We start from the raw sequence: 366,507 nt of genomic DNA on the forward strand, positions 1-366,507 counted from the left end.
GGTATGCAAGTTGTTGTTGTGGCAACCGACGACAACGGCAATGTGGACTTTGCAGATTTAACCGCCAAATGCGAACAACATTCAGACAAATTGGGCGCATTGATGATTACCTACCCCTCTACACATGGTGTATTTGAAGAAGGCATTCGTGATATTTGTGATTTGATTCATCAGCACGGTGGGCAAGTATATATGGACGGTGCCAACATGAATGCACAGGTTGGTATCATGCAACCTGCTGATGTTGGTGCAGATGTACTGCACATGAACCTACATAAAACTTTCTGTATTCCACATGGTGGCGGTGGCCCTGGTATGGGTCCTATTGGCATGAAATCACACTTGGCACCATTCATCGCAAGCCATTCGGTCAATCCTGTCTTTAATGCCCAAAACGCTCATTCTGCGGTATCAGCGGCCCCATATGGCTCTGCAAGCATTTTGCCAATCTCATGGATGTACATTACTATGATGGGGCATGATGGGCTACTATCTGCAACCAAGCAAGCACTCTTAAATGCCAATTATATCGCAACAAGTCTCAAAGACGACTACCCTGTACTATATACAGGTAAAAATGGTCGGGTGGCTCACGAGTGCATCATTGACATTCGCCCACTAAAAGAAGAGACGGGCATTACCGAGACCGACATTGCCAAACGCCTAATGGATTATGGTTTTCATGCTCCAACAATGAGTTTCCCTGTTGCTGGCACGCTTATGATTGAACCAACCGAGTCTGAAAGCATTGATGAGCTTGATCGCTTCATTGACGCATTAAAGCAAATCAAGCAAGAGGCACTAAAAGTTAAGGCAGGAACTGATGGTTGGACGGCTACTAATAACCCACTGGTGAATGCTCCACACACCCAAAATGTGATTGTAGGCGACTGGGACAGACCGTATGGTCGTGAAGTGGCAGCATTTCCATTACCATACATCAAGGCTCACAAATTCTGGCCAAGCGTGGGGCGTGTTGATGATGTGTATGGAGATAAAAATTTGATTTGCTCCTGCCCTAGCATTGACAACTACGAAGATTGATTTGTCATAATAATCCAAACCAAACAACAAAAGCATCAATACCACCACACCTTTAAATGGCTAAATGGTACTGATGCTTTTTTGGTCTATCCGACAAACCGCCCCACCATTGATGGCCTTAACTTAGCATCAACAATCAATAAAATTGCCACGCTTGCCAATCATCACTTGCATAAGCAATTGTCATGACATGATGATCAAGAGCAATGCACTCAAAGCGATAACAACCAATTTTTTTGTGATGAACCACACCCTGATTATTATTGGTAAATTTAGCATTAAGTTCATTCAAATTTAGCCGAATCCCCAGTCCGTTAGCTTTTAACACCGCTTCTTTTATCGTCCAAATCTTAAACCAAAGCTCACGGCCACACCCTCTTTCTTGCCAAAGTGCGTACTCATCTGCATGAAAAAATCGCTCAGCGAGTCGCTTGGCATTTACCACTCTATTTACACATTCAATGTCCACACCGATTTCATGCACATCAAGAGATAAAACAAGAGCGTAATTATCATCATCATGAGATTGGTTGAATACCAAATGGCTATTGACAACAACAGGCTTGCCATTCATTTGTTGATCATAAACAGGCATAAGCAAGTCATTGTTAATAGCAAATTGACTTAATATCTGATGCCGATATTGATAAATATCTGATTTTAATTGGATTTTATCATTCAGATTTTTGGCATTATTTGCAATATTGACCAACTTCTCAAAGTGGACATACATCATACTCTATTTTTCCAAAACCATTTCTCAACGCACACAATTTACCACAAAAGTCGCTGTAAAAATTACTGCAAAGCCCAATAAATTTCAAGAAATTTATTTTAATTTTTGATTTTACCAATTTTCAAAACATATTTTCACCCATCAGCCATGTTATAATAACCGTGTCATCACATTTGTTATTCAATTTAGTCTGCCATGCCCATCACAAAACCCACACCAACATCTGGTAAAAAATCAAAACTTAAAATCACAAAAACAGCCGATACACCGCCATCTCGTTCGATGAACCGTGACAATCGTTTAAAATTTTTTGAAAAATTAAGCCAGCACATCAAAGAGCCTGTTACTGAATTAAACTATTCTAATGAGTTTGAATTATTAATTGCTGTCATGCTGTCTGCCCAAGCCACCGACAAAAGCGTAAATATTGCAACTGCTAAACTTTTTCCAATAGCAAACACCCCACAGGCAATATTAAATTTGGGTTTGGACGGTTTAAAATCTTACATCAACTCTATTGGACTGTACAATTCAAAAGCAAGCAATGTCATTAAGACCTGTCAAGATTTAATTGAAAAGCATCATGGGCAAGTACCGTGTACACGAGCAGAACTTGAAGCACTGGCAGGTGTTGGACGAAAAACCGCCAATGTTGTACTCAATACAGCGTTTGGTGAACCTGTCATGGCAGTTGATACGCATATTTTTCGGGTTGGTAATCGCACAGGACTGGCGACTGGCAAAACTGTACTGGCGGTAGAAAATGCCCTAATGAAACGCATTCCAACACAATATCTTGTAGATGCTCATCATTATTTAATCTTGCATGGTCGCTATACCTGTATGGCCAGAAGCCCAAAATGTGGTTCATGTGTTGTATTTCATGAATGTATGTTTAAAGATAAACACAAGTGGGCAGAATCATAAAACCAATCATTTTCACCAACATTCAAAAACATCTGATCAGTTCTGATAAATTTTACCATACTGATGATTATGATTAAAAAAATCGGACGCTTTATTGCTGTCCGATTTTTTTTAAGACATACAATTAATTACTTAATCATCTGTCTTTTTAAGTGCAGGTGGACCTGGCAGTAGATGCTCATCAACCATTTCGTTGGCACTGTTATGCTCAGCAGACTCTTCGGTGATATACCATTGACCATTACGATACAAGGTCAAACGGTCTCTACCCAATCCACGAATCAAACAATACATCATCACAAAGATGACAAAAGCAAATGGCAAGCCTGCGACAATTGCCGCTGCCTGTAGAGCAGCAAGCCCTCCTGCTGCCATTAAGATGGCCGCAATCACACCTTCTGAACTTACCCAAAATAAGCGTTGAATTTTAGGTGGATTGGTGTTGCCACCAGCAGTAAGCATATCCACCACTAAGCTGGCCGAATCTGCCGATGTGACAAACCATAGCACAATCATCACCAAAATCACCACTACCAAACCTTGTGTCATTGGATAATATTCAATAAACTTAAAAATGGCACTGCCTGAGTCATTTAATACCGCTGTAGATAAGCCATAATCACCTGCAAGCTCCATATGAATTGCCACACCACCAAAAGTTGTAAACCATAAAAATAGCAACAACATCGGTACGAATAATACACCAAAAATAAACTCACGAATTGTACGACCACGAGAAATGCGAGCAATAAAAATACCCACAAATGGCGACCAACTTACCCACCAAGCCCAATAAAAAATTGTCCACGATGCCTGCCAATCAGTATCCATATACGCTTCATTCCAAAGACCTAGCGTAATCAAATCACCTGCATAATGACCAATATTTTCAACAAAACTGTCTAAAATAAACTGCGTTGGACCAGCAATTATCATAAAAGCCAGTATGATGAGCGTGCCAATAATGGTAATATCACTCAGGCGTTTTACCCCTTTATCCAGCCCTGCCATGACCGAAAATCCTGCACACGCTGTAATTGCTGCAATCAACGCAACCTTAAACACCAAACTTGGCTGAATGCCAAACATCTGCCCAAGCCCTGTTTCAAGCTGCATCACACCCAGACCCAGACTCGTTACCACACCAAACATTGTGCCAAATACCGCCAAAATATCTACCGCATGACCCCACTTACCATAAATATTTTTACCGATGATGGGAAACAACACCGAACGAATGGACAATGGCAGACCACGGCGATAATGAAAATACGCCAAAGCCAGTGCCACCACTGCGTATACCGCCCACGCATGTAGCCCCCAGTGCAAAAATGATAATTGCATGGCTTGCTTAGCACTTTCAATCGTACCTGACTCACCAAGCGGTGGTTTGATAAAGTGATATAATGGCTCGGCCGTTCCCCAATAAAGCAAGCCAATACCAATACCTGCTGAAAATAACATACCAATCCAAGAACCAAAACTGTACTCTGGCGTCTCGGTCTGTGCACCCAGACGAATGTCACCATAACGACTTAGTGCCACATACAAGCAAAACACAAGAGCGACATTCATCAAAACAATGAACATAAATCCAAAATGTCTGGTGATCAAAGCTTGCAAATCGCCAAATAGTTGCCCTGCAAATTCGCTAAATAACGAACCAAATATCATAAAAATGACAATCAGCATCATTGAGGTGATAAAAACAGGACGGCTGACCTTCGGAAATACCAAAAATCTTTCAATCGCAAGACCTTCATTCATCAAAGCCTCATCTCGTTGCAACTGCCTATCTTCAGCAGAAGACTTTGGCTTATTTTTATTTTTCATACATACTCCTATTGTTTGGTTTTAGACATCCATTTAAAGTACTTAAATTAAAACACTAAGATTTAAAACGATTTAAAACAAAGAATAAACTTACCAATTTAAATATTTAAAGAGACGCCATTAATTTGAAATTAAAATAAATTTTCAATAAATAATCATGAAAAAATTATAAAATTAGCGAAAGCAATCTTAACAAAATCAGTGGTTTTTTGCAAACTCAAAGCAATAAGAACAAAAAATATTTTGGCGTATTTGTTATTTAAGTATTTGTATTTATTATTTTTTTTAATTAGTTGTGATTTTGTAAAACTTAAATATATCAAAATATACATAAGTTAATATATACCAAAAAATGATGCTAGAATTTTAAACAAATTTTTTTAATTCATTAATTATTACAATAAATAAAAGTTCCGCCTATCAAGCTGTTATTGACCATCATGCCATCTGGTTTTGATTTTCTCTTAACTCATAAACACGCTGTTTAGGAAGCTCTTAGAGGCAACCACCAATACAATAAATACATCAATACATCATAAAGTTTTCAACATACAAAGAAAAATTTCATGTAACTTTGTGCATTAATGATGATACAATAATCAATATCAAAATATGCCAAAATAAACCAAATATTGATTTCACCCAAATCATTTGATCAAAAAAAGACAGCCGTCGCTCTTTCTTATTTTGTATCATCGTACCAAGATTTTGTATCAAAATTTTATTAATAAAAATAGGAATGCTTATGCCAAAATACCGTTCAAAAACTTCTACATCTGGTCGCAATATGGCAGGGGCAAGAGCCTTGTGGCGTGCCACAGGCATGACCGATAGTGATTTTGACAAGCCCATTATCGCCATCGCTAACTCGTTTACCCAGTTTGTACCAGGTCATGTACATCTCAAAGATTTGGGGCAACTGGTCGCACGAGAGATTGAAAAAGCAGGCGGTGTTGCCAAAGAATTTAACACCATTGCTGTGGATGACGGTATTGCAATGGGGCATAGCGGTATGCTGTATAGCTTGCCTAGCCGTGATTTGATTGCTGACAGTGTGGAATATATGGTCAATGCCCATTGTGCCGATGCTTTGGTGTGTATCTCTAACTGCGACAAAATCACCCCTGGTATGTTAATGGCAAGCCTACGGCTGAATATCCCCACGATTTTTGTTTCAGGTGGTCCTATGGAGGCAGGCAAGGTGCTGGCGGTGCTAGACGGTAACGAAAACGCTACACACGAAACGGTCATAGGCGATGACGGCAAAAGGGTGCGTAAACTTGACCTTGTGGATGCGATGATTGACGCTGGCAATGCGTTGATTGATGATGAGATGGTGGCGAATATTGAGCGGTCGGCTTGCCCCACTTGTGGGTCGTGTTCTGGCATGTTTACCGCCAATTCTATGAACTGTTTGACCGAAGCATTGGGCTTGTCTTTGGCAGGCAACGGCTCGCTTTTGGCGACACACGCCTTGCGTAAAGAGCTGTTTTTGACCGCAGGTCGCACGATTGTTGAGCTTGCCAAACGCTATTATGAAAAAGGCGATGACAGCGTGTTGCCAAGAAATATCGCCACCAAATCCGCCTTTTGTAACGCAATGAGCCTTGATATTGCTATGGGGGGCAGTACCAATACGATTTTGCACCTTTTGGCGGCAGCATTTGAAGCAGGCGTGGATTTTAAAATGGCAGACATTGACCGCTTATCACGCCAAGTGCCTTGCTTGTGCAAAGTTGCCCCTGCCACCCAAAAATACCATATGGAAGATGTCCACCGTGCAGGGGGGGTGATGGGGATTTTGGCAGAGCTTGACCGAGCAGGGCTGATTGATACAAGCACCCCTACCGTGCATTCGCCCACCTTAAAGGACGCTTTGAACAAATGGGACATTATGAACGCCGATAATATGGACGCAAGAAGTTTGTACATCGCCGCCCCTGCTGGCGTGCGGACGACACAGGCATTTAGCCAAAACAAAGTGTGGAGCAATCTTGATGTCAATCGTGAGTCTGGCTGTATTCGCAGTCAAGAACACGCCTATTCCCAAGACGGTGGTTTGGCGGTACTCTTTGGCAATATTGCCGAGCGAGGGTGCGTGGTCAAGACCGCAGGCGTGGACGAGAGCATTTGGCAATTTACAGGGCGAGCAAGGGTCTTTGAAAGTCAAGACAGTGCGGTGGAGGCGATTTTGGGCGACCAAATTGTCGCAGGCGATGTGGTGGTTATCCGCTATGAGGGTCCAAAAGGCGGGCCGGGTATGCAAGAGATGCTCTATCCGACAAGCTATCTAAAATCAAAGGGGCTGGGCAAGGCGTGTGCCTTACTCACAGACGGACGGTTTAGCGGTGGCACATCAGGGCTGTCTATCGGACACGCAAGCCCAGAGGCGGCAGAGGGCGGTAATATTGCCCTGATAGAAGAGTTTGATACCATTGTGATTGATATTCCGAGTCGTTGTATTCATTTGGATATTAGCGATGATGAATTAACCAAACGCCGTGAAAAACAGCTTACAAGGGGCAAAATGGCATTTAAACCTATCAGCCGTGAACGCTATGTCTCACAAGCCTTGCGAGCTTATGCAGCACTGACCACCAGTGCCGACACAGGGGCGGTGCGAGATGTGGGGCAGGTGGAGTAGTGTGATTTTGCGTTTTTAACAAAAAGCCAATCTTAACTCTTAAGATTGGCTTTTTGTTAAGTTAGGTGGGATATCAACTGAATAAAAAAAAGGGTAACACTTAGACGCATCAGTTCATTTTTGACAACATCAAAACAAAAAAACCACATAAAATCATTAAGCTATTTATTTGCCATTACACAAATCTTGTTTAAAGGTTGCTTATTTATCGCTTTTTGGTTAAGATGAACAAACACAGGTGGTAATGGAATACAGCCACTTGTTGATTTTTGTTTAAGTTGCAAAATGAGTTAAGTCATAGAATGCTTGCGATGTATTTACTTCAAGGCTTATTAGTATTGATATATTAATGTGTTAATGTCTTTGATTGCGTATCATAGGCTAGTTTTAGATCATACTTTTAAAGCAACTGCAATGATTACAAGATTTGGAGTAAAATACCATCCGATACCCAAATAAAAAAAGTACAAACAATAAATTAACCCTAAGCAGAATAATATCTGCATTAACCAACCAAAGAGGTAATTATGACCACCAAGACCCAACAGCTGATTGAGCAAAATAACAAATACGGCACCAAAAACTATCTGCCTTTGCCCATTGTCATCAGTAAAGCTAAGGGTATTTGGGTGGAAGACCCAGAGGGTAATCGCTATATGGATATGTTGAGTGCTTATTCTGCGGTAAACCAAGGACATTGCCACCCAAAAATCATTGACGCTCTAAAACAACAAGCCGAACGAGCTACATTAACCAGTCGTGCTTTTCACAATGACCAACTCGCCCCTTGGAGTGAAAAAATTTGCCAATTGGCAGGTAAGTCTCGGGTTTTACCGATGAATACAGGGGCAGAAGCGGTAGAAACCGCCCTTAAAACCGCCAGACGCTGGGGCTATGATGTCAAAGGAATTTCTGACAACCAAGCAGAAATTATTGCCTGTGTGGGCAACTTTCATGGGCGTACTATGGGTGCAGTATCATTATCGTCAGAAGCTGACTACAAACGAGGTTTTGGTCCTTTGCTAGATGGCATCAAGCTGGTTCCTTATGGTGATATTGAAGCTCTCAAAGCCGCCATCACACCAAATACTGCTGCATTTTTAATAGAACCAATACAAGGTGAAGCTGGCATCAACATACCACCAGAAGGATTCATCAAACAAGCCTTTGAGGTATGCAAGCAAAACAATGTGTTATTTATTGCCGATGAAGTCCAAGTAGGTCTTGGACGCACAGGCAAACTTTTTGCTTGCGAACACGAAGGTGTTGAGCCTGATATGTATATTTTAGGCAAAGCCTTAGGTGGTGGTGTCATACCAATCTCATGTGTTGTGGCCAACGATGATGTATTAGATGTATTCACCCCTGGTTCGCACGGCTCAACATTTGGGGGTAATCCTTTGGCGTGTGCCGTTTCTATCGCTTCTTTGAATGTACTGATTGATGAAAAACTTGCTGAAAATTCAGCAGAATTGGGGGCGTATTTCTTGGCCGAACTCAAAAAAATACAAAACCCAAAAATCAAAGAAGTACGTGGGCGTGGTCTATTCATTGGTGTAGAACTTACCGAGTCCGCTCGCCCTTACTGCGAAAAACTCAAAGAGCTTGGCTTGTTATGCAAAGAAACTCATGATACCGTCATTCGTTTTGCACCACCGCTCATCATCACCAAAGCAGACCTTGATGACGCCTTGGTTAAAATCCGTGAAGTATTGAGTGAAAAAGCCTAGATTTTAAACCCTAAAGCCAACCGTCATTGTTTTATTTACGGTATGAGTTTTGCTCTTTTGGTTTGATGATTAATACTGGTACTTGGACAATACCGCCAAGTACCTCATTGATATTTTAGCAATTTTTACCGCCTTAAAGTATTTGGGGCGGTAGTATTTTTTAATAGCACAGCTTGGTCAATTCATGCCATGACCACAGTCATCTCATGATTTTATTTTTTTAATTATTTTTCAATTATTTTTTTAGTATTTTGCCCAAAATCGCTCAAGCAAAAAATAGCACCGCAGAAAGCTGGTGCCATTACCCATTCGTTGTTAATATCAATTACAACCCAATCTCACCAATAAATGGTAGATGACGGTATTTTTGATTATAATCTAAGCCATAACCTACAATGAATTTATCCTCCACTTCAAAGCCTAGAAATCTTACATTCATCTCAATCTCACGACGAGATGGCTTACTTACCAATGTACATAATTCAATAGAATTTGGATTTCTGGTTTGCAAAATTTCTACAACTTTTGAAAGCGTACGCCCAGAATCAATGATATCTTCAACAATCAGCACATCTTTACCCTGAATGTCGCCATCTAAATCTTTTAAAATTTTTACATCGCCACTTGATACGGTAGATTGATTGGCATAGCTAGATGCTGTGATGAAATCTAACTCATGTGGTTTATTGATGGCACGGCACAAGTCAGCCATAAAAATCACCGAACCACGCAGCAGTCCAACCAAAACAAGATTTTTATTGCTATTGGCATAATGTGCATTGATGGCTGCACCTAATTCCTTGACCTTATTGGCGATTTCATCGGCTGAAATCATTACATTCATGGTAGGTTCTGTATTCATGGTATGTCTTTTTTTGAAAATAAAACTCATATTTTAGTCCATCATGGCAAAATTATCAAGTTTTAGCTTGTTGCATGATTAGCTTGTTGCATGAAGTGCCATCTCTGATAATGCAAACTGGCGTACATCGTTAAGCATGGTTGTATCAAAATTATGAATGAACGCAAATGCCAGTTTTCGGTCAGGATCACAAAACGCAACCGAGCCATTATAACCCATATGCCCATAAGCATTTGGCGTATTTTGCAAACTAAATAAACGATGAAAACCTGTACGCCAGCACATATTGGCAGGCATGACCGCATCAAAGCCATTGACCTGCACACGACGCAAATCCACCAAAACCTCAGGGCTTATCAATACCCGCCCTTGCCAAACGCCATTATTTGCATGGACAGCATAAATGCGAGCAAGTGCCTGTGCTGTTGACACACCATTGGCCGCAGGAATCATGGCAGTCATCACCTGCGGGTGATAGTATTCCATGCCATCACGGCCATTAGGCATGAGTGCATTCTTATAATTAGCAAGGTTCATTTTAGAAGTATCAAAATATAATCTATTAATGATTGCTGTACCAACACCCACACCATTTAAAGCTTTTTTCCAAATGGTGGCTGCGGGTAGGTTTGATAATATTTCAGTGATTTTGGGTGTATCTGGTTTTAAGGTTGGCTTGCGTTTGACCGTAGGCATGCCCTCAAAATAACGCACAGGTTTGGCAACCTGCCCCACCTTTTTAGATGGCAACTGATAAAAAATTTGCCCCTCAATACCAAGCGGTCTTGCCAGATGCTCATCAAGCACCTCTTGTAGTGTTTGCCCTGTTGCACGCTCAATGGTATGTCCAAGTACCCAACCAGAAACAAGTGCACTATATGCACTGGCATAGCCATGTATCTCCTGAGCTTTTGGCGTATCACTTGTCATCGACTCAACCAACTCACCCATTGTCTGCCAGTTTGTCAAATCATCAACCGACTGCGTCAATGTTGTGATATTAAAAAGTCCAGATGTATGCGTAAGAATGTCTCGCAATGTGATGTTTTGTTTGCCATTGCTGGCAAAATTTGCCCAATAATGACCAATTGGCACATCATAATTTAGCAATCCTTTTGATACCAAGACAGCCACAAGCGTTGCCATCACACCCTTGCCAATAGAAAAATTGACTGATAATACATCATCTTTCCAAGCCATGTCAGGCAAAGCATTGCCAACAGCTGTGTTCACCACCTCTACACCCTCTTGATAAATGACAAGCGAACCACCTGCAAGCGGTTCATCAAATTGTAGCTGTGTTAATACCCCAGAAAAATCTTCCCAAGTTGTCATTATTTTGCTCTTTTTTGCAATTGTTGGTTAATTAAAATACAAAAAACTGGAACTTAATCCAGTTTTTGATTGATTACGGACTGCCATTTATAAAAACTATAAAGATATTTATAAAAAAGTGATGCAACCTTGTAAATGCGGTCTGTCTGTACCAGCAGCATACAATGCAAAGCTACGGCCATCGGTCTCTTGGCGTGCCACAAAATCAATCTTAGACGGCAAAAATATTGGTGTTTTAAAAGACACATCAACACGGTAAGCTCTTGGCAAATCATGAAATTGTGCAATGCTTGCCGCCTTTGACCACATACCATGTGCAATTGCCTTAGGAAAGCCAAATGCACGCGCAGACAAGGGGTGCAAATGAATCAAATTAAAGTCTCCTGAGACGAACGCATAACGGCGACCAATATCCTCTGGAATATTAATCAACTCCGCCCATTGGTTATCATCGGGCTCAAGTCGTAATACAGGCTCAACACTCTTAGCTTTCTTAGCTTCGGCACGCTCTTGGTTGGTTTTTTTCTGACGAGAAAGATAGGTTGAGACGCCTTCCCATACCAGCTCACCATCAATCGTTGCTGTCATATTAAAGTCAAACTGCTGACCTTTGTCATGTGATTGAAGATTGCCAATACTCACGGTCAGTGTTACCGTCTCAGTGTCATAAATGATGCGATGCTGGGTTACACTGTTTTCCAAATGCACAAGCCCAAGCATGGCAAAAGGAAAATCAGGCCTTGCCATCATATTCATCTGCAAAGTCTGCGATAACACCGCAAAATAAGTCGGCGGCACACGCCCATCATTGATAAAACCGCAAATTTTGCGATATTCCTTTAAGTTATGCTCATCAATAACAAGGCCATCTACATGATACACCAACTCTGGCAATGTTGTCGCCCTATTATCACCAATAGGAATCAAGCTTTTGATGACATTGGCATAAGTGGTGTGCATTTTTGGCAATTCTTTAAAATATTGTTCTGCCATACGATACCCATTTTTTAATTTTTGTTTAAATTTCAATCATTTATTGAATTGAATAAGTCAATCACGCACCAAGCAAGCTTTGGCCACAAACACGCACCACATTGCCATTAAGACCGTCCGCCTTTGGTGATAACAACCAAGAAATGGTTTCTGCAACATCAACAGGTTCACCACCTTGACTCATTGAGTTCATGCGTCGCCCTGCTTCTCTGATGGCAAACGGAATCATGCCTGTCATTTTTGTCTCAATAAAACCTGGTGCAACAGCATTGATGGTTTGATTTGTGCCTTTAAATTGTTTGGCTGTCGCTTCCACCAAGCCAATCACACCCGCCTTACTCATGGCATAATTGGTCTGACCTAAGTTGCCAGCAATACCTGAAATTGATGACACACAAACGATGCGTGCAGAATCACTAATCCCTTGATTTTTAATAAGATAATCATTGATGGTATGAATCGCTTTTAGATTAATATCCATCACCAAGTCCCATTTGTCCTCACTCATGTTCGCCAACATCTTATCACGGGTAACCCCAGCATTATGCACAACACCATCTAGGACACCACACGCTTTAACAATCTGTTCTGCCGCATTCGCCTCTGTAATATCTAACGGCAAGGCATATCCACCTAAATTGCCAGCAATTTTTTGCAAATCCGCTAAATTTTGTGGCACATCCAAACAATACAGCTTAGCACCATCTCGTGCCAATACTTGTGCTACCGCAGCACCAATACCACGAGAGGCACCAGTTACCAAAATTTTACGCCCTTTTAACGGCTTATTTTCATCAAAATCCACCACTGTAAATTCATCAAGTCCATCGCTTTTTTTGATATAGATTGGCTGACCTGACACATAAGCAGACTTAGCAGATAAGAAAAATTTCAATGCGTGTTCAAGATGAGCTTCTGCACCAATTTGTGTATAAAGCACATTGGCGGTAATGCCTTTTTTAAACTCTTTGCCAACTGATTTGACAAAGCCAAGCAAAGCACGCTGAGCGATTGCAAAGCCAACATCACCACCTGTACAGCATTCAGGGCGTGCAATGATAATGACACGACCAGACGACTTAATACGACGAGCAAGTACATGAAAAAATTCATACACCTTTTTCAGACCATCTACATCTTTAATGTTAGTGGCGTCAAAAATCGCTACTTTAAATTTGGCATTTTCGTCAGTTAATTTTTCATTCAAATGTTCAGCAGTGGTGATTTTAGCATCTAAGTCAAAAAGCACATTTTGTATGATGCTTGCCACCAGCTCATCACCGCCAAAAGCTGTACCAAACGCCACTTCGCCACGAATGACAGGCTGACCAATTTCATAACGGTCAAGTTTAATCGGCATTGGTAGCCCTAGATTTTTGGCAACTTTTTTACCCAAAGGGGATTGTACCAACTCACCATAGCGATCACTCATGATTTTAATCCTTAATTTTAGTCATTTCAAAATCTAAAAATAGCATTTACATTTTAACATAAAAACTCAGCAAAACCACCCATTTGTCATGGTTTATACAGTTTTTCATCAACTTTTTCACCAACAATGGGGTAAAATTGAATATCATTTGATAAATATTTGTTACAAAGTGCGTTATTTTTTGGTTTTTTGTCAAAATAGTGCTAAGCTATATCACATCAAACACATCAACTGAGTCAATTTTAAACAAGGAGTTTTTTATGAGTATCAAAAAAGTCGCCATTTTGGGGGCAAATCGCATTCCATTCGCCCGCTCAAACGGTGCTTATGCAGACGCCAGTAATATTGATATGCTAAGTGCTGCCTTAGACGGCTTAGTTACCCGCTACAATCTTGCTGACAAACAGATTGGCGAGGTGGTCGCAGGTGCGGTCTTAAAGCACAGCCGTGATTTGAACCTAACTCGTGAATCTGTGCTAAATACTCAGCTTAGTGCAACCACACCTGCTTATGACATATCACAAGCGTGCGGAACAGGACTACAAGCCGCCTTTGCTGTTGCAAACAAAATCGCTCTTGGCATCATTGATAGTGGCATTGCAGGTGGTACAGATACGACATCAGATGCACCCATTGCCTTGGGCGATGGCATTAGAAAACCCCTACTTCGTCTTAATAACGCCAAAGATGCTAAATCAAAATTAACCGCTCTTAGCACAATCAACCCCAAAAAAATGCTTGCCTTTCCTGAAAATGGTGAGCCACGCACACGGCTGTCCATGGGAGAGCATCAAGCCATCACTGCACTAGAATGGGATATCACGCGTACTGACCAAGATGCACTTGCTTATGCCAGCCATCAAAATCTTGCTCGTGCTTATGAAGAAGGCTTTTTTGATGACCTTATCACACCTTATAAGGGTATCTCTCGTGATAACAACTTGCGTGCAGACACCACACTTGAAAAACTTGCCACACTAAAACCTGTCTTTGGTAAGAAAAATGCCAACCCAACCATGACTGCCGCCAACTCAACACCCTTAACTGATGGTGCTTCATGTGTATTATTGTCAAGCGACGACTGGGCAAAACAACATGGCTATGAACCACTTGCTTACATCACACACCAACAAACAGCCGCAGTAGATTTTATAGGCAAAGAAGGCATTACCGAAGGCTTGCTCATGGCACCTGCTTATGCTGTACCAAAAATGCTACAAAAAGCAGGACTGACATTGCAAGACTTTGATTTTTATGAAATTCATGAAGCTTTTGCATCACAAGTTTTGTCCACTTTGGCCGCTTGGGAAGATGAAAAATTTTGTAAAAATCGCCTAGGATTGGACAAAGCACTTGGCTCTATTGACCGCAATAAATTAAATGTCAATGGTTCCAGTCTTGCCGCAGGCCATCCATTTGCAGCCACAGGTGGGCGGATTTTAGCCACTGCTGCCAAGCTACTTGCACAAAAAGGGTTTGGTCGTGCACTCATTTCAATCTGTGCCGCTGGTGGTCAGGGCGTAACTTGTATTTTGGAACGCTAATTTAAGTTGTTTAGCAACTTGACACAAAAAAATACCATCAAACCAGCCGTTACAAATCTACAAATTAAAAAAGCACACGATTTTTTGTGTGCTTTTTTAATATCGAAATACCAATTACCCCTGTTTGTTTACTTTTACTTAAAAATTTATGGCATGAAAAATAAAATACTGCTTTTTTACAAAAATGTTAATTTTTCGTAATTTTTTGCTTTACATTTGTATAATTTTTAGCTATTTTATGACACAATGGTAAAAATTAAAAACCATATTTAAAAACCGTCTTTGGCATTTAATCACCTTGCAATTTCGCATCATTTTCTACACAATCATCCAAGCAAAATGACACTTTGTCATTAATTTTTAGGAATAACAACTCATGTTATGGTTCTTTTTTTGTATTGCCGTACTGATTCTTGGGTACTTTATATACGGCAAAATTATTGAAAAAATTTTTGTCATTAATCCAAATCGAGACACGCCTGCCTACACAATGGGTGATGGTGTGGATTATGTACCAATGTCAAAAGGGAAAATTTGGCTAATTCAGCTGCTAAACATCGCAGGCACAGGCCCAATTTTTGGCCCAATTTTAGGTGCACTGTACGGACCTGTGGCAATGCTATGGATTGTTCTTGGTTGTATCTTTGCAGGTGCGGTGCATGACTATATGTGCGGTATGCTGTCGGTGCGTAACAGAGGTGCAAGCATGCCATATCTGACGGGCAAATATCTTGGCACGATTCCAAAACATTTCATCAACATACTTGCTGTAGTATTGCTTGTACTTGTTGGCGTGGTGTTTGTGGCAAGCCCTGCACAGCTGATGAGTTCAATCACCATGGATGTCTTTGGCACAACAGCAACTGGTGCGATTTCGGTGGATAATGCCGAAAGTATGACTGCCAACGCAGGCACCACCACCAATACTGTTTTTGGCGTCTCCAAAGAAGGCATCATCATCGCATGGACAAGCGTCATTTTTGTTTATTACATCATTGCAACCCTACTACCAATTGATAAAATTATTGGTCGTATTTATCCATTTTTTGGTGGATTATTGCTCTTTATGTCGCTTGGCATGACTTATGGCTTGGTGATGAATGAACTTGGCGATGCACAGAGCTATTTTTATCATAGCATGGGCGGTTTATCAGTAGAATCCTTTTTTCAAAATCTACAACCAAAAGGTGACTTGCCAATCTGGCCACTGCTTTTTCTAACCATCACTTGTGGTGCATTATCTGGTTTTCATGCCACACAAATACCACTGATGGCACGCTGTGCAATGAATGAATCTGAGGGTCGTTTTATTTTTTACGGTGCAATGATCGCCGAAGGCATCATTGCCTTAATTTGGTGTACTGTCGGCTTATCTTTCTACCCAGATTTGGTATCGCTACAAGATGCCATCACCGCAGGCTCTCCATCAAAAGTAGTCTATGACAGCTCGATTGGCTATCTGGGATCTATCGGCGGTATATTTGCTGTACTTGGCGTGGTCATTCTACCCATCACATCAGGCGATACCGCATTTCGTGCAGCACGACTCATCATCGCAGAGTTCTTAAATATGGAACAACGCACACTAATGAAACGCCTATGGATTGCCATTCCACTATTTGTCATCGGCTTTATCGTCTCAAAAGTTGATTTCCAAATTCTATGGCGTTATTTTAGCTGGGCCAACCAAACCGTTGCTGTTGTCATGCTATGGACTGCCGCAGGTTATTTGTATCGTTATCACAAATTCCATTGGATTTGTACCATTCCTGCCATCTTTATGACGGCTGCTTGTTGTACCTTCTTGGCATACAATAAAATCGGTTTTAGCCTAGATTATACGCTGTCGTTGTATATCGGTGCTGGTTTAACCGCCATCATCACCATCGCCTTTTTCCTATTTGTTAAGCGTGAGAGCATCGCAGGCGACCCAGAGTCATTGATCGGTCAAGAAGCGACGAGTGCGAAGATTTAGCCAGTAATTTTCAAATCATTGGTTTAAAATCGGTCATAAAAAAAATGCGAGTCTATACAGATTCGCATTTTTTAACTCATTCACTGACAAATTTAAAAGGTTTAAAACCAAATTTTATCAGGGTTCATGATGTTGTTTGGATCAATGGCCTGCTTAATCAGCTTCATCACACAAAGGGCTTGCTCGTCATATTCAGATGCCATATAAGTACGCTTTCCTTGACCGATACCATGCTCGCCTGTACAAGTACCTCCCATATCAATGGCTCGTTTAGCAAGTCGAGATAAGATACCTTTGGTCTTGGCAACATCATCGGGATTATTTTTATCAAGCAACAATAGCACATGAAAATTACCATCACCAACATGACCAACCACAGGACCGATCATACCCTGTTCTTGAATGTCAGCCACTGTATCAGTAACACATTCAGCAAGACGAGAAATTGGCACACAAGCATCTGTTGATAAAATTTCAAACTCAGGCTTTAATGCCCTAGTTGCATAATAAGCATTATGCCGAGCTGTCCACAATTTTTTTCGCTCAGATTCATCACTGCTCCATTTAAAGTCTGTGCCACCAAACTCTGCCATAATATCAGCAAAAATCTGAGCTTGTTCAATGACGCCACTTTGTGTACCATGAAATTCTACGAATAATGTAGGTTTTTCTTGCAGGCTTAATTTAGAATAAGCATTGCAGGCTTTTATTTGCATGGCATCAAGTAACTCTAAACGAGCCACAGGCAATCCATATTGGATTGTAGTCATCACAGTTTGGCAGGCATTTTTAATCGTCTCAAAATGACATACGCCACTGCCTACACATTCAGGTTGTCCAAATAATTTCACAGTAATTTCAGTAATGATGCCAAGCGTACCCTCTGAACCAATCATCAGGCGAGTCAAATCATAACCTGCAGATGATTTTTTGGCACGAGAAGCTGTTTTTATGATTTCACCATTTGGCAAAACCACCTCCAAACACAGCACAACATCTTTCATCGTGCCATACCTTACCGCATTAGTACCTGACGCACGAGTTGCTGTCATGCCACCAATGCTGGCGTTTGCACCAGGGTCAATAGGGAAAAACAGCCCTGTATATCGCAAGGCCTCATTAAGCTGTTCACGAGTTACACCTGCCTCAACAGTGGCGGTCAGATCGTCTGCATTGATACTAATGATATTAGTCATCTGAGACATATCAATGCACAACCCACCACAAGGGGCGTTGAGTTGTCCCTCTAATGATGAACCTGCCCCAAACGCAACTACGGGCATTTTATGGGCATGGCAAATCTTGATCGCTTTAGCGATTTGATATTTATCGGTAACGGTTAATACAGCATCAGCAGGTTCATTATCTAACCAGCTCATTGTATGGGCGTGTTGCTGACGAACAGTTAAATTGGTGGTTAATCTATCCCCAAAAGCTGATTTGAGCTCATCAATGGCAATGATAAAACGGTCGGTCATTTTTCTTACCTTATTTAATCAAGATTATTTACAATACATACAAAAAATACAGTAGCTACTTGCCACTGTATTTTTTGTATCAACAGATTGTATAAGCACACAAGCCATATTACTTAATACGCATATCGCCAGTTTCTACAAATCTTTGATGCCATGACAAAGCTTCTAGCAAAATGTGCGGTGTTTGTAGTCCACCTGCTTTTTCAGCACGGTCATAATAATCTTTTAACATGTCTTTATAATCAGGGTGAGAGCAGTTCTCAATGATCAGTTTGGCACGCTGTCTTGGTGATTTACCACGCAAATCCGCCATACCTTGTTCAGTAACAATGAACATCACATCATGTTCAGTATGGTCATGATGGCTTACCATCGGTACGATGGCAGAGATTGCACCACCTTTTGCAGTTGATGGGCTGACATAAAATGAGAAGAAACCATTGCGAGTAAAGTCGCCAGAACCACCAATGCCGTTCATCATCTTAGTCCCCATGACATGAGTTGAGTTGACATTACCATAAATGTCTGCCTCAATCATTGAATTCATGCCAATAACCCCCAGACGACGAATCACTTCTGGGTTATTGCTGATTTCCATGGGGCGTAGAATGATTTTATCTTTTAAAAATTCAATATTTTCATTGAAACGAGCCAAAGCATCTGGACTAAATGATAATGCAGTAGCCGATGCTGTCTTCATCTTTTTGGCAAGAATCAAGTCAAGCATACCGTCTTGCAATACCTCTGTATAGCCTGTCAAGTCATCAAATGGTGCATCTAATAGACCTGCCATGACCGCATTTGCGACATTACCAACGCCTGATTGTAGCGGTAGCAAACTCTTAGGTAGACGACCTGCCTTAACTTCATGATCAAGAAAATCAATCACTTGGGCAGCGATGCGTTTAGAGACATCATCAGGTTCGGCAAATTTTGAATTACGGTCCCCTGCATCAGTCATGACAATTGCCAACACCTTGTCAGCATCGCACTCCATATAAGGTGAACCAATACGGTCAAAAGGACCTGTGATAGGAATTGGTTTTCTGTGTGGTGGCAAACCAACTTCAGCATAGACATCGTGCATACCTTCTAAGCCTTCACTGAGTGCTGCATTCACCTCAATGATGATTTTTTCAGCATTTTTAACCGCTTCTGTGCCATGACCAATGCCCATCGCACAAATGATTTTACCATCTTCGGTAATACCAGCTGCCTCAATGATGGCAATGTCAAATTTGCCATAAAAACCTTGTCGCATCTGCTGTTCAACATGGGATAAGTGCATATCCTGATAAGCTGTCAAGCCTGCATTAATGTTGTTACGCAATGTTGGGTCGGATTGAAATGGCGAACGAAAATGCACCGCATTCGCTTCAGCAAGCACACCATCACATTCAGGCGCGGTAGATGCACCCGTTACCATACCAATGCTAAATGCCTCACCTTTGGCATGAGCAGCTTTTGCCTTATTGGCGATGGCGGCTGGCAAGGCCTTTGGATAGCCTGCACCAGTAAAACCAGTGATGGCCAGATTCATGCCATTTTTAACAAATTCCGCTGCTTGCTCAGCACTCATTACTTTTTCACGCAAACCAGCGTGGCGGATACGGTCTAGTGACATAATAAATTCCTTAAAAATCACGAAATGATATTAAAAATCAATTGCTTGATTTGCCTATCGCAGCCCATCTTGTTATTGATTGGGGTTTGTCAGCGTAATATTAGCCAAAATTCGCCTAAGTTACAAGCAATTTTTGGCATTTTTTACAAACCATACAGCGAGCCATCACAATTGATGGTAGCCTAAAATACTTTTTCTACTGTCATAAACCAAGCGGAATTTTTTCGGTTGTATAACGGCAAATTGCTATCAAGATACTGGTAACGATAATTTAGCTTGGGAAAAATGCCTTTATAGTTGAGTTTTTTGTGCCAAATCGCTGTGGTAAACTGCATATCTGTATCTTGTCTAACTTGATCATACCAAAAATTTTCTGCCAAAAATTCTCGTCGGCTGTGTCTAATGGTTGCCTGAATGCCAATCTGCTTGCCCGAATAAGTTGCACCCAAACGGATACCCCTGCGGATTGATGACTCAGCAGGATCAAGCAAACTTTCTTTGCGATAATCCACTCCAAAATGATACAGCCATGCTGATGACGGTCGATACATTAGGGCTGGAATCACATCAAGCGTCTGCCCATTATGTCTACTGGCGGTATTGTCATTTTCATAGCGTTTTTGTCCGTGTGATAGGCTGATGCTTGCTTGCCAATGCTGATTAAGCCTTTGCCCAAAAGATGCGTTCACGCCATATAGTCGCAAATATTTATCATCATCAAGCCAAGTTTGATTATTGTACGCTGTCAGTCCAGCATGACGCTTGACATCAGCATAACGATAGCCGACATCCACACGCGTGCCAAATTCATCAAAACTTGGATTGTCCCAATATCGCACCCCATCAAAACCGGCGGAGGCGTATAAGGAATGATTGCCTGTAATATTAGTCTGTTTGGCAATGCCAATATCATAACGGATACCAGTGGCTGACTGTGGCAGTGAGTCAGCATCACGATTAAATATGAGACCGCCCAAATTCATCTGGCGTAAATCAGATGCGTTATTGACATTATCTGTTTGTTCAAAATTAAATGAAACACTTGGCACTATCTGCTGTGTACTGTCAATCGCTCTTAAATAACGCCACGCCACCCGTTGTAAATCTCGTGGCAAATGAGCATAAATATCAGCCAATAAATTTTTGGCATCTTTATATTGCTTGTTTTCAAAATACATCAATGCCAAATCAAATCTTGGATATAATAACTTGGGGTCTTGTGCGATTTTTTCGTATAATTGGACTGCTTGCTTATGCTTGCCCTGACTGCGATACATTGCACCCATCGCATAATCATATAGCTTCTGATCAAAGATGGTCTGCTGTGGGTAATATGCCAGCAATCGCTCTAGCACCGCCCAATCTTGTCGTACCAATGCTTGTGTAATCTCATCAGCAAGCACATCACCACCTACTGACTCCAAAGACGGCGTAACCGATGATACGATGGGTGACTCAATCGGCATCGGCGATGTATTGATCAATGTAGATGATGGCTCATGCACCGCCTGAATCTGATGATAAATGCCATCATCAGTTGCATGGGCAATCAAAGGCAATAATGACAGCAGTAGTGGACAAAGGGTAAATTGCTTCATAATACAACTCAATCAAAAAAAAATCAAAATCAATGACACAAAAAAGCCGACCATCACGGACGGCTTTTTTGGGCTGAATGGACGGTTTTATTTGGTGATTTCGCCACGAGTACCGCCGAAGCCAACTGTATCTTTGTTACCAAAAGATACCTTACCGGCAACTTCTTCGGCTGTTGGACCATAAAAACTCAGCTGATAATTGCCTGATCTGTATGATTGTTTTGCTGTAGAACTAATGCCTGCATCAATAACACTCCCTTGATCCAAAACAATATCATCGCCCAAGCCTGTAATGCGTCCAAAACCAACTCTCTTGGCAAAATCTACTGTATAAGAAAGCTTACCATTCTTAACCACATCTACATATTCATAAGATGGATAACCCCAACTGTCTGTTGTCTGTTTTCTTTCCAATCCTATCGTTCCATTAAATGCCAGACCAGAATATGTAGCACGACCTTCATTCGGCAATGCATCTACAGCGGTTTTTAAACCTTTGACTTCGATGTTTGTACTGCGATTATCTGTAAAAATCTGCCCGTTTTGATTATTATACTCCACAGCTCCTTGGTAATCACCAACAACTACTGAGTATGGTAAATTGTAAATAACTTGATGATTTCTATCAGCACTAGTAAAGCTATTTCGCGAAGAAGAACTACTAATAAAGTTTTTATTAACTAACTCATTTTTAGGATTATTTGCATACTCACCTTTTAAAGCATTTGCCTGCTCTTGAGCTTGTTTGGCTTTTTCAGCATTGACGATGGTTTTAAATGCTTCATCTGTCGCTTGCTTATTGTTATTAGCCAAGCTATCAGCCACATCTTGGCTCAGACCAGCATCAATAGCCAATCGTACCAATTCTTTAACTCTGTTGTTTTGCTTAACAATTTCATTTAATGCTGCTTGAGCTACCTGACCTGTTTCATCAATATTTTCAGCAACATAATTTTGAATTTGCTCGTCACTTAGACCTGCATCTAATGCTTTTTGTTTTAGGTCGTCTTTGACTGCCTGACGGTCAGCAACAAGTTTATCTAATGCCGCCTTAGCTTCTGCATCAGTGGCATCAGTTTGAGCCTTGGCATAGTTTTCTGCTTGAGTTTGCGGCAGACCAGCATCAGTTGCTTTTTTCGCTAAGTCAGCAATTTTGTTATCACGATTTTCTTTGACGATGGCATCTAGTGCCGCTTTAGCATCTGCATCACTCTTATCTGCGTTGGCATTGGCATAATTGGTGGTTTGTTCTGCTGTCAAGCCTACATCTTGAGCTTTTTTGGTTAAATCTGCGATTTTTGCTTCACGAGCTTTACGGGCTTCTTCTTCAGCCAATCTCTTAGCTTCAGCTTCACGAGCCAATTGTTCTTGGCGTTCCTGTTCGGCTTTTTCAGCAGCAATACGGTCAGCCTCTTCTTGAGCCAGACGAGCTTTCTCTGCTTCTTCAGCTTCACGAGCAAGTTGTTCTTGACGCTCACGCTCTGCTTGTTCTTGAGCCAATCTTTCTTGCTCTGCCTTTTCAGCAGCAATACGGTCAGCCTCTTCTTGAGCCAGACGAGCTTTTTCAGCCTCTTCAGCCAAGCGTTTTGCTTCAGCTTCTTTGGCTAGGCGTTCTTGCTCGGCTTTTTCTCTTGCAACTCTCTCAGCTTCGGCTTTCGCTTCGGCTTCGGCTTTTAGGCGAGCCTCCTGTGCTGCTTTTATTCTTGCCTGCCTTTCAGCTGTGGTTTCCGTCTTTCCAGACATCTCAGAAGAGATCTCAAATGGACTATGACTATTTGGATTGCTGGTACACGCAGCGATACTTAGAGCCAGTACAGTCAATGTACCGATTTTTGACATATTATTTGTAGACATGATGACCCACTCCATGATGATAAAAAAAATTCAGGGGGAGCAAATCATCTAAGTATCCAAAGATTTGGACGCAAAGAAAGGAAATTTTTGGAAAGTTAGAAGGAGTATATATGCTTCACGATGCATGACGCACCACCAAAAACACATTGCCCCCCCCTAACAGGTATTTGGTTTTTATATTCTTACCGAATTAACACAAAAAATCAAGGAAAAATTACCATATTTTTAAAATTTGTATATAATATATTGATATTTTTTTATTTTTTTAAGCTTACTAAAAAAAACAAAACGGCTTTTGTATCACAAAAACCGTTTAAATCGATCGGATATTACAATCCTGCTTTTAGACTTGCCACAATAAACTTATCCAAATCGCCATTTAATACAGCCTGCGTATTTGAAGTTTCAACACCAGTACGCAAGTCCTTGATGCGTGAATCATCTAACACATAAGAGCGAATCTGCGAACCCCAACCAATGTCAGATTTACTTTCTTCTAAAGCCTGCTGTTTTTCCATGCGTTTTTGCATTTCTAACTCGTACAATTTAGCACGGAGCATTTTCATGGCAGTATCTTTGTTGGCGTGTTGAGAGCGTTCATTTTGGCAAGCGACAACCACACCTGTGGGCTGGTGCGTGATACGCACGGCTGAATCGGTCGTATTGACATGCTGACCCCCTGCACCACTTGAACGATAGGTATCAATCCTTAAATCGGCAGGATTGATGTCAATTTGCACATTATCATCAATCTCAGGCGAGACAAATACAGCAGAAAATGATGTATGACGCCCATTATTGCTATCAAATGGCGACTTACGCACAAGACGATGCACGCCAATTTCAGTACGCAACCAGCCAAAAGCATAATCACCCTTAACGCAGATGGTTGCTGATTTGATGCCAGCCACACCGCCTTCTGAAACCTCCAAAACCTCCGCTTTAAAGCCGTGAGACTCACACCATCGCAGGTACATTCTAAGAAGCATTTCCGACCAATCTTGTGCTTCTGTACCACCAGAACCTGCCTGAATGTCCAAATAGCAGTTGTTGGCGTCCATTTCCCCACTAAACATTCGCTTAAATTCTAAATCTTCAACTTTTTCGGTGGCATCATTAAGCTCGTTTTCAACATCAAAAATCAAGCTCTCATCGTCTTCTTCAACCGCAAGTTCTAGCATGGCAGCAGCATCTTCTAATGTTGCATCAAGGCTTTCAATGACACCAATAATGCCGTCTAGCACAGATTTTTCTTTGCTGATTTTGGTCGCCAGTTCTGGATCATTCCAGATTTCTGGATTTTCAAGCTCTAGATTAACTTCTTCTAAGCGTTCTTTTTTACCATCAAAGTCAAAGATACCTCCGTAAGTCTTGACCTCGTTCGGTCAGGTCTTTAATTTTTTCTTGGTATGGGGCAATTTCCATGATAACAACCTTTTTAATTTTTAATTCAAAATAAATGTAAATGTCATGACACTAAGCCACTAGCCACTAAGTACAATAAATTAGCACAAAATTATAGCAAAATTTATGGGATTTGAGAATAATCTTTCACCAAATGGCTTAAATTTCTCGCAAAGCTTGTATCACCATCACCCCTTGCTCATTCATGACAAAATCCACATCTACCGACTTATAACGCATGGTGCTGATGGTATTTATCTCATCTTGACGGTAAGCAACTCTTGGATCTTGGGCAATTAAATCGCTGATGAGCTGTTTGTCATTTTGATTCAGATGAAGGTTTTTAAGATGATAAAAATCATGTTCAGCCTGTTCACTAAACTTTGCAATCCGAACGGTCGGTTTATCAAAACTTAATGCGTTACCCACACCATCAGCAAATGCCAGATAGGGCTTAATATCCAATATTGGCGTACCATCTGCCATATCCGCCCCCATGATGTGTAGCATCAATTTATTATCAACAATCTCTACTTTGTCAAATGCCACCACCGATAGACCCATATTGGACGGACGATACATACTGCGAGTGGCAAATACGCCTAGTTTTTTATTACCACCCAATCGAGGCGGACGCACTTGTGGGCGAAAATCGTCCTGAACTTTATTATGATGAAAATGCCACAGCACCCATAAATGACTATAATTGTCAATCCCCACAAAAGCATCAGGATTATCAAAAGGTGGATAAAAAGTAATATGGCTTTTGATGGCAACCAAATTTGGCTGGCGTGGAATGCCAAATTTTTGAGACAGTGGCGAATGGTGTTGCCCAATGATGGGGAGTGTGTGCGTATTCATGGCGTTTTGAGATGGTTTGTGTTAAAATCAACAAAGCTTATGTCAAAAAATCAATAACAGTTTGTGTTAAAAAACGCTATCATAGCACAAATTTTGTTTTTGTAACGCATTCATTCTATGATAAAATTTAACCCAATGACAGCTCACTGACCAACATACAAAACTTTATTTTCATCACTTTATTTTCATTTTGGAATTTTTACCATGTCAAAATTCATTACCGAAATTGTTACCCATGTCCATCATTGGACAGACAGCCTTTTCACCATCAAAACCACACGCAGTGATTCTTTACGCTTTCGTAGTGGTGAATTTGCCATGATTGGACTGATGGTTGATGGCAAGCCTTTGGTGCGTGCATATTCTATCGCAAGCCCTGCTTGGGCAGAAGAGCTAGAATTTTATTCCATTAAAGTACAAGACGGCCCATTGACCTCCCGCCTGCAACACATCAAAGTTGGCGATGAATTATTAATCAGCAAAAAACCCACAGGCACGCTGGTATTAGATGATTTATTACCAGCCAAACATCTATACTTACTTGCTACAGGCACAGGTCTTGCCCCATTTTTATCATTGACTCGTGAGCCCGAGGTTTATGAACGATTTGAAAAAGTGATTCTCGTGCATGGGGTGCGTCATACCAAAGATTTGGCATATCGTGATTTTTTTGAAAATGAATTACCAAACGATGAAATTTTTGGTGAGTGGGTGCGTGAAAAACTCATCTACTACCCAACCGTTACTCGTGATGAATTTAAAAACACAGGGCGTGTAACCGACCTATTAAAATCAGGCAAACTCTTTGAAGACATTGGTTTGCCACCAATAAACAAAGACGATGATCGTGTGATGATTTGTGGCAGCATGGCGATGAATGCCGACACTTGTGCCATTTTAGATGAGTTTGGTTTGAGCGTCTCGCCACGCATGGGTGTACCTGCCGATTATGTGGTAGAAAGAGCTTTTGTGGGTTAATTTTTTAATCTGTATTACAAAAAAAAATCGCACTCCAAGTGCGATTTTTTTACTTTTTTATTGATAAATCATCACAAATCATCATTTTTAGAGCATTTAGCATTCATCATTTAGTAAAAACAAACAAAAACTTTTAAAAAGATAAGCGGTCAGATTTCTTCTCTTTTTAATGTCTTATTTGATGCATTGACGAATCTTAGCTGCCAGCTCTGCCAGCTCATCTTGCTTGGCAAATTCACTTTCATGTTTACCAAGTTCATGCACATGTGTTGGGATTAAGTGCATATGATAATGAAATACACTTTGCCCTGCCTTGGCATGATTTAATTGCATTTGCACCACACCCTCTACATTTAATGCTACTCGCTGTGCCTTGATGACTTTTTGAGCCGTAGCAATGATGGCGGTAGCATATTCAAGGGGTAAATCGGTCATTTCCACCGCTTTGCACTTACCAATCACAAGCACATGACCTGTCGCCTGTGGCATGACATCCATAAAGGCAAGCGTTTTGTCGTCTTCATAGACCTTGTGGCACGCAATCTCACCACGCAAAATCTTGGCAAAAATATTGGTATTATCGTAAATCATGCTACACTCCAAGCTTGTCAAAAAAATTAACTTTGCCCGCATTTTAGCACAGATTTTTGCAAATTGTTTTGCTAAATTCTGTCAAAATACACGCAGATTTATGATATAGTTTTGTGGTATAGTAAAGCAAAATTTAACAAATTTATAGTCCAATTTTATGACCAAACATACCTTTATTTTACAAGAGCTTTTAACTGAGCCAGATTTTATCTTTCGCACGCACAATGTGAAAATTGACAAATTCATCATCAAAAAAGACTTGCCTATGATTTTTTTGGCACATTATGACAGCCTGCCTGAGGACATCAAAGCCGAAAAACCACTTGATTTATCCATGCTAAAACTCATGAACGAAAAAGTTACCGCGCAGACCGCTTGCCAATGGCTTAATCTGCCTGATAATACCATCAAACCTGCCACTCACATTAAAATCAGCGGTACAACTGTCATTGTTTGTGATGAATTTCCGCTTGCTCTGCATTTGTCATTCACCAACACCGCCAAAGATACACAAGCTGTTTATACCAACGACATACCCCAAACACTAGCCAACGAAGCCGATGGTTTTGTACTGACGGGCAATGTACACATTCTACATAAAAATCCCAACAAACAGCTGATTAGCGTGGACTTTGATGATGAAGAGTTTGCCATTGCCACCCATGATGCTTACATACGCCTGCCCAATACACACGCTCTTGCCACCACGCACACACTGAATCTTTTAAAGGACCGCACGCCACAGGCACTAACCTACCTGCAAGAGTCCATACGCCACAAAGTCACAACACATTATCAAACACAGTATACCTAAGATTTACACCAATCAGTTTCAACCTTGGATACACTTTTAATCCAAGTAAGCTTGGTGTGAGTTTTTTAAATCAGAAAGTGCGGTTTATTGGACATGGTGCTCACCTTATGATAAAAAAACTACAACACTACTGCGAAAAAATAGGCCTGAGTATGGCACCAAAACGCCATTAAAAACCTAAGATAAAAACGGTGCGTTATACAAAGCATGTAGCTTGTAGTAATTTTTGGGCAATATGGTCAGTTTTATATACAAAAGCGTATCAGCATGGCAATGGTAAAAATACCAATTTCGATTCAACTATGGCACGCCATCTAATCAGCTCAAAGTACTGAAAAAATGATGTGGAATTTAATCCTACCCACCCCAAGTTTTACAGTAGTTTTATTTCACAATGCGATTTTTAATTACCAATGGGTTTTTAAGTTTTTAAAACCCAGACCCATTGTAATTAAGTGGTTTTGAACCCAAACTATTGCGGTGGTAACATTGCAGATACCGTCAAGCAAAGCTTTGTTGCAAATTCACCTCCCAAATGCAGCGTATTTTTGGCAATCTGTTTGTGGCGAGCCTGCCCTTCTGGTTCGCCACTGTTGGGATTGCAATCAAAATGCGGAAAATTACTGCCTGCAATGTCAAGACGGATACAATGCCCTTTTTTAAAGACATTTGCCGTTGCAAAAGGTTTAACCGTTAATTTGACCTTCTCACCTGTCATCATGGTGGGTTTTGACCAACTATGACGATAACGGGCACGCATAATACCATCAGTTAAATTCATGGAAAATCCGTGCGGATAGTCATCGCAGGCTGGGTACACATCAACCAGCTTGACTGTAATGTCGCAGTCAGGAGCGTCGCAGGTCAGCCATACATGCACCTCAATATCGCCCGCTACAACCAAATCTTCTGTCAAAGGCGGTGTTTGAAAGCTTACGATATCATGGCGCGCGGTCAATGGTTGGTTACTACCATCTGTGCCAAAAAAGTCAGGACGCTCCCTTTGGTCAAACGCACCACCCACATAAACAGGTTTGCCAGAGGTAATCGCACCACCTATTGTGGGTATGGGGTGATTGGGGTCAGATTCGAAAAATATGCAATCATCTTCGGATGGTTTTTGTAAAGACAATTGATACTCTTTAGTACAATAAAAGGTCAGTTTTTGCGAATTGGTAAAAGGAAATTGCGTGTCATGACACCAATACCCCCCGTGGTTAAGCTGATTTTGTTCAGTTTTATTACCCTGACCACCGCCCATGACAAAAATGCTCACTTTTGGTGTATCACAAGATGTATTTTTATTTTGCAAATGCTTTGCAAACCACGCTAAGCGATAGCTTAGCCAGTCTAAGCCTAAATTTCCATCAAACTGTGCAGACTGGCCAAATTGCACCTCACCGCTGTGCGTAATATTGCGGTCGCCATGCAACCAAGGACCCATGATTAGATGTTGCGGGGCGGTTTTACGCTGTGTCAATTCGCTAAAATTTTGCAAAGTTGAAGAGACATAGGCATCGTACCAACTGGACATATGTAAAATAGGAATATCTGGAATATTATCATAATATCCTTCGGCATAAATTCCAATTTTTTGCCAAAACTCATCAAATACACCATGTTGCCATTGCTTTAGCAAATACGCTTCGTACTCTGGCAAACTGCTTAATGGGTTGTGCCCTTTAAGCCATGGCATTTTGGTAAACCAAGTATGAATATCTTGGTCATTAAGTGCGGCTAAAATGTGTGGTACGGTTTTGGCTTTTGGGCTATTTTTGGCTTGCTTAAACGCCCATGTCGCCTGTTTGAGTTCAAATGCTCCACCTTGACGAATACCACATTGATAAGCGTTGGCAAAGCCTCCTGAATCCAAAATCATTGTTTTTAGTTGTGGTGGATTTAGACAGGCTAAGGCAAGCTGGGTATGTGCTGCATATGATAATCCCATTGTACCGATATTGCCATTGCACCAGGATTGTTCTGCCAACCAGTTTAATGTATCAATACCATCCTCAGCCTCATTGAGATATTTAACAAAATTACCTTCGGAGCGATAGCGTCCACGGCAATCTTGAAATACCATCACAAATCCTGCCTTATTAAAAGCTTGTGCCATTTGCTCACGACCGATTTTTGTGCCATCTGCATTGATTTCAGACCGTGAATGAGCTGTTTTGTCATAAGGCGTACGCTCCAATACAACAGGCCAAGAGTTATCTTCTGTCATATCGTCTGGTAGGTATATATCTGTTGCCAAGCGTATACCATCACGCATGGCAATCATTTGATTACTTATCAACATTTAGTACCCTGTTGCAACAGCAATGGTTAATAAAATTAAAGCAGTTATGAACAAAATAACAACCAGTGGCCAGACATATTTCGCCCAGCGCGTCCAACTTACTTCAGCTGTCGCCAAAAAAATCAATAGGCCACTTGATGTCGGCGTAATCACATTGGTTAGGCCATTGCCCATCAAAAAAGCAAAAACAGTCGTTTGCGGTGTAACACCTACAATTTCACCCACAGGACCCAAGATAGGCATCGTAACAGCAGCTTGACCTGAAGTACTTGGAATAGCAATATCCAATAGCAACTGACAGACAAACATACTATAAGCAGAAATATAAGCACCGTTTCCGCCAATAAATCCTACCAAATAATGAATAATCGTATCCATAATTTGACCTTCTTTTAGGATAATGGCAACGGCGGTTGCAAGCCCAATCAGCACAGCCGCAATCAATACTTTTTTCATACCTGCAACAAACGCATCGGCAGCATCACTGGGACGCATTTTGGCAATCGCTGCAAACACCACGCTCAAAAACAGATAATAAGCGGATAATTCAGTAGCTTTCCATTTCCAAGTTTGTGACCCATACACCATAAAGGCCACACCCACCCCTAAAGCTATCAACAACCAAAGATGCTGTGCTGATAAAGGCGTGCTATCAAAACTATGACTGAGTTTTTGACCACCTGCATTTTCACGGCGAATATGCCAAAGCACATAAGCAATACATATACCCATCATTGCAACATAAGTCACCAAACGCATACTCATGCCACTAAAAACAGGAACACCTACCAACGGCTGTGCCACCGCCAAAGCATAAGGGTTGGTAAGTGACGCCAAGTAACCCACTTTGACCGCAAGCGTAACTATGGCAAGCCCTGTTACCTTGGAGAGCCCCAAGCGGTCAGTCATTGCGATGACCATAGGAATCACCAACAGGTATTCTTTTGCCATACCCATAAAAGTAGAGCCCAAAGAAAAAATAATCATCAAAGAAGGTACCAGCAGATAAACATTGCCCTTGGTGATGCTCAAAGACCGCTCAAGACCTGCCTCAATCGCACCACTTTTGCTAAGTACTCCAAACATACCGCCGATGAACATCACCATAAAAATCAAATCCGCCTGTTCAATGATGCCTTTGGGGACAGCGTGCAAAGTCTGAATAACACTAACAGGTTTAACCACCTCTTTGCTGGGTGTACCCACCAAAACATCACTAAACGAATACTCTTTTTGCGTTGTTTTATAGCTGTCGGGCACAACCAAAGTCACTTTTTTACCATCTTGTTGTTCCACCTTTTCACGCTTGAATTCACCAGATGGCACAAGATAGGTGAGCAATGCAGCAATTAAAACAATAATCACCATCACAATGGTTGGACTCATTGTACGTTTTCCTTGAACGACGGTCGTCATGACACTCTCCTAAATAAAAATTTGCCTAAATACCAAAATCATTTAAATACCAAGTCATTTAAATGTTAAGCACAATGAGCTAATTACAAATACTGATATAAATATACAAAATTACAAACACATTGCCAACCCAATGAGTTTTACCGACTCAACAAGCTACTAATATCATCTTTGGCATTTAGCAATGCTTTGCGTAGTGCTTGATGATAAACCTCATCAAGTCTTACCAATGGCACGCTTGCACTCAAACAAGCCACACATGTCTTATGCTCAAATAAAGGCACTGCAGTCGCGCCCACGCCCTTGGTAATCTCCCCAAAAGACTCTGCAAATCCATTTTGACGGACATCGGTTAATTGATGATAATCTGCCTTGAGCGTCGGGTTTAGATGTTCAGCCTCGTCAGCACTCATCCACGCCAGTAGCACCTTGCCTGCCGCCCCCATTCCCAATAGGCGGCGATTACCCATCTGGCTTACTACTTGCAAAGGCTGTGTTGAGCGATGCGCATAAATCTGCATCGTTTGCTCGCCATCACGAATACGAATCTGAAAATTCTCATCAAACTGACTGGCAATTTGCCTGATGATTGGCTCAGACACTTGCACCAAACTGATTTGCTTACAGGCCGCTTGCCCAATCATCAGTGCTTGGTAGCCCAAATGATAACGCCCCTGTGTATCCTGTTGCACCAAGCCCTCTTCTACAAGCGAACACAGCATTCTAAAAGTGCGAGATTTGTTGGTTTGAGTGATGCGTGCCAGCTCACTTAATCCAATATTGGGTGTGCTGGCAAGCTGTTTAAGTAACTTTAAGGCGGTGGAGACGCTGGCAATCATAATCGCTCACTGGCTTGGTTTATCAAGCAAATCGATGTTTTATTTTTAAGACTTATATTAACTTTAAACTGTGGGTAAAATCAAGTGATTTTTTATCTTGTCAAAAATTTGTTCAATTTTTAAGGGCTGCAGTAGATAAGCCCTAAATCCCATACCATTTTCTAGGTATTCTAAGCTGATTGGATGGTGTGCCATAGTTAACTCTAAATTCACATTCTTTGATGAAAAGATAAAATTTTTCTTGTCAATACCGTTGTATTTTCTCAAGCACTCGTTTATATCGAGAACACAAGCGCAGAAAAGGCAGTTTTTTTCTATGGGCTTTGACTACTGACTACTTTTTTAACAAGATTAAAAAACCCATCTTCCTTAATGGTTGTCTTTACCTATTTTTTTGAAAATGGTCAAATAAAAAAAGACCTTAAATCAAGGTCTTTTTTTAGTCAATGGCAAATCAGCCTTTTAGCACCAAAAAAATCTCATCACGCACAGTATTGATATCTTTTGTACCATCAAAACCATGGTATGCTGGAGCATTTTCACCTGATTGTGCCACCGATTGATAATGCCCAATCAGCGTTGCTGTCTGTGCATGATATACCGATAAACGATCACGCACCACTTCTTCTTTATCATCATCACGCTGTACCAAGTCCTCGCCCGTCACATCATCTTTCCCCTCAATCTTTGGTGGATTATGAGTGATGTGATAAGTACGGCCCGATGGCAAGTGTGCACGCCTGCCTGACATACGGCTGACGATTTCATCATCTGGCACACTAATTTCAATGACATGGTCAATATTCACACCAGCATCAGATAATGCTTGGGCTTGGGCAATAGTGCGTGGGAAACCATCAAAAATACAGCCATTAGCACAGTCAGGCTGAGCGATACGCTCTTTCACCAAATTGATGATCAGCTCATCAGATACCAACTGACCTGCATCCATCACGCTTTTAGCAATCTTACCCAGCTCTGTGCCGTCTTTGATGGCAGCACGCAACATATCGCCTGTAGAGATTTGTGGAATATTAAATTCTTTTGAAATAAGCTGAGCTTGTGTGCCCTTACCAGCACCTGGCGGTCCCAACAAAATAATGCGTAACATAACACTCTCCAATAAAATAAAACAATTTAACACTATAAACCACTTGGTCGGATTGTTCAAGTGGTTTTTAAAAACTGGCAAATCTATGGTAATGGATTGACAAAGCAATACTCAAATTGCCATCAATTAATTAGCTCAAACCTTGCTTGGTTAAGCACACAGCTTATGCCATAAATAAAAACAACCTAAATTTTAGGTTGTTTTTATGGTCATGGTACGATTTGTGAAATTGTCAGTGTTGCTGTATTGCTCGTCTTGGTAAGCGGTACAGGGTTGGCCGACAAATCACCCGACTTAGGCATCGCTTCACCCAAATGGCTGATGCGTGCATTGACCACCAACTCATCGCTCTGACGCCCAAGCGACAGCGTACGAGTTGGCATCATTGCATCCATATCGCTTAAAGAAACCATCATCTGACCATTTTTAATCTGGCTAACAGGCAGACGCTTCACTGCATATGGTGCACCGCCTTTAACCGATACGATAGAAACAAATAACACATCATCTTCTTTGATTTGTGGCATCAGTTTTGCATCTAACATGATAGCAACATTCACACCCTGAGCAGCTTTTATCTCTTGGGCTTCAATATTGCTCAGCAGCAAATCTAAACTTGCCAATGCTTCGCTTCTGTTACCAGATTTGCCAGCAACACTGGAACGCAACTTATGCACCCATGCTTTAGCATTGGTAAAATTCCCTGCACGAGTCTCAGCCATCGCCATCATCATCTGAGCCCCTTCGTGGTCAGGCATCACACGCAAAATTCCAAGCACTGCATCACGAGCCGATGCATCAAGCACACCATTATTGACAAAAAAACTTGTTTGAGCATAAGTCATGGCAATCTCAACATTATCAGGTTCTAGCCTATACGCCCTTGACAATGCTTCTAATGCCTGCGGCTTGGCATCAAGTGCACCAAATAGCTCTGATAATCTCATCCAGCGATTGGCATCATCAGCGTGCATATGAACATTGGTTTGCATGGCAGAGATGAGAGCTGTACTGTTTTTACTTGCCCATTGCGGCGGAGTATCAATCTTTGCTGTTAATAGATCATCTGCCACTTGACCTACCGTATCTTGGGACTGCCATAATGTAAATACAGGCGTACGGTCAGATGTTGTTAAATATGCAAGCATCGCCAAAAGTGGAATCCAAATCATCACAATCAGACGAGACTTAACACTCACAACCGCATGGCTTTCGGCATGAGTCTGAGCAGCGATAAGTTGGCGTTTTAGTTCGGTAGACTGTGCGTTATAATAAACATCATCAATGACGCCAGCATCTTTATCAGCTTGCAACTCATTAATGCGACGATTAAATACCTCAATGTTAATTGCCATCAGGCGGTTGTCTTTGGCCACACGCCCTTTCAACCAAGGGTAAATCACTACAAGCGATACAAGCGACACCAAAGCTGCACACAAAGTAAAAAATAGCCACAAACTCAATGTCATCACTTTTCTCTCTTATCATGTGCGTTTAAAATTTGTGCAAGTCGTGCTTCTTCACTGACACTTAACGCATCAACATCATCTTTTTGAATATTATGGCGAGAATGTCTGGTTTTTAACAACCAGCCACCAATAAGCAACACCAATAAAAAAGGTGGGAAAAACCACAAAATCCAAGTTGATGGTCGCACAGGTGGTTTGTAACTGATAAAATCACCATAACGCTCAAACATATAATCACGAATCTCGGTATCACTTCTGCCGTCAATAATCATCTCATAGGTTTTTTGTTTCAAATCCAACGCAATTGGTGCATCAGACCCTGCTAAGTTTTGGTTTTGACATTTTGGACAACGCAACTCTTCAATGAGTGCACGATAACGAGTCTCATCTTCTGGTGTTTTAAATTCATAAACTTCAATGCCTGCCCAAGCAGATGTCATCATACCCAAGAACAACACCATCATGAATATTTTTTTCATATTTTAGCCCTAACTGCACGCACGAATTTTGGCATCATCGCCAAGTGTTTCATCACCAATGGCCAGCAAGCACGGCTGGATTTCATTTTTCCAGTTATTCTCACCAACCTCACCCAAGATGTGCTTATAGACCACGCCTTTACCATCTACAACAAAAGTCTCAGGTGCACCCGTCAGACCCAAATCAATGGCATATTGACCATCTAAATCCTGCAACGAGTAGATGAACGGGTCTTGATATTGATTCAAATAGCCAAGTGCATCAGGCAATTCATCCTTATAATTAACGCCCACCATCGACACACCATCTGCATGCAATTTCATCAAAAATGGGTGTTCAATTTTACAGGTCGGGCACCAAGAACCCCAAACATTAAGCAAAAATGGCTTTTGTGGCAAATCACCGTTTGTCATCATGCGTGTCGTATCAGAAAGCAGTGGCAACCTAAAAGCTGGCAAAGGTTTATTTATCGCCGTACTTACCTTAATGTCGGTATCTTTGCCCAAACGAAAATAAAACATTGTCATTGCAAGCAAAAAAACGAGCAAAGGCAAAATAAAAATCCACATATGTTTATTTGTTTTTGCCATGTCTATTTCTCCCAACCGTCAAAGTTTTTCAATTTTTTCATGCGATAGCGTTTATCAAACATGGCAAGCAATCCGCCAAGTGCCATCACAATTGCCCCAAGCCACAGCCAGCGTACCATCGGTTTGACATAGATACGCACCGCCCAAGTATCGGCAGTTACTTTTCCTTCATCATTAATGATTGGCTCACCCAAAGCAATATACAGCTCATTGAATAGGCTTGGACGAATACCAACTTCGGTCATTGGCATCATTGAAACAACATAATTGCGTTTTTGTGGATAAAGTGTTGTGATGAGTTCGTCATCTTTTTTGACTTGTACAGTGGCACGCGTGGCATCATAGTTGGCACCTTCAATCTCATCAAACTCCTGCAAATAAAAATCATAACCTTGCACATGAACACTGTCGCCGACCGTCATCGCCACATCTTTTTCAAGACCCATCGCTGACACGCCTGCCACACCAAGTGCCGTTATCAAAACACCAATATGGGCAAGTTGCATTCCGTAGTAGCTTGGCGTAAGTTTTTTTAGCCCTTCTACCAAATTTGTAGCATGGCGTGTTTTGTCTTTGATATCTAACACCATGAATGACAGTACCCACATTGACAGCACTGCTGTTATATATACCGCCTTATCAAAATGAGCATATTCTGCAAGCGTACCCATCAGATAAGTAAGCACCGCACCCAAAACACACGCACTTATTGCACAAACAAAAGCTGTGGCTAAGAATGGGCGGCCATCATATTTGTAACGAAGATTTGCCCCTATGCCCATAAAAGCAAGCAACAACCAAGATGCAGGCACAAATAACGCATTAAAATACGGCGGACCAACGGACACCTGTCCCCATTTAAAGGCATCAGCAAGCATGGGATACAGAGTACCAAGCAGAACCACAAGCATTGCCACAAGCAAAATGATGTTATTAATGATAAGGATAGTCTCACGAGATTTTAGCTCATAACGACTCTCAACAGTCAGTCGCCAACCACGCAGGGCAAACATCACAAGACCACCACCAATCACCAATCCCAAAATCATCAAAATGGCAAGGCCACGAGTTGGGTCAGCAGCAAAAGAGTGTACCGAAGTAATCGCTCCAGAACGCACCAAAAATGTACCTAGCAATGATAACGCAAACGCAAAAATTGCCAACATCATTGTCCAAGCCTTGAATACACCACGCTTTTCTGTTACTGCCAGTGAGTGCATGAGTGCCGTTACAGCAAGCCATGGCATCAAGGAAGCATTTTCTACAGGATCCCAAAACCACCAACCACCCCAGCCGAGTTCATAATAAGCCCACCATGAGCCAAGTGCAATCCCAAGTGTCAAAAATCCCCACGCCACTACTGTCCATGGCCGAGACCAACGCATCCATACCGCATCTAGTCGCCCTGCCCACAATGCTGCCATACAAAACGCAAAAGGCACCGCCAAACCCACATAGCCCATATAAAGCATTGGCGGATGAAAAATCAATCCAGGATCTTGGAGCAATGGATTTAGATCAACACCATCAATCGGAATATTTGGCAAAGTACGCTCAAATGGACTTGATGTAAAAATCAGCATGAGCAACATCATTGTCTGTATCATACCAAGCACCGACATGACGCGTGCACGCATATCAAGTGGCAATGCCCGACTAAAGACTGATACAAGCATACACCACGCTGACAAAATTGTTATCCACAGCAAAAGCGAACCTTCATGACCGCCCCAAGTCGCTGATAGCTTATAATACCAAGGCAAAAGGCTGTTGGAATGGCTTGCTACATACACCAAGCTAAAATCATTATAAATAAAGCCTACCATCAATGCACCAAACGACACCGACATTGCCACAAACTGTGCCACCGAAAGACTTGGTGCAAGGCGTTGCCATTGAACTTGGTGTTTGATGACGCCAACGGCAGGTAAAATTGCCTGCAACAGTGCAATCACAAGTGCTAAGAGCAGTGCAAAATAACCCAATTCTGTAATTAGCATAAATATACCTTCTATTGGTATTTTTTAATCATTTGATATTAAAAGATTTTTTAAAATACAATCATCATGGCTGGCATTGAGCTGGCATGAATGTCGTTTGGTTTTACTCTTATCATCAATCAATGAATCAGCCAATCAGAACAATCAGCTGTTTTATCCTTTTATCTTGTCATCAAATGAATGATAAAAAATAAGTACATAAAAAAACCATCACATCAAATACTTTTGCACATCGTAGGATAAGCAAAAATGTTTAACAGACAGCCTTGTCATCATTGATTAAAATCATTTTACTAAAATAATTTATTAAACCCAGTTTTTGCAATATAGTTTTTAAAACATGGTTTTTAACACAATTTTTTGGTTTGATTCACTCCAATCGCCCAAACCATCTTTAAGCATCAAAAAAACACCACCACCAAATGCAACCAGCCAGCTGCAAGTCCTGTAATCGCCCCAAGAATGATGAGTGTCATCTCATCTTCTTTAAAAGCAGGTCTGAGTAAATTTTGAAATTCTTGTGGTGATAATGCACGAATGCGACTTTCAAACAACCCAAAAATCTTGCCAGCGCGTGAAGTGTTTAGTCTAGGGTCTCGAATTGGTATCATTGTCGCATCGATGGATTTGTCAATAATTATGTCTTTAAATTCATCAAGCTCTCTATGGGTCATACCCACTTTTAAGCTGGTTGCAACCACAGGTGATTCCAACAAATCGTATAGATGTTTTTTGACCAGTGTGCGTGTTTTATCCGATCTTACGCCATACATCATCTCATTCATGATATTTTCAAGTGTTACCAATTCATTAACAACAATTTCGGCAAATACACTTGATACTTCATCTTGGCGTTTCATAAAACCACCTTGCCACGCATAGCGATGAATGTGCGGAAAGATCAAACGAATCCCATTGGTACTGCGACAAAATATGCGAATGAATGGAATATAACATGGTTCAATGGGATTAAATACCATCCAGATGGCAATCCAGTTTGTCAAAGCTCCCCAAATCGCTGCAAAAAATGGCACCGTCCAATGTTGGGGCGCAAAATAAAAAATCGCCATTTGAATGATACCAAAACCAAAACCAATTAAGGCACTGATTTTCCAAATGAATTTAATCTCTTTTCTACCCACTCGTAAGAACATCTGCACCATAAGCTTTCGGTCGCCCTCCATCTTACGCACAATCATCTGACGCATGTCCACCAAACTCTCAACATTATAAGTCAGATCCATGACCAGCGACTTCATCACACTTGACAGCTCTTTGCGTGCATGGGCGTAGATACGGCGGCGAACGGCATATGGCATGGCATTCCACAGCCCCTGATGGCGTTCATGCATGATTTCATCAATCAGTTGCTCTAGGTTTTCATCAACAGTATTTGCGATAAAATCAGCCATCTCTTCAGGTTCCATCGCCCTAAAAAACTCATCTAGGTTGCCTAATTTTGAAAGCGTCTGATCAACAATGATCCCAGAGATTTTACCAGCTTTGGCAGGAACGATGCCTTGCCAACCCAAACCCTTTAAACCAAAAGGCAGTCCATTGATGCGTATGCCCCAAAAATGAATCGGGTGAAACAGCATTTCAAGTGCCATCCACACATGTGCCCAAGTAACAAGTGCTGTTACAGGCGGAATGGTCAGCATGGCGATGAATTCAGGGTGGGCAGCTAGGGCTTGCCAAATAGAGCTGAGCATAATTTACTGATACATAAAGTTGATGAATAAGGCAAGTATGAACCACGATAAAAAAGAGAAATTAAACTTTCACCAAGCAATCAAATACTTTTGGTATTAATATCTTGACATTAGTGCAATTGACATTCTGATATGTTTTAATATTTTATCATAAATTCCACACCCTGTCAGATTTTCATCATCAGATTTTTGCCAATGATTATTATTGATAATAGTCATTATATGATATAAGATAATGTGTGATATGTGATATAAGTATGATATCATGACATCAACCCACATTCATGTCCAAAAATTCACACAGACACATACTCAATATACTAAAACAATAGGCGTGATTTTTTTAAGTTTAAATTTAAGTATAAGAAAATAAATTTAAGCTGATAAAAAGCCAATAAAGCTAATAAAATCAGGAATTTGACTAAAAATATGATTTTAATGATAGATAACTATTGTAGCTTCACCTACAACATTGCTCAATACTTTGGTGAATTACAACAAGACATCAAAGTATTACGCAATGACGAAACTACCCTTGATGAAATTCAAAAGCTTGCCCCAAAAGCCATCATCTTGGGGCCAGGTCCTTGTAGCCCTACTCAAGCAGGGGTTAGCTTACCCATTTTAACCAGCCTATCAAGCGTGGTGCCAATTTTAGGCGTATGCCTAGGCCATCAAGCGATTGGTCAAGCATTTGGCGGGCAAGTTGTGCGAGCAAGCGAAGTCATGCATGGCAGATTGTCGCCGATTCATCATCACGGTACTGGCGTATTTCAAGACTTACCAAGCCCATTTAATGCCACTCGCTATCACTCGCTGGTCATTGACAAAAATACCGTGCCCGACTGCCTAGAAATAACCGCTTGGACACAAAACAGCGATGGCACAATGGAGGAAATCATGGGCGTACGGCACAAAACACTGAATGTTGAAGGTGTACAGTTTCACCCAGAATCCATACTAAGCGAGCATGGCTATAAAATTTTTAATAACTTTTTAGCAAGGCATGGGTTGGCAAAGCTCAGCAATGACAATCTGCCAAAAATCGCTTAGTCGCCCAAACATTAACATAAAAAACATAAAAAATCTTAAGAAAAAATCATGATTAATTTTGATGCCATCAATACACTGAGCGACAAACAGATTAATGACTTTTTAAGTCAGGCTTTAAAAACCTTGCTACAAAACAAAGACCTTGATAGCAAGACCATGCGTGCCGTCATGCTCACCATCATGCACGGACGATGTCCTGACGCTCTGATGGGAGCCATCTTAACCGCCTTACACATCAAAGGAGAGAGTGTCAGCGAAATTACTGCCGCCGCATCTGTCATGCGTGAATTGGCCGATGGCATCAATATAACAGATTTATCCAATGTGGTAGATATTGTCGGTACAGGTGGTGATGGTGCAAATTTATTTAATGTTTCAACCGCTGCCGCATTTGTTGTTGCAAGCAGTGGTGTGGTAGTGGCCAAGCATGGCAATCGTGGCGTATCCACCAAGTCAGGTTCATCAGATTTACTTGCCAGTGCAGGCATTCGCCTTGATTTAAACAACATTCAAGTATTGCAATGTCTGAACGAACAAAATCTGGGGTTTTTGTTTGCACCCAACCACCACAAGGCAATTAAGTATGCCGTTGGTGTGCGTAGCCAATTAAAAGTACGCACGATTTTTAATGTACTAGGTCCACTAACCAACCCTGCTGGTGTCATCAATCAAGTCATTGGCGTATTTGATGAATCACTATGCCAACCCTTTGCCCAAGTCTTAAAAAACCTAGGCAGTCGCCATGCTATTGTGGTGCATTCAGCAGATGGATTGGACGAATTTAGTCTGGCGGGAGAAAACTTTGTCAGCGAACTTAAAGATGGTCAGATTACAAATAGCATCATCAGCCCAAGTGATGTTGGACTGGCCACCCAAAGTCTTGATGGGCTTAGTGTTGAGTCATCAAAAGACAGTCTAATTCTCATCAAACAAGCACTGGCAGGCAAAGCAACTGACTTACGCATTCAAAAAGCCCAAGACATCATCGCTTTTAATGCAGGAGCAGCAATTTATGTTGCAGGCAAGGCAAGCAGTCTAAAAGAGGGAGTAAAATCAGCTCAGAAGATCATCGCCAGCGGTCAAGCACTGATTAAAATGCAAAACTTTGCCGAATTTACCCAATCTTTTAACTCTTAAACACAATTCATCAGTGATTATAATCATTAGGAAGGCTCATGATTCAGACCGCTACACCGAGCATTTTACAAAAAATCGTTGCCACCAAGCATCAAGAGATTGAACAAGCCAAACACCATATCAGCCAAGATGAGTTATTAAATGTCATTAAGAACAATGACGATAAACCTCGTGGCTTTGCCAATGCTTTGCGTGCTGTCAGAGTGAACGAAAATAAAATCGGGGTCATCAGCGAAATTAAAAAAGCCAGCCCATCAAAAGGCGTGATTTGCCAAAATTTTGATCCCATCAGCAGTGCCAAAGGCTATGCCAAAGCAGGAGCAACCTGTCTTTCTGTATTGACCGATCGCACCTATTTTTTGGGGCATGATGAATATATGAAGTCAGCGCGTTCGGCGTGTGATTTACCTGTGCTGCGTAAGGATTTTATGGTAAGTGATTATCACATCATTGAAAGCCGTGCTTTGGGTGCTGATTGTATTTTACTCATCATGGCGTGTCTTGATGATAAAACAGTGGCACAACTGCACTCTATTGCCATAGAATTGGGCATGGACATACTGATTGAGATTCACACCCAAGACGAACTAGAACGTGCTTTACGGCTACCAAAAAGCCCTCATAATATTTATGGCATTAATAATCGGGATTTAAATACTTTTCAAGTAGATTTAAATCACAGTATCCACCTATGTCAAAGATTATTTGATACACTTGGCAATGACGCACTTGTAGTCAGCGAAAGCGGGATTAATGACGCAGATGATATCCAACTGATGCAAAAAAATAACATTCATCATTTTTTGATTGGCGAACAATTCATGAAAACCAACGATGCAGGTCAGGCATTGGCCGATTTATTGGCCAGCTTGTAATATGAATGATAGGGCTTTAAATAGCATAAGACAACCCAACATAAGACAATCTAAAAAGCGAATGCCGACATTCGCTTTTTGATATTTTTTATTGTATCGTTATGATATTAGCAGATTGGCAATTATTTGATGGATAATAAGGACAATAAAACCATCAATTCAGCAAATCAGGAAAAATTGTCCGCAGTCCACTGACCAAAATCTCAACCGCCACCGCTGCCAAAAGCATACCCATGACACGACTTAAAATATTCAACCCAGTATCACCCAAAAAACGACTGATACGCCCTGCTGCCATTAACGACAAATAGCAAATGATGCTGATACACAATCCTGCCACCACAATCATGGCTTTTTGAAAGGCACCAGCCACTTGACTGCTATAAATAATGACAGTTGAAATCCCCCCTGGTCCAACCATCATCGGAATGGCAAGTGGCACAACCGCTGATGCCACCAATGAAGAATTAACCTCTACCTCATCTTCATTCGGCTTGACAGGATTGCCTCCGCCATTCATCATATTAATGGCAATCAAAAAGACCAAAATACCCCCTGCCACCTGAAATGACCCGACCGAAATACCCAAAACTTCAAGCAAGGCCTCGCCCAAAAGTGTAAAAAAACTGATGGTAATCAACACTGTCAGACAAGCAATTTGTGCCACTTTTTTGCGGTCTTGGGCACTGTAAGTTTTGGTGATGTTTAAAAACAACCCCAGTGCACTAAATGGGTTGATTAACACCACAAATGCCAAAATAATTTTAATCAGTTCGGTATCCATATGATTCTATTTTACTCAGCTTGCGATAAAACTTGACATTTTACCACAAGCAACAGCAAAATCTTACCAAAATCTTTATTTTTTATGGTAGAATTTCAAGATTTTCAAACATTCTTATACTTCATGAATCACGATTTTTACGATAAAAAAGCCGTCGTTTTATTCTCTGGCGGACTTGACTCCACAACTTGTCTGTATTGGGCAAAAGCAAATTTTAAAGACATTGTCGCCATCAGCTTTCGCTACGGCCAGCGTCATTCTAGCGAACTCATCGCCGCCAAAAAAATTACCGAGCATCTTGGGGTAATGCACCGTATCATCGACATTGACATTGCCCAACTTGGTGGTTCAGCACTTACAGATCAAAATATTGATGTGCCTGATTATGATGCCAGTTCTAATGCTGTGCCCGTTACCTATGTACCAGCTCGCAACACCATCTTTTTATCCTATGCACTGGCAGCAGCAGAAGTCATGGGTGCCAACCATATTATCATTGGTGTAAGCTCGGTAGATTTCTCAGGCTATCCCGACTGTCGCCCTGATTTTATCAAAGCCTTTGAAGAGCTTGCCAATCTTGCCACTGTAAGAGGTCGTGCTGGCAATCGCCTATCAGTCATCGCACCACTTCAAAATCTGTCCAAAGCTCAAACCCTAAAACTTGGATTATCGCTTGGTGTGGATTATGGGCAAACCGTCTCTTGCTATCAGGCAGATGGTGATGGGCATGCGTGCGGTATGTGCGACAGCTGTGCCTTGCGTCGCCAAGGTTTTATTGATGCTGGTTTGAATGATATCACACACTACCAAAACAGCTAAATTTTATCAAAAATTGGTAAGGAAAAAATTATGGAACATCAATCGTTTGAGCTTTTTGACACAACCAAACCAAAACGCAAAAACAATCCAGAGCTTCTTCGCCACAATATTTTGATTGCCGCTAAAAAACTGATGTTGGCAGATGGCATCGCCAATTTATCCATGCAAAAAGTTGCGGATTTAGCAGAGACAAGCAAAGGCGGGTTATTTCATCATTTTAAAAATAAAGATACACTCATAGAATCGGTTTTTGAACTGTTCATCGCACAAGTTAATACTGCGATTTTACAAGACATTGAACGCCTAGGAGAACAGACAGGTGTATTTACCCGTGCCTATGTGAATGTATTTTTCACCAACGAAAATATTGGATTATCAAGTGACTGGGCAGGTCTAATCCGTGCAATGAATGCCGAAAGCAAACTGATTGGTCTATGGGAAGGTTGGCTTAGCAATAAACTTAAAAACTATGTTCATACCGACAATGACTTTAGATTGTCTAGCATTCGTTGTGCAGTTGATGGTGCATGGCTAAACGACATTCAAGCTGAATATTTGCCAAAAATTCAATCCTATTTGCTTGGTTTGATTGATGAAGTTAAAGAAAAATAGGATTAATGAACAAAGAACATCTAACAGCTTGGTTTTTGACTTAATAAAACACCACCTGAATCAGGTGGTGTTTTATTATCATCTAGATTTTAAATCGCATAACCAAAGGCATAAAACGCCACAAGTATCGCTGCAATGATGATGGTGCCAACATTTAGCTTATCAAACTCACCTGCAATCAAACGACCTAAAACCAGACTTGCAAAACCAAGCATGATGCCCGTTACGATGTTGGCTGTTAGCACAATAAACACTGCACATACAAGGCCACTCATTGCCCCTACAAAGTCATCAAAATCCAGCTTTGAGACACTGCTTAACATCAAAAGACCTACATACATCAAAGCAGGTGCTGTTGCATAAGTTGGTACCAAAAATGCCAAAGGCCCAAAAAACAGCATGAGTAAAAATAGCAAACCAACCACAATGGCTGTCAAACCTGTCTTACCGCCCACAGCTGTACCTGCCGCTGACTCAATATAAACAGCAGCAGGTGCCGTGCCAAACAGCCCTGAAAAGATGCTTGACACCGAGTCTGCAGTCAAAGCACGATCACCATTGATGATTTGACCATCTTTATCGATCAGCTCTGCCTGACCTGCCACTGCACGAATTGTACCTGTTGCATCAAACACTGCCGTCATTACAAGGGCAAATACCGCAGGCAACACTGCCGCATTAAATGCACCTGCAATATCAAGATTAAAAAATTGCGACTCACCTGTGATGGTGGGTAGCTTAAATATTGAGCCACTAAACTTCACATTTGGATCAAAAATCAAACCAATGACCGTGATGGCAATAATCACCCACAAAATACTTCCCTTAATTTGCTTGCGTTCAAGACCAATGGTTGCAGCCAACCCAAGTAAAGACATGATGACGGGAAATGAGGCAAACTCCCCCATTTTTACAGGCAACCCTGCATCATTTTTAATTACCAAACCTACACCATTGGCAGCAATGAGCAATAAAAACAAGCCGATACCAATGCCAGCACCATGTGCAATTGAGCTTGGTAAATTGCGTAAAATCCATGCACGAATGCCTGTTGCTGAAATTAGTGTAAACAGCACACCCATCAAGAAAATCGCACCCAATGCCACAGGCACACTGATGCCCTGCCCCAAAACAAGGCTAAATGCCGTGAATGCCGTCAAGCTAATTGCACAACCAATTGCCATTGGAACATTTGCCCAAAGACCGATTAAAATCGAACCAAGACCCGCCACCAAACAAGTCGCAACAAACACCGATTCAGCAGGAAAGCCCGCTTGCGATAGCATACTTGGTACAACAATCACCGAATACACCATGGCCAAAAATGTCGTCAAACCTGCAACAACCTCTTGACGAACCGAAGAATTTCGTTCATCAAGTTTAAAAAAAGAAGATAAAGACATAAAACGCTCATCAGTCAATAACAATAAAGGTGTCTAATTTTACTAAATAGTTGCTGATTTTACAATTTATCATCAACAAAGTTACAAAATTTTCTCCATAACAAGAAAAGTTTAGGTAAAATAACAATAAAATTTTACCCAAAGTTTTCAACCAACTTCATTTTATCGATTTTATCATGACAAATACTCACGAAAATATCACCCTGCCTACCTTTGAGATAACACTTGTTGAGCACAACACAACAAGACAAGTTGATTTGGCAAATTTTGTCAAAAGTAGCGGACAAGGATTAATTTTATATTTTTATCCAAAAGACAACACAGCAGGCTGTAGCGTACAGGCAGTAGATTTTACCGTGCTTAAAGATGAATTTACAAACAAAGGTTATCAAATCATTGGTGTGTCTCGTGATGGCATCAAATCTCATCATAATTTTATTAGCAAAAAAGCATTAAATATCGCCCTAGCGAGCGATACTGACGAAATGCTTTGTCAGCATTTTGATGTCATCAAAGAAAAAATGATGTATGGCAAAACACACCTTGGTGTCATTCGCTCAACTTTTGTATTTGATAAAAACGGCCAAATGACTGCCAGCTATCGCAATATCAAAGCCAAAGAACACGCCAAAACCCTGCTAAACACCCTATAATATCAAAGACAACACATGAAAGTCATGCACTTATCATCGTCATTAAAACACGATGAAGCCGAACGAGGCATCTACGCCATCACCCACGCATTCATGCGTGCAGGTCATGAATCCATTGTCATTGGGGCAGCAGATGAGGACAGCGAGCTGGTTACACGATTATTGCGTGATGGCACAGTATATTACAAATTACCCATGCCAAAAAAATCTTGGTGGGCGTTAAAAAATGTGTTCAAGCTACGCAAGATTATCCAAGAACAACGCCCACACATCATTCATGTACACTCTCGCACACCTGCTTGGGTGCTACACTGGGCGTTACGCCCTATCCCAAAAAAAATGCGTCCAAAAATCGTGGCCAGTATTTATGGTTTTTATCCCATGAATTCCTACTCACACGCACTGTTTTACTCTGATGTCATCATTACTGCCTCCAAGAGTATTGATAAATATCTCAAAGCAAAAATTGCCCAAAAACAGGAGGAATTGAACATTCAAGAACTTCCTTTTAGCATCATTTGTATCAAGCGTGGCGTAGATATACGCACCTATCCATATCGGCACAACTCATCTATATATTGGCTACACAATGTTTTTTCAGAATACCCAGAGCTTGAACATAAAAAATGGCTGTTTTTCCCGACGCCTATTGGTGCAGAATATGGACAAGAGTGGCTGATAGATATTTTGGGCAATTTACAAGAAAAATTCCCAGACATTCAAGTCATCATCGCTGAAGATTTGGAACTTACCCATACCAGCCAAGACATTGCTCATGAAGAATTTACCCAACGCATTCACACCTTAGGCTTAAACAATAAAGTTACCTTCATTGGTAGAAGACCACCAGACATGAAAGAGTGGCTATCATCAGCCAACATCGTTCTTGCACTTGCCAACCACCCTGAAAGCATAGGCATGACTGCTCTACAAGCCATTCATCTTGGCACCCCTGTTGTTGGCTGGGCAAAAGGGGCATTTGCTGATATTTTAACCGCCACTTATCCACAAGGTCTGGTCAAAGAAGAAAGTGCAATCGCCTTGTGCAGAGCGGTGAAATCTCATCTACAAAATCGACTGCGCCCCGCCATGACACATGAATATACCATTGAACAAACAACTGCCGAAACCTTAGCGGTATATCAGTTGCTCATGCCTGATTGTAAACTGGTCAAAAACGACCGTCATGATAATCTGGTCTGCATTCGTATTGATGATTAAACCACCCTACCATCTACAACCCATCTAAAATCACAGCTGGTAATACAAAATAAAAAAACTTACCTAAAAAAACACCCAGCTTGGGTAAACTGGGTGTATGGGTAAATGCTGTCCGTCGCAAGCAGTCCTTTGGTCATCATTGTTTTGGCAATCTGCCATCTAGTCCCTATTTAATCCTTACTAACCAATCTAATTCTCGCAGACCTCTTAATAAGAATAGGATAAGACAATTAGCCAAACTACGCCATCAGCCATCACCAACACAGCATGTAAGAAATTGCCGACAATTTTTATCTCTACTTATTTTTAAAAAAACACACATAAATGACGGTAATTAATTTTTTGTGCTTTTTATTTAATAAGCCAATGTATGATAAATCATGACACACGCTTTGCATCACAACCTTAGAGCATCTTACTTCATCTTACTTTGATACACCCTCTTACAAACAAAAAATGAGATAAAATTTGCTTGCAAAGGGTCTTATACTGTGTTAGAATTAGCAACTGTTTTTTGAGAGCCCTCGTTTCCCCCAACTTTTCTCTCAAACTTAATAAGGTTTAACTATGACTACTACTATCAGTGCCAAACCCGCTGAAGTTGTACATGACTGGTATGTTGTGGACGCTGAAGGCAAAACACTAGGTCGCTTAGCTTCCGAAATTGCTTCTCGTCTGCGTGGCAAGCACAAACCATCGTACACTCCCCATGTTGATACAGGCGATTATATCGTTGTCATCAATGCTGACAAAATTGCTGTTACTGGCAAAAAAGCACAAGATAAAAAATATTATCGACATACTGGCTACCCAGGTGGTATTAAAGAAACTAACTTCACAAAACTTCTTGCACACAAGCCAGAAGATGTGTTGTTTAAAGCCGTTAAAGGTATGTTGCCAAAAGGTCCTTTGGGCTATGCAATGATTAAAAAGCTAAAACTGTATGCGGGTACTGATCACCCACACGCAGCACAGCAGCCACAAGTTTTAGACATCTAAGGAGACAAACATGGAACGCAATTACGGAACAGGTCGCAGAAAGACTTCTACCGCTCGTGTCTTCTTGTCTAAAGGCACAGGCAATATCAGTATCAATGGCAAAAGCCTAGATGAATACTTTGGTCGTGAGACTTCTCGCATGGTTGTTCGTCAGCCATTAGAGCTGCTTGATGTTGCAACTGATTACGACCTATACATCACCGTTACTGGTGGTGGTGCAAGTGGCCAAGCAGGTGCGATTCGCCATGGCATCACTCGTGCATTGATTGAATCTGATGAAAGCCTAAAACCTGCTCTAAAAGCAGCTGGTTTCGTTACTCGTGATGCTCGTGAAGTTGAGCGTAAAAAATTGGGTCTACGCAAAGCTCGTCGTCGCCCACAATTTTCAAAGCGTTAATCTTTTACGCTTTTGCAAATTTCAAAAAACTCTCGTTATCGGGAGTTTTTTTATGCTTCATTTTGTATAAAAATATTGGCAAAGTGTAAAAAAAAGAATAAATAAACGGCCATTAAGTAATAGTTACTTAAAATAATGACAAATTTTATGCTAAAATGACTGGATTATTTTTTAGTTTAATTAAATATATTTTTAAGTTAATATTATATAAATAACATGATAATTCCCACTAGACTGGTTGGATATTACGCTATTTTTACACAAACAAAGCTTTTTTTGTCAATTCATTAAAAATTTTGCGACTTTTTTTCACAAGATAGCAACAGAACAATTTATTTTATGGCAAAAATAGCTTAAAATAGTCATGTTTAAAAACTAGTAAATAGGCACAGCAAATGTGGCGACGATAAAACGGTTTTATCACAGCCACACACCCAGTATGGGAACAATCCCATTCTTTATTCTGGAGGAAGTTTTAATGAGCCATGCCGAAGGCGTGAATATTAAACGCCGTAGAGTCCTAATCGCAACCACCGCTGCCATCGGTGCGGTTGGTGTAGGTGCGATAGCCACCCCATTTGTACGCTCTTGGTACCCAAGTGCTAAAGCAGAAGCTGCTGGTGCACCAGCCGTTCAAGACATCAGTGGAATTGAAAACGGTCAAATGATCACAATCAAATACCGTGGCAAACCAATTTTTGTCGTTAAGCGTACCGAAGAAATGGTGGCAAATTTAAGCAAAGTTACCCCAAAACTTGCCGACCCTGAATCACAAGCCTCTATTCAGCCTGAATATTGTAAAAATGAAACTCGTTCAATTCAGCCTAATTTGCTGGTAGTTGAAGGTGTTTGTACACATCTAGGCTGTGCACCCTCTTTTAGACCTGAAGTTGGTGCGGCAGACTTAGGCGGTGCAGATTGGTTTGGTGGTTTTTTCTGTCCTTGCCACGGTTCATTGTATGACCTATCTGGACGAGTATACAGTGGCGTTCCTGCACCACTGAATCTACCAATTCCAGATTATAGCCTTGATGGCACAATCTTGACTGTTGGGGAGGCATAACCATGAGCATCGCTAAGAAATTTATGAACTGGGTTGATGCACGCTATCCAGCAACCGAGACTTATGAATACCATATGTCAAAGTATTATGCTCCAAAGAATTTCAATTTTTGGTATTTCTTTGGTGTGTTATCAATGGTTGTATTAGTAAACCAATTGGTCACTGGTATTTGGCTAACCATGATGTTTAATCCAAGTGCAGAAGGTGCGTTTGCATCACTTGAATATATCATGCGTGATGTTAAAGGTGGTTGGCTAATCCGCTATATGCACTCAACAGGTGCATCAGCATTCTTTGTGGTTGTATATTTGCATATGTTCCGCGGATTAATGTATGGTTCATACCAAAAACCTCGTGAATTGGTCTGGATCATTGGTATGGCGATTTATCTATGCCTAATGGCTGAAGGCTTTTTTGGCTATTTACTACCTTGGGGCAATATGTCTTTTTGGGGTGCACAGGTTATTCTTAACCTTCCTGCTGCCATTCCATTCATCGGTGATGCACTGGGCGAATGGGTGAAAGGTGATTATATTATTTCAGGCATCACTTTAAACCGCTTCTTCGCTCTACATGTTGTGGCAATTCCACTCATCTTGGTTGGTCTTGTATTCATGCATTTGGTAGCATTACATCATGTAGGATCAAACAACCCAGATGGCGTAGATATCAAAAAACTAAAAGACAAAAACGGCGTACCACTTGATGGGGTGCCATTTCACCCTTACTATACCGTGCATGACATGGTTGGCATTGTAGTATTCTTTATTTTGTTCTTTGCGGTGGTGTTTTTCGCCCCTGAAGGTGGTGGTTATTTCTTAGAAAAACCAAACTTTGAAGTTGCCAACGCTTTAAAAACACCTGCTCACATTGCTCCTGTTTGGTACTATATGCCTTATTATGCAATGCTTCGTGCCACACCATCTATGTTTGGTTCAGCATTGCCAGGCGTAATCGTCATGTTTGGTGCAATTGCAATTTTGTTTGTACTACCTTGGTTAGATCGCTCACCTGTAAAATCAATTCGATATAAAGGTGTCTTATCCAAGATTGCCTTGGCCATTTTTGTAGTGAGTTTCTTAATCCTAGGTTACTTAGGTGGCGTTTCATCTACACCAACAGGCACTTTGATCGGTCGTATATGTACCATTTTATACTTCTTGTATTTCATTCTGATGCCGTTCTATACATCAATTGAGAAGTGCAAACAACCACCAGAACGAGTTACAGGGGGTCACTAATGAAAGCATCTAATCTAAAAACCCTAGGTTTGGGCTTACTTTTGGCAGGTGCCAGCATCTTAGTTTCCTCACCAGCTATGGCTGGTGGTGGACATGGCTGTGGTGAATATACCGAAGCTGATGGCACAAAAACCACGCTAGAATGTAGCAAAGCCCCAATTGACCTTACCAACAAAGGTTCGTTACAACGTGGTGCTGCAATGTTCATGAACTACTGCGTAGGCTGTCATTCAGCTCAGTATGTGCGTCATTCACGCATTGCCAAAGATTTGGATATTCCTGCAGAATTGATGGAAAAATACCTCATGGTTACTTCAAGCCAAATTGGCGACCATGTAACCGCAGGCATCAACCCTGAACTGCAAGGTGCTTGGTTTGGTGCTGCACCACCCGATTTATCGCTTGAAACTCGCTTGCGTGGCGATGACTGGGTTTACACCTACCTACTGTCGTTCTATGAAGATCCGAGCCGTCCTTGGGGTGCAAATAATCTAGTACTAGCAAATGCTGCCATGCCTCATGTATTGCACAATCTACAACAAGAACTTGGTGATGAAGAGTATAAATCACGAGTTGGAGATTTAGTCAACTTCATGGCATGGATGGCCGAGCCTGTGCGTCATGATCGTAAAATCTATGGTGCTTTTGTCATTTTATTCCTACTCATTCTATTGATTCCAGTGTATCTGCTGAACAAAGAATTTTGGAAAGATGTCAAATAATTTGTCATAAAAAGTCATAAAAAAAGAGCCAGTAGTAGCCACTGGCTCTTTTTTCTTTTCAAGTTTAAAAAAAATCATCACCATCAACCCCAATAAAATAAATAATTTTTAACACATAAACTCTAAAATTTGCTAAACTAGCAACCAATCTTTCAACTTTTTGCAATCTATGGCAGATTTTTCACATCTTCTACCGACACAATTTATCCTGTATGGTGATGATGGCTACGATAGCCATGTGGTACGCTTATTATTGGAAGAAAAACAGCTTTCTTATGAATTGGCATTGATTCAAGATGAACGACCAGAAGAGATTGCCGAATTAAATCCTTATGGCACCTTACCGATTTTAGTTGGTCGTGATATTACACTGTATGAATTAACTGTCATCTTTGAATACTTAGAAGAACGGCACGGTGCAGGAAAACTACTGCCCATCACCCCAAAAGAGCGGGCTAATGTGCGACAATTAGCATGGCGACTACAATCTGACTGGTTAAGACTTGGCAAAATCCTGCTCACCCACTCAGACAGCTTTGATAAACAATCCGCCTTGCGTGCCAAAAAATCGCTATCAGATTCGCTCATCACACTTTCACCAATTTTCACCAAACAAGAATATTTTTTGTCCGATGAATTTGGCTGGTGCGATGTTTTGCTGGCACCGCTATTATGGCGATTGCCTAGCATGAATATTAAGCTACCATCTGAACTTTGTAAACCCCTGATAGAATACCAAAAGCGATTATTTAACCGTTCAAGTTTTAAAAACAGTTTAAAATCCCTACCCAATTACCTTGATAAACACTCGGAGTAGCCATGTCTTTTACCCCAAAGCGACCCTACCTAATCCGTGCCATGCACGAATGGCTTGAAGATAACGAACTGACCGCTTATCTTATGATTGATGCAACACACGCTGATGTCGTTGCACCACTAGAATATGCCACAGACGGACGCCTAGTATTAGCTGCGTCTTATCAAGCCACCAAAGATTTATACATTAGTAATGACGCCATTTCATTCGCTGCACGCTTTGGTGGTGTTTCACAAGATGTATGGATTCCAATGCCAGCAGTGCTTGGTATTTATGCCAAAGAAAGCCCAAACGAAGGACATTTTTTTGACCCAAATGAATATGCCAATATTGACATCGTGCCAAAAACCGATCCAAAACAGCCATCAAAACATTCAGGTCTAAAATTTGTTGATTAAAATGATAAGTCAACAGATACATTTGAATCATAGGGATAAAAAATCAAGCCAAATCAAATATGGCTTGATTTTTTTGCGTGATTTTATGGTCAATTTACGATAAAATTATAAATATTCTTTAAATTAAATTCATATCTAAAATCCACGAAAAAGGTACACCATGACAGCTAAACGCCAAATTCTCGTAACTAATGCCCTGCCCTATGCCAATGGTTCAATCCACATGGGGCACTTATTAGGCTATATTCAAGCCGACATCTGGGTGCGTGCTATGCGTGCTATGGGTCATGATGTAATTTATGTCTGTGCTGATGATGCACATGGCACCGCCATCATGCTCAAAGCCCAAGATAATGGCGTTGACCCAGAAGAGCAAATAAAGAGCGTGCAAGTGGAACATGAACAGGATTTTTTAGGTTTTAATGTTGCCTTTGATCATTATGACAGCACGCATTCAATAACCAATCGCAAGCGTTCAGAAGAAATTTATCTTGCCAACAAAAAAGCAGGAAATATTTCCATTCGCCCTGTTACTCAACTTTTTGATCCTGAAAAACAGATGTTTTTATCCGACCGCTTCATCAAAGGCACCTGCCCTAAGTGTCAAAAAGACGATCAATATGGAGATTCTTGCGAATCTTGTGGCAGTACCTATAATGCCACCGAACTCATCAATCCACGCTCCACCCTAAGTGGTGCAACGCCCATAGAAAAATCATCTGACCATTACTTTTTCAAGCTACCAAACTTTACTAAATTTTTACAAAAATGGACACGAGATGAAGGTCGTCTGCCCATCTCCATCGCCAATAAATTAGACGAATGGTTTGAAGCAGGGCTTGCCGACTGGGACATCAGCCGAGATGCACCATATTTTGGCTTTAAGATTCCAGACACAGATGATAAATATTTTTATGTTTGGGTAGATGCTCCTGTTGGCTATATGGCAAGTTTTGAAAATTACATCAAACAAAATCGTAGCGACATCGCATTTGATGATTACTGGGGTAAAGACAGTACTGCCGAAGTATATCATTTTATCGGCAAAGATATCGTTTATTTCCATGCTCTGTTTTGGCCTGCCATGCTGAGCGGTGCAAACTATCGTACACCAACTCGCTTATTTGTGAATGGCTTTTTGACCGTTAATGGTGAAAAAATGAGCAAATCTCGTGGCACATTCATTAAAGCTGGGACTTACTTAAAGCACCTTAATCCTGAATATCTGCGTTATTATTTTGCCTCAAAATTATCCGATAAAGTAGAAGATTCTGATTTAAATCTTGATGATTTTATCGCCAAAATAAATTCCGATCTTGTTGGTAAAGTTGTGAACATTGCCAGTCGCTGTGCCAAGTTCATCAACACTCAATTTAATAATCAACTGTCTGCTCAATGTAGCGAGCCTCAACTTGTCAATAAATTTATTCAAGCTGGCGACAGCATCATGACCCACTACGAGAATCGTGAATTTAGCACCGCCATTCGTGAAATCATGGCATTGGCAGACATCGCCAACCAGTATATTGACGAACAAAAACCGTGGGCAATCGCTAAAACAAACCCCAATAGCATTGATGTTCAAAATGTCTGTTCGGTAGGGTTGAATCTATTCCACAAAATCATGGTCTACTTATCGCCTGTACTGCCAACTTTAGCAGAACAATCAAAAACATTCTTAAATGTAGCAACTCTTGATTTTAACACCCGCTTTGAGATTCTTACGCATTCTATTAATGAATTTACGCCATTAATGCAGCGCATCGATCCAAAGAAAGTACAAGCGATGATTGATGACTCTAAGGAAAATCTACAAACCAGCAAAACCAACAGCAACCAAAAGGCAAATAATATGCAAGACAAGATTTGTGATGATGAATTCATCAGTATTGATGACTTTGCCAAAGTAAAAATGAGTGTCGCTAAAGTCTTAGAATGCAACAAAGTAGAAGGGGCAGACAAACTTCTTCAGTTCACGCTTGATGTGGGCGATACAGACACAGATGGTAAGTGCAAAACTCGCAATGTGTTTAGCGGCATCGCTAAATTCTATCAACCAGAACAACTGCTTGGTAAAACTGTGATTTGCGTAACCAATCTTGCTCCACGCAAAATGAAATTTGGTGTCAGCGAAGGCATGATCTTATCTGCAGAAAAAGATGGACAGCTTTGTGTTGTACTATTGCCTGACGACATGGTAGCTGGGGCGGTTTTGGCATAACCCAATATATCATAAAAAAAACAGGGTCAGACACCCTGTTTTTTATTAATTTTAGTTGTTTAATATCAGCAGTTTAAAAAACAATTGTCTTTATTTGAGGTTTAAAAGCCTTTTAAGCATATGGCAATTTTAATGAAAAAATTAAAATAAAAAAAACCCCAAGACAGGGGAGACTTGGGGATAAAAAGTGAAACTACAAGAGCTCACTATAAAAATGGCGCAGCGGACGGGACTCGAACCCGCGACCCCCGGCGTGACAGGCCGGTATTCTAACCAACTGAACTACCGCTGCGAACATGGTGGGCGGTAACGGATTCGAACCGCTGACCCTCTGCTTGTAAGGCAGACGCTCTACCAACTGAGCTAACCGCCCATGTTCTTTTAACTCATCAAATGCAGTAACTTAAATATTTATTTGACTAATATTAATTTTACTGTGTTTGTTTGTTGTGGTGCGTATTATATAGATTTTTAAGATGGTGTCAAATACTTTTTTATCTAACTGTTTAAAATATTTTATAGGTTGTTGATTTTGTTATATATTTTTTGCATATTCATTAATGTATGCCAAGCGTTCAACCGTACCGACATCTATCCATTTTTGAGTCATTAGTTCACCAGTAACCAAATCATCCATCATCGCTGATTTGAGTAAAGGTGCAAGCGGAGCAACCTCACCTACTGTAATATCACAAACAATCTTTGGCGACAATATGCTTAAACCTGCAAATGTGTAGCTTGACCAATCATCATTTTTAAGCCCCACCCTACTACCATCAAACAAAAAATCGCCAGTTGGATGATAATCAGGGTTGTCCACCAGTACCAAATGGGCCAGATTATCTTGCAAATCATGGTTAATCAACTGACCAAAATCATACTCTGTCCATACATCACCATTAACCAAGATGAACGGCTCATCATCAAGCAATCCGTTAGCCAAAGCGTATTTAATCCCACCCGCCGTCTCTAATGGCTCAATAAGCCCGCTTTCATCAGATATGTGCAAATTAACACCAAGTGACATTGCTGTGAGTGCTTGAATGATTTGTTGCCCAAGATAGCCTACATTGATGACAATGTCCGTCACTCCTGCATCACGCAACCGTTGTATGTGCCAAACAATGAGAGGCTTATCTGCCACAAGAACAAGTGGCTTGGGTGTATGCAGTGTCAATGGACGCATGCGAGTTCCTTTGCCAGCCGCCAAAATCATTGCCTGAGTAATTTTTGTCATTTTTTACTGTCCTTTTTTGTATTTTTTGGCAAAAAATTGTTTATAAAAAAGGTGAAAATAATACTTTTGGCCGATACTTTCATCGCCAAGATGACTTCAATCAACCAAATTTGGCATAATAAGATGGTAACACCTTGGTTTTGAGCCAATCATAAAAGGGTTGTACCGCCACTTCGCCGTGTGCAATCAGCCAATCAAGCTCGCCTAATAAATCACGCATGACTTTTGGCACATTGACCAAATAACGATCTTTGCCATCTCTTTGCAATAGACGAATGAATATGCCCAAAACTTTTAAATGACGCTGAACACCCATGATGTTTACCTCTTTGGTAAAGTCATCAAGGCTGATACTCAGCTCTTTTAGTAAATGAAATTCACCGATTTTTGCATCAACCCAATGCTCATCAAAATTGATATAAGCATCTCGCACAAGGCTAACCAAATCATAAGTATAAGCACCAATCAGTGCATCTTGAAAGTCAATCACACCAAGTGCATCACTGCCCTTGTCCGCCATTAAATTGCGACTGTGATAGTCCCGATGCACAACAACTTTTGGTTGAGTGGCAATTTTATCAAGCAGATGGCTTTTAAAATCCTGCCAAATTTGCATTGCCTCATCGGTCATCTTGACACCAACATAAGGCAAGAACCACTCATCAAACAAGTCCATTTCATCGGACAACTTAGCATCATCATAAGCTGGCAAATCAACCTCAATTGGTAGGGTTTGTAGTTCTTTGAGGGTTTGTAGTGCCTGAGTGTAATAAGCATCGATATTGTTTGCGTCATCACCAATCAGATGAGCAAACTCTACCGTACCAAAGTCTTGCAGTAGTAAAAAACCAAGTGCTGTATCTTGTGCAATAATGTCTGGCACATTCACCGCCATCGTCATGATATTAGCCACTTTCACAAACTCTACCACACTTTCTTTGTCGGGCGGTGCGTCCATCAACAGATAAGTAACCAATTCGCCTTTATCATTCATATTAGGCAAATAAATGCGATGATAACGGCGAAAACTGGCGTCTCCTGCCAAACTTTCAACCCTAAAACCAGTAGCGAGATTGGCATTTAAAAATGCCATCATTTCATCATGTCTAGTCATCATAATAATCCTTAAAACAGCCAATTTGTGATCATTTAGCCCATCATCATTTAACAAACTTCTTGCAACATTATAAAAATCCACAAAACTATTAGCACCAAACCTACCTATGGGTTGGTTTTATTTAGGTCCAATAAGCTTAGGGGTAAAACCGATTTTTATAAGAGGTCTGATCTGATTTAATGGCAGATTAATGCCAATTTTATCATGTTTCTTAACATCAGTGGGTCTAATATCACATAAAATCAAGACAGACCCCAAGCACATGAAAATCTTATAAAATTTTTTTTAAAAAATAGTGTAAAATAACGATCATTATAACAAATCAACAAAGGTCTTGGCTGTGAATGTAAAACCACGCAACCCTATTTACACAATGCAACACAAAAAACCATGCCTGACCATGAGCATTTGCATGGTGTTATTTGGTGCCAGTTTGCCATCAAACAGTGTCTTAGCACAAACCATTAAAACCACGACTAACCACGACCAAAAAAGCACCAGCCTTGCAAAATTAGCAAGTTATTACCACCCCAAACCAAACACAGATGCACGCTGTCAAGGCGTATGGATACACCCAAACCAAAGTCAAATCAAATCAAATCTCACCAAAGAATTGGGGGCAAGTGGCATAGCCAATCAAGACAGTCAAGCAAAAAATACCTATTATGCCCAATCCGACTATGGCTATTATGATAATGATGAATATGCCGAGCTGTCTGGCAATGTCATCTTAGAACAAAATGGCCAACAAATATCTGCAGACAAGATTACTTTTAACCCAAAAACAGGTGAATCAAGTGCCAAGGGTCAGGTGATTTTTGGTAATGACCTTGCCAATTCCATACACAACAATCAAAACCCAAATCAAAATGACATGACAGGCAATAAGATAAATGCCGATATGGGCATCATCGGCGTGGCAAACGAGCTTAACTACAATGCCAAGACCCAAACCGCCAATGCTCAAGATGTTGCTTTTGCCAGCACAACCATCGGTGCACATGGTTATGCCAAGCAAATGCAAAAAGTGAACGATCATCAATACAAAATGAATGAGGTCATGTTTACTACCTGCCCACCAACTGAACACAAATGGCATCTAGATGCCAAGAGCATTGAGTTTGACACTCAAACAGGGCGTGGTATTGCTAAAAATAGCACTCTAAAAATTAAAGATGTACCAGTTTTTTATTTGCCCTATTTTAATTTTCCTATTGATGACCGCCGTGTTAGTGGATTTTTACTGCCAAATATTGGACTGAATTTATCAGACGGTCTGCAAATGACCACGCCTTATTATCTAAACCTTGCACCAAATTTTGATGCAACACTAAGTCCTACAATATTTAGTAACCGTAATCCAATGTTAGGTGTAAAATTTCGTTATTTGACCAAACAATACGGTTCTGGCGTTTTAGATGCCGTCTATTTACCCAACGATCGCAAGCAAAACAACAAAAACCGCCACCATCTATTTTTTAATCATGAGTGGCACGCCAAAGACATCAAGAACCTTACCGCTTATGCCACCTATCGCCATGTTTCAGACAGCAACTATCTGACTGATTTTGACAAATTGGGACTTGAAAATAATCCGCTGAATCTGCCACGCCGTCTTGGGGTTGATTACTATAACGAGTATTTATCAGCAGATTTACGCATAGAGACCTTTCAAACACTACAAGGCAGACACAATGACGGCACACCCATTCAGGACAAAGACAAACCGTACTCTCGCCTGCCACAACTTGCGGTGAATTTCACTTTGCCAAAATCAGACACCCAAACAGGTAAACGCTGGAAAATCCCAAGTGCGCTTGATCGCTTTGACATCACAGCGTTACACAATCTGGGTTATTTTAAAAAATCCATTCGTGATGAATCTCAAGCCGAAAAAAGTGGCATACGAATGTATAATAAGATTGTTGCCAGCTATCCCATGCTAAAAGATTGGGGCTATTTTACACCAAAGCTTAGCCTACACCATCTGTACGCATCATATGACCAAGACAGTCTGACCATGCAAAATATTAACAAGGCAAATGGTAGATATTCGGTATTTGCACCACAAATCAGTCTAGACATGGCGACATTTTTTGAAAAATCAGGGTCGCCTTTTGGTTGGTTTGATGATACATGGGGTGGTCATCAGGTATTATCCCCACGCCTAAAATACAATCATACGCCCTATAAAGACCAAAGCAATATTCCAAACTTTGAAACCTCATTTGCTGCCATCAGCTACGATCAGCTTTTATCAGATTCTTGGTTTTTAGGTTATGATCGCATTCAAGATTTGCACGCCATTACACCCGCCATCAGTTATCGTTATATGGATAAAAATGGTGTGGTGCGTTTTGATGGTGGGATAGCACAACAATTTTATCTTAGCAAATTTAAAGTTCGCATTGATGACGATCAACAACACAATAAAGACAGCTCTGGCATGGCATGGAAAATCAGTGCCCAACCCACGAGTAGCTTATGGATAGATGCGAGCGGTTCACTCACACACCATCATCAACCAAATCATTTTATCACCCAATTGCGTTACCAACCAAATAAGCAAAGCTTGTACAGCATTGGCATGATTGATCGCAAACAAAACCGTGCACTCGGACAATTACCCTTACAAGCCTACACCGCATCAGCAATTTTTCCAGTTAATCATCACTGGCGTATCGTCAGTCAAGCCCAATACGACCAACGCAACAACCGTTTGCTTGATGCACTGATTGGGATTAATTATGAAGATTGTTGTTATGGTTTTTCTATTTATGCACGCCGTCATCGCAACAGTCTAAATCCAAATATCAAGGCCAACAACACCATCATGGCAGAGATTCGTCTTAATGGCATCACTAATGGCGGTCGTTTAAACCGCTTGATGAGCGACAAGGTGGTTGGATATGACACCACGCAAGATGCGTGGCAACAAGCATATTGAATGTTTTTTATTCATACTGATTAATGGTTACTTAAATACCAACTTAATTCAGCCATGACCAAACAGCCAAACCTCATCAATCAAACGATAAGACAAAAAAGATTGTGATGGTTTTGTGATGAGTATTTGACGACTTAGATGGCAAATGCTACACTTAGCCTCATGGATTAATACGATTTTTTAATAACAACTCATCAGTGATAAATTCATTGATTTTTTTAAGGAACTTTCATGCAAAGTAAATTTTTGATTCACCCTCTATTGGTAGCTCTGCTGACCATTGGTACACTTGGTACGATGAATGTTGCCACTGCCAGTATTAATACCACCCAAAGCACCGATGGTATTGTTGCTACGGTCAATGACGACATCATCTTAAAAAGTGAATTAACCGCTGCAACCACGAGGCTTGCCGCTGAATACCAAGCCAACAATATTAATGCCACGCCAGCACAGATTCAGCGTGCCGCTTTAGACAATTTGATCACACGCAAATTACAACTTGGTATCATCAATCGAATGGGTGTAACGCCCAACGAAGCGGTGATTGACCAACAAATGCTACAAATTGCTCAATCACAAGGCTTTAACTCACTGGCAGAATTACAAACAGTTTTAGATAATAGCCAAAAGGGTAGTTATGCCGCTTTGCGTAATCAGCTCATCGAAGATGCCGCTATTGGTGCTCTTTGGCAACATCAGTTGTCTGGTAGAGTGCATATCAGCGACCAAGAAGTTGCAGCCTTCTTAAATTCACCAGAGGCCGCCAACATCACACAACCTCAATATCATCTCATTCATATTCGCATACCCTACCAAGCCAATACCAATGGCAAAGATGACAACAAAGCACAAAAAATGGTCGAGCAAGTTGTTGTTGCCTTGCAAAATAATGAATCACTAGATGATATACTTAATAATACCAAAGATTATGAACCAAAATTACAAGGTGCCGAGACAGGTCTTGTGAATCAAGAGGCTTTGCCAGAATATATCAAAGAGCAAGTCAGTACACTGCCAGTAGGTGGCATAACTGGCATCAATACCGCAACAGGCATTGATATATTAAAGCTGGTTGAAAAAAATGAAGGTCGTATGCTCATTTCAGAATGGCAAACCAGCCATATCTTAGCTGGTGTTAATGAAACACAAAATAACGCCGTGGCAGAACAAAAAATCAATGCTCTGTATGCTGAACTTCAAAGAGGCGCGAACTTTGCCGAGCTTGCTGCCAATTATTCAGATGATACAGGTTCAGCACAACAGTATGGTAGCCTAGGCTGGGTGGGTACAGGTCAGATGGTTCCTGAATTTGAAGCGGTCATGAAAAACACCAAAGCAGGCAACTACTCACTACCATTTCGCTCACAGTTTGGTTGGCATATTCTAAAAGTAGATAATGTTCGTCAGCGAGATATCACCAAAGAATATCGCAAAAATGTCGCTCGTGAGATGATTTTTAATCGCATTGCGCCACAAGCTCAAGAGGACTGGATTCAAGAGATGCGTGCAGCAGCACACATTGAGATTTTTGAATAATCTTATCCTTAGTAGCTAATCCTTAAAAAAATAATAAAAGACGCCCATAAGCGTCTTTTATTATTCCAATCCATTGTTTCTAAAAAGTAAAAATAGCCAATTGACAGTTTATTTTGGTAAATATTTTATCAATCATACATCAAAAAATTCATCACAAAAAAAACTCACCTGCCTTGTTTTTAGTTAAATCATACCCATATTCATCACCAAAGCTTATCAATCATTCACCAGCCCAATTCTTACTAAACACTTAACACCGCTGCCAAACTACTGATAAGTTTTGCCCAAATGGTTACCAATAATCAACAAATTAAGCAGAATTGTCTACATTAAGTCTGTGCTATAATACAAAAAAATTGAATACACATGACTTACAAAAAAAATTTCTTCTGCATTCTTTATATTGATGACACAACATTACAACAAAACATAATTATGAAAAAAGTTACTGCATTACCACTACTTCTTCTGACTGTACTTACTTCATCGATGGCCGCCCAAATCATTGATAACAGACTATTAACGACAATAACAACAATGAATCAAGACAGTGGCAACAACCATCATGATACCGACATTTATTTTGACATCAAAGTCAGCACACCACCAACGCCCATCATTTATAGCCAAAATATTGATGACACGAACAACCACTATGACGCACTTATTGTGCAGTCAGCAACTCGTCATGGTGTAGATCCTGCACTTGTTAAAGCAATCATTCATACCGAATCATCATTTAATCCTCGTGCCGTCTCGCCTGCTGGTGCACAAGGTTTAATGCAACTCATGCCCAGCACAGCACAGACCATGGGTGTGAATGACACCTTTGACCCAGCACAAAATATTGAAGGCGGTGTGAAATATTTAGCATGGCTTGGTCAAAGGTTTTCCAACCAAGACCATGTTATTGCCGCCTACAATGCAGGTCATGTCCATGTGCGTCGCCATGATGGCATTCCACCATTTGCTGAGACACGCAATTATGTACGCAAGGTCAATAGTCGCTATCAGACGCTGTATGTTAATGATAATAACCTAAAACGCTCAAATCATCAGTTGGCAATGAATGCAGATACGCAGATTAAAGCTCTGTCAAGACAAATCATTACCAACACTCCGCCAAAAACTCCGATACTCTCAAAAATGACTGATAAAATTGACATCAGCTCAAGCTACCTATTCAATTAAGATACATCAAGACAAACATATCAACAAATCACCATATATTGCGTTGGTTTTTATCTATATCCACCAATTGATGATGCAATAAGGCCATTTGGCAGATGTCAAGATTGATACAGGATTTTGTTATTTTTTTTGTGCAGATGATTGACCAAGGTCTTTTATTTTTTAGATTTATCTTTATAATATCAATCATAATGACATTAATCAGATTTTTTTATGAAAACCTGACTTTTGATTCATTCACATATTCAACCACACAACTTGTTCATCTGAACGAATTTTTAAAAGGAAAATCAGCCCATGATGCGAATTGGTTTGTTCTTATTAACCAACATAGCGGTTTTGGTCGTATTTAGTATTGTATTTGGCGTTTTGTCAAGCGTGTTTGGCTTAGGTGGCGTACATGGTGCCAATGGCTTAAATTATACCAGCCTTGCCGTCATGTGCCTACTATACGGCATGATTGGCTCTATCATCTCACTATTTTTATCAAAGTGGATGGCAAAAAAATCCACAGGCACCGTCATCATTAAAACCCCACATAATGGCACAGAGCAATGGTTGGTTGATACTGTCGCCAAACAAGCCTCGCTAGCTGGTATCGGTATGCCAGAAGTGGGTATTTTTGACAATCCACAACCAAATGCCTTTGCAACTGGCTGGAATAAAAACAACGCCTTAGTCGCTGTATCCACAGGACTGCTACACACCATGACTGCCGAAGAAGTTGAGGCGGTACTGGCACACGAAATCGGTCATGTAGCAAATGGCGATATGGTAACGCTTGCACTCATTCAAGGCGTGGTCAATGCCTTTGTGATGTTTTTTGCACGCATTATTGGCAACTTTGTGGATAGAGCCATCTTTCGCAATGAAAGCGACAGCCCTGGCATTGGCTATTTTGTTACAAGCATCGTGATGGATATTTTACTTGGCATCTTAGCAAGTGCCATTGTCATGTGGTTTTCTCGCCTGCGTGAATATCGTGCCGATGAAATGGGTGCACGCCTTGCAGGTCGTGATAATATGATTGCTGCATTAAATGCCCTACGCCCTGCTGAGGCTCGCCCAGATCAAATGCCAGAAAGCATGAAAGCTTTTGCAATTTCAAGCGGTCAATCGCAAAGTTTTAGCATTGCCAGTCTTTTTCGTAGCCACCCCACACTTGATGATCGCATCGCATCATTACAAAAATTGCCAAGCTGACTAAGTCACTCATCAAAATCAGCTTTTTAATTAGCATCATAAAAACCTTGCTCTCGTACAAGAGCAAGGTTTTTTAATCAACATCTGGTTAGCAAGTTTTAATCAATTCAAGGTTACTTTCATAACGCTCAACCTTTTTGATTTTTTTGTCATTATCATCAATTCATACCATCAGACATGCAAATCATGTCCACAGCGGTCGCAAAACTTTGCTCCTGTGGCGTGTCCAAATTTACCACAATTAGGACAACTGATCGGTTGTAATTGCGGTCGCATGGTACGAGTTAATTCTGCCGTAAACACCCCTGTTGGTACAGCAATAATCGCATAACCTGCTATCATCACCATACTAGCAATCGCTTGCCCCATGGGTGTTTTTGGCGATATGTCCCCATAGCCAACGGTCGTCATCGTAACAATCGCCCAGTAGATAGACAACGGAATGCTGGTAAAGCCATTTTCAGGCCCCTCAACAATGTACAGCACCGAACCAAAAATAGTTACCAACAGCAAAAGCGATAGGAAAAAGACAATAATCTTATGCTGAGAGGTCTTAAAAGCAGCTGCCAAAAAACCCGCTTGGTGCATGTACGACTTTAATTTAAAAACCCTAAAAATTCGTAAAATTCGTAAAATCCGCACTACCAAAAGATACTGTGTACCCACAAAAAACAAACTCAAATAAGTTGGCAATAAAGCAAGCAAATCCACAACCCCAAAAAACGATAAAACATATCGCTTGCGATTGGGCGATGAATACACCCTTAATAAGTATTCAATGGTAAATAAAACTGTAAAAAACCATTCTGCATATAAAAATAACTTTCCGTATTGCAATCTTAAATAAAGCACGCTGTCAAGCATGACTATAAGCACACTCGCCAAAATACCAACAAGCAATGCAATATCAAAGAGTTTGCCACCTTTGGTATCCGTACCTTCGATGATGACATGAATACGCTCTTTTAGGAGATGGGTTTTATGATAAGGGCGGATTAAACGCATTGATTTTCTTGTTTTTTAAGGTTGGCATATTTTAGCCCAAAACCACAAAAAAAACCACCAGCCAATGAATTTGGCAGGTGGTTTTTAGGTAGACTTAGTACTTTATCGCTTAAAATTTTGCCATAAACTCATCAAAGGCACTCATAAAGCCCTGCAAAGTGTTTTTGGCTTGTTCGCTGACAAGCTCGCCATTGTCGTCAAACGCCCCTGCAAAAATACCACCAATCACCCCTGCAAACGGACACACGGGCATATTGATATAAGTACCGCTGGCAATCACACGCAAAGCGTCCACCGCACGGTTGCTACCGCTGGCGTTGGCACTGGCAAGCCCCAAAGGTTTGCCAATCCACAGGCTTTGACCTGCTGGACGAGAGATGACATCAATGGCGTTTTTTATCATCGCTGAATAACTGCCATTGTGTTCTGGCGTTACCCAAATCACACCGTCCGCTTGTTTGATAGCATCTCTGACACGGGTATAAGCAGGCACATCTTGGGTGTCCAAATCACGGTCATACAAAGGCAAATCGCCAATATCCACCAAGGTTAATTGCAAAGACGGTGGGGCAATTTTTTGTAAATGCTTGGCAAGCCGTTGATTGACAGAAGTTTGGCTTTTTGAACCAACCAAAACAGCAATATGTTTTGTCATCGCTTTTCTCTCTTTAAAAAGTAGTCTTTAAAGTAATCTTAAAAAAAATTAACTTTAAAATCGGTTAAAGTTTGGTTTTTGGGTATTGTGTGATTGATTTTAACAAATAAACGGTTATTTACAAAAACCCAATTTTCATTAAAAACAATCACATTTGGCCTTAAATCGCTTAATTGACTTTAAACTGCCTAATTTAGCGTAAATCAAACAATTTAGCGTAAATCAAACAACAAAAACTCACAGTCGCTGTCTGCCACCACATCACAAGCACAAAGTTCGCCCATCGCCACGCCATCGCCTTGATGCAGGGCATTGCCATTGATGCTCAAATCGCCTTTGACCATTTGTAGCCAGTAGTGGCGGTTTTGATTGAGTAAAATATTGTCTTTGTCGTCTTTGGTGTATTGATACCGCCACAGCTTGGCATCTTGATAGACCTTAAACGAGCCGTCATCGCCATTGGGCGACAAAATCAGCGTACCGCCTTGTTTGTCGTCAAAGCGTTTTTGGTCGTATCTGGGGGCGATGCCAAATTCATTGGGCTGTATCCAAATTTGCAATAGGTGCAAGGTTTGGCTATCGCTTGGGTTAAATTCTGAATGGGTAACACCTGTGCCTGCCGACATTATCTGAAATTCGCCTGCCACAAAGTCTTTGACATTACCCATACTGTCTTTGTGAGTAATCGCTCCTGCCAGCACATAGGTCAAAATCTCCATATCCTTGTGTGGGTGCGTACCAAAGCCCATTGTCGGTGCGACACGGTCTTCATTGATAACTCTTAGGTCAGAAAACCCCATAAAATCAGGGTCATAATACTGCCCAAAAGAAAAGCTGTGGCGAGCGTCCAGCCAGCCGTGATTGGCACGCCCACGCTCACAAGACTTTCTGATATAAAGCATTTTAACTTCTCGCATTCATTGTAGATTGTGTGAATTATAAAGTTTTTTTATTAATCATTAAATAGTCATTATAGATAAAACTTATCCATATATGGCACAATGAATAGGCATAAATCAAAATACAGCCGTATTTTAAGATTTGAACTATTTTTTGCAAAAATTTTATCATTGAATAGGCATGGTATGAAGCTTTTTTATTATTCAATAAATGGCTATAATAAAGAATATTTATCTGTATGTAGAATAATCATTATGCAATATTTGGAACAAATGGCATTATTTGTAGCAGTCATTAAAAACAAAAGTTTTAGCAAAACTGCTCAAAATCTAAATATCCCACAATCTACTTTATCTCGCAAAATCAATGAATTAGAAAATCATCTTGGCTTAAAACTCATTCACCGCACCACACGAAAATTGGAACTCACCGAAGCAGGGCAGTTTTATTTTGAACGAGCGGTGGCGATTGTGGAGGAAACCGAACGCACCCATCAAGCGATGAACGGCCTGAAAATAGAACCAAAGGGTGTGTTAAAACTGTCAGTCAATAATGAAATTGCTGATTGGCTGATGACGATTTTACCCAAATTTCATCAAAAATACCCCATGATTCAGCTACATATTGATGTATCTGCTCACAAAACTGACCTTTTGACAGGGGGTGTGGATATGGTGATACGGGCTGGCACACCCAAAGAAGGTCATTACATCGTCCACCCATTGACCCACACCGCCTTAAATTTATTTGCTGCCCAAAGTTATCTAGACACATTTGGCATACCCAAAACGCCTGATGAGCTGACCGAGCACTATGGATTGGCATTTATGGGTGTGTCGTCTTGGACATTGTCCTGCGGTACCAAAACACTAAACACCCACCCCAAAATGCTCTATCACTCCAATAGTTTTCGTTTGCTTGGCGGGCTTGCTAGGCAAGGACTTGGACTGGCATTATTACCAAACATCACTAATAATACAGACCTTGTGCAGGTACTGCCTGACTGGCAAGGTGAGTCTGTGCCGATTGTGATTTTGACCGCCACACGACTTTTGCCAATTAAAGTGCGTTATATGATTGATTTTTTGAAAGAAAATATTGAACAACTAAAAATATTTGGTCAGAATATTGATAGAAAAAATTTTACAACTGTTGCGTAACACACCAATTTCGTTTCAATTTTTATTTTTAAGGAAACATTATAGCAGGTCATAGCAAATGGGCGAACATCAAACACAAAAAAAAGCCAAACAAGCCTTGGACAGCAAAACCGCCAAATTACGAAGAAATAGACTATAAAAACACAGCGTGCCTTAGATATTGGCAAATTCATTGAAAAATTGTATAATAAACTATTTTATTTTAGCAAAATATAGGTGCATTATGGCAGGTCATAGCAAATGGGCGAACATCAAACACAGAAAAGCCAAACAAGACGCCGCAAAGGGCAAAATTTTTACCAAAATCATTCGTGAGATTGTCTCGGCAAGTAAAGCAGGCGACCCAGACCCCAACGCCAACCCCCGCCTGCGTGCCGTGCTAGAAAAAGCCAATGCCGCCAATATGACCAAAGATGTCATCAAGCGCGCCATTGAGCGTGGGCAAGGCGGTGGCGAGGGCGACAATGTCCAAGAAATCACCTACGAAGGCTATGGCGTGGGCGGTGTGGCGGTGATTGTGGAGACGATGACCGACAATGTCAATCGCACGGTAGGCGAGGTTCGCCACGCATTTAGTAAGCACGGTGGCAATCTTGGCACGAGTGGTTCGGTGGCGTATTTGTTTAGTAAGCGTGGCGAGATTGTCTTTAATGACACAAGCCTTGAAGACAAAGTGATGGAGATTGCCTTAGAAGCTGGGGCAAGCGATATTGAAAATGACGGGATAAGCCTACTTGTGATTACCGAACCCAACGATTTTGGGGCGGTGGTGGACGCTTTGGCAAATGCAGGACTCAAAGCCGACAGTATGGAGGTTACGATGTCGCCGTCTACGACCGCCGATATTGATAACCTTGACGATGCCCAGCGTGTGCTAAAAATGATTGATATGCTTGAAGATTTGGACGATGTGCAAGAAGTCTATACCAATGTCAATTTTAGCGATGATGTGATGCAAGCACTGGATGCGTGATTTGTTGCGGTGATGATTGATTGGCTGTGATAAATACAAATTGTCATAGCCAATTTTTGTTTGTAAAAATTCACAAAAATACACCAAGCCATTATTTAAGCCCAATATGGGTCTATCAAATATTCTAGACCCACCAAAAAGCCATTTACATCATTGTTGCTCAAAAAAGTACAACATTCAACACTGTTTTGGCTTGGCAGATTTATCACAACCAAACACCATCAAAAACCAAATACACTGTTAGCCATTCTAATCAAGCCAAGCCTTGATGATTGATATTTAGGAAAATTATGCTCACCCCTACCCTACACGCCATATTGCAAGCCACTGTTTATGAAGTGGCACACACCACACCGCTTGACAAAGCCCACAAATTAAGCGAGCGACTGGGCTGTGATATTCGTCTCAAACGAGAGGATTTACAGCCTGTGTTTAGCTTTAAATTGCGTGGGGCGTACAACAAAATCAGCCAACTTAGCGATGATGAAAAATCAAAAGGCGTCATTTGTGCGTCTGCGGGCAACCACGCCCAAGGGGTGGCGTTTTCGGCACACAAATTGGGGCTTAAAAATTTGATTGTGATGCCCAAAACCACCCCAGACATCAAGGTGCAAGCGGTCAAGGCGTTGGGCGGACAGGTGCTTTTGCACGGCGATAGCTTTGATGATGCCAACCGCTTTGCCCAAACGCTGGCACAACAAGACGGTATGACCTACATCGCCCCCTATGACGACCCCCTTGTGATTGCAGGGCAAGGCACGGTGGGGCTAGAATTGGTTCAGCAGTGGCGTGCGGTGGAATATGTGTTTGTGGCGACAGGCGGTGGCGGACTTTTGGCAGGGGTGGCAGCGTATTTGGGTGCGGTCGCCCCCCACATCAAAGTCGTGGCGGTAGAGCCTGATGGCGCAAGCTGTCTTAAAGTCGCCCTTGACAATGGCAAACCTGTCAAATTGCCCCAAGTGTCCTTGTTTGCCGATGGCGTGGCGGTGGCACAAATTGGCACAAAACCCTTTGAAATCATCAATTTAACCAAATCAAACGGCTTGGGCAAATTGATAGAAAACGAGGTGGTTACCTGCACCAATGACGAGATTTGTGCTGCCATCAAGGACATTTTTGAGGAAAACCGTGCCATTGTAGAAACGGCAGGGGCGTTGGCGGTGGCAGGCATGAAAAAATTCATCAAAAGCCACAAATTACAAAACAAAAACTGCATTGCCATCATTTCAGGGGCGAACATCAACTTTGACCGCTTGCGTTATGTGGCCGAACGCACCGAAATTGGCGAAAACAAAGAGGCGATTTTTGCGGTCAAATTGCCCGAACAAACAGGGGCATTTTTGGATTTTTGTCGTGTGTTACAAGGGCGTAACATCACCGAGTTCAATTACCGTTTGGACGCCACCAACCCAAGCACCGCCCAAGTGTTTGTCGGTGTTGCCCTAAAAGAGGGGCAAAACGAGCGTGCCACGATTGCCAAGCGACTGGGCGAAGGCGGTTATGAGGCTTATGATTTGACGGACGATGAAACCGCCAAAACCCACATTCGCTATTTGATTGGTGGACACGGTAGGCTGGCTGATGAAAAGCTGTTTCGAGTGATGTTTCCAGAACGCCCCAACGCCCTGCTTCATTTTTTGGAAAAATTGGGACAAGATTTTAACATCAGCTTGTTTCATTATCGCAATCACGGAGCGGCTGAGGGGCGTGTGTTGGTGGGCTTGCAAGCGAGTGGCTCATCTGGGCAGATTGTGGATGCACTCACCCACATTGGCTATGAATGCGAGGATTTGAGCGATAATTTGGGTTATCAGGTGTTTTTGAAATAAAAAATAGACTGCAAGATGAATGAAACAAAACAAATCGCCAAACTTGTCATTAAGCTCTTTGTCGTTGGTATAATGATAGTGCTAATGGATAATTATATCCCTAAGCGTGATTATCATACAATAGACCGTATCGTTTTAATTGCATTGATATTGATTGGCATATTTTTGCTGTTTTTAAATGGTAAAATCAATCAGATTGCCTACTTTTTATTGGTTTATATTTTGTATCCGCTTTTGTTTTCTTTTGCACTCTTTAAAACTTGGCATTTTTTCATCATAATGAGTACCACATTGACTATTATGAATATTGAACAAATCATTGGTTTTTTAAAAACTGTTAAAAAATAAAAGGGAGCGATAAGGATAACAATGCAATTATCACAGACCACCAAAGTCGCCACCAAAACCACTGTGATGCCAAAACACATCGCCAGCGACTGTGTCAAATTTTATAAAATCGCCTATCGCTTGCGTTATTTTGTATGGGTAGCATTGCCTATTATTTTTTATATCCTATGGCAAATAGATGAAAAGTTTTTAAGAATGTGGGGCTTATGGATTTTTATCACGCTGATAATCCAAAAAGGCCTACCCATCAACCAAACCATTTTAAAATTTTGTGAAACAGTCAGCGATACACCCACTCATCTTGTGGTTACCCAAAATAGCACAAAAATTTGCGTAGATTATGATAATATTCAACGCGTTGATTATCTGTTTGGGTGGGGGTGGCTTAATTGTTATTATGTCAAAATTACCCTAAAAACGCCTTGGCAGATTGGCAATCATATTTATTTTGTCGCTTGGCAGGATATTAACAACCGACAAAAAAGCAGTGAAACTTTGGCGTGGATTGACAGGCTACAAACCATCATCAATAAAAATTGACAATGCACTGCTTATTTTGGTATAAAGTAGCACTTTTTATCACAAATCAATTATTTATTTTTTATGCAAACACCACCAAACCCACCAAACAAAGTCCGTAGAGCCTTACAAAAATTTAAAGACGGTTTTTAGTATATTTAGTAATGCTTGTCTATTTGGTAAAATGTGATAAAATAATTGGCTTTTTTGATAAAAACCAAACTTTTATTTATCAAAATTATCATTAAATAAAAATAATTTTAGGTTGTACAATGAAAAAATTACCCGCCAAAGCCCTAAAATTTGCTTTTCCTTTTGTTTTGTCGCTTATGATGAGCGGGGTCATTTCGCTTGTCAATGTTGTACGCATTGTTGGTTTTCACGATGGGTTACTTTCTCGCTGGCTTTTGGCGTGGGCGATTTCTTGGGCGATTGCCTTTCCGACCGTGTTTGTTGTGATGCCCATTGCTCGCAAAGTGGTGGGGCTTTTTGTTGAGATGCCCCCTACCGCATAGGATTTTTTTGTTTTATTTTAAAGAGTAAAAAAATACTACCAAATTCTATTTTGGATTTTTGTCGCAAATTAGAAGGGCGAAACATTACCGAGTTTAATTACAGACTGGACAAAAGCCGTCCTGATGTCGCCCAAGTGTTTGTGGGCGTGGCACTAAAAGACGCCTGTGAGCGGACGCACATTGTCAATCACTTAAACGACACAGGCTATCCTTCGTTTGATTTGACCGACGATGAAATTGCCAAAACGCACATTCGCTATTTGATTGGCGGACACGCACGCTTGGCGGACGAAAAGCTGTTTCGGGTGGTGTTTCCTGAACGCCCCAACGCTCTTTTGCATTTTTTGGAGAAATTGGGGCAAGATATTGTGGACGCACTGACCGATATTGGCTATGATTGCGAAGAGCTGACCGACAATTTGGGGTATCAGGTGTTTTTAAAGTAACATTCAAGCAAGCTAAAAAAAACAAAAAAGACAGGCTTAACAGTTTGTCTTTCTTACTCATTTTTTGGTCAAACCTAGACAAATACACTTGGTAAGCCTTATGAGTTAAGTTTGGCAAATATCAATCTAATTGCTCCGACCGTTCAGCAAATTTTTAATCGGCATCACCACTTTAAAAATACTACCGACATTTTTTTGACTATCAATCTGCAACACACCACCATAATGGGCAATGGCGTGTTTGGCGATGGCAAGCCCAAGTCCACTACCGCCTGTCTTACGACTTCTGCCCTTATCTACTCGATAAAATCTCTCAGTCAAATGCACCAGATGTTCGCCATCAATACCCTCACCATCATCCTTAACAAAAAAGACAATTTCTTTATCTATTGACAGATGAATATCAATGTTTGTGCCACTGTCGGTGTGGCGAATGGCATTAAAGATGAGATTGCTAAACACACTATACAGCTCTTTTTGCATACCATCAACCCAGATGTCAGGAGCGATGTTAGCATGAATATGATGTGTTTTACCAAGCATTAATGCCTCTTGATAAATACTAATCATCATGTCAGACAGATTGACAGGCACAGTATCCTCTGGTGGTTTTTCTTCATTTTCTAAGCGAGAGAGTGTTAAAAGTCCCTCTATGAGATCAAGCATTCGTGCGGATTCTTTTTGCATTAAGCCCACAAACTCAAGCTGTAAATTACGGTCAAGCTCATGATCATTCAGCATTTCCAAAAACCCTTGAATCACAGTCAAAGGCGTGCGAAGTTCATGGCTAACATTGGCAATGAAGTTATTTTTGGAAATGTTTAGTTTTTCGTTGGCACTGACATCATGAGCAATGAGCATGGTGGCGTTTGATTCTATGGGAATTAAGGTAATTTGTAGCGTTGTTTGACCTAAGGTTAGCTTGGTTTTGATGTCTTGTTTGGGGTTTTGTGGCTGGGTGAGCTTAGCATGGTGATTGTCCAAAAAGTCAGAAAAACCCTCATCATTCACCTGCTCTTTAAAAGACAATTTAAGGTTATCTGGGCGAAAATATTGTATCGCCCTCTCGTTTTGCCATTCAATCCGCCCTTTTTTATTTAGGATAATCACCGCACTTGGGAAACCTGCGATGATGCGGTTTAGCCTTTGTACTTCAAGAGTCAGTCGCTCTTTATGCCTATCTTGGCGATTTTGATTTTCAAAGATTTTATCAAAGATCACTTGCCAGCCACCAAACTCACGCCCTGTACGCCCACCTGATAAGGTAATGGGCTGTTTGGTGTCAGTCATCAACCATTTGCTAAGGCGTGATAAATTAATGCTATGATACACACCCCATAAGCCCAGCACCACACACGCAAGTGATAAGCCTAGCACCTTGTCTGCCAACATACAGCCAAATACCAAGGCAAACAAAGCAAAACCAATAGCAAAAATACACTGCCACATCAAGCGTTACCACCCTTATCATCAAAAGCATAGCCTACGCCACGCACTGTCTGCACATAGTCAGCCACACCACCTATCTCAAGCTCACGCCTTAACCGCCTGATATGCACATCAACCGTGCGTTCCTCAATAAAAATATGGTCGCCCCACACAAGGTCAAGCAGCTCTGTACGGCTATAAATCCGTCCTGTATGCGTCATAAAAAAATGCAAGAGTTTAAATTCGGTCGGTCCAAAGTGAATGGTCGTACCGTCCACAACAGCAGTGCGGTCAACAGGATTTAGCACAAGTTTACCCACCTTGACCGTATGATCGGTCTTGTGTGGTGTACGGCGGCGTAAGAGTGCTTTAATACGAGCAATCAGCTCTCGTGGACTAAATGGCTTGGTGATGTAATCATCTGCCCCCATACCCAACCCCAACTCCATATCCGCCTCCTCACCTCGTGCGGTCAGCATAATGATGGGTAAGTCTTTGGTGCGTGTGTCTGTGCGTAGTACTTGGGCAAATTCTACACCCGAAATCCCTCCAAGCATCCAATCAAGTAGCACCACATCAGGCAGTTTATCATTGATGATTTGCTGTGCCTCCTCGGCACTTTGACTTAAAATCACCTCAAATCCTGCCTGCTCCAAAGCAAACTGTATCAGTCTTTGGATAGGCAATTCGTCCTCAACAACCAGTATGTTTGGCATCATCATTCCCTATGGATAATATACAAAGATATTATAAAACGAAGTCCACCTTGTAATCTAGCCAAAATTTAGCCAAATTTTCCTGTGATATAGTCATGCGTAGCTTTGACATTAGGCTCGCTAAACATCATTTTAGTATCACCAATTTCCACAAGCTCACCTAGATACATATAAGCGGTGCGGTCAGAGACTCTTGCTGCTTGTTGCATATTATGTGTTACAATGGCGATTGTATAATCATGCTTTAATTCCCCAATCAGCTCTTCAATATAGCCTGTTGATATTGGGTCAAGGGCAGAGGTTGGTTCATCAAGCAATAACACCTCTGGTCGGCATGCCACTGCACGAGCAATACATAACCGTTGCTGCTGACCGCCTGACAATGAATTACCTGATTGTTTTAACTTATCCTTCACTTCATTCCACAAAGCCGATTTTTTGAGTGCCCACTCAACTCGCTCATTCATTTCATCTTTGCTTAATTTTTCGTAGAGTTTTACCCCAAAGGCAACATTGTCATAAATAGACATTGGAAAAGGAGTTGGCTTTTGAAAAACCATACCAACTTTGGCACGAAGTAAATTGACATCGGTATGATCATCTAAAATATTCATACCATCAAGTAAAATTTTACCTTCTGTACGGCTTTCATTGTAAAGGTCATACATACGGTTAAAACTTCTAAGCAAAGTAGATTTACCACAACCAGATGGTCCAATAAAAGCAGTAACTTTTTTGTTTAAAATATCTAAATTGATGTTTTTTAGGGCATGAAAATTACCATAATAAAAATTAAAATCTTGCACACTGATTTTAACAGTAGGTAATGTATTTGGTGAATCTAGCATTTTTTTAATCTCAAAAGTTTGGTTAAAAATGAGTAATCATCAATAAATTTTACAGTCAATGTAAAATGTAGAAGCAAATCACAACACTTGTACAGTCTTTACTTAATTTTTTGGTTACATCAACAAATCATTTATAAAGCCATCATCGATTAAGTTTTAGACTGAATCAATCTTGCTACAATGTTGGTAAACAAGACAGTAAGAGCAATCAAAAGAGCTGCTGTCCATGCCAGTGTATGCCAATCATCATATGGACTCATTGCAAATTGGTAAATGACATTCGGTAGATTTGCCATAGGGGCTGACATATCAGTGCTGAAAAATTGGTTATTTAAAGCAGTAAATAGTAAGGGGGCGGTTTCACCAGAAATGCGGGCAAAACTTAATAACACCCCTGTTACCACACCTGTTTTAGCGGCTTTTAGCGTTACCATTAATACCAATTTATACTTAGGTGTGCCAAGTGCAAAAGCTGCTTCTCTTAGGCTATCAGGGACAAGCCTTAGCATATTCTCGGTTGTTCTTACCACCACAGGAATGACAAGAAGCGACAATGCCAAAGAACCCGCCCAACCTGAAAAATTGCCCATTGGCACAACAATGAGACCATAAATAAACAGACCAATCACAATAGACGGTGCGGACAGTAGAATGTCATTTAAAAATCTAGTAACAGTAGCAAGTCGACTATCTCGCCCAAATTCTGCCAAATAAATACCACACAAAATCCCAATCGGTGTACCAATCAACAGTCCACTTAGGCTAATCAAAAGACTGCCAACAATGGCATTTTTTAGACCACCAAACATCATTGGTGGTGGGGTATTTTGAGTAAAAATATGACTACCAAGCCCTGTAACGCCTTCATAAAATAAAGTATAAAAAATCCAGCCCAACCAAAACAGCCCAAAACTCATCGCAAAATAACAAAACCATAAAGAGGTACGATTTAGCATTCTACGGCGTGCATAAATGGCATTACTGCGTGTTTTATTGACTGATTTTTGTAGCGTTTCGCTAAGATCACTTAGACCATCAAAGCTACTTAGAGGACTTTTGTTTTGCACTTGTATTTGCATGATATTTTCCTAAAATAAGATTTTAATAACATTTTTTTGACTACAGAGTGAAGCACTTGTCTGATAAATTTTGGTAAATTATTTATTAACCTTACCAAGCATTAGCTTTGAAACGCACAGCACAATAAAGGTAATCACAAACAAAATCAGACCTAAAAATAGTAGCGATGAGATGTGCATGGGATCAATAGCTTCAGCAAATTCATTGGCAAGGGCTGAAGTAATAGACACGCCAGAGCTGAATAAATCAAGGCTAAGATTAAAAGTATTGCCAATAATGAAAGTTACCGCCATCGTCTCACCCAAAGCACGCCCAAGCCCTAAGATGATTCCACCAACCATACCCATTTTCGTGTAAGGCAAAACAATATTTTTGATGACTTCCCAACGGGTCGCCCCAAGCCCATAGGCAGATTCTTTGAGCATGGGTGGCACAATCTCAAACACATCACGCATCACAGAGGCAATGAATGGAATAATCATTATCGCCAAAATTAGTCCTGCCGCCAAGATACCAATCCCCATTGGCACACCTTTAAAAAAATTATCCAAGACAGGGATTTTCCCAACAGTGGTGGCAAGGCTTGGTTGAATGTATTTGGCAAAAATCGGTGCAAAAACAAACAAACCCCACATGCCATAAATGATAGAGGGAATGCCTGCAAGTAGCTCAATGCAAATACCAAGTGGCTTTTTTAGCCATTTTGGGCAAAGCTCTGTTAAAAAAGTTGCAATACCAAAACTAACAGGTGTAGCGATAGCAAGAGCAATTACCGAGGTTACAATCGTACCATAAATCGGAGCCAAAGCCCCATATTCACCAGAGATCACATTCCATTCATTAGAGCTTAAAAAACCAAGACCAAACTGCTGAATACTTGGCATCGCTCCATAGATAAGACCAGTTAAAATACCAGCCAATATAAGCAGTACAAATACCACAAACAGGCGAGTTATTCCCACAAAAGCCTTATCTAGTCGGTGCTGATTTTTTAATTTTTTACTTAATACTGTATCCATAATAAACCTGATTGGTTGATTTGAGTTAAGGGCATTAAAACACCCCTAACCAATCTATCTACACTGCTAAGATAATTAATATTGCCAATTACCAACCTTTTACTGACTTTGATACAATGCTTTACCATCTTGCCCAACAACTTTTGCCCACTCTTTGCGGATTAAAGATTTGGTAGCATCAGGCAATGGTACATAGTCTAGGTTTTTTGCCATTTCATCACCATGACTAAATGACCAATCAAAAAATGCCAGAGCTGACTTCGCATTATCATCACTGGTTGGATTTTTATGCATTAGGATAAAAGTTGCTGCTGCCAATGGCCATGCATTTTGAGCGGACTGGTTGGTCAAAACCACATTAAAGCCCTTATTTGCCGTCCAGTCGATATCAGCCGCTGCCTTAAAGGTTTCTTGGTCAGGTTGCACAAAACTACCCGCACTGTTTTGAAGTTGAGTGTAGCTCATCTTATTTTGTTTAGCATAGGCGTATTCCACATAGCCAATAGAGTTTTTAACACGCCCCACATAGGTTGCCACGCCTTCATTACCTTTACCTGCCGTACCCGTTTGGGCGGTTGGCCATTTAACGGTCTTTTCGACACCAACCGTATTTTTCCAATCATCAGACACTTGAGCAAGATAATTAGTAAAAATAAAAGTCGTACCAGAGCCATCTGAACGAAATACAGTAACAATATTTTCATCAGGCAGGGTAATGTCAGGATTTAGGGTGGCGATAGCAGGGTCGCTCCATTTGGTAATTTTCCCCAAATAGATGTCGGCCAGCACCCTACCTGTTAGTTTAAGCTGCCCTGCTGCCACACCATCGATGTTCACAATGGGTACAACACCACCAATGACGGTTGGAAACTGAATCAATCCTTCTTTTTCCAGCTCTTCGCTACTCATTGGAGAGTCTGTCGCCCCAAAGTCTACCGTTTTGGCGATGATTTGCTTGATGCCACCTGATGAGCCGATGGACTGATAATTCACCTGACCACCAGTATTTTGCAAAAATCCATTCGCCCACTGTACATATACAGGCTGAGGAAATGATGCTCCTGCCCCTGTTACGGTCATTATGACTTTATCGTTACCATTGGCTTGAACGGCAGTTTGTGGCGATTGAGCTTGCTCGCCCAGTTTTTGAGACTTATCCTGACAAGCAGTCAGGCCAAGTGCTAAAAAGACTGACGCCATAGTTAGTAATGTATTTTTTTTCATTACTTGCTCCTTTTGAGAGTTAAAAATTGACGGAGAGTTACCACTAACTTACTTGGCAGGCATTTTAACAAGCAAAAATGACAGCTATATGACAAATGAAAAATTATCCAACACCAATATGATAATATTCATTCTTCATACAACAAACTCATTTTAAGGACAATAAAATAAGGCTATCACGCAAGGTGAATAGCCTTATTTTATTAATTGGTCATGAATATAATTTTGTTCTTGAAAAATCTACTGTGATTGCAGGTATTAACCCAAATACAGATCAATTGATACATCTAAATAGTCAAATTTTTGCTTTATTTTAGACTCTACCTAACAACCAAAACAAAAAGAGATAATGAATGCTCTTTTAAAATTTCATCAATTTTTTTAAAGCATCTGATATTTTAAAAGAACACTCATTGCATCAACTCCATCATTTCCACTTTGTGAACCGCCAGCTCGTCTATAATCTCATGGTCTTTGTAATTGATGGCCTTTAAAAAGCTGATGAATGCTTGTTCGTTATGGTCGGTAGCTCGTTTTGAAAGTTCAAAACCTAGAAAAATCAAGGGCTATCGCACGATTGTGGATAGCCCTAGATTATTGAATGGTCGGAGTGGCGGGATTCGAACTCGCGACCCCTTGCACCCCATGCAAGTGCGCTACCAAGCTGCGCTACACCCCGAATAGACAACATATTCTACTAAAATTTTCAGATTTTGCAAGTATTTTATTTTAGGTTTTTACTACACTCACTCACCAAATAAATACCAGCTCACACATGGCACCACATATCACCAATCACTTTGGTAGTTTTGGTGGTTTGTCAGGTTTTGGTAATGGTGTGGTATTATGACCCTCCTCGACCACCAGTTCCTGTACGATTTCGCCATCATTATGATGCTCAGCAATGGCCTCACGAATGTCTTTATTATTTGCATCTGCCCTATCTTTTGGTTTACTTCCCAGTCTACGCACCACATAGTTATCTGGTAGCACACGAGCATTTGACTCTTTTTCATCAGTCCAATCCTCATAAATCACACGCCCTTCGCTGTCAATTTGTGCATATTTAACCGATTCACTTCTTGGAAAAAAGAAGTCCCATGGATTGACTAAAAAATGCCGCCAAACCAGACTTCCCAAACCTTTCCACTCGGTAAATTCCACCTCTTTTGAACGCAACGCCACAAGCAGTGCCAGTGAAAAGCTGACCAATAAGTTCACCGCACCGATGAGTAGCACCCCAATAAAAGACCAAATCATCAGACCCCAAGTCAAATCCTGCGGAGACAGATAAAACAGCCCATGCACCAAATTAGCAGATGCAAAGGCAATGTGGCGAATATCAAGTGGCAATCCTAGCATATAACCAATCGTTGCCGTACTGCCCAAAAAGCAACCAAAGATAAAGTTGCCCATAATCGCACCAAGATTTGCCTCAATAAAACCACCTAATTTTTCTTGCCAAGAGCATGGCAACACACGGGACAGCAAATGATGTCGTCTGATGCGTTCACCAATTTTATTATAAGCAGAAAGATTGTCATAATAACCAGCAATCAACCCTGATAAGAATAAAAAAACACCTGCAATTGCTGCATGAGGCAATGACAAAGAGCGGATTGGATCAAGCTCATGCAGCAGGTGTGCCGCTTTTGAGCCATCAATCATTGGCGTACCCATAAAATACGACCAAGCATAGGCTATGGCAAGTGCAGTTGGTATGGCGATAGAAATATTTCCCAAAATTGCAACAAACTGCGTCCGCATGATATCAACAATCAACTCAGACAACTTTGTCATTTGTTTGGCTTTTTTATTAGCCGAACCCTCTGAGATGGTTGATGCAATAGCAGCGGCGGTCATGGCTGGTTGCTTGGTAGCAACCGTACCACCCACAATATGGATACCCACAAAACCCAAACCATAAATCATACTATTTACAAACGCCCTACCAATCGGTGCTAACACTAAGGCATAAGATAAAATCTTAATCGTTGCCATAAAAGCAATAAAAAACCCGCCAATCGCTGCTTTTTTATACATTTTGCGATAGCCTGTACGATCGGTACTGATGTAATGCTCCCCAACACGGCTGGCATTTTCGGTAACCTTACGCGACAATAATTTGGTATTGCTTTCAATCAAATACCCAAAACTATATCTTGTCTTTGCCGTACGCACAATTTGGGCAGTCAGCTCAACAATTGCCTCATCACGCTTTTTTTTATTATCTGCCACCAGCTCAATCAACACCTGCATTCGGTGCAGGCTTTGCTCTAATCGCACTAGCATATTGGTCAGACGGATTGAGATGCCTGTTTTATAGATGCGTTTTCGTACATTGGTAACAATGTCTTCGCATTGCTCTAACATCACCAATAGTGGTGCAGGGCTGATATCCTCATCAGGCGTAACATCAGTCATCAAATCAAGCTCATGCACTTTACGATACTGATTAACAAACAAAACAGCCTCTTGATTTTGAGCAACAAAAGCAGCAGAATGGTTTAACATCTGTGGGTAAGCTGCCATTAAGTCAAGATGCAGCCCCATACCACTGATGCGATATGACAAGATGACAATGGCGTTTAGAATGCTGTTTTTGGCAGTTGCCACCAACGCCAAATCCTCCTCATCAACACAAATCATCTCGATGAGTTTATCCCATTTGCCCGCATCAATAGAGCGTACCCAGCGTAAATCACTGCGTTCATTAAACAAAAAGCTGGCAAGCTCAACCACCGAATCCTCTTCAGGCAATAATGGTAAGAGCCGATGCCCAATAAGACGATTCATGCTATAAAAAAAACTTTGGTCAGAAGCGATGCCTGTGTCAGTATAAAGCGTTACTTGGTTATACTGATTGGTTAGCCGTAAAATAAATGCAGCAAGCCCAGAGCCGTATTCAGGATTAACCTCAATCAGTTTTATCAGTTCATCCATCTTATGGTTGGCAGCATCTTCATCGCCCTCGGCCACCCTAAGCTCATCAACAAGCTGTTTTAATGCTTGCAAATCTGGCGCATCTTTTAATGCCAAAATGCGTTGTAAAATTTCTTCAAGATTGGTGTGTGTGGAGTCGTACAACAATTCTCTCCCAATATTTAGGCCTAACTAGGCATTGATTTAATCATTACCATATTGGTACCATCAAGAGCTACGCTTAGCAGCAAGCATGGCTTGAATGTTAGACAAATAATCCTGTGCTACTTGCTTTGGGTCTTTATTGGCAACTTTTTTGGCAGGATAGTCAATATGGTCGGCTGGCAGTTCGTCTAAAAAACGAGATGGTGAAGTTTGTCTAAAATCCCCACCTGCTCGGCGTTTTTGTGCAAGTGTTAAGGTCAGTTCCAATCTTGCACGGGTAATGCCCACATACATCAGCCGTCGCTCTTCTTCAATATTATCTTCCAGCAAAGAATTGCGATGTGGCAAAATCTCCTCTTCCATACCAATGATATAAACATAATCAAATTCCAAACCCTTAGCAGCGTGCAGGGTCATCAAATTCACTTTATTGGTATTTTCTTCTTCTTGCTGTTGTTCTAGCATATCAAGCAACATCATTTTACGAATGACCGCCTCAATGGTCTTATCATCATCTTCCTCAGCACGATCAATCAAAGTGGCGATGCTTTGATATAACGATTCAATATTATCCAGACGATTTTTTTCTTGTTGCGGGGTCTTGCTATCTTCTTTAATATAGTCAATATAACCTGTTTCAACAATCATCTGACGAACCAATGGCATAGGATTGGCATTATCATACAACTGCTTGGTATAATGTTCAATAAAGTCAGCAAAAGCATATAGCGTACTACTTGCCTTTGACCCTATCGCTGATTTTAAGCCTGTATGTGAGCAGGCAGACAATAAAGATATGCCATACTCTTGGGCAAACAAACCCAGCTTTTCTAGGGTTGCTGACCCCATACCACGCTTGGGCGTGTTAATAATGCGTAAAAAGGCTGCATCATCATCAGGATTAAGAATGATTCTAAGATAGCTCATCACATCTTTAATCTCAGTACGAGCAAAAAATGAAGTGCCGCCAGAAAGTTTGTAAGGCACATTTAACTGGCGAAGTTCGGTTTCTAGCACTCTGGCTTGAAAATTAGAACGATACAGCACAGCATACTGCTCCCACAAGTTGCCATGTCGTAGGCGATGTGCGACAATCTCTTTGGCCACTCGTTCGGCCTCATCAAAATCAGACGGGCAGGTAATCACACGAATCTGCGCTCCCTCACCCTTATCCGACCACAATGCCTTATCAAAGACATGTTCATTGTTGGCGATGACTGTATTTGCCGCACTCAAAATACGGTTGGTTGAACGATAATTTTGTTCAAGCTTTACCACATGAAGACTTGGAAAATCCTGCTTTAATAAAGCCATATTTTCAGGTTTGGCCCCACGCCAAGTATAAATTGACTGATCATCATCACCCACCACCGTAAAGCGAGCAGAAGCACCTACCAACAGCTTAACCAGTTCATATTGAACGGTATTGGTGTCTTGATACTCGTCCACAAGCAAATAGCGAATGCGACGCTGCCATTTATCTCGCACCATGTCATTTTCTTTTAAAATCCGTGCAGGCAAAACAATCAAATCATCAAAATCCACAGCGTTATAAGCACGCAAATTGCGTTCATACAAACCATACAGATGGGCAAACATCGCATCTTCTGGCTCAGATAAAGTCGCCAAGGCATCTTCTGGGGCAACCAGATTGTTTTTCCAATCAGAGATGAATTTAATCGCCTTGCCCACCAATTCACGACTTTCTGCCCCACTCATGTTATCACGCACCATCAATTCCATTAAAAGGCGTTTAGAATCATCTGAATCCATGATACTAAAATTCGCCTTCAAAGGAGTGTGCGATAATTCATAACGCAAAAACTGCAAGCCGAACTGATGGAAAGTTGATACCGTCAGACCTCGGGTTTTTTCACTCGGCAAAAGCTTTGATACACGCGCCTTCATTTCACGAGCCGCCTTATTGGTAAAAGTCATTGCTGTGATTCGCTCAGCTGGAATGTTGCACTTTGTAATCAGATGAGAAATTTTTTGGGTAATGACTGAAGTCTTGCCTGAGCCTGCCCCTGCCAAAACGAGCAGTGGTCCTGATACATGGGTTAGAGCTTCTTGTTGGCGGGGATTTAGCTGACTCATATCTTTATCATCTTTTATTTCATTGTATTTAAATGATTTTTTATCAAGGCAAAGGCCCAACAAAAAAGGCAATCATTATAAGCGATTTTGCCTAACAATAGCAAAATTTTTGCCATTTTAATCAAATCACCATAATCCATCATAAGTTCTTACATGAATTTTTAGAATAATGAACAAAAAATACTTTGTTTATCCTTTCAAACTTACGATACAAATAGATGGTACACAGGTGATTGCAAACCGCATACAGCCCGCCCAAAGACAAATGCAAACACAATGACAATTTAACCAATATAAGCTAATAAAATTTTATGTTTAAACACTTTAATTTTTGTTTGCAATGATGTATAATGACATCTTGTTGCAATAAGATAGATTTACATAGCATTTTTATTTAATATTTAAAAATATTGTAAATTATTTATGATTATATAAATCATTGATTTTATTGTAATTTTTCTTAAGGGCCTATAGCTCAGTCGGTTAGAGCAGAGGACTCATAATCCTTTGGTCCACAGTTCGAGTCTGTGTGGGCCCACCAAATTTAAGTCAATGAAATCAAGGGTTTGCGATTTGCAAGCCCTTGATTTTTTTCATCAAAAATTTCACAAAATAAAAAGTAACCATATAATAACCAAATACAAAATTAAACATGACCGCTACAGCAGGGGTGGCTTGACTTGTGGCTTTAAAGACAGGGATTTGACAGGCTGGGGCGTGGGCAGCTTCTTTGGCGGATTTAACATCTAATTTAAAAAATCTGCCGAATTTTTTGGCTAAAATGCCGTGTAGTTCAATGTTTTCATGGATATACTCTAATAAAAAAACCGCTTACGGTATCACAAGCGGTTAGAAAATCTTTTATTTTGGATAATAAAAAAAAGTCAAGATAAATCTTGACTTTTAATATAGTATTTACTATAAAATGTTTTATCAAGACAAGGTGCTGTAACACCAAGTCTTGATAGGTTACCGCCACCGACCTAAGTCAAGTGGTGGCTATCCTATGAGATAAACGATGAAAATGTGCAAAATCGCAATCGTTTTAATCTTGGTCTTGTTACGCACACCTGCTTGGTAAGACTAAGTCAAGCCAAAAGGCTTGAGCTGGGTAGTGCAAGCACCCAGTTTCTCCTAAAACTTAGGATCATCTTACCAACAATTTATTGTCAAATGCCTAAGATTGTCAATACCCCAAAAAGCAAAGCCCAAATCCAAGCCGATTCTGATGCCAAGCGTGGCGTAAAGGTGGCAAGCTATAAATTTCCCATAGAGTTCATTGATGAACTTGCCATATTGTCCGAAAAAACAGGACTTTCACGCTCTGCCATCATCATGCAAGCTGTTAAGGCGTGGCAGCAGACGGCATAAACGAGTGATGACGCACCACCAATGCTGTGCGTCAAAGCCAGCTTTTGCAAAGTTATTTTTGATATAATGGCTCTGGTTGGCATTTTCCCACCAATATTTTCTTACGAATGCCCATAAAGTCTTTGGCCGCATCTTTTAAGTCCATATCAAAAGCGGTGGCAATATCATGGCTTATTTCTTGTTTTGAATATTACGGCTAAAATTAACCGTATTTGCTAAAACCCATCACAATAATAACTTGCTATTATCTACGATAAATGGGATTATTGGGAACGATGGGGGACTGATTGGTATAAGGGGAATGCAAGAGAGTTTCAGGTAGTGAAAGGAAAATGGTTGGAGGTTTGGGTAAGTAAGAATGCGGGTGGGTTTGGAGTTGAGTATGGATTGGCTATGGATGGGTTGGTGTTCTTTTGGGGTGGTTGATATAATCAAGCGTTGATGGATTGATGGATTGATGGATTGATGGATTGATGGATTGATGGATTGATGGATTGATGGATTGATGGATTGATGGATTGATGGATTGATGGATTGATGGATTGATGGATTGATGGATTGATGGATTGATATTTTAGCACAGGCTGATGAGCTTGTGCTTTTTTATTGTCTAAATTTTAGTATTGGTTGGTATTGGTGAGTGGGTTGAGTAAGAGAAATTTCTAAAATGCTTTAAAAGACCGTCAAGGGGTGAGTTTGTCATAATGGACTAAATTAATCCAGCCGACCATCACATGAATGACTTGGGCAGATGGCTAGGCGGACAAACATTGGATGACATTGATGACAACTTCTACCCCTATCATCTTACTGACCGCAGGGCACGGTGGTGCTGATGTCGGTGCGGTAAATACCAGCTACCAAAATAAAACGCACACTGAGAGCGACATTGCTTGTGAGATGCGAAATATTGTTGCTCATATTTTAACAAATGATTATGGCTTGATCGTCAAAACTGACGGTATTGGTAAACAGAATTTGCCCTTAAAGCAGGCCTTGTTAATGATTAAAGGTTCACACCTTGCCATTGATTTTCATACCAATGCGTCTGTGAACAAATCAGCCACAGGCATTGAGTGCTTGACTTTGCCCAAAAATAAAGCTGTTGCCCAAACTCTAAGCCAAGCTGTGGCAAGCGTTACAGACTGGAGGTTGCGTGGTGAGCTGGGGTTTAAACCTGACGGTGCGGGTCAGCACTCACGCCTAGCCTATGCACGCTTTGGTGGGTTGGTGTTTGAGCCATTTTTTATCAGTAATGATGAGGATCTGGCTATTTGGTATGCCAAAAAATGGCTGATTTGTCGTGCTATTGCTGATGGCATTGCTAAGATTTTTGGTGTGAACAAGGTGGATGGTGGTGAAAAGACTGCTTGAACTGTTTACAAGTCCTAAGACAGACCGTTTATCACACACCCGCCTTTGGGCGAATGTGGCAAGCCTTGTGGCCACAATCCAATTCATCCGCTTAAATACCGACGATTGGGAGCTGTGGCTGGTTTATCTGGCTTCCGTGGGTGGTTATGCGGTGGCAAGAAAATTTTTGGCAAGTCGTGATCATGCAAAGCAAAACCCTAACCACATAGGAGATGAACATGAGTGATGTGATAGACAAAGCCCAAAGGCAAAGCGAGATGATATTGGCAAGAGAGCTTAAAAATGCCCAAGTTCACACCAAAAGCACTGTATCTGCCACGCATTGCACTGACTGTGGCGAGCCAATCTCAGAAGCAAGACGGCAAATGGTAGCAGGCTGTGTACGCTGCGTGATGTGTCAGTCTGAGTTTGAACATTCACAAAAGCAGTTAAGGAGATAGGCATGGAAAAGACATTTTGTCAGCATTGAGTTTTGGCAACTTGTTGGGTTTTTACTCTCCTTTTTGGGGGTGTGTTGGGGTTTTGGCAAAATGCTTCTTGCTCAGTTTCAAGCTCAACAAGACGAACGCCAAAAGGCACAAGACCGTATTGCTGAAAAAGTAGAAACCTTGGAAAACTTATTTGCTGAACAAAAAGCCGTCCTGCCCGAAAAATATGTCTTGCGAGAAGATTATATTCGCAATCAAGCGGTGCTGGAGGCCAAAATGGACAGCATTCAAAAGACTTTGACCGAGCTTTTTCGCTTAGAGAGTTCAAAGGCTAAATGACCGTGGCAGATAATGATGGCTAAATAATCATTGGCCAAACGCCAACAACCAAAAAGCAATCACAAACAAAGAGAAGCAAAATGCAAGAAAAAATCCGCCGTGAGGGTATGCGTTGGCATATCATCAACACTCTAAACAAGGCTCGTCCCTACACCACAAGCGAGGTATTTTTGCTTGATGTGATGCGGGGGATTTATGCTGATGTAACGCCCTTAGAATTGCGTCAACAGCTTGAGTATTTGGCAGGCCGTCAATTGGTAGAACTCACCAAAGAGCCAAGTGGTTCGTGGTTTGCCATACTCAACCATAAAGGTGTAGACATTGCTGAATACACCACGGACTGTGAAGCTGGCATTGGGCGACCTGTCAAATATTGGTAAGGGGTGAAAAAATGGCAAAACGAAGTAGCGTAGAACAACTGCCTCAGAGAGTTCGCCATGAGCTTGAACGCAAACTTGCCGATAATGGATTTAGTGATTATACCGCCCTTGCCAAATGGCTGAACGAACAAGGCTATGAAATCAGCCGAAGTGCGGTGCATCGCTATGGAACAAAAATCCAAAAACGCTTTGCCAATATCAAGGCAAGCACTGAGGCAGCAAGGCTGATCGCTGAGGGGGCGTCTGATGAAGGCGACACCAGAAGTGAGGCGTTGGTAGCAATGGTGCAAACAGAATTGTTTGATGCACTCGTGGAAATTGGCGATATGGACGATTTGGGGGCGGTTGAGCGATTCAATATGGTTGCCAAAGCCTCCAAAAATATTGCTGCTTTGACATCGGCAAGTACAAGGTTAAAAGAATATCAAGCCAAATTACAAGTCAAAATTGAACAAACCGCCAGCGAAGTCGCCAAAGTGGTTAAAAAAGGCGGGCTGTCTGACGAAACGGCTGACGAAATCCGCCGTAAGATTTTGGGGATTGGGGAATGAGCCAGCCAAAACGCACCAAACTTAGTCAGGAAATTAGCAAGATTTCTCGCAGTCCAATGGTGTTATTGCCTTACCAACAACGCTGGTGTGCTGACACATCGGCGGTTAAAGTGTGTGAAAAATCACGGCGTATTGGCTTAACTTGGGCTGAAGCTGGCGACTCGTCTCTTTTGTCAGCCAGAACAAATGGAATGAATGTTTGGTATGTCGGCTATAACAAAGATATGGCGTTAGAATTTATCCACGACTGTGGCAACTGGGCGAAGTTTTATGGCTTGGTGGCGGGCGAAGTGGAAGAAACCGAAGAAGTCTTTGTGGATGGTGATGATAGGCAAGCTATTTTAGCGTTTGTCATTCGTTTTGCGTCAGGACACCGCATTACCGCCTTGTCATCTCGCCCCAACAACTTGCGTGGTAAGCAGGGGCGGGTCATTTTGGATGAGGCGGCTTTCCACGAAAACTTGCCAGAGCTATTAAAATCAGCGATGGCTCTGTTAATGTGGGGCGGTCAGGTGCATATTATTTCTACCCATGATGGGGTGGACAATGCCTTTAATGAGCTTGTCAATGACATCAGAGCAGGCAAAAAGCCTTATTCTTTGCACCGCATTAGTTTTGATGATGCCATTGCCGATGGTTTATACCAACGCATTTGTCTAAGGCTTGGCATAGACTGGACACCACAGGGCGAAAGACAGTGGATAGCGGACATTCGGGCAAGTTATGGCGAGGACGCCAAAGAAGAGCTGGACTGTATTCCCAAAAATGGTGGCGGTAAATGGCTAAACCGTGCTTTGATTGAAAGCCGTATGAATCCTTATACGCCTGTCATTCGCCTTGATAAAAATGACGAATTTGCCCTGTTGCCTGAACATAGCCGAGCCAAAGAGATTGATGACTGGATAACCGACACCTTAGAGCCACTCCTTGATGGCTTAGATAAAAGTCGTATCAGCTTTGTGGGCGAGGATTTTGCTAGAAGTGGTGATAAAACTGTGATTGTGCCACTATTGCAATACCCAAATTTGATTTTAAAACCGCCTTTTATCCTAGAACTTGGCAATATGCCCTTTGCTCAGCAAGAGCAGATTATGATTGCCTTATTAAAAGGCTTGCCCAATTTGCGTGGCGGTGCGTTTGATGCTCGGGGTAACGGTCAATCGCTTGCCGAAAAAATGCAAGACACCTTTGGGGCGGATATTATCCAAGCCATTATGCTGTCCGAAAGTTGGTATCGCACCCACACCGCCCCTTTTAAATCCGCCCTAGAAGATGGCACACTTACCGACCTACCCAAAGATGAAGATATTTTAAATGATTTACGAGCCTTTGAGCTTGTGAGCGGCGTGCCACGCATTCCAAGTAGTCGCACACAAGGCACAGACGGCAAAAAACGCCACGGCGACGCAGGTATTGCCTTATTGCTGGCTCATTATGCCAGTCGTGAACTCAATGTCGGTCAAATCAAAGTTGCCACTCGCAAAGTTAAAAGAAAAAGCCGTCTCACCACTGGCTTTTAAGGAATATTAAGAATGACCACTCAAAAACCCCACACCAAAGAAAGCCCCAATCTTGACAAATCCGCCTTATCAGACCACATTGCCGTTGCCAAACGCTTACTGGGTATTGGTGGTTTTACCAGCATCCTACCCAACCCTGATGTGGTGCTAAAACGCCTTGGAATGCGTAGTATCAGCGTGTATCGTGAGCTACTGATTGACCCCATTGTGGGCGGTGCGGTACGCCGTAGAAAGTCGGCGGTCAAACGCCTAGAATATCGCCTAGATACAGAAATGAGTGGGGAGTTAAATGACAAACAGCAAGTGATCATCAAAACAATGCTGGCAAACATTGACCTGTACGAGCTGATTGGGCAAATCTTGGACGCAACGCTCTACGGTTATCAGCCGATAGAAGTCATCTGGGAGCTAAAAGACGGCTACTGGACACCTGTCAAACTGACCGCCAAACCGCAAGAGTGGTTTGGTTTTGATGATGACAGCAATTTGGTGTTGATCGATGGTGTCATCAAAAGACAATTACCTGCTTATAAATTTCTATGCCCTGTGCATGAGGCAACTTATACCAACCCTTATGGCACGGCTGAATTGTCATCGGTGTATTGGGCAACTGTCTTTAAACGAGGCGGACTAAAATTTTGGGCAGAGTTTGCTGAAAAATTTGGTAGTCCTTGGATTATCGGACACGAGCCAAGAAGCAATACCGATAGCGACACCGAAAAGCTCCTTGATGCCCTAGAACAGCTGATGGGCAATGCGGTGGCGACAATCCCCAATGACAGCAGTGTAGAAATCAAAGAGGCAACAGGCAAAACAGGCTCATCACAGGTGTTTGATGACTTTATCCGCTATTGCAAAAGCGAGATTAACATCGCCCTACTGGGGCAAGACCAAACCACCGACAAAGACACCAACCACGCGTCCAGCCAATCTGGGCTTGAAGTTACCCGTGATATTCGGGACAATGATTGTCGTATCGTGGAAAAGTGTATCAACACCTTGCTTGCTTGGGTTTGCGAGCTGAACTTTCACGGCACCATACCGCCCAAATTTGTGCTGTATGAAGAGGAAGTGGGCGACAAAACCCTAGCGGAGCGAGACCAGATTTTGACCGCTCTGGGCGTGTCTTTTAATCAAAGCTATTATGAGCGGGCGTATAACCTATCGGCTGATGAATTTACCCTAAATGCCAAGCCAATGCCTACAAACACCGTACCAACCACCCCCAATTTTAGTGAAAAATCCTTTGCATCACAGGGCGATTTGTCCGACAAATTGGCAATTGGACTACCAAGCGATGATGAGCTGACCACCCAAGTGGGACAAATGCTGAATGATTTTGCCAGTTTGGACAATGCCAATCTGGACAGCGAAACCGCTCTTTTGGAAAAATTAGCCAGCCTTTACCCCAAAATGAACATTGACGAACTGCAAGACAAACTGACCCAAATGCTGTTCATCGCTGATACGCTATCACGGCTACAAACCGAACAAGAAATGGGGCTGCTTCAAGGGGCGGATAGATGAGTAAGATTGACAAACTTACCGATAGACAAATCAAAGCTTTATTTGATATGCCTCCTGAAAAAGCCATTGAACATCTCAAATCCAAAGGCTTGCACATCGGTTGGGACTGGACGGACACGCACGCCATTGCCCACGCACGGAGCTTTACGATTGCCAAAATGACCGCCCTTGATATGCTCTCTGCCACCAAAAAAGCGATAGAGCAAGCAATGACGGACGGCACAGGCTATAAGGGTTTTAAAAATACTGTCAAGCCATATCTGATAAGTCAGGGCTGGTGGGGTGAGACGGTGGAGCGAAATCCCAAAACAGGTCAGCTTGACAAGGTGCAACTTGGCTCTAACCGCAGGCTAAAAACCATTTACCACACCAATCGTCGCACCGCTATCATGACTGCTAAATATGAGCGAATGAAACAGGCGACGGACACGCACCCTTATTGGCAATATTCTGCCGTGCTAGATAGGCGTACTCGTCCCACGCATTCAGCCAGACACGGAGCAGTGTATCATCATACAGACCTATTTTGGTCGCACTCTTATCCACCCAATGGCTTTGGTTGTCGGTGTAGTGTCAAGGCAATCACGGCAAAACACGCCCAAAGGGTCGGTATTGATAAAAGCGATGATGAAACACTGGTTTTGGGCGAAAATGGCTTTGGTGGTAGTCCTGTTGCCAGTCATCTGTTTGACAAACTGTGGTATGACAAGGCAAAGCAAGCCCTAGGGCAAAAACAGGCTCTGCAAGAGATTGCCAAAGACATGGCAAGCGATGTGCGAGTGGCAGGATTTTTGGCGTGGATAAGGCAACTACAAGCCAGCAATAAGCTACAAGGAAAAACCTATGGTGTGGGCGTACTGTCTGAGAGTTCATTCTCAAAACTGGCAACCGAACATGGTGCGGATATGCAGGAATTATCGCCTGTGGTTGGGTTGAAAGATACTGTTGTGGCTGGTAAAAAATACGACCGACATCTTACCAGTGGCGATGCCTTAGATGAGTTGGCACTTGAAAAAATTGTCAGAGGGTTTGGTAAGCCCGACTTTGAGCTGTGGGACACCAAAAACAAAAGCGTGCTCTTGGTTTATAAAACCAACGAAGGTAGAGTGATTAAGCTGTCTGTCAAGTTGGATAAATCAGAAACGCTGGTGGTGAGTGGCTATTATGTGGATAGCAAAGATATGACAAATGAGATAAATCGTGGGGCTTATGTGTATATTGATGATTGATATGAAGGCGAAAGCAAGCAACCTTACAGCGGAAAAAGTGTGCTTTCTGTCATTGTATCGCCTGAATCGAACAGGTTAAAGCCGTTTGCCCATTACACCGCTCGGACGACCGCCCAGACTCCACGCCTGACCCAACAATGCTTGGTTGCATTATACCAAACTTAGGAAACTTTGCCAATGCTCATAATGATGTGCTGGATTTTCAAGCCCTAGAAAAAATCATCAAAGATTTTGGCAAGCCTGATTGGGAGTTGTGGGATACTCAAAACAATAATTTATTGTTGGTGTATAAAATGCCTGATGATAAAGTGATTAAATTAACCGTGCAAATTACCAAGAATGGAGCGGAAGTGATAAGTGGATTTTATCAAGATTTGAATAGTATTAAGGGGTCTATTAACGGCAATGTATTTGCCAAAATCAAATAAAAAAGTTCTGCAACTTTGACGGACTTGAACCGTAACCGAACTGGCACACCTAAGTGTGTTACTCCCCCCGCCCACGCAGGACTCGTTGCAGAACAGTTTTATTATACCAAACTTAGGACACTTTGCCAATGCTCATAATGATGTGCTGGATTTTCAAGCCCTAGAAAAAATCATCAAAGATTTTGGTAAGCCTGACTTTGAGTTGTGGGATACTCAAAATAAAACGGTATTGTTAGCATATCAAGTGGCGGATAATAAAGTCGCCAAGCTGACTCTAAAAACAAATAAGGGTAATATTGAAGTGATTTCTGGGTTTTATGTGGATATGCAGACAATCAAGGCGGGAATTGCAGGTGGTGAGTATATCAAGATTGGAAAATAAAAATCCGCTACTTCGTCTGAATCGAACAGATTAAAAACACAATTGCTTGTGCCCAGACCCCGTGCCTGACCCCATAGCGGAATAACTTCATTATACCAAATTTAGGACACTTTGCCAATGCTCATTATCAACCTAGACGACAGACAAGCCAGCCAAAGCTTATCAAGACTGCTACAAAACGCCAGTAATTCACGCACCATCATGCGTTCTCTTGCTACAGAATTAGAGACAATGACCAAAGAGAACTTTGAAAATGAGGCCTTTGGCGGCAGTCCGTGGACAAGAAAAAAGTTTGGAGTTGGCAAAACCTTGACCGATACAGGTGAGCTAAGAGACAGTATTACCAGCCGTGCCAGTGGTCATACCGCCACAATCGGCACCAATGTGGCATATGCTCGTATTCATCATTTTGGTGGGCGGATACAAGCCAAAAACAAGCCTTATCTTGCCTTTGCTACCCCAAACGGCTTTGCAAGGGTCAAATCGGTGGATTTGCCGTCTCGTCCGTTTTTTCCTGTCTCGCCTACTGGCGAACTACAAACTCGTGGTGATGATAGGCTACTGGATGTGGCACTGACTGCTTTGACCGATGGCGTGCGGTAGCTTAAAAAACACTTTACAAAACCAAATATCGTGCTATTATATGCACAGAGCTACTTTGATAGCCAAAGCCCCTAAGTTTACGCTTGGGGGCTTTTTGATTATTTCTAGGATTTTGGTCTTTTGTCCTTGATGGCTTCGTTAAACTTATTTTTCCGAAAAGTATTTAGTTTACTGGGTAGACTTATGGACATCATTAAAGAAAAAGAAGTCAACCACAAATAAAAGTATTCTAAACAAACTAAGAATAGGCTATTTTGGTATTGTTTGTTATCTTTTAGTAATACAGCCATAAAGACAAATATCAATACTGCTAGATATAGATAAAACAAAAAATGTAACTTGTCAAAACGAGATTGATTGATGCTTTCTTGAACTTCTAGCTGTCGCCAATTCACAGATGAATCATATTCCACATTTGCAAACAGTGCCATAATTGCAAACAAAAATCCTGTTAAAATGGTAAAAACATTAATGATTACACTATTGGCATTAGGGCTAGCATGCACCAAAGGTTGTGCTACATAGCTAATACCACCAGCTATGATGATAGCCAGTAATATTAGCAAAGATAGGTTTTTTGGTCGCCATTTCATAGTTGGGTCAGATTTTTTTGCTGTAATTCATTAAAGTAAGTTACTAGCTCTGACAACACTGCCGCCCGACTTAATCCGTTGGTGTTGTTATGCTTGGATATGTACACTAATTTTGACAGCTTAACATCATCAGACTCAATAGTGTTACCTTTTTGGGTGATAATTTTAAAGTCTGCATTTTCTTCACCGATAACCATTTGTGCCTGCTCACGCAGCTCTTTTTGAGCCTCTTGGCTAGCTCTTGTATTGCCATCTAACCTTATTTCAACATTGACTTGCAAGTCTGCCTGATCTTGAATATCTGAAAGCTCTTCATCTTGGCGAAACAACCCTTTTAATCTACCAAATATACTGGGTGGGCTTTTTATGGTGGTATGATACGCAGTTAGCTCTGCCGAGATGGATTTAACGCCCTCATCTTGTATCATCTGTATTTTATCATAGTTCGCGACAGATTTAAAACTAGGCTTGTATATAGGGCAAGTATCATCCAAGCTCTGACAATGCTCACTTAAAGCGTGTAGATAAGCAGCTAGGGCGTGTTGCGACATATTGTTATGACCGCAGAAAATAACATGTTGTCCATAAATAAATACGAAACATTCTTTATTCATAAAAGACTGATCTTGAGGCGGTGAAACCTCTTCCCCTTCCTCTGTTACATTGGTGGACTTATGGCGGATGGTCTTAATACTTTCTGCTTGATTGCCTTTTTCGATATGAAGCAATAAACCACCATCTGTTTTGGTGAGAGATAAATCACGGTGTGTTATTTGTGTAACCTCGCCTGCACGGATAATCTCGGTCTTAGACACATTATCAGCAACAGCAAGCGACTGGCGTAAACACCGCTCCAAATCCAAAGGGTCATTATATTCAAAGGCTCTAAGATAATAGAGTTTTTTTGATATTTTCTTGGTCATCATTTATTCTCCTATCAGAACCTTAAAACTCGCACAAAATCGCATTTTTATTACCAAATGGACTTTCCTGCAACAATCTTGGTGTAACCGAACCTGCACAGCCATACTTCTCCCAAGCAACCGCACAAACATTTTTGTCTTTTACAGCGTCGGCAATGCCTTGTGTGCAGGTATCCCCAAATGCAGAATCTGACGAGCGAATGTCTGATGCCTGTACCTTTTCTTGAACTTTTGACTCTGTATCCAACCTCATGCTTAAATTGTCGCACTCAGCTGTTGCTTGCAGTGCATAACAAAAATTATAAACCAGCTCTTTGTCTTCTTTGGTCGGTTCTTGTGGTGAAATTAATTGATTCTCGTCCTTGCTTGGTTCATTGATGGTTGCTTGCTCAGCAGCAGGCGTGGCAGTTTCCACGCTTGGAGTGGCTGGCTCTTTGGTGGTGTCGGTGTTGGGTTCGCCACAGGCGATGAGTGCTAGGGGTAGTAGTAGAAGTGTGAATTTTTTCATAAAAGTTTCCTTAAATAAAATTGCACCTTATTGCTCGTATTTAATACTGACATTAAAGCCACTAGCAAGCATGGATATGGTTTTTAGGGCTTGTATGATTTTTTTGTCGTCCTGTAACGACCTAAAATCTTGTAACAACATTTGCTCCATCGCATTCAACCCAAGAGTTTTTTCAATGTCTTGCAATCTCTTTTGTAACTTTGTGCCATGTCTATGCACAGCCGATTTGCTAATACTGTAACCTAATTTTGCAAGCCAGTCGCTGTGCTTCTGGTATTCGCTAAAACAACTTCTACGAATTCTGCTTTCCAACTCTTTTCGGACATTGTTAGACAACATTTCTATCTGGCTTCTTTTCCCCATTACAGCTCCAACTCTTTCATAATAAACGCCTGTGTCTGTGGGTCAGCATTGCGAAAGCGTCTTAGTAGTTCCTGCTCATCTGCACTCTGGGCGGTCATCGTCTCGTCCACACTCATCATCTCTTGATAAGCGGGGAGTTGCTTTAAGTCGCCGATGGTGCGACCGATGCGAAAATCATTCAAAAGATAATATGCTTCCATTCCCATTTCTATCATTAAGCCGAGTTGCTTGATGGTCGGACTAGATTTTTCCTGTTCCCAATCCACAACCGTGCGTTTTGACACCCCTATTTTTTCAGCAAATTGGGGTTGTGTCAGATTTAATCTGGCTCGCTCTTCTTTCAATCTTGTTCCAAACACGAAAATTTTCTCACTTTTTGAAAAAAAGACTTGAAAAGTGCAGATTTCTGCACTATTATATACACCAACAACAAACAACATTTAAAACCCACAAACCAAAACGGAGTATGTCATGACTCAAAAACCCTTAAAAACCCCTGAACAAGTCAAAGCCGAGTATCGTGCCAAAGGCATTCCGCTGTCTCGTGTCGCCAAAGGGCAAGGCTGGTTTCCCCAAGACATCTACAAGGTGCTAAATGGTATGGCTCGTTGCAACTACGGCAAACCTCACGAAATCGCTGTGTATTTTGGGCTAAAACACGCCGATGAGGCGATACCACCCAAGAGCTAACAGGCTCAAAAACCGTCTGATTTGTGCGGATAATTATAGCACAAAATCGCACATTTTACCACTTTAACCCCTTATTTTATAAGGTTTTTAGGAATATTTTATGAAAAAATCATTAGATGACAAATGTCAAGCTCCGCCACTTGTAACCGTTAAAGTTACACCAGGACTTCAAGCCATTTATCTAGGTAAATCCTATGATGTTTCGACATTACCTGTTACTGTTGGGCAAAAATTACTACTTGTCCCATTTGAGAATAATGCAATGGTATCTCTCAATGGTGAGGGTTGGCGGAGCGTGCCAGAGGTTGAGCTTGACGAGACGGGCTGTCGGATTGATAAGCCAACCACACCAACCGATGAAGTGAGAATGTCTCATAACATTTGTTATAACCAATTAACAGATGATGAAAAATGGCTATTGCACGGCTATCGCTCATTGGACGAATGTGACCAGTCAATCATTGATTATCTTATGTGCGTGTTTGGCAACCAGAAAGTGGAGGTGTAAGCGATGAGCGGTAAAGGTCTTAGAGTGCTGACAGTTTTTAAAGCCTTAGAAGCTCACCCTTTAATTGGCATTAGTAATAAAGAAATTGCCGACAGTTTGGGACTGACCCCAACCCAAGTGAGCCGAGACTTAGCCGACTTGGTGGAAGCGGAATTGGTGCAAAAACTGGATAATGGCAATTATTGTTATAGCACCAAAACCCTACAAATTGCCATTGGTTTTCAAAGACAGCATGAACGCATTAAAGCCAAAGTTGCTGAAATAGAAAATCGTATGAAAGACTGGTAAAACGGAAAACAGTTTTCCGTTTTGAATATAAGCAAAAGCGAAAACCGTTTTCGCTTTTAACGGAGTAATAAAAATGAGTAATGAACAATTTGCCCCAAGTACGATGTTAATTGCCAATGCCATAATATTTTCCTTTGGGTAATAAAAAACCCTGCCAAGGCAGGGGTTAAGAAAAGTTGTGATTAATCGTAAAATACATCTATATCAATCGGCGTGCTACAAGCGATGGGGTAGCAGTCTTGCATTTGTTTTAATGCTTTGCCATCTGCTTTGAGCGTTAAAAAACGCCCATCTTTTAACAATACGCCCACATAGTGCCAGATTTGTTGTTTGACATCTGTACCGCCCACCGCAATTGTCGCACCAATCCCAAGCAGCGGATTAACGCCCATCAGTATTGCACCAACACCCATTGCAGTAAGATTACGCTTGCTGCGTGCAAAGTCATTATCTCCATAATCGCTTTGTAGCAATGCCATACCTAAAATATCATCAGTTGGTATTTTAATCTTTTTACCCCAAAATTTAGGCAACAAAACAATGCCTGTGTCTGTTAATGAGACAAAGACATGCTCTGGAAAGTCTTTGGTGTAAAACAACTTGCAGTTCATTGTAAGAAAATTCAAAAATAGATATCTTAATTATACCCACTTTTGATTTTCTTGCAAGTATGCAATCGGTAGGACGCTTACTTTTGATATTTGGCAAACATTGCCATCAGTGCCTCGATATCTTTTTGGGCTTGTTCTTTTGCCTTGTGCTGTTCGTATTCTTCACGCATTTCATCGGTCATTGGATTGGGATCGACGGGTAGAAAGTCTGCGATGCTCGTATCATCATTGCCGCACTTGGCATACAGCAGATGAGCGGTTTGCAAATCCTGCCGAAATCCGCCGAATGGGTCAATGCGGTCGTAGGCTTGCCATTCAATGAGTTCATCATAAGATAAACCTCTTTCAAGCTCGCCCACCGTCCGCCCCAGAGCAAGAGCGAGTTTAAACAAAAACCGACGCTTAGGGTCGGTTATGAGTTTTTTTCAAAGTCGTCCACTTCTTTACCGAAGTTTACACGGCTCACTGCTTCGATGATTAAAACCATGGCATGGCACATATCATTATACATAAGCAATCCAACTTTAATCACCCATTTAGCCAGAATATCCAAAAATTTGAATTATTTTAAAACCGATAACGGATCAATATAACTAGAATTGCGAGAGATACGAAACTCTAGCAATGCCATGCCATCTGCCTGCGGACGCATGGTGGCGATTTGTTGCCCTGCTTGTACGGTTTGACCTGATTTGACTTGGGCATTGTATATATGAAAATAATTACTCACAAAACCATCGGTATGTGCAATCGCTATCATCGCTCCATCAATATTACCATCAGCATGCAGAACAGTACCTGTACGACTGGCCAATACAGCATCACCAGCACGACCAGAGAACCACATACCCTGACTGGTAACAGCTTTACCGTTGATGTTAGTCGTGCCAAAACGACGCACTACAGGATTGCTGCTACTCACAGGGTAGCGAAATTGCATCAGCCCCACACTACCTACAGACAGCGGTTTGTTGGCAACAACTTGTGGCGTATCAGCTGGCTTTGTCAGTACAGTTTTTGTCGTGGTCAAGGTTTGATTAGGTGGTGCAACAGTTTGTTGTACTGGCGTAATGGAAGTCTTGATTGACACACTTTCATTGCCCTGCCATAGCACCAACCATTGCCCTGTATAAATGGTATATTGAGCATTTAAGTTATTGATGCGTCCAATAGTACGCCAATCAAGCCCATAACGCTCAGCAATCTTACTTACCGTATCACCCTGTCTGACCAGATGATGACTGGGCACACCCCGAGAGTCCATCACAATCTTTGGATCGGTTGAAATATTTGCAACATTAAGCGTTGTGCTTTTTTTATTTTGTTGATAGGTAGGCTTGCTGGCACAGCCTGTCAATACTGCCATGCCAAACACTCCAACCGTCATCACTTGCAATACATTTTTAGGCTTGAACAAAACATCCATCAACATACTCTATTCTCTTTTTCTTTTTTAACAATATTAATCTAGCAATATAACAATTGCCAAAAACAGATTGGATCATTGTACCATGATGCACCGCAACCACAAAAAAGATGAATCAAAACAATCGATGATTATTGATAATAATAACTTTTAAATCAACGCTTAATTAAATACCATCATCTACTTTGTTAAGATCTAGATTTCTTTATCCAAGCACTGGTTTGGTCAATGCCAATATAATCACACCCACATAAGCGATTGCTGCAATAAGCATACCCGCCTTAGATTGACCAATTGTGCTGGCTGGACGCAATGCTTTGACATTGGCAGATATCGCAACAATCAGCAACACTAATTTAGCAATTACCCAATGCTGTAGGCCTGCCACTTGGGTAAGCTGCCAAAATAACATCAAGCCACTGCTCACAAGTAACAGATAAACCAAATGATTAATGCCTTTAAAAGTACGAGATAAGATTAACTGCTTGCCACTGACAACAAACACCGCCTGATAAGCAAATATTAACAGCGTAAAAAACGCCATCAGCAAATGTAGATGTTTCATTTTTAACTCTTTTTTTATATTTTGAGCTTGCTTTAAGTCTTTTAAAGTATTAAGTATAAAGCACTTCTAAAATTTCAAACTCAACAAGACCGCTGGGTGTTTGAATTTTGGCTTCATCACCCTCAGATTTACCAATCAAGCCACGAGCAATCGGTGAATTGACCGAAATTTTACCTGTTTTAAAGTCGGCTTCATCATCACCAACAATCTTGTAACGACATTGCTTACCATCATCTATATTCTCAAGTACAGCGGTAACACCAAACACCACACGACCGTCTTGGTTTAGCTTGGCAGGATCAATGACCTGTGCACCAGCTAATTTGGCTTCAATATCACGAATGCGTGCTTCACACAGCCCCTGCTGTTCACGAGCGGCATGATATTCAGCGTTTTCTTTTAAATCACCATGCTCGCGTGCTTCGGCGATGGCGTTGGTGATGCGTGGGCGATCAATGGTTTTGAGCTGTTTTAGCTCTGCTTCTAAAGCGGCATGACCTTCTGGTGTCATCGGATAGCGTTGCATAAGTATTCCTTTTTTATTGACAATTTTTACAGTTCAAAAATTAACTTTTATTCCAATCCAAAGCCCTATGTTACATCAAATAACATAAGTACAAACAAGTACAAAAAATCCTGCCAAACAACCATTTGGCAAGACGGATATGGATAAGATTGTCGTTATTGTAGCAATTTTCTGCTAAAAATACAAGGTACAAATGTCTGTCATGCATTCATCATCTCATTGATGGTAAGCGTTGAACACTTAATCCAGTAACTTAATGCCAGTAATAGTAGTGCTTAGTTTAACTACTCTTTTTTTACCCTCACCCTAACCCACAATCAACCTTTGAGCTTTTTAGTCTTTCAAAGACAGACTTTAAGGCAGGTTTTAAAATTTTATGGCAATTTGACTAAAAACAGCTTAAAATAAAAAAACAGCCTTAAAGCAGCAGTGGAACAATGATCGGGGCTAAAAATGCTGTCAAAATACCATTTAAAATCAAACCCACTGTTGCATATGCCACATGACGAGTTCCCATTTGCATGGCTCTGGCTGTACCTAGTGCGTGCGATGCTGTACCCAGCGATAGCCCTTGTGAAATCTCACGACGAATGCGTGCTTTATGCATGACATACACTCCCATGATTTGCCCTGCCACGCCTGCCATCAGTACCGTCGCTGCACTAATACCAATCACGCCACCTAGCACATCTGTAACCTCGATTGCTATCGGCATGGTAACAGACTTAGCAGCAATCGCTATTGTTGCCTCCATGCTACCGCCCATGGCCTGCACCAGCCACACACCAGAAACCACGCCAACTACAGAGCCGATGATTTGTGATGCAACAATAGGCAACCATTGCACACGGATTTTTTGCCACTGTACATATAGCGGAATCGCCATACACACCACCACAGGTTGCAACCAAAAACTTAAATAAGCACTGGCTTTCTCAAAATCCCCCCAAGCAATGTCAAAAACACTCAAAAAACCAATCACCAGCACTGTTGTAAAAAGTGTAGGGTTGATGAGTGGTTGTTTTAATTTTTGACGCAACCAAACTGTCAATTCAAATGCACCAATCATGACAAATAATAGCAAAAACGGACTGCTTTTAATCTCAGCCAATTGCATTGGTATCGACAAATCGCTCATATTATTCGCCTTTTGTGCTTGCTGATGATTGTAACTTTTGTAGTTTTCTAAACCACTCATGGCTTTTGGCAGTAACAACCAAAACCAAAAATGTACTCATTACCGTTGATAAAATCAATACCCACAAATCACCAGCAATCACATCAAGATATTGCATGATAGAAATACACGCAGGAATGACCAACAGCACCAGATGGTCAAGCAGAATTTTGGCAAGTTTTTCCATCGTTTGTAATTTAACAATGCCAAATTGCAATGATAAAAATAAAATCAACAGCCCAATCACACTTGCTGGCAAAGGCAAATCTAACGCCATAATAATTACCTGCCCCAAAAATAAGCAAGCAAATACCACCAATATCGCCCTTAATAACATGAATAATCCCAGCAATAAAAATCAAATTAATTTAGGCATTTATTGTAACGCAAAGACAGGATTTTACCAAACAAAATGCTTGTGATCACGAACAACTTTATTAAACTTTTTACCTTTTGTTATAAGAAGTTATAAAAACCACAAGAAAATATGACCAGCAAAATATCAAAATACAGAATTTGTCTTTTTTTAACTCATAAAAATCGGTTATAATCCATCACAAAGATACATTTTATCAAACCTATCATTTATAAAAGGCGAGTCTATGAACAGCGTACAAATCAAAATTCTTAATCCAAAAATTGGTACAGACCCAAATTTTCCTCTACCCACACGAGCCACAGACGGCTCGGCAGGCATAGATCTTAGAGCGTGTATAGATAAACCAATCACCATCAAAGCTGGTGAAACCCAGCTTATTGGTACAGGGATTGCCATCTACATCGCCAATCCTAATTTTGCAGGGCTGATTTTACCCCGTTCTGGACTTGGGCATAAGCATGGCATTGTATTGGGCAATCTGGTTGGCTTGATTGATGCAGACTATCAAGGCGAACTGATGGTGTCGGTGTGGAATCGCAGTAAGACTGATTTTACTTTAAACCCTGCTGAACGCATGGCTCAATATGTGGTCGTGCCCGTGATGCGTCCTGACTTTGACATCGTCGCAGAATTTAGCGACAAAAGCGAGCGTGGAGCAGGTGGATTTGGTAGCTCTGGGGTAAAATAATAGGGCAAATCATTTTTTAAAAAATGATACAAAAAAATAGTTCAAATTTAAAGGAATAATCATGCAAAATAAATCTTTAACATTAGATGAAGCCAAGCATATCTCAGAGGTCATCACAACCGCCCTGCCCTACATTCAAAAATACAAAGATAAACTCATTGTTGTTAAGTATGGTGGTAACGCCATGACCGACCCTGTGCTTGAAAGTTCATTTGCTCGTGATATCGTCCTACTCAAAACAGTTGGCATTCACCCTGTGGTGGTGCATGGTGGTGGTCCGCAGGTAGATGACCTACTTGGCAAGCTCAATCAAGAATCCGACCGCATAGATGGCATGCGAGTAACCGACAAGGCCACAATGGAAGTGGTGGAAATGGTGCTTGGTGGTAGTGTTAATAAATCGATTGTTAATCTCATCAATAAGCATGGCGGTAAAGCAATCGGCCTGACAGGTAAAGATGCCAATCTCATCACCGCTGCCAAGCTTGTTATGAATGATAAAAATGGTAACCCTATTGATTTGGGTTTTGTGGGTGAGGTGGCAAACATCAATACCGATGTTATCAATATGCTCATTCACAGCGATTTTATTCCTGTGATCGCTCCTTTAGGCGTGGACGAAGCAGGCGAAACTTATAATATCAATGCTGATTTGGTGGCCAGTCGTGTGGCAGAATTTTTGAATGCTGAGCGCTTGTTGCTACTGACCAACATCAAAGGCGTGTTGGACAAGCAAGGCAATGTCCTAACCACCCTATCACCTATTGATGTAGATAACCTCATCAGTGATGGTACAATTAGTGGTGGCATGATACCAAAAATCGCAGGGGCATTAGATGCGGTCAAAGCAGGGCTTAGAAGTGCCACCATTGTAGACGGTCGAGTGCCACACGCGTGCTTACTAGAAATTTTTACCGATGAAGGGGTGGGTACGCAGATTTTAAGACAAAGCTGACAATCTGATCACCTTTCAAAGCAAAGTACGGTGCTGGGCATACTCTACACCTTGCTTTGCTTTAAATGACGGATTCACCTAAGCTAATAATAAGCCAGTTAACCTAAAAAAAGAAATTAGCTCTGTTGGGCTTAATTTAGCCCTAAATTAAGCCCTAATTGCTTTGCCCACTCACATTCATCAAACCCAATCAGTGCCACATTCTCACCCATAACAATTGGGCGTTTTAACACACTTTGAGCATCTTTGATGACCTCATACATCGCACAAACATCACCACCGTTTAACACCATCTTTGATTCACCGTCCAATTTACGATAAGTCATGCCTTGACGATTGATTACTTTTTCACCAAAAGTTGCCATAAATTTTACAAAATCAGCTTGGTCTAATACCGCCTTTTTGTAATCAAAAAATTCAAACGCCACGCCTTTATCATTCAAAAAATCAAAAGCTTTTTTCATGGTGTTGCAGTTTTTGATGCCATAAATCATTAACATAAAATTTCTCCAAATTCTTAAAACTGATTTTAAAAATATTGGCAAATTATAGCAAAAATCAGCTATAATAACCTGTTAAATTTTCCTATTTTTATTTTAGATTTTGAGATTACCATGTTGCAAGATTATAATTTTAGTGCCATCGAACAAGCCCAACAAGCCAAATGGGAAGCTGACAAACGCTACCATACCGACAATAACGATAATGGCAAACCCACTCGCTATATGCTGTCAATGTTTCCTTATCCAAGTGGTAAGCTCCATATGGGTCATGTGCGTAACTATGCCATCACTGATGTACTAAGCCGTTATTATCGACAAAAAGGCTATGATGTCATGCAACCTATGGGTTGGGACGCTTTTGGTTTGCCTGCCGAAAATGCCGCCATCGCCAACAATGTCGCCCCTGCTCAATGGACTCTTGCCAATATTGATAACATGCGAGAGCAATTAAAATCGCTGGGCTTATCAATTGATTGGTCTCGTGAGTTTGCTACTTGCACGCCAGAATACTACAAATGGGAACAATGGCTATTTTTGCAACTGTACAAAAAAGGTCTGGTTTACAAAAAGCTTGCAACCGTGAATTGGGACCCTGTGGATAATACCGTATTGGCTAATGAACAAGTCGTAGATGGTCGTGGTTGGCGTTCTGGGGCGGTCGTTGAAAAACGAGACATTCCCATGTACTACTTTAAAATTACAGACTATGCAGATGAACTGCTTGAAGATTTAAAAACCTTAGAAGGCAAATGGCCAAAGCAGGTTTTATCCATGCAACACAACTGGATTGGTAAAAGTCATGGCATGGAGCTTGATTTTGCTTATGAAATTGATGGAAAAGCGGACAAACTGACCGTTTTTACCACCCGCCCTGATACCTTGATGGGGGTAACTTATTTGGCGATTGCCGCCGAACACCCATTAGCTCAATATGCCGCACGCAACAACCCCTCCATTGCCCAATTTTGCACCGAATGCAAACAAGGCTCGGTTGCTGAAGCTGACCTTGCCAAAGCTGAAAAAACTGGCATGGACACAGGCATTAGTGCCATTCACCCAATCACAGGACAAAGCGTGCCTGTATGGGTGGCCAACTATGTACTGATGAGCTATGGCTCTGGTGCTGTAATGGCAGTGCCTGCACATGATGAGCGTGATTTTGAATTTGCCAATAAATACAACCTACCAATCCGCCCAGTCATTCATATACAAAATCAAACCTACGATGACAAAGTATGGCAAGAATGGTATGCTGACAAAGAAAATGGTGTATGTATCAATTCTGGCGAACTTGACGGTCTAAACAAGGCTGATGCCACAGCTAAAATTGCTGAGCTGTTGGGCGATAATGGCAAAATCACCACCCAATATCGCTTGCGTGATTGGGGTGTCAGCCGTCAGCGTTATTGGGGCTGTCCAATTCCGATGGTTAATTGCTCTTATTGTGGCAATGTGCCTGTTGATGAAGCAGATTTGCCTGTGGTATTACCAACTGATGTTGTGCCTGATGGTCGTGGCAACCCACTAAAAAATATGCCAGAGTTTCTAAACTGCACCTGTCCAAAATGTGGCCAGCCTGCCGAACGAGAAACCGATACTTTTGATACCTTTGTTGAATCTAGCTGGTATGCACAGCGTTTTACCACACCACACGATGACACGCAAATGGTCGGCCGTGCTGGTGCAAATAAATGGCTGGCAGTTGATCAGTATGTTGGCGGTGTTGAACACGCCGTACTACACTTATTGTATGCTCGATTTTTTCATAAAGTCATGCGTGATGAAGGCTTGGTTGGTGGCAATGAGCCATTCACCAATTTGTTGGCTCAGGGCATGGTCTTGGCTGGCACATTCTACCGTGCCAATAATGACGGCTCAAAAACCTACTATTTCCCACACGAAGTCAGCGTAGAAAATAGCACAGCAACTTTAATTGCAGATGGCAAGCCTGTCGTGATTGGTAAAATTGAGAAGATGAGTAAATCCAAAAACAATGGCGTTGACCCTCAAACCATCATTAATGAGTATGGGGCAGATACCGTGCGTCTTTACACACTGTTCACCGCACCTGCCGATCAGACACTTGAGTGGTCAGACTCTGCCCTAAAAGGCCCACACAATTTTGTCAAAAAAGTATGGCGTATCGTTGGCGAGCACCTCATTGCCATTCAAGGCGTGGATACCAAAAGTCTTACCATCAATCAAGATAAGCTTAATAAAACCAGCAAAGACTTACGCCGCAAGACACACGAGACGATTGCCAAGATTGATGTTAGCCTAGGGGAGCATTTGGCACTAAACACGCCAGTGTCATCGCTGATGGAATTGACCAATGAAATTGCCAGCTTTGAAGTAAAAGACGCTCAGGATTTGGCGGTAAAACACGAGGCCATCAAAGCCCTACTTTGTATGTTTGCCCTATACGCACCGCACGCAGGTGAATATTTACTTGAACAACTTGGTATGGACAGCCGCAATATCATTTTCCCAAGTCTTGATCAAGAAGCATTAACCAACGACACCGTCATCATGGTTGTGCAAGTAAACGGTAAGGTGCGTGGACAGATGGAAGTGGCAACAGGCCTAGATAACGATGGCTTAATTACTCTTGCCAAACAGGCTGACGGTGTGGACAAATTCCTAACTGGTGAGATTAAAAAAGCCATCGTCGTGCCAAATAAGCTGGTCAATTTCGTTGTTACAGCTTAATCTTAGGAATGCTTTGATGAAAAAAGCACTAACACTGGCAGTCATCATGGTAACAATGACAAACCTTGGCGGTTGTGGCTTTACCCTGCGTAACACAGCCACAACCCAGCCAAACCCTGCCTATACCACCACAACAATAGTTCTACAAGACCATCAGAATTATCTTGCCTTAAAACAACCATTAATCAAGCATTTGCAATCTTTGCATATCACTCATCAAGCAAATGCCGACAACAGTATTAAGATTGACAATCTGCAATTTCGTCGCTATAAATTGGTCGGCACACTGACCGAAGTACGCGTTGTCTTATCGGCAGATGTCAGTCATACACTGGGCAGGCAGACTTTTCATATGCCTGTGCAAGTTGAACAAAGCTACCAATACAATGAGGCAAGCATCATAACACTTGATCAACAAGGTGAAAAAATTAAAACTTGGCTATACGACCATCTTGCCCAACGCATCGCTGAGCAATACCATGCTAAGGCCAAGACATAAAACTCAAACCAAGGGTTAAATCACATCATGCAACAACGCTTTTTGCCATTGTTCAATCAGCTACTTAACACACAAAATGGGCCACCAATCACAGGGTTTTGGTTGGTGCATTCTGATGAGCCACTGATTGCACAATGGCTGATTGATGCTTGTCGTCCAATTTGGACAGCAAATGAACAAACCATCAAACGCATAGATTTGACCAGCCACAGTTCATGGTCAGAGGTCATCATTGAACTTGATAGTCTAAGCTTGTTTGGTGATAGCAGCGTCATCATCGTAACTGGCAATCACAAACCCAAAAATGACAAAACCAGCAAATCCGACATACTCTCTGCCCTTGAACGCATTGGCAAAGACACACCACATCACCTACTGTGGTGCCTACCCAAACAAGATAAAAAATCACTTTCTACCAAAGCGATTGGTATTTTTGATAAGTACGGACTCATTATTGATGGCAATATTTATGACGAATCAATGCGTCGTGAGTTGTTGCAAATCCAAGCCAATCAGTTAGCAATCACATTAAGCACAGACGCTTGGCAATTACTCCTTGCCCACACCGAAAACAACCTACTGACCGCACATCAAAACCTATGGCGATTATCCCTACTTTATCCAAACACCCCCATCAATGATGAACAGCTACTCACCTGTTTGGTTGATGGTGCAGAATTTAGTGTATTTGATTTATCTGACAGCATTTTGATGGGCAACACCCAAAAAGCCTTACAAATTCTAACTCATTTAAAAAATACCGACACTGCCCCAAGTATTATTTTATGGACTTTAAATAAAGATGCACGGCTGATTACACAGATCCACGCAGGAAAAACCCCACAAGAGCTTGGTATTTGGCGTAACAAAACATCACTGTACATGAATGCCGTTCATCGCACCCCAAGTATCATCAGCCAAGGGTGGAGCATGGCCATATTTGAGATTGACAAAAGCATTAAAGGCGTCAAAGACAGTAATGTATGGCATTTGCTACAACAACTTATCTTGTCTATGTGTAATGCCAGAGCTTTGCGTCTTGACCAGTACTAATACATCACCATCAACCAACCACTCATCTTAAATAAAATGATGCAATGCAACGACCATAGAAATAACGAGATTGTATTTTTTAGCCAATAAGTTTTTTGTCATAAAAATCAAAAAAATGCTTGCAAACTTAAAAATATCCTGTATAATACGCACCACATTAGCGATAAGGGTCGTTAGCTCAGTTGGTAGAGCAGTTGACTTTTAATCAATTGGTCGCAGGTTCGAATCCTGCACGACCCACCACTTATCCTAATAATTAAAGTATGATTTTTTTAAAAAATACTTGCAAAGTTGAAATTATCTAGTATAATACGCAACACAAACAAATTGGGTCGTTAGCTCAGTTGGTAGAGCAGTTGACTTTTAATCAATTGGTCGCAGGTTCGAATCCTGCACGACCCACCATTCTTTAAATGAACCGATAATTTAAAGAATTACCATTCCCCAATAGCTCAGTCGGTAGAGCATCGGACTGTTAATCCGTGTGTCCCTGGTTCGAGCCCAGGTTGGGGAGCCATATTTTAAAAAGCCCTTTTAAAAAAAGGGCTTTTTTTATTTTATAATAAATTTAAGCTTAGGCTTAAAAAAATATCAAACTTGTTCTTAAATGAAAGCCAATAGCCCACAAAAAAGACCAATCTAAAATCAAGATTATAAGCACATTTTAGATCATATGAACAGTCATATGAACAAATATCACGATCAAGCAAAACCATTGACAATGACTGCCGTGATGTACTTATTTTTATCAATCTACATGATTTACATAGGTAAAACCATCGGCGCTACTTGATTAACTGCCAAATCTTTGATGACCAGTTGCAAACTTTGACTACCCTGCCACTCGTTAATCTCCAAAGCATACAGAATATGTATACAACTGGCACGATAATCCCACTTTTTCTCATCATAATTAAACCAAATCGCATCAATCGGATACTGAACCTTTGGCGAGCGTAAAGTCAGTTTTAAATGCTTATCTTTCATCACACGAAAGTTCAACACTTCAAACACCCCATCAAAGCTCGGTGGTGCAAAGCCATTACCCCAGACGCTGATGTTTTTGAGCTCATAAGCAAAGCTTAGGCTAAAATCCTCTGCAGATAATTCACCGTCTGTAAAATACTCTTCATTAAACACCATTTCATCAAAATCTTCCATCACTTTTAAAAAAGCTGTTTTAAACTCATCAAAATGACGCTTATGAATGGTCAAACCCGCCGCCATCGCATGGCCACCAAAATGAGTAATCAAATGCGGATGAGCAATCGCCACCGCCTCAATGGCATCACGGATATGCACACCTGAAATAGAGCGAGCCGAACCTTTAATAAAATCATCGTCATCGGTTTTATCTCCATCAGCAGGAGCAAAGACAATGGTAGGGCGATACAGACGCTCTTTGATACGCCCTGCTACGATGCCAATAACTCCCTGATGCCAATTGTCTTGATGTAGAATGATTGAGCGTGGTAGACCACTCTGATTATCGGGATTTAGATGAAGCTCTTGAATGATCTGATTCGCCTCATCTCGCATTTGTGTCTCAATTGCTCTACGAGAATGGTTGAGTTTATTAAGTTCAAGAGCAAGCGTATGTGCCGTACTCCAATCATCTGCAAGCAAGCATTCTACACCTGTACGCATATTATCCATGCGTCCTGCAGCATTAATGCGTGGAGCAATCGCAAATCCTAAATCATTACTACTGATTTTCTCATGATCACGTCCAGACTGTTCAAGGATGGCAAGCACGCCATGACAAGCTCGTCCATGACGAATGGCATTAACCCCATGCGTTACCAAAATACGATTATTCTGATCAAGCACACCCACATCAGCGACTGTACCAAGTGCAACTAAATCAAGATATTTGGCAACACTTGTGCTAAGTTTTCCAGCCTGTTTACGAATGCGGGCCACACGCCCCATCACATAAAAAGCCACCCCCACACCAACTAAGGACTTACTGCCAAAATTACAACCTTGCTGATTGGGATTGACAACCGCCGCCGCTTCAGGTGATGGTTTTGTGGTCAAATGGTGGTCGGTAATGATGACCTCAATGCCCAACTCCTTAGCACACGCCACGCCTTCATGACTAGAAATACCATTATCCACCGTGATAATAACCTCTGGATTAAATTCTTTTGCACCAAAAGCAACAATTTCAGGGGTCAGACCATAGCCAAACTTAAAACGGTCAGGCACAAGAAAATTAACATCAGCACCCATTTCTTTTAGACAACGCACCATCAAAGCAGTTGATGTCGCCCCATCGCAGTCAAAATCGCCAATAATTAAAATACGCTTATCATCAATCGCTTCATCAATCAGCCTTGCTGCCTCTTCTAGTCCCGCCAAGTCCCCCGCTGGCAATAAACTGCCCACCTGAGTGTCCAACATAGAGACATCACACACACCACGCGCCAAAAACACTCGGGCAAGTGTGTGTGAGCCAAATTGTTGCACCAAACTCTCATCAATCTTGCCTGTAAATCGTGGCGATAAATTAAGCTTCGTCATCATATTAATTTATTTCTGTTTGTTGTAAGTTTTTTTTTAAATGGTTTTATCAATCATTATGTCTGATAAATCTTGTTTTTATACACGCAAAGATTTTGGCAGGCTAAAAGTAACATTTTCTTCAATACCACTGATTTCTTGTGGCTCATCTGCTCCCCATGCTTGCAAAGTATCTAGCACCTCTTGTATCAGAATCTCTGGTGCAGACGCACCTGCGGTTACACCCACGCAATGCACATCATCAAACCAAGCTTTATCCATTTGGCTGGCATTATCAATCAAATATGCCCTTGCCCCAAGCCTTTGGGCAAGCTCTCTTAAGCGATTGGAATTAGAGGAGTTGGGACTACCCACAACCAACACAACATCACAATTTTTTGCCAAAGACTTCACCGCATCTTGGCGATTTTGGGTGGCGTAACAAATATCATCTTTACGCGGAGCGTTGATTTTAGGAAATTTATCTTTTAAAGCATCAATCACTACAGCCGTATCATCAATTGACAGCGTCGTTTGAGTTACAAAGGCAAGTTGTGTATCTTCATCAAATTCTAAGTTTGCCACATCAGCCGAATCCTCAACCAAGTGGATACGACCACCCAAACTTGTATCAAACCGACCCATCGTTCCTTCCACCTCTGGGTGCCCAGCGTGCCCAATCAAAATGGCATTCATGCCTTCTTTGGCAAATTTCCCCACTTCAATATGAACTTTGGTAACAAGTGGACAAGTGGCGTCAAACACCGTCAAATCACGACTGGCTGCCTCGTTCTCTACCGCCTTAGATACGCCATGTGCTGAGAAAATCACAATCGACCCATCAGGCACTTCGTGAAGTTCCTCTACAAACACCGCCCCACGACTGGCAAGATCTTCTACCACAAATCTATTATGCACCACCTCGTGTCGCACATAAATCGGTGGGTCAAATCGGTTGAGTGCTTCATTCACAATAGCAATGGCTCTATCCACACCAGCACAAAAACCCCGTGGATTGGCTAACAAAATTTTCATCAATCATCTCTTTTATGCTTTTTTTAAATGACTACTTTATCATATTTTTATCATATTTACGACTTTTACGCATCAGCTACACGCTGTTTTTTATGTTTTTAAATTTGTTCATCCTAAGCTTTTTAAAATAGAATAAAAACTAAAAAACCGCAAACTGATTGCTTGCGGTTTTTTAACTCAATTTAAATCAAAAGCCATCTTTTAAGCCAACGATTTGATTATACACAGGTAAATCTTTGGTAAATTCTACGCTGTCTGCCACAAAGTAGCTCTCACGCTCAAACTGGAATTTATCGCCAGCAGATACGTTAGCCAATGATGGCTCAACCACCGCATGATAGACAGTCAGAGAATTTGGGTTGATGTGTTGTTTAATCCATAAGGTATCAGCATCAGTATCAGCATCTACCATGTCTTTTTCGTGCAAAGTTGCCTCATCATTAATCTCATCATCTTCAAGCAGTAGGTGTTGATACATACGCACCACCGCATCTACACCATGACTGGCCGATACCCAATGAATCACACCTTTAACTTTACGCCCCTCTGGGTTGTTACCCAAAGTTTTGGGATCGATGGTAGCAATCAGCTCAATCACCTCACCATTTTCATCAACAATATATTCTTCAATTTTTAAAACATAGCTATTACGCAAGCGAATCTCTTTATTTTCTGGAGATAAACGCTTGTAGCCTGCTGGCGGATTGATTTCAAAGTCAGTCTTATCAATGTAAATTTCTTTAGTGAACGGAATCTCACGCTCGCCCATATCCACGGTCGGGTGTTTAGGCTGAGTCAGCCACAGTACGCCATCGTTTAGGCGAGCTTTAACGGTTTGTTTTTTCAAAGTTTCAAAATCCGCCACTGCCTCATCAAAGTTGACAATAGTCACTTTTAAAGGACGCAATACCGCCATGCCTCGAGCAGTAGTATTTTCCAAAGAATTGCGTACACTAAACTCCAACTGACGAAAATCCACCACACCATCAGCCTTAGAGATGCCCACTCGTTCACAAAAATCACGCAATCCTGCCGCAGGATAGCCACGGCGTCTCATGCCTGCTACTGTTGGCATGCGTGGATCGTCCCAACCAGAAACCACGCCCATATCTACAAGGCGTTTCAACTTACGCTTAGAAGTCAGCGTATGGTCAATATTCAACCGACTAAATTCATATTGATGCGGTGGACGTTCAAAACCAATTTTATCAATTACCCAATCATAAAAAGGGCGATGGTCTTCAAATTCTAGCGTGCACAAAGAATGTGTGATGTTCTCAATAGCGTCTGACAAGGGGTGTGCATAATCATACATTGGATAAATACACCATTTATCGCCCGTCTGATGATGATAGGCATGCATCACACGATAAATAACAGGATCTCGCATATTCATATTGGCATGATTCATGTCAATTTTGGCACGCAAAACCGCCTCGCCTTCTTGATATTTACCGTTTTTCATGTCTTCAAAACGAGTCAAATTTTCCTCAATCGTAGCATTTCTTTGGGGCGACTCCACTGATGGCTTACCAAAGCCACCACGGTGCTCACGAATTTGCTCTGGCGTTTGAAAGTCCACATAAGCATCGCCCTGCTTGATGAGCTGTACTGCCCACTCATACAGCTGGTCAAAATAATGTGATGCGTAACGCACATCGCCATTCCATGTAAAGCCGAGCCATTCAACATCTGCCTTAATACCATTAACATAATCTTGCTTTTCAGCGGTAGGATTGGTGTCATCAAAACGCAAATTACACAAACCATTAAATTCCTTTGCCACACCAAAATTTAGGCAAATAGATTTGACATGACCGATATGCAAAAATCCATTTGGCTCTGGTGGAAAGCGTGTAACGACGCCGTCATATTTGCCAAATGCTAAGTCATCACGGATAATCTGACGGATAAAATCGTTTTTTTCAAAAGAAGTGGGAGTAGAATCAGTCATAAATCTTCCATTTTAATAAGTCAAGGGATTAATATTACCTCATTTTAGCATAATTTTGCCATAAATTGATGAATTGGTGTGTTTTTCAAATCAAAGTTTGAGCAAATATTTTTAAGTGCTTAATTATTCGTAATATTTTATTTTTCACCCCCAATAACAGACCGATTTTTGATAAAAAATTGCCATAAATGCCATTATAATGCTATAATGCCACTGTTCTATTTTCAACCTTCAATTATTCAACTAATAAGGAATATTTATGAGCACACCAATTGTACAATTTGACACCACGCATGGCGCGATTGTGATTGAATTAGATCAAGAAAAAGCCCCAATTACGGTTGCAAACTTTCTTGACTATGTTGAAAGTGGTCATTATGACGGCACGATTTTTCACCGTGTGATTGATGGCTTTATGATTCAAGGCGGTGGTATGTATGCGGACATGAACGAAAAACGCACGGGCACACCAATCATGAACGAAGCGGACAACGGTCTGTCAAATGATGTTGGTACCATCGCCATGGCTCGTACTAACGACCCACATTCAGCAACTGCACAGTTTTTTATTAATGTACAAGATAACAGCTTTTTAAATCATACCAGCCCAACACCACAAGGCTGGGGCTATGCTGTATTTGGTAAAGTAACTGACGGCATGGATGTGGTTAACCAAATCAAAAGCGTACCAACTGGACAACATGGCTATCACAGCGATGTACCTACCACACCGATTGTGATTCACTCTGCCAAAGTCATCTCAAAATAATTGATAGATACCATCAAGACATATTAAAGCGGAGGTAAAATATTTTTACCTCCGCTTTTACAAAAAAATGATCTGGCATACACCAAAATATTCATTTTTATCTGATGGTATCATCACAATAAGCAAAAATTGCCACTTCTAATCGGTTAATAAGTTCGGCACAGATGGTCTTTTTACCTTACCATGCAAAACTTCATTCATTTTCTGGCTAAAAACCCCAAAGACATTCGTATGGTTTTTATCGCTGATTTACACCTTTCAGACAGTACACCTGCCATTAATCAAGCGTTTTTGGCATTCATCAAACAGCTATCAATTTTACCAAAATTAGAAAGCTTATACATTTTGGGTGATTGGTTGGATGCTTGGATTGGTGATGATGATTATTTAACCTTATCCGATGATGAAAAGAGCAAGCACTGGCTAACGCCCATTTTACAATCTTTAAAAAAAATATCAAATAAAATAAAAATCCACATCATGCATGGCAATCGTGATTTTACCATTCGTCAAGGGCTTTGTCATATAATTGACGCTCAGCTGATCAAAGAACCATACTATCTAAATAGTCAAACCGATCAAAACAACCACAAACTTTATCGATTGGAACATGGAGATGGGCTCTGCACCGATGACAAACACTATCAATATTATCGCAAAGCCATCCGAAATCCTATGGTCTCTTGGTTGTTATTAAAACAGCCTCTAGCCAGTCGTCGCCAACTTGCTCAAAAAATTAAAAATAAATCCAAAAAAAGCAAAATTCAAAAACCAATTGATATCATGGATGTCAACACGAAAGCAGCGGAAAAAACCTTAAAAAATTGCGATGTCATCATACACGGACATACACATCGCCCTGCTGTACACCACCATATTCATGGCAAGAAACGATTAGTTTTGGGAGATTGGCGTTATCACGACAACAAAGTTCAAGCCGTCATTGGGGTCATGAGCGACAGTAGTAATGAAGTTGGTTTATATGAATTTATCCACCATATTTGATGACGCAAGGAAGATGATACTGTTAACAAAATCAAACCAAACCTACACCACCTACATACATCAGTAGTTGGGTATGCAAATGCCACCAAGTCAGCACAAATCCTAGCACCAAAAGCGTCGACACCACCCAAAACATCATCTTTGACAATCTGTTTTTTAGTACCAAACTCATCACCAAACCAAGGCATAAGCCCACAAGCATACCACCAATATGTGCTGCATTATCAATACCAGCAATCGCAAAACCCATGATCAGATTTAGCGTCATGACCATCGCCAAGTTCTTGGTATTTAAAATAAACACAGTTGGTGTTTTTAGTCCAGCAAGCATCAACAAAAATGCCCCAAGTCCCATGATGCCTCCTGATGCACCTGCTGAAAGACCAACTACACCACCATTTAATACACCCTGCCAAGTGATGAATAAATTCAGCAAATTACCACCAACTGCCGACAGCAAAAACACCAATAAAAATGATGATTTTCCAATGATTTGCTCAACCACCTGCCCAAAATAATACATTGCAAAGCCATTGAACAAAAGATGAATCAGGCCTATGTGCAAAAAGACACTCTGCAACAGACGCCACGGCTCACCCATTAATGTTAAAGGTAAAAAATTCGCCCCAAAAGATATTAAGTCTTTTGAACTTGGATTATCAAGACTCACACCTTGGGTTAATTGATACAGCATAAACCCAACAAAACTCAAAATAAATAGTAAGGTTATGGGGGCTTTTTGATATAAGACTTGAAAATTCATGGTATTTTATTACATTAAAATAAAACAACATCATCAAACAAGGGCAGAGAAATCATAATAAGCGACTGATTGCCAGTTCGGTCAGTTGGTATAGTGCATGGCGGTATTTATTATCAGGTAAATGTGCAAGTGCAATCTGAGCAGCTTTTGCTTCATTCAAGGCACGCTGCTTACAATAATCCAACGCACCTGACGACCTGACCAAATCAATCAGCTCGCCTGCATTGTCGGTTTTGCCTGTTTGTACGGCGACTCTTAACTTATCATAATCAGCAGGGCTAGAATTCTTTAAAATCTCTAAGGTCTTAATGATTGGCAAAGTGGGCTTACCCTCGGCCAAATCATCGCCTAGGTTCTTACCCATAAATTCAACATCACCCACAAAATCCAACACATCATCAATCATCTGAAAAGCATTGCCAAAATGATGGCCAAACACACCCAAATCTTCAAGCAATTCATCTCTGCCTTGCAATAGTGCCGCACCTTTGGTTGCCATCATAAATAGGCGAGAAGTTTTGCCATCAATGATCTGTAAGTAGTCATCTTCGGTGGTCTCAATGTTATATTGGTGTTGTAATTGTAGTACCTCACCTTCAGCAATATCACAAGTACCGTCCGAAAACACTTTTAACAATGCCATATTATCAAAGCCTACCAAAAGATTGAACGAACGAGCAATCAGATAATCCCCAACCAAAACAGCGGTAGCGTTATTCCAAGTGGCGTTAGCAGTTGGCCTGCCTCGTCTTAATCCAGATTCATCTATCACATCGTCATGCACCAGCGTTGCTGTGTGGAGCATCTCAGTAATCGCCCCCAACTCCAAGGCTTGTTGATTATACTTGTCATCAAGCATTCTGGCAGTCAATAGCGTAATCAGTGGTCGCATACGCTTACCACCTGCATCAATCACATGTTTTGATACCTGCATGACGAGGCGTACTTTTGAATTAAGTGACCCAAAAACTTGCTTATCCATGATGGCAAAATCGTCTGCCACCACAGATAAAATGTCGGTATAAGTCGGTGTGGTCATATCATCTATCTCATTTTATTATCTTTATTTTTACTGTCTTTTACCAAAAAATAACCCTGCCTATCATATCACAGTGCAACTTTTTACTCAAAAAAAATCACCACAAATTCGCCATTTTCATGACAACACAACCTGACATCAACTCTTTTGTAAAACAATTAATATGTCTTAGCAGTGGTTGTTCATTATTACTAATTAACCAATTAACTATACAGCTTAAATACATATTAATTAAGCATGAGTAAGTATAAGTATAAGTATAAGTATAAGTATAAGTAAGTGATTATTGAATTCATTATTTTTTAATAACTATTTGTTATCATTTATTTAAATATCACAAATAAAACTTTAACTTTTGATGATTTTTGGCGTTTAGATACTTGTCAAACAGTTGCTTTGCGTGCATAATGGCTGTTATTTTTCTATGTCAATTCAATCAGGTGCTCTTATGTCATTTTTAACCCACCACACAGAAATCGATGATATCAATATCGAAAAAATCACTCCGCTCATCACACCTGCTGAACTCAAACGCACTTACCCATTATCCAGTCAGGCTTTTAACACTGTATTGCAAGGTCGTAAAACCATTGAAAATATCTTAGATGGTGAAGATAAGCGAATTTTGGTTGTGGTTGGTCCTTGCTCAATTCATGACACCACCGCTGCCCACGAATATGCCGATAAACTAAAAATTTTGGCAGAAGAGTTAAAAAATGAATTATTCATCGTCATGCGTGTGTATTTTGAAAAGCCACGCACCACAACAGGCTGGAAAGGACTGATCAACGACCCTGACATGAATGACAGCTTTGATATCAAAAAAGGCTTGGGCATGGCTCGTAAACTACTGCTTGAACTGAATGAAAAAGGATTGCCATGTGCCACCGAAGCCCTAGACCCCAACACACCGCAATATATGCAAGACTTAATCAGCTGGTCAGCCATTGGTGCAAGAACCACTGAATCTCAGACTCACCGTGAAATGTCGTCTGGTCTATCTTGTCCTGTTGGCTTTAAAAATGGTACGGACGGCTCCATGACAGTTGCGGTCAATGCCATGCAAGCGGTCAAATCAGGGCATAGCTTTTTAGGTCTGTCGTCAGATGGTCAAGTTTCTATCATCAAATCAAAGGGTAATAAATATGCTCATGTTGTTTTGCGTGGTGGTAACGACCAACCCAATTATGATGAAACCGCCATCATCGCTGCTGAAAACGAACTTGCCAAAGGCAAAACCAATGGTAAAATTATGGTAGATGCAAGCCATGCCAATTCAGGCAAAGACCCTTATCTACAACCAATGGTGATCCAAAATATCGCCAGCCAAATTCAAAATGGCAATAAGTCTATCATGGGCTTGATGATTGAAAGCCACCTAAAAGGCGGTCGTCAGAATATCCCTGCCGACCTATCACAGTTAGAATATGGCAAATCAGTAACAGATGGCTGTCTAGATTGGGACACTACTGTTGATGTCCTGCGTCAATTCGCCAAAGACATCAAGACACACCTACCCAATCGTTAATGTCGGATTTTTTAGATTAAAAAGATTAAAGTTAGTAATCTGACCAAACATTGCCGTTCGTAATAAGCCTATTAAACCATGGTGGAGAAAATGGCCACTTTGAGCAGACTTGGAGCGAACGTTTTTTTAATCATATGATTCTTACCATGTCGAACCCTTCTCTTACAAATGGCAATCAAGGCTCGTTTTTTGGCTCGTTTTATATGGTCATGGCTTGCCTATGCTTTGCACTCATGCTGGTTTTTGTCAAGTTCTCTGGGCAAAAGTTTGCCATGCACACTTATGAAATCACCTTTTGGCGAGTGCTGTTCACCCTTGTGATTCTAGGCGGATTGTCATGGATTAAAGGACGAGATTTTCGTACCAATTACCCAAAAGAGCATTTTTGGCGATCCTTGGCTGGCTCAGTCGCCCTATTCATGAATTTTTATGTAGTGCTACATTTGCCCCTTGCCACCGCCAGCACGCTACAAAACACTTCTGCCATTTTTTTAGGCTTATTATCCATCATTATTTTAAAACAAAAACCCACACCAATCAGTTGGATTTCTTTGATTTTAGGTTTTGTTGGCGTGATCATCTTGCTAAAACCGACCGCAGGGGGCGACACTTTTGCCATGATACTAGGATTGGTGAGCGGAGCGATTAGCGGTTATGCTTATTTACAAGTGCGAGAATTATCCTTACTTGGTGAACCTGCGTGGCGAATTGTGTTTTATCTTTCGCTACTGTCCACCATCATCTCAGGCGTATTGGCGGTATTTTTTGGCTTTACCCCCATCAATCCAGAAAGCTTACTTTACATCGTCGGCACTGGGGTAACGGCACTGGGCGGACAGCTTTTGATGACTTATGCTTATCAAGTTGGACAAAAGTTTGTCGTGGCGACCTTATCCTATATGACGGTAGTTTTTGCCATTTTATTTGGTGCATGGCTGTTTGGCGAGCGACTCGACTGGCTAAGTTTGCTTGGGATCGGTGTGATTGTAGCCAGCGGAATTTTGAGTGGGAAGAGGTAAAAAAGACAGAGACAAGCCTTAACAAATAATGCTGACCAAACTATCGCTGGCTATTTTTCGTATTTTTTATCTTAGCAAATTCAAATCTGCACATCTGCAATAAGGCAAATATTCAAACACAAGTACAAATCTGCTATAATGGTTTCATTTTTTTGAGCACATCATGACAACTTTTAAAGACCTACTTTCCAAAGACTTTCAAGACCAACTCAAAGAAATTGGCACAAAGTCATCTACCAAACCAGAAACCGACAACAACGACAAACCCACCACCGAACAAGTAATGGGCAAAAAAGAGGTGGCTGGCCAAGTCAAACGCTTTAATCACCAAGGCATTGACGAAGATAAAGTACTATTCATGCAGGCAATGAGCGGTGTTACCCCTCTAAAACACGAAAAATCGGTCAATTTTTGCACAAAAACTGATTCCAAAGACCCCACCACCTTGTTTCGCCGTGCCAATGCCGAAGGGGGTGAAGAACTGTCTGGGGTGAATTTATCCGACATGCAAGCTTTGCTCAACCCTGTGGCAGGTGAAGCATTTTTGAGCTACAAAAATCCAACCCTACAAAACAAAGTCTTTGAGCAGTTAAAACAAGGTAAACTTCGTTGGTATGATGCGGTGGATTTGCATGGTGCCAGCATTGAAGAGGCTCGCACAGCAGTGCAGACCATCATCTCAAATGCCCTAAAAAGTGGTGAAACTGTCATTAAAATTGTGCATGGCAAAGGTGCAGACGCCATCATCAAGACCTGCGTAAACGGTTGGTTACGCCAAATCTCTGATGTGATGGCATTTGTTTCAGCCCCAACCAATGATGGTGGTAATGGTGCAGTACTGGTATTATTAAAACACAACAAAAAATTGTCCAATCGGCCTTTATGAACGATGGCAAGATAACAAACAAACCTTATGTTTGTATTGACCAGCCTTACTTTTAGGTATCGTAAAATTTTCACAAAAACCACCCTTTTTGGTTTATTTTTTAAAATAGGCATGAAATTGGTATGATATGTATCATCATTGTTAAGGAGCTTTCATGACATCGCAAAGCATGACCATTGGCATTGTTGCAGGCGAGATATCAGGCGATGCACTTGGTGCAGATTTCATGAATAAAATGAATGCCCTACACCCAAATATTCGCTGGGTGGGCGTGGGCGGTGAAAAAATGACAAAAGCAGGATTGGCTTGTGTCATAGACATGGCTCGTTTATCAGTCATGGGAATTGTTGAAGTCATTAAGCACTTACCTGATCTTTTGCGTGCCAAACAAGAAATTTTAACGGCTTTTAATCAGCAAAAGATTGATATATTTGTCGGAATTGACGCTCCAGATTTTAATTTAAGATTGGGTAAGGCTCTAAAACCCAAAGGTATATTTTGTGTGCAGTATGTTAGCCCAAGCATTTGGGCATGGCGTGAAAACCGCATTCACAACATTAAGGCGGCAACTGATTTGGTGTTATGCCTCTTTCCGTTTGAAGTGCCTGTTTATCTCAAACACAACCACCCTGCAATTTGTGTGGGCCACCCACTCATTCATCATTTGCAACCAAAAAAAATCAACAAATCTACCAATACAATTTGTTTGATGGCAGGCTCTAGAATTGGTGAAATTCATGCCATTTTACCAATCTTGTTGGCAAGTTTTAATCAATTATATAAAAAAAATCAATCACTTAATGCAATTTTACCACTTGCTAAGGATGAACATCAACCAATAGTAAAGCAGATGATTGATGATTTAGTACCTCAGTTATCATCAAGATTGACTATTCTTACACCAACTGATTATCAACACTCCTTTGAATACGACCATGATTATACCGCAAGTCAGTATGCCATGCAGATAAGTGACTTGACAATCTTAGCAAGTGGCACGGCAACCTTAGAAGCACTGATGCTACAAGCACCAATGATTGTGGTTTACAAAGTCAGTACTTTAACCTATGCCATTGCCAAACATTTGATAAAAACCCCTTATGTCTCTTTACCTAATATCCTAGCCTTTGAGCAAACTGGCTACCCCATCGTGCCAGAGCTGATTCAGACGGATGCAACAGCCGATAACATTGCAAAATACGCCCAAGACATTCTCAACAGCCCAAACACACAACAAAATAAGCTGATTGACACCGTCAGTAAAATCAAACAACTCAGCAGTGCTTACAACTCTGCTCAAGCGGTTTTGACTCATTATTTGGATAATAAAAGTAATAAATAAGATGAAGGCTCACACACAAAACACATACATTCAAGATTGCAAGATTGTGTGCCATAAGAATCACGAATGCAAATCAGACACCATCATCATCGGCATTGATGAAGTTGGACGAGGTTCGTTATTTGGGCAAATGACTGTTGGGGCAGTGATTTTGGATAATCATTTGACGGGTGAATTTGGACAAGTAGATTTGACAAACACACCGATTGCCATGATCAATGACAGCAAAAAACTTTCTGAGAAAAAACGCAATTTAGCATTTAATCCCATCAAAGAAATCTGCCAAAGCCATGCAATTATTGACATTCCAGCCCATGTGATTGATGCCATTGACATTTACCAAGCCACACTTTTGGGTATGCGATTGGCGATTGAAAATTTAATGACAATCAATCACATCACACCGATGCACGATTTGACCATTTTAATAGATGGTAACGCTAAGCCGACATTATCCAATGAGTTTAAAGCGTACGAAAACAGCATTCATACACTCATTAAGGGCGATGGCATTCATACCAGCATTGCCTGTGCAAGTATTCTTGCCAAAGTTCATCGTGATAATGCCATGAATGATTATGCCAAAATTTATCCAGATTATCATTTAAGCAAGAACAAAGGCTACCCCAGCAAAGCCCACACCCAAGCGATTTTTTTACATGGGATATTGCCAGAACACAGACAAAGCTTTAATCCCATACGAACGATACTACAACACCAAAGTAGCACACCTTTTATCTTTGATCAACCACCCAATTTAAATTGATCAAAAAGCTGGTTTTATTTGCGTTTTTTATCACGCTTTTTAAACTCAGCGATGCGTTTGCGTTCTCGCATGACTTTGGCTTTATTTTTAATTTTTGGGTTTTTCTTGCCTTCGTATGGGTTGGCATTTTGTTTAAATTCCACATGAAGTGGCGTACCTTCAAGTTGAAAAACATTACGATAAATATTTTCAAGATAACGCTGATAACTTTTCGGCAACGCACTGGTCTGATTGCCATGAATGACAATGACTGGCGGATTATGACCACCAAGATGGGCATATCTTAACTTAATACGACGACCGCCCACCATCGGTGGTTGATGATTTTCCACCGCATCTTGTAAGATTTGGGTCAGCCTAGAAGTTGAGACCTTAAACATTGAGGCGTCATAGGCCTTATGAATTGATGGGTATAAATTTCCTACCCCATTACCATAAAGTGCTGAAATTAAATGAATTTTTACCCAAGGCACAAAGTTAAAGCGTCGATCAATTTCAATTTTTAAGAAATCTTTTTGATCATCAGTCAATCCGTCCCATTTATTGATTGCAATCACAATCGCTCGACCAGCATTAAGTGCATAGCCAAGCATATGCAAGTCTTGATCCACAATGCCCTCATGTGCGTCAATAACAACCACAACAACATTGGCATCTTTAATGGCCTGCAAAGTTTTAACCACTGAGAATTTTTCAACTTTCTCATCAATTCGACCACGACGACGCACACCAGCGGTATCAATGAGCGTATAAGCCCTACCCCCTCTTTCAAAAGGAATATAAATGCTATCACGAGTCGTGCCAGGCATATCAAACACCACCACCCGTTCCTCTCCAAGCAGGCGATTCACCAATGTTGATTTACCAACATTTGGGCGGCCGATGATGGCAAGCTTTAGCCCCATATTCTCATCATCATCTTCGCTGTCTTCTGGCATATCAGCGGTCAATACTTCAAGCAAACTGGTCACACCCTTACCGTGGCTAGCGGCCAGCGGAAATGGCTCACCAAAACCCAGCTCAAAAAATTCTGCTGATGCCGCCTCATGCACACCATCCATCTTATTTGCCACAAGAAAAACAGGCTTGCCCAAAGTATGCAAAAAACGAGCAATCTCTGCATCTGCACCAATCAGACCCACTCTTGCGTCTACAACAAAAACCACAATATCCGCTTCATGAATGGCGGTATAAGACTGGGTCGCCATATAATCATCAATATTACCTGTGCCATCATCCGCCTCACCAATACCGCCTGTATCAATGACGATGAATGACTTATTTTCAAAATGTGCATCGCCATATTGACGGTCGCGTGTCAAACCTGCCATATCTGCAACAAGTGCTTGGCGAGACTTGGTAAATTGATTAAATAAAGTGGATTTTCCAACATTTGGGCGACCAATTAAGGCGACCACAGGTTTAATACTCATGAATTTCTCAAAAAAAAGTAATTTTAAATTAACAAAATAAAATGGATAAAAATACCAAATCCTTTGCCATCATCAGACGACAAAGGGCAAAATGGTTCATCAAACTTAAAACTGCCAAATACTTACAACACCTGATGTGCTTTGAGTATATAAGCGATTATCAATGACTTGCAAGCTGGTTAATTGACCCTTTGTCTGAACACGGCTAACAATACTGCCATTACGGTCAAACAGATGAATCACACCTTCATAATCACCCACAGCCACATAATCACCTATAGCCACAGGATTGGTCAATTTGCGATTTTTTAGCTCGTCATTTAGCCATAATGTCTCACCAGTCAAGCGATTAAAGGCCTTAACATCACCACTAATACCAACTGCAACAAGCACATCACCAAGTACAGTCGCTGACCTAGTGCTAGAAATGTCAGAGACAAACATTGTTTGGCCTGTTGCCATATCAAAACCGACAATCTGCCCACTAAAACTGGTGACATATAAATGCTGACCAACAACCAATGGTGTGCCATCTACATCGCTAAGGCGTTCAACCACGCTACCACCTGTCGCCATGCCCACACGGCGAGTCCAAAGTGGTGAGCCTGTACTTGAGTCTAACGCATGAATACGACCATCTGCTGTACCAAATAACACCGTTTGTTCATCTAGACTTAGCGGTTTGGCAACGCCACGAATACTCAAATCAGTTTTTTGGGTACCAAATTGCCACACATTTTCCCCTGTACGAAGATTTAAGCCATATAATACGCCATTATTGGCAGACAATAGCACTCTATCATGATGAATTAATGCAGGTGTCGGAGTTGATGTTGGTAATGCAGTTTCCCACAGTTTCTCGCCTGTACCAACATTAAGTGCGATAACTTTACCCGAGCGAGTACCCACCACTGCAACCAAACCCGCCTCATCAATGGCCACACCACTGGTCACAGGTTCTTGCAGGTCTAGTTTCCAAATGGACTGCTTATCATCAAATGCACTGACCACACCACTACGACTGACAGCAATCAGCACACCACCACTTTGTGCCACCTGCAAATCAATCACATCTTTTTTGCTGACACGCTCGCCCTTAGTCAGACCACGACTTTGTTCAAGCGATGCTTCAAAAATAGGCGATAGCACCGTCATAGGCGTGGCTATTTTAATAAGTTTGGCTGGACTTTTGTCTTCACCTTTGATGATTTGCTGACAGCCCATCAAAGCAGCCGCTCCGATAGTACAGCCCAAAACTATTTTTGTAAAACGAGTATTCATCTGTTATCCTCATGAATGACGGTCAAAATCATCAGTCTCGTTAAACATCATGATAAGACTGACTTGATAATGATACATTACCTTCTGGTGTATTTTGTGTTTTTAAGACTCGCTCGCATCGATCCCAAGCTCTTTTTGTTGTACAGGCATAGGATTAGCAACGATCGGTGTTTTTGGGGTAATTTCTTCAACCTCAACACCCAAAGATTGTAACTTTAAAGTTAAAACTGCACGATTTTCTTGGCGTTCACGCAAGGCTTCCCAAGCAGCGGTATAGGCTTTCTTGGCTTGTTCAATCTCATTTTTTGCCACATAAATGTCACCCAAAACCTCTTGGCGAGAACCCTCAAATGCTGTTGGTAACTCTTTATTGGCAATCTGCAACGCCTTATCTGCCTCATTATTATCAAGCAAAACTCTTGCTAAACGCAAATGAGCAAGTGCCATCAGGCCATCATCTTTAACGGTTAAGCTTTGTGCTTTTTCTAGCGTGATGATGGCATCAGACAACCGCCCACTATCAGACTGTTGGCGAGCTTTTAGCATGAGTGCTTGCCACGCATAGGCTGTATCTGGATGCTCGCTGGCAAGCCTGTCAATATCAGCAAATAACACAGCCTCTTCTTTGGTTGCCATCTCTTTGGCAGCTTTATCTAAATCAGGATTTTGAGCGGCCAATCTCAATGCATCGCTACGCTCATCAATGCTGGTGTACAAATCAGCAGCAACAGTATCAACCTTCGCATGGTTTTTTTGATAATATTCCCAACCAAAATAGCCCAAAAGTACGATAACAATCACCCAAATAATGGTGTTGCCGTGTTTTTTTAAGGCAATCATCGCCTGCTTATCTGCTTTATTTACTAATTCTTGTGCCATTACTTTGCCTTTTATTCAATTTTACCAAATGAGATACCAAATCAACACCGCATCACTGCTTAAACCATGATTTGTCTTGAATGCTCTGTTCGCCTGTTGCCATATCTTTGACACCAATCACACCTTTTTCAATTTCATCATGACCCAAGATAATTGTGTATTTTGCACCTGATTTGTCCGCTTTTTTAAATTGAGATTTTAAGCTTGATGCACTGGACATTTTTACACGCCAATCAGGGCGTTCATTACGCAGTTCTTCGGCAAAAACCAAAGCCTGTGCATATACCTCAGGGTGTGCAACCACAAATACATCGCTTTCTCCAGTCAATACAAAAGGATTGACTGCCTCAATCAACAGCAGTAAACGCTCTAAACCCATGCCAAAACCTACCGCAGGCTCAGACTGTTCGGGCTTACCTTTTAGCACGCCCACCAAACCATCATAACGACCACCACCACAGACAGTCGCCTGAGAACCCAGCTTATCAGTTACCCACTCAAACACGGTTTTATTATAATAATCCAAACCACGCACCAAATTTTCATTGATTTCAAAACTGATACCCAAAGCCGTCAGATACGCTTTGACTTGCTCAAAGTGCGTGCGTGTCTCATCACCAAAAAAATCACTTAATTTTGGTGCGTTTTGCAAGATTTTTTGTGTACGCTCATCTTTGGAATCTAAGATTCGCAAAGGATTGGTTGTTAATCTTCGTTGACTGTCTTCATCAAGCTCTGAGTGATGCAAAGTTAAGTATTCAACCAGCGATGCCTTATAGGCCTGACGCTCGTCTGCCTCACCCAAAGTATTTAGCTGTAATTTGACATGCTCACAAACACCTACCTTTTGCCAAAAACGATGAGTCATGGCAATCAATTCTGCCTCACCATCAGGCAATTCATTACCAAAAACCTCCACACCAAGCTGGTGAAACTGGCGATAACGCCCTTTTTGTGGTCTTTCATAGCGAAACATTGGGCCGATGTACCACAGTTTTGGTGCATCTCCTCTTAGCATATTGTGCTCAATAACCGCACGCACACAGCCTGCCGTACCTTCTGGTCGCAGAGTAAAAGAAGCACTCTCGCCATCAGACTTGCCACCATGCACCACACCAAACATTTCTTTTTCAACAATATCCGTTGCCTCGCCCACACCTCGTGCGAACAATTGTGTTTCTTCAACCAGTGGCAAGCGAATTTGACTAAATCCATAGCCATCTAACACATCGGCAAGTATTTGTTCAAGTTTACGCCATTTTTGTGCCTCGCTTGGCAGGGCATCATTAAAGCCACGAATGGCAGTGATTTTACTCATTTTTGTACTCACTTAATCTTATTATTTATCAGTTATTTACAAGCTTTTATTTAAATGAATTACTATTCATCGTTTGTGAAAACTTCATTCAGTTTGGCTAAAATTAGTTAAAATTTAATGCACTAAAACATACAACCATACACAACCACCCAATGACTGGTAAATTCTTTAATCTTTAAGTGGTTTTTCTTTTAATGTATAAAACTAGCACAATCTAGGCCATGCAACACAAGATTGGCCATCGCCACCATTTAACCATTTGTTAACGATTTGTCAATTTTGAGCCACCCTTAAAATCTCATTCGCTCGTTTATCCGCCAAATCTTTGGCTTTTTGACGCACCATTTGTTCAATTTCGTCCACCAATTTTGCCGTGTCAATCAAATGGCTTTTATCGCCATTTTTATACACCAAAGAATTGGGGTTTGCCCCCACCACGCCAATGTCCGCCTCTTTGGCTTCGCCCGGCCCATTGACCTTACAGCCAATCACCGACACATCCATTGGCACTCGGATATCCTCTAAGCGAGCCTCCAATTCATTCATCACTTTGATGACATCAAATTCTTGACGGCTACAAGACGGACAAGCGATAAAATTAACGCCATTAGAGCGAATACCCAAAGACTTTAAAATATCAAAGCCGATTTTAATCTCATCTTCTGGCGGACTTGCAAGCGATATTCGCATCGTATCGCCAATACCCTCCAACAACAGCCCACCCAAGGCAATCGCCGACTTGACCGTGCCTGTGCGGTACACGCCTGCTTCGGTTACGCCCAAATGCAACGGACAATCCACTTGTTTGCTAATGAGCCGATAAGCGTCCATCGTCAAAAACACATTGCTTGCTTTGACCGAGATTTTGTATTGGTCAAAATTATGACGCTCCAAAATATTAATGTGGCGAAGTGCTGATTCTAGCATGGCAGCCCCTGTCGGCTCGCCATATTTTTTTTGCAAATCTTTTTCCAGCGAACCTGCGTTCACGCCAATACGAATGGGCAAATTGTGGTGTTTGGCGCAGGCGATGACCTCTTTGATTTTTTGTTCATTGCCGATATTACCGGGGTTAATCCGTAAGCAATCTGCCCCATTTTCTGCCACCGCCAAGGCAATTTTATAGTCAAAATGAATGTCAGCGATGAGTGGCACGGACACTTGTTTTTTAATCTCGCCAAAGGCTTTCACGCTATCCATTGTCGGTGTGGACACTCGCATCAAATCCGCCCCTGCGTCCACGCACCGCTGAATTTGAGCAACGGTCGCTGCCACATCGCAAGTGTCGGTATTGGTCATACTTTGCACACTGATGGGGGCATCGCCACCAATGGCAACATTGCCGACCATAATTTGGCGAGTGGGACGGCGGATAATGGGATTTTGGTGGCTTGACATGGAGCTTCCTAAGAAAATGATGATTGGTGCTTTGTCTGCAAATCATGCTTTTTTGCAATCAATCAGTAAAACAAATTTTGGTTAATTGTTTTTTAACTGGCGGTGAAATTATTTTAGTCGTTATCACAACAGCTTTGGCAAGTTTAAAAAAACTAGGGTATTTTTAAAAATCTACCTTTTACATGATTAAATTTTTACATCGTTAAAGCATGACTTACCTTGGTTTGATGATAAATCAACAACTTACTAAAAAAATAATTATCGCAAAGTCAGCGATGCCCTACCATCTTTGATATACTCACCCAATTTTACCGCACTGCCATTAAAATTAAGATCCACCTGTGCAGGACGATCAATCTCAACGCTCATCGGTGTTGTGCCTTGAAGCATATAATTACCACGAGGTTGCTTGCCTTGCAACAAAACATTGCCCAATGCATCAGTAACAACAATATCCACATCACCTTTTGAGCGAACTTCCAAAGAAGCAATGCTGGCAGTCGTAATCGCCGCACCGACTGCTTGATCATTTTGTGTCATGACCAATGAATCTTGTTGCAGGTCCGAGTCATCATTTTTAATGGCATTACTCACAACTTTTAATAACACAAATGCCAAGACCAACAAAGCAACGACGCCAATAATCAACGCAGGATTGATACGCACTTTTGGGCGACCACGCTGCAAAGTACCCATTGGCGTTAATGGTGCTTTTATGTCGCTCGCCTTAGTTTGGCGTAGGGCATTAGGGTACGCTTTCTCAAAAGTCAAGGCAATATTTGTTGCATCCAACCCCAAATATTTAGCATAATTTGTAACAAATCCTTTGGCAAAAGCAAACTTTGGCATCGCAGCAAAGTCCTCATCTTCAAAGGCTTGCAAATACCGCTTCAAGATATTCAGTTCGCCAGACACCGCATCAAGCGTCAGACCTTTTGCGTTGCGTGCACTTTTTAGACGGCTACCAAAATTACTGGTTGGTTTTGGCTCGTTAGTTGCTTGATTGCCCACTCATACACTCCAATCATTGTCTTTGCATTATGGTTAAATTGGTTAAACCAGTTAAATTCATTAATAAATTTGTTATAAAAAAAATCATTGATATAAGTCAGTATCAAGTTGATTTTTTTAGCACATCAGTAATTGTCATTTTGTCACTGTTTGGGTATTTTTCCTGCAAAATCTGAGTCAGTTGTTTTGCCTTGGCATCATCGCCAGCCCTACCCGCCAAATGAATGCCCATAACAAGCAGTTTATCACTCAAAGAATCCATCAATACATGCAAGCTTAGTCGCTCAAAAATCGCATTTGCTCGATTTACATCATTTTGGCTGATTAATTGACTTAGTATGATTTCATAGACCGCCAAGTTCACGCTACCGCCATCTATGGCACGATAAAAAGCGTCGTTGGCACGCTTTACATTGCCCAATCGTCGCCAAGTAAAGCCAAGATTTTCAAGCGCCTGAACTCGCCCTTCATAGCCCAAATGATTGCCTGCTACTTCAAAATATCCAACAGCATCGCCAGCTCGCCCAACCTGAGATAAATACACGCCATAGTTGTTATAAGCACGCATAAAATCACGATCTAGGTGAATCGCTTTACGAAAAAACTCGTCTGCTTGTGCCAAATTATTTGCACTGCCTTCGGTCTGCAATAGTACAGCCATCATATCATAACTGGGTGCAAAATGTGCATCAGCCGCCATCGCCATATCAAGCTGTCTTTTGGCCTCATCAAGATTGCCCAATAAAATATACTGTCCAGCCATCTGTGTGCGGATTTGGGCAAGTGCTGTTTTATCATATTGAAGGCTCGGCTGAGTCGTTTGGCAAGCAGTGAGCACAACACTCAATCCACAAACCCAGCCAATTTCCCTCAACCAACCAAGATGGTTAGCAAATTGCCATAAATATCGCATCATCATTCTAGCAAGTCTTTTGTTATTTTACCAATCATTTTATCACGACAAACACCATCATGAACTTTCTTGGCGTTTTTGGATACTTTCTTGCCATTTTTTGGCACGGCGAGTGCGGTCAGCCACTTGCCCTACAAGCTGTCCACACGCTGCATCAATGTCATCGCCTCGAGTTTGGCGAATGGTGCAAACATATCCTGCCTGATTTAAAATATTAGAGAAGGCATGAATGCGGTTATTGCTAGAACGCTCGTATGGAGCGTGCGGAAATGGATTAAAAGGAATTAGGTTGATTTTACTTGGCAGGCCTTTTAATAATGCAGCCAACTGATGAGCGTGTTCATCGCTGTCATTCACACCAGCAAGCATGACATATTCAATGGTTACATGCTTTTTATGGCGTGGATTTTCATCATGTACATAGGATTTGGCAGCTTTAATCAGCTCTGACAATGGGTATTTTTTATTAATCGGCACAAGTTCATCACGCAATTCATCATTCGGTGCGTGCAAACTGATTGCCAACGACACATCAATATCCTTAGCAAGTTCGTACATCTTTGGTACAATGCCAGAAGTTGAAAGCGTAACACGACGCTTAGAAAGCCCGAATGCATGGTCATCTAACATCAAAGACATACTGGACAACACAGGCTCATAATTAAGCAAAGGCTCACCCATGCCCATCATCACTACATTGGTAACATAATTTTCACGCTCAGTAGGGGTAACATCTTCCATATAAGATTGGTTTGCCACCCATAGCTGGCCAATGATTTCGCTGGCGTTTAAATCTCGCTCAAAGCCTTGCTTTCCTGTGCTACAAAATGAGCAATCAAGTGCACAGCCTACCTGACTAGAAATACACAGCGTCTTGCGTCCAAACTGCTTACTGTCTTCAGCAGGGATTAGTACTGTCTCAACAAGAGAACCGCCCGCCACCTCAAAAACCCACTTACGAGTTCCATCTTCAGAAAATTGTTTGAATTTTACTTTTGGTGGCACGACACACGCCACTTCATGTAGGTTTTGTTGGAGTTTTTTTGAAATATTAGTCATTTCAAAAAAATCTGTTACGCCAAATTGATAAATCCACTTCATCACCTGTGTCGCACGAAAAGGCTTTTCACCAAGAGACACAAAAAACTCACCCAAGGCCGTCTTGGACATACCAAGCAGATTGACTTTTTGATCATCGTCTTTTTGGTCATCTTTGGGCGTGGCTGATGTTTGTACTAGGGGAATTTTTGTCATGGCGTTCTGCTATTTTGTACAATCTTGTCGGTATCACTATTGATAAAATGTCAATACAAATATAAACAGCGTATTATACTAAAAATTTTAGTTAAAGTCATGAATTTTGTTGTCTAACAAATCCCAATCAAATAAAAACAGCCCATCAAAGACGGACTGTTTTTGTGTATCACCAAAAGGTTAGTACGGCAAATTAATTAACGAGTGCGTGGGAAAATCTCATCTGCACCAAAGAAGTAAGCGATTTCACGCTCGGCAGAAGTGGTGCTGTCAGAGCCATGAGCAGCGTTTTCATCAATACTTACCGCAAAATCTGCACGAATGGTACCCTGAGCTGCCTCAGCTGGGTTGGTTGCACCCAAGATATCACGGTGAGCCAAAACAGCATTTTCACCTTCTAGGACAGATACCACAACAGGACCTGATGTCATGAATGCTACCAAATCATTAAAAAAGCCACGCTCTTTGTGCTCAGCATAAAAACCTTCAGCTTCTTCACGAGTAAGATGCTTGTATTTAACAGCAACTGGTTTTAAGCCAGCCTTTTCAAAGCGAGCAATGATATCGCCAATGTGATTTTTACCAACTGCGTCTGGCTTAATGATAGATAAAGTGCGTTCGATTGCCATGATGATTTCCTTAATGTTTAAAAAGGGAGTAAAAAAATATTTACAAAGAATACTTTATAAAGCATCTGTTATTATAACAAGCAAAAAGTAATTTTGCACTCTTTTTTATTGATGAGTTGATGAACAGCCGTTAAGATGACAGATGGGCAAGTTGGTATTTAAGTGTTTACAATCCATTAATTCATATCAACCTCTCATTGGACAAATCGGACAAAATTTTTTTATGAATTTATAAAGATAAATGGTTATGATATTTATAAGTTTAGATTGGTAAGAATTGGTAGGCAAACCCAAGTGGATAGATTTTAATAAAGCATTTTTGATTAAAATCTGCTAAAATACCTATCACATTAATAGCTAAAAAAATCAAGAGAGAGCACTATGGGCTTTAATTGCGGTATCGTAGGCTTGCCAAATGTCGGCAAATCCACACTGTTTAATGCACTCACCCAAGCGGGCATCGCCGCCGAAAACTTCCCCTTTTGCACCAAAGACCCCAACACAGGCATCGTGCCTGTGCCAGACCCACGCCTAAAACAGCTTGCCGATATCGTAAAGCCTGAGCGAGTACTGCCGACCAGCATGGAGTTTGTGGACATTGCAGGGCTTGTGGCAGGGGCATCTAAGGGCGAGGGCATGGGCAATCAGTTTTTGGCAAATATCCGTGAAACGGACGCCATTGCCCATGTGGTACGCTGTTTTGATGACGACAATGTCATTCATGTAGACGGACAAGTCAATCCTTTGTCCGACATTGAGACCATCAACACCGAGCTTGCTTTGGCGGACTTGGAGGCGGTAAGCCGTGCCATCACCAACCTATCCAAAAAAGCCAAAGGGGGCGACAAAGACGCCCAAAGTGCCTTGGCGGTGATGCAAAAAATTGAGCCACTTTTGGCAGACGGCAAGCCCGCTCGCCTAGCAGGTCTTGACGATGACGAAAAAAAACTCATCAAAAGCTACGGTTTGATTACCCTAAAACCTGTGATGTATATCGCCAATGTGTCAGAAGACGGCTTTGACAACAACCCTTATCTTGACCAAGTGCGTGAATTTGCCAAAAGTGATAACGCCATTGTCGTGCCACTATGCAATCAAATAGAGGCGGAGATTGCCCTACTAGATGATGATGAAAAATCGGAGTTTTTGGCGGAAATGGGCATGAGCGAAGCAGGGCTTGACCGTGTCATCAGAGCAGGCTATGAGCTGTTAAAAATGCAAACTTATTTTACCGCAGGGGTCAAAGAAGTGCGTGCATGGACAGTGCCCGTGGGGGCGACCGCTCCAGAGGCGGCAGGGGTGATTCATACCGACTTTGAGCGGGGTTTTATTCGTGCCGAAGTGATTGGCTTTGACGATTTTATTACCCACAATGGCGAAAAAGGGGCGGCAGCGGCAGGTAAATCTCGTTTAGAAGGCAAAACCTATGTGGTGCAAGACGGCGATGTGATGCATTTTAGGTTTAATGTATAAAGGTTTAAATCATTGACCAAGATTGCAAAGTAAGCCGTTTGATTATTTAATGTGTTATTTAGCAAAAGGTTGGTATCATGGTATATCAACCTTTATTTTATCATTTAATTAAAATTAAATTACTCAATAATGAAATAAAAAATCAGCATTCCGCCAAGCCATCAAAATATGGCGGTGCCATAATAAATCACGACTGTTTGGCAATTTGGCAATGTCTTTATTTTTTAGATGTTTTTTATTGCAATCATTGCCACGCCATCATTGTTTTGTTATAATTTAGCTTGTAATAATATAGCATAAATATACTTTAATATACTTTGGAGTCATTTTCATGAAAAAAATTATCTTAGCATCACTCATCGCAACTCTTGGCCTGACCGCCTGCGATAAAAAACCAGCCGAGCCTGCACAGCCTACCACTGATACACAGTCTGCTGAAGTCAGCCCTGTCAATACTGATATGCAAGCAAGCGAGCATGACCATGATGACAAACACGACCATGCAGATCATGACCATGCAGATCATGACCATCATCACGATGCTGGCGACAAATTTCAATGTGGCGATAAAACCGTCCACATCGCTGTACACAATCACGAAGGTGAAATCGAAGCACACCTAACCGCAGATGACATCGTTTATGATTTAAATCAAGACCCTCAAGACAAACAACGCTTCATGACAGATGATGGTATTGAAGGCGAAGACAAGCCAATGACCCTAATCCTCAATGGCGACAAAGCACAAATACTAAACAACAGTAGCAATGTCTTGCTTGACTGCACCAAATCATAAGCCAAGCCAAACCCAATAAAAAAACCAGGCTTATTTTGCTTGGTTTTTTTTATTGCTGACATTCAGCAATTTCTTGTTAAAATGCAACATTTTATGAATTTCATTGAAAATATCATGAATTTTATTATAATATACACTCATTCACCAAGTTTTTAAAACAATTACAAAGAATATTGCCATGACCCAAGACAAACCTGCTACTCGTGAACAAAAAAAGCGTCAAACTCGCCAAGCATTTTTTAATGCTGTACTAGATCTGTGCATGACAGGGCAAGGATACAGCTCAATCAGCTTGCGTCAAGTAACACGCGAAGTGGGTGTGGTGCCAACTGCTTTTTATCGGCATTTTGATGATATGGAAAGTCTCGGCAAATCACTGGTGGAAGACGAGCTAGGCAGTGCGATGGCAATGCTGCGTGAACATATGCAACTTGGCAAAAAACGCAGTTTTGAACGCCAGATCGCCAAAAGTGTACAGCTATTTTTTAAAGCGGTAGATGCACAACCTCGTTACTGGCAATTCATCGCCAGCGAACGATTTGGTGGCTCAGAAGCGGTTCGTCATGCCATTAGCGAACAGATTAAATTTTTTGCCAAGGTGATGAGTGATGATTTGGCATTACAGCCTGCGTTTGAACATATCGGCAACGAAGACCGATATCTTTTGGCAGAAATTGGGGTAAATTTGAGTTTTTCTTGGATTATTGATTGGCTTGAACTCACCTACCTACCCAACCTTGCTGACGAAGATAATGAAGAAGACATGCCTCATACCAACTTGGACAGTCAAAAAAAAGCCATGTTGCATCGCTGTACACGCCAAATGCAAATGCTACTTTATGGAGCGTATAATTGGAAATCAAACGAAGAAACAGTCATCGGGGACTGATTTATAAAAAATAAGTTGCTCAAACGACTGATTTTTTTTGCCCCACAAAAAGCCATTATGTTAAAATAAACAAAATTTTAACATAAAACAATCCATCATGCCCTATCTACACCGAACCAAATCCCATCACAATGTCAATAGCGATAAACTATTGCGTGTCGTCTCTATTAATGTCAATGGATTGCGTGCTGCTGAGAAAAAAGGTTTATTTGACTGGCTAGCACAATCTGAAGCTGATGTTGTGTGTATGCAAGAAACTCGCATCACACACGAACAATGGACAGACAAATTCAAGCCAGACGGCTGGTATGCTCATCTATTTTCCGCTGAGCGTGCAGGCTATGCAGGCACCGCCATTTATAGTCGCCTGCCCATCAGTTCAGTCAGTCGTGGTCTTGGTTTTGAATTGGCTGATTCACAAGGTCGATTTATCACAGCAGAGTTTGATTTGGGGCTGGACAAACCTGTATTCATCTCATCGCTGTATCTGCCATCTGGTTCGTCAGGTGATGATGCTCAAGCCCGCAAAGATTTATTTTTAGACAAATACAAAGCCATATTACAAAGCTGGCGTAATGAAGATAAATCTGTCATCATCTGTGGCGACTACAATATTGTGCACAAACGCATCGACATCAAAAACTGGTCTGGCAACCAAAAAGCCTCAGGTTGTCTACCACACGAAAGAGCATGGCTAGACCATATCTACGATGAGCTCGGCTATGTCGATACTTTCCGTATCGTGCGTAAAGAATCAGATGTTTATTCGTGGTGGTCAAATCGTGGACAAGCTCGTGCTAAAAATGTGGGCTGGCGTATTGACTATCAAGCTTGTTCACCAGATTGGGCAGAGCGTACGGTGGGTGCGTGGGTGTATAAAGATACTTGGTTTTCTGACCATGCTCCTGTAGTGATTGATTATATGATTGGCTAATCTAATTTCAAAGCCACGCCAATCATCAAACACACACAAGAAAAAAGAAAAAAGCAGTAATTACTGCCTTTTTCTTTTTTAAATCAATAGCCCTGCTGATGAAGTCGTTTGTAATCATCACAGCCTTGCTGCTCACCCAAATCACAGGCCTTGCCATACCATTGTTTGGCAGTGCTTTTATTTTGCTCAACACCATCACCATAATCATAGCTCACACCAATCATACCAGTAGCTTTTGCATGACCTTGAGCATGAGCTTTTTTATACCACACCATCGCTTCGGTATAATTTTGACTGACACCATATCCACTGCCATACATCCAGCCCAGATTATACTGAGCATTTGCATCGCCTTGTTCAGCAGCTTTTTTATACCAACTTGCCGCTTGCTGATAGTCTTGTGGCACGCCATATCCCTTGCGATACATCACACCCAAATTGTTTTGGGCATTTGCATCGCCCTGCTCCGCCAGTTTTTTTAAGATAGGGAAAGCTTGAGTATAGTTTTGATTATTATAATAAAACATGGCTGTACCAAAATCATTCGCCAATACAGGCATTGCTGCACTTAGGGTACACGCTAAAATAACAGCAGATAAAGCAGATGTTAATTTCATCGGTCTTTTCCTTTACAAAAAAATGGTTTTGACCATTATAACCAAAACCATGCAAAAAAGCCAGTAATGCCAAGCATTCACATCAACAAAAAAGCGGGGTAAATATCATTACTTTTTTTTACTCTGTTGGTATCATTCTTGAAAATCCACCAAAGAAAATGGCTCAATACCAAGTTCTTGCAATCTAATATCGCCACCCAAGCCATCTAGCCAAATCACAAAGGCAGCGTGCTGCACCACACCACCCAATCGACGAATCAGCTTAACAGTCGCCTCCACCGTACCGCCTGTCGCCAATAAATCATCAATGATGAGAATATTATCACCAGCGCTGATGGCATCGGTGTGGATTTGTAGTGTGTCTTTGCCATATTCTAAGGTATAAGACTGGGCGATGGTCTGTCTGGGTAGTTTATTTGGCTTACGCACCAACACAAATGGCACGCCCAACGCCAAGGCAATCGGCGCGCCAAAGATAAAGCCACGAGACTCGGTACTGACAATCTTGGTGATTGATTTATCTTGATACTGCGCCACCATGGCATCAACCACCGCTTTGAATGCCTCAGGGTTTTCTAGCAATGAAGTAATATCACGAAAAATAACGCCTGCTTTTGGGTAATTGGGAATTGATTTGATGGATGATTTGATGAGTTTGTTATTCATGTTACCACTTTAATGGTTAATAAGCTGATGGTCAATACTGGTTGATCAACTTGATAAACATTAACAACCACCATTTGATCAGCGGATCAATAAGATTCTTAAAAATAGGTCATTTAGACTGTATGGGTTTTAATACTTTGATGTTATCAAAACCTTTATCTTTTAGGTGCATTGCTTGCAAACCACTCATCACACCACGCTGGCAATATAGCAGATAGGTTTTGCTCTGATCAAGATTGCCAAATCCAGCACCAAGACGATAAAATGGCATCTGTATCACCGCATGGGCATCACTGATATCTAAAGGCTTATCATCAATCTCATCAGGTGTACGAATGTCTATTACAATTTCACCTGACAAGACATCATGAACCACCTCAATCGCCTGTTCTTTATGCTGTTCATTGGCAATATCACGAATATCAATGCAAGTGGCACGATTGATGGCGTCATCAAGAATGGTGAAATCAAAATTTTCTTCGGTTTTAATGATCTGATGCTCAACAGTCTTAACCAATGGGCTTTTGGAAATCACACCACAAAATTCAGGCATGGATTTAGCAATATCGGCCGAACCAATGCGTTCTGCCATTGCCACAATGCTTTGTTTGTCATGCGTAATGAGCGGTCTTAGCACCAAAACATCACTGGCCTTATCAATCATATGTAAGTTGGTTAAAGTTTGGCTGGCCACTTGTCCAAGTGCCTCACCTGTTACAAGTGCTTGAATACGATGGTATTTAGCGATGGTACTTGCTGCACGCATCATCATGCGTTTAAGCACCACACCCATCTGCGAATCATCAATTTTGGTCAAAATCTCTGTTACCACAGGCTCAAAATCTACCGTAATAAAACGAACCTTGTGCGAGCTGCCATAGCGTTGCCAAAGCTGATACGCCATTTGCTTCGTACCAACCTCATGTATTTTCCCGCCCAAATTAAAAAACACATAATGCACACGACTGCCACGACGCATGAACATATAGCTTGCCACGCCAGAATCAAAACCCCCAGAAATCAAAGACAATACATCTTCTTGGGTGCTGATTGGAAAGCCACCCAAGCCTTCATGTCGCTCTTTAATGAACAGCAACTCATCATGGTCAATTTCTAGTTTGACCGTAACATCAGGGTTTTTGAGCTGAACTTTGGCACTTTGGATGTGCTGATTCAGACCACCACCGACATAACGCATCACTTCTAGTGAATCAAAATCGTGCTTACCACGGCGTTTGACACGCACACAAAAAGTCTTATCATGCAAGTCATTACCCACTCTATCAAGTGTTTGCAAAAAAATGTCATGCAAATCTGTAAAAGACGATTGTTCCACCACCAAAATATGATGAATGCCTGGTATGCAAATCAGTTCACCAAGTAGCACATCACACAGATTGTCATCGCCAAATCGCACCTCCAAAAATCCCCAATGGCAAATAACTCGCACACGCTCATCATGACGCACCAAAATATTGTGAATATTACCTCTTAACACCTTAACAAATCGCTTACGAACCGATTCGCTTTTCATGATGATTTCTGGGAATAATTTGACGATAAACTTCATAACCAAGCCAAAAAGTAGAATATATAAAATAAAAAGGCATATTATACACCTTTTTATCGTTTTACTGATTTAAAAATCCAAACAATCAACTTTTGCCATGCCAAAACTGCCAAACATCACGCCAGCATCACACCAAAAACTTTTTGCAACAAACTTTAAACTTTTCACCACTACCACACAAACAAGGTTGTTTATTGGTTAGGTCGGTAGGGACTGTTGGATCAAGAAAATACCAGCGGTCATCAACCTTAACAAAGCTGGACAGTTCATCATGACAACATTCTTTATCGCCATCATAAAAATAAGCCTTAAAATGCACTTGGGCATGGCGTTTATCCACCTTAGGGGTATGACTGATGAGCATAAGATTTGTCCATCTCGTCTGGTCTGCCCAAGATTGCAAGGCAGACTTATCAAGCAGATTTTGCTGGGCTGGTACGGTCGTCTTAATGATGTAGTCAATATTTTTCAAATAAAATGCCGAAAAGCGAGACTGCATTAACCACTGAGCGTCAGTAGCAACAACGCTAAAATCATGAAGTGGCTGACAACATTTTTGGTAATAGCTACCGCCACAAGGACAACGCATCATGAGCAGATTTTCTCCAATAGGATTTGTTGTGCATCGTGAATTTTTTTACCATCATGGTGCACCTGATTCCATTCACCACGCCCGTCCAGCTCCCATGCCTGAACATTATCTTGTAGATAATTCATGAGCCCATCTTGATAGATTTGTTTAAATAATTTTTTATCCAATATGGGAAAAGCCACTTCCACACGGTGTAATAAATTTCTATCCATCAAATCAGCACTGGAACAAAATAAGCGTTCTTGACCACCGTTATCTTTGTCATTACCAAAATAATACACGCGTGTATGCTCCAAGAATCTACCCACCACTGAACGCACACGAATATTTTCAGACAAGTCTTTTACCTGAGGACGCAGACAACAAATTGAACGAACAATCAAATCAATCTGAACACCTGCACGACTTGCCTCATACAGCTTGTTGATCATTTGGCGTTCGGTAATGGCATTACATTTCATGATAATGCGTCCTTTTTTGCCATTTTTGGCGTGTTCAATTTCATCATTAATCATTTGTACCAAACCATCATGCAAAGTAAATGGTGCATGTAAAATTTGATGCGAGGGCATTGGGCGACCCATGCCTGTTAATTGCATGAATACGCCATGCACATCTTCACAAATGTGCTGATCTGCGGTGAACAGGCCGTAGTCGGTGTAGGCTTTGGCATTGCCTGCATGATAGTTACCCGTGCCAAGGTGTGCATAACGACAAATCCGCTCTTCTTCACGGCGTACAATGAGCATCAGCTTACCATGTGTCTTATAACCAACAACACCATAAACTACCACCGCACCTGCTTCTTGGAGCATATTAGCAACTGCGATGTTGCTCGCCTCATCAAAGCGTGCTCGCAGTTCAATGACAGCGGTAACTTCCTTACCATTACGAGCGGCTGCAGCAAGCGCCTGTACAATTTCAGAATTTGTACCAGAACGATAAATTGTCTGCTTGATGGCCAGCACATTAGGATCATTTGCCGCCTCCCAAAGCAGGTTGACCACAGGCATGAAAGAGTGAAATGGGTGATGCACCAGCACATCTTGCTTTTTGATGACATGAAACATAGATGCGTCACTTTCTTTGGTAATACGCCCTGCCTCTACACCACGAAATGCCCTAGGAATGGCATGAGTAAATGGCATAAATTTTAATTCAGGTTTGGCAAAACTGGTCAACATTCGTGTCAAGTTCACAGGTCCATTAACACGGTATAGCTGGCTTTCATTGAGTTCAAACTCTTGTAATAAAAATTCATAAGTTTCTTTTGGGCAATTGGTTGTAACCTCTAAGCGTACTTTATGTCCAAAGCGACGATTGTCCAGCTCTCCTTCAAGTGCTTTTGCCAAATCTTCAACATCATCTGCCAAGGCCAAGTCAGCATTGCGAGTTAGGCGAAACTGATGACAGCCTATGACTTTCATGCCCAAAAAAAGCTCGCCTACATGCTCATGAATGACCGCCGATAGCATCACATGATGATCCTTGCCATCGGTCAGCTCATCAGGCAGGCGAATGACGCGTGGCAAAGAGCGTGGTGCAGGGACGATGGCACGGTTAATGTCTCGCCCAAAAGCATCTTTACCCTCAAGGCTGACAATGAAATTTAACGACTTATTAACAAGGCGTGGAAATGGGTGGGCAGGGTCAATACTGATTGGCGTTAAAACTGGTAGCACTTGTAAAAAGAAATATTCACGCATCCACGCCTTTTGTGCATCTGTCAGCTCGTGGCGTTTTAGATAACGAATGTCCGACTTGGCAAGTTCTGGTAAAATTTCTTCATTTAAAATACGATACTGTTCATCGACTGCACGGTGTGCCACTTGGCTAATTTCCGCCAAAAGCTCAGAAGGCTTACGCCCATCAAGACTGCTTGATTTATTACCATTTTTCATCTTTTGAAGCAGTCCTGCCACACGAATTTCAAAAAATTCGTCCATGTTTGATGAAAAAATTGTCAAAAAAAGCATTCTCTCAAGCAATGGGTGCCTTGGATTGACTGCCTGTGCCAATACTCGCAATTGAAAACGCAAAGTTGATAAATCACGGTTAATATAGCATTCAGGCTCAAACTTACCCGTCTGATTGATGATTTTTTGAATAAGATGCAAATCAGCAGGCGGTGGTACAGTACCTAGCACGCTCTGCATGGCTTGCTGTTCTATGCTTTGAATGACTTGCTCACTTGGTGTGTTATTGATAGTGTTAATGATGTTTTGACCATTGGTGCCTTGAGTCATATTTACCCTCCTAAAAAAACATCAACCGATTGTCTTAATATTTTTTTAAATGTCTTTTGATATTAAATTTATTGTCCTAATTTTGTGCAAATGCACCACAAAGTCATTTGGGTAAAACCGCACCATTCATACGACGCAAAATAATCCGCTGTTTGTTGCGTAGGCGTTTGGCATTTTTATTTTTTTGAAAATATTTGGGGTTTGGCAACATACCAATCAAAAGCGCTGATTGTTCACGACTTAAATTTTTGGCAGTCTTGCCATAATAATGTTGTGCCGCTGCCTCAATGCCATAAATACCATCACCAAATTCTGCAACATTCAAATACACTTCCAAGATGCGTTTTTTGTCCCAAACAGACTCCATCATCATCGTAATGATCGCCTCTTCACCCTTACGAATGTATGAGCGATGCGATGTTAAAAACAGATTTTTGGCAAGCTGCTGGGTGATGGTTGAACCACCCATAGACACAGCACCATCTGCCTCGTTGCGTTTGATGGCAAGCTCAATGCTTTGAAAATCAAAACCATGATGCTGGCTAAATTTGGCATCTTCACTGACGATGGCAGCCTGCTTGGCTGATTTGGCAATATTTTCATACCCCACCCAAGTTTGCGTTACCGAACCACCATTGATACGATGTGCCAACATAAAAGCTGACTCAGTAACTGGCATGGCCTTACCTGCAACCAACAACATTGCAACCATCATATTAAAACCCAAAAAAACCACCAAAATGGGCAGAAAAATCCAACAAAACAGTTTTTTTAACACAGAACAGCCCTAGTTTACGATATAATGACAAAGTTTTAGTAGCACAACCTGCCATCATCAATTAAAAAAATACCTCACTAGGTATTGTACACCATTTTTGGCTTTTGTCCTTATGAATAATCAGCAATTTATCCATCATCTGACCAATTTAACCACCAGTCGTTTTGCTTTAAACCAGCTTTGCGATGATGATTTTAAAGCTTTTCATCATCGATTATTATCAGAGTTTGATATCCAAAGCACCTCAAACGACTGGCATTTGATAGGCACCAAGGGTTGTCATTTGTGCGATGAGGTCAATCACCTGCTATCACAAGTCAATGCCACCAAAACTTTACCAAACATTTGCCAACTTGATTTGACAGACGCTAATGATGACTTTCTCATTGATACACTTGGTCTGACAATTCCTGTTTTGCTCACACCAAAAAAAATACTGTGCTACCCATTTGGTGTGATGGATATTTTCTCATTGGTTCATCATCGTGCGTTTTGAACAGCATTTAGTAATTTAATAATTAATATTAAATAATAATGATTGTCATCATCAATAAATCATATTTTCTGAACAAATAAAACATTGATATTTAACGATTTTTTAAAATATGATTAAAAATAAAATGGTAAATTACCACCCTTATTAACGCATTACACTCAAAAAATAATATTAAAAAATAACATCAACATATTCCTTTTTGATAAAAAAGTGAGTAAAATGCCACTGAATTTTAAGTGGTGATCACTTAACTGTTCTACTTTAATATCTTTTTTATAAAAAACAAACCATAATTTGATGTGCTATATCATTTTATTTAGCATTTAACATTAAGATGGTTACATGGAGCGTCTATCATGCTTACCTTTTTGGCACTATTGCCAATTCTCATTGTTTTTGCCTTGCTGGTTGTGATGCGTCTGCCCGCCAAAATTGCAATGGCGATTGCTTATTTTTCAACAGCGGCATTATCTTATTTCGTTTGGCATACCAGTGGCAACCAAGTCGCTGCTGCTACCATTCATGGTGTATTGACCGCCGTAAATGTCTTATTCATTGTATTTTCTGCAATTTTACTGCTCAACACCATCAAAGAGTCTAGTGCGATTGTTGCCATTCGTCAAGGCTTTATGAATATAACTCCTGACCGCCGTGTACAGATGATTATCGTTGCATGGTTATTTGGTTCACTGATTGAAGGTTCTACAGGCTGGGGTACACCCTCTGCAGTGGGTGCACCACTGTTACTTGCCTTAGGATTCCCTGCAATGGCTTGTGTGATGGCAATTCTCATCATTCAATCTACACCTGTATCATATGGTGCGGTAGGCACACCAATTTTAATCGGTGTGAATTCAGGTCTTGAAAACAAAGAAGATGTGAGTGCTGCCATTGCCGAGCAAGGCATTGCTTTTGGCGATTATATTGTGCAAATCGGTGCAAATGTCGGCTTTGTACACTCAGTGGTTGGCTTCTTAATCCCTCTGATTTTATGCGGGTTTTTGACACGATTCTTTGGTGAAAAGCGTTCATTCACTGAAGGCTTAAAGGCTGCACCGTTTGCAATTTTTGCAGGACTTGCCTTTACCATTCCTTATTACCTGACTGCCACATTTATCGGTCCAGAGTTGCCATCACTGATCGGTTCTGTTGTTGGTCTTACCATTGTTGTTCCTGCAGCAAAATATGGCTTTTTAACACCAAAACAAACCTTTGATTTTGCACCAAGAAATGAGTGGGAAGATGATTGGAAAGGCACACTTGCCGCCACCAATGTAGACATTAATGAAACATCAAAATTCTCTGTCATGCGTGCATTTACGCCATACTTGCTGGTGATTGGCATCTTGGTTGCTACTCGTACCATCAAGCCATTAAAGGCATGGCTTAATGAAAATGCGGTGATTACTTTTAGCAACATACTAGACACCTCAATCACCAATAAAACTCAACTGCTGTATTCACCTGGTACGGTACTATTGCTTGTCTCTATCATCTGCATTTTCTTATTTGGCATGAAAGGCGACACAATCAAAAAAAGCTGGTCAGCTTCTGGCAAAACCATGCTTGCCGCTGCACCCGCCCTGCTATTTTCAATTCCAATGGTACAAGTATTCATCAACTCTGGCACACCTGCCGATGTTGCTGAGCCAATCCTTGCTATGCCAAAAGTCCTAGCGGCAGGTGCTGCCAGCGTTTTTGCAGATATGTGGCCATTGGTTTCCCCTTGGATTGGTGCATTGGGTGCATTCATTGCAGGCTCAAATACTGTATCCAACATGATGTTTAGTCATTTTCAATGGAGTACTGCCGCACAAATTGACCTAAACGCCATTGAAGCTGCTAAAGTTGTTGCTCTACAAGCGGTTGGTGGTGCAGCAGGCAACATGATTAGCGTGCATAATGTTGTTGCAGCCTGTGCAGTTGTGGGCATGATTAACCGAGAAGGTATGATCATTCGCAAGACCTTGATTGCCATGACTTACTATGCCATTCAGGCAGGTTTGGTTGGTATGGCAATCATTTTCAACCCTATCTGGTGGGTTGGTGCCATCATTTGGCCGATTGTATTTTTTGGCGTAATGTCAAAAACTGGTGCTAAAGCCTAAACACTTTTCATGCATCACAAAACAGGTTTGTCAATCAAGCCTGTTTTTATTTTAATTTTAATCATTTTTTTAAAAAGATGACAAAATCATTGGGATTTTGAACAAAAAAGCGGTAAAATAAACAACGAAAATTGATCATATTTTTATTTTTTTACACCCTAATGATTGGGTAAATTTTTAATATTGACATTTTATAAACTCATCAAAGAAGGTCGTCTTATGGCAGATTTAAGCAAAATTACCGAGATTGAAGATTTGCGTCGTATCGCTGAACGCAAAGTACCACGCATGTTCTATGACTATGTAGATTCAGGCTCATGGACTCAGACCACCTACCGCAATAATGAAACTGACTTTGATCGCATTAAGCTACGCCAACGGGTGCTGGTAGATATGGAAGGTCGCTCACTTGCTACCAAGATGATTGGGCAAGAAGTGCATATGCCTGTGGCAATCGCCCCAACTGGCTTTACGGGCATGATGTGGGCAGATGGTGAGATTCATGCTGCTCGTGCCGCTGAAAAATTTGGCATTCCTTTTTCACTGTCTACCATGTCAATTTGCTCCATTGAAGATGTGGCAGAAAATACCACCAAACCCTTTTGGTTTCAGCTTTATGTCATGCGTGATAAGAAATTCATGGAAAATCTTATCCATCGTGCTAAAGCGGCCAACTGCTCTGCCCTTATCTTAACAGCAGACTTACAAGTACTTGGACAACGCCACAAAGACATCAAAAATGGCCTATCAGCACCACCAAAACCTACCCTAAAAAACATCATCAATCTCATGACCAAGCCTGAGTGGTGTTTTAATATGCTTGGCACCAAACGCCATACATTTCGCAATATTGTGGGTCATGCCGAAGGCGTTGGCGACTTATCAAGTTTGTCATCATGGACAGCCGAACAGTTTGATCCACGCCTAAACTGGGACGATGTCGCTCGCATTAAAGACTTATGGGGTGGTCCGCTGATTATCAAGGGTATCATGGAACCAGAAGATGCTGTATTAGCCGCTCGCTCTGGCGCAGATGCCATGGTGATTTCTAATCACGGCGGTCGCCAACTTGATGGTGCACCAAGCTCTATTTCTGCCTTATCTGACTGCGTTCAAGCTGTACAAGCTGAAAACTCAAACTGTGAGGTCTGGTTGGATAGTGGCATTCGTTCAGGTCAAGATGTGTTAAAAGCAATTGCCCTTGGTGCAAAAGGTACGATGATTGGGCGTTCATTCTTGTATGGCTTAGGTGCTTATGGCGAAGATGGTGTACGCCGTGCATTGGAGATTATTTATAAAGAATGTGATATTACAATGGCATTTTGTGGCCACACCAACATTAACACCGTCAATGAAGACATCTTTATTAAAGGAACTTACGAAAATCTAAAATCCTCCAACCCTCACATCACACCAATTCGCTGGTAAAAAGAGGGTTTGATATAAAGATTTAAGTAATATCATATGCACATAGGCCACATTATTTACATATGATATCTTTTAGACCATAAAAAACCACGCTCATTAGCGTGGTTTTTTATACACCCTGCTTATCTTAATGCGTCTTTATTTACTTTGACAGTTGTGGTATTTTTAAGGTACTCAATATAGTCTGATAGCTGATCTTGTCCGATATTATCACGAATCATCAAGGCAGCTTGCATTCTCTCTACCGCTGAGATTTGTGCAGTTGCTTGTGTACTAACAGGTCCACCCACAATCACACTCGCCCCATTTTCTGTTTGTACCGCCCAAACATCATGAGCATTTGATTGATGCAAGAATAAACTTGAACGCTCTTGAGGGGATAAGTTTGGATTTTGTCGTGTAGTCATACCAAAATTTGCACTTGGTAACATCAATGATTTGGCATTGGTGGCCTTAGCATCACTGACAACCTTTTTGGCAGCATCAAGTGCCAGTTGAGTGGCTTTTTGTTTGGTAAGCACCGCCTTGATGTCGTTACTTGCCTCTGACAATGTTAAGCTCTTAGCCTCTTGATGATTGGTTGGTTGCACCCAAACGGTTTTATCACCTAATGTAATATTAGCACTAACAGCTTGATCCTGAATGGTAAAATCATCAAATGCTGCTGCAATCACCACAGGCTGTGCCAATGCTGTACTATTATTTTGCTTTGGATAATTTTTAATGATTTTCGTTGAAAGACCTGCTTCTGAGGCAATATCAGCAACACCCATACCATCGGTTGCCATTGTATTAATTTTACCAATCAAATCATTATAAGCCACTTGGCGTTGTTTTTCAGTTGCCATTTTCACCAATTCATCACGCACACCATCAACTGTCACATCACCAAGTTTGGTTACTTTAAAAATCTGATACCCAAAACTTGTCTTAACAGGCATACTGACCTGACCAACTTTCAGACCTGCCAACGCTGCATTGACCGCCCCTGCATCACGACCAAAAACAGCAGGATTATACTTGCCAATATAGCCACCTGATTTACCACTTGGATCATCAGAATATGCCTTAGCAAGCGATTCAAAAGATTCACCTTTGTCTAGCTTAGCCTTAATATCATCAGCTTTGGTTTTGGCATCAGTACCAGAAAGTAGGATTTGCGACAGCTCACGACCATCAGTCATGCCTTTTTGCTGTAAATAAGCATCAAACTGAGCGGTAACATCTGCATCGCTTGGCGGACCAACTTTTATGTCATTGGGCATCAGCTCAATATAAGTTAAATCTACCGACTCTGGACGGATTAACTTATCTTTATTGGCATTATAATACGCCTCAATCTCAGCTTGCGACACCGTAATACCATTGACATAATCTTGCCAGTCAAAGCGATGCACCCAAACCTCTCGGGTTTCTAATTGCAGGTCAATCAAGCGACTGACCTGTGCATCTGGATAAATCGCTGTACCCAAAATACTTGCTGTCAATTGACGAATGTTTAGCTGCGTGCGAAATCTATCAAAAAGTTCATCTTTGGTCAGATTGTTATTCTGCAAAAATAGTGCAAAAATATCGTTAGAAAATTGCCCATTCTCATGAAAGCTCCCATCTTGGGCAATCAGGCGACTGATCGCCTCATCTGAAACCGTCATACCCAAAATATGTGCCTGATTTTGTAATAACGCACGACTGATGAGCGACTCAATCACTTCATCAACCAGTGCCTCTTCATTAATCATGCTAGGATCATTTCTTTGTAAAAGCTGTGTGCGATAGCTATTTAATTCAGATTGAAATACATTCATTCCGATTGTGCTGTCCCCCGCTCGAATCAGCTCATTTGAACCCATCGCACCGCCACCACCGATGCCCTGTACGCCCAAAAATGCCATTGGCACCAAAATCAGCCCCATCATTATCCGACCTGGCCAACTTTGCAAAAAATCACGCAATTTTTCCATAAGAAGTCACTTTTTTAGAAAATTCAATTAAAGAAATTAAACCTTACTATAATACGCTAAATCTTAAAAATACTCAAAATTTTTTCATATTTTTTTATTGACGCCAGATAAGTTTTGCTTTAAATAATAAAGCAAATAAACCTAATATCTTTTCATCAGGCAAGATAAAATGCTCAACAAAAAACGCCCCTGTTTTGCAAAGGGCGTTTATTGTCTATAAGTAAGGTGCTGTGAAAATTAATTCACCGCATCTTTTAAACCTTTACCTGCTTTAAAGCCTGGCACTTTGCTGGCAGCGATTTGTAGCGGTTCGCCAGTTTTTGGATTGCGACCACTACGAGCAGCACGCTCTTTTACGCTAAAAGTACCAAAACCAACCAATACCACATCATCACCACGCACCAACGCACCTTGTACGCTTGAAGTGAATGCGTTTAGTGCCTTAGCAGCTTGATCTTTGGTTAGACCAGCTTCGTTTGCAATTGCGTCAACTAGTTCTGACTTATTCATATGAAAATTCCTCACAACGGTAGAGTTAAATGAATCAAATAGTATACCAACAAACAACATTGCGTCTGTCGTTGTGTTCATTGTATGATTATCGCTGGTTATTTACAAGTAGCTAACTGCAAAAATCTTGTAAAATTTACAAAAAACCAGTGAAAAGTTTGTAAAAATCTTTCAATTGGCTAAAAAATTGATGATAACGCAAATACAAACCCTCACTTACTGATGCGTTTTTTAGTCATAATAAAACCTTATAGCAAAATCACCCACAATACGCAAGCAAATTTATACAAAAATTTATACAAATATGTAATTTATGCGGTAAAAATCGTATATTTTTTGCAAAAATCTGCAATTTTTTGCACAGTTATTTTGATTTTTGGATTTTTTAGGATACAATCTTAATCAAGCGTACAATCAAGCTTCAAACAAGGTTTACCTTGTTTAATGAATCAAATGAGTTTAATTAAGATAAATTTAAAATTTAAATCAGTTTCAGTTATTGTAAATATTTACAAATAAACCCTAGGATAATTTTATGACGGCTCACCCAATCCAATCTAAAAACAGCTCTTTAGCCAATGACACTGCCAAACCATCTGGTGCGATTTCACAAGGTGTTTTAAATGTCATGTTGGTTTTTTTAGAATCAGCAATGACTCTCATGCTCAGATTCAACCCAAAATTACGCCAACTTGCCTATCCACTCGTTCAAGATGGTGCTGTGGTCAGTATTCGTACTTATCTACCTCATGTACAAGTATTTGCCACTTTTAATCAGCATGGCATTTTACTTGACACCCAATTACCCACCCATAAAGAAACCGCTGATATCATGGTGAATGCTTATAGCTTTCAGCTCATGAGCGTGCTTAGCAATCACAGTATTGATGCGGTTGAAAAACTGCAAATCCGTGGCAATCAAACACAAGTAACACAGCTTAAAGAGTTTTTGGTACAACTTGGTGTCGGTGGCGTAATAGATCAACTTTTGCGAAAAGTCAAAAAAACATCGGAAAATAAAGCAACACCACAAGACCACGCTGAAAAAATCAGCGAGCTTAAAGCAAAGCTGTCCAATCAATCTAACAAAATTGATGAATTAAGCACCCAAAACGCTCGTCTTAGTACTCAGCTTGTTGAAGCCAAAAACAAACAAAAAAGCACTTTTATTGGTTTTATTATTGCAAGTTTATTGGCGGTCATCTCGTTATTTTCTCATTTATTTTTTTAATTCATGCAAACTGGTTTAATTTTTTTAAAGTGATTGGAAAACTTAGTAAAAATAAAAGCGTACCACCAGATACGCTTTTATTTTAATCAATTGACCATATTCTTAACTTATTACCCATTTACCAAAGGCGTTTGAGCCATTCAATGACATATCTTGCCCAGCACTCGCTGCCATCTTTATTTTTTTACATCAAATACCATCACATCAATTTATTTTATCAATACAGATATTTGATAAAAAATATAACAAACGCAATCAAACAATCTTGACCTATTTACTCGGAATTATTATAATAACAACAGTTTATTACTCTTACTTTTTTTATTTTATTCAAAACAAAATAAATAGCAGCAACTGAATATTTTTAGGTATTTTTAGTATGCGTTTAACCACTCGTGGCAGATATGCAGTTACTGCCCTACTTGACTTGGCAGTACAAGAAAACCGTCATCAAGGTGCAGTCTCACTGTCTGACATCGCCAAACGACAATCCATCTCTATTTCATACCTCGAACAATTATTCTCAAAACTTCGTAAAAAAGGTTTGGTCAATAGCACACGAGGTGCTTCTGGTGGTTATCATCTTGCCAAACCTCTTGATGAAATTGACATCATGAGTATTATTACTGCTGTTGATGAAAGCGTAAATGCCATGCAATGTGGCGGTAAAGGCGATTGTCAAGATGGCACCATGTGCTTAACACATGACTTATGGTATAATTTATCTGCCCATATTGAAGCGTATTTAAGTAATGTTACTCTTGATCAATTGCTTAATTCAAAAAACACACAAAATATCGCTGACCGCCAAGAGCACAAAATTCACGGTGATAAAGGCGATAAAAAAGAACACATTAACACCATTAACTTACTTGGGGTAAATCCAGCATGAGCCAGAATTCCTTAATTTATCTAGACTACGCCGCCACCACACCAATCGCCCAAGAAGTGGCGGACAAGATGGTCAAATACATGACCTTTGACGGGGTGTTTGGTAACCCTGCCAGTCGCTCGCACGGTTTTGGCTGGCAAGCCGAAGAAGCGGTAGAAAACGCCCGCTTGCAGATTGCCGAGACGGTGGGTGCCGACAGCCGTGAGATTGTGTTTACCAGTGGGGCGACCGAGTCGGACAACCTTGCTCTAAAAGGCGTGGCACATTTTTACCACAGCAAAGGCAAGCACATTATCACCAGCAAAATTGAGCATAAAGCCATTTTGGACACTTGTCGTCAGCTTGAAGAAGAAGGCTTTGATATTACCTATCTTGACCCTGAGGCAGGCACAGGCTTGATTACCCTTGATATGGTCAAAAATGCCGTGCGTGAAGACACCATTTTGGTGAGCCTAATGGCGGTCAATAACGAGCTTGGCACGACCACCGATATTGCCAGCATTGGCGAGTTTTTGCGTGAAAAAGGCGTGCTTTTTCACGTGGACGCCGCCCAAGCGGTTGGCAAAATCAAGATTGACCTTGAAACACTCAAAGTGGATTTGATGAGCTTTTCTGCCCACAAAATCTACGGCCCCAAAGGCATTGGTGCCTTGTATGTCCGCCGTAAACCCCGTGTGCGACTCAAAGCCGAACAGCACGGCGGTGGACACGAGCGTGGAATGCGTTCTGGCACGCTAGCGACCCACCAAATCGTGGGAATGGGCGAGGCGTTTGCTTTGTCTGCCAAACGCTTTGATGAAGACCACGCCCACATCAAGGCTTTGCGTGATAAATTGTGGAATGGCTTACAAGACATTGAAGAGATTTATCTAAACGGCAGTTTTGAGTCTGGCATTCCCAATATTTTAAATGTGAGCTTTAACTTTATTGAAGGCGAAAGCCTGATGATGAGCCTAAAAGATTTGGCGGTATCAAGCGGTTCGGCGTGTACTTCTGCCACACTTGAACCGTCTTATGTCTTGCGTGCCATCGGACGCCCTGATGAGCTTGCCCACTCGTCTATCCGTTTTAGTTTTGGGCGTTATACCACCGAAAAAGACATTGACGCGGTGCTTGCCCAAATCAAAGAAGCGGTGGACAAACTGCGTGAACTGTCGCCTCTGTGGGATATGTTCAAAGAAGGCGTAGATTTTAGTAAGGTTGAGTGGCAAGAGCATTGATTTTGCTAGAATTTTTAGGAAACTAAAATGAAAAAACTCGCAATTGGTCTAATCTTATTGGTAAGCGTTAATGCAAACGCCCAAACTGTGTTGCCCACTTACGCCCCAAATCAGCCTTTAACCGCTGTTGCCTATAACGATGAAAACACAGGTGCGATGACCCAAAAAATGACAGTTTTTTTGTCAGATGGGTCATACTGCACAGCGATGGCGGGCGTGGGTGCCTTAGCCTTTATACAAGGTAAATGGCATAGACAAGGCGATCAAGTTACTACCACTTTGTATTCCGCTTCTCCTATCATCACTGGCGAATGGAGAATTACAAACGGCATAACAACTGGCGTGCTGATTGATAATTGGCTTATTGAAAGCTTTAACGAACCGTTTTTGGTTGGCTTTGGTAATAAAACACCGACAAAATTGGACATTTATGACCCCAAAAAAGGCACAAGTACGCTCCCTATTCCAAAAGGGGCAACGCACTTTTTTGTTGGTGCATACAAACAAGGGGCAACCAAACACACTTTGATACGATTTTCACTGAATTATAATCAGTTGCCACCTCCTGAAGAAGGTACAACCTATAATTTGGAAGTCATTGGGTATCCTAATGAGTTTAAAAATCAAGATGTGAATATACAATACAATATCCAAAATGGACAGCTGTTTGAAGTAATGCTAGTTGATGATATTGACTATACTCAAACGCTATCAAATCCATTGGTATTAAGCGACAAAGATAAGGCACAAAGTTTATATAGAGCCTGCACGCTTGACCCAGCCAGCGAAAGCGACAACCAAAAATACGCCTTTGCCCAAAAAGATATGATTGAATGGCAAGGCAAGGTTGCACCCTAAACTTATTTATGATTTTATTTTTTAAAGGTAATTTTCTAGCCGTCAGCAAGACAAGTTACCTCAAACCAAGAGAGAAAACCTATGGCATATTCAGACAAGGTCATTGACCATTACGAAAACCCCCGCAATGTGGGCAATCTTGACAAAAACGCCAAAAATGTTGGCACAGGTATGGTGGGTGCGCCTGCCTGTGGCGATGTGATGCGTTTGCAAATCCAAGTTGATGACGGCGTGATTACCGATGCCAAATTCAAAACCTACGGCTGTGGCTCTGCGATTGCGTCAAGCTCACTGGTTACCGAGTGGCTCAAAGGCAAAAGCCTAGACGAAGCGGCCGCCATCAAAAACAAAGATATCGCCACAGAATTGGCACTGCCCCCTGTCAAGGTGCATTGCTCGGTGCTGGCAGAAGATGCGATTAAAGCGGCGATTGAAGACTATCAAGCCAAAATGTCTGCCTAATGTCGTTAAGTAATATAAAGCCCAAGTTTTAATTGGTGTGGTGGTTTTTGACTGATTAAAACTTGGCAAATCCTACTTGCAAATCTTAAAAGGCACTTTATGATTTACTTAACCCAAAATTCTGTCAAACACATCAAAGATTTTTTGGCAAATCGTGGCAAAGGCGAAGGCATTCGGGTGGGCGTGCGTACCGCAGGCTGTTCGGGGCTTGCCTATGTGCTTGAATTTGTGGACGAACCCAATGACAGCGATGTGCGTTTTGACAATGACGGTGTGGGCGTGTTTGTGGACCCCAAAAGTTTGGTGTATTTGGACGGTCTAAAAATGGACTATGTTACCGAAGGGCTAAACTCTGGCTTTAAATTTATCAACCCCAACCAAACAGGCGAATGCGGTTGTGGCGAATCGTTTACAGTATAGTTGGTGTCTTATGTCTTTGAATAAAAACAATTTTTTTGAATTATTCGGCTTGCCTGTATCTTTTGAGATTGATAAAAACACACTCAAAAAATCACTACTAGCCTTACAAAAACAATATCACCCCGACCAAGCCAGTAGTGATACAATACCGACACAAATGGCATCACTCATCAACCATGCTTTTGATACACTAAATCGTGATGACACTCGCGCTTCTCATTTGCTCAGTCTTGCTGGTGTAACATGCGATTTGAATGCGTCAATTAATGATTGGGATTTTTTGGACGAAATGTTAGAATATCGTATGGCACTAGATGATGCTAACAATAGCGAGGATTTAAACCAAATTCTAGCCGATATCAATGCTAAAAAATCAGCTTTTAATGCCAAATTTTCTTCATCTTACCATAGTCAAGATTGGCAAAAAGCAATCAGTCATGCGCAAAAAATTCAGTTTTTAGAAAAGCTTACGATTGATGTTGAGCACAAGCTGACCGAAAACTTGAACACACCTGATGATGACCTTTATGTGTGATAGCTTAGTGTTCTTGAAATTTATCAGTCAGCCATTTTTCATTTGCCGTCTTAGATAGACTGCACATAGCCAGCTTTTAAGAGATACCATGTCTTTATTGCAAATTAGCGAACCCAACCAATCAAAAAACCCTCATCAACACCGTTTTGCCTTAGGCATTGACTTAGGCACAACACACTCTTTAGTTGGTGTGGTACGCTCTGGGCGTGCCGATGTTCTAAACTTTGGCGACAGTCCACTTTTACCAAGCGTGGTCTATTATGGGGACAAATCCAATCGCCCTTTGGTCGGCAAACCAGCCTTGCAGTACAGCGAAGATGGCAAAAATACCATCATATCCGCCAAGCGGTTCATGGGTCGTAGCAAAGCGGATATTAAATTTTCTCACCCATACACTTTATCAGGTGGCAAGCATACCATGCCGACTTTTGTTACTGCACAAGGTGAAAAATCACCCGTAGAAACATCGGCTCATATATTGTCGCATTTAAAACACCACGCCGAAGCCATCTTACCGCCCAACAGCATCGCAGGAGCAGTAATCACTGTGCCAGCTTATTTTGATGAAGCACAACGCACAGCCACTAAAGACGCAGCAACCACAGCGGGATTGACCGTACTTCGCTTATTAAATGAACCAACCGCTGCTGCCATTGCCTATGGACTGGATAAGAATGCCTCAGAGGGCATCTATTTGGTGTATGATTTGGGTGGTGGAACATTTGATGTATCAATTCTTCGCTTGTCTGATGGCGTGTTTGAAGTGCTTGCCACAGGTGGCAATAGTGCCTTGGGCGGTGATGACATTGATCGATTGATTGCCAATCATCTGATAAAAACCGCCAAACTTAATCCTAATGATATCAGCAATCAAGAAAAATCAAACCTTGCCAAACTTTCACGACAGCACAAGCAAGCACTCAGTACAAGCCATGCCACAATGATTGAAACTGATATTGCCGATACGCCTACTCAGATAATACTAAATAACCATATCCTTGCTGACATTATTGAGCCTGTAACTCGTCGCACTCTACAGATCTGCCAGCAAGTGCTACAAGATGCCAAAATCAGCAAAGCCGATGTATGTGAAGTTGTTTTGGTTGGTGGCTCAACCAGAATGCCAACCATTCAAAAGGCGGTAAGAGAATTCTTTGATAAAGAACCACTTTGTACACTAAATCCCGATGAAGTCGTGGCACTTGGTGCAGCTCGTGTTGCCGATCAGCTGATTAACAAGCGTGATGATAATTTGTTATTGCTTGATGTAACGCCATTATCTTTAGGGCTTGAAACCATGGGCGGGTTGACTGAGGTCATCATTCCTAGAAACACACCAATTCCCGTGGCACGCCGTCAGATTTTCACCACACATCAAGACAATCAAACAGGCATGGTAATCCATGTCGTGCAAGGCGAGCGAGAAACAGTGGCAGACTGTCGTACTTTGGCACGCTTTGAACTATATGGCATTCCACCAATGAAAGCAGGGCACGCACGCATTGAGGTCAGCTTTAATATTGATGCCAACGGACAACTGACCGTTTCTGCCCAAGAAACAACCACAGGTGCACGCAGTCAAATTCAAGTCAGTCCAAGCTATGGGCTCTCCGCCAAGCAACAAGAACAGCTATTGCGTGCTGGTTTTGAGTATGCCAATGAAGATAAGCGTCTTCGCATGCTGATTGAGGCCAAAGTTGAAGCTGAGAGAGAAATCCTTGCCTTAGAGTCCGCTTTGGTGGAATTTTCCCATTTGCTAAATATTGATGAACAATCTAAGCTTCAATTTGCCATACAAGAGCTACGCCAAGCTCTAAATAGCGATGATAAAAAGGTAATTGATACTGCCAACAGTAGACTTAAACCCCTAAGCGACCATTTTGCCGCTGTCATCATGGATCAAAATGTCAAGTCAGCACTCACAGGGACAAACACCTCTGATTGGCAAAGCTGAATCATTTATTAAAATTGACCAACTTGAATCAACCAATGAAGATGAAAAAAGCGAGAAAATTATGGTAACCGTAACCATTCTACCCCATCATGAAATTTGCCCACAAGGTGCAACAGTTGAACTTAAAACAGGTGAAAACCTACTTGAAGGACTGCATGAACACGGCATCAAGATTGAACACGCCTGCGATATGTCAAAGGCCTGCACCACTTGCCATGTCATCATGCGTGAAGGCTTTGATAGCTTAGAAGAAATGGACGATGTTGAGGGCGATTTACTTGATCGTGCATGGGGGTTGGAACCAAACTCCCGCCTATCTTGTCAATGCATCATCGCTGACAAAGATTTGATCATAGAAATCCCAAAATATACTTTAAACCATGCCAAAGAAAACCACTGATTAACTACAAACAATATAAAATCCCCAATTTCTTTGATAAAAATTGGGGATTTTTTTTGTACATAGCCATCAATCAAAACGCAACTTAATTGGTACTGGTATATTGATGGAAATTGGTGTTTTGTTAAGCGACAACACACCTTTTACAATGAGTTCTAGCGTAAATAACACCAACCGATGTTCCAGCTTTTGCACTCTCAGGCGTAAACTTTCTGGCGTATCATCATACCTCACAATCAGCATCGCCTGAGTCAACACCTGCCCTGCATCAAGCTCTGCTGTTACCAAATGCACACTGCAACCATGCTCAGTTTCACCAGACTTTAAGATACGCTCGTGCGTGTCTAAGCCCTTATAATTTGGCAATAATGATGGGTGCAAATTTATCATCGCACATGGTGCATTTTGAATGAATTCTGACGATAAAACACGCATAAAGCCCGCCAATACCACCAAATCAGGTGACCATTCATTGAGCAATTCTAACGCATGCTTTTCAAAGGTGCGAATGCCCATTTTCTTGCCACTTGCCACATGAGACAGCACCGCTGTGTCTACGCCAGCAATTTTGGCACGAGTAACCGCATAAGCATCTGCAACATTACTGATGACACCGACAATTTCAATCGGCAGATGACCTGCTTGCATGGCATCAAGCATCACTTGTAAATTTGAGCCATTACCCGATACCAAGACAGCAATTTTTAGCTTTTTCATGTTTTTATTTCTATCAACAAAACCAACCCAAAAAAGTTGTCATCAGATTAACAATAAGTTACCGCATCTGTCTTGCGTGCTATGATATCACCGATAACCCAAGCAGTTTCACCATACTCTTGTAGTAAATCAAGCACTTTGTCGGCTTTATTTTGTGGTACAACCAAAACAAAACCAACACCGCAGTTAAAGGTGCGATACATTTCAAGCGTCTCAATATTGCCACCTTTTTGTAGCCATTGAAAGACTGGGGGCAATTGCCAACTTGCTGTATCAATCTGTGCGGTCAAATTCTCTGGCAATACTCGTGGCAAGTTTTCAGTCAGACCACCACCTGTAATATGAGCCATCGCATGAATATTGGCATTACCAACAGCTTTTTGTAGGGCATTGACAGATTTGACATAGATGCGAGTCGGCTTCATTAAAGCATCAGCCAATGATTCATCACCAAGTTGTGTATTAACCACATCGGTATTGGTAACTTCAATAACCTTACGCACCAAAGAATAGCCATTTGAATGAACACCGCTAGATGCCAATGCAATCAATACATCACCTTCTGCCACATTCTCACCTGTGATGACCTCTGATTCTTCAACCACACCCACACAAAAACCTGCAAGGTCATAATCCTCATCTTGGTACATTCCTGGCATTTCAGCAGTCTCACCACCAATCAAAGCACAGTTTGATAATTTGCAACCATCACCAATGCCTTTAATGACAGCCTCCGCTGTATCTACATCTAATTTTCCTGTGGCATAATAATCCAAGAAAAACAAAGGCTCAGCACCACACACCAGCAAATCATTAACACACATCGCCACCAAATCTTGACCAATGGTATCATGACGGCTTAAATCCAATGCCAGCTTTAGCTTAGTGCCAACACCATCTGTACCAGATACCAGTAATGGCGACTTATAGCCTTGTGGTATGCGACATAATGCACCAAATCCACCCAAGCCACCAACCACCTCAGAACGGGAGGTTGCCTTGGCAACTGATTTGATACGCTGTACAAGTGCCTCGCCTGCGTCAATATCCACGCCTGCGTCTTTATAGCTTAGTGAAGTTTGCTGCATCATAAACAACCTTTTTAATATCGCCATTATAAAGAATGAATGATTCATTATATCAAAAAAATCCTCCAAAAACCCATCAAAAATCATCATTCATAAAAATTTATGCTTTTTTATGAAAATTTTATAAAAATAATGTGTATTTTTTTTGATTTTTATTTATTATATTCATATTATACTCATGGCTAAACCATGGTTGGGTTTGGCGAAACATTCCACCCCATGCTAAAAGCCGTTTAAGAATGCACATTTAAGAATACATAACATGAATCCTCGCACCCTAGATCCTTTTTTTCGCCGTTTATTCATCTTGATAGGCATTTGCTTGTTTGTCTATTTTTTGTACTTGGCACGGATAGTGATTGCCCCTTTTGCAGCAGCATTCATTTTGGCTTATTTTCTAAATCCACTCATTCATCTTTTCGACCGATTTTTACCCAGAGTGGTTGCCATCTTACTGGTATATCTATCCATCACACTCATACTGGCCCTATCCATCGTTTGGCTAACCCCCCTATTATGGGCACAGCTTCAAGTGATGTGGGAGGGTTTACCTACTTTATTAAAATGGTATAATGAGGTTGTGCGTCCATGGCTAGGGCAATTTACCAGCAACAGACTGCTCAAAGTTGACTTTGATGTCATCTCAAATGAAGTCAGTCATTTTATTCAAGCCAACTACCAAATGTCTGATGCTCAGATGGTTCTCAAACAAGTGGTTATTTCTGGCATGAGTGCTGCTAATAACATCGGTCTTTTGATCATGATTCCGATTTTGACCTTTTATTTTTCACTCAATTGGCAAGAGCGTCTGCAAACATGGGCCAATGCCATTCCACCTGATTTTAGACCAAAAGTGATTGAAATTGCCAAAGATTGTGATGAAGCATTAATGAATTTTGCCAAGGGTCAATTTAGTGTGATGATATTACTAGGGGCAATTTATGCCGTACAACTCGAATTGATTGGGTTAAAGCTTGGATTAATTATTGGTATTGGTGCAGGTATTGCAAGTTTTGTTCCTTACCTAGGCTTTGGTGTGGGTATCGTTTTGGCTTTGGTGGCGGGATTTTTCCAGTTCGGTTTTGATTGGAAGTACCTACTGCTCATCATTGGTGCCTTTGGCATTGGGCAGATTTTAGAAGGTTATGTATTACAGCCCTTGCTTTTGGGTAACAAAATTGGATTATCCGCACTGTGGGTAATTTTCTCAGTGTTAGCAGGAGCTGCCTTATTTGGGTTTATTGGTATGTTAATCGCCTTGCCAGTCTCTGCCGTCATCAATGTGCTGTTTCGCCATGCTTACAGTGCTTATTTACAAAGCAGGTGGTATGTCGGTACAAAACAATACAAGCTATGGTAAGTTGGCAAAACCCACAAAAAGCAACCATTAGAGCGTAAAATTAAAAAATTAGCGATTATACTTGCTAATTTTTCTAAAAATATGCTATATAATGGTTTAATATTGACAGTGCAATACTTTGAATAATACAATAAATAGACAAGATAAGATTTATACTTAATGAATGATTTGACACAACCGTCTCTCAATCTTGACCTAAAACAAGACGCTAGCCTGTCTGACTTTGCTGGCTTAGGTTTCATCCCAGTATTGAAAGCCCTTCATGAATTACGCTCTGGCAATCTGCGAGAGCTTTTCATTATTGGTGATTTTGGCTTTGGCAAGACACATTTGGCGGCAGCCATTTACCGTGACTATACCCAAAATCACAAAAAAAATGCCATCAGTCTAAGCTTTGATGACATGATTAATAGCGATGAAGATGTCAGTGCACTTGCTGGGCTTGAAATGTTTGATTTAATCATCATCGATGATCTACACTTGATTGAGCGTAGTCGTGAATGGCAAGAGGGTCTATTTCATCTCATTAACCGCGTGCGTGAACAAGGCAGACAAATGGTATTTTTGTCTGAAAGTCCTGCCAGAGAGCTTGAAATTGGACTGCTTGACTTAATGACCCGCCTATCTCTTGCACCAACTTTTCGCCTACCCACCAATGAAGACATTGACGACAGAAGAAAGTTACTTGATACAATCCTAAGACGCAAAAATTGGCGACTGCCTGAACAAATTTTTGACTATATGTTAAATCAAGGACCGCGTAACGCAGGTGACATGATTCAAGTTTTGGATAAAATCTCACCACTATTGACACATTTGTCTCGTGTACAAGTGCCAAAAAAAACCATTGATGAGGCCAAAAACATCATCAACAAAGAAACATTCCTACTTGAAATATCCGAACACAAAACTGATACATAATTTTTGAAATAAAAAGCAGGGAACCAAGAAAATTTATGAAAAAAATCGCCATCTGCATTGCCACTTTATTGATGGGCATCAGCGTACACGCTGAAGTTCACCTGCTGATTGATGACAACATTAAAGTTATCGCCATTAACAGTCAAGAAATTCGCCATGGTGTCTTACAACCACTACAACGAGATTTTAAATTACAAGCTGGTCGCCACATCATCACTGCACGCTATGATCGTATGTTTGATCTATCTCGTGGTGAGCACGATTATCTAAAATCTGATCATGTTACCATTACTGCGGATTTAAAAGACAATCAAACCTACCAGTTAGTCATGCCAAATCAACCAAACAACTACAAATCTGCCAAGGCCTACATTAAAGCACCAGCACTTGCCATCATTCAAAATGGTCAGGTCATTTCTAAAGAAAATAGCACAGCAGAACGACAAGAAAGCATATTAAAAGGACTGACTCAAAGTATTGGTAGTATTTTTAATCATAGTGATAATACCGCATCATCTGACCAAAAAGCAAACACCATCATAAATCAAGATTTGATTACCACACCTTCACAAGAACAGCACCAACAACCAATGACACAAAGCAATCTAGATGGTTTCACACAGCTTTGGCTCAACGCCAGCGAAGAAGAGCAAGAAAAAATACGCCAATGGATTGGCAAATAACCCAATATATACGATCAACAATTAATAGTAAAAAACCCAATACACAAGTATTGGGTTTGGTCGTTAAAGTAATGTCTAAAAAAATTATTCACCAACAACAGAAACATAACGACGGTTAAATTGACCTTTGGTCTCAAATTTAACAACACCGTCAGTTAAGGCAAATAATGTATGGTCACGACCCATGCCAACACCTTGACCAGCATGAAATTCGGTGCCACGCTGACGAACAATGATGTTGCCTGCAACAACATCTTGACCACCAAATACTTTTACACCAAGCATTTTTGGATTAGAGTCACGACCGTTACGAGTAGAACCTGCGGCTTTTTTATGTGCCATTAGAAAATCTCCTATGTGGATGCTTTATAGTATCAATATTATAAAGTCATCAATGATGGTTTAAGCGTTAATTGCCTTGATCTTTAGCTCAGTGAACCACTGACGGTGACCTTGCTCTTTATGGTAGTGCTTACGGCGACGGTGCTTAACAATACGCACTTTCTTGCCACGACCATGTTCAACCACCTCTGCTTCAACGCTAGCACCAGCAACAACAGGCTGACCAATTTTAATGTCAGCACCATCAACAATCATAAGTACTTCTTCAATTTTTAGCGTTTCGCCTTTTTCAGCTTTTAGTAGCTCAACTTTTAATGTCTCGCCAACGCTAACACGGTGCTGTTTACCACCACTTTTGATTACTGCGTACATTTACTTCTCCGTAAAAACCTGTGTGCCGTGGTCATCCCTTGATGACACTTGATAACGAGCACGACTAGGACATAAAACTAAGCTGCCATTTTATCAAAACAATCCATATAACACAAGAAGAAAAACGCATTATTTTTTATAAATTTCATACATCAGCTGTGCTATATTTTATAATGATCATCATGAGCAATGGCTGTACATAAATAACTAAAAATACCTGTTGAAATTTAACCGTTAAAATAGTAGACAGTCCAATCAAGCACCCCAAATATTGCTAAGAAGCTATTGCAAAAACACCACTTCATTAGGCAACTCATTACCAAAAACATCATCGTCTGGATAATGTATACGCAATAAATCACCAATGTTACCAATCAGCTCCAATATCGCCTTGGCAAAATCCCCTTGTTTGCAAGCGTTTAAGGCTTTTGCGATTAAATTTTGCCAAAATACCTCATCAACAAAGCCATCAATCCCTCTGTCAGCAATAATCTCCAAATCACGCTCACAAACATTGACATAAATCAGCACACCTGTATTCTCAGCAGTATCCCACACACGGTGCAAGCCAAATAATTCAAGCGCGCGCTCACGACAATCTAAATGATAGGCTCGGCTGATTGGTAAATGATTTTCAACCACCAAATAAATCTCGCCACGATGGCCAGACTCTGCCTGTGCAACAGCTTGGGTCAGCGTATGACGCAAATCATCATTAAGCCAGCGATTTTGCAAAATTGGGATAAAACTAAGCTGCCGCAACAGTCTGGATAAACTTTTTCTTGATTGAATGTATTGCATAAATTGCCAAATCAAATAATGAATGTATTAAAAAGTAAAGCGGTTTTATGTTTTATTAAGAAAACTTCACAAGCCACACCTACCAATCTGCCATAAATCACACTAAAACCTATGATTAATGGTTGATGATGACTATGGCAGTTTTAGATTAGTTTTAAGATTAAAGCATTTTAACTTATTTTTTTGGACTTGATAGGCATAAATGTTACCATGAACCACCAGCACCGCCACCGCCAAAACCGCCGCCACCGCCGCTAAAACCACCTGAGCCAAAACCGCCGCTCTTTGGCAACACAATCAACCCGCCTGTACCGCCATGTCCGCCACGACCAGAACCGCCACCTCCAGAGCCACCCTTAAAAAGTAATAAAAACACCCAGAGTATGACCGCAACCAAAATTGACATAAAACCTGCACCAAGTGTCATGCCAACAAGTCCCACACCACCTGCGGTAATCGTTGCACCAAGCACCCTGCCTAATATTGATGTCAAAAACGAACCAATAACAAACCCAAAAATCAACAATCCTATGAAAGAAACACCCTCATCATCATATGAGTATTGCTCTTGACTCATGTCATCAGCACGCCGCAAAGTCTCTGGGTCAGCACGCAAACGCTCACTGATACTGCCTATCGCTGCTGATAGCCCTTGTGCATACTGACCAGTTTTAAATAAAGGAGTAATGTCATGACGAATGATACGACTGACAGCCACATCAGTTAATACCCCTTCTAGTCCATAGCCTGTCAAAATGTACAAATTACGATCATTAATCGCAACCACGATCAACAAGCCCTCATCTGTATCTTTATTGCCCAATTGCCAACGATCAGCTACCGCCATCGCATAATCAAAAATAGGCACACCCTCGGTGCTAGGCACAATCACCAACGCCGCTTGTGCCAACTTATCTTGATACAATGCACGCAACTGTTCTGTCAAGTGCGATTTTTCACTTGCAGTTAAAATGTGTGCTGCATCAACAACAGGTTCATTTAATATCAGTTTGTCATGTGTGATGTTTTTGGCATCAAAAGCTATAGGTGGGCCTTTCGCCATACTTGTGGCAATACCATCATCAATCGCCTGTTCACCGTCAATCTGCCGAACAAACTCTTTTACAGAATCGGTCAAAGGCGATGGCGTTGAATTCACCAAGGTTTTAGTGGTGTTGTGATCCAACGCCTGCTTGATAGCACCATGATCAGCAATGACGATCGCCATCAAATCATCTTCTAAACTATCGCCAGCAGTATCAGCAGTGATGATATTTGCCGAATTGGCAAGTGCCTGCGGTACTAGTAGCACAACAAATAGCAACACCGACAGCACAAATCCAAGCCTTGCAATATCAGCGTTGTGGATTTTATTAAAATTTGGCAAGACTGCCATTTTATTGTCCTACGGTCGCTGTTTTGGCATTGTCGGTATTCATGGTTGTATTAGCATTTGTGCCATTGCTATTTGTGCCATTGTTAAAAGTAACACTTGGTGCACTGGAGATTGCTCTTTCATTTTCTACCGTAAAGTTCGCTCTTGGGCTCATACCAAACACCATCGCTGTGAGATTGGTTGGAAACTGGCGAACGGTTGTATTATAACCTTGCACATCTTGAATATAACGCTGGCGAGCTACCGTAATGCGATTTTCTGTACCTTCAAGCTGCGATTGTAAATCTTGAAATAATGCATCTGCTTTTAGCAGTGGATAATTTTCCGAAATCGCCATCAAACGAGACAACGCACTGGTCATCTGCGATTGTGCTTCTTGATATTGTTTCATGGCATTTGGATCATTAAGCATCTCTGGTGTCAGCTGAACACTACCTGCTGCTGCGCGCGCTGCTGCCACTTCGGTAAAAACCCCTTGCTCATGCTCAGCATAACGCTCAACCACAGAAACAAGATTTGGCACCAAGTCTGCACGACGCTGATATTGATTCACCACTTCTGACCATGATGCATTTACTTGCTCATCTTGAGCTTGTAGAGCATTATAGCCACAGCCAGACAGACCTAATGAACTGGCAAGTAAGGCAACAGAGGCAAGTTTTTTAAAAGAGTTCATAAAATTTTTCCTTGTAATTGGGTAAATTAAGTAACTAAATTAAGTAACTAAGTTTTTTAAAGTGAAGGATTTTCATCAAACTATAACACAGAATACAAAAAACAACTCGGCTGGTTTTAGTAATCTAATAAATTTTTAATTTTAACAATAATTTTAACAATCTAAGCAAGCCGTATTGATATTATGCCATTGTAGCAAAAAACAAGTTAAAAAGTAAAAACCTTACATAAGCACAACACAATCATCAAACGACAAAGTCAAATCAAGTTTGATTTCATCTTATAAAAGCCAAAAGTTATAAAAGCCATAAGCTTTTAAATGAGCTTTAAACAAAAATTAGCACATCAAAGAAGTACACCAAATTAACCCTTTTTAATAACAAATAATAACAAATCAAGATTTTTTGTAAAAAAATATAAAAAAATTGTAAATTTTAGTGGAATTTATTACAAAAATATGGCAAATTGCAACAGGGAATTCATCTTCTTGGTTTTTTTGGTTAAAGTACTGTGTTCATGTAACTTTTACAGCACTTTTATGTTAATGAACCAACAATGAATGAATCATAATTTTATTTTAATATTCCAAAAAATCAAGGGAATACTATGGAACAAATTATTGGTAGCCTAAATGGCATTATTTGGAGTCCAGCACTGATTTATCTTTGCTTGGGTGCAGGCTTATTTTATTCTATCATCACTCGCTTTGTGCAGGTACGAATGCTCAAAGAGATGATCAGTCTGATGTTTAGTGGTGTAAAAAGTGCAGACGGCATATCATCTTTTCAAGCCTTTGTAGTGGCACTTGCCAACCGTGTCGGCGTAGGTAATATTGCAGGTGTGGCAGCGGCCATCGGCTTTGGTGGTCCATCGGCAGTATTTTGGATGTGGGTAGTGGCGTTTTTGGGTGCATCTACCGCTTATGCAGAATCTACCATGGCACAAATTTATAAAGAACGCGACCCACTGACAGGTCAGTATCGTGGTGGCCCTGCTTATTATTTTGAAAAAGGACTGGGTCAAAAATGGTATGCCATTTTATTTGCTGTCGCTGCCATCATTTCTTGTGGCGTATTCCTGCCTGGTGTACAAGCCAACGGTGTGGTTAGTGCTGTAACTCGTATCACAGGTGATGGCAACATGATGAACTTTTTAGGCGCTGATGTTGGCACAAATCGTGTTATGGTCATGGCGGTTGTTGTTGCAATTTTGGCAATCATTACCATCGGTGGCATCAAGCGTATCGCACGCGTGGCTGAGTTTGTTGTACCATTCATGGCATTAGGCTATATTTTGCTTGCCCTACTGGTCATGGTCATGAACCTTGATAAAGTGCCTGCAATATTTAGCCTGATCATGAGCGACATTTTTAACCCAATGGCAGGTCTTGGTGCGGCGATTGGCTGGGGTGTTAAGCGTGGGGTATATTCAAACGAAGCAGGACAAGGCACAGGCCCTCATCATGCTGGTGCAGCAGAAGTACAGCACCCCGCTCAACAAGGCCTAGTACAGGCATTCTCTGTGTATGTAGACACCTTGCTCGTTTGCTCTGCAACGGCATTCATGATTTTGACCATGGGTACTTATAATGTACAAGGCACTCTAGAACAAGGTCAATTCATTGTTCAGCATGTAGACCCTGCAATTGCTGAGATAGGTACGCCTGCTTTCACACAAATGGCATTAACTCAAACTTTTGGCCCATTTGGTGATTATTTCATCGCCATTGCCATTTTCTTTTTTGCTTTCACTACCATTTTGGCTTACTATTATATCGCCGAGGTCAATATTGCCTACCTCACTCGCAAAATGAGTACAGGCATACAAAAAGTGAGTATGTGGCTTCCAAAAATTACGGTGCTGGTATTTGTTGCATACGGCAGTGTCAATAGTGCAGGCTACATTTGGGATATGGGTGATGTTGGTGTAGGTATTACTGCTTGGCTTAATATTGTAGGCATTTTAGTCATGTTCTTTATGGCAAAACCAACCATCAGCTCACTAAAAGACTACGAAATGCAGAAAAAAGCTGGCGTAACCAATTACACTTTTGACCCTATTAAATTGGGCATCAAAAACGCCACTTTCTGGGAAGAGCGTCTAAAAGAAAAAAGATAATCCTTTAAAAACCCTAAAAATAAATAAGCCCTCATCAATTGAGGGCTTATTTTACTTGTTTTTATAGTATTTAAAATGAAGATTTTAAATCAATACCAAAGTTATGTATTAAGCTTGCTTTCATCAAGCTCATCAAAAAGCTGTCAATGCACCTTCAAAATCCGCACGGTTTGTCTGCCCAAGCATCATCTTAACCAGTTTGCCATTTTTATACATCAGCAACGCAGGAGGTCCGATGAGGTCATAACGCATCAGCAAAGCACGGCTTTCATCACTTGTCTCCGTGATATCAAATTTCACCACCTGCACATCAGCCATGCTCGCTGGGCGATGTGCAAACAACTCACGCTCCATAATACGACATTCAATACACCAATCGGCTGTAACATCTACCAACACTTTATCATGACTTGCCAAAATCCTATCTAAATCAGCTAAGGTTGTGATATGGTGGTCCTGATGACCGATACTCTGATTTTGGTTTTTGTTCATCAAACCAAGTGGCTGCCAAGTATCGCTCGCTCCCATACTTGCACCCAATAACAGACAGGCCGTCCAAATGAATGCCAAGGCTGATACTGCCTTAAATGGTAGCTTAGCCAAATGCCACAGCCACACAGCCACCACCGCAAACCATAATGCCCAAATAACAAGCACCACAGGCGATACAAAAACACGCTCAATCAAAGCAATCGCTACCGCAAACAAAAGCAACCCACAAAACTCTTTCACCCGCACCATCCATGTACCTGCTTTTGGCATGAATCTGCCTTGTGCCATACCGATAAGCATGAGTGGAGCAGACAGACCAAGCCCAAGAGCAAACAACGCCAAAAAGCCAAACGCCACACTGCCACTTGTTGATACCGCCGCTAACGCCCCTGCCATCGGTGCCGACACACATGGGGATACCACAAGTGCCGATAGCATTCCAGCTAAAAAACTTCCACCCAAACTGCCCAACTTACCGTCAGCAGACTGCGACGTGGTCTGTAATTTATCACGCAAAAATGCAGGAAGTCCCACCTTGATGGCATCAAACATATAAAAGCCAAGCACCACAAACAGCATTGCAAAGCCAATCAGTACAGTAGGGTTTTGCAAGTAACCAACAATATTTATCGTACGCCCAAACCATGCGATCAAAGCACCAAGCAATCCATAAGCCGTTGATACACCCACACCATAAGAGGCGGACAGTAGTAGCCCCTTTTTGCTATCAACCCCGTCTTGGCGTGCAACAATATTTGCCACAATCGGAATCATTGGATAGACACACGGTGTAAATGCGAGGAGCAACCCTGCCAAAAACAACAAACCAATCGCCAATACAGGTTTATCATGAATGCCAAAAACATCATCTTTTTGAATGCCATGACTGAGCTCATGATTTGCCAAACCATCAACAGTAGATGTATTGATAGGTGTATCATCAGCCAAGCTTATTGCACCATCGATATTACCATCATATGCACCGCTTACATCACCATCATCAGCAATATCATGATCATCGACTGGGCTTGGTGCAACAATGTTATTAGGGGTATTATTAGGCATGGTTGCAACTAATTTTTGTTGAATGCCTTGCTTGACATGATTGGCGTTATTAGATGCCAAATTGACCGCCTGACTGGTTTGAGCTTGTGTACTTTTGGTTTGGTTGGTTGTAGATTGATCAGCTTGATCATTGACTGACTGCCAATCTGTCTTGGCATCTGTATTTGACAACGACAGATTAAACTTCGTTATTTCTGGCGGATAGCACAGCCCTGCCTTGGCACAGCCCTGCCAGCGTAAAGATGCAGGTGCATTGTTCGCCACGCCACTAAGTGTTGCACGAGCCACCACATCTTCTGCAAAGACCGCCACCTGTCCAAAACTTGGGTCATCAATCACTGTTGGTTCTTTATTGAATCGCCATGCCGACATTTTTACCCCACTTGGTAAATTAAGCACAATCTTATCACGATATACATAGTGATTTGGTGTTACCTTAAAAACAACCTCTACCTCATGATCATTAACATCTACACTGACATTAAAAGCCTGATGCACGGGTAAAAATTTTTGTACTTTTTGACCAAATAAGCCTGACAGCTGAGCATTATCTGCCATCGTAGGCATAGACATGAATAAAATAGAACTACAAAATGTGGCGACTGCCAATCTCTTGATGGTTTTGATGTGTTGATGAATATTACGCATTGGTTAGAACCGAATATGTTAATGGTTTGTTATGAATGGTTTATTATAACATTATTTTAATGGTTGCCAGCTTGGCATGACATCATAAATATGACTAATAACAATAATAAAAAAACCAAGCAACAAAAATGTTACATAGTCTTTATTGTTGCTAACAATACTAGCACGCCAATACAGATCAAGCATTTTTATAAAATATCAAAATACAGCCAAAAAAAACCCACTCAAAAACGAGTGGGTTTTTTGATATAAGATTCTAAACCAAATTAGAACTTATATTCAACGCCAGCACCGATGCCGTATGCGTTAGTATTTTTATCATCTGCTTTTTTAGAAGCTTGGTAAGCACCATAGATATGACCTGTGGTTGCTTTGTTAAATGCGTATTTACCACCAACTGCAATGCGTTGTTTTTTGGTATCTTTAATACCTTTAGTATTATTAACAAAATCTAGCTGACCATAAGTGGTGAAAGGTGTTTGAGCCACTTTGTAGTTAGCAGACAGCGTGAACGCATTTTCGTTGTTTTTAGTGTTAAAATCAGTATTTTGATACAATGCACCTGCAGTCAACACTGGGCTGATGGCATAAGCACCGCTCACACGAGTCGCCTTGCTAGCTTCGCCATCTTGAACTTGAACATAGCTTGCACCAACTTTAAATGGAGCGTCAGTTGGTTCATACTTAGCACCAATACCAAATGATTCGCGTTTTGCATTTAGTTCGTTCACTGCATACATGCCCATGAACTGCAAACCGTTACGCTCTGGTGAGAAGTAAGCAACAGCATTGTTTACGCGGTCAGCATCATAAGAGGCCAATACATTGTTACCGCCAACTGGCTTACCTGCAGTAACATTGGCATAGTCAACATAACCATCAATACCAGAAATACGACCAGCTACCAAAGTACCGTATTGCTTGTTTGCAAGACCTAGATAAGTGTCACGAGGGCTAAACTGAACTGATCTTTCGTTGTCAATACCGACACCGTATTCTAGTTGATACACTAGGTCAGTATTAGCACTTAGAGCTTCGCCACCCTTAATGCCAATGCGTGAACCAACAGAGTTTAGTTCAGTTTTTAAGTTTTTGTTGTCGCCATTGTCATCTTTCACATCAAGAGTTAGGAACGCTTTACCGTAAACTTGAGGCGCAGCTTGTGCAGCTGTGATAGATAAAGCAGCGACGGCTGATGCTAAAAGTAGTTTTTTCATGGGTTTCTCCACATTACATTTTTAGTTGGGTCGCTAAAGCTGCGCCCAATGCAGGTAATGAACGATTCATTCTCTGCGAGATTGCTTTCTTTAATGAAATAAAAAGAATGACAAATATTTTCTTTGGTAACAACCTTAAAGATAATACTTGCCAAATCCTTACTTCGGCTAATAGAATACCAATTTTGACATATTTTGCAACACCTTTTTAATCATAATTTTTAATATTTTTATCAGTTTTAAATTTTTATCATAAAAATCAATAAGTTAAAATTTATTCTTCATTCATATTTTTTTGTTAATATTAAGATAAATTCTTATTTCACACATTATCTGCACTCAGCCAGCTCTCAGATTCATCACGATTTTAACATTTTTACATAAATCCAGCACTGATTATTTCAAAAAAAGATATTAAATATGTTAAAATAATCATCGTATTGTAATATTATTAAGTCATGTTAAGCCATTTTTTACATGGACATAACAAATATTTACATCATAAATATTTACATCACATTGTTCAATCAGCCAATTTTAACCAATCAGACAATCCATCATGCAACACCATTCAAACACCATCAGCAATATCAGTAGTGATGACGATTTGGCCAACATCACAACACACACCAAAGCCACCACCGACATCAGCCACATTCATCAATTTTTGGGTGTACGCACCTCTGATAAATGGCTGTCTGTTGCCAAAAATAACCTACCGCTACTCATGCTAGACCATGCCAACTGCGAGAAAAAAGCAGCAGGTACGGCGATGAATCTCATCTTTCGTTATGAATTTCACCGTGAGTTACAACAAAAACTTGCTCAGCTGGTGCGTGAAGAAATGCTACACTATGAGCAAGTATTGGCACTCATGAAAGAACGAGACATTGCATGGTCGCCTTTACCTGCTGGTCGCTATGCCAAAGGACTGCTCAAACATAAACGAACATGGGAACCTGCAGCAATGGTTGATGTACTGATTGTAGGAGCGTTTATTGAAGCTCGTTCATGCGAACGGTTCTCGGCATTGGCAGATGTCATTGATGATGAAAAATTAGCAAGATACTACAAGTATCTTTTAAAATCTGAAAGCCGCCACTATGAGGATTATATCCAATTGGCTCAGTCAATCACCGATGAAAACATCGATGAGCGAGTAGATTTCTTTCGTGAAGTAGAAGCCGAGTTGATTGAGAGCCCCGATGAGGAGCTTAGATTTCATAGCGGTGTACCAAATTGGATATGATACCGCCAAATATCTAAATGTGATGACAGCCTGCGGTCATCACATTTACCAAATCGCTATTTAACCAAGCTTTAACCAAGCAGTGCCACAACGACCACAGGCAACCATACTGCCGTAACCAATCCATTAATCGCCAGACCAAATGCCGCATAACGCCCTGCCGTTGGGCTTATCGTCCATGCCTCTACTGTGCCAATCGCATGGGCAACCAAACCAAGTGCCAGACCTTTTGCCCTATCATCTGTAACATTTTTAAATAAAATTCGGCACAGTCCTGCACCCAAAATACCCGAAACAATAATGATCAGATTTGCCATCACAAGTGGTGCATCAATGATTTGAGCGACAGACAGACCAACTGGTGTGGTTACCGAACGAGTAGCAAACGCAAGAATACTTTGCATATTTAGGCCGACAAAATACGCCAGCAACATTGGCACCAAAGCCCCAACCAGACTTGCCAAAAATACAATCATGGACAGTTTTTTGATGGGCAATCCCTTAAAATTCATGCCTGCAAGCGGAACAGCAAGCAGTACTGTGCTATAACCGAGTAAGCGGTCAAATACCACCTTAGCATTGGCATAATAAAGCTCATATGGCAATCTGATGACAAATAAAATGGCCAGCGTCAAAACAATGGCAATGATGATCATGGGTACGCCGCGAATGTACTTGTTCAGATATCGCAAAACATATTTAGCACCAATATGAGCAATCAGCGTAATGACAAAAGCAATAAAAATCGTGGTGCCATCAAGTGTGGTGTTAGGCATGACCCTCTCCTTCATTATTGATTTGGTCATTTTTTAGCCATTTTTCAGATAATTTGGCAAATGCCCACAATGGCACCACAGTGCTGGCAATAATCACAAAAGATACCGCCAGCAAATCCGCTCCCAACCCAAACAGCAAAACGCCCGCCCCTGCTGATACGGGCAAGAAAGCAAAGCCACTATCTACAAGTAGTACACTGGCCGATGATGACAGCCAATTTGGCAGACCGCCTCTCATCAATCTGACTGCCAACAATCCGACAAATAACGACACCAAGCCAACAATGTTGGTTGCAGTTGGTATGCCAAAAGCAGTACAAACGACCAACGCCAGCTCACGCACACAGATAACAATGGCAACTGTCGCTAACATACCAAACCAAAAGACAGGCGACTTGGTCAAATAAGGCGATTTCATGGTCTTCCTTGTGGGTGATGAGTATTTTTCTATTAAAGCACTATCTATTATTACGGTCAAGCCACAAAGACCAATTTAAAAAAATATTTGTTATTTTATAATAAAATGATGACTTACAAGAAAATTTAAGGTATTAAAAAAGTGCAAAAAAACCACCTAATATTAAAAAGGCGGTTTTTTGTACTTAATGATTTACTTTTTGTATATTTACCACAAAACCTATCATAAAAAGACGAATCTATCAATCTACCAACAAAAAGGGTCTAGCCCATCATTGTCATTATCTTTTTTAATATCCACCCTTTCAAACTCTTCTAAAACTGGCATCAAAGTACTCGCCTGATGCGGTGGCAAAACATCAAAAGGGTTTAGATGATATTTACCAAGCAGTTCTTTTAGCTTGGCAGGGGCAAGACGAATTGTCAGCATCTCATACCCTGTTTCATCAAATTGACCATGAGTAATGACATCAAGCTCATGTAAAGCATTTTTAAATTGACCTGCATCATGTGGTAAAGTAAGATTAAATTCAGACAAATCACCAACCAGCAACTCTTGCACCGCTTGGGTCAGCTCATTCATACCAAGACCTACACGAGCCGAAACATAAACACGAGATGGCACCCCTTTTTCTTTATAATGAATGGTGGGCTGTTCTGCAGTTTTGTCAATTTTATTATGCACAAGAAGCACAGGGGCTGTTGCACCAATTTCATCTAGCACCGCATTGACTGCATCAATTTGTTCGTGCATATCAGGACTACTACCATCGATGATGTGCAAGAGCAAATCCGCCTCCAAAGTCTCCTCCAAAGTAGCATGAAAGCTCTCCACAAGCTCATGTGGCAAATGACGCACAAAGCCTACCGTATCAGCCAAGACAACCTTGCCCACGCCTGCCCATTTGACCTGGCGTAGCGTGGGATCTAGTGTGGCAAAAAGCTGGTCGGCGGCATAAATATTGTCATCGGCAAGCAGATTAAAGAGCGTGGATTTTCCAGCATTGGTATAGCCAACAAGCGATATGGTAGGAATGTCGGATTTTTGGCGTTTGGCACGCCCCTGCAGACGAGTTTGTTTGACTTTATCTAGCTTATTTTTTAATTGATTAACCCGAATTTGCAAAAGCCTGCGATCGGTTTCAAGCTGTGTTTCACCTGGTCCACGCAAACCGATACCGCCTTTTTGACGCTCCAAATGTGTCCAACCACGCACCAACCGAGTGGCAAGATGAGACAACTGAGCAAGCTCCACTTGCAACTTACCCTCATAGGTTCTAGCACGCTGAGCAAAAATATCTAAAATCAAGCCTGTGCGATCAAGTACTCGGCATTCTACCAAAGCTTCTAGGTTACGCTCCTGACTGGGCGATAAATCATGATTAAAAATCACAATATCTGCCTCATGTTGCTTTACCGCCTGAGCGATTTCCTCCGCCTTGCCTGTGCCAACAAAATATTTGGCATGGGGCTTATTGCGACCCCCTGTAATGATTTTAAGTTCGTTTGCCCCTGCTGAATGCACCAGCAAGCGAAATTCTTCTAAATCATCAGGATCAATCATCTCACGAATGTCAAGATGTACCAATATGGCGTTTTCTCCGCCCTCATGTCTTTCAAAATATTGCAAAGAGTTTCCTTGTAAAAGTTCTTAAAATCACAATATAACCAAAATTAGGATATTATGATATAACAGACAACCTAAATTGTGATATTATGATGGATTTCAAGTTTTTATTGTACCATGACTGAGCATATTTTACACACCAATCGCAAAACCCTAGCGTTATCCACGCCAGCCATCATGGGTGTACTCAATGTTACACCAGATTCATTTTCAGATGGTGGACGGTTCGTCCATATTGATACCGCCCTAGCTCATGTGGAGCAAATGAATCAATGGGGTGTGGACATTATTGATGTCGGAGCAGAGTCCACCCGCCCTTATGCCTCTGATGTATCGGACAAAGAGGAGTTGGTACGCCTAACACCCATCATCAAAGAGATTCGCAATCATTTTCCCAAACTTTTATTATCTATTGATACCAGTAGCCCTGCAGTCATTGAACAAATGGTAGATTTGGGAGCAGATATCTGGAATGATGTGCGTGGATTAAGACGAGATGGTGCCGTTGAGATGGCAAGCCGTTTGGCATTGCCCGTTGTCATCATGCATTCTCGTGGCGAGCCGAGCAATATGAACAATTTGACCAATTACAGCAATGTCGTAGAAGATGTCATCACAGAGCTTGGTCATCATATCAATCGTGCGATGAATGCAGGCGTACAGCGAGAAAATATCATCATTGATGTGGGCATGGGTTTTGCCAAAAATTATTCTCATCATGTCGCCTTGATGGCAAATTTGGATAAAATCATCACTCATTTCAATCTTCCTATGCTGTTTGGTGTATCTCGCAAACGCTTTTTGGGCGAAATTTTGAATAATTTTGAACCAATGACCCAACACCAACCCACCGACCGAGATATGATTGGCATGGTTGCCCATCTACTCGCCGCTCAAAAGGGTGCAAATATCGTAAGGGTGCACGATGTGGCAAGCATGGCACAAGCACTCAAAATATGGCAAATCATCAATACAAACAATCAAAAACATATATAAAAAAATAAATTCATAAAAAACAATTGGTTATAAAATTATTTATCCAATGTTTAAAAAAAACACTTGCCAAATCTTGAAAACTGCGTATAATACCGCCCATCAAGACAGCACAGTTGTCTTGGTATACAACTTGGGGTCGTGGCGAAATTGGTAGACGCACCAGATTTAGGTTCTGGCGCCGCGAGGTGTGAGAGTTCGAGTCTCTCCGACCCCACCATACATAAAAAAGTCGATGATTATCATCGACTTTTTTCTTGTTATAGACAATCATTCATTGCTTTTTGTTGTGTCAATTAAAATAAAAACTCTCTTAAACTGATTTAAAAAAATTTAACCATTCAATCACAAAAGTAGCATTTTTGATTCTTTGGTGCAAAGTCAAAATATTGCATTAAAAATATTATCAATAGTTATATTGACCAATCCTCAATACGCCAACCGTTTTTAACCGCCTGCTCTTTTAAAATCTCATCAGGGTTTATACATACCGCCTCATCTGCAAAATTCAAAAGTGGTAAATCATTTTTTGAATCCGAATACGCAATTAAGCGTTCAAAAATTTTGCCATCATTCATACAATCATGAATAAAACGATTCAAATGATACAGTTTGCCATCTTTAAAATTTGGCCTGCCTCTCACACTTCCTGTGTAATGATTATCAATGATTTCAAGTTCGGTGGCTATCGTGTGTAAATCATCTACACCAAAAAGATGAGCGATTGGCTTTACGACAAAATCATTGGTTGCACTAATCACCACAACCGTATCGCCTGCATCTTTATGAGCATTAATCCGAGCGGTTGCTTTGGGACGCATATTTGGCACAATCCAAGTATCCAAATATTCTTGACGGTAGGCGTGTAACTCTGTCATGGTTTTGGTGGTTAAAAATGCCGCCACAAATTCATTATACGCAACTGCATCTAGTGTGCCGTTGATATAGTCTTGATAAAATTTATCATTAGCATCGGCATAGACGGACGCATCAACCAAGCCTTTATGAACAATGAACTGCCCCCAACTGTGATCACTATCTACGTTAAGCATGGTCATGTCTAAATCAAATAATGCCAAATTTGCCATATTGCACCTTTTTTTTTATGATATTTATCGTCTTTGCCCATTGTAGCCATCATAACAAAAAACAGCTCAAACTTGAACTTGTTTTTATAAAAACCATACTTAAAGTGAAAAAGACGCAATCACAACTATTAACCAAACCTACCTTAAAATCAAACAAAGCTTGATGTATTTATGGCACAAAGCCCCAACAATCTACGAAAATCATCATCTTTCACCTTCGTGCGATGAACAACGACATCAAGCGTGCGTCGCTTAGGCTCAATCGCATAAAATTTTAAAAACAATGCCCTGCCTGTAACATTGATTTCCTGTATGTCTACCAAGTAGCCTTGATACAAGATACGCCCTCGCCAAGTCAACACCTTAATATCCCACAATTCATCAATATGAGTACAGCTAAAAGCGATAACTTTTGGGCGATTGATGAACATAAAAGACAGCAATACCACCACCACAAATACCGCACCAATCATCACCCATGGCAGTTTTGCTTGCCATGCCAGCACCAATGAGACAAATGAATAAACCAGCCAAACAGTTGGCATGGCATGGTGATGCAACACCACATCTAAACTTAGGCGGTTTTTAGAAAATCTAGACTTGGCAAATTGTTTATGATTGATTGCTGGCATATTTAAGTTGTTTCATGCGTTCAATGAGTGCTGCAACACCCTCATCTTCTGGACGCTGCTGCCCCAAAAAAAATAACAACAAATCGGGGTCTTCATGTTCAAGCAATCGTACAAATGCCGCCTGCTCATCGTCTGGTGCAATCAGATAGCTTGACTTGACATAAGGGTCAATATAATAATCCAACTCTTTTAGACCTCGTCTGGCCTGATAAATGATGCGTCTTTGCTCCAAAGTAGGTTCTATTTGCTCTGTCATAAATACCTCATTATCACCATCAAGTGAATGTTTAATTAAAACATGGCTAGTATATCAAATTTTATCTCAAATGCACCAAAGCGTTGTGGTTATTTGAGATTTTTCTTTAAAATCCACCCCTTGCCAAATCTACAATACCATCTAATAAAAAAAACAGCTTGCTTGCACAAACTGTTTTTTTAATTGGCTTAAAAATTAATTGGCTTATAATACATTACTTAAAATCAAAAACATCAACGCACTCATGCCCGCTGCTGCTGGTAGCGTAATAACCCAAGCCAAGCCGATTGGCTTCATAAGCTTCCAGTTGGTGTTTTTATTAACCATGCCAATGCCCAGCACCGCACCGACCAAAATATGCGTACTTGATACAGGGATACCCAAGCTTGATGCACCCATGACCACCGCTGCTGCCGCAAGTTCAGCTGCAAAGCCAGACGCTGGGTGCATTTCGGTTAAGTTTGTACCAACAGTTTGAATGACTTCTTTGCCAATAAACCACAAACCAACAATCAGTGAAACACCAAAGGTCAACATGACAGGTGCAGGGACAGTGGCTTTGGCAGCGATGGCATTTTCTTTGATGACATCTAAAATTGCCACAAAAGGACCGACCGCATTGGCAATGTCGTTTGAACCATGTGAGAATGCAAAAGCACACGCCGTAAATACTTGCATCCAGCTAAACATAATAAAGGTTGCTTTACCCAAATTTTCTTTGTGCTTACCACGGATGGTCTTGGTATAAATAAAAGCAGTTAGCCACACCATCGCACCAATCATACCCATGACCAAAAAAGCATGCAAAGTAGATAAATTTAATCCAGTATTTTTTAGGCCTTTAAATACCACCATTGCTGTCATGATGATCGCACCTAACGCTGCGATGAGTGGCACCCAGTTTTTCAGTGCTTTTAGAGTGTCCAAATTATCTCGTTCGTGCTCAATGTCATGCAACGAACGATAGTAGTCTGTTTCCAGTTCATCTTTATGACACTCTTCTTCAGCAAAAGCCTCTTGGTCACGAAGCAATGCGGTGGTGTAGGGCAGTTTTTCGCTCTCATTTAAGCTTTCAAAATATTCTTTTTGTTCACGCTTGATGGTCTTTTTTCTTGCCTTTAATATCTTAACACGAGCTTCCACCTTTTCATTGTATGCCAAAATATTTTTCTTAATCAAACCATACAAAACATATGACAACGCCCCACCAAGTAGCGGTGATACCACCCAAGAAATCGCAATTTCACCAATTTTAGACCATTGCACAGTAGAAAATGCAAGTTCTGTGCCACCAATATTAATGCCGAGCATGACAGAAGAACCCACAATGCCACCAACAATGGCATGCGTGGTTGAAACAGGCAATCCTTTTTTGGTAGCAAAAAGTAGCCAAAATGCAGCCGCTGCCAATGCTGATAGCATCAAATAGATGAATTGGTTTGGCGATACACCAAGACCCTGAATATCCACAATACCACTACGAATGGTGTCAGTAACCGCAGCACCTGCCAAAACCGCACCCGATACCTCAAAAATTGCCGCTACTGCAAGTGCCTGAGTTACAGATAATGTGCCTGCACCAACCGAAGTACCGAACGAGTTAGCAACATCATTACCGCCAATATTGAACGCCATGAATATGCCAAAAAAACTTGCCACTGCAAACAGTAGCACCTGATGGTGTGCTGTATATCCCAGACCCCATATTGCAAAATAAATACAGACCGCCACAAGCAACAATGCAAAGAAAATATTTGCCGCCACTGGCGTGGTCTGTTTTGCTGAATTTACCATAAATACACCAAAAGACTTAACTTAAAAATGCTTGATTGCTCACCCAAGTGACAAAATCACTAAAATAACCATCAAAGTAGTACTGCAATATCCTATCAATCAAATATGACAGTTTAATGACAATTTTAACATATTGTCATTAAAATACACCAATTTTTGTATGAAAATAGACAGATTAGTGGTATCATTATCATGAATTATTTGGTTTCATTTGGAAAAGTCATGAGTCAAGATAGCAGCACCAACAATCTCTTCACCAACCCAAATATCCTGCCTGCTGGTACACCACAAGGTCAATCCACCATGCAAACACCACAAGGACAAGCCGACACAGAAAATCGCTACTCAAAAAATATCGGCTCAACCACCCATTTTGGCTATCAGACAGTAGACGCCAAAGAAAAACAACGCAAAGTTGCCGAAGTATTCACTTCTGTTGCCACCAAATACGACATCATGAATGACCTGATGAGTTTTGGCATTCATAGATTGTGGAAACGCTATGCTGTCAGCTTGACTGGTGTACGCACAGGTCAAAGAGTGCTTGACATCGCAGGAGGGACAGGCGATTTGGCAAAAGTATTTAGCCGTGAGGTAGGTCGTTCAGGGCGTGTGGTGCTATCTGATATTAATGAGGCCATGCTAGAAGTTGGTCGCACTCGCCTGATTAATGCTGGCTGTAATAATGTTGATTTTGTATTGGCCAATGCCGAAACACTAGAACCATTTGCTGAAAATTCATTTGACCTAGTAACCATCAGTTTTGGCCTAAGAAATGTTACCGACAAACAAAAAGCCCTAGAAGCCATGCATCGTGTGCTAAAACCTGGTGGTCGCTTGTTGGTCTTGGAATTTAGCAAGCCTGTATTTGAACCGCTATCAAAGGCTTATGACCTCTATTCTTTTACCGCCTTGCCTCTCATGGGCAAAATTGTGGCGAACGACTCAGAAAGCTACCAATATCTAGCTGAGTCAATTCGTATGCACCCAGACCAAGCCACCTTAAAAAGCATGATGGAACAAGCAGGCTTCGTTAATTGCGATTATCACAACCTAACAGGCGGTATCGTAGCAGTGCATCGTGGTTTTAAGGCACGCTAATGATCAGTGTATTGGCACTTGGTTTGGTAGAGCGTATCATTAATGGGGCGTTAAATGCCGATCCCAATACCACCTATCATCTTAACCAGCTGACGGGCAAAACTTTGCGGTTAATCATTCAAGAGCCCGCCATCTCATTAGATGTGCTATTTTGCGATGACCATCTGCGTTTTGAGCCTGTCAGCCAAAGCATTTTTGAGCCACAAGGCGATGTGCCACCTGCCACACCCGATTGTCTATTGACCGTTGCCACACCCAGTGAATTACTTAGGCTTATGCGTAATAGGCGGTCAGGCAACCTGCCAATAAAAGGCGATTATAAAGTTTTGGCCAGTATAAAAGCTCTAACCGATGATTTTAGACCTGATGTTTTTGACAAACTAGAAAATATCATTGGTAAAAATGCAGGCAGTTATACTTATTTGATTGCCCAAGAGCTATCACCCATCATCACCCCTATACTATCATCTGTCAAATCGCTACTCATTGATGCCCTCATACCAAATCAACCACCCCAAGGCGAGCTTGATGCCACAATCAGTCAAAAAAAGCAAGAACTGCTCCGTCTACAAGCTGACATTGAACGCGAACAGGTACGCTTAACTACTCTAAAAAATCAATCTCAATCATAGTCATGCTCATCTCTCACAAAAACCGTCTATTATCCATCTATCGCATCGCTGCCAAATATCGCCTAGACACCCACCTTAATGAGGTGCCAGAACTCGTCCCATTGGTGCGTCTGATTCGTTTGCACCCTGCCAGCACTGGCAAATCGCATAACCCTTTGGGTGTCAAACTTGCCCTAGAAGAGATGGGTACACTATTTTTAAAATTAGGGCAGCTACTTTCTACTCGCTCAGACCTTTTGCCTCCTAACATCATCAAGCAGTTATCATTACTACAAGATAAAGTCGCCCCTTTTGATGTTGATACTTTAAAAGCACAAATTGAAGACCCAAAAACAGGTTTGGGCAGACCCATCAATGAGTTGTTTGCCCGCTTTGATGATAAGCCACTGGCTGCTGCCAGTATTGCCCAAGTGCATACTGGTGCTCTGACCGATGGGCGTGAAGTCGTTATTAAAGTTGTTCGCCCCAACATTAAATCCGTCGTCATACAAGATTTTGAACTTCTGCGAGAGCTAGCAACTTGGTTATCAGCTCGTATAGAAATGGCTCGTGCAGTACATATCATTGATATTGTTGAAGATTATCGGCAAATCATGCTCAATGAGCTGGATTTGACTTTAGAAGCCGCCAACGCCACCAAGATGCGTAATAATTTCTTAGGCTCAAAGCTCATCTATGTGCCACAAGTATATTTGGCAAACAAGTCTATCATGGTATCTGAGCGAATTTTTGGTGTGCCAATTTCACATACCGACACTTTTGATGCACTCAATTATGACAGAGCCGAACTTGCCAAAAATGGCCTTATAATTTTCTTTACTCAGGTTTTTCGTGATAATTTTTTCCATGCCGATATGCACCCTGGCAATATCTTTGTTGAGACCTTGCCTAATGGCGGTGCAGTCGCCCATCCACGCTATCTAGGCCTAGATTGTGCCATCATGGGCGAATTAAGCAAAGATGATCAGCTTGTCGTAGCACGCTTGCTATTGTCTGTGATGAATGGCAACTACACAACACTTGTAGACATCATTGCTCAGGCTGGCTGGATACCTCCGTCTACCGACAGACACATCTTAATTAAGGACATGAGTCGTGCGGTCAGCCCCGTGGTATCAAAGCCGATGAGCGAGCTTGACTTTGCAGGAATTTTATTTGAAATTTTAAACATCGCTCGTCGTCATCAAATGAGCATACCGCCCCAGCTGATGCTACTATTAAAGACGCTTGTCCATGTTGAGGGGCTTGGGCGTGAGCTGTATCCCAACCTTGATATTTGGTCTCTTGCCAAGCCGATACTCACCGCATGGGTCAAAGACCAGCTTGACCCTGTCAAAAATCTCAGCGACATCAAAAACAAAGTGCCAGAACTGCTACTGTCAGCTACCGAGCTGCCCAAACTACTGACTCAAGGCATACAGTCAATGGCAACTTTGGGAGCAAGACAAGACAAAGAGCTAAGAGAACTTAAAGCATTAAGAGCTGATTTTTTAAACCAAAAACGATACGATTGGATTGCGTTGGGCGGATTTTTTGGTTTGATTGCCATCGGGCTGACCGTACCCATTTGGTGGGTAGGTGTGATTTTTCATATATTGGCAATAGGTTTTGTGATTTGGCGAGTGCTTGTATAGAGCTCGATACATCTTATTTATATGTCCTACAATGACATATAATATTACACAGATTGCTAAATACCTACAATATTGTTACAAAAAAATAATACAAAGCCATTAAAAAAACTACCATCAAAAAATAAATTTGATTATAATAAGCCAAATGAAGCAAAAAGGGGAATTTTTCCTCTTTTGTTGATGGCAATTTATCTTATATTGAATTGATGATTGATTTTGTCTGAATTATTTTGATTATTTTTTTTAAAATTCAAAATTCATCAATCCATCTTACTTAAAATATTTAAATTGTGATTCAATCAATGGCTTTTTAACTGATGATTTTATCAAAACATCGCTGGCTTATTGGTCAGCCTAAACAATCAATGGCTTGCCTTTTGAGCAAAAAAACTTTTTAAGCAAGAAATCAGCAATCCATATTTAATATTTTACATCACTGATTATTAGGAAAAAATATGCAATATTCATTCAGAGCAGCCAGACGACCTTCATGGCGTGGCATTTTAGCCGGACTTATCATGGGTTTGGTCGTTAGCATGATCATGCTCGCTTTGGCGTTGGTCATCGGCTCATTCTTGTCATTAGATTTGCGAGGTGCTGGTATTGCTGCGGGAGTTTATGCCATCATTACAGCTTTAATCAGTGCTTTTGTGGCAGGTTATTTTGCTGTTAAAGCATCAGCACCTGAGGCTTTGTTTGGCGATGGTACTGACATTTTACCAAAAGATGCTACCTTAATTGGTATTTTGACCGCCGCCACCATCGTTGTTATCACAACCTTCTCAACCATGAATGGGTTGGGCAGTGTTGTTCGCACTGCTGGCTCTGCCATCAACACAACCGCCAGTGCAACCACCAGTGTTATTGGCTCTATCGGCTCTCTTAGCTCTGCAGCAGTAGCAGGTGCAGCCGCCTCAGACACATCATCAAACGAAGGTATCACCAATAAAGCACAAGAGCTTTATCAGCAAGCCACTGGCAACATCAGCCGCGAAGACATTGAACAGTGGATTGCTAAAAACAACGAAACATTCTCCAAAGAGCAAATCAGTGCATCTGCCAATGTGGTAGAAAAAATGGTTAACACCACCAAAAATGAAGTCAAAAACATGGACTTTACCAGCATTGATACTTGGAAAAATCTAGATGACTACGCCAAACAGCGTGCTGCCGAAATTGAGCATGTTTTGACTGGTGATGAAATCATCGTTCAGTTACAAAACGAAGGCCTAAGTGAAGCTGAAGCCCAACAGATTCGTAACGAAGCAGTTTCTGCTTATCAAGAATACAAAGCCAAAACCGAACAAGCGGTTGCTGATGCTAAACTTAAAGCAGAACAAGCTCTGGCTGCCGCCGAAGATGCTGCTCGCAAAGCTGCACTATATTCTGGTCTGTTTTGGTTGATTAGCACATTGCTAACCTTTGTAGCTTGTGTACTTGGTGCGAGAAAAGCCGCTGCCAACTATCGTTTGATTCGTCCCTTGATTCACTAATCATTCATAGTATCAATAAAAAAAGCCATATTTTATGGCTTTTTTTATTTGTTAAAATCTTCAACAGCTGTTAAATATTAATTTTTAAACACCACAGGCTGCTCGGCATTTGGGTAATGATGTTCATGCTCGACATCGCATTCTTCACCAATGATATTGCCCTGTTTGTCTTTTGGTTTTTCAATATAGCCTGTGCGTTCTTCGGTTGGCAGGTATTCATGTTCCCAAACCATCACCGCCTGCATACAAGTTTGGCGTTGCTCATCTGTTAGGCGTACACCATTTTCCCATTTGCCAATTTCAATGGCAGTGCGAAGCTTGGCAACAATTTCAGGGTTAAGACTGTCTAAAATGTCTTGCTTATTCATAAATTTTCCATCATTTAAGTTTTTAGGGCAAATTCTTCGTTATACAAATTCCAGTGAAGCTTGGTGCGACACGCTTCATAAAAATTATAGCCTGGTGGGTGTAGTAGCAATAATGTCTTTTCATGTTTGGCAATCAGTAAAGTTTGGTCATTATCAAGTGGTGCAGACGCCTTGCCATCAGCCCCAACCATTGGCTGTGTGCGGTTATCTTTGTGAATATTGATGGCGATTTGGCTACCGCCTGCCACCACGAGCGGTCGGCTTGACAGCGTGTGTGGGTGCATAGGAACAAGACAAATTGCATCAATTGTTGGGTGGATAATTGGTCCACCAGCCGACAACGAGTAAGCAGTTGAACCTGTTGGTGTAGAAACAATCAGGCCATCTGCGTGCTGACGATAGACAGGCGAATCATTGATGTGTAGCTCAAAGTCGATGGTATGTACCGACTTTCCAGCGTGAAGCACCACATCATTAAGTGCCACATCTTCATGAATGACGACATCGGTCGGCTTACCATTTTCATCATTTTGTACAATTTTGAAAGTTAATAAAAACCGCTCAACCAACCAATAATCACCATCTAATACCCGCAACAAACGCTCATTTAACTCATCAGGATTGACATCTGCCAAAAATCCCAAACGACCACGATTGATACCAAGTACGGGCACATCAGTACCCGCCAAAACGCTGGCTGCGTGCAACATCGAGCCATCACCACCAACCACAATCACAAAATCACAATATTCACCGATTTTTTGACGCGGAACAATCTTAAATTGATGCCCATCCACTCTGTCAAAATCAAGTTGCAAACCCTGAATGGCGGCCGTTTCAGTATCAATAATAATAGATAAATCTCGTTCATCAAGTAAAGCAATCAGCTCATTCAAAGTTTGTATAACACTGCTTTTTCCAGCACGCCCCATAACGCCAATACGACGAAATGGCGGACGCTTTGGGTGATTATTGATAAAATTCGACATAACAACCAATAAAAAAATAAAGCATATGATACCAAAAAACACAATCTTAGTACAAGACAAGTTTTTAGAAAAACAAAATCAATTATCAACCCTACAAAAAACTTGATTTTTAAAAAAATCTCTTTATAATCAATTAAATAATTATCCACAACCTTAAATGATACAAGGAAAAAATATGGCAAATCCTATCATTAGCCGCACCGAACTTGCTGTCGGCGGTGTTACCATGTCTGTCGGCGGTGTGGTTCGCAAAAGTGCATTTTTGTTAGCACTTGCTGCCATCTCTGGTTTTGGCGTATTCTTTTATGCTTTGATGGGTGGTATATCCATAAATATGCTGTATCCACTGGCATTGGTCGGCCTTTTTGCTGGCATGGGTTTAGGCTTGGCAAGTGCGTTTAAGCCACATTTAGCCAAAAGCCTTGCTGTACCATACGCCCTTTGTGAAGGTGTATTGCTAGGTGCATTTAGTACCATCATGTATTTTAGATATCCTAGCGTGCCATTGTCAGCCTTATCGGCAACTTTCATCACAGCAGCCGTTATGCTGACGCTATACACCACAGGTGTTGTCAAAGTTACCGAAAAATTTCGCTCAATCCTAACATCAGCCATCATTGCCATTGGTATTTTATACCTTGTGCAACTTGGTTTTAGACTGTTTGGCTCAAGTCTGCCCTTGCTTTTTGATGGAGGCATGGTAGCAATTGGCTTTAGCGTTTTTGTTACCATCATTGCATCATTTAGCCTGTTGCTTGATTTTGATAATGTTGAAAAAGGCGTGCAATATGGCGTCTCACAAGAATACGAATGGACCTATAGCATTGGCATTCTATCAACGCTGGTTTGGATGTATATTGAATTTTTGCGTTTAATCGGCTATTTGCAAGACGATTGATTTTAAGTCAATAACATAAAAAACCGCATTTTTTTAAGTGCGGTTTTTTTATCAATCTAAAACGAGACAAACTGCATCACAGCATCACAAGTTTTATCGCAGAATGCTAAGCTTGTATCGCCATCAATTAAATACACAAGTAATGACATCAACCTTTAAAATCAACGCTTCAACCGCATGGCATTTGCCACCACAAGCAGACTAGACAGCGACATACCAATTGCCGCAAGCCAAGGTGGTACATAGCCAAATGCCGCAGGAATTAACACCGTGGCGTTATAAATAATTGCCCAACGAAGGTTTTGGCGAATGATTTTTTGAGTCCTAATTGCCAAATCAATTGCCTTGCTAATTGACAATAGTCGCCCCCCAAGCAATACGCTATCTGACGATACTTGTGCCAAGTCTGCCGCTCCTGCCATTGCCGTTGAAACATTTGCCGCTGCAAGTACTGGTGCGTCATTAATGCCATCACCCACCATCAATACGGTAGCATCTTTGGCCTGCAAATCTTTAATATGATCAACCTTATCTGCTGGCGTTAGGCCAAAATAAGCACGCTCAATACCCAACGATTTTGCTACTTTAAGGGCATTGGGATTAGGATCACCTGTCAGCATGATGGTCATGATACCTTGCCGCTTTAATTCATCAATCATTGCCTTTGCATCAGCACGAATGGCATCGTTAAAATAAAATCTTGCCAATACCTGCCACTCACCTGCCACATGGCACGATAAAAGCACCGACATATTGGCCTGATGTTTGGCAAGATTTTCCGCCAAATTGATCGGCAATTCACCTTTTGGCCGGACAAATTTTTCATGCCCTATACGATATAAAACCCCTTCAATCTCTCCCTCAACACCACCTGCCACATGGTGAACACTGTCTTTAACCTCTGGCAAATGTAGACCATGTGCCGCCGTCAAAATCGCCCGTGCCACAGGGTGTTTTGAGCCAACCTCAAGAGCTGCAGCAACTTTTAAAGCCTGCGTCTTATTGATTACGCTGACCGTATCTAATAGATTTGCCTGCCCTAAAGTCAATGTGCCAGTTTTATCAAAACAAGCACAACAGACCTCAGAAAGCGTCTGAATGACATGACCACGGGTTGCCAAAAAGTCATTCTTTGCCAAGCGGTTAGTCGCCACTGTCAATGCAATGGGTGTAGCCAGACTCAATGCACATGGGCAGGTCGCTACAAGCACCGCCACCGTTGCCCACAGTGCTTCGTTTTTATCAATAAACCACCATACCGCAAAAACAAGGCAAGCCAATATCAATACACGAGCAACAAACCAACGCGCCATCTTGTCGGCATCTTGGGCAATTTTAGGCTTCTCGCTCATTGCACGATTCATCAGACGGTCAATCAGAGCAATCTGACTGTCATCAACTTTGGTGGTAACAACCATAAAAAAAGGCTGACTGTCATTTTGTGAGCCACCCACCACTTGATCGCCACAAGTTTTGACAATCAAATCACTTTCACCTGTCAAAAGACTCTGCGACACCGTGGCAGTATCAGATAAAAGCACACCATCAGAGACAATGTGTGAACCTGCATCAATACGAATGATGTCGCCTACCACCACCGATTGGGCAAGTATTTTATCTTTATCAGCATGAGCATTTGGCAAATCAGTATGAATGTCTAGATGAGATTGCCACCAATTTTTGATGATGTCTCTATTGTCATCTTGACAGCCTGCATTGTTCATCAATTGGACAGCCAAATCATCATCATGAGCAATTTTTGATAATAAAATCGGCTCAATTACCACAAGGTCTGAGGCCATATTTGACGCTTTTAGACGAGCGTTTTGCTCAATATAACGCCCTGCCAAAAGAAAGAAAATAAACATTGATACCGAGTCAAAATACGCCTCGCCAGTCCCTGTCAAGGTCGCATAAACACTTGCACTAAAAGTTGTGATAAGAGCAATGGATACAGGCACATCCATATTCACTTGGCGTACTTTTAAAGTATTATAAGCAGATAAAAAAAATGGTATGCCAGCATAAAAAATCACAGGAATGGTAACAAAAAGTGCCACATAACGCAAAAAATCTCGATGTTCAATGAGTATGCCTGTATGCTCACCAAAATACATACCAATAGAAAACATCATTGCTTGCATCGCCCCAAGTGCTGCAATGGCCAAGCGAATGAGCATTTGTTTATTTTGGCGTTTTAGCATGGCCTCGTGTGTATCTTGGCGATACGGCTTGGCCTCATAACCTACCGAATGCACCGCCTGTAAAATTTGCCCAATATCACAGCGACTCTCGTCCCAATTGACACGCATTCTTTGCTGAGTTAAGTTTACTTGGCACATACGCACACCATCAATAGCACGCAGTCGTGTCTCAATCAACCAAGTACACGCTGAACACCGTAGATTGAGTACCGATAACTCTGCTGTATTACCGCCATCTTCAGCATAGACAAATTGCGCTTTGATGTCATCATGATTATATGCATCAAAGTTCATCGCATCAGGTAAACTTGCAGTTGGGCTAATCTCACGGCGGTCAAGATAATACTGAGACAACCCAGACTCTACAATACTTTGGGCTGCCAACTGACACCCCAAACAGCACATAGGGCGTGGTTTCTCAAAAATCACCGCAAAAAATGGCTCTTTTGGTAGCACCTCACCACAGTGAAAACACGCACCCTCAGGTGGTAAAATTAAAGAGTGGGCAATTTCATCAACGCTTTTATCCACATCGCTCACGGCATTCATTGTTTTTTTCCGACAGTTCATCGCATGATTGCAGACTTTATTATAACATAATCATATTTTAATGGCTTTTAATAAGTGTTCCACCCACATATTGCCCATCAGAACAAAACTAAGAATACCTAGGTCAAATCAATACAAAGCAAATCACAGGCAAATCACAGGCAAATCACAGGCAAAAATCATTTTAACACTTGCCAAAATACCAACAAATCGTTAGTATGGTTCATCATTTTTTATAAAACAAAATCTTATGTCAATAAAAAACTTACCAAAAAACGGTGCGATAAAGCACCAAAACGGCTCGGTGATTGGTTTTATTCTACTCATCATTATCATGACGGCAATGATTTTGCTTGGGTTGTATGCTTATTATCTAAATAGCACAATCATCAATAAATTTGAAAATCGCCGTTGGGACATTCCTGCAACCGTTTATTCTAGACCGTTAGAACTATATCCTAATGCACCTTTAAATAATGATGATCTTGATACTTGGCTAAAATTGCTCAACTACAGTCAAAATTCATCATCGCAAGGTGGCTATCAAAAATCGGGCGATACCTACACAATTTATACGCGTGGTTTTGATTACGGCAACGGTGATGTGGAGAGCAAACAAACCATCAAAATAAGCCTTCTTAATGGCAAAATCACACGCCTTATGACAAGCAGTCCCACCAACAAAAGCATGCTACGCCTAGAGCCTGTCAATGTCGGTGGCATCTATCCACAAAACAATGAAGATCGCATTTTGCTCACACCAGACAATGTGCCAAAACATTTGGTCAATGCACTTGTTGCCACCGAAGACCGCAATTTTTTTGAGCATCATGGCATCTCTTTGCGTGGTACAGCTCGTGCGATTTTATCAAATCTGACAGGTGGTGCACGCCAAGGCGGCTCAACCATCACCCAACAGCTCATCAAAAACTTTTATCTAAATTCTGAACGCACACTCAGACGCAAAGCCAATGAAGCAATCATGGCATTGTTGTTAGAGCTACACTACGGCAAAGATGAAATTTTGCTTGCTTATTTAAATGAAATTAACCTTGGGCAAAATGGCAATCGCTCGATAAATGGCTTTGGTATTGCTTCTCAGTTTTATTTTAATAAGCCTCTATCTGAACTTCGCCTTGATCAGTATGCCCTGCTTGTTGGTATTGCCAAAGGATCTAGTTATTACAATCCTAGAAAACACCCAGAGCGTGCACTAGAACGGCGAAATACAGTATTGCACAATATGCTCACCACAGGCAAAATCAGCCAAAGCGAATACGACATCGCCACCAAAAGAGCTCTAGATGTGGTTAAGACCCCAACCATCTCTCGAAGTCGGTTTCCTGATTTTTTTGATGCGATCTCTCGTGAGCTCAAAGCCTACTATCGTGAAGAAGACCTGCAAAATCGAGGTCTTAAAATCATCTCAACACTTGACCCCATCGCCCAAGCACACGCCACCAAAGCCATCATCAACGGCACCAACAACAATCTACAAGGTGCTTTGGTGAGTGCCAACCCCACTACAGGCGAGATAGTTTCTATTGTTGGTAGTCGTGATAACTTCACAGGTTTTAACCGTGCTATTGATACCAAACGCCAAGTTGGCTCACTATTAAAGCCAGTCATTTACCTTACCGCCTTTCAGTCAGGTCGTTACAACCTTGCCAGCAGTGTTGATGACAGCCCTATCAGCTACACCATCAATGGCAAAGCTTGGACCCCAAAAAATTACAACGGTGTATCACACGGCCAGACACCCATAATGACCGCCCTTGCACAGTCTTATAATCAAGCAGCAGTTAATGTTGGCATGGAATTCGGTCTTAATATTTTTCATCGCCAATTAAATTCACTTGGCGTCAATGAAAGTTTTTCTAATTATCCATCGATATTACTTGGGGCGGTAGATTTATCACCAGTAGAAATGCTTGGTGTGTATCAGATTTTTGCCAATGGTGGCATGAGTACACCTCTACACACCATCAATAAGGTCATTGACGATAAAGGCAATGTCCTACAAAATAGCGACAAGCGTACCCAAATCCGTCTATCGCCAGAGGCAACTTATCTTACCAATCATGCCATGCAACAAATATTTAAACATGGCACAGCACAAGCAGGAAATTTTGATTCTGGCCTAAACTTAGCAGGCAAAACAGGCACAACTAACGATGGGCGAGATGCTTGGTTTGCAGGATATAGTGGCAACTATGTTTCGGTAGTATGGGTTGGGCGAGATGATAATAAACCAGCAGGCCTGACAGGCAGTAAACACGCCTTGCCGATTTGGCGTGCATTCATGCAATCACTAAAACACAAGCCTGTCAATCTTGCCAAACCAGACAATATTGAATGGGTATGGCTGGATAATGGTACAGGGTTACTGTCTCAAGAGGGTTGTCAAAATGCACTTTGGCTGCCTGTCATTCGTCAGTACACCCCCAATAATTATGCTGATTGTACCAGCAGTTTTTTTTATGACGGTCAATTTGATGACCAAATCAATGAACTTGGTGATGATCGCTTGATAGACATACAAACAGACCAAACCAACGGCATTTTTGATGAAAGCCCATCTCACACCAAACCAAATAGCAAAGAATCGCCCATACCTAATGAAGCAACAGATGATTTTTTAAACCACTAGATTGGACTGTCATTAAATTTGGTTGAGTCATTAAAAAACCTAAGCTATTTTTAATCAAATCAATAAAAAATCCGCTCAAACTTGAGCGGATTTTTTGTATTTAAAAAAACTAGTGGCGAAAATGACGCATTCCTGTAAATACCATGGCAATCCCATGCTCATTAGCAGCAGCAATTGTCTCATCATCACGCATAGAACCCCCAGGCTGGATAATGCACTTAATACCAGCAGCGGCGGCATTATCAATGCCATCTCGGAATGGGAAAAAGGCATCTGATGCCATGACCGCACCTTCAACCACAAGGCCTGCATGCTCAGCTTTAATGGCGGCAATGCGAGCAGAATTTACACGGCTCATCTGGCCTGCACCAATACCGATGGTCTGACGGTTTTTGGCATACACAATGGCATTAGACTTAACATATTTAGCAACCTTCCAAGCAAAAATTAAATCATCTAATTCTGCGTCGGTTGGTGCTCGCTTAGTAACCACTTTCAAATCATCTTTATCAATCATGCCCAAATCTTGGTCCTGTACCAAAAGACCGCCATTAACACGCTTATAATCAAGTTGAGCAACACGATGATTGGGAGCTGGCAACTCACCGCAGACAAGCACACGGATATTTTTCTTCGCACCTGTGATGTCTAACACACCGTCAGCCACACTTGGGGCGATGATCACTTCAACAAATTGACGCTCAACGATGGCTTTTGCGGTATTGATGTCCAGCTCACGGTTAAAGGCGATGATACCACCAAATGCCGACTCTGGATCGGTTGCATAAGCCAAATTATAAGCATCTAAAATCCCATCTGACGATACCGCCACACCACAAGGATTGGCATGCTTAACGATGACGCAAGCAGGCTTGGTGAATGATTTAACGCATTCTAAGGCAGCATCTGTATCGGCAATATTATTATAAGATAATTCTTTGCCTTGGAGCTGGCAAGCTGTTGAAACAGATGCCTCTTTTGCACCGCTTTCTACATAAAATGCCGCTTTTTGATGCGGATTTTCACCATAGCGTAGTTCTTGAGATTTATATAACTGAGCATTAAAAGTACGCGAAAAATCAGTTGTTGGTGTTGAATCTTCGCTTGGGCAAACAGCATTTTCATTGAGTCTTGCTCCAAAGAAAGAAGCAATCATGCCATCATAACCTGCTGTGTGCTCAAAAGCTTTGACCGCCAGATCAAATCTGGTGGCATAGCTAATCTCACCAGTATTATTAATCTCACTCAGCACACGCTCATAGTCAGCAGGATTTGTGATGATGCCAACATGAGCATGGTTTTTGGCAGCAGAACGCACCATCGCAGGGCCGCCAATGTCAATATTTTCAATGGCGTCTGACATTTTTACATTAGGTTTGGCAACAGTCTGGGCAAATGGATATAAGTTGACAGCAACGATATCAATGCGGTCAATGCCATGTTCATTCATCACCTCATCATCAATACCACGGCGACCCAAAATACCACCATGAATTTTAGGATGCAGCGTCTTAACACGACCGTCCATCATTTCACTAAAACCTGTGTGGGCAGAGACTTCAATGGCTTTTACGCCAGATTCGGTCAATAACTTAAATGTACCACCAGTAGATAAAATGCCAAAACCAGCTTCGCTCAAACCTTTGGCAAATTCAACAATACCTGCCTTATCAGACACAGACAGCAAGGCAAAACGCTCAAAACTCATAACACACCTTAATATAATATAAAATACAAAAAGAAACCAACAAAGCACCCATAATATACCACTTTAAGCAATTTTTATAAAGAGGTGCGTACCTGACTTTGATTTTTAGCATACGATAATATTAGCCAGCATACCAATGTGCATGGGTTTTTACATTGATACTTTAAAATTCATGGCTTTATCAGTTCTTAACGCCTGATAATCTATGCCAATGATGATCATCTGCATTGGCATAATTAAATACATCATCAAGAGTAAAAAATGGCACATAAGCATCAATCACATCTTGGGTTTGATTTTCAATCAGACCTGCCAGTACAATTAATCCTCCATCTTTTAGCAACATACTAAAATACGGTGCAAAGCCAATGAGTGGCTTGGCAAGGATATTTGCTGTGATGACATCAGCTTGTAGGCACTCTGCCTTTTGAAAAGCAGAAAATTCCTCTGGCAAGAACACTTCTAGGCGGTCAGCCACGCCATTTAAGGCAGCGTTTTGTTTGGTCGCCAAGATTGCCTGTGGGTCAATATCTACAGCATAAACACACTTTGCCCCAAGTAGTAAGGCTGCCACACCAAGCACGCCAGAGCCACAGCCATAATCAATCACAACTTTATCGGTTAAATCTTGACCAGACAACCAATCAAGACATAGACGCGTTGTGGCATGATAGCCAGTCCCAAAAGCAAGACCAGGGTCTAAAATCAGGTTGATTGCCTCTGGATCAGGGGCTTTTAGCCACTCTGGCACAATCCATAAATTGCCCGCACATTTGACAGGCTTATAATGTTTCATCCACTCACGAGACCAGTCCTTATCGTCAAGTCGTGTCGTCCAAAATCGAGTTGCGCCTACTTGGGCGGCAATCGTACTTGCCATGCCTTCAAAGTCTGTACCATCAAAGCGGTCATCAGAATTGGTATCAAAAATGGCGGTCAAGACCACATCCGCCCAAAGTGGTTCTTCACCAGGCATTGGCTCAAACAATGGTTCATCACCAGCATCTTCTAGAATGATCGAAACCGCCCCTTCTTCATAAAATAACGCTTCGGCAAACTCAACTTGATCTTTTGAGCATTGTAAATGCAGCTGCTGCCAAGACATAATAACACCTTTTATCTTAGTTAAAATTCGTGTTATTATAACAAATTTAGCTGACAAATTACGCCAAATTTATCATTAAAAATTCATTGGGTTGAAACTTGTCAAAATCACAAATTGTCACAGTTATTATCATGGTCAATTGGTTATTTTAATAAAATTTATGATAAAATATAAAACTCATCACTCATTGACAACCCAAAATATCTCATGATTTCCCCAAAAATTAAAAACAAATACCTAAGCCACCCAGAAATCATCATGCGTCCTGTGCATCTTCGTTTATCCGAAGAAATCATCGCCCATCTAGAAGAGACTGCCAGTGTGCATGGCTTTAACCGCATTCAAGGCCTAATTCGCTTATATATTCGTCAAGGTCTTGATCGTGATAATTGTAATTACAGCCTAGCCGATGATGTTTTATTCATCGAAAAATTACGCAAAAAAGGTGTCAGTCAAAAAATTATTGATGAGGCCTTGGCTGACATTAATAAAAATTGCGACTTAGATTGCTAGATGGATTGCTAGATTACTCATTCAACTAAAAAATCAGCATTGCCACAATAAAAAAGACGAACTTTCATTCGCCTTTTTTATTAGTACATCAAGATGTCAACCAACTCAATCATTAGCGTAAAGAGATATCCTCTTCTAAAATACCAATTTTAACACCCTGACCCAAACCCTTGCCCACTTGCACACCAAAACGGTCAAAAAATTGCTTAACAGGATCAACATAGCTATAATTAACCTGCTTTAAATCAAGCTGTTTTTCAAGTTGCGACATACCACCAATCTTATCTGCCAAACCCAGCTTCACAGAATCTTTTCCTGTCCAAAATAATCCTGTAAATAATTGATTCTCATCAGGATTTTTAAGTTTATCGCCACGACCTTGTTTGACAGCGTCAATGAAGTTTTGATGCGTGGTATTCAGCATTTTTTGTACATGGGCTCGCTCAACATCGGACATCGAACGAGAGATGGACAAGATGTCTTTATATTCTCCTGCGGTCATGGTGCGATCAGCCACGCCTGCTTTGTCCAGTAGTTTCTCAATATTATAGCCCGACATAATCACACCAATTGAACCAACCAAACTTGATGAATTTACCCATATTTCATCTGCTGCTGACGCAATGTAATAAGCACCTGACGCACCTGTATCACCAATGACAGCATAAAGCTTTTTATTAGGATAATCTTTTTTGAGCTGCATTGCCATTTGCCAGACTTCATCAGATTGCACAGGCGAACCACCAGGTGAGTTGATGGCAATCGCCACCGCCTTGGCATTATCATTTTCAAAAGCCTCAGTCAATGCACTGTTGATGTGATACGCATTTGCCTCACTGCTTGATGAAATCACCCCCTGAACATCAACAACTGCCAAATGTGGCTCGCCAATGCCAAGTGGTGCATTTGTCATTTCAGTTGGAGCACAACCACGGGAAAATATTAATGCAAAAAGCACCACATAAGCAAAAGTTAATAGCTTAAAAAATATGCTCCAACGGCGTGCACGACGCTGCTCTTGAACACTTGCCAACATGGTTTTTTCGATGATTTGCCACTCTGGCGTTGCAGACTTTGATGATGCAGATGGAATCGATGTTTGATGATTAGAATGAGAATTGGGATTTGGTGGCCATGCCATGTCTTTATCCTTATTTTTAAATTTCACAATAACTAAATGTTGATTTGCCAAAGCACGATGACCTCGACAAAATAGTGCGTATTGTACCCTAAAAGCCATCAAGATGATAGCCTGGACAATGACTACCACGGTGCTGTCATGAATTTTTGTTGCACATTTGCATCACTTTTAGAAAGCGGATGAGACAGCCAAAGCCCATCATAAGAGGCTTTTTTGGGAGCAATATTGGATTTTTCATCTTGGCAAATCCACTGCCAAAGTTGCCAAGTATTATCGTGTGTTGCTCCATTGACAATCACTCGATAAATCGTCTCTGGCGTGGCTGGATTGACCACATCATCAGACGCATCATAATTCTTAGATTGCTCAGCGACCTGAAAATTTTTGGCATTTTTATCAGCAGTAGCAACCAAATCAATCTGCATGGGTTGCTGACTTTGTATCTCAATGGTACAGCCCCAAACTGTCTTATCAGCAATCTCTTGCCAACCCGTCAATGCACGCACCGACAAGCCCTCCATCTGATAAATTTGCCCTGCTTGGCAAGTTTGTACCGCCAAAGTATTCAAAGATACCTGCGTACGCCCTGCTTGCCAATAATGCAAAATCGGCAATCGCTCATGAATGCTTGCCACCACACTGGGCAAGCTGGCGTTTGGCGTTTGAGCAACCACGCCTGTTAATGTACTCACACCTTGGCGTTTTAACCCATCTGTCAAAATATTGATTTGGCTGATAGACAGTGGTTTTGCCCCAAAATCAGACAACAGCAACCATGCTTGTGTGTTATTTTTTATCAATACCGCCTGAAAATTTTCATTGCCTGTTGGTATGACTCTAAGTGCAGTCGTCTGATTTTTTTGTGCAAAAAATACATCATTCATCAGCATCAAAGTCAGTATTGACAATGGTAAAACCGCCATATACTTAGGCAAGATTTTACTCAACATTGGCAAAAGCATCAGCCCAAAAAGCAAAAAGCCCGCCGCCCCAAACGGTGCATACAACCAAGAATCCCCCAACAAAAATAGCTCAAAGGCATTGTGTATCTTAGTCAAAATCGCTAATGATAAGCCCCAAAGCACATCGGCAACACTTGGTGAAATGACAAATGCCACGCCTGCCAACAGATTGATTGGCACAATAACACCACCAAATAAACCCACAGCAAACAAATTAACCAAAACACCCCATAATGACACTTTGCCAAAAAATAATAAGGATAGTGGCAACATGGCAATGAACAGCCAAATTTGCAATCTGATCAGTTGCTTTATGTTTTGCCATAACCGAAAACCGTTTGGCACACCCTGTATTACTTGGGCTTCATAACACATGAGCAACAGTACCGCCACAAAGGACAACCAAAAACCTGCCTGCCATAGCACATAGGGATTAAGCCACGCCATAAACAAACCCACCATAAACAACATGGTTAGATTTGAGATGGGCAATACCAGATACCTTGCTATTGACATCATAACAAGCATGTAAACCGTACGCACAGCAGGCACATCAAATCCTGTAAAAACCGCATAGACAACACTCACCACAATCATTACGATGAGACGAATCTGCCAACGCGACAGCGAGGTATAAATCTTAGGGCAAATATTGTCTGATATCGCTGTTATGAGCCCTGCAAGCATCACCGCCAAAAACACCACATGAGTGCCCGATATGGCAAGCAAATGTGAAATACCTGCCAACTGATACAGCTCTTTGGTTGTGCGGCTAATTAACGCACGATCGCCTGTTAGTAGGCTTAATGCCACTGCTCTGGCTTGCTGATTTGGCGTATCAAGCGTATGCCAATCATCATAAAAATGCGTTCGTAATCTTTGCCGAAGCCCCTGTAAATATTCAGCAAAATCATCATAAGCAGCATGATGCACCACATCATCAATTGACAGTACGCGTGCATTAGCATGAATGTGTCTGGTATGTAGCCAAATATTACCATCAAAGCCGTTTTCACCTTTTTTTGTGTCAATTGGCTCAAGCAATAGTGTCATGCGAGCAGTTGTGTTAGGGGTTAGCCCATCAAGATGATGCAAATTTTTGGTGGTGTTGGCATTTGCCATCAGCAGTACAGTCATGGTGCTGGGCAGTGAAACAAGGCCAGATGACCAAGACATTTGAGAGGGCTGAGAAAAGTCTGATTGCACAGATGGCATAGAAGCGTGAGGGCTGGCAAAAGGATTATGCAAACTTGTCATGCCATCACCTTCTAAATGCAGCACCAAATTTAAGTCATCAATCCTTGCCCTCTGCCGATAACTTGTACCAGCAAACTTGTCATAAATAGCATCGCTGATTTCATCAATATGTACCGTTGCCGTTACGGTATAAGGCTTATCAATAGTAAATTGCTCAAATTCATGATGTGCCATCATCGCACGCAAACCAAATAGTACAAACAGCACCATCAACAGCAGTAATTGCAATGTCCGCTTCAACGCAAAACAGTGCAATTTTTTTGTCATCATCAGCCCAAAAGCTGATGCCACAAGCACACTTGATAATACACCAAACAGCCAAGGTGTCAAAAACCATGCAGACAAACCATCACCAAGTGATGTTTTTGGCATGACTGCCAACACACCAAGCATAAAGGCAATGATGAACACGCTGATAATACTTGGCATAACCCTCCTAAATGCGTCATCAATCCAATAAACTTGTTGCAATAAGTCGCAGTAGTGGCAAGTCTTCTGCATGGGTTAGCTTCATATTTAGCCGTGAACCATGCACAATTTGCACGCCATGCCCCAACATTTCAAAACCACTTGCTTCATCGGTGATATTTAGTCCACATTCTAAAACCTTAGATAAGACATTTTCAAGTGTTTTTAGATGAAAAGCTTGTGGTGTTTGTGCTTGCCATAACCCATTTCTATCAACTGTTTTGATAATATTATCATCATCAACTTGCTTTAAAGTATCAACGACAGGTGTCGCAAGTATCACTCCTTGTCTTGGCGTACTGTCTAATGCACGCAAAAGCTTCATCAAATCAGACTCAGGCAAACAAGGGCGTGCTGCATCATGAATCAACACCCAATCATCATCACCTGCACCCCGCTCACGAATCTTTTTAACACCATTCATCACCGATTGCCATCGCTCTGCTCCGCCCCACGCTTGATAAATTGGCTTGGCATAGATGAGTGTCAAATCCCCAAAATACATATCATCTTGGGCAACAACCAAAGTTAAGTCATCAATACCGTCAATATTCAATCTTGCCATACTCTCTTCTAACACAGTTTTATCCGATAATGTCAGATATTGCTTAGGTTTATCAGCCCCAAAGCGTGATCCTTTGCCTGCTGCCGCCATGAGTGCGTGTATGGCACGATGTGTATTTGTCATTTTTTACCTGATTTAATTAAAATAAGTTTGATTAAAAAAATAAGACTGGCATTGTGCCAATCTTATTTATCATCATTGTGCTGTGCCGTCATCTATTTCCAAGCTCTCAATAGGCTCAATGGCGTCTGCCTCTTGGTCCAATTCCTGGTTCATTTGCCGACTGTAAGTTACAGGTGCATTTGACAACTGAAAAAAGGTTTCACCAGACTTGATCAATCCCAAGTCAAGTCTTGCATGCTCTTCAATGGCTGATGTTTGAGTTTTTAAATCACGCACATCAGCACGCAACAAATTATTGATATAGGCTTGCTCGGTATTGATGGCGTTTTGTTTAGCAATTTGTTCATTTAACACATTCAAACTGGCATGGCCATTTTCACCATGCCAATATTGATGTTGCAACAGTAGCAATATGACAAGTGCAAAACCTATCAGGCACACATAGCCCACCCCACCCAAACGCTTAGGCTGAGTCATGAAGGCTGAGTTTTTTGTTGTGTTTACCACAGATACACTCAATTAACCACGCAGTCCGATAAATTCTTCACGACCACGAAAAGCCGCAGTTACTTGTTGCTCAATGCGTAATAGTTGGTTGTACTTAGCAACACGGTCAGATCGGCATAGCGAACCTGTCTTAATCTGACCTGCCGCTGTACCCACCGCCAAATCAGCAATCGTACTGTCTTCGGTTTCACCAGAGCGATGGCTGATGACGGTTGCATAGCCATTTTCTTTAGCAAGATAAATGGCGTCTAGTGTTTCAGACAGCGTACCAATCTGATTAAATTTAATCAAAATGGCATTGGCAATATGCTGATCAATACCTTGCTTTAAGATTTTTGGGTTAGTAACAAATAAATCATCACCCACCAACTGCACCTTGTCGCCAAGTTGCTTGGTCAAATACGCCCAGCCGTCCCAGTCGCTCTCATCAAGACCATCTTCAATAGAGATGATTGGATATTGACGACATAAACCTGCCAGATAGTCAGCAAAACCTTCGCTGGTATAAGATTTACCCTCGCCTTCTAACACATACTGACCGTCTTTGTAAAACTCGCTAGACGCACAGTCAAGAGCAAGATGAATGTCCTGACCTGCCTTATATCCTGCTTGCTCAATGGCTTTCATAATGACAGTGATGGCCTCTTCATTTGAGCGTAGATTTGGTGCAAAACCACCCTCATCACCCACTGCGGTATTTAGCCCTTGAGCTTTTAGGACAGATTTTAGACTATGAAAAATTTCTGTACCTGCACGCAGACTTTCAGAGAAACTGGTAAAACCTACAGGCTCAATCATAAATTCTTGAATGTCCACAGTGTTGTCTGCGTGTGCACCACCATTTAGAATATTCATCATCGGCACAGGCATGGTCAAAGAAGTCTGACCACGCAGATTGGCGATGTACTGATGTAGCGGTAAATTTTTAGCAATCGCTGCAGCACGCGCAGCAGCCAAAGACACTGCAAGCGTGGCATTTGCTCCCAGTTTTTCTTTATTTTCTGTACCATCAAGCTCAATCAAAATTTTGTCAATTTCAGCTTGTGTAGTAACATCTTTGTCCATGAGTGCTGAACGGATTTGGCTATTAACATTGGCGACAGCTTTTTTTACACCCTTACCCAGATAACGAGACTTATCGCCATCACGCAGCTCAAGGGCCTCACGAGAACCTGTTGATGCACCAGACGGTGCGGCGGCACGACCGCATACGCCATTAGCCAAAATCACATCAGCCTCAATGGTTGGGTTGCCACGAGAATCCAAGATTTCACGAGCAACAATGTCTTTGATTTCAAAGGCATTATCAGTAGTTTCAGCGTACATATTGTGTTCCTTTTATCATAAAATTGATTGGATATAAAATCATTGTCAAAGTGGTAAAATATCTAAACACCAATGATTAATTTGCATGATTTAAGTGGTGGATTGGTCATTGCGTGTTTAGCATGGCAAAGCCTTTTACCAAATCATCAATCTGCTTTAACTGCATTAAAAAAGGTTCAAGCTGATCAAGTCGCAATGCACAAGGACCATCGCATTTTGCTTCATCAGGATTTGGGTGTGCCTCTAGGAACAGACCTGCCAATCCTGTCGCCATGCCTGCACGAGCCAAGGTTGTGATTTGATGGCGACGACCACCAGCACTGTCAATTCTGGCTCCCGGCTCTTGTAGTGCATGCGTTACATCAAAAAAGACAGGCACATTCATCGCCTTCATGATGTCAAAGCCAAGCATGTCCACGATCAGATTATTATAGCCAAACGAGGTGCCACGCTCGCACAAAATCACCTTATCATTACCAGCTTCTAGGCATTTATTGATGATGTGTTGCATCTCATGTGGTGCCAAAAATTGAGCCTTTTTGATATTGATGACCGCCCCAGTTTTTGCCATCGCACTCACAAGATCGGTCTGACGGCTTAAAAAGGCAGGCAACTGAATGATGTCCGCTACTTTTGCCACAGGTGCAGCTTGATACGGCTCATGCACATCGGTGATGATTGGCACATCATATTTTTCTTTAATGTCGTTTAGCCAAGTCAAACCAGTCTCAAGGCTTGGACCACGAAAAGAATGCAGGCTTGAGCGATTTGCCTTATCAAAACTTGCCTTAAATACATAGCCAATGTTTAGGCGGGTACAAATATCGATATAGTACTCAGCAATCTCAAAAGCAAGTTCACGACTTTCTAGCACATTCATGCCACCAAACAGCACAAAAGGCTTGTCATTGCCAATTTCAATCCCCGCCACATTGATGTGTGAATTGGGTCTATTTAATGACTGCGTCATCATTACTTCCTTTTTATTGAAGTCATTTTACTTGACTTAAAACACCTTGAACAAAAAGCACACCAACTTTTTGGCATGCTTTGTATTTGTTAGCCTTTCACATCAATTGCCGCCTTGATAAAGCTATTAAACAGCGGATGTCCACCACGAGGCGAGCTGGTAAATTCTGGGTGGTATTGCACCGCCACAAACCAAGGGTGGTTCTCAATTTCCACCGCCTCTACCAAATGTTGCTTAGCGGAGTAACCCGAAATCTTCATACCTGCTTTTTCAAGCACCTCAATATAGCGGTTATTCATTTCGTAGCGATGGCGATGGCGTTCGGTGATATTCTGTGCACCATAAATTTTGGCAAGTTTTGAATCAGGCACCAGCTGTGCCTCTTGTGCACCCAGTCTCATCGTACCGCCCAAATCGCTATCATCTGAGCGGATTTGTAATTCACCTTTTTCATCAAACCATTCGGTAATCAGCCCAATGATTGGATCGGCAGCCTTACGGTCAAATTCGGTTGAGTTGGCTTGTAGCCCCAGTACATTGCGTGCAAATTCAATCACAGCAAGTTGCATACCCAGACAAATACCCAAATACGGCTTATTATTTTCACGAGCATACCGCACCGCCATCATCTTGCCCAAAGTACCACGCTCACCAAAACCACCTGGCACCAAAACCGCATCGCATGATTTTAATTCGTCCATCAAGCATGGTTCGGTTTCTAATTTTTCGGCATCAATATAATGAATTTTGACTTTGGTTTTATTGTGAATGCCTGCATGTAATAATGCTTCATTAACTGACTTATAAGCATCGGGCAATTCAACATATTTGCCTACCATCGCCACAATAATCTCGCCTTGTGCTGTGAATAAGCCTTCAATCACCTTGTCCCAATCAGACAGGTCGGCTTCTGGCACATCAAAACCAAAGCGTTCGCACACCAAATCATCAAGATTTTGCTCATAAAAAGTGCGTGGAATTTCATAGATGCTGCGTGCATCTTTACACACCACAACAGCACGCTCTGGCACATTGGTAAATAGGGCAATTTTACGCTTGGTGTCAGCATCAACATCATACTCGGTGCGACATACCAAGACATCTGGCTGAATACCAATAGAGAGTAGCTCTTTGACAGAATGCTGAGTTGGTTTCGTTTTTAGTTCACTGGCAGATTTAATATAAGGAAGTAAAGTTAGGTGCATGAGCATTGAATTATCATGCCCAAGCTCCACTTGTAGCTGACGCACCGCCTCCATGAATGGCAAACTCTCAATATCACCTACCGTACCACCAATTTCAATGATAGCAATGTCAAACCCTTCACCAGATGCACGCACGCGTGCCTTAATCTCATCAGTAATATGAGGAATGACCTGAACCGTACCACCCAGATAGTCACCACGACGCTCTTTGGCAAGTACAGTCTGATAAATACGCCCCGAGGTAAAATTATTCACCTTGCTCATTTTTGAATGACGCAAGAAACGCTCGTAATAACCTAAGTCAAGGTCGGTCTCTGCACCATCTTCGGTAACAAAAACCTCTCCATGCTGAAATGGACTCATCGTCCCTGGATCAACATTGATATAAGGGTCCATTTTAGTCATGGTAACCTTTAGGCCACGAGCTTCTAAAACGGCCGCCAAAGATGCAGCAGTAATGCCCTTACCCAAAGATGACACCACCCCACCTGTTACAAAGATAAATTTAGTCATAATCATTCAACGCTTACTGGTAAAACCGAATTTTACTAAAATTTGCCAAAAAAATATAGGGGGAGAATGAATTTTTTACGCTTTCTTTTTAAAAATACTTTATTCTTTTTTTTGGGCAAGTTTTGAAACAATTTAGATTTTGGTGTATTTAAAGTCGCAATCGCTCATATGATCGTTTACCATGCCACAGGCTTGCATATAGGCATAGCAGATGGTTGCACCGACAAATTTAAAGCCGTCTTTTTTAAGCTGTTTTGATAACATCACACTTGCATTGCTTTGGGTGGGAATGTCAGCTAAATTTTTTGGCTGATTAACAAGCGGTGTCTGAGCCTGATGACACGCAACAATCCCCCAAATATAATCATTAAATGATTGATTTTGCGTTACTTTTAAATAGGCTTTGGCATTGCCAATAATCGCCTGTATTTTTAAGCGATGACGAATGATGCCAGCATTATTCATCAGTTCATCAATTTTTTGTTCATCGTATTTGGCAATTTTGATTGCATCAAAGCCATCAAACGCACGATAATAAGCATCTTGCTTTTTTAAAATAGTAATCCAGCTTAATCCCGCTTGCATTCCTTCTAAACACAACATGGCAAACAGGCGTCTATCATCATGACAAGCCACTCCCCATTCATCATCATGATAAGCTTGATAAATTGGGTCATCACCACACCAAGCACAGCGTTTTTTAGCATTTATTACCATTGTCATCTTAAATCATTTGTGTTAAATTGAAAATATTATACAATTTTTTGATTATTTTTTTATTACTTTGGAGCAAAGAATGATAACCCAACTGGATATTAAAGATTTCACCCCAAGTGCAGACAAAATCATTTGGGATGTGCGAGACTTACAAAACTACCAAGACGGGCACATACAACACGCAAAAAATGTCCCGCTAGATATGCTCAATCAAGAATTGCTAGACGCCACCACAGGCGACATCTATGTCTTGTGTGGTGGTGGCACCAAAGCCGAAAAAGCCGTCAATTACCTAAATGACCTCAACCCCAATCGCAACATCATTCATCTGACAGGCGGTACTCGTGCCGCAAAAGCCCTTGGCATGAAAATCATCAGCAAAAATGATGACACCAAAACACAATAGAACACTATCAAAATTAAAAAGTATTTTTTGGTAGCCAACAACAACTGATGACACCATTAAAAACAATTTTTGTCAAAGATGTCATCAGTTGACAAATACGATAATTTAAAAAAATCAATAAAATCAAATATTTATGAATTTTTTATTATTTTTTTAAAAAAATTAATTGACACACTGGCATCTTGCCTGTATCATACGCACCACAACGAACGATGGCAGATAACGAAAGTTAAAGCCTAGGTTAAAAAGTAAATCGGAGTGTAGCGCAGCTTGGTAGCGCATCTGGTTTGGGACCAGAGGGTCGGGGGTTCGAATCCCTCCACTCCGACCAATTTCAAAGCCTTAACGGCTTTTTTTGTTAGTAGTTATTAACTTATTATTTAAGTAATAACATTGCTAAACTAACATTAAGCCACATGAGCGCCTGTAGCTCAGTTGGATAGAGCATCTGCCTTCTAAGCAGGTGGTCGCAGGTTCGAATCCTGCCAGGCGCGCCATTTGCCTGATTTTATTTTTTTATTTTTAAAATTATGGTGGCTATAGCTCAGTTGGTAGAGCCCCGGATTGTGATTCCGGTTGTCGTGGGTTCAAGTCCCATTAGTCACCCCATTTTCAAAAAAAAGCCTCTTTTCATAAGTAGGCTTTTTTTATTTAATTCAATATTTCTCAACACCCCATATGACCGCATTCATTGATATTTAGCCAAACATCTAGCCAATTTTTTTATATCAAAAATTTTAATCAATCTAAAAATTGGTTATCAACCCAATATTTGATCAAAATCAATCATCATACAATTAGCTTAATTTTTAGTAAAAATACTTGGTAAAATTTGCTATACTAACCAGCACTCTTATCAATTTTATCTTTAAAATTCACACAACAAGAGCCATATTATGACCACAACCATCTCCACTCAATCTCCAAACAGTCTGGACAATGATATTTTAAATATTGGTAGCCGCTCTTTTTCATCTCGTCTGCTGGTTGGTACAGGAAAGTACAAAGACTTAACCCAGACAGGCAATGCCATCAATGCCAGTGGCAGTGAAATTGTTACTGTTGCAATTCGTCGCACCAATATCGGTCAACATAAGGGTGAGCCAAATCTACTTGATGTGATTTCACCCAAAGATTATACCATTTTACCAAATACTGCAGGTTGCTTTGATGCCAAGAGTGCCATTCGCACCTGCCAGCTTGCTCGTGAATTGCTTGATGGGCATAATTTGGTCAAATTGGAAGTTTTAGGCGATGAAAAAACGCTTTACCCCAATGTTACCGAGACTCTAAAAGCGGCGCGTGTATTGATTGATGATGGCTTTGATGTGATGGTCTATACATCAGACGACCCAATCATTGCCAAAGAATTAGAAAACATGGGCTGTGTGGCAGTCATGCCCTTAGGTAGCTTGATTGGTTCTGGCTTGGGTATACTTAACCGCCATACGCTAAGCATCATCATTGAAAATGCCAATGTGCCAATCTTAGTAGATGCAGGTGTTGGCACTGCCTCTGATGCAGCAATAGCAATGGAGCTTGGTTGTGATGGTGTGTTGATGAATTCTGCCATCGCCTACGCACAAAACCCTGTACTGATGGCACACGCCATGAAAAATGCTGTCATTTCAGGTCGTCAAGCTTTTTTGGCAGGTAGAATGCTCATGCGAAAAACGGCAGTTGCAAGCAGTCCACAAACTGGATACTTTTTTCAATAGTCACAAGGAATGACCACCGTGCGTGCTTTAACTGCTGTTGATTATCTTTTTTTGATTTTAGAATCAAAAAAACAACCCATGCATGTGGCAGGGCTTTGTATTTTTGAAATGCCCTTGGGGGTAGATGGCAACCATGTGAGCGAGTTTATTCAGCAAATCAAAGCCAATAACGCAACGCCCAGCTTTCCTTTTGATCAGGTTTTGGTCAAATTTGGCTTTTGGGACAGCCAAAAGAATTTTGATATCAATCACCACATCAAACACATCAAGCTCCCTGCCAATAGTGGTACTGACACACTCATGGCACATATCTCGGCTGCACACGGAGAAATGCTTGATCGTAAACGGCCTTTATGGGAGCTTCATCTCATTGAAGGGATTGAGCCAGAACAAGATGGTGCACCCATGCGTTTTGCCATTTATCTTAAAGTGCATCACGCCATGATGGACGGTATCGCTGCCATGCGTTTACTTCAACAATCACTATCTTGTTCGCCCGATGACAAATTCAGCCTGCCTTTTTGGTCATTATCCACCAAATACCGCAGTCAAATCGATGCCATCTTACCCATTCATAAACCACCCATAAACATCATCAAAGAGCAAATCAATACCATCAAGCCTGTCATTCGTGAAGTCATACGAGGTTTTAAGCATCGCCATCGCAAAAATTTTCTAAGCACCTTTAATGCCCCCAAATCCATACTAAATCAGCGTATCTCAAACACTCGCTCGCTCATATTCAAATCCTTTGATAAAAGGCGGTTTGCCACAGTTGCTCAGTATTTTTCAGTAACAACCAACGACATCATTTTGGCGGTAAGCTCTGGTGCGTTACGAGATTACCTCATCAGTCAAAACGCTTTGCCCAATAAACCCTTGGTTGCCTTTGTGCCAGTCAGCTTACGCCAAGATGAAAGTAAAATCGGCAATCAGCTGTCATTTTTATTGACCAATCTGGCAACCGATGAATACGACCCTCTTAAAAGGCTAAATACCATTAAAGCAAGCATTAACAGTGGCAAAAGACGCTTTTCTCGCATGACGCAAGCACAAGTGATTAATTACAGTGCATTGATTTATGGCTGGGCTGGCATCAATCTTGCAACCAGACTTTATCCTGCCAAACAAGCCTTTAATCTCATCATCTCTAATGTGCCCAGTAAGAATGAACCGCTTTACCTAAATGGTGCACGCTTGACAGGAATTTTTCCTGCATCAGTATTGTTTGATGGTCAAGCTCTTAATATCACGCTCACCAATTATGAAGACAAACTTGATTTTGGCATTACCGCTTGTAATAGTGCCTTACCAAACATTGATGTCTTACCGCAGTTGATTGAGAAAAATCTGACAGAATACGAAAGCCTTCTAGATTGACACTTGCTTTAATGAGTAAATTTTCAAATAAAAAACCCAAGCTTTTAACGGCTTGGGTTTTTTAATAATTGTACATTAAAGACTTGATATAGAACAACAAAAAATCACTTATTCAACGAGTTTTCCCAAGCTGGGATAACCAATTGCATTAACGGTTTAAGCAATTTAACATTGCACGCAAACACCGAACCAGTGGTCATTGCATGATTTGCACCGTGATGGTCCACAACCACGCCTCGTGCCTCAGTAACAATCAGCTCGCCTGCTGCCACATCCCAAGGCTTTAATGACATCTCAAAGTAACCATCAAAACGCCCTGCTGCCACATAGCATAGGTCCAATGCTGCCGAACCAAAACGACGCACCTGACCACCATTTTCACAGATGGCTTGTAGGCTAGCAAAGTGCTGACGCGCAAAACTGGTGCGAGCCTCACCCACCATACGCTCATAAGGGTGCCCTGTGGTAAATAATCCGCCTGCAATGGTCTTGCAATCAGAGACGGCTAAGCGACGCTGATTGAGGCGTGCACCACGACCACGAGAAGCAGTAAACATCTCATCACGCACAGGGTCATAGACGACGCCATGCTCTGTTACACCATTTTTTTGAACAGCAATGGACACACAAAAATGTGGCACACCATGCACAAAGTTGTGCGTACCGTCTAGAGGGTCGATCACCCAGCACCACTCAGCATCACTGCCCTTACCCTCTTGCAAGCCAAATTCTTCGCCTAAAAAGGAATGGTTTGGGTAGCTTTCTTTTAATAAAGAAATGGTCAGTTCTTCGGCATAGCGGTCAACCTTCGTAACTAAACCATCTAAGCCTTTTGACTCAACTGCCAGATCAACACGATGACGATTTTCGTGAGCACGCAAAATCTCATGACCTACTTTTTGTGCTACCTGTGATGCGATAACTACCATCGGCTCCATAATACACCTTGCAAATTAATTTTGATGAGTTTTATTAAATATTAAATGAGTTAAAGAGTGTTTTTTACATTCATCATGCAAAACCGCTATTATAGCTTAATTTGAGCATATTTACCATGTTTTTTGCCAGCCCAATCAGTGATGACAGTTTTTACATTTTTTTGCATATCATCAATCATGCTTACACACACCCAAGCAATCATTTTCACACAAAACACCTTGTTGATTAAATCATGTTGATTAAAATATTAAGATGTAAAAGCAATCCACTTAATACTTGTTAGATTGTAGCAATGCTTGTAGCTGTTCAGCAATCCCTTTCTCATCAAGCTGGCACTCTGCCAGTTGTTCAGCATACGAGCCATGTGCGATGAACTCATCTTTAATGCCAATATTTTTAATCGGTAAGGCAACACCCTTATCCGCCAAGTATTCATTAACAGCCGAACCTGCACCGCCCATGATTTGATGCTCTTCAAGGGTTGCCACATGAGTTGCTGATTTTACCAATGCGTCAATCAGTGTTGTATCAAGCGGTTTAACCCACCGCATATCAACGACTGTTATAGACATATTGTCATTGGTCAATTTTTTTATCGCTTCCAAAGCATCTGCCAAACGAGTACCAAAGTTAAACAACACCAAGTGCCCATCACCACCAGATTGTTTTTCAAAAACAATTTTACCTTTACCAATGGCCCACTTTTGAGCAGTTTTGCTAATACCTGCTCCAATTCCTACGCCCCTAGGATAGCGAACAGCTGACACACCTTTATATTCATAGCAAGCATTGAGCAATTGATAGCATTCATTTTCATCACTTGGCGTAGCAATCACCACATTTGGCACGCAACGCAAATACGCCAAATCAAACACCCCTGCGTGTGTCGCCCCATCTTCACCCACCAGCCCTGCTCGGTCAATTGCAAAGGTTACATCAAGATTTTGTAAGGCAATATCATGTATCAGCTGATCATAGCCACGCTGCAAAAAAGTAGAATAAATTGCCACCACAGGCTTTAGCCCACCTGTCGCCATGCCACCAGCCAATGTTACAGCATGTTGTTCAGCAATGGCAACATCAAAAAACTTATCAGGATACGACTTAGAAAACTCAACCATGCCAGAGCCTTCGCACATGGCGGGGGTAATGGCAACCATGTTTTTATCATCTGCGGTCTCCATGAGCCATTCACCAAAAACATCAGAATACTTTTTGGCAGGCTTGGTAGGCACATTGTCCGATACATCAGCTTTGGGCAATTTACCAATGGCGTGATATTTGATGGGATCAGCTTCAGCAGGTAAAAACCCCCTGCCCTTCACTGTATGCACATGGATCAGTACCGCCCCCTTTAACCGCTTAGCTCGCTCAAAAACCTGCAAAAGTTTTGGCAAATCATGACCATCAAAAGGGCCAAGATAAGTAAAACCAATTGCTTTAAATAAATTATCAGGAAAAATATGATCATTGAGCTTTTCGGCTATTTTATCCGATAAAGGCATTGGCGGTGCATTTTTACCAAATAGATTGCCAATGCTTTTGCTGATATTACCACCAATTTTAGCAGGAATTTTCTCAAGCGTTTCTTTGACATCAGTTGCCATGTGTAGATAGTGGCGTACCCGACGATCATCAGCATTAATCTCACGCTTGGTCATCAAAATATTGCCATGTTTGTCAATATCAAAAGCCAAACCTCGTTGCCAAAGCCGTGCCAAATGACGGCTAAATCCACCTATTGCTTGTGAGATTGACATATCATTATCATTGAGTACGACCGTCAAATCAGCATTTTGCTGTACCGCATCATTCATCGCTTCAAAGGCCATACCGCCTGTCATTGCCCCATCGCCGATGATAGAGATGATTTTTCGATGCTCACCCAAGAGACGGCTGGCCAAGCTCATGCCAAGCCCTGCTGAGATGGATGTTGATGAATGCCCCACACCAAAAGTATCATATTCACTTTCCATACGCTCAGGAAATGCCGTTAAACCACCCTTTGAGCGAATGCCTGCCAATTTGTCCCGTCGACCTGTCAGTACCTTATGGGCATAGGCCTGATGACCCACATCCCACACAAGTTTATCGTAAGGCGTATCATAAATGGTATGTAAAGCGACCGTCAACTCTACCACACCCAAATTTGCACCAAAATGCCCACCCGACTGTCCCACTGAATACAAAAGATATTCACGCAACTCATCGGCTAATTGGCACAGCTCATCAATCGCCAAGCGTTTTAAATCCTTAGGGGAATCAATCTTATCAAGCAAAGGGGTGCTTGGACGCTCTATTGGCATCTTCTCAAAAATCTTGGGGTGAAAATTTTGGCTGTCAGTAGAATTTGGCATGACTGGCTGTATTCCAATTAATCAGTATTAGGTCGTGCGGCGTAATAATCCACCATTTTTCAATCAATCGCTTTTCAATCAATCAAAGAGTGTGGCATAATAGCATTTTTAGCAACATCATGCGACTATTTTACAAGATGGGCTTTATTTTTGCTAGAAAAACACCATTATTTTTAACCAGATGATACGATTTTTATTATTTTTCATAATTATCCATCAAGCCATAAAGAATTACGACTGGCATACTGCCATTTTTGGGGTTTATTTTGTACCATTTCATCAGCAAAGCCAAACTGCCTACAGTGCATGGTGATTTTGACATTCATGTTTTTGAAAATGAAACTGGACAAGAGCATATCATGCTAAGCTGCGGCCTACCTAGTGATAATCCTACCATCACACCCATCATACGCATTCATTCTGAGTGTCTGACAGGCGATGCGTTTGGCTCGCTTAAATGTGATTGTGGCCCACAATTAAACACCGCCATGCAAGCGATACAATCGCACGGCTGTGGGGCTATTTTGTATTTACGCCAAGAAGGCCGTGGCATCGGACTTACTAATAAAATTCGTGCCTATGCCTTGCAAGACCAAGGGCATGACACCCTAGAAGCCAATTTATTACTCGGTCTGCCAGCCGATGCACGCACTTATGAAATGTGCAAAGAAATGCTTGACCATGTAGGGGTCAAACAGTTAAACATCATGACAAATAACCCAAATAAAATCAATGAACTAAAATCATTGGGTATTGATGTTGTCGCACGCATTCCGCTCATCGTTGGTGTCAATCCGCACAATGAAGGTTATTTAGATGTTAAAGATGCCAAAATGGGGCATCTGATTAAGCCAAGCAAACATATCAAACATTAAGTATTGACAGCTTTTACTGACAACTTTGACCAATAAAATTAAATAATCATCATTTAAAAAAATACAAAAGGCAAGCTCATGCAAGATTTAATTTTAGTTGATTATGAGACCAAGCTTCTGGCAGTGCGTAAATTTTTATTAAATCTACAAGCAAATATTTGCCATGCTCTAGAAAATCAAGAACATAAAGGCGGTGTTGATGGTGCAAGTAATGTCAAATTCATTGCTGATGATTGGGAGCGTGCCGAAGGTGGTGGGGGTCGCTCATGCGTGATGAGCGGTGGGCAAGTGATTGAAAAAGGCGGTGTGATGTTCAGCCATATTCATATCAATAAACTACCGCCATCTGCCACGGAACGCTATCCTCAACTTGCTGGAGCAAAAGCACAAGCGATGGGTGTCTCGCTTGTTATCCACCCAAAAAATCCTCATGTCCCTACCAGTCATGCCAATGTACGGCTATTCATGGCACAACCCATCAATGGCGGTGAGCCAGTTTGGTGGTTTGGTGGTGGATTTGATCTAACACCTTTTTATCCCAATTTGTCAGATGTTGTGCATTGGCACACAGTAGCACATGAGCTGTGCCTGCCTTTTGGCAGTGAGATTTATCCCAAATTTAAAACATGGTGTGATGAATATTTTTATCTAAAACATCGAGACGAATGTCGTGGTGTGGGTGGTTTGTTTTATGATGACATGAACACCAGTACAACAGGTTGGGATTTTGATCAATGCTTTGCCTTCATGCAGGCAGTTGGTCAAGGTTATATTGACGGCATTATACCGATTTTTGAGCGTAATAAACATAAAGCCTACACCGCCAATGAACGAGAATTTCAGCTTTATCGCCGTGGACGATATGTTGAATACAACCTCATCTACGACCGTGGTACAATTTTTGGTTTGCAGTCAAATGGTCGCACCGAGTCTATCTTGGTCAGTATGCCTCCCTTGGCAAGTTGGTCATACCGCTACGAACCCAAATCAGGCACACGAGAATTTGAATTGACTGATTTTTATTTAAAACCCAAAGACTGGCTGTCTATGACTAAATAGCTTTTTTGCCAATGATGACACAAACAAAAAGTTAAGCAAATCATCATTAACCATGAATTTGTCTAAATTTTGTGATTCTTGTATTTTTAAAAAAAGCCATTGTCTTTGGTAGGGCAATACGCACAATACACAAAACAACCCAAAGCTAAAAGTATGCCAAAGTTTTTATTTGTCTTTTATCTATTGTCATAAAAAGCGTGGTCATTGAGCATTCATCATGAATATGATATATTACAAACTCAGCAAGGCATTTTTTGCCAAACTTTAACAACATAAAAGCCATCTAGACAAAGACAGCCATGAAATCATCTAATAAAACATTTGTTGTACTCATCGCATCAGCTTTGATGCTTGTCGCCTGCAACTCAGCCTCTCAAAGCCCTAACGACATTAAAACCCGCCAAAACATCATGCAAGATTGGCGTGCTGCCAATGACATCATGAAAAGCATGGTTGAAAAGCCAGACACCTTTGATGCCGCTACTTTTAAAGAACAGGCTGATTTTATCAAAGAAAGTACCAATAAAGCATGGGAAAGCTTTGCTGATTCTGCCAATAAAGGCAAATCACAAGATGCTGTTTGGTCAGATGGTGCAGGGTTTAAAGCTCAGGCGGACGAATTTAATGCTATCGCTGATGAACTGTCAGCCATTGCCAAAGAGGCACAATCTGCCGATGATGTCAGTCGTGTACTTGGCAGACTGAACGAAAGCTGTGGCTCATGCCATAAGACTTATAAGCAAAAATAATTTTTTTTATCCCTCTGCTGAATCAATCAAAAAATAACACACCAATTGATGTGTTATTTTTTTATTAAGTTATTAAGTTTTTATACAGCCCAACCTTGTTTTAACCAAAACATCTTAATACTTCCAGTACATCTGTGCGTATCATCTCGATACTTGGCATCTTTTCAGCATGAAAGCGAATGATGGGAATTCCTGCACTCGCTAATGCCTTGTCTTTTTTTGCATCTTGCTTTTGCCGAGTTTGGCTCTCATGTGTCCAATCATCAAGCTCAATGGCAATAAGTACCGTTTGGCAGTCTTTGTCAATCAGCACAAAATCCACACTTTGACGGCACACACGATTAAACCAAAACTGGCGGTCATTACCCGCTTCATCACTCGGCTCAATGATGCGAGATAGCTGTACTTGACTAAAAATCAAAAAATCGGGCAAGGCAAGCTGTAATTTTTTAAAAAATTGCACTTCACTATCTGTCATGATGGGCATTCGCTCAAACGGCCAAATGGGAAAATCATCGCCTTTAACTGGCTTCTCAATAGGGGTTTTTGTATTTTTTTTGAACCAGATAATCAATAAAATAAAAAACACAACACCAAAGATCATCACTATTTCATTCATATAAAAAAATCACTCAAAAAAAAAGATAAATAATACAAAAAGCAAATAAATCAATGACTAAAAAAATACAAAAGCACGGCGTTGCACCGTGCTTTTGTGATTTAACAACTTAATTTGGCCCAACCTGATACATTTAAGTCAAATTCATTTTTCCAGTTTTTTTACCCACGCACCTTTGGCATCAACTCGTGAATCCTTAGCCAGTTTCTGTTTTAGTTCATTGGCCGCATCATAAGAATCCGCCGAGCCAACCAATACTCGCATACCACGAGAGGTCTGACTGACACTCACTTGATAGCCTGCTGCACGATATTTTTCAACCATTTCATCAACTTTGGCTTTATCAGGAGATATGGCGACTTGCACACTATAGCTATAGCCAGAGCTAGAATTCACCGATACTTGCTCGCCCTTGGTTTTGGTGGTGGTTGCTTGAGCATCCGATGTTTGTTTTTGCTGATTATCTCGGTCAATTTTGGCAAGCTGTGCTGATGATGGAATCGTGATGGTACGACCAAGTGGCAAGGCATCATTGCGATTCATACCATTCACCGTTGCCAATACCGAAACAGGAACATCGTATTTACGAGATAGCCCAATGAGTGTATCACCACGAACCACTGTGTGCTTATCTTTAGCTGGCACCGTTTTAGTTTCAACTTTCGGTTGAGTTGGTGAGGTAGGCTCACTTTGTAACTTAGCACCCAGCCCAGCTTCAACTTCCCCAGCCGTTTCTTTAGATTTTTTTTCAGTCAGCGGTTTTTGTTGATTCAATTTGTCTTCAAGTGCGTTCTTTTGGGTGCTTATCGCCTTGACGGCCTCTGGGCGAATTTGCACCTCAGGTGCGGCAATCAATTCACTTTTAGAGGCACTATCTGCACCGATGTGCGTACTTGGTATCTGACCAGCTTCTTGTTTCGCCTTATCAAGTGCAAGCATTCTGGCCTGCTCCTGCTCTTTTAAAAGCTCATCAGCCTCTTGAGCAAGTTGCTGATTGTAAAGCTCTCGCTCCTTTTGTTTTTGGATAAGAAGCTTTTCCTCTGTCATCACATCAGCGGTCAAAGGTTTTGTCTCAGGTTTTGCCACCAAGCCACCATCTTTAACAACTTGTGTTAAGGTGGTATCGCTACTTTGTGCAGGTTTATTATTTTGCGTCATGGCAAAAATCGTTACCGCACCGCCAATGAGTAGTACCGAACCTAAAATCACTTGTTTTGAAATCATAAAGCACCATTAATCTGCTTTTTATGTTGCTTTTTTATGATGAGCAAATCATAATACAAACCATTAAAAATACAATGTTTCTATTAAGTTGTCAATCCATCAAGCACCAAGCACCTTGTTTATTTACAATTATCACACAATTAGATGACCAGCCCTAACCTAAAAGCACCGTCAAAACCTCTCCTACCGTATGAAACGAACCAAACACCAATATCAAATCCTGCTCGCTCGCCTTTTGCATCACACCACGCACTGCCAAATCCAGACTGTCATGAGTGATGGCGTTTGGGTTTTTTAAATGATGATGCACCAATGTTAAAATATCATCAAGTGGCATGGCACGCACATGGTCAATAGCAGCAATATGCCAAGTGCTAATTACAAGCCTGCCCTGATCTAACTCACCTTGTACCAAGTCAAGCACCGCACCGATGTCTTTATCTCCTAGCATGGAAAACACAACATTCAACTTAGCATTTGGATTGATATTTTTATGGCTCTGCCAGTATGGCACAAATTGTTCAAGCAAAAATTTCATGCCATGTGCATTGTGTGCCACATCAAATAGCCAGCGTTTGCCATTAATCATTCGGTGGTCAAAACGCCCTGCCAGAGTCACTTTTACAAGACCCTCTTTAATGGCATTTTCATTAATTGGTAAATCTGACGCCAATACCGCACTCACAGCATTGACTGCATTTAATAATGATAATTTTGGCTTAGGTAGATTTAGGGTAATGCCTTGCGATGAGTACTGCCAAGCATTGCTTTGTTCACAGAACTCACAGAACTCATAGTCTTTACCAATCTGATAAGCTTTGGCATCATTAGCCTCAATCACCTCAAAAATACTGTTTGGCAAATCCCTTGCACCTAAAATGACAGGTATATTTTTACGGATAATCCCCGCTTTTTCCATGCCAATTTTTTCAATATCATCGCCCAGCCAGTCAACATGGTCAATACCAATATTTGTGATGACCGCCAAATCAGGTTCAATCGCATTAACCACATCAAGCCGACCGCCCAAACCAATTTCTAACACCCATACATCTACATTTGATTCTTTAAAAATTAAAAATGCCGCCAAAGTCGTCATCTCAAAAAAAGACAATGACAATTGACATTCAAGGCGAGCTTGTTCAACACGCACCAAAGCCTGAACCAAATCTGATTCATCAATGGCCATGCCATCAATCTTGATGCGTTCTGTAAATGATATTAAATGTGGCGATTGGTAAAGAGCAGTCCTAAACCCTGCACACTGGCAGATTTGAGCGATGGTTGCAGTGGTCGAACCTTTACCATTTGTACCTGCAACGGTAAAAATATACGGACGGTCATTCAAATCATTGTTTGAGATGCCTAATTTTTTGATGATTGGCAAAACCCGCTCAAGCCCCATATCAATGGCAGAAACATGAATCCCTGCGATATATTCCAGCCACGCCTCTAGGCTGTCATGCTCAGTTAAATTTTGCATACTCAATCGCCTTATCTAGACCTACTTGATGACCATCACTACAAAGAAAACGCCTGCATTGCAAGCGTTGTTTTAATTATAGCATATTATTAACAAAAAACCATTAGATCAGCCAGACTTTATCAAAGTGGCGGTATCACCAATCAAACTCAAGCGTTCGGCAGTTTGCTTAACTTTGTTAAAATACGATGAACGGTATCTACAAGCTGATGGCGATGAACGACCATATCCACCGTACCTTTTTGTAACAAAAACTCGGCACGCTGAAATGGCTCGTCCAGCACTTCTCGCACCGTTTGTTCAATCACACGCTTACCTGCAAAGCCAATCATTGCCTTTGGTTCGGCAATATGAATATCGCCAAGCATTGCAAGACTTGCAGTAACACCACCATATACAGGATTGGTTAAGACAACAATATACGGCACGCCTGCCTGTCTAAGTCGCTCAATGACCGCACTGGTTCTTGCCATTTGCATCAGCGATAATAAGCCTTCTTGCATTCTTGCCCCACCGCTTGACGCAAAGCAGACCAACGGCTTGCGTTCGGCTAGGGCTTTTTCGCCCGCCAATACAAATCTATCGCCCACCACCGACCCCATAGAGCCACCCATAAATTTAAAATCAAAGGCACAAGCAATCAGTTCAAGATTTTTAATTTTACCCTGCATGACCACCAACGCCTCAGACTCACCTGTGCTCGCCTGTGCCTGTGCCATACGCTTAGGATAAGGCTTGGAGTCCACAAAATTTAGAGGGTTGCCTGCTTGATATTCTTGACCAAGCTCGCTTTTAATATCATCAAAAAACCAATTTAAGCGTTTGCGTGCCGACATAGACAAATGGTGATCACAATCAGGACATACATATTGATTAAAAATCAGACTTGTGTTGGTTGTTAATGAGTGGCAATTTGGACATTCGGTTGATGGCTCAGTATCTACCGCAGATGGCACAACCACACGGTCTTGCTTGATCCCTGGTATGGCTCGTTTTAGCCAAACGGTTGGCTCAGTAGCATCAGCGACAACTTGATTTGACATAAAAAATCCTATTTTTTTGTGTAAATAACAATTTAGCATACTTTTGAGTATGCTTTGATTAATATAGTTTACACTTGTATTATTTATTTGGCAAATAAATTTTTATACCCAAGCCTCACTTTTAGTACCGTTAATCATCAAAGTTCATCAATCGCTACTCTTAGCTCTTGCATTTTTGCCAAAATGTTTGCACAAGCATTGTCAATTTTGGCGGTATCTTGCCCCACATCAGCAAAATGCCTAACCAGTTCACTGCCCACAATCACCCCATCTGCAAATTTGGCAACCGCCTTGGCACTTTCGCCATCACGAATGCTAAACCCTACACAAATAGGCAAATCAGTATCGGCTTTAATCGCTTGCACTTGGTGAGCCACTTCATCAGTATCCAAAGCCTTTGAGCCTGTTACGCCCTTGACCGAGACATAATAAATAAAGCCTGTGCCGTGCTTTAATACCGCTTGACGGCGGTCGGTTTGGGTGGTTGGGGCAAGTAAAAAAATCTGATTAATATGCTTATCGGCAAGTTTTTTGGAGAGTGTTTCGTCTGTTTCGTTGGGCGGTAAATCCACAAGCAATAAACCGTCCACGCCATTTTGCTCGCACAACTCCAAAAAATTATCATAACCGATAATCTCCACAGGGTTTAGATAGCCCATTAACAAAACAGGCGTACTTTGGTTGGTTTTACGAAATTCGCCCACCATTTGCACGGCTTTTGTGGTGCTTGTGCCATTTGCCAATGCTCGCTCGCCTGCCAATGAGATAACCTGCCCGTCCGCCATAGGGTCAGAAAACGGCAAGCCAATCTCAATAATGTCCGCCCCGTGAGCGACAAGCTCGTGCATTAAATCCACCGTAACAGCCGGATTTGGGTCGCCTGCCATAATGTAGGGGATTAGGGCTTTTTTGTTTTGCTGTTTTAAAGCCAAAAAAGTGGTTTGAATTCGGGTCATTTTATTACTCACTTATTTTGAATAATTCATCTCTAACTTGCATTAACGCAAATCCCAATAAATTTAAGCCTTGCCAATTTAACGGATTGTGGATTTTATCATCATCTCTTGCCAAATCCACGCCCCAAATTTTATCCACAGGACTGGCTTCTACCAATATTCTATTACCTGTGCCTAATAAATAGGCTTTTAATTCTGGGTGCTGGCTAAATTTGGCAATATTGCCTTGCACGACAATATCAAAGCGGTGTTTATTCCAAATTTTTTCATCAAAATTTTAACTTGTCGCCCCAAATCTTTGGCTTGTTTGGGGTGTTTGGCGTGAATGATTTCATTAAAAATCGCCATATCGCCAAACAATTTAGCTTTTTGAGCCATCATATAATGCTCTGCGGTTGGATAAATCACGCCGTCCACCATAAAAGGCGAATGATACCATTGACTAAAACAGGCATCAGAAATTTGTCCATTGCCTTTGGGCGTATGCCCCAAAAGTACAGATGTTTTAATTTTTTCTTTGACCGAAACGCTTGAATAAGCCAGTCGGTATTATAAATCGTGTATTGCATTTTTTGCCTTAAAGTTTATTCTATGGATTTTGCACTAAAATACCACACTCATTGGCAATTTTTTGAGCTTTTTTATCAAAAGTCAAAAATTTTACATTATCAAATTGAGTTGCTTGATAGGCAATCACGCCATCTGCAAAATCGCCATTTAACTCCAAAAATTTTAAGGCAAATTGAACAGCAGAAAAATTGGTAAGGCTAATATTGGGTGAATTTATTAAAGTTTGTATAATGGTTAAAATTACCGAATTATCCAATTTGATTGTTTTACGAAACACCCAATATAATTCACATAATGTTTCTGATGTAATCACAAGCTGATAATCCTTATTTTCAAAATAAGGTTCAACCAATTTGGTTTGCTCTATATCATCTGTATGAAAATAACGCAATAAAACATTGGTATCTACTACAAAAGTTTGTTTCATTTTATCATTGCCCTTTGTATAATACCTTGATGAATACCATTTTCAATCTCTTCATCAGTCAAAGGCTTGGGGTGATATTGATTTAAAATCCCTTTTAACTCACGAACATCATCAAATGTCACCGCTTTTTTAATTTTGGTTTCAACCATAATTTCATCATTTTGATGTTTGCTAATAAAGCCTTCAATTACCGTTTTTAACTCTTCAATTAAATAATTGTCTGCGGTTACTACAAGTTGTGTTTGCATAATTACTCCCATTTAATCCAAGCCAATCCCATCCACCGTCATCACCGTATGCAAATCTTTATCGCCACGCCCTGATAAATTGATGACAATGGATTTGTCCTGCCCCAATGTCTTGGCAAGTTTTAGACCATACGCAATGGCGTGCGAGCTTTCCAACGCTGGGATAATGCCTTCGGTTTTGGTCAAAATACGAAAGGCTTCTAGTGCTTCATTATCATCAATTACCACATAATTCACACGCCCCATATCCTTTAAAAAGCTGTGTTCAGGTCCTACCCCAGGGTAGTCAAGCCCTGCTGATATACTGTGCGTTTCTATGATTTGTCCGTCATCATCTGCCATAAGATAGGTGCGATTACCGTGGAGTACGCCCACTTTTCCTGCATTCAAAGGTGCAGAATGCTTGCCAGTCGCCACACCATAGCCACCTGCTTCCACACCATACATCTGCACATCTTTATCGTTCAAAAACTCATAAAATAGCCCCATTGCATTTGAGCCACCGCCGACACACGCCACCAACGCATCAGGTAATTTATCTTCTTTTTCAAGATGTTGTATTTTGGCTTCACGCCCAATAATCGCTTGAAAATCTCGCACCAAAAGCGGATAAGGGTGCGGGCCTGCCACCGTGCCAATCACATAATAAGTGTCGTCCACATTGGTTACCCAGTCTCGCATCGCTTCATTCATCGCATCTTTTAATGTGCGAGAACCACTTGTTACAGGCACGACTGTTGCCCCCAAAAGTTTCATACGATAAACATTCATTTTTTGGCGTTCTACATCGTCCGCCCCCATATAGACCACGCATTCTAGCCCAAGCCGTGCGGCGATTGTCGCTGTTGCCACGCCGTGTTGCCCTGCCCCTGTCTCAGCGATGATACGCCTTTTACCGACAAGTTTGGCAAGTAGTGCCTGTCCAATGGTATTATTAACTTTGTGAGCCCCTGTGTGGTTTAAATCTTCTCGTTTAAGATAAATTTTTGCACCGCCTGTCTTTGCTGTTAAGCGTTTGGCAAAATACAAAGGCGTGGGACGACCCACATAATTCACCAAATCATCATTATATTCTGCCCAAAATTCTGGGTTATTTTTGACCGATAAATAAATGCGTTCTAGCTCTTCTAACGCACTCATCAATGTCTCGGACACAAAGCATCCACCGTGTATACCAAAATGCCCTGTGGTGTTTGGGAATTGAGTGTAGTCTGTCATAATAAAGTGCCTTTTAAAATATAACTTAAATGATTAAAAATATTGCCAAGGTCAAAAATTTACAAATCCTTAACCACCGTCAGCCCTGCAAAAGTTTGAGCAACAGGCATTACTTCTAGTCGGTTAATGTTAATATGGGGCGGTAAATTGACGATATAATGTACCATATCGGCAATGTCTTCTGGGCGGATATAGTCCACTTTTTCATACAGCTTGCTTGCTTTTTCATTATCGCCTTTAAAGCGGATATGGCTAAATTCTGTACCACCACAAAGCCCTGGTTCTATATTGGTAACACGGATATTTTTGCCAATCAAATCAGCACGCAAATTTAAACTAAACTGCTTAACAAATGCCTTACTCGCCCCATAAATATTCGCCCCAAAATACGGATAATTGCCTGCGGTTGAGCCGATATTAATCACAAGTCCGCTGTTTTTGGCAACCATTTTTGGCAAAACCAAGTTGGTTATACTAACAAGCCCTGTGATATTGGTATTTATCATTGCTTGCCAATCGCTAATATCTGCTTTGTCAGCACTTTCTAAACCAAGTGCCAATCCTGCGTTATTGATAAGCACATCAATATTATTTAATAACGCTTTATCAAGGCTATCTAAGGCGGATTTGGTATCATCTAAGTTACCAATATCAAAACACAAAGGGATAAACTGCTCGCCCAATTCTGCTTTAATATCGCTAAGTTTATCGGCTCGTCTGCCTGTACCGATAATGGTGTGGTTGTCTTTGATAAGGCGTTTTGCCATTGCCAAGCCAAAGCCTGATGTTACGCCTGTGATTAGAATGTTCATAGCTTTTTCCTTATTTAATCTTTAAAAAATTACATAGAATTCTCAATACGCTGTAATTGCTTTAATTTTTGTTTAGCTAAATTTCTAATTTTTTTACCAAAATCATCTGTTGTGAATTTTTTCAAAATATCTTTATCGCTTGTCTTGTCAATAATAATTTGAAATAAAACATTTGTTTGATAATTTTTAGAAAAATCAAAACATTCTTTTAGTAATTCAGCAGTTAAAATATTTGACGACAAAGCATTTATTAAGCGATGTTGCTCAATCAATTTAACCGCCCAATCACCAAAATTAAGCAATTCTTTCTTTAAAAACTCATATTGTTTTGATGTTATTTTTCCACATTCAAACAGCATTTTTAATGCCGAACCTGCCATAAGGTTATCATCATCTTGTTGTGCCAATATAATGAATTGCTCAATTTGTAAATCGCTAAAATTTTGATGTTTTTGAATAAAACTTAAAAAACAACCATAACGAAAATGTTCTGTATTTTTATCATCGCCTTGATGAAATTTTTCAAATTGCAATGTCAATAATTTGGGCGTTAAAAATCCAAAATCCAACCAATTTGAATGATAATTTAGGCATTTTAACATTTTACCAATGTCTTTTGTTACTATAAAATTATGAGTTGTCATAATTTTCTCAAACTCTCCATAAACCCACCCATTTTAACCGCACACTTTACCCCCTTTTTCTTTTCAATACCACCACTGACATCAACGCCTTTAATTTTTGCTATTAACGATTGATTACCCACAACATCGCCAATGTTATTAGAATTTAGTCCGCCTGCCAAATAAATGGGCAATGGCGAATTGTCAGGGATTTTATCCCAATCAAATCTTTGTCCTGTACCGCCAAAGGTTTTGTCGTTAAAAGTATCCAAAATCACCCCACTTGCCCCACAATCTGCCAATGCTTGGATTTGATTTAAAATACTGTCGCTATCATCACAAGGCTTAACACGAATGGCTTTTATCCAGCGTTTGTTTATCATATTGGCAAGCTTTTGGCACTCATCTGCGGTTTCATCGCCGTGAAATTGAATAATATCAAATTTAACTTGATTTGCCAGTTGAGTAAGTTTTGTTTGTGCCATATTCACCACAAGGGCAACAATCGTGGTAAAGGCAGGGATTTTTTGACACAACACAACCGCTTTATCACAATCAACATAGCGTGGACTTTTTGGATAAAACACAAGCCCTATCGCACTCACGCCAAGCTGTGTAGCAACTTCAATATCGCTTTGATTGGTTAATCCGCAAAATTTTATTTGCATTTTATTCTCGCTTTTCATCATCTAACCAATTGGCACGCCCCTGCACCCTGACTCACAACATCGACCGTTGCCCCTGTTAGCACGAATAAACCCTTAATTTGTTCGGCAGCATTACTGGCCGCCATCGTCATGATGCCACCTTGGCAAGCTTTTTTTAACACTTCGATTTTGGCAGAAGCTTGTGCTTCACTTAAAATCTTTGGGTCATTATCTGCCATACCAAACAGCCCAGTTTGCCAATCATAGACCCCTAAATCATCCAAATATACCTCAAACACCTCTGATGGTGGCACGCTAATGGTGATATGTGTAACAGGTTCATCATTAACATCTTGTTTTTGGATAACTTGCACCATTTCAGGGGTAAGTTTTGATAAATCAACCCCTGCCAGCACTCGCCCATGTGCCACAAACAACCCTTTTTGTTTATCTTGCCAAAGTTTTTGCCAAGTACCTACCTTGTTTGCTGTAATGATGGTATCCACCCCAAAGGCCGCCGACTGTAGACGAGCAAGCTTTTGAACATCAGTAATCACGCCCTCACGAGTGATTGCTTGCACCTGCGAAGTGTTCGACTTGTCATAAAGCACTTTGCCAAATATGCCTATCGCCATCAGCAAAACCATCAAAAGCACCGCCCGAAAGAAAGAAAATTGAGAACCAGTCGCCATCATCGCCTCCTAATATTTATTTTTAAGATTTTATAAGATATAAGAAATGTAACACAAAACCAAGATAATGAGTAAATTTTTTCAAAAATTTTAAAATTTAAGTTGCACAAGTGGTGAATATTGCCTTAATATAGCGTATTTCTCGTTTTATTTTTATTAAGGGTTGTTATGAAAGCCAGTCAATTTACCTTTGCCACCTTAAAAGAAACGCCAAGCGATGCCGACATCGTATCTAGCCAGCTGATGGTGCGAGCAGGCCTCATTCGTAAACTTGCCTCAGGATTGTATGTGTGGATGCCAGCAGGCTTAAGAGTGCTAAAACGAGTAGAAAAAATCGTTCGTGAAGAGATGGAAGGCATTAACGCCCAAGAACTGCTCATGCCTGTAACTCAGCCTGCCGAACTGTGGCAAGAATCTGGTCGTTGGGAAGATTATGGCGCAGAATTACTACGCTTTAAAGACCGCCATGGTCGTGATTTCGTACTAGGACCTACACACGAAGAAGTCATTACTGATATTGCTCGCAATGAATTAAAGAGTTACAAACAACTACCAACCACTTATTATCAAATTCAAACCAAATTTCGTGACGAAATTCGCCCACGCTTTGGGGTAATGCGTGCCAGAGAATTTACCATGAAAGATGCTTATTCTTTTCATATTGATAAAGAAAGTCTGGCAAAAACCTACCAAGATATGCACGACGCATACAGCCGAATCTTTACCAGATTGGGGCTCAATTTCCGTGCAGTGCAAGCAGATACTGGCTCCATTGGTGGTTTTGCCAGTCATGAATTTCATGTGTTGGCCGACAGCGGAGAAGATGATATCGCTTTTTCTAGCGGATCAGATTTTGCCGCCAATATTGAGCTTGCCGAAGCCATTTGCACAGATGAGCGTAAAGCCCCAGCCCAAGAGCGTCATGATGTTGATACGCCAAATATGTCAACTTGCGAAGAGGTCGCCAAGCACCTAGATATTCCATTGTCTTGCACAGTAAAAACGCTCATCGTCAAAGGCTCATATTCAAAAGACAATCCTCAAATGCCAAAATTGGTTGCCCTAGTTCTGCGTGGTGACCACGAACTCAATGAAATCAAAGCTGAGAAAATCAATGAGGTTCACACTCCTTTTACCATGGCCACCGAAGAAGAAATAAAAGACGCAGGCCTCATCAAAGGCTATATCAGCGTAGACCTAGAACAACATGGCATTCCTGTGTTTGTTGACCACAGTGCTGCTGCATTGTCTGACTTTGTCTGTGGTGCCAATACAGCAGACAAGCATACTGTCGGTATGAACTGGGAAAGAGATGCCAAAATTACAAGTATCGTTGACATTCGCAATGTTGTTAATGGCGACATCAGCCCAGATGGTCAAGGCGTGATTTCCATCAAACGAGGCATTGAGGTTGGGCATATTTTCCAGCTTGGCGATAAATACTCTGATGCATTAGGCTGCAAGGTATTGGGCAAAGAAGGTAAGCCTGTTACCCTAATGATGGGTTGTTATGGCATCGGCGTAAGTCGCATTATTGCTGCCGCCATAGAACAAAATCATGATGAAAATGGCATCATTTGGGCAGACACACCAAACCCTAATGATAACATCGCACCATTCACTGTTGCTATTGTGCCAATGCGTTCAAAAGATGGCTCCGCTGAGACAAAAGCAGAAGAACTGTACCAAACCCTAAAAGATAAAGGGGTTAATGTATTGCTAGATGATCGAGATGAGCGTCCTGGTGTAAAATTTGCCGACCTCGAACTCATTGGTATTCCGCATCGTATCGTTGTATCCGAAAGAAACCTCGCTGAAGAAAAATACGAATATGTCAAACGCACCAATGGCGAAAAAATCATGCTAAGCCTTGATGAGATTTTGGCAAAATTTTAATCAATTTTCATCGCCAAAGTTATAAAAAAATAGGCTTAATATATTAAGCCTATTTTTTACCTATTAAACACAAGTTTGATTTTAAAATCAGCACCTTGCCAATGCCAAGCACATATCAAGCAAACGGTTGGCATAGCCCCACTCATTATCATACCATGCAAAAACCTTAATTTGCCCATTTGCCTGCATGATTTGCCCACCATCAATGACAAGAGAATGAGAATCACCAACAAAATCACTAGAAACAAGCGGTTCATCGGTATAACCCATAATACCAACGAGACTGTCTTGACTGACTTGTCTTAAAAAATCTGCCACCATTTCCACATTTACAGACTGTCCAAAAGCAATATTCACATCAATTGCCGCCACATTAATGGTGGGTACTCTAATAGAATGCCCATTGATTTTCCCTTTTAAAAATGGCAACACACGCTCGGTAGCGCTGATACTGCTTGATGTTGTAGGAATGATGTTATGGCTAGCAGCCCTTGCCCTGCGTAAGTCCCGATGATTTTGATCCAAAACATTTTGGTCAGCAGTAACAGCATGAATCTCTGTCATCATCACACCATCAATACCAAAGCGTTCATTGAGTACAAAAAGTAGCGGTGCAAGTGCCTGCGTGGTACAAGAAACGCTTGAAATAATGGGTAGATCACGGCTTAGCAAATCATCATTCACACCCATGACAATGCTCGCATCTACGCTATCAAAAGGAGCGGCCCCCACAATGACTTGTCCTGCCCCTGATGTCAGGTGATATGCTGCATCTAAATACGAGCGAAATTTTCCTGTACATTCCAATGCCACATCAATGCCCAAATCCAGCCAAGGCAACTGGCTGGGGTTTGCTTGATTGAGCAATAAAATCTGCCAATACTTATCGTCTTTTGATAAAGATAAAAAAGTTTTGTCTTCTTGGTGAATGATTGTAGCTTGTACACCCAAACTGGATAATCTACCATGCGTAGAATCAAATTTTAATAGATGCAAAAGCAGTTCAAAGTCTGCCACATCATTGATGGCGACTATTTCAATATCATCAAATTCATCTGCCCGCTTAATAAAGGCACGCAGTACATTTCTGCCAATTCGTCCAAATCCATTAATCGCCAGACGAAGTTTTGATTGTTTATCGCCCATCATTCACCTCTTTTGCGTCATCTTGTTCATCTTTTTTATTAATGAAAATTAACGCAAGGCGTACGCCATTATAATCGTAGCCATCTAGCATTTCCACAATAGGACGAAGTTTGATACCATCTGTAAATTCACCTTGTGATTCTAGTGCGTCATACGCCTGCTGTACAGTCTTGATGATCATATCATCAGGGCGAATGTGTGCCACTTTTAAGGTCTTATCCTGCTTATAAAGCTGGTCAATATGACCAATAATGGTTGAGATGGCAAGGCTACGCTCGGTAGCTATCTCACCAATATCCAATCCATTTTCAAGCAGTTGCTGGGTTTGTTTTAAAGTCTGCCCAATTTGGCTTGTCTTATTCTCCGCTTTTAAAGCCTTAATATCATTATCCTTGATGTGTTTACGCTGAACAATAGCCTGCTTTTCGGCAATCATGCGTTTTTCATTAGCAAGAATGACATCTTTACGAGTGATGCCATCACAAACATGGATAAAAGTGTCATGAATTTTAGCAAGTGTGTCGGCATTTAGTGTGCTAAATTTCTTTTCTTGCTCAGCAGCAAGCTCTTGCAAGCGTTTATCCACACGAAATACCCATTCATCGAGCAGTAGGCTTTTTTGGTTAAAACCCAATAGTTTTAGCCCTTCTAATGACCTAAGACGAGATAATGCCACATAACCCTGTCCCATCTCAAAAGTTCGAGATAAATCAATCTCAGCAGCATCTAGTGTCATGCCTTGGGATTTATGAATGGTAATCGCCCACGCCAAACACAAAGGCACTTGGGTATAACTTGCCAATACATCGCCTTCATTATTTTCCATAACCCAATCCTCAGGCTCAGCGATGACTTGTCGCCCACCATTTAGACGCACCACTGGATAAATTGGTGCATCACCCCCAAAAGAGCTTTCATCATCACCTAATGACGCAAAATCCACCACTTCACCAAGCGTGCCGTTTGATACAGCCAAATGCGAGTTGTTCTTAACAAACATCACCTTTGCCCCCACCTTTAAAGTCAGACTATCTGGTGCTCTTATGCTTTTTTTTAGGGCATCGACCAGCGACTTATCCCCTAAGGTAGTTGCTATAAACTCACGAGTCTTGCCATCAATCTTGTCAATCTCACTGTCATTGATTTCATCAACATTGGCATTGTGTGTGTATAGGCGAGTGCGACTCATGGCAATGTCATTACGCTCAGTAGCTTTAAGAGCACTGATGGCAGCATCACTAACATCTTGGGCTCGGATTTGATTTAAGACATCATTTAATGACACGCCAAATCGCTCAGATTCATCTTGGGCAGACTGGCGATGTTGTTCAGTCAAATAACACACCTGAAAATTAGCTTCAAGCCAAGACTTTGCCATAAAAGCAAACTTTTCCTTATTTGTTTCGCCTTTATTGCCCACAGGTGGCAATTGAAAGAAATCACCAGAAAAGATGACCTGAATACCACCAAATGCCGAATTATCCTCACGAACCACCTTTAAAATTTCGTTCAACAAATCCACTTGTTTGGCGTGAAGCATAGAAATTTCATCAACAATAAGTACTTTGGCGTCTTTGATACGCTCATAGACCACTTGGCGAGATTTTAGACGCTTGAAGTCTGCAGTGCTAAAAGTATCTTTAATTCCCATGCCCGCCCACGAATGTATCGTCATGCCATTCATATGTGTGGCGGCAATGCCCGTACTTGCCGTGATGGCAACAGGAATGCCTCTGGCTCTTAGATAGTTGATGTATTGGTTTAAAAGATAGGTCTTGCCTGCACCTGCTTGCCCTGTCAAGAAAACATTTTGTCCTGTTTTTAAGATATTTAATGCGGTATATTGCTTCATATGCTTTAAAATTTTATCATTAATTCATCATTGTAAACGCATTAGCATAGCATAGTTTTGTTAGCTTTGGTAAGTTTTCAAAAAGTTTTTTAGACAAGTTTTTTGGGCAAGTTATGCTAAGCGTGGTGGCATTTTAAACAAAACAACATTAAAAAAATAAAAATATCTCACATAAATTTTTATCGTCAAAAACCCATAACAATAACCTGCACAAAAGATTTTGGCGGCTGGCATTTTACTGACAATCAATCATTTTGTAAGACTTTATTTTGTAAGTCTGCCAATCTACATAAAAAATAACACGCCATTTTCACAGCGTGTTATTGCAAGCCAAAACACAATCAAATCATATCTTTGACTGCTTCAACCACCTTATCGGCAGTAATGCCAAAATGCTTGAACAAATCTGCAGCAGGGGCAGACTCACCAAAGCTTGTCATGCCAACGACCTTACCATCAAGACCGACAAACTTATACCAATAATCCACAATGCCAGCTTCTACTGCCACTCGGCTACGGATATTGCTTGGCAGAACGCTTTCTACATAATCTTTGCTTTGCTTGACAAAAATTTCAGCACATGGCATGGATACCACACGCACGCCCACACCCTGCTCACTCAAAACATTGTATGCACTCATTGCAAGTGCTACTTCGGAACCTGTGGCGATGATGATGGCCTGTAACTCGCCTTGCTCTTGGGCAAGAACATAAGCTCCTTTTTCAATCAAGGCAAGCTGCCCATCTGTACGAGCTTGGTGCGGTAAGTTTTGACGAGATAAAATGAGTGATGTTGGCGCATCAGTGGTTTGTAGGGCAATCTTCCATGCCACTGCTGTTTCTACTGTATCACACGGACGCCATGTGAAGTGATTTGGCGTTTGGCGTAAACTTGCAATTTGCTCCACAGGCTGATGGGTTGGGCCATCTTCCCCAAGACCAATGGAGTCATGTGTATAGACATTGATGACACGCTGCTTCATGAGTGCCGACATACGCACAGCATTACGAGCATATTCCATAAACATCAAGAATGTGGCCGTATAAGGGATAAACCCACCATGTAAAGCCACGCCATTGGCGATGGCAGTCATGCCAAATTCACGCACGCCATAGTGTACATAGTTGCCATCTGCATGATTTTGCACGCCTTTAGCGTCTTTCCATAGCGTCAAGTTGGAGCCTGCCAAATCAGCCGACCCCCCTAAAATCTCTGGCAGTAGTGGGGCAAATGCTGCAATGGTATTTTGGCTTGCCTTACGAGTGGCGATCGTTTCGCCTTTTTTGTGGCAGGCCTCAATAAACTCGTTTGCTTTTTGATTAAAGTCTTCTGGTAAATTTCCAGACAATCGGCGTTCTAGTTCTGCCGCTTCTTTTGGGTAAGCTTTTTTGTACTCATCAAACTTGGCATTCCACGCATTTTCCAGTTGTTCGCCTTTTTCTTTGGCATTCCACGCAGCATAGATGTCGTCAGGAATTTCAAAGGCATTGGCACTGCCCCACCCCAATGCCGTACGAGCTAGGGCAATCTCATCTACACCCAGCGGTGCACCATGACTGTCCTCTTTGCCTTGCTTATTTGGACTACCCAAACCTATCACAGTTTTGCAGATGATGATGGTAGGACGAGTGGTTTCATTTTTTGCGTCAATGGTTGCCTGACGAATGGCATCAGCGTCATGACCATCAATCTTGATCACCTGCCAGTTGTAGCTTTCAAAACGCTTGGCGGTATCATCTGAAAACCAGCCCTCAACCTCGCCATCAATAGAAATGCCGTTATCATCATAATAAGCAATCAGCTTACCAAGACCCAAAGTACCAGCAAGCGAACACGCTTCATGGCTGATACCTTCCATCAAACAACCATCACCCAAAAAACAATAAGTATGATGATCAATAATGGCATGGTCAGGTTTATTAAATTGACCCGCCAAAGTCTTCTCAGCAAGTGCAAAACCCACCGCATTGGCAATGCCCTGACCCAATGGGCCTGTGGTGGTTTCAATGCCATCAGCATAGCCGTGCTCTGGATGCCCTGCTGTCTTGGCGTGTAATTGACGAAAATTCTTAATATCGTCAATCGATAAATCATAGCCAGTTAAGTGTAGCAAAGCGTACAGCAACATAGAGCCATGACCATTTGATAAAACAAAACGGTCACGATTTACCCATTTGGCATTAGCTGGGTTATGATTTAAAAACTCACGCCATACTACTTCGGCAATATCCGCCATGCCCATCGGTGCACCTGGGTGTCCAGAGTTGGCTTTTTGGACTGCATCCATAGCAAGAATACGAATGGCATTGGCATTATGGCGTTGGTTTAGCATGATTGACATATGACTATCTCAAAACTCAAAAATGAAAAAATTGCCTTATTATAGCATGATTTTGATGATTTTTTAAATGAGTATTTTGCCACCATGACATCTCTCATCATTTTCATCACTTTGTGTTCATCGCTTTGCATCAACCAGTTACCAATCAAATCATGATTGCAATCAGTCAATGCAATGATGAACGATGATAAAAAAATAAAAAGAAATCTGGTCAAAGCACATAAAAATACATCTGGCCACCAATTAACTATTGATTGATCATCAACTGACAAGCTTAACATCATAAAAATGCTTGAAATCCCCAATACTTTCAAGTACAATAAAATCAATTTTGTATTCTTGGAGTAATGATCATTAAACCGTCAAACCGTTTAAATATTAACGAAGAAATTCGTGCAAAGGAAGTTCGTCTGGTAAAAGAAGATGGCGAACAGCTTGGTGTTGTCAGCCTAAATAACGCCTTACAAGCCGCTACCAATGCTGGCCTTGACTTGGTGGAGATTGTCGCTGACGCAAAACCGCCAGTTTGCAAAATTATGGATTACAAACGCTATTTGTACGACCAAAAACAAAAAGCCAAAGAAGCCAAAAAGAACCAAAAACAAACTCAGGTTAAAGAAATCAAACTTCGTCCTGGTACAGAAGAAGCAGATTATCAAGTTAAACTGCGTAAAATCATGGAGTTTTTGGAAGATAAAGATAAAGTTAAAGTTGCTATCCGTTTTCGTGGTCGTGAGATGGCACACCAAGAAATCGGCAAAGCCCAACTTGAACGCATAATCAAAGACACCGAAGAAGTCGCCAGTGTTGAACAGCCTCCAAAAGTTGAAGGTCGCCAGATGGGTATGCTACTTGGACCTGCCAAGAAAAAGTGATACCAAAGCGATACCAAAGCGATACCAAGTTTTTGTATGAAACTAAAAGAAACAAAAAGCAAGGAGATCTGCCTTGCTTTTATTCGCATCAATATAGACTAAGCCAGCATCAAATAAAGCCAAATCAATAAAACAAAAACCATTTTTTTACAAATCTTTTTGTAAAATCAGTGCGTCCATTTTACCCAAATCATCTTTATAATATCCTTTTCTTGCATCAATTTGATAAAAACCGTACTTATGATAAAAATCAATTGCCAAATAATTATCCGCCCGCACTTCTAATAACGCTCGTTCGGCTTTTTTAAGCTGACAGGTTTTTAAAAATTCATTCATCAAGCTTGTGGCAATACCTTGCTTTTGAAAATCAGAATCGGTAGCAATGCGTAAAATCTCCGCCAGCTCAAACATGATTTGATAAATGCAATACCCCACCACTTTATCATCAATTTTAGCCACAATCAGCCCAACACCAAACTGAGTCAACAAAGAATAGACCGCCATACCGTCCCAAGCATCATAAAACAGCTCTTTTTCAATGGCTGCAACTTGGCTGACATAGCCCTCTTGCTCGGCTCGGCGTGCATCATCAATCCAAAATATACTGGTCATAAAATTTACACGCAAAAATCACATAAAAATATGATATGATAACCTAAAATCTCAATTTTTGACAAAATTTTTGATATGATTTATTTTTGTCTGCACCCAACCATAAAAATCCATCAAAACACCTGATAAAGGCAAACCAGCCTCCAAATGATACTTTAACCCAGCATACTTATAAAAAAAACTAAGAGAAAGCTCATGACAAAACAAGCCACCTCCACATGGAACGATCCAAACGCTCACAATGAAGCGAATAAATACACCAATCCCATTCCATCTCGCCTGCTTATCTTACAAACTGTCGCTAAGATGAACAATCATGGTGAGGCAGCAACAGCAGAGAGTCTAGGTCTGCATTTTGAGATTTTGAGCGACGAGGACAGATTTTTTGCTCTAAACAACCGCCTAAAAGCCATGCTAAGAGACAATCAACTAGAACGCACAGATGGCATTCATTTTAGCATTGCTCCATCACCAACTACCGTGATTGGTAAGGTATCGGCAAATGCCAAAGGCTTTGGTTTTGTTTTGCTTGATGACATGCCAGATTTATTTATTCATGAAAAGCAAATGCGTGTGGTCTTTGACGGAGATACAGTAGAGGCCTTAGCGACAGAATTTAAGGGTAAATCTGAGGCTCGCATTCAAAACATCATCGACCGAGCAAACACCGAATTCATCGGTACAGTCAAACAAGATGATGAGGGTTATTTTGTTCAGCTCTCAGGGGCAAATGCCCACCAGCCGATTACAGTCAGTGATGACAACATTACTGCCTTTGGGGCAGTTGAGGGAGATTCTGTTAAAGTTGCCATCATTGATATGCCAACCTACCAAGAATATGCCACAGGCAAGATTACCGAACTTTTAACCAATCTTAATGACCGAGAGCTGATCATTGAAACTACGCTCATCAATCATGGCATTCCACATGAATTTAGTCATGCCACAATAGCACAGGCCAATGCCTATAACGAGCCAAACAATCAGGACTTTCAGGGTCGTGTGGATTTGCGTGATTTACCACTCATCACCATTGATGGCGAAGACGCCAGAGACTTTGATGATGCAGTCTTTGCCAGCAAGCGTGCAGGTGGTAATTACCGAGTGGTGGTTGCCATCGCTGATGTTAGTCATTATGTAACACCAAATTCACCACTTGATGTGGATGCCTATGAGCGAGGTACAAGCGTGTACTTTCCGCATCGTGTCATACCCATGTTACCAGAAGTGCTATCTAACGGACTTTGCTCACTTAATCCAAAGCTTGATAGATTGTGTATGGTGGCAGATATCAAGCTATCTAAAGCAGGCAAAGTGACAGGCTATGAATTTTATCCTGCTGTCATGCACTCAAAAGCTCGCCTGACTTACAATCAGGTAAATGCTTATTTTGACGACCCAACAAATCAAACCCTGCCCGATGATTTGGTTAAAAATGCCGAGGTGTGTAAATCGGTGGATACACTGTATCAGCTTTATCAAATCCTAGATAAAAAACGAGAAGAGCGTGGTGCGATGGCCTTTGAAACTTCTGAGAGCTATATTGAGTTTGGAGAAGATGGCGACATTAAAGACATCAAAAAACGCACTCGTGGCGATGCTCATAAGCTGATTGAAGAGATGATGCTACTTGCCAATACTTGTGCTGCCAACTTCGCCATTAAGCATGAATTACCAGTACTGTATCGCAATCATGATAAGCCATCTGATGAAAAAGCAGGCAGACTGTCTGAATATGTCAAATCATTCGGATTGTCTTTCCCAAATGAAAGTCCAGCACACACCGACTATCAACGCATCATCAAGGCAACCGAAGGAAGACCAGACACCCAAAGTATTCACTCCATGCTACTTCGGTCGATGATGCAGGCCAATTACAGCCCTGATAATATTGGTCATTTTGGCTTAGCGTATGATGAATATAGCCACTTTACCAGTCCGATACGAAGATACCCAGACCTTATGTTGCATCGTGCGATTAAAGATAAGGTATTAAACAGCAAAGCTAAAACACCAATCTATAAAAACCTAGACGAAGCAGGTGAACAAACCTCCACCACCGAACGCAGAGCAGAAGTAGCAAGCCGTCATGTTGAAACATGGCTAAAATGCCACTATATGCAACGACATTTGGGCAATGAGTTCATGGGGACAATCACCACCGTAACAAGCTTTGGTCTGTTCATCACACTCAACGATTTATTCATCGATGGTCTGATTCACATCTCAAATCTTGGTCAAGAATATTTTGAGTATGATGAGCGAGAACAGTCCTTGATCGGTGAGCGTGGTTCGGTGTTCAAGCTTGGCGAGCAAGTGCTGATTAAGGTCGCTGGGGTCAATATGGATTTGTTGCAAGTGGATTTTGCACTCATTACCAAGCCCAATGACGCCCCAACAAAACCGATTAAGACAAAAAAATCAAAAAAGAAAAAATAATTTCAAAATAGCCTAAAAAAATCACTCATCTAAAAAAGCTTGTGCTACCGACAAATCCAGCGTTCCTTCATAGATGGCACGACCTGTGATTGCTCCAAGCAAATACTCACTGTACGGTTTTAATTGCTCGATGTCTGTCATGTTGGTTACGCCACCAGAGGCAATGACAGGCAGACCGCACGCCTTGGCAAGGTTTACGGTCTCATCAATATTCACACCAGCCATCATACCATCTTTGGCGATGTCAGTATAAACGATGGACGACACGCCAGCATCAGCGAAACGCTTGGCAAGGTCGGTGGCACGAATGTCTGTTACATTCGCCCAGCCATGTGTTGCCACAAAACCATTTTTGGCATCAATACCTACGATGATATGCCCTGCAAATTCTTGACAAGCCTGATCAACAAATTCAGGATTCTCAAGTGCCTTAGTACCGATGATGATATAATTTAACCCTGCATCTAAGTAATGCTCAATGGTGCTTAGGCGACGCACACCACCACCAAGCTGAATTGGTAAATTTGGATGTGCTTTGGCGATTGAGGTAACCACCTCTTTATGCACAGGCACACCATCAAATGCACCATTCAAATCCACCAAGTGCAGTCGTCTTGCACCTTGATCAACCCACTTTGTTGCCATGGCCACTGGATCATCGCTAAATACCGTATCATCTTCCATACGCCCTTGTTTTAAGCGTACGCATTTGCCATCTTTTAAATCAATGGCAGGAATTATCAACATTGACATTTTGCACCTTAAAAAAATAAAAACACAACCAAACATGAATGACACTGATTTTAACAAAATAACCATAAAATTTGGTAACATTTTTCAAAATTTACACAAAAACATGATTACTATTTAAAAAATCATTTATTATCATGAATTTAAGTTATTTTTTGAACAGTTTTTTACCGAAAACTCTGTAATTTTTTGATAAAATAGCGTATAATTTAAAGGTTTATTGTATGCGTTAAGTCGTTTTGGCAAAGTTTTTGTTACTTTGTAACAAAGCCACATCTTCTTAACGCATATCCCTTTGGACAAAAGCAACTTGCCAGTAGGTTTTTGCCACGCCAGTAAGTTTTGGATGTTTTTGGGAAATTTGGTAGCCAGCCGCTTGCGGTAGCCACGATATTTTTTTGGGTTTGCCCGTGCTGGTGTGTTTTGGTCTTAATTTAAGTATCCGCTTATGATTACCATCAAAAAAGGTTTGGATTTACCCATCACAGGTGAACCCACCAAACAGATTAGCGAACACACGCCAACTCAGGTCGCCATCATTGGCTACGACTATATCGGTATGCGTCCGACCATGAGTATCAAGGAAGGCGACATCGTTGCTAAAGGACAAGTGTTGTTTGAGGACAAAAAGCGTGCGGGTGTTAAATATACCGCCCCTGTCAGTGGTCAAATCGCTGCCATCAATCGTGGCGAACGCCGAGTATTTAAGAGCATCGTCATCACTGCCAATCATCAGTCTGACAATGAAGTCACCTTTAATGCTTATCTATCACAAGATTTGGCGGCAATTGACCGTGAGACTGTCAAACAGCAATTGGTGGCTTCTGGCGAATGGACAGCATTTCGTACGCGTCCGTTCAGTCGTACACCAGAAATTGACAGCATACCTTCTGCCATCTTTGTAACAGCAACCGACACCAATCCATTATGTGCTGATGCCACCGAAATCATCAGCGAACACATTGACGCATTCAATGATGGCTTGGCGATTCTTTCAACCTTATCGCCAAAAACTTTTGTGTGCCACGGTTCAATCGCTCCTACCAAAGCAACCAATCTAGCAGTTGGTAATAGCACTGAGTATCACGGCTTTACAGGTAAGCACCCAGCAGGCAATGCAGGCACACACATTCATTTTTTACACCCATTGGCCCGTGGCACACAAGTATGGACCATTGGTTACCAAGATGTGATAGCAATTGGCAAACTATTTACCACAGGTCGTATCTACACCGACCGCATCATCAGCTTGGCAGGACCTGCAGTCAGCAATCCACGCTTAGTGCGTACCGTCCGTGGTGCAGACCTAACTGAACTGACCGCAGGCGAGCTTAAAGGTGATGACAACCGCATCATCTCAGGTTCGGTACTGTCAGGTCGCAAGGCAGATGGTAAAATCGCTTACTTAGGTCGGTTTCACAACCAAGTATCAGTACTTGCTGAAGGTCGTGAACGCCCTGCCTTACACTTTTTCACCCCTGGCGCTAATCGCTTTTCATTTTTACCAATTTATATCTCTCAATTCTTTGGTAAAAAATACGATTTTACCACCACCACCAATGGCTCGCCTCGTGCAATGGTACCGATTGGTTCATTTGAAAACATCATGCCACAAGACTACCTACCAACCCAGCTACTACGCTCGCTTATTGTAGGGGATATTGTTGAGGCGGTAGAGCTGGGTGCACTTGAACTTGATGAAGAAGACTTGGCACTTTGCACCTTCATCTCGCCTGGCAAGTATGAATTTGGTGACATTTTGCGTGATAACTTGACCCGTATTGAGCAGGAAGGCTAAACGATGAAATTCATTCACAATATCTTTGACCGTATAGAGCCGTCCTTTACCAAAGGCGGAAAATATGAAAAATATTACGCCATTTTTGAGATGTTTGACACCTTCTTCCGTCAGCCAAGCTCTCAAACTTACAGTGCCTCCCATGTCCGTGATGGCATTGACCTAAAAAGAATCATGATTACTGTATGGCTGTGCACTTTCCCTGCAATGTTTTGGGGTATGTATAATGTTGGCTTTCAGGCATTGACCTTTATTACACAATCAGGCATTACTCCTGAGGGCTGGCGTACCATCATCACCAATTCAGCAGGCTATGACCCAAACAGTATCTGGGCTTGTTTTGTCTATGGTGCAATGCAATTTTTACCGATTTATGCCGTAACCTTCGCCGTGGGTATCTTATGGGAAATCATCTTTGCGGTGGTTCGTGGTCATGAAGTGAACGAGGGATTCTTTGTAACATCAGTACTATTTGCCCTATCGCTACCACCAGACACGCCACTTTGGCAAGTTGCTCTTGGCATCAGTTTTGGTGTTGTTGTGGCAAAAGAAGTCTTTGGTGGTACAGGCAAAAACTTCCTAAACCCCGCTCTTGCAGGTCGTGCGTTCTTATACTTTGCTTATCCCGTCTCCATGTCTGGCGATGCGGTATGGACGGCCGTTGATGGTTTTTCTGGTGCAACACCACTAGGTCAGGCCGCCGCAGGCATAGCTCCTGAGCAGTTTAGCAATGCCTACGGTCAAGCCATCGGTTGGGCAGATGCATTTTTAGGTAATATGCAAGGATCCATTGGTGAAGTGTCTACTTTGGCCATCTTGATTGGTGGTGCAGTACTCATGTATACCAAAATCGCCAGCTGGCGTGTGATTGCAGGGTCTATCATCGGTCTTGTGGCAACCGCCTTCATTTTCAACATGATTGGTGGTAACAACCCAATGATGAGCCTAGCACCACATTGGCACTTAGTTATCGGCGGATTTATGTTTGGTGCGGTATTTATGGCGACCGACCCTGTATCAGCCGCCCACACCAATAAGGGTCGCTGGTGCTATGGCTTACTCATTGGCTTTATGACCGTTGTCATTCGTGTGGTAAACCCCGCTTTCCCAGAAGGCATCATGCTTGCAATCTTATTTGCCAACTTGTTCGCCCCATTGTTTGACTACTTTGTCAAACAGGCTAACATCAAACGCCAAAATGCACGGAGATTAGCTCATGTCAGCCAAAAATAGCAATATAACAACCTTAGCGACTGCTCTGATTCTGTGCTTGGTTTGCTCAGTATTGGTATCGGCCGCAGCAATTAGCATGAAACCCAAACAGCTTGCTAATATTGAACTTGACCGCAATAAAAACATTCTGATGGCAGCCAACCTATTTGACCCTGCCAAAGATGACGAAAGTCAAGTCGCCAAATTATTTGAAAATGTAGAAACCAAACTCATTGATACCAAAACAGGGCAGTTTGTCAGTGATGATGAACTAAAATCCGCAGGCATTAGTGATGTGGGTGCGTACGATGTGGAAAAAGCCAAAAAAGACACAGCAACCCAAATTGTCCTTGATAAAGACCCTGCTCAAATTGGCACGCTGCCTAAATATTTGAAAGTTTTTATCATTAATGATGAGCATGGCAAATTAAAAAATGTTGTCCTACCCATTAACGGTAATGGTCTTTGGGGGCAAATTTATGGGTTCTTAACTCTAAAATCCGACATTAATACCATCGAAGGCATTTCGTTTTATCAGCACAAAGAAACGCCAGGTTTAGGTGCTCTCATTGAAACACCAAAATGGCGTGCCACTTGGGTGGGTAAACAAGCCTATGACGGCGATAAAATTGTTACAGGTGTGGTTAAATCTGGCACCCCCAAGCCCACACCCAACTATGTAGATGGCATCACAGGAGCAACCTTGACAAGTGCTGGGGTCAATAACATGATTCAGTTTTGGTTGTCTGAGCAAGCGTATAAGCCATTTTTAGACAATCTACGCCAAAGCAAGGAGAGTTAAGATGTCTGATAACAAAAAAATTCTGATCAGTCCAATTATCCAGAATAACCCCATTGCCGTACAAGTTCTGGGCATTTGCTCTGCTCTGGCAGTAACAATTAGTATCAAAAATGCTCTTGTGATGGGCGTCGCCTTAACTTTGGTTACGGCTTTTTCTAGTTTTTTTATTTCATTACTAAGAAACAAAATCCCATCATCAATTCGTATTATTGTTCAAATGGTGGTGATTGCAAGTCTTGTTATTGTTGTAGACCAAGTACTAAAAGCAGTCGTTTACGATGTCAGTAAATCATTATCAGTATTTATTGGACTCATTATTACCAACTGTATCGTCATGGGGCGTGCCGAAGCATTTGCCATGAGTAACCCACCTGTACCAAGCTTTTTGGACGGTTTTGGCAATGGTTTGGGCTATTCGGTTCTGCTGTTTTTGGTGGCGGTGATTCGTGAATTTTTTGGTAACGGTTCACTCTTTGACATTCAAATTCTCCAAAAAGTGAGTGATGGTGGTTGGTATGTGCCAAATGGTCTATTACTACTGCCACCATCTGCATTCTTTGTGATTGCTTTATTCATCGCTCTTTTGCGTATGAAAAACAAGAATCTACAAGAGCCAGCTGAATTTGTCATCAAGCCAAACTCTAAGGGAGGACACTAATGGACTATGTGAGTTTATTCATCACCTCAGTGTTCATTCAAAACATGGCACTGGCATACTTTTTTGGTATGTGTACTTTTATTGCCGTATCCAAAAAAGTCTCAACCGCCTTAGGTCTTGGCATTGCCGTTACCTTCGTGATGGCAATTACCGTACCCCTAAACAACCTACTGTATCAATATTTGCTAAAAGATGGTGCGTTGGCGTGGGCAGGCTTTGCTGAAACTGATTTGTCATTTTTAGGATTTTTATCTTATATTGCTCTGATTGCAGCAGTAGTACAGGTCTTAGAAATGTTCATGGACAAATTCATGCCAGCACTTTATAACGCCCTAGGCATTTTTCTACCTCTGATCACAGTAAACTGCGCAATCATGGGTGGCGTGCTGTTTATGGTGGAAAGAGATTATAACTTTGCTGAGTCAGCCGTATATGGGTTTAGTTCAGGGCTTGGTTGGGCACTTGCGATTACAGCCATGGCAGGTATCCGCGAAAAGCTCAAATACTCCGATGTGCCCGCACCACTTCGTGGCATTGGCATTACCTTTATTACCGCAGGGCTTATGGCGTTAGGCTTTATGAGCTTTGGCGGTATGTCATTATAAGGGGGATTTATGGAATTTGGTTTATTATTCGGTGGCGTAGGTATGTTTGTCGCCATCATCATGAGCCTAGTAGTGGTTATCCTGATGGCTCGTGCCAAATTGGTAAACACAGGCAATGTCAATATCAATATCAACGAAAACTCCGAAAACAGCATTTCAGTTGAGGCAGGTGGTAAACTCCTGCAAACCTTAGCAGGCGAAGGAATTTTTCTATCCAGTGCCTGTGGCGGTGGTGGTTCATGCGGTCAATGTCGCTGTAAAGTCATCTCTGGTGGTGGCGATATTTTACCAACCGAAGAAAGTCATTTTACCCAAGGCGAGATTCGTGATGGTATGCGTCTGGCCTGTCAAGTGGCGGTAAAGCAAGACATGAGCATCGAGATTGACCCAGAATTCTTTGAGGTTAAAAAATGGGAATGCGAGGTCATCTCTAATGACAATGTGGCAACTTTCATCAAAGAGCTTACCCTTAAAATCCCAGAGGGTGAAGTGGTGCCGTTCCGTGCTGGTGGCTATGTACAGTTAGAAGCACCGCCTCACACTGTGCATTACAAAGATTTTGATATTGCAGAAGAATATCATCAAGATTGGGACAATTTTAACTTATGGCGTTATACTTCTACGGTTGATGAATCAGTCATTCGTGCCTATTCGATGGCAAATTATCCAGAAGAAAAAGGCATCATCAAGTTCAACATTCGTATTGCCAGCCCTCCACCTCGTGGTCCTGACAGCATTCCACCAGGCAAGATGTCCTCTTATGTATTTAGCCTAAAACCTGGTGATAAAATCACTGTATCAGGTCCTTATGGTGAATTCTTTGCCAAAGACACCAAAGCTGAGATGGTATTCATTGGTGGTGGTGCAGGCATGGCACCGATGCGTTCACATATCTTTGATCAGCTAAAACGCCTAAAATCAGATCGTAAAATCAGTTTTTGGTATGGCGCCCGCTCTAAGCGTGAGATGTTCTATGTTGAAGATTATGATGGATTGGCAGCAGAATTTCCAAATTTCACTTGGAATGTAGCACTTTCTGACCCACAGCCAGAAGATAATTGGGAAGGTTATACAGGTTTTATTCACAATGTTTTGTATGAAAACTACCTAAAAGACCACCCTGCTCCTGAAGATTGTGAGTTTTATATGTGTGGGCCTCCAGTCATGAATGCCGCAGTCATCAAAATGCTCAAAGACTTGGGTGTAGAAGATGAAAATATCTTACTTGATGATTTTGGTGGTTAATCAATCAGGTTATCACCCAAATAAAAAATTCGCTCTTGATGAGCGAATTTTTTATTTGTTTATTTTATCTATTTATGCAATGATGAATTGCCATCAAAAATACCAATACTTACTTATACACCCAAAAAAACACAAGTCAAAACACTTGTTAATAAGTAAGGGTAAATTAAATAACAAAAGCAAATCAAACAGCAGTTTACAAACACATCAATGAACACAAAATGGGATCAAACAAACCAAAAAGACTAAGCCATATCAAGTTCAAAAAAAACAGTACAGCTTAGTCGCAATCTTAGTCCTATCAAAGCCCACCAAAGTCTTTATCTTCATCTATACCGTCTAAAGCATAAAGACCGATTTGGCAAGGCAGTTTTTTTATCTTTGACAAAGATAAACCAAGATTAATGGTGATGACCGCCTGCACCATGGGCATGGCCGTGTGCGATTTCATCAGCAGTGGCTGCACGCACTTCAACGATTTCCACATCAAAGGTCAGCTCTTGGCCAGCCAATGGGTGATTTCCATCAACCACAACTTCCTCATCAGTTACCTCTTTTACAGTAACCAACATCACATGGCCATCATCGGTTTGTGATTGAAATTGCATACCCACTTCAATGTTATCCACACCTTGGAAGTTGGTACGAGGCACAGACTGCACAGCTTCTGCCAGATATTCACCATAAGCATCGCTTGGTGCAATCACTGCCACAAACTTATCGCCAGCTGACTTTCCTTCCATCTGACCTTCAAGGCCAGGAATGATGTTATGATGGCCATGTAGATATGCCAAAGGTTCACCATGAGATTGATCAAGAACCTCACCTTGATTGTTGGTCAAGGTATAGTTGAACTTAACCACAGTATCTTTTGCGATGATTGTCATAAATTTATCCTATTAAAAAGTGGATTTTTGCTACCGTGTGACGATAGACTTAAGTGCATTATAACAGACTTTGCAAGTACTTGTGTAAAAATTGCAAAAATCATGCAATTTAAATCACCTTGCTTCATACTTTGCTTTTAACCAAGACCTAAAAATGATATGATGATAATTTTTATAAAAGTAGGAAAAAATCATGAATTATGTGGTTGATTTTCATCGTTTTAACGCACATTTGGTGAATGTACTGATTGAGTTTACCGCCGACCAAGATGCACCAACCTTATGGTTACCAACTTGGGTTGCTGGCAGCTATCTGATTCGTGAGTTCAGCAAGAATATCACGCTGGTGCAGTACGAACATGATGGCAAACTTACCGATGCAATCAAGTTATCCAAAAACACTTATCAGCTTACGCACATCAAAGCCACAGAGAAGGTTGTCGTACAATATGAGGTGTATTGCCATGATTTATCTGTGCGTACCGCTTTTGTGGATAATACACGACTGTTTGGCAATTTTAGCTCATTGCTACTCATTGCCACTGGTCAAGAACAAAGCACTGCAAACATCACACTCAGCGTTCCTCATGAATTTTTCCAAAAAAATCCAAATGCCTTGCTCGCCTGCGGCTTAAAGCATAAAGTACAAAAAACAAATACTGCCATACTATATCAGCTTGAACCAGTCGCTTGTTTTGAAAGTTATGATTATCCTTTTGAAATTTCAACTCAAAATGTATTTGACTTTGAGGTCGTTGATGGCAATGGCAAAGTCATACCGCATCGTTTTTTCATCGCTGGCAAACACCATGGCGATCTGACACGCCTAAAAACCGATGTGCAAAAAATTTGCCAAACTCATGTTGATAAATGGGGTACGACACCTTTTGATGATTATACCTTCATGACAATGGTAACAGGCAACGACTATGGCGGACTTGAACACATCAATTCTACCGCACTTGTCAGCCCACGAACCAACCTGCCAACCGCTTTTGAAAGCAAGATACCAAGCGATGACTATCAAAGCTATTTGGGGCTATGTAGTCATGAATATTTTCATGCTTGGTGGGTCAAAAGTGTACGCCCTGATGTGATGATGACCTCAACCCTACAAGTTGAAGCACCCACACCACTACTTTGGGTATTTGAGGGATTCACCAGTTATGTTGATGACTTTATGCTACTACATGCTGGCGTGATTGACAAATCTACATATCTCAAATTGCTTAGCACACAAATCAATCGTTATTATCAAACCGCAGGTCGTGATTCACAAAGTGTTGCCGAATCTAGCTTTGATGCGTGGATCAAACTGTATCGTGCCGATGAAAATTATACCAACCAAGGCGTAAGCTATTATAACAAGGGTGCACTTGTCGCCCTACTTCTTGATTTGACCCTACTTAAACATTCTGATGGTAAGTACCGCCTGTTTGATGTCATTAGAGCTTTTTATCAAAAGGCATTATCCTGCAAAGATGGGCGATTTGGCATGACGCATGATAATCTGGGCGAGGTGATACAAACTTTCATTCCTGCAAAAGTTTGGCAACATTTTTTTAATAATTATGTCATCGGACGCACACCTCTACCGATTGAAGAGGTTTTGAGTGAATTTGGTGTTAATATTGACGCCAAAGATAACCTAAAGGTCTGGGGCATGACCACCGAAGATACAGCAAGCGGTCTAAAAATCAAGCATTTACTTCGAGATGGCGGTGCCAGCCATGCAGGACTGTCGGTCAATGATGTCATCATCGCCATCGACTGGCTAAAAGCCGACCAAAAAGTATTAGAAACAACCAGCAAATACCAAAACCACCACCAAAAAAGCATCACCGTTCACGCATTTCGCCGTGATGAATTGATGACTTTTGAAGTTAAAAACAACTCAAATAATCATAGACAAATCAGTCTTAGTGGTGGTAACGATGCATGGCTAGAAGATCAAGCTTAATCATTGAAAAATGTCTTGATTAATAAATCATCTTATCGGTCTTAAAACTCACCCAAAAAAAAACCAAACTTTCAACCAGTTTTTTGGAGGAGAAAAAGAAGGCGGCGAGTTTTATTTTTTATACCAAATAGAGCATGCTTGTTGCTATTGATGGATTTTCTTGGATTTGGGTAATGGCTTTTTAGTGTCCTTGCCCAATCCATCTTTTTGGGCATGCGTTTTAATCACACCAAGTTTTCGCAAATCTTGCTCACCGAGCTCAACCACCAGATGCTCTCCCACACCGATTTGCTCGTTCATATCCCCCAAGCACCATTCCCCCACCTGATGGCGAATCAACCTTAGGCATGGCAAGCCAACATGAGCCACCATACGGCGTACCTGACGGTTTTTGCCTTCAAAAATTGTGATAGAAAGCCATGCTGTTGGAATCGATTTACGCTCACGAATGGGTGGATTGCGTTCCCATACGGTGATGGGCAACGCATCAAGCAGTTTGACACGACAGGGCAAAGTTTTACCATCTTTTAGCACCACACCCCTCTCAATAGTACGGATTTGACTTTCACTTGGCATATTTTCAACCTGCACCAGATAAGTTTTGCCAAATTTCTTAGCATTACCTTTGTTGGGCGGTGTCGTGATGGCATGGTTTAAAGCACCATCATCAGTCAAGATAAGCAAGCCCTCACTATCTTTATCCAGCCTGCCAGCCACACGCAAGGTCTTATCGGTAAAAAAATCTGCCAAAGTCAGCATATTGTCATTATCTTTACGAAATTGACTATGCACGCCATAAGGCTTGTTAAATAAAATCACTTTTGTCATTATAATCATCAATAAAAAAACCAGATGATAGTTTAACATCATCTGGTCTTAATTGCTTAAATCAAGGTCATTAAATGACGGTTTAATGAATCATGATTAAAGTCAGTTTGCCATCAGTTATTCAATTATTTTTTATCTGTGGTTGTAGCTGCTTGGTTTTGTTCTGCTACAGCTTTAGTCGCTTTGCTGGTCGGTGCGTTACCGATGGCAGCAATTTGCTCGCCCTCTTTTAAGATGGTGAACTCAATGCGGCGGTTTTGGAAACGACCTTGCTCGGTGGCATTAGATGCCACTGGGTGGTCATAGCTTGCACCCTCAACACTCAAACGCTCAGCAGAAATGCCTTTAGACACCAGATAATCACGAACAGCGGCAGCACGCTCCTCAGACAAGGTCTTATTGTATTCATGAGACGCTTGGTTGTCCGTATGACCGATGATTTTTAGAGTGGCCTTTGGCAAAGCTTCCATCTTTTGGGCAGCCAAATCCAAAATTTCTTTATTTTCATTAGGAATTTCGCTTGAATCCACCGCAAAGTTAATGATTTGCATATTCAAAGCATTGACCAAGCCATCAATCGTTACCTGATTGCCCAAATTATCAATTGCCTGTTTGGCTGAGTGAATACTGCTTTCAACGGCTGCTGCCACATCAAGTTTTGGCTCAGCCTCTACGGTGAAGTCGGCAGGCACTATGCGTTTAGCGGCATCAATCAGCTTTTGAATGTCAGCTTCATTGGCAGCATTAAAACGAATCACCTTATCAACAATGCTCACACTTGAACTTGGCACGCCTTTCATCAAACCCAATAAGTCAGGCAAATATTCTGCCACTGGCATGGTATCAGCATAGCCAGATACTGTTTGCAAAGAGCATTTATCAGTACCAAACACACCAGCAATGACAGTGCGAATAGAGCCAAGTACGCCCTCAGCACCTGCCTGACCACGACATGAATATATCGCTTCGCCAGTCTCATCAACAGCAATATTCAAAGTTGCAGGCGTTGCATTGGCAACCGCCATATCAGCTGGTGTTTCAATTGCTGGCTCAGTTGGTGCAGCTACTGGTGCTGGCTTATCCTGACAACTGCGAAGTAATAACCACGCCAAACCTGCCAAAATAATCAGCCCAATGATAGGCAATAAGCTCTTTAAAAAACCGCCTTCTTTTTTCTCTTCTTTATGAAGCGTACTTACAGCAACAGGTTCAGCTTTGATAGATTGCGTACCAGTAGCGGTAGCACCAAATAAACCTGCTGGCAATAATACATAAGCCCAAGAAGGTACAAACGAACTAAATGACGATAGGTTTTGCTGTAAAAATATCGGCAATGAGATGGTGCCAGAAAGCTCTTTTAGCTCAGCCAGTGCCAGTGGAGCTGCGACAGCGGTCAGTGTGCTGGCAGTCGCAGCAGATAAATTAAACTCTTTGGCAAGCTGATCATTAAGTTTTGCGGCTTGATTGATGGTAGCACCGTCATCAAACACAGCACTAAGTACTTTGTAGCCATCATCTAAATCAAGTGTATTTAATGCTGATACACGACCAAATGCAGCAGCGTCAGTTAGGCGAGAAGCAAAAATGGCATAAAATGCCGAAAGTAACTTTGATTTAACAGCATGATCACCTTCGTGAGTGGTGGTCGCAGCCAGTACATGAGGGGTTACCAGTTCGGACAGTTTGTTGATTAAGCTCATAAGGAACTCCTTTTGTTGTCAATTAAAAATAAAAACCAAACCTTAAAAAAAATCTAAATAAATTTTACAAATTCACTTAATTCCAACGCTCAATAAAACGCCAGAATGCCTAAACTAAACATAAATATTTGCTTTTAGCCACTACTAACATAAACAGCCAAATTAAGAAAATATTTATTTAAAGAGTTTATTTAAACATAACATCATTTAAATAATTTTATAAAATTGAAAAACATTTAAATTTTTAAATTTTGTTTTATGTCGCTATTTTGACTGATTTTATTCAAATATGAAAGTCTTTGCTACAATACTTCAACAAAACATTACCAATAACTTCATAAACTTGCCATTTGCCAAATCCATTTTACCTGCTATACTTACCGCCACTTAACACACTCAACTTAGCTTTTCTTGTACTTTTTGGATTTGCCATTTACATTCAGTCATTGCACTTAGCAAAGCAAATTACGGTTTTAAGTTAAGGTTGATAAGTCAATTTTACAGCCATTTTTTTAGATATTTATGAATCATACTACCGCCATCATCATCATTACTGTCATCATCAGTCTGCTCACTTGGCAAAATCGCACCCTCATGGGGCGGTTGATTTTTAACCCAATTTCTGTCAATAAATTCAAACAATACGACCGCTTTATCACGCACGGCTTTATCCATGCTGATGGTATGCATCTGCTTTTTAATATGTTTACATTGTATTTTTTTGGGCGGGTCATTGAGCATTTTTATATCAATAAATTTGGCTCGCTTGGGTTTGTGTTGTTTTATGTGCTTGCCATCATTGTTGCCATCATACCAACCTATTTGAAACACCAAAACAATCCACGCTATTTTAGCCTTGGTGCATCAGGTGGGGTCTCGGCGGTGCTATTTGCATTTATTTTATTTTCTCCTTGGCAAACTTTATATTTCTTTGGCATCTTGCCAATTCCTGCCATCATTTTTGCAGCACTTTATACGGCATACAGTATCTATGCTGAGAGTCGAAGTGCAGGCAATACCAATCATTTAGCACATTTGTTTGGAGCAGCCTTTGGTGTGGTGGCAACCATCATCATCGAGCCTTCATTAATAATGTATTTTATCAAGGCACTACTCAGTCCAAGATTTTAGTAGCAACAGTATTGAATCATGCAGTATTAAATCATACAAACAAACGAATACAATCGTTTATTTGTGTCAGTAGCCAGCACAAAATAGCGATGATCATTTACCTTTGCTGGCTAACACCATCAAGAATAAACCATCAAAAACACTAAAATTATTTAATAAAATTTGCTATAATGTCTATATTTTAAGGATAAAATCATGTCAAACACCTTGCCACCTCCCATTTCATCGCCACAGGGCACAGCCAAAGTTGGCATCATTATGGGCAGTCAGTCTGACTGGGAAACCATGCAACACGCTGCACAAATTTTGGTAGATTTTGGCGTACCGTTTGAATGCGAAGTCGTGTCAGCACATCGCACACCAGACCGTTTATTTGACTATGCCAAATCGGCAAAATCTCGTGGGCTTGCCATCATCATCGCTGGTGCAGGTGGTGCGGCTCACTTGCCAGGTATGTGTGCTTCTCAAACCGATTTGCCAGTCCTTGGTGTACCTGTTAAGTCATCTATGCTAAGTGGCTGGGATAGCCTATTATCTATCGTTCAAATGCCCAAAGGTGTAGCGGTTGGTACATTGGCGATTGGTACAGCAGGGGCTTATAATGCAGGGCTTTTGGCAATACAGATGCTTGCCATCTATGATGACGCATTGGGACAAAAAGTTACCAAGTTTCGCACCAACCAGACCCAAAAGATTTTAGCCAGCCCGATTCCTGGTGTTGCCGATACCAACTAAATAGACAAAATCATCTTAAAAAATTATCCCAAATAAGAATAATTAAATAAGATGATTTTGCTTGGTATTTTTAAACCGCATCAACCAATTATTTTTAATTAATTTAAAAGAAGCAATAAAAGAAACAATCATGACTACACCTGCTCCCATTCGTACCATCGGAATCTTTGGCGGTGGACAATTAGGCCTAATGCTTGGCAATGCCGCTCGCCCGCTTGGCATCACAACCGTCTTTTTAGAAGATACTCCAAACTGCCCTGCCACTTTAACAGGCCAAGTATTTACCAATGTAGAATTTGATGAATTTGACAATGCGTGCGACACATTCACGCTAGAATTTGAAAATACACCATTAAGTTCTGCTAAAAAGATTGAACAAAAACATACACTTTTTCCACCATCAAAGGCACTATTCATTGCCCAAGATCGCCTAAAAGAAAAAGAGTTGTTTAATCAGCTTGATATCACTACCGTGCCATTTGTTGCGGTCAATAGTTTAGATGAGCTAAATGATGCCTGCAAAAAATTAGGACTACCATTGGTACTAAAAACCACTCGTGGCGGCTATGATGGCAAAGGTCAATTCGTCATTAAAACCGCCAGTGATATTACAGCAGCTTGGGCAGAACTTGGTGATGCAACCCAAATCGCACCACTCATCGCCGAAGGATTCATTGATTTTACACGAGAAGTGTCCATCATCGCTGTGCGTGGCAAAGATGGCGACATTCGCTACTATCCGCTTGTAGAAAATACCCACCATCAAGGCATCTTAGCCAAGACCGTCGCTCCAGCACCAAACAGTGAGAGCCTGACCAAACAGGCTCAAAATAGCATCAAAAAATTATTAGAACATCTAGACTATGTCGGCGTAATGACATTAGAGTTATTTGTAACCGACAGCGGACTCATCGCCAACGAAATTGCCCCACGCGTGCATAATTCTGGGCATTGGAGCATTGAGGGGGCGATATGTAGCCAATTTGAAAACCATATGCGTGCGGTCGCAGGTTTGCCGCTGGGCAGTACAGACATCATACAGCCATCTGTGATGCTCAATATTATTGGGCAATTTCCAAACCCTAACGATTTGCTTGCCATGCGTGGCGTGCATTTTCACCACTACCACAAAGATGAGCGGAACGGACGCAAAATCGGACACATCACCATCATGACAGGCGATGACGCATTAGATGAGACGGTAGATAAAGTAATTAAAATACTACCCAATAAGGTTGGACTGGACGGTTAAACGGTTCATAAATCAATCAATTAAAACCGTCAAAATTCATGAAAATTCTTATTGATGCAGACGCATTGCCAGTCATCGCCAAAGAGCTGATCATCAAAACTGCCAACCGTACCAAGGTGCAGGCGATATTTGTCGCCAATCAGTTCATCAAGTTGCCGCCATCGCCCCACTTGCAGATGGTTGTAGTACCACAGGGCTTTGATGTGGCAGATGACCATATTGTAGAACATACTTTGATGGGTGATTTGGTCATCACAAGTGATATTCCTCTTGCCAATGACGCACTGCAAAAGGGAGCAAAAGTTTTGACCAGTCGTGGAGAGGAATTTACTTTAAGCAACATCAAACCCAAGCTCAATGCACGAGACTTTATGGAAACTCTGCGAGGCACAGGCGTACTAGAGCCCGCCAACATGGGCGGACAAAAACCATATAGCGACAAAGATAAAATCGCCTTTGCCAATGGGCTTAATCGACTTGTCAAATCTAAAAACCTCATTTGCCATTCAAATCACCCCAGCAACACAACCTTGATATAAAAAACACAAAAAACTGCAAAAAAAACCAAGCGATTTGCTCAAAAATTTGGCATAATAAATATCAGACAGTCATACCCAACATCACACCACCAACACCAGCCCAATCCTATGTTAGAAACTTGGTCAAAAGAAGTCGTCTTACAGCGACTGCTCGCCCTAACCTTGCTTACCATCTTGATGATTTTATGTTTTCAGGTGGTAAAATTTTTTATTTCCCCTGCAATCTGGGGGGCGATATTGGCGTACATCACCTTTCCTTTATATCGGTTTTTTCATCAAAAAGTACTACTTAGCCCAACTTTAAGTGCACTCATCATGACAGTAAGTATCTCATTGATGATCGGCATACCGCTGGTGGTTGGTGTATTTTTTCTACAACAAGAAGTTGTTGCCTTTTATGGTATGGCAATTCATCGCCTACAAGCAGGCTATGTGGATTTGCCAGATAATATTAAAAATCTACCCATCGTCGGTCAGCAAATAAAAAATTTACTTTGGGAAATTAATAAAGACCCCGAAGCATCAATGATGGCAGTGCGTGCTTGGGTACAGTCGCATTTGTACTATGGGAAAATTGCCTTTGATGTTGCTTTTAAGAATCTGGCAAAACTTGGCATGGCACTCATGACCCTATTCTTTTTTTATCGTGATGGCAAAAGCCTCATGCGTCAAATTCGCCAAGCCTTACGCAACATAGTCGGCGACCGTATTGATGATTATATCAACTCAGTTGGTGCAACAACACAAGCGGTCATTTACGGCATTGGGCTAACAGCTTTGGCTCAAGCGTTACTTGCAGGTTTTGGTTATATTATGGCGGGCACACCCAACCCAATTTTATTAACCTTATTAACTTTTGTTGCCGCACTCATTCCCTTTGGCACACCCTTTGCTTGGGGAGGTGTCGCATTATGGCTGTTGTCTCAGGGTCATACCACAGAAGGCATTGGTTTATCATTATGGGGAATTTTGGTGATTAGCTGGGTGGACAATCTGATTCGCCCCATCGTCATCAGTGGTGCAACCAAAATCCCTTTCATCATTATTTTTATTGGCGTATTGGGTGGCTTAACCGCATTCGGCTTTGTTGGGCTGTTCATTGGTCCTGTGGTGCTAGCGATTGGCCTTGCGGTATGGCGTGAATGGATCAGTCAGCACAAAAATGAAATTTTTGCCAAAAAAGATGATGATCCAGTTCCAAATGATGCCAACGCAATTTCAGGCGATGCCACGCCAAAATCTATGATGAATAAAGATATATCAAACAATCTGGATGAATAAACCATGCTGACAATCATCGCTGATGAAAATATTGCCAATCTTGATGATTACATGGCATTTCACAACACAAGAATCATCAAGCTCAAAGGCCGAGACATCAATCAACAAGCCATCGATCGGTATCGCCCACACGCTTTATTCATTCGCTCAGTAACCCCCATCACAGCAGATACCATCAGCGATTTTATCAACATTCGTTTCATCGGTTCTGCCACCATCGGTACAGACCATGTTAACCAAGACCACCTCAATCAGCACGGCATTGCCTTTGCCAATGCCAAAGGGTGTAGTAGGCACTCTGTGGCTCAGTATGTCATTACCGCCATACTCAGTTTACGCCCAGAATACCAAAACAAACCTGCATCATTAGGCATAATCGGTCTTGGCAATATTGGTAGCACACTTGCCAAATACGCCAAAGACTTAGGCTGGCATATTTTGGGATACGACCCATTTTTGGCAAAATCTGATTTAAACAATAGCCAGCTTGATGATTTATTGCAAAACAGCGACATTGTTTCTATTCACACACCACTCACCAAAGGTGGTGATCATCCAACCCATCAATTATTCAGCAAAGCTTATTTATCAAAATTACAGAATAATGCCATGCTCATCAACTCAGCTCGTGGCGAAATCATTCATCAAGAAGACTTGCTGACTGCCATCACCCAAAAAAATCTGCAAGTCGTACTAGATGTCTTTCCAGACGAACCAAACATTGATAAAGTATTACTTGATCAGCTTGTCATTGCTACTCCGCACATCGCAGGCTATACGCTTGAAGGCAAGTTGCGTGGTACAGACATGATTTATCAAGCTTTTTGCCATCATTTTAATTTACCAATTTTACAACATCTAAAACCATTGCTACCACCAAATCCTCATACTTGGGCAAATTTTAAATACAGCCTTCACAATCGTCCGACCCAGTCACTCAAACAGTTTTATGACATTTGCCAAGATGACATAAATTTGCGTACAGTAGGGCCTCAAGGTGTTCATGCCATTGATTTTGACAATCTACGCAAAAACTACGCTTTACGCCGTGAGTGGGTTTTTGATGATTTAAACAGTAATGACAACTAAAAACAAAAACCAAACAACATCAACAATATTTTACAATCATCATTTGATATCATCATGAATTATCAACCACAACAAAGCCTACAACTTGCCCAACAACGGGCTAAAATGCTTGCACAAATTCGCCAATTTTTTACCAACAAGAGCATCTTAGAAGTTAATACACCCATTTTATCCAATGCTGGCAATACTGACACCTTTATTGATTCGGTTTCTGCCAATTTTCATCAAGCGGGCAAAGCAGTTACAGGCTATTTGCACACTTCGCCAGAATTTGCCATGAAGCGACTGCTTGCCACATGGCAAGTACCAATTTATCAACTGTGCCAAGTATTTCGTGATAATGAGCGTGGCTCTCGACATAATATAGAATTCACCATGCTTGAATGGTATCGTCCAAATTTTGACCTTGATGCCCTTGCTGATGAATTGGGCGAGCTGATTGGCATTATTTTTGACAAGAAAATTCAATTTAAAAGACTGACATACAAAGAGAGCTTTGCATCACTTGGCATTCACCCCTTTACAAGCAGTATTGATGAACTGCAACAATGTGCATCATCACATGACATCATGCTTGATATGGGCGACGACAGGCAAGGCTGGCTAGACTTACTTTTTAGCCACCTGATTGAGCCAAACTTGGGCAAAGACTTGCCCACACTGCTCACAGATTATCCGCCTGCAACCGCTGCTCTTGCTAAGACTGTGCATGACGATGATGGACATTTGGTTGCCAAACGATTTGAACTGTATATTGATGGTCTTGAGATTGCCAACGCTTATGACGAGCTTGCTGACGGCAAAGAGCTGTTGGCCAGATTTCATGCAGACAATGCCGAGCGTAGCAAGCTTGGCAGACCCATCATGCCAATTGACCTTAATCTGATCCATGCCTGCGACAATCTGCCTGCGTGCAGTGGCATCGCCCTTGGCATAGACAGACTATTTATGGTCAGTCAAAAATTAACCGACATCAAGCACGCCATCGCCATCACAACAGATCATGCTTAAAAATTTTCAAACACAAATTGTTTTTCAACACAAATTGTTTGGTTGTATGCCCATACTAGACCATTTATGATCATTGAATGTTGTGCCATCATTTTTGCCAATAAGTAACATACCAAAGCCTAAAAACGCATTTGACACACTGATCAGTGTCAGTCTCCGAGTAACTTTTTTGCCCATTCAATCATGGGTAAATCCACCATTTTTCCTTGTACAGAAAAAACGGCCTGTCCAGTTTGTTGGTGTGTTTTTAGTACTTGTCTGGCTAGGTTAAGTGTATCTTCATTGGGTTTGGTAGCATTTTTAACAGGGCCGATTTGCTTTGGGTGTATCAGTAGCTGTCCACCAAAGCCAAAATTTTGGGCGTATTTAGCAAAATTTGCCACGCCATCACCATCATGAAAATCCGCAAAAATCGTCTCAATCGGCGGATTTAAGCCATTGATTGCTGAATGCAACAACAAATCCATGCGAATCTTGTCGAGTACCACTTTTGCCGATGGCGTACCAAGCATCATGCCGAGCGACTTTGTTAAATCCAAACAGCCATAGGTCATGGCACAAAGTCCTTTTGCGGTGGCAATTTCACCAATATTAAGTACGCCCTTGGCAGTTTCAACAACAGCAATGATAGGCAAACCAATCGCTTGATGCAAAGCGGTGATGGACAATGCAGATTCAACCTTTGGTAACAGCACACCTTGTACATGGCATAAGTTTTTAATGAGTGATATGTCGTGAGCATAATCGGTTGTGTGTGCTGCATTGATGCGTAGCCAGTAAGGACGCTTGGTAATTTTATCAAAATCTGCCAAGTCTTGGCGTGCAAGGGCTTTTTGTGCTGATGCCACCGCATCTTCAAGGTCAATGATGACAATATCAGCACCGCCATCAAATGCCTTTTGCACCCTATCTAAGCGAATGGCAGGAACAAAAAGATAGGCTGTAAAATTTAAAATCATGATAATACCCCCTCTACAAACATCGCAAGGCCCAAAATTCAAACGCCCAATCCTAAAACGGCCATTATAGCACAACCCATCAACAGTAGAGATTATAAAGATCATCAGACCCAGTGTTTTTGATTAATCATTAAAAAATAGTACCGCCAAAATAGTTTTCATCAACCCCCTTTGGCAACATCAAAGTATAACCTTAAGATTAAGATTGTGCTTTGTTACAAGTCGGCTCAAATTTTGTGGTAAAATAAGGCAGACAAGCTGTGCAAAATTTTATGTCGTCAGGTCAGCAGCAGATTTAATATTTTTCTATTAAGCACTTAATTTTGGTGCTTAGCCGATTAGGCTTTTAATCTTTTTTTGTGAAACTTCCATGCTAGACATCGCCAAATACCCTTTTTCTACTTATAAAAAAGAGCTAAATGTCTTAATTTCTCTTGCCTTACCAATGCTTCTTGCACAAGTTGCACAAATGGGAACCAGTTTTGTTGATACGATTATGGCAGGCGGTGCTGGTAAAGGTGACTTGGCAGCAGTAGCTCTGGGCAGCAGTTTGTTTGGCACTGTATATGTCTCCTTGCTCGGCGTGATGGTAGCACTCAATCCAATGATTTCCCAACAGTACGGGGCAAAACAAACCAACCAAATTGGTGAAATGGGTCGCCAAGGCCTGTGGTATGGACTTATTACAGGCATTTTAGGAATGCTCATCATGTGGGTGGCCATCACGCCATTTAAGGCATTTTTTGATCTAAGCACACAGACTTTAAGCATCACTGAAAACTACCTATGGTTTGTTGGTCTTGCCATGCCTGCCGCCATGATTCATCGTGGACTACACGCCTATGCGTCAAGCCTTAATCGACCAAGAGCGATTATGATTGTCAGCTGGATTTGTTTTGTCATAAATATTCCACTAAATTGGGTGTTTGTGTACGGTAAATTTGGTATGCCCGCCTTGGGCGGTGCAGGCTGTGGACTTGCAACCGCCATTGTTTTTTGGCTAAATACCCTCATTCTTGCCATCTACATCGCCAAAGACCGTTATTTCAAGCCTTTTGGTTTGATGGATAAATTCAGCCCACCCAATCTAAAAACACTCATCGAAATTACACGGCTGGGTCTACCAATTGGCCTATCATTTCTGGTTGAGGTCAGTTTGTTTACCTGTATCATGTTTTTTGTGGCACGGCTCAAAGGTGATTCGTCTGGCACAACCGAAGACTATGTTGCTGCCCAACAGATCGCCATCAGCCTAACCTCGCTCATCTTCTTGTTGCCACAAAGCCTCGGCATTGCAAGCACAGTGCGTACAGGATTTTATCTGGGGCAAGGCAGACCACATCGTGCTCGTTATGCTTCTGGAGTGGCAGTTTTGAGTGGGATTTTCATGTCATTTGCAACAGCAACACTTCTTATTGGCTTGCGTTATCCACTTGCCCAGATGTATACTGACGATTTGGCGGTCATCAGCATTGCTGCGACAGTCTTATTGTTTGCCGCTGCTTTTCAATTGGCAGATGCAGTTCAATGTGTAGCAAGCAGTTCTCTGCGTGGTTACAAGGTAACCAACATACCAATGATGATTCACTTGGTGTCTTTTTGGGGCTGTGGACTCGCTCCAGGCTATCTGATGGCATTTCATTATGACATGGGAATTTATGGCTTTTGGACAGCACTTGTTGTCTCATTATCTGTTGCTGCAATTTGTCTGACTTGGTATCTTGAAAAACACAGCAAAAAAGTCATCAATATTTAAAAGCCTCAACAACAAGCCTAACATCAAAGAAATGACACCTTTAAATTAACATGGGTTTTTTACCCACATTCACCATCTATGAAGCAGGTTTTTTGCATGAAACAATCCGCCAAATTCATCATCACTCTAACCATTTTTGGCATATCCACACACGCCTTGGCAAACGATTTGCCCAATCTGTCAAACACGCATTTTCAGCAGTGCCTAGACAACCTAAAAAACTCGTCTGCTTTTCGTGGTATTTCTGACGCAACTTTTGAAGCCTATCGCCCCAGTGAACCCGACCCAACAGTCATTCGCTCCTTAAACCATCAGCCAGAATTTAAAAAAGATATTTGGGATTATCACGCATCTTTGGTTGATGCCGAGCGAGTCATCGCTGGATTGCAAGCCAAAGCTGAACAATCCCAAGTCCTGAGCCAAATCTACGCTCGCTATGGCGTACAACCTGAACATGTGCTTGGCGTATGGGGTGTAGAGAGCAATTTTGGCACAACATTAGGTGGTAAAAATTTATTTAGCAGTCTTGCGACACTCTCATGCTTTGATCGCCGTCAAAATTATTTTCGTAAAGAATTCGCCAACGCTCTTAGAATTGTCCAAAATGGCGACATTCAACCACAGGATATGACAGGCTCATGGGCGGGGGCATTTGGTCAGACACAATTCATGCCCAGCACCTTTTTAGAATTGGCAGTAGATTTTGATGGCGATGGTCGCAAAGATTTGGTAAATAGCAACGCTGACGCATTGGCCAGTACCGCCAATTTTTTGTCCAAGCGTGGCTATCGAGCTGGAGAACCTTGGGGTTATGAAGTCAAACTTAATGGTTATCTGGGTGCAAGCGGACGCACCGCCAAAAAAAGCATGGATTATTGGCAAAATCAAGGCATCACTTTACCAGATGGTCGCCCTTTGCCAAACAATATGGCATCAGCAGGCCTATTGCTACCAGCAGGCATCAACGGTCCTGCATTTTTAGTGGGTAAAAATTTTGATACTTTTTATAGCTATAATGCGTCAGAAAGCTATGCACTGGCGATTGCACATTTGGCCACTTTGATTGAAACCAACAGCACCAATACCAATTTTGCAACCCCTTGGCCAACCGATGACCCAGGCATCAGCCGCCGTGAAGCCAAAGAGATTCAACAAGCACTAATGATGGCAGGATACGACATTGGCAACATTGACGGCATCATCGGTGATAATACTCGCCGTGCTATCATGAGCTATCAAAGCAAAGTTGGCGTTTTACCAGATGGTCGGGCAGGCAAAAAATTTCACCGCTTAATCACAAGTCAAATAAACATCTTACCCACCAACCCAACAACGCCTGACACCATGCCATATCAAGTACCAGTAAGCAAAATACCAAGTACGCATCAGGTTGCCACACCCATCAAAAGCATCGTTCCAAAAACTTACCGCCGTGTGGTAAACGCTGATGGCACAATATCACTTGTGCCAAGCCAATGATTATTCAGCAGTTAAAAACTCATCAGTTAAAAAAACAAAAACCCAGTCAAGCGATTGGGTTTTTGTTTGTATTTATGCAACTTTAATGTTTAAATTGATGTTTAAATTTGCAAGATGAGCATAGCCCATGTTTGCATTTATCTACATATTTAAGTATCTAAGTATTTAAGAACAATCACTCATCTTCTTTATCATCATCCCATTTGGCATAGGTTTTTGATGGGTCAATGCCCTGCGACTTTAAATAAGCAACCTGTTCTTCTAGCGTACGAGATTTCTCAGCATCACGCATACTTTCTTCTAATTTATCAAATTTAACAATTTCTTGGGCTATTTCTTGGCTTGGTTGGGCATCTGACATGACTTTTTCCTTATTTGGCAAATAAAACATCTCATCATTAGACCAAATTTTGTCATAAATTACAATACCCTCAATCCAAAAAGACAGTGTATTTGACATCAATATCATTTTGATTGGTCATCTTGATTGGGTTGGCCGACCATGTCTTGGCAAATGATTTGATGATTTGTTGGGCGGTACTTGACTCTCATTGATTTTTATCCATCGGCAAAAAGTCATGACCAACAAAATCCACAGGCTCATCAATCAACCCTGCCACTGTCGCTGCAAGTCTATCATCAAAGCGACTGGCATAAAAAGTCAAAGGGATATTTTTGGGTGTGCTTGCCTCAATTTGAAGTGCCACAAGTAAGGATTTGGCTCTTTTGGCAATCGCCACGCCAGAATCCACCAAAGCAATTGGCAAACACTCTTTATCAATATACGCTTGTATAAAATCCTTAAAAAATGGATAATGCGTACAGCCAAGCACAATCACATCTACCCCTTCACTTGCCCAGATTTTTACCTGCCCAATCAGCAACTTAGCAACTTGTGAATCAATAGGCATGCCATTTTCCACCCAAGGGACAAGTCGTGGCTCAAAGTGTTTATACACATCAACACCAGCAGGCATGGCAATGTCCTTAATGACCTCATTTAACAAGTAGCCTTGCAAAGTAGCTTGGGTGGCAAGTACGGCAATTTTTTTGGTCTTTGTCATGGTGCAAGCAGGCTTCACCGCAGGGACAAGCCCTATAATCGGCACATGGCATCGTTGTCTGATTGCAGGCAACGCATGGGCGGACGCACTGTTGCAAGCAATGATAATCATCTTACAGCCCTGCTCGCACAGTCTTGCCACCACCTGCAATGTCAAAGACAAAATCTCATCACCGAGCTTGTTGCCATATGGCACATTAGCAGTATCGGCATAGTAAATAAAACGCTCATTGGGCAAAATCGTCTTTAAATGCCGATACACCGACAAACCACCCACGCCAGAATCAAACACACCAATCGGTGCAGTGTCTGGATCATCAATAAAATCTGAGTGTTGGTTAATCATCACTCATCTCCGCCTGCACACTGTGTATTTTGCCACCACTTGTTAGGTTAAGCACCGCTTTACCATCTATTTCCGACAGCTCACCCATCTCTATCAAATGATATAGCACATTAGCACCAATGCGTGCAGTCAGTTTAAATCTGGTGTCAAGATACAATCGATGTTCCACCCGCCCTTCTTTGACAAAGTCTTTAAAATACAAAGGCTTGTCATCAAGGACAATCTGATCCCCATTGGTCGTACCAAAAACAATCCAATCCACACCCTCTTGCTGGATTTTATCCACTTTATTGATGAATAATGGCACATCCTCAACCTGTATGCGATATAAATCGCTTGGAGTTTTTAAAAAATACGCCCGCTGACCATTTTCAACCTGACCCCATAAAACGCTGGCAAACAAATCAACAAGTGACTGCCTGGTCATTTTTGAGCCTTCGTGATACCAATCGCCATTATCCTTGATAAAAATGTCAAAATCATGGATTCTTGTGGGTTGCCACCTGTCAAGTGGCGGAATTTTTCGTTGATCGCCCTTTGGAGCAATGGCAGAAATAAATTCACTCAAATCATTGTTTTTATTAGTAATTTTTTGATTATTTTTGTATGGATTATCGCCATTTGTTATCATTAGCCCATCTCTATTCGTCGCTCTTTTTTTGGTCATCAATAATGAGTATTCATACAACATCATTGCCCAATTTTGCTGATAATTGTAGCTTAATTGTTCCCAAAAAAGCAATGATTGTCTAATTTTCACACCAAAACTGGGTGGGTTGTACTGCCAAATCACAATTTATGATAATTATTGACTTGTTTAATTCATTAAGATTGGTAAAATATAACAAAATTTGATTGACAAGCATTGCTTTTGATAGCATTCATTTCTATCAGCCAGATGAGCGTGATTTTTTATCTTTTTTAAAGTCTTTTCGTTACCAAAATCAAGCCAACAGCCAATAGGACAACTTATGCAAAATATACAAAGAGAATCGATGGAATTTGATGTCGTGATTGTCGGTGGCGGACCCTCTGGTCTGTCGGCAGCAATTCGCCTAAAACAGCTTGCCAATGATGCTGGCATGGACGATTTCATGGTCTGCGTGGTAGAAAAAGGCTCAGAATTTGGTGCACACATCTTATCTGGGGCAATCATGGAAACTCGTGCGCTTGATGAGTTATTGCCCAACTGGAAAAACATGGACGCACCCATCACAGTACAGGCAAAAGAAGATCGTGTTTATCTGATGCCAGATGATAAAAAAGCCATACAAGCCCCAAGTTGGGCCATACCTAAGCCACTACACAATGATGGTAATTACATCGTCTCACTTGGTAATGTCGTGCGTTGGCTTGCTGCTCGTGCCGAAGAGATGGAAATCATGCTATTTCCAAGTTTTACCGCCAGTGAAATTCTTTATAATGACGACGGCTCAGTCAAAGGAATTTGTACAGGTGATATGGGTGTAGATGCCCAAGGCAACGCCAAATCATCATTTGAGCCTGGCTATGATTTACTTGCTAAATACACCATCTTTGCTGAAGGCTGTCGTGGACATTTGGGCAAACGCTTAATCAGCCGATTCCATCTTGATAAAGGCAAAGACCCACAGCATTATGGGATTGGCTTAAAAGAGTTGTGGGAGATTGATGCCGACAAACACGAACAAGGTGTCATCATGCACGGTACAGGCTGGCCACTATCCGAAACAGGTGCAACAGGTGGTTGGTTCTTGTATTTTGCCGAAGATAATCAGGTAAGTTTTGGTTTGATTTGCGACTTATCTTACACCAATCCATACTTTTCACCATTTGATGAACTGCAACGCCTAAAATTACACCCCACCATTCGTCCAATTTTAGAAGGTGGTAAACGCCTATCTTATGGTGCAAGAGCCTTAGTTAAAGGTGGTCTTAACAGCCTACCAAAATTAACTTTTGCAGGTGGTGTGTTGATTGGTGATGATGCAGGTTTTTTAAACCCAGCAAAACTAAAAGGCACACACACTTCAATGAAATCAGGCATGATTGCTGCCGAAAGTATTTTTACCGCCATCAAGGCAGGTCGCTTGCATGATGAGGTCAGTGAATATCAGACAAATTTTGAAAATTCATGGCTGTTTGAAGACGCACACAACGCTCGTAATTTTGCCCCAGCCATTCATCGCATGGGAACATTGATGGGCGGTGCTTTTACTTTTGTTGAACAAAACTTATTTAAAGGCAAACTGCCTTTAACCATCAATGACAATACGCCAGATTACAAAACATTGGATAAATCCGATCACGCTTTTCAACCTGACTATCCAAAACCAGATGGTAAGCTGACTTTTGATAAGCTGTCTTCTGTATTTATTTCTAATACCAATCACGCCGAAGACCAGCCATGCCATCTCAAATTGACCGACCCAAGCGTGCCTATCAGTCAAAACCTACCGCTATATGCCGAGCCAGCTCAACGCTACTGTCCTGCTGGCGTCTATGAAGTGGTGGCAGATGATACCACACCAAAGGGGGTAAGATTTATCATCAATAGCCAAAACTGCGTACACTGCAAAACCTGCGACATCAAAGACCCAAGCCAAAACATCACTTGGACAACGCCAGAAGGTGGTGGTGGTCCCAACTATCCAAATATGTAAACCAAGCCACCAAAAAAAAGCCAAGTCGTACACTTGGCTTTTTTTAAGCGCCATCACAAACTTAACAAACAAAATTGGTGTATTATTTAGACTTACAAAACTGCAGATAAAGTGCAGGTTTAGCATACGCCACCCACCATAAAATCAAATAGTTGCTTTGTCTTACGCCATCAAAAAATCGCACTTATTTTGTATGTCTTTTTAATATCGGCTATTTGGCTTGTTCAAGCATATAATCTACCGCAGCATAAACTTCAGCTTCTGACACCGCACCAACAGCTTGGGCTGGCATTTTATTAAAACCCTTGGCAGAGTGCTGATGCAAGGTATCAATGCCTTTTTCTAGGCGTTTTGCCCATTCGGCCTTATTGGTCAATTTGGGTGCATCTAATAATCCTTGACCATGGCAGACTTTACAAGTCTGCTCATAGCGTTTTTTACCCTCTTCAATGGATAGTGCTTTGACGGGTTCATTGTCAGCACCAATGCTCTTTTTGGTAGCATCACCAATTTCTTTTGTTGTTACTTCTGGTATTGTCGGTTCTTGGGCCAATTGTTTATTTTCATCTGGTATCTTTTGGACTGCAACAGACTTGTCAGGCTCTGCTGGTGCATTTGCTTTGTCATTGCACGCAGTCAGTGCCAAAAATATTGCCAACATAGGCACGATAGAAAAACTTTTAGCTGGGTATTGCATATTGCCTCGCTATTTTTAATACAAACCTAATACCAGTAATATACCTAATTTTTATAAGGATTTACAGTTAATAATACTATCATCTTTCTTGATTGTATCAATTTCTTTAATGCCTACCCCGACCAACTCCTAATAAACCAACCCCCAGGCAAATAATCACCGCTATATACAAAGCCTGTGCCAGTAGCCCTTGCATACTTGGATAAAAGCCTGCCCATGCCACACTTGGCAAGTCTATCGTGGTGCGTGGTAAATGATTGGTTAATTGCAACGCCGAAATACTCACGCCTAAAATCTTAAAGCCTAAAAAATAAATCGTTGCTGTCAAAATTTTAAACAAAAGCGGAATGGGTAATTTGACAGATGTTTTGAATAATATCACAGCAACCACCGCCAAAATCACCAATGCCATCGCAATGCCGAGCAAAAAATCACTCATCATAATCTTTGGCAAAATCCCCACATAAAATAAAATCGTCTCTGCCCCTTCTCGGAATACCGATAAAAAAGCCAATAAAAACAATGAGATAAAGCTACCTGTTGTCATGGCACGCCCAAGCTCATTTTGGATATAGCGATTCCACGCTTTGATGTTTGATTTTGAATGTAGCCATGCCCCCACGCCCATCATCATCACAACCGCCACAATGCCAATCACACCCTCCAAAGTCTCACGGTTTGCCCCACTTGCCACCTGTGGAAATAGTTGGTAAAGTGCGACCGCCCCTGCGATACTGCCCAATAATCCCAAACCAACACCGCCATACACCCATTTTTTGCCACGCTTTTGACCACTGGCATTTAGGGCGGTGATTAAAGCCATGACTATCAATAATGCCTCTAAACCCTCACGAAGCAAAATCAACATACTGTCAATAGCCGTATAGTGAGCCGTTGGGTTAATTGCTTTTAAATCATTGATAATATTAGATAATTTTTCTTGACTTGGCTTATCGCCTTTTGCCATAATCATTGGGATTTGGCTTTCAATTTGGGCATACAAAGCAGGATTGCGAGTAGCAACATCGCCTTCAAACACCACCCAACTGGCGATAAATTCAGAGAGCCTATTTTGCCCATCTGCCAGTTTGCCATTTTCAAAATCTGCTAGCCCTTGTTCTAATAACCCAATGCCGTATGCCAAATTGACACCATCAGCCAGTTTGGGCTCGTCTATTGGTTGATTGTTAATATAGCTTTCAATGGTTGCCTGCAATGTGCTAAATTGGCTATCCATAGCGGTGATATGTTGCGTTTCTATCGCCACTCTCAGCAATGCCATAGCGGTCTCAATCGCCCCATAATGCGACTTTTGTGTATTTCTGACCACTCGCTCATTAGCAACCCACACTCGGTTGAATGTATCATAGGCTTGTCGCAATTTTTCCACATCGCTATCTGTTTTAAAATCATCAATCGCCTTTGCCAATATGGTAGTGGCAGGACGGATTTTTTTAGCAAATCGCACATTCGCCTGCGTGTAGTCTACAGGGTTTTGGGCTTTTTCAAGGGCGTATAAAGCGGTTGATAGTTCGCTTAGATTGGTTTTGTTTGGGTGGTTTAGTGCATTTTTAAACGCAAGTACAACCGTATTTTTTAAGTCTTGATGTTTGTCGTCAATGCTTAAGTTTTGAAAATTTTGGTAAAGTCCGTCAAGCTCGGCTTTTGCTTTATCAATTTTGGCATGATTCACCAAACTCATGGCATCAGAAACGCCCACAAAAATAGGCGAAAAATTAACTTTGTCGGATTGGGTTTCGGTAAAAACGGGCGATGTGTCGGATTGATTGGCAAATGTTGGATTAGTCGCACATACAGCTAAGCCCAATACTAGCGAAGTCAAAAATTTTTTCATTGTTGTAGCCATAGGTGCATCATGTCTTTAAGTTGGTTATTTGTATGGTTGTCATGGTACTGACAAATTTTTTTTATGAATTGTTTTAAAGCATATTTATTGGTATGTTAAAAACCAATCATTCAAAAAGAGACTGCCCCAAATATTCCCCTTGGGTAACCCCACCAAAACAGGCAAACAAGCCAGAGCCGATGTGGGTGGTGTATTCGGTCATTTTATCTTTGTTACCAAAAGCAGATTGAATGGCAGAAAACTGCATGGGATTTTTTTGAAAACTGATAAACAAAAGCCCTGCATCAAACTGCCCATGTACAATGCCACTGCTATACGAATACGAACGCCTTAGCATTTGCAATCCTGTGCGATTAGCCAGCCCTGCATGGCTGACTTCGCCGACAATCAGATTGCCTTTATCGTCTTTTGCATGGATATCAAGTGCATCAAACTCGTCCGTTTTGCCAATACTCGCCCCACTCGCTCGGTGTCGCCCAAAGGTGTCATCTTGTCCAACAAGGCTTGTCCTGTCCCATGTTTCAAGGTGCATTTGGATTAGGCGGACAACCAAATACGAGCCATTTTGAAACACGCCATTATCAATCCACAGCCATTTATCAGGGTTTTGCATGGTTGTTTTATTAGCAGTGCCGTCTTTGAACGCAAATAGATTGCGTGGTGTTTGATGACCGCTATCAAAGCTATTAAACCCTGCCTGCGACCATTTCATGGTGATAAGCGAGCGAGCCTGACGGACAAGTTGTCGCACAGCATGAAAGGCAACTTGTGGGTCTTCAGAACACGCCTGTATGCAAATATCTCCGCCTGACAATTCATCTTTGATTTGGTCTCGTGGGAATTTTGGCAACTCACTAAATTCTGGCGGTGCTTTATGCTCCAAATTTAATTTTTTTAAAAATGTAGGACTGATGCCAAAAGTAAGCGTTAGCCCATACGCCCCTAGGCTATCAGTCTCACCTGTATCGGCTGGTGGTAGGTGCGGATTATTACCATAAGGTTTGATGTTCTCGCCATTCATCAGTTTTACCGAATAATCCGTCCAATCTTTAAACATTTGGCGAATCTCATCAACATTCTTACTATGCAAATCGGCAACCAAAAAATACACATGGCGTTGTACAGGCGTTGTGATGCCTGATTGATGTTTTCCAAAAAATTCATACCTTAAATCCGCCAAACAGTGGCCATTGAGTACTTTTTCGGTCGCATTTTCATGCTTTTTTGCTTGATTTTGCCCCACATTTTTAGCACAACCAGCCAAACCCGTCATGGTCAATAAACTTGCGGTTTTCAAAAAATTTCTACGGCCATTCATTATTTTTTCCATCTGTACAATAAAACCATATCATAAAACCACACAAAAAAGCACCAATAATCACAATTATCAGTGCTTTTTTCGCATCGCATCATATCACTGCATCACAACGCCCATTTGGGCAAGTGGCTCACCTAACTTATTGACACTCTCCGCCAATGCGTCAATTTCAGCCTTGCTTAATTCATCATAATTTTTATAATGCTTATCATCAATTTTATGAGCATCAAGAAGTTTGTGCACCTCGGTAAATTTAGTCTTCAATTCTACCACAAGTTCAGGATTTTTCTTTTCAATAGCAGGGGCTAAAATCTCAAAAATCTTTTCCGCCCCTTCAATATTTGCCTTAAAGTCATAAAGGTCCGTTTTTGAAAAAATCTCCTCCTCTCCTGTAATTTTTGTTGTAGTCACTTCATTTAACAAATCCACAGCACCTTGAACCATCAGCATGGGAGTAACCTCAGCCGTTGGTATTTTCGCCTTTAATTCTTTGACATCAGCAACAAGCTGATCGCCCAATTGCTCTGTTCCCTTGGTGGTGTTTTGTGTCCATAGGATTTTTTCAATGGCGTGATAGCCCGTCCATAACTCGTCTTTTTCAAGGTCGGCCTCACGGTTGTCAATGCGTGGATCAAGGTCGCCAAAGCTTTCAGCAATCGGCTCGGAGCGTTCAAAAGACATGCGTGCCAATGGATAAAAAGCCTTAGCTTCATCTAATTTACCCTCTTTTAACAGAGCAACAAATCTTTCAGTATCCACAACCAGCTGATCAATTTGAGTCTGCACCCACGCTTTATATTCAGCCGTTTCAGCAGACAAATGAGCACTATTTTCAGAGACTTCGGCTGGCTGTTCAGCCAAAGACTTAGACTCATCCGACTGTTTGTCACCACAAGCGGTTAAAGCAAGTGTGGCCGTCAATGATAATACCAGCAATTTTGGTGCTTTCATGAAAAATACCTTATAAAAAAATCCATCAGATAAAAAATAAATAATAACAATTCTTATTAAAATTATACACTTTATTTGATGGTTTGGCAATATACATTTTTGCACAAACACACTTTAATACACTGTTTACCACTTCATCATGATTGGCAAAAATTTATCTTTATAGACAGCCCATCGTCTTTTATCCAAAAAAGCAAAAAGAATGTGATAAAACCTTTATCTTAAAAAAAGATAGGACAGTCTTTTTTAAGATTTTACCAGCCTAAATGATATCAAAAGCCAAATACAAAAACCCCAAATCAAACGACTTAGGGTTAAATTTGCAATACAAATGGTCTTTAAACCATTGATGGCATCAGCAAATTAGTACTTGCGTACAGTGCGAACTTGCTCACGCCATACTTTTTTCTTGTAACGCTTGACCGCAGCAGCTTTTTTACGCTTACGCTCTTGGGTTGGTTTTTCAAAAAATTCTTTTTTGCGTACATCAGCCAAAACACCTGCTTTTTCACAAGCACGCTTAAAACGACGAATTGCAATATCAACTGGTTCGTTTTCTTTCACCTTAACAGAAGGCATAGTTACTCCTAATACAAGACAAGTGGCATCGATTAGGCTGTATTATATTATATAGCGTCACGGTCTTGGGCGTGGGCATCAGCTCAAATCGGAACAAAAAATCCGCAACAGCGGCCATCATCTTGGTATTTGGTTTTAAAAAAATTAAGCAAAAATCACCAAGATAATCTTCGTATTATAAATGATACAAAGCTAAATTACAACTCAAATTTTTAACACTCAGCACAAAAAAATAGACACACTCGCCCAATAGCTTATTTTTTCTGTTCTGTAGTGGCTGTATCGGCATCAGCTGTGGTGGCCGTACTTGCACCTGATGTTTGAGCAAAGGTTGGTTGGCCATGGTCATCAAACTTTATCTCCTCAGCTTTTGGTGCCTTAGCCAACGCAACTTCTTTGGCTTCTGCCAGCTTATCTACGGCTTGTACATGCTCATGTTTGTTGCCACAGGCTGTCAATAATACGGTGGCAATTACAACTACCAATGATTGAATTTTCATAATAATATCTCCTAGCTTTTAAAACATTAAGCGGTCGGTCAGTTAAGTTTATTGGTTTTATTACTTAAAACGCCAGATACAATTTAATCAGTCAAGCGTTATTTTTTACCAAATAAACACATTGCAATAATGCTTTTATTATGCCATAAAATGGCACAATTTTCATAACATTTGGTAAATCACTACCAAAATTTACAAATTTTTTGTAAAAAACTTCGTATAATAAGCATGAAATTAATAACCAATGCGGTTTTGGAGTTTTATGGCAAATGGCAATTTATTGATACTTATTGATGACATTAGCATGATTTTAGATGATGTGGCAATGATGACAAAACTTGCTGCTAAAAAAACGGCGGGCGTGTTGGGCGATGATCTTGCATTAAATGCTCAACAAGTTGCTGGTGTGCGTGCCGACCGAGAGCTTGCAGTCGTCTGGGCGGTAGCAAAAGGTTCGTTCATCAATAAGCTCATATTGGTGCCTGTCGCTCTCATCATTAGTGATGTTGCTGCTTGGTTAATCACACCACTGCTCATGATTGGCGGATTGTTTTTATGTTTTGAAGGTGCAGAAAAGATAGTGCATAAATTTGCCCCACAGCTGTTACCCCACGATTTAGATGATGATGAAGCACACCACAAACGCCTTATGGCCAATGCTAATGAATCGGTAGATTTGGTTGCTTTTGAAAAAGCAAAAATTAAAGGTGCGATTCGTACTGACTTCATTTTATCTGCTGAAATTGTGGTGATTTCTCTTGGGGTGATGACCGCCAGCACCTTGCAGACCAAAGCCATATCATTAACTGCCATTGCCATTTTAATGACCATCGGTGTGTACGGCTTGGTCGCTCTCATCGTAAAGATTGACGACATAGGATTAAAGCTGACCCATAGCCCCAACCAAGGTGTTCAAAAACTAGGGAGTGCTTTGCTTAACTTTACCCCAAAATTGATGAGTTTTTTATCCATTGCAGGTACATTTGCCATGTTTTTGGTTGGTGGTGGTATTTTGGTACATGGTATTGATATCTTGCACCACCAAGCCAAAGATTTGGCACTGTTGTCTGGCGTGCTTGGCGGTTTGACCGAGAGTCTATATAATGGCATGATTGGCTTGATTGCAGGGTTGATTAGCTTAATGTTTTATATAGGGGTCAAAAAATTGAAGGGCAAAGCTACCTGCTGATTTTTTTGGCAGTTTTTAAATCATTATAGCCTTTTTACAATCCATGCATAGCCTTGTTGATAACAGGTAAATCTTAGCCAGTTTTTCGGTAGATTGCTCATGACGATTTTGCCTGTTGGCGGCTCTTTAATGACTTTTGGCGGTATGATTTGTAATTCATCACAGATAAATGTCATCACATCAAGACTTGTTGCGGGACAAAAGTCTGTCGCCAAATACAACGACTTTGGCTTATCACTTAATAAAATTTGTACCAACACCGCCACCAAGTCCATATCCATGATGCGATTGGTATAGTGCTTATTTGCCACACCATCAGTGTGGGCTGATTTGGCAAGACGAATCATATACTGCCGACTCTCACCATAGATACCGCTTGGGCGAACGATGACAGCTTTATCACCAAAGGCTTGAACAAGAATATTTTCAGCATCAAGCAAAATCCTGGCAGTTGGCGAAGTGGGGTTGGCGGGCGAATATTCATTGACGACTTGCCCATCATTCTCACCATAAACAGCAGTCGATGAGACAAATAGTATTTGACGAAGGTTTGGCAATTTCTCCATCATGCCTGCCAAATGCTGACAAATCGCAAGATAACTGCCTTGATAGGCCTGCACTTTATCGCTCACATCATCAGATGGCGTGATAATAATAGCAATGTGCGTAAAGCCTTGCAGATCATTGTCGGTTAAGTCCAATGCGTCCATCTGCCAATGTGTGATATTCTTATGCACATCATCATAAATTTTAGGCGTACGAGAAACCCCTACCACAGAGCAATGCCTTGCCAGCTCAGTGGTCACAGCCTGCCCAATGCTACCTTGCCCAATGATGAGACATTTTGTCATTTTTATTGCTCTCTTTTACTTTTTTTAAAAAAAACTTAGTTAAAAAACACCCAAAGTACAAGCACCATCTGCTTGACGATGATTTTACCAAAAATGAGGTGCGTACAGGCAACTGACATATTCAACAGCCCAATTCGCACAATATCATCTATAACTCATATCAGTGGCAGTACACATTCTTACCAACAACAAACTCAAAGGTAACAACCAAGAAAAATGTTTGGCATTCATCATGATTTGAGCTAAAATAAAAATCCAGCTTAGTATATCATCATCATGAACCATTTCACCATAAAAAACGGCATACTGCACGGTGCAGAGTTCATCGCATCACCTAATTTCAACGCACGCCCCACCAAACATGGCAGTCCCACCATTGATGGCATTGTCATTCATAATATCAGCCTACCACCCAGCCAGTTTGGGCAAACGGATAAAAATGGCGTTCATTTTGTCAAAGCATTTTTTCAAAATCGGCTAAATACAGACGACCATGCGTATTTTGCCACCATTGATAAGTTGGAAGTTTCTGCTCATTTATTCATTGAAAGAGATGGAGCGGTAACTCAGTTTGTCAATTTCAATGACAGAGCATGGCACGCAGGTCAATCATATCATCTTGGGCGAGGCAATTGTAATGATTTTACCATTGGCATTGAGCTAGAAGGCGATGATTTTTCACCATTTACAGATGCTCAATATGCAACACTTACCCAAATCATCTGTGCCATTTATCAAGCGTATCCAAACACCAAAAGGCATTTGATGGGGCATAGCGACATTGCCCCAAATCGCAAAACCGACCCTGGTGAATTTTTTGATTGGGTGAAATTACGAGCCATGGTGGATAAAGCTCATCAAAAAAACAAATATCAATAATGCATTGGGCTGACAAGACAAACAGTCATCAATTTTTCATAAGTATATAAGTATAAAAGCACAAAATCCATTATAATAAGCACTCTTTTATAATCAGAATCACACTATGGCCAAATCTCAGCTTTTTCGCTCCACGATGGTCGTCAGCTCCATGACCATGCTCTCTCGCATATTGGGTTTGGTGCGTGATGTCGTGCTGATGAGTGTATTTGGGGCAGGCGGACTCATGGACGCATTTTTAGTAGCGTTCAAAATCCCCAATTTTTTAAGACGATTGTTTGCAGAAGGAGCATTTTCCCAAGCATTCGTACCTGTCTTATCTGAATACAAACAGCAACGCACACTCAGTGATGTGCAGATTCTCATCAGCCAAGTTTCTGGGGTGTTAAGCCTGATTTTACTTATCCTGACGGTGGCTGTTATTGCATTTGCACCCTTTGTTGTACAGGTGTTTGCCCCAGGCTTTCATAGTGATGCGGTAAAGTTTAACACCGCTACCGACCTACTTCGTCTCACTTTTCCCTACCTGCTATTTATCTCAATGACAGCATTTTTTGGCAGTATTTTGCAAAGCTATGGTCGTTTTGCAGCACCTGCCTTTGCACCTGTATTGCTCAATATTTGCATGATTGTAGGGGCATTATTCTTCGCACCATTACTCAATACACCAATCATGGCATTGGGCTACGCCGTCGCCATTTCTGGCATTTTACAATTGGCCATTCAACTGCCGCAGCTTCATCAACAAAAGTTACTCATCACCCCAAAAATAAATTTCAAACACGAAGGCGTGAATCGCATTTTAAAGCTTATGTTACCAGCCATCTTTGGTGTCTCAGTAACGCAAATCAACCTATTATTAAACACCGCTTTTGCTTCTTTAATGATGAGTGGCTCGGTATCATGGCTATATGCAGCGGAGCGACTGAGCGAACTGCCCTTAGGTCTGATCGGTGTGGCAATCGGTACAGTCATTCTACCAAGCCTATCATCTAGCCATGCCAAATCTGATGATGCAGTTTTCAAAAAAACCCTAGACTGGGCAGCACGCCTCATCATTTTAATTGGCCTGCCTGCTTCTTTGGCGATGTTTATACTCTCAGATGTGCTGATGAATGCACTATTTGTGCGTGGTGAATTTAGCCAGAACGATGCAGTGATGAGTGGCTTTGCCCTAAAAAGTATGGCAGGAGGCATTTTAGGATTCATGCTCATCAAAATTTTTGCACCTGCTTTTTTTGCAGGGCAAGACACCAAAACCCCTGTAAAAATTGGTATTGTTGCTGTCTTTGCTAACATGGTTTTTAGTGTGTTGTTTATCGGCGTATTCCATCTGCTAAACCTACCCCTACATGGAGGGCTGGCACTTGCTACGACAACAGCAAGTTTTGTTAACGCTGGGCTTTTGTATTATTTTTTACATAAGCGTCATATTTTTTGCTTTGGTAGCCACTGGCGAAAAATGAGTATGCAGTTTGGGTTCTCCAGCCTTGTGATGACATTTGCCCTGTATGCCATACTACCACTTTATCCCACACAAGAGACACAGTGGCTACGCATTGTGGCACTGCTTGCTATCTGCATATTTGGCGCTACTATATATGGCATGACATTACTCAGCACTGGCTTTCGTCCACGCCAGCTAAAACATGGATAGCGTTTTTACAAGAATGTTTACAAAAATGCCCAAACCACACAACAATTGACAACATGACTGGACAATCCGATGGGTAACTTGCTATAATTCACACCACACGCACCGCCGAAGCTGTGCCATATATGAACAACCACAAGGACAATGATATGTTAAAGCCAATCAGCCAACCTGTCGCTAAAGATTTCAACCCAAATCTTGATCTGGAAAAAATTCGCTTAGAATGCCAATCACTTGCAAAATCTCGTGCAAAAATATCTGCAGGTGTGGCCATCATTCCTGTGCCTTTTCTTGATGTGGCCATTGATGTAGGCATGCTTGCAAAACTATTGCCAGAAATTACCAAAAAATTTGGTCTACAAGAACCTACCGACCCAAACAGCAAAATCAGTGAAGAAAAACGCAAACAGACCATTCAAGAACGCATTGTTGCCATTAGCGGATTGGTAGCAACTCGAGGTGTGGTCAATAAGACCATTCAAGGCTTTGGTGGTCGCCTAATTGGCAAACAAATCGCCAAATACATACCACTTGGCGGACAAATGGTTGCAGCAAGTATCGGCTACATGATTTTTAAAAAAATCGCTTTTGATCATATTGAAGAATGCTATAAAGTGGCCAAAGAAGCACAGCTAAAAGCAAATTAACTCTCAGCTTGCTACTGCTACTTAAAAAAAGACCTGCCTTCTGGCGGTCTTTTTTTATCAATCGATTGGCAAAATTAGCATCACAAAACTTAAAACTCAAAATAAGCCCCTCATCATAGATGAATAATAACCATTATCGCCAATGAGGGCGTTTTGCGATTTTTATGGATGATTTTTCGTTTTTGGCATAACAAATTACACGGATTTATTTGAGAAAATTCACCAAACAAGCTAAAATATACACCACCAATTTTTAAGCATTTTTATGCTCGGGTTTAGCTTTATGAATACACGCTACCTATTAGCCATTTTAGCCAAGGTAATCTCATGACTTTTGTTGTAACTGATAACTGCGTTTTGTGCAAATATACTGACTGCGTAGAAGTCTGCCCTGTGGACTGCTTCTATGAAGGTCCAAACTTTCTTGTCATCAATCCAGACGAATGTATTGACTGTGCGTTGTGCGAGCCAGAGTGCCCTGCCAATGCCATTTTTTCAGAAGATGAGATCCCCGCTGGCCAAGAAGAATATATCGCCATCAACGAAGAGCTTTCACAAGTTTGGGCAAACATCACTGAGAAAAAAGACCCAATGCCAGAGCATGAAAAATGGGACGGTGTATCAGGCAAGATTCAGTACTTGGAGCGTTAATCATCAAGCATCAATCTACGCCAAGCCATTCAAAGCCCGCTTTCTTGTGGGCTTTTTTATTTTTTTATCATCATATCTATGACGGTATTGATAAAAAAAATCATATAAAAAAAACCTGCCATAAAAAGCAGGTTTTTTTGTAGATAAATTATTTACCAAATATCAGATTTGATTTTTGCTTTTAATTGCGGATGATTATCCAATTTAAATTCTGGCTCAGCAACGCCTGCTTTAACCTGTGCATTGTAATCCCTTATCAAAATAAAGACATATTTTGACAAAAGAATGATCGCAATTAAGTTAATAAACGACATGATGCCCATCGTTAGATCACCCATATCCCACACAACCGCAACTTTTGCCACCGCACCAAAGTACACAAAACCCAAAACCACGATACGAAAAATTGTCAAAGCAACCGTATTGTTTTTCAAAAACTGCATATTTGATTCAGCATAGGCATAGTTGCCAATAATGGTAGAAAATGCAAACATGAATAAAATGACCGCCAAGAAATACTGACCCCAACCACCAACATGGCTAGCAAGTGCCGCTTGGGTCAGTTGCACGCCCGACAGTTCGGCAGCATTTTCTGGCATGGTGGCAAGCAAAATCACAAATGCCGTGCAAGAACAAACAATGAGCGTATCCACAAAAACACCCAACATCTGAATCATGCCCTGCTCTACAGGGTGCTTTACACTCGCTGCCGCTGCTGCATTAGGTGCCGAACCCTGACCTGCTTCATTCGAATACAAACCACGCTTAATGCCCTGCATCATCGCCACAGACACCATCGAACCAAACAAGCCACCGCCTGCTGCTTCAAAAGTAAAGGCTTCAGTAAAAATCAGAGTGATGACTTGTGGCACAGCACCAAGATTGGCAATGATGATATAAAGTGATACAGCCAAATACACCACCGCCATAATAGGAACAATCACCTCAGCAATCTTTGATACACGAGTAATACCCCCAAAAATAATTGGAGCTGCCAGCAATACCAACACCGCTCCTACGATGTGCTTATATAACTGCCAATCATTTTGGCAAGCGTCATCAGAACTCACACAGCCCATCGCCGATTGGATTGACAATGTAATGGTGTTAGATTGAATAGATTGGTACACAAACCCAAAACATACAATCAAAGCAATTGCAAACACCAAGCCTAACCATTTTTGACCCAAGCCCTGCTTAATATAATAAGCAGGACCGCCACGAAAACGCCCCGTAGCACTGTCTTTGATTTTAAATAGCTGTGCAAGACTTGACTCTGCCAATGCCGAACACATTCCAATAAGTGCAATCAACCACATCCAAAACACCGCACCAGCACCACCAATACCAATGGCAAGTGCCACACCTGCGATGTTTCCCACGCCGACACGACTTGCCAGACCAGTAACGAACGCTTGAAATGCTGAGATGCCTTCGTTTTCATCATGCCCTTGACGACTGGCCAACATAGATTTGACACTTCTGCCAAACAAAGTAAACTGGGCAAATCCAGTCATCACCGTAAAAAACAGGCCCACCAAAATAAGTAGCCAAAGTAGCACATCCCACAAAGGCGTGCTAAACACATTCACGACACAATGCACGCCTTCAATAAAGGTTGGCTGTGCCACACAAGAAAATGGATTGTCGTACATAATAATTCCAAAATATCCAAAAAATAACACCAACCTCAAACCACTTTGGCAAGCAAACCAAAGGAAATACCATCTTTTGATAAAATAGTTTGTCTTTAATATCATTGCCACATGACAATACCAAATTATCGCCAAAGAATGACATCATCTTGATTGGTATCAATTATTCAGCTGGTTAGCTGGTAAGATTCACATCAAAAAGGCGACAAATCAGTAGAAATGTCGCCTTTCGCCATCAAATCACTTGATTTATAAGCAATAGGTATGGGGTTATTATAATCTTTTTATAATGGCTGTGCAAACTTAATTTTACCATTTAGAAAATTTGTTAAGCCATTTTTGCTGCTTGTGCTACATTAATTAAATCATATTGATTAAGTGACAATTAAGCCTTAATATCAATGCACCAAACCATCTTCATGGTTTTGATGATCATCTTTTAGGCTTAAAAACCAATTGAGCAATATCGCTGCAAAGGTTGCCGTACCAATACCACCCAAATTAAAATCACCAATCATCAGGCCAAAATCGCCTGTACCCAAAATGATGGTAACAGCGGCAATCATGAGATTTTTATTGATGGCAAAATTCACACGGTTATCAATCCAGATTTTTGCTCCAGCCACAGTAATCAAACCAAACACCACGATAGATGCACCAGTCAATACAGGTCCGGGAATGGTCTGAATGAGTGCACCAAATTTTGGCGACAGTCCTAAAAAAATTGCAAACACACCTGCAATCACAAAGATGATGGTTGAATATACACGAGTTACCGCCATCACACCAATATTTTCACCATAAGTTGTCATGCCTGTGCCACCCACACCTGCCGACAGTGCCGTTGCCACACCATCTGCCACAAAGGTACGCCCTAAATATGGGGTAAGATTTTCACCTGTCATTGCTCCAACCGCCTTAATATGCCCCAAATTCTCTGCCACCAAAATGAATGCCACAGGTGCAATAATCAACATGGCATTAGCATCAAATACAGGTGATGAAAAGTTTGGCACACCAAACCAAGCAGCATTACCAATCACACTAAAATCAATCGGCGTACCCAGACCCAAACCATTGGTAATAATCGCATAAATCACATAAGACGACACCAAGCCAAGTAGTAGCAAAAGACGCTGTACAAAGCCACGCCCAAACACCGCAATCACGCCCATGCACAGCACGGTAACCAAGGTCATCCACAATTCAAAAGGTTTGCCTGCCACACCAGATACAGTAACTGGGGCTAAGTTTAGACCAATGATCATCACCACCGCACCCGTTACCACAGGTGGCATGAGTTTTTCAATCCACTTTGTTCCTGTCGCCATCACCAAAAAACCAATAGCAGCGTACAAAACACCGCAAGCAATAATACCGCCCAAGGCCAAAGCCAAATTGGGATTTGCCCCAGAACCTGTCGCATGAGCGGTAGCGGCCGCCACCACACCAATAAATGCAAAAGACGACCCTAGGTAGCTTGGTACACGGCCACCTGTCATCATAAAAAATAAAATCGTACAGATGCCACTCATCATGATGGCAAGATTGGCATCAAAACCCATCAAAATGGGGGCAAGCACTGTTGCCCCAAACATCGCCAACACATGCTGAATACCAAGCATCGCACTTTGAGCAGGGGGTAGATACTCATCTGTTGCCACAGGAGTGACATTAATGTCGCCTTGATAGGGGCGAAATTTTGGGAAAAAAGACATTTTTTTATCCTTATTTTCTCGTTTTGAACACTAAAAAAAACCAATAACTCTCAGTTATTGGTTTTTACAATGATGATAAAAATGGTCAATGACTGCCATGATACAGACAGTTAATGGTTTATATGCATAGCTGAACAATAAAAACATACACTATTAAACCTTTGACATAACTTTACAATTTTAACAAATTAAGCAAAAAAAAGCGATATTTTTTTAGATCAGACCAAACATCAAACTCCACAATGTCGTATTTCATGAATCAATCAACAGTTAATCCACCAATTACCCAGCCGACCATCAATACTTACATAACTTATATACCAGTATACCAGCACGCCAAGTTTGTCTTTGATGATTTTTAAAAATGCTGACATTGCCAATATTGACAAATCAACAATTGATAAAATTAATCAATCAAATGGTGTTATACATTCCTATTTTTTTTATATGTTTACTAATAAACGCATGAATGACATGGCAAATTTCATCTTTCTAAAATCTTGCTTTTACGGTATAATTAACCATTTTCCTTTTCAAAATTGAGTCAAGACGATGACCGAACAAAAAGACTACAAAAACACTCTAAATCTAGCCGATACCAATTTTCCCATGCGAGCTGACCTAGCCAAACGAGAGCCAAAATGGCTGGCCGAATGGGAAACGGACGAGCTTTATAAAGAAATCCGTGCCGCCAAACAAGGCTTGCCAAAATACATCTTGCACGACGGCCCACCCTACGCCAACGGACAAATTCACCTAGGTCATGCTGTCAATAAAGTATTAAAAGACATCATCATCAAAGCCAAAACCTTGGACGGCTATGACGCCCCTTATATTGTCGGCTGGGATTGCCACGGCTTGCCGATTGAACAAAAAGTAGAAAATGAGTTTGGCAAAGTGGGACAACCCCCAAAAAACGACAAAAACGGCGAACCCATTACCGCCACCGCCTTTCGCCGTGCCTGCCGAGATTACGCCAAAAGCCAAATTGCGCTACAAATGGCGGATTTTAAACGCTTAGGCGTGCTTGCCGATTGGGACAAGCCTTATTTGACAATGGATTTTGCTACCGAAGCGAATATCGTGCGAGCTTTGGGCGAGATTTACAAAAATGGGCATATCGTGCGTGGGCAAAAGCCTGTAAACTGGTGTTTAGATTGTGGCTCTGCCTTGGCGGAAGCCGAAGTGGAATACGACAACAAAAAATCAGACGCCATTTATGTCGGTTTTGATGTTGTCAATCGTGATGATTTGACCGCCACCACTAATTTACAAGGCAAATTGCAAGCGGTGATTTGGACAACGACCCCTTGGACACTGCCTGCCAACCAAGCCATTAGCGTGCATAGTGAGCTTGATTATGCGGTCATCAAAGGCGATAAAGTTACTCCTTTTGTTATTCCCAATGAAATCGATAGCAATAACTTTTTGTTAAGAACTTTAAATAAAGACGACAAAGATGCTTTATTTGAAAAAGCCAAAGACCCTGTTATTTGGGAATTGATGCCAGAAAAAAGAAACGAGCCTGAAATTTTTAACCCTTATTTTGATAAGGCGATTAAAGAAAAAGCCTTTGCGATTATTGATAAAAAAACAGGGCAAATTGTTGGCACCACAAGGTTTTATGATGACAAGGTAAGCGATGACAGCATTGCGATTGGCTATTCGTTTATTGCCAAAGATTATTGGGGGACTTGTGCCAATAATGAAATCAAACAAGCGATGTTGGATTATGCCTTTAAACAAAGAAATAAAGTTTATTTTCATATTATTAAAGAAAATGAACGCTCCAAAAAATCGGTTGAAAAATTAGGGGCGGTTTATCAAAGCGTTAATGCTGATGAAAGATTGGCTTATTTATTGGAAAATCAAACTCCAATCAATCGCACCGCTTATTTTATCATCGCCACCAACTTGACCCAAGATTTTGCCAAAAATGTAGGCTTAGAAAATGTGCAAACCGTGGCAAGCGTTAAGGGGGCGGATTTAACCATTTTAAAAGCCCAGCACCCTTTAATTGCCGAGCGTCAAGTGCCATTTATCACAGGCGACCACGTAACTGCCGACAGCGGTACAGGGCTTGTGCATACCGCCCCTGCACACGGTGTGGACGACTACAATGTGGGGCGTGCTAATGATTTGCCTTGTGAAAATCCTGTCGCTGGTAATGGCGTGTATTTAGACGAAGCCAAAGTCTTTGTGGGCGAGCATATTTATAAGGCACAGCCCAAGATTATCGCCACTTTGCAAGCGAGCGGACATCTGTTAAATCATCAAGTCATCACCCACAGCTATCCGCATTGCTGGCGACACAAAACGCCCATCATTTTTCGTGCCACGCCCCAATGGTTTATTTCTATGGAAGAGGGGGGCTTGCGTGAACAGGCGTTGGACGACATCAAACAAGTAGATTGGACGCCCGATTGGGGGCAAAAACGCATTGAATCAATGATGCACGGTCGCCCTGATTGGTGCATTAGCCGTCAGCGGACTTGGGGCGTGCCGATTGCCTTTTTTATCCACAAAGACACCAATGAACTGCACCCAAACACTTATGAACTTATCCAAAAAGTCGCCCAAGTCATTGAGACAGGGGGCATAGAAGCGTGGTTTGATGCCGATGTGGCGGACTTTTTAGATGAAAGCGATGCTCCAAACTACATCAAATCCACCGACACGCTTGATGTGTGGTTTGATTCAGGCTCTACCAATTTTTCGGTTTTGGCAAATCGTGATGAATTGACCAACCCTGCCGATTTGTATTTGGAAGGAAGCGACCAGCACCGTGGCTGGTTTCAGTCGTCATTACTGGTCAGCGAAGCCATTTATGGTCGTCCGCCATATAAGCAAGTTTTGACACACGGCTTTGTGGTGGACGAAAAAGGCCACAAGATGAGCAAGTCACTTGGTAATATTGTCGAACCACAAAAAGAGATTGATAAAACAGGGGCGGATATGCTACGCCTATGGATTGCCTCTGCTGATTATCGCTATGAAATGAGTGCAGGTCAAAAAGTATTTGCTGGGGCGATGGACAATTACCGCCGTATCCGCAACACCATTCGCTTTTTGCTTGCCAATACCAGCGACTTCAACCCCACAACCGATGCTGTGGCTCTAGATGAGTTGGTAAGTCTTGATAAGTTCATCTTGCATCTTGCCAAAGAAACTCAAGAGGCGATCATCAAGTCTTATGACGATATGGATTTTCATCAAGTCGTACAGGCGGTATCAATGTTTTGCTCACAGAGCTTGGGGGGTTTTTATCTTGATATCATCAAGGATCGTACTTACACCACCAAAGCAGACGGACTGCCACGCCGTTCGGCACAAACCGCCCTTTATCACATTGCTCACGCCCTGCTTAGATGGATTGCCCCAATTTTATCATTCACAGCACAAGAAGCATGGGAATTTGTTCGTCATGATGGTGCAAAATACATATTTGCTGATGAATGGTACAACTTACCAACCCCTGACATGGGCAACATTACCATAGATGATTGGCAAGCCATTTTAGCCACCAAAGACCTAGTGAACAAAGCGATTGAAGATGCTCGTGCAGACAAACAAGTCAGCTCAAACCTAACTGCCAAGGCCAGCATAGTCGCAGACGGCACAACTGTAAATGCACTCAATAAACTGGGCGATGAAGTGCGTTTTGTGTTCATCACTAGCGATGCTACCATTCAACAAGGTGCAGAATTTAGCGTGGTCATCTCACCTGCACATGGTCAAAAATGCACGCGTTGTTGGCACATTCGCTCTGATGTTGGCACAAATACGGCACACCCAGAATTATGCGAACGCTGCGTAAGTAATGTTGAAGGCGATGGAGAGGTTCGTCATCATGCCTAATATCTCAATGCCAAATGGTCAAAATGCGGTCAAATACTATTTTCTTGCATTCATAGTATTGCTTTTTGACCAAGTGACTAAATATTATTTTAATGCCACTTTTACATTATACCAGACCGTAGATGTGCTACCGCCTGTATTAAACTGGACTTTGGCGTATAATCACGGTGCAGCATTTAGCTTTTTGGCTGACCAAAACGGCTGGCAGAAGTGGTTTTTTGCAATTTTGGGCCTACTGGTAATAAGTTTTGTCATCGTCCATCTAAGAAAAATCCCAAAATCTGCAAAAGTACTGTCGCTGGGTTTGGCGATGGTGCTGGGCGGTGCATTGGGCAATGTGATTGACCGATTTTTACATGGTTATGTCATTGATTTTATTCATGTTCATTATGCCAATGTATGGCATTATCCAATTTTTAATGTGGCAGACATTGGGTTGTGCGTAGGCATGACATTAGTGATATGGGATATGCTTTTTTTGGAGAAGGCTCGCCAAAAAAGATAAAAGTTAAGAAATTATTCTCCGCTTGCCTATGGCATGGCAAGCTCAACATCATTGATTTGGCAATGTTTGCCAAAATATCTTTTTATATTATTTAATTAGGAGATCTACCATGCAAAAAACCGCAATTTTACCCCTATTGGCCCTAGCAATGATTGGCTTAACCGCCTGTGGAAAAAGTGGCTCTGGCACGCACGCCCCGATTGCATTACCCAACACCAAGCCAGACCTTACCAACACCCCCATCAAACCAAATACCTCTGACATTCAGGGGATTAAAATATCAATCACAAAAGGCAAAGCAGGCCCTGATACAATCATTACTGACAGCCCAAGCATTAACCAACTGACGATCAACGGCACAATCATCGACTTTATTCCTGACAACTTTAATGCCAATCTAGAAAAGATACAAAAATTTACGGATAAGACAGCTCGTGTGAGTGGTAACCCATTCCTTAAACATACTCGTTATGGCTACGCACACGAAGGCATCAATGGTGAGGCTTATCTTTTTGCCCAAGGAAATGCAACCACCAATGTGCCTAATAGTGGCACAGCTACCTATGTTGGTCGTGCTGTCGAAATAAACAAAGACAATGTTGCCAGATTTGATCAACGCCAACAAGACATTTCTATCGGTATCATACTAGAGGCTGCCTTTGATGTAGATTTTGACAAAAAGATTTTGACTGGTACCGTTGGCCCCAGCAAAAATGGCAGAGGACTGTTACAAGCCACCATCTCTGGCAATAAATTTACAGGCGAGCACAACGGCCTTAGTACAACGGGTCAATTTTATGGTGATGATGCCGCAGAACTGGGTGGTACCTATCGCTATGCCGATGGTAGAACTGTCGGTGCTTATGGTGCAAAAAAGTTAAACTGACCGAACAGTTTTAATTCGCCATACCCAAAAAGCCAAATGTTTTCTCGTCAAGACAAAGCATTGTTTTGACGAGAAATTCTGGCCACTTACTGTGGGTCTTGGCAGACCAATCATTAAGCCAGATTTATTGCGGTAGATTTGTATTTAGGTTTTATTTGGACAATCTATGAATATTTTACCAAACGAAGAAATTCGCATCACCGACGGTAGTACTGTCAATCTGCATTTTGAAGTCAGCCTACCTAATGGTACGGTCATTGACTCAACCTTTGGGCGTGATGAACCTGTCAGCCTAACCATCGGTGATGAAAGTCTACTGGCAGGGTTTGAGCAGGTATTGATGAATTTAAAAGCAGGCGATGTACGCACCGCTCATCTATCACCAGAACACGCTTTTGGCGAATGGAATAAAGAGAATGTTCAAGTTTTTCCCCGTGCTAAATTCTCAATTTCCGAACCAAACCCAACCATCGGCATGATGATGGAATTTAATGATCAAGGCAAAAATTCACTCGTAGGCGTAGTCAGTGAAGTCAGCGATGATGAGGTAAAAGTTGATTTTAATCACCCACTAGCAGGTCAAGATGTGCTGTTTAAGGTACAAATTTTTAAAGTAACGCCAAAAGGTGAAAGCAGTTTGAAGTTTATTTAAATCAATCAAATCAAAAAAATCGGACAATAAAAATGGTCCGATTTTTTTGGGTTTTAAAATTAAGACTTTAATATCCGTGAATGCAAATCTGCCAACCCATGCTCCATTGCCAGTTGCAACTCTGTGGTAAGTTCCTTTTGGGTTTTATTGTTAGGAAAAATCGGTACCAATGGTAATACATACGCCACAATACCATCACTGTCCGCCACCCGCCTTAGACTATCAGCCATCGTACGCTTACCATAGTAGGCCGCATCGTCAGAAAGTTTACCATCTTTATCAACATAAGCGGTGATAATGGGACAGATTGGCAATCCTGTATCTATACTTGCCTGCAATAATTTACCATAAATTTTTTTGATTTGCTTGCCATTTGTAGTGGTCGCCTCTGGAAAAAATAGCACCGAATGGCCATCACGCAAAAAATGAGCAATCTGCTCAACCACCCCTCCTGCATCACCCGACCCACGCTTGATGAACAGTGTACCGCCAGCCTTGGCAAGCCTACCAAAAATAAACCACTCTCCAATTTCCGCCTTGGACAAGAAAAATACGGGAGCAACCGAACCAACCACAGGGATATCTAGCCATGAGACATGATTACTTACCCACAATCCATGTATCTGTGGCACTGGCTCAACTGGCACAACATCAACACCAAACGAACGGCACATTTTTTGGCAAAAAATTTGAATATATTTAGTCAATCTATCTCTAGGCGGATTATCAAATGCACCAATTTTATAGGCCGCACGAAAACCCCCAACCAAGGTAGATCCCATGCTGATGATTTTTTTACCACGACCAAGCTGCTTTTTTACAAAATCTGCCATAATTTTCTCTATCATTTTATCATGTTAAACAGATAACCATGCTATAAAAAAAACGGATAAATTGCAAGTATTTTAGTAAACAAATATTCACATCAAACAACGCTAATTTCCCAAATAAAAAAACACCGTGATGCACACGGTGTTTTTTAGATAATCAAATTCAGCAATCAGGCTGTAGGTAAAGGCGGTGGCAACTCATCAAATGGAGCAGTTGGTACCGTTTTAATGTCTGGCACCTCATGTTGATAGTCTTTTGGTTCTCTTGGCTCTTCACCATTCATGATCTGCAAAAATTGCTCACGATCAATAGTTTCCCACTTCATGAGAGCATCTACCATGGCGTGCATCTTATCATGATTATCATCAATTAAGCGATATGCCACATCATATTGCTCTTCTAGAATGCGACGCACTTCATCATCAACCTTTTGCTGAGTGGCCTCTGAGATGGTACGAGTAGAACCACCAATATAGCCACCATGTTCTTCAGCTTCATAAACCATGACGCCAAGATTATCACTCATGCCATATTTAGTTACCATCGCACGCGCCATTTTGGTGGCTCTCTCAAAGTCATTGCTTGCACCAGTCGATTGCCGATTGACAAAAATCTCCTCAGCGATACGCCCACCAAATAAAATAGACAACTCATTAAGCATTTTATCTTTATAATTGCTCACTGCATCTTGTTCAGGCAGCTGCCAAGTAACGCCCAAAGCCCACCCCCTAGGCATGATGGTAACCTTATGAACAGGGTCGGTATTTGGCAATAACTGAGCCACCAATGCATGACCTGCCTCATGATAGGCCGTGGCACGGCGTTCATCTTCACGAAGCACCATTGACTTACGCTCAGGCCCCATGTATAACTTATCTTTGGCATCTTCAAAGTCATTCATGTCCACATGAGACTTATTGCGGCGAGCAGCAAACAAGGCAGCTTCATTCACAAGATTGGCAAGCTGAGCACCGCTAAATCCTGGTGTACCACGAGCCAAGGCATTAACATCTACACCGATGGTCTGTGGCAATTTTTTTAGATGTACATTCAAAATTTGCTCACGACCCTTGATGTCTGGCAGGCCAACTGATACCTGGCGGTCAAAGCGGCCTGGACGAAGCAAAGCCTTATCCAGCACATCAACACGGTTGGTTGCGGCAATGACAATAACGCCATCGTTGCCTTCAAAACCGTCCATTTCAACAAGCAGTTGGTTAAGAGTCTGCTCACGCTCATCATGGCCACCCCCCATACCAGAACCACGATGACGACCCACCGCATCAATCTCATCAATAAAAATGATGCAAGGAGCGTTTTTCTTGGCTTGCTCAAACATATCACGCACACGGCTAGCACCAACACCAACAAACATTTCAACAAAGTCGGAGCCTGATATTGAAAAAAACGGCACTTTAGCTTCACCTGCAATCGCCTTAGCCAATAGGGTTTTACCCGTACCTGGCGGACCCACCATTAAAACACCTCGTGGAATGGTCGCACCCAGCTTGGTAAACTTAGCAGGATCTTTTAGAAAATCAACAATCTCAACGACTTCTTGTTTAGATTCCTCACAGCCTGCCACATCAGCAAAGGTAACTTTAATTTGGTCCTCTGTCAGCATTTTGGCTTTTGACTTGCCAAAGCTCATCGGATTGCGACCGCCCATGCCACCACCAGCACCACCGCTCATGCCACGCATGAACAGCCAAAATAGGCCGATGATGAGCAAAATAGGAAAAGCAGCAATGAGCAGTTGAGAGCCAATACCTTGTCGTTCAGGCACCGTACCTTGGATCTCGACATCATGCTCTCTTAGAAGTGGCATTAGCCCATCATCACTAATGGCAGGACGCACAGTTTCAAAGGCGGAGCCATTGACTTTCTTTCCTGTAATTTCCTCGCCATCAATCTTTACTTCCTTAATTTCACCTTTGGAAACTGCTGTTACAAATGACGAATAATTCAGCTGGTCAGTATCAGCATTTGCACGGTCAAGATTGCTAAAAATTGCAACCACCACACCAATAATCACCAACCACAATAAGGTATTTTTTACCATGTTGTTCACTAACTTTTCCTATTCTTAGCATTTTGCTATTTGTCTATTTTGGTAGCACTCAAACAGAGATGCGTATTTATATGTGGATATTTTTACCAAATTCAAGATAAAAAATCACCTAATAGCCACCCAAAACATCTCTTTTGAGCGTGGGCGAGATGCCGCAGGTTTAATACTTTTTATTTTGCTGAATTTTTTTTGCATGTCGTTGCGAAGTTCTGCCGAACCTTCACCTTGGAACACCTTCATAATGAGTGCACCACCTTCTGGCAAAACCTTTAAAGCAAAGTCCACCGCAAGCTCACACAGATACATCATGCGTGGCATATCCACCGCCGACATTCCTGATGTATTAGGGGCCATATCAGACAAGACCACATCGACACGCCGACCAGCAACTTCCGCCATAATCTTATCAAATACCGCCTGCTCACGGAAATCACCTTGAATAAAAGTTACATTTTCAAGCGTATCCATTGGCAAAATATCAGAGGCAATCAAAATTCCAGCATCACCCACAAGTTGTCCTGCAACTTGAGACCAGCTCCCTGGTGCTGAACCCAGATCCACCACCGTCATACCTTTTTTAATAAGGCCTGTTTTTTCATTGATTTCAAGTAATTTATACGCAGCACGAGCACGATAGCCATCTTTTTGAGCTTTTTGGACATAAAAATCATCGATATGCTCTTTCATCCAAGCACGGCTTGATTTTGAAAATTTCTTATTGGTAATGCGAGTTGCCATAAGAAGCGTTTTACACCTTTGTTAATTTTTTAAAATTCAAATGAATAACCGGTCTAGTTTACCATTTTTATCAGTTAATTTGGGATAATTTCTGCTATAATATGTTAAATTTAGCAAATTTTTTACTTTGGAAAAATCTATGAGCAACAAAAAATCAAAAATGCAAGACTTAAAAGAACTGCGTGGTATCGGCCATCACCTAAATCCTGTCGTTATCGTTGGTGGCAATGGCTTGACCAATACACTGATTGAAGAGATAGAGCGAGCCTTGCATGATCACGAACTCATTAAAATCAAAATCCCAGCAGGTTCTGCTGACGAACGCAAAGAATGTGCCAATGCCATTGCAGACGCCACCAAAAGTCAAATCATTCATCATATAGGACGCATGGTTCTGCTACTACGCAAAAATCCAGAGCCAAATGCCAAGTTGTCCAATCTGGTACGCTTTTCCTGATCACACCGATACCATCATGCCAGATACACTCAATACAAAGGCAATTCATCAAACTGTCTTTTGGGGTAATATAGCATCTCCCCAAATTCACTCACACACCCTGACAGCGACCGAACCAAACTCACCTAAGATTGATGTTGCCATCAGCCTTCAAGATGATTATGGCACTAATATCAGTGGTGCTAATATCAGCTATTTTATTAAGCGTACTGATTGGCTTCATCTGCCAAATTTATCCAAAGATAGTGCTCGCCAAGACTATCTTTGGCAGGGCAATTGCTTTGAATGCTTTTTTGGATTTGATGAGTGCACAGATTATGTTGAGCTTAATTTCACATCTCATTCGATCGGTAGTCTTTATAATTTATACCATTTTACTGATTATCGCACACCCAATATCATGCCGCCTGCACAAACCAATGGGCAGATCATCATAAAAAGCATAGAAAATGACGAGATGAGCAAAATAACCAGTAGCCATCATGTTTACCACCTAACCGTTATTTTTGATACACCAGCTTTTAGAGGCAAATCAAAACCCATCAACAAAATCAATCCTGCTGTCATTTTATACAAAAACGATACAGCAATTTTTTATGCCAAAAACCACACCAACCCACCAGATTTTCATGATAAGCGTTCTTGGATAAATATTTGACAAAAAAATAAACCAACTAAAAGTTGGTTTATTTAATTAATATCAGTCGATTTAATGCTCATTTAAAGCAAGCATCGTACCTGTATTTGCACTTGCATCCACATAGCGTGCATCACGCCAAACGGTATAGCCATTATGCTGGCTGTACGGACTAAACTTTGGCTGACGAAAGTCAGAAACCCATTGATTGCCATCATAAATTTGGATATGACCATGTGGATTTTTAGCCGTGCGATTAAATACCACCACATCACCTACTTGCGGTTGATAATCATCGCTACTAATCTGGGCAAACCCAGCATCTGCTAATGTGCCATGTGCATATTGATATGCAGAAGGGTTGGGTGTAAATTCATAGCCTGCTGATTGTAGTGCCTTACGCACATATAAAGCACATCGCCCCAAACTGCCGGCATGAGCAGCACGAGCTGCTGTTCGAGCAGCAATACTTGGTGCACTATTTGTGCTAAGTTTTGCCACAATAGATGTTGATTCATCACTAACGACATCATCCATCAAGACCACATCTTGATTGGTAACAATAAGACTAGACATGGCGTTTAATGAGTTTGTCGGTTGATAAACCGAGACAACAGGCATTGAATTTTGCGATTGGGCAATCAATTGATTGATTGCATCATCAATATTGGTGGTGGTATTGGTTGTACTATTAACAGTATTAACATTAATGTAGTTACCCTGACTAACCTGAATACTTGCTTGTGCAGTACCAGATTGTCCAAGAGTCAGCCCAACAGCCGACATCAGCCAAAACACTCTTTTCATAAATTTTCCTCAAATCATCAAGATCTTACCCTTTCGTCTTGATGCTTTGCATGAGTTTTGATTAAAAGCTTGTTATCAGCGGCATACATCCAAGTACGCCAGAGATTACCAACAGTCTATTAATACATAACACAATAGAACTACAAAAGCACTCATTAGCTTAAAATGATATGATTTTGTTAGCAATCTGCTCATAAGGCATGATACACTTGCTCTATTGGACACCATGTCCATGGCTTTTATGGCAAAAAAGGTAAAACCATGTCTGATTCAACAAAAATTAACTTCATAGATGATTTGCATTTAAAGAGCAATACACCAAATTACTTGGCAAGCACGCTTGAAAAACAAGCCGCAGCAGGGGCAAAACCTCCTGTTCACTTGACTCAGCGTCTCGTACATTTGCAATCATGTACCGCCTTATTACAACAAGCATTAAAGCCACTATTACCAGCAGAAATACTCAAAGATTGTCAAGTTGCCCAAGCTGACCGATATCGTCTGACAGTATCACTGTCATCAACCACTGCCGCCAATCATCTGCGCTACCTGTCAGCAAGTTGCCTAGAAAAGCTACGCAGTTATGATAAGAAATTTTGTCATTTGGAAGAATTTGGTGTCATTGTTACACCAAGAACCACGCAATCAGACAGTCGCCAACTAAGTTCCAAAAAAACCTTAAGCGAAAACACAAAACGCATTATAACCCAAACTGCGACCACTGTCATCACTCATGATGGACTAAGGCAGGCGCTATTACGCCTAGCCAAAGAAGATTAGGTGAACGGTTGTTAATTGTAGATTTACGAAAATGGCTTGATGTTATTTGATAAAGATTGTAAAGTTTTGTAAATAAATTCCCTTTTAAATGCCTAATTTATACAAAAATACAGCTTGTAGCCCACCAAAGAATGAATGACGCACCAACAAAATGCCATTCGTCAAAACTCTGCCAAACCCCTTGAAATCAAAAGGGTTTATGTCAAAAAAACCAAAATCCATTTGCCAGTTATTGCAAATGGATTTTATTATTTTTTTAAGTAATACGACTGAATAATAAAAATTCATCAAAGGTTACACATCGTTTGCCAAAACCTTGCACCGCCAATAAATAAGACGCTTTTTAATCAATTTTCAAACAAAATATTTGGCTTTAAATAATCAATTGGTGCTTCATTTCTGTTACAAAAAGTTACAATTTTATGGGTGCTTTTGTCGGCAAGCACCGCACGAATGAGCATATTATTAAGTGCATGGCCTGACTTATACGCCGAAAAATGTGCCAAAATCGGACAGCCGATAATAAACAAGTCACCCACCGCATCAAGTATCTTATGGCGAACAAATTCATTTGGGTAACGAAGACCGCCTTCATTTAAAATTGAAGTTTCATCTAGCACCACCGCATTATCCAGACTGCCACCCAATGCCAAATTACGCTCACGCAGGCATTCCAAGTCTTTTAAAAAACCAAAAGTTCTGGCACAGCTGATTTCATGAACAAAATTAGCCGTATTAAAATCAAGACTGGCCTTTTGGTCAGTGGCCTTAATGGCATCGTGATCAAAATCAATCTCAAAATCCATCAAAAAGCCGTCATCGTAAGGCGTCAATTCTGCCCATTTATCGCCATCAGTCACACGCACAGGTTTTAAGATTTTTAAAAACTTTTTAGGGGCATTTTGCTCTTGAATGCCTGCTTTATAAATGAGGTCTAAAAACGGTGCAGCCGAGCCGTCCATGATCGGAATTTCAGGTGCGTCCACTTTGACAATCAGATTGTCCAAACCGCACGCTGCAATCGCTGACAACAAATGCTCCACCGTTCCCACACGAGCATCGCCCTGCACTAAATTTGATGACATCATGGTGTCTTGCACAAGATCGGCACTCATCGGAATGCCCACACCCCCCATATCCACACGCTCAAATACAATACCATGTCCCACACCAGCAGGAGCGAGTGTTAATGTAACTTTTTTTCCACTATGAAGTCCAATGCCTGCAATGCTTAGCTCTTGAGAGACAGTTCGTTCATAAACCATGGCAATTCCAAATATGACAAATTTTGACAAATATTTTATCATTTTGGCAAAATTTTGTCATCTGTTGCCCCATGTCATTGTACCAAACTCGCCTTTTATCAAGCCTGCTTAAACCAAATAAAACCCAAACAGCTATTTAAATCTTAGGAGGGATTTAAAGAGGATAACGACTTTAATCCTGTCGTAAATTTTCGTTTATTTTACGCATTTTTGGCTAAAATACCCAAAATAAATAGACAGTTTAATTTGTAAAATTTAGCCAAATCAGCAAAAAACCCCTTGAAATCATTGATTTCAAGGGGTTTTGAATATGGTAGGCATAAGCAGACTCGAACTGCTGACCCCCACCATGTCAAGGTGGTGCTCTAACCAACTGAGCTATACGCCTAAAAAGTGTGGCTATTTTAACAAATTTTTAAAACTTTGCAAGCAATTTTTTGATAATTTTTATTGATGCAGTTTTATTGATGTAGGTTGACAGGAGTTTTATAAGGTCTGTTTGGCAATTCTTGAACAAGCTTTGGCACAAGATAGCCTGACATATTTTCAAGCAGTTGCCAATAAATTTGAACAGCACGAGCAATAGGTAAGTCAAAATGAGACGCCCCTTGAACCTTATCTAAAATATGCAAATAGTAAGGCAAAACACCCATATCAAACAACGCGTGGCTCAGCTTACACAGTGTATTTACCTCATCATTAACACCTTTTAATAGTACAGTTTGATTCAGCAAAGTAACACCTGCTTGTCTTAGTAGCTGACATTTGTTTGCCAGCACTTCATCAATCTCATTGGGGTGATTGATGTGCAATACCATGACGATATTTTTTGGCGAGCTTTTGAGCAGGGACAAAAGTTCTTGATCAACACGATTTGGCAAAACCACAGGCAAGCGAGTATGAATACGAATGGTTTTGACATTTGACAAAGCGTTCATCATTTCAAACCAAACAAGCAACCTACGATGACTTAAACTTAACGGATCGCCACCACTAAAAATTACCTCATCAATCTGATGATTTGAGCTGATATATTCACCAATCTTTACAAGCTCTTCACGATTTGGCATATTTGCCTGATAATCAAAATGCTGACGAAAACAGTAGCGACAATGCACCGCACACGCCCCCGTAGCCGTAATCAACACACGATTTTTGTATTTGTGCAACAAGCCTTTTGCAGGATTTTGGTCATTTTCTGCCAGCGGGTCGTGCGTATACCCCACCGCCAAGATTGTCTCTTGAATGTCTGGCAGTACTTGAAGCAATAATGGGTCTTTAAGACTGCCCTTGCTCATTTTATCAGCAAAGGCTTTTGGCACCCTAAGCCCAAAGCCTCTTGGTGCATAATACCCATCAGGCATATCCAGACCCAAATATGCATATAGCTCACCGACATCAGACAGGCTGTCCGCCAACTCTGCCTGCCAGTTTTCATAAAAAAATGGTGCATCTGATAAATTTTTAGTAGAAATTTTTGACAAATTACGCATTATTTTTTGACAATATTGATTAAAACTATATATAATGTGCTGTTTAGCAACATTTGCGAAATGACCGTTATTATAACTCAATTATAACGCACTTTTCGCCCAAATTTATTTTTCTTTTTTAAAGGTAATCATCATGGCAAGTTTTTCTACCAACGACTTTAAAGCTGGCTTAAAAGTCATGCTTGACGGCAATCCCTGTGCAATCTTAGAAAATGAATATGTAAAACCTGGCAAAGGTCAGGCCTTCAACCGTGTCAAGCTTCGCAACCTAAAAACTGGCAAGGTCTTAGAACAGACCTTTAAATCTGGCGACACACTAGAAGGTGCTGATGTCATCGACACAGAAATGAACTATTTATATAATGATGGCGAATTTTGGCACTTCATGCACCCAGAGACTTTTGAACAATTGCAAGCTGACAAAAATGCCATGGGCGATGCAGCACAATGGCTCAAAGAAAATTCAAATGCTCTTTGCACCATCACGCTATTTAATGGTGCACCACTGAGTGTTACTGCACCAAACTTTGTTGAACTACAAATCATCGAAACTGATCCAGGCATACGCGGCGATACATCTGGTGGCGGTGGCAAACCTGCTAAGCTAGAAACAGGTGCGGTGGTTCGTGTTCCATTATTTGTACAACAAGAAGAAGTTGTAAAAGTTGACACTCGCACTGGTGAATACCTATCTCGTGTGTGATGACAATCATACATAACATCACGCAACAAAAAATCCCCAAACATTGGGGATTTTTTGTCAAGATCATTGCATCAAAGATGATCGCACACGCTCATCTTACTTATGGCGTTGCTCCACGATCAATGCATCAATGCCATTATTACGCAATCTAAGTAAGGCTTGACTGGCTTGGCTGCTGGTTGTCATTGGCACTGAGACCACTTGATAAAAACTTGCACCAGTCGCTTTATCCTCACGACGCACAACAGTCGCATCTACGCCAGCCAGCATGACCTCTGCTCGCTTCTCATCGGCATCTTTGGCATTTGGGTAGCTTTTGATTTGCAAAATATAAGTGGTGGTGATTTGAGCGACACTGTGAGTATCATGAGCATCATCACTTTGATTGGCCTCGCTTTGTTCAGGTATTTCAGCCCCACCCTTATCTGATTGCACTACTGTATCAACATCTAGCGTTTGTACATTTGTATCGGCGATTTCCTGCACACTCACGCCCTCTGGCACACTGCGAAAATCTTGCTTGGGCAATACATCATAAAATTCAAAATTAGGTGAAGGCGCAGCCTCTGTCTGAGTGATTGGACGAACTGGCTCTTCTTCAACAACCATAATCTTAGTACTGTTACGATAACTTTCTGCCATGGGCGAAAAGTACAGCACCACCGCCAACGCTGATACAACAAGCATTAATACAACAATCCACAATAAGCTCAAAAGCCCAGAGCTTTGCTTATCCTTGGTGGATTTATAGACAGCAGATGGTTTTTGTTTATTTGTCATGTTGATATTTACTCAATTTATCAAATTGATGCACCAAAAAACATCTATTGTATCAATTTTTTGGCATACTGTGGAAAAAATTATACCACGCCTTTGTTTTTTCTTGTATTCTCAAAGAGAAATGACCTGTCAATCTATGTTATAATTTAGCCAAACTCACATCGTGAAAAATTTCAAGTTAGAATTTCAAGAGAGCAAACAATATGAGCTTTACCATCTCCGAAGAGACCATCACCGCTGCTGGTTTGTACATTTTACTGCCAATTTTTATTGCATTCTTATTTTTTATCATGTGGGACATGGCCAAAAGCACCAATGCAGGTCGGGCAGGTACATTCTGGATTTTTGTGGCACTCGGTGCAGGCTTTGTGGGATTTTTATTAAAAATCATCATTGAATGGGTGCTGGGCACTTGGTTTATTTGATACATTCACTTAGTCAAACATTTGCTTGATTTACAACCACCCACGACATTAAGATTTATAACCAAAACCTTAAAATCTGACCTCCATATCATCTATTTTTTGGCAATCATCACCGCTCTTTTTGGTCGTGGATGACCTTCAATTGTTTTGGCATGGTCATTTAAATCCAAAAAATCTGAAAGTGAATGATAATCCATCCACTGTGTTTTACGCTGCTCATCAGTGGTTGTTACATCAATATCCACACAACGCACCTCAACAAACCCCACCTTAACCAACCATTTTTTCAAGGCAGGTACGCTTGGTAGAAAATATACATTATTCATCTGTGCATAACGGTCTGTTGGCACAAGTACGGTATTTTCATCACCATCAACAACCAGTGTTTCAAGCACAAGCGTACCGCCTTTATTAAGCTGTCCTTTTAACCGCTCCAAATGGTCAAATGGCGATGCACGATGATATAGCACACCCATGCTAAACACCACATCAAACAACGCACTTTGTTCGGGCAAATTTTCAAGTGGTACTGGAATATAATGCACAGGTAAAGCCACGCCCATAAAGTGCTTTATCGCCATAAACTGATGATAAAACAGGCAAGAAGGATCAATAACAACAACCGACTTTGCCCCATCGCCAAGCATTCGAAAACCATGATAGCCCGAACCGCCACCCACATCTAAAATACGTTTTTTATTCAAATCCAAATGCTTGCGTACTCGCTCCCATTTAAAATCACTACGCCATTCGGTATCAATAAAAACACCTTCTCCACCACCTTTTGTTGATAAATGAAATGGGCCTTTACGCCATGGTTTAAGATTGCCCAACAAACTGTGCGTCTTTTTAAAATCAGCCACTTGCCAATCCAGCACTGCCTCAACCTTGTCTGCCAGATTGACATCAACCACCTGAACCACAGGCAATCTTTCAACCGCTGACGCATAAAATGGAGCATGTGCATAACGACGCTTATCTTTAATCTCAGACAACCACTGGGGCAGTCTGGCCAGCCATTCACCTGCCTTTGGGTGATATTTGCTCAATTGCAATAAATGCAAGTACAGTGCTTGCTCAGCATCAAAAATAGTATTATTCATCAATATGCTCATGCTCAAAAGTCATTTAAACGCCACAACAGACAAGAAATTCAAAAACTTAAACCAAGTCAAACTTCTATCAAATCCTGCTTGATTTAATCGCTTGTGATGCAAGCTTTCGGTGTCAGTAATTAACACATTCTCCAAGGCATTGCGTTTTGTGCTGATTTCCAGCTCACTATATCCATTAGCTCGTTTAAAATCGTAGTAGCGTTCCACCAGCCAAGCATCATTTTGCTCATCAAGATTGTGCGTTTTTTCAGTTAAAATCAAAACACCACCCACGCTCAATGCATCATAACATTTACTCAACAAAGCCAATCTTTTATCTGGTGCTAAAAATTGCAAAGTAAGATTTAAAATTATCATGTCGCAATTTTTTAGTTCTATATCACAAACATCATCTAAAATAAAATTAATCTGGTGGCTTGGGTAATGCTCACTCAATACCGCCTTGGCTTTATCAATCATTGGGGCAGAGATATCTACCGCATTGATTTGCAATTCATTGGGCTCAAATTTATCAGCCAGTGCAAACGACACCGCCCCAAGCGAACAACCCAAATCATAAATACGGCTGAATTTTTGCCCGTGTTCAACTTGACGAAAAGCACAATGACGGCGAGCAAAAATCGGTAGCATCGCAAGCATTTGCCCATAACCTGGTACACTACGGCGTATCATGTCAGGAAAGCAAGCAACCACCTCTTCATCAAAGGAAAAGCGGGCATATTTATCAAGGGGTGTGGTAAACAGGGTGTCATACCCATTTGTATTTGGGTTGGTTTTGATGCTCATAGAAGATGGTGAATTATTTTGTCATTTATGATATGCTTATTTTAGCATTTTTTTATCATTTTCACTATTATTGGAAGTATTTATGGCTAATATTATTCTAGGCGGTGGCTGTTTTTGGTGTACTCAAAGCGTATTTTTGGCGGTCAAAGGTGTACAGGCGGTAACCGCTGGCTATGCTGGTGGCAATGAAGATACAGCCAATTACGAGAGCGTCTGCACAGGTCAAACAGACCATGTCGAGGTCATTCAAGTCATTTTTGATGAGTGCATGATTGATTTGTCTGTCATTTTAGACATTTTCTTCACCACGCATGACCCAACCACACTAAACCGCCAGGGCAATGACATTGGTACACAGTATGCATCTGTCATTTTTTATACTGATGAAAAACAGCTTGATGTCATCAATGATAAAATCAACGACCTAAAAGCAAATGGTGTGGCCGTCGTTACCCAAGTTCGCCCTGCACCCACTTTTTATCCTGCCGAAGATTATCATCAAAATTTTTTCATCAAAAATCCTACACAAGGGTATTGCAATTTTGCCATTCCGCCAAAGCTGGTCAAGCTTCGAGCAAATTTTGAAGAGTATTTAAAATAAACAGAAAAACTTAGCTTTCAATATATTTTTGGGCCTCTTCTAGATTGACTGTAACCAAACTTGAGATGCCTGCTGTCGGCATGGTAATGCCTTTTAGTTCATCAGCGATTTGCATGGCAAGTTTGTTATGACTGATGAAGATGAATTGCACGCTGTCAGCAAGCTCATGAATTAAGCTGGTGAAGCGTGCAACATTGGCATCATCAAGAGGTGCATCAACTTCGTCCAATACACAAAATGGGGCTGGGTGTTGCTTGAAAATCGCAAAAATCAAACTTAAAGCGGTCAGCGTTTTTTCACCACCAGACAATACCGCAAGGCGTGAATTTTTCTTACCCTTTGGCTGTGCCATCAACACAAGACCTGCTCGCCATTTATCCGCTTTAGACAGATTGTCATCATCAATGAGTGCAAGACTTGCCTGACCACCGCCAAAAACCTTGCCAAATAAGGTATTTAGCTCTTCATTGACAGCGTTTAGTGCACCCAAAAATAGCGATTTTGTTTTTTCATCAATGGCACAAATGGCATCTTTTAATTTCACCATGCTTTGTGTGATGTCATTGATTTGACTGTCCATCGGAGAGACACGCTCTTCAAGCTCTTTGAGCTCTTGGGCTGCTGCCAAGTTGACCGCACCCAGCTGAGCAAGCTGTGCTTTAATGTCGTCAAGATGGGCGCTATTGTCTTTAAATTTGGGTGGCTTGGCACGAAAATCTGCCAAAGTCGATGGCAGGTTAAAGTTCTCATCAAGGCGAACCATCTCATGGGCCAAATCACTTAATCGACTCTCACCCACCGCCACATCTGCGGTGATTTGAGCAGATTGCGCCTGAGCTTTGGCAAAATTAGCATGAGCCTCTGTCAGATTCTCTTGAAGCTTAGCTTGCATGAGTTGTAAAGTTTTGGCGGCCGACTCATGTTCTTCGCTGGTGATTTTCAACATGGCAGTCTGAGCTTTTGCATTTTTAAACACCGCTTCTAGCTCAGGCAGTTTGGCAGTCAGCTTCTCTTGCGTGTCTTTAACCAGCTTTATGTCAATATCCGCCTGCTCGGCATTTTTCTTGGCAAGTTCAAGCAGTCGCTGACTGTGCGTTTTTTTCTGTGCCAGCGTATTAATTTTTAGTTGCAACGCTTGATACTCATCATTTAAGGTTTTGACCTGAGCATTCATTTCGTCCATATTTTTGGTCATTGCAAGCATCGCATTTTGAGCAGTCTCAAATTTTGGCAAATGCTCGGCAAGTTGCTTACAGATGTCATCAAGCTCCATCTCTAGCGACTTTAATTCCCCACTGATTTCATTTTTCTCTTCATCAAGCCGTGCTTTATTTTTGACAAAATTTTCTCGCTTAATGGCATCGGTTTGCACTGCAGCGGTCAATGTTAAGTGTGCTTGTTGTGCTTTATGTAGACTTGCTAAAATTGCTGTCATTTGGGCGGTACGCTCATCATGGGCAATTTTAAGATTTTCAAGCTGAGCGGTATGAGCCTTTAATGTCTTTTCACTGTTTGCCAATTCATCTTCAACGTCATTTAATTCATCTTCAAGCTCGGCAAGTCGCTGACTGTGCTGGGCTTTTTGACTCAGCACAGATGATTCTGCCCCAAAAGCACTGGTGTGCATCACGCCAAAGATACCAATCAGCCAGCCTGTTGCTGTCAAAATCAGCCGACCATCGGACGCCTTATTTTTAAGTTGTGCCAAAGCATTATCGGTCAAATCACCATCAAAAAGATAGCAGTGATCAAAAAGCTTTAAGCGTGGCGAGTCAAACAATTGTCCAAAAGCAATCAGCTGACCATCATTCACGCCATAGCCACCACCTGTGGTAAAAATACTGCAAGTAGCATTTTTATCTTTAATGTCTGGCATGGACAAGACCGACCTAATTTCAACATCGTCTGAAACCTGAGCGTTGAGCCAAAAACCCAAAAATCCATCAAGCACGCCTGCAAATTTTTCTCCATGACAACTTAATTTCACCACATCTTTTAGGCGTGGCAGATGCGAAAAATCACTCATCTCTTTGCAAACTTCTTGCACAACGGGCTTGGCATGGAGCATTTTATGCAAAATGTCGTATTCACTAGACAAAGCAGCATGGCGTTTTTCAAGAGTACCATACTCACTTTGGGCAGTCTGCACCAGCTTATTTAACTCATCTAGCTTCTCTTTATCATCAAATTCTGCCAAAGAATCTTGGCGAAGTTTGAGGGTATTGATTTCATCAGACAGGCGTTTTAATTCATCATTATCCGTTGTATTTTCCTGTGCCAATGACTGCCCGCTTATTACCAGCTCATTATGTCTTTTCATCCATTTTTCACGAGCATTTAGCACACGCAATTTTTGTGATTCGGCAAGTTTTTGGGCATTTTCCAGCGTGTTTTTTTGTGCTTGCAAGGCATTTACTTCATCACGAACACCCTGCCAGTTGTCTTGAATTGCAGATAATTGAGATTTTTTGGTAGCCAAATTTTCACTAAGCATGGTTAAATTTGGTGTGATTTGATTAAGTTCATCATCAATTTTGGCAAGCTCATCTGTTGAATGCCTGATGTCATCATTCGCCTCTGACTTAATGGTGTTTAGACGATGAAGCTTCTCATCAGATTGGCCAAGCTCTTGACTTACTGTATAAAAATTATGTTGGGCTGTTTGTTCTGCCATCTGTGCATTATGATACTTATCCTTTGCATCATCTTTTAGCCACTGCCCTTCGGCAACTTTCGCAGACAAGCGATCCAATTCAGCTTTAGCTTTATTGACAATATTGGTAAGCACAGTAAAATCATCGTTACTGCTTTGCTGTTCTAATTTTTTATTCTCATGATATTGCCACGCCTCAAAAATGCGTTTTAGCAAATCCTCTTTGTTAATTTTTTCAATTTCAGCGTTCAGCTCTTGGTATTTTTTGGCAGATTCTGCTTGACGAAGTAGCGTGCGTTGCTGTTTTTTCAGTTCGCCTTGCAGGTCTGATAGTCGCTCTAGGTTGTCTTTTGCCTCGTCTAGTTTCTTTTGCGTCTCTTCACGCCGTGCCTGATAGCGAGACACGCCAGCCCCCTCCTCAATGAATGAACGAAGCTCCATAGGGCTTGACTCAACAATACGCCCAATCATGCCCTGCTCGATGACAGCATAGCTACGAGCACCCAGCCCTGTGCCAAGAAAAACATCAATCACATCACGGCGACGCACTCGCTGACCATTGATGAAGTAATCAGATTTACCATCTTTGGTTACTTGGCGGCGGAGGGTCAACTCTTGGTACAAATTTAAGGCATGGCGAATGCCAGTCGTCTCATCTTGGGTATGCTCAAAGGTCAGCTCCACACTCGCCAAGGACTTGGCAGCTCGCCCTTCTACGCCTGCAAAAATCACATCACTCATCGCTCCACCACGAAGCTGTTTGGCAGAAGTCTCACCCAACACCCAGCGAATGGCATCAATGACATTAGACTTACCACAGCCATTAGGCCCTACAATGGCAGTAATGTCATGCTTAAAGGTAAAAGTAGTTGGATTGGCAAAGGATTTAAAGCCAGCAAGTTTTAAGGATTTTAGACGCATAATGAATGATAAAAATCTTAGGATAAAAGACAAGTATTATAGCAAATTTTACAAAAATTTTATCCAAGTTTCTTTTAGATAATTCGATCAATAAGCCCAGTATTTTTAGATTGACAGGATATGCGGGGGGGTAGAATATCGTGTATTTGATTAAAACAGTCTAGGGATTTATATGTTTTTTATTGACTCTTTGCTTATTAAGGCTATGCTAATAACTGGGATCAGATTTCACAGCGATACCGCCAAGATAAAAACTGGACTTGCGAAGAATGCGATGTAAACCTAACCAGCCATCGACAACTACTTGATGTTCATCATATAAATGGAGTCAAGCAACATAATCATTACAGTAATTTAAAAGTCCTATGCAAAGAATGCCATGGCAAACAGCCTTATCATAGTCATTATCTTAACAGCATTTCACAAGATGCCCTAGAAACCCTACGATACATCAAAAAAGAACAGGGCATCATTTAAAATATCACACCCAACAAAAAACCCTGCAAATGGCAGGGTTTTTTGTTGGGGAATTAGGCCATACTACCATACACCAACTGTATGCCTACCACAATCAACAGACAGGCAAAGGTTTTTTTAAGCGTAGCGGCTGGCATTTTGTGAGCGATTTTCGCCCCCAATTTGGCGGTAATGAAGCTTGCCATACTAATCGCCACGAACGCAGGCAGATGTACAAAACCAATCAACCCGCTCACAGACTCACCCATATTTGCCACATGACTTTGTCCAAACCACATAAAACCCAATGCCCCTGCGATGGCAATTGGCAAACCACAGGCAGCACTTGTTCCAACCGCTTGCTTAATTGGTAGGCCTGCGTGCGTAAGATAAGGGACATTCAGACTCCCCCCACCAATCCCAAAAATTGCTGACGCCATGCCAATCACCACGCCTGCAATGCCTTGGTTAAGCGGCTTAGGCAAAGGCTTGATGTTCTCATCTGATTTTTTCATGAACATTTGTACAGACATGGCAATGGCAAATACGCCAATCAGCCCTTGCAAATACTGACCATGAATAAGGGTAGCCACCCACGCACCCAACAACGCCCCAAATACAAGACCAAAAGTTAGATTTTTAAACACATCCCAACGCACACCCCCTTTTTTATTGTGGGCGGTCAAAGAGCTGATGGAGGTAATGATGATGGTCGCCAGTGCTGTTCCTACTGAAACATGGGGGATAATCTCACTTGCAAAGCCGTATGCACCCAAAATCCACACAAGTGCAGGCACGATAATCAATCCACCACCCACACCAAACAGTCCTGCACACACTCCAGCAAACGCCCCTGCGATGACAAACCATAAATACATCATTTGTACAAATTCCAAATAAAATTTATGATATTATACCGTATTTTTCTCGTTTTGAAAAAATTATGTCTGATTTTCTCACGCCGATGACACATACTCATTTTACCAATATTGATAGCACCAATACCGCCTTGATGCACGCCATCATCAACGGTAAGTTATCCCATGACAAACACCATCTTTATACCGCCGACCACCAAACATCAGGACGAGGACAGCATGGACGCTGCTGGGTGAGCGGTGCAGGCAATGTGTTTTTAACCCTATTCACACCAATCGGTCAAAATCATTTTGAACTGCACCAATTATCAGGTCTGTTGTCGCTTGCGGTAGCTTTTGAGCTTGGTGATTTAGCCATCATTCAAAAAATTAACCAAATCCGTCTTTTAAACAACCTATCCCCTGTTGGCATAAAATGGGCAAATGATATCGGCTTTTATGATGAATCTTTGGGTGTGTTTCATAAACTGGCAGGCATCTTGATAGAGCCTATTTTTAAAAAAATATCCAACAAAAGTACACTGGTTGGCGTAGTGGTTGGCGTGGGTCTAAATGTCAATACCTCGCCCACGATTCAAGATGGGCTGTATCAAGCGACTTGCCTAAAAATGCTAGACACTGCCATTAATATCCACGCCAAAGATTTATACACCCCAATGGCAAATGCAATACTTCAAGCGGTACACATTTGCAACAGATGCAAAGAACCAATGTATTTACAATATTTCATTGATAAATTCAATGCCCATCATCTTTTAAACAACCAAAACATACAAATTTTTATACAAAACAACATGACCGATGTATTTGCACAAGGCAGATGTATTGGCATTGGCAGTCAAGGCGAGCTACTATTGGCACATCATGATGATATCACACCCATTTATGCAGGCATGGCAAAAATTATTAAGGAAAATCAGTGAAAAAACTTTGGCTAGATTTGGGGAACACTCGCCTAAAATATTGGGTGGCTGATGACGATACCATCATCGCTCATGATGCAAGAGAGCATCTAAAAGCCCCCAATGAATTATTATTGGGTTTGCTTGGGACTTTGGCAAGCTTTGAGCCACAATTTATCGGCATTTCTAGCGTCTTGGGCGAAAAAATCAATAGCACAATCCACGAGACTTTGCAAATCTTTAATGTCCCATTCCAATTTGCCAAAGTCGATGCTCATCATGAGCTTTTGATGAGTCGCTACCATTCGCACCAACTTGGCGTAGATAGGTGGTTGCAAATGCTGGGGGTGGTAGATGCCCAGCAAAAACAATGTGTGGTGGGCTGTGGCACGGCTTTAACGATTGATTTGATTGAGCATGGCATGCATTTGGGTGGCTATATCCTACCCAATGTTTATATGCAACGCCATGCCCTATATGCTGGTACTCAGCAGATTGCTGTCAAGGCTGGACGATTTGACAGCATAGAGCTTGGGCGGACAACCTTTGATGCTGTCAATCATGGTGTGCTGTTTGGCATAGTAGGGACAGTGCGTACAATCATGACAGACCATCCTGACTTTACCATGACACTGACAGGTGGTGGGGCAGACATGATAAATCAACAGCTTAAAAACAAACTGCCTATCGAGCCAGAATTATTACTAAAAGGTCTAAAACGCTATTTTCAAGATTAACAAACCACACAATCGAACGCAACAAAAAGTTGCCAGTTTGGTGGTTTTTTAAAACCTAATTTAGCAAAATCGCAAAATAAAACAGAATCACACAACACAGCAGGCTTAATAACCATAGTACCGAACGCAACAACGGTAAGTTCTGTGCATACGCCATGCCATAGCCAATTCTCAAAAATACATACAGCCATGCAATCATGTTAATCACATTTTGTGGCACAAAACAATACATGGCGACCAAAACAGCTGCTAAAAATATTGGCAAACCCTCAAAGCTATTGGCTTGCACGGCATTTAGTCTGGCAGCCAGTCCTGTGGTTCTGCCCAAAAAATCCCTTGGATTGGCATTATCTGACATCTTAAAACCACCCACAATCTTAGCAAGTGCAGCAAATGCAAATGGCAACAGACAAGCCACCAGCATCGCCTGAATTGCCAAACCAATCTTTGGCGAAAAGTTCGCCACAAACATCACAAAACCATTCATAATTTATTATTTCGCCATATTTTAATATCAATGATATTAATATCATCAACTTTTTTAACTTTTTATTACAATCTCATAACCATGCGTGATATTCACACCTCCATCGGCAAGCATCTTAGATGCAGAACAGTACTTATCAGCAGACAGCTCAATGGCCTTGGCAACTTGACTGTCTTTAATGTCCGAACCAGTAACCACAAAATGCAAATGAATGTCGGTAAATACCGCAGGTACGGCATCAGCACGCTTGGCAGATATTTCACAGCGAACGTCAACAACCGCCTGTCTGGATTTTTTTAAAATACTCACCACATCATAGCTGGCACAACCACCAAGCCCCATCAAAATCAGCTCCATCGGACGCGCACCAAGTTCTTGCGATGAATCAATCATCACATCATGACCTGAACCGCTGGTCGCCTTAAAATTAATCACATCGTTTTTTAGCCATGACACGCTGGCATTCATATCAGTCATTTTATCGTTTTCCTATTTAGTTTAGTCATTGATAGTCAATGATGAGCTTATGAAGTATTTTATCAAGCAAAAATATTCTCTACTATGACAGCTTTTAATCATTTTTTCAAGTACAATCCCTTTTTTCATTTTTTCATTATTAAAATTAAAATTTAAAACTCATCTAGTCTCTGCCAGCTTATCATTTCAAATCATTTCAAGACCCAATCTATGCCATCGCCTTAATAAAATCTTTGATTGATAGCATCAAAAACACCACAGAAACATTTTAATGCAAAAAAATATTACACTTTTTGTAAAAAATTTGTTTTAATAGTAGGTATGTTATCTGCCATGATTTATGGCAGAATTTTTTAATTTTTTTTAATAATGAGTTTAGTCATGATTGATTCAGACGGCTTTCGAGCCAATGTCGGTATCATCTTGGCAAATACACAAGGGCAAGTACTTTGGGCAAAACGCATTGGACACAACAGTTGGCAATTTCCACAAGGTGGTATCGATTATGGTGAGACCCCACTTGATGCAATGTATCGCGAACTGTACGAGGAGGTTGGACTACAACCACATCATGTTGAATTGCTCGCCGTAACAAAAGATTGGCTACGCTATCGCCTGCCAAAACGTTATGTTCGCACCAATCAAGAGCCTTTGTGCATTGGGCAAAAACAAAAATGGTTTTTGCTTCGCTTAGATGAAAATAACACCAAACACATACGCTTTGATACATCAAAACCAGAATTTGATGAATGGCAGTGGGTCAGTTACTGGTACCCACTAGACCAAGTGGTCGCCTTTAAGCGGGGTGTGTATCAAAGAGCACTGCAAGAACTGATAAAAGAACTCCCTTTAAAAAAGGAACTGACTTTATCTTATTCTTAAGCCAAACAAAAAAAAGATCAGCCAAAAGCTTGATCTTTTTTTTATATCACTTACGGCATCATCTTGTTAAAATTGAAAAAAATTAGGTATTTTTTGCTATAATAAACAAAATTTTTTATAAAACATTCATCGTCTGGCAAATCACTCTATGGCAATTTTCCACCCACAATATAATCCTGTTGCCCTAAATTTGGGCTTTATTGAGCTACATTGGTATGGTCTTATGTACATGTTAGCATTTTTATCCGCCTATATTTTGGCCACTTGGCGTGCTAAAAAGTATGGTGATTTGAGCACCGAAATGGTGTCGGATTTGGTGTTTTTTGGTGCCATGGGTGTCATTTTGGGTGGTAGAATTGGTTATGTCATTTTATATAATTTTGGTGAATTCATCTCCAATCCCGCCTATATTTTTCGTGTTTGGGAAGGTGGCATGAGCTTTCATGGGGGCTTTGTTGGTGTTATCATTGCCATGCTATGGTTTGCCAAAAAATATCAAAAACACCCATTTACCATATTAGACTTTATTGCTCCTTGTGTACCGCTAGGTTTGCTATTTGGACGAATTGGCAACTTTATTAATGGCGAGCTGTGGGGGCGTGTGTCGCATGGCGATTATGCACACTTAATGTATTTTCCACAAGCAATTGCTGCCGATTACGAGCTGATTAGCCAAAACCCAGATTTAATGAGCATTGCCACACAATTTGGCGAATATCACCTATTACCACGCCACCCAAGCCAACTTTATCAAGCATTCACCGAAGGCGTTGTTTTATTCATCACGCTGTGGTTTTTTAGTGCCAAGCCACGCCCACGATACGCCATTTCTGCTTTATTTTTGCTTGGCTATGGCATCAGCCGATTTACCACTGAGTTTTTCCGTCAGCCAGACATTGGCTATGAGCTGATTTTTGGTTGGATGAGTAAAGGTCAATTATACAGCCTACCGATGATTTTTTTTGGTGTAATCTTGATGGTATTGGCATATAAAAATAAGAATTTTGATTAGCAAAAAAGCCCGATAAGAGATCAACGATGAAACAATATTTAGAACTTTTAACCCACATCTTAAATACAGGCACCAAAAAAGGCGACCGTACAGGCACAGGCACTCAAAGCATCTTTGGTCATCAAATGCGATTTAATTTGGCAGATGGTTTTCCTTTACTGACAACAAAAAAAGTACACATTAAATCCATCATCTACGAGCTGCTGTGGTTCATCAAAGGCGACACCAATATCAAATACCTTCAAGATCATGGTGTAACAATCTGGGACGAATGGGCAACCGCAGAACAAACCGCTCGTTTTGATAGGCAAGCGGGCGATTTGGGACCAGTATACGGCCACCAATGGCGTAATTTTGGAGCAAGCAAAGATGATGATGGCGCATACAATTTGGACGGCTTTGATCAATTAAAATCTTTGATCAATGAAATTAAAACCAATCCAAATTCTCGCCGTTTGATTATTTCAGGGTGGAATCCAATTGAGGCCAATCAAGTTGCCCTACCGCCTTGCCATACTTTATTTCAGTTTTTTGTGGCAGACGGCAAATTGTCGTGCCAACTTTACCAACGCTCAGCAGATGTATTTTTAGGTGTGCCATTTAATATTGCCAGCTATGCTCTTTTGACACATTTGATTGCCCAAGTGTGTGATTTGCAAGTGGGTGAATTTATCTGGACAGGTGGCGATACTCATTTATACAATAACCACATTGAACAAGCCAAACTGCAATTGAGCCGAGAGCCCCTGCCGCTATGCCAATTGCAATTAAATCCAAAAATCAAAGATTTGTTTGCGTTCACTTTTGATGACATACAAATCACAAACTACCAATCGCACGAAAGAATCACAGCACAAGTGGCGGTATAAAATGACTTTATCTGACATCAAACACAGGTTAACCCAAAAAGATATCCAGCTGACCCAAGTGGTTGCTTTTGACCGTCATTATTGTATCGGCAAAGACAATCAATTGGCATGGCATATTCCCGAAGACTTAAAACACTTTAAAAAAATTACGACAAATGGCGTGATCATTATGGGTCGTAAGACTTATGAAAGCATAGGACAAGCCTTACCAAATCGTGTGAATTGGGTCGTTACCCAAGACAAAAATTGGACTGCTGACGGCATTAAAATCGCCCACAGTATTGAACAGGTTTTGGAGCTGGCAAGCCAAGATGTGCTCGGCGGTCAAAATAGTGAACTGTTTATTATTGGCGGTGGTGAGATTTTTAAACAGACTTTGCAAATTTGTGATAAATTACAAATCACTCGCATCGATTTAGATGTGCAAGGCGATACTTTTTATCCCAACATTCCACCCAAATTCGTACTTACCAACAGCGAAAGTGGCATGAGCAAAAAAAATGGCATAAAATTTGTGTTTGAAACTTATGTCAAGACTGCCTGACAAACGATTCTCCTTTGCTCGGATTGTCTGTTTTTTAACTTTGTCTGTTTGTTAACAATGCTAATAAAAAAAATGCTAGAATAAGCCAACCTCCAATTAAAAAAATTATACAGCCATGCACTATTTACCCATCTTACCCATCATTCTTAGCACCTCTATCATCTGTATCACCGCCTGCTCGCCAAAAAGCGAATATCAACGCATTGAAGGCAAAACAATGGGGACAAGCTACCACATCACCTTCAAAGCAAACGAACAAGACATCACCGCCATTAAGTCTGTGATTGATGAACGATTGGACGATGTCAATCAAAGCCTATCCACCTACATCAAAGACAGCACCATTTCCAAATTCAACCGTTTACCCAGTAACACACCGCTGACGATTGATAAAGACTTTATCAAGGTGTTTAATGATAGCCAAACCATCTTTACAGCCAGTAATGGTAGTTTTGATCCCACGGTTTACCCACTTGTTGAGCTATGGGGCTTTGGTGCCCAGATGAGTGTTGAACGCCTACAATCCCCGCCCACCGATGATGAAGTCAACGCCCTAAAAAACAGAATCGGATTTGAAAAAACCGTCTTGCAAGGCAATAAACTTCATAAAACGCACGATGGCGTCGGATTGGATTTTTCAGCAATTGCCAAAGGTTATGGCGTAGATGTCATTGCAAGCGTACTGTCAGAGCAATACAAAATTAATGACTACATGGTAGAAATTGGCGGAGAAGTTGCCACCAAAGGTAAAAATGACAAAGGCAAGCCATGGACCATCGCCATTGACGCCCCCATCTTAAATAGCTCGGTACAAGACCGTGAAATATTTACCACCATCAGTCAACAAGAAAACCAAACACTTCATCTTGCCACCTCAGGTGGTTATCGCAATTCGGTTGAATTTAATGGCGTGCGATACAGCCATACCATCAACCCTAGTACCGCCAAGCCTGTGGTAAACTCTGCACCAAGCGTTACCGTCATGCACGACAGCGTGGCATTGGCCGATGGCTGGGCAACTGCACTCACTGCCGTGCCATACATTGATGCACTAAAAATGGCAAACAAACATAATATCAAGGCGATATTTATCACCACACAAGCGGATAAAAAAGGCTTTGAGCTTGTCAAGTCAGACGCATTTGTCCAAAGTGAAAAAGTTAAAAAATAAAGCAAAAAACAATAACAAAAAACAATAAAGTGTAGAATACTGTTTTGACTTTATGTGTCGCGTATCTTACAATGTCTGGCAAATGATCAGTTAGGATTTTTTTATGGCAACTTTTTCTCCGACTCTACAATTTCCCAAACGCTGGCTTGCCACACCAAGCCCTGTCAAACAAATCTTTCATCAAGAGCTTGACGACATCATTCATATGCTTGGCAGCGAAATATCCGCCAAGGACTATCAATTCACCAACCAAAATTTTGGCGATGCCGTAGCGGAGCTATTAAACACCCCCTCAGAGTCGTCTGCCAAACCAGCCAAACTGGTGCACAGCTTTGATAGTACATCATTAACCATCAATACAGATGATGATACAAGTGGGTTTGATAAAGAAGAGCTGTCGGAAATACAAAGACGCATCACCACCAAGTTATCAGCACAATTAGATGATTTTTTAACAGAGCATCTGGCACAGCTGTCAGAAGATTTAAAATCTTGGATAGATACCGCCATTAAAAATGAACTCAGCGATTACCGCAAAACAGACACAACCAAGACATAATACTTGTAAACATTACCAAAAACTTAAAATGAGAAAGCCATGAGCCGTCCAAATGACATCATCATCATTGGTGCAGGTCCTGCTGGACTTGCTTTTGCCAGATATTTTAAAGGCACAGATTTACAAATCACCATCATTGATAAAGCCGATTTAACCAGCATTGAAAATCCTGCCTATGATGGTCGAGAGATTGCACTGACACATCGCTCAAAAGAGATTCTGCAGAACTTGGGTGTGTGGCAACATTTTGATGATGGCGACATTTACCCTCTAAAAGAAGCCAAAGTCTACAATGGCGACTCTCATTATACTTTACATTTTAAAGTACCAAAAGACTTAAAGCTATTAAGCTCTGCCGATAGATTGGGCAATTTAATTTCCAATCACAACATTCGCAAGGCTTTATACAGTGAGGTTAAGGATTTACCAAATGTGCAATTAATGACTTGTGCCAACATAAAAAGCATTGAAACAAGCGACCACAACGCAAGTGTAACTCTTGCTGACGGCACAACTTTACAGACACGCTTACTGATTGGTGCAGACTCTCGTATGTCATTTGTGCGTCGCACACTGGGCATTGGTGCACAGATGAATGATTTTGGGCGTACTGTCATCGTTTTTCGTGTCAGCCACCCTCATTCAAATCAGGCAACGGCCCAAGAATGTTTCTTTTATGGGCGTACACTTGCTCTTTTGCCCTTGCATGATAATTTAACCAATTGCGTCATCACCCTAGACAACACTCAAGCCAATGAATTGCTCGCCCTATCGCCCGATGAGCTTGCCAAAGAAGCTCAGCGTATGATGAACGATAAACTCGGCACTTGCACCATTGCAGGTACAGTGCACCACTACCCACTCATGGGCGTTCATGCCAACACCTTTAAGAGCAACCGAGCCGCTCTCATTGGCGATGCAGCGGTTGGTATGCACCCTGTAACAGCACATGGTTATAACTTAGGCTTGATCAGCGTGGATATCCTAGGAAAGCTCATCATTGATGCTCATCACCAAAATCTTGATATTGGTGCACCAACACTTCTTGCCAAATACAACCTACGCCACCAAAGCCATACACGCCCACTATATCACGGCACCAATACAATGGTCTCATTATTTACCAACGATGCACGCCCCATGCATATCATACGCAATACCGCTCTAAGAATCAGCAATAATTTACCGCCCATCAAACGCTGGATTACAGGGCAATTAACGGGCAAATAGGCAAGATGGTACGCACTCATTGATTGACTGATTTGTCATTGACTTGATTTTAGGCATGTAACGCTTTATAAATTGTGCCTGCCAACACTTTGCCAATGCCCTTAACACTGGCGATTTCAAGCTCGGAGGCACCAATGAGTTGCTGTATGCCACCAAAGTGGTTTAATAAATCACGACGCCTTTTTTCACCAAGACCTGGAATGACTTCTAGCACAGATGAGCCACGGGCCTTGTCTCTTTTTTTGCGATGATTGGTGATGGCAAAACGATGTGCCTCATCACGAATATGCATGATCAGATGCAACGCCTTACTGTCCATCGGCAAATCTATTGGCTCATGATCAATAAAGTGCAATACTTCAAGCCCTGCCTTACGCCCTTCACCTTTTGCCACGCCAACAAGTAAAGTTTCATCAAGCCTGCCAAGCTCGGTCAGTACCTCCTTGGCAATATTGAGCTGACCTTTGCCACCGTCAATAAGTAACAAATCTGGCAATTCATGCTTAACATACCGACGCATTAAAACCTGACGCATCGCCGCATAATCATCACCAGCTGTGATGTCGTGAATGGCGTACTGTCGATAATCTCGCTTACGAGCACCTCCTGAATCAAACACCACACAAGACCCCACTGCTGCCTCACCCATGGTATGGCTGATATCAAAACATTCAATACGGTCAATGATGCGATTTGACACAGATGCCAACATCAATTTAAGGGCGGTAAATCGAGATTTTAATTCATAATAATCGCTCATTTTTGCTTTTAATGCATTATCTGCATTAAGCTTGGCAAGATCAAGCCATTCGGCACGATGTTTTTGTACACGGTGCTTGATTTGTGTTTTTTTATTAAATTGCTCGCTTAGCAACTCACCAATGGTCTGCGCATCAGTCAGCACTTCGCTAACGATAAGCTCACTTGGCAAATCATCACTGACTTGAAAATAAAATGACAAAATAAACTCACTCAGACGCTCAGCATTATTTTCCTCGCCAATCACCACCTCATCAGGAAAGTAATTTTTCCCACCTAACACTCGCCCACCACGCACGGTCAAAACATGAATACAGGTTACGCCCGATTTATGACTGATGGCAAACACATCCGCTTCACCACTTAGCCGAAATACCGCTTGGCGAGCCTGCATTTCGCTAACCATTGTAATACGATCACGATAAAATGCCGCTTGCTCAAAGTTTAATTCTTCTGCTGCTTTTTCCATCTTAGCAACAAGCATTTGTTGTGCTTGAACATTTTCACCACCTAAGAATAACAATGCGTCATTCACATCTTCTAGATACTCTTTATGCTCAACCAACCCAACACATGGCGCCTTGCATCGTTTGATTTGATATTCCAGACAGGGGCGTTTTCTAGTATTAAAATAGCTGTTGGTGCAATCTCGAATCATAAACAACTTTTGCATGAGCAACAAGGCCTCTTTTGCACCCGCTGCCGATGGATAAGGACCAAAAAAACGCCCATGTACATGATTGCCCTTGCCACGCCCAAAACCCAAGCGTGGAAACTTGTCCGTGGACATGAACACATACAAATAAGACTTATCATCACGCAAAATGACATTATAAGGCGGACGATGCTCTTTAATCAGGTTTTGCTCAAGCAACAAAGCCTCGGTCTCACCACGCACAATGATGATTTGAATGTCATAAATTCGTTGCACCAGTGCGCGTGTCTTTGGGTGTTCTATCGTCTTAGCAAAATAACTACTGACACGATTTTTGAGAGATTTTGCCTTGCCCACATACAAAATCTCGCCATTTTTACCAAGCATTTTATACACTCCTGGTAGATTTGGCAGAGATTTTAAAATGGCAGACAAATGGGAATGTCGGTCAAAATCATCACTTTGGCAATCTAAAGCATCATTCATAAGTGGCTTATTCTTAAAATTTTCAACAATGACATAAGAATATAAGGGAAAAATCAGCTTTTACAAGACAAAAAACCCCGCCAAAAAGCAGGGTTTAATGAGTAAAAATTGTGCATTATGCAACTTTTTTTGCACCCAATTTTTCTTTGATACGCGCAGATTTGCCAGAACGGTCGCGTAGATAGTAAAGTTTTGCACGGCGTACATCACCACGACGCTTAACGCTGATGCTGTCAATCAGTGGTGAGTGTAGTTGGAATGCACGCTCTACACCGATACCGCTTGAAATTTTACGAACAGTAAAAGATGAGTTCAGACCACGGTTACGCTTAGCGATAACCACGCCTTCAAACGCTTGTAGACGCTCACGATCACCTTCACGAACTTTTACTTGTACCACAACCGTATCACCTGGTGCAAATGCTGGGTGGTCTTTAAGTTGTGAATTTTCAATGTATTGAACTAGGGGATGTTTATTGCTCATAGCAATCTCCAATCAAACGACATAGGCTCATACTTTCTTAAAGTGGTTAAAAAGTCGCATATCGTATCATCATCATGCAGTCATATCATCAAACTGCCAACCCAAACCACATGGGCAAAAAACTCTATTATTCTACTAAGTTTTTACTGTTTTTTCAAGCGGTTTTTAAAATATAATGACCATTTACATTAAAATCTGATGATGGCATAACATAAAAAAATTTGCAAATTTTCTCAAAAAAATTATCAATATTTTGTAAATACATACCGATTCAATCAACAAAAAACCTTTACAACAATCACTCATCATCAAGCGATTTTAGCCACTTCTCCTGTTCCTTGGTGGGTGTAAATTTTGCCCACAAATCAGGTCGGCGTAGTTTGGTGCGTTTGATTTGCTGAATAAAACGCCATTTGGCAATATTGGCATGATGTCCAGACAACAACACTTCTGGGACTTTTTTTCCATGAAAATCAAGAGGTTTGGTGTAGTGTGGACAATCAAGCAAACCATCAACAAAACTATCTTCTACAGCAGAATTATCATCGCCCATCACAAAAGGCAGACGCCGAATGACGCTGTCCATCACTATCATTGCAGGCAACTCACCACCTGTAAGCACATAATCACCCACCGAGATTTCAGCATTAACATACTTTTCAAGCAGTCTTTCATCTACACCTTCATAACGCCCACATAACAAAATCATGCCATCATGCTTGGTAAGTTTAAGTACGCCTGATTCATCTAGCGTCTGGCCTTGTGGCGACAGGTAAACAACAGGACAAATTGGATTGTTAATATTCTGATGCTTAAAATACTTTTCTGCTAAAGTTTGAGCATACAAGATTGCTTTTTCTAGCGGTTCTGCCATCATCACCATGCCTGGTCCACCACCGAAGGTACGCTCATCAATGCGTTTATAGTTATCTGTTGTAAAATCACGAGGATTGATGGTATGCATCACCACCTGCCCACGAGATACAGCACGCCCTGTAATGCCAAAGTTACGAACTGCATCGAACATTTGTGGCATGATACTAATGACCGCAAAAAACATCATCAACTCGCCATTTAATAATCACTGCCCCATGCTACAAACATGGTTTTTTCAATCAAATCCACCGAAAGTACGATGTCTTTGTGCCACGGAATCAGCCTATCCTCATCATCAATACTGTCTTTATTGGATTTAACTGAAATGATCTCATGCGCCCCTGTCTCAAACATTTGCTTGATCTCACCAAGATTCTCACCTTCTTCATTGATGACTGTAAGCCCCACCAAGTCCGACCAATAATATTCATCTTCATCAAGTGCAGGAAGAGCGTCTTTATGCACCCAAACCGTTGTGCCATTCATGGTTTCAGCAACATTGCGGTCAGCAATTTCAACAAAGCTTGCCACCAAACCAGAACCTTGTTCACGCCAGTCCTGAACGGTTAAAGGCTTAAAACCAGTTGCTGTTTTCATCCACCAAGGCGACATACCAAAAACATCAGCACGGTTATCCATTTCACTAAATACCCATAGCCAACCCTTAATGCCATACGGTTTTTTTAAGGTAGCAATTTTAATGAGCTCATCAGCAGGTGGTGCACCCAACCCATCACGGCGAAGATTTGGTTTTTTCATCATGTCTTTATCATTATTTGCAGATTGGTCAGTAAAGATAAAAAATCGGCTTGCGTCCTAGTTCAATGAATCAATGAACCACACAAACCGATTTTTTTTAAATTTAAACGGTTGACAAAAGTCAATCGTATTAAGCAGATTGCTTGGCTTTTACCAGTTGAGCAACACGATCAGAAGGCTGTGCACCTTTTGCAACCCAAGCATTATAAGCATCTAAGTCAATACGAAAAGTCTCTTCTTGACCACGAGCCAAAGGATTGAAGAAACCAATTTTTTCGATGTGGCGACCATCGCGTGCAGCACGCTTGTCAGCAACAACTACTTGATAAAAAGGACGTTTTTTTGCGCCACCACGGGCCAAACGAATAACTACCATGAGAAACTCTCTTTTCAAAAATAAGTAAAAAATTTGTTGCAAGAATTGGGAAATCGCCCGTCTGTCGCTTTGAGGATGAGCCGATGACAAACCAGACCATTAAAAAGATTTCAATTATACCAAAAAAATTTTGCCTTTCAAAGTAAAATTCACAAAATATCGCATTTTTTACAAAAAATACAAAACAACAACCATTACTTTACCCAAAACAAACAAAAAAGATGAATAATTGCGAAAAAACCATCAAGCTGTGATAGAATCAGTACTCTGCGACACTCAAAATCATTCAATATACGGCCATGACGCACCACACCAAACACATTTTTATCAAACTGCATTATCTTTTACACTCAAACGCCTGGCAAACAATTTTGGTGGTATTCTTTATTGTGTTTGTGAGCATTGGGCTGTCGCTTTGGCTGTTTTGGCGAAGTTTGTATTTGCCAGAACTAAAAAACCACGCCAATTATTTGGCAAGCGAATTAAGCCTGCTTGATGATGCACACAACAAATGGCCCAATGATTCTAAAATACCAGCTTGGCTTGAAGGCAATAGCCACATTCAAATTATTGACAATCCCAATGACTTTCCTGACATCACCGATAAATTTTTTGCAAGTATCATAACTAACATACTCGACCAAGAAGTTGAAAATAAACTTGGGCGTGATGTGGAGGTATATTTTAAATTCAAACCAACCCCAAAGCTGTGGATTCAAGACAGCAAGCACCCTGATGTATGGTTGCGTGAGCCTGTGGCCTATTATTCGCAGTACAGCACAGGAGTATTGGCAGGATTTTTACTGGGCTTGCCATTTTTAACACTACTTACAATCTTTATACTGGTGCGTGGGCTAAACAGACCACTCAAACGGCTTGAACAAGCTGCCATCAATTACATTCAAGAAGGTCATGCCACCGCACTTGCCACCGATAAGGGGCCGCGTGAGATTCGCCGAGTAAATACCGCTTTTAATCAACTGTTCATGACGCTAAGTCAAGCCCAAAAAGAACGTACCATCATGCTTGCTGGCATCAGCCACGATTTACGCACGCCACTGACTCGTATGCGACTGACGGCCGAAATGCTTCCTGATGAATTTTTCCGTGAAGGGCTGGTGTATGATATTGAGGATATGGACGCCATTTTAGAGCAGTTCATCTCTTTTATGAAAGATGGATCTGATGAACCTGTGCAACCGACCAATCTAAACACGATTTTTAAGGAAGTCATGGTGCAATTTTCTGACACACGCTTTATTTTTGAATGCGATGTTACCCAAGATGTACCAGTGCGTCCGCTGTCGGTTAAGCGTTTGATCATTAACCTTGTTAATAATGCCATTCGCTATGGTCGTGAGCCGATTCATATTGGGGCTACCATCATCTCCCCAAACGCAGAAGCAGGTGATCATGCTCAATTGCAAGATTCATACACCAAATTTCCCACACTCATCATTCATGTCAAGGATGAGGGTCAGGGTGTGGCAGATGACCAACTAGAACGCATCATGCAACCTTTTGAGCGAGGCGAAACTGCTCGCACCACACAAGGAAGTGGACTGGGACTTGCCATCGTCAATCGCATTGCACGCTTACATCAAGGTGTGGTAGAGGCTTTTAACCACCCAGATGGTGGGTTGTGCGTTAGGGTCAAAATGCCACTCACCACTCAAATCATCAACGAAAGTATTGATGACGAACAGGTTTAAACAATCAACCCAAAAAAAATTAATTCTCAGCAAAATATTCTTGATGGGTCAAACACAATCAGTCGATTGGTTTTTATTGCTAAACTCATTAATATGACTGACCAGCCACAATCTTATCCGCTTTGGCCTGAGTCAGCTCATCAGCAGCGATGGTAACACCTGCTTGCTTGGCAGGCCAGTCCATGATGAATCGTGCACCTTTTAAAGAAGGGCTTTCATCAACTTTTAGATCAGCACTAAACCAAAAGGCAATGCGTGAGACAATAGATAAACCCAAACCATAACCGCCTGATGCACGAGTACGGCTGTCATCCAAGCGTGCAAATGGCACGAAAATTTTCTTGCGATCTTCTTGTTTAATTCCCTGTCCATCATCTTCTACGCTTACAAAAGCACGACCCTTAACCACTCCTGCACTGATTAAAATCGTGCTTTTGGCATAACGCATGGCATTGCCAACTAAATTTTGCACCACACGATGCAGATAACGCCTATCTGCCATCGCTTGTGCTTTAGAAGATGACAGTTGAATTTGTATCTCAATTTCTTTGCCAAGTGCGTTGGTCTCTCGTCTAATTTGCTCAATCAGACCCTCTAAATTCACCATCTCCCAATCCATCTTTGGTGCACCTTCTTCAAGCTTGGCATATGTCAAAATCTCATCAATCAGCTCGTTTAAAGCCTCAATATCTTCATCGATATATTTTTTTTGGCATTGCCTAGACTCATAATCATCGTCATCAGCCAGCATATCCACCGCAAAACGAATGCGTGCCACAGGTGTTCTTAGTTCATGGGATACTGCACGCGTCAGCTCACGCTGTGCTTCAATCAACCGCTTAATGTGTCGAGTCATGACATTAAATGTTGATGACAACTGAGAAATATCATCATGCCCCACGACCTGAACCTGAGTATTAAAATCACCTTGCGTTACTCGGTTCACCCCTGCTTGCAGCAGCTGTAAACGACGCTCAAGCGGAAATATCAGACCATACACACCAAGACTGACCAACAAAATGCAAATCAGGACCATACTGACAATAAGATTCAGCGGAAACCAATTAAACAAATCCACAGGACCAATGACAATCACCTCATCATCATTTTCCGTTGCCATTACCAGTGTAATTAATGAATTTTGAGCACTGTTGCCATCTTTATACAAGATAACAGGTTCATCTCTACGAAGGCGTGCAATTTGACCAGGGTCAATACCAAGAGATTCGATATGCTTAATCTCAATTGGATAGGTGAATTTTTGACTTAAAAATTGCAAGCGTTTTTCTTTGGCCGATACAGTTGGATAATAAAACAAATCATCAAACAAAAATATTGTCAAAGCTCGCACTTGACGCTCATTAATCTGCGAAATTTTGACAGTAATCAGGTTATTTTCGTTGGGGATGCGATGGTAAATGGTCGATTCTTTAGTCGCTGGGTTATAGCGGACAACGGTTTCATCATGGTTGATACGACGAATTTCCCGACCCTTAAAATCCACCATATGCATAGGCACAACAGTGAATGTCTCACCAAACAAACGGCTAGCATCAGATAACCAATACTGACGGCGATCTTCCTGCTGGTGTGCCAAACCTTGGCTTATGAGATGAAATACGCCCGTAGAAATTTTTTCACGGTAAGATTGCAGTCGCTCTTGATTGATGGAGTCAACAAGCAAATAGGTAAAAAACGCCACCGCCAGACAAACAAGCAAAAGCCCTGCATAAATACGAAAAAAAATACTACGCTCAGTTATGGAAGTCAGTGCCATAATAAAAATCACCCTCATAAAATAAAAGCCAGCAATCGCCAGCTTTTATTTTTAATCAGTTACCTTCCTTGACGAATAAATAGCCCTTACTACGAACCGTCTTAATGCGTTTTGGATTTTCTGGATCATCACCAATTTTTGGGCGAATGCGAGAAATTCTCACATCAATCGAGCGGTCTTGACCATCATATTCAATGCCACGCAGACGCTCAAAGATATCCTCACGAGACAAGATTCGACCAGAATTTGAAGCAAGCAACCAAAGTAAGTCATACTCAGCACTGGTAAAGTCTACCAACTCACCATGTAATGTTACTGAACGACCGCCATTATCAATCACCAAATCACCAAACTCCAAACGCTGTGGCGAATCTGCAGAAGGAGCTGTCTCAGAGCGACGAAGTAACGCACGAATACGAGCCAGCAATACCCTTGGTTGTACGGGCTTTGGCACATAATCATCTGCACCCATTTCAAGACCTAGCACCTGATCCATGTCTTCTGTACGAGCAGTTAGCATCAAGATTGGGTTTTGATAATGTGGGCGTACCTCACGACAAACTGTCAAACCATCCGATCCTGGCAACATCACATCAAGCACCACCAAATCTGGCTGCTCACTAATGATACGACGAATCGCACGAGTACCATCCATCTCAATGGCAACATCTAAGCCATTTCGTCTAAGATAGTCTTGAGTCAGTACTGCCAATCGTTCATCATCTTCAACAATGAGAATTTTTGGAATGTCTACTTTATCTAAATTTGGTGTCGTTGTCGTCATGAATTATCCTTAGGCATCATAAGATGGCTTGGAAATGCACTGTTTAGGCACGGTTTTTATATTTTTGAATGGTTTGTAGCTGTGCCACAGACTCAGCCAATGCCGCCAATGCTGCATTTGTTTGAACAGTATTATTTTGATTGGCAAGCAACTGTTCAGCATTGCGGCGAGCTTCAGCGATTTTTACTTCATCTAAATCATGTGCACGCTCTGCAGAGTCTGCAAGCACAGTTACAAGGTGGGGCTGCACTTCTAGAACACCGCCAGAAACATAAATGACTTCATCGGCACCCTCTGCGTTTTTAAGATGCAGTGCACCTGGTTTTAGCAAAGTAATCAATGGTGTGTGTCCTGCAAGGATACCCAGTTCACCATCATGACCTGCCGCCACCAACATATTGATGTCACCAGCATACAACTCTTCACGAGCACTTACCACTCGACATTTAAAAGTTGCCATTATACTCTCCTAATATTAAGTTTAACGGTAACAACCGCCATAATGGACGATTATTACCGACTAACACTCAAATATAGCTCATTTAAACATCATTAAAAACTTATGCAGTTTGTAGCTTCTCAGCTTTGGCAATTGCCTCATCAATACCACCAACCATATAAAAAGCTTGTTCTGGTAAATGATCATACTCGCCTTCAATGATTGATTTAAAACCAGCAATCGTATCACGAAGTGCCACATACTTACCTGGCGCACCTGTAAATACTTCGGCAACATGGAATGGCTGAGATAAGAAACGCTGTATCTTACGGGCACGATAAACAACCATCTTATCTTCTTCCGACAATTCATCCATACCCAAAATGGCAATAATGTCTTTAAGTTCTTTATAGCGTTGCAACACTTCTTGCACACCACGAGCAACATTATAATGTTCCTCACCAATAACTTGTGGATCAAGTTGGCGAGAAGTTGAGTCTAGTGGGTCAACCGCAGGATAGATACCTTGCGATGCAATATCACGACTCAATACAACAGTTGCATCCAAATGCGCAAAAGTCGTTGCAGGCGATGGGTCGGTCAAGTCATCTGCAGGAACATAAACGGCCTGTACAGAAGTAATAGAACCTGATTGAGTAGAAGTAATACGCTCTTGCAATGCACCCATCTCTTCTGCTAATGTTGGCTGATAACCTACCGCAGAAGGCATACGACCTAAAAGTGCTGATACTTCAGTACCTGCCAGCGTATAACGATAAATGTTGTCCACAAACAATAGAACATCACGACCTTTACCAGTAGCCTCATCTTTTTCATCACGGAAATATTCCGCCATAGTAAGACCTGTCAATGCAACACGCAAGCGGTTTCCTGGTGGCTCATTCATCTGACCATAAACCATCGCTACTTTTGACTTCGTGAAGTCTTCGGTGTTAACAACACCTGCTTCTTGCATCTCGTGATAAAAGTCATTACCCTCACGAGTACGCTCACCCACACCAGCAAATACCGACAAACCTGAATGCTTCAGGGCAATATTGTTAATAAGCTCCATCATATTAACAGTCTTGCCAACACCTGCACCGCCAAACAAACCAACTTTACCACCCTTAGCAAATGGACATAACAAGTCAATTACTTTAATGCCTGTTTCTAAAAGTTCGGTTGAGTTTGATTGCTCGTCATAGCTTGGTGCATCACGATGAATTGACCACTTTTCAGCGGCATTCACAGGACCAGCCTCATCAATTGGGCGACCCAATACATCCATGATACGACCCAAAGTCGCTTGACCAACAGGCACAGAAATCGGTGCACCGGTGTTAGATACTGACAGGCCACGCTTTAAGCCTTCAGTTGAACCCATAGCAATGGTACGCACCACACCATCACCCAATTGCTGCTGCACTTCTAATGTTGTTTCGGTACCATCAACTTGTAGTGCGTCAAAAATTTGTGGCACCTGACCACGGCTAAACTCAACATCGATTACCGCGCCAATAATCTGCACAATACGACCGCTCATTGCGTTCTCCTATAATTCATTGTTCGGCTAAGAAACAGCGGCAGCACCGCCAACGATTTCCGAGATCTCTCGGGTAATCGCCGCTTGACGCAGCTTGTTATAAACCAACTGTAAATCTTTAATTAAATTGCCAGCGTTATCCGTTGCAGCCTTCATTGCTACCATACGAGCTGATTGTTCAGAAGCGATATTTTCAAGCACCGCTTGATATACAATAGACTCAATATAGCGTACCATCAGACTGTCAATCAAAGTTTTGGTTTCTGGCTCATAAATGTAGTCCCAGCTATGTGCTGCAGCCATGTCATCATCAAATGCACCATCTGGCAATGGAACAAGTTGAGTAATCGAAGGCTTTTGCGTCATGGCATTGATAAATTGATTGTACACCAAATAAATACGATCCAAACGACCTTCGCTATAATCATTTAGCATCACTTGGACTGGTGTGCTAAGTTGTTCGTAACTTGGACTGTCGCCATAGTTTGTCAGAACTGAACTTACTTTACCACCAAAGTTTTTGAAAAAATTAACACCTTTTGAACCAATGGCTGCAAATTCGATTTCAACAGATTGATCCTGATATTGCTTTACCGATTTTAGAAGATTTTTGAATAAATTAATATTCAAACCACCTGCCAAACCACGATCTGATGTAACAACAATAAAGCCCACACGATTGACAGGGCGACTCACCATATATGGATGTTTATAATCCGACTGCGCCTGTACCAAATGCGTAATTACTCGGGACATACTTTCAGCATAAGGTCGCCCCATTTCCATACGCTCTTGTGCTCGACGCATTTTACTGGCAGCCACCATTTGCATTGCACGGGTAATCTTCTGAGTGCTTTTAATGCTGGTTACTTTTGCACGTATTTCTTTTAAGCTTGCCATAGTTGTTCCAATACTGGACTTATTTTTAATAAGGTTTGGTGTGCTAAATTATTAGCACACCGTATTTCTAATTAGTAGCTTGTCGATGCTTTGAACGATTCAATAGCTACTTTTAAACGACTTTCAATATCATCGTTATAATTTGCAGTTTGATCAATCTCATCCATCAGGGCACTTTGTTCAGCACGCAAATTGCGAAGCAACGCTTCCTCAAATGCACCAATTTTTTCGACAGGTACATCTGCTAAATAACCTTCATTGGAAGCGTAAATCACTGCCGCCTGATCTGCAATAGACATTGGTGCATACTGTTTTTGTTTCATTAGCTCAGTAACACGCTCACCATGCTCAAGTTGCTGCTTGGTTGCATCATCAAGGTCAGAGGCAAACTGGGCAAACGCCGCCAATTCACGATACTGAGCCAAAGCCGTACGAATACCGCCAGAGAGCTTTTTAATGATTTTAGTTTGTGCCGCACCGCCAACACGAGATACCGAGATACCAGCATTCACTGCAGGACGGATACCTGAGTTGAACAAGTTGGATTCAAGGAAAATCTGACCATCAGTAATTGAAATCACATTGGTAGGTACGAATGCTGACACATCGCCCGCTTGAGTTTCAATGATTGGTAATGCAGTTAATGAGCCAGTTTTACCTTTTACCTCACCATTGGTAAACGCTTCTACATAGTCAGCATTCACACGAGACGCACGCTCTAATAAGCGAGAATGTAGATAGAATACATCGCCTGGATATGCTTCACGCCCTGGTGGGCGGCGTAGCAATAGTGAAATTTGACGATAAGCAACCGCTTGTTTAGATAAGTCATCATAAACAATCAAAGCATCTTCACCACGATCACGGAAGTATTCACCCATCGTACAGCCAGAATATGGAGCAATATATTGTAGAGCAGCAGGCTCAGATGCTGATGCAACAACAACGGTAGTGTATGCCAATGCACCAGTTTCTTCTAACTTGCGTACCACATTAGCAATGGTCGAGCGTTTTTGACCAATGGCAACATACACACACTTAATACCAGAGTGTTTTTGTGCAATGATCGCATCAATTGCTAATGCTGTTTTACCAGTTTGACGGTCGCCAATGATAAGCTCACGCTGACCACGACCAATAGGAATCATGGTATCAACTGCTTTATAACCAGTCATCACAGGCTCATCAACTGATTGACGAGCGATAACGCCTGGAGCGATTTTTTCAACCTTATCAGTTAGTTTTGCGTTAATCGGACCCTTGCCGTCAATTGGGTTACCCAATGCGTCAACGACACGACCTAGCAATTCAGGACCAACTGGAACTTCCAAGATACGACCTGTGCAATAGGCTTTTTGACCCTCTTGCAGGCTTAGGTAGTCACCTAGGACAACCGCACCTACCGAGTCTTGTTCAAGGTTTAATGCCATACCATAAACATTACCCTCAAACTCGATCATCTCACCATACATGGCTTCTTCTAAACCATGAATCTGCACAATACCATCCGAGACACTGACGATTACGCCTTCAGTTTTTGCAGTTGCGCTTATGTCAAGGTCTTGAATACGCTGCTTAATCAGATTGCTGATTTCAGCTGGATTCAATTGTTGCATTGCCTTGTTTCCTTTAAAATATCAAGCTGCTTACTAAGCAGTCAGTTGGGTCTTTAATTGTTGTAACTTGCCACGCACCGAGCCATCGGTAAACTTATCACCCACTTTGATTGTTGCACCACCCAAAAGTTCTGGGTCAATTGCTTCATGTAAAATGACAATCGAACCTGTCGAGATTGCAAGACGCTCTTGCAAAACTTCACGCTGAGATTCAGTTAGAGGGTAGGCTGAGGTAATATAAGCATCAACCTGTTTTAGCTCTTGTGATTTTAACTTGCTGTAATGAGTATGGATTTCAGGCAATAAAGCCAGTCTATCATGCTCTGATAATTGCTTGGTAAAATTAACCAATGCGTCAGAAATTTGAACTGCCGTTTTTGAAGCATAAACATCATTTAAGACGACAGTTTTTTGCTCTGCAGAAATGGCTGGATTGCTTAGCAATGAAGAAAATAAATCATCACACACAATACTGCTTGCAACCAATAAGAAGTTTTCCCACTCATTAATTGCATTATGCTCTTTAGCATAGTCAAACGCCGCTTTGGCATAAGGTCGTGCTAAGGTAGATAGTTCAGCCATGATTTCCCCTAATTACAGCTTAGCTGCAAGCTGGTTTAGCATGTCAGCATGTTCTTGTTCATTGACTTTGCTTTGCAAAATCTTTTCTGCACCAAGGACTGCCAAATCGGCAACTTGCAAACGAAGTTGTTCACGAGTTTGAGCAACTTCTTGCTCAACAGCTGTATGAGCCTGAGCAATGATGCGTTCACTCTCTAAGCGCGCTTGAACCTTTGCGTCTTCAATCATTTGATTGGCGGTTTTATTTGCACGCTCAATAATAGAAGCAGCCTCATTTTTTGCAGCAACAAATTCTTGTTCCATTTGTTGCTCAGCAGAAGCCAGATCTGCCTTGGCTTTTTCGGCGGCACTTAAGCCTTCCTCAATTTTTCTTTGGCGCTCATTGATGACGCCGATCAGTGGTGGCCATACGAATTTCATGCAGAACCACACAAAAATCGCAAAGCTAATTAACTGACCAAGAAGTGTAGCATTAATATTCATCCAATCACCTCGTTGTTAGTGAAAGTCAGGTGATAGCCACTTCTAGACCGCTTCATTAATAATCAATGTATCAATGTTGCGACCAGAAATGGACATTAAACTGACAGTTTCAGCTTATGCGAATGGGTTGGCGAATAGAAGTAGCATGGCAATACCAACACCGATCATTGGTACAGCATCAAGAAGACCTGCTACGATGAACATTTTGGTTTGAAGTTGCGAACCTAATTCTGGTTGGCGAGCGGTACTCTCTAGGAACTTACCACCTAGTAAAGCAAAACCAATACCTGTACCCAAAGCACCTAGACCGATTAAAAGAGCTGCTGCAAGTTGAGCATATTGAGCAATTACTGGATCCATGATGTCTCCTTAAGACTAAAAAAATTAAAGTTGGAAAATTTTTAAAAATCAATGTTCTGATATTTGAGAGATGAGTGATAGATAAACTATCGTCAACATCATAAACACGAACGCCTGTAAAGTAATAACTAAAATATGGAATATTGCCCATGGCACTGATAGTGCCCACTGAATCCAAAATGGCATCAGGGCAATCAAAATAAAGATAAGCTCACCTGCATACATATTACCAAACAAACGAAGGCCTAGTGAAATTGGCTTTGCAACCAAAGTAACAATTTCAAGAACTAAGTTTATAGGGATAAGTAATGCTTGTAGAACTGGATTTTTTACACTAAATGGATGTAGAGTAAATTCTGCGATAAAACCACCAATGCCTTTATATTTAAGACCAAATCCAATGATTAGCATAAATACACCAAGTGCCATACCAAGTGTGATATTTGGATCTGTCGTTGGAACAATCTTGAAATAAACATGGTGTGGATCATGACCCATTATCCCACCGACTTTTTGTGCAAGCACTGGGATCCAATCCACAGGGATTAAATCCAACAAGTTCATCAAGAATACCCAAACAAAAATTGTCAAGGATAGCGGCGCAATAAGTTTTGAAGGGCCGTTATAAGATTCACGCACACTATTGTCAACAAAGTCTACAATCATCTCAACGAAAGCTTGTAGCTTGCTTGGTACACCTGAAGTTGCCTTACGCGCCACCAACCAAAATAGTGCACAAAAAAAGATACCCAAGCCGATAGACCACAGCATTGAGTCCAAATGAATGGCCTTAAAGCCCATTTCTGCGGCTTCTGCGGCATCATGAGCCACCTTCCAACCATGTTCTGGGTGGTAACCAAAAGTCCAATTGGTTAAGTGGTGAGCAATATAACTTGAAGATGTCTGTTCGGCTGCCATAATAAGCTTCTTATTTTTTAAGTCAAACAAAAAGATTCGGTGGTAAACACCCAATCAGAACAAAAGTTCGTAATATAAACATAGCAAACATCAAAGATGCTTAATGCCATTAAGCCATGCCTGTCTAAATTTAAGATACCATCTATAATTCCTATGATTCATTTTCTCTAATAAATCAATGAATATAGAACTATTGCTATTGTCTTAGCAAATCAATAACAATGGTCGTATCAAAAAAAACTGCATTCATATCTAACTGACTATCTTACTTTACTCAAAGCCATATGTAAAGAGTAAATGTGAATTTTCTTACCGAAATTTTACAATTCAAGCCAATTTCACTCGTTTTATTAATAGAAATCAGCTTGAATTGTAAAAAATTAACGAATAATAATCTTGGGGCAAATCAGTGGATAATATGCTGGCTTTTTACAAAACCGTCAAAAGCAATGATTTATCCTGTATCGCCTGCCGTCAGCGTATTTTAAGCACAACAAGCGAATGCGACAATTGCATAATCAGATAACCCAACACAACGACAGCAGCATTAATCGGCTTGGCATAAATAAAAATCATTGCAAAGCCTATCAAAGTGATGAGCCATTTAAGTACCTGCCCAAAATACATATTTAGCATGATTTGTTGGCGTAATTTTGCACCTGTTACACGATAAGCCATCAGTGTAAAAGTGCTTTGAGCGATGAAATTTAATAACGCCCCAGTCGCCACGCTTTTGGTGATAAGACGATCAGTCATACCTACCATCGCCTCGCAGACAGCAACTACAGCCACCACAAACAGCAAGCATATCGCCTGTCGTTTCTGGGCATTACAGACCCGCTGCTTTTGATTACGCTTTGCTGGTTGGCTCATTTGCATATCATTCTTTTACTGCTCTTTTTTGACATTATTGTGAACTTTGATTAAAAAAATCAACAAAAGAATAAGTCAATTTAGCAAATCAAATACAAATTAAAAATATGAATATATGAACAAAAACACACATAAAAACAGGCAAGTCTTTAAATTTTATATTCATAAATATTTGTATTATAAAAAGTTTTATCGATGATGGCAATAGGAATCATACGCCATTTTAGCAAAAAATCCTTAAATATTTTAAATCCTTAAATCCTTAAATCCTTAAATATTTTTTGACTTAATATTTTTTGATAAAGAGCCTATCTTAAAATCACATCATCGGCTTTTATTAAATACTCATTATGATTTTAACGGTGCCTTAATGCAGTTTTGAATATCAGCAACAAGAGACAACCAAGCATTCACAAAATCCTCGCCATCACTCATGTCTTCTTGACGAACAACCACATTGACATCACCCAATTTTTTCACAATACCCTCAGAAACCTTGCCTTGCGATGCGATGCACATATGGGCATTTGGGCGGGTCTTATTCAGGTGAATGATTTGCTTTACCTTGGGTGCCAAATGATGATCAGGTGTTAAGGCACCTGCAAAAGCAAGATTTGCAGACCTTTCAAGATATTGAAAAGCATCATGATAAGCCCAATAAGGTAAGGTTGTGTTATCTGATCGAACTTGAGCGACTGCTTCATCCATGCGTTTTTCAAAGTTTTTTGCATTTTGCTCATAGAGTGACTTTTTGTCAGGATTGGCATAAGAATGCACCACGCTAAGTGCACGCACAATGGCTTTGGCATTTTCAGGTTCAAGCCAAATATGCACATCAAAACTGCCTTGTTGTGCCAGACCATCAATATGACGCATAGGCAAACGCTCAAAAGCATTAAAATCAAACAATGAAATCGCATTTGGTGCAGTAGCCAGCGAGTTCACCAAATTTTGCTCCAAAAGACCGCCAAACCAGACCACATAATCACTATCACCAATCAATTTTTTAGCACTTGGACTAAGCTCGCCATGATGCCCAACATCACCTGCACCGAGCAACACTTGAGCAGATTCATCACCTGCGGTAACGGCATTAGAAAGCAATAATAAAGGGTAGTTGCTCACGGTAACCATGCCTGCATTTGCCATCATCGCACCCATCATTAATACAGATGCCATGCCCATTTTAATGACTTTACCACAATCCCTAAAAGTAAATTTAAAATTCATAAACCATTTCCAAAAGCACAACTTAAAAATAAAAAATAGCATTTTTTAATAAACCAAAAGAATACAAACCGCATCTTTGACTATCTAATTAGCTTCAACACCACTCAATAAATTAAAAAGCAAACATGGGTATTTTGCTACATTATAACATTTGTAACTTTAAAAATGTATTTTTTAATGCGGTGATTGATGATTTTTTTAAATACAAAAAAGTATTTTTCAATAGAGAAAAAGGGTCATTATAAGGTATAATACATTTTGTCAGTATCATTTTTAATGATGCTTACTCACTAAATAATCATTCATCTGACCTAATTAAAAAACATACCACCATGACAACAACCACACAAAACACCTGTGCTTGCGATCACCACCACAATGTTCACCACCATGATGTCAAAAAACGCATTGACGAGGCTAGGGTTCATTGCCAGGCTCGTGGCATGCGTTTTACACCGTTGCGTGAAGAGGTATATTCTTTGATTTTAACATCGGACAAACCCATAGGTGCATATGATTTAATCAGTGCTTTACAGTTATCACGCCAACAAAACGGTATCATCAACAAAAATATCGCACCACCTACCATCTATCGTTCACTTGATTTTTTATTGAGCGAAGGTTTGATTCATCAATTAAGCTCTTTAAACGCCTATGTGCCATGTTGCCACCCACGCTCCAAGCACGCAGCCGCATTTTTGATTTGCAAATCTTGCCATGCAGTTGAAGAATGTAGCAATCTACCAGTTGATGGCATCATGAATTTTGCCAAAGATGATGCAAAATTTAACATAGAATACACCATCATTGAATTAAAAGGCGTTTGTCGTGATTGCCAAGAATGAACCCATATTAAGCCTACATGATATCAATCATCAAATCGGTGATACGGTCATTTTAAATGACATATCGCTGGATTTATATTTTGGTGAGATGGTAAGTCTTATTGGCCCAAATGGTGCAGGCAAATCCACCTTGGTTAAACTCATTTTAGGCCTATTAAAACCCACTTCTGGACAGATTCACACAAATGCTGTAACACTTGGCTATGTACCACAGCGTTTTAGCGTGCCTGAAATTTTACCGTTACGCGTTCAAGATTTGCTCAGCCAAACAAACTCAAAGCGACTAACCTTTGAACAAAAGGCGTTCATTCTAGATAGTCTATCCATCAAGCCACTTGCTCACAAACAAATGGCATATCTATCAGGTGGAGAGACTCAGCGTGTACTACTGGCCAGAGCATTACTAGATAAGCCAGACCTTTTAATTTTAGATGAACCGATGCAAGGGCTTGATCCAGACACTGAAAGCTGGCTGTACCATTTTATTGATGAGCTGCCTGATTTTTTGGCATGTACAATGCTGGTTGTATCGCATGATTTGCATTGGGTAATGAAGGGCTCAAAACGGGTCATCTGCCTAAACAAACATATCTGCTGCCAAGGCGTGCCAAGCGAGATTGCTCATACCCCTGAATTTAGTCGCCTGTTTGGTCATTTTCAGCCTTACATACATCATCACGACCATTGCCAGCATACTGACAATTGCCATCATGGCCATGACTACATATACAGGAATACACGATGAATGAATGGTTGCCAATCATTGCCCCTGCATGGATAGCAGGCTCACTGCTTGCATTATTGTCCGCACCACTTGGTTGCTTGGTACTGTGGCGACGCATGGCATTTTTTGCTGATACTTTGGCACATGGTGCATTGCTTGGCGTAGCTCTTGCAGTTTGGCTCAATCTACCTACTGATATTGGCATCGGTCTGGTGAGTGTGTTGGTCGTCATCACTCTTATTTTTATGAACAATAAAAAACTGCCCAACGATGCCACGCTGTCCATTACAGCTGCTACTTTATTATGCCTTGGGCTACTCACACTAACTCAGCTTACTCAACAGCAAGCAAATGTGTTGGGTTTTTTGTTTGGCAGTCTGCTAGATATGGACTGGGGTGATTTACCTAGACTGGCAGCGTTGGTAGCAGCAGGTGGGGTGTTTTTGGTTTGGATTTGGGACAAACAAGTCAAACTTGCTACATCGGAAGCCTTGGCACGCATTTCAGGCATCAACCCCTTACAGCAGCGGATTTTTTTTATGGGTTTATTGGCGGGATTTTGTGCCGTTGCCTTGCAGGCCGTTGGTAGCCTACTGATCAGTGGACTACTTATCCTACCCGCTCTAAGTGCTCGCCTGCTTGCGGTATCACCTAGGCAGATGGTTGCCATCGCCATGATTTTGGGGCAAGTTGGCATAACAGTAGGCGTTTGGGGAAGTGTTTGGCTTGATGTACAAACGGGACTTGCCATTGTAATGACCTTAGCCTTGGTCTTTTTTACCTTATTTGGCTTTCATAAATTGAGCAAAAAAGATTAACTTAAAAATGGCTGATCAGTCAAAAAGTGATTCACCAAAAACCATGAACCTGACTCACACCCAAGATACCTTTAAAATTGCTCAAATCAGCGACTTACATTTATCAAATCCAAAAAGTTTTGATGATTTTTTACAAGTGCTAGACTTGGCATTATCGCATTCACCAAACCTACTGATTTTAACAGGTGATTTGGTGAACGATGGAAAAAAACATGGCTATGATTGGTTGTTTGACACCCTTGACAAGACACGCATTCCTTATTTGTGCATGGCAGGCAATCATGATGTAGCGCACGAAATTGGGCATCACCTACCCTTTCATGAACGAACTTTCTTACCCATAGACCCAGATTTACGATTGCCCAATCATCAACGCCTAATCATACAAATGCCTAGTACAACTTGGCAAATTTTGACATTAAATTCTGCAATCAGCGGGCAAATTCACGGCAAGATTTCGGCAGACAGCTTGCAATTTTTAAGACATCATTTATCAAATGATTTATTGAAAAATTTGCCCACCATCATCGCCCTACACCATCACCCCCGCTCTGTTGGTTCAGCATGGATTGATGAGCATATGCTAATCAATTACAATGAATTTTGGCAAACGCTTGCAGGTTTTGATAATATTAAGGCCATATTATGCGGTCATGTACACCAAGCACACACCATTCATTTTCAAGGCAAAACACTCCTAACCTGCCCTGCAACAAGTCGACAATTTGCCCCCCATCAAGATGATTTTGCCATTGACCATGTTTCTTCAGGATTTCGACTGATACAAATTTGCAACAAAAAAACGCTAGCAACTTGGGTAAAAAGAACCCAAAATTAACAACCAACTCATCAAAAATCAACTAAAAAATTGTAAACACACGCAATAATTGCCTAAAATGCTTGTAAAAGTCAACATATTTTGGCAAACTATGAAAATTTTTAAACTCGATGCCCAAGCTCCATCAATTGAGCATCTTTTTTTACAAATCACCAAATCTTTAATTTGTATTTTGTCTTAATGTTTGGTGATACTGTTAATTGTATCATCATCACCCAAGTCGCCGTTTATGGTGCATTTTCAAGGATAAATCAGCACATGACCACTCAGACTTTCTTGCCTTATGAGCCAGCCAAAGATGAAGAGTATATGTCAGAGCAACAGCTGGCACATTTCCGTGCTCTGTTACTTGCATGGAAAGAAGAGCTTGTGTCAGAAGCAGAACGCACCAAAGATTACATTAACGAAGAGACAGGTGCCATGGCAGACATCAACGATCGTGCCACTCAAGAAGAGGAATTTGCATTGGCACTGCGTACACGAGACCGTGAACGCAAATTGATTCGCAAAATTGACAAATCCATCGCTGAAATCGAAACAGGTGATTATGGCTACTGCGAAACTTGCGGTACAGAAATTGGGTTAAAACGCTTAGAGGCTCGTCTAACCGCCACACAATGCATTGACTGCAAAACACTTTCTGAAATGAAAGAAAAGCAGAACTTGGGCTAATGACGGATAAAACAACAAGCCCTCGCCCTGTTATTGGGCGATTTGCACCATCGCCAACAGGACACCTACACTTAGGCTCGCTCACAACTGCTGTGGCGAGTTTTTGTCACATCAAGTCGCTTGGTGGTCGCTGGTTGGTTCGTATGGAAGATGTGGATTTTGAACGCTGCAAGCCAAAATATAGCACATCTATCTTGCAAGATTTGGAAAGTCTAGGGCTATATTGGGACGATGAGGTCATTTTTCAGTCAGACAGACTGGCAATCTATGATGACTTTATTGAAACCATCAAGCCTTTGACTTATGCCTGCCGATGCTCACGCAAACAAATTAGCCAATATTTTGGCGATCACCCAAAAAGCAAAGTAGCGCCAGTGATTTTTAGTGATGTACTAAGACAAATGAATGCTGTTGAGGGCTTAAATACACCCCCAATTTACCCCAGATTGTGCTTGCACAGTCATCATAAAAGACAGCATTTGGACAGTAAAATTCGCCTAAGCCTGCCTGATGTACTGAGCGGATTTTATGATGGCATTCAAGGTGTCATTTGGGACAATCCCGCCAAAAGCCTAGGAGATGTTGTCATCAAACGCCAAAATGATATGGTCAATTACATCTTTGCGTGTGCTATTGATGATGGATTACAAAACATCAGTCATATCATGCGTGGACTTGATATCATGCCAATGACCACAGCCCAGCTCACCATCAATCATGCTGCACACCTACCTATTGCCGATTACTTTTATCACCTACCGCTACTGCATAATCAGAATGGACAAAAACTCTCCAAACAAAACCTTGCTAAGCCCATCAAACAATCCTGCCCAAACAACCTACTTATTCACGCCCTGACCTTATTAAAACAGCCCATCGCCGATGACATGGCAGATGGTACAGTTGGTGAAATTTTAGATTTCGCCATCAAGCATTGGGACAATCAACCCCTCACCCACCAGCATAGTCTTGGGACAATCAATGATTCACGCCAAGATACAATAACACCTGACTTAAACAACTTTTAATACCAAAAATTTTAATCCCAAAAAAAACTTGATATCGAACAAAAAACCGCCTAACTTAGCGGTTTTTTATGGCAATGATAATAATGGCAAGATAGTATTACAGTTTAACAATCAATAATCACGACTTTGCCCCATGCGTTCAATATGAACGCTTTCTTTATCAACTTTTAAAATCAAGCCAACCATCATCATACTAACCAACAATGCTGAGCCTCCATAGCTATAAAATGGCAAAGTTAAGCCTTTGGTTGGCAACATTCCCATGTTCATGCCCGCATTGATGAATACCTGCCCAAAAATCAGCGAAGCAAACCCCATAACCATATAACTGAGACGCAGCTGACGGCGTTTGAGTGTAGCATAGCTGATAATAACGATGCAAAGCACTATGAGCGCCTCTAAAATCAGCACGAATGCCACACCAAAAAAACCCAACTCCTCACCTGTAATCGCCAAGATAAAATCGGTATGTGCTTCTGGTAAATGAGACAGCTTTTGCACACTATCGCCATACCCCACACCTGTCAGCTGTCCACGACCAAAGGCAATCAAGCTACGAGACAGCTGAAAATCGCTACCTCTAATATCATCAAATGGATCCCAAAAAGACAACAAACGCTCACGACGATAGTCTGCAAGAAAAATACCCAATATACCAATAATCAGCGTGATCACAAAAATCACCACATAATCTTTGAGTGGTGAACCACCAATCCACGCAATGACCAGTAAAGTTGCCATAATCACTGCAGTTGAGCCATAGTCTGGCTGAGATATTAATAACAATAAAATCGGCAAATACCAAACAAACAGTCGCCAGCCTGTAAAAATACTGCCACGCATATCCGCAGACCGTCGCACGACATATTCTGATGCCACCATCACCATCACCATCTTGGCAAGTTCTGCCGCCTGCAAGCTAAAACCACCAATACTCAGCCAACGCTTTGAGCCGTTGATTGGTGTGGCAAAAAGAAAAGTCAAAAATAAAAGTATCAGAACAATCAGCCAAAGTAGCAAAATATTACTTATTTTACAATAAATTTTTAGGGGCAAATGATATACAACAAAAGCTGAGATTAAACCAATACTGATATATAGCAGTTGTGACCAAAAAAATTTCATAGGATACATTCCCTTGGTTAGAGCAAAGGGAATGGATGCTGATGCAATCATAAGTAGGCTTAATGACAACAACAGCCCCAAGCACACAATCAGGGTTGTACGCGCTGAAGGCAAATTAAGTATGGATAATTTTTGAAAAAATGCAGGCATGGATTTTATATCTAAGCAAATCAAAGTTATTATTATAAACGACTTTTGGGCGAATCGTAGAAAAATTCATTCAATTTCAATATTATTTAGCACAATATTTTAACCAATCGTTCAAATCGCCAACAAAGTATTGTACACAAAATAAAAAACCACCTAAAAGATGGTTTTTTGACACTCATATCATGGCTTTGCCAGTGCGTTTACCATCGCTACAAATTTATCCCCGCGATCGCCATAGCTGGCAAACTGATCAAAACTGGCACACGCAGGTGATAGCAAAACTGCCTTTGCCGCACCTTGGCTAGCCAAGTCAACTGCTTGCTGCATATTGCCCGCATGGTGAGTGCGATTGACAAGTGATGGTCTGGTAAATAGCCCCTGCTCAATTGCTGGTGCATCTGCACCAATTAAATACACAGAATGAGCATATTTTTCAACCGCCTCGCCAAGCTCACTAAAATCTTGACCCTTACCCAAGCCCCCTAAAATGATGGCAAGTGACTGCTCGCCATATACCGAACCCAGCCCATCAATAGCAGCCAGAGTCGAGCCAATGTTTGTGCCCTTTGAATCATTAAAATAAGCCCGACCCGCTACTTGGTTGATATATTCACAACGATGCGGCAAACCCTTAAAGGTCTTTAGAGAATTTAGCATACTTGGCATATCCAGCCCAACTGATTTACCAAGTGCCAATGCAGATAATGCGTTTAGCAAATTATGCCTACCCTTAATGAGTAATTGACCATCAGACATCAAATGCTGGCCATGATGGCATAGCCAAATTTCATCATCTTTCTTAATCAAACAAAAGTCTGCATGACAGTCACAATTAAGCATGCCACTTGTTGTGATGATAGCAGCGTTTGTTTCACCTTTATCAGCCAGCATATTTTGGCAAGCTTCTTTTAAGTCGGCATCATCATCATAAATGACCACCGCCTGTGCATCTTCAAAAATTCGTAATTTTTGTGCCAAATAACCTTTCATACTGCCATGACGATCAAGGTGATCGGGCGAGATATTTAAAATGGTCGCAACATTTGCACCCAAATCACTGATATGTTCAAGCTGAAAACTTGACAGTTCAAGTATGACAATTTCCATATCATCTATGTCAAGCAGTTCAAGTGCTGGTGTGCCAATATTGCCACCAACACCGACAATTTTGCCCGCTGATTTTGCCATCTCGCCTACCAGCGTGGTTACGGTAGATTTGGCATTTGAACCTGTAATGGCAACTATCGGCGTATTCTTACCAGTTTTTTCATCACGCTCACGCAAAGCATCAACAAACAGCTGAACATCGCTCACCACAGGTATGCCAGCTGATTTTGCAGCAACGATGGCAACATGGCGAGGGTCCACACCTGGACTGATGATGATCTTATCTGCCAAGAGTAGGATTTTGCCATCAATACTGCCAAAAAATACCTCTACCTCTTTTGGCAATTTGGGAGCAAGGCTGGGGGCAGGCTGTTCGTCCACCACCACAACACGATGTCCATTTGTCAGCAAAAAATTCACCGCCGACAATCCAGAGCTTCCAAGCCCCACCACCACATACAACTTTGCCTGTTCTGTCATGATCACACTCCCAATCTAACTTATCTCAATATTGTAGCAGAATTTCACACAATGAACATTGAATTTTTATGGTATTTGGCGGTATAATTGAACCAACCATTAACAAAACCAAGCCACCGCCAAGGACATTTCATGAAATTAATTTCGGCAATCATAAAACCATTTAAACTAGACGATGTGCGTGAGTCACTCTCAGAGATTGGCATTAATGGCATCACCATTACTGAAATTAAAGGTTTTGGCCGTCAAAAAGGTCATACTGAGATGTATCGTGGTGCCGAATATGTGGTAGATTTCTTACCAAAAATTAAAATAGAAATTGCCTGTAGCGATGAGATGGTTGAATCTATCATCGAAGCCATCATTAAAGCTGCCAATACAGGCAAGATTGGTGATGGTAAGATTTTTGTTACACCACTTGAAAATGTCATTCGCATTCGTACAGGCGAGATGGACGAAGATGCTTTATGATTGATTTTATAAAAAATACTCAGCCAAATTGACTGAGTATTTTTTTATGAACTAAGCGTGGGTTAAGAAAATATCATTTCTTTTTCCAAACTTGAGTTTTGCCAATAATTGTCTTTGTAAATGGCACTTTATAACCACCTTTAAGGGTCAGTGAATCACCATTTAATGTTGCACTCATGGTGTATTCCTTACCATCTCTTGGGTCAGTAATTGTACCACCGCTGTATTTGCCATCACCTTGGGCTTTTAGACCGTTAATGACAACCACTTTATCTTCAGCGTATTTTTTAGCTTTAGGGGTGATGCCCTCTGTAACCACACCAGTGAACGCACCACCTTTTTCAGTGATGGTAACAACAGCTTTTGGCTTGCCGTCTTCTTGCATCACCCACTCCCCTAGAAGAGGATCATTAGCAAAAGCAGCACCAGCAATGGTAAGTGTGGCTGTCGCAACAAGTAATTTAACCAGTTTCATAAGAATTCTCCTAAAATCCTAAAATAATATCATAAACCTAAAAACCAACTTGTTAGCTAACAAATCAAATTCATTATAACCAAGCCAAAAATCAAAATCAAACATTAAATGCACTAACTTGCGTTATTTTTGTTATGATTTTAGGCAATGTGCGTATGTTTTTGTTATTTAGGTTAAATATTGATCAGGCAAAGGGGTTGTCCATCGTATCTATATGATTTGGCGATGGCTTATTTTTGAGCAAATTTGATGGCTGCTCTAAGGTCTGCACAAGATTTTTAGCAAAATCATACAACGCTTTTGCATGCAAAACCCCCACTTCGTCCACACCAATCTCAACATCGCCATGAATGACCACACTGCCTAAATTATTCTCAATGGTTAAATTACCAATCGTCAGCACTTCGTGGTCATTTTGAAAAATATCCATAAAACCTCCAAAAAATTATTTACTCATCAAACCAATAAAATATTTAAAAATTTCAAGCAATAACAGTAGCCACCCTTGTTTGTCATTAAGGTTAATTTTGTTTTTGTCAGACGGCGTTTCATCTAAGACAATCATGCCATCTGGCGTAGGTCTTGGCAAGTTAGAGGCGATGTTTTGCACAGGATTGGTCAATGTTGGCATGGCACGAATCCCTGTGCGATGTGTAAACTCAGCAAGGCTGATGATTTCATAGCTTGGATTTTGTGTATTTGGCGAATAATACACGCCTGCTGTGTTAAGACTTGGAATATAAACTACCTTAAAAAAATGGCTTGGAACAAGCACACGCCCACCAATACGAGAGACTGTCTGCCCATCAAAAACCACACCTGTTACCACATAAACGGCCCCATATTTGATGGCAAGGTTGCGTGTGGCCGTCTCTATATGTCGCCAAACATTGCGATTGTGCGTGCCATTTTGTGGTGCAATATTGGCAAGGCTAAAACTTTCATACTGCGTATTGACATCTGCCATATCGCCATTGGGTGCCAAATGCCCACGATCCAAGCCTGAATGCCGATAATCAGACAGCTGAGCTCGATGGTCATGAGGCAGCCTGCTTTCCACACGAAAGCTGTCTTGTCGTGTCAATTTGCGTGCTTGCTCAATGCGAGTTCGGGTCAAGTATTCTGCTGACCACAACGGCGTACGAGACACACCAGAATGCAAAACAGCAAAACCATCAAAGCACAATGCATCAACTTTTTGATTTAATTTTGCACCTTTTTCACCAACCAACATTGGTGCAATGCCATCATAAAAATGCTTGCGACACTCACCAAAAACATCATTAAAACCTTGTACAAAATCATCTGCGGTCGCTACCTGAGCATGAACATTTGGAATACAAAGAGCAAAGCAAACAAAAATCGTTGCAAAAGATAATAATTTCATACAATCATTATAACAAAATCTACCACAAAAGACAGGGCCACCCCTTAAAATCACAAATTTTTTATCAATTCATCAGTTACCAAGCTACCATTTAAACAATCAATGATGAAAAATCTCTCCATCGTCCCCATAAAGCTCTTTTTTGCTTTAATACACCAACTTACCAGACCAAACTGATGAATCACCAAACTTTTGCCCCACGCCTTTTATCTTGGTTTAAGACACATGGTCGCCACGACCTCCCATGGCAATATCATCATCAACAAAAATCCGATATTTATGCGGTGTGGCTTTCTGAAATCATGCTTCAACAAACGCAGGTTACTACTGTATTAAATTATTTTCCAAAATTTATGGCCAAGTTTCCTACGGTGCAAGATTTAGCGGCTGCTGAATGGGACGATGTGGCAAACCTTTGGGCGGGGCTTGGTTACTATGCTCGTGCCAGAAATCTACACAAAGGTGCAAAACAAGTGGCCAATTTCATCGCCAAACATGGATATTTCCCAAAAACGGTTGATGATTGGCAAAATATCAGTGGCGTTGGTCGTTCTACCGCAGGAGCGATTATGGCAATGGGCGTGCGTGAGCGTGGCGTAATATGCGATGGCAATGTCAAACGAGTGCTGACACGCTGGGCAGGCATTGATGGCGATATTACCAAATCTGCCACTGACAAAATATTGTGGGGCCTTGCTGATGCACTCACACCAGAATATGAGAGCGGAAAGTTTGCCCAAGCAATGATGGATTTGGGTGCCACTGTCTGCACTCGCACACGCCCTGATTGCACCCAGTGCCCTATATCTGACGATTGCATTGCTTACAAAGAAGGCAACCCTACCGCCTACCCTGTCAAAACTAAAAAAGCGAACAAACCCCACCGCCATTCATTGGTGTTTGCCCTGCACTTTCAAAACAACTTACTATGGATCAAAAGAAACAACAATGGCGGTATTTGGGACGGTTTATATGTCTTACCCATGCTAATGATAGGCGATGAACCAAATAATCTACCAGCAGATTTAATTTCTGCTAAAAATCATCACGATAAACCAACAGCCACCCAAGCATTAAGCCTTGCTGAACAGCAGGTGTTTGATATTCTGCCTAATGCCACGCTGACCGTAGATGTAACCATCAAACATACACTCACGCACTTTCATTGGCATTTGTCGCTGGTGCGTATTGCAATTAATGACAGTCTATACCAACAAATCAATCATGCCCTCACCCAAATTCATGCTGAATTTGTCTGGCATGAAAATAGCGATAAAATAGGCGTGCCAAAAGCCATGGAAAAAGTGCTGATGCAGACAGATTGAGGCCGTCGGTATCTATCAACCTTTTTTTGTTTACAAATCTTATAGACCTTAGACGCCTGCCATATTTAGATGCTTGCTATTTATATGTCTTTAAGCGGTTTATTTGACAATCCTTTATCTATTTAACAATCCTTAACGCTTGGCGGTGCTTAACAAAAACTCCAACTCTAATAATCTCTTTGTTGCAACCAGTCCACCACCTGCAACAACAACTCATTTTTTTTACCCAAACCCATCACCCGCTCTCTTGCATTATCAAACAGCGTATTGGCATAAGTACGAGCGTTGTCCAAACCCAATAGCTTGACATAAGTGGATTTATCCAATTTCTCATCGCTACCCGCCATCTTACCAAGCGTCTTGGTATCCACCATCACATCCAAAACATCGTCTTGCACCTGATAAGCCAGCCCAATCAGTCGTGCATACTCCTCCAAATAAGCAAAATCTTCATTGCTTGCCCCGCCGCACACCGCCCCCATCAGCACACTGGCGATGATTAACGCCCCTGTTTTATCTCGATGAATTTGCTCCAATTCACCTTGACTAAGGTGCTTTTTCTCTCCATTTAGGTCTGCTTGCTGACCTGCAACCATACGCCGTGCATTAGGCGCTAAGATTTTAGCAAGTCTGGCAAAAACAATATCATCAACTTTGCCAAATTTACCAAACTCATCAGAGCCTAAAACCTCAAAAGCAAGAGACTGTAACACATCGCCCACAAGCATGGCAACCGCCTCTCCATAAACGATATGACAAGTAGGCTTACCGCGTCGTAGCTCATCATCATCCATACATGGCAAATCATCATGCACAAGCGAATAGCCATGCACGCACTCGATGGCAAGCATGGCACGACGCACCATACCAAATGCTACCGAATCCATGCGACCACCGACTGACAAAAAACTTGCCAGCACCAAAATCGGTCGTACTCTTTTACCCCCATTTAAAATGGCGTAATCAGATGCTTTACTCAAAGGAGCGGGCAAATCAACATACTCAAACAATGCCCCAAAATCCATCAAGAGCTGTTTTTGTACAAAGTCTTGCACGCTTTTTAAGTCCAAGTCGTCATCACTTAATTCATCATCAATTTTCTTATCAATCATCACCGCACCAAAAAAAATGATACACAAAAGAGCTATCATAACCCAAAATTAAGGCAATTTGGATAAATTTGAATAAAAAGCCATCAATTTTGATAAAATTTTAAAAATTTATCAAAAAAGTGCTTGCAAATTTTTTAAAATTGGCTATAATGTGCACCAATTAGCCAATAAGCTAACTGGCGCGATAGCTCAGTCGGTAGAGCAACGGATTGAAAATCCGTGTGTCGGCAGTTCGATCCTGCCTCACGCCACCATTTTTTTAAAAAACACTCAAATTATTTTTGAGTGTTTTTTTATTTATATTTTGTTTTATAGATGAGCAAAACAAGCACCTTTTAAACTTCATCACAAAATATCTTCCATCTAATTTAATAAAAAAAATCGCCTAACAGACGATTTTTATGCAAATTTGTTTTAATACAACAACATTATTGATTGCATGACTCTTAGTTGCACGATAGTCGCACAAACCCTAAAAATCAACGCATTCTGGCAATCAGATTGTCTTTTATCACAAATTGATGATACAGTGCCGCACCGATATGCAGAGTAATCAAAATACACATCGCTGACCACACAAATTCCGTATGCCACCAATTCATCAGTTTTGCCATGTCTCTGTCTACCCCTACGATGGCTGTCAACTCAAATAGTCCAAACACACTCACGCCATAACCACCATACATTGACATTAAAATGCCTGTAATTGGCATGGCAAGCATCGCCACATACAAAGCCAGATGCGTCAAATGTGCGACCATATTTTGCCATGCTGGTGCCGACACATATGCTGGTGTCTTGGTAACAAAACGAGTGACGATACGCAAAATTGTCCAAATCAAAAAACTTGCCCCAATAGATTTATGCAGACCAATATAATCATCGTTCAAGTCAGCAGCAAAAAATGCCAACAAAATGAGTAATGCACCCACCCAATGAAAGACACGCACAGCCAACGCATATTTAGCAACAACCTTTGGTTTTTTTAAGGACTTTTCAAAACTCATAGAATCTCCAATTTTTTAGCACCCTTAATGGCATTTAATTTTAATTCAGTAATTTTTAATTCAGTAATAAGGCCCAACCAATTATATGAAAAAATTCACACATTGTATGTATCAATTTGTTAGTAGTCTGGTGGCAACAAAATATCAAAACCACACAAAAAAATATGTTAAGATGAAGGTATTTTAACATATTTAAAGATAAACCCATGTATATTAGCGTGTTTAAATTTATGCTGGTGATTGCAACAACCGCACTGGTGCTAGGCTGTGACAAACCCAACCAGATAATGAGCAAAGTCAACCAAAAAATTGACCATCGTGAAGATTCTGCCATCACCAGACGAGACCAACAACTTCAAGACAATGTCAATGAACACACCGCCATCATCAATGAAGACACGGTTATTTTGGCAGATGGCCACCTAAGTTCAGTAAAAACTGCACGCTATCAACCAAGTTTTTCATTAAAGGGTGTCATCACGCCTGCTCAACATACCACCTTAAAAAGCATGAGCGACGCTACAATAGATGCAATTTTGGTTAATGTAGGCGATGCGGTCAAACATGGGCAGGCACTCATCACGCTATCTACAATCACACCAGCCCAAGCAGATGATTCACAAAACAAAAAACCCCATCAAATCATTACAATAACCGCCCCATTTGACGGCATAATTGACAGCATTGACATCAATCAAACAGATACCATCAGCACCCATACTCCACTGATTAGCCTATCAGATGTGTCAAAATACCAATTCATCAGCCACTTACCAAGCAACCTACAATCGCACATTCAAATTGGCAATACCGTGGATTTAACCGTACATGGCAGACCTTTTAGTGGACAAGTAGCACTTATCGAAACTTCGCCATCAAAGCAAAATACGATTGATGTATATGTAAAAATCTCCCCCACCAAAGAAAACCGTAATGCACTCAAATCTGGGCAAATCGCCAAAGGCATCATTGAATATGGTCAAATAGAAGTAGGTGCCCTCGTACCAGATTTTGCCATCATCGGCGAAAACCTGCAACCTCTTAACCTTGCCCAATTATATGCCCCACCCCACAAACCCCTTGCACCAATTCCCGCTTACGCATGGGTCGTCAAACAAGACGCAAGTCTAAAACTTGCAAAAATCCATGTCATTGAATACCAGACCACAACACGCCGATTTTTAGTGTCAGGCATCACCGATGACAGCCTGCTTGTGTTGACAAACTTACCCAAAGATGCCAATGGTAAGCGTGCGGTCATTGATTAGACCCATCTTGTTCAACGCAGGTCAATTGTTACAGACGAATCATAAAAATGGATAAAACCTTACGCAATTCTTGGAAAGATTGCACAAAATTCATAAAAATTCAAAATTAGCTACAATTTAACACTTGCTAATATTGTTAAAGATTGGCAAGATATACCCTAATTTTTAGTTTTTCTTTTTAATTTTTTTTTGGGAATGTGGAACAACAGCCATGAATAAGCAAATTTTACTCATTGAAGATGACCCAGATTTGGCAGAATTAGTCAGTGAATATCTGTCAATGAATTACTACGAGATACATCATGCCGCCACAGGCCAAGCAGGCCTTGATTTACTTGATGCCAAAGAACGCGACATCAGCCTGATTGTGCTTGATTTGATGTTGCCTGACATGGACGGTATGCAAGTGTGTCAAAAAGTGCGTGGTGCTAAAAACCCTCAGATTAATAAAGTACCCATCGTGATGCTAACCGCCAAAGGCGATACCACCGACCGTGTATTGGGTCTTGAAATGGGAGCAGATGATTACATCTCCAAGCCATTTGAGCCACGCGAACTGCTGGCACGCATCCGTGCTGTACTGCGTCGCCACGAGACACCAAATCAAGCCAACCTACACTCTGGCAGTCTAACCTTTGGGCGTTTGGCCATATTTCCAGACAGCCACGAGGTAACCATTGATGACAAAATTGTTCGTCTAACCACTCATCAATTTCAACTATTGCACTACTTTGCAACCCACGCAGGCAAGGTGCTCAATCGTGAACAACTATGGCAAGCCATGCCAAATGATGACAGCTCTGAGAATATTGACCGTGCGATTGATGTGCATATCTCTCGTTTGCGTGCATTGATTGAGGACAATCCACGCCAGCCTAAGCGTATCATCACAGTACGAGGTGTTGGCTATCAGTTTGCCACCGACCAAGTGTGATCTTTTTATGTTACAAGACCATCACTTAGATGGTCTTTTTTGTTTAAGTCAAAGGTGCTTATTAAATGATTTGTTTTAATAAGCTTAAAAAAAATTCACATCAAAATTGGCATGATTTATGAAAAATCGTTTTGGTCTTAATTCAGTTTTTGCTCAGCTTTTTGTGAGTGTTTTTTTGGCAATCATTGCTTTTGCGATTGCCATGGTACTGCTTGCCCAATTGGTGCATAATAATTCTGACAGCATGCGTTCAAAGGCAATTGCCGAACAAATCATGACGCAAATCAATCCGCTCATCGCCGAAGCCGAAGCCTTAAACAAAAAAAATGAATTGCTACGAGCAAGATTTATATTGGTCATCGTTAAGCGTAGCTTTGATATTTTTGATGAGAGCTTAAATGCCAAAATTGGATTGTACGCACCTGATGGTGAGTTGGTCTTACAAACCGAAGACAGTGGTCTGCCACCAAAAATTAGTCAAGACGAAACATGGCTTGACATCATCATGCCTGATGTGTTCTCACCCACCAATCACCATGTTACTTTGACAAATGCCTCAGGCTATCGATTGTGGTATGAAAGTCGCACACCACCAGAACGGCCATTTGTTGCGATACTAAACTTATTTACAGGCACACTACTGCTTGTACTCATCATGTCGGCAGTGCTATGGTGGATTGCCCGAAACATCACTTGGCGTATCAATCATCTAAGCCGACAAATGCTAAAACTCGGTGATGGCGATTTTAGCGTAAGAGCCGATGAACAAGGCAATGACGAGATTGCCACACTCGCCTATGGTTTTAACCAATCTGCCCAAAAAATTGAACAGCTTATCAACGCCAACAATCTGCTTCTTGCTCATGCCTCACACGAGTTTCGCACGCCAATCACACGCATTCGCTTGCAAATTGAGATGATGAATATGCTTGCTGACAAACTAAATGATGACGATAAAGCGAAATTTGACAAGCGAGCCACCGCCATCAACCGTGATTTGACAGGACTGAACGACTTGGTAGAAAGTATCTTGCTAGTCAGTCGTCTGGATGCAGGTCATGCTTTAGAATCTACCGAACAAGTTGATTTGTATGAGCTGATACGCACAGAATGCCAGCATTATTCTGAAGTATCGTTATTTGCCGAATCTGTTGTCATGACCGCTCAACCTAAGCTACTGACTCATCTGATACGCAACTTACTTAACAATGCCATGATTCATGGCATCGCACCCATTGAAGTCTATGTTTATGAGACAATAGATACGACCAATGCAGGCGATATTCCAAGTACTTTGGTAGAGACTTCACTTACCGCCAATGACAGCGAAACGCCCAAGAAAGTCAAAAAACCTTTGCTGAGTTTTTCAAGGCAAAAAGACCAGCCGTCCAAAGAACCTGCTTTTGCTGTGATTGCGGTAATTGACCAAGGCAATGGCATACCCCAAGACAAACGCATTGATATTTTTAGTCCATTTGTGCGTCTAAAACAAGAAAAAAAGGGCTCAGGGCTTGGCTTATCACTGGTTTCACAAATCATAGAGGCACATCATGGTCAAATCATTACCGATACATGGCAAGGTAAGACTCGCTTTTTGGTAACACTGCCCTTAAAGTCAAAAACAGGCTTTAAGGACAACCAAAATACCTAATCAAACCAAAATCAAAAGCCATCATAACGATGGCTTTTTTGCTACTTAATTCAACACCATTTGATAGAATAAATCATTTTTTTGCATCAAACATTAAGCGTGCTGCTTCCAAAACATAAGCTTCGTCCTCTGGTAATTTAGGGCGTAGATTTTCTTTCATTGCACCACGCTCTTCGGCCAGTGCATCTACGCTGGCTTGATAAGTCGCCCAATCGGTATAAGGCTTTTCACCCATGGCTTGACGGCGTGCATTTTCAGCAGCCAAAGTACGATTCTCAACTTCTTTGGTTTTGGCACGGCGTTTGTCAATATTGACATCGGTCGGCTTTTTACGGTCATCAAGAGCTCGAATGGCATTAAGTTCAGTAAGGTACTGAAACTGTGGATTTTTGGCTTGGCGAGCTTTGGAAATGGCGGACAATCTTTTAATCAAATCTTGGTTGTACTCACCTTCTGCAACAAAATTAGTGGTAGCAATCATGTCCCATTCAAGTGGGTTTTTATACTCTCTTTCGCCAAACTCAATACCCTCATAGATATTGACCAATTCAATGTCAGGCACTACGCCCTTGTTCTGGGTACTACCGCCATTGATGCGGTAGAATTTACGCTGAGTAATCGTCGCTGAACCAAGTGCCAAATCATCACGCCGAGATTGGGCAGAGCCCTTGCCTGTTGTGGTGCTGCCAACAACCAAACCACGCCCATAATCTTGTATCGCCGCCGAAAAAATCTCCGATGCAGATGCTGAACCCAGATTAATTAATACTGACATATCGCCCGCATACAACTGCTCCCCACCATCTTCATCAGCATAAACTTGTACATTGCCCTGATTGTCACGAATTTGCACGACAGGACCTTGTTTAATAAAAAGCCCAAGCATTTTTGCCACTTCATCAAGAGAGCCACCAGGGTTGTTACGCAAATCCACCACCAAGCCATCAATACCTTCTTCTCTTAGTGCTTTTAATGCTTTTTCGGTATCAAAACTAACCGACCGATAATCATTAACACCAACACCGCTAAGACGGGCTTTGAAATTTAAATAAAAACTTGGAATCTCAATCACGCCCACACGCTTGGTTGCCCCATCGTATGGCACCTCAACCACACGATACTGCACACCAGATTCATCTTGCTTGACGACATCACGCACAATAGTAACATTGCGTGCAGCACTGTCTGGAGCATTAGGCTGTTTGACCTTGATGGTTACAGGCGTTCCTTTTGCACCACGAATCAATGCCACAATTTCACGCGTGGTAAATCCAATGGTATCAACCATTTTACCATCTTCTTGTGCCACCCCAATAATAAGATCATTAGCTCTGATTTGCCCTGTTTTTTGAGCAGGTCCACCATCAACCAAACTGATGATGCGTGTATAGTCAGGGTTTTTGCGATCAGGACGAATTGACACACCGATACCTTCTAATTGCAAATTTGATTGAATCTGCATTTCATTAGCCTGCACAGGTGCATAATAATTACTGTGTGGGTCATATGCCATCATCGCCGCATTTAAGATACCCTCCATAATTTCATCATTTTTTAGGCGGCCAAGTTGTTGCTTTTGGCGATTAATGCGATTAAGCAAAATTTCATTTGGCGTACGGTTCTCACCCTTAACCAAATCCTGACCCTTGGCAAGCTCTGGGTTTTCCAAAAACGCCTTGTCTTTTGCTTTGTCATCTTCTTGGTTTAGCGTGATATTAATGAGTGCATAAGCGGTCTGATTTTGCCAATATTGTCGTTGTTCCGCCTCATCTTTAAAGCGTGGTGCATCTTCACGGTCAAGAATGATGGCCTGATCGGTGTGCAGATTCACATCACCTGCAAGCATTTGTTTGGCCGTGTCATAATATTCATTAGCACGAGTGCGATAGCGTTCAAAAATCTCTATCCCTGCGGACAAATCGCCTCGTTTTAATCGTTCAGCATAAGTATCACCATACTTATTCATGAATTCATCAACATCAGATTGCAACAGCAGCGTGCGTGATGCGTCCAAACTATCAAAATAAGTTTCTAGGATTTTTTTGCCCATTTGACGGTCAAGCGGTTGTTTTAGATAATGTGTGCGATCAAGCAATAAAGACACTTGGCGTGCAACCATTTTTTGCTCAATATTTGGCTCAAAGCCCTGCTTGTCTGCCGCCTGTGCCACCATGCCAACACTTTGTGCCAATAGTACACTCACAATGGCTGTCGCCATGCCCGACCACAAAAATTGTCGTTTCATTATATTCACCTATAATTGCAATCAATATTAAAAATTATTAAGAAAAATTGGCATTATCTTATCATACTCAATCTTGTTTGTGTGATGGTTTTTGTGAGTAAATTTCTTTAAATAGATACATTCCCCCAAAATCATGGCATAATAAGCAACATTATTAAAATTTTAGCAAAATATAGGTAAAACATGGCAAATGGCATCATTATGGCCGATGTAGATGGCACAGTTTTAACAGACGCAGATAAAAAATTTTTGGCAAATGATGAGATTGGCGGTATCATCATCTTTGCACGCAATGTCCAATCTGCCACACAAGTGCGTGCACTTACCGATGCCATACGAGCCATCAACCCAAACATCATCATTGCTGCCGACCAAGAAGGCGGACGCGTCGCACGCTTTCGAAATGGTTTTTCACCCCTGCCTGCCATGGGTGAACTTGGCAAAATTTATGACAAAAATCACAAGTTGGCCTCATCGCTTGCCTATGATGCAGGCTATTTGATGGCGTGCGAAGTGCTGGCAGTGGGTGTAGACATCAGCTTTGCACCTGTGCTAGACATCAATGGGTGTAGCACGGTGATTGGCGACCGTGCTTTTCACACCAAACCACAAATTGTTACCAAGCTGTCTGCACAATTCATTGATGGTATGCACGATGCTGGCATGAAAGCCACGGGCAAGCATTTTCCTGGTCATGGCTCCATTGCTCCCGACTCACACATTGCTGAGGCGGTAGATAATCGCAAGCTTGATGAGATTTGGGAACAAGACTTGATCAGTTTTAGACAAAATTTGGATAAACTAGATGCCATCATGCCTGCTCATGTCATTTTTAGCCAAGTTGATGATAAGCCCGCTGGCTTTTCTACCATCTGGCTGCAAGAGATTTTAAGAAAACAATTGGGGTTTGATGGCGTCATTTTTAGTGATGATTTATCTATGAAAGCAGCCTGTGTCGTTGGTGGCGTCAAAGAGCGTGTTGAGTACGCCATCAATGCAGGCTGTGATATGGCATTAGTATGCAACAATCGTGAAGATGCTCTACAAGCTGTACATACTGCCAAAAAAATGCCCAATCTGCCAAACCGTTTTCACCGCATGAAAAGCATCATTCCTACTTGGCAAGGCGACTTAGACTCATCTTGTCAAGTTTTTCCACACTATCATGTTGCCAAAGACAATATACAACGCACTTTTTTTATGAATCATGCAGACACCATCAAACCAAAAGACCCAACCGATTATATTAATAAGGCATAAAACAAAGAGGTGATCATGTATCATATATTCGGACACACCAGCCCTGACACAGACGCTTTTGCCTCAGCGTTTGTGATGGCATACTATCTAAACGCACAAGACATTCATGCCACCGCCTATCGACTTGGCAAGCCAAACCCTGAAACAGCTTTTATGATTGAGCATTTATCCAATTGGTTTGCTGATGAAATGTACAGATTGGACAACGATTTATTGCCTTATTTGGATCCCAATAATCCATTGACCACCTTAACAAAAGGGGATAAAATCGGCTTAACTGACCACAACGAACAGACTCAATCGATTGCCAATTTATTTGATTTTGACATTTGCTTTATTATTGATCATCACAAATTAAATTTATCCACACCCACAACCGCTTATGTTCGCATAGCACCTGTTGGTTGCACTTGTACAATTTTATACGAAATGCTTGTTCAAAAATCCATCACCATCACACCATTCATTGCCACACTCATGCTATTTGCCATCATCTCAGACACTCTTAATTTAACTGGCCCTACCACGACTGACGATGACAAATATGTGTTAAAAAAATTATTAAAAATCATTGGCTTATCAAAAAATGATCAAGACAAACTGGCTGAGCAAATGTTTTTGGCAAAAAGCAATATTCATCATCTATCTGCTCGTGAAATTTTATTAATGGATTATAAAGAATACAACTTTGGTGATAAAAAATGGGGCATTGCAGGCATTGAGACAATGGACATTTCTCAGATTTTGGCACGCTGTGATGAATTGGCACAAATGGCCCACACACTCCAAAAACAAAAGAATCTTGACCACTTTATGGTTGCCATTGCCAACATTAAGGATAAAATCGGCTATGCCCTCACCCATGATGCCAAGCAAGACGCCATCATCAGTAAGGTCTTTAATGCCGTACCAAAAAATGGTTTGTTTATTTTAGATGGTATCGTCAGTCGCAAAAAACAAATTGTTCCTTTGCTTGAAAATCATTACCATCACTCATCAAAAAAGTATCTCACATCTGAACAATAACAAGGTTAAAAAGGTTTGAAAAATGTTTGGCATCACCGACTTAATCACTTATCTTATTGGCGTCATTGTGGTCATCACACTACCTGGACCAAACACTCTATATTGCCTATCAGTATCGGCCTCACAGGGTAGAAAAGCAGGAGCATGGGTGATGGCAGGCGTTCTCATCGGCGATAGCTTGCTCATGCTCGCTACCGTCTTGGGGGCGGGCACACTGTTAAAAATCTATCCTGCTGTGTTTGATGGCATCAAACTCATCGGTGGAGGTTATTTGGCATATCTTGGCATACGGCTCATCATCGGAGCGTATCATACCTTTAAAAATCGCCATATGATTGCAGGCAAGACTTTCACTCCGCCCAATATCCCCAAGCAAAACTTTTTTTATCGCTCTTTATCACTGAGTCTTACCAACCCTAAGGCAATTTTGTTTTTCTTATCATTTTTTGTGCAGTTTGTTGATCCTAGCTACGATAAGCCATTTTTAAGCTTTTTTATCTTGGCGTTGATTTTGCAAATCGTGAGCTTTTCTTATTTGACCTTACTGACTTTTAGTGGCAAAAAACTGGCCGATCTGTTCGGTACCCGCCCTATGGTGATGGCGTTGGCAATGCTATTGGTTGGCTGTTTATTTATTAGTTTTGGGGTGAATTTATGGTTGACAAAGGTATAAACTGACCAAAATCTTCTCAAGCCGATTGATTTAGATTTTAGCTTGCCATACCACCATCTAAATATTTAAAAAACCCCAAAGCCGACACTTTGGGGTTTTGTGTTTAAGGTTTACATTTTTGCATTAATCGCTTGAAAACTAGTCGCCTGTATAGCCTTTTAACTTCAATCTGGCTTTGTGCAAAAGTGGCTCGGTATAGCCTGACGGTTGGTCTTTGCCTTCAAATATCAAGCTGACAGCGGTATTAAAAGCAATATTGCTGTCAAAGTCGGTCGCCATTGGGCGATAATCTTTGTCGTTGGCATTTTGGGCATCTACCACTTTTGCCATTCGTTTTAGGCTGTCCATTACTTCATCTTTGCTGACGATGTTGTGCATAAGCCAGTTGGCGATATGCTGACTTGAAATTCGCAAAGTGGCACGGTCTTCCATAAGTCCAACATTATGAATATCAGGCACCTTAGAACAGCCCACGCCCAAATCCACCCAACGCACAACATAGCCTAATATACCTTGACAGTTGTTATCAAGTTCACGGCGTTTTTCATCATCGCTCCAATTTGTATCGCTTGCTAGGGGTAGGGTCAAAAGCGTGTCAAGGCTTGGCATTGTTTGTGATTTTAGGTCAAGCTGGCGGTCAAATACATTGCATTTGTGGTAGTGCATAGCGTGGATAACCGCACCACTTGGCGATGGCACCCACGCACAGCTTGCCCCTGCTGTGGGGTGTTCAATCTTGGTGCGATACATATCGGCAAGCTCATCAGGCTTTGGCCACATACCCTTACCGATTTGGGCTTTGCCAGTTAGTCCTGCATTTAATCCAATACTGACATTGCGTTTTTCATAAGCATCAAACCACGCTTGGGCTTTGATGTCGGCTTTTTTGACAAACGCCCCTGCGTGCATTGCCGTGTGAATCTCATCGCCTGTTCTGTCCATAAAGCCTGTATTGATAAAAATAGTACGGTCTTTTGCTTTTTCAATACAATTTTTTAGATTGATACTGGTGCGTTTTTCTTCGTCCATAATGCCTATTTTTAGGCTGTTTTTGGGTAGATTTGCCAGTTTTTCGGCACGCTCAAATAATTCTATGGCAAACGCCACTTCTTGTGAGCCGTGCATTTTTGGCTTGACGATATACATAGAGCCTGTGCGAGAATTACGCAAAGTATTTTTGCCACGAATATCAATCACGCTAAGTAGTGGCGTGATAAGCGTATCCATAATGCCTTCAAAAATTTCTTCGCCGTTTACCAAAATCGCAGGATTTGTCATCAAATGTCCAACATTACGAATAAGCATAACCGAGCGACCGTGCAAGGTTTGGGTTTGTCCATTAATATCGGTAAAAGTACGGTCTGGATTTAGCGTGCGAGTGATTTGTTTGCCATTTTTTTCTAGTTTTTCAGACAAATCGCCTGTCATTAGACCCAGCCAGTTGCGATAGCCTTCCACTTTTTCTTCGGCATCTACTGCCGCTACTGAATCTTCTAAATCTTGAATGGTGGTAACGGCCGATTCTAAAATCACATCTTTGACACCTGCTTTATCGTCTTTACCAATCAAATGCTCACGGTCAATTTGGATAATAGCGTGTAACCCATTGTTTTTTAGGATAATTTCTGTTGGGTAATCGGTTGTGCCATTATAGCCTGCTAATTTATCAGCATTTTGCAAAGTCGTAATTTTGTTTTCAATTTTGGCAACTAATTGACCATTATTAATCTGATAGCTTGCCACATCGGCGTGTGAACCATCGTTAAGCGGAAAAATTTCATCAAGAAAATTTTTGGCAAATTCAATAACCTTTGCCCCACGCACACGATTGTAACCATTGCCTTTGTCCGCACCGCCCGTCTCATCAATAACATCAAAACCATACAAAGCGTCATACAAACTGCCCCAGCGTGCATTGGCGGCATTTAGAGCATAGCGGGCGTTACGCACAGGCACAACCAGCTGAGCACCTGCCATTGTAGCAATCTCATCGTCAACTTGTGTGGTGGTAATTTCAAAATCGTCCACAGGTTTTTCAAGATAATCAATATCGCTCAAAAACTGCTTATAGGCGTTTAGTTCATAGGCGTTGTTTTTGTGCCAATCATCAATTTGGGTTTGTAATTGTTCACGCTTTTGTAAAAGTGCTTTATTTTTTGGGGTTAAATCAAGCACCGCTTGTTCAAAGTTTTGCCAAAATTCATCGCTTGCGATGTTAGCAATCGGCAAGGCTTCATTTTCAATAAAATCAAATAAAATTTTATCAATGGCGAGCAAGCCTTTGTTGATACGAGTTGTGGGCATAATTTTTTCCTTTTGATTTGGGTGTTGGATTTAAAATTTTAAAGTGAAATTAAAGAGCGTAAAATAAATGATAAAATTTTCATTTAAAAAAGCTGACTTTAAAATTTTAACCAAAAAATTTTTAAAAATTAACAATTTTATGAAAAAACGGTGTTTTTACCAAGCAAAACACCGTTTTTATCTTTGTTTAAAAATTAACCACCAAATTGGTTCATTGTGTTTTTACTGGCGTCGCCTGCTTTTAGGGCGTTTTCGCCAGAAAAAATCTCTTTGTGGTCATCGCCAATATCCGAACCTGCCATTGCTTGATGTTTGACACAAGCGATACCGCCACGGATTTCTTTACGCTGAACACCTGCTACATAAGCGAGCATACCTTCATCGCCAAAGTAGCCTTTGGCAAGCTCGTGGGTAGAAAGTGCAGCGGTGTGATAAGTGGGCAAGGTGATTAAATGGTGGAATACACCTGCTTCACGAGCAGCATCTTTTTGGAAGGTACGAATTTTGTCGTCCGCATCAAGTGCCAGTTCGCTGTCGTCATATTTAGCGTCCATTAGCTTGTCTCGTTCATAGCCTGATACATCTTTGCCTTGTGCGACCCAGCGGTCATAGGCCTGCTGACGAAAATTGAGCGTCCAGTTAAAAGACGGCGAGTTGTTATAGACCAATTTGGCGTTTGGTACTTGTTTTTTGATATCATCAACAAAGCGTGCAATCCCTGCTACATCTGGGGTTGGTGTTTCAATCCAAATCATATCCGCCCCATTTTGTAGCGAAGTTACGCAGTCTAGCACCACTCTGTCGTGCTGAGTGCCTTCACGGAACTGATACAAACCAGACGCTAGGCGAGTGGGTCTGTGTAATTTGCCGTCTCGTTTGATTAAAATTTCATCGTCAAGCGCATCGCTGATGTCAATTTCGGTGGTTTCAAGATAGCTGATGTATTTGCTTGCCAAATCGCCTTTTTGTTTGCTGACTGGGATTTTTTGGGTTAAGTCCGCTCCTTCTGAGTCGGTGCGGGCGACAATTACACCATCATCTACGCCAAGCTCCAAAAACGCATAACGCACAGCGTTGATTTTTGCTAAAAAGTCTTCGTGTGGTACGGTAACTTTGCCTGCTTGATGCCCACATTGCTTGGCATCTGATACTTGGTTTTCAATTTGAATGGCACACGCCCCAGCTTCAATCATTTGCTTGGTTAGTAAATAAGTAGCTTCTTCATTACCAAAACCTGCATCAATATCGGCAATAATTGGTACAATGTGTGTCTCAAAGTTGTCAATTTGGCTTTCTAGCTCTTTGACTTTGGCACTATCGCCAGCGTCTTCGGCTTTTTGTAAGGCACGAAATAGGTCGTTTAATTCTTTGGCATCAGCTTGGCGTAAAAAAGTGTAAATTTCTTCAATTAGCTTTGGTACAGCGGTTTTTTCGTGCATAGATTGGTCGGGCAGTGGCCCAAATTCAGAACGCAACGCCGCCACCATCCAACCTGACAGATAGATGTAGCGTTTGGCGGTTGTGCCAAAATATTTTTTATTGGCAATCATTTTTTGTTGGGCGATAAATCCGTGCCAACAGCCCAAAGACTGTGTGTATTTGCTGTTGTCAGCATCATACTGAGCCATATCTTGACGCATAATGCCAGCGGTATATTTGGCAATGTCTAGCCCTGTTTTAAAGCGGTTTTGCACCATCATACGAGCTGCATCTTCTGGACGAATGGCGTGCCAAGTGCCACCTAATTTTTCTTTAACACCACGAACGTGTTCTAATGCTGATTGATAAGTCATCGTAATCTCCTAAATTCCATGTTGGTACATTGTCATCAGTGTAGCAGCCTGCCACACCAGTCAAATCACTGCCGATACCAGTGAATACTAGTAAAAATTAACTGCGTGCGATTCTTGTCATACAGAATACTCAAAAATACAGCTTTTATCCAATATCAAGCCATAATGTTCAATATTTTTAAAATAAATGATATAAAAATTACCATTAAAAATTTTGTATCTTTATCATCCAACCTTATGAAAATACATTGATTTTATTAAAATCCACCATTTTTGATATCCAAAAATCACCAAAAAAATTATTAAGATTCCCCTTAAAATATTTAAAAAAGTCATAAAAAATTACTAAAATTTTCTTAAAAATCATCGCTAATTTTTAAGATATATTGCTTTTTATGCTACAATCTTACGGATTAAAATCATAATTTTCATTAAAAAACCTTCACCAAAATGACACCACCAGCCACCCTACTACCATACCTAACCACGCAAGGCTCACTAACTGCAATGCTAGAAGCTAAGGCAGGTCAAATCCTGAGAGTCAAAGTCATCAAAGAAGAATGGCAACCCATTGATTTTAAAAACAAAAAAATCTTAAACTTACCAGTTCACCGCCCTGCTTTGGCCTGGGTGCGTGAAGTACTGCTTTTTGGCAATGATGAACAGGCATGGATTCACGCCAAAAGTATCTTTCCTCAGCCCAGCTTAATTGGCAATGCCAAACGATTACGCCATCTAAAAGACACGCCAATTGGCTATGCGATGTTTAAAAAATCAAGAACCTTGCCTTGTCAGCGACATATTTTTAAGCATGATGGGCAATTTAAAAGAGCCAGTATCTATGATTGGCAGGGGCGATACATTTTAGTGGAGGAAATTTTTTTACATGGCTTTATCACAAGTTTTGAAAAATTTTAAAGCCATGTAAACTGGCTTTAATGCCTCATTTTTATCAAGCCAAATCGCACGAAAACACATAAAGCATTGTGTTTATTTTTAATAAATTATGATACACTAACAAAACTTTCAACTCATCACTCAATCCCAACAAAAGGTGCAAAATCATGTTTAAAGACATCTCTTTACACGCCTACGACCCAGAATTGGCAGCCATCATTGATAAAGAAGGTTGGCGTCAAGAAAACCATATTGAACTCATTGCATCAGAAAACTACTGCTCTCCTTCGGTCATGGAAGCCCAAGGTTCAAACCTGACCAACAAATACGCCGAAGGTTATCCAACCAAACGCTATTATGGTGGCTGTGAGAATGTGGACATCATCGAGCAAATTGCCATTGATCGTGCCAAAGAACTTTTCGGTGCAGATTACGCCAATGTTCAGCCACACTCAGGCTCAAGTGCCAATGCGGCCGTCTATTTAGCTTTATTAGAAGCTGGTGATACCGTCATGGGCATGAGTTTGGCACATGGTGGACATCTAACACATGGTGCAAGCGTATCATTCTCTGGCAAAACTTATAATGCGGTGCATTACGGCATTGATGAAAACGGCCTGCTTGATTATGATGAAATCCAGCGTCTTGCCAACGAGCATAAGCCCAAGATGATCATCGCAGGCTTTTCTGCCTACTCACAAATCATGGACTGGCAACGCTTTCGTGAGATTGCCGATAGCGTAGGTGCTTATCTCATGGTGGACATGGCACATGTGGCGGGCTTGGTAGCTGCTGGCATCTATCCAAATCCAGTACAAATCGCTGATGTAACCACCACTACCACTCACAAAACTTTGCGTGGCCCACGCTCAGGTCTTATCCTTGCAAAGGCCAATGAAGAGATTGAGAAAAAACTAAATTCTGCCGTATTCCCTGGCTCGCAAGGTGGTCCGCTCATGCACGCCATCGCTGCTAAAGCCGTATGCTTTAAAGAGGCCATGACCGATGAATACAAAGCATATCAACAACAAGTTGTAAAAAATGCACAAGCCATGGCAAAAACCATCATCGCTCGTGGGTATGATGTTGTTTCTGGTGGCACAGAAAACCATCTAATGCTCATCAGCCTAATCAAACAAGGCATCACAGGTAAAGAAGCAGACAAATGGCTGGGCGATGCTCACATCACCGTCAACAAAAACTCTGTACCAAATGATCCAAAATCACCATTTGTCACCTCAGGCATTCGCATCGGTACACCTGCCGTAACCACTCGTGGCTTTAAAGAAGAAGAATGTGTAGATTTGGCAAACTGGATTTGCGATGTGTTAGACGCTCGTGGTGACGAAGCGGTGCTTAGTGAGGTTCGCAAGAAGGTTGGCGAGGTATGCAAACGCCTGCCTGTATACCAAAAATCAAAAACCAAAGAGCTTTTTGTCAAAATCAGTGAAATGATTGACGAACAGGCTGACAGTGAATTTGTTCATACTGCCAAAGAAAAATTCAATGAGTTTTATGAAAAAGCAATGGAAAAAATCAATAAATAATCATCAAATTCATCTCACAAAAAAAGCCACCCAGCAAGGTGGCTTTTTTAACACATACAATCACAAGGCCAACCGCCTCATATATTTCTCATATATTTTGTCAATTTTTCAATCTATAAATTTAAATCTATAAACTTGGCCATAGACCATCTGATAGCCTATTTAGCAATCATTGCCAGACACTCTGACACCATCACCATGCCAACAACACTTGTTACCGCCACTGCAGAACCATAACCACCACAGTTTAATCCACTTTCACACGCTGTCGCCATTTTTAGTTGCTCGGTCGAATAGACGCATTTCATGGCAAATTTACCTTTTTTATTTTGGCTGATATTTTTTTCTTTTAAGCGGGTGCGTAATTTAGCAAGTAATGGATCTTGGGTTACATCTTTTAGGTCTGCCACTTTAATTTGTGTCGGATCTATCTTGCCACCCACACCACCTGAGATGATGAGCTTAATCTTATTAAATCGGCAATGCAAACTGATGGCAAGTTTTGCATTCATATCATCAACACAATCAAGCACAACCACTTTAATGCCTTGTTTGGCCAATGCCCAAATTTCATTTTTAGATGGTAAAATTTCTTTGATATTATCCGCCGTCAAAAAATCATCAATCAAATTTAGTGTTAAATTTGGATTAATCTGATGCAATCTGTCTGCCATGGCATGAATTTTAGATTCGCCCAGCGTCCCATCAAGTGCAGGCAACTGACGGTTAATATTGCTCTCAACCAACACATCCAAGTCCACCAAGGTCAGCTTACCCACACCAGTTCTAGCAAGCCCCTCAATCGCCCAAGAGCCCACGCCGCCCACGCCGATGACATAAACATGAGCATTCATGAATTTTTCAAAGTCTGCTCCATATAGCGTACGCGTGCCCATAAAACGGCGTGTCATCAAATCACTCATCATTCATAAATCCACTGCTGGCGTAACGCTTCATTGCTATTTTCCCATAACCGTCTTGCCAAAATTTCTTTATCCATACCAAATAAATTCGCCAACTCATTAATCACATAAATCAAATTGGCAGGCTCATTTGGACCACCCAAATGCTGGTGAGGCAAAGGCATCATATCAGGGCAGTCTGTTTCAATAACAAATGCATCAGCACCATATTTTTCAAACACTGCCATCACCGCACGACGAAGTTTTTTTGCATTTGGATTGGTGATTTGCCCTGTAATACCAAGCTTAAACCCCATTTTAACAAAAGCAAGCGCCTCTTGTTCGCCACCGCTAAAACTGTGTGCGATGCCACCTTGTTCATCAGCACGATATTTTTGAGACTTTAAAATTTGCAATACCTGCCCATGTGCTTTGCGAATATGCAAGATAACAGGCAATCCATACATCTTAGCAAGGTTGATTTGCTCAATAAAAAATTTTTGCTGTTTTTTAAAAATTTCAGACTCATTAAAATATTTCGGATAAGTATCTAGACCAATCTCAGCAATGGCAACACTCTCATACGACCTAATAAAATCATCAAGTAAAATCAGGTCATTTTCACTTTGTTCAAGGATATATAAGGGGTGCAAGCCAAATGCCAAGTGTGCCTGTACAGCCAAATTAAATTTCAACATTTCGCTTTGAACATCTATCATTTGTCCAAAGTATTTTGCCAAAAACCCAATCAGCAGCAGATGACGCACACCATTTTCATGTGCTTTTTTTGTCAAACTGGCACGATTGGCATCAAACTCTGACACGTCAAAGTGTGTATGCGTATCAATCAAACGAATCATGATGGCTTAGGTTTGTCATTAGGTTTTTGAGTGCTGCGTCTTGGTAATAACAATAAAGTTACAGCAATCACAATTTTAATTAAGGTGATTTTCTTCATCACAACAGTTCTTGCGTTTTTTAATGGGTTTGAAAAGCTTACTTTTTAGCGGTCTTTTGGTCAGTTCATTAAGCAATGATGCTGAGTGGTATGGAACATGTGCTGATGGCACAATTTTGCGTGCAGCCTCAATATGTTTGACATGGTCATCAAAGAAAATATGCGGTGCAAAAGTTTTTAGCACACGGGTTTTGCTCAACCCTCCTAAGAAAAATGCCACATCAACACTGACACCCCATTCACGCAAAGTTTTGATGGCTCTCATATCAGCAGGAGCATTTCTTGCAGTTACCAATGCAATACGAATTGGGCTGTTGTCTGCATTGGTATCATTTGGTAGCCTGCTTTGTAATCTAGATAGTTTAATTAAAAAATCTGCATAAGGACCCTTGTCCATCGGCAAATCCATTTTTTCATTTTCATAGCGATGAAAGGCTTGTAATCCATGTTGCTGAAAAACCAACTCACTCGCCTCATCAAAAAGTACAGCATCGCCATCAAAAGCAATACGCAATTGTTCTGTATCCAGCTTTGAAATATCAATAGGGCCAGCATCTAAAATAGCACAAGCACAAACTCGTGCATCGGCAACTTTTTGAGCATCTTCTTGATTGGTGGTTAAAAATAAATCAACATCAAAATCTTTAATGTAGTCCGTTACCGAAGCCCCAGAAATAAAAGCTGAACGAGTAATCTCCAGACCATGTGTACGGATGGCATTTAAAACCTGAATGCCCATATCTGGCGTCGATTTTGAAACAATCACTACTTCAACAAATGGTGATTCATTGTGATACTCTTTATCTTGATCATATTTATTTAATTTAAAAGAGCCTTAATGAGTGGATAACCAGTTCCCGCTGCAAGTGGCTCTTTCTCATGTGCTTGCATATATTCATGAAAATGTTTTGCCGCTGTTTTTTCATCTTCTTGCACAAACTTAGCCATTGTTTTTTCAACATCTGTCAGATCAAACAATGCTGTTGCTGAAATTGCCACTATCAATGTGTTTGAAAAATCTACCGACATCTTTATCCTCAACAATCAATATTCAATCTACTTCCATATTTTTCTGAAACCATACCATTCATATTAACAACTATCTGAAAACTATGAGTTTTTTCTTTAAATATATTACAGTACTTGATATTCCCAAAATTGCCCCGAGGTTTGCCTGTATCGCCCATGAACTTTATATAATCCCGACCAGCAGAAACGCTCATACTGATTATACCATATCTAAGAGACAACGCCTCTTTAATGATAACAATATCCTTTTTCTTATCAAATTTATTATTTCTATTAGTATCGATAAAAACCAAAAGATTATCTTGAGCAACTTTACTACACACATCATTATTCATTGGACAAATCAAGACATCTTGACCACGAATACGGCTTTCAATTTTTGCCAAGCGAATGGCCTCATGAATGTGCCTACGCACCTCACGTGCTTCAATTCGTTGCATCATGGCAATATAAGTAGGCTGTGCAAAAAAGATAAGTACAGCCACAATTGTAAGAACTGCCATCATTTCAACTAAAGTAAAACCACTTTGCCAAAACCGTATCAAGACCACTTCTCAACCCCTCCTTTTAATTACATCACACCCCACTGTCAACCCCCAAAAACCCCCTCCAACAACCGTTGAAGGGGGCTAAATAAGGTGCTGACGATGACCTACTCTCACATGGGCGAACCACACTACCATCGGCGCTAAGACGTTTCACTTCTGAGTTCGGGAAGGGATCA

Annotated in this window: 338 protein-coding genes, 13 tRNA genes, 1 rRNA gene and 4 pseudogenes (1 of these 356 running past the window's edge); 167 read left to right on the top strand and 189 right to left on the bottom strand. The window is 41.3% G+C overall.

Annotated elements, in window-relative coordinates; translation table 11 throughout:
• Positions 1-1,044 carry the final stretch of an aminomethyl-transferring glycine dehydrogenase gene (gene gcvP, locus R0123_RS02640; RefSeq protein WP_323843010.1) on the top strand. 1,800 nt of this gene lie to the left of the window's left edge, so only the last 1,044 of its 2,844 coding nucleotides appear in the window; its start codon lies off the left edge, out of view; its stop codon occupies positions 1,042-1,044.
• A 136-nt stretch (positions 1,045-1,180) separates the two neighbouring features.
• On the opposite strand, the gene R0123_RS02645 is transcribed toward gcvP, so the two are convergent.
• Positions 1,181-1,780 carry a 4'-phosphopantetheinyl transferase family protein gene (locus tag R0123_RS02645; protein ID WP_323842182.1) on the bottom strand — a complete coding sequence of 200 codons (600 nt, stop codon included), beginning with the start codon at positions 1,778-1,780 and terminating at the stop codon, positions 1,181-1,183.
• A 282-nt stretch (positions 1,781-2,062) separates the two neighbouring features.
• Here R0123_RS02645 and nth point away from each other — a divergent pair, with 282 nt between their 5' ends.
• On the top strand, positions 2,063-2,707 hold the full coding sequence (nth, locus tag R0123_RS02650) for an endonuclease III (protein ID WP_323842219.1): 645 nt from the start codon (positions 2,063-2,065) through the stop codon (positions 2,705-2,707).
• 132 nt (positions 2,708-2,839) lie between these two features.
• Here the strand turns inward: nth and R0123_RS02655 are convergent, their stop codons facing one another.
• Positions 2,840-4,474 (bottom strand): BCCT family transporter, encoded by a 1,635-nt coding sequence (locus tag R0123_RS02655; RefSeq protein WP_323843234.1) that lies wholly within the window; start codon positions 4,472-4,474, stop codon positions 2,840-2,842.
• An 811-nt stretch (positions 4,475-5,285) separates the two neighbouring features.
• Between R0123_RS02655 and ilvD the strand changes: the two genes are divergently transcribed.
• Both ilvD and R0123_RS02665 read left to right on the top strand, forming a co-directional pair.
• Positions 5,286-7,184 (top strand): dihydroxy-acid dehydratase, encoded by a 1,899-nt coding sequence (gene ilvD / locus R0123_RS02660; RefSeq protein ID WP_323843011.1) that lies wholly within the window; start codon positions 5,286-5,288, stop codon positions 7,182-7,184.
• A gap of 527 nt (positions 7,185-7,711) precedes the next feature.
• Positions 7,712-8,914 carry an ornithine--oxo-acid transaminase gene (locus R0123_RS02665; RefSeq protein WP_323843012.1) on the top strand — a complete coding sequence of 401 codons (1,203 nt, stop codon included), beginning with the start codon at positions 7,712-7,714 and terminating at the stop codon, positions 8,912-8,914.
• 325 nt (positions 8,915-9,239) lie between these two features.
• Here the strand turns inward: R0123_RS02665 and hpt are convergent, their stop codons facing one another.
• The 4 genes from hpt to R0123_RS02685 form a co-directional block, all read right to left on the bottom strand.
• Positions 9,240-9,758, bottom strand: a complete 519-nt coding sequence (gene hpt / locus R0123_RS02670; RefSeq protein WP_416381515.1) for a hypoxanthine phosphoribosyltransferase — start codon at positions 9,756-9,758, stop codon at positions 9,240-9,242.
• 96 nt (positions 9,759-9,854) lie between these two features.
• Complete coding sequence (locus R0123_RS02675) at positions 9,855-11,111, bottom strand: serine hydrolase domain-containing protein (protein WP_323843013.1); 1,257 nt, start codon at positions 11,109-11,111, stop codon at positions 9,855-9,857.
• Between the two features lie 108 nt (positions 11,112-11,219).
• Positions 11,220-12,104: a MaoC/PaaZ C-terminal domain-containing protein gene (locus tag R0123_RS02680; RefSeq protein ID WP_323843014.1), complete on the bottom strand. Its 885-nt coding sequence runs from the start codon at positions 12,102-12,104 to the stop codon at positions 11,220-11,222.
• A gap of 61 nt (positions 12,105-12,165) precedes the next feature.
• Positions 12,166-13,536, bottom strand: coding sequence for a 3-oxoacyl-ACP reductase (locus R0123_RS02685; protein WP_323843015.1), 1,371 nt, complete (start codon positions 13,534-13,536; stop codon positions 12,166-12,168).
• Between the two features lie 260 nt (positions 13,537-13,796).
• Here R0123_RS02685 and R0123_RS02690 point away from each other — a divergent pair, with 260 nt between their 5' ends.
• Together R0123_RS02690 and R0123_RS02695 are read left to right on the top strand one after the other, a co-directional pair.
• On the top strand, positions 13,797-15,080 hold the full coding sequence (locus R0123_RS02690; protein ID WP_323843016.1) for an acetyl-CoA C-acetyltransferase: 1,284 nt from the start codon (positions 13,797-13,799) through the stop codon (positions 15,078-15,080).
• A 376-nt stretch (positions 15,081-15,456) separates the two neighbouring features.
• Positions 15,457-17,055, top strand: coding sequence for a carbon starvation protein A (locus R0123_RS02695; protein ID WP_323843017.1), 1,599 nt, complete (start codon positions 15,457-15,459; stop codon positions 17,053-17,055).
• A 101-nt stretch (positions 17,056-17,156) separates the two neighbouring features.
• Here R0123_RS02695 and R0123_RS02700 read toward each other — a convergent pair whose 3' ends face one another.
• The 6 genes from R0123_RS02700 to tsaA form a co-directional block, all read right to left on the bottom strand.
• Positions 17,157-18,533, bottom strand: a complete 1,377-nt coding sequence (locus tag R0123_RS02700) for an FAD-binding oxidoreductase (RefSeq protein WP_323843018.1) — start codon at positions 18,531-18,533, stop codon at positions 17,157-17,159.
• A gap of 109 nt (positions 18,534-18,642) precedes the next feature.
• Positions 18,643-20,157: an acetyl-CoA hydrolase/transferase family protein gene (locus tag R0123_RS02705; protein ID WP_323843019.1), complete on the bottom strand. Its 1,515-nt coding sequence runs from the start codon at positions 20,155-20,157 to the stop codon at positions 18,643-18,645.
• Between the two features lie 182 nt (positions 20,158-20,339).
• A complete protein-coding gene (locus tag R0123_RS02710) occupies positions 20,340-21,755 on the bottom strand; it encodes a porin family protein (RefSeq protein WP_323843020.1) in 1,416 nt (471 codons plus the stop codon).
• Between the two features lie 87 nt (positions 21,756-21,842).
• On the bottom strand, positions 21,843-23,609 hold the full coding sequence (locus R0123_RS02715) for a factor H binding protein domain-containing protein (RefSeq protein ID WP_323843021.1): 1,767 nt from the start codon (positions 23,607-23,609) through the stop codon (positions 21,843-21,845).
• A 329-nt stretch (positions 23,610-23,938) separates the two neighbouring features.
• A protein-coding gene (gene prfB / locus R0123_RS02720; RefSeq protein ID WP_323843022.1) for a peptide chain release factor 2 occupies positions 23,939-25,034 on the bottom strand; the annotation gives its coding sequence in 2 pieces (ribosomal slippage) (positions 23,939-24,961 and positions 24,963-25,034; 1,095 coding nt in all).
• Between the two features lie 138 nt (positions 25,035-25,172).
• Complete coding sequence (gene tsaA, locus R0123_RS02725; RefSeq protein ID WP_323843023.1) at positions 25,173-25,874, bottom strand: tRNA (N6-threonylcarbamoyladenosine(37)-N6)-methyltransferase TrmO; 702 nt, start codon at positions 25,872-25,874, stop codon at positions 25,173-25,175.
• A gap of 204 nt (positions 25,875-26,078) precedes the next feature.
• On the opposite strand from tsaA, the gene R0123_RS02730 reads away from it, so the two are divergent.
• A complete protein-coding gene (locus tag R0123_RS02730) occupies positions 26,079-26,852 on the top strand; it encodes a ferredoxin--NADP reductase (RefSeq protein ID WP_323842200.1) in 774 nt (257 codons plus the stop codon).
• 174 nt (positions 26,853-27,026) lie between these two features.
• On the opposite strand, the gene R0123_RS02735 is transcribed toward R0123_RS02730, so the two are convergent.
• On the bottom strand, positions 27,027-27,443 hold the full coding sequence (locus R0123_RS02735; protein WP_323843024.1) for an HIT family protein: 417 nt from the start codon (positions 27,441-27,443) through the stop codon (positions 27,027-27,029).
• 157 nt (positions 27,444-27,600) lie between these two features.
• On the opposite strand from R0123_RS02735, the gene R0123_RS02740 reads away from it, so the two are divergent.
• On the top strand, positions 27,601-28,257 hold the full coding sequence (locus tag R0123_RS02740) for a hypothetical protein (RefSeq protein WP_323842202.1): 657 nt from the start codon (positions 27,601-27,603) through the stop codon (positions 28,255-28,257).
• Positions 28,258-28,729: 472 nt separating this feature from the next.
• On the opposite strand, the gene R0123_RS02745 is transcribed toward R0123_RS02740, so the two are convergent.
• From R0123_RS02745 to R0123_RS02790, 10 genes and pseudogenes are all read right to left on the bottom strand, one after another.
• The gene (locus R0123_RS02745) at positions 28,730-30,559 is read right to left on the bottom strand and encodes a CocE/NonD family hydrolase (protein ID WP_323843025.1); all 1,830 of its coding nucleotides are present in this window, start codon (positions 30,557-30,559) and stop codon (positions 28,730-28,732) included.
• Complete coding sequence (locus R0123_RS02750; protein ID WP_323843026.1) at positions 30,560-31,975, bottom strand: hypothetical protein; 1,416 nt, start codon at positions 31,973-31,975, stop codon at positions 30,560-30,562.
• Between the two features lie 140 nt (positions 31,976-32,115).
• Positions 32,116-32,814 carry an IclR family transcriptional regulator gene (locus R0123_RS02755; RefSeq protein WP_323843027.1) on the bottom strand — a complete coding sequence of 233 codons (699 nt, stop codon included), beginning with the start codon at positions 32,812-32,814 and terminating at the stop codon, positions 32,116-32,118.
• A 142-nt stretch (positions 32,815-32,956) separates the two neighbouring features.
• A pseudogene (locus R0123_RS02760) lies at positions 32,957-33,081 on the bottom strand (IS1595 family transposase); the annotation flags it as partial.
• 187 nt (positions 33,082-33,268) lie between these two features.
• Positions 33,269-33,925 carry an adenylate kinase gene (gene adk / locus R0123_RS02765; RefSeq protein WP_323842206.1) on the bottom strand — a complete coding sequence of 219 codons (657 nt, stop codon included), beginning with the start codon at positions 33,923-33,925 and terminating at the stop codon, positions 33,269-33,271.
• 209 nt (positions 33,926-34,134) lie between these two features.
• On the bottom strand, positions 34,135-35,394 hold the full coding sequence (gene ccmI / locus R0123_RS02770; protein WP_323843235.1) for a c-type cytochrome biogenesis protein CcmI: 1,260 nt from the start codon (positions 35,392-35,394) through the stop codon (positions 34,135-34,137).
• Positions 35,394-35,873, bottom strand: coding sequence for a cytochrome c-type biogenesis protein (locus R0123_RS02775; RefSeq protein WP_323842207.1), 480 nt, complete (start codon positions 35,871-35,873; stop codon positions 35,394-35,396). The genes ccmI and R0123_RS02775 overlap by 1 nt, the downstream gene beginning before the upstream one ends.
• A 9-nt stretch (positions 35,874-35,882) precedes the next feature.
• On the bottom strand, positions 35,883-36,464 hold the full coding sequence (locus R0123_RS02780) for a DsbE family thiol:disulfide interchange protein (RefSeq protein WP_323842208.1): 582 nt from the start codon (positions 36,462-36,464) through the stop codon (positions 35,883-35,885).
• A gap of 2 nt (positions 36,465-36,466) precedes the next feature.
• Positions 36,467-38,464 (bottom strand): heme lyase CcmF/NrfE family subunit, encoded by a 1,998-nt coding sequence (locus R0123_RS02785; protein WP_323843028.1) that lies wholly within the window; start codon positions 38,462-38,464, stop codon positions 36,467-36,469.
• A 401-nt stretch (positions 38,465-38,865) separates the two neighbouring features.
• Positions 38,866-40,176, bottom strand: coding sequence for a hypothetical protein (locus R0123_RS02790; RefSeq protein WP_323842210.1), 1,311 nt, complete (start codon positions 40,174-40,176; stop codon positions 38,866-38,868).
• A 429-nt stretch (positions 40,177-40,605) separates the two neighbouring features.
• On the opposite strand from R0123_RS02790, the gene R0123_RS02795 reads away from it, so the two are divergent.
• The 3 genes from R0123_RS02795 to trpC are packed head-to-tail and all read left to right on the top strand — an operon-like array spanning position 40,606 to position 43,241.
• A complete protein-coding gene (locus R0123_RS02795; protein WP_323843029.1) occupies positions 40,606-41,229 on the top strand; it encodes an aminodeoxychorismate/anthranilate synthase component II in 624 nt (207 codons plus the stop codon).
• Positions 41,230-41,277: 48 nt separating this feature from the next.
• A complete protein-coding gene (gene trpD, locus R0123_RS02800) occupies positions 41,278-42,366 on the top strand; it encodes an anthranilate phosphoribosyltransferase (RefSeq protein ID WP_323843030.1) in 1,089 nt (362 codons plus the stop codon).
• Positions 42,367-42,407: 41 nt separating this feature from the next.
• Complete coding sequence (trpC, locus tag R0123_RS02805; protein WP_323843236.1) at positions 42,408-43,241, top strand: indole-3-glycerol phosphate synthase TrpC; 834 nt, start codon at positions 42,408-42,410, stop codon at positions 43,239-43,241.
• A 154-nt stretch (positions 43,242-43,395) separates the two neighbouring features.
• Here the strand turns inward: trpC and R0123_RS02810 are convergent, their stop codons facing one another.
• Positions 43,396-44,025: a MarC family protein gene (locus R0123_RS02810; RefSeq protein WP_323842555.1), complete on the bottom strand. Its 630-nt coding sequence runs from the start codon at positions 44,023-44,025 to the stop codon at positions 43,396-43,398.
• Between the two features lie 123 nt (positions 44,026-44,148).
• Between R0123_RS02810 and queC the strand changes: the two genes are divergently transcribed.
• Both queC and R0123_RS02820 read left to right on the top strand, forming a co-directional pair.
• Positions 44,149-44,844 (top strand): 7-cyano-7-deazaguanine synthase QueC, encoded by a 696-nt coding sequence (queC, locus tag R0123_RS02815; RefSeq protein ID WP_323843031.1) that lies wholly within the window; start codon positions 44,149-44,151, stop codon positions 44,842-44,844.
• A gap of 30 nt (positions 44,845-44,874) precedes the next feature.
• Positions 44,875-45,456 (top strand): TetR/AcrR family transcriptional regulator, encoded by a 582-nt coding sequence (locus tag R0123_RS02820; RefSeq protein WP_323843032.1) that lies wholly within the window; start codon positions 44,875-44,877, stop codon positions 45,454-45,456.
• An 89-nt stretch (positions 45,457-45,545) separates the two neighbouring features.
• On the opposite strand, the gene R0123_RS02825 is transcribed toward R0123_RS02820, so the two are convergent.
• Entirely contained in the window at positions 45,546-46,859 is a 1,314-nt protein-coding gene (locus R0123_RS02825; RefSeq protein WP_323843033.1) for an NCS2 family permease, read from the bottom strand.
• Between the two features lie 173 nt (positions 46,860-47,032).
• Between R0123_RS02825 and R0123_RS02830 the strand changes: the two genes are divergently transcribed.
• The 10 genes from R0123_RS02830 to metG all read left to right on the top strand — a co-directional run bounded on the left by R0123_RS02830 (position 47,033) and on the right by metG (position 56,591).
• Complete coding sequence (locus R0123_RS02830; protein ID WP_323843237.1) at positions 47,033-47,512, top strand: peroxiredoxin; 480 nt, start codon at positions 47,033-47,035, stop codon at positions 47,510-47,512.
• 15 nt (positions 47,513-47,527) lie between these two features.
• Complete coding sequence (locus R0123_RS02835; protein ID WP_323843034.1) at positions 47,528-48,733, top strand: glycosyltransferase family 4 protein; 1,206 nt, start codon at positions 47,528-47,530, stop codon at positions 48,731-48,733.
• Between the two features lie 567 nt (positions 48,734-49,300).
• Entirely contained in the window at positions 49,301-49,732 is a 432-nt protein-coding gene (rplM, locus tag R0123_RS02840; protein ID WP_323842560.1) for a 50S ribosomal protein L13, read from the top strand.
• Between the two features lie 10 nt (positions 49,733-49,742).
• A complete protein-coding gene (gene rpsI / locus R0123_RS02845; protein ID WP_323842561.1) occupies positions 49,743-50,129 on the top strand; it encodes a 30S ribosomal protein S9 in 387 nt (128 codons plus the stop codon).
• A 478-nt stretch (positions 50,130-50,607) separates the two neighbouring features.
• Positions 50,608-51,192 carry a ubiquinol-cytochrome c reductase iron-sulfur subunit gene (gene petA, locus R0123_RS02850; protein ID WP_323842562.1) on the top strand — a complete coding sequence of 195 codons (585 nt, stop codon included), beginning with the start codon at positions 50,608-50,610 and terminating at the stop codon, positions 51,190-51,192.
• Positions 51,193-51,215: 23 nt separating this feature from the next.
• Entirely contained in the window at positions 51,216-52,433 is a 1,218-nt protein-coding gene (locus R0123_RS02855) for a cytochrome bc complex cytochrome b subunit (RefSeq protein WP_323842570.1), read from the top strand.
• The gene (locus R0123_RS02860; RefSeq protein ID WP_323842563.1) at positions 52,433-53,155 is read left to right on the top strand and encodes a cytochrome c1; all 723 of its coding nucleotides are present in this window, start codon (positions 52,433-52,435) and stop codon (positions 53,153-53,155) included. The genes R0123_RS02855 and R0123_RS02860 overlap by 1 nt, the downstream gene beginning before the upstream one ends.
• A 169-nt stretch (positions 53,156-53,324) precedes the next feature.
• Positions 53,325-53,972: a glutathione S-transferase N-terminal domain-containing protein gene (locus R0123_RS02865; protein ID WP_323843035.1), complete on the top strand. Its 648-nt coding sequence runs from the start codon at positions 53,325-53,327 to the stop codon at positions 53,970-53,972.
• Positions 53,973-53,974: 2 nt separating this feature from the next.
• Positions 53,975-54,370 (top strand): stringent starvation protein B, encoded by a 396-nt coding sequence (locus R0123_RS02870; RefSeq protein ID WP_323843036.1) that lies wholly within the window; start codon positions 53,975-53,977, stop codon positions 54,368-54,370.
• Between the two features lie 160 nt (positions 54,371-54,530).
• On the top strand, positions 54,531-56,591 hold the full coding sequence (gene metG, locus R0123_RS02875) for a methionine--tRNA ligase (RefSeq protein ID WP_323843037.1): 2,061 nt from the start codon (positions 54,531-54,533) through the stop codon (positions 56,589-56,591).
• A gap of 215 nt (positions 56,592-56,806) precedes the next feature.
• Here the strand turns inward: metG and R0123_RS02880 are convergent.
• The 4 genes from R0123_RS02880 to R0123_RS02895 all read right to left on the bottom strand — a co-directional run bounded on the left by R0123_RS02880 (position 56,807) and on the right by R0123_RS02895 (position 58,945).
• Positions 56,807-56,883: transfer RNA gene (locus R0123_RS02880), tRNA-Asp, on the bottom strand.
• A 5-nt stretch (positions 56,884-56,888) separates the two neighbouring features.
• Positions 56,889-56,964 (bottom strand) — tRNA-Val (locus R0123_RS02885).
• A gap of 162 nt (positions 56,965-57,126) precedes the next feature.
• Positions 57,127-57,828: an N-acetylmuramate alpha-1-phosphate uridylyltransferase MurU gene (gene murU, locus R0123_RS02890; RefSeq protein ID WP_323843038.1), complete on the bottom strand. Its 702-nt coding sequence runs from the start codon at positions 57,826-57,828 to the stop codon at positions 57,127-57,129.
• Positions 57,829-57,928: 100 nt separating this feature from the next.
• The gene (locus R0123_RS02895; protein ID WP_323843039.1) at positions 57,929-58,945 is read right to left on the bottom strand and encodes an aminoglycoside phosphotransferase family protein; all 1,017 of its coding nucleotides are present in this window, start codon (positions 58,943-58,945) and stop codon (positions 57,929-57,931) included.
• Between the two features lie 400 nt (positions 58,946-59,345).
• On the opposite strand from R0123_RS02895, the gene R0123_RS02900 reads away from it, so the two are divergent.
• The 4 genes from R0123_RS02900 to htpX all read left to right on the top strand — a co-directional run bounded on the left by R0123_RS02900 (position 59,346) and on the right by htpX (position 65,825).
• Positions 59,346-61,892, top strand: a complete 2,547-nt coding sequence (locus R0123_RS02900) for an LPS-assembly protein LptD (protein ID WP_323843040.1) — start codon at positions 59,346-59,348, stop codon at positions 61,890-61,892.
• A gap of 231 nt (positions 61,893-62,123) precedes the next feature.
• Positions 62,124-63,431, top strand: a complete 1,308-nt coding sequence (locus R0123_RS02905; protein ID WP_323843041.1) for a peptidylprolyl isomerase — start codon at positions 62,124-62,126, stop codon at positions 63,429-63,431.
• A gap of 435 nt (positions 63,432-63,866) precedes the next feature.
• Positions 63,867-64,622: a lytic transglycosylase domain-containing protein gene (locus tag R0123_RS02910; protein ID WP_323843042.1), complete on the top strand. Its 756-nt coding sequence runs from the start codon at positions 63,867-63,869 to the stop codon at positions 64,620-64,622.
• A 297-nt stretch (positions 64,623-64,919) separates the two neighbouring features.
• The gene (gene htpX / locus R0123_RS02915; RefSeq protein WP_323843043.1) at positions 64,920-65,825 is read left to right on the top strand and encodes a protease HtpX; all 906 of its coding nucleotides are present in this window, start codon (positions 64,920-64,922) and stop codon (positions 65,823-65,825) included.
• Between the two features lie 171 nt (positions 65,826-65,996).
• Here htpX and R0123_RS02920 read toward each other — a convergent pair whose 3' ends face one another.
• The 3 genes from R0123_RS02920 to R0123_RS02930 all read right to left on the bottom strand — a co-directional run bounded on the left by R0123_RS02920 (position 65,997) and on the right by R0123_RS02930 (position 68,387).
• Positions 65,997-66,830, bottom strand: a complete 834-nt coding sequence (locus R0123_RS02920) for an ion transporter (protein ID WP_323843044.1) — start codon at positions 66,828-66,830, stop codon at positions 65,997-65,999.
• 109 nt (positions 66,831-66,939) lie between these two features.
• The gene (locus R0123_RS02925; protein ID WP_323843045.1) at positions 66,940-67,485 is read right to left on the bottom strand and encodes an NADPH-dependent FMN reductase; all 546 of its coding nucleotides are present in this window, start codon (positions 67,483-67,485) and stop codon (positions 66,940-66,942) included.
• A 212-nt stretch (positions 67,486-67,697) separates the two neighbouring features.
• Complete coding sequence (locus tag R0123_RS02930; RefSeq protein WP_323843046.1) at positions 67,698-68,387, bottom strand: pirin family protein; 690 nt, start codon at positions 68,385-68,387, stop codon at positions 67,698-67,700.
• A 252-nt stretch (positions 68,388-68,639) separates the two neighbouring features.
• Here R0123_RS02930 and R0123_RS02935 point away from each other — a divergent pair, with 252 nt between their 5' ends.
• The 7 genes and pseudogenes from R0123_RS02935 to R0123_RS02965 all read left to right on the top strand — a co-directional run.
• Positions 68,640-69,545, top strand: coding sequence for a LysR family transcriptional regulator (locus R0123_RS02935; RefSeq protein WP_323841848.1), 906 nt, complete (start codon positions 68,640-68,642; stop codon positions 69,543-69,545).
• A gap of 223 nt (positions 69,546-69,768) precedes the next feature.
• A complete protein-coding gene (locus R0123_RS02940; protein ID WP_323841847.1) occupies positions 69,769-70,518 on the top strand; it encodes a YebC/PmpR family DNA-binding transcriptional regulator in 750 nt (249 codons plus the stop codon).
• 290 nt (positions 70,519-70,808) lie between these two features.
• A complete protein-coding gene (ilvA, locus tag R0123_RS02945) occupies positions 70,809-72,347 on the top strand; it encodes a threonine ammonia-lyase, biosynthetic (protein ID WP_323843047.1) in 1,539 nt (512 codons plus the stop codon).
• 15 nt (positions 72,348-72,362) lie between these two features.
• On the top strand, positions 72,363-72,695 hold the full coding sequence (locus tag R0123_RS02950) for a hypothetical protein (RefSeq protein WP_323843048.1): 333 nt from the start codon (positions 72,363-72,365) through the stop codon (positions 72,693-72,695).
• Between the two features lie 21 nt (positions 72,696-72,716).
• A complete protein-coding gene (locus R0123_RS02955) occupies positions 72,717-73,235 on the top strand; it encodes a hypothetical protein (RefSeq protein ID WP_323843049.1) in 519 nt (172 codons plus the stop codon).
• A gap of 251 nt (positions 73,236-73,486) precedes the next feature.
• On the top strand, positions 73,487-73,729 hold the full coding sequence (locus tag R0123_RS02960) for a DUF2798 domain-containing protein (protein WP_323841843.1): 243 nt from the start codon (positions 73,487-73,489) through the stop codon (positions 73,727-73,729).
• Positions 73,730-73,773: 44 nt separating this feature from the next.
• Positions 73,774-74,175: pseudogene (locus tag R0123_RS02965) on the top strand (threonine ammonia-lyase, biosynthetic); the annotation flags it as partial.
• A 126-nt stretch (positions 74,176-74,301) separates the two neighbouring features.
• On the opposite strand, the gene R0123_RS02970 reads toward R0123_RS02965, so the two are convergent.
• From R0123_RS02970 to R0123_RS03015, 10 genes are all read right to left on the bottom strand, one after another.
• Positions 74,302-75,624 carry an ATP-binding protein gene (locus R0123_RS02970; protein ID WP_323843050.1) on the bottom strand — a complete coding sequence of 441 codons (1,323 nt, stop codon included), beginning with the start codon at positions 75,622-75,624 and terminating at the stop codon, positions 74,302-74,304.
• Positions 75,624-76,325, bottom strand: coding sequence for a phosphate regulon transcriptional regulator PhoB (gene phoB / locus R0123_RS02975; protein WP_323843051.1), 702 nt, complete (start codon positions 76,323-76,325; stop codon positions 75,624-75,626). The genes R0123_RS02970 and phoB overlap by 1 nt, the downstream gene beginning before the upstream one ends.
• A gap of 62 nt (positions 76,326-76,387) precedes the next feature.
• Positions 76,388-77,167 carry a phosphate ABC transporter ATP-binding protein PstB gene (gene pstB, locus R0123_RS02980; RefSeq protein WP_323841840.1) on the bottom strand — a complete coding sequence of 260 codons (780 nt, stop codon included), beginning with the start codon at positions 77,165-77,167 and terminating at the stop codon, positions 76,388-76,390.
• A gap of 149 nt (positions 77,168-77,316) precedes the next feature.
• Positions 77,317-78,123: a phosphate ABC transporter permease PstA gene (pstA, locus tag R0123_RS02985; RefSeq protein ID WP_323843238.1), complete on the bottom strand. Its 807-nt coding sequence runs from the start codon at positions 78,121-78,123 to the stop codon at positions 77,317-77,319.
• A 201-nt stretch (positions 78,124-78,324) separates the two neighbouring features.
• Positions 78,325-79,266, bottom strand: a complete 942-nt coding sequence (pstC, locus tag R0123_RS02990) for a phosphate ABC transporter permease subunit PstC (protein WP_323843052.1) — start codon at positions 79,264-79,266, stop codon at positions 78,325-78,327.
• A 99-nt stretch (positions 79,267-79,365) separates the two neighbouring features.
• A complete protein-coding gene (gene pstS, locus R0123_RS02995) occupies positions 79,366-80,490 on the bottom strand; it encodes a phosphate ABC transporter substrate-binding protein PstS (RefSeq protein ID WP_323843053.1) in 1,125 nt (374 codons plus the stop codon).
• A 410-nt stretch (positions 80,491-80,900) separates the two neighbouring features.
• On the bottom strand, positions 80,901-81,053 hold the full coding sequence (locus tag R0123_RS03000) for a hypothetical protein (protein ID WP_323843054.1): 153 nt from the start codon (positions 81,051-81,053) through the stop codon (positions 80,901-80,903).
• A gap of 39 nt (positions 81,054-81,092) precedes the next feature.
• Positions 81,093-81,169: transfer RNA gene (locus tag R0123_RS03005), tRNA-Pro, on the bottom strand.
• A gap of 116 nt (positions 81,170-81,285) precedes the next feature.
• A complete protein-coding gene (locus R0123_RS03010) occupies positions 81,286-83,580 on the bottom strand; it encodes a site-specific recombinase (protein WP_323843055.1) in 2,295 nt (764 codons plus the stop codon).
• A gap of 60 nt (positions 83,581-83,640) precedes the next feature.
• Positions 83,641-85,674, bottom strand: a complete 2,034-nt coding sequence (locus R0123_RS03015; protein WP_323841835.1) for a UvrD-helicase domain-containing protein — start codon at positions 85,672-85,674, stop codon at positions 83,641-83,643.
• Positions 85,675-86,138: 464 nt separating this feature from the next.
• On the opposite strand from R0123_RS03015, the gene R0123_RS03020 reads away from it, so the two are divergent.
• The 14 genes from R0123_RS03020 to R0123_RS03085 all read left to right on the top strand — a co-directional run bounded on the left by R0123_RS03020 (position 86,139) and on the right by R0123_RS03085 (position 95,806).
• Positions 86,139-86,215, top strand: a tRNA-Ile gene (locus R0123_RS03020).
• Between the two features lie 485 nt (positions 86,216-86,700).
• On the top strand, positions 86,701-87,045 hold the full coding sequence (locus R0123_RS03025; protein ID WP_323843056.1) for a hypothetical protein: 345 nt from the start codon (positions 86,701-86,703) through the stop codon (positions 87,043-87,045).
• A gap of 783 nt (positions 87,046-87,828) precedes the next feature.
• Positions 87,829-88,419 (top strand): N-acetylmuramoyl-L-alanine amidase, encoded by a 591-nt coding sequence (locus tag R0123_RS03030; protein WP_323843057.1) that lies wholly within the window; start codon positions 87,829-87,831, stop codon positions 88,417-88,419.
• Positions 88,403-88,645 (top strand): hypothetical protein, encoded by a 243-nt coding sequence (locus R0123_RS03035; RefSeq protein ID WP_323843058.1) that lies wholly within the window; start codon positions 88,403-88,405, stop codon positions 88,643-88,645. The genes R0123_RS03030 and R0123_RS03035 overlap by 17 nt, the downstream gene beginning before the upstream one ends.
• Positions 88,638-88,859, top strand: a complete 222-nt coding sequence (locus R0123_RS03040; RefSeq protein WP_323843059.1) for a TraR/DksA C4-type zinc finger protein — start codon at positions 88,638-88,640, stop codon at positions 88,857-88,859. The genes R0123_RS03035 and R0123_RS03040 overlap by 8 nt, the downstream gene beginning before the upstream one ends.
• A gap of 90 nt (positions 88,860-88,949) precedes the next feature.
• Positions 88,950-89,186, top strand: a complete 237-nt coding sequence (locus R0123_RS03045) for a hypothetical protein (protein ID WP_323843060.1) — start codon at positions 88,950-88,952, stop codon at positions 89,184-89,186.
• An 80-nt stretch (positions 89,187-89,266) separates the two neighbouring features.
• A complete protein-coding gene (locus tag R0123_RS03050; RefSeq protein ID WP_323843061.1) occupies positions 89,267-89,566 on the top strand; it encodes a hypothetical protein in 300 nt (99 codons plus the stop codon).
• A gap of 11 nt (positions 89,567-89,577) precedes the next feature.
• Positions 89,578-90,117, top strand: a complete 540-nt coding sequence (locus R0123_RS03055) for a DUF3486 family protein (RefSeq protein ID WP_323843062.1) — start codon at positions 89,578-89,580, stop codon at positions 90,115-90,117.
• Positions 90,114-91,637: a hypothetical protein gene (locus R0123_RS03060; RefSeq protein ID WP_323843063.1), complete on the top strand. Its 1,524-nt coding sequence runs from the start codon at positions 90,114-90,116 to the stop codon at positions 91,635-91,637. The genes R0123_RS03055 and R0123_RS03060 overlap by 4 nt, the downstream gene beginning before the upstream one ends.
• A gap of 12 nt (positions 91,638-91,649) precedes the next feature.
• Positions 91,650-93,164 carry a DUF935 domain-containing protein gene (locus R0123_RS03065; RefSeq protein WP_323843064.1) on the top strand — a complete coding sequence of 505 codons (1,515 nt, stop codon included), beginning with the start codon at positions 91,650-91,652 and terminating at the stop codon, positions 93,162-93,164.
• Positions 93,161-94,393, top strand: coding sequence for a phage minor head protein (locus tag R0123_RS03070; RefSeq protein WP_323843065.1), 1,233 nt, complete (start codon positions 93,161-93,163; stop codon positions 94,391-94,393). Before R0123_RS03065 ends, R0123_RS03070 begins: the two co-directional genes overlap by 4 nt.
• 137 nt (positions 94,394-94,530) lie before the next feature.
• A complete protein-coding gene (locus R0123_RS03075; protein ID WP_323843066.1) occupies positions 94,531-94,821 on the top strand; it encodes a hypothetical protein in 291 nt (96 codons plus the stop codon).
• Between the two features lie 55 nt (positions 94,822-94,876).
• Positions 94,877-95,203: a hypothetical protein gene (locus tag R0123_RS03080; protein ID WP_323843067.1), complete on the top strand. Its 327-nt coding sequence runs from the start codon at positions 94,877-94,879 to the stop codon at positions 95,201-95,203.
• A 117-nt stretch (positions 95,204-95,320) separates the two neighbouring features.
• On the top strand, positions 95,321-95,806 hold the full coding sequence (locus R0123_RS03085) for a phage virion morphogenesis protein (protein WP_323843068.1): 486 nt from the start codon (positions 95,321-95,323) through the stop codon (positions 95,804-95,806).
• A gap of 104 nt (positions 95,807-95,910) precedes the next feature.
• Here the strand turns inward: R0123_RS03085 and R0123_RS03090 are convergent, their stop codons facing one another.
• The 5 genes from R0123_RS03090 to R0123_RS03110 are packed head-to-tail and all read right to left on the bottom strand — an operon-like array spanning position 95,911 to position 98,552.
• The gene (locus R0123_RS03090; RefSeq protein WP_323843069.1) at positions 95,911-96,399 is read right to left on the bottom strand and encodes a hypothetical protein; all 489 of its coding nucleotides are present in this window, start codon (positions 96,397-96,399) and stop codon (positions 95,911-95,913) included.
• Positions 96,396-97,325 carry a hypothetical protein gene (locus R0123_RS03095; RefSeq protein ID WP_323843070.1) on the bottom strand — a complete coding sequence of 310 codons (930 nt, stop codon included), beginning with the start codon at positions 97,323-97,325 and terminating at the stop codon, positions 96,396-96,398. Before R0123_RS03095 ends, R0123_RS03090 begins: the two co-directional genes overlap by 4 nt.
• 19 nt (positions 97,326-97,344) lie before the next feature.
• Positions 97,345-97,830, bottom strand: coding sequence for a hypothetical protein (locus tag R0123_RS03100; protein WP_323843071.1), 486 nt, complete (start codon positions 97,828-97,830; stop codon positions 97,345-97,347).
• A 27-nt stretch (positions 97,831-97,857) separates the two neighbouring features.
• The gene (locus R0123_RS03105; protein WP_323843072.1) at positions 97,858-98,193 is read right to left on the bottom strand and encodes a phage protein Gp27 family protein; all 336 of its coding nucleotides are present in this window, start codon (positions 98,191-98,193) and stop codon (positions 97,858-97,860) included.
• Positions 98,193-98,552 carry a helix-turn-helix domain-containing protein gene (locus tag R0123_RS03110; RefSeq protein WP_323843073.1) on the bottom strand — a complete coding sequence of 120 codons (360 nt, stop codon included), beginning with the start codon at positions 98,550-98,552 and terminating at the stop codon, positions 98,193-98,195. Before R0123_RS03110 ends, R0123_RS03105 begins: the two co-directional genes overlap by 1 nt.
• A gap of 112 nt (positions 98,553-98,664) precedes the next feature.
• On the opposite strand from R0123_RS03110, the gene R0123_RS03115 reads away from it, so the two are divergent.
• The 3 genes from R0123_RS03115 to R0123_RS03125 all read left to right on the top strand — a co-directional run bounded on the left by R0123_RS03115 (position 98,665) and on the right by R0123_RS03125 (position 99,679).
• Positions 98,665-98,883 carry a DNA-binding protein gene (locus R0123_RS03115; protein ID WP_323843074.1) on the top strand — a complete coding sequence of 73 codons (219 nt, stop codon included), beginning with the start codon at positions 98,665-98,667 and terminating at the stop codon, positions 98,881-98,883.
• Between the two features lie 100 nt (positions 98,884-98,983).
• Positions 98,984-99,391 carry a hypothetical protein gene (locus R0123_RS03120; protein WP_323843075.1) on the top strand — a complete coding sequence of 136 codons (408 nt, stop codon included), beginning with the start codon at positions 98,984-98,986 and terminating at the stop codon, positions 99,389-99,391.
• Between the two features lie 3 nt (positions 99,392-99,394).
• Positions 99,395-99,679, top strand: coding sequence for a helix-turn-helix domain-containing protein (locus R0123_RS03125; protein WP_323843076.1), 285 nt, complete (start codon positions 99,395-99,397; stop codon positions 99,677-99,679).
• A 182-nt stretch (positions 99,680-99,861) separates the two neighbouring features.
• On the opposite strand, the gene R0123_RS03130 is transcribed toward R0123_RS03125, so the two are convergent.
• The 7 genes from R0123_RS03130 to R0123_RS03160 all read right to left on the bottom strand — a co-directional run bounded on the left by R0123_RS03130 (position 99,862) and on the right by R0123_RS03160 (position 104,321).
• The gene (locus R0123_RS03130; RefSeq protein WP_323843077.1) at positions 99,862-100,305 is read right to left on the bottom strand and encodes a hypothetical protein; all 444 of its coding nucleotides are present in this window, start codon (positions 100,303-100,305) and stop codon (positions 99,862-99,864) included.
• Positions 100,306-100,367: 62 nt separating this feature from the next.
• On the bottom strand, positions 100,368-100,682 hold the full coding sequence (locus R0123_RS03135) for a phage tail assembly protein T (RefSeq protein WP_323843078.1): 315 nt from the start codon (positions 100,680-100,682) through the stop codon (positions 100,368-100,370).
• 170 nt (positions 100,683-100,852) lie between these two features.
• Positions 100,853-101,722: a M23 family metallopeptidase gene (locus R0123_RS03140; RefSeq protein ID WP_323843079.1), complete on the bottom strand. Its 870-nt coding sequence runs from the start codon at positions 101,720-101,722 to the stop codon at positions 100,853-100,855.
• A 199-nt stretch (positions 101,723-101,921) separates the two neighbouring features.
• Positions 101,922-102,281, bottom strand: coding sequence for a SirB2 family protein (locus R0123_RS03145; RefSeq protein WP_323843080.1), 360 nt, complete (start codon positions 102,279-102,281; stop codon positions 101,922-101,924).
• Positions 102,282-102,330: 49 nt separating this feature from the next.
• Positions 102,331-102,807 (bottom strand): transcription elongation factor GreA, encoded by a 477-nt coding sequence (gene greA / locus R0123_RS03150; protein WP_323841831.1) that lies wholly within the window; start codon positions 102,805-102,807, stop codon positions 102,331-102,333.
• 418 nt (positions 102,808-103,225) lie between these two features.
• A complete protein-coding gene (locus R0123_RS03155) occupies positions 103,226-103,945 on the bottom strand; it encodes an LrgB family protein (protein ID WP_323841830.1) in 720 nt (239 codons plus the stop codon).
• 1 nt (position 103,946) lies between these two features.
• Positions 103,947-104,321, bottom strand: a complete 375-nt coding sequence (locus tag R0123_RS03160; protein WP_323843081.1) for a CidA/LrgA family protein — start codon at positions 104,319-104,321, stop codon at positions 103,947-103,949.
• A 265-nt stretch (positions 104,322-104,586) separates the two neighbouring features.
• Between R0123_RS03160 and dut the strand changes: the two genes are divergently transcribed.
• Both dut and argB read left to right on the top strand, forming a co-directional pair.
• A complete protein-coding gene (dut, locus tag R0123_RS03165) occupies positions 104,587-105,051 on the top strand; it encodes a dUTP diphosphatase (protein WP_323843082.1) in 465 nt (154 codons plus the stop codon).
• 61 nt (positions 105,052-105,112) lie between these two features.
• Positions 105,113-106,006 carry an acetylglutamate kinase gene (argB, locus tag R0123_RS03170; protein ID WP_323843083.1) on the top strand — a complete coding sequence of 298 codons (894 nt, stop codon included), beginning with the start codon at positions 105,113-105,115 and terminating at the stop codon, positions 106,004-106,006.
• Positions 106,007-106,137: 131 nt separating this feature from the next.
• Here argB and R0123_RS03175 read toward each other — a convergent pair whose 3' ends face one another.
• A complete protein-coding gene (locus R0123_RS03175) occupies positions 106,138-106,506 on the bottom strand; it encodes an ArsC/Spx/MgsR family protein (RefSeq protein WP_323843084.1) in 369 nt (122 codons plus the stop codon).
• 114 nt (positions 106,507-106,620) lie between these two features.
• Here R0123_RS03175 and leuS point away from each other — a divergent pair, with 114 nt between their 5' ends.
• The 6 genes from leuS to R0123_RS03205 all read left to right on the top strand — a co-directional run bounded on the left by leuS (position 106,621) and on the right by R0123_RS03205 (position 111,287).
• The gene (leuS, locus tag R0123_RS03180; protein WP_323843085.1) at positions 106,621-109,218 is read left to right on the top strand and encodes a leucine--tRNA ligase; all 2,598 of its coding nucleotides are present in this window, start codon (positions 106,621-106,623) and stop codon (positions 109,216-109,218) included.
• A 16-nt stretch (positions 109,219-109,234) separates the two neighbouring features.
• Positions 109,235-109,717, top strand: a complete 483-nt coding sequence (locus R0123_RS03185; protein ID WP_323841824.1) for a hypothetical protein — start codon at positions 109,235-109,237, stop codon at positions 109,715-109,717.
• Positions 109,718-109,744: 27 nt separating this feature from the next.
• Positions 109,745-110,770, top strand: a complete 1,026-nt coding sequence (gene holA, locus R0123_RS03190; protein ID WP_323841823.1) for a DNA polymerase III subunit delta — start codon at positions 109,745-109,747, stop codon at positions 110,768-110,770.
• 167 nt (positions 110,771-110,937) lie between these two features.
• Positions 110,938-111,013 (top strand) — tRNA-Lys (locus R0123_RS03195).
• 86 nt (positions 111,014-111,099) lie between these two features.
• Positions 111,100-111,175: transfer RNA gene (locus R0123_RS03200), tRNA-Lys, on the top strand.
• 36 nt (positions 111,176-111,211) lie between these two features.
• Positions 111,212-111,287 (top strand) — tRNA-Asn (locus tag R0123_RS03205).
• Between the two features lie 245 nt (positions 111,288-111,532).
• Here the strand turns inward: R0123_RS03205 and recJ are convergent.
• The 3 genes from recJ to R0123_RS03220 all read right to left on the bottom strand — a co-directional run bounded on the left by recJ (position 111,533) and on the right by R0123_RS03220 (position 116,264).
• Positions 111,533-113,299, bottom strand: a complete 1,767-nt coding sequence (gene recJ, locus R0123_RS03210; RefSeq protein WP_323841822.1) for a single-stranded-DNA-specific exonuclease RecJ — start codon at positions 113,297-113,299, stop codon at positions 111,533-111,535.
• A gap of 75 nt (positions 113,300-113,374) precedes the next feature.
• Positions 113,375-114,310, bottom strand: a complete 936-nt coding sequence (ispH, locus tag R0123_RS03215; RefSeq protein WP_323843086.1) for a 4-hydroxy-3-methylbut-2-enyl diphosphate reductase — start codon at positions 114,308-114,310, stop codon at positions 113,375-113,377.
• 187 nt (positions 114,311-114,497) lie between these two features.
• Positions 114,498-116,264, bottom strand: a complete 1,767-nt coding sequence (locus R0123_RS03220; RefSeq protein ID WP_323843087.1) for a glutamine--tRNA ligase/YqeY domain fusion protein — start codon at positions 116,262-116,264, stop codon at positions 114,498-114,500.
• A gap of 259 nt (positions 116,265-116,523) precedes the next feature.
• Between R0123_RS03220 and R0123_RS03225 the strand changes: the two genes are divergently transcribed.
• Positions 116,524-117,033: a peptidylprolyl isomerase gene (locus R0123_RS03225; RefSeq protein ID WP_416381504.1), complete on the top strand. Its 510-nt coding sequence runs from the start codon at positions 116,524-116,526 to the stop codon at positions 117,031-117,033.
• Between the two features lie 183 nt (positions 117,034-117,216).
• A complete protein-coding gene (locus R0123_RS03230) occupies positions 117,217-118,038 on the top strand; it encodes a UDP-2,3-diacylglucosamine diphosphatase (protein ID WP_323843088.1) in 822 nt (273 codons plus the stop codon).
• A gap of 31 nt (positions 118,039-118,069) precedes the next feature.
• Here R0123_RS03230 and R0123_RS03235 read toward each other — a convergent pair whose 3' ends face one another.
• Positions 118,070-118,801: a rhomboid family intramembrane serine protease gene (locus R0123_RS03235; RefSeq protein ID WP_323841818.1), complete on the bottom strand. Its 732-nt coding sequence runs from the start codon at positions 118,799-118,801 to the stop codon at positions 118,070-118,072.
• Positions 118,802-118,853: 52 nt separating this feature from the next.
• Complete coding sequence (locus tag R0123_RS03240; RefSeq protein WP_323841817.1) at positions 118,854-119,840, bottom strand: polyprenyl synthetase family protein; 987 nt, start codon at positions 119,838-119,840, stop codon at positions 118,854-118,856.
• Between the two features lie 448 nt (positions 119,841-120,288).
• On the opposite strand from R0123_RS03240, the gene R0123_RS03245 reads away from it, so the two are divergent.
• From R0123_RS03245 to R0123_RS03265, 5 genes are all read left to right on the top strand, one after another.
• On the top strand, positions 120,289-121,368 hold the full coding sequence (locus R0123_RS03245; RefSeq protein ID WP_323843089.1) for a 3-deoxy-7-phosphoheptulonate synthase: 1,080 nt from the start codon (positions 120,289-120,291) through the stop codon (positions 121,366-121,368).
• 146 nt (positions 121,369-121,514) lie between these two features.
• Positions 121,515-122,387, top strand: coding sequence for a DMT family transporter (locus R0123_RS03250; protein ID WP_323843090.1), 873 nt, complete (start codon positions 121,515-121,517; stop codon positions 122,385-122,387).
• 163 nt (positions 122,388-122,550) lie between these two features.
• Positions 122,551-123,273, top strand: a complete 723-nt coding sequence (locus R0123_RS03255) for a Smr/MutS family protein (protein ID WP_323843091.1) — start codon at positions 122,551-122,553, stop codon at positions 123,271-123,273.
• 154 nt (positions 123,274-123,427) lie between these two features.
• On the top strand, positions 123,428-124,615 hold the full coding sequence (lpxB, locus tag R0123_RS03260; protein WP_323843092.1) for a lipid-A-disaccharide synthase: 1,188 nt from the start codon (positions 123,428-123,430) through the stop codon (positions 124,613-124,615).
• A 1-nt stretch (position 124,616) separates the two neighbouring features.
• Positions 124,617-125,381 (top strand): ribonuclease HII, encoded by a 765-nt coding sequence (locus tag R0123_RS03265; protein ID WP_323843093.1) that lies wholly within the window; start codon positions 124,617-124,619, stop codon positions 125,379-125,381.
• Between the two features lie 14 nt (positions 125,382-125,395).
• On the opposite strand, the gene der is transcribed toward R0123_RS03265, so the two are convergent.
• From der to ndk, 9 genes are all read right to left on the bottom strand, one after another.
• Positions 125,396-126,814, bottom strand: coding sequence for a ribosome biogenesis GTPase Der (der, locus tag R0123_RS03270; protein ID WP_323841811.1), 1,419 nt, complete (start codon positions 126,812-126,814; stop codon positions 125,396-125,398).
• A 105-nt stretch (positions 126,815-126,919) separates the two neighbouring features.
• Positions 126,920-128,095 (bottom strand): outer membrane protein assembly factor BamB, encoded by a 1,176-nt coding sequence (bamB, locus tag R0123_RS03275; RefSeq protein ID WP_323843094.1) that lies wholly within the window; start codon positions 128,093-128,095, stop codon positions 126,920-126,922.
• 102 nt (positions 128,096-128,197) lie between these two features.
• A complete protein-coding gene (locus R0123_RS03280) occupies positions 128,198-128,974 on the bottom strand; it encodes a YfgM family protein (RefSeq protein ID WP_323841809.1) in 777 nt (258 codons plus the stop codon).
• A gap of 52 nt (positions 128,975-129,026) precedes the next feature.
• Entirely contained in the window at positions 129,027-130,292 is a 1,266-nt protein-coding gene (gene hisS / locus R0123_RS03285; protein ID WP_323843095.1) for a histidine--tRNA ligase, read from the bottom strand.
• Positions 130,293-130,565: 273 nt separating this feature from the next.
• A complete protein-coding gene (ispG, locus tag R0123_RS03290; RefSeq protein ID WP_323843096.1) occupies positions 130,566-131,690 on the bottom strand; it encodes a flavodoxin-dependent (E)-4-hydroxy-3-methylbut-2-enyl-diphosphate synthase in 1,125 nt (374 codons plus the stop codon).
• A 258-nt stretch (positions 131,691-131,948) separates the two neighbouring features.
• Entirely contained in the window at positions 131,949-132,701 is a 753-nt protein-coding gene (locus R0123_RS03295; protein WP_323841806.1) for a RodZ domain-containing protein, read from the bottom strand.
• 103 nt (positions 132,702-132,804) lie between these two features.
• Positions 132,805-133,539, bottom strand: a complete 735-nt coding sequence (locus R0123_RS03300) for a tetratricopeptide repeat protein (protein WP_416381693.1) — start codon at positions 133,537-133,539, stop codon at positions 132,805-132,807.
• A 132-nt stretch (positions 133,540-133,671) separates the two neighbouring features.
• Positions 133,672-134,868 carry a 23S rRNA (adenine(2503)-C(2))-methyltransferase RlmN gene (gene rlmN, locus R0123_RS03305; protein ID WP_323841804.1) on the bottom strand — a complete coding sequence of 399 codons (1,197 nt, stop codon included), beginning with the start codon at positions 134,866-134,868 and terminating at the stop codon, positions 133,672-133,674.
• Between the two features lie 197 nt (positions 134,869-135,065).
• A complete protein-coding gene (gene ndk / locus R0123_RS03310) occupies positions 135,066-135,497 on the bottom strand; it encodes a nucleoside-diphosphate kinase (RefSeq protein WP_323841803.1) in 432 nt (143 codons plus the stop codon).
• A 381-nt stretch (positions 135,498-135,878) separates the two neighbouring features.
• On the opposite strand from ndk, the gene ychF reads away from it, so the two are divergent.
• The 4 genes from ychF (at position 135,879) to R0123_RS03330 (ending at position 139,589) form a co-directional block, all read left to right on the top strand.
• Complete coding sequence (gene ychF, locus R0123_RS03315; RefSeq protein ID WP_323843098.1) at positions 135,879-136,970, top strand: redox-regulated ATPase YchF; 1,092 nt, start codon at positions 135,879-135,881, stop codon at positions 136,968-136,970.
• Between the two features lie 331 nt (positions 136,971-137,301).
• Positions 137,302-137,766: a hypothetical protein gene (locus tag R0123_RS03320; RefSeq protein WP_323843099.1), complete on the top strand. Its 465-nt coding sequence runs from the start codon at positions 137,302-137,304 to the stop codon at positions 137,764-137,766.
• Positions 137,767-137,944: 178 nt separating this feature from the next.
• Positions 137,945-138,655 (top strand): TetR family transcriptional regulator, encoded by a 711-nt coding sequence (locus R0123_RS03325; protein WP_323841800.1) that lies wholly within the window; start codon positions 137,945-137,947, stop codon positions 138,653-138,655.
• A 97-nt stretch (positions 138,656-138,752) separates the two neighbouring features.
• The gene (locus R0123_RS03330) at positions 138,753-139,589 is read left to right on the top strand and encodes an exodeoxyribonuclease III (protein ID WP_323843100.1); all 837 of its coding nucleotides are present in this window, start codon (positions 138,753-138,755) and stop codon (positions 139,587-139,589) included.
• Positions 139,590-139,672: 83 nt separating this feature from the next.
• On the opposite strand, the gene R0123_RS03335 is transcribed toward R0123_RS03330, so the two are convergent.
• The 6 genes from R0123_RS03335 to mtgA form a co-directional block, all read right to left on the bottom strand.
• Positions 139,673-140,206: a tetratricopeptide repeat protein gene (locus R0123_RS03335; RefSeq protein ID WP_323843101.1), complete on the bottom strand. Its 534-nt coding sequence runs from the start codon at positions 140,204-140,206 to the stop codon at positions 139,673-139,675.
• 132 nt (positions 140,207-140,338) lie between these two features.
• A complete protein-coding gene (apt, locus tag R0123_RS03340; RefSeq protein ID WP_323841797.1) occupies positions 140,339-140,872 on the bottom strand; it encodes an adenine phosphoribosyltransferase in 534 nt (177 codons plus the stop codon).
• Positions 140,873-140,981: 109 nt separating this feature from the next.
• Positions 140,982-142,442: a tRNA uracil 4-sulfurtransferase ThiI gene (gene thiI / locus R0123_RS03345; protein ID WP_323843102.1), complete on the bottom strand. Its 1,461-nt coding sequence runs from the start codon at positions 142,440-142,442 to the stop codon at positions 140,982-140,984.
• Between the two features lie 127 nt (positions 142,443-142,569).
• Positions 142,570-143,034 carry a YchJ family protein gene (locus R0123_RS03350; protein ID WP_323843103.1) on the bottom strand — a complete coding sequence of 155 codons (465 nt, stop codon included), beginning with the start codon at positions 143,032-143,034 and terminating at the stop codon, positions 142,570-142,572.
• Positions 143,031-145,280 carry a polyphosphate kinase 1 gene (gene ppk1 / locus R0123_RS03355; protein ID WP_416381682.1) on the bottom strand — a complete coding sequence of 750 codons (2,250 nt, stop codon included), beginning with the start codon at positions 145,278-145,280 and terminating at the stop codon, positions 143,031-143,033. The genes R0123_RS03350 and ppk1 overlap by 4 nt, the downstream gene beginning before the upstream one ends.
• 103 nt (positions 145,281-145,383) lie before the next feature.
• A complete protein-coding gene (mtgA, locus tag R0123_RS03360; RefSeq protein WP_323841794.1) occupies positions 145,384-146,058 on the bottom strand; it encodes a monofunctional biosynthetic peptidoglycan transglycosylase in 675 nt (224 codons plus the stop codon).
• A gap of 112 nt (positions 146,059-146,170) precedes the next feature.
• On the opposite strand from mtgA, the gene R0123_RS03365 reads away from it, so the two are divergent.
• The 3 genes from R0123_RS03365 to R0123_RS03375 all read left to right on the top strand — a co-directional run bounded on the left by R0123_RS03365 (position 146,171) and on the right by R0123_RS03375 (position 150,090).
• The gene (locus R0123_RS03365) at positions 146,171-146,554 is read left to right on the top strand and encodes a glutaredoxin family protein (RefSeq protein WP_323843104.1); all 384 of its coding nucleotides are present in this window, start codon (positions 146,171-146,173) and stop codon (positions 146,552-146,554) included.
• A gap of 356 nt (positions 146,555-146,910) precedes the next feature.
• Positions 146,911-148,662 (top strand): L-lactate permease, encoded by a 1,752-nt coding sequence (locus R0123_RS03370; protein WP_323841792.1) that lies wholly within the window; start codon positions 146,911-146,913, stop codon positions 148,660-148,662.
• A 219-nt stretch (positions 148,663-148,881) separates the two neighbouring features.
• The gene (locus R0123_RS03375) at positions 148,882-150,090 is read left to right on the top strand and encodes an alpha-hydroxy acid oxidase (protein ID WP_323841791.1); all 1,209 of its coding nucleotides are present in this window, start codon (positions 148,882-148,884) and stop codon (positions 150,088-150,090) included.
• A gap of 122 nt (positions 150,091-150,212) precedes the next feature.
• On the opposite strand, the gene R0123_RS03380 is transcribed toward R0123_RS03375, so the two are convergent.
• Together R0123_RS03380 and R0123_RS03385 are read right to left on the bottom strand one after the other, a co-directional pair.
• The gene (locus R0123_RS03380) at positions 150,213-152,051 is read right to left on the bottom strand and encodes a SurA N-terminal domain-containing protein (RefSeq protein WP_323841790.1); all 1,839 of its coding nucleotides are present in this window, start codon (positions 152,049-152,051) and stop codon (positions 150,213-150,215) included.
• A 237-nt stretch (positions 152,052-152,288) separates the two neighbouring features.
• Complete coding sequence (locus tag R0123_RS03385) at positions 152,289-152,621, bottom strand: HU family DNA-binding protein (RefSeq protein ID WP_323841868.1); 333 nt, start codon at positions 152,619-152,621, stop codon at positions 152,289-152,291.
• 475 nt (positions 152,622-153,096) lie between these two features.
• On the opposite strand from R0123_RS03385, the gene R0123_RS03390 reads away from it, so the two are divergent.
• The 9 genes from R0123_RS03390 to fdx all read left to right on the top strand — a co-directional run bounded on the left by R0123_RS03390 (position 153,097) and on the right by fdx (position 160,533).
• Entirely contained in the window at positions 153,097-153,792 is a 696-nt protein-coding gene (locus R0123_RS03390) for a hypothetical protein (protein WP_323843105.1), read from the top strand.
• 379 nt (positions 153,793-154,171) lie between these two features.
• Positions 154,172-154,684 carry an Rrf2 family transcriptional regulator gene (locus tag R0123_RS03395; protein WP_323841788.1) on the top strand — a complete coding sequence of 171 codons (513 nt, stop codon included), beginning with the start codon at positions 154,172-154,174 and terminating at the stop codon, positions 154,682-154,684.
• Complete coding sequence (locus R0123_RS03400; RefSeq protein WP_323841787.1) at positions 154,681-155,904, top strand: IscS subfamily cysteine desulfurase; 1,224 nt, start codon at positions 154,681-154,683, stop codon at positions 155,902-155,904. Before R0123_RS03395 ends, R0123_RS03400 begins: the two co-directional genes overlap by 4 nt.
• A 27-nt stretch (positions 155,905-155,931) precedes the next feature.
• Positions 155,932-156,762, top strand: coding sequence for a hypothetical protein (locus tag R0123_RS03405; protein ID WP_323843106.1), 831 nt, complete (start codon positions 155,932-155,934; stop codon positions 156,760-156,762).
• 81 nt (positions 156,763-156,843) lie between these two features.
• Entirely contained in the window at positions 156,844-157,224 is a 381-nt protein-coding gene (gene iscU / locus R0123_RS03410; protein ID WP_323843107.1) for a Fe-S cluster assembly scaffold IscU, read from the top strand.
• Between the two features lie 99 nt (positions 157,225-157,323).
• Positions 157,324-157,644, top strand: a complete 321-nt coding sequence (iscA, locus tag R0123_RS03415; RefSeq protein WP_323843108.1) for an iron-sulfur cluster assembly protein IscA — start codon at positions 157,324-157,326, stop codon at positions 157,642-157,644.
• A gap of 10 nt (positions 157,645-157,654) precedes the next feature.
• The gene (gene hscB, locus R0123_RS03420) at positions 157,655-158,179 is read left to right on the top strand and encodes a Fe-S protein assembly co-chaperone HscB (protein WP_323843109.1); all 525 of its coding nucleotides are present in this window, start codon (positions 157,655-157,657) and stop codon (positions 158,177-158,179) included.
• 88 nt (positions 158,180-158,267) lie between these two features.
• Entirely contained in the window at positions 158,268-160,133 is a 1,866-nt protein-coding gene (gene hscA, locus R0123_RS03425) for a Fe-S protein assembly chaperone HscA (RefSeq protein WP_323843110.1), read from the top strand.
• 61 nt (positions 160,134-160,194) lie between these two features.
• Positions 160,195-160,533 (top strand): ISC system 2Fe-2S type ferredoxin, encoded by a 339-nt coding sequence (gene fdx / locus R0123_RS03430; RefSeq protein WP_323843240.1) that lies wholly within the window; start codon positions 160,195-160,197, stop codon positions 160,531-160,533.
• 69 nt (positions 160,534-160,602) lie between these two features.
• Here fdx and purN read toward each other — a convergent pair whose 3' ends face one another.
• Both purN and purM read right to left on the bottom strand, forming a co-directional pair.
• Positions 160,603-161,250 carry a phosphoribosylglycinamide formyltransferase gene (gene purN / locus R0123_RS03435; RefSeq protein WP_323843111.1) on the bottom strand — a complete coding sequence of 216 codons (648 nt, stop codon included), beginning with the start codon at positions 161,248-161,250 and terminating at the stop codon, positions 160,603-160,605.
• A gap of 47 nt (positions 161,251-161,297) precedes the next feature.
• A complete protein-coding gene (purM, locus tag R0123_RS03440) occupies positions 161,298-162,341 on the bottom strand; it encodes a phosphoribosylformylglycinamidine cyclo-ligase (RefSeq protein WP_323843112.1) in 1,044 nt (347 codons plus the stop codon).
• 259 nt (positions 162,342-162,600) lie between these two features.
• Between purM and R0123_RS03445 the strand changes: the two genes are divergently transcribed.
• The 3 genes from R0123_RS03445 (at position 162,601) to R0123_RS03455 (ending at position 165,302) form a co-directional block, all read left to right on the top strand.
• Positions 162,601-163,698 carry an AI-2E family transporter gene (locus R0123_RS03445; protein WP_323841779.1) on the top strand — a complete coding sequence of 366 codons (1,098 nt, stop codon included), beginning with the start codon at positions 162,601-162,603 and terminating at the stop codon, positions 163,696-163,698.
• Between the two features lie 159 nt (positions 163,699-163,857).
• Complete coding sequence (locus tag R0123_RS03450; protein WP_323843113.1) at positions 163,858-164,619, top strand: DnaA ATPase domain-containing protein; 762 nt, start codon at positions 163,858-163,860, stop codon at positions 164,617-164,619.
• A 35-nt stretch (positions 164,620-164,654) separates the two neighbouring features.
• Positions 164,655-165,302, top strand: coding sequence for a DUF2057 family protein (locus tag R0123_RS03455; protein ID WP_323843114.1), 648 nt, complete (start codon positions 164,655-164,657; stop codon positions 165,300-165,302).
• Between the two features lie 84 nt (positions 165,303-165,386).
• Here the strand turns inward: R0123_RS03455 and rpmA are convergent, their stop codons facing one another.
• The 5 genes from rpmA to R0123_RS03480 form a co-directional block, all read right to left on the bottom strand.
• Complete coding sequence (gene rpmA / locus R0123_RS03460; RefSeq protein ID WP_323841776.1) at positions 165,387-165,644, bottom strand: 50S ribosomal protein L27; 258 nt, start codon at positions 165,642-165,644, stop codon at positions 165,387-165,389.
• A 60-nt stretch (positions 165,645-165,704) separates the two neighbouring features.
• Positions 165,705-166,016: a 50S ribosomal protein L21 gene (gene rplU / locus R0123_RS03465; protein ID WP_323841775.1), complete on the bottom strand. Its 312-nt coding sequence runs from the start codon at positions 166,014-166,016 to the stop codon at positions 165,705-165,707.
• A gap of 282 nt (positions 166,017-166,298) precedes the next feature.
• On the bottom strand, positions 166,299-166,817 hold the full coding sequence (locus R0123_RS03470; RefSeq protein WP_323843115.1) for a TPM domain-containing protein: 519 nt from the start codon (positions 166,815-166,817) through the stop codon (positions 166,299-166,301).
• A gap of 205 nt (positions 166,818-167,022) precedes the next feature.
• Entirely contained in the window at positions 167,023-168,213 is a 1,191-nt protein-coding gene (locus R0123_RS03475) for a TPM domain-containing protein (RefSeq protein WP_323841773.1), read from the bottom strand.
• A gap of 1 nt (position 168,214) precedes the next feature.
• The gene (locus tag R0123_RS03480; RefSeq protein WP_323841772.1) at positions 168,215-168,889 is read right to left on the bottom strand and encodes a LemA family protein; all 675 of its coding nucleotides are present in this window, start codon (positions 168,887-168,889) and stop codon (positions 168,215-168,217) included.
• A gap of 605 nt (positions 168,890-169,494) precedes the next feature.
• On the opposite strand from R0123_RS03480, the gene R0123_RS03485 reads away from it, so the two are divergent.
• The gene (locus R0123_RS03485; protein ID WP_323843116.1) at positions 169,495-171,006 is read left to right on the top strand and encodes an alanine/glycine:cation symporter family protein; all 1,512 of its coding nucleotides are present in this window, start codon (positions 169,495-169,497) and stop codon (positions 171,004-171,006) included.
• Between the two features lie 132 nt (positions 171,007-171,138).
• Here R0123_RS03485 and R0123_RS03490 read toward each other — a convergent pair whose 3' ends face one another.
• Together R0123_RS03490 and R0123_RS03495 are read right to left on the bottom strand one after the other, a co-directional pair.
• The gene (locus R0123_RS03490; RefSeq protein ID WP_323843117.1) at positions 171,139-173,211 is read right to left on the bottom strand and encodes a protein-disulfide reductase DsbD domain-containing protein; all 2,073 of its coding nucleotides are present in this window, start codon (positions 173,209-173,211) and stop codon (positions 171,139-171,141) included.
• A 266-nt stretch (positions 173,212-173,477) separates the two neighbouring features.
• Positions 173,478-174,428: a porin gene (locus R0123_RS03495; protein WP_323843118.1), complete on the bottom strand. Its 951-nt coding sequence runs from the start codon at positions 174,426-174,428 to the stop codon at positions 173,478-173,480.
• Positions 174,429-174,987: 559 nt separating this feature from the next.
• On the opposite strand from R0123_RS03495, the gene R0123_RS03500 reads away from it, so the two are divergent.
• On the top strand, positions 174,988-175,677 hold the full coding sequence (locus tag R0123_RS03500; RefSeq protein WP_323843119.1) for a tRNA-(ms[2]io[6]A)-hydroxylase: 690 nt from the start codon (positions 174,988-174,990) through the stop codon (positions 175,675-175,677).
• A 71-nt stretch (positions 175,678-175,748) separates the two neighbouring features.
• Here R0123_RS03500 and R0123_RS03505 read toward each other — a convergent pair whose 3' ends face one another.
• From R0123_RS03505 to hflX, 3 genes are all read right to left on the bottom strand, one after another.
• Positions 175,749-176,453 (bottom strand): LrgB family protein, encoded by a 705-nt coding sequence (locus R0123_RS03505; protein ID WP_323843120.1) that lies wholly within the window; start codon positions 176,451-176,453, stop codon positions 175,749-175,751.
• Positions 176,446-176,871 carry a CidA/LrgA family protein gene (locus R0123_RS03510; RefSeq protein WP_323841766.1) on the bottom strand — a complete coding sequence of 142 codons (426 nt, stop codon included), beginning with the start codon at positions 176,869-176,871 and terminating at the stop codon, positions 176,446-176,448. The genes R0123_RS03505 and R0123_RS03510 overlap by 8 nt, the downstream gene beginning before the upstream one ends.
• Before the next feature lie 246 nt (positions 176,872-177,117).
• Positions 177,118-178,500, bottom strand: coding sequence for a ribosome rescue GTPase HflX (gene hflX / locus R0123_RS03515; RefSeq protein WP_323843121.1), 1,383 nt, complete (start codon positions 178,498-178,500; stop codon positions 177,118-177,120).
• 114 nt (positions 178,501-178,614) lie between these two features.
• Here hflX and folP point away from each other — a divergent pair, with 114 nt between their 5' ends.
• Together folP and R0123_RS03525 are read left to right on the top strand one after the other, a co-directional pair.
• A complete protein-coding gene (gene folP, locus R0123_RS03520; RefSeq protein WP_323841764.1) occupies positions 178,615-179,493 on the top strand; it encodes a dihydropteroate synthase in 879 nt (292 codons plus the stop codon).
• Between the two features lie 132 nt (positions 179,494-179,625).
• Positions 179,626-179,710 (top strand) — tRNA-Leu (locus R0123_RS03525).
• A gap of 193 nt (positions 179,711-179,903) precedes the next feature.
• Here the strand turns inward: R0123_RS03525 and R0123_RS03530 are convergent.
• The 4 genes from R0123_RS03530 to R0123_RS03545 form a co-directional block, all read right to left on the bottom strand.
• Positions 179,904-180,578, bottom strand: coding sequence for an HAD family hydrolase (locus R0123_RS03530; RefSeq protein ID WP_323841763.1), 675 nt, complete (start codon positions 180,576-180,578; stop codon positions 179,904-179,906).
• 149 nt (positions 180,579-180,727) lie between these two features.
• Complete coding sequence (locus tag R0123_RS03535) at positions 180,728-181,210, bottom strand: hypothetical protein (protein ID WP_323843122.1); 483 nt, start codon at positions 181,208-181,210, stop codon at positions 180,728-180,730.
• A complete protein-coding gene (locus R0123_RS03540; RefSeq protein WP_323841761.1) occupies positions 181,191-181,466 on the bottom strand; it encodes a succinate dehydrogenase assembly factor 2 in 276 nt (91 codons plus the stop codon). Before R0123_RS03540 ends, R0123_RS03535 begins: the two co-directional genes overlap by 20 nt.
• Positions 181,467-181,670: 204 nt before the next feature.
• Positions 181,671-183,260, bottom strand: coding sequence for an anion permease (locus R0123_RS03545; RefSeq protein ID WP_323841760.1), 1,590 nt, complete (start codon positions 183,258-183,260; stop codon positions 181,671-181,673).
• Between the two features lie 222 nt (positions 183,261-183,482).
• Between R0123_RS03545 and ubiE the strand changes: the two genes are divergently transcribed.
• The 4 genes from ubiE to R0123_RS03565 all read left to right on the top strand — a co-directional run bounded on the left by ubiE (position 183,483) and on the right by R0123_RS03565 (position 188,120).
• Positions 183,483-184,361, top strand: coding sequence for a bifunctional demethylmenaquinone methyltransferase/2-methoxy-6-polyprenyl-1,4-benzoquinol methylase UbiE (gene ubiE, locus R0123_RS03550; RefSeq protein WP_323841759.1), 879 nt, complete (start codon positions 183,483-183,485; stop codon positions 184,359-184,361).
• Positions 184,361-184,993 (top strand): hypothetical protein, encoded by a 633-nt coding sequence (locus R0123_RS03555; RefSeq protein ID WP_323843123.1) that lies wholly within the window; start codon positions 184,361-184,363, stop codon positions 184,991-184,993. Before ubiE ends, R0123_RS03555 begins: the two co-directional genes overlap by 1 nt.
• A 2-nt stretch (positions 184,994-184,995) precedes the next feature.
• Complete coding sequence (locus R0123_RS03560; protein WP_323843124.1) at positions 184,996-186,627, top strand: ABC1 kinase family protein; 1,632 nt, start codon at positions 184,996-184,998, stop codon at positions 186,625-186,627.
• A 455-nt stretch (positions 186,628-187,082) separates the two neighbouring features.
• Positions 187,083-188,120 (top strand): hypothetical protein, encoded by a 1,038-nt coding sequence (locus R0123_RS03565; RefSeq protein ID WP_323843125.1) that lies wholly within the window; start codon positions 187,083-187,085, stop codon positions 188,118-188,120.
• A gap of 77 nt (positions 188,121-188,197) precedes the next feature.
• On the opposite strand, the gene R0123_RS03570 is transcribed toward R0123_RS03565, so the two are convergent.
• Both R0123_RS03570 and R0123_RS03575 read right to left on the bottom strand, forming a co-directional pair.
• Entirely contained in the window at positions 188,198-188,488 is a 291-nt protein-coding gene (locus R0123_RS03570) for a YeaC family protein (protein WP_323841755.1), read from the bottom strand.
• 14 nt (positions 188,489-188,502) lie between these two features.
• Entirely contained in the window at positions 188,503-189,477 is a 975-nt protein-coding gene (locus tag R0123_RS03575; RefSeq protein ID WP_323843126.1) for an NAD(+) kinase, read from the bottom strand.
• Positions 189,478-189,652: 175 nt separating this feature from the next.
• Here R0123_RS03575 and R0123_RS03580 point away from each other — a divergent pair, with 175 nt between their 5' ends.
• Complete coding sequence (locus R0123_RS03580) at positions 189,653-190,375, top strand: Bax inhibitor-1/YccA family protein (RefSeq protein WP_323843127.1); 723 nt, start codon at positions 189,653-189,655, stop codon at positions 190,373-190,375.
• Between the two features lie 161 nt (positions 190,376-190,536).
• Here R0123_RS03580 and R0123_RS03585 read toward each other — a convergent pair whose 3' ends face one another.
• Positions 190,537-193,128 carry a heavy metal translocating P-type ATPase gene (locus R0123_RS03585; protein ID WP_323843128.1) on the bottom strand — a complete coding sequence of 864 codons (2,592 nt, stop codon included), beginning with the start codon at positions 193,126-193,128 and terminating at the stop codon, positions 190,537-190,539.
• A 250-nt stretch (positions 193,129-193,378) separates the two neighbouring features.
• Here R0123_RS03585 and mrcB point away from each other — a divergent pair, with 250 nt between their 5' ends.
• Positions 193,379-195,778 (top strand): penicillin-binding protein 1B, encoded by a 2,400-nt coding sequence (mrcB, locus tag R0123_RS03590; protein WP_323843129.1) that lies wholly within the window; start codon positions 193,379-193,381, stop codon positions 195,776-195,778.
• 109 nt (positions 195,779-195,887) lie between these two features.
• Here mrcB and purH read toward each other — a convergent pair whose 3' ends face one another.
• Together purH and prmA are read right to left on the bottom strand one after the other, a co-directional pair.
• A complete protein-coding gene (gene purH / locus R0123_RS03595) occupies positions 195,888-197,486 on the bottom strand; it encodes a bifunctional phosphoribosylaminoimidazolecarboxamide formyltransferase/IMP cyclohydrolase (protein WP_323843130.1) in 1,599 nt (532 codons plus the stop codon).
• A 181-nt stretch (positions 197,487-197,667) separates the two neighbouring features.
• Positions 197,668-198,591 (bottom strand): 50S ribosomal protein L11 methyltransferase, encoded by a 924-nt coding sequence (gene prmA, locus R0123_RS03600; RefSeq protein ID WP_323841749.1) that lies wholly within the window; start codon positions 198,589-198,591, stop codon positions 197,668-197,670.
• A 207-nt stretch (positions 198,592-198,798) separates the two neighbouring features.
• Between prmA and R0123_RS03605 the strand changes: the two genes are divergently transcribed.
• The gene (locus tag R0123_RS03605; RefSeq protein ID WP_323841748.1) at positions 198,799-199,104 is read left to right on the top strand and encodes a CopG family transcriptional regulator; all 306 of its coding nucleotides are present in this window, start codon (positions 198,799-198,801) and stop codon (positions 199,102-199,104) included.
• Between the two features lie 112 nt (positions 199,105-199,216).
• On the opposite strand, the gene sppA is transcribed toward R0123_RS03605, so the two are convergent.
• From sppA to R0123_RS03645, 8 genes are all read right to left on the bottom strand, one after another.
• Positions 199,217-200,245 carry a signal peptide peptidase SppA gene (sppA, locus tag R0123_RS03610; RefSeq protein WP_323841747.1) on the bottom strand — a complete coding sequence of 343 codons (1,029 nt, stop codon included), beginning with the start codon at positions 200,243-200,245 and terminating at the stop codon, positions 199,217-199,219.
• Positions 200,246-200,367: 122 nt separating this feature from the next.
• Positions 200,368-202,893 (bottom strand): ComEC/Rec2 family competence protein, encoded by a 2,526-nt coding sequence (locus R0123_RS03615; protein WP_323843131.1) that lies wholly within the window; start codon positions 202,891-202,893, stop codon positions 200,368-200,370.
• A gap of 19 nt (positions 202,894-202,912) precedes the next feature.
• Entirely contained in the window at positions 202,913-203,620 is a 708-nt protein-coding gene (gene ispD / locus R0123_RS03620) for a 2-C-methyl-D-erythritol 4-phosphate cytidylyltransferase (protein ID WP_323841745.1), read from the bottom strand.
• 72 nt (positions 203,621-203,692) lie between these two features.
• Positions 203,693-204,097 (bottom strand): FtsB family cell division protein, encoded by a 405-nt coding sequence (locus R0123_RS03625; protein ID WP_323841744.1) that lies wholly within the window; start codon positions 204,095-204,097, stop codon positions 203,693-203,695.
• Between the two features lie 42 nt (positions 204,098-204,139).
• Positions 204,140-205,453, bottom strand: coding sequence for a phosphopyruvate hydratase (gene eno / locus R0123_RS03630; protein ID WP_323841743.1), 1,314 nt, complete (start codon positions 205,451-205,453; stop codon positions 204,140-204,142).
• 106 nt (positions 205,454-205,559) lie between these two features.
• The gene (kdsA, locus tag R0123_RS03635; protein ID WP_323843132.1) at positions 205,560-206,423 is read right to left on the bottom strand and encodes a 3-deoxy-8-phosphooctulonate synthase; all 864 of its coding nucleotides are present in this window, start codon (positions 206,421-206,423) and stop codon (positions 205,560-205,562) included.
• An 89-nt stretch (positions 206,424-206,512) separates the two neighbouring features.
• Entirely contained in the window at positions 206,513-208,141 is a 1,629-nt protein-coding gene (locus tag R0123_RS03640) for a CTP synthase (RefSeq protein ID WP_323843133.1), read from the bottom strand.
• 132 nt (positions 208,142-208,273) lie between these two features.
• The gene (locus tag R0123_RS03645; RefSeq protein WP_416381683.1) at positions 208,274-208,864 is read right to left on the bottom strand and encodes a DNA-3-methyladenine glycosylase I; all 591 of its coding nucleotides are present in this window, start codon (positions 208,862-208,864) and stop codon (positions 208,274-208,276) included.
• A gap of 73 nt (positions 208,865-208,937) precedes the next feature.
• Here R0123_RS03645 and R0123_RS03650 point away from each other — a divergent pair, with 73 nt between their 5' ends.
• From R0123_RS03650 to R0123_RS03675, 6 genes are all read left to right on the top strand, one after another.
• Complete coding sequence (locus R0123_RS03650; RefSeq protein WP_323841739.1) at positions 208,938-209,264, top strand: rhodanese-like domain-containing protein; 327 nt, start codon at positions 208,938-208,940, stop codon at positions 209,262-209,264.
• A gap of 254 nt (positions 209,265-209,518) precedes the next feature.
• Positions 209,519-209,595 (top strand) — tRNA-Pro (locus R0123_RS03655).
• 89 nt (positions 209,596-209,684) lie between these two features.
• Positions 209,685-209,761: transfer RNA gene (locus R0123_RS03660), tRNA-Arg, on the top strand.
• A 36-nt stretch (positions 209,762-209,797) separates the two neighbouring features.
• Positions 209,798-209,873 (top strand) — tRNA-His (locus tag R0123_RS03665).
• A gap of 287 nt (positions 209,874-210,160) precedes the next feature.
• Positions 210,161-210,982 carry a thiazole synthase gene (locus tag R0123_RS03670; RefSeq protein WP_323843134.1) on the top strand — a complete coding sequence of 274 codons (822 nt, stop codon included), beginning with the start codon at positions 210,161-210,163 and terminating at the stop codon, positions 210,980-210,982.
• Between the two features lie 18 nt (positions 210,983-211,000).
• On the top strand, positions 211,001-212,362 hold the full coding sequence (locus R0123_RS03675; RefSeq protein WP_323843135.1) for a wax ester/triacylglycerol synthase family O-acyltransferase: 1,362 nt from the start codon (positions 211,001-211,003) through the stop codon (positions 212,360-212,362).
• 104 nt (positions 212,363-212,466) lie between these two features.
• Here R0123_RS03675 and R0123_RS03680 read toward each other — a convergent pair whose 3' ends face one another.
• Entirely contained in the window at positions 212,467-213,300 is an 834-nt protein-coding gene (locus tag R0123_RS03680; protein ID WP_323841736.1) for an inositol monophosphatase family protein, read from the bottom strand.
• A gap of 270 nt (positions 213,301-213,570) precedes the next feature.
• Positions 213,571-215,658 carry a 1-deoxy-D-xylulose-5-phosphate synthase gene (gene dxs, locus R0123_RS03685; RefSeq protein ID WP_323843136.1) on the bottom strand — a complete coding sequence of 696 codons (2,088 nt, stop codon included), beginning with the start codon at positions 215,656-215,658 and terminating at the stop codon, positions 213,571-213,573.
• A gap of 266 nt (positions 215,659-215,924) precedes the next feature.
• Between dxs and ribA the strand changes: the two genes are divergently transcribed.
• The 3 genes from ribA (at position 215,925) to R0123_RS03700 (ending at position 218,341) form a co-directional block, all read left to right on the top strand.
• A complete protein-coding gene (gene ribA, locus R0123_RS03690; protein WP_323841734.1) occupies positions 215,925-216,533 on the top strand; it encodes a GTP cyclohydrolase II in 609 nt (202 codons plus the stop codon).
• A 78-nt stretch (positions 216,534-216,611) separates the two neighbouring features.
• The gene (hemF, locus tag R0123_RS03695; protein ID WP_323843137.1) at positions 216,612-217,592 is read left to right on the top strand and encodes an oxygen-dependent coproporphyrinogen oxidase; all 981 of its coding nucleotides are present in this window, start codon (positions 216,612-216,614) and stop codon (positions 217,590-217,592) included.
• Positions 217,593-217,891: 299 nt separating this feature from the next.
• Entirely contained in the window at positions 217,892-218,341 is a 450-nt protein-coding gene (locus R0123_RS03700; RefSeq protein WP_323841732.1) for a cytochrome c, read from the top strand.
• 100 nt (positions 218,342-218,441) lie between these two features.
• On the opposite strand, the gene R0123_RS03705 is transcribed toward R0123_RS03700, so the two are convergent.
• From R0123_RS03705 to R0123_RS03765, 13 genes and pseudogenes are all read right to left on the bottom strand, one after another.
• On the bottom strand, positions 218,442-218,945 hold the full coding sequence (locus tag R0123_RS03705) for a DUF2726 domain-containing protein (protein ID WP_323841731.1): 504 nt from the start codon (positions 218,943-218,945) through the stop codon (positions 218,442-218,444).
• A 159-nt stretch (positions 218,946-219,104) separates the two neighbouring features.
• Positions 219,105-220,184: an SPOR and LysM peptidoglycan-binding domain-containing protein gene (locus R0123_RS03710; protein WP_323843138.1), complete on the bottom strand. Its 1,080-nt coding sequence runs from the start codon at positions 220,182-220,184 to the stop codon at positions 219,105-219,107.
• Between the two features lie 154 nt (positions 220,185-220,338).
• On the bottom strand, positions 220,339-221,667 hold the full coding sequence (locus R0123_RS03715; RefSeq protein WP_323843139.1) for a folylpolyglutamate synthase/dihydrofolate synthase family protein: 1,329 nt from the start codon (positions 221,665-221,667) through the stop codon (positions 220,339-220,341).
• Between the two features lie 149 nt (positions 221,668-221,816).
• The gene (gene accD / locus R0123_RS03720; protein ID WP_323841728.1) at positions 221,817-222,710 is read right to left on the bottom strand and encodes an acetyl-CoA carboxylase, carboxyltransferase subunit beta; all 894 of its coding nucleotides are present in this window, start codon (positions 222,708-222,710) and stop codon (positions 221,817-221,819) included.
• Positions 222,711-222,847: 137 nt separating this feature from the next.
• Positions 222,848-223,666: a tryptophan synthase subunit alpha gene (gene trpA / locus R0123_RS03725; protein ID WP_323843140.1), complete on the bottom strand. Its 819-nt coding sequence runs from the start codon at positions 223,664-223,666 to the stop codon at positions 222,848-222,850.
• Between the two features lie 4 nt (positions 223,667-223,670).
• Positions 223,671-224,235 (bottom strand): annotated as a pseudogene (locus R0123_RS03730) (NADAR family protein).
• Positions 224,236-224,255: 20 nt separating this feature from the next.
• Entirely contained in the window at positions 224,256-224,663 is a 408-nt protein-coding gene (locus tag R0123_RS03735) for a type II toxin-antitoxin system VapC family toxin (protein ID WP_323843141.1), read from the bottom strand.
• Entirely contained in the window at positions 224,660-224,911 is a 252-nt protein-coding gene (locus R0123_RS03740; RefSeq protein WP_323843142.1) for a hypothetical protein, read from the bottom strand. Before R0123_RS03740 ends, R0123_RS03735 begins: the two co-directional genes overlap by 4 nt.
• Positions 224,912-224,923: 12 nt before the next feature.
• Entirely contained in the window at positions 224,924-226,129 is a 1,206-nt protein-coding gene (gene trpB / locus R0123_RS03745; protein WP_323843143.1) for a tryptophan synthase subunit beta, read from the bottom strand.
• 59 nt (positions 226,130-226,188) lie between these two features.
• A complete protein-coding gene (locus tag R0123_RS03750; RefSeq protein ID WP_323843144.1) occupies positions 226,189-226,941 on the bottom strand; it encodes an SDR family NAD(P)-dependent oxidoreductase in 753 nt (250 codons plus the stop codon).
• A 29-nt stretch (positions 226,942-226,970) separates the two neighbouring features.
• On the bottom strand, positions 226,971-227,585 hold the full coding sequence (locus R0123_RS03755) for a hypothetical protein (protein ID WP_323843145.1): 615 nt from the start codon (positions 227,583-227,585) through the stop codon (positions 226,971-226,973).
• Positions 227,582-228,232, bottom strand: a complete 651-nt coding sequence (locus R0123_RS03760) for a phosphoribosylanthranilate isomerase (protein WP_323843146.1) — start codon at positions 228,230-228,232, stop codon at positions 227,582-227,584. Before R0123_RS03760 ends, R0123_RS03755 begins: the two co-directional genes overlap by 4 nt.
• A 17-nt stretch (positions 228,233-228,249) precedes the next feature.
• Complete coding sequence (locus tag R0123_RS03765; RefSeq protein ID WP_323843147.1) at positions 228,250-228,903, bottom strand: DUF4230 domain-containing protein; 654 nt, start codon at positions 228,901-228,903, stop codon at positions 228,250-228,252.
• Positions 228,904-229,071: 168 nt separating this feature from the next.
• Here R0123_RS03765 and R0123_RS03770 point away from each other — a divergent pair, with 168 nt between their 5' ends.
• Positions 229,072-230,799, top strand: coding sequence for a proline--tRNA ligase (locus tag R0123_RS03770; protein ID WP_323843148.1), 1,728 nt, complete (start codon positions 229,072-229,074; stop codon positions 230,797-230,799).
• A gap of 87 nt (positions 230,800-230,886) precedes the next feature.
• On the opposite strand, the gene R0123_RS03775 is transcribed toward R0123_RS03770, so the two are convergent.
• The 3 genes from R0123_RS03775 to tkt form a co-directional block, all read right to left on the bottom strand.
• Entirely contained in the window at positions 230,887-231,948 is a 1,062-nt protein-coding gene (locus R0123_RS03775) for a type I glyceraldehyde-3-phosphate dehydrogenase (RefSeq protein ID WP_416381684.1), read from the bottom strand.
• Positions 231,935-233,797: an AAA family ATPase gene (locus R0123_RS03780; RefSeq protein ID WP_323843150.1), complete on the bottom strand. Its 1,863-nt coding sequence runs from the start codon at positions 233,795-233,797 to the stop codon at positions 231,935-231,937. Before R0123_RS03780 ends, R0123_RS03775 begins: the two co-directional genes overlap by 14 nt.
• A 341-nt stretch (positions 233,798-234,138) precedes the next feature.
• The gene (gene tkt, locus R0123_RS03785; protein ID WP_323841714.1) at positions 234,139-236,139 is read right to left on the bottom strand and encodes a transketolase; all 2,001 of its coding nucleotides are present in this window, start codon (positions 236,137-236,139) and stop codon (positions 234,139-234,141) included.
• A gap of 347 nt (positions 236,140-236,486) precedes the next feature.
• Here tkt and infC point away from each other — a divergent pair, with 347 nt between their 5' ends.
• A complete protein-coding gene (gene infC, locus R0123_RS03790) occupies positions 236,487-237,014 on the top strand; it encodes a translation initiation factor IF-3 (protein WP_323841713.1) in 528 nt (175 codons plus the stop codon).
• A gap of 147 nt (positions 237,015-237,161) precedes the next feature.
• On the opposite strand, the gene rimI is transcribed toward infC, so the two are convergent.
• The gene (rimI, locus tag R0123_RS03795; RefSeq protein WP_323843151.1) at positions 237,162-237,626 is read right to left on the bottom strand and encodes a ribosomal protein S18-alanine N-acetyltransferase; all 465 of its coding nucleotides are present in this window, start codon (positions 237,624-237,626) and stop codon (positions 237,162-237,164) included.
• A 195-nt stretch (positions 237,627-237,821) separates the two neighbouring features.
• On the opposite strand from rimI, the gene rnr reads away from it, so the two are divergent.
• Positions 237,822-240,065 (top strand): ribonuclease R, encoded by a 2,244-nt coding sequence (rnr, locus tag R0123_RS03800; RefSeq protein WP_323843152.1) that lies wholly within the window; start codon positions 237,822-237,824, stop codon positions 240,063-240,065.
• Positions 240,066-240,086: 21 nt separating this feature from the next.
• On the opposite strand, the gene hisA is transcribed toward rnr, so the two are convergent.
• A complete protein-coding gene (gene hisA, locus R0123_RS03805; RefSeq protein WP_323841865.1) occupies positions 240,087-240,812 on the bottom strand; it encodes a 1-(5-phosphoribosyl)-5-[(5-phosphoribosylamino)methylideneamino]imidazole-4-carboxamide isomerase in 726 nt (241 codons plus the stop codon).
• Positions 240,813-241,263: 451 nt separating this feature from the next.
• Here hisA and R0123_RS03810 point away from each other — a divergent pair, with 451 nt between their 5' ends.
• Genes R0123_RS03810 through nqrF form a run of 6 tightly spaced genes read left to right on the top strand, consistent with a single transcriptional unit; the run spans position 241,264 to position 247,135 of the window.
• A complete protein-coding gene (locus R0123_RS03810; protein WP_323843153.1) occupies positions 241,264-242,613 on the top strand; it encodes a Na(+)-translocating NADH-quinone reductase subunit A in 1,350 nt (449 codons plus the stop codon).
• A 3-nt stretch (positions 242,614-242,616) separates the two neighbouring features.
• Positions 242,617-243,846, top strand: coding sequence for an NADH:ubiquinone reductase (Na(+)-transporting) subunit B (locus tag R0123_RS03815; RefSeq protein ID WP_323843154.1), 1,230 nt, complete (start codon positions 242,617-242,619; stop codon positions 243,844-243,846).
• Positions 243,830-244,627 carry a Na(+)-translocating NADH-quinone reductase subunit C gene (locus R0123_RS03820; RefSeq protein WP_323843155.1) on the top strand — a complete coding sequence of 266 codons (798 nt, stop codon included), beginning with the start codon at positions 243,830-243,832 and terminating at the stop codon, positions 244,625-244,627. The genes R0123_RS03815 and R0123_RS03820 overlap by 17 nt, the downstream gene beginning before the upstream one ends.
• A gap of 1 nt (position 244,628) precedes the next feature.
• Positions 244,629-245,285: an NADH:ubiquinone reductase (Na(+)-transporting) subunit D gene (locus R0123_RS03825; RefSeq protein ID WP_323841707.1), complete on the top strand. Its 657-nt coding sequence runs from the start codon at positions 244,629-244,631 to the stop codon at positions 245,283-245,285.
• Entirely contained in the window at positions 245,285-245,890 is a 606-nt protein-coding gene (gene nqrE, locus R0123_RS03830; RefSeq protein ID WP_323843156.1) for an NADH:ubiquinone reductase (Na(+)-transporting) subunit E, read from the top strand. The genes R0123_RS03825 and nqrE overlap by 1 nt, the downstream gene beginning before the upstream one ends.
• 9 nt (positions 245,891-245,899) lie before the next feature.
• Positions 245,900-247,135: an NADH:ubiquinone reductase (Na(+)-transporting) subunit F gene (gene nqrF, locus R0123_RS03835; RefSeq protein WP_323843157.1), complete on the top strand. Its 1,236-nt coding sequence runs from the start codon at positions 245,900-245,902 to the stop codon at positions 247,133-247,135.
• A gap of 301 nt (positions 247,136-247,436) precedes the next feature.
• Here the strand turns inward: nqrF and R0123_RS03840 are convergent, their stop codons facing one another.
• Positions 247,437-247,586: a hypothetical protein gene (locus tag R0123_RS03840; RefSeq protein ID WP_323843246.1), complete on the bottom strand. Its 150-nt coding sequence runs from the start codon at positions 247,584-247,586 to the stop codon at positions 247,437-247,439.
• A complete protein-coding gene (locus R0123_RS03845) occupies positions 247,537-248,022 on the bottom strand; it encodes a peptidylprolyl isomerase (protein ID WP_323841704.1) in 486 nt (161 codons plus the stop codon). Before R0123_RS03845 ends, R0123_RS03840 begins: the two co-directional genes overlap by 50 nt.
• A gap of 193 nt (positions 248,023-248,215) precedes the next feature.
• On the opposite strand from R0123_RS03845, the gene R0123_RS03850 reads away from it, so the two are divergent.
• Complete coding sequence (locus tag R0123_RS03850; RefSeq protein ID WP_323843158.1) at positions 248,216-249,982, top strand: M61 family peptidase; 1,767 nt, start codon at positions 248,216-248,218, stop codon at positions 249,980-249,982.
• Positions 249,983-250,126: 144 nt separating this feature from the next.
• Here the strand turns inward: R0123_RS03850 and R0123_RS03855 are convergent, their stop codons facing one another.
• Together R0123_RS03855 and R0123_RS03860 are read right to left on the bottom strand one after the other, a co-directional pair.
• Positions 250,127-250,810 carry a pseudouridine synthase gene (locus R0123_RS03855; protein ID WP_323843159.1) on the bottom strand — a complete coding sequence of 228 codons (684 nt, stop codon included), beginning with the start codon at positions 250,808-250,810 and terminating at the stop codon, positions 250,127-250,129.
• Between the two features lie 125 nt (positions 250,811-250,935).
• Positions 250,936-252,510, bottom strand: a complete 1,575-nt coding sequence (locus R0123_RS03860; protein ID WP_323843160.1) for an OmpA family protein — start codon at positions 252,508-252,510, stop codon at positions 250,936-250,938.
• 522 nt (positions 252,511-253,032) lie between these two features.
• Here R0123_RS03860 and R0123_RS03865 point away from each other — a divergent pair.
• The 7 genes from R0123_RS03865 (at position 253,033) to epmA (ending at position 259,548) form a co-directional block, all read left to right on the top strand.
• The gene (locus tag R0123_RS03865; protein ID WP_323843161.1) at positions 253,033-253,641 is read left to right on the top strand and encodes a rhomboid family intramembrane serine protease; all 609 of its coding nucleotides are present in this window, start codon (positions 253,033-253,035) and stop codon (positions 253,639-253,641) included.
• A 195-nt stretch (positions 253,642-253,836) separates the two neighbouring features.
• Entirely contained in the window at positions 253,837-254,376 is a 540-nt protein-coding gene (purE, locus tag R0123_RS03870) for a 5-(carboxyamino)imidazole ribonucleotide mutase (RefSeq protein ID WP_323841699.1), read from the top strand.
• 130 nt (positions 254,377-254,506) lie between these two features.
• Positions 254,507-255,628, top strand: a complete 1,122-nt coding sequence (locus R0123_RS03875) for a 5-(carboxyamino)imidazole ribonucleotide synthase (RefSeq protein WP_323843162.1) — start codon at positions 254,507-254,509, stop codon at positions 255,626-255,628.
• A gap of 38 nt (positions 255,629-255,666) precedes the next feature.
• A complete protein-coding gene (locus tag R0123_RS03880) occupies positions 255,667-256,167 on the top strand; it encodes a YaiI/YqxD family protein (RefSeq protein ID WP_323841697.1) in 501 nt (166 codons plus the stop codon).
• A 108-nt stretch (positions 256,168-256,275) separates the two neighbouring features.
• Positions 256,276-257,448, top strand: coding sequence for an AI-2E family transporter (locus tag R0123_RS03885; protein ID WP_323843163.1), 1,173 nt, complete (start codon positions 256,276-256,278; stop codon positions 257,446-257,448).
• A gap of 3 nt (positions 257,449-257,451) precedes the next feature.
• Positions 257,452-258,537 carry a 4-phosphoerythronate dehydrogenase gene (locus R0123_RS03890; protein ID WP_323843164.1) on the top strand — a complete coding sequence of 362 codons (1,086 nt, stop codon included), beginning with the start codon at positions 257,452-257,454 and terminating at the stop codon, positions 258,535-258,537.
• 54 nt (positions 258,538-258,591) lie between these two features.
• Complete coding sequence (gene epmA / locus R0123_RS03895; RefSeq protein ID WP_323843165.1) at positions 258,592-259,548, top strand: EF-P lysine aminoacylase EpmA; 957 nt, start codon at positions 258,592-258,594, stop codon at positions 259,546-259,548.
• A gap of 149 nt (positions 259,549-259,697) precedes the next feature.
• Here the strand turns inward: epmA and R0123_RS03900 are convergent, their stop codons facing one another.
• Positions 259,698-260,507 carry a CoA ester lyase gene (locus tag R0123_RS03900; RefSeq protein WP_323843166.1) on the bottom strand — a complete coding sequence of 270 codons (810 nt, stop codon included), beginning with the start codon at positions 260,505-260,507 and terminating at the stop codon, positions 259,698-259,700.
• Between the two features lie 370 nt (positions 260,508-260,877).
• Between R0123_RS03900 and R0123_RS03905 the strand changes: the two genes are divergently transcribed.
• Both R0123_RS03905 and R0123_RS03910 read left to right on the top strand, forming a co-directional pair.
• The gene (locus tag R0123_RS03905) at positions 260,878-262,263 is read left to right on the top strand and encodes an MATE family efflux transporter (protein WP_323843167.1); all 1,386 of its coding nucleotides are present in this window, start codon (positions 260,878-260,880) and stop codon (positions 262,261-262,263) included.
• 96 nt (positions 262,264-262,359) lie between these two features.
• Positions 262,360-263,742 (top strand): lytic murein transglycosylase, encoded by a 1,383-nt coding sequence (locus tag R0123_RS03910; protein WP_323843168.1) that lies wholly within the window; start codon positions 262,360-262,362, stop codon positions 263,740-263,742.
• Positions 263,743-263,917: 175 nt separating this feature from the next.
• On the opposite strand, the gene R0123_RS03915 is transcribed toward R0123_RS03910, so the two are convergent.
• The 3 genes from R0123_RS03915 to R0123_RS03925 form a co-directional block, all read right to left on the bottom strand.
• Positions 263,918-264,103: a hypothetical protein gene (locus R0123_RS03915; RefSeq protein WP_323841690.1), complete on the bottom strand. Its 186-nt coding sequence runs from the start codon at positions 264,101-264,103 to the stop codon at positions 263,918-263,920.
• A gap of 187 nt (positions 264,104-264,290) precedes the next feature.
• Positions 264,291-265,151 (bottom strand): glutamate racemase, encoded by an 861-nt coding sequence (gene murI / locus R0123_RS03920; protein ID WP_323843169.1) that lies wholly within the window; start codon positions 265,149-265,151, stop codon positions 264,291-264,293.
• Positions 265,144-265,782, bottom strand: coding sequence for a DUF1285 domain-containing protein (locus R0123_RS03925; protein WP_323843170.1), 639 nt, complete (start codon positions 265,780-265,782; stop codon positions 265,144-265,146). The genes murI and R0123_RS03925 overlap by 8 nt, the downstream gene beginning before the upstream one ends.
• Positions 265,783-266,122: 340 nt before the next feature.
• Here R0123_RS03925 and R0123_RS03930 point away from each other — a divergent pair, with 340 nt between their 5' ends.
• Complete coding sequence (locus R0123_RS03930; RefSeq protein ID WP_323843171.1) at positions 266,123-267,793, top strand: electron transfer flavoprotein-ubiquinone oxidoreductase; 1,671 nt, start codon at positions 266,123-266,125, stop codon at positions 267,791-267,793.
• A 211-nt stretch (positions 267,794-268,004) separates the two neighbouring features.
• Here R0123_RS03930 and R0123_RS03935 read toward each other — a convergent pair whose 3' ends face one another.
• The 6 genes from R0123_RS03935 to R0123_RS03960 all read right to left on the bottom strand — a co-directional run bounded on the left by R0123_RS03935 (position 268,005) and on the right by R0123_RS03960 (position 273,705).
• Complete coding sequence (locus R0123_RS03935) at positions 268,005-268,490, bottom strand: c-type cytochrome (RefSeq protein ID WP_323843172.1); 486 nt, start codon at positions 268,488-268,490, stop codon at positions 268,005-268,007.
• A gap of 106 nt (positions 268,491-268,596) precedes the next feature.
• On the bottom strand, positions 268,597-270,345 hold the full coding sequence (locus R0123_RS03940; protein WP_323841685.1) for an FTR1 family iron permease: 1,749 nt from the start codon (positions 270,343-270,345) through the stop codon (positions 268,597-268,599).
• A gap of 118 nt (positions 270,346-270,463) precedes the next feature.
• On the bottom strand, positions 270,464-271,675 hold the full coding sequence (locus tag R0123_RS03945) for a Dyp-type peroxidase (RefSeq protein WP_323843173.1): 1,212 nt from the start codon (positions 271,673-271,675) through the stop codon (positions 270,464-270,466).
• Between the two features lie 96 nt (positions 271,676-271,771).
• Positions 271,772-272,626 (bottom strand): iron uptake system protein EfeO, encoded by an 855-nt coding sequence (gene efeO, locus R0123_RS03950; protein ID WP_323841683.1) that lies wholly within the window; start codon positions 272,624-272,626, stop codon positions 271,772-271,774.
• A gap of 363 nt (positions 272,627-272,989) precedes the next feature.
• Positions 272,990-273,205: a 30S ribosomal protein S21 gene (gene rpsU / locus R0123_RS03955; RefSeq protein WP_242748412.1), complete on the bottom strand. Its 216-nt coding sequence runs from the start codon at positions 273,203-273,205 to the stop codon at positions 272,990-272,992.
• Between the two features lie 254 nt (positions 273,206-273,459).
• Entirely contained in the window at positions 273,460-273,705 is a 246-nt protein-coding gene (locus tag R0123_RS03960; RefSeq protein ID WP_323841682.1) for a hypothetical protein, read from the bottom strand.
• Between the two features lie 262 nt (positions 273,706-273,967).
• Here R0123_RS03960 and R0123_RS03965 point away from each other — a divergent pair, with 262 nt between their 5' ends.
• Positions 273,968-274,894, top strand: a complete 927-nt coding sequence (locus R0123_RS03965) for a DUF808 domain-containing protein (protein ID WP_323843174.1) — start codon at positions 273,968-273,970, stop codon at positions 274,892-274,894.
• A 23-nt stretch (positions 274,895-274,917) separates the two neighbouring features.
• Here the strand turns inward: R0123_RS03965 and R0123_RS03970 are convergent, their stop codons facing one another.
• Positions 274,918-275,745: an NAD-dependent epimerase/dehydratase family protein gene (locus R0123_RS03970; RefSeq protein ID WP_323843175.1), complete on the bottom strand. Its 828-nt coding sequence runs from the start codon at positions 275,743-275,745 to the stop codon at positions 274,918-274,920.
• 273 nt (positions 275,746-276,018) lie between these two features.
• Here R0123_RS03970 and ampD point away from each other — a divergent pair, with 273 nt between their 5' ends.
• The 4 genes from ampD to fdxA all read left to right on the top strand — a co-directional run bounded on the left by ampD (position 276,019) and on the right by fdxA (position 279,576).
• The gene (gene ampD, locus R0123_RS03975; RefSeq protein WP_323841864.1) at positions 276,019-276,624 is read left to right on the top strand and encodes a 1,6-anhydro-N-acetylmuramyl-L-alanine amidase AmpD; all 606 of its coding nucleotides are present in this window, start codon (positions 276,019-276,021) and stop codon (positions 276,622-276,624) included.
• Positions 276,625-276,730: 106 nt separating this feature from the next.
• The gene (gene murJ, locus R0123_RS03980; RefSeq protein ID WP_323843176.1) at positions 276,731-278,281 is read left to right on the top strand and encodes a murein biosynthesis integral membrane protein MurJ; all 1,551 of its coding nucleotides are present in this window, start codon (positions 276,731-276,733) and stop codon (positions 278,279-278,281) included.
• Positions 278,282-278,427: 146 nt separating this feature from the next.
• A complete protein-coding gene (locus R0123_RS03985) occupies positions 278,428-278,925 on the top strand; it encodes a hypothetical protein (RefSeq protein WP_323841678.1) in 498 nt (165 codons plus the stop codon).
• A 327-nt stretch (positions 278,926-279,252) separates the two neighbouring features.
• Positions 279,253-279,576 (top strand): ferredoxin FdxA, encoded by a 324-nt coding sequence (gene fdxA, locus R0123_RS03990; protein ID WP_323841677.1) that lies wholly within the window; start codon positions 279,253-279,255, stop codon positions 279,574-279,576.
• 152 nt (positions 279,577-279,728) lie between these two features.
• Here fdxA and R0123_RS03995 read toward each other — a convergent pair whose 3' ends face one another.
• Complete coding sequence (locus tag R0123_RS03995) at positions 279,729-281,231, bottom strand: alanine/glycine:cation symporter family protein (RefSeq protein WP_323843177.1); 1,503 nt, start codon at positions 281,229-281,231, stop codon at positions 279,729-279,731.
• Positions 281,232-281,629: 398 nt separating this feature from the next.
• On the bottom strand, positions 281,630-282,949 hold the full coding sequence (locus R0123_RS04000) for a solute carrier family 23 protein (RefSeq protein ID WP_323843178.1): 1,320 nt from the start codon (positions 282,947-282,949) through the stop codon (positions 281,630-281,632).
• A 552-nt stretch (positions 282,950-283,501) separates the two neighbouring features.
• On the opposite strand from R0123_RS04000, the gene ileS reads away from it, so the two are divergent.
• From ileS to R0123_RS04020, 4 genes are all read left to right on the top strand, one after another.
• Complete coding sequence (ileS, locus tag R0123_RS04005) at positions 283,502-286,807, top strand: isoleucine--tRNA ligase, N-acetyltransferase domain-containing (protein WP_323843179.1); 3,306 nt, start codon at positions 283,502-283,504, stop codon at positions 286,805-286,807.
• A complete protein-coding gene (gene lspA, locus R0123_RS04010; protein WP_323843180.1) occupies positions 286,800-287,312 on the top strand; it encodes a signal peptidase II in 513 nt (170 codons plus the stop codon). Before ileS ends, lspA begins: the two co-directional genes overlap by 8 nt.
• A gap of 109 nt (positions 287,313-287,421) precedes the next feature.
• Positions 287,422-288,198, top strand: coding sequence for a transferrin-binding protein-like solute binding protein (locus tag R0123_RS04015; RefSeq protein ID WP_323843181.1), 777 nt, complete (start codon positions 287,422-287,424; stop codon positions 288,196-288,198).
• Positions 288,199-288,364: 166 nt separating this feature from the next.
• Positions 288,365-288,850: a peptidylprolyl isomerase gene (locus R0123_RS04020; RefSeq protein ID WP_323841671.1), complete on the top strand. Its 486-nt coding sequence runs from the start codon at positions 288,365-288,367 to the stop codon at positions 288,848-288,850.
• 59 nt (positions 288,851-288,909) lie between these two features.
• Here the strand turns inward: R0123_RS04020 and R0123_RS04025 are convergent, their stop codons facing one another.
• The 3 genes from R0123_RS04025 to R0123_RS04035 form a co-directional block, all read right to left on the bottom strand.
• Positions 288,910-289,683 carry a lysophospholipid acyltransferase family protein gene (locus R0123_RS04025; RefSeq protein ID WP_323841670.1) on the bottom strand — a complete coding sequence of 258 codons (774 nt, stop codon included), beginning with the start codon at positions 289,681-289,683 and terminating at the stop codon, positions 288,910-288,912.
• 167 nt (positions 289,684-289,850) lie between these two features.
• The gene (ftsH, locus tag R0123_RS04030) at positions 289,851-291,743 is read right to left on the bottom strand and encodes an ATP-dependent zinc metalloprotease FtsH (protein WP_323841863.1); all 1,893 of its coding nucleotides are present in this window, start codon (positions 291,741-291,743) and stop codon (positions 289,851-289,853) included.
• Positions 291,744-291,857: 114 nt separating this feature from the next.
• The gene (locus R0123_RS04035; RefSeq protein WP_323841669.1) at positions 291,858-292,490 is read right to left on the bottom strand and encodes an RlmE family RNA methyltransferase; all 633 of its coding nucleotides are present in this window, start codon (positions 292,488-292,490) and stop codon (positions 291,858-291,860) included.
• A 139-nt stretch (positions 292,491-292,629) separates the two neighbouring features.
• On the opposite strand from R0123_RS04035, the gene R0123_RS04040 reads away from it, so the two are divergent.
• A complete protein-coding gene (locus R0123_RS04040; protein WP_323841668.1) occupies positions 292,630-292,947 on the top strand; it encodes a YhbY family RNA-binding protein in 318 nt (105 codons plus the stop codon).
• The gene (locus R0123_RS04045) at positions 292,913-293,605 is read left to right on the top strand and encodes a hypothetical protein (protein ID WP_323843182.1); all 693 of its coding nucleotides are present in this window, start codon (positions 292,913-292,915) and stop codon (positions 293,603-293,605) included. Before R0123_RS04040 ends, R0123_RS04045 begins: the two co-directional genes overlap by 35 nt.
• A gap of 51 nt (positions 293,606-293,656) precedes the next feature.
• Here R0123_RS04045 and R0123_RS04050 read toward each other — a convergent pair whose 3' ends face one another.
• Positions 293,657-294,391, bottom strand: a complete 735-nt coding sequence (locus tag R0123_RS04050; RefSeq protein ID WP_323843183.1) for a CHAP domain-containing protein — start codon at positions 294,389-294,391, stop codon at positions 293,657-293,659.
• 261 nt (positions 294,392-294,652) lie between these two features.
• Between R0123_RS04050 and R0123_RS04055 the strand changes: the two genes are divergently transcribed.
• Positions 294,653-295,171, top strand: coding sequence for a DciA family protein (locus R0123_RS04055; RefSeq protein ID WP_323843184.1), 519 nt, complete (start codon positions 294,653-294,655; stop codon positions 295,169-295,171).
• A gap of 347 nt (positions 295,172-295,518) precedes the next feature.
• Here R0123_RS04055 and lpxC read toward each other — a convergent pair whose 3' ends face one another.
• The 3 genes from lpxC to epmB all read right to left on the bottom strand — a co-directional run bounded on the left by lpxC (position 295,519) and on the right by epmB (position 297,929).
• Positions 295,519-296,436 (bottom strand): UDP-3-O-acyl-N-acetylglucosamine deacetylase, encoded by a 918-nt coding sequence (gene lpxC / locus R0123_RS04060; RefSeq protein ID WP_323843185.1) that lies wholly within the window; start codon positions 296,434-296,436, stop codon positions 295,519-295,521.
• Between the two features lie 311 nt (positions 296,437-296,747).
• Positions 296,748-296,824, bottom strand: a tRNA-Val gene (locus tag R0123_RS04065).
• 73 nt (positions 296,825-296,897) lie between these two features.
• The gene (gene epmB / locus R0123_RS04070; RefSeq protein ID WP_323843186.1) at positions 296,898-297,929 is read right to left on the bottom strand and encodes an EF-P beta-lysylation protein EpmB; all 1,032 of its coding nucleotides are present in this window, start codon (positions 297,927-297,929) and stop codon (positions 296,898-296,900) included.
• Between the two features lie 133 nt (positions 297,930-298,062).
• On the opposite strand from epmB, the gene efp reads away from it, so the two are divergent.
• Positions 298,063-298,632, top strand: coding sequence for an elongation factor P (efp, locus tag R0123_RS04075; RefSeq protein WP_323841662.1), 570 nt, complete (start codon positions 298,063-298,065; stop codon positions 298,630-298,632).
• 96 nt (positions 298,633-298,728) lie between these two features.
• Here efp and R0123_RS04080 read toward each other — a convergent pair whose 3' ends face one another.
• Positions 298,729-299,412 carry an SPOR domain-containing protein gene (locus R0123_RS04080; protein ID WP_323843187.1) on the bottom strand — a complete coding sequence of 228 codons (684 nt, stop codon included), beginning with the start codon at positions 299,410-299,412 and terminating at the stop codon, positions 298,729-298,731.
• Positions 299,413-299,615: 203 nt separating this feature from the next.
• Between R0123_RS04080 and R0123_RS04085 the strand changes: the two genes are divergently transcribed.
• Positions 299,616-299,837: a DUF2788 domain-containing protein gene (locus R0123_RS04085; protein WP_323841660.1), complete on the top strand. Its 222-nt coding sequence runs from the start codon at positions 299,616-299,618 to the stop codon at positions 299,835-299,837.
• A 92-nt stretch (positions 299,838-299,929) separates the two neighbouring features.
• Here the strand turns inward: R0123_RS04085 and cmoB are convergent, their stop codons facing one another.
• Both cmoB and cmoA read right to left on the bottom strand, forming a co-directional pair.
• Complete coding sequence (gene cmoB, locus R0123_RS04090; protein WP_416381685.1) at positions 299,930-300,940, bottom strand: tRNA 5-methoxyuridine(34)/uridine 5-oxyacetic acid(34) synthase CmoB; 1,011 nt, start codon at positions 300,938-300,940, stop codon at positions 299,930-299,932.
• A 21-nt stretch (positions 300,941-300,961) separates the two neighbouring features.
• The gene (gene cmoA / locus R0123_RS04095) at positions 300,962-301,738 is read right to left on the bottom strand and encodes a carboxy-S-adenosyl-L-methionine synthase CmoA (protein ID WP_323841658.1); all 777 of its coding nucleotides are present in this window, start codon (positions 301,736-301,738) and stop codon (positions 300,962-300,964) included.
• An 82-nt stretch (positions 301,739-301,820) separates the two neighbouring features.
• Here cmoA and msrA point away from each other — a divergent pair, with 82 nt between their 5' ends.
• The gene (msrA, locus tag R0123_RS04100; RefSeq protein ID WP_323843189.1) at positions 301,821-302,339 is read left to right on the top strand and encodes a peptide-methionine (S)-S-oxide reductase MsrA; all 519 of its coding nucleotides are present in this window, start codon (positions 301,821-301,823) and stop codon (positions 302,337-302,339) included.
• A 10-nt stretch (positions 302,340-302,349) separates the two neighbouring features.
• Here msrA and smc read toward each other — a convergent pair whose 3' ends face one another.
• Together smc and R0123_RS04110 are read right to left on the bottom strand one after the other, a co-directional pair.
• Positions 302,350-305,913 (bottom strand): chromosome segregation protein SMC, encoded by a 3,564-nt coding sequence (gene smc / locus R0123_RS04105; protein ID WP_323843190.1) that lies wholly within the window; start codon positions 305,911-305,913, stop codon positions 302,350-302,352.
• Between the two features lie 530 nt (positions 305,914-306,443).
• Positions 306,444-307,250 carry a sulfite exporter TauE/SafE family protein gene (locus R0123_RS04110; RefSeq protein WP_323843191.1) on the bottom strand — a complete coding sequence of 269 codons (807 nt, stop codon included), beginning with the start codon at positions 307,248-307,250 and terminating at the stop codon, positions 306,444-306,446.
• Positions 307,251-307,312: 62 nt separating this feature from the next.
• On the opposite strand from R0123_RS04110, the gene R0123_RS04115 reads away from it, so the two are divergent.
• Positions 307,313-308,170, top strand: a complete 858-nt coding sequence (locus R0123_RS04115; RefSeq protein WP_323843192.1) for a biotin--[acetyl-CoA-carboxylase] ligase — start codon at positions 307,313-307,315, stop codon at positions 308,168-308,170.
• Positions 308,167-308,886 carry a type III pantothenate kinase gene (locus R0123_RS04120; protein WP_323841653.1) on the top strand — a complete coding sequence of 240 codons (720 nt, stop codon included), beginning with the start codon at positions 308,167-308,169 and terminating at the stop codon, positions 308,884-308,886. Before R0123_RS04115 ends, R0123_RS04120 begins: the two co-directional genes overlap by 4 nt.
• A 55-nt stretch (positions 308,887-308,941) precedes the next feature.
• Here the strand turns inward: R0123_RS04120 and R0123_RS04125 are convergent, their stop codons facing one another.
• Positions 308,942-309,373: an MAPEG family protein gene (locus R0123_RS04125; RefSeq protein ID WP_323843193.1), complete on the bottom strand. Its 432-nt coding sequence runs from the start codon at positions 309,371-309,373 to the stop codon at positions 308,942-308,944.
• A gap of 54 nt (positions 309,374-309,427) precedes the next feature.
• On the bottom strand, positions 309,428-309,841 hold the full coding sequence (locus R0123_RS04130; RefSeq protein WP_416381506.1) for an OsmC family protein: 414 nt from the start codon (positions 309,839-309,841) through the stop codon (positions 309,428-309,430).
• 390 nt (positions 309,842-310,231) lie between these two features.
• On the opposite strand from R0123_RS04130, the gene R0123_RS04135 reads away from it, so the two are divergent.
• The 7 genes from R0123_RS04135 to ubiM all read left to right on the top strand — a co-directional run bounded on the left by R0123_RS04135 (position 310,232) and on the right by ubiM (position 316,117).
• Positions 310,232-310,732, top strand: coding sequence for an RNA pyrophosphohydrolase (locus tag R0123_RS04135; RefSeq protein WP_323841650.1), 501 nt, complete (start codon positions 310,232-310,234; stop codon positions 310,730-310,732).
• A 148-nt stretch (positions 310,733-310,880) separates the two neighbouring features.
• Positions 310,881-311,744 carry a prolipoprotein diacylglyceryl transferase gene (gene lgt / locus R0123_RS04140; RefSeq protein ID WP_323843194.1) on the top strand — a complete coding sequence of 288 codons (864 nt, stop codon included), beginning with the start codon at positions 310,881-310,883 and terminating at the stop codon, positions 311,742-311,744.
• A 26-nt stretch (positions 311,745-311,770) separates the two neighbouring features.
• Positions 311,771-312,613, top strand: a complete 843-nt coding sequence (locus tag R0123_RS04145; RefSeq protein ID WP_323843195.1) for a thymidylate synthase — start codon at positions 311,771-311,773, stop codon at positions 312,611-312,613.
• Position 312,614: 1 nt separating this feature from the next.
• A complete protein-coding gene (locus R0123_RS04150) occupies positions 312,615-313,157 on the top strand; it encodes a dihydrofolate reductase (RefSeq protein WP_323843196.1) in 543 nt (180 codons plus the stop codon).
• Positions 313,158-313,272: 115 nt separating this feature from the next.
• Positions 313,273-314,328: an FAD:protein FMN transferase gene (locus R0123_RS04155; RefSeq protein WP_323843197.1), complete on the top strand. Its 1,056-nt coding sequence runs from the start codon at positions 313,273-313,275 to the stop codon at positions 314,326-314,328.
• Positions 314,329-314,431: 103 nt separating this feature from the next.
• Positions 314,432-314,887: a hypothetical protein gene (locus R0123_RS04160; RefSeq protein ID WP_323841645.1), complete on the top strand. Its 456-nt coding sequence runs from the start codon at positions 314,432-314,434 to the stop codon at positions 314,885-314,887.
• Positions 314,888-314,926: 39 nt separating this feature from the next.
• Positions 314,927-316,117, top strand: coding sequence for a 5-demethoxyubiquinol-8 5-hydroxylase UbiM (gene ubiM, locus R0123_RS04165; protein ID WP_323841644.1), 1,191 nt, complete (start codon positions 314,927-314,929; stop codon positions 316,115-316,117).
• A gap of 49 nt (positions 316,118-316,166) precedes the next feature.
• On the opposite strand, the gene uvrC is transcribed toward ubiM, so the two are convergent.
• The 5 genes from uvrC to rpsP form a co-directional block, all read right to left on the bottom strand.
• Entirely contained in the window at positions 316,167-318,017 is a 1,851-nt protein-coding gene (gene uvrC, locus R0123_RS04170) for an excinuclease ABC subunit UvrC (RefSeq protein ID WP_323843198.1), read from the bottom strand.
• 115 nt (positions 318,018-318,132) lie between these two features.
• Positions 318,133-318,501 (bottom strand): 50S ribosomal protein L19, encoded by a 369-nt coding sequence (rplS, locus tag R0123_RS04175; protein WP_323841642.1) that lies wholly within the window; start codon positions 318,499-318,501, stop codon positions 318,133-318,135.
• Positions 318,502-318,799: 298 nt separating this feature from the next.
• Complete coding sequence (trmD, locus tag R0123_RS04180; protein WP_323843242.1) at positions 318,800-319,561, bottom strand: tRNA (guanosine(37)-N1)-methyltransferase TrmD; 762 nt, start codon at positions 319,559-319,561, stop codon at positions 318,800-318,802.
• A gap of 14 nt (positions 319,562-319,575) precedes the next feature.
• Positions 319,576-320,136: a ribosome maturation factor RimM gene (gene rimM / locus R0123_RS04185; RefSeq protein ID WP_323841641.1), complete on the bottom strand. Its 561-nt coding sequence runs from the start codon at positions 320,134-320,136 to the stop codon at positions 319,576-319,578.
• 130 nt (positions 320,137-320,266) lie between these two features.
• Positions 320,267-320,512 carry a 30S ribosomal protein S16 gene (rpsP, locus tag R0123_RS04190; RefSeq protein WP_323841640.1) on the bottom strand — a complete coding sequence of 82 codons (246 nt, stop codon included), beginning with the start codon at positions 320,510-320,512 and terminating at the stop codon, positions 320,267-320,269.
• Between the two features lie 299 nt (positions 320,513-320,811).
• Between rpsP and R0123_RS04195 the strand changes: the two genes are divergently transcribed.
• Positions 320,812-322,224: an ATP-binding protein gene (locus tag R0123_RS04195; protein WP_323843199.1), complete on the top strand. Its 1,413-nt coding sequence runs from the start codon at positions 320,812-320,814 to the stop codon at positions 322,222-322,224.
• 88 nt (positions 322,225-322,312) lie between these two features.
• On the opposite strand, the gene R0123_RS04200 is transcribed toward R0123_RS04195, so the two are convergent.
• From R0123_RS04200 to R0123_RS04255, 12 genes are all read right to left on the bottom strand, one after another.
• Complete coding sequence (locus R0123_RS04200) at positions 322,313-324,001, bottom strand: ATP-binding protein (RefSeq protein ID WP_323841638.1); 1,689 nt, start codon at positions 323,999-324,001, stop codon at positions 322,313-322,315.
• 55 nt (positions 324,002-324,056) lie between these two features.
• Positions 324,057-324,785 carry a response regulator gene (locus tag R0123_RS04205; RefSeq protein ID WP_323843200.1) on the bottom strand — a complete coding sequence of 243 codons (729 nt, stop codon included), beginning with the start codon at positions 324,783-324,785 and terminating at the stop codon, positions 324,057-324,059.
• 43 nt (positions 324,786-324,828) lie between these two features.
• The gene (locus tag R0123_RS04210; RefSeq protein ID WP_323841636.1) at positions 324,829-325,245 is read right to left on the bottom strand and encodes a F0F1 ATP synthase subunit epsilon; all 417 of its coding nucleotides are present in this window, start codon (positions 325,243-325,245) and stop codon (positions 324,829-324,831) included.
• Between the two features lie 100 nt (positions 325,246-325,345).
• Positions 325,346-326,770 (bottom strand): F0F1 ATP synthase subunit beta, encoded by a 1,425-nt coding sequence (gene atpD / locus R0123_RS04215; RefSeq protein ID WP_323841634.1) that lies wholly within the window; start codon positions 326,768-326,770, stop codon positions 325,346-325,348.
• A 27-nt stretch (positions 326,771-326,797) separates the two neighbouring features.
• Positions 326,798-327,670: a F0F1 ATP synthase subunit gamma gene (gene atpG / locus R0123_RS04220; protein WP_323843201.1), complete on the bottom strand. Its 873-nt coding sequence runs from the start codon at positions 327,668-327,670 to the stop codon at positions 326,798-326,800.
• Positions 327,671-327,741: 71 nt separating this feature from the next.
• On the bottom strand, positions 327,742-329,286 hold the full coding sequence (gene atpA, locus R0123_RS04225) for a F0F1 ATP synthase subunit alpha (RefSeq protein WP_323843202.1): 1,545 nt from the start codon (positions 329,284-329,286) through the stop codon (positions 327,742-327,744).
• 33 nt (positions 329,287-329,319) lie between these two features.
• A complete protein-coding gene (locus R0123_RS04230) occupies positions 329,320-329,868 on the bottom strand; it encodes a F0F1 ATP synthase subunit delta (RefSeq protein ID WP_323841631.1) in 549 nt (182 codons plus the stop codon).
• 12 nt (positions 329,869-329,880) lie between these two features.
• Positions 329,881-330,351, bottom strand: coding sequence for a F0F1 ATP synthase subunit B (locus R0123_RS04235; RefSeq protein ID WP_323841630.1), 471 nt, complete (start codon positions 330,349-330,351; stop codon positions 329,881-329,883).
• A 114-nt stretch (positions 330,352-330,465) separates the two neighbouring features.
• The gene (atpE, locus tag R0123_RS04240; protein WP_323841629.1) at positions 330,466-330,711 is read right to left on the bottom strand and encodes a F0F1 ATP synthase subunit C; all 246 of its coding nucleotides are present in this window, start codon (positions 330,709-330,711) and stop codon (positions 330,466-330,468) included.
• 48 nt (positions 330,712-330,759) lie between these two features.
• Complete coding sequence (atpB, locus tag R0123_RS04245; protein ID WP_323841861.1) at positions 330,760-331,629, bottom strand: F0F1 ATP synthase subunit A; 870 nt, start codon at positions 331,627-331,629, stop codon at positions 330,760-330,762.
• A 474-nt stretch (positions 331,630-332,103) separates the two neighbouring features.
• The gene (locus R0123_RS04250) at positions 332,104-332,502 is read right to left on the bottom strand and encodes an ATP synthase subunit I (protein WP_323841628.1); all 399 of its coding nucleotides are present in this window, start codon (positions 332,500-332,502) and stop codon (positions 332,104-332,106) included.
• Positions 332,503-332,850: 348 nt separating this feature from the next.
• Positions 332,851-333,732: a metal ABC transporter substrate-binding protein gene (locus tag R0123_RS04255; RefSeq protein WP_323841627.1), complete on the bottom strand. Its 882-nt coding sequence runs from the start codon at positions 333,730-333,732 to the stop codon at positions 332,851-332,853.
• 332 nt (positions 333,733-334,064) lie between these two features.
• On the opposite strand from R0123_RS04255, the gene R0123_RS04260 reads away from it, so the two are divergent.
• The 6 genes from R0123_RS04260 to gluQRS all read left to right on the top strand — a co-directional run bounded on the left by R0123_RS04260 (position 334,065) and on the right by gluQRS (position 338,657).
• Positions 334,065-334,577 carry a transcriptional repressor gene (locus R0123_RS04260; protein WP_323841626.1) on the top strand — a complete coding sequence of 171 codons (513 nt, stop codon included), beginning with the start codon at positions 334,065-334,067 and terminating at the stop codon, positions 334,575-334,577.
• Positions 334,564-335,322 (top strand): metal ABC transporter ATP-binding protein, encoded by a 759-nt coding sequence (locus tag R0123_RS04265; RefSeq protein WP_323843243.1) that lies wholly within the window; start codon positions 334,564-334,566, stop codon positions 335,320-335,322. The genes R0123_RS04260 and R0123_RS04265 overlap by 14 nt, the downstream gene beginning before the upstream one ends.
• A complete protein-coding gene (locus tag R0123_RS04270; protein WP_323843203.1) occupies positions 335,319-336,119 on the top strand; it encodes a metal ABC transporter permease in 801 nt (266 codons plus the stop codon). The genes R0123_RS04265 and R0123_RS04270 overlap by 4 nt, the downstream gene beginning before the upstream one ends.
• 7 nt (positions 336,120-336,126) lie before the next feature.
• Positions 336,127-336,957, top strand: a complete 831-nt coding sequence (locus tag R0123_RS04275; protein WP_323841624.1) for a metallophosphoesterase — start codon at positions 336,127-336,129, stop codon at positions 336,955-336,957.
• Between the two features lie 258 nt (positions 336,958-337,215).
• Positions 337,216-337,629 (top strand): RNA polymerase-binding protein DksA, encoded by a 414-nt coding sequence (dksA, locus tag R0123_RS04280; RefSeq protein WP_323841623.1) that lies wholly within the window; start codon positions 337,216-337,218, stop codon positions 337,627-337,629.
• Positions 337,629-338,657 (top strand): tRNA glutamyl-Q(34) synthetase GluQRS, encoded by a 1,029-nt coding sequence (gene gluQRS / locus R0123_RS04285; protein WP_323843204.1) that lies wholly within the window; start codon positions 337,629-337,631, stop codon positions 338,655-338,657. The genes dksA and gluQRS overlap by 1 nt, the downstream gene beginning before the upstream one ends.
• Before the next feature lie 111 nt (positions 338,658-338,768).
• On the opposite strand, the gene ftsW is transcribed toward gluQRS, so the two are convergent.
• Complete coding sequence (gene ftsW, locus R0123_RS04290) at positions 338,769-339,932, bottom strand: putative lipid II flippase FtsW (RefSeq protein WP_323841621.1); 1,164 nt, start codon at positions 339,930-339,932, stop codon at positions 338,769-338,771.
• Between the two features lie 180 nt (positions 339,933-340,112).
• Positions 340,113-341,519 (bottom strand): UDP-N-acetylmuramoyl-L-alanine--D-glutamate ligase, encoded by a 1,407-nt coding sequence (murD, locus tag R0123_RS04295; protein ID WP_323843205.1) that lies wholly within the window; start codon positions 341,517-341,519, stop codon positions 340,113-340,115.
• Positions 341,520-341,651: 132 nt separating this feature from the next.
• Here murD and R0123_RS04300 point away from each other — a divergent pair, with 132 nt between their 5' ends.
• Positions 341,652-341,990, top strand: a complete 339-nt coding sequence (locus R0123_RS04300; RefSeq protein WP_323841619.1) for a P-II family nitrogen regulator — start codon at positions 341,652-341,654, stop codon at positions 341,988-341,990.
• Positions 341,991-342,063: 73 nt separating this feature from the next.
• Here the strand turns inward: R0123_RS04300 and R0123_RS04305 are convergent, their stop codons facing one another.
• From R0123_RS04305 to R0123_RS04315, 3 genes are all read right to left on the bottom strand, one after another.
• Positions 342,064-342,465 carry a DUF2147 domain-containing protein gene (locus tag R0123_RS04305; protein ID WP_323841618.1) on the bottom strand — a complete coding sequence of 134 codons (402 nt, stop codon included), beginning with the start codon at positions 342,463-342,465 and terminating at the stop codon, positions 342,064-342,066.
• A 184-nt stretch (positions 342,466-342,649) separates the two neighbouring features.
• Positions 342,650-342,895 carry a hypothetical protein gene (locus R0123_RS04310; protein ID WP_323841617.1) on the bottom strand — a complete coding sequence of 82 codons (246 nt, stop codon included), beginning with the start codon at positions 342,893-342,895 and terminating at the stop codon, positions 342,650-342,652.
• Positions 342,896-342,910: 15 nt separating this feature from the next.
• On the bottom strand, positions 342,911-343,852 hold the full coding sequence (locus tag R0123_RS04315) for a DNA/RNA non-specific endonuclease (RefSeq protein WP_323843206.1): 942 nt from the start codon (positions 343,850-343,852) through the stop codon (positions 342,911-342,913).
• 176 nt (positions 343,853-344,028) lie between these two features.
• Here R0123_RS04315 and mutY point away from each other — a divergent pair, with 176 nt between their 5' ends.
• Entirely contained in the window at positions 344,029-345,177 is a 1,149-nt protein-coding gene (gene mutY, locus R0123_RS04320; RefSeq protein WP_323843207.1) for an A/G-specific adenine glycosylase, read from the top strand.
• Between the two features lie 167 nt (positions 345,178-345,344).
• Here mutY and R0123_RS04325 read toward each other — a convergent pair whose 3' ends face one another.
• On the bottom strand, positions 345,345-346,289 hold the full coding sequence (locus R0123_RS04325; RefSeq protein WP_323843208.1) for a farnesyl diphosphate synthase: 945 nt from the start codon (positions 346,287-346,289) through the stop codon (positions 345,345-345,347).
• Between the two features lie 178 nt (positions 346,290-346,467).
• Here R0123_RS04325 and R0123_RS04330 point away from each other — a divergent pair.
• Positions 346,468-346,543: transfer RNA gene (locus R0123_RS04330), tRNA-Phe, on the top strand.
• 225 nt (positions 346,544-346,768) lie between these two features.
• On the opposite strand, the gene R0123_RS04335 is transcribed toward R0123_RS04330, so the two are convergent.
• Positions 346,769-347,296 carry a cytochrome b gene (locus tag R0123_RS04335; protein WP_323843209.1) on the bottom strand — a complete coding sequence of 176 codons (528 nt, stop codon included), beginning with the start codon at positions 347,294-347,296 and terminating at the stop codon, positions 346,769-346,771.
• Positions 347,297-347,502: 206 nt separating this feature from the next.
• Between R0123_RS04335 and R0123_RS04340 the strand changes: the two genes are divergently transcribed.
• The 3 genes from R0123_RS04340 (at position 347,503) to R0123_RS04350 (ending at position 351,149) form a co-directional block, all read left to right on the top strand.
• Positions 347,503-348,564, top strand: coding sequence for an efflux RND transporter periplasmic adaptor subunit (locus R0123_RS04340; protein WP_323841612.1), 1,062 nt, complete (start codon positions 347,503-347,505; stop codon positions 348,562-348,564).
• Positions 348,565-348,775: 211 nt separating this feature from the next.
• The gene (locus R0123_RS04345) at positions 348,776-349,498 is read left to right on the top strand and encodes a response regulator transcription factor (RefSeq protein ID WP_323841611.1); all 723 of its coding nucleotides are present in this window, start codon (positions 348,776-348,778) and stop codon (positions 349,496-349,498) included.
• 118 nt (positions 349,499-349,616) lie between these two features.
• Positions 349,617-351,149, top strand: a complete 1,533-nt coding sequence (locus tag R0123_RS04350; protein WP_323843210.1) for a HAMP domain-containing sensor histidine kinase — start codon at positions 349,617-349,619, stop codon at positions 351,147-351,149.
• 73 nt (positions 351,150-351,222) lie between these two features.
• On the opposite strand, the gene R0123_RS04355 is transcribed toward R0123_RS04350, so the two are convergent.
• On the bottom strand, positions 351,223-353,397 hold the full coding sequence (locus R0123_RS04355; protein WP_323843244.1) for a carboxy terminal-processing peptidase: 2,175 nt from the start codon (positions 353,395-353,397) through the stop codon (positions 351,223-351,225).
• Positions 353,398-353,577: 180 nt separating this feature from the next.
• Between R0123_RS04355 and nagZ the strand changes: the two genes are divergently transcribed.
• The 3 genes from nagZ to leuE are packed head-to-tail and all read left to right on the top strand — an operon-like array spanning position 353,578 to position 356,353.
• Entirely contained in the window at positions 353,578-354,654 is a 1,077-nt protein-coding gene (nagZ, locus tag R0123_RS04360; protein ID WP_323841609.1) for a beta-N-acetylhexosaminidase, read from the top strand.
• A 15-nt stretch (positions 354,655-354,669) separates the two neighbouring features.
• Positions 354,670-355,680 (top strand): DHH family phosphoesterase, encoded by a 1,011-nt coding sequence (locus R0123_RS04365; protein WP_323843211.1) that lies wholly within the window; start codon positions 354,670-354,672, stop codon positions 355,678-355,680.
• A 22-nt stretch (positions 355,681-355,702) separates the two neighbouring features.
• Positions 355,703-356,353, top strand: coding sequence for a leucine efflux protein LeuE (gene leuE / locus R0123_RS04370; protein ID WP_323841607.1), 651 nt, complete (start codon positions 355,703-355,705; stop codon positions 356,351-356,353).
• Between the two features lie 138 nt (positions 356,354-356,491).
• On the opposite strand, the gene R0123_RS04375 is transcribed toward leuE, so the two are convergent.
• Positions 356,492-358,657 (bottom strand): malate synthase G, encoded by a 2,166-nt coding sequence (locus R0123_RS04375; protein ID WP_323843212.1) that lies wholly within the window; start codon positions 358,655-358,657, stop codon positions 356,492-356,494.
• A gap of 194 nt (positions 358,658-358,851) precedes the next feature.
• The gene (locus R0123_RS04380) at positions 358,852-360,450 is read right to left on the bottom strand and encodes an isocitrate lyase (RefSeq protein ID WP_323841605.1); all 1,599 of its coding nucleotides are present in this window, start codon (positions 360,448-360,450) and stop codon (positions 358,852-358,854) included.
• A gap of 450 nt (positions 360,451-360,900) precedes the next feature.
• Between R0123_RS04380 and R0123_RS04385 the strand changes: the two genes are divergently transcribed.
• On the top strand, positions 360,901-361,368 hold the full coding sequence (locus tag R0123_RS04385; RefSeq protein WP_323843213.1) for a chorismate--pyruvate lyase family protein: 468 nt from the start codon (positions 360,901-360,903) through the stop codon (positions 361,366-361,368).
• Between the two features lie 146 nt (positions 361,369-361,514).
• Positions 361,515-362,894, top strand: a complete 1,380-nt coding sequence (gene glyA, locus R0123_RS04390; RefSeq protein ID WP_323843214.1) for a serine hydroxymethyltransferase — start codon at positions 361,515-361,517, stop codon at positions 362,892-362,894.
• 158 nt (positions 362,895-363,052) lie between these two features.
• Here glyA and R0123_RS04395 read toward each other — a convergent pair whose 3' ends face one another.
• From R0123_RS04395 to rrf, 5 genes and pseudogenes are all read right to left on the bottom strand, one after another.
• A complete protein-coding gene (locus tag R0123_RS04395; protein ID WP_323843245.1) occupies positions 363,053-363,817 on the bottom strand; it encodes a tRNA threonylcarbamoyladenosine dehydratase in 765 nt (254 codons plus the stop codon).
• Positions 363,817-364,656 (bottom strand): TatD family hydrolase, encoded by an 840-nt coding sequence (locus R0123_RS04400; RefSeq protein ID WP_323841602.1) that lies wholly within the window; start codon positions 364,654-364,656, stop codon positions 363,817-363,819. The genes R0123_RS04395 and R0123_RS04400 overlap by 1 nt, the downstream gene beginning before the upstream one ends.
• A gap of 75 nt (positions 364,657-364,731) precedes the next feature.
• A pseudogene (locus R0123_RS04405) lies at positions 364,732-365,783 on the bottom strand (5'-nucleotidase).
• Between the two features lie 8 nt (positions 365,784-365,791).
• Entirely contained in the window at positions 365,792-366,334 is a 543-nt protein-coding gene (locus R0123_RS04410; RefSeq protein WP_323843215.1) for a GspH/FimT family pseudopilin, read from the bottom strand.
• Between the two features lie 88 nt (positions 366,335-366,422).
• Positions 366,423-366,507 (bottom strand): 5S ribosomal RNA (rrf, locus tag R0123_RS04415); the annotation flags it as partial.

The sequence above is a fragment of the Moraxella sp. Pampa genome (assembly GCF_035181385.1).
In the GTDB taxonomy this organism is placed as follows: Bacteria; Pseudomonadota; Gammaproteobacteria; order Pseudomonadales; family Moraxellaceae; genus Moraxella.

Excerpts from the sequence above, each read along its gene's own strand:
- pstB (WP_323841840.1), bottom strand. The coding sequence starts at position 77,167 with ATGCTAGATTCACCAAATACATTACCTACTGTTAAAATCAGTGTGCAA.
- R0123_RS04050 (WP_323843183.1), bottom strand. The coding sequence starts at position 294,391 with ATGAAAAGAGTGTTTTGGCTGATGTCGGCTGTTGGGCTGACTCTTGGA.
- R0123_RS03405 (WP_323843106.1), top strand. The coding sequence starts at position 155,932 with ATGAAAAAACTCGCAATTGGTCTAATCTTATTGGTAAGCGTTAATGCA.
- R0123_RS03400 (WP_323841787.1), top strand. The coding sequence starts at position 154,681 with ATGAGCCAGAATTCCTTAATTTATCTAGACTACGCCGCCACCACACCA.
- rplU (WP_323841775.1), bottom strand. The coding sequence starts at position 166,016 with ATGTACGCAGTAATCAAAAGTGGTGGTAAACAGCACCGTGTTAGCGTT.
- ubiE (WP_323841759.1), top strand. The coding sequence starts at position 183,483 with ATGAGTCAAGATAGCAGCACCAACAATCTCTTCACCAACCCAAATATC.
- R0123_RS03735 (WP_323843141.1), bottom strand. The coding sequence starts at position 224,663 with ATGAAACAAACTTTTGTAGTAGATACCAATGTTTTATTGCGTTATTTT.
- R0123_RS04310 (WP_323841617.1), bottom strand. The coding sequence starts at position 342,895 with ATGGATATTTTTCAAAATGACCACGAAGTGCTGACGATTGGTAATTTA.
- pstC (WP_323843052.1), bottom strand. The coding sequence starts at position 79,266 with ATGGATACAGTATTAAGTAAAAAATTAAAAAATCAGCACCGACTAGAT.
- R0123_RS02835 (WP_323843034.1), top strand. The coding sequence starts at position 47,528 with ATGAAAGTCATGCACTTATCATCGTCATTAAAACACGATGAAGCCGAA.
- R0123_RS02870 (WP_323843036.1), top strand. The coding sequence starts at position 53,975 with ATGTCTTTTACCCCAAAGCGACCCTACCTAATCCGTGCCATGCACGAA.
- R0123_RS02645 (WP_323842182.1), bottom strand. The coding sequence starts at position 1,780 with ATGATGTATGTCCACTTTGAGAAGTTGGTCAATATTGCAAATAATGCC.
- R0123_RS04365 (WP_323843211.1), top strand. The coding sequence starts at position 354,670 with ATGTATCATATATTCGGACACACCAGCCCTGACACAGACGCTTTTGCC.
- hscA (WP_323843110.1), top strand. The coding sequence starts at position 158,268 with ATGTCTTTATTGCAAATTAGCGAACCCAACCAATCAAAAAACCCTCAT.
- R0123_RS04195 (WP_323843199.1), top strand. The coding sequence starts at position 320,812 with ATGACGCACCACACCAAACACATTTTTATCAAACTGCATTATCTTTTA.
- R0123_RS02825 (WP_323843033.1), bottom strand. The coding sequence starts at position 46,859 with ATGTCTTTATCTTCTTTTTTTAAACTTGATGAACGAAATTCTTCGGTT.
- hisS (WP_323843095.1), bottom strand. The coding sequence starts at position 130,292 with ATGAGTAAAATCACTGCCATTCGTGGCTTTAATGATGCCCTGCCAAGC.
- rplS (WP_323841642.1), bottom strand. The coding sequence starts at position 318,501 with ATGAGCAATAAACATCCCCTAGTTCAATACATTGAAAATTCACAACTT.
- pstS (WP_323843053.1), bottom strand. The coding sequence starts at position 80,490 with ATGAAAAAAAATACATTACTAACTATGGCGTCAGTCTTTTTAGCACTT.
- smc (WP_323843190.1), bottom strand. The coding sequence starts at position 305,913 with ATGCGTCTAAAATCCTTAAAACTTGCTGGCTTTAAATCCTTTGCCAAT.
- R0123_RS04210 (WP_323841636.1), bottom strand. The coding sequence starts at position 325,245 with ATGGCAACTTTTAAATGTCGAGTGGTAAGTGCTCGTGAAGAGTTGTAT.
- lgt (WP_323843194.1), top strand. The coding sequence starts at position 310,881 with ATGGCAATTTTCCACCCACAATATAATCCTGTTGCCCTAAATTTGGGC.
- R0123_RS02930 (WP_323843046.1), bottom strand. The coding sequence starts at position 68,387 with ATGCTTTATATCAGAAAGTCTTGTGAGCGTGGGCGTGCCAATCACGGC.
- R0123_RS03840 (WP_323843246.1), bottom strand. The coding sequence starts at position 247,586 with ATGAAATCGCACACGGCCATGCCCATGGTGCAGGCGGTCATCACCATT.
- R0123_RS03570 (WP_323841755.1), bottom strand. The coding sequence starts at position 188,488 with ATGAATAAGCAAGACATTTTAGACAGTCTTAACCCTGAAATTGTTGCC.
- R0123_RS04260 (WP_323841626.1), top strand. The coding sequence starts at position 334,065 with ATGACAACAACCACACAAAACACCTGTGCTTGCGATCACCACCACAAT.
- R0123_RS04015 (WP_323843181.1), top strand. The coding sequence starts at position 287,422 with ATGCAAAAAACCGCAATTTTACCCCTATTGGCCCTAGCAATGATTGGC.
- R0123_RS03100 (WP_323843071.1), bottom strand. The coding sequence starts at position 97,830 with ATGAAAAAATTCACACTTCTACTACTACCCCTAGCACTCATCGCCTGT.
- R0123_RS03505 (WP_323843120.1), bottom strand. The coding sequence starts at position 176,453 with ATGCCTAACACCACACTTGATGGCACCACGATTTTTATTGCTTTTGTC.
- adk (WP_323842206.1), bottom strand. The coding sequence starts at position 33,925 with ATGTTACGCATTATTTTGTTGGGACCGCCAGGTGCTGGTAAGGGCACA.
- R0123_RS03945 (WP_323843173.1), bottom strand. The coding sequence starts at position 271,675 with ATGAATGGCCGTAGAAATTTTTTGAAAACCGCAAGTTTATTGACCATG.
- dut (WP_323843082.1), top strand. The coding sequence starts at position 104,587 with ATGAACAGCGTACAAATCAAAATTCTTAATCCAAAAATTGGTACAGAC.
- R0123_RS02690 (WP_323843016.1), top strand. The coding sequence starts at position 13,797 with ATGAGTATCAAAAAAGTCGCCATTTTGGGGGCAAATCGCATTCCATTC.
- leuE (WP_323841607.1), top strand. The coding sequence starts at position 355,703 with ATGTTTGGCATCACCGACTTAATCACTTATCTTATTGGCGTCATTGTG.
- fdx (WP_323843240.1), top strand. The coding sequence starts at position 160,195 with ATGGTAACCGTAACCATTCTACCCCATCATGAAATTTGCCCACAAGGT.
- R0123_RS03865 (WP_323843161.1), top strand. The coding sequence starts at position 253,033 with ATGAATCATACTACCGCCATCATCATCATTACTGTCATCATCAGTCTG.
- R0123_RS04160 (WP_323841645.1), top strand. The coding sequence starts at position 314,432 with ATGGCAACTTTTTCTCCGACTCTACAATTTCCCAAACGCTGGCTTGCC.
- R0123_RS03810 (WP_323843153.1), top strand. The coding sequence starts at position 241,264 with ATGATTACCATCAAAAAAGGTTTGGATTTACCCATCACAGGTGAACCC.
- R0123_RS02960 (WP_323841843.1), top strand. The coding sequence starts at position 73,487 with ATGAAAAAATTACCCGCCAAAGCCCTAAAATTTGCTTTTCCTTTTGTT.
- R0123_RS03530 (WP_323841763.1), bottom strand. The coding sequence starts at position 180,578 with ATGGCAAATTTGGCATTATTTGATTTAGACATGACCATGCTTAACGTA.
- R0123_RS03760 (WP_323843146.1), bottom strand. The coding sequence starts at position 228,232 with ATGCAAATAAAATTTTGCGGATTAACCAATCAAAGCGATATTGAAGTT.
- petA (WP_323842562.1), top strand. The coding sequence starts at position 50,608 with ATGAGCCATGCCGAAGGCGTGAATATTAAACGCCGTAGAGTCCTAATC.
- R0123_RS03385 (WP_323841868.1), bottom strand. The coding sequence starts at position 152,621 with ATGTTGTTTGTTGGTATACTATTTGATTCATTTAACTCTACCGTTGTG.
- R0123_RS03490 (WP_323843117.1), bottom strand. The coding sequence starts at position 173,211 with ATGCGTAATATTCATCAACACATCAAAACCATCAAGAGATTGGCAGTC.
- phoB (WP_323843051.1), bottom strand. The coding sequence starts at position 76,325 with ATGATGATGCCAAACATACTGGTTGTTGAGGACGAATTGCCTATCCAA.
- R0123_RS02940 (WP_323841847.1), top strand. The coding sequence starts at position 69,769 with ATGGCAGGTCATAGCAAATGGGCGAACATCAAACACAGAAAAGCCAAA.
- R0123_RS03375 (WP_323841791.1), top strand. The coding sequence starts at position 148,882 with ATGGCAGATTTAAGCAAAATTACCGAGATTGAAGATTTGCGTCGTATC.
- tkt (WP_323841714.1), bottom strand. The coding sequence starts at position 236,139 with ATGTCAATCATGCTAAACCAACGCCATAATGCCAATGCCATTCGTATT.
- greA (WP_323841831.1), bottom strand. The coding sequence starts at position 102,807 with ATGCAACGCTATCCGATGACACCAGAAGGTCATGCCGCTTTAGAAGCA.
- lpxC (WP_323843185.1), bottom strand. The coding sequence starts at position 296,436 with ATGGTTTATGAACGAACTGTCTCTCAAGAGCTAAGCATTGCAGGCATT.
- R0123_RS02680 (WP_323843014.1), bottom strand. The coding sequence starts at position 12,104 with ATGGCAGAACAATATTTTAAAGAATTGCCAAAAATGCACACCACTTAT.
- fdxA (WP_323841677.1), top strand. The coding sequence starts at position 279,253 with ATGACTTTTGTTGTAACTGATAACTGCGTTTTGTGCAAATATACTGAC.
- R0123_RS02700 (WP_323843018.1), bottom strand. The coding sequence starts at position 18,533 with ATGACCGACCGTTTTATCATTGCCATTGATGAGCTCAAATCAGCTTTT.
- nqrE (WP_323843156.1), top strand. The coding sequence starts at position 245,285 with ATGGACTATGTGAGTTTATTCATCACCTCAGTGTTCATTCAAAACATG.
- der (WP_323841811.1), bottom strand. The coding sequence starts at position 126,814 with ATGAGTATTAAACCTGTGGTCGCCTTAATTGGTCGCCCAAATGTTGGA.
- leuS (WP_323843085.1), top strand. The coding sequence starts at position 106,621 with ATGTTGCAAGATTATAATTTTAGTGCCATCGAACAAGCCCAACAAGCC.
- atpE (WP_323841629.1), bottom strand. The coding sequence starts at position 330,711 with ATGGATCCAGTAATTGCTCAATATGCTCAACTTGCAGCAGCTCTTTTA.
- R0123_RS03775 (WP_416381684.1), bottom strand. The coding sequence starts at position 231,948 with ATGATGGGCGATAAACAATCAAAACTTCGTCTGGCGATTAATGGATTT.
- R0123_RS02780 (WP_323842208.1), bottom strand. The coding sequence starts at position 36,464 with ATGGCAAAAACAAATAAACATATGTGGATTTTTATTTTGCCTTTGCTC.
- R0123_RS03780 (WP_323843150.1), bottom strand. The coding sequence starts at position 233,797 with ATGAAGCAATATACCGCATTAAATATCTTAAAAACAGGACAAAATGTT.
- R0123_RS03245 (WP_323843089.1), top strand. The coding sequence starts at position 120,289 with ATGTCATTTTTAACCCACCACACAGAAATCGATGATATCAATATCGAA.
- R0123_RS03545 (WP_323841760.1), bottom strand. The coding sequence starts at position 183,260 with ATGGTAAATTCAGCAAAACAGACCACGCCAGTGGCGGCAAATATTTTC.
- R0123_RS03085 (WP_323843068.1), top strand. The coding sequence starts at position 95,321 with ATGCTCATTATCAACCTAGACGACAGACAAGCCAGCCAAAGCTTATCA.
- R0123_RS03935 (WP_323843172.1), bottom strand. The coding sequence starts at position 268,490 with ATGCAATACCCAGCTAAAAGTTTTTCTATCGTGCCTATGTTGGCAATA.
- ndk (WP_323841803.1), bottom strand. The coding sequence starts at position 135,497 with ATGGCAATCGAACGCACTTTATCTATCATTAAGCCAGACGCAGTTGGT.
- thiI (WP_323843102.1), bottom strand. The coding sequence starts at position 142,442 with ATGAAGTTTATCGTCAAATTATTCCCAGAAATCATCATGAAAAGCGAA.
- mrcB (WP_323843129.1), top strand. The coding sequence starts at position 193,379 with ATGTCAATAAAAAACTTACCAAAAAACGGTGCGATAAAGCACCAAAAC.
- nqrF (WP_323843157.1), top strand. The coding sequence starts at position 245,900 with ATGGAATTTGGTTTATTATTCGGTGGCGTAGGTATGTTTGTCGCCATC.
- R0123_RS03395 (WP_323841788.1), top strand. The coding sequence starts at position 154,172 with ATGCGTTTAACCACTCGTGGCAGATATGCAGTTACTGCCCTACTTGAC.
- R0123_RS03825 (WP_323841707.1), top strand. The coding sequence starts at position 244,629 with ATGTCTGATAACAAAAAAATTCTGATCAGTCCAATTATCCAGAATAAC.
- purN (WP_323843111.1), bottom strand. The coding sequence starts at position 161,250 with ATGAAAAAGCTAAAAATTGCTGTCTTGGTATCGGGTAATGGCTCAAAT.
- kdsA (WP_323843132.1), bottom strand. The coding sequence starts at position 206,423 with ATGACGCAGTCATTAAATAGACCCAATTCACACATCAATGTGGCGGGG.
- R0123_RS03680 (WP_323841736.1), bottom strand. The coding sequence starts at position 213,300 with ATGGAGCCGATGGTAGTTATCGCATCACAGGTAGCACAAAAAGTAGGT.
- R0123_RS04345 (WP_323841611.1), top strand. The coding sequence starts at position 348,776 with ATGAATAAGCAAATTTTACTCATTGAAGATGACCCAGATTTGGCAGAA.
- trpD (WP_323843030.1), top strand. The coding sequence starts at position 41,278 with ATGATTAATTTTGATGCCATCAATACACTGAGCGACAAACAGATTAAT.
- mutY (WP_323843207.1), top strand. The coding sequence starts at position 344,029 with ATGAATCACCAAACTTTTGCCCCACGCCTTTTATCTTGGTTTAAGACA.
- R0123_RS03145 (WP_323843080.1), bottom strand. The coding sequence starts at position 102,281 with ATGAAACATCTACATTTGCTGATGGCGTTTTTTACGCTGTTAATATTT.
- R0123_RS02860 (WP_323842563.1), top strand. The coding sequence starts at position 52,433 with ATGAAAGCATCTAATCTAAAAACCCTAGGTTTGGGCTTACTTTTGGCA.
- R0123_RS03155 (WP_323841830.1), bottom strand. The coding sequence starts at position 103,945 with ATGAGCGATTTGTCGATACCAATGCAATTGGCTGAGATTAAAAGCAGT.
- R0123_RS04045 (WP_323843182.1), top strand. The coding sequence starts at position 292,913 with ATGCCAAGTTGTCCAATCTGGTACGCTTTTCCTGATCACACCGATACC.
- R0123_RS03580 (WP_323843127.1), top strand. The coding sequence starts at position 189,653 with ATGGCAAATCCTATCATTAGCCGCACCGAACTTGCTGTCGGCGGTGTT.
- R0123_RS03965 (WP_323843174.1), top strand. The coding sequence starts at position 273,968 with ATGGCAAATGGCAATTTATTGATACTTATTGATGACATTAGCATGATT.
- R0123_RS02955 (WP_323843049.1), top strand. The coding sequence starts at position 72,717 with ATGCAATTATCACAGACCACCAAAGTCGCCACCAAAACCACTGTGATG.
- eno (WP_323841743.1), bottom strand. The coding sequence starts at position 205,453 with ATGTACGCTGAAACTACTGATAATGCCTTTGAAATCAAAGACATTGTT.
- murI (WP_323843169.1), bottom strand. The coding sequence starts at position 265,151 with ATGATTAACCAACACTCAGATTTTATTGATGATCCAGACACTGCACCG.
- R0123_RS03815 (WP_323843154.1), top strand. The coding sequence starts at position 242,617 with ATGAAATTCATTCACAATATCTTTGACCGTATAGAGCCGTCCTTTACC.
- R0123_RS02950 (WP_323843048.1), top strand. The coding sequence starts at position 72,363 with ATGAATGAAACAAAACAAATCGCCAAACTTGTCATTAAGCTCTTTGTC.
- R0123_RS03875 (WP_323843162.1), top strand. The coding sequence starts at position 254,507 with ATGACTACACCTGCTCCCATTCGTACCATCGGAATCTTTGGCGGTGGA.
- R0123_RS02750 (WP_323843026.1), bottom strand. The coding sequence starts at position 31,975 with ATGACGACCGTCGTTCAAGGAAAACGTACAATGAGTCCAACCATTGTG.
- R0123_RS02905 (WP_323843041.1), top strand. The coding sequence starts at position 62,124 with ATGCAAAGTAAATTTTTGATTCACCCTCTATTGGTAGCTCTGCTGACC.
- R0123_RS03715 (WP_323843139.1), bottom strand. The coding sequence starts at position 221,667 with ATGCAAAATTTAACTGAGCATGACAGCCTAGAGGCGTGGCTGGAATAT.
- atpB (WP_323841861.1), bottom strand. The coding sequence starts at position 331,629 with ATGGCAGCCGAACAGACATCTTCAAGTTATATTGCTCACCACTTAACC.
- R0123_RS02865 (WP_323843035.1), top strand. The coding sequence starts at position 53,325 with ATGGCAGATTTTTCACATCTTCTACCGACACAATTTATCCTGTATGGT.
- ispH (WP_323843086.1), bottom strand. The coding sequence starts at position 114,310 with ATGAAAATTTTGTTAGCCAATCCACGGGGTTTTTGTGCTGGTGTGGAT.
- hisA (WP_323841865.1), bottom strand. The coding sequence starts at position 240,812 with ATGTTGATAATTCCTGCCATTGATTTAAAAGATGGCAAATGCGTACGC.
- R0123_RS03105 (WP_323843072.1), bottom strand. The coding sequence starts at position 98,193 with ATGGGGAAAAGAAGCCAGATAGAAATGTTGTCTAACAATGTCCGAAAA.
- R0123_RS03060 (WP_323843063.1), top strand. The coding sequence starts at position 90,114 with ATGAGCCAGCCAAAACGCACCAAACTTAGTCAGGAAATTAGCAAGATT.
- R0123_RS03390 (WP_323843105.1), top strand. The coding sequence starts at position 153,097 with ATGACGGCTCACCCAATCCAATCTAAAAACAGCTCTTTAGCCAATGAC.
- R0123_RS03555 (WP_323843123.1), top strand. The coding sequence starts at position 184,361 with ATGATCAGTGTATTGGCACTTGGTTTGGTAGAGCGTATCATTAATGGG.
- R0123_RS03890 (WP_323843164.1), top strand. The coding sequence starts at position 257,452 with ATGCTGACAATCATCGCTGATGAAAATATTGCCAATCTTGATGATTAC.
- R0123_RS03565 (WP_323843125.1), top strand. The coding sequence starts at position 187,083 with ATGCAATATTCATTCAGAGCAGCCAGACGACCTTCATGGCGTGGCATT.
- R0123_RS02685 (WP_323843015.1), bottom strand. The coding sequence starts at position 13,536 with ATGAGTGATCGCTATGGTGAGTTGGTACAATCCCCTTTGGGTAAAAAA.
- lpxB (WP_323843092.1), top strand. The coding sequence starts at position 123,428 with ATGACATCGCAAAGCATGACCATTGGCATTGTTGCAGGCGAGATATCA.
- R0123_RS02970 (WP_323843050.1), bottom strand. The coding sequence starts at position 75,624 with ATGTGGCAGTGTATTTTTGCTATTGGTTTTGCTTTGTTTGCCTTGGTA.
- hscB (WP_323843109.1), top strand. The coding sequence starts at position 157,655 with ATGTCTTTGAATAAAAACAATTTTTTTGAATTATTCGGCTTGCCTGTA.
- purH (WP_323843130.1), bottom strand. The coding sequence starts at position 197,486 with ATGAGTTTTGAGCGTTTTGCCTTGCTGTCTGTGTCTGATAAGGCAGGT.
- R0123_RS03740 (WP_323843142.1), bottom strand. The coding sequence starts at position 224,911 with ATGCAAACACAACTTGTAGTAACCGCAGACAATTATTTAATTGAAGAG.
- R0123_RS02730 (WP_323842200.1), top strand. The coding sequence starts at position 26,079 with ATGTCAAAATTCATTACCGAAATTGTTACCCATGTCCATCATTGGACA.
- R0123_RS04325 (WP_323843208.1), bottom strand. The coding sequence starts at position 346,289 with ATGATTGATAAGAAAATTGATGATGAATTAAGTGATGACGACTTGGAC.
- accD (WP_323841728.1), bottom strand. The coding sequence starts at position 222,710 with ATGTCAAATCAAGTTGTCGCTGATGCTACTGAGCCAACCGTTTGGCTA.
- R0123_RS04000 (WP_323843178.1), bottom strand. The coding sequence starts at position 282,949 with ATGTCTTTTTTCCCAAAATTTCGCCCCTATCAAGGCGACATTAATGTC.
- R0123_RS03605 (WP_323841748.1), top strand. The coding sequence starts at position 198,799 with ATGATTTCCCCAAAAATTAAAAACAAATACCTAAGCCACCCAGAAATC.
- R0123_RS04250 (WP_323841628.1), bottom strand. The coding sequence starts at position 332,502 with ATGAGCCAACCAGCAAAGCGTAATCAAAAGCAGCGGGTCTGTAATGCC.
- R0123_RS03235 (WP_323841818.1), bottom strand. The coding sequence starts at position 118,801 with ATGAATTTTCAAGTCTTATATCAAAAAGCCCCCATAACCTTACTATTT.
- rplM (WP_323842560.1), top strand. The coding sequence starts at position 49,301 with ATGACTACTACTATCAGTGCCAAACCCGCTGAAGTTGTACATGACTGG.
- atpG (WP_323843201.1), bottom strand. The coding sequence starts at position 327,670 with ATGGCAAGCTTAAAAGAAATACGTGCAAAAGTAACCAGCATTAAAAGC.
- R0123_RS02795 (WP_323843029.1), top strand. The coding sequence starts at position 40,606 with ATGATTTTAATGATAGATAACTATTGTAGCTTCACCTACAACATTGCT.
- R0123_RS02695 (WP_323843017.1), top strand. The coding sequence starts at position 15,457 with ATGTTATGGTTCTTTTTTTGTATTGCCGTACTGATTCTTGGGTACTTT.
- R0123_RS02735 (WP_323843024.1), bottom strand. The coding sequence starts at position 27,443 with ATGATTTACGATAATACCAATATTTTTGCCAAGATTTTGCGTGGTGAG.
- ispG (WP_323843096.1), bottom strand. The coding sequence starts at position 131,690 with ATGTCAAGCCACCAAAATCCCATTATCCGCCGTCCCACTCGCCAAATT.
- R0123_RS03350 (WP_323843103.1), bottom strand. The coding sequence starts at position 143,034 with ATGATGCGTTGTCCTTGTGGCGGTAGCTATTACCAAAAATGTTGTCAG.
- R0123_RS03925 (WP_323843170.1), bottom strand. The coding sequence starts at position 265,782 with ATGATAACAAATGGCGATAATCCATACAAAAATAATCAAAAAATTACT.
- R0123_RS03670 (WP_323843134.1), top strand. The coding sequence starts at position 210,161 with ATGACCACAACCATCTCCACTCAATCTCCAAACAGTCTGGACAATGAT.
- R0123_RS03915 (WP_323841690.1), bottom strand. The coding sequence starts at position 264,103 with ATGTCAGATGCCCAACCAAGCCAAGAAATAGCCCAAGAAATTGTTAAA.
- R0123_RS04020 (WP_323841671.1), top strand. The coding sequence starts at position 288,365 with ATGAATATTTTACCAAACGAAGAAATTCGCATCACCGACGGTAGTACT.
- R0123_RS03125 (WP_323843076.1), top strand. The coding sequence starts at position 99,395 with ATGAGCGGTAAAGGTCTTAGAGTGCTGACAGTTTTTAAAGCCTTAGAA.
- R0123_RS03065 (WP_323843064.1), top strand. The coding sequence starts at position 91,650 with ATGACCACTCAAAAACCCCACACCAAAGAAAGCCCCAATCTTGACAAA.
- rlmN (WP_323841804.1), bottom strand. The coding sequence starts at position 134,868 with ATGACAAAAATTCCCCTAGTACAAACATCAGCCACGCCCAAAGATGAC.
- rpsI (WP_323842561.1), top strand. The coding sequence starts at position 49,743 with ATGGAACGCAATTACGGAACAGGTCGCAGAAAGACTTCTACCGCTCGT.
- R0123_RS03585 (WP_323843128.1), bottom strand. The coding sequence starts at position 193,128 with ATGAATGCCGTGAGCGATGTGGATAAAAGCGTTGATGAAATTGCCCAC.
- pstA (WP_323843238.1), bottom strand. The coding sequence starts at position 78,123 with ATGCTAAATCGTACCTCTTTATGGTTTTGTTATTTTGCGATGAGTTTT.
- R0123_RS04145 (WP_323843195.1), top strand. The coding sequence starts at position 311,771 with ATGAAACAATATTTAGAACTTTTAACCCACATCTTAAATACAGGCACC.
- R0123_RS03030 (WP_323843057.1), top strand. The coding sequence starts at position 87,829 with ATGACAACTTCTACCCCTATCATCTTACTGACCGCAGGGCACGGTGGT.
- R0123_RS03380 (WP_323841790.1), bottom strand. The coding sequence starts at position 152,051 with ATGGAAAAATTGCGTGATTTTTTGCAAAGTTGGCCAGGTCGGATAATG.
- R0123_RS03070 (WP_323843065.1), top strand. The coding sequence starts at position 93,161 with ATGAGTAAGATTGACAAACTTACCGATAGACAAATCAAAGCTTTATTT.
- R0123_RS04340 (WP_323841612.1), top strand. The coding sequence starts at position 347,503 with ATGTATATTAGCGTGTTTAAATTTATGCTGGTGATTGCAACAACCGCA.
- epmB (WP_323843186.1), bottom strand. The coding sequence starts at position 297,929 with ATGCGTAATTTGTCAAAAATTTCTACTAAAAATTTATCAGATGCACCA.
- rpsU (WP_242748412.1), bottom strand. The coding sequence starts at position 273,205 with ATGCCTTCTGTTAAGGTGAAAGAAAACGAACCAGTTGATATTGCAATT.
- R0123_RS04230 (WP_323841631.1), bottom strand. The coding sequence starts at position 329,868 with ATGGCTGAACTATCTACCTTAGCACGACCTTATGCCAAAGCGGCGTTT.
- trpB (WP_323843143.1), bottom strand. The coding sequence starts at position 226,129 with ATGACAGACTACACTCAATTCCCAAACACCACAGGGCATTTTGGTATA.
- R0123_RS04305 (WP_323841618.1), bottom strand. The coding sequence starts at position 342,465 with ATGAAACTGGTTAAATTACTTGTTGCGACAGCCACACTTACCATTGCT.
- trpA (WP_323843140.1), bottom strand. The coding sequence starts at position 223,666 with ATGACCCGAATTCAAACCACTTTTTTGGCTTTAAAACAGCAAAACAAA.
- R0123_RS03445 (WP_323841779.1), top strand. The coding sequence starts at position 162,601 with ATGAATCCTCGCACCCTAGATCCTTTTTTTCGCCGTTTATTCATCTTG.
- R0123_RS03470 (WP_323843115.1), bottom strand. The coding sequence starts at position 166,817 with ATGCAATACATTCAATCAAGAAAAAGTTTATCCAGACTGTTGCGGCAG.
- rimM (WP_323841641.1), bottom strand. The coding sequence starts at position 320,136 with ATGAAAAAACCAAATCTTCGCCGTGATGGGTTGGGTGCACCACCTGCT.
- msrA (WP_323843189.1), top strand. The coding sequence starts at position 301,821 with ATGGCTAATATTATTCTAGGCGGTGGCTGTTTTTGGTGTACTCAAAGC.
- R0123_RS04040 (WP_323841668.1), top strand. The coding sequence starts at position 292,630 with ATGAGCAACAAAAAATCAAAAATGCAAGACTTAAAAGAACTGCGTGGT.
- R0123_RS02785 (WP_323843028.1), bottom strand. The coding sequence starts at position 38,464 with ATGCTAATTACAGAATTGGGTTATTTTGCACTGCTCTTAGCACTTGTG.
- R0123_RS02740 (WP_323842202.1), top strand. The coding sequence starts at position 27,601 with ATGACCAAACATACCTTTATTTTACAAGAGCTTTTAACTGAGCCAGAT.
- ispD (WP_323841745.1), bottom strand. The coding sequence starts at position 203,620 with ATGACAAATACACATCGTGCCATACACGCACTCATGGCGGCAGCAGGC.
- R0123_RS04385 (WP_323843213.1), top strand. The coding sequence starts at position 360,901 with ATGACACCACCAGCCACCCTACTACCATACCTAACCACGCAAGGCTCA.
- R0123_RS04080 (WP_323843187.1), bottom strand. The coding sequence starts at position 299,412 with ATGACAAATAAACAAAAACCATCTGCTGTCTATAAATCCACCAAGGAT.
- R0123_RS03970 (WP_323843175.1), bottom strand. The coding sequence starts at position 275,745 with ATGACAAAATGTCTCATCATTGGGCAAGGTAGCATTGGGCAGGCTGTG.
- R0123_RS03510 (WP_323841766.1), bottom strand. The coding sequence starts at position 176,871 with ATGAAATCGCCTTATTTGACCAAGTCGCCTGTCTTTTGGTTTGGTATG.
- R0123_RS02655 (WP_323843234.1), bottom strand. The coding sequence starts at position 4,474 with ATGAATGAAGGTCTTGCGATTGAAAGATTTTTGGTATTTCCGAAGGTC.
- R0123_RS04025 (WP_323841670.1), bottom strand. The coding sequence starts at position 289,683 with ATGGCAGATTTTGTAAAAAAGCAGCTTGGTCGTGGTAAAAAAATCATC.
- R0123_RS04200 (WP_323841638.1), bottom strand. The coding sequence starts at position 324,001 with ATGGCACTGACTTCCATAACTGAGCGTAGTATTTTTTTTCGTATTTAT.
- atpA (WP_323843202.1), bottom strand. The coding sequence starts at position 329,286 with ATGCAACAATTGAATCCAGCTGAAATCAGCAATCTGATTAAGCAGCGT.
- dxs (WP_323843136.1), bottom strand. The coding sequence starts at position 215,658 with ATGCCAAATTCTACTGACAGCCAAAATTTTCACCCCAAGATTTTTGAG.
- R0123_RS03265 (WP_323843093.1), top strand. The coding sequence starts at position 124,617 with ATGAAGGCTCACACACAAAACACATACATTCAAGATTGCAAGATTGTG.
- R0123_RS03900 (WP_323843166.1), bottom strand. The coding sequence starts at position 260,507 with ATGATTTTAAATTTTACAGCCTATCTTTTTGTTCCTGCCATTCGCTTA.
- hemF (WP_323843137.1), top strand. The coding sequence starts at position 216,612 with ATGCAAGATTTAATTTTAGTTGATTATGAGACCAAGCTTCTGGCAGTG.
- R0123_RS03540 (WP_323841761.1), bottom strand. The coding sequence starts at position 181,466 with ATGACAGAGCAAATAGAACCTACTTTGGAGCAAAGACGCATCATTTAT.
- ccmI (WP_323843235.1), bottom strand. The coding sequence starts at position 35,394 with ATGACATTGAGTTTGTGGCTATTTTTTACTTTGTGTGCAGCTTTGGTG.
- nth (WP_323842219.1), top strand. The coding sequence starts at position 2,063 with ATGAACCGTGACAATCGTTTAAAATTTTTTGAAAAATTAAGCCAGCAC.
- hpt (WP_416381515.1), bottom strand. The coding sequence starts at position 9,758 with ATGAATGTAATGATTTCAGCCGATGAAATCGCCAATAAGGTCAAGGAA.
- R0123_RS03450 (WP_323843113.1), top strand. The coding sequence starts at position 163,858 with ATGAATGATTTGACACAACCGTCTCTCAATCTTGACCTAAAACAAGAC.
- atpD (WP_323841634.1), bottom strand. The coding sequence starts at position 326,770 with ATGAGCGGTCGTATTGTGCAGATTATTGGCGCGGTAATCGATGTTGAG.
- R0123_RS03075 (WP_323843066.1), top strand. The coding sequence starts at position 94,531 with ATGCTTGGTTGCATTATACCAAACTTAGGAAACTTTGCCAATGCTCAT.
- R0123_RS03240 (WP_323841817.1), bottom strand. The coding sequence starts at position 119,840 with ATGACCACACCGACTTATACCGACATTTTATCTGTGGTGGCAGACGAT.
- R0123_RS04135 (WP_323841650.1), top strand. The coding sequence starts at position 310,232 with ATGATTGATTCAGACGGCTTTCGAGCCAATGTCGGTATCATCTTGGCA.
- R0123_RS03140 (WP_323843079.1), bottom strand. The coding sequence starts at position 101,722 with ATGTTGATGGATGTTTTGTTCAAGCCTAAAAATGTATTGCAAGTGATG.
- R0123_RS04350 (WP_323843210.1), top strand. The coding sequence starts at position 349,617 with ATGAAAAATCGTTTTGGTCTTAATTCAGTTTTTGCTCAGCTTTTTGTG.
- R0123_RS03045 (WP_323843060.1), top strand. The coding sequence starts at position 88,950 with ATGCTTCTTGCTCAGTTTCAAGCTCAACAAGACGAACGCCAAAAGGCA.
- R0123_RS03320 (WP_323843099.1), top strand. The coding sequence starts at position 137,302 with ATGAAAAAAATTATCTTAGCATCACTCATCGCAACTCTTGGCCTGACC.
- efeO (WP_323841683.1), bottom strand. The coding sequence starts at position 272,626 with ATGAAAGCACCAAAATTGCTGGTATTATCATTGACGGCCACACTTGCT.
- murU (WP_323843038.1), bottom strand. The coding sequence starts at position 57,828 with ATGACAAAAATTACTCAGGCAATGATTTTGGCGGCTGGCAAAGGAACT.
- R0123_RS02665 (WP_323843012.1), top strand. The coding sequence starts at position 7,712 with ATGACCACCAAGACCCAACAGCTGATTGAGCAAAATAACAAATACGGC.
- R0123_RS04270 (WP_323843203.1), top strand. The coding sequence starts at position 335,319 with ATGAATGAATGGTTGCCAATCATTGCCCCTGCATGGATAGCAGGCTCA.
- R0123_RS03560 (WP_323843124.1), top strand. The coding sequence starts at position 184,996 with ATGCTCATCTCTCACAAAAACCGTCTATTATCCATCTATCGCATCGCT.
- R0123_RS03255 (WP_323843091.1), top strand. The coding sequence starts at position 122,551 with ATGACAACTTTTAAAGACCTACTTTCCAAAGACTTTCAAGACCAACTC.
- R0123_RS03930 (WP_323843171.1), top strand. The coding sequence starts at position 266,123 with ATGCAAAATATACAAAGAGAATCGATGGAATTTGATGTCGTGATTGTC.
- murD (WP_323843205.1), bottom strand. The coding sequence starts at position 341,519 with ATGACAGAACAGGCAAAGTTGTATGTGGTGGTGGGGCTTGGAAGCTCT.
- R0123_RS03535 (WP_323843122.1), bottom strand. The coding sequence starts at position 181,210 with ATGCCAGCAATCAATCATAAACAATTTGCCAAGTCTAGATTTTCTAAA.
- holA (WP_323841823.1), top strand. The coding sequence starts at position 109,745 with ATGCAACAACGCTTTTTGCCATTGTTCAATCAGCTACTTAACACACAA.
- R0123_RS03615 (WP_323843131.1), bottom strand. The coding sequence starts at position 202,893 with ATGCCAAGTATTATCAGCGTGTTCATCATTGCCTTTATGCTTGGTGTG.
- cmoA (WP_323841658.1), bottom strand. The coding sequence starts at position 301,738 with ATGAGCATCAAAACCAACCCAAATACAAATGGGTATGACACCCTGTTT.
- R0123_RS03090 (WP_323843069.1), bottom strand. The coding sequence starts at position 96,399 with ATGAAATGGCGACCAAAAAACCTATCTTTGCTAATATTACTGGCTATC.
- R0123_RS02895 (WP_323843039.1), bottom strand. The coding sequence starts at position 58,945 with ATGATGACTAGACATGATGAAATGATGGCATTTTTAAATGCCAATCTC.
- R0123_RS02900 (WP_323843040.1), top strand. The coding sequence starts at position 59,346 with ATGAGCATTTGCATGGTGTTATTTGGTGCCAGTTTGCCATCAAACAGT.
- R0123_RS04275 (WP_323841624.1), top strand. The coding sequence starts at position 336,127 with ATGGCTGATCAGTCAAAAAGTGATTCACCAAAAACCATGAACCTGACT.
- R0123_RS03220 (WP_323843087.1), bottom strand. The coding sequence starts at position 116,264 with ATGACTGATTCTACTCCCACTTCTTTTGAAAAAAACGATTTTATCCGT.
- infC (WP_323841713.1), top strand. The coding sequence starts at position 236,487 with ATGATCATTAAACCGTCAAACCGTTTAAATATTAACGAAGAAATTCGT.
- R0123_RS04110 (WP_323843191.1), bottom strand. The coding sequence starts at position 307,250 with ATGATGTATTTATGGTTTGTCATCGCAGGGGCGTTTGCTGGAGTGTGT.
- R0123_RS03455 (WP_323843114.1), top strand. The coding sequence starts at position 164,655 with ATGAAAAAAATCGCCATCTGCATTGCCACTTTATTGATGGGCATCAGC.
- R0123_RS02810 (WP_323842555.1), bottom strand. The coding sequence starts at position 44,025 with ATGGATACCGAACTGATTAAAATTATTTTGGCATTTGTGGTGTTAATC.
- R0123_RS04300 (WP_323841619.1), top strand. The coding sequence starts at position 341,652 with ATGAAATTAATTTCGGCAATCATAAAACCATTTAAACTAGACGATGTG.
- ilvD (WP_323843011.1), top strand. The coding sequence starts at position 5,286 with ATGCCAAAATACCGTTCAAAAACTTCTACATCTGGTCGCAATATGGCA.
- R0123_RS03050 (WP_323843061.1), top strand. The coding sequence starts at position 89,267 with ATGCAAGAAAAAATCCGCCGTGAGGGTATGCGTTGGCATATCATCAAC.
- R0123_RS03335 (WP_323843101.1), bottom strand. The coding sequence starts at position 140,206 with ATGAAATTAACATCTGCTTTATCTGCTGTTATTTTAGCGTGTACCCTA.
- R0123_RS03880 (WP_323841697.1), top strand. The coding sequence starts at position 255,667 with ATGAAAATTCTTATTGATGCAGACGCATTGCCAGTCATCGCCAAAGAG.
- R0123_RS03120 (WP_323843075.1), top strand. The coding sequence starts at position 98,984 with ATGAAAAAATCATTAGATGACAAATGTCAAGCTCCGCCACTTGTAACC.
- R0123_RS02755 (WP_323843027.1), bottom strand. The coding sequence starts at position 32,814 with ATGATTGCCAGCGTCTCCACCGCCTTAAAGTTACTTAAACAGCTTGCC.
- nagZ (WP_323841609.1), top strand. The coding sequence starts at position 353,578 with ATGGCAAATGGCATCATTATGGCCGATGTAGATGGCACAGTTTTAACA.
- epmA (WP_323843165.1), top strand. The coding sequence starts at position 258,592 with ATGAATTATCAACCACAACAAAGCCTACAACTTGCCCAACAACGGGCT.
- R0123_RS03480 (WP_323841772.1), bottom strand. The coding sequence starts at position 168,889 with ATGAACTCTTTTAAAAAACTTGCCTCTGTTGCCTTACTTGCCAGTTCA.
- R0123_RS03645 (WP_416381683.1), bottom strand. The coding sequence starts at position 208,864 with ATGACAATGGTAATAAATGCTAAAAAACGCTGTGCTTGGTGTGGTGAT.
- R0123_RS04055 (WP_323843184.1), top strand. The coding sequence starts at position 294,653 with ATGTCTGATTCAACAAAAATTAACTTCATAGATGATTTGCATTTAAAG.
- R0123_RS03015 (WP_323841835.1), bottom strand. The coding sequence starts at position 85,674 with ATGAGTCAGCTAAATCCCCGCCAACAAGAAGCTCTAACCCATGTATCA.
- R0123_RS03855 (WP_323843159.1), bottom strand. The coding sequence starts at position 250,810 with ATGACAAAAGTGATTTTATTTAACAAGCCTTATGGCGTGCATAGTCAA.
- R0123_RS04035 (WP_323841669.1), bottom strand. The coding sequence starts at position 292,490 with ATGGCAACTCGCATTACCAATAAGAAATTTTCAAAATCAAGCCGTGCT.
- R0123_RS03475 (WP_323841773.1), bottom strand. The coding sequence starts at position 168,213 with ATGGCAGTCTTGCCAAATTTTAATAAAATCCACAACGCTGATATTGCA.
- iscA (WP_323843108.1), top strand. The coding sequence starts at position 157,324 with ATGATTTACTTAACCCAAAATTCTGTCAAACACATCAAAGATTTTTTG.
- R0123_RS03765 (WP_323843147.1), bottom strand. The coding sequence starts at position 228,903 with ATGGCGACTGGTTCTCAATTTTCTTTCTTTCGGGCGGTGCTTTTGATG.
- tsaA (WP_323843023.1), bottom strand. The coding sequence starts at position 25,874 with ATGAATACGCACACACTCCCCATCATTGGGCAACACCATTCGCCACTG.
- R0123_RS03910 (WP_323843168.1), top strand. The coding sequence starts at position 262,360 with ATGAAACAATCCGCCAAATTCATCATCACTCTAACCATTTTTGGCATA.
- rnr (WP_323843152.1), top strand. The coding sequence starts at position 237,822 with ATGACAAAACAAGCCACCTCCACATGGAACGATCCAAACGCTCACAAT.
- R0123_RS03330 (WP_323843100.1), top strand. The coding sequence starts at position 138,753 with ATGCCCTATCTACACCGAACCAAATCCCATCACAATGTCAATAGCGAT.
- R0123_RS03755 (WP_323843145.1), bottom strand. The coding sequence starts at position 227,585 with ATGACAACTCATAATTTTATAGTAACAAAAGACATTGGTAAAATGTTA.
- ppk1 (WP_416381682.1), bottom strand. The coding sequence starts at position 145,280 with ATGACTCAAGGCACCAATGGTCAAAACATCATTAACACTATCAATAAC.
- R0123_RS03575 (WP_323843126.1), bottom strand. The coding sequence starts at position 189,477 with ATGTCGAATTTTATCAATAATCACCCAAAGCGTCCGCCATTTCGTCGT.
- R0123_RS03325 (WP_323841800.1), top strand. The coding sequence starts at position 137,945 with ATGACCCAAGACAAACCTGCTACTCGTGAACAAAAAAAGCGTCAAACT.
- R0123_RS03500 (WP_323843119.1), top strand. The coding sequence starts at position 174,988 with ATGCAACACCATTCAAACACCATCAGCAATATCAGTAGTGATGACGAT.
- R0123_RS02710 (WP_323843020.1), bottom strand. The coding sequence starts at position 21,755 with ATGAAGCAATTTACCCTTTGTCCACTACTGCTGTCATTATTGCCTTTG.
- R0123_RS04400 (WP_323841602.1), bottom strand. The coding sequence starts at position 364,656 with ATGATTCGTTTGATTGATACGCATACACACTTTGACGTGTCAGAGTTT.
- R0123_RS03650 (WP_323841739.1), top strand. The coding sequence starts at position 208,938 with ATGATAACCCAACTGGATATTAAAGATTTCACCCCAAGTGCAGACAAA.
- ilvA (WP_323843047.1), top strand. The coding sequence starts at position 70,809 with ATGCTCACCCCTACCCTACACGCCATATTGCAAGCCACTGTTTATGAA.
- R0123_RS03710 (WP_323843138.1), bottom strand. The coding sequence starts at position 220,184 with ATGATTTCAAAACAAGTGATTTTAGGTTCGGTACTACTCATTGGCGGT.
- R0123_RS04085 (WP_323841660.1), top strand. The coding sequence starts at position 299,616 with ATGAGCTTTACCATCTCCGAAGAGACCATCACCGCTGCTGGTTTGTAC.
- R0123_RS02745 (WP_323843025.1), bottom strand. The coding sequence starts at position 30,559 with ATGTTGATAAGTAATCAAATGATTGCCATGCGTGATGGTATACGCTTG.
- R0123_RS03625 (WP_323841744.1), bottom strand. The coding sequence starts at position 204,097 with ATGACTCAGCCTAAGCGTTTGGGTGGGGTGGGCTATGTGTGCCTGATA.
- R0123_RS02790 (WP_323842210.1), bottom strand. The coding sequence starts at position 40,176 with ATGCTCAGCTCTATTTGGCAAGCCCTAGCTGCCCACCCTGAATTCATC.
- R0123_RS03995 (WP_323843177.1), bottom strand. The coding sequence starts at position 281,231 with ATGTACGACAATCCATTTTCTTGTGTGGCACAGCCAACCTTTATTGAA.
- R0123_RS03860 (WP_323843160.1), bottom strand. The coding sequence starts at position 252,510 with ATGAGCTTAATCAACAAACTGTCCGAACTGGTAACCCCTCATGTACTG.
- rpsP (WP_323841640.1), bottom strand. The coding sequence starts at position 320,512 with ATGGTAGTTATTCGTTTGGCCCGTGGTGGCGCAAAAAAACGTCCTTTT.
- R0123_RS04380 (WP_323841605.1), bottom strand. The coding sequence starts at position 360,450 with ATGACTTATCAATCAGCATTAGAACACGTTCGTGGTGTTAAAGAAAAA.
- R0123_RS03280 (WP_323841809.1), bottom strand. The coding sequence starts at position 128,974 with ATGGCACAAGAATTAGTAAATAAAGCAGATAAGCAGGCGATGATTGCC.
- R0123_RS04150 (WP_323843196.1), top strand. The coding sequence starts at position 312,615 with ATGACTTTATCTGACATCAAACACAGGTTAACCCAAAAAGATATCCAG.
- R0123_RS03705 (WP_323841731.1), bottom strand. The coding sequence starts at position 218,945 with ATGATCTTTGGTGTTGTGTTTTTTATTTTATTGATTATCTGGTTCAAA.
- R0123_RS03485 (WP_323843116.1), top strand. The coding sequence starts at position 169,495 with ATGGAACAAATTATTGGTAGCCTAAATGGCATTATTTGGAGTCCAGCA.
- R0123_RS03185 (WP_323841824.1), top strand. The coding sequence starts at position 109,235 with ATGAAAAAAGCACTAACACTGGCAGTCATCATGGTAACAATGACAAAC.
- R0123_RS03960 (WP_323841682.1), bottom strand. The coding sequence starts at position 273,705 with ATGAAAATTCAATCATTGGTAGTTGTAATTGCCACCGTATTATTGACA.
- prmA (WP_323841749.1), bottom strand. The coding sequence starts at position 198,591 with ATGTCTTGGCAGCAGCTGCATTTACAATGCTCAAAAGATCAAGTTGAG.
- dksA (WP_323841623.1), top strand. The coding sequence starts at position 337,216 with ATGACCACTCAGACTTTCTTGCCTTATGAGCCAGCCAAAGATGAAGAG.
- argB (WP_323843083.1), top strand. The coding sequence starts at position 105,113 with ATGCAAAATAAATCTTTAACATTAGATGAAGCCAAGCATATCTCAGAG.
- R0123_RS04155 (WP_323843197.1), top strand. The coding sequence starts at position 313,273 with ATGCACTATTTACCCATCTTACCCATCATTCTTAGCACCTCTATCATC.
- R0123_RS04130 (WP_416381506.1), bottom strand. The coding sequence starts at position 309,841 with ATGAATGCCAGCGTGTCATGGCTAAAAAACGATGTGATTAATTTTAAG.
- R0123_RS04375 (WP_323843212.1), bottom strand. The coding sequence starts at position 358,657 with ATGCCCACAACTCGTATCAACAAAGGCTTGCTCGCCATTGATAAAATT.
- purM (WP_323843112.1), bottom strand. The coding sequence starts at position 162,341 with ATGATGCAGCAAACTTCACTAAGCTATAAAGACGCAGGCGTGGATATT.
- R0123_RS02705 (WP_323843019.1), bottom strand. The coding sequence starts at position 20,157 with ATGTCACTAGACCGTATCCGCCACGCTGGTTTGCGTGAAAAAGTAATG.
- R0123_RS04255 (WP_323841627.1), bottom strand. The coding sequence starts at position 333,732 with ATGAATTTTAAATTTACTTTTAGGGATTGTGGTAAAGTCATTAAAATG.
- R0123_RS03770 (WP_323843148.1), top strand. The coding sequence starts at position 229,072 with ATGAAAGCCAGTCAATTTACCTTTGCCACCTTAAAAGAAACGCCAAGC.
- R0123_RS04315 (WP_323843206.1), bottom strand. The coding sequence starts at position 343,852 with ATGAAATTATTATCTTTTGCAACGATTTTTGTTTGCTTTGCTCTTTGT.
- metG (WP_323843037.1), top strand. The coding sequence starts at position 54,531 with ATGACAGCTAAACGCCAAATTCTCGTAACTAATGCCCTGCCCTATGCC.
- R0123_RS03160 (WP_323843081.1), bottom strand. The coding sequence starts at position 104,321 with ATGTTATTAAGGGCGATATTGGTGGTATTTGCTTGCTTATTTTTGGGG.
- murJ (WP_323843176.1), top strand. The coding sequence starts at position 276,731 with ATGGCCAAATCTCAGCTTTTTCGCTCCACGATGGTCGTCAGCTCCATG.
- R0123_RS03115 (WP_323843074.1), top strand. The coding sequence starts at position 98,665 with ATGACTCAAAAACCCTTAAAAACCCCTGAACAAGTCAAAGCCGAGTAT.
- R0123_RS02715 (WP_323843021.1), bottom strand. The coding sequence starts at position 23,609 with ATGTCTACAAATAATATGTCAAAAATCGGTACATTGACTGTACTGGCT.
- ychF (WP_323843098.1), top strand. The coding sequence starts at position 135,879 with ATGGGCTTTAATTGCGGTATCGTAGGCTTGCCAAATGTCGGCAAATCC.
- sppA (WP_323841747.1), bottom strand. The coding sequence starts at position 200,245 with ATGGCATGGCCACCAAATCCCAATTCTCATTCTAATCATCAAACATCG.
- R0123_RS03230 (WP_323843088.1), top strand. The coding sequence starts at position 117,217 with ATGCAAAACTTCATTCATTTTCTGGCTAAAAACCCCAAAGACATTCGT.
- rpmA (WP_323841776.1), bottom strand. The coding sequence starts at position 165,644 with ATGGCACATAAAAAAGCCGCAGGTTCTACTCGTAACGGTCGTGACTCT.
- trmD (WP_323843242.1), bottom strand. The coding sequence starts at position 319,561 with ATGTTTTTTGCGGTCATTAGTATCATGCCACAAATGTTCGATGCAGTT.
- R0123_RS04335 (WP_323843209.1), bottom strand. The coding sequence starts at position 347,296 with ATGAGTTTTGAAAAGTCCTTAAAAAAACCAAAGGTTGTTGCTAAATAT.
- R0123_RS04395 (WP_323843245.1), bottom strand. The coding sequence starts at position 363,817 with ATGAGTGATTTGATGACACGCCGTTTTATGGGCACGCGTACGCTATAT.
- R0123_RS03985 (WP_323841678.1), top strand. The coding sequence starts at position 278,428 with ATGTTAAAGCCAATCAGCCAACCTGTCGCTAAAGATTTCAACCCAAAT.
- R0123_RS03850 (WP_323843158.1), top strand. The coding sequence starts at position 248,216 with ATGAATTATGTGGTTGATTTTCATCGTTTTAACGCACATTTGGTGAAT.
- R0123_RS02820 (WP_323843032.1), top strand. The coding sequence starts at position 44,875 with ATGGAACATCAATCGTTTGAGCTTTTTGACACAACCAAACCAAAACGC.
- R0123_RS03175 (WP_323843084.1), bottom strand. The coding sequence starts at position 106,506 with ATGTTAATGATTTATGGCATCAAAAACTGCAACACCATGAAAAAAGCT.
- R0123_RS03040 (WP_323843059.1), top strand. The coding sequence starts at position 88,638 with ATGAGTGATGTGATAGACAAAGCCCAAAGGCAAAGCGAGATGATATTG.
- uvrC (WP_323843198.1), bottom strand. The coding sequence starts at position 318,017 with ATGAATGATGCTTTAGATTGCCAAAGTGATGATTTTGACCGACATTCC.
- R0123_RS03225 (WP_416381504.1), top strand. The coding sequence starts at position 116,524 with ATGAGCACACCAATTGTACAATTTGACACCACGCATGGCGCGATTGTG.
- purE (WP_323841699.1), top strand. The coding sequence starts at position 253,837 with ATGTCAAACACCTTGCCACCTCCCATTTCATCGCCACAGGGCACAGCC.
- queC (WP_323843031.1), top strand. The coding sequence starts at position 44,149 with ATGAATCACGATTTTTACGATAAAAAAGCCGTCGTTTTATTCTCTGGC.
- R0123_RS04205 (WP_323843200.1), bottom strand. The coding sequence starts at position 324,785 with ATGACGACAACGACACCAAATTTAGATAAAGTAGACATTCCAAAAATT.
- ftsH (WP_323841863.1), bottom strand. The coding sequence starts at position 291,743 with ATGGTAAAAAATACCTTATTGTGGTTGGTGATTATTGGTGTGGTGGTT.
- R0123_RS03495 (WP_323843118.1), bottom strand. The coding sequence starts at position 174,428 with ATGAAAAAACTACTTTTAGCATCAGCCGTCGCTGCTTTATCTATCACA.
- R0123_RS04115 (WP_323843192.1), top strand. The coding sequence starts at position 307,313 with ATGTCTGATTTTCTCACGCCGATGACACATACTCATTTTACCAATATT.
- R0123_RS04125 (WP_323843193.1), bottom strand. The coding sequence starts at position 309,373 with ATGAATGGTTTTGTGATGTTTGTGGCGAACTTTTCGCCAAAGATTGGT.
- R0123_RS03940 (WP_323841685.1), bottom strand. The coding sequence starts at position 270,345 with ATGAAAAAATTTTTGACTTCGCTAGTATTGGGCTTAGCTGTATGTGCG.
- ubiM (WP_323841644.1), top strand. The coding sequence starts at position 314,927 with ATGAGCCGTCCAAATGACATCATCATCATTGGTGCAGGTCCTGCTGGA.
- glyA (WP_323843214.1), top strand. The coding sequence starts at position 361,515 with ATGTTTAAAGACATCTCTTTACACGCCTACGACCCAGAATTGGCAGCC.
- rimI (WP_323843151.1), bottom strand. The coding sequence starts at position 237,626 with ATGACCAGTATATTTTGGATTGATGATGCACGCCGAGCCGAGCAAGAG.
- R0123_RS03905 (WP_323843167.1), top strand. The coding sequence starts at position 260,878 with ATGCTAGACATCGCCAAATACCCTTTTTCTACTTATAAAAAAGAGCTA.
- R0123_RS02935 (WP_323841848.1), top strand. The coding sequence starts at position 68,640 with ATGCAATATTTGGAACAAATGGCATTATTTGTAGCAGTCATTAAAAAC.
- R0123_RS02920 (WP_323843044.1), bottom strand. The coding sequence starts at position 66,830 with ATGCGTTTAATCCGCCCTTATCATAAAACCCATCTCCTAAAAGAGCGT.
- R0123_RS02910 (WP_323843042.1), top strand. The coding sequence starts at position 63,867 with ATGAAAAAAGTTACTGCATTACCACTACTTCTTCTGACTGTACTTACT.
- ileS (WP_323843179.1), top strand. The coding sequence starts at position 283,502 with ATGACCGAACAAAAAGACTACAAAAACACTCTAAATCTAGCCGATACC.
- efp (WP_323841662.1), top strand. The coding sequence starts at position 298,063 with ATGGCAAGTTTTTCTACCAACGACTTTAAAGCTGGCTTAAAAGTCATG.
- R0123_RS04235 (WP_323841630.1), bottom strand. The coding sequence starts at position 330,351 with ATGAATATTAATGCTACACTTCTTGGTCAGTTAATTAGCTTTGCGATT.
- gluQRS (WP_323843204.1), top strand. The coding sequence starts at position 337,629 with ATGACGGATAAAACAACAAGCCCTCGCCCTGTTATTGGGCGATTTGCA.
- iscU (WP_323843107.1), top strand. The coding sequence starts at position 156,844 with ATGGCATATTCAGACAAGGTCATTGACCATTACGAAAACCCCCGCAAT.
- R0123_RS03885 (WP_323843163.1), top strand. The coding sequence starts at position 256,276 with ATGTTAGAAACTTGGTCAAAAGAAGTCGTCTTACAGCGACTGCTCGCC.
- R0123_RS03640 (WP_323843133.1), bottom strand. The coding sequence starts at position 208,141 with ATGACTAAATTTATCTTTGTAACAGGTGGGGTGGTGTCATCTTTGGGT.
- cmoB (WP_416381685.1), bottom strand. The coding sequence starts at position 300,940 with ATGAATAATACTATTTTTGATGCTGAGCAAGCACTGTACTTGCATTTA.
- R0123_RS03750 (WP_323843144.1), bottom strand. The coding sequence starts at position 226,941 with ATGAACATTCTAATCACAGGCGTAACATCAGGCTTTGGCTTGGCAATG.
- R0123_RS02775 (WP_323842207.1), bottom strand. The coding sequence starts at position 35,873 with ATGAAAAAAATATTCATGATGGTGTTGTTCTTGGGTATGATGACATCT.
- R0123_RS03820 (WP_323843155.1), top strand. The coding sequence starts at position 243,830 with ATGTCAGCCAAAAATAGCAATATAACAACCTTAGCGACTGCTCTGATT.
- apt (WP_323841797.1), bottom strand. The coding sequence starts at position 140,872 with ATGAATAACAAACTCATCAAATCATCCATCAAATCAATTCCCAATTAC.
- R0123_RS02855 (WP_323842570.1), top strand. The coding sequence starts at position 51,216 with ATGAACTGGGTTGATGCACGCTATCCAGCAACCGAGACTTATGAATAC.
- recJ (WP_323841822.1), bottom strand. The coding sequence starts at position 113,299 with ATGATGACGAAGCTTAATTTATCGCCACGATTTACAGGCAAGATTGAT.
- bamB (WP_323843094.1), bottom strand. The coding sequence starts at position 128,095 with ATGAATACTCGTTTTACAAAAATAGTTTTGGGCTGTACTATCGGAGCG.
- lspA (WP_323843180.1), top strand. The coding sequence starts at position 286,800 with ATGCCTAATATCTCAATGCCAAATGGTCAAAATGCGGTCAAATACTAT.
- R0123_RS03055 (WP_323843062.1), top strand. The coding sequence starts at position 89,578 with ATGGCAAAACGAAGTAGCGTAGAACAACTGCCTCAGAGAGTTCGCCAT.
- R0123_RS03365 (WP_323843104.1), top strand. The coding sequence starts at position 146,171 with ATGAATAATCAGCAATTTATCCATCATCTGACCAATTTAACCACCAGT.
- R0123_RS02925 (WP_323843045.1), bottom strand. The coding sequence starts at position 67,485 with ATGACAAAACATATTGCTGTTTTGGTTGGTTCAAAAAGCCAAACTTCT.
- R0123_RS03250 (WP_323843090.1), top strand. The coding sequence starts at position 121,515 with ATGTCGAACCCTTCTCTTACAAATGGCAATCAAGGCTCGTTTTTTGGC.
- R0123_RS03845 (WP_323841704.1), bottom strand. The coding sequence starts at position 248,022 with ATGACAATCATCGCAAAAGATACTGTGGTTAAGTTCAACTATACCTTG.
- ftsW (WP_323841621.1), bottom strand. The coding sequence starts at position 339,932 with ATGCCTGCATTTTTTCAAAAATTATCCATACTTAATTTGCCTTCAGCG.
- R0123_RS03700 (WP_323841732.1), top strand. The coding sequence starts at position 217,892 with ATGAAATCATCTAATAAAACATTTGTTGTACTCATCGCATCAGCTTTG.
- R0123_RS03095 (WP_323843070.1), bottom strand. The coding sequence starts at position 97,325 with ATGATGACCAAGAAAATATCAAAAAAACTCTATTATCTTAGAGCCTTT.
- R0123_RS02675 (WP_323843013.1), bottom strand. The coding sequence starts at position 11,111 with ATGACAACTTGGGAAGATTTTTCTGGGGTATTAACACAGCTACAATTT.
- folP (WP_323841764.1), top strand. The coding sequence starts at position 178,615 with ATGACTGAGCATATTTTACACACCAATCGCAAAACCCTAGCGTTATCC.
- R0123_RS03370 (WP_323841792.1), top strand. The coding sequence starts at position 146,911 with ATGCTTACCTTTTTGGCACTATTGCCAATTCTCATTGTTTTTGCCTTG.
- htpX (WP_323843043.1), top strand. The coding sequence starts at position 64,920 with ATGATGCGAATTGGTTTGTTCTTATTAACCAACATAGCGGTTTTGGTC.